The organism is Novosphingobium oxfordense (assembly GCF_044029435.1).
Lineage (GTDB): Bacteria > Pseudomonadota > Alphaproteobacteria > Sphingomonadales > Sphingomonadaceae > Novosphingobium.
The window spans coordinates 746737-1201543 of sequence record NZ_CP147005.1 but is presented as its reverse complement, the minus strand read 5'-3'; the positions used below and the strand labels follow the sequence as shown (position 1 = coordinate 1201543).

Sequence of the window (454807 nt, the reverse complement as noted above, 5' to 3'; positions counted from 1 at the left end):
AGTTCCCGCCGGATGCGGCGCGGTCAACGCCCAGAGCCGCGCCACGTCCCCATTCATCGCCGAGGTCTGGAACAGGTTGGCCTTGCCCCCTCCTCCACGCGTCTCAAGGTTGATCAGCGCACCGATCCGCTTCGCCTCCGGCGCTTGGCCGAAGAACAGCTGGGCACCGTTGAGCCCCACTTCCTCACCATCGGTCAGCACCACGATCACGTCGCGGCGGCGCTCCTTGTCCAGCGAAAGCGCGCGCATCGTCTCCAGGATCGAGGCGACACCGGCGCCATCGTCAGCCGCTGCCGGGGATCCCCATACGCTGTCGTAATGCGCCATGAGTGCCACTGCCGGCAGATCGCGGTCCTTGCCCGGCAACACTGCAACGATATTGACCAGCGGGATCTGCGCCATCTGCGCGCCGCTACGATGGTTCAGCTTGTCCCGCGCATCCTCCGGGAAAAGCGCCTCCTGCGTATGCACGGCCATGCCGAATCCGCCGAATCGGTTCATCAGATAACCGCGCAGTGCTTCATGTTCCGCCGAACCGCTGGGATGCGGCGCGCGACCGATCTGGGCGATAGCCGTCATTGCCCTGCCAGCCGAAAACGCATCATCAGGGGCATTAACAGGCGCGGATCGCGGCGGTGTCGTCCCCAATACGGCAAGGACAACCGCCAGAAGCAGCGAAACGATCAAAAGCTTTGCCGACTTCACCGCTAACCCCTTCGCAGAAAGGGAGAACATCCGTCCTGCCGCCAAGGCTGTCAATTGCAGGCCGGTCCAACCAGGTGGACGGCAAAGCTTTGAAATGCAGCACGGTTCCGCCCAAAGCGCGTCATTCCGCCCGCATTTCTTCGAAAATCCCGTTCAAATGGCCCACTTCCGGCAATTGCAACCGGTGTTGTCGACAATGGTGGCATTGCGACGAACTCACGACTAAGGGGGTGCGCAAACGACTCCCCGCATCAGGACAGGCAAACCGATCCCATGCGCATTGCGATTGCTTCAGACCACGCCGCCGTCGACCTCAAGGCGACCCTGCGTGAATACCTCATCGAACTCGGCCACGAAGTCGCCGATCTCGGCCCCGAAACCGCCGACCGCGTCGACTACCCCGACTATGGCTACAAGCTGGCCTCGGTCGTAGCTGACGGCACCGCCCAGTTCGGCGTCGCCCTCTGCGGCTCTGGCATCGGCATTTCGATCGCCGTGAACCGCGACCCGGCCTGCCGCTGTGCACTCGTCTCCGAGCCACTTTCGGCCGCGCTGGCGCGTGAACACAACGACGCCAACGTCATCGCCATGGGCGCTCGCCTGACCGGCGAAGACATGGCCAAGGCCTGCCTCGATGCATTCCTTTCGACCGAGTTCGGTGGCGGACGCCACGCCGGCCGCGTCGAAAAGCTTTCCAACCCCGTCTTCTGAAACGGAGAAGCCCGAACATGACTGTAGAAACCGCCATCCGTTCCGCCGGCTTCTTTACTGACGGCGTTGCCGACAGCGACCCCGCCGTCGCCAAGGCCATCGGCCACGAGCTGAAGCGTGAGCGCAAGCAGATCGAACTGATCGCCTCGGAAAACATCGTTTCCAAGGCCGTGCTCGAAGCCCAGGGCTCAGTGCTGACCAACAAGTATGCCGAGGGTTACCCCGGCAAGCGCTACTACCAGGGTTGTGAGCCTTCGGACGAAGTCGAGACGCTGGCCATCGAACGCGCCAAGCAGCTGTTCGATTGCCAGTTCGCCAACGTGCAGCCCCACTCGGGGGCGCAGGCCAACGGCGCCGTGCTCCTCGCCACCGTGAAGCCGGGCGACACCATCATGGGCATGAGCCTCGATGCCGGCGGCCACCTTACCCACGGCGCCCGCGCCGCGCTTTCGGGCAAGTGGTTCAAGGCCGTGCAGTACGGCGTGACCAAGGACACCCACCTGATCGACTACGATGAGGTTGAGGCCCTGGCCAAGGAGCACCAGCCCAAGCTGATCATTGCCGGCGGCTCCGCCTATCCGCGCGTGATCGACTTCAAGCGCATGCGCGAAATCGCCGACAGCGTTGGCGCGCTGTTCCAGGTCGACATGGCGCACTTCGCCGGCCTCGTCGCCGCTGGCCTGCACCCCTCGCCGTTCCCGCACGCGCACATCGCCACCACCACCACGCACAAGACGCTGCGCGGCCCCCGTGGCGGCATGATCCTCACCAATGACGAGGCGCTGGCGAAGAAGATCAACTCGGCAGTGTTCCCCGGCCTGCAGGGCGGCCCGCTGATGCACGTCGTCGCCGCCAAGGCCGTTGCCTTCGGTGAAGCGCTGCGTCCCGAGTTCAAGGACTACGCCGCGCGCGTGATCGAGAACGCCAAGGTCCTCGCCGAAACGCTCAAGGAGCGTGGCGCAGCGATCGTTTCGGGCGGCACCGACACCCACCTCGCCCTGATCGACCTCTCTCCGCTGGGCGTGACCGGCAAGGACGCGGATGAGGCGCTGGAACGTGCAGGCATCACCTGCAACAAGAACGGCATCCCCTTCGATCCGCTGCCGCCGATGAAGACCAGCGGCATCCGCGTGGGTTCGCCTGCCGGCACCACCCGCGGCTTCGGTCCGGAAGAATTCCGCGAAATCGGCAACATGGTCGCCGACGTGCTCGACGGCCTTGCCAAGTGCGGCGAAGCGGGCGACGCTCAGGTGGAGCAGAACGTTCGCGCGCGCGTTGAAGCGCTGTGCGATCGATTCCCGATCTACGAGGACTGATTCAGGAGCCTTAGTGCCATGACCGACCCTGACCGCCCCAACGACACTGGTGATTTCATTTCCGACGCCCGCCATGAGCTGGCCGGAATGCTGCAGGATGGCCTTGACCATCCATCGACCAAGCCGGTGCTGATCTGGGGCGCGGCGGGGGCGGTCGCCGGTGCCGTGCTGCCGTTCGTCTCGATCCCGCTCGGCCTTGCGGTCGGTGCGGGATACCAGTTCTACAAGCGCGTGCGCCCCTGAGCACAAAGCAGACTGTTTCCAAGCATTGAAAGTAACTGACTGAATGCGCTGTCCTTTCTGCGCCCACGACGATTCTCAGGTCAAGGACAGCCGCCCGACCGAGGACAACACGGCGATCCGCCGCCGCCGCCAGTGTTCCAGCTGCGGCGCGCGGTTCACCACGTTCGAACGCGTCCAACTTCGCGAGATCACTGTCGTGAAGAGCGACGATGCGCGCGAGCCGTTCGACCGTGCGAAGATCGAGCAGTCCGTCACCCTCGCTTGCCGCAAACGCGGGATCGAGCGGGAGAAGATCGACCAGCTCGTCTCCGGCGTGCAGCGCCAGGTCGAAACGCTGGGCGAATCCGAAGTCCCGTCGCGCGAAATCGGCGAGATGGTGATGGAAGGGCTGCGCCAGCTCGATTCCGTCGCCTATATCCGCTTCGCCTCCGTCTACCGCGCCTTCAACGAAGCGCGCGATTTTGAGGCATTCGCAGGCACCGTGCGCGATGTCGCAGGTCAAGGTGCTGCAAAGGACGCTGACAATGGCTGACGTGAACAAGCCGGTCATCGTGCTGGTCCGCCCGCAGCTGGGCGAAAACATCGGCAAGGCCGCCCGCGCCATGCTCAACTTCGGTTTGGCAGAGATGCGCCTGGTCGCTCCGCGCGATGGCTGGCCCAATCCCTCGGCCGGCCCCGCCGCTGCCGGTGCGGACGTGGTGCTGGAACACGCCGAAGTCTTCGAGACGCTGGCGGAAGCCGTGGCGGACTGCGCCAACGTATATGCCACCACCGTGCGCAAGCGCGGCGTCACCAAGCCGGTCGTCACGCCCGAACAGGCCGCGCGCGAAGTCCATGAAGCGCAAGGGCGCTCTGCCTACGTGTTCGGCCCCGAGCGTTCGGGACTGGAGACTGAGGATGTCGCACTCGCCCGCGCGATCCTGACGGTGCCGATCAATCCCGAATTCGCCTCGCTCAATCTGGCGCAGGCAGTGATCCTTTGCGCCTATGAATGGTCGAAGGGCGCAACGGCGTCCGGCGAACTCGCGCAGCCCACGCAGGAGGAATTGCTCCCCCCTGCCCCGCAAGAAGAATTGGAAGGCCTCATCGGCCATTTCGAGCAATTGCTCGAACCCAAGAACTATTTCTGGCCCGAAACGCGCGCGGCGGCCAACCGGCTGACCTTGCGCAATCTTCTGACGAAGCCGGGCTGGAATCACCTCGAAGTGCGCACCCTTCGCGGTGTGCTCTCTGCCCTCGGAAACAGCCGTCGCCCGCGAGATTGATGGGGTTCCCCACCAGTCTTGCTTGACATTCCTGCCCGAGCCCGTATGGGGCACCCCTTCACATGGCGCCTGCCTTCTTGACAGGTCTGTCCATTCGGCCCCGCACCCCGGTGAAGCGGCGGCCGCATTCCGCGAAATAGGCGGAATGGTGCGCCCCGGGAAAACATGGATCGCTTCCACAGTGGAGGCGGCAAGCAGAAAAGGAGACGACTTATGTCGAAGCGCAAGAGCGCCAAGTACAAACTCGACCGTCGCATGGGCGAGAACATCTGGGGTCGCCCGAAGAGCTCGGTCAACCGCCGCAGCTACGGCCCCGGCCAGCACGGCCAGCGCCGCAAGGGCAAGCTGTCGGACTACGGTCTGCAGCTGCGCGCCAAGCAGAAGCTCAAGGGCTACTACGGCGACGTGACCGAGAAGCAGTTCAAGGCTACCTACCAGGAAGCCTCGCGCATGAAGGGCGACACCGGCCAGAACCTGATCGGCCTGCTCGAGCAGCGCCTGGACATGGTCGTGTACCGTTCCAAGTTCGCGCCGACCATCTTCGCGGCTCGCCAGATCGTTTCGCACGGCCACATCCGCGTCAACGGCGTGAAGTGCAACATCGCTTCGCGTCGCGTGAAGGTTGGTGACATCATCAGCCTCGGCAACAAGGCCAAGGAAATGGCCCTGATCGTCGAAGCGCAGGCTCTGCCCGAGCGTGACGTCCCCGACTACGTCGCTCAGGACGGCACCGACAAGGTGACCTTCGTTCGCGTTCCGACGCTGGACGAAGTGCCCTATCCGGTGAAGATGGAACCGAACCTGGTCGTCGAGTTCTACTCGCGCTAAGTTTCGGGTCTTTCGACCAGAAATAGGAAGGGCGGCTCTTCGGAGCCGCCCTTTTTTGTTTGTGAGGAATTGTTGCCCTGCGACGAAGTGCCTGAATTTGCGGCGGGATGAGCGAACTGTCAGGGAACCGACACGGATCGCAGGCATTGGACCAGCACCATGTCTCGATTCAAATTCGTCACCCCGCATCACACCGGCAAATGGTACGCCACGCTCGAAATGGCACAGCGCTTCGCCAGCCGCATCGGCGCCGGTTTCCTCGATCCCCGCTCGGGCCGTTTCGTGGCTTATCCCGAAACGACGCTGGAATGCAGCAAGGCCTGAGCTGAAACGGCGGATCCGGCCCAAAACCGGATCCGCCGCTCCAACATCCCTCTTAAAGCCCCATCGCCTGACGAAGGAAGCTGTCGCTCTGCTGCAGGACTTTGGTGCGCGCCGCACTGTCGTCCAGTGAATGCGCAAGCCCCGGGAACGTTACCAGTTCCACCTGCTTTCCGGCGTCCCGCAAACGCCGCTCCATCATCTGCGACTGGCGGACATTGACGTTCAGGTCCCACTCTCCGTGGAACATCAGCACAGGCACCTGGATCGCGGCGGCATTCTGCGCGGGCGACCCTTGCGTCACGTGCGGCCCGGAGCCGATCTGCTGGTCGACCAGACGGTAGTCAGTGCGGGTGACGTGATCCTGCCGCAGGGCGCTGAGATCGGTCACCGGCGCAATCGCCACGATTGCCTTGTAGAGCCCGGGATCAAGCACGCCCGATTGAAGCGCGGCATAACCGCCATAGGACCAGCCGACGATCGCCAGCTTGCCCTTTGCGGCCACCCCGCTCGACAGCAGCCAGCGTCCCGCATCGTCGACGTCACCCACGGCGGTTCGCCAGGACTGGAAGCCGTTCTTCTCGAACCACGCCTCGCCAAAGCCTGCCGATCCACGGAAATTCGGCTGAAGCACAGCAAAACCGCGCGCAGCGAAGAACTGCACCAGCCAGTCGAAGCCCCATTCGTCGCGCGAGGAAGGGCCGCCGTGCGGCATGACGATCGCCGGCAGGTTCTTGCCATCGCTGCCCGGCGGGAGGGTCAGGTATCCGGGGATCATCGTGCCGTCAGCCGCTGGAAACTGCACCGGCTTCATCTCGGCCAGCTTGCGTCCTGCAAGTCCGGGCCGCAGCGGCAGGACTTCTTCAAGATGCCGCGATCCCTTGTCGTAAAGGTAGTATCGGCCCGGGTCGACGTCGCTGCCGACGAACGTCACCAGCTTGCTCTCGTCCTCGCTCGAATCGATGAAATCCACCGAAGGCCCGCCGGGCAGAGCCTTGCCCAAAGCCTTCCGCAGTGAGGCGAGCTCAGAGTCGAAATACTCCACCTTGCGATAATCGCCTGCATAGGAAACGCCGACGACCCGCTGCCCCCGGCCCAGGCGAACCAGATCGTCCACTTCGATCCCGGGTTGGCTGAAGACCAGTTCGCGCGCCTTGCTGCCGTCCAGCTTCTCGCGATAGAGCGCCATAAAGCCGTCCTTGCGATCGAAACCGTAGGCGGCATCCAGCGTCGGATCGACCGCAACCGGCTGAAATCCGGTCGTCGAGCCGGAAGCGTTGAAGGTTACCTTGCTGAGCAGGTCCCAAGAGCGCGCATCTTTCGTCCGATAGAAGTAGTTGATGACGTTGGTGTCGTAGCCGCCGCTGGTGGTGGGATTGAGGCCCCTTATCCGAACCGAGCCGCGCCCGTCGGTGATGTAGTCCATCGCATCCGGAACGGGCTTCTCCACCGTCGTGCGGCGCAGCGAGCGGACGTCCACGCTTTCGACACCCAAACCTTCGAGCGAACTGGCAAGGTGGGTGCCGATTTCCCGTTCAGGCACGTACTGGCGCAGCATCAGCACTTCGCCCGGCTTTGCGCCCGTCCAGTCGATGACATCGCCGCCGTACCAAGTGAAACCCAGCGCGCGCGAGCTTTCCGCCGCAGTGACCACCTTCATGGGCCTGCCGTCCAGATAGAGCGCGATAAGCCGGGTGTAAGAGTTCAGGTCCTTGTCCGCGACCGAAACGCTGCAAACCAGTTCGCTGTCCGAAGGCCAGGAACAATGGCGGATCTTCTCCGCCGCGCTGCTGGAGATCACCAGCGTACGAAGCTTGGGGTCCTTGTCGTATTCGGCCACGGCAACGGCCGTGCCGCCGGTGCCGATCGACTGGACCATCGCGATCTTCATGCCGTTGGGAGAGAGGGTTGCGCCGTGCACGGCCTCCCGTGCGCCGAAGAGAGCGGCAACGGTCTCCACACCCTCGACCTGCGTCGGCGCGGCCGCCTGCGCCCCGGCAGCCAGGCAACCGCATACGAGCGCCGCGAGCGAAGCCGACGCAACGAACCTTTTCATGAAATCCCCCCGATCAAAACTGGCACGATAGCGCCGCCTCAATCGGAGGAGAAAGTTAAATTACCGACATCTCAGCCGAAATAATCGCGCCGGAAATCCGCCGCGAAGGCCGCGAAACGGCTTTCGGCGATGGCATCGCGCATGCCCTGCATCAGTTGCTGATAGAACGAAATGTTGTGCTCGGTCATCAGCATCGATCCCAGGATCTCTCCTGCCTTCACGAGGTGGTGCAGGTAGGCGCGGCTGTACGTGGCGCAAGTGGGGCACTTGCAGCGATCGTCCAGCGGGTTGGAATCTTCCGCATGCTTGGCATTGCGCAAGTTGAGGGGGCCATTCCAGGTGAAGGCCTGCCCGTTGCGGCCAGAACGGCTGGGCAGCACGCAGTCGAACATGTCCACGCCGCGCTCCACTGCGCCAACCAGGTCGTCCGGCTTGCCCACGCCCATCAGGTAGCGTGGACGGTCCGCCGGAAGCTGCTGGGGCGCGAATTCCAGCGTGGCGAACATCGCCTCCTGCCCCTCACCCACGGCAAGGCCGCCGATGGCATAGCCGTCGAAGCCGATGTCCATCAGCGCGTCGGCCGATGCCTTGCGTAGCCCTTCGTCCAGCGCGCCCTGCTGGATACCGAACAGCGCCGAATTGGCCGCATGCTCGCCGCCGCTGTCGAAACCGTCGCGGCTGCGCTTCGCCCAGCGCATCGACATTTCCATCGAGCGCGCGATCACGTCGCGCGGCTGGTCGATCTTCGGGCATTCGTCAAAGCACATGACGATATCCGAGCCGAGCAGGCGCTGGATTTCCATCGAACGCTCAGGCGTCAGCAAATGGCGCGAACCGTCGAGGTGGCTGGCGAACGTCACGCCATTCTCGGTGATCTTGCGGAGGTCCGACAGGCTCATCACCTGATAGCCGCCACTGTCCGTCAGGATCGGTCGATCCCAGTTCATGAACTTGTGCAGCCCGCCCAGCCGGGCGACGCGTTCCGCACCAGGGCGCAGCATCAGGTGATAGGTGTTGCCCAGGATGATGTCCGCGCCGGTGGCGCGCACGTCCTGCGGCTTCATCGCCTTCACGGTGGCGGCAGTGCCGACCGGCATGAAGGCGGGCGTGCGGATTTCGCCGCGACGCATCTTGATGACGCCGGTGCGGGCCTTGCCGTCGGTGGCGTGGATGGAGAATTCGAAACGGGGGTTCATGCCCCGCCCGTTATCCAATTCAGAAGCCGTAGACCAGCGAGAAGCGCGAGATCGTGTCCGTCTTCAGCGTTCCATCCGGTGGCGAGGTCTCATGTTCGAACGAATAGGACAGTTTGGCCTTCAGGTGCTTCGACATTCCGGCCTCGATCCCGGTATTCGTCGTGAAGGTGCTGTTGCCCGTCTCGATGTAGGACGAAGCCGTCTGTGTAAACTTCACCGCATTGTCGACGTTCCAGGCGAAATCGAGCGAAGCCAGTGTCGACCACGTGGTTTCGGCCGGATCGGTAACGTAGAGCGTGCGGCGCACGGCCGGCCCCAATTCCATCGAAAGGGTCAGGTCCTTGCGCTTGATCACGCGGTAACCAAGCCCGGTCGAAAGCGAATAACGGTCGTAATACCCCTGGATCTTGTTGCTTTCCCACTGGGTGCGGCCGAAAGTGAACAGGCCGTCGTTCAGCGTGTAGCGCGCCTGATAGCTGGCAAGATACTGCTCACGCGTTACCGTGCCCCGGTCCTTCTGGTAATCGGCGGTGGCCTGGATCGTGTGCTGCCAGTTGATACCCTTGCGATCGAGATTCAGCGCACCGCTGTAGCCGAAATTGCTGGTGTTGCCGGTCGCCCGGAACGCGCCCAGTTCCACTTTGCCAGTCCAGAGTTCCAGAATGTCCGAATTGCGGATGCGCTGGGTTTCCGCATTGGCCTTGGCGGCGAGCTGGCGCGCAGCCTCGTCATTGAAGGCCTTCTGCATCGCCCGGATCTCGTCCTTGTCGTAAGGCTGCGTGTCGATCGCAACTTTCACGACGGCGGCGACGGTTGCCGAATCACCGGTGCGGATCGCCGATTCGAGCATGGCGCGCACGTTCTCCGGCAGCCGCGGCGGACCAGCCGGAACGAAAGGGATGGGCCAGGGATAGGCCGGCAGTTCCACCGACCAGATCGGCACGACGAAGGGCACCACTTCGGGCGCGGGAGGAAGGTGAATGGGGGTCTGCGCCTGCGCCGGAACGGCAGCGAACAGCAACGGCAGACCCATCAAACGCATCGACATAGTAATCAAGTATCCACTCTGGTCCCTGCCCCCTCAGGCCGTCCCCCCTTCAGTCACCCAATTCGGGCAGTTGTTCGTCAGGCGCGCAGACGCCACCCGGTCCGGAAAATCCAGGCTATCAGGACCACACAGGCCGCCAGAAACGCCAGCGTCATTGCCAGCGAAATGCCGATCGGAAAATCGGACTTGCCGTAGAAGCACCAGCGCAACCCGTTCACCAGATAGACCACCGGATTGACCATCGCCACCGAGCGCCAGGGCTCTGGCAGCATGTCGATCGAATAGAAAGTGCCGCCCAGAAAGGTCAGCGGCACCACGAACAGCACCGGCACGATCCCCAGCTTTTCGAAACTGTCCGCCCAGATGCCCAGAATGAAGCCGAAGAGCGAGAATGTGGCCGAAACCAGCAGGATGAAACCCAGCGTGTAGAACGGGTGGACGATGGTGTAGTCCACGAAGAACGTTGCCGTGGTCAGGATGATCGCGGCGAGGATAAGCGACTTTGTCGCCGCCGCGCCAACGAAGCCGATAAGCGTTTCGGCAACGCCGACCGGCGCCGAGAGCAGTTCGTAGATCGCACCGGTGAAGCGCGGCATATAGATGCCGAAGCTGCCGTTCGAAACGCTCTCGCCCAACAGGGTCAGCAACAGCAGGCCGGGCACGATGAAGGCACCGTAGTTGACCTCCGCCATGCCCGATTGCATCCGGCCACCGATCGCCGCGCCAAAGACGACGAAATAGAGCACCGTGGTCAGAACCGGCCCAAGGATGGACTGCATGGCCGTGCGCATCGCACGCATGACCTCACGCTTGTAGATGGTCCAGGTGCTGCGCGCGTTGAAGGCGATCATGCCGCCGCTCCTTCCAGAAGATCGACGAAGATGTCTTCAAGGCTCGATTCGCGGATGTCGATCGCGGTGTAGTCGATGCCCGCCGCGACAAGGCGCTTGGTAAGTTGCGCCACTTCCGCCTTGCCCTGCCCCGATCCGTCACCGCCGCGATAGACAAGTTCCAGACCGTCATCGGCCAGGCTGACGTTCAGTCCCTCCAGAACATCGGGCACGGCGGTCAGCGGCGCGGCCAGCGCGATATGCGCTTCCGTCCGGCCCAGCCGCTTCATCAGCGAGCGCGTTTCCTCCACCATGCGGATACGGCCGTCCTGAATGATGCCCACACGGTCGGCCATTTCCTCGGCCTCCTCGATATAGTGGGTGGTGAGGATGATCGTCGTGCCCCGATCGCGAAGCTGGGCGATCTGCGCCCACATGTCGCGCCGCAGCTCCACGTCGACGCCGGCGGTGGGCTCGTCCAGGAACAGCAGTTCGGGCTCATGCGCCAGTGCCTTGGCGATCAGCACGCGGCGCTTCATCCCGCCTGAGAGCGCACGGATCTGGTCGTTGCGCTTGTCCCACAGGCTGAGCGCGCGCAGGATTTCCTCGATCCGTGCGGGATCGGGCGCCAGGCCGAACAGGCCGCGCGAATAATTGACCGAATGAATCACGGTTTCGAACATGTCGGTCGCCAGTTCCTGCGGAACCAGGCCGATGCGGGCGCGCAAGCGGCGCCAATGGCGCGCCATGTCTTCGCCGAAGGCATCGATCGTACCGCTACTGGGACGAACGAGCCCGCATACCGCGCCGATCAGCGTCGTCTTGCCCGCGCCGTTCGGCCCAAGCAGCGCGAAAATCTCGCCCTTGTTGATCGAAAGGTCTACACCGTGCAGCGCCGTGAAGCCGGTATCGTAGGTCTTTGTGAGACCTTTGATTTCGAGGATAACTTGCATGAGCGCGTGATGCGCGAAACCGATGACGGTTCCAAGTCCTTTCAGGGCAAAAGAATGCTCGAATCCCCGTAGGAGTAGAAGCGGTAGCCGTCCTCGATCGCGTGGGCATAGACCGACTGCATGCGTTCCAGCCCCATCAGCGCGGAAACCAGCATGAACAACGTGGATTTGGGCAGGTGGAAATTGGTCATCAGCCCGTCGATCGCCTTGAAGCGATAGCCGGGGGTGATGAAGATCGCGGTGTCGCCCTCGAACGGGCGGATCACGCCATCCTCGCCCGTGGCGCTTTCCAGCAGGCGCAGGCTGGTGGTGCCCACGGCGATGACGCGATGGCCGGCCGCGCGGGCCGCGTTCAGGCGATCCGCAGTCGCCTGATCGATGCTGCCCCATTCGGCGTGCATTTTGTGATCCTGCGTATCGTCCGCCTTCACCGGCAGGAACGTGCCCGCGCCCACATGCAGGGTCAGCGTCTCCCGCTCGATCCCGGCGGCTTCCAGCCGCTCCATCAATTCCGGCGTGAAATGAAGCGATGCGGTGGGCGCGGCCACGGCACCATCCTTTTCGGCGAACATCGTCTGGTAGTCGCTGCGGTCTGCCTCGTCGGTTTCACGCTTGCCGGCGATATAGGGCGGCAGCGGCATGCGCCCTGCCCGTTCCAGCAGCACTTCGACCGGCTCGTCGCCCTCGAACAGCAGGATCCAGCTGCCGTCGTCCAACCGCTGCTCGGCAATCGCGGTAACGTCGGCGGGAAATTCCACCCGGTCGCCCGACTTCAGGCGCTTGGCATTGCGGACGAAAGCCTGCCAACGGCGCAAGTCCACGCGCTTGTGGAGTGTCGCGCCGATCTTCGCCTCTCCCCGCCGCCCTTCGAGCTGGGCGGGAATGACGCGGGTATCGTTGAATACCAGGATGTCGCCGGCGCGCAGGATGCCGGGCAGATCATGGACGTGGCGATCGACCAATGGGCCCTCGCCGGCCCCTTCCACCACCAGCATCCGCGCGGAATCGCGCGGGCGGGCGGGCCTCAGGGCAATGTTCTCGGTCGGTAGATCGAAGTCGAAAAGGTCAACGCGCATGGCGCGCGTCTAGGCGCGCGCCATCGTTACGTCATCCCCTTTCGGAGAAAATCAGTTCGACTTCGACTTGCTCAGCTGATCGGCGGTGATCGTGGTGGCGGCCGGAGCGGCAGGCGCGGCCGGCGGCGGCGCCTTGTTGTCCGAAGCCATCGAAGCCTGCACGATCTTGGTCGGGTTCGCCGGCGGCTCGCCGCGCTGGATCGCGTCCACGTACTGCATGCCCGAAATCACGCGGCCAAACACGGTGTACTTATGATCGAGCGAGAAGCGCGGATAGAACACGATGAAGAACTGGCTGTTCGCGCTGTTCGGCTCGTTGGTGCGCGCCATTGCCACCATGCCGCGCACGTTCGGGATCGAGTTGAACTCGGCCTGAAGGTCGGGCAGCTTCGATCCGCCCTGACCGGTGCCCGTCGGGTCACCGGTCTGCGCCATGAAGCCTTCGATCACGCGGTGGAAGATGATGCCGTTGTAGAAGCCCTGCTCGGTAAGCGTCTTGATCCGCTCTACGTGGTGCGGCGCCCACTGCGGCATCAGGCGAATGGCGACGCGGCCACCGTCCGACAGGTCCAGCAGCAGCACGTTTTCCGGCTCGTGCGTGATGTCGGTATCGACGAGGACGGAAAGAACCGGTGCAGGTGCTGGGGCAGCCGTAGGGGCCGCCTCCGGAACGGGTGCTTCCTTCTTCTTCTTCGCCAGAGCGGGCGTCGCTGCCAGCGCAAGGCCGATCATGGTCGTGGCAATAGTCAGGCGAAACGTCATCGATTACTCACTGAAGGAAGCCGTGCAGGCTCGCGGCGATAGAGCGCGCGGCCTGACGTGACAATGAATGAATTTGTCGCAAGCGTTCTCAGTAGTCGCCCTGGAGGCCTTGCGCAGCGATGCGGGCGACAACATCCTCACGCACGGCCGGGCTGACGAACCGCGAGATATCGCCCCCGAACGTGGCGATTTCCTTCACCAGCTTGGAAGCGATCGGCTGAAGGCTGACATCGGCCATGAGGAAGACCGTCTCGATGTTCGGGTTCAGCTGCTGGTTCATCCCGGCCATCTGATACTCGTATTCGAAATCGGCAACCGCGCGCAGGCCTCGCACTATAACGGTCGCGCCCTGCTTCTGCGCGAACTTCATCAGCAGCGCGTTGAAACCGACCACAGTCACGTTGTCGATCCCCATGGCCGCCGCTTCGCGTTCCACCATGGCCATGCGCTCTTCAGGCGTGAAAAGCGGATTCTTGGAAGGGTTGGTCGTTACCCCGATGATCAGCCGATCAACCAGCTTGGAACCGCGCCGGATGATATCGGCGTGGCCCAGCGTGATCGGATCGAAAGTGCCGGGATAGACCCCGATGCGCTCCCCCAAACTCATCAATGATCCCTCTCGATGATGTAGCGCGCCACCGCGCGCAGCAGATCGGCTTCCTTGCCGTGCTGCGCCAGATGGCCGATTGCTTGCTCGACCAGCATGCGGGCCTGTTCCCGCGCCCGGTCCGGGCCGAGCAGCGAAACGAAGGTCTCCTTGCCCGCCGCCGCGTCCTTGCCCACGGCCTTGCCGGCGACTTCCGCATTGCCTTCATGATCGATGAGATCGTCGGCAATCTGGAACGCCAGGCCGATGTCGCGGGCATAGCCGCGCAGATGCGTGCGGCCCTCCGGCGGAATGCGCCCCAGGATCGCCCCCATTTCGACGGAGGCGGCAAGCAGAGCGCCGGTCTTCATCTGCTGAAGGCGGGTTACCGTCTGCAGGTCGAACTCGCTGGTTTCGGCAACGAGGTCCATCATCTGCCCGCCGGCCATGCCATGGGCACCGCTGGCATGGGCCAGCGCCTGCACCAGTTCGATCCGGGTGAAGGGATCGGCCGTGGTTGCCGGATCGCTCAACACCTCGAATGCGAAGGACAGCAGCGAATCGCCGGCCAGAACGGCCGTAGCCTCATCGAAAGCGAGATGAACGGTCGGCTTGCCATGGCGTACGGCATCGTCGTCCATGCACGGCAGATCGTCGTGGATCAGCGAATAGACATGGATCGATTCGATGGCGATCGCCGCACGAACGGCAGCCTCGCGCACCACGCCATACATTTCGGCAACCGAGGTCAGCAGCAGCGGACGCAGGCGCTTGCCGCCCCCGATCGCCGCATAGCGCATCGCTTCGAACAAGCGCCCGCGCTGATCGTCCGGAACGGGCAAAAGGGCATCGAACGCACGATCGATCTCGTCCGCAATCGTGGCGAGCCCTTCGGCGAGGAGCTGATCGCTCACCCCGACCTCCGGCACGATATCAGTGTTCCGCCGCGTCGAACGGCTGCGTGGCGGTCGGCGCGCCATCGGGGCCGGCCACGATTCGCTCGATCCGGGCCTGTGCGGCATCGAGCCGCTTCTGGCAGTGCTGGCGCAAACGCTCACCCTTTTCGTAGAGCGTAATCGAATCCTCCAGCGGCACATCACCGCTTTCGAGGCGCCGCACGATGCCTTCAAGCTCGCGCAGCGCGTCTTCGAAGCTCAGACTTTCGATGGTTTCTGTATCCTCGACCATGGCCCAGCAATGGCCTTGCCGCATCGGCCGGTCAAGGGAGCAATCCGCGCTTTCCCGGTTTCCACGTCCGCAGTTGCCGGAACAACCGTCCCTTCACCGGGAAATCGCGGATTTTCCTCGTCATTCCTGGTAAATATAGTCTTTGAAAGTGGACATCGTATCGGTCCAGAATTCCAGCGTATCCAGGAACAGCGCCTGGCTCATCCCGCCCTCGTCCAGATTGAGATCGTACTGGATCACGCAGTCCTTATCATCGTCCACCAGCGGCGTGACGAAGCGATACTTCTGCGCGAACGTGTTCATGGTTTCCAGGCTGCAATGCGTCGCCTCGGTCCACCCGGCGTAGAACTGGACGCTGGAGCAATCGGCACCGTCGGTGCAACCATAGAACGTGATGGAGAAGTTCGAGCCTGAAGACGCGCTCTTGATCAGGGGGTCGCCGGTCGAATCCTTCGACAGTTGCGCCCGGTATCCAGCGTCCTGCAATGCCTTGACGATGCTGTCCGGCGACTTCGCGGTCACCATCGGCGTTTCGGCCTTCGCGTCCTCTGCGACTGGGGCGGCCTGTGCGGAACCTGCCGCCGCCAGTCCGAACGCCATGACGAGAGTTGCAGTGATTTTTCGCATAAATCCCCTGATTTCATTCGGACAATCGCCACTCTTCATGTGACACAACGGGCCCTTGCCCGAAAGTGAAAGTTCATGTCAGGGTCCGTGCCGTCTAGCGCTCCGCGACGGACATGGCTAAGGGCCTCGCATGAGCGGAATCACCCCTGACGTCGTCGAGGCGCATGGCCTCAATCCCGAAGAATACGAGCGCGTCCTGAACGCCCTTGGCCGAGAGCCGAACCTTGTCGAACTCGGCATCTTCTCGGTCATGTGGTCGGAGCATTGCTCGTACAAGTCGAGCCGCTTCCATCTGAAGAAGCTGCCGACCAAGGCACCCTGGGTCATCTGCGGCCCCGGCGAGAATGCCGGCGTGATCGACATCGGTGACGGACAGGCCGCCATCTTCAAGATGGAAAGCCACAACCACCCCAGCTACATCGAGCCTTTCCAGGGCGCGGCCACCGGCGTCGGCGGCATTCTGCGCGACGTCTTCACCATGGGCGCCCGCCCCGTCGCCAACATGAACGCGCTGCGCTTCGGCCGGCCCGACCACCCGAAGATGAAGCACCTGGTTCAGGGCGTGGTCGAAGGCATCGGCTCCTACGGCAACTGCGTGGGTGTGCCCACCGTTGGCGGCGAAACGAACTTCCACAAGGCCTACGACGGCAACATCCTGGTCAACGCCATGACCGTGGGCGTGGCCGAGACGGACAAGATCTTCTACTCGGCCGCCACGGGCCTGGGTAATCCGATCGTCTACGTCGGTTCGAAGACCGGCCGCGACGGCATCCACGGCGCCACCATGGCTTCGGCCGACTTCGATGAGAAGTCCGAGGAAAAGCGCCCGACCGTGCAGGTGGGCGATCCCTTCACCGAAAAGCTGCTGATCGAGGCCTGCCTCGAACTCATGGCCACTGACGCCATCGTCGCGATCCAGGACATGGGCGCGGCCGGCCTCACCTCCTCTTCGGTCGAAATGGCCAGCAAGGGCGGCGCCGGCATTCGCCTGAACATGAACAAGGTGCCCTGCCGCGAAGAGGCGATGACGCCTTACGAGATGATGCTCTCGGAAAGCCAGGAGCGCATGCTCATGGTGCTTCAGCCGGGCAAGGAAGCCATGGCCGAGGCTATCTTCAAGAAGTGGGAACTCGATTTCGCCGTGATCGGCGAAGTGACCGACACCGGCCACATGGTTCTCGAATTCAACGGCGAAGTGGTTTGCGACATTCCGCTCGGCCCGCTGGCCGACGACGCGCCGGAATATGAGCGCCCCTACGTCACGGCGGAGGAATACAAGGCCTGGGCCAAGGTTCCAGCCATGGGCGACGTGGCGGAAAGCGCCGACGTGGGCGCCGACCTGCTCAAGCTGATGGGCACTGTCGACCTCGCCTCGCGCAAGTGGATCTGGGAACAGTACGACAGCCAGGTCGGCGGCGACACGATGCAGAAGTCCGGCGGCGACGCTGCCGTGGTGCGCATCCACAACACGCAGAAGGCGCTGGCGATCAGCACCGACTGCTCGCCCCGCTACTGCTATGCAGACCCCTATGAGGGCGGCAAGCAGGCCGTGGCCGAGACCTATCGCAACATCAGCGCAGTCGGCGGCCTTCCGCTCGCCATCACCAACTGCCTGAACTTCGCGAACCCGCAGCGCCCTGAAATCATGGCGCAGATCGTCGGCTGCCTGAACGGCATGGGCGATGCGTGCCGCGCGCTCGACTATCCGATCGTCTCGGGCAACGTCTCGCTCTACAACGAATTGAAGGCCACCGGCGGCGGTTCGGCGATCCTGCCGACCCCGGCCATCGGCGGCGTCGGCCTGCTGGGCGACCACGAAAAGATGGCGACCGTCGCGTTCAAGAACGCCGGCGACGATGTCTTCGTGCTCGGCGGCCCAGATGGCAAATTGGGCTCGCACCTCGGCCAGTCGATCTGGCTGCGCGAGATTGCCGGCCAGGAAGCCGGTGACGCGCCCAAGGTCGACCTCAAGGCCGAAGCCGAAAACGGCGCCTCGATCCGCGACTGGATCGCAGCGGGCAAGGTCACGGCCGTCCATGACGTCAGCGACGGCGGCCTTCTGGTCGCACTGGCCGAAATGGCGATGGCCAGCGGCCTTGGCGTCGAACTCGACAACGCGCTGACCACGGCGGAAGCGTTCGGCGAAGACCAGTCGCGCTATGTCGTGACCGCTCCAGCCGGCACCGCCCTTCCCGGCACGGTGAAGATCGGCACGGTCGGCGGCACCACGGTCGCCGGCGTCGAAATCTCCGCCCTGAAGCAGGCCAACGAAGCCTTCTTCAAGGACTGGATGGAAGCCTGATCCGGTGCCGGCGGGTTACTCCGGTACCCCGCTGGCCCAGAAACTGTCGTTCAAGCCCGGCCTCACCGTCTGGTTCCATGCGATGCCCGAAAGCGTGCGCACGGAAATCGGTGAGGCCGGGCTTCTGATTCTACCCACGCCTGCGCCGGGCATGCAGGCCGCGCACATCTTCACCGCCAGCCGGGCGGAGATGGCAGAATTGCTGACCCGCCTGCGCCATACGATCGCGCCGGACGGATTCGTCTGGGTAAGCTGGCCGAAGAAGGCCTCCAAGGTCCCCACCGACATTACCGAGGATGCGATCCGCGAAATCTGCCTACCGATGGGCTGGGTGGATGTGAAAGTCTGCGCGGTAGATGCGGTATGGTCGGGGCTGAAGCTGATGATCCGCAAGGAACTGCGCTGAACGACTGGGCTGTCAAACAGCATTTCATAACCAAACGCCGCACAACACACTTCGTCATCCCCGCGAAGGCGGGGATCCCGCTTTCCTTCGAGCCGGACGCAAGAAAGCGGGGCCCCCGCCTTCGCGGGGGCGACGGAGTTTGAGGTGCGAGGTGATCGTTATGGCAGCGGATCGTCAGTCGACGCGCACCGCCCTTCACCCGCCCGTCGACGATGCCAGCACATTCACCGTCAGCGCCAGAATCCCAAGGTTGAACGCAAACGCGAACAGCCCGTGGAACGTCGACACACGCCGCACGCTCGTTTCGGTGATCTCGATATCCGCCGTCTGGCAGGTCATGCCGATCACGAAGGCGAAGTTCACGAAGTCGGAGAAATCCGGCACGCAATCGCCCGGAAAATCCAGCCCCTCATGGTCCGCCCCGTCGCTCGCCGTGTAGTAGAGCCGCGCGTAGTGGAAGGCGTAGATCAGATTGGCGAAAGTCCAGCTGGCAAGCAGCGTCACCACCAGCAGCGCAATTTCTCCGGGCGGCAGACGCTTGCTGTCCAGCACCAGCGTACCGAGCGCGGCCAGCACCACCGAAGTGATCACGCCGGTCAGCATCAACAGCATGACCTGCCCGGCATCGTCGCGCTTGGCCTGGCAGCGCATGACTTCCGCATCGCCGTGGCGCCAGAGCGGCACGCAGGAGAGGACGAAAGCGATCACGCCAAGGTCGAAAGCGGTGATCACCCCTTCCACCTTCGGCAGCACCTGCATCAGCGGCAAGACCGCGATCGCCATCACGCCAAGGAACAGCAGGTAGCGGGGGTGCGACAGCCGGTTGAAGATCGTATTCCGCTCACCGGCCATCGGCATTCCCCCATTCTCAGGCGTCACATCAGACGCGAACCCACTCCTGCTCGTCGATACCGAGCAGGCGCAGCACGCTGGTCAGGTCGCCCCGATCGATCCAGCCGTTGGCCGCCGCGCGCGCCTTGGGCTTGGCGTGGTAGGCGATGCCGTAAGTGGCTGCTTCCAGCATGGGAATATCATTGGCACCGTCGCCGGTTGCAAGGCTGGTGACGTTTCCGCCCAAAGCCTCGACCTCCGCCAGCAGCGTCGCCTTCTTCACCGAACTGTCGACGATCGGGCCGTCCAGCCCGCCGGTCAGCTTGCCGTCCGCCACTTCCAGCCGATTACCGACCACATATTCGAAGCCCAGCTGCGCCGCGACGGGATCGGCGAAGTGGTGGAAACCACCCGTCACCAGCACGGTGCGGCAGCCGAATTTCTTCAGCGTCTCCACCAAAGTACGCGCACCAGGCATCGGACGGATGCGGCTGGCCAGGCATTCCTCGATCGCGTCGACCGAAAGACCCTTCAGCAGCCCCACACGCTCGCGCAGCGCCTGTTCGAAATCGAGTTCGCCCTGCATGGCCCGCTCGGTAATCTCGGCAATGCGCTCCTTCAGACCCGCGAAATCGCCCAGTTCGTCGATGCATTCCTGACCGATCATGGTGGAGTCCATGTCGGAGATGAACAGGCCGGGGATCGTCGGCTCATGATCGCAAACAAGGCCGTCGGTCGGCGCGAAATGGTCGTCCAACGCCTTGCGAAGCGCCGCCGCATCCTCGTCCGGAGAGGCGATCTGCATGGTCCGCTCGCAGAAATCGAGCATGGCCGCCGAGGCGAGGCGCACGCCGCTTTCCGCCATTTCGGCTCGGGCCGCATCGATTCTTGCCGAGAGGTGGTCGGGTTCTGCTATCAGCCGCGCAATGAGCACTGCGAATTCCCTTGAAGCTGCGTATGAAAATTCCACTGGCGCACCTGCCGACGATGGCAGGCCACCGCTCGCGCTCATTGCAGGGCCGACCGCGAGCGGCAAGAGCGATTGTGCCGTAAGGCTGGGGCAAGAGCTTGAACGGCGCGGCCGCCGGGCAGTGGTGGTCAATGCCGACAGCTCGCAAGTCTACGCCGATCTGGCCGTTCTGAGCGCCCGTCCGCTGCCCGACGAGATGGGCGGGATAGAGCATCGCCTGTTCGGTGCATGGGACGGCAGGGCTAGCTGTTCCGCTGCCGATTGGGCCAAGGCCGCGCGTGAGACAATCGCCGAAGTACATGCCGAAGGTGCCGTGCCGATCCTGGTCGGCGGCAGCGGCCTCTATATCCGTACCCTGCTGGACGGGATCGCCCCGGTCCCTGAAATCGATCCAATCGTGCGGGAGGCCGTGCGCGCCCTGCCCACCTCCGACGCCTACGCCGCACTCCAGATCGAAGACCCCGAACGCGCCACCCGCCTTGCCCCCGCCAACTCGGCGCGCATTGCCCGCGCGCTTGAAGTCATTCGCTCCACCGGCAAGCCGCTTGCGCACTGGCAGGCGGAACTGACCGGCGGGATCGGGCACACCCTCTCACTATTTCCTGTCGTACTCCTGCCTGAACGGCAGGCGCTCTACCGCCGCTGCGACTTGCGATTTCAGCGCATGATCGAACGCGGCGCCCTGGGTGAGGTGAAAGCCCTGCTCGCCCGCAATCTCGATCCCGACCTTCCCGTCATGCGCGCCATCGGCGTGCCGGAACTGGCCGGAGTCGTGCGCGGCGAATGGGATCTGGATCACGCCATCGCCCGCGGCTCTCAAGCCACCCGCAATTACGCCAAGCGCCAGTTCACTTGGCTCCGCCACCAGCCTCCGCAAGATTGGGTTAGGCTTGAGTACGAAAATTTCGATCAAAAAACTCTTGAAGATAGATTATTTCAGGTTATGGGGTTGACGTAACATTTTCGTCCCCCTAGAGCCCGCACACGTCCTGCCGTGGAAGTGATGCAGGAGGAGAGGGAGACCCGGCACGGCGTCCGTCGTGTCGGGTCGGTTTCATTATAGTGCGCTAAAAGGCGGACTAAGTGTTGTGTCATGCGGCAAAGAGCGTATCGAGCCGCAACATTCGAAGGCACCCTACCCCCGGGGTCTGCCGAGAGTCGAAAAGGAACGTATTGTGACTGAAGAGCGCAGCGGCGCGAACATCCTGGTCGAAAGCCTGGTCAAGCAGGGGGTCGAATTCGTATTCGGTTACCCTGGCGGCGCCGTGCTACCGATCTACGATGCTCTCTTCGGTGACGAGCGACTTAGGCACATCCTCGTGCGTCACGAGGCTGGTGCGGCTCACGCTGCCGAGGGTTATGCGCGTTCCACCGGCAAGCCCGGCGTCGTGCTGGTCACGTCCGGTCCGGGTGCGACCAATGCCGTCACCGGCATTGCCGATGCCTTCATGGATTCGATTCCGCTCGTCGTCATTACCGGACAGGTCCCCACCGGCCTGATCGGTTCGGACGCGTTCCAGGAAGCGGACACGGTCGGCATCTCGCGCCACTGCACCAAGCACAACTATCTCGTGAAGGATCCGGCGGACCTTGCCGCGATCATCGACGAGGCGTTCGAGATCGCCACCACCGGCCGCCCCGGCCCGGTGCTGATCGACATCCCCAAGGACGTCCAGATCGCAATGGCGCCGTGGCACGAAGGCCCGATCCAGCGCCGCAAGCGCTACGATCCGCGCACCGAAGGCACGTCGGACGAGATTGCGCAGGCGGTCGAACTGATCGCCAAGGCCAAGGCTCCGGTGCTCTACACCGGCGGCGGCGTCATCAACTCGGGCCCGCGCGCGACTGCATTGCTGCGCGAGCTTCAGGAAAAGACCGGCGCGCCGGTCACTTCCACGCTGATGGGCCTTGGCGCCTTCCCGGCCGACCATGCGGACTGGCTGGGCATGCTGGGCATGCACGGCACCTACGAAGCCAATCTGGCGATGAACCAGGCCGATCTGGTGATCTGCGTCGGTGCCCGCTTCGATGACCGCGTGACCGGCCGCCTGGATGCCTTCGCGCCGAATTCGAAGAAGATCCACATCGATATCGACCGCGCCTCGATCAACAAGACCGTGCGCGTGGACCTGCCGATCATCGGCGACTGCGCGACCGTGCTCGACCAGATTCTGACGCTCTGGGGCGACCGCAAGCCGCAGGACCTTGCTCCGTGGAAGGCCCGCGTCGAAACCTGGCGCGAGAAGAAGAGCCTCTCGTTCCCGACCAATCGCAATGCGATCATGCCGCAGCTCGCGATCCAGCGCCTGTTCGAACTGACCAAGGACAAGGATCCGATCATCTCGACGGAGGTTGGCCAGCACCAGATGTGGGCGGCGCAGCACTTCCACTTCTTCGGTCCGAACAAGTGGCTGACGTCGGGCGGTCTCGGCACGATGGGCTATGGCCTGCCCGCCGCGATCGGCGCGCAGCTCGGCAACCCGGACAGCCTGGTCGTCGACATTGCCGGCGATGCCTCGATCCAGATGAACATCCAGGAACTGGGCACCGCCACGCAGTACCGCCTGCCGGTGAAGATCTTCATCCTCAACAACGAGTGGATGGGGATGGTCCGCCAGTGGCAGGAACTGACGTACGAGAGCCGCTACTCGCAGTCCTATTCGGACAGCCTGCCGGACTTCGTGAAGCTGGCCGAGGCCTATGGCTGGAAGGGTATCCGCATCGAGAACGAAGCCGATCTCGACGCCGGCATCCAGGCGATGATCGACTATGACGGCCCCGTCATCGTCGACTGCCTTGTCGCCAAGGAATCGAACTGCTTCCCGATGATCCCCTCGGGTGCGTCGCATGTCGAGATGATCCTCTACGGCGATACCGTCGCCGGTACGATGGACGATGCCGCCAAGGCACTGGTCTGAGACTGCGAGAGATCAGAGAATAATCATGATGCACATTAAGCACGAAGCCGAGGAACGGCACGTCCTGACCGTGACGGTCGATAACGAAGCCGGTATTCTGGCCAAGATCGCGGGCCTGTTCACCGCGCGCGGCTACAACATCGACAGCCTTACCGTGGCCGACATTACCGAGAACCACTCGGTAAGCCGCATCACCATCGTGACGCACGGCCCGCCCAGCCAGATCGACCAGATCCACGCCCAGCTTGAGCGTCTGGTGCCGGTCCACAAGGTGACCGACCTTACTGAGGTCGGCCCCTACGTGCAGCGCGAACTGGCGCTGATCAAGGTGACAGGCGTGGGCGAAAAGCGGGTGGAAGCGCTGCGCATCGCCGGCGTGTTCCGCGCCCGCCCGGTAGACACCACCACCGGCAGCTTCATCTTCGAACTGACCGGCGCGCCGGACAAGATCGACAGCTTCGTGGCGCTGATGCGCGACCTTGGCCTTGTCGAAGTCGGCCGCACCGGCATCGTTGCGATGATCCGCGGCCCCGAAGGGGTCTGACGACACCAATTCCCTCCAGCCGCCTCGGTACTTTGGTGCTGGAATTGAACCACGCGCTGCAAGGCGCACCCAAATCCGGCCTGGCCTCCCTCAATCGACAGGCCCAGGTCCTCGAAAGGATAGTACGATGAAGGTCTATTACGACGCCGATTGCGACATCAACCTGATCACCGAAAAGAAGGTCGCGATCCTCGGCTACGGCAGCCAGGGCCACGCCCACGCGCAGAACCTGCGCGATTCGGGCGTCAAGGAAGTGGCGATCGCGCTGCGTCCGGGCTCGCCCTCTGCCAAGAAGGCCGAAGGCGCCGGCTTCAAGGTGCTTGCCAACGCCGAAGCGGCCGCATGGGCCGACGTTCTCATGATCCTGGCGCCCGACGAGCATCAGGCCGCGATCTACGCTGCCGACATTCATGAGAACCTGAAGCCCGGCGCCGCACTCGCCTTCGCTCACGGCCTCAACGTCCACTTCGGCCTGATCGAACCCCGCGCCGACATCGACGTGATCATGATCGCGCCGAAGGGCCCGGGCCACACCGTTCGCGGCGAATACGTGAAGGGTGGCGGCGTGCCCTGCCTCGTCGCGATCCACCAGGACGTGACCGGCAACGCGCAGGACGTGGCCCTGGCCTACGCTTCGGGCGTCGGCGGCGGCCGTTCGGGCATCATCGAAACCAACTTCCGCGAGGAATGCGAAACCGACCTGTTCGGTGAGCAGGCCGTGCTCTGCGGCGGCACCACCGCGCTGGTCCAGGCCGGCTTCGAAACGCTGGTGGAAGCCGGCTACGCGCCGGAAATGGCCTACTTCGAATGCCTCCACGAGCTGAAGCTGATCGTCGACCTGATGTATGAAGGCGGCATCGCCAACATGCGCTACTCGATCTCGAACACCGCCGAATACGGCGACATCAAGACCGGTCCACGCATCATCACCGAAGAGACCAAGAAGGAAATGAAGCGCGTTCTGGAAGACATCCAGTCGGGCCGTTTCGTGAAGGACTTCGTGCTCGACAACCGCGCCGGCCAGCCGGAACTGAAGGCTTCGCGCATCGCCGCCAAGCGTCACCCGATCGAGGAAACCGGCTCCAAGCTGCGCGCCATGATGCCCTGGATCGGCGCCAACGCGCTGGTGGACAAGGAAAAGAACTGATCGCCATTACGCATTTTCGCGTTTGACGGAATTCGGGAGGCGGCGCAGAAATGCGCCGCCTCTTTTCTTTGCCAACACCTTCTCAGGGAGCAGAACCGATGCGCCGTTCGCATATCGCACTCGCCTTTGCCGCAGCCGCCGCCATCGCAGCCACCGCCGCTGCCCCCATCATCGCCCAGCCCGGCCCGGGTGGCCCCGGCGGCCGAATGGAAACGCTTCACGGTTCCGGCACTCCGGCCGATGTGAAGGCCGGCACTTACGCCGTCGAACCCGCACACACGCAAGTCACCTTTAGCGTCGCGCACATGGGCATCTCGCCTTTCGCCGGCACTTTCTCGGGCGCGAGCGGTTCGATGACGCTCGATCCCAAGAATCTTGGCGCGACCAAACTCAACGTGACGATCCCGACTGCGTCCGTGCAGACGACCAGCTCCAAGCTTTCGGAAGAACTCGTCAGCGCAGACTGGCTTGACGCTGCGAAGTTCCCGACCGCCACTTTCGTCGCCACCTCGGTCACTCCCCGCGGGCCCGAAGCTGCCTCCATCGCGGGCACGCTCACGCTGCACGGCGTCAGCAAGCCGATCACCATCGAGGCCCGCTTCTTCGGCGCCGCGGCTAACCCGATGAGCAAGAAGGACTCCATCGGCTTCCTCGCCCGCGCGCTCATCAAGCGTTCCGACTTCGGCGTGACCAAGTACGTCCCGCTGGTGTCTGACGAAACGGTGCTGGTCATCAACGCCGCGTTCGAAAAGCAGTAAAGTCACGCCGGCGCGGGCCATCATCGACTATTCGTGCGTTTTCGTGCATCCTTCCGCTTCCGGCATAATCGCGAAGGAAGAATGGCATGATGCGCAAATCGACCACGATGATGGCCCTCACCGCAAGCCTCATGGCCCTTTCGGCCTGCTCAACTTCCGGGAGTGACAAAGTGGCCGATGCAACACCCCCTCCCCCGTCGATGGAGCCCAGCTGCGGCGCCGATCAATACAGCGCCTATGTCGGCCAGCCCGCCAGCGATGAAGTGATCGCCGCGATCGCCAAGTCGCGCGGCGACAAGCCGATGCGCGTCATCAAGCCCGGCATGGCCGTCACCATGGACTACATGCCCGAACGCCTAAACGTGCAGGTTGGGGAAGACGGCAAGATCACGGGCTTCAACTGCACCTGATTTCGGCGCGTATTTCGGACGCTGCCATCTTGATCCGGGCCCCTGCCTTGTCCAAGCAATGCCTCAGCCACGCATGAGCGCAGGAATTAGCAGGGGCCCGCATGACCGAAGCCAACGATATCGAACGCGAAGATAGCCTCACCCGCGTGGAGGCGTTTTCCGATGGCGTTCTGGCGATCATCATCACCATCATGGTGCTGGAACTGAAAACGCCGGTATCGGAAGGGCTGACCGCGCTTTGGCCGCTCTGGCCGATCTTCATCGCCTATGTGCTTAGCTACGCCTACGTCGCGATCTACTGGGTGAACCACCACCGCCTGCTCAGCCATGCGCGCGTGGTGACCAGCGGACTGCTGTGGTCGAACATGCTGCTGCTGTTCACCCTGTCGCTGATTCCCTTCTCCACGGCCTATCTGGGCGAGCATCACTTCAACCGCGAAGCGACGCTGCTTTACCTGGTGACGATGCTGACGCCCGCGCTCGCCTACGTCTTGCTGCAAGGGCGGATCGCCGCGACCGGCACACAGACGGCTGCCAGCCGCCGCTATCACAAGGCCTCGCATCGCAAGGGCCTCGCCGCTTCGTTCGTTTATGCCCTCGGCATCCCGCTGACCTTCGTGTCGCCATGGCTCGGCGTCGCCTGCGCGGCGCTGGTGGCAGTGTTCTGGATGCTGCCGTGGAGCGGCCTCGACCGGCTGTTTCTCGACCGGCGCCCTCCCGAACAGCCCTGAGCACCCGTCGGCAAGTTTGTTGCGCGGCGAAGCCGAACGATCGCAACAGGATGCGCCTTTTCGCTTTACAAGCATCCGTCCAATGCGCATAGGCACCCCCATGACCCTTCGTCTTGGCCTTACCCTGCGACTTACACGCCCTTGGGCGTGAGTTGACGCGTCGGTCCTGCGGCGCGCTCGGCGCTCAAGGGGACCCTGCCAGACCGGGCCGAAATTACGGCCCTTCCAGACGAAGACGTAAATCCGAGCGAGACTACCCATGACCATGCTGAAAGACCCTTCGGTCAAGTACCGCCCCTTCCCGCAGATCGACCTGCCGAACCGCCAGTGGCCCTCGCAGGTCATCACCAAGGCGCCGCGCTGGCTCTCGACCGACCTGCGTGACGGCAACCAGGCGCTGATCGATCCGATGGGCGCGGAGAAGAAGAACCGCTTCTTCGATCTGCTGGTCAAAGTAGGCCTCAAGGAGATCGAGGTCGGCTTCCCCTCGGCCGGCGCCACCGAGTACGATTTCATTCGCGGGCTGGTCGATAACGACCGCATCCCCGAAGACGTGCTGGTGCAGGTGCTGACCCAGTCGCGCGAAGACCTGATCAGCCGCTCTTTCGAAAGCCTGGCCGGCGTGCATTCGGCGATCGTCCACCTCTACAACGCCGTCTCGCCGCTGTGGCGCACGGTGGTGTTCGGGATGGAACCGCACGAGATCAAGGGCATCGCCGAAAGCGGCGCCAAGATCCTGCGCGATCAGGCGGCGAAGTATCCGCAGACCAAGTGGCAGTTCGAATACTCGCCCGAGACGTTCTCGACCGCCGAACTCGATTTCTCGATCGAGGTTTGCGAAGCGGTGATGGATGTTCTGCAGCCGACGCCGGAAAACCCGATCATCCTGAACCTGCCGGCCACGGTCGAGGCGGCGACGCCCAACATCTACGCCGACCAGATCGAGTATTTCTGCCGCAACCTGCCAAACCGCGAATCGGCGGTGATTTCCCTGCACACCCATAACGACCGCGGCACCGGCGTCGCCGCTGCCGAACTGGGCCTGATGGCCGGCGCGGACCGCGTCGAAGGCTGCCTGTTCGGCAATGGCGAACGCACCGGCAACTGCTGCCTCGTCACCGTGGCACTGAACCTGTACACGCAGGGCATCGACCCCGAACTGGACTTCTCGGACATCGACGAGGTGATCCAGACGGTCGAATACTGCAACCAGCTGAAGGTCGCCGAACGCCATCCCTATGGCGGCGAACTGGTCTTCACTGCTTTCTCCGGCAGCCATCAGGACGCCATCAAGAAGGGCTTCGCCGCGCAGGAAAAGCGCAACGACGAACTCTGGGCGGTACCTTACCTGCCGATCGACCCCGCCGATCTGGGCCGCGATTACGAGGCGGTGATCCGCGTCAACTCGCAGTCCGGCAAGGGCGGCTTCGCCTGGGTGATCGAGCAGGACCAGGGCCTGAAGCTGCCCAAGCGCATGCAGGCGCACTTCTCCAAGCACGTGCAGAACCTGGCCGACGAGCTGGGACGCGAACTGCAGGCTGCCGACATCTGGGAAGTGTTCCGCGCCGCCTACCGCATCGACGATCCGCAGCACTTCGCGCTGATCGATTACGAAGAAGCCAAGACGCCCGACGGCACCCGCGTCTTCGCCGGCAAGATCGGCGTGGACGGCAAGGAACAGACCGTTTCGGGCCGCGGCAATGGCCTGATCTCCTCGGTCACCGCGACGCTGGCCGAAAGCTTCGGCGTGAACCTTGAAGTGCGCGACTATGCCGAGCACTCGATGGGCAAAAGCTCCGACGCGCGCGCGGCCGCCTATGTGGAATGCGTGACGCCGGACGGCCGCACGATCTGGGGCGTCGGCATCGACGAGGACGTGGCGACCGCCTCCGTCCGCGCCGTGCTCAGCGCCGCGAACGAAGCGCGGATCTGAACCGGACGATCTCGAATGGAAAAGGGCGGCCCTGGTGCCGCCCTTTCTTTTTGCGCGTCGAAGGGTCTCAGTGCCCGATGCGGATTTGGGTGACTTCGAACTTCGGCGTCAGCGCACAATCCGCAACCGGAGCGCCGCGTGCCGCGTGATCCAGACACCATGCGGCCGAAGCGAAGTTCGTGGCGATGGCCGCGCGCACGATGCCGTTGTCCCGCATCGATGCGTCTCCGCCATCACCCTGCGCCGAAGTGGTGATATCGCGGTCGAACAGGACATGCCCGTTATCGATCCGGACCACGCGATAATGCAGGGTGGCCGTGGTCGTGTTGTTACCACCGAGACGAAACGGCGTGGCGCTCCCGCCCCAACTGACCGTGAGGCGCCCCCGCGCCTGCTTGCCATCGGGCGCAACCATGTTCATGCGCCGGAAACTGTCTTGCAGGGCCGCATTGACGCTGGATCGCTTGGCTGCCCTGATCCAGTTCAGCGCCGAACTGCCGACCGTCGATGGCAAGCCCTCGATCTCGCCAACTTCCAGCGACTGATACAATGGATGTGTCGGCCCGATGGGTCGCGGCGTCTCCGGCGCGAACGGCAGCCCGATGGCGACAAGTGGGATGTCTCCGGAACCGGCCTGCGAAGGCACGGCAGTCGCCAGCAGCAGGCCTGCAAGGATCACGTAGCGCATGGCGCGATCCTGGCCGACGCGGGTATCGATTCGATTAATGCGATCAGGCCCCGTCAGTGGCGACCCATTCTGCCAGATCGGGCGATTGACCGATCAGCGCAAGGCCGTGGGCGATCGAGGTCAGTTCGTTGCCGGTGGCGATCTTGCTTTCCCCGAACCGCTGCTCGAACAGCGCGCGCACGGCCGGGATCAGCGAGGATCCGCCGGTGAGGAAGACGTGATCGATCTGGTCCGGGCGAAGACCCGATCGGGCCAGCGCATCGTCCACCGTCTCGCCGATGCGGTGAAGGTCCGGTGCGATCCAGCGTTCGAATTCGGTGCGGCTGACTTCGGCGTCGATCGTCAATTCGTCGCTGTGGAAGCGGAACGCGCCGTGCTCGTCGCCGGACAACGCGCGCTTTAGCTTGCCCACCGCCTCGTAGAGCCCGAAGCCCAGTTCGTGTTCGACCACCGCGATCATGCGATCGATCGCAGCCGGATCGGTGGCGCCGTGCTTCAACTTGGCCAGTTGGTCCAGCGTCTTGCGGTTGCGCATCAGCGCCAGACGCGACCAGTCGCCAAAGTCAGCAAAGTGACCGGGCGGGATCTCCAGCACTTTGTCGAACGAACGATATGTGCCGCCCTTGCCCAGCAGCGGCAGCACCAGATGGTCCATGATCCGATAGTCGAACCGGTCTCCGGCGATGCCGATACCTGCAGATCCCAGCGGCACGCAGCGCCGCGCCGCGCCGGGCGCTTCCACTTTGACGATCGAAAAGTCACTGGTACCGCCGCCGAAGTCCGCCACCAGCAAGGTTGCCGGATCGGAAAGGCGCGAGGCGAAGCTGAAAGCCGCGCCCACCGGCTCGTAGACGTAGTGGACCGAGCGGCCAAGCATGGCGAACATCGCATCGTAGCGGGTGCGTGCCAGCGCCTCGTCCGGTCGCGAGCCGACGTAGCGCACGGGGCGGCCGACCACGATCCGCTCCGGCAGGTCCCGCAGCGCAATGTCGGCGTGATCCATCAGATGGGTAAGGAAAACCTGCCCCAGTTCCTCGAACTTCATGCGCTTTTCGAACAGGTTGGCCTGATCGAAGGTCGCGTTGGCAGCCACCGACTTGAACGATTGCAGGAAGCGCGAGCCCTGAGGATACTCAAGGAATTCGGCGATGGCCCAAGGACCCGCCTCATGCGCAAGGCCGCCGCGCACGCCTTCCTCCTGCCAGAAGCACAGCGCCGAGCGGAACACCGAACCCGGCCCATCGGGAGCGGCGAACGACACCAGGTCGGCGTCCCCAGCCGCGCCGGACAGCGCGATCACCGAATTGGTGGTGCCAAAGTCGATGCCCACGAAACGACCCGCGACGGTCTCGGCGGCGGGAACGGTCGACATCTTGGCTTCCTTATCTGAAAAACGGCCGGCGCCTATCGCAGCACATCGGCGATCCTGCAACCCGCGAGTTGGCCTGCCTGCAAACGAAAAGGGCGGCCACTGGACCGCCCTTCCCTGCAATTCATTCCCGATCGCGGATCAGTCGCCCGTCAGGATGCGATCGACCAGTTCCTTCACGGTCGGCGTGAAGCCGTTGGAATAGAACGGATCCTGCTTGAACTTGTAGGCCGCGTGGCCCGCAAACATCAGGTTCTGGTCGACCGGGCCACCATGGGCGATGTCCTGAAGCGTCTTCTGGATGCAGAAGCTGCGCGGATCGGCAAGGCGGCCGGTGGTGTAGTCGTCGTGGTCCTTCCACGAAGAGAAACCGCAGTGCGACAGGCAGCCCATGCAGTCGGCCTGATCCTGGCGGATCACGTCACGCTCGGCCGGGTTCACGAAGATGATCGTGTCGTCTGGGGTGCGCAGGCCATCGGTGAAGCCCTGGGCCGACCAGGCGCGTGCGCGGTCGAGGTCCTTCGGGGCCACCCAGAAGTTCTTGCCCTTCACACCCACGTCCAGACGCACGGTATGTTCGCCCGCCTCGACCTTCGAGTAGGGAATCTGGCGCTCCGAACGCGCTTCCAGGCTGCGCAGGAACGGGTTGCGCACGGCCGAGGAATAGAAGCCGGTCGGCGAGAAACGGTGGAGCAGCACATCGCCGGGCTCCAGCGTGCGCAGGTGGTCCTTCCACTCCTGCGGGATCGGGCTTTCCTGCGTCAGCAGCGGGCGGGTGCCGTACTGGAAGGCGATCGAGCCGAGTTCCGGGTTGTCGATCCAGTTTTCCCAGTCGCGCAGATACCAGACGCCGCCGGCCATCACGATCGGCACCGCGTCCGAAATGCCTTCCGCGCGCATGGTTTCGCGCAGGGCCTTCACGCGCGGATAGGGATCTTCCGGCTTCAGCGGATCTTCGGCGTTCGACAGGCCGTTGTGGCCGCCGGCCAGCCAGGGGTCTTCATAGACCACGGCCGCCATCAGGTCCGAAACCTTGTGATACGCACGCTTCCAAAGCGCACGGAAAGCACGGGCGGAGCTGACGATCGGCAGGTAATTGACGTTGAAGCGCGCCGCGATCTCGGACAGCTTGTAGGGCATGCCCGCGCCGCAAGTGACGCCGGCAACCATTCCCTTGGTCTTTTCCAGCACGCCTTCCAGCACGGCCTGGGCGCCGCCCATTTCCCACAGGACGTTGATGTTGATCGCGCCCTTGCCGTTCGAAATCTCGTAGGCGCGGCGCACCTGTTCGACCGCGCCGTCGATGGCGTAGTCGATCAGTTCCTGGTGGCGTTCCTTGCGGGTGAGCGCGCGGTAGATCTGGGGGACGATCTTGCCTTCCGCATCATAGCTGTCCGCATTGACGGCACTGACGGTGCCGATGCCGCCGGCCGCCGCCCAGGCGCCCGAGCTCATGTGGTTGGTCGCGGCAACGCCCTTCCCGCCCTCAACGAGCGGCCAGACTTCGCGTCCACCATAGACAATCGGCTTGAGACCCTTGAAACCCATCTTCTCTTTCAACTTTCCCCCGGCGCGGCGGGTCGATCAGACCTGCCTTATACGCCCTGTGTGACTGACGCTCACCTGTTTTGCGTCGTGGATTTGCCGGATAGTCGACACGGCACGATACTGGCCGGATCGGGCCGCTCCCCGGTGGCTTCGAACTGTGCGAGATAGCCTTGAAGTTCCGGCTTACGGACAAATTCCGTCAAGCGAAAGCCCACCGCGCCAAATTCGCAGAAAAGCAGTTGCGGCGGAATGCCGTGCCTGTCGCTCGACCGATCAGCCTCCACCACCACGACCTTGCCGCCGGGCCGAAGCGCCGGCCAAAGCCGCCAGAGGAAGGCGTAAGGCTCGCTCACTTCGTGATAGACGTGGACCAGGAAGATGCGGTCGAAACTGTTTTCCGGCAGACTGGGATCGTCCACCTTGCCCAGCTTGATGGAGACATTGTCCAGCTGCTCGCGCAGCACGCGCTGGCCCAACCGTTCGTTGGCGGCGTGGTCGATATCCTCGGCCAGCACCCTGCCCTTGGCACCCACCCGCTTGGCGAGGCGAACCGTGTAGTACCCCTCGCCCGCGCCGATATCGGCCACGGTCATGCCCGGCGCAATCCGGGCAAGGTCCATGACGACTTCCGCCTCATGCAAGGAATCGCGCTGGATTTCGCTGCCGAAATCGCTGTCGCTGGCCTTGGAGACCGGACGGTCCGCAACCGGGAAGGCGCGCGCCGTCTCAGGCCGGCCGTCATCCGGCGCCTTCTGGTGGCACGCGCCGAGAGCCAGCAGCAATGCCAGCGTGGCGGTCTGGCCGAAAGTGAGGCGGGGCAAACGCATGCGGCCCTTTAGCGGTTCGGCCCGCGCTTGGCAAAACACTCTGCCGAAAGCGCCGAGCCTGTCCCGCTACGGATCAGTCGACGTCTTCGACCTCGACCTTTTCACCCGTCACGCGCTGGGAAAGCGCGGCGGCCATGAAGGGGTCGAGCGCGCCGTCGAGCACGTCACCGGGCGCCGTCGAGACGACGCCGGTGCGCAGGTCCTTCACCTGCTGATAGGGCTGGAGAACGTAGGAACGGATCTGGTGGCCCCAGCCGATATCGCTCTTGCTGGCGTGTTCGGCGCTGGCCGCTTCCTCACGCTTGCGCATTTCTTCCTCGAACAGGCGTGCCTTCAGCATGCCCATCGCGATTTCGCGGTTCTTGTGCTGCGAACGGTCGATCTGGCTCGCCACGACGATGCCCGAGGGCGCGTGGGTGATACGCACCGCCGAGTCCGTGGTGTTGACGTGCTGACCGCCGGCACCCGAAGCGCGATAGGTATCGATCTTCAGGTCGGCCGGGTTGACCTCGATCTCGAAGCTGTCGTCGATCACCGGGTAGACCCAGACGGACGAGAAGCTGGTGTGGCGGCGCGCCGAGCTGTCGTAGGGGCTGATGCGGACCAGGCGGTGGACGCCGCTCTCGGTCTTGGCATAGCCGTAGGCGTTCTCGCCCTTGATCAGCAGGGTGCAGCTCTTGATGCCGGCGGCTTCACCGGCGTGATAGTCCACCAACTCGACCTTGTAGCCGTGACGCTCCGCCCAGCGCGTGTACATGCGCTGGAGCATCTCGGCCCAGTCCTGGCTCTCGGTGCCGCCGGCGCCGGCATGCACTTCGAGGTAAGTGTCGTTGGCGTCCGCCTCGCCCGAAAGCAGCGCGGTGACCTTGTCATGGTCGGCCCGTTCGGCAAGCGCGGCCAGAGCGGCGATACCTTCGTTGATGGTATCCTCGTCGCCTTCCATTTCGCCCAGTTCGACGAATTCGATGGCGTCCTGCATCTCGCGGCTGATCTCGTTCACCGCGCCGATCGAGGCTTCAAGGCGGCGACGTTCCTTCATCACCGCTTCGGCTTCCTTGGGCTTGTCCCACAGCGTGGGGTCTTCGACGCGCGCGTTCAGCTCGTCGAACCGGCGCAGAGCGCGGTCCCAGTCGAGGAACTTGCGGACCAGCGCGAGGGCCTTCTCGATACGCGCAATGTGGGCCTGCCCTTCGGCACGCATGACTTCAAACTCCCAAGAAACGCCCAAGGCACGAAATGCCGCGCATAGCGCAGTGGCGACGTAAGTAAAGCACGCGCGACTGCCAAGGGCAGAGGAACCGCGTGGGAAGCGGCGCTATTACCTGCTGATGGGGGTGAAGTTCAAGGCTGGAATGAAGTTGCCAGCGTTGTGAATGCCCACCCCGCCGCGACTAGGCAGGCAAGCTGCCAAGTCTTGCGCCCCTCCCGCTTGCGGGAGGGGGAAATTGCGCCACACCTAATCGCTGCGCTGGCACCCCCTCCCGCAAGCGGGAGGGGCGGCGAGACTTGCTGAACGCAGTGAAGCTAGTCGCAGCGGGGTGGGCCCACGCAACGTCAAACTCAGCCCTTCAGCTTCTTCACCGCCTCAAGCGTCAGCTTCACGTGATCGCGATAGTCGAGATCCGAATGGACCATGACGATCTTCCCATCCTGCGCGATCACATAGCTGGTGCGATCGGTCATCCCGGCGGGCGCGCCTTCGCGCTTCAAAGCGACGTCATAGGCCTTGATGACCGCAGGCGTCGCCACGGCCACCGCAAACTTGTCCCGGCAAGCTTCGGTCGAAAACTTCTGGAGCGTCGGCAGATCGTCGTTCGACATGCCGACCACGGTGGCGCCCAGCTTGGCGAAATCCTCGGTCGCATCGGCGAAGGCGTGCGCCTCCAGCGTGCAGCCCTGCGTAAAGGCCTTGGGATAGAAGTAGAGGACGACCGGCCCCTTCTTCAGCGCCGACTTCAGGTCGAAGGACATGACCTTGCCGCCCTTCGCGCCCTGCGTCGAAAAGGCCGGCGCCTTGGCGCCGACCGGCAGCGCCGCATCGGCCGCACCGGCGGTGAAAGCGAGGGCCAGAGCGGCGGCGAGAGCGGGAAGAGTCTTGCGCATGGCGCGCAATCTGAACCTTGAAAGGGGGCCTGTCCAGCCCCCTTCCAGTCCAACCAATAGGCTGAATTTAGCGGGACTTACTCGATGTAGCCGAGTACGGTTCCCACTTCGTAAGTCTCACCGATGGCGGCCACGATCTTCAGCGTGCCCGAAGCCGGTGCCTCCACTTCATTGGTGGACTTGTCGGCTTCCAGAGAGAACAGCGGCTGGCCTTCGGCAACTTGGTCCCCATCGTTGGCGAGCCACTCGGCGATCTGGCCCTCTTGCATCGAGAAACCGATCTTGGGGAGCAGGATTTCAACGGCCATGGTCTTTCTCGATCCTTATGCGAATGTCTTTGTCCGTTGCCTATCGCGCACCCGCGCACCGGCATAGGGCCGAGAGCGTAGGCGCGTGCAGGTTTCGCCGGTACGATTACATCGCCAGTGCCGCGTTTTCTCGCGCGCAGTCCGGCACGGGCAGTGAAGCCCGCTTTTCCGCCAGTTCGGCGCGCGCGGCGGCTACGTCGGCAACGAAAGCCGGTTCGGCGTTGAGGCGGGCGAAGACGGCGGCGGCGACGATGCGGCCCTCCTCTATATCGCTCAGCCAATGGACATTGCAGATCCGGCGGCTCTCACCGAAGGCCCGTCCACGCGCCACCAGTTCACCCGCGCGGTCCGGGACCAGATCGGCCAGGATCAACCCCATGCCGAAGCCGATTGCGCTGTGCCCCGAAGGATAGGAGCCATCCTTGCGCAGCATCGCTTCCTGATCGGGCGTGCAGGTGGCCTTGCCGTTCTCCATGAACGGGCGCGGCCGCTGATAGCGGTTCTTGGTGGGATAGCTGGCCAGGCCGAAGTCCATCATCGACTTCATCAACAGGGCCTGCACCTTGGGCGTCGTCTCCGCGCCGATGCGGAAGCCGGCAGCGCAGGAAAACGTGTCGGTGACTTTCGGCGTGAACAGGTCTGCATCGATCTTCGCCTGTTCCCAGCGCGGCGTGCCTTGCATCGCGATGGCCGCAGCCGCCGCCTCCTCGTCACGCGCCTTGGCCGCGGATCCCGGCGCGGGCGGCGCCGGGTTGAAGAGCAGGCTGTTCGGCGCGCCGCCTCTGGGCAGGTAGCTGCCGTTGCGCATGATCGCTGCCATGGCCGCTCTGGTGGCATCGGTTTGCGACGTTGTTGCCGCAGGCGTCGCAACTTGCGCCTGCCCAATCGCCATGCCGGCCGCGCCAGCCGCCATCACAATCGCTCCGCAGATGCCCGCCGCCAGTTTTGCGTGCTTCATCGCCGATCTCCCTCTTCCTGCTATTCACGCGTTTTTTCAGCGTAAATAGCAGGATTGGAGCGAGCAGCCATCGCCCAAGCGCTGCCGATCAGCGGGTATCGCCCCGGCAATTGCGTCAGTCTGCTACTTTGCCGTCCTCATGCGCCATCCAATGGACGAAGCGGTGGAGCGGATACATCGCATCGTGCGGATTGCCGATCGTGGAAGGCCCTGCCTCGCCCAGATGGACCACGCGCTGGGCGCCGCCCGCCGCCAGCCGGTCGCGATAGTCCGCCATGCGGTCGAAGGGGTAGAATCCCACCGTCTGCGTGGCGACGTTGATCCACTTCACCGCATCATCAAGACTGTCCACGCGCACGACGTTGGCGGTCTTGTTGATCGGGTGGAAGTCGACCGGCTCCTCGGATCGGATGACAAGCCCCTTGCCGTCGGTCCGCCCCCAGACGCCGTATTCGTCGTCCATCAAGGTCATCGTATCGACCGCTTCGCGCATGTCGCGGTCCAGCGGGCGAACGTCGCCGCTCTCCGCCGCGCGGCGGGCGATGTGGTGGTGGAGGCGCTCGCAGAAGCGGTCCACTTCCTCTTCGCTGCCCTCCACGAACTGGAAGCGGCTGGCGACGCAGGCTTCCTGGTTCAGCGTCATGACGTCAGTGGAACAGAGGTCCGCCACGCGGTCCACCGTCGCTTCGTCCACCAGCCCCTCGCGCCCGACCATCGAGATCGAGGTCTTGGGATCGAAGGAAACGAGCTGAAAACCTGGTCCCAAATATTTGATAACGTTGTTGATCGCGTCGCCGCCGCCCCAGGCGACGATCTTGTCGAAATACTGCGGGCGATAGAGTACGCGCTCCGTCGCATCGTCGCCGCCGCGCCAGTAGACCGCCGACATGGAGCGCACGATGGGATGGTTCGCATCGATATCCGCCATGGTCCGCAGGATGGCGACCATGGTGAAGGGATCGGCGCTGCTCATCTTGAACAGGTTCACGCCCTTCACCATCGAACCCTGCGCCACCGACTTCACCGCCACGCCCGGAGAATTGCCCGGCAACACATGGATCAAGCGCGGCGCGAAGGCCCGCACGAAGCTCTTGCGGCCAGTGAAGTCCTGCTTCGGCACCCACTCATCCAGCGCGCGCGGATCGGGGAAGTTCTGCTCCACCTCCGCCATCAGCACGCGCTTGTCGAGATAGGCGGCGGCATGGCGGGCGGTATTCTCGACCACAGCGCGCGGCAGGATATGCGTGCGGCACATCCGCTCGATGCATTCCTGCATATGGTCGTTGTCGGAAGCGGTCAGGCGCTGGCCGGTTTCGACGAGGAAGTCGATGATCTCCGCCAATGGCACGTTCAGCAGCGGCGGCACTTCGGTGCGCGGCGGTACCGCGCGATCGAAGGGGATCTTAGGTGTCGCGAAGGTCACGCCAAGGTCCCGCGAGGTCTGGATCACGTCGGTGCCGTGCAGCACCTCTCCCCGCAGGAAGAACGGAGCCGATACGAGTTCTTCGTTTTCAGCAACTTGCGTCACGGAGTTCATGCTACACCTCGCACGTAAGCGTCGACCGTGCCCGCGCAGCCGATCTTGTCGTCCCCCTCCAGATCCGCATAGCGAACGATGTTGTCGCGGATCGAAGGACCATGGTTGCCGCACTTGCACGGGCCGTAGTCGAGCGAGATCCGGTCACCCGTGATCACCCCGCCCCAGCGGCCATCGAGCGAAAGATCGAAGAACGCGGCGCGACCTTCCATTTCACCTGAAGTGTGGTCCAACGCATTGTCGCCCGACTTGTCGAGCAGCACCGGCACGATCCACGGCGGCACATGATAGCGCCCGCCCTCGCGGCACTTCGGCATGCCGGAATTCAGTTCCTGCATCGAATAATTCTGGAAGTGGCGATCCTCAGTAATGTTGAAGGTATCGAAGACATACTCCTGATAATCATCAGGAAGTTGTGCGCGCTTGAGTCCGCCACCGACGTAGATCGAGTTGTCGGGATCGAAGTCCGCACGGCCGTAACCCGCATCGCGAACCGCCTTGGCGACCTGCCACAGCCCGCTCCACAGGCCCGAAAGCTGGAGCTTGCGATGACGGTTTTCGATGATGAACTGCGCCGTCGCCGGGATGGCATCGGCCACTGCCTTGGCACGCGCGGCCGAGGTTTCCTCGAAAGCGGCGATCTCGTCGGGACGGGCCGTACCCTCGGCGATCTTCTTGCGCATCACCACCATCGAGGTCAGAGATCCCACGGTGATCGGCGGCACCGGATAGTGCCAGCGCGGCGCGGAAGGATCGGCGAAAGCCTCGTACTGCGCCTGGGCGATCGTCGCATTCTTGGGCACGGTGGCAACCGGCGCGCAGCCCACGATCACGCGATCCTGCGCCGGAACCACGCCCGAACCCCAGGCGAAGACGTTGACCGTATCGATCTTCGACCAGTCCATGTCCTTCTGCGACGCGATCAGCATGGCCGACTTGCCGGTGGTGCCGCTGGAGCACGAAATGAAGTAGCCAAGCGCGGCCAGCCGCTCGATCCAGTCGTCGATGCCCTCAACGCCGTCGAGATCCAGCCCCTCGATCGCGTAGGGCGAGATCGTGCCGAGCCACTTGGTCAGCCGGTCCCAGCGCTCCTCCATCAGGAAGCTTTCGGGGTACGACTTGTAGGCGGTGTGCGGGAACAGCAGCGGCACCATGTCGGCGATGGATTCGATCTTCTCGATCCCGGCATCGCGGGCACGCAGGCTGAGCAGCTTGATGCGGTCCTTGCGCTCCTGAAACCGCTCATCGAGCGCGGCGACTTGCGTGCTCCGCAGTTCATCTGCGCTGAAACTGAAACGCTGCGGATCGGCGACCAGCGCCATCAGCTTGTCGGCAGCTTCACCCATTCGATCTCTCCCGATTGTCCTCTCGGCCTGCGGTCACGGCTGGACGCCGGGCCTCGACTCGATTAATAGCATCTTGTGCGTATCATTATTCACGATTCTCTTGGCAGGGCAAGCGAGATCGGTTCCAATGGCCCGATGAGCGAGCCTGCCGACGTCACCGACATCCCCGCCCCCTCCGCAGTCGGCGTCCGCGCCGGCCGGCCGACGCGCGAACAGGCGCGGGCGCGGCACGAACAATTGCTGGACTGCGCGTTCGAGAACTTCCTGGACAAAGGCTATGAGCCCACCACGATCGAAGGGATCGCCGCCGAAGTCTCCATGACGAAGCGCACGGTCTATGCCCGCTATCCGGAGAAAGCCGCCCTCTTCCGCGCTGCCCTGCGCCGGGGGACGGAGCGCCGCGCAGCCAGCCGCGCGCGGATAGAGGCGACGCGGGTGGACGATCTGGAAGCGACCCTGATCAACATCGCCATGCTGCGGATCGAACTGGCCGGCACCGAGCAAGGCGTGAAGATGCAGCGCCTGATCAATACCGAGGCCTATCGCTTCCCGGACATCTTCCAGACCTATTACGATATCGCCGCGCTGCCGACGGTGGAGTTCCTGGCAGGAATCCTGGCCGAAGAGACTGCCGCCGGGCGGCTTGCGGTGGACGATCCGATGCTGGCGGCCAATGTCTTCATGAGCATGGTGGTCAGCGGCCCGGTGCGCTTCCTCGTTTCCGGCAACGCGCTGAGCGAGACTGCAGTGCGCACCCGCGTCGATTTCGCAGTGCGGCTGTTCCTCAAGGGGGCAGAGCCGCGCTGAACGCATACGAATAGAATGGGAGAGCAGGAAAGATGTCCGGAAACACGGATCCGATACAGCCGCCGAAACGCCAGCGCTGCGTCGTAATTACCGGCGCCAGTTCCGGGATTGGGCGTGCCAGTGCCGACGCATTTGCGCGTATGGGTTGGCATGTGATCGGCACCGGACGAGACGAGGAACGGTGCCGCGACGCCGCCGGACAGATCGCGGCGGTGGCAGCCAACGACGGCCGCGTGGACTTCCTTCGCGGCGATTTCACCGAGATGCGCGACGTTCTTCGCGTCGCCTGCGAGATCGGGGCACTGGCGGACCATGTGGACGTGCTGATCAACAATGCCGGTGGTGTGCGCGACGGGCAGTATCGCACGTCAGAAGGGCTGGAAGCGACGTTCGCGGCCAATCACCTTGCGCCGTTCCTGCTGACACGCGAACTGATGCCGCTGCTGGAGCGTGCCGCTGGTGAGCGTCCGCCGGGGCTGGTTCGCGTGATCGCCGTATCCTCGGCCGGGCACGCGGCCTGCCAGGGCATGCGGTGGTACGATCTCAACATGGATACGGCGTTCGACGCCAATGCCGCCTATTGCCAGGCGAAGCTGGCCAACCTGCTGTTCGCGCGGGAACTGGATCGGCGCGTGCGCGATCGGGGCGTGATCTCGCTGGCGATGCATCCGGGCCGCGTCGCCTCAAACTTCGCCAGCCACGCCGACGAGAAGATGCAGGCATGGATGGCCGCCAACGCCAGCGTTTCGCCCGAACAGCCTGCACGCACCTTGGTCTGGCTGGCCACTGCCGTCGAACTGGGCGGAATGGGCGGCCGCTATTTCCATGAACTGGCAGAAGAACAGCCTGCGCCACAGGCGCTGGACGATGCCGCGGCTGCCAAGCTTTGGACGGAAAGTGAACGGATGCTCGATCGCATCCTGGCGACCACGGACTGACGGCGCCCAAGCTCTGGCCAAAACTCTGATCGACCTCACGAAAGTTGCCGCCCCGTTGCCGCTCCATCGGATGATTTCCGATGAGGGCGGCAGCGGGGCAGCGCTTTGCGGCCCGGTCGCTCGTCTTTCCCAGGCGCAGGAAGGGGAGCCCCGCGTCTGTCGCGATTGTTACGTCCGATCGCGACTTCAGTTGGCGATCAGTGGCAACAACAGCACGTATACGCCTTCACGCGAAGGATTACATCTGGACTTCCGGGTAGCGCGCAAACCCTCATGGGCTGAACGGAGGCCCGCGAAATGATCACTCCGAAGAGAGATCGCCCCCAGGAGACTCTCGCTCTTGACCGGAATGGCGCGCGCGCCTCAAGGAACCCCATCCGCCCAAGGAGCCCGACTGGATGACCGCTACCCCCAATGATCGCCCGACCGACAGCCCCAATGACAGACCACGTCGCAGCGCGCTTTACCTGCCCGCCTCCAACGATCGGGCCATTGCCAAGGCGCGCACGCTGCCCTGCGACGTGGTGATCCTGGACCTTGAAGACGCGGTTGCTCCGGAAGCCAAGGATGCAGCGCGTGAAGCGGCGGTGAAGGCGGTTGCGGAAGGCGGTTTCGGCCATCGCGAAGTGGTGATCCGCCCCAACGGGATCGACACCGAATGGGGCGCGGCCGATCTTGCGGCCATCGCCGGATCGCAGGCGGATGCCGTGCTCGTCCCCAAGGTGAACGACCCGGCGGACATCGCACGGTACGACGCGGCACTGTCCGGCGCCGCGCCGGAAATGCAGCTTTGGGCGATGATCGAGACTTGCGCGAGCGTGGGCAACCTGCCCGCCATCGCCGCCATGGCGCAGACCACGCGGCTCTCGCTCTGGATCATGGGCACCAACGATCTCGCCAAGGAAATGCGCGCGCAACTGACGCCGTGCCGCACGCCGTTCCTGCCCTTCCTGTCGATGGCGGTGGCGGCTGCACGGGCCAACGGCGTCAGTATCCTGGACGGCGTGTGCAACGAATTCCGCGATCTCGACGCGTTCGAGGCCGAGGCGCGGCAAGGTTTGATGTTCGGCTTCGATGGCAAAAGCCTGATCCATCCCGCACAGGTCGAGCCCTGCAACGCGGTGTTCTCACCCGGTGAGACCGATCTGGCATGGGCGCGAACGGTGATCGAGGCTTTCACCCTGCCGGAGAACCAGGGCAAGGGTGCCATCCGCGTCGACGGCAAGATGACCGAACTGCTCCATCTGGATCAGGCCCAACGGCTCGTGGCCGTGGCGGAACGGATTGCAGCGGCCGGCTGACGCGAAAAGGGGCGGAAGAACCTTCCGCCCCTCTGCTTTAAGCTTACCCTCCGTGGGCCGGAACCTTGGCGATCTCGCCGGGTTCGTTGGCGACCACCTTCAGTACCGCCGTCCAGGCATCGACATTCTGCTGAAGTGCAGCCGGATCAACCTTGTCCAGCGTATCGTCCGGCGTGTGGTGCAGGTCGAAGTAGTGCGTGCCGTCCTGCCCCAAGTCGATCACGGCCAGGTTCTGCGCCTGAATGATGCCGGAGACATCCTCGCCGCCATCGGCTGCGCCTTCGTGCGGCGTGATGCCCATCGGCCAGAGCGCGGCCTTCACCTTGTCCACCATGGCCTGGTTCTGCGGTGCGGTGCTGAACTTCACCTGCCACACCTTGTCCGCGCCGAAATCGCTCTCCATCGCCAGTCCATGCGGTTCCGACCCGTGCATCCGCACATAGGCCGCGTTGCCGCCGTCGCTGAGGCCCATTTCCTCGTTTCCAGCCCAAAGCACGCGGATCGTGCGCAGCGGTTGCCCATCCTTCTGCGCGGCGAGCGCGGCGGCGGTCACGATCGCGCAGCCGGAAGCATCGTCGATCGCGCCGGTACCAAGGTCCCAGGAATCGAGGTGGCAGGCCACCACGATCTTGGGCAGCGTGGGGTCACGACCCGGTAGTTCGGCGATCACATTGCCCGAAGGCGCGTTGGGAAACGGCTTGCCCGCCAGCGTCAGGTCCATCTTCATCGGCTGCCCGCGCTTGGCGATGCGCGCGATTAAGTCGGCATCGGGGTTCGAGACCGCGCCAGCCGGGATGGCGGTCACGCCCTTCGGGAAGATGGTGGTGCCGGTGTGCGGATTGCGATGATTATCCGTCCCCGCCGAGCGGATGACGATCGCCGCCGCGCCCTTCTGCGAGGCCAGCGCGGGCCCCTTGCGGCGTACGTCGCCATAGGGGCCATAGCCCGACCCGTCCTGCGCAGCGCGCATGGCGTGATCGACGAAAGCAATCTTGCCCTTCAGCGATCCGTCCGGCGCGGCGCGCAATGCGTCCAGCGTCGGGAAATAGACCACTTCCGCCTTCAAGCCGCCCGCCGGGGTCGGCACCGACATGCCCAGCGCCGCAATCGCCAGCGGCTGCGCATAGGGCGCGGTCAGCACTGCCTTCTCCTCCCCGCGCGTCCAGGCGAGCGTGGTGAACGGCTCCACCTTCACGTTCTGGAAGCCCAGCGCCTTCAACTTCGCGTCCGCCCATGCCCGCGCGCGGCCTTCCGCCGGGGAGCCGGCGATGCGCGGGCCGATTTCCGTCGTTAGCCCTTCCACGATGTCCCAGGCGACGCCCGAACCTTCCGTCGGCGTGGCGAATGCAGGAGCGGCGACAAGCGCGGCGGCGGAAGCGGCAAGAAGCGCCGCGCGGGTGAATGAGCGTTGCATCTCAACTGGCTAGCGCGGGCTTTAGGTTCTGCCAACGGGCCCGTAGGAAAAATTCGAAGGGGCCAGAAAAGAGGCTACGTCCCGCCCGTTCGCCTCAGCCACGGTGTGTCTTGAAATCGGACGGCCGAAGCACGATTTTGCTATTTCGTGTCAGGCGGCGCGCCACGCGGGATCGTTACCCGGCCCTGCCCTTGGCAACCCGCGCGCACGCCTGTAGAGCGGCGCGCAAGACACCCGACATTTCGATCTTACAGACTTTCCATCCAGAGGAATCCGATGGCCGCGCAATACGCCTTCGTCATGAAGAGCATGACCAAGACCTTCCCCGGCGCCCAGAAGCCGGTGCTGAACGACATCAACCTGCAGTTCTACCAGGGCGCCAAGATCGGCATCGTGGGTCCGAACGGTGCGGGTAAGTCGACCCTGATCAAGATCATGGCCGGCATCGACACCGATTTCACCGGCGAAGCCTGGGCGGGTGAGAACATCACCGTCGGCTATCTGGAGCAGGAACCGGAACTCGACCCGACCAAGACCGTGCTAGAGAACGTCAAGGACGGCGCCCGCGCGACCGCCGACATGGTCGATCGCTTCAATGCGATCGGCATGGAAATGGGCGAGGAAGGCGCCGATTTCGAAGCGCTCGGCGCCGAGATGAGCGAACTGCAGGACAAGATCGACGCGGTCGATGGCTGGACGCTCGACAACCAGCTTGAAATCGCGATGGAAGCGCTGCGCTGCCCGCCTGGCGACTGGCCCGTCGACAAGCTGTCGGGCGGTGAAAAGCGCCGCGTGGCCCTCACCCGCCTGCTGATCCAGAAGCCGTCGATCCTGCTGCTCGACGAACCGACCAACCACCTTGACGCCGAATCCGTCGAATGGCTGGAAAACCACCTGAAGGAATACGCCGGCGCGGTGCTGATGATCACCCACGACCGCTACTTCCTCGACCACGTGGTGGACTGGATCCTCGAACTCGACCGCGGGAAGTACTTCCCCTACGAAGGCAACTACTCCACCTACCTGGAGAAGAAGGCCAAGCGCATGGAGCAGGAGGACCGCGAGGAATCCGGCCGCCAGAAGGCGCTCAAGGACGAGCTGGAGTGGATGCGGCAGACCCCCGCCGCCCGCCAGACCAAGTCGAAGGCGCGTATCCGCAAGTTCGAACAGCTTCAGGAAGCCCAGGCCGGCCGCAAGCCCGGCAAGGCCCAGATCGTCATTCAGGTGCCTGAGCGTCTGGGCGGCAAGGTGATCGAGGTGAAGAACATCTCGAAGGCGTTCGGCGACAAGCTGCTGTTCGAAGACCTGTCCTTCATCCTGCCGCCGGGCGGCATCGTCGGTGTGATCGGCCCGAACGGCGCCGGCAAGTCCACGCTGTTCAAGATGCTCACCGGCAAGGAAACCCCGGACGAGGGTTCGATCGACATCGGTTCGACCGTGCACCTGGGCTTCGTGGACCAGAGCCGCGATCACCTGGACCCCAAGAAGAACGTCTGGGAGGAAATCTCCGACGGGCTCGACTACATGAAGGTCAACGGCCACGACATGTCGACCCGCGCCTATGTCGGTGCGTTCAACTTCAAGGGCGCCGACCAGCAGAAGAACGTCGGCAAGCTGTCGGGCGGTGAACGCAACCGCGTCCACATGGCCAAGATGCTGAAGGAGGGTGGCAACGTCCTCCTGCTCGACGAACCGACCAACGACCTTGACGTCGAAACGCTGGGCGCGCTGGAAGAAGCCATCGAAAACTTCGCCGGCTGCGCCGTGGTCATCAGCCACGACCGTTTCTTCCTTGACCGTCTGGCGACTCACATCCTGGCGTTCGAAGGCAACAGCCACGTCGAATGGTTCGAAGGCAACTTCGAGGCTTACGAAGAAGACAAGCGCCGCCGCCTTGGCGATGCCGCCGACCGTCCGACCCGCCTTGCCTACAAGAAGCTGACCCGCTGAACTTAGCGATTTAGCTGACAAAGCGCCGACAAAGCGTTGACAAATTTGGGCCGTCGTCCGGGAAACTGGACGGCGGCTTTGTTCATTTTAAAAAGTGATAATATGAATGGATGGCAACAACGCGGTTCACGGATTCGACAGCACGCCTCCTATATCCAATGTCTTAGGATAAGCCGCGAAGGGGTGCGGCAAGTCCGGTTTGGAGACCGGAAATGATTACGAAGGGTACGACACTGAAGACGAAGTTCCTCAAGAGTGCGGGTGTTGCGGGTGCCATGGCGGCGGCCCTCACATCGCTTGCAGCCCCTGCGATGGCTGACGATCGTCCGCGTCAGGGCGCCCGGCCGGAAACGAACGCCCGCGAAGGCCGTGGCGCGCCCCAACCGCGCCCTGCCCCGCAGCAGCAGTTCCGTCCGCAGATGCAGCCTCAGGCCCGCCCGCAAGGCGCGCCTCAGGGCCAGCCGCAGATGCAATCGCAAGGTCAGGCGCGGCCTGCCCATGCATGGTCGGGATCGCGCCCCCAGGGTTCGGCTCCCCAGCAGGGCCAAGCTCCTCAGCAGGGGCAACCTCAGGCCCGTCCGGACTGGAACGGCAATCGCGGAAACGACAACCAACGCCCGCCCCAGAACCAGGGTTGGGCCGGTCGTCCGCAACAACAGCAGGACAATCGCGGCCCGAACGACCGCGGACAGAACGACAGGGGCCCCGATCGCCGTCCGGACTGGGCGCAGAACGGCAACCGCCCCGGCGGACCCAATCAAGGACGTCCGCCGCAGGGTGGATACGATCCTTCCCGCCCGTCTCCGGGTGGCCCCGGCCGCCCCGGCAACATCGCGCCGGATCGCAACCGCCCCTCCTGGCAAGGCAACAACCCGTCGTGGAAGGGCAATCAGCCCAACGATCGGCGCTGGGCCAATGACGATCGCCGCAATGACGACCGCCGCTGGAACAATGATTGGCGGCAGGACCGCCGCTACGACTGGCGCGACTATCGCGACGGCCACCGCGACGTCTATCGCGGCCGGCCGTACTACTCGCCCTATCGCGGCTACGCCTATCGCCGCGTGAGCGTCGGCTTCACGCTGGGATCGCTGTTCTATGGCAGCTCGTACTGGCTGGACGATCCGTACATGTACCGCCTTCCGCCCGTCTACGGCCCCTATCGCTGGGTCCACTATTATGACGACGTGCTGCTGGTGGACGTCTACACCGGCCAGGTGGTCGACGTGATCTACGACTTCTTCTGGTAAGAATGAAGATACCCCCCGAAGCCTCGCTCCGGGGGGTATTTTTTGCCTGCGCTGCCGATTGATCTTGGGCCAAGCTGGGTTAGTCTGCCTTCGATGAGGGGAGATCGACATCCAGACAGCGAAGCGCTTGCGCGGATCGGCGCCGATGTTCGGCACCGTCTAGCCAATCAGCACACCGTTCGTCAGGCCGATGTCGATGCCGCCGAAATCTACATCGTCGAGAATTTCCTGGCCGCCGGCGCCTGTCAACGGCTGACCCGGCTGATAGACGCCGTCGCCTGCCCTTCACGCTTGGTAGAGGAAGACGACTGGGCCGGCTATCGCACCAGCTATTCGGGGGACATCGACCCGAAGGATGCCACCGTGCGCGCGCTGGAGGGCCGGCTCAACGATCTGACCGGGCTGGACACCGCACGCAGCGAATGCGCGCAAGGCCAGCGCTACCTGGCGGGCGAATTCTACCACGAACATTGCGACTGGTTCGATACCGCCGCGAACTACTGGCCGCATGAGGAGGACAACGGCGGGCAGCGCAGCTGGACGGCGATGGTCTACCTGAACACCGTGGAACTGGGCGGGTTTACCGATTTCACCAAGCTGGGCCTGCGCGTCCAGCCACAGCCGGGCACTCTGCTGCTCTGGAACAACGCCTGCCCCGATGGATCGCCCAACCCATGGACGCTGCACGCCGCACGGCCGGTGGAGCGCGGCGTGAAGTACGTCGTCACCAAATGGTATCGCGCGCGCAACTGGCAGTAGCCGGGATCAGTATTCCTCGCCATCGGCGGCGGCCTGGCGCGTATCCAGATACTCGAAAAGGTGGTCGAAACGGCGGTGCAGCCGGATGATTTCCAACTGCGTGCGCAAGTTCACCTCATAGTCGTGCCGCGCAGTGATGCGATCCTTGTCCGACTGGCGGTTCTGACTCATCATGATGACCGGTGCCTGGATCGCCGCCAGCATCGAGAGCATCAGGTTCAGGAAGATATAGGGATAAGCATCGAAGGGCTTCAGCCCCAGCGCTTCGAGCAGGCTGGAGTTCAGCAGCATCCAGACGAACAGCACCACGCCAAAGGCGATGATAAAGCCCCAGCTACCGCCGATTGCCGCCACCTTGTCGGCAATGCGATCGCCGTGGGAGGCATGCAAAGCCGCAAGCTCATCAGCATCCGGACCAACCAACGTGCCCGACGAAATGCGGCCGAGCACGTGTTGGTCTTCAGGGTCAAGTTCGGTCAGCTTTCGCCCGAGAAGCTCTTCGGCGAGTTCCTCGGGCGTTCGCGGATTCTTGCGCATTTTCGCCCCTGATCGTGATGTTACGCGGCCGAAAGGGCCTCCGCGATCAGTTTGCGCGTTTCGGGCACGCCGTAAAGGGCGATGAAGCTGCCCATACGCGGGCCCTGCGGCGAACCAAGCAGGGTTTCGTAGAGCGCCTTGAACCAGTCACGCAGCGTTTCGAAGCCATAAGCCTCGTTCTTGCCGATCTCGTAAACGGCGTTCTGCAGCGTTTCGGCAGAGGCACCCGTCCCGGCCTTTTCCAGTTCGGCGTCGAGCACCTTGAGCGCTTCGGCCTCATTCGCGGTCGGCGCGCGGCGCTTCAAGGTCGGCGCGATGAAGTCGCGATTGGTGGCGAGAGCCGCGCGGACCATCTCGCCCAGTTCGGGATGCGCTTCCGGGCGTGCATCCTCGATATAGTTGCCGAGGTAGGACCAGACCTGCTCTGCCGTCGCATCCGCGCCCAGCACGCCCACAAGGTTCAGCAGCAGCGAGAAAGTCACCGGCACGGTATCGCCCGCACCCTCACCCGTTCCGCTGGCGCGCAGCAGGTGCCAGACGGGGTTGCCAAGCTGCTTGTCGATCGCCTGATCGGTCAGATTGCCACGGAACTGCCAGTATTCGTCGACTGCCTTCGGGATCACGCCGACGTGAAGCTGCTTGGCGCTCTTCGGCTCGCGGAACAGGTAGAATCCCAGCGATTCCTCTGTGCCGTAAGTCAGCCACTGCTCGATGGTGAGGCCGTTGCCCTTGGACTTCGAGATCTTCTCGCCATTCTCGTCCAGGAACAGTTCGTAGATCAGGCCTTCCGGCTTACGGCCGCCCAGGATCTGCACGATCTTGCCCGACTGGGTGACCGAATCGGTCAGGTCCTTGCCGCACATCTCGTAATCGACGCCCAGCGCGTACCAGCGCATCGCCCAGTCGACCTTCCACTGCAGCTTGGCCTTGCCGCCGAACACGGACTGTTCGACGACGGAGCCGTCCTCGTCGGTAAAGCGGATCATGCCCGTAGCCGGATCGAGCACTTCGACCGGCACCTGAAGAACCACGCCACTGGTGGGCGAGACCGGCAGGACCGGCGAATAGGTCTTGCGGCGTTCCTCGCGCAGTGTCGGCAGCATCACGTCGAGGATGCCCTGGTTGCATTCCAGCACACGCGTCAGCGCGGCATCGAAATCGCCCGAGTTGTAGCGGTCGCTGGCCGAAACGAATTCGTAGTCGAAGCCGAAGCGGTCCAGGAAGTCGCGCAGCATTGCGTTGTTGTGATGCGCGAAGCTTTCGTGGGTGCCGAAGGGATCGGGAATGCGGCTGAGCGGCTTGCCGAGGTTCGCGGCCAGCACTTCGGCGTTCGGAATATTGTCCGGCACCTTGCGCAACCCGTCCATATCGTCCGAGAACGCGACAAGGCGCGTCGGCGCACCGCCGGTCAGCGCCTCATAAGCCCGGCGCACCAGTGTGGTGCGCAGAACTTCCTGAAAGGTGCCGATATGCGGCAGGCCCGAGGGACCGTAGCCCGTTTCGAACAGCACCGGCGCATTGTTCGGTTTACCGTTCGGGTAACGCTTGAGCAGCTTCTGGGCCTCCTGGAAGGGCCAGGCCTTGGACACGCGTGCGGCTTCGATCAGGGCTTGTTCAGTCATGCGCGCGCTATGACGCGAAATTGCCGCATTTCGCAAGCGCGAAGCTATGCGGGGAACCACACCAGCGGGGACTCGTTCTGAATCCCTAGGTCGCAAGAGGACGAGTTAAAGCCGTGAAATACGTCGATACCCTGCAAAAGCAGCTCGAAAGCATGGCCGATGGCTTCGTGCAAGCGCTGCCCAGCCTCGTGATCGCGCTGATGGTACTGGTCGTCACCTGGGCCGCCGCCCGCTTTGCCGTGCGCATTGCCGACAAGCTGACCGGGCGCACCAGCATCCGCAACGATCTCAAGCAGTTGTTCGATACGCTCGTCCGGTTGCTCGTGTGGATTTTCGGCTCGCTGATCGCGCTGACGGTTGCGGTCCCCAGCTTCACACCGGCGGGCGCTTTCGCGGGCCTTGGCGTCGGCGCACTGGCCATCGGCTTCGCGTTTCAGGACATCTTCGAGAACTTCCTGGCCGGCGTCCTCATCATGCTCCGCGACAAGATGAACATCGGCGATTCGATCGAGTGCAACAAGATCCAGGGCAAGGTGGAGCGCATTACCCTGCGCGAAACGCATATCCGCCAGTTCACCGGCGAACTGACGGTCGTGCCCAACTCGATGCTGTTCAAGAACCCGGTGCGCATCCTCAATGACGAGCCCGTCCGCCGCGACGAACTGGTGGTCGGCGTGTCCTACGACTGCGATCTGGACCGCGCCGAAACCCTGCTTCGCGATGCGGTAAAGGGCGTCGAAGGCGTCGATTCGAACAAGGCCGTCCTCGTCGTCGCACAGGCGTTCAACTCCAGTTCGATCGATTTTCTGATCCAGTGGTGGGCCGATACCAGCCCGCGCGACATGCGCGTGACCAAGAGCGACGCGATTAAGGCGATCAAGGCCGCGCTGGATGGAGAGGGTATCGAGATCCCCTACCCCTACGTCACCAACACCTTCAAGGAAGCGCTGCCGATCGACCGCGCCCATTCGCAGGACAAGCGCGCGGCCTGACCTTTCGGGCCTCCGGTCCAAAAAAACAACGGCCCGCTCTCAGACAGGAGAGCGGGCCGTTGTTATTGGACCAACTGGATCAGTGGATCACTAAGCCGCCGTATCCTGCCACTGCCAGTCATAAGCCAGCGGCGCCTCGCGAAAGGCAAAGCGGTCGATATGGCGTGCGACCACGTCGGTCAGCTGCTCCACATTGTCGCGATCCTCGCCCGTGATGGCGATGGCAATGCCCTCGCCATCCGCCGCCATCGTCGCCACCGCGGTGGGGAAAGTCACCGTGCCGGTGCTCCCTTCCACTTTGGTTTCCAGCTTGTGGCTCCAGTGCTTGCAAAGCTGCAGCACATACTTCTCGCCATTAGGCGTGGCGACTTGCGCCGCGATCGTGTGGCTCAACCTTCGATCCTTTCGATCTTGCGGGTCGCTTCATCCAGCGCGTCGGCGATCTGGAGAATGATCTCACGGCTGGTGCCTTCCTTGGAAAGGCGATCATGCATCGCGGTCCTCAGCGCATGGATCGCGCGGCGGACGGGAGCGGGATCGACCTTGTCGCGCGCCTCGGCCAGCGCCGAAAGGCGGGCCTTCAGTTCCACGGCCTTTTCGGCGTCGGTTTCGGCCTGCTTGCGGCCTTCCTCGGTCGCAGCGTAGGACTTGCGCGCGCTTTCTTCGGCCTGCGCCGCGATCAGACCCGCTTCTTCCATATAGGTCAGCGCGGGGTAGACCACGCCGGGGCTCGGCGCATAGTCGCCGCCCGAAAGCGTCTCGATCTCGCGGATCAGTTCGTAGCCATGGCGCGGAGCCTCGACGATCAGCGCCAGCAACAGGACCTGAAGCTCAGCCTGATCGAACAGGCGCTTGCGACGTCCGCCGCCCATGCGACCACCGGGACCGAAGCCCCCGAAACCGCCGCCGAAGCCTTCACCCCGGCCGCCGCGACCACGTCCGCGACCGCCCGGAAAGCCGCCCTCGAAATCGTCACCGTCACGGCCGAACGGGCCGCGTTCCATGCCGAAACCGCCGCGACCGCGCATGCCGCGCGGACCGAAACCACGACCACCGAATTCGCCGCCCATTTCAGGGCCAAATCCTTCGCGACCCTCAAACCGCCCACGAGCGCCACGCTCGTCACGGCCGCATCCGCGGCCCCGTCCATGACCATGTCCGCGACCTTCGCCGCGCTTGTGATGGATGTTCATCATTTTCATCTTTCTGTGTGTCTTCATGATGGCCACAAGATATATCTTAAAACGAACTTCGCAAGAGGCTAAAACATATCTTGATGCATTTTTTGATGAAGCAACGGGATTCTGAAGGAAACCGGGCCCGCAAGGTTGCCCCTCCGCGCGCGCTGCGACTAAGACGGCCCCATGGCCGCCCTCGCTCTCCCCGCGCTTCACGCCAGCCACGCAGGCTCCTGGCTTCGCGAAGGGGCTGGCACGACTCGCCCGGTTTCGAAGGGCGAAGCGGTAACAGCCGTCGCCGATACACCCCTGCTGATCCTCAACGCCCCCTTGGTGGCGACCCGACTCGGCTATCCCGATCTTTCGGGGCTGGACCTGCTCGAACTCTTCGCCTTCATTCACCCCGCGCGCTTCGTGGTGCCGACGCCGAAGGGCCTCGCTCACGCGCTGGGGCTCGACGAACCCGCCAGCGATGCCGACGTCCCGCGCCTTTTGCAGGAAGCCGCCGGCGCGCTGCTGGAAACCTGCGAAAGCCCCGCCTGGGCGGAACGCGAAGGCGCGTGGACGGGTCTGCAATCGCTGATCCGCATGCGCTGGCCGTGGTCCACCCTGCTCAGCGCCCGCATTGCCAAGCCCGAGCGCGCCGAGCGCTGGCTGTTCACCCGCCTCCCGGAATGGGAGGAAAGCCCGGAAGCCCCTCAGCCCCGGCAAGTCACGCTCCAGCCCAACGAGGTGCTGCAACGCCTTGCCCAGCTTACCGGCAGCAATGCGGAGCAACGGCAGAGCCAGCGCGCCTATGCGGTGGAGGCGTCCGAAGCCTTCGCCCCGCGTGAGGCGCGCGGCCGCCCGCATGTGGTACTGGCGCAGGCCGGCACCGGCATCGGCAAGACGCTGGGCTATCTGGCCCCCGCCTCGCTCTGGGCCGAACAATCCGGCGGCACCGTCTGGGTATCCACCTACACCAAGGCGCTGCAACGCCAGCTGCGCAAGGAAAGCCGCCGCGCCTGGCCCGAATACCGGCCCGATGGCAGCCAGCCCGTGGTCGTGCGCAAGGGGCGTGAGAACTACCTCTGCCTGCTGAACCTGGAAGACGCGCTGCAGGGCGGGTTTGCCGGGCGCGCCGCGATCATGGCGCAACTGGTCGCGCGCTGGGCCGCTTATTCGCAGGACGGCGACATGATCGGCGGCGACTTGCCCGGTTGGCTGGGCACGCTGTTCCGCCAGCGCGGCATCACCGCCCTCACCGACCGACGCGGCGAATGCGTCTATGCCGGGTGCCCGCATTTCCGAAAGTGCTTCATCGAACGGGCGACGCGCGCCAGCGTGGGCGCGGATCTGGTGATCGGCAACCACGCGCTGGTCATGATCAACGCCGCGCGCGGGCGCGATCAGGCCTCCCGCCCCACGCGCGTGGTGTTCGACGAAGGCCATCACGTCTTCGACGCCGCCGATTCGACCTTTGCCGCCGCCCTCACCGGCGCGGAGGCCATCGAACTGCGCCGCTGGGTGATCGGCCCGGAAAAGAACGCGCGCGGCCGCCGTCGCGGCCTCTCCGCCCGCCTCGCCGACGTCGCCAGCTATGACGAAGCCGGTGCGAAAGCGATCACCGCTGCCGTTGCCGCTGCCGAAGCGCTGCCCGGCGACAGCTGGATGCAGCGCATCGTCGAAGGCGCCCCTTCCGGCCCGCTGGAGGAACTGTTCGCCGCCGTCCGCGCCACCGTCTACGCCCGCGATGAGAGCGGCGGACAGGAGGCGGGATACGGCCTCGAAACCGAGGCGGCCGGGCTCGATGGCGATTTCGTGGAAGTATCCGAAGCCGCGCGCGAATCCCTGGCGGAACTGCGCCAACCGCTGATGCGGCTCAGCCTGCGACTGGAAGCGCTGATGGAGGACGGGCCGGATTGGTTGGACGGCCCCGGTCGAGCCCGCATCGAAGGCGCGCGCCATTCGCTCAGCTGGCGGATCGACTTGCTGGCGGCGTGGGAGGCCCTGCTGGCCCGGCTGGCGGGTCCGGCCGACCCCGAATATGTCGATTGGCTGGCACTCGAACGCTCCGAAGCGCGCGAATTCGATACCGGTATTCACCGTCACTGGCTCGATCCGATGAAGCCATTCGCCAGCGTGGTGCTGGAACCGGCGCACGGCGTCGTGATGACGTCCGCCACTCTGCGCGACGGCGACACCTGGGATCAGGCGATCAAGCGATCCGGCACGCCCTATATCGATGTCGCCCCCAAGCTATCCGAGCACCTCAGCCCGTTCGATTACACCGCACAGGCCGAAGTGCTGATCGTAAACGACATTCCGCGCGGCGACATTCCGGCGCTGGCCGGGGCTTACGGCCGGTTGATCGAGGCATCGGGCGGCGGCGTGCTCGGCCTGTTCACCGCCATCCGCCGACTTCGCGCGGTCCATGGTCGCATTGCCGATCGCCTCGCGCGCGGCGGGCTTCCGCTCTATGCCCAGCATGTCGACCCGATCGACACCGGCACTTTGGTCGATATTTTCCGCGACGATCCCAAGGCATCTCTGCTGGGCACCGACGCCTTGCGCGACGGTGTGGACGTGCCCGGTCACTCGCTGCGACTTGTCGTCATGGAGCAAGTACCATGGCCGCGACCGACAATTCTGCACCGCGCGCGCCGCGTGGCCGGTGGCGGTTCGTCCTATGACGACAGCCTGATCCGCGCCAAGCTGGCGCAGGCATTCGGCCGCCTGATCCGCAGCCGCGAAGATCATGGGCATTTCGTGGTGCTGTCGTCCGCCTTCCCCTCCCGCCTGCTCAGCGCCTTCCCGCAAGGGACCCCGGTGCGTCGCATTTCGCTGGAGGAGGCCTTGCATCGCGTGGCGGCAAGTGTTTCAGGGGAAACCGTGAAGGACGGCGATCCCGCCCGCCCCCCAGTGTGAGCGCATCATCCGCATGAAGACTCTCGGCATTTTCAGGCACGCCAAGTCCGACTGGAACGATGCGCGCCTGCGCGACTTCGACCGCCCGCTCAACAAGCGCGGGCGCAAGGGCGCGGCGCTGATGGGCCTGCATATCCGCGATCACAAAGTGAAGTGGAACCGCATCCTGGCCTCGCCCGCGGTGCGCGCGGCGCAGACCATCGAACTGGCGGAAGAAGCCGCGGGCGAATCGCCGCCCATCACCTGGGACCGCCGCCTCTATCTCGCCAGCTCCGCCACGTTGGTCGACGTGCTGCGCGAACAGAAGGGCGATCCGCGCACGATCATGCTCGTGGGCCACAACCCGGGGCTGGAAGACGTGATCTTCGACCTCGTCCCCGATGACGGATCAAGCCCGATGCGCGATGTGGTGGAGGAGAAGTTCCCCACCGCCGCCTTCGCAGTGATCGAACTCGACATCGAATCGTGGGACGCCATTGCCGATGGCTGCGGCCGGCTCGTCCATCTGACCCGGCCGCGCGATCTGGACCCCGAACTGGGCCCTCAAATCGAAAGTTGATCCAGACGCGCTGGCGCACACGGCATCAGGCCGCTTGAAGCGCGTCGGCCAATCGCGCCCTGATGGAACGCAGACGATCGATGATCTCGCTGTCGAACGCGGCCATGGCAGCAGGCTCGGCGGCGGCAATCTGGACCGGTTCGGCCACCGGCTCAGGTGTCTCGGCAACGCCCGATTGCGCCTCGATAGCCTGGCGCGCGCCGCGCAGCGTATAACCCTCGCGGTGCACCAGCCGATCGATTTCGGCAATCAGCGCAATGTCTTCCGGGCGATAATAGCGCCGCCCGCCGGCACGCTTAATGGGCTGCAACGTGGGAAACTGCTCTTCCCAATAGCGCAGCACGTGCTGACGGACGCCAAGCGCCTTCGTCACTTCCCCGATGGTGCGGAGCGCTTGCGCGTCCTTTCCATCATCGAAATGAGCATCCAAACGGGTTTTCCCCGTACTGCCGGACATGAAACTGGCTCCTTTGGGCGTCGCCGCCCCGCGGGAGCGGCCTCAATCACAATTCCGCGATGCGATCCTTGAGCATCTGGCTGGCGCGGAACGTCATGACCCGGCGCGGGGTAATGGGCACTTCCACCCCCGTTTTCGGGTTGCGTCCCACGCGTTCGCCCTTGTCTCGCAACAGGAAAGTGCCGAAACCGGAGATCTTCACGTTCTCCCCTTCGGTAAGTGCTTCCGACATGTGCTGGAGAATGGCTTCGACCATACCGAGCGATTCGGCCCGCGAAAGGCCGAGCTTCCTGTGAATGGCTTCCGCGATCTCAGCTCGCGTCAATGTTTCCGTGGAGCGCATCAACACCACATCCCCTTCGAGCCCTGACCCCCATTACGATAATATGAAAAAATGAGGGAAAAGCAATGCTCGAGGCGGTAATCACTAAGAGAGTGGCAAGTCGCGCGCGATTTTACATGCGAACGAGGCTCGCCCCCCAGGTAAAGCCGCCACCCATCGCTTCCAGCACGACCAGATCGCCCCGCTTGATTCGCCCGTCGCGCACCGCCTGATCCAGCGCCAGCGGCACCGAGGCGGCCGACGTGTTGGCGTGCTGACCTACTGTTTTCACGACCTTTTCCGCCGGCATGTTCAGCTTCTTCGCCGTCGCGTCAAGGATGCGGGCATTGGCCTGGTGCGGCACCAGCCAGTCGATATCCTGCGAGGAATGTCCGGTTTCCGCCAGCACTTCCTCCAGCACTTCGGCCAGATTGACCACGGCGTGGCGGAATACTTCGCGGCCCTTCATGCGCAGCTTGCCCACGGTGCCGGTGGTCGAAGGACCGCCATCGACATAGAGCAGCTGATTGTGCGCACCATCGGCATGAAGCCGCGTGGCGAGAATACCGCGCTCCGCGCCGTCTTCCTGCTCCTGCGCTTCCAGCACGACCGCGCCAGCGCCATCGCCGAAGAGCACGCAAGTCGTGCGGTCTTCCCAGTCGAGAATACGGCTGAAGGTTTCAGACCCGATCACCAGCGCGCGCTTGGCCATCCCCGAACGCAGCATCGAATCGGCCACGCCCAAGGCATAAAGAAAGCCCGAGCAAACCGCCGCCACGTCGAAGGCGATGCCGCCGCGGCAGCCAAGGTTCGCCTGGACCAGAGTCGCGGTGGCCGGAAACGTCTGATCCGGAGTCGCGGTGGCCAGAACGATCAGGTCGATCGAAGACGCCTCGATCCCGGCCGCCTCGATCGCCTTGCGGGCGGCATCGGTAGCAAGGCTGGACGTGGTTTCGTCTTCGGCAGCGATGTGACGGTTGGAAATCCCGGTACGTTCGACGATCCACTCGTCGCTCGTATCTACCTGTTCCGCCAGTTCTGCGTTGCTGACCGCGCGGCGCGGCAGGGCCGAGCCCGTGCCGACGATGACCGAACGGCGCATCAGGCGCTCTCTTCCTGGACCCGCGGCTTGCGCAGGGAAGTGCCGCCCATGCGGGCAAGGTCGGCGGAGATCCGCTCGGTCACGTTTTCCTCCAGGAGCCGCGCGGTAACCGCCACGGCATTCGCGACGCCGGCGGCATTGGCACCGCCATGGCTTTTCACGACAATGCCGTTGAGACCCAGGAAAACCGCGCCATTATGATTATTGGGATCGAGATGGTGCTTCAGCAGCTCGGTAGCCGGCTTCGAGATCAGGAATCCGATCTTCGAACGCAGCGAACTGGAAAAGCCGCGCCGCAGCAGGTCGGCCACGAAACGTGCCGTGCCTTCTACCGCTTTCAACGCAACATTGCCCGAGAACCCGTCGGTCACGACGACATCCATGTCGCCGCGCCCAAGCTTGTCGGCCTCGGTGAAACCGTCGAATGAAATCGACAGATCGGCAGCGGACGCCTTGAGCATCGATGCCGCATCGCGCAGCATTTCGGTGCCCTTGGTTTCTTCGGTGCCGATATTCAGCAGACGCACGCGCGGCTGCTCGCGACCCGTAGCGACGCGGGCATAGGCAGCGCCCATGATCGCGAACTGCACAAGGTTGCGCGCATCGCACTCGGCATTAGCGCCGAGGTCGAGCATGACAAGGTCATGATCTTCCAGCGTCGGCAGCAGAGCGGCCAAGGCAGGCCGATCGATGCCGGGCATCGTGCGTAGCGTAAGCTTGGAAATCGCCATCAAAGCGCCGGTATTCCCGGCACTGACGGCGGCACCGGCATCACCTGCCTTCACCGCCTCGATAGCGCGTCCCATCGAGGTGCCCTTGGCCCGGCGCAAGGCCTGGCTGGGCTTATCCTCGCCACTGATAACGCCCTCCGTATGGAGGATCTCGGAGCTGGCCCTGAGGTTGGGATGATTTTCCAGCGCGGTTTTGATCCGCGCTTCATCCCCCACCAACAGGAACTTGAAACGTTCATGACGACGGCGCGCGAGCGCAGCGCCTTCAATCATGACGCGCACGCCCTCGTCGCCGCCCATCGCATCGATCGCGATACGCGGCAGACTCATGGCACTCTCCGAGACTCGTTCGTGGTCTTAGACTTCGACCGCGACGATTTCACGACCATTGTAATGGCCGCAAGCGTTGCAGAGGTTGTGCGGGCGCTTGAGTTCACCACAGTTCGGGCACTCGTGGAAAGCCTCGACCTTCAGCGCGTCATGGCTGCGGCGCATGCCACGGCGGGAAGGGGTGGTCTTTCTCTTAGGGACAGCCATTTCGGCACCTGTTCCTGGAATAAATGAATGTCAAAAATGCCGCCGAGACCGTCATTACCGGACCGGCGGCTTGCGAAGGCGCGCCTATAACCGATTTCTCGTGAGTTGCAACCCGTTCCGACCCGACGCATGAACGCGAACAGTTCAAGATCCTGGGAACGGAGAGAAACCCCGCATGATTCTTCAGACGACACTGTGCCTGGCGGCCACTGCCGCCGTCATCACCTTTTGGCACATAGTCCGGATCGGCCAGGTGCGCACCCGGGAAAAGGTGCTTCACGGCGATGGCGGCAACGTCCTGCTGGGCCGCCGCATGCGCGCACAGCTCAATTTCGTGGAAAGCACGCCTTTCGTGCTGATCCTTATCGCCGCCATCGAAATGACGGCCAAGGCAGGCGCATGGCTGGCCATCGTCGGGTCGATCTTCATGCTGGGCCGCGTGCTTCACGCTTTCGGGATGGATTCGGACAAGCCGCACGTCCTGCGCATGATCGGGACGATTATCACCGCGCTGACCCTGCTGGGCCTCGCGATCGTGGCCGTGCTGATTGCACTCGGCCGATTCTGAGCATGTCCGGCCCGAGTCACGCTCGGGCCGGAAGCCACTTCTATATAGCCACTCTATATAGATAGCCGGATCAGGCCGGTAGCCCGCGCTCCAAGGCAGCATCGCTTACGAAGGGATTGGTCCGGCGCTCGTCGCCGAAGGTGCTGATCGGGCCGTGGCCGGGCACGAACGTCACATCGTCACCCAGCGGCCAGAGCCCCTGCGTGATCGAGTTCACCAGATCCTCCAGGTTGCCGCGCGGGAAATCCCAGCGACCGATACCGCCCTGGAACAGCACGTCGCCCACCATGGCGAACTTGCTGGGGGCATGGTGGAAGATCACGTGGCCCGGCGTGTGCCCGGGGCAATGCACGACATCCAGCTCAAGCTCGCCCACCGTCACCTTGTCACCATGTTCCAGCCAGCGGTCGGGCTCGAACGTGTGCGCTTCCATGTTCCAGCGCGGCCCATCGTCGTTGAGCTTGGCGATCCAGAAGCGGTCTTCCTCCTGCGGCCCCTCGATCGGCACGCCCATTTCCTTGGCAAAAACGCCGGCCATGCCGCAGTGATCGAGGTGCCCGTGGGTGACGAGGATCTTTTCCAGCGTCACGCCGGTCTTCTCCAGCGCCTGCCGCAGCTTGGGCAGATCGCCGCCCGGGTCCACGAAGGCCCCGCGCATCGTCTTGGTGCACCAGATCAAGGAGCAGTTCTGCTGGAGCGGCGTGACGGGAATGATCCCCACGCGCATCGGGCGGTCGTCGGCGTTCTCGGTCATGCCTGCGGAAATGGCGGCAAGCCGGACCGAATGCAACGCCTCTAGATTCGCCCGCCCTTCCACACGACACGCCCAACCACGGTCACTTCGTCGAGCCCGCACTCGATCGGGCGATAGGCGGGATTGTCGCTGAGCAGCACGATCCGCCCTGCTCCCTGCATGCCAAGCCGTTTGACCAACACGGCATCGTCCAGCCGCACCACATGGATGCCATCGCGCAGCGGCTGCCAGTTACGGTCGACCAGAATCTCGTCACCGTGCCGCAGAGTCGGCTCCATCGAATCGCCAGAGACAGTGATTGCCGAAAGCATGTCCGGCCGCAGCCCCATCGATCGCAGCCAGCGGGCAGAGAATCGCAGCGTTCCAAAAACTTCCTCGGCATCGGCATGGGCACCCGGGCCGGCCGACGCACCCACGGCCAGACGGGGAACATCCATCCAGCTCGGTTCATCGAGAGATTTTTCCTTCGCCTTGCCAAGCTCCATCTCATCCACCCCGAAGAAGCGGGCCAAAGTGCCGCGATCCGCTTCCTCCAATTTGCGCGGACTGCCTTTCTTAATGAATTGTTGAAGATAGCTCGCATTCTTCCCAATCATGCGGGACAAGGCGGACAAGCTTACTCCCCGCCCATCGGCGAGTTCCAGCAGGCGGGCGCGGGGATCGGTGCTTTCCACAATGTAATCTTAGGTGAAGGAAATTTCCTAGACAAGTAGGATTTCAGTTGGAACATTTAGGGAACACGAGTCACAACCCCGATGGGAGGACACCCTGAAAATGCTCCTGCGCCAGATCGAAAACTTCCTGAGAATCACGCACATGCCCTGCACCAAGTTCGGCCGACTCGCAGCGCACGATCCGCGCTTCGTGGGAGACCTGCGCAACGGCCGCGTGCCACGCGAAAGAACGACCGCGCGCGTCGAAACCTTCATGGCCACTTATCTGGAGACCGGCCATGCGCTCTGAATCTGCCGATACGGCCCTGCCCGATATCACCGTTAATGCGACGCGGGCCGCGATACATCGCGCCTGCGGCACCGAAAAACGCGCCCGCGGCCCCTGGCTGGCGCTGCTATCCGAAGTTCTCACACTGGCGGGGCCGCACGCCGAATTCCGGCACCACGCCGAAAGACCATGGTGCAGCGCCACTTTCTCAGGATCGCGCCACACGATTGCACTGGAATTCAGCGGTCAGCCCGCGATCGACGCGGCCGAGGTGCTGATCGCCGCCCTGCCCGATCACGAATTCACGGTGCCCGGCCAATTGGTCGCCGATGCCACGATCGCGGCGGCCAGCCATGAAGCCGGACCGCCGCCGCGCATGATCGTCGATGTCGAACTGTTACTACTCGACGAAAGCTGAACTCAGTAACCCTGGGAGAGGTCGACCACGTGCGCGAGCGGTTCGTCGCGCACGAATCGGCCCAGATTAGCGAGAAACCGCGCCGCCCCCCGCTGAAACAGCGCATCCTGCGCCCGGCCGGACAAATGCATCGAGATATGGACGTTCTCGCGCGACCAGAGGGAGTGGTCCGCCGGCAGCGGTTCAGGATCGGTCACATCCAGGAACGCGCCGCCCAGATGACCCGAATCGATAGCGGCCAGCAATGCATCCTGATCGATCACGGTGCCGCGCGCGAAATTCAGCAAGACTGATCCCGGCTTCATGGCCGCCAGCTCCGCCGCGCCGAACATGCGATGCGTTTCCGGTGTGGAGGGAACGATCAGGATCACCCAGTCGAACCGCCCCAGCGCGCCGCGCCACTCGTCCGGACCCAGTTCACCTTGTCCTGCGCGGCGACGCGCGACAGTAACGTCCGCACCGAACACGCGCAGGATCTCCGCAATGCGCCCGCCGATCTCACCCGCGCCCACCACGAGCACTTTCGAATCGAGCAGTTCCGCCTTGCCCGGCGGCTCGGCCAGCCATTCGTGCCGATCCTGCGCACGCACGACCTGCCTCCAGCCCTTGGCCGTGGTCAGCATGCCCATCACCGCATATTCGGCGACGCTCTGCGCGTGAATGCCCGCGCCATTGGTGAGTGTGATCCCGCGATCGCGGAACTGATCGAGCGGCAGCCAATCCACGCCCGATGACATCGCCGTGTACCAGCGCAGCTTCTCCATCCGCCCGATCGCCTCTGCCGCCAGCGGAGGACGCACCGGATCCAGCCACGCGACATCGGCCTGTGGCGCCTTGGCGAGCAGATCGTCCTCGCCATCCCACCAGAGCGGTGTCACGCCTTCGGGCAGCTTGCCTTCCAGCAAGGCGCGCGACTGGGCGTTGATAAGGGCAATCGTCATTTGACAGTCTCCGGCGCGGCGTAACATCTTGAACGGGATAGGGATCGGCGAAAGCCGAGCTTGGCAGGGGGAACGAACATGGCAAGACGTGAATGGGCCTGTGCGATTGCGTTTCTGGGGTCGATGGTCCCGCTTGGCGCAATAGCGCAGGACGAAGGCGCGCAAGAAGTGGTCGTTACCGCCATGCGCCGCGACGCGGACGACTATTCCGCCACGATGCCCGCCGTGGGGCTGCGCCGAAAGGCCGATTTCGCCGTGGTGGAAGTCACCGTTTCGGGAGACAGCCGCGACAAGGCGCAGCGCGAAGGCGAAATCTACGACATGATCCGCGGCGCCATAGCCGCCGCGCCGCACGCGGGCGTGCAACTGGCCTATGGCGAGCGCACGCTCCAGCCCCTTACCCCGCAAAACTACCGGCAGCTTTCGCTAAACAACGATTCGCGACCCGACAGTCAGCGCACCAAGTTCCTCGTCAAAGTTCCGCTGACCGGATCGATGGACGCCCAATCGGCGCAAGCGGCAATCACCTCGTTCGTCAAATCGGTGAAGCCGGTCGGGCGCGCACTGATGACCGAGACCGACGATCTGACACTGTCGGTCGTCGCGCCGGACCAATATCGTGGCCAGATCGCGGACGCCATCGCCGCTGACGCGAAGGCGATGGCTGCGCGCCTTGGCACGGGATACGGCGTGGAAATCGAAGGCCTGAACGCGCCGGTCGAATGGGCGCGCTCCGGGCTGTCCGAAGTCCTGCTCTACATGCCCTACAAGCTGACGGTCGTTCCGGCGCGCTGAGCCTCGCTCAGCCCAGCTTCCATTCCCAGCCGAGCGGATCGCCGTCCATCGCCTCCACACCCTGTACGGCGAGTTCGTCGCGCAGCGCGTCCGAGGTGGCGAAGTCCTTCTCCGCACGTGCGGCCTTGCGGCGGGCGAGCACGTCTTCGATCTCCGCCTCGGTGATCTCGGCAGTCTTCGGGCGAATGCGCAAGTCGGCACGACCGGTGCCGAATAGGTCGAGGCCCAGCACCGAATCCATCCGCTCCACTACCGCGCGCTTGGCAGAGGGGTCGACCTTCTTGGCCGCCAGCACGTCCTCCAGCGCCGTCAGCGCGACGGCGGTGTTCAGGTCATCGCCGATCGCCTTCTCGAAAGCCTCGATCATCGGCGCGAGTTTGGGGTGGTTCGGTTCGCCGGCCTCCACATCGGCCAGACGCTCGACCACCATGATCATGCGCTTCAGGCGCACGAGCGCGGCGGCGAGGCCTTCCCACGAGAATTCAAGCTCAGACCGGTAATGCGCCTGAAGGCACATCATGCGGTAGCCGAGCGGGTGGTAGCCCTTGTCGATCAGCAGTTGCAGCCGCAGGAACTCGCCCGACGACTTGCTCATCTTGCCCGAACGCTCGACGAGGAAATTGTTGTGCATCCACACGTTGGCGCCCGAATTTGCGGGCACGTCGAGGCCGCAAGCGTCTTCGGGCTTGCAGCAGAACGCCTGGTTCTGCGCGATCTCGTTCGGGTGGTGGATCTCGCGGTGGTCGATGCCGCCGGTGTGGATGTCGAACGGGAAGCCCAGCAGGTCGCCGGACATGACCGAGCATTCGAGATGCCAACCCGGAGCACCTTTGCCCCACGGCGAATCCCATTCCATCTGCCGCGTCTCGCCCGCAGGCGTCTTGCGCCAGATCGCAAAGTCGGCGGCGTTGCGCTTACCCTCGACCGCTTCGATGCGCCCCTCCCCCTCATCGGTCACGGCACGCGCGAGGCGGCCGTAGTCGGAGACGGTGGAAACGTCGAAGTAGAGGCCGCTTTCCAGTTCGTAGCAGTGGTTTGGTGCGATCTTCTCGGCGAATTCGATCATCTGCGGCACGTAATCCGTCGCGATCGACCACTTGGCCGGCTGACGGATGTTCAGCGCCTTGATGTCCGCCCAATAGGCCTGCGTGTAATGCGCGGCGATGTCCCAGATGGACTGCGCCTGTTGGCGTGCCATCTTCTCCATCTTGTCCTCGCCGGCATCGGCGTCGTCGGTCAGATGACCGACATCGGTGATGTTGATGACGTGGGTGAGCTTATAGCCCGCATGGCTGAGCGTCCGCCCCAGAATGTCTGCAAAGACATAGGCGCGCATGTTGCCGATGTGGGGGTAGTTGTAGACCGTCGGCCCGCACGTATAGACCCGCGCCTCACCGGCGTGGACGGGCTGGAACGGCTCCAGCTGGCGGGTCAGGCTGTTGAACAGCTTCAGAGGCTTGGGTTCGGTCATGACGCAGGGCAATTAGGCAGGAGCCGGGCGCAGTCAAGCCACGCCCGGCATTTAGACTCACTCGAAACCGAGGAACTTTACCTGCTCATCCAGCGCCACGCGCGGGCGGTCGAACTGGTTTACCGGCACATCCAGGCGCTTGCCGATGGAAAGGCCGCAGAACAGCAGGTGCGTCTCATCCGACACGCCGATGTGGTCCTTGATGAGCCGGGCGTAGAGGCCCATCCATTCCTGCGGGCAGGAATCCAGCCCTTCCTCGCGCAGCAACAGCATGATCGTCTGCAGCCACATGCCCACGTCCGACCATTGCGGCGAACCCATGAAGCGCTCGAAATAGCAGACCAGCAGCGCCGGCGCGCCGAACGAGGTGACGTTCTGGTGCATGAACGCCTTGCGGCCTTCACTGTCATCACGGGCGATGCCCATCGCGCCGTACATGAAGCCGCCCAGTTCCTGCAAGCGGCCGGCGTGGCGGGGCGACTGCATCGGTGCGGACCAGTTGTATTCCTCCGGGTCCTGCGGCTGGCTGGCCAGCATCTTGTCCTGAAGGGTCTTGAGCGGTTCGCCGGTCAGCACCGTCGCTTCCCAGGGCTGAAAGTTGCAGCCCGAAGGCGCCATGCGTGCCTTGTCGAGCACGCGGCGCAGGACGTCGAGGCTCACCGGCTCTTCGCTGAATGCGCGGATCGAGCGGCGGCTGAGGACGGCGTCGGTGACGTTCATGAAATTCCCTTCGTTGGCGATGGTTTGCAACCCGGCGCCGAACTTGGGGCCGGTCGGCATATATTCAATACCGACCGGTAGAAAAATCACTCTTCCTCGAAAAGCCCCGCAAGCTGCTCGATCATCGTGCCGCCAAGCTGTTCGGCATCCATGATCGTCACGGCGCGACGGTAGTAGCGCGTCACGTCGTGACCGATGCCGATGGCCACCAGCTGGACCGGGCTCTTGGCCTCGATCCATTCGATCACGCGGCGCAAGTGCGCCTCAAGGTAACCGGCGGAGTTCACCGACAGCGTCGAATCGTCCACCGGCGCACCGTCGGAAATCACCATCAGGATGCGGCGATCTTCCTGCCGGGCGAGCATGCGGTTGTGCGCCCAGAGCAGCGCCTCCCCGTCGATGTTCTCCTTCAGCAGCCCCTCGCGCATCATCAGGCCAAGGTTCTTGCGCGCGCGGCGCCAGGGCTCATCCGCCTTCTTGTAGACGATGTGGCGCAGATCGTTGAGGCGGCCTGGGTGGGCAGGACGGCCATTGGCCAGCCATGCCTCACGGCTCTGCCCGCCCTTCCACGCACGGGTGGTGAAGCCGAGGATTTCCACCTTCACGCCGCAGCGCTCCAGCGTGCGCGCCAGCACGTCCGCACTGATCGCCGCGATCGAAATCGGCCGCCCGCGCATGGAGCCCGAATTATCGAGCAGCAGCGTGACGACGGTGTCCTTGAACTCCACGTCGCGTTCGATCTTGTAGGACAGCGATTGCCCGGGCGAGACGACCACGCGGGCAAGCCGCGCGGCATCGAGCATGCCCTCTTCCTGATCGAAGTCCCACGAACGGTTCTGCTGCGCCATCAGGCGGCGCTGGAGGCGGTTGGCAAGGCGCGTCACCACGCCCTGAAGCCCCTTCAGCTGCGCGTCGAGATAGGCGCGCAGGCGGGTCAGTTCTTCCTCGTCGCAAAGGTCCGCCGCGCCCACCACTTCGTCGAACGCCTCGGTGAAGACCTTGTAGTCGAAGCTGTCGGGAATATCGGTCCACGGGCGGTTCGGGCGAACGGGCAACATGCCCTCCTCGCCATCTTCGCCTTCCTGGCCTTCGTCCATGTCGTCGGAGGTTTCGCCCTCGGCTTCGCTTTCGCCCTCATCTTCGCCCTTGGAAGGTTCGGCGGCAGCTTCGGCGGGCTGTTCCTCGCGCCCGCTTTCGTCGCCGGTTTCGTCTTCCTCGGTCTGCTCGTCGCCGTCCATCTCGTCGGCGTCTTCGGGCGGCAGGTCGACTTCGTCGGCCTGCGTCATCTCAAGGTGCGCGAGCATGTCGAGCGAGAGCTTCTGGAAGGCCTTCTGGTCCTCCAGCAGACCCGCGAGCGCGTCGAAATCGTCGCCCGCCTTCGATTCGATCCAGCGGCGCACCATCTGCACGCCTTCGTGCGCGGCATCGGGTACGGGCTGGCCGGTCAGCCGTTCTCGCAGCAGAAGCGCCAGCGCGGTCGGCACCGGCACTTTGTCCGGCGCATCGGCGCGGGAGATCGGATCGCTGGCGATGCGAGCTTCCAGCGAAGCATCCAGATTGTCGCGCATGCCGGCATAGGCATTGGCGCCCAAGGCTTCGTAACGCACGGCCTCCACCGCGTCATAGCACGCGCGGGCTGAGGGTTCGGACGGGGCATTGCGCCGGTGCAACGCTTCGTTGTGATGGCGCAGTTTCAGCGCAAAGCTGTCGGCATAGCCGCGCGCCTGCATGGCGGCGGCGCGGGGCACGGAGCGGCCCGGCATCGGCAGGCGGAACGTCCCGCCGCTGGCACTGGGGGCGTCCGCCGTCCAGTTGACCTCTACTTCGGCATCGTGGGCGATGGCGCGCGAAGCGCCGGTCAGCGCAAGCTTGAAGCGGTCGACAGGTGTTTCATCGGACATGATCGCTCAATGGCGACATAGCCGCGCGCGCGCAAGACGCTGCAATGCAAAACGCCGGAGGCGCGATGCGCCTCCGGCGTTTGATTTTCTGGTCTTGTGTTGGCCCACCCCGCTGCGACTAGCCTAAGCCTTGCGCTGAAACTCCCCTCCCGCAGGCGGGAGGGATTGGGGGTGAGCCTTAACTTAAACTCAGAGCGACTGGCCGGTCTTGGCCCAGTCGGCCATGAAGCCTTCGATGCCCTTGTCGGTCAGCACGTGCTTCACAAGGTTCTTGATAACCGCCGGCGGCATCGTCGCAACGTCGGCGCCGATGCGCGCGCATTCCAGCACGTGGACGGGGTGGCGGATCGAGGCGGCGAGGATCTCGGTCTCGAACGCGTAGTTGTCGTAGATCAGGCGGATGTCGCGGATCAGGTCCATGCCATCGAAGCCGTTGTCGTCATGGCGGCCGACGAAGGGCGAGATGAACGAAGCGCCGGCCTTGGCGGCGAGCAGCGCCTGGTTGGCCGAGAAGCACAGCGTGACGTTGACCATGGTGCCGTCGCTGGTGAGCGCCTTGCAGGTCTTCAGGCCGTCAAAGGTCAGCGGCACCTTGATGCAGACGTTGTCGGCGATCTTGCGGAGGATTTCGGCCTCACGCATCATGCCGGCGTGGTCGAGCGCGACGACTTCGGCGCTGACCGGACCATCGGTAAGGCCGCAGATTTCCTTGGTAACTTCGATGAAGTCACGGCCGGACTTGGCGATCAGCGAGGGGTTGGTGGTCACGCCGTCGAGCAGGCCGGTGGCGGCAAGCTCAGCGATTTCGGCGGTGTCGGCAGTGTCGACGAAGAACTTCATGGCGGGGGTTCCTGTAATGACCATCTCCCCCGAAGCGCGCCGCCCCAGGGGTGATGAACCTTTAGCGATTCTGGCGCCCCCTATAGGCAAGCGCGCCTTGTCTGAACACCCGCCTAAGTTTGGCGAAACGGTTACGCGCGCTTCAGTGCCGCAATCAGCCCCGCGTCGTTGGTCTGGCTGGGATCCTGACGGATCGACGCTTCGGCGGAGCCGATCTCGTACCAGATCGAATTGTCCGCTTCCAAGGCCAGCGCGTGCGCGGCATCGGTAACGGTAACCCCCTTCAGCGAGGAGATGGCCTCGGACAGCGTGGGATCGGTGGTCTGCTTCATCGCCGCTTCGATCTGCGGCATCATCGCATTGACCAACGCCGGGCCCATCGACTTGCGCAGCAGCGTGGTTGCGGCTGTCCTGCCCCCACGCAGCACTTCGGCAGGGTCATGGATGGCAACCTGCTTCGTCGCCTGCGTCACCAGCGGCGCGGCTGCACCGGCGCTCTGTCCGGCGATGGTGTTCAACTGGTGCTGAAGCTGCATCTGGAAATTCTTGTCGCGCAGCTTGCGGGTCGTGGTCGACCCGGTGCGGGTAAACAGAACCGGCAGCGGAATGCGCGCGACCGGGCTGGTCCAGAAACCGTCGGGCTGCACCAGCCAGGTGAACGCGCGCTCCGAAGAAAAGCGCATCAGGCGGCGCACAGGCTCCGCGTCGGCGGCGCTGCCGCCCGAAAGCGCACCGCCCAGGCCGGTGGTCGCGCAGCCGGAAAGCACCAGCGCGCCTACCGTCAGCAACCCACCCAGCACCGTGCGGCGGGCCATCACAAACTCGTCCTGCTGCCCGACCGATTCAGGCGATCCCCAATTCACCATCATCATCTCCTTCACGTGCCCTTACCTCGATGCCTATATGCATTTCAGATGAAACGCATTCGAATCCTTGTCTTCAATGCCGCGCTGGGCGTGCTCGACTACCGCGTGCCCGAAGGCGCCGTGGTCGAATACGGATCCGTGGTGATCGCGCCGCTCGGCCCCCGTCAGGTTTTGGGGATCGTGTGGGAGGCGGAACGCCTGAGCGCGCAAGAAGTGCCTGAAAGCAAACTCAGACCGATTCTGGAAGTGCTCCCCGTGCCCCCTATCCCCGTGCGGCTGCGACGGCTGATCGAGTGGACGGCGGACTATTACTGCGCCTCGCTTTCCTCGGTAGCGCGAATGTCGCTGGGATCGATGGCAGCTCTGCGCGGCGGCGGAACGACCACCGAATACCGGCTGACGGGCGAGGAACCCGCCCGCCTCACTCCGCAGCGCGCGGCCGCATTGGACGCGCTGCAGGGCGAGCAGGCCTCGATCAAGGAACTGGCGGAACTCGCCTCTGTCTCCGAAGGCGTGCTGCGCGGCATGGTCGGCGCCGGACTGCTGGAGCCAGTGGTGGTCGACCTCGACCGCCCCTACCCCCGCGCGAATCCGGAATTCGCGGTGCCGGAACTATCCGAAGGCCAACAGGCAGCGGCGGACGTTTTCGTGGAAGCGGTGAAGACGCACAAATTCGCGCCCTTCCTGCTCGACGGCGTCACCGGGTCGGGCAAGACCGAAACCTACTTCGAAGCCGTGGCCGAAGCGCTGCGGCTCAATCGGCAGGTTCTCGTGCTGCTGCCCGAGATCGCGCTGACCGAAAACTTCCTGCGCCGCTTCGAACATCGCTTCGGGGTGACGCCGATCCTCTGGCACTCGTCGCTGAAGTCCAGCGAGCGGCGGCGCGCGTGGCGCTCGATCGTTCTAGGGGACGCTCAGGTCATTGTAGGCGCCCGCTCGGCCCTGTTCCTGCCTTACGCGAATCTGGGCCTGATCGTGGTGGACGAGGCGCACGAAATCTCGTTCAAGCAGGATGATGGCGTGCGCTACAATGCCCGCGACGTGGCGGTGATGCGCGCCAAGTTCGAGGCGTTTCCCGTCATCCTCGCCAGTGCGACCCCCGCGCTGGAAACGATGCAGCTGGCCGAGGCTGGGGTCTACAGGAAGATCGACCTTCCCGCCCGCTTCGGCGGCGCGCAAATGCCCGATATCCAGATCGTCGACTTGCGCACAGAACCGCCCGAGCGCGGCAAGTGGCTGGCGCCCCGCCTTGTCGAAGAGATGAAAGCCCGCCTTGAGCGCGGCGAGCAATCGCTGCTGTTCCTCAACCGCCGTGGCTATGCGCCGCTAACGCTATGCCGCCATTGCGGATACCGCTTCCAGTGCCCGAACTGCACGGCCTGGCTGGTAGAGCACCGCTTCTCCAAGCGGCTCGCCTGCCACCACTGCGGCCACGAAGTGCCGGTGCCCGAAGCATGCCCCGAATGCGGCACCGGCGATTGCCTGGTCGCCTGCGGCCCCGGCGTTGAGCGGATTGCCGACGAAGTGGCGGAAATCCTGCCCGAAGCGCGCGTTGCGCTAGTGACGTCGGACACTATGAACACGACCGAGGCGATGAACGAATTCGTCGCCAAGGCGGAAGCCAAGGCGATCGACGTGATCGTAGGCACCCAGCTCGTCACCAAGGGCTATCACTTCCCCGAACTGACCCTGGTGGGCGTGGTCGATGCCGACCTTGGCCTTGAGGGTGGGGACTTGCGCGCCGCGGAGCGGACCTACCAGCAGGTCGCACAGGTCGCCGGACGTGCCGGGCGCGGGGAGAAGCCTGGCGAAGTTCTTATCCAGACGCGCCACCCCGAAGCTTCGGTAATCGCCGCCCTCGCCGCCGGTGATCGCGATGCCTTCTACGCCGCCGAGATCGAGGCTCGGCGCGACGCCAACGCACCTCCGTTCGGCCGCTGGGCGGCGATCATCGTCTCGTCAGAGGATCAGGCCGAGGCCAAGGCCGCCGCCCGCGCCATCGGCGGCACTGCACCCAACTTGCCCGACATGCTGGTGCTGGGCCCTGCCCCCGCGCCGCTCTCGCTACTGCGCGGACGCCATCGCTTCCGCCTGCTGATCAACGCGCGCCGCTCGGCAGAACTTCAGAAAGTGCTGCGAGAGTGGCTGGAACCGCTGCAATTCCCGCGCGGCGTAAGGGTGAATATCGACGTCGATCCTTACAGCTTCGTCTGAGCACCCTCTCGGCGTAGCAGTTCGCGCTTGATCGCCTCGCCGTAGGCATAGCCGCCGATCGATCCGTCCGAACGGATCACGCGGTGGCACGGGATCAGCACCGCGACATTGTTCGCGCCATTGGCAGAGCCCGTCGCGCGCACCGCGCCGGGCTTGCCGACGGCGGCAGCGATCTGCGCGTAAGTCCGCGTCTCGCCGGCGGGAATACGCTGCAATTCGCGCCAGACCGCCTGCTGGAACGCCGTGCCCTGCACATCGAGCGGGATCGCGCGCGACTGCCCGGGCTGTTCGACGGCAGCGACCACATCTCTTGCCACTCGATCGAAATCCTCTCCGCCTTCGATCAGTTCGGCCTTGGGGAAGCGCTCTGCCAGTTCCTCGCGCCCCTCATCGAAGGAAAGGCGGCACACACCCTTGTCGGTAGCGGCGACCAGCATCGGCCCCAGCGTCGTCGGCACGACCGACCAGTGGATTGCAACGCCCGCGCCGCCATTGCGCCAAGCCGAGGGAACCATGCCCAGGCGCTCATCACTGCCCTCGTAGAAGCGGGAGGCAGCACCGAAGCCGGCTTCGTAGATCGCCTCGGTCACGCTCGCACCGCCGCTCAGAGCCTCTCCAGCGCGGTCGAAACGGCGCGCGCGGGCATATTCGGCCGGAGAGAGCCCGACCGCGCGCTTGAACACCCGCTGGAAATGCGTGGAACTATAGCCGACTGCCTCCGCCAGTTCGGCCAGGCCGGGCGCGGTATCGCCCACCTCATCCAGCATCGCCAGTGCGCGGGTCACCGCTTCCTCGTCGCGTGAGACTTCATTGGGCCGGCAGCGCATGCAAGCGCGCAAGCCCGCATGTTCCGCCTCACAGGGTTCCGGGAAGAAGCGCACGTTCTCACGCTTGGGATGGCGTGCGGAGCAGGACGGGCGGCAATAGATGCCGGTGGACAGCACGCCGGTTACAAAGCGCCCGTCGAAAGACTTGTCGCGCGCCAGCACGGCCTGCCAGGCGCGCTCGTCCTCCACAGCGGCGGTCATGAGGTTCACTGTTCGTCTCCCTCTCGTTCAATCCGGGCCGCGAAGCAGCCATAGGCGGCATTGTGCGCGTGAATGCAAGCGATGCGCGGCTCGGCAAACAACGCGGCGATGCCTTCTTCAATGTCGCCGGGGCCGGCCAGCACAGCCCGCACCATCATGCCCTCCGCATCGAATCCCCGCAGCGACATCGTGCGCCCTGCGAACGCCGGAGGCAGCCGATCGACCAACGGTTCTGCCTGCGCCGCACCCTCGCGCACATATATCGCATACGCGGTGCGATAGGGATGCGGCGCTGAACCATCGGTGAAACCGTGGCTGGTGAAGTTCACCAGTAGAACCCGCTCCCCTTCCCGCGCATCCTCCAGACTGACCCGGCACGGATAGCCGGGATGGGCGTCCGCAATCAGCAGCCGGGCGCCGGAACGTCTCAGTTCCGCGTCACTCATGGTAAAATAATGGGTGAAGGAGCCTGCTTCCAGGCCAACGATTCGAAAGGTCACTGCCACACTCCGGTCACGCTTCACCCGAACTTCTGCAGCACCCGAATGATCCGCGCTTCCCGCGCCTTGCTTTCAAACCGCTTTTTTTGGCATTGTCCCCAGGCGCCCACCCGCGCCTTGCATAGTCGCACTATCGTCGCTATGCGCGCCCCGTCTGCGGGCCGGGGGGCACGTTAAAGTCGTGTACCCAAGTGCCTCAGCCCACCCGATGTAAGGATAGGACACGCGTGGAGAATTCCGGCGGCATCAAAGCCAGCTTGCAAGGGCGCTACGCTTCGGCGCTGTTTGACCTTGCCAGCGAGAACGGCGTCGTAACGAACGTCGAGGGTGACCTCGACCGTATCGGCGCTGCGATCAAGGAAAGCGGCGACCTCGCCGACCTGATTCGCAACCCCGAAATCAGCCGCAAGGCAGCCGGCGTGGCCATGGAGGCTGTGGCCGACGTGCTTGGCCTCTCCGCCCTGACGAAGAACTTCGTCGGCGTGCTGGCGGCCAATCGCCGCCTGTCGGCGCTGCCCGAGATCATTCGCGCCTTCTCCGCCATCGCCGCCGCCCAGCGCGGCGAAGCGACGGCCGAAGTCATCTCCGCGCACCCGCTCACCGACGCGCAGGTCCAGGACCTGCGCCAGAAGCTGGAAACGCGTGAGGGCCGCAAGATCAGCGTGAAGACCAATGTGGACGCCGATCTGCTCGGCGGTCTGGTCGTCACCATCGGCTCCAAGCGTATCGACAGCTCGATCCGCACCCGTCTCAATTCGCTCGCCCAGGCCATGAAGGGCTAAGAAAGGCACCACAATGGACATCCGCGCCGCAGAAATCTCGAAGGTCATCAAGGACCAGATCGCCAATTTCGGCACCGAAGCCCAGGTTTCGGAAGTCGGTTCCGTGCTCTCGGTGGGTGACGGCATCGCCCGCATCCACGGCCTCGACAAGGTCCAGGCCGGCGAAATGGTCGAATTCGCCAACGGCGTTCAGGGCATGGCCCTCAACCTCGAAGCCGACAACGTCGGCGTCGTGATCTTCGGCTCGGACGCCGAAATCCGCGAAGGCGACAGCGTCAAGCGCACCAACACCATCGTCGACGTTCCCGTCGGCAAGGGCCTGCTGGGCCGCGTGGTGGACGCTCTTGGCAACCCGATCGACGGCAAGGGCCCGATCGTCGCTGAAAAGCGCGCCCGCGTCGAAGCCAAGGCTCCCGGCATCATCCCGCGCAAGTCGGTGCACGAACCCGTGCAGACCGGCCTCAAGGCGATCGACGCCCTCGTTCCCGTGGGCCGTGGTCAGCGCGAGCTGATCATCGGTGACCGCCAGACCGGCAAGACCGCCGTCGCGATCGACACCTTCATCAACCAGAAGGAGGCGAACGCCGGCACTGACGAGAGCAAGAAGCTCTACTGCATCTACGTCGCCGTCGGCCAGAAGCGCTCGACCGTTGCGCAGATCGTGCGCCAGCTCGAAGAAAACGGCGCGATGGAATATTCCATCGTCATCGCCGCCACCGCTTCGGAGCCCGCTCCGCTGCAGTACCTCGCGCCCTACACCGGTGCCGCGATGGGCGAGTTCTTCCGCGACAACGCGATGCACGCCGTGATCGTGTACGACGACCTTTCGAAGCAGGCCGTCGCCTACCGTCAGATGTCGCTGCTGCTGCGTCGTCCTCCGGGCCGCGAAGCTTACCCGGGCGACGTGTTCTATCTCCACAGCCGCCTGCTTGAGCGCGCCGCGAAGATGAACGACGACAACGGCAACGGCTCGCTCACCGCGCTTCCGATCATCGAAACGCAGGCTGGCGACGTCTCGGCCTACATTCCGACCAACGTGATCTCGATCACCGACGGCCAGATCTTCCTTGAAACCGGCCTGTTCTACCAGGGCATCCGTCCGGCCATCAACGTGGGTCTGTCGGTGTCGCGCGTCGGCGGTTCGGCCCAGACCAAGGCGATGAAGAAGGTTGCCGGCTCGATCAAGCTGGAGCTGGCGCAGTACCGCGAAATGGCGGCCTTTGCACAGTTCGGTTCGGACCTCGACGCCTCGACCCAGAAGCTTCTCAACCGCGGTGCGCGCCTGACCGAGCTGCTCAAGCAGAAGCAGTTCTCGCCGCTGAAGTTCGAAGAGCAGACCGTGTCGATCTTCGCCGGCACCAACGGCTACCTCGATGCCCTGCCGGTTTCGAAGGTCACCGAGTACGAAGCCGAAATGCTCGACTTCATGCACGAAAAGCACGCCGACGTTCTCGAACTGATCCGTTCGACCAAGGACTTCGGCGACGAAGCGAAGAGCAAGACTAAGGCTGCGCTCGACGCCTTCGCCAAGCAGTTCGCCTGAGATTGACCTGATCCTCCGCTTCGGCTGCCTGCAAGGGCAACCGAAGCGGAAAACGGAGAGAAACGAGTGGCTTCGCTCAAGGAACTCAAAGGCCGCATCAACTCGGTCAAGTCGACCCAGAAGATCACCAAGGCCAAGCAGATGGTCGCCGCGGCCAAGCTGCGCAAGGCGCAGGCCGCTGCCGAATCCGCGCGTCCCTACGCCGCGCGTCTCGCCGAGGTGATGGGCTCGCTCGCCAGCAAGATCACGGTCAGCGAAAACAGCCCCAAGCTGCTCGCCGGCACGGGTAGTGACAAGGTGCATCTGCTCGTCGTCGCGAACTCGGACAAGGGTCTGTGCGGCGCGTTCAACTCGAACATCGTCAAGGCCGCACGCATCAAGGCGCACGAGCTGGAAGCACAGGGCAAGACCGTCCTGTTCTACCTGATCGGTCGCAAGGGCCGCGCTCCGCTGCGCCGGGAATTCCCGAAGCAGATCGCGCACATGTTCGACACCACCGACGTGCGCGACCCCGGCTTCAACGAGGCAGAACGCGTCGCCAACGAACTGGTCGCCATGTATGAGGCAGGCAAGTTCGACGTGGCGCACCTGTTCTACTCGAAGTTCCGCTCGGCGTTGCTTCAGGAACCGACCGACCAGCAGATCATCCCCGTTCCCACCCCCAAGGCCGCTGCTGCGACCGCCGGTGTGGATGCAGTGACCGAATACGAGCCGGAAGAGGAAGAAATCCTCGCCGCGCTGCTGCCGCGCTACCTGCGCACGCAGCTGTTCGGTGCCCTGCTTGAAAACGCTGCGTCGGAACAAGGTGCGTCGATGACCGCCATGGACAACGCGACGCGCAACGCGGGCGACCTGATCAAAAAGCTGACCATCCAGTACAACCGCAGCCGTCAGGCCGCGATCACTACTGAACTCGTTGAAATCATTGCTGGCGCGGAAGCGCTGTAAGTAACCGCAGGCAAGGAAACCAAAATGGCCACCGCACCCGTGCTAAACCAGACCGCCACTGGCAAGATCAGCCAGATCATCGGCGCCGTCGTCGACGTCACCTTCGAAGGTGAACTGCCGGCGATCCTCACCGCGCTCGAGACCGAGAACAACGGCCAGAAGCTGGTTCTCGAAGTCGCGCAGCACCTCGGCGAGAACACCGTCCGCACCATCGCCATGGACGGCACCGATGGCCTGACCCGTGGTCAAGCCGTCGCCAACACCGGCAAGCAGATCTCGGTCCCCGTCGGCCCGAAGACCCTCGGCCGCATCATGAACGTCGTCGGCGATCCGATCGACGAGCGTGGCCCCGTTGGTTCGGACATGTTCGCCCCGATCCACGCCGAAGCCCCGGCCTTCATCGACCAGTCGACCGAAGCGTCGATCCTGGTCACCGGCATCAAGGTCATCGACCTTCTCGCCCCTTACGCAAAGGGCGGCAAGATCGGCCTGTTCGGCGGCGCCGGCGTCGGCAAGACGGTTCTCATCCAGGAACTGATCAACAACATCGCCAAGGGCCACGGCGGCGTCTCGGTCTTCGCGGGCGTCGGTGAACGCACCCGTGAAGGCAACGACCTTTACCACGAGTTCCTCGACGCCGGCGTTATCGCCAAGGACGCCGAAGGCAACGCCGTGTCGGAAGGTTCGAAGGTCGCCCTGGTGTTCGGCCAGATGAACGAACCGCCGGGCGCCCGCGCTCGCGTCGCTCTCTCGGGCCTGACCATGGCCGAGTACTTCCGCGACCAGGAAGGCCAGGACGTTCTGTTCTTCGTCGACAACATCTTCCGCTTCACCCAGGCGGGCGCAGAAGTGTCGGCTCTGCTCGGCCGTATTCCTTCGGCCGTGGGCTATCAGCCGACCCTCGCCACCGACATGGGCCAGCTGCAGGAACGCATCACCTCGACCACCAAGGGTTCGATCACCTCGGTCCAGGCGATCTACGTTCCCGCGGACGACCTTACCGACCCGGCACCGGCCGCCTCGTTCGCCCACTTGGACGCAACGACCACGCTGAACCGCGCCATCTCGGAACTGGGCATCTACCCGGCCGTCGATCCGCTCGACTCGACCTCGCGCGTTCTTGAGCCCCGCGTCGTCGGCGCCGAGCACTACGAGACTGCCCGTAAGGTTCAGGAAACCCTGCAGAAGTATAAGTCGCTTCAGGACATCATCGCGATCCTGGGCATGGATGAGCTTTCGGAAGAAGATAAGCTCACCGTCGCCCGCGCCCGCAAGATCCAGAAGTTCCTGTCGCAGCCGTTCCACGTCGCGGAAGTCTTCACCGGCATCTCGGGCAAGTTCGTCCAGCTGGAAGACACCGTGAAGTCGTTCAAGGCCGTCGTCGAAGGCGAATACGACCACCTGCCCGAAGCAGCCTTCTACATGGTTGGCGGTATCGAGGAAGCGGTCGCCAAGGCCAAGAAGCTGGCCGAAGAGGCGTAATCGATCATGGCTCTGCACTTCGAACTCGTCACGCCGGCGAAGCTCGTCCGCTCGGAAGAGGTCCACATGGTGGTCGTCCCCGGCACCGAAGGCGAGTTCGGCGTGCTGGAGGGCCACGCGCCCTTCATGTCGACCGTCGCTGACGGCGCGCTCAAGGTCTACAAGGCCGAAGGCGCGGCACCGGAAGAAATCCGCATCACCGGCGGCTTCGCCGAAGTGGGCGAAAAGGGCCTCACCGTGCTCGCCGAGCACGTCGAGGGCTGATTTCCGACACGGCCTGACAAGGCTTCAGAAAGGGCGTCGCCGGGCAACCGGCGGCGCCCTTTGCCTTTGTGCTTCAGCGCGCGCGCCTTCCGAGTCACCGCCTACGTGCCGTTGGCGCGTGAAATTCCGGCGGCTTTGTGGCCACCCAGGCCACGAAACGGCGCATGGCTTCAGCCTCCAGCAGGGCTTCGGCACGCGGAGCCATGCGGGCCAGCTCGGCATTCGAAAAGGTGGCGTGAATGGTTCGATGGCAGATCGGATGCAGTGCCACCGTTTCCCGGCCGCCCCTGCTTTTGGGAACGGGATGATGCCATTCCACCCGCGTTCCCAGCGCGCGGCCGCACAGCCAACAGGTCTTCGTTTCCTCTCTCATATCGATCCCGAACGCCGCTCCATTAGGAAGTTATCAAAGTTTCAACCTTAATCCTCTGCCCATTCGCACAGGTTGGAGGCTTCGGCCGCCCGACCGGAGCGCTGGAAAGGTTTATTGAAGCATGACCGCATTCGGGCGACGTAACGGCATGGGTGGGATGGGCCAGGGCGCACGTCCCGCGTTCGGCGTGGCCAAGCCGCTCAAGAGCGGCGTCGGCGAAAAGCCCTCGGTTCCCGGCAATGGAGCCATGCCCGGCGGCGACCAGTTCCCGCCGGTGCCCGGCATGGATGCGCCCTCGCCCGGCCCGCAGAACCTGAGGGACGATGCGATGTCCCGCCTGTCCGACCGCGCCAACGCGGTCCATTCGGGCGAATCGGAGCAGAGCAGCTTCGAAGCATCGATCCACAAGATCAAGGAGCAGGTCCTTCCCCGCCTGCTGGAACGCGTGGACCCGGAAGCGGCGGCGACGCTGACCAAGGACGAGCTTTCCGAAGAATTCCGCCCGATCATCATCGAGGTGCTGGCCGAACTGAAGATCACCTTCAACCGCCGCGAACAGTTCGCGCTGGAGAAGGTGCTGATCGACGAACTGCTGGGCTTCGGTCCGCTGGAAGAGCTGCTGAACGATCCCGACGTGTCGGACATCATGGTCAACGGCCCGAACCAGACGTACATCGAAAAGAAGGGCAAGCTGCAGCTTGCGCCCACCAAGTTCCGCGACGAACAGCACTTGTTCCAGATCGCCCAGCGCATCGTCAACCAGGTCGGCCGCCGCGTCGACCAGACCACGCCGCTGGCCGACGCCCGCCTGAAGGACGGCAGCCGCGTCAACGTGATCGTGCCGCCGCTTTCGCTACGCGGCACCGCGATCTCGATTCGTAAGTTCTCCGAAAAGCCGATCACCATCGACATGCTCAAGGACTTCGGTTCGATGAGCGAGAAGATGGCCACCGCTCTGAAGATCGCCGGCGCCTGCCGCATGAACATCGTGATCTCCGGCGGTACGGGTTCGGGCAAGACGACGATGCTGAACGCCCTGTCCAAGATGATCGACCCGGGCGAGCGCGTGCTGACCATCGAAGACGCCGCCGAACTTCGCTTGCAGCAGCCGCACTGGCTGCCGCTGGAAACCCGCCCGCCGAACCTGGAAGGGCAAGGCGCGATCACTATCGGCGACCTCGTCAAGAACGCCCTGCGTATGCGTCCTGACCGGATCATCCTGGGCGAAATCCGTGGCGCCGAGTGCTTCGACCTGCTCGCCGCCATGAACACCGGCCACGATGGTTCCATGTGCACGCTCCACGCCAACAGCCCGCGTGAGTGCCTTGGCCGTATGGAGAACATGATCCTGATGGGCGACATCAAGATCCCCAAGGAAGCCATCAGCCGCCAGATCGCCGAGTCGGTGGACATCATCGTGCAGGTGAAGCGCCTGCGCGACGGTTCGCGCCGCACCACCAACATCACCGAGGTGATCGGCATGGAAGGTGACGTGATCGTCACCCAGGAACTGTTCAAGTTCGAGTATCTGGACGAGACGGACGACGGCAAGATCATCGGCGAATTCCGCCCGTCCGGCCTGCGCCCGTACACCCTGGAAAAGGCCCGTCAGTTCGGGTTCGACCAGGCCTTCCTCGAAGCCTGCCTGTAAGAACCGGGCACCTCACAATTCGCACCCGGTTGACACGAAACCGGGTGCGAATGTGTGTAACCTTGTGCCGTCGCTGCCCCCTGCCCGCGCGAACCGGTCAAGCTGGGCGAGATAGCTAAGAAGCGCGGAATTGTCCGCCTTTCGCTCGGTCGCGACATGCCGTCCGCGATAGATCCGCACCTTCAAAAGACCGAACAAGGCGCGCTGTGCCCGCTCCTCGGCTGTGACCTTTCGTTTTCGCGATCCGTCACCTTGTGCGGGCCTGTCACCTTGCGACGCCGCGCGGTCCCATGCCGTGACGAAACTGCCTGCTCCGGGACGACGGCGCAGGCGATAGGCCGTCTCGCGCGCCATCCCGACGCGCCTTGCGGCCTCGATCACCGAGCCGGTTTCCGCCAGCGCGCCAAGGAATGCAGCCTGACGCGCGGGCGTCCAGCCATCGGTGCGGCGACGCATCGGCACGGGCGAGAAAGCGGGAACCCGAACGTGGCGGGCTTTGCGGCGTGATGTGCGGACCTTCATCCGCAAGGTTAGGCCAGAATTGCCGTATGTAGGAAAGCAGCACCGCCCTACGCGAGCGCCCTAACCACCAGCGAAGCGGCCAGGGTCAGCATCGTCGCACCCACCACCGCATCCAATACGCGCCATGCCGCCGGGCGAGCGAATAGCGGGATCAGCAGTCGTGCGCCATATCCCAGTGCGGCAAACCACGCAAAGCTGGCGCTGGCGGCCCCGGCAACGAAGTAGGGGCGCAGCGCCAGCGGCTGCGCGGACCCGGCCGCGCCCATCAGCAGCAGCGTATCGAGGTAGACGTGGGGATTGAGGAAGGTGAAGCCCGCCGTTGCGGCCAATGCCCGCCCCAGCGAAATGCCCTGCCCACCCGCGACTTCGACGGTGCTCGGCACCGCCATACGGCGCAGCGCCTGAATGCCGTACCACGCAAGAAACACCGCTCCGCCCAGCGTGAGCACCATGGTCAACCCCGGCAAGGCACCAAGCACCGCCCCCACGCCCGCTACGCCAAGCGCAATCAATGTGGCGTCGGCACCGGCGCAGAACAGCACGACCGGGCCCACATGCTCCCGCCGCAATCCCTGCCGCAGCACGAACAGGTTCTGCGCGCCGATGGCCACGATCAGCGCCGCCATCAAGGCGAAGCCGGACAGGAAGGGATAGGCCGCGCCCATCATCGGTGCGCGCCGTCCTTCAAACCGATCCACAGCGACAGGATCATGCCGAACACCACGCCAAGCGTGAGACAGAAGGGGAGAAGCAGGACAGCCATGGCCGGCCATTTATCGCAAGCGCGTAGATGAATAAAACTTGATCGCCTAAGGCTGGTGAAGCATTGCTTCATCATGCTGGACTATCCTGCCTTGGCGGCGGTTTCCGCCGTGGTTCGCGAAGGCTCGTTCGAACGGGCCGCCGATGCGCTGGGCATCACCCCTTCGGCAGTTTCGCAAAGGGTCCGCGGGCTTGAGGAACGGCTGGGCGCGGTGCTGATCGTGCGCGCGCAGCCTTGCGAACCGACGGAGGTGGGCCGGGCGCTCTGCGCGCATTTCGATCAGGTGCGATTGTTGGAAGCGGATCTGGTGCCGCACCTCAACCCGCAGTTCGGCAAAGGCCAAGCGCCGCTGACCCTGAAGATCGCGATCAATTCCGACAGTCTGTCGACGTGGTTTCCGGAAGCGGCGGCGCAATTCATACAGGCCACCGGCACGCTGATAGACCTGATTGTCGATGACGAGGCGCATACCGCCGATCGCCTGCGATCCGGCGAGGTTTCCGCCGTGATCACTTCCGATCCCGAACCGATCCAGGGGTGCAGCACGATCGAACTGGGATCCCTGCGCTATCGCGCCTGCGCCTCTCCCGATTTCGTCGCCCGCCATTTTGCAGAGGGCATCGATCAGGCCAGCCTCTCTAAGGCGCCTTGCCTGCGGTTCGACCGGCGCGATGCCGTTCAATCGCGCTGGGCTGCCGAGTTTCACGGCGCGAAGCTTTCCGCGCCGACGCACTGGGTGCCCTCCACGCAGGGCTTCCTCGATTTCGCGGTACGGGGACTGGCCTGGGGAATGCATCCAGAGCCCTTGGCCCTGCCCTACATCGCGGCGGGAACGTTGGTGGAATTGCCGCCCCGCCAACCGCTGGTGGTACGGCTGTACTGGACGGTTACCCGCATACAGGCCGGATCGCTGCGATCGCTGACCGATGCGGTGCGCCGGGTGGCCTCGACAGTACTGGTTCCGCCGGGATGATGCCCCCCTATCGGGCGAACCAGTCCTTCGCGGAGATGCCCAGAAGCAGCACCGCCCCCATCAGCGTGATGAAGAATACCGTGGTCCACGGCATGAAGCCCACGCGGTCAAGGTCCTTGCGCCTCATGCGGCGGCGGTCGCCGATCCAGGCCACTGCCGCCAGAAAAACGCAGATGCCGCCGGCAACGGCCATGATGAGGTCGGAATCGATCATCTGCCGCCCTTGCCTCCTTGCGGCGGGAAGATAAAGCCCGGCGCGTGAACGCTTCTCCGCAATCCTCATCCCGCCGCACGGATCGGCCGCTGCTGGCCATCGGCCTGCGCCTCATGGCCATGGTCATGCTCTCCACCATGTTCATGCTGATCCGGCTGGCCGGGCGCGAAGGCGTTTCCGCGCCGGAGATGGTGTTCTGGCGGCAGGCGATGGCGGTGCCGCTGATGGGCGGGTGGCTGCTGGCGACCGGCCGGCTGAGCCTATTGAGGACGAAACGCCTGCGCAGCCACGCCATGCGGGCGACGACGGGGACGGTGGGCCTTGTCTGCAATGTCACCGCCGCGATGCTGCTGCCGCTACCGGTGGGCACGACGCTGGGCTTCACCGCGCCGCTGTTCGCGGTGCTGATCACCGCGCTGGTCATGCGCGAACATGTCGGGCCGTGGCGCTGGACGGCGGTAACACTGGGGTTTCTGGGCGTGCTGCTAATCACCCGGCCGGGCCAGCAGGATATCCCGCTGGCAGGCCTTGCCGCCGGGCTTGGCGCAGGCGTGATCGTGGCGATCGTCAGCTTCCAGATCCGCGACCTTGGCCGCACCGAGCAGCCGATTACCTGCGTGTTCTGGTTCTCGTTCTTCGGCGCGCTGTTCGCCAGCGTGCTGCTGCCGTTCTATGGACAGGCGCATGAGCCGTACGTCTGGCTGCTGCTGGTGGCCGTGGGGCTGGCCGGAACGCTGGCGCAATTGCTGGTGACGGCGGCACTGCGGTTCGGAGCGGTCGCCACCGTGGTCGTCATGGACTACAGCGCGCTGATCTGGGCGACGGTCTACGAACGCACGGTATTCGGTGCCATGCCGCCCGCATCGATCTGGCTGGGCGCACCGCTGATCATCGCCGCCGGCCTCATCATCACCTGGCGCGAGCACTATCTGGCCCGGCGCATCTCACCCACCTCCGCCCTCGACGAAGGCGCGACGGAGGAGATCGCGGGGGACGCAGCCGTGCCGCAACCTCGCTGAGCGGAGGGAACCGGCCAGCCCATCGGGCGTTGCCTTTTGCGGATACCGGCTGTGCCATGCCGGTGGTCGCTCGAAAGGAACCGGAAATGGTCAAGAAACTCGTACTCGCCCTTGTGGTTGGCGGCATCGTGGTCTCGGCATCGGCCTGCAATACGGTCAAGGGTGCCGGCAAGGACGTGCAGTCGGTCGGTCAGGCTGGCGAAGACGCCATCCACAAGTAAGCCGAAATGGGCGCGGGCAGCGCCGGCCCGCGCGTGCTTCCCCCTTTCGCCGCCGCGCCCGATCGCCTAGCGATCGGCTATCCGACGCCAATCATGGCGCCGGCCCCAGAAGGATTGCGAAGAGATGATCAGGAAGCTTGTCCTGGTTGCCGTAAGCGCGGGCCTCGTGCTCGGCGCGGCGGCCTGCAACACCGTGCGCGGTGTGGGACAGGACCTCGAATCCGCGGCGAACTCTGTCGACCGCGCGATGTGAGGATCAGGCCTGCCGATCCGTCGGCAGGCCCCCAGCCTTCAGGACCAGAACTCAGCTATCGGTGATATGCGCGGCGACCATCGCCCGCGCGCGCTGCCAGAGCACGAAGCGGCTCAGCAGCACCATCCCCAGCACCAGCCCGAGCATCGCGTCGGTCACCAGCAGGGCAGTGGCTGCATGGTGGCTCGCGTCCATGCCCATGCCGCCGGGGAGGATAAGGCGGCGTACCACGAAAACGCCGGCGATCAGCAGCAGCGCCAGCGGCGACTGGCGCACCATGACGCGGGCATCGTCCCCCTCGCCTTCGACATGAAGGCGCATCAGGCGCGATCGCTGCACGCCGATGGCGCCGCCGATCATGAAGCCGGCGGCAAGGCTGGCCCAGCCGAGCGGCGATGGCATCATCACGCTCAGCGCCAGGCAGACGATCGCCGACACGATCAGCGGCGATATCCAGAGGAGGGGGAGCCGGAGCGGACGGGCTTTTTCCAGATTGCGGAAACGCCAGAGCATCACCGCACCGAAAATCACCAGCGGCAGCCATGCCGCCGTGCCGTTACCGGATCCCCCCATAACCTCAGCTTCCCCCGAACTCGCTCAGCGAGGGCGTCGCCGGCTCACCCGGCGTGCCCTGCCACACGAGCACTGGTTTGCGCGCCGCGAGCGTTTCGTCAAGACGGCGGCGCGGTGCGAAGTGCGGTGCGCTGTGGAGGCTCTGGTCGCCATCCTTGGCGCGCTGGGCAAGGCTGCGCAGCGAACCAATGAAGCGATCGAGGCCGGCCTTGCTTTCCGTCTCGGTCGGCTCGACCAGCATCGCGCCCTTCACCACCAGCGGGAAGTAGACCGTCATCGGGTGGAAGCCCTCGTCGATCAGGCCCTTGGCGATGTCCAGCGTGGAGAAGCCCTCGGCCAGACCGGCGTCGCTGAACAGCGCTTCGTGCATGCACGGGCCGCTCTTGGCGAACGGTGCCGGCAGCAGATCCTCGCACGAACGCAGGACGTAGTTGGCGTTGAGCACCGCGTCTTCGGCCACCTGGCGCAGACCGTCCGCACCGTGGCTGAGGATGTAGGTCAGCGCGCGGGTGAACATGCCCATCTGGCCGTGGAAGGCCACCATGCGGCCGAATGCTTGCGCATGCCCCTCGCCCGCGTTTTCCTCTTCGACGAGGTGGACGCGGCCGTCTTCACCGCGGCTGACGAAGGGCAGCGGCGCGAACGGCGCCAGCGCTTCGGACAGCACGACCGGGCCGGCACCGGGGCCGCCGCCGCCGTGCGGGGTGGAGAAGGTCTTGTGCAGGTTGATGTGCATCGCATCGACGCCAAGGTCGCCGGGGCGCACTTTGCCAACGATGGCGTTGAAGTTCGCGCCGTCGCAATAGACGTAGCCGCCCGCTGCGTGAACCGCGTCACCGATCGCCTTCATGTCAGGCTCGAACAACCCGCAGGTGTTCGGGTTGGTGATCATCACGCCCGCCACGTTCGGGCCCAGCTTGGCCTTCAGCGCCTCTACGTCGACGCGGCCTTCCGGGGTCGCCGGGATCGACTGGACCTTGAAGCCTGCGAAAGCGGCGGTCGCCGGGTTGGTGCCGTGGGCGCTCTCAGGCACCAGAACGACGTCGCGCTTCTCACCGCGTGCGTCGAGCGCGGCGCGGATGCAGAGCAAGCCGCAAAGCTCGCCATGTGCGCCGGCCTTCGGGCTCATCGCCACTGAGGCCATGCCGGTCAGCGTGATCAGCCAGTCGGCCAGCTGCTCGATCACTTCCAGCGCGCCCTCGACCGTCTTCTGCGGCTGGAGCGGGTGAACGTCGGCAAAGCCCGGCAGGCGAGCCATCTTCTCGTTCAGGCGCGGGTTGTGCTTCATCGTGCACGAACCGAGCGGGAACGGCCCGAGGTCGATCGCGTAGTTCTGGCGCGACAGGCGGGTGTAGTGGCGCACGGTTTCCGGCTCGGTCAGGCCGGGCAGCGCCGGAGCCGACTTGCGCAGGAACTTCGACAGGCCGGCTGCCGCCGGACGGCTGGGCGTGTCGAGATCGACGCCGCACTTCTCGGAAGAACCGAGTTCGAAGCTGAGCGCTTCTTCCAGCATAAGGCCATAATCGCCCGAGGCGGTCTTAAAGGTCGTGCCTTCGCCGGCTTCGCCCCCAACGCTACCAATGCTGGGGCGCCAGCCGCTTGCGTTTACCGCGTTCATGCCAGCACTCCTTCAAGCTCACGGGCAAAGGTTTCGATATCCTCGTCGGTCACGGTCTCGGTCGCCGTTACCAGCAGGCCCTTGTGCAGATCGCCGTTCTCCGGGAACAGGCGGCCGAGCGAAACGCCGCCCAGCACCTTGCGATCGGCGAGGTCACGGACCACTTCGCGGGCGTCGCGCGTCAGCACGATCGTCGCCTCGTTGAAGTAGGCGTCGTTCAGCACCGTCACGCCCGGCACCTTGGCCAGACGTTCGATCAGGGTCTGCGCCTTGTCGTGGTTCACGGCAGCCAGCTGGGCCAGGCCTTCACCGCCCAGCAGGGTCAGGTGAATGCTGAAAGCCAGCGCGCAGAGGCCGGAGTTGGTGCAGATGTTGCTGGTCGCCTTCTCGCGGCGGATGTGCTGTTCGCGTGTGGAGAGCGTCAGCACGAAGCCGCGCTTGCCTTCGGCGTCCACGGTCTGACCGCAGAGACGGCCCGGCATCTGGCGCACGAACTTCTCGCGGCAGCCGAACAGGCCCAGGTACGGACCGCCGAACTGCAGGCCGACGCCGATCGACTGGCCTTCGCCCACGACGATATCGGCACCCAGCGCGCCCGGCGCCTCGATCATGCCCAGCGCGACCGGCTCGGTGACGACCACCACCAGCAGCGCGCCCTTGGCGTGCGCAGCATCGGCAATCGCGGCGAGGTCCGGAATGCGGCCCATCACGTCGGGATACTGGACGACGACGCAGGAGGTCTTGTCGTCGATCTGGGCGATCACGGCGGCGTCATCGGCTTCGGCCACCAGTTCGGGCTTCAGCGAGACGATGTCGTCCTCAGTGAACTTGGCCATCGTGCGCACCACTTCGGCGTAGTGCGGGTGCAGGCCGCTCGACAGCACGGCGCGCGTCTTGCGGGTGACGCGGCTGGCCATCAGGATCGCTTCCCAGCACGCGGTCGAACCGTCGTACATCGAGGCATTGGCGATGTCGGTGCCGAACAGACGCGCGACCTGCGTCTGGAACTCGAACAGCACCTGCAGCGTGCCCTGCGCGATTTCCGGCTGGTAGGGCGTGTAGGCGGTCAGGAACTCGCCGCGCTGGATCAGGTGATCGACCGAGGCCGGAACGTGGTGGCGATAGGCGCCCGCACCGATGAAGAACGGTGCGGTACCGGCCGAGAGGTTCTTGGCCGCCAGAGCGGACATGTGCCGCTCCACCGCCATTTCGCTGGCGTGGGCGGGCAGGCCTTCGATCGGGCCGGACAGGCGGGCTTCGGCGGGAACGTCGACGAAGAGATCGTCAACGCTGGCGGCGCCGATGACGCCGAGCATCTCGGCACGGTCGGCCGGAGTCAGAGGAAGGTAGCGCATGGGGTTTCCTGCTTCATTGTCCTCCCGGCACGGGGAGGTGCCAGAGGGAATGGGGACCTGAAAAGGCTGACGGAGGGGATTCGCGGCTTAGCGCGACTGTCGCACCTGGGGGCGAGTCCCCTCCACCGTCCTGCGGACGGTCCCCCTCCCCGTTTCGGGGAGGACTGGACGTCAGAGGCTTTCGACATATTCCTTGTAGGCCGCCTCATCCATCAGCGCTTCCAGTTCCGAAGCGTCCGACAGGGTGATGCGGAACAGCCAGCCGCCCACTTCGGCGTCGGTGTTCACCAGTTCCGGCTGGTCGGCCAGAACTTCGTTGGCTTCGGCGATGGTGCCCGAAACCGGGGTATAGACGTCCGAAGCAGCCTTCACGGAGTCGACCACGGCAACCGAGTCACCCTTGTCGAAGGTCGCGCCTTCGGCGGGCAGGTCGACGAACGTGATGTCGCCCAGCTGGCCCTGTGCGTAGTCGGTGATGCCCACGGTGCCGAGGTCGCCCTCGATTTCGATCCACTCGTGTTCCTGCGAGAAATAACGGGTCATGGGAGAATTTCCTCAGCGGTGATAGCGGTTGGGGACGAAGGGCATGGCTGCGACTGTGGCGTCGAGCTTCTTGCCCCGCATTTCGATGGAAAGGGCGGTGCCGTCCGCAGCGCGTGCCGCGTCGACATAGGCCATGGCGATGGGGTGCTGGAGCGAGGGCGAGAAACCGCCCGACGTCACCACGCCCACTTCCTGTTCGCCATGGAAAACCTTGGCGCCTTCGCGCGCGGCCTGACGGCCTTCAAGCTTCAGGCCGATGCGCTTCTGCGCGGTGCCCTCAGCGAAGTCGCGCTGGACGCGGTCCGCGCCGGGGAAGCCGCCTTCAAGGCGGCGGCGCTTGTTGATGCCGAAAGCAAGACCGGCTTCGACCGGGCCGCGTTCCGGGTCCATGTCATGGCCATAGAGCGGCAGGCCGGCTTCCAGGCGCAGCGAATCGCGCGCGCCAAGGCCGATCGGCTTCACTTCGGGCTGGGCCAGCAGCAGGTCCGCCACCTCGGCAGCGGACTCGCCGGGGATCGAGATTTCGAAACCGTCCTCGCCGGTGTAGCCCGAACGGCTGATCCAGGCATCGACGCCGCCCAGCGTGAAGCGGCCGCCCTTCATGAAGGTCAGCGCCGAAAGCGGGTATTCACCCTCAGCCACGCGTTCCAGTGCAGCGAAGGCCTTGGGGCCCTGCAGCGCCAGCAGCGCACGGTCGTCGAGGTGATTGAGCGTGATGTCGTCCGGCAGATATTCGCGCAGCGTGCCGATATCGTCCCACTTGGTGGCGCCGTTGACGACGAGGTAGAAACCGCCCGGCCAGCGGGAGACCATCAGGTCGTCCAGAATGCCGCCGTTCTCGTCCAGCAGCAGCGAATAGCGCACGGCGCCCAGCTTCAGCGTGGAAAGATCGATCGGCAGCGCGGCTTCCAGCGCGGGCTCGACATCGGTCTGCGAGCCCTCTTCACCGGTCACCAGCAGCTGGCCCATGTGGCTGACGTCGAACAGGCCGGCGTTCTCACGCGTCCAGAGGTGCTCGGCCATGATGCCTTCATACTGAACGGGCATCATGTAACCGGCGAATTCGACCATGCGGCCGCCGTGGTCGCGGTGCCAGCCATCCAGCGGCAGCAGCATCGGGGCCAGTTCTTCGGGTTCCTGATCGGAATCGGAAATCGGGTATTCGCTCAAGACATGACTCCGCACAGTTCGGTACACCATTCCAGGTGCCCCCTCTGTCACGGAAACCTGAGAGCTTCCCCCAGAGGGCCCGAAATGGACCATACCGGAGTTACACCGTCGGCGGCCTCACCCTTTGGGATGAGACACTTTCCAGAGTCTCGCTATCGACGCGGCGCGGTCCTTTTGCCTGAGAGATTCCGGGGCGGTTGCTCCTTCGGCGCCCACCTTTCCGCGTATGCGAATCGGCAGGTCTCTCCCGCGCTGTCAGCGATGCCCTGACCCTTGGGTGACAGGTGCGTTTGTGTCAACGCCGGTTGCGCTGCGCTGCGACACTATTTCCCCGAGATGCGTGCAAGCCGTGAGGTGAACCCGGCACCACCCTCGTCATTGCGAGGGTGGCTTGTTGGGCGAGTGGGGATCCCTCCCCGCTCAATCCCCTGCCCGGCGCAGCGCGCGCATCATCGCTTCATGCTCATGGATGAAGCGCCCGCGCGTCTTCTCGGCGCTCAGCGCGAAGATCACGTCGGCAAGGCGGCGCACGGAGATCGAGCGGAACTTGGCAAACCGGCCGTGCAGCACGATGGCGTCCGCCACCGGGTTCAGCACTTGCGCCATGCTCTCCAGCGGGCGGCTTTCGCTGCGATGGCCGCGCAGCAGGCCGGGGCGCAGGATGTCGAGCCGGCGGAAGCCCAGCTTGTGAACGGCGTCCTCGATATCGCCCTTGGTGCGCAAGTAGAGATTGCGGCTCGCCCGGTCGGCGCCGACCGAGGAAACGAGGATCACATGCTCGATCCCGGCGGCGCGGGCGGCCTTGGCCGTTTCCAGCACCAGATCGTAATCGACGGCGCGAAAGGCCTCGTCGCTGCCCGCCGCCTTGCGCGTGGTGCCCAGCGCGCAGACCAGAACCTGTGCGTTGGCGGCGGCGATCAAGGTCTGCCACTGCGGCGTATCACCCACCAGCACTTCCATTTGCGCGCCTTCGGGCAGCGGCACTTCGCGCCGGGCGACGCCGATCACGCGCACGTCGCTACGGCCGATGCTGCCGGCGATTACCGCCTGCCCGACCAGCCCGCTCGCCCCGACAAGGCAAAGACGGCGTGCAGGCGTTCCGGCTTCAGACATTGCGCAGGCCCTCCGGCGTCGATCCGTAGATCTGCGCGTGGCAGGCGATGGCGTAGCGATCGGTCATGCCGGCGATGTAATCGGCGATGTGGCGGCTGCGCTCCGGCTCATGGCGCGGCAGGCCGTCGATCCAGCTTTCCTCCATCAGCACCGGCTCCTGCGAATAGGCGGCGTAGAGTTCGGCGATCAGCGCCCGCGCGCGGCGCGCGGTTTCGAGCTGTTCGGGGTGGTAATAGAGCTTCTCGTACATGAAGCGCTTGAAGACACGCTCGCCCTCTTCCACTTCGGGCGAGAAGGTGACGAGCTGACGGCCGGCGGTGCGCACATCGTGCACGCTTTCGATGCCGATCAGGTTGGCCTTGGTCTGGGCCAGCAGATCGTTGACCATGAAGCCGATCTGGCTGCGGATCAGCTCCGCCAGCTGGCGACTGCGCGCCACGCCAGGGAAACGCCGCTCGACCTCGCGCCAGCGGTCCACCACGAAGGGGTGCGCAAGCAGTTCGTCCAGATCGAGGAAGCCCGCGCGCAGGCCATCGTCGATATCGTGGTTGTCGTAGGCGATATCGTCCGACAGCGCCGCCACTTGCGCCTCCAACGAGGCGTAAGAGCCGAGTTCGAGGTTGTAGGCCGCGTCGAGTTCGCCCAGCGCCCAGTTCGGATTGGTGACCGGCCCGTTGTGCTTGGCCAGCCCCTCCAGCGTTTCCCACGTCGGGTTCAACCCGTCATGCTCGCAATAGGGGCTTTCGATCCGCATCAGCGTACGCAGGCAGTTGGCGTTGTGGTCGAAGCCGCCCGCCTTGTGGAGCGCGGCGTCCAGCGCCTCTTCCCCCGCATGGCCGAACGGCGGATGGCCGATATCATGGGCCAGGGCCAGTGCCTCGGTCAGATCCTCGTCCAGCCCCAGCAGCCGCGCGATCACGCGGGCGACTTGCGCCACTTCGAGGCTGTGCGTCAGGCGCACGCGGTAGTGATCGCCATCGGGCGCGATGAAGACCTGCGTCTTGTAGCGCAGACGGCGGAACGCGATGGAGTGGACGATGCGGTCACGGTCGCGCTGGTAGGCGCTGCGCGGACCGCGCGTGCCGCCGTCCTCGACCGGATATTCACGCCCGCGCGTGCGGGCCGGATCGGATGCGTAAGGGGCGAGGGTCAAGCTTGGTCTATCCCGAAATAGGAATTTCTTGCCGCCCCCTAGAGCATTTTCGCCGCCCGTGGAAACACCTGACTCGCGGGCGGATCATTGGACGAGATTCAATGGGCTAGGCCGGTCTTGCACAATGCGGCGGAGGTGGTGGTGACCAGGATCACCTCCCGGTCGTCCACCGACTTCACCGCGTGGATCCAGGCGCCGAGCGTGGGCTTTTCACCCTCCAGCTTTTGCAGCTTCACGATCTGGATCAGGTTCAGCCGCTTCATCATCCGCTTGGTCATGCAAGTGGCGACACGGTTGGACATGCCGTTTTCCACCAAGGCGGAGTGCAAGCGCCAGGCCGCATAGAAATGCGCGCCGACGACCAGCACCACGACAAGGCCCACGAGCAACAGGATTCGCTTGAGAATACGCATGCCGCGCGGCTTAGCGGGTCCTTCTCAATCCGCCAGCGCCTTGTTGATGTCTTCGACCATCTTCTTCGCATCGGCCAGCAGCATCATCGTCTGGTCCATGTAGAACACGTCGTTATCGACGCCCGCATAGCCTACGCCGCCCATCGACCGCTTCACGAAGAAGATCGTCTTGGCCTTCTCCACATCGAACACCGGCATGCCGTAGATCGGTGAGGTCTTGTCGGTGCGCGCAGCCGGGTTCACCACGTCGTTCGCGCCGATGATGAAGGCCACATCGCACTGCGCGAACTCGCCGTTGATGTCTTCCAGCTCGAAGACTTCGTCATAAGGCACGTTGGCTTCGGCCAGCAGCACGTTCATATGGCCGGGCATGCGGCCCGCCACCGGGTGGATCGCGTACTTCACGTTGACCCCGTGCTTCTTCAGCTGGTCCGCCATCTCGCGCACCACATGCTGCGCCTGCGCCACGGCCATGCCGTAGCCGGGGATGATGATGACGTTCTCCGCCTCCTGCATCAGGAACGCCGCATCCTCGGCAGAGCCGCGCTTCCATGGGCGCTGTTCCTTCGCCGGGCCGCCGGCCCCTGCGCCATTCTCGGTACCGAAACCGCCGGCGATCACCGAGATGAAGCTGCGGTTCATCGCCTTGCACATGATGTAGCTGAGGATCGCGCCGGACGAGCCGACCAGCGCGCCGGTCACGATCATCGCGGTGTTATGCAGCGTGAAACCCATCGCCGCCGCCGCCCAGCCGGAATAGCTGTTGAGCATCGAGACCACCACCGGCATGTCCGCCCCGCCGATCGGGATGATCAACAGGAAGCCGATGGCAAAGGACAGGACGGTGATCGCCGCGATGACCCACAGCGACTGGTCCTGCGTGAAGTAGCCGACCAGGCCGATGATGAGCGCCAGCGTGCCCAGGTTGATGACATGGCGCGCCGGCAGCAGGATCGGCGCTCCGCTCATCTTCCCGGCCAGCTTGAGGAAGGCGATGATCGAGCCCGAGAAGGTGATCGCGCCGATGGCGATACCAAGGCCCATTTCCACGCGGCTTTGCGGAAAAATCTGGGCCACGGCACCCTCGGCCGCTTCCGCAATGCCGAAAGCCACTGGATTGAGGTAGGCCGCCAGCCCCACCAGCACCGCGGCAAGCCCGACCAGCGAGTGAAACGCCGCCACAAGCTGCGGCATGTCGGTCATCTTGATCTTGCGGGCGATGACGAAGCCGATGCCGCCGCCGATGGCAATAGCCACAGCGATCTCCGGCAGGCTGGCGATCTCATGCGTCAGCAGCGTCGTCACCACGGCGATGCCCATGCCGACCATGCCATAGCGGTTGCCCCTGCGGCTGGTCGCCGGTGAGGAGAGACCGCGCAGCGCGAGAATGAAGCAGATACCGGCAATCAGGTAAGCGACCGCCACCCAGGGGTTCACGGCGTGCGCCTCCATCACTTCGTCTCCTTGGAGGCGAGGCCAGAGGCAGGTTTATCCTTCTTCTTGTACATCGCCAGCATGCGCTCCGTGACGGCGAAGCCGCCGAAGATGTTCACGCTGGCCAGCACGACTGCGCCCAACCCCAGCCACTTGGCGAGCGGAGAGCCCGAAGCCGCACTCGCCACCAGCGCGCCAACCACGATTACGGAGGAGATCGCATTGGTCACCGCCATCAGCGGCGTATGCAATGCCGGGGTAACCGACCAGACGACGTAATAGCCCACGAAGCAGGCCAGCACGAAGATGGACAGAATCGAAACGAAATCCATGCCTTACTTGTCCTCCCCGGCACGGGGAGGGATCGGCTGACAAGCTACCGATGCGATGAAAGCCGTTGCTTCATCCGCATCACGCAGCACGTCGGACGCCGGAACCCGGATCACCCGCAAACCAATTTCCTGAAACCATGCATCCCGCTTCGCATCCCGAGCAGGATTATTCCCCATGTCGTGACAACTGCCGTCCACTTCGACGACCAGCCGGGCGTCGTGACAGTAGAAGTCGGCGACGTAATTTCCGGAGGGGTGCTGACGGCGAAACTTCAGGCCTGCCGGTTTCTGCCGCAAACGCTGCCAAAGCAGGACTTCGGGCAAGGTCATTTCCCGCCTCAATCGCCGTGCTCTGCGCGCCGCCCCGCCGCTCCCCTGAAGCACTCAGATCCTCCCCTGCAAGGGGAGGTGGCAGCCCGCCAGGGCTGACGGAGGGGTGAAACCGGTTCGGTAGCGCACGACGGAGAGGCTGACACCCCTCCACCACCCTTCGGGCGGTCCCCCTCCCCTTGCAGGGGAGGAACTGCGGCGCCCGCGAACCCTCACCCCAACAATCTCTCATTCACCACCTTGCCGCCCTGCGTCAGGCGGATGGCATTGCCGATTTCCTCGTCCAGCACCGGCTTGCCCTGCTCCTTGTCCCAGAATGCCGAGACGAAGTTGAACAAGTTGCGCGCGAACAAGGCAGAGGAGTCCGCCGGAAGATGCGCGGGCGTGTTGGAATAGCCGACGACCTTCACGCCGTGCCGTACAACCACCTGATCCGGCTCGGAGCCCTCGACATTGCCGCCCTGCGCGACCGCCAGGTCGAAGATCACGCTGCCGGGCTTCATCGTCGCAATCTGCGCGTCGGTAATCAGGCGCGGGGCGGCACGGCCGGGGATCAGCGCGGTGGTGATCACGATGTCCTGCTTGGCAAGGTGGCCGGAAACCAGTTCGGCCTGCGCCTTCTGGTATTCCTCGCTCATTTCGGTGGCATAGCCGCCCGAGCCCTCACCCTCGATCCCCGCAACACTCTCGACGAAGATCGGCTTGGCGCCCAACGACATGATCTGCTCCTTCGTGGCCGAGCGTACGTCGGTGGCGGAGACTTGCGCGCCAAGCCGCCGCGCGGTGGCGATGGCCTGCAATCCGGCGACGCCCACGCCCATGACGAAGCACTTGGCCGCCGTCACCGTTCCCGCCGCTGTCATCATCATCGGAAAGGCCCGGCCGTAGAGGTTGGCGGCAACCAGCACCGCCTTGTATCCGGCAAGGTTCGATTGGGAGGAGAGGATGTCCATCGATTGCGCGCGAGTGATGCGCGGCATGAATTCCATCGCCAGCGCTTCCAAGCCCGCCGCCGCATAGGCATCGACGCGCGATCGTCCCTCGTTTGGCCCTCTGCCGAAAGGATCGAGCCCGGCGACCACCCATGCGCCGGGCTTTGCGCCCGAAAGCAGCCCCGCATCCGGGCCTTGCACGCCAAACACGATATCCGCGCCGGAAACCGCCTGCTCGACAGTGCCGACCTCGGCCCCGGCGGCAGCATAGTCCGCGTCGGAAATGCTGGCAGCCAGCCCGGCCCCGCTCTCCACGGCCACCGTGGCGCCCAGGGCGATGAGTTTCTTAACGGTCTCCGGCGTAGCCGAGACCCGCGTTTCACCCGCCGCCCGCTCTTTCAGGACGGCGAAGCGCGTTGCGCCCGCCACCGGCGGCTCAGCGCGCGATGATGCTGACGACGACCGCCACGATCACGACGATAATACCGGTGCCCCAGCCCGCCGCCTTGACGAAGCTGTTATAGGTTTCAGTCGCCGTCTTGATGTCCGTGCCGGAAGCCATCGATCTATCCCCTGTACGCCATCCCGATCGAGCCGATCCGGATTTGCGATCGTTTTGAATTCTTTCGCAAGGTCTAACGAGGGCAGAGCCATCGCTCAAGAGCGAAGCGGCGGTGACTGGCACTTGTTTCAGGCGATATTGGATCGTTCAGGCGATCGCTTTAGACGTTCAGCACGGGGCGCAGCCTTAATTTGGTCTTTACTGCTTTGCCCTAAGACGCTTACGTCAGAAGCAGGAGGCGATGGAAGCGGGCGTGACGATAGCTGAACCAGAACAGCGCCTGCTCATGCTGATCGACGATGAGCCTGCGCAGAGCCGCCTGATTTCGGCGCTGGCAGCGCGCGAAGGCTGGCGCACGCTGATCGCACGCGATCCGGAAACGGCAATCGCGACGCTTGGCACGCGCCAGGGCATGCAGCTTTCCGCGATCATCCTGGACCAATGGGTGCCCGGCGAAGACGCCTGCGCTCTGATTGCGGAACTGAAATCGCGCCGCCCTGCACTGCCGATCCTGATGCTGACCGCCAATACTTCACCGTTGCTGGCGGTGGAAGCAATGCGCGCCGGGGCGACCGACTATCTGGTCAAGCCGATCGCGCCGGACCGGCTGATGCACGCGCTGCGGTCCGCCACCACACGCGAATCTCCGCGCGACGAACTGGCGCCGCTGACGGAAAAAATGCCCTCCAACCCCGATTTCGAATCGATGATCGGGGCCTCTCCCAATTTCCGCAAGGCACTCGCCGTCGCCGCCAAGGCGGCGCGCGGACATGGGCACGTGCTGGTGGAAGGCGAAAGCGGCACCGGCAAGGAAGTGCTGATCCGCGCCGTCCACGCCGCCAGCCCGCGTGCGCGCAATCCGCTGCGGATGGTCAACATCGCCGGACTTGCCGCCAATTCCATCGAATCGAACCTGTTCGGGCATGAGAAAGGCGCCTTCCCAGGCGCTTTCGAACGCCAGGTCGGCGCGCTGCAACATTGCGATGGCGCTACCCTGGCGCTCGACGAGATCGACCGCCTGCCGATGAGCGTGCAGGAACGTCTGCTCGAATCGATCCGCAAGAGCGACGTGCGCCCGATCGGTGCGCGCCATTCGTTCCGCATCGATCTGCGCATCATCGCCGCCAGCAACATGCCGCTGCAGGACCTTGTCGAGGCCGGCGAATTCCTGCCCGAACTGCTGGAAGCGCTTTCGCCCACCAAGGTGGAACTTCCGCCCCTGCGTGAGCGGACGGGCGACATTCCCGCCCTCACCCGCTTCTTCCTGGCGCGCATCGGGGAGCAGCCGGGCCTGCGCGAACTGGGCATTACCGATGGCGCGCTCTCGCTGCTGGCAGCCTACGACTGGCCGGGCAACGTGCGGCAATTGCAGGCCGTGCTGTTCCGCGCGGCGGTGTTCTGCGACGGCGACGCGCTGACTTCGGACGATTTCCCGCAATTGCTCTCCATCCTCGGCTCCGGCCCTTCTACGGTGGCAGGCAATCCGCGTCAGGAAAGCTCCGGCGTGATGCTCTACACGCCCGACGGCCACTTGCGCCCGCTGGAAGAGATCGAGGCCGACGTGATCCGGCTGGCCATCGGCCTCTATCGCGGCCGCATGACCGAAGTCGCACGGCGGCTGGGGATCGGGCGATCCACGCTCTACCGCAAGCTGACCGAACTAGGCATCGACAACGCGGCATAATAGACGACCCCGGAGCCTTGGCTCCGGGGTCGCCGCCCCTTGCGGGGCTGCCCCCAAGGGGAATGCCGGTTACAGCGCTTCGAGATAGACCTGCGGCACGCGATAGCCGCGCTTGGACATATACTTCACGTACTTGCCGCGCTCCTGGAACAGTTCGCTGGCATATTCGCTGTAGGCGTCGCGCTGGTCCTCGATATCGGTGGCATGGCGCAGATCGCTGGCGAGTTCCTTGCGGGTCTCGTTCACGTTGATGCGGTAATCGTACCACTTGCTGTTCTGGATGCCGCCGATCGGGCTCTGGATGATCCGAGCCTCTTCGCCCTGGGCGACCTTCTGTTCATACATCATCGGCTGAACCGCCATTGCGGCAGTGGCCGGAACGATGGCCATCGCAACGAGGGCGCTGCGGAAAAACGTCTTCTTCATGGGACTTCTCCCTTCGCTTTCGTGTGGTGGATTCGAGGGAGAAACGAGCCCACGCGCATTTTTCGTCACGCCAAGAGACGAACCGGGCGATGGAACGGATAATCCGAAACGGTTCTAAATCATGCGTTTACGAGGCAACACAAGTCCGCCGCCGGTTCATCGGCGGGCAAGCTGCGGTTCATCCGCCGGCCAGCTTTGTCGCTGATTTCTAGCGGGGAAGCTGCGCGAAATCGGTCAGCGCGGCATCGCGAAGGCCCCGCCAGACGTGGACCGCCTGCACCGTCTCTCGCACGTCATGCACGCGCAGGATGTGCGCGCCGGCGTCCATCGCCTTGATCGCCAGCATCAGCGAGCCGCCCAGCCGGTCGTGCGCCGCCGCCTCGTTAGAGAGCGCGCCGATCATGCGTTTGCGGCTGGCGCCGACATAAAGCGGATGGCCCAGCGCGTGGAAGATGGCGAGGCCGTTCATCAGCGCTAGGTTCTCCGCCACGGTCTTGCCGAAGCCCACGCCGGGGTCGAGCAGGATGTTCTCTGCCCGCACGCCCGCTGCCAGTGCCTCATCCCGGCGCTGTTCCAGCCAGTCGTACACGTCCAGCACGACATCGGCGTAGTCGCCGTTGGAGTGGAGATCGTCCGCCTTGCCCGGCGCGTGCATCAGCACCACCGGCGCGCCGGATGCGGCCGCCAGTTCCAGACTGCGCGGATCGTAGCGCAGGGCCGACACGTCGTTGATAATATGCGCGCCGGCCGCCAGCGTCGCCTCCATCACCGCCGGGCGGCGCGTGTCGACGCTGATCGCCGCGCCCATCGCCGCAAGCTGCTGGACCATCGGGACCACGCGCTTGATCTCGTCCCCTTCCCACACCGCGCCGGCGCCGGGTCGGGTCGATTCCCCGCCCACGTCGATCATCGCCGCACCCGCTTCCAACATGGCGGCGGCGTGCGAGAAGGCGATGTCCGGCTTGTCGAGGAAAGAGCCGCCGTCCGAGAAGCTGTCCGGCGTCATGTTGAGAATGCCGGCAACCTGCGGCTGTTCGAGGCGGATCGTGCGCTCACCACACTGAAGCGGCGGATGAACCTTCTTGAAATTGGCCCACTGCAGTTCCGCCACGGCTGCCAGATCGGCCGGAAGCGCCGCCAGTGCGGCGGGCACATCCTGCGCGCCAAGGCGCTCACGAGAGAGAACTTTGCCATTCTCGCGCACGATCAGCGCGAAGCGGCTGGCCCAGACCAGCGATCCGCCAAGGCGGACGGCGTCACCCTCCTCGCTCTGCGGGCTTTGGGCGAAGGCGATCGGCTGGATGTAGATCTGGCGAGTCATGCGTGGCCCTTAGCGTTTGCGCGGGCCACGCAGAACAGGTTTCGAGGCCCTGCCCATTACCTCTCGCTAAACTTCGGGGGGACGCAGTCCTGCCCCCTCGTCGAGCCCGATCAGGGCTCGGTTGCGAGGATGTAGAGCTGGCGGATGGCGTCGATCGGCTTGACCTTGCCCTCATGCTCCAGGTGCCAGAAGGTCCAGCCATTGCACGAAGGCGCGCCCTGGAGTTCCTTGCCCAGCCCGTGGATCGAACCGATGGTCTTGTCGGCCACCAGCGAGCCATCGGCGCGCACCACGGCGCGGAAGCGGTTCTTCTTGTCGGAAAGCACGGTGCCCGGCGCGATCCAGCCGGTTTCGATCAGGGTGCCGAACGCCACCTTGGGCGCGGTGCGCTTCGACTGCATGGTCTTCAGCGCGCTTTCGTCCAGCGGCAGCGCCATTTCGATGCGTTCCAGCGCGGCGTCGCGATAGTCGCCCTCACGCTCGCAGCCGATCCACTCGCGGCCGAGGCGCTTGGCAACCGCGCCGGTGGTGCCGGTGCCGAAGAACGGGTCGAGCACGACGTCGCCCTCGTTGGTGGTGGCCAGCATCACGCGATAGAGCAGCGATTCCGGCTTCTGCGTCGGGTGAACCTTGCGGCCGCCCTTCTTCAGACGTTCCGCACCGTTGCAGATCGGCAGCACCCAGTCCGAACGCATCTGCAGTTCGTCGTTCAGCGTCTTCATCGCGCGATAGTTGAAGGTGTACTTCGACTTTTCGCCCATCGACGCCCAGATCAGCGTTTCATGCGCGTTGGTGAAACGGGTCCCCTTGAAGTTCGGCATCGGGTTGGCCTTGCGCCACACGATGTCGTTGAGGATCCAGAACCCCATGTCCTGCATGATCGCGCCGAGGCGGAAGATGTTGTGGTACGAACCGATCACCCACAGCGAACCCTCGGGCTTGAGCACGCGGCGCGCTTCGGTCAGCCAGTCACGCGTGAACTGGTCATAGGCGGCGAAGCTGGAGAACTTGTCCCAGTCGTTGGTCACGGCATCGACATGGCTGCCGTCCGGGCGCGAAAGGTCGCCGCCAAGCTGGAGGTTGTACGGCGGATCGGCGAAGACCATGTCGACGCTGGCGTCGGGAATGGTGCGCATCGCCTCGATGCAGTCGCCCGGGATGATCTGGCCGAGGGGCAGCAGTTCCTTCGGCGTCGGCGCGGGTGCGCGAGCGCGGATCTTCTGCTTGACGAGTAGCTGGCCCATGTTTGCTCCGGGGAATTTGAACTGTGGATTGACTCCCCAATGAGTCTTTCGCGATTCACCGTCAAGCCGCGACTCGCCGGATTCCCTTGTGATTCACCTGTTCAGCAGTATGGAACAAAACGAATCCGACACAAGATATCGAGTCATGAGCGAATCGCATGACTCTATATCTTGGGGTTTGCGACTCGTGAGAGTCGGCCAGATTTTTTTATCAACACGGCGGCCGGCGAAATGCACAGATGCGTTTTTGAACGCCCCCGAACTGCCCTGCGCCAGATGAGATTCAAACCAGCCCGTAGTCCACGCCCGTCATCTGGACACTGACGTCCCAAAGCCTGCGCGCAGCCTCCGGATCGGTGGCAGAAGGCTTCCGTTTTGCGATGCCCGAGGGGCCGGACATCTCCCGCATCCCCTGCGGGCCATAGTACTCACCGGGCTCCACGACACCCGTCGCTGCCTGCAGCGTGGCCCATGCCCCCTCCTCCGCACTGTTGAGCATCCAGCCCATGATCGGGAACATGGCCCGGAACGCCAGCCAGTGCCGGCCCAGATCGGTTGAAGCGACGCCGGGGTGGCAGGCCACCGCCGTGACCGGCGATCCGGCCGCGCGCAGGCGACGATCCAGTTCGTACATGTGCAGCAGGTTCATCAGCTTGCTGTCGCCATAGCGCTGATAACGGCTGTAGCTGCGGCGGGCGTCCAGGTCGTGCCAGTCGATCTTGCCGCGCCGATGCGCGAGGCTGGCGGTGATCACCACGCGCGAACCCGGCACCTCAGCCAGCTTGCCCAGCAGTAGCCCGGTCAGCGCGAAAGTGCCCAGGTGGTTCACGCCGAACTGCAACTCATGCCCCTGCACCGTGCGCTCCAGCGGCGGCACCATGACGCCGGCATTGTTCACCAGCACGTCCAGCCGGGGCTCCTCCCTTGCGACGATGGCGGCGCATTCCCGCACGCTGGCAAGATCGGCCTGATCGAGCGGCACGAAGGAGAGGTTGGCACCGGGCACTTCCAGCCGGATGTTCTCCATCGCCTGCCGCGCCTTCTCCTCGCTGCGGCAGGCTAGCAGGACGCGTGCACCTCGCGCGGCCAGTACCTTCGTCGTCTCGTAGCCCAGCCCCGTATTGGCACCGGTGACGTGGAAGCACTTTCCCGCCTGCCCGCCGACATCGGCTGCAGTGAAGCCCTTCAAAGCGCCATCTCCAACTGGGCGACCGGGGCGAAGCTGCGGCGGTGGTGAACGGTCGGTCCGTGAAGGCGCAGTGCCGCAAGGTGCTGGGCAGTGCCGTAGCCGGCATTGCGTTCCCAGCCGTAATGCGGGTGGACCTGCGCCAGATCGCGCATCAGCCGGTCGCGGTGTTCCTTGGCAATGATCGATGCGGCCGAAATGCAGGGCTCGATCGCGTCCCCGCCGACGATGGCGCGGGCGTTCCAGCGCCAGTCCGCAGTGCGGCCGTGCGGCGTCATGTTGCCATCGATCAGGACCTCGTGCGGGTCTTCCGCCAGTTCGGCGCAGAGCGCGGCGACGGCGCGGGTCATCGCCAGCATGGTGGCGCCGAAGATGTTGATCCGGTCGATCTCTTCCACGTCCACCACGCCCACCGCCCAGCGGCAGCGGCGCTTGATCGTCGCTTCCAGTTCGGCCCGGCGCTTGCCGGAAAGCTTTTTGGAATCATCGAGTCCCGACGGCCGGGGCTTGCACAGCACGACCGCGCCCGCCACAACCGGACCCGCCAGAGGGCCACGCCCCGCCTCGTCCACTCCGATGATCAGGCGGCCAGCAGGGGATGAAATCGACGTGACCAAAAAGCTAGCCTCCAGACTTTTTCTTGTAGCGGTATCGCCCGTCGCCATCGCACTCGCAAGCTGCGGTTCGGCAGCCTCCGGGGATAAGGCCTCGGCCGCCGCCACCGGCGGAACGCCCTTCAAGGTGGCGCAAGTCGCCTCGTTCGATGAGCCTTGGGCGATGGACATCGACAAGGCCACCGGGGCCATGATCGTCACCGAAAAGAAAGGCAAGATCCGCCTGCGACTGGCCGACGGCACGATGGGCGAAGTGAGCGGTGGGCCGACGGTCGCCTATGGCGGCCAAGGCGGGCTTGGCGACGTTATTTTCGCACCCCCTCAAGTCCAATCGGGACAGACCGGCAAGACGCTAGACGGCCGCGTGGTCTACCTGAGCTGGGCCGAGGCCGGCGACGGCGACACGCGCGGCGCGGCCGTGGGCAAAGGCACCCTCTCCTGCCCGCAGCCCGCCAGCTGCGCGCTTCAGGGGCTCAATGTGATCTGGCGGCAAGTGCCCAAGGTGAGCGGAGAGGGCCACTATTCGCATCGCCTGGTGTTCTCGCCCGATGGCAAGTACCTGTTCGTCAGTTCGGGTGAGCGGCAGAAGTTCACGCCCGCGCAGGACCTTGGCACCAACCTTGGCAAGATCGTGCGCCTGCTGCCGGACGGCACGCCCGCGCCGGGCAATCCCTATGCGGACAAGCCGGCGCCGACCAACCAGATCTGGTCCTACGGCCACCGCAATGTCCTTGGCCTCGTATTCGACGACAAGGGGCAGCTCTGGGATCTGGAGCATGGCCCTGCCGGCGGGGACGAGATCAATCTGGTGAAGCCGGGCCAGAACTATGGCTGGCCGCTGGTTTCCGATGGCGACAATTATGACGGCAAACCGATCCCGCGCCACAAGACGCGGCCGGACCTTGCCGCCCCCGCGATCAGCTGGAACCCGGTGATCGCCCCGGGCGACTTCATCTTCTACACCGGCCAGCCGTTCCCGCAGTGGCAGGGCCAGTTCCTGATCGCCTCTTTCAGCGTGCCCGGCCTCGTCCGCGTGCGGATCGATGGGGAGAAGGCGGTTGAGGAAGCGCGCTATCCGCTCGACAACCGCATTCGCGAGATCCAGCAGGGGCTGGACGGTTCGGTCTGGTTGCTGGAGGATGGCCCCGCGCCTGATTCCGGCCACTTGCTGCATCTGACGCCGAACAGCTAATCCGACATTAGGCGAATTGAATCGACAAAGGCGCGCGCCAATCCTATCGGCGCGCGCCATGTCCGAAACCGTCCCTGACTCCGCCACTCTGATCCCGCTCGACAATGTCGATCCCGCGCTCGTCGAAGCGCTGCTCGACCGTGCGTTCGAACCGGAGCGACACAAGCGCACCGCCTACAAGGTGCGTGAGGGGACCGACTGGCTGCCCGGCCTGTCCTTCGCCGCGCTCGACAGTCACGAGATGCTGGTCGGCTCGATCCAGTGCTGGCCGGTGGCTCTGAACGATCCGGACGGGCGCGCGCATCCGCTGATCATGGTCGGCCCGGTGGCGGTGCTGCCCGAATTGCAGGGCCACGGCTTCGGCAAGGCGCTGGTTTCGGCCAGCCTTGCCGGGATCGACGCCCGCGCACCGCTGCCGCAAGTGCTGATCGGCGATCCGGACTATTACGGCCGGTTCTGGGGCTTCACCAACGAAGGCACCACGGGCTGGACCCTGCCGGGGCCGTTCGAGCAGCATCGCCTGCTGGTCCGCTGCGACAATCCCGCCGTGCTGCCCCGCGAAGGGATGCTCGGCCCCTGGCTGCGATAAATAGGTCCCCAAGCGTTAAATCGCGGGAAGATCCCGGCTGGACCTTGGCGCACGAGCCCCTATCTGGCATCGCGAAGCCATGCCTTATGACGTGCCGCCCGATCTGAACGCCCTGACGCTCGCCGAAGCGGCCGAGCTGGTGGCGGCGCGCAAGCTGCCGCCGGTATCCGAATGGTCACCGGCCCAGACGGGCGACAGCGAAATGCGCATCCTGGCGGACGGGCGCTGGTTCCATCAGGGCGGCGAAATCCGCCGTCCCGCCATGGTCCGCGCCTTCGCCTCCCTCCTGCTGCGCGACGGCGATGGCCAACACTGGCTGGTGACACCGGCCGAAAAGCTCTCGATCGAAGTGGAGGATGCCGCCTTCATCGCCACCGACGTGCGGGCGGAAGGCGATGCGCTGGTTTTCCGGCTCAACACCGACGATATCGTCATCGCCGGACCCGATCACCCGATCCGCAGCCATGGCGATCCGGAAACGCCCGCGCTCTATCTTGCCGTCCGCAACGGCACCGAGGCACGGCTCAACCGCAGCACCTACGGCCAGCTTGCCGAGATCGCGCTTGCCGATGGCGGCCTGACGGTGACCAGCCAGGGCGCAACTTTCGATCTGGTGCCCGCATGAGCATTCTGTTCGACCGCCTGCGCCCCCGCTTCGATGCCGCGCACCGCGAAGCGCCGCCCGAACTCTGGCTCGATCCCCGCATCGACGAGATACCGGAATTCAAGCCCGCCGCCGTGCTGGTGACGCTGACCGAGCGCGACAAGCCCGGCACCTTGCTGCTCCACCGCCCCTCCACCATGCGCGCCCATCCCGGCCAGATCGCCTTTCCCGGCGGCCGGCTGGACGACGGCGAAACCGCCATCGAGGCAGCGCTGCGCGAAGCGGACGAGGAACTGGGCATCCACCCGCGCGATGTGCAGGTGTTAGGCACCAGCGACGTCTACCGTACCGGCAGCGGGTACGAGATTACCCCGGTGCTCGCAGTGATCCCCGCCGACCTGCCGATCCACCCCAACCCGGCCGAAGTGGCGCAATGGTTCGAGGCGCCGGTGAGCTTCCTGCTCGATCCCGCCAACCAGCAGCAATGCACGGTAGAATGGGAAAACCGCCACCACCGCTTCGTGGAGATCAACTGGCACGACCACCGCATCTGGGGGGTGACCGGCGCGATCCTTCACAATCTTTCCCGCAGGCTGAACTGGAATGACTGACACGCTTCCTGACCGCATCGATCCCGTCTGGATGCGGCGAGAGGACATGGTGGCGCTGGTGGAAACGCTGGGCGCGCAGAATGCCCGCTTCGTTGGCGGTTCCGTGCGCGACACGCTGCTGGACCTGCCGGTGAAGGACATCGACATGGCCACCACGCTGGAGCCGGACGAAGTGATGATCCGCCTTAAGCGGGCCGACATTCACCGCGTGCCCACCGGGATCGACCACGGCACCGTCACCGCCGTGCTGCCCGGCGGCCCGGTGGAGATCACCACCCTGCGCCACGACGTTTCCACCGACGGCCGCCGCGCCACCGTGGCGTTCGCGGAAGACTGGCCAGAGGATGCAGCGCGGCGCGACTTCACGATCAACGCGCTCTACGCCGATCCGCTGACCGGCAAGATTTTCGATTACTTCGACGGCCTGGCCGACCTTGCCGCCCGCCGCGTGCGCTTCATCGGCGATGCCCGCCAGCGCATCCGCGAGGATCACTTGCGCATCCTGCGCTACTTCCGCTTTCAAGCCCGGTTCGGATCGCAGCCGGCCGACGCGGAAGCCGAAGGCGCCTGCGCCGAACTCGCCGCAACGCTGAAGGGCCTTTCGCGCGAACGCGTGGGCATGGAGATGATGAACCTGCTCGGCCTGACCGATCCCGCACCGACGGTCGCGCGCATGGCGGATCTGGGCGTATTGGCGGTGATCCTGCCCGAAGCCGATCCGGCCGCCCTCTCCGCGCTGGTCGCGGCAGAGCAGGCACAAGGCATCGGCCCCGATCCGCTGCGCCGATTGGCCGCACTGCTGCCCGCGCAACCGACGCTGGCCGAACATATCGCATCGCGTTTCCGCCTGTCCGGCGCCCAGAAAAAGAGGCTTTCCACCGCCGCCGCGCGCGAGGCGGAGACCGGCGATGCCCGCGCCCTCGCCTACCGCCTTGGCCGCGAAAGCGCACTCGACCGGCTGCTGATCGCCGGGGCCGATGTCTCCCCGCTCGACGGCTGGGACATCCCCAAATTCCCGCTCAAAGGCGGCCAGATCGTCGCGCGCGGCGTCAGCGCCGGGCCGGAAGTGGCGCGCATGCTGTACCGCGTGGAAGACCGCTGGATCGCGGAAGGCTTTCCCGATGCGGAGCGTGTTGACGCCCTGCTCGATGCCGAGCTGGCGGAGCAGAACTCGTGAACCTCGGCGAACTTTCCGAATTCCTTTACCAGAAGCCACTGCTGGCGCTGACCATCGTGGCGATCCTCGTCTCGGTCCTCGCCGGCATGCTCACCGTGCGCTATCCGCGCCTGAGCCATGGGCTGCGCAACACCGCCTACCTTGGCCTTACCGCCGCGCTGCTGCTCACCATTGCCAGCCTTGCCGGAAATGCCCGGCGGTCCGACGCGGCGCTCTGGCTCGATCAGGTGCGCCCGGCCGCCGTGGAAGGCGCGCAGACCGTGCTGCCCCTGCGCACCGATGGTCACTTCTGGGTGGAAGCGCAGCTGAATGGCGAGCCGGTGACCTTCCTGATCGACACCGGCGCCACGTACACCGGCATCTCGCAATCCGCTGCGAAGCGTGCGGGGATCGTGCCCGACGAAGGCGATCAGGGGGTGATGCTCGACACCGCCAACGGCACCATCGTCGCGCGCATGGCCACCGCCAGTTCCTTGCGCTTCGGCTCGATCGAGGCAACCGCGCTGCCCGTCGCCATCGGGCCTGACAGCGAGGTGGAGACCAATGTGATCGGGATGAACCTGCTTTCGCAGCTGGGATCGTGGCGGGTGGAGAACAACCAGCTTATCCTCGTGCCCAAGCCCAAGGCGGCTAGTTAAGGGCCAAGTTTCCTGCGCCCCGCATGGGTGCCTTGATGACGGCGGGTGTAGGCCCATCGGCCGTGCATGCCCTCAAAAGTCGGCGCACTTTCACCGCTTGCACTCCGTCGTCCCCGCGAAGGCGGGGGCCCCGCTACCTTTTGCCTCGCCGCAGAGGAAAGCGGGGTCCCCGCCTTCGCGGGGACGACGAGGTTAGTGGCTGGAGGGTAAGACAGGTTATCGGCCCCGCCTCGCCCCAAACCCGCATTACCCCTGGAACTTGTTATCCCGCGGGAAGCCGGTCGGCGGCAGGCGGCCAGCAGCACCACGTGCGACTTTCCAAAGGCCCATGTCCTTCTCGGTCCGCGTGCGGCCGGAATCGCCGCCCATGGTCCAGGAAAGCCCGTCCTCCAGCTTCAGCGTGACAAGGTCGGACAATCCGCCGTCGCGATAGCGCTGGAGCGTGACGCCCTGCCCCTTGGCCATCAGCGGCAGTTCCTCAAGGCTGAAGATCACCAGCTTGCGATTGTCGCCAACGACGGCAACGTGATCGTGTTCGGCGGGAATCTCCCGCACGATCTTGAGCTGGACGCCCGGCTTGGTGGACATGACCGCGCGGCCCTTGCGGGTTTCGGCCAGCAATTCCTCGCTCTCCACCGCGAATCCGCGCCCGACGTTGGAGGCGAGCAGGATCTGCGACTTCGGCTTGTAGACAACCGCCGCGATGATGTGCGCATCGGCATCGATATCTACCATCGTGCGGATCGGCTCACCGAACCCTCGCGCACCCGGCAGCTTATCCGCACCAACGGTGTAGAAACGACCGTTATCCAGCGCGATCAGCACCTTGTCGGTGGTCTGCGCGTGGAAGGCGAAAGCGGGGCCGTCGCCTTCCTTGAACTTGAAATCGCCATCCAGCGGCACATGCCCCTTGGCGGCGCGCACCCAGCCACGGGCCGAGAGGATCACCGTCACCGGCTCCTTCTCGATCATCGCGTCCATGCTGAATTCGACCGTGGGCTTAGCCTGCGCGATGGTCGTGCGGCGACGACCGAGCACGGTATCCTCCGCATATTCCTTGCGCAGGTTGGTCAGGTCGCGCTTCAGGCGGGTGCGCTGGCGGGCCGGGCTTTCGAGCAGCTTGTTAAGCTCGTCCTGCTCCTTCAGCAGGTCCTCATGCTCCTTGCGAAGCTCCATCTCTTCCAGCTTGCGCAAGCTGCGCAGGCGCATGTTGAGGATGGCTTCGGCCTGACGGTCGGTCAGTTCGAACTCGGCCATCATCACCGGCTTGGGCTCATCCTCGGTCCGGATGATCTCGATGATCCGGTCAAGGTTGAGGTAGGCGATGATGTAGCCGGCAACCAGTTCCAGCCGCGAGGCGATCTTTTCCAGCCGGTGGCGCGTGCGGCGCAGCAGGATGTCGATCTGGCTGTAGACCCATTCGGACAGCAGCAGCTTCAGCCCCATCACCCCCGGCGTGCGATGCGAATCCAGCACGTTGAGGTTGAGCGAGAAGCGGCTTTCCAGATCGGTGAGCTTGTAGAGGCTCTCCTTCAGCATCTCCGGATCGACATTGCGGCTCTTGGGCACGAAGACGATGCGGATCTGCTCGTCGCTTTCGTCGCGCACGTCTTCCAGGATCGGCAGCTTCTTGTCGCCGATCAGCGCGGCAACCTGCTCGATCAGCTTGCCCTTGGGCAGCATGTAAGGGATTTCGGAAATGACGAGCTGCCACTGGCCGCTGCCCAGCCGCTCGATCCCGGTTTCTTCCCAGTTGCCTGCCCCGTCCTTGCCCGTGGAGAAACGGCCGCGCACGCGGAAGGCGCCCTTGCCGGTCTCATAGGCGTGGCTGATCGCTTCGGGGCTATCCACCACCAGGCCGCCGGTCGCGAAGTCCGGGCCGTGGAACACCTGCATGAGTTGCTCATGCTCGGCCTGGGGATTGTCGATCAGCATCATCGTCGCATCGATGATCTCGGCGACGTTATGGCTGGGGATCGAGGTGGCCATGCCCACGGCGATACCGGTCGACCCGTTCGCCAGCAGGTTCGGGAACATGCCGGGGAAGATATCCGGCTCGCTCTCTTCACCGTTGTAGGTGGGAACGAAATCGACAGTGCCTTCGTCCAGCCCGGACATCAGGTGGATCGCCGTGCGCGTCAGCCGCGCCTCGGTGTAGCGATAGGCCGCCGCATTATCGCCGTCGATATTGCCGAAGTTGCCTTGGCCCTGCACCAGCGGATAGCGCAGCGAGAAGTCCTGCGCGAGGCGGACCATCGCGTCGTAGACCGAGGCGTCGCCATGCGGGTGGTACTTACCGATCACGTCGCCGACGACGCGGGCGGACTTCTTGTAGGCGCTGGCGGGATCAAGCTTCAGCTGCCGCATCGCCCAGAGCAGGCGGCGGTGCACCGGCTTCATCCCGTCTCGCAAGTCCGGCAGCGAGCGGGCCGTGATCGTCGAAAGCGCGTAGACGAGATAGCGCTGCGACAGCGCCGCATCGAAAGGCGCGTCGACGATGGCGTCGAAAGGATCGGAATCTTCGTCGGTCGTGGTCACCATGCCCGGAACCTAGCAGCGCCCCGCCCGGTGCCAAGTCGGATTCCCGTGTTTTCCAGAGCTTGGTTTCCCGATTCGTTCCGATTTATCGAGATCAGCCGATCTGCATGTCCCGCGATTCGCCGGGGATGCGTACTTCCAGCCCATCCAGCGCGTCGGTCAGCTCGATCTGGCAGGACAGGCGGCTGGTGCGGGTGACGCCGGCGGCAAGGTCCAGCATGTCTTCCTCGTCGTTCGAGGCGGGTTCCAGAACGTCGAACCATTCGGGAGAGACGATTACGTGGCAGGTGGAGCAGGCCATCTGCCCCTCGCACGTGCCCTCAAGCGGCATGCCGCATCGCTGCGCCAGGGCAAGCAGGCGCGTGCCCGGTTCGGCCTCGGCCGTGATGGACGCACCTTCGGCGGTAACAAATCTGACGTTCAACAATTCAGACTCCCTGCGCCGCTGCTGCGGCATCGATACGTGCGCAGGCATCCCCGATTTCCCTAAGCTCAGTATATCTCCCGAATCCCAAACGGATAGAGCTTTTGGCCTGCCTGTCGGAAAGGCCCAGTGCCTTCAGCACATGGCTAGGCCTGCCGGAGCCGCTGGCGCAAGCGGAACCGGCCGAAAAAGCCACGTCGCGCAAGTCAGACATCAGCCGTGCGACATCAAGCCCGTCCAGCCGCAGATTGAGGTTTCCGTGCCAGCGATGTTCGGCGGAACCGTTCAGCGTCCAGCGGGAGAGCACCTCACGCGCCCGTGCCCAGAGCGTTTCGACGTGGGCGGCGTCTTCCTCCATGCGTCGGGCCGCCAGTGCTGCCGCCGCACCGAAACCGGCGCAGAGCGCGGGGCTGAGCGTGCCGGAGCGCAACCCCTGCTCCTGCCCGCCGCCGTGGATCAGCGGTTTGAGATCGATCCCGTCGCGAATCCAGAGCGCGCCGATGCCCTTGGGGCCGTAGAGTTTGTGCCCGGAGATTGCGATGAAGTCCGCTCCCGCAGGCGGAGCGATCTTGCCGGCGCCCTGCACGGCATCGCAGAGGAACAGTGCCCCGGCGCGGTGCGCGGCTTCGGCCAGAGCATCCACGGGCTGAACCGTGCCGATCTCGTTGTTGACCTGCATGACTGCGACGATTCCGGTCGTTTCCGGGATTGCCGCCGCAGGATCGACCAGCCCCTCGGCATCGACCGGCAGGATCGCCACCCCCGGATCGATGACGCCCGCGGTATCGAGCACCGCAGCATGTTCGATGGCAGAGACTGCCAACCTGCTCACCCCGCTGCCGAACAGGGCAAGGTTGATCGCCTCCGTCGCGCCCGAGGTGAAGACCACCCTGCCCCCCGGCGGCAGCAATGCGGCAACCTGCTCGCGCGCCACTTCGACGATGGCGGCAGCACCGCGACCGGGGCGATGCGGGCTGTGCGGATTGGCGAAACCGACGCCTTCAGGTCCACCAAGCCACGGCAACATCGCCTCCCGCGCTTCGGGGGCGAGCGGCGTGGTGGCCTGATAGTCGAGATAGATCACCCGTTCACCTGCGCCCACGCCTCGGCAAAGGCATCGAGTTCGGCCGGCGTCGTGTTCCAGCCGATGCTGACGCGCACGGTGCGGCGGGCTAGGTCCTCATCGATGCCGAAGCCCTTGAGCACCCGGCTCTGCTTGAGCGTGCCCGAGGAACAGGCGCTTCCCGCAGAGATCGCAAAGCCCATCGCGTCCATCCGGATCAGCATCGCAGTCGCGGCCAAGCGCGGCGCGGCGACGGCGAAGATGTGCGAGCATTGCACGCCCGGCTGAATCACCTCTCCATACCGGGACAGCGCATTCTTGAAATCGAAGCGCTGCTCCGCCGTGGTCGCCCAATCTTCCAGGCCGCGTGCTTCCAGTGCCGCCGCAAAGCCCAGCGCACCAGGCAGATTCTCGGTCCCCGCGCGATAGCCGCGCTCCTGACCACCGCTCGGTTCCAGCATGGCGAAATCCTTCACCAGCAGCGCGCCGATGCCGATTGGGCCGCCCAGCTTGTGCGCCGAGAGCACCACCATGTCCGCATCCGGAAGCGCCGCCTTGCCGGCCGACTGCGAGCAGTCCGCCAGAAACAGCCCGCCCGCCTCTCGCACCTGCCGGATCAGCGGATTGTCCGCGTAAGGCAGCAGAATCGTGCCTGTCTCCGAATTGATCGACTGGATAGCGACGACCGCCCTGCCCGGCTGCGCCAGTGCGGCGGCCAGTGCCTCGGGATCGACCTCTCCCTCGCGCATCGGCAGTTCCTGCGCATCGGGCGCGGCGCGGAACACGGCATCGTGCTCCACGGCCGAGACCAGCCGCCGCTCTGCCTTCGCCCGGCCAAGGCCGATAGCCAGCGCCTCGCTCGCGCCGGAGGTGAAAATCAGTTCACCCTGCCAGCCGAGCGCCTTTTTCACGCGATCGCGCGCGTCCTCCAGCGCGGCGCGGGCAGCGCGGCCGGCCTTGTGGGGACTGGAGGGATTCGCCCAGATCGCAGCCCCTTGCAGCCACGCATCGCGCGCCTCGGGCATGATCGGAGTGGTCGCGGCGTGATCGAGATAAGTCTGTTCGGGAGCCATTGTTTGCAAAAGTTGTTTTCGGGCGGGTTGTTTCTATATAGCCATCCATTCGTTTTCCACTCCCGTGAGTGCCGATGCGGCAAGTCGCCCCCGGTATTTCGCGGGAGTTTCAACAGGTCAGGCCCGCAAACACATGCCCGCAGTCATCTTTCCCGGACCCGAAGGCCGCCTTGAAGGCCGCTTCCAGCCCGCAACGCGCCCGCGCGCGCCCGTGGCGATGATCCTTCATCCGCACCCGCAGGCGGGCGGCACGATGAACGACCGCGTCACCCAGCACCTTTACAAGGCGTTCGTGGCACGCGGCTTCGCCACCCTGCGCTTCAACTTCCGCGGCGTCGGCCGCAGCCAGGGCAGCTTCGACAACGGCGTGGGCGAACTTTCGGACGCGGCAGCCGCGCTCGACTGGGTGCAGTCGATCCATCCCGAGGCTTCGACCACCTGGATCGCCGGCTATTCGTTCGGTGCGCTGATCGGCATGCAGTTGCTGATGCGCCGCCCTGAGATTCGCGGCTTCATCTCGGTGGCCCCGCCCGCCAATATGTACGACTTCTCGTTCCTGGCGCCCTGCCCCGCCTCGGGCATCATCATCCAGGGCGCGGCGGATACGGTGGTCACGCCGAACGCAGTGCAGAAGCTGGTCGACAAGCTGCGCACGCAGAAGCACATCACCATCCACCACGACGAGATCCCGCGCGCCAACCACTTCTTCGAGAACGAGGTCGACGACCTGATGCGCTCGGTCGACAACTACCTCGACATGCGCCTCTCGCCGGACTGCCCAATCAAGTAATCGGCGGAAAATCGCAATATGAACGCAAAGGCGTCGGAGGGTTACTCCGGCGCCTTTTCCTTTGCGGCACCGGCCAAGGTCTCACCGCCCGTCGTCGGCAAAGTCCAGATCGCGACGTTCACCGCCATCACCGCCGCCAGCACGACCATCAGCACCGCCTGCTTGCGATAGCCGCCGCGCCGATGCAGCGCGAACGCCCCCAACAGCAGGGCGACGATGGTGAGAACGAGCAGGGAAAGCGCAATATCCATCGTTTTCCCCTAGCCCAGCACGATCCAGCAATCGAGCGGGTTTGACACACGGCCCACCGCTCGCCAGTTTCGCGGCCCATGAAGAACCAAGTCATGGGAACCGCGCCCCTCTCGCGCCGCACCACTCTCCAGCTTCTCGCCACCGGAACCGCTGCGCTGGCACTGCCGGGCGCCCGCGCGCTCGCCGCCGCGCCTTCGGGCCAGAAGGCCGCTTCCGAACTGCTCAATTCGATCGCCTGGAACCTGATCGCCCACGCGCCCGAGAGTGCCACCAGCCTGGGCGTCGATACCGGCGCGCATGCGGGCCTGCGTTCGCGGCTTGAGGATCGCTCCTTCGCGGGCCGCAATGCCCTGGCGAAGACGCTGCGCGCCGATGTCGCCCGCGTGGAAGCCTTCGACACCACCGGGCTCGACCATGCGGACCGCACCAGCCTTGCCGTGATCCGCAGTGCCTATCGCACCGCGCTGGATGGTCTGGCACAGCCCTATGGCGACGTGGCCGTGGGCGGCTGGCGCAATACGCCCTACGTCGTGATCCAGAACGTGGGTGCCTATCTCGACACGCCCAAGTTCCTCGACGCCGATCACCCGGTGAAGAATGCGGCGGATGCCGAGGCCTACGTCTCGCGCCTTTCGCAGTTCGACACGCAGCTTGATGGTGAGCTGGAGCGCATGCGCGCGGCGACGGACAAGGGCCTCGTCCCGCCGGACTTCCTGCTGGACCGTGCCATCGCCCAGATGGAAAGCACCATTGCTGAGGCGCGTAACAACGGTGGCGGGCTGGTATCCTCGCTCGTCGGCCGCACCAAGACGATCCCCGGCAACTGGGAAAGCCGCACCAAGGCCATCGTCTCCGGCGAAGTGGTGCCGGCACTGGAGCGCCAGCTTGCCGAACTCAAACGCCAGCGCGGCCTTGCCAAGAGCGATCCGGGCATGGGCGCACGCCCGCATGGCGACGAGTTCTATGCCTGGGCCCTGCGCGCCAGCACCACCACGACCGTTCCGGCCGAGGAAATCCACCAGCGCGGGCTGGAGGAACTGGCCGCGCTCCACGCCCGCATGGATCCGATCCTGAAGTCGCTTGGCTACACCACGGGCACGGTGGGTGAGCGCATGACGGCGCTGGGCAGCGACAAGCGCTTCATGTTCTCCGAAGGCGATCCGGGCCGGGCGGAGATCATGGCCTTCATCCAGAAGCGAGTCGACTGGATCCGCGCCCAGATGCCGCGCGCGTTCCGCGATCCGGTTTCCGGCAAGGTGGAAGTGCGCCGTCTGCCGCTCTCCGAAGAGCCCGGCGCGCCCACGGCGTACGGCGGCGGCGGATCGAAGGACGGTACGGTGCCCGGCAAGATGTGGATCAACCTGCGCTCCACCGACCTGCACCGCAAGTACGACCTGCCCACGCTGGTCCATCACGAGGCGATCCCCGGTCACGTCTGGCAGGGCGAATATGCCAACCGCCTGCCGCTGATCCGATCGATGCTGGCCTTCAACGCCTATTCGGAAGGCTGGGCGCTTTACGGCGAACAGCTGGCCGACGAGCTTGGCGCCTATGACGACGATCCGGTCGGCCGTCTGGGTTACCTCCAGTCCATCGCCTTCCGCGCCTGCCGCATGGTGGTGGACACCGGCCTTCACGCCAAGGGCTGGAGCCGCCAGCAGGCCGTGCAGTTCTTCGTCGAGAAGAACGGCAGCAATGCGGACGAGATCGCCAGCGAGGTGGACCGCTACTGCTCGTGGCCCGGCCAGGCCTGCGGCTACAAGATGGGCCATTCGGAGATCAACCGCCAGCGCACCCGCGCGCAGCAGGCCCTGGGTTCGGCTTACGACCTGCGCGATTTCAACCAGGCCGTGGTCGATGGCGGCAACGTGCCGCTGGACGTGCTGGCGACCAATATCGACGAGTACATCGCGGGCGTGAAGGCGCGCTGATCGCTCCGCCGCGCTCACGGGGCACCATGCCTCGCGGGCGCGGGCAGGACGTAGGCAGAAGGAAGCGTAACGGGCAGGATCGTCGCGCCGTGGACGCCGGGTCCGAATCCGGCCCCAGCCGTGCGCGGCGCCCTGTACCTTGCCTCCCGAAACGCAGCCCACCGCGGCTCAGCCAAGGAACACGTCCATGTCCATCTTCGGCTCGATCAAGGATGCCATTTTCGGAAAGAAGAAGGCCGCACCGCCCCCGGCGGCAGCGGCGCCCGCGCCTGCCCCGGCCGCACCTGCACCGGCGGCCGCCGCCCCACCACCGCCGGTCGCGGCAGAGCCGGTGGATGTCGATGCCGTGCTTACCGAACTGGCTGCCGGCAAGAACCTCGACTGGAAGCATTCGATCGTCGATCTGATGAAAGTGCTCGACATCGATTCCAGCCTGGAAAACCGCAAGGAACTGGCGAAGGAGCTGGGCTATACCGGCGCGCTGGACGGTTCGGCCGAAATGAACCTGTGGCTGCACAAGGAAACGCTGCGCCAGCTTGCAGCCCATGGCGGCAAGGTGCCGGCCGAAATGCTCGATTAGCATTTCCGGCGATGTCCAAAGAAAAGGCCGCCCTGCTTCTGGCAGGGCGGCCTTTTCTTTGCGTGGCGATGCCGTTCAGCTCTTGCCGAACAGGCCCTTCGCCATGTCGGTGATGTCATCGATCACGCTGCCGTCACCGTCCTTGTCGAGGAAAGCGGTGAACTTCGAAGGATCGCTGGAAACCATGCTGGCGAACTGCCCAAGCGAACCTTCACCGCCGATCGACGAAATGATCTGCTGGATCGTGCCGACGCCCAGGCCGGTCTTTTCCGCTGCCAGTTGCGCGGTATCGCCTTCCTGCTGATGCGCGAAGCCGAGAGCGGCGATCGCCTTTTCGGCCGTGGCCGGGTCGATGCCCAGCTTGCCGGCAAGGTTCTCGACATCGGGGTGATCGCTGACCTGTCCGAGAATGCCGTCGAAAATTCCCATGGTGCAGTCTCCTTGATGGATGCGCAGCGAATATGGATGCAAACGATGACGAACGGAAGGCTTTCCGCAGACACCGTCAAACCGCACGCGATCAACGCCCCGGATTGCGAGCCGTGACGATCCAGGCCGCGCCATCGATCTCTACAGAGCGCTCTCCAGGGCGCGCGGCAAATGCTGAGTGAACGGCTTCTGCGGCGCGTTCGCGAATGTCGTCCGGCTGGTCCGCCAGAGCGCGAGAGAGCGGCCCCACCTCGAACGCCATGTTCACGGCATCGGCCACCGCAGCATCGCGGTTATCGCCCAGCCCAAAGCTGATGGTGTGATCGAAGGCCCGCATTGCGCAGTCCACGAAGCCCGCATCAGCCAGGATCCCTTCCACCCGCGCGCGATCGCCGAAAGAGAACGGACCCGGCGCGTCCGCCGGCGGCGGCGCGGATGGTGGCACGATGCCCTTGATCGCGCCCATCGGCAGGCGAACCCAATCGTTCTCCGCCGCGCTGCGCCAGCAGACGAAAACCAGGCGACCGCCGGGCCGCAGGGAAAGGCGCATATGGGAAAATGCTGCAACAGGATCGTCGAAAAACATCACCCCAAAGCGCGAGTAGAGCAGGTCGAAAGTCTCCACCGGCAGCGGCGCGACGCTGACGTCCGCGACATCGAAGGTGACTGGGAGGTTCGACGGCATCGTCTGCCGCGCCCGCCCCACCAGCGGTGTGGAAATATCGAGCGCAAGAACATGCCCGCGCGAGCCAACCTGCCGTCCGATCTCGAACGTCTGCGTCCCCGCCCCGCAGCCGACGTCGAGCACATGTTCCCCGGCCTGCGGCGCGGCAGCCCCCAGCGCGGCATCCCCGAACGGCGCCAGCATGACATCGAGGCGGGCTTGATTGGTCACCCAGCGCTCCCCGCTGGTGCCGTTCCAATCGGACACTTGGTAGACGTTCCTGCGCGTCATTACCGCTCCTTAAAATTGCTATTGCGCGTTAATATCAACTTTAAGGAGCATTTCAAAGCGCCGAAACGCCTCCTTTCCCGAACAGCAAAAAGGGCCCCGAAGCCATCGCTTCGGAGCCCCCTTTGTTTGCACGCGCTTGCTTGCGTTAAGGCCGATCAGGCCGAAACGGGCGCAGCCTTGCGAACGCCTTCGTCGACATGCGCTTCGAACTGGGCGAAGTTGTCGATGAACTGCTTCACCAGCGTCTGCGCGGTCTTGTCGTATTCCGCACCGTCAGCCCAGGCCGCACGCGGATCGAGCAGCTTGGAATCCACGCCCGGAACCGCAACCGGAATCTCGAAACCGAAGTTCGGATCTTCCTTGAACTCGGCGGTGTTCAGGCTGCCGTCGAGCGCGGCATTCAGCAGTGCGCGGGTGGCCTTGATCGGCATGCGCTTGATGCCTTCCATCGTGGCCTTGCCGCCGGACCAGCCGGTGTTGACCAGCCAGCACTTCACGCCGCCCTTGGCGATACGCTCCTTCAGGAGGTTGCCGTAGACCGACGGGTGACGCGGCATGAACGGCGCGCCGAAGCAGGTGCTGAAGGTGGCTTCCGGCTCGGTGACGCCGATCTCGGTACCGGCGACGCGCGCGGTATAGCCCGAGAGGAAGTGGTACATCGCCTGATCGGGCGTGAGACGCGCGATCGGGGGCAGTACGCCGTAAGCGTCGGCGGTCAGGAAGATGATGTTCTTCGGAACCGGGCCGAGGTTCTTCTCCGACGTGTTCGGGATGAAGTCGATCGGGTACGAACCACGGCTGTTTTCGGCCAGCGAGTTGTCGTCAAGGTCGATCTGGCGCGTCACCGGATCGATCACCACGTTTTCAAGGACGGTGCCGAAACGCTTGGTGGTCGCGAAGATTTCCGGCTCGGCTTCGGCCGAGAGACGGATCATCTTGGCGTAGCAGCCGCCTTCGAAGTTGAATACGGCAGTGTCCGACCAGCCATGCTCGTCGTCACCGATCAGCGTGCGCGAAGCGTCGGCCGAAAGCGTGGTCTTGCCGGTGCCGGAAAGGCCGAAGAACACGGCCGTGTCACCCTCGGGCCCGATGTTGGCGGAGCAGTGCATCGGCATCACGCCGCGCGTGGGCAGCAGGTAGTTGAGGATGCCGAAGACCGACTTCTTCATTTCGCCCGCGTAGGACGTACCGCCGATCAGGATCAGCTTCTCGGTGAAGTTGACCGCGATCACGGTTTCGCTGCGGCTGCCGTGACGCTCAGGATCGGCGCGGAAGCTGGGCAGGTCGATGATCGTGTATTCGGGCGCGAAACCTTCGAGTTCCGTTTCCGTCGGGCGCACCAGCAGCGTGCGGATGAACAGGTTGTGCCAGGCGAATTCGTTGATGATGCGCACATTGACGCGGTGCTCGGGCTGCGAACCGCCGAACAGGTCCGCAACATAGAGCGTATCCTTCTCGGCCACGGCCTTGAGGAAGTCCTCCTTCAGCGCAGCAAAGTGCTCCGGCGTCATGGCGACGTTGGTCTTGCCCCACCACACCGTGTTCTCCGTCTCGGCATCCTTGACGATGAACTTGTCCTTGGCCGAGCGACCGGTGTGTTTGCCGGTGGCGACGACGAACGGACCGTCGACACTCAGTACGCCTTCTCCATTGCGTACTGCGTGCTCGACGAGCGGCGCCGTTCCCAGATTCGCGAAAATTTCCGCGCTGGTTTCAATGCCTTGTTTGGCGAGCGGATAGTTAAGGGTAGCGGTCAATGTCATCTCCTCCATTTTCAGGCACCGATCGAGGGGGATCGGCCGGTACCCGGACATTTTTTCGCAAGACTCGGGGCGCGCTTAATCGCCGCCCTCTTTTCCGTCAAATCCACAGGAAAATAAACCAATCGGGTTGCGACGAACGTGATCTCTTTTGCGTCCGGAACGGAGATTGTCAGCCTGTCACGGTGCCGCTAGGCCTATGCAGGAAGCGAAAAAGAGGACCTAATCAGCCCCATGGCCGAGCCATCGACACCGCCCGGGCACGGCGAGCCGCCTCGCAGTGAAATTTTGCGCAGCGAAATTTTGCGCAGCGAGGCATCGCGCGGCGATACGGCGGCGCGTCCGCAAACGATCGCGCTGGTCGACGATGATCGCAACATCCTCGCCACGCTTTCCATCAGCCTCCAGGCCGAAGGCTTCGTCACCCGCGTCTATACGGACAGCGAGGCCGCGCTGAAGGCCCTGCTGGACAATCCGCCCGATCTGGCGATCTTCGATATCAAGATGCCGCGCATGGACGGCCTCTCTTTGCTGCAGGCCCTTCGCGCACAATCGAGCCTGCCGGTAATCTTCCTGACGTCGAAGGACGAGGAGCCGGACGAAGCGCTGGGCCTGGCCATGGGCGCTGACGATTACATCACCAAGCCCTTCAGCCAGCGCCTGCTGGTGGCGCGTATCCGTGCCATCCTGCGGCGCAGCGAACTGGCGCGCGCGCCGGCCGACGCCGCGCCGGACGAGAGCCTGCCCGAAACCGTGGTGCGCGGCCGCCTGCAACTTGATCCCGCGCGCCATCAGGTCTCGTGGCAAGATCGACCGGTCTCGCTGACGGTCACCGAATTCCTGATCCTAGAAGCGCTCGCCATGCGCCCGGGCGTGGTCAAAAGCCGCAACCAGCTGATGGACGCCGCCTATAGCGAGGACGTCTACGTAGACGACCGCACGATCGACAGCCACATCAAACGCCTGCGCCGCAAGTTCCGCGCCGTAGACCCCGAATTCGCCGCGATCGACACGCTCTATGGCGCGGGCTATTCCTTCACCGATGGCTGACCATCTGCGCGCGCATCGCTCTCCTCCGCGAAAGGCTTCGCTGCGCAACCGCATCGGCCTGCCTTGGCGCGTCTCGCTCACCGCGCGCATCCTTGCCGTCAACGTCATCGCGCTGGCCCTCCTGGCCGGCAGCCTGTTCTACCTCGACAGCTATCGCCGCGAGCTGCTGGACGAACGCTATCGCCTCGCCGCATCGCAGGCAGAAATCGTCGCCCACGCGCTCTATGCCACGCGGGCGGACCAGCGCCGCGAGTTGATCGGCCGCATCGGATCGAGCGAGGCGCTGCGCCTGCGCCTGTTCGACGCGCACGGAAAGCTGGTGGCGGACAGCTTCAAGCTCGCCCCGCCGTCCTACACCTTGATCGACCCGGCCAGTGAGCCCTGGCTGCAGGACGCCGCCCGCGCGCTGGACCGCAGCATGGACTTCGTGCTCGGCTCGCCGCCGGTGCCCCCCTACCACGACAATCCGGATTCCGACGCGCGCGCATGGCCGGAAATTGCCGCCGCGCTCGCCTCCGGCCGTACCGAAGTCAGCCATGAGGCCGCGCCGGACCGCACGCCGGTGATCATCGCCGCCACTCCGGTGGGCAAGAACGGCGATGCCCTGCTCGTCACCCGCAATGCCCGCGACATCACCGAGAACGTGCGCATGGCGCGCCAGACGCTGGCGATCATCGTCGGCGGCGCACTGGGCGTCTCCATCCTGCTGTCGCTGTTCCTTGCCCGCACCATCGTGGAACCCTTGCGCAAGCTGGTGCGCGCCACCGTCCGCGTGCGGCTGGGGCGCGACCGCAGCGTCGTCGTCCCCCGTCTGCCCGACCGACGGGATGAAATCGGTCTGCTCGCGCGCGCCGTCTCGGATATGAGCGGCGCCTTGCGCCAGCGCATCGACGCGGTCGAAAGCTTCGCCGCCGATGTCGCGCATGAGCTGAAGAACCCGCTCACCTCGCTGCGCAGCGCACTCGAAAGCCTGGACCGGGTGGAAGACCCCGGGTTGCGCCGCCAGCTTATCGGCATCGCCAAGGACGATGTGCGGCGGATCGACTTTCTCGTCACCGAAATCGCCGATGCCAGCCGCATCGATGCCGAACTCAGCCGCACCACCTTCGAGCCGGTCGACATGCTGCGGCTGGTCCGCGCCCTCGTCGCCGAGCGTGAACAACGCGGCGTCAACGGCAATTGCCCGGTCGAGATCGTCGAGGCCGCCGGTACCGATGTGCATGGCCCCGGCCAGCTTATCGTACCCGGCGATGCCGGCCGGCTGGAGCGCGTGCTCCAGAACCTGCTGGACAACGCCATCTCGTTCTCCCCCGGCGGCGCCCCGATAGAGGTCTCGTTGGCCCGCGAAGGCCAGCGCGTCGTCATCGGCGTATCAGACCATGGCCCGGGCATTCCGGAAGCCGCGCGGGAACGCATTTTCGAACGCTTCCATTCGCTGCGCCCATCGGGGGAGGAATTCGGCAAGCACAGCGGCCTCGGCCTCGCCATCGCCCGCACCATCGTCGAAGCCCACTTCGGCAAGCTGCGCGCGACCGACCGGACCGATGGCGAACACGGCGCCCGCCTGGTGTTCTCCCTCCCCGCATGGCAGGGCGAATGACGATGACTTCGCCGCCCCTCGTCCGCCAGACCACTTGCGTCGCCATCGACGGCCGCGCGATGCTGATCGAGGGCCCTTCCGGCTCGGGCAAGTCCAGCCTCGCGCTGGAGCTGATCGACCGGGGCGCGGTGCTGGTGGGCGACGACGGCGTCCTGCTCACGGCCACGGATGGTCGTCTGCTGGCCCATCCGCATCCCAATACCCGCGGCCTGCTGGAAGTCCGCAATCTTGGCATCATGGCCTTTCCTTGCGTCGAGGAAGCGCCGGTGGTGCTGATGATCGCGCTCGATCCGCAGGCCCCGCGCTTCATCGACGCTGCGGAGAAGACAGAGATCGCCGGAATCGCGCTTCCGCTGGTACGCCTCTGGCCGCATGCGGGGCCATTGGCGATCAAGGCGGAACTGGCACTGTCCCACTTTGGCAACAGGGTTTGCTGACTGTACTGCCGCCCCCTTCCCTTTCCGATCCGCCCGGCGCAAACAGGCGCGCATGAACCTCGATTCCCCCGAATCCGACCAATTGTCGGAAACCGGTGCCGTGTCCGACCGACAACGTGTGCTGCTGGTTACCGGCATGCTCGGCGCCGGCAAGACCACGGCATTGCGGGTTCTTGAGGACCTTGGCTGGGAAATCATCGACAACTTCCCGGTGCGCCTGCTGGAACGCCTGATCGAAAGCGCGCCGGTGGCGGACCAATCGCCGCGCCCTCCGCTGGCGATCGGTTTCGACTGCCGCACACGTGGCTTCGACCCCGATCGCGTAATCGCGCAAGTCAGGGCGCTCAGCGAACGCGGCGATGTCGAGGTGAACACCCTGTTCCTCGACTGTTCGAGCAAGGAACTGGAACGCCGCTTCAACGAGACGCGCCGCCGCCACGCCCTTGCCGTCGATGCGCCGGTGGACACCGGCATTCGCGCCGAGCGCGAGTTGCTGGCGCCGCTGCGCCGCTGGGCGGACCTGCTGGTGGAAACCACCGAGTTTACCTCCAACGACCTCCAACGGGTGATTCGCGAACGGTTTTCCGCCGAAGCGCCGGACGATCTGACGCTTACGGTCTCCAGTTTCGGCTTCTCGCGCGGGATGCCGCCGCTGGCCGATCTGGTGTTCGACATGCGCTTCGTTGAAAACCCGCATTGGGATCCGGAACTGCGCCCGATGACCGGGCTGGATGCCCCAGTAGGCAACTACATCCGCCGCGATCCGGCCTTCGACGAAGCGTTTGCCCGCATTCGCGACCTGCTGTTGCTGCTGCTTCCGCGCTACCGGGCGCAGGGCAAGGCCTATGTGCATATCGCTTTCGGCTGCACCGGCGGCCGGCACCGGTCAGTATACACAGCCGAACTCATGGCTGCGGCCTTGCGCGAAGCGGGATTTTCGCCCACATTGTTGCACCGCAACCTGGGCTCGCGAGCAGCCGATCTTCTGGAAGGAGGTCAGCGGCGTGAACGATAAGCATACCCCCCGGGAACAAAGTACCTGGTCGCCCAAGCAAGAAAAAGTTCGGAGCCCGTTTCCAGCATGATCGGCATGATCCTGGTAACTCACGGCAATCTCGCCGAAGAGTTCGTACACGCGATGGAGCACGTCGTCGGCGATCAGTCGGCGGTAGCGACTGTCTGCATCGGCCCCAATGACGATATGGAGCGCCGCCGCAGCGAAATTGCGGACGCAATCGTCGCGGTAGACAGCGGCGAAGGCGTCATCATCCTTACCGACCTGTTCGGCGGCACCCCCTCCAATCTGGCGATTTCGCTGATGGAAGCGGGCCGCGTGGAAGTGATCGCTGGCATCAACCTGCCGATGCTGATCCGTCTCGCCAAGGCGCGTGCCTGCATGTCGGTACGCGAAGCCGCGGCCGCCGCGCGCGATGCCGGGCGCAATTACATCACGATCGCGAGCGAATACCTGGGACAAGATGCCGCATGAATGATTGCAGTGAGACCGTTCTGATCGTCAACCAGCGCGGGCTTCACGCGCGCGCCAGCGCCAAGTTCGTGAACCATGTGGCCGAACTGCCCGCTTCCGTACTGGTGAGAGTGGGCAAGGACGGTGTGGAAGCCGCCGGCAATTCGATCCTCGGTCTGATGATGCTGGGCGCCGCCAAAGGCGATAGCATCGAAATTTCCTGCACGGGTGACGGCGCGCCACAAGCGCTGACCGTGCTCGCCACCCTCGTCCGCGACGGTTTCGGCGAAGAATAAGGGCAGTCCTTTGGCCGAGCGCCGCACAATTACCGGATTTTCGAACCCGCTGGTCAAGTTCCTGCGCTCCTTGCGTGAGAAGAAGCACCGCAAGCGGGAACAGCGATTCCTTGCCGAAGGCCTGCGCCTGCTGACCGATGCGCGCGAATGCGGCATCGTCCCGGAAATGCTGGTCATGGCGATCGGCCGCGATCCGCACCCCCTGCTCGACGCGCTGGAAGAAGCTGTGGCCGCTGCCGGCGGCGACATCGTCGAGATGGATGTGGAGATCCTTGCCAAAGTCACCGGCAAGGACAACCCGCAGGCCGTTGCCGGCGTTTTCGCAGAGTTCGATACGCGCCTTGCCAACCTGGACCGCTCGGCGGCGCCGATCTGGCTGGTGGCACAGGCCCTGCGCGATCCCGGCAACCTCGGCACCATGCTCCGTACCGGCGACGCCGTGGGAGCGGGCGGGCTGATCCTGCTGGACGACTGCGCCGATCCTTTCTCGGTTGAGGCGGTTCGCGCCAGCATGGGCGCGATCTTCACCCAGAAAATTGCGACCGCGCGCTGGGATGAGTTCCTGCCTTGGCTGCGCGGCGGAGAAGGCCAACTCGTCGCCGCTTCGCTGCGTGATCCGACCGACTATCGCAAGGCGCCCTACGCGGCACCGTGCTTCCTGATGGTGGGCAACGAATCGCAAGGGCTGCCGCAGGAATATGAGGAAGCCTGCGACCTGCGCGTGACGATCCCGATGCTCGGCCGTGCGGACAGCCTCAACGCAGCCGTTGCCGGAGCCGTGCTGGCTTATGAAGCACTGGCGCATCTGCGTCCGGAGGCCTGAAGGGCAGAGGTTTCCAGCGGACATTTGCCGGGAATGACGCTGAAATTTAGCGAAAACCTCTCATCAGCTTGCCTGCAGCCCCGCGATAGCGACAGCGCGGCAGTTGCAGAATAGCCCATTTCACCTCGTCATTGCGGGCGAAGCGAAGCAATCCAGACCGGCACTCGTCTGCCCTGGTTTGCTTCGCTTCGCCCGCAATGACGAAAGGGCCGAGCCGTGTTCGCTGTGAGCGCGTCCCGACAGCCCAATGTCAGCCTAAACCATCGAGCCTCCATCGATTTCCCTGCATGCCAGGGCTTGCACGGGCGGTTTCCCGAGCTCCATGTTCATCACAGCCTCAGGTCAGCCGTGCCAGAACTGCGCCATGTTTCGTCACGCTTACCTGCCGGTCGCCTGCGCGGCGACGCTTGCCGCCTGTTCGGGCGGCAACAGCGACTCCCAATTTGCCCGCAGCAGTTGGCGTTTCACGCTGATCGACGGGCAGCGCCCGCAAGCGGATGGCGCGCGAATCGCGTTCGAAGGCCGGAAAATCGGCGTGCGCGTGGGCTGTAACCAGATGGACGGCCCATGGCATGTCGATGACGACCGCCTGATTGCCGGTCCACTTGCACTCACCGAGATGAGTTGCCCTACCCCGGCATGGGATCAGGAGAAAGCGATCGGCGCGCTTCTGGTCGCGACGCCGCGGTTGACCATCGACAACAATCGCATGATCCTGCAATCGAGCGGCCATACCGCCGAACTGCAGCGAGAAACCAGCGTTGCCGGGAACGACAAGGCCCCCGGCAAAGGAAGCTGAGGCTTACTCGGCCGCTTCGGCGCCCTCTTCTTCCATTTCGCTCGAAAAATCAGCCAGCTGCGCGCCCTGCTCGGCACCATGTTCCGAATAACGCGGCATCGCCTCGACAGCCGCGACTTCGTCCGAAATCTCGCGCTTGCCGATCTTGATGTGCTTTTCAGTCAGCCGGCGTGCCCGGCTCATCACGTTGCCTTCATAGGTCCGCGCAAAGTCGTTGAAGCTGTTCACCGCACGGCCAAGGTGCACGCCAACCTTGCCGAGATCGTCCTGCGTCTTGGCCAGGCTGTCGTAGAGGTCGCTGCCAAGCTTGCCGATCTCGCGCGCTTCCTTGGCGAGCCCCTCCTGCTGCCAGACCTGCGCAATGGTGCGGCAAATGGCGACAAGGTTGGTCGGGCTCGCCAGCAACACGCGGCGTTCGAAGGCATAGTCCCACAGGCTTGAATCGTGATCGAGCGCGGCGGCAATGAAATGCTCACCCGGAACGAACATCAGCACGTAGTCCGGCGCGTTCTCGAACTGGCTCTGATAGCTCTTGTTGCCCAGCGTCTGGATGTGATTGCGCATCGACGCGGCATGCTGGTCAAGGAACGCCAAGCGGCGCGTTTCATCATCCGCTTCAAAGGCATCCTGATAGGCGTTGAGCGAGACTTTGGCGTCGATGACAAGCTGCTTGTTGCCCGGAATGCGCACGATCGCGTCCGGACGAAGGCGCCCTTCATCCGTCTCGATCGAATGCTCGGTCACGAAATCGGTATGCTCGGTCAGACCGCATTGTTCGAGCACGTTCTTGAGCTGCTGCTCGCCCCAGCGACCACGTGCCTTCGGGGCATTGCGTAGCGAGTTGCCGAGGCGGACAGCCTCGGCCCGCACCTGCTCCTGCCCCACGCGCAGCGCCTCGATCTGCCCGGTAAGCTGGCCGAACGCATCGACCCGCTTGGCCTCCAACGCAGTGACCTGTTCCTCGTAGCTCTTCAGCCGCGCACCGACGGGTGCCAGCAAAGTGGCAATCCGCTCGGCATTGGCCTTCTCGCTCTCTTCGAAACGCGCACCGGCACGACTGAGGAACGCTTCCTGCGCACCCGCCAGCACTTTGGCCCCAGCGTTTTCGAATTCCTTGCGCAGCGCTTCCTGCGCTTCGATCAGCAAGCGCTTCTGCTCGTCGAAATTCGCAGACTTCTCACGCAATGTCGCCAGCTCCGAAGCAAGGTCGCGCTGCTCCCGGCGCAGCGCATCGACCAGCGAGGCATGTTCGGTGCGTGTATTTTCGAGAATCAGGGTGAGATCGCCACGCGTGCGTTCGAGCGCAGTGCCATGTTCGCCACGCAGTCGCTCTACGGCTTCGCCGTGGCTGCGCCGGACGAGTTCCATGGCTTCGGCATGGTCAACGCGGCTGCGATCAAGGGCGTGGGAGAGATCGTCCGCCCGGCTTGCGCGTTCGCTGGCCGATGCGAGGTCGCGAATCGCGGCGCGGAACTTCTCATCAAGTTCACGCGCCTCCCGATCGCGGGATTCGTGCCGATTTCGCCATTCCGCGACAGGTCTGGAACCGAAGAACCAGCCGGCCCCAAGGCCGACAACGAGCGCGAGAATGGCGAAGACAGCAATTTCCATTCCGGCAGCATATCCGGAACATTCAGGGAACGCCAGCCCTCAGACCGGCTTTTCCCCAATGTGCGAAATCAGGCCGCCTTGCGCAGCTTGTCCAGCTTCTTGAGCGCCATCTGGCGCTTCAGGCGCGAGAGGTGATCGATGAAGAGAATGCCTTCGAGATGGTCCATCTCATGCTGCAGGCAGGTGGCCATCAGGCCGTCCATGTCCTCTTCGTGAACCGTACCGTCAAGGTCCTGCCAGCGAGCGCGGATGCGCGAAGGACGTTCGACGTCGGCGAAGATCTCCGGCACCGAAAGGCAGCCTTCCTGATAGACGGTGTGCTCTTCCGACGGATCGAGGATCTCCGGATTGATGAAGATCCGGGGTTCCTTCTTGGTCGGCTGGTGGGTGTGGTGGTGGCCGCCATGGGCGCTGCACACTTCCGGCTCCGCATCTTCATCATCGGGCTGAAGATCGATCACGAGAACGCGCAGCGGCACACCCACCTGAATGGCGGCAAGGCCGATGCCCGGCGCGTCATACATCGTCTCGAACATGTCTTCGACAAGCGTCTTGAGCTCGTCGTCGAACTTTTCGACGGGGACCGAAACCTGCTTGAGACGCGGATCGGGAACTTCGAGGATTTCACGGATAGCCATGCGTCGCAAATAAGCGCGATGGCCGATTCTCGCAAGATGGACGCTTCGATGACAGTGATCGGCGAAGCGGGACCTAGGCGACGGGCCGCCTGGCGCGGATCGCCTGAGCCAGCGTGCCCTCGTCCAGATAGTCCAGTTCACCGCCCACCGGTAGCCCGTGCGCAAGCTGAGTGATGCGCACCGGAAGTCCTTCAAGACGCTCGGCAATGTAGTGCGCCGTGGTCTGACCTTCGAGCGTGGCATTCATGGCCAGGACGACTTCGTCGATACCGCCTTGCTCCACGCGCTGAAGCAGGCTGTCGATCGTCAAATCTTCCGGACGCACGCCGTCGAGCGCGGAAAGGCGGCCACCGAGGACATGGTAGCGGCCGTTGAAAAGCCGCGCGCGGTCCAGCGCCCAGAGGTCCGCCACTTCCTCTACCACGCAGAGCGAGCGCGCATCTCGGCGCGGATCGGCGCAGATGCCGCAGGGGTTGGTGGTGTCGATATTGCCGCAGGTCTGGCACTCGACGAGCGCTTCGCGCACCCCTGCAAGCGCGTCGACCAATTGCACCAGCGACGTCTCCCGCCGCTTGATCAGCCACAACACCGCGCGACGGGCGGAACGGGGGCCGAGGCCGGGAAGGCGCGACAGCGCGGCGGTAAGCGTCTCGATCTCTTGCGATGCCATGGCGCCGGAGATAGGGCCTCCAAAGCCTTAGAGGAAGCCTTCTGGAGAATTCCCCACACCATGCGCATCGTCTTCATGGGAACGCCCGAATTTGCGGTGCCCGCACTCGTCGCGCTGGTCGAGGCCGGGCATGAGGTCGTGGCCGCCTACAGCCAGCCGCCACGCCCCGGCGGCCGTCGCGGCAAGGAACTGACGCCCTCGCCCGTCCACAAGGAAGCCGAAGCGCGCGGCATCGAAGTGCGGCATCCGGTTTCGCTCAAAAGCGTGGAAGAGCAGGAAAAGTTCGCCGCGCTTGAGGCGGATATCGCCGTGGTTGCCGCATACGGCCTGCTTCTGCCGCAGGCGGTACTGGATGCGCCGCGGCTGGGCTGCCTCAACATTCACGGCTCCATCCTGCCGCGTTGGCGCGGGGCGGCGCCGATCCAGCGGGCGATTCTGGCGGGTGATCCGACGACCGGCATTACCATCATGCAGATGGAAGCCGGCCTAGACACCGGGCCGATGCTGGCGACGTTGCGCACCACCATCGACCGCAAGACGGCGGGCGAGCTGACCAGCGAACTCGCCGAGAAGGGTGCGCAACTGATGGTCGGCACGCTGCGAGATCTGGCGGTACACCGAGCCGTTGCCCAGCCGGAGGATGGCGTCACTTACGCGAAGAAGATCGACAAGGCCGAGGCGCGACTCGATTTCACGCAGCCCGCCGAGCAGGTGGAGCGGCAGGTTCGCGCTTTCATGCCGGCGCCGGGCGCATTCTTCGAACTCGACGGTGAGCGGTACAAGGTGCTGGCAGCCGATCTTGCCGGCACTTCGGGAGAGCCGGGTACTACACTCGACGATGCCCTCACCGTGGCCTGCGGCGAAGGCGCGATCCGGGTCACACGCATCCAGCGCGCGGGCAAGCCGGCGATGGAAACGGCCGACCTGCTGCGCGGGCGTCCGATTCCTGCGGGCACGCGTCTCGGCTGAGTCTCAGGTCCGCACCGGCAGGTGGCGCACGGGCGGCGGCTCGTTCGCCCAGCGCTCCTGCGCGTCGCGGACTTTCTCGGCGGCCTTCGCCCAGCCTTCGGGCGACTTGTCGCGCACGCGGATGTCGAAGGCATCCGTAGCGCGAAATTCCAGGACTTCGGCGCCTTCCGGCCCGGCCAGATAGGCGTAGGGCACTTCGCTGCCAACGAAGAAACCGTCACCCGCCGCCAGCGTCTCGGTGCCGAGTTCGACGCTGCCGGCGACGATGTAATAGAGGCAATCGCAATCGTGGCTGTGCAGCGGCAACGCGAAGCCGCTTTTGAGCTGGAGCCGGGCAAGGCTCATCCCCGGCCGGCGATAGGGTACGTCCACCAGTTCACCACTTTCCGGGCCGGCGCCAGCAAAGAGCGGCAGCGCGGCGATCATGTTGGGCGCTTCACCGGCAAGGGTCATGCAGCCGCATTCGTTCAGCGTGGGCGCATCGGTGCCCCGGAATATCTCGAAACGCGGTCTTTCCTCAGCCATCCAACGCTCTCCTGTCATGCCTTCCGTCAAGGATGCGCCGCTTCCCCACGCACGCCAAGCCGTTTGCAGAGCCCGCGCAGTCCTGTATCGGCGGCGCGATGACCCGCTTTGCCCTTACTCTCGAATTCGATGGCCGCCCGTTCATGGGGCTTCAGCGCCAGTCGCACGGCCCCTCGGTGCAGCAGAGCGTCGAGGATGCGGCTTTCGCTCTGACCGGCCAGGCCACGATCATGCATGCCGCCGGGCGCACCGATGCAGGCGTCCATGCGCTGGGCATGAAAGCGCATATCGACATCGAAAAGCCGTTCACGCCCTTCCAATTCATGGAAGGCATGAACGCGCGGCTGCGCCCCCATCCGATCGCGGTGGTTGCCTGCGAGATCGTGCCGGACGACTGGCATGCGCGTTTTGCCTGCATCGGGCGCGCCTATGTCTACCGGATCGTCAACCGCCGGGCGCCGCTGACGCTGGAGCGTGGCAAGGCGTGGCAGGTGGCCAAGCCGCTGGACGAGGTTGCCATGCACCGCGCCGCGCAGTCGCTGATCGGCCTGCACGATTTCACGACGTTCCGTTCCGCCCACTGCCAGTCCGGCAGCCCGATCAAGACGCTGGACCGGCTGGATGTGCGGCGGGAGGGCGAGACGGTGCTGATCGAGGCCGAGGCGCGCAGCTTCCTGCACCATCAGGTCCGGTCGATGGTGGGCTGCCTGGCGCTGGTGGGCATGGGCCGCTGGAAGGAACACCAGATGGCCGAAGCGCTGGAAGCGCGGGACCGGCAGGTGCTGGGACTGAATGCTCCGCCGGACGGGCTCTATTTCGTGAACGCGGTCTACCCCGCCAACTGACGCGCGCCGCGCAAGGTGGCACGCCGGTTGACACAGTTGACACGGTCCTGGTGAAAAACCGGCCTTTCGCGCCGAAAGTGTCACCTTGGCAGCGAAAAGTGTCACCTTGCCGGGGAGACCTGTCACTTTCAGATGGCGAACCGTCACCTTGTGCGTGGCGCAGGTCACTGCGTTTCGCCCTCACAAGGCGTCAGCAAGATGGCATCCAGGGCTGCAGGTCGATGAGACATGCCAGCATGCTTACGCGCACCGCTGCAGGTAGGAAAACCGGGCTGCGCGGCGCCCGCAATGCCGTCCGGCGGGCTAGAGCAGTTTCCGGTCCGATTGCATCGGACCAACTGCTCTAAGTTTCTGGTTTTCCGCGTTTTCCGAGTCATCAGGTGATTCCACCTGATTAGAAAACGCTCTAGCAGCCGGTACCCGGATACAAAAAAGGGAGGCCGCAGCCTCCCCTTTTCCTAAATCGTCCGGCGCGGGTCAGGCCTTGCCGACAACGCTTTCCGGCAGTTCCGTGCCGAATACGCGCTGGTAGTATTCCGCCACCATCACGCGTTCCGTCTCGTCGCACTTGTTCAGGAACGAGAGGCGGAAGGCGAAGCCCACATCGTTGAAGATCGCGGTGTTCTGCGCCCAGGTGATGACCGTACGCGGGCTCATCACGGTCGAGATATCGCCGTTCATGAAGCCCTGGCGCGAGAAGTCGGCCACCTTGACCATGTTGGCGATCGTCGCGGCATCCACCTGCGGCACCTTCTTCGTGACGATGTCCGTCTCGACCGGCTGCGGCAGATAGTTGAGGCCGACGACCAGATTCCAGCGGTCCATCTGGCCCTGGTTGATCTGCTGGGTACCGTGGTAGAGGCCCGAAGTGTCGCCAAGGCCCACCGTGTTCGCGGTGGCGAAAAGGCGGAAATGCTTGTCCGGGCGGATCACGCGGTTCTGGTCGAGCAAGGTCAGCTTGCCTTCCGTCTCCAGGATGCGCTGGATCACGAACATCACGTCCGGACGGCCCGCGTCGTATTCGTCGAAGACGAGCGCGACCGGGTGCTGGAGCGCCCAGGGCAGCAGGCCTTCGCGGAATTCGGTAACCTGAAGACCGTCGCGCAGCACGATCGCGTCACGCCCGATCAGGTCGATACGGCTGATGTGCGCGTCCAGGTTGATGCGGATGCACGGCCACTTCAGGCGCGCGGCCACCTGCTCGATATGCGTCGACTTGCCGGTGCCGTGATAGCCCTGCACCATCACGCGGCGGTTGTAGGCAAAGCCCGCCAGGATCGCGAGGGTGGTGTCCGGATCGAAGACGTAGGTTTCGTCCAGATCGGGCACGCGTTCATCGGCGACGGAGAAGGCAGGCACCTTCATGTCGATATCGATGCCGAAAGTCTCGCGAACGTCGACTTCGATGTCGGGAGCGGCAAGGACGGTGGTTTCGCGGTTGTCGGGCTTCATGGTCTCTGACTCAGTCATCGTGCGTACCGGGTAGACAAGCGGGCGCTGCACCGCAACAGGCTTTGACCATGGAATGACATCGGGCGGGCCAGTATTTCGCGTCAGACCCGGAACTTGGGCGGCAGTGCGAAAAGATCGATGAAGCGCGCCGCCGTGGCGGGATTGCCGTCGATCGCCAGCTTTCCGCCCGCTTCCTCTACCGAGCGCTTGCCGTAGAAGACCGGGAGAAAATCGGATGCAGTGGCGGCCGAAAAGCGCAAGTCCGGCTCGATCGCGCCCTCCCCCGCCGAACGAACCTCCAGCTCACCCTGACGCAGTTGCGCCGCGAATTTCTGGTCGCCGATGTCAAAAGCCGCCAATAGCGAAAGATCGCCCGCGCGCGGCCGGTCGATCAGGGCGCGCAGCGACAGCATCAGCGAAACCGGCGTGAACGCCAGCGCGGGATCGTGACCGGGAGAGCGCAGCCCCCAGCGTACCAGTTCCAGCAGCACCGGCTCCAGCCCGTGGCCCCACTCGGTAAGGCCATACACCTGCACCGATGCCGGCGGCGCCAGTTTCGTGCGGCGGACGATTCCGGATGCCTCCAGCGAGCCCAACCGCTCGGTCAAGACTTTGGCGCTCAGCGTCGGCAGCGCGGCGCGCAGTTCGTTAAAGCGGCGCGGTCCCAGCAGCATCTCGCGCACGATCAGCAGCGACCAGCGTTCGCCGATCAGCTCCAGCGCCAGCGAACCGCCGCAGGCATCCTCATACCAGCGGCCATGCCGCCCCCCATTACGCACGCCTGACTCATCGGCCTTGCACGCGTCCTTTCCTCGCTTCGTCGTCACTCTAGTTTCATTTTGTAACTTCATAGTTGCTTTTTGTAACCCATCAGCGCAGCGTTAGGCAATAACGATTCGCCGCAAGAGAACCGGCGGCAATCACTTCGCAGGTCCGCTCGATTGCCGACCTGTGTTATGGCCATCAGTGGGAGAAAGCAGATGCCTGTGTGCGACAACGCAGCAACGGTAGTCAGCGGATTCAACAACGTGCCCCCTCCGGTGCGCGGCGTGGTGCGTGATTTGCGCATCCGCTGGGCGCTTGAGGAGATCGGCCGCGATTACCGGATGGAGCTGTTCGATGCGATGACGCCGCGCAGCGACGAATATCGCGAATGGCAGCCCTTCGCGCAGGTTCCCGCCTTCGACGATGGCGAGATTCGGATGTTCGAAAGCGGCGCCATCCTGCTCTACCTTGGCGAACAGGATCCGCGCCTGCTGCCCATCGCTTCCGCCACGCGCTGGCAGGCGATCACTTGGCTGTTCGCCGGGATGAACAGCGTTGAACCGCATGTGCTGCAGATCAACGCGATCGACATATTCTACGTGAACGAGGCCTGGGCCGCGCAGGCCCGGCCGGGCGCGGTGAAGCTGGCGGAAAAGAAGCTAGCCGTGGTCGAAAAGGCGCTGGCGGACCGCGATTGGCTGGCCGGCCCCTTCACCATCGCCGACATCCTGATGGTCACGGTGCTGCGCTGCCTGGACCATACGGACATGCTGGCCGCCTTCCCCGCGCTTGCCGCCTACAAGGCCCGCGCCGAAGCCCGCCCGGCGTTCCGCCGCGCCCTGACAGAGCAACTGGAAGCCTATTCCGCCCCCGCAGGAGAGTGAACCATGGCCTACGTCGACGGTTTCGTGATCCCCGTGCCGCTTGCCAACAAGGACAAGTTCATCGCGCACGCCCGTGAATTCGACGCCTATTTCATCGAATACGGCGCCACCCGTGTCTGGGAATGCTGGGGCGATGATGTGCCCCACGGCAAGCAGACCGACTTCCACCGCGCCGTGGAGGCGAAGGAGGATGAGGCCGTCTGCTTCAGCTGGATCGAATGGCCGGACAAGGAAACGCGCGACCGGCAGATGGGCCTGCTGATGGAGCTGATGAAGAACGATCCGCGCTTCGATCCGAAGAACAACCCGCCTCCATTCGACGGTGCACGCATGATCTTCGGCGGGTTCCAGCCCGTCGTCGTGGTGGGAGAATGACCATGGGCAATCCTGTCGGCAGCTTCATCTGGTACGAACTGCTCACCACGGACATCGACGGCGCCGCCGCCTTCTACAAGGCCGTGGTGGGTTGGACGATCACGCCCCATTCCGATCCCGATGCCGGCGGCATGGACTATCGCATGGTCCAGCGCAGCGATGGCGGCATGGCCGGCGGCGCGATGCAGATCACGCAGGACATGCAGATGGGCGGTGCCCGCCCGTGCTGGCTGCCCTACCTCAATGTCGATGACGTCGATGCCGAAGTGCACGCCATCGTTGCGGAAGGTGGGCGCGAGCAATTGCCCGCCTTCGACATGCCGGTGGGCCGCATCGCCATGGTCGCGGACCCGCAGGGCGTGCCGATCTACCTGATGAAGCCGGTGCCGCCCGCCGACAATCCCGATGCCACCAGCGACGTCTTCTCGGTTACGGAAGCCCAGCACGTACGCTGGAACGAACTCGCCAGCCCAGACCAGGCCGCCTCCATGGCGTTCTACGGCAAGCACTTCGGGTTCACGTTCGACGACAAGATGTCGATGGGCGACATGGGCGATTACTGCTTCATCGGCCACCACGGGCAGACCCTGGGCGCCATCATGCAGCGCCAGAGCGACCAGCAGCCGGCGATCTGGCTGTTCTACTTCGGCGTCCCCTCCATCGCGGCGGCGAAATCGGCGATCGAGAACAGCGGCGGCACGGTCCTGATGGGCCCGCACGAGGTTCCCGGCGGCGACTGGATCGTGGTCGCCACGGACCCGCAAGGCGCGGGTTTCGGCCTTGTCGGTCCGAAAGGCGACTGAACCATAACGCCCGCCGATCAAGGCTTGACGGCGAGCGTTTGTTCCATAATTGTTCCACCCGCATGCACTTGAAGGAGCACGGGAATGGCCGACTATACCTTCTACACCAACCCCATGTCGCGCGGCCAGATCGCCCGCTGGGCCTTGCATGAGGCCGGCGCCGATTACGACCAGGTAATCATCGACTGGAAGGACAAGCCCGAAGGCTTTGCCGCGATCAACCCGATGTGCAAGGTGCCCACGCTGGTCCACCATGCCGAAGGCGGCGACCGCGTGGTAACGGAAGCGGCCGCGATCTGCCTCTACCTTGCCGAAATGCACCCCGAAGCCGGCCTGCTGCCCAGCGACACGGAGATGGCGGACTATTACCGCTGGACCTTCTTCGCCGCCGGCCCGGTGGAACAGGCCATCACCTCGCGCCACTTCAAGAGCGAGCCTACGCCCGAGCAGGAAATGATGGCCGGCTGGGGCAACTTCGACCGCACCATGAACGCACTGGAAAAGCATTTCGATGCCAACCAGTGGGTCTGCGGAGACCGCTTCACCATGGCCGACGTCTACGTGGGCAGCGCGGTGGACTGGGGGCTGACGTTTGGCACGATGCCGCCGCGCACGGCCTTCGTCGCCTATGCCGAACGGCTTCAGGCGCGCGATGCCTACAAGGCGGCCAAGGCGGTGGACAACACCCTGATCGGGGAGATGAAGAAATGACCGCCGCCTCTTCCGCGAAGAACAAGGTCTGCCTCTGGTACGAAGGCACGGCCGAGGAAGCGGCGAACTTCTACGCCAGCGTCTTTCCGGATACGCGGGTAACGCAAGTCGTCCGCTCGCCCGCCGACTATCCGGACGGCAAGGCCGGGGACGTGATCACGGTCGAATTCTCGGTGATGGGGATCGAGTGCATCGGCCTGAACGGCGGCCCGATTTTCAAGCATAGCGAGGCGTTCTCGTTCCAGGTCGAAACACAGACGCAGGAAGAGACCGACCGCTACTGGAACGCCATCGTCGGCAATGGCGGCGCGGAAAGCATGTGCGGCTGGTGCAAGGACAAGTGGGGCCTTTCCTGGCAGATCACGCCCAAGGTCCTGTCCGACGCGCTCACCCTGCCTGACCGCGCGGCCGCCAAGCGCGCGATGGAGGCGATGATGACGATGCGCAAGATCGATATCGCCACGATCGAGGCCGCGCTGGCGGGAGCATCTGCGTGAATCCGGGGCCCAGTCTGGAACTTTTCGGTCATCCCTTCTCGTCCTACACGTGGAAGGTCCTGATCGCGCTCTACGCCTATGAAGTGCCGTTTGCCTTCCGCGTGCTCGACGCCGAGCATCCGGAGAACGCGGAAGTCGTCCAGACTGCGGGGCCGCAGGGCAAGTTCCCGGTGCTGCGCGACGGGGAAAACCTGCTGTTCGAGGCGAGTTCGATCCTCGAATATATCGACCGCCATCACATCACGCCCGGCACCCTAATCCCCGAGGATCCCGATGCCGCGAATGCCATTCGCATGCTCGACCGCGTCTTCGACAATTACGTGATGAACGTGATGCAGGTCGTGGTGGATGAGTACATCCGCTCCGCCGAAGCACCGGACCTGGCCCGCTGTGCAGAGGCGCGAACGAAGCTGGAGCGCACGTACGCCTGGCTGGAAGGCTGGCTGCGGTTCTATCCTCGGATGGACCACATCACCTTGATCGAATGCGCCGCCGCGCCGTCGCTGTTCTATGCCGACTGGGTCCATCCCATCCCCGAAGAACTGCCGCGCCTGAGGCAGTGGCGCACGCACCTGCTGTCCCTGCCGGCAATGGCCCGCTGCGTGAACGATGCCCGGCCGTTCCGCGCCTATTTCCCGCTTGGCGCGCCTGACCGGGACTGAGAACGACGAAAACGGAGAGAATGCCCGTGAGCGAGTCCGAAAACGAACTGACGATCACCCGCTATATCGACGCTCCCGTAAGCGAAGTCTGGGACGTGCTGGCCAATCGCCAGGAAGAGTGGTGGTGCCCCCGGCCCTGGCGCGTCGAGGTGGACGAGCAGGATAAGCGCCCCGGCGGCGTCTGCCGGATGACGATGTACGGGCCCGACGGCGAAGTGGCCCCGCAGAACGGCATCTACCTCGCCTTCGACGAAGGCCGCCGTTTCGTGACGACCGATGCGGTTACCGGCGATTTCCAGCCCGCCGGGCCCTTCATGATCGGCATCTGGGAAGTCGCGCCCGAAGGCAGTGGCACCCGCTACACCGCCCGTGCACGGCACTGGAATGCCGAAACCATGAAGCAGCATGCGGAGATGGGCTTCGAACAGGGCTGGTCCGCCTGCGCCGATCAACTCGCCGAAATCTGCGAAGGCAAAGCTGCTTGAGCCGTGGAGCCGAGGGCGGCTGCGCCTGCGGCCAAGTCCGTTACCGCCTGCTGGACGATCCGATCGTCGTTCACTGCTGCCATTGCCGCTGGTGCCAGCGCGAAAGCGGAGCATCCTTCGCGCTTAACGCCGTGATCGAGGCAGACCGGGTGGAATTGATCGGCGAGACCGCGCCCGAACGGATCGACACGCCCTCGCTCAGTGGAAAGGGGCAGGCAGTCCTGCGCTGCCCCAGTTGCAAGGTTGCACTCTGGAGCCATTACGGCGGTGCCGGCGACAAGGCGGACTATATCCGTGTCGGCACGCTGGACGATCCGGACGCCTGCCCGCCCGACGTCCACATCTTCACCGAAAGCAAGCAGCCTTGGGTCGTCCTGCCCGAAAGCGCGGAACAGTTTCCGATCTTCTATTCGGGCAAGGACGTCGTGCGCATCTACGGAGAGAACGGCGCCGCGCGATGGGGCATCCTTCGCGGGCGCTGAACGAAACTTCCGATCGAGCGGGTGCGCTCAGGCGAAGGCATGGGCCTTTTTGAGCACCTGATAGGCCTCCACCACGGCCTGAAGCCGCGTGGTATGACCGTGATCGCCGCCGTTGTGGTCGGGATGGTACTGCCGCAACAGGCGGGTGTAACGCAGGCGAAGCGTCTTGCGATCGATATCGCCATCCAGCCCCAACACGCCCAACGCGCGGCGCTCGTCAGGAGTAAACCGTGCATTTTCGGGCTTCCTGTCGGCGTGACGCTGGCGGACATGCGCCCTTGCCCGCCCGCTGATCGCTTCCAGCGGGTCGGCGAAATCGGCCCAGCGCGGTGCATCGTCCACCCCCGCATCGGGCCTGAACGCACGCGTCTGCGTCTCCCAGCCATGAAGCGGCGATTGGGCGCGGAAGATCTCATCCGCATTCATGCCTTCGAAATAGTCGTAGCCCGAATTGAACTCACGCACATGGTCCAGGCAGAACCAGCGATAGTCGCCCGGCCCGTCGAAACTGGATGTGCGCGCGCCCGGCGCGCGGAATTCGCCTGCCTCTTCGCAACCCGGCCAACTGCATGCGTGCCCGCCGGATTCGATCCTGCCATGAAATCTAGAATGTCTCACCGGCTTCCAGATGGGGGATTGAGCGCCTAAATGGAAGCCATGACCGGACCTCTCGAACAGGAAATGCGGCAGTTGCTCGCAGCCGCCTTCGCCCCGACCCAGCTCGACGTGATCAACGATTCCGCCACCCATCGCGGCCATTCGGGCGACGACGGCAGCGGCGAATTGCACTTCACAATCGAGATCGAATCGCCGCAATTCGCCGGCGTTTCGCGGCTTCAGCGCCAGCGTCTGGTGAATGCCGCCCTCGGCGACATTCCGGGCAACCGCGTCCATGCGGTGGCGATCAAGGCCCGCGCTCCGGGGGAGTGAGCGCCGCTCGTTAGGCCCCCACACTTTTCAAATATCCCGTCGCCCCTGCGAAAGCGGGGGCCCCGCTTCCTTTTCTCCACGCCGCGAACACAAGCGGGATCCCCGCCTTCGCGGGGATGACGAGACTTAGCCCAAATCATACTGAATTCGGTGCTGAGCTAGCTAGCCCAGCCACTCGATCCACGCGCCATGCGCGTGCGATCGGGCGAGCAGGTGCCATTCCTCGCCGCCCGGCCAATAGCGCACCTTCACGCCATGGCCCAACAGCGTGCGATCCGCCTCCACCGCAATCCACGCCAGCGGCTTATCCGGACTCGCCTTCGCTCCCGCCGTTTCCATCGCGCGAACGATCCGCTCGCGTTGGTCCTCAGGCACATACTGCATGACGATCGAGTGCATCAGCACTCGCGTCACGCCAGACTCCTGCGGCAAGGCAAGCTGCTGCTCCACGAAATCGGCCGCGTTCATCTTCACCAGATCGGGCGCACTCTCCTCCGCCGCCGCAATCGCCGCATCCAGCCGGGCAAAGCGCTCAGTATGCTCGGGCCAGATATAGGCCCGCAAGCGCCCAGCCTGTGCAGGATCGGCCAGGTCCACCGGCGCCACGTCGCAGCCTTTCAGCGACGCAAACGAAAGCGCAGCCGCAGGGGGCGGAGCGCCGCGCCATTTGGGCGCGAAAGTCATGACGGCGTGCTCAGGCCCGACCTTCACTCCGCCCAGATCGTAACGATAGCGATCCGACATCAGGTTGATGCCCGCGCTCGCACCGATCTCCAGACATTCGAAGCGGCCCGGCAGGCCCTGCCCCGCCAGCCACAACATGGCCGCGATAAAATTGGACGAGCGACCGGCCTCGTTGGTCTGCGGCGGCCCGTCCAGCCACGGCATCAGGTCCTCGGACCGGCGTTGCGCCACGTCACCGACGATCGCGGTATCGTCCGCAGACTCGCCTGCGTAAATCGGCGCCAACGAAGGTTCCGCGCCTGACTGGTAGAGTGCATGAATCCCGCCGGCGGCGCGCAAGGGCACGGCGTCGGCCAACGGCGTGCCCGGCCATTCCCGGATTCGCGTCAGGAATGGACCGGCATCGGCCTCGCCCAGCACGGCAGCCAGCGCGGCGACGATGCGCGCGGTAATTGGCGCGCCGTTCTTGCGGCAATAATCGACCTGATTGGCGAAAGCCTCGGCCACGTTGCCACCAAAACCACCGGCGAAACCATCGGTGAATCGTTTCTCGTCCTGTGCCATGTTGCCCTTTCGTCACTTGCCGCCTAAATGCGCGCACCATGCCGACAACCTTGACCTTTGCCGTGCCTAAGGGCCGAATCCTCGACGAAGCGCTGCCGCTGATGGAGCGTGCAGGCGTCGTGCCCGAGGCGGAGTTCCACGACAAGAAGTCCCGCGCGCTGTCATTCGCGTGCGAAAACAGCGACATGCGCCTGATCCGCGTGCGCGCGTTCGACGTGGCGACTTTCGTGGCGCATGGCGCAGCGCAAGTGGGCATCGTCGGCTCGGACGTGGTGGAAGAATTCGCCTATCCGGACCTCTATGCGCCGGTGGATCTCAAGATCGGTCATTGCCGCCTTTCCGTGGCGGAGCGTGAAGGCGAAGTGGGCGGTGCCCTGCCCTCGCACTTGCGCGTCGCCAGCAAGTATCCGAACCTCACCCGCCGCCATTACGAAAAGCTGGGCGTTCAGGCCGAAGTCGTCAAGCTGAACGGCGCGATGGAACTGGCGCCCTCGCTGGGCCTGTCCAGCCGCATCGTCGACCTCGTTTCGACCGGGCGCACGCTGAAGGAAAACGGCCTGGTGGAAACCAGCCGCATTCTCGACATCTCCGCACGCCTGATCGTCAACCGCGCGGCGCTGAAGACCGACGAGCGCGTCGGCGCGCTGGTGGAGCGTTTCCGCGCGCTGGTCGCCGAAGCGAAGGCCGCCGCCTGATGCAGCGTCTTTCCAGCAAGGACGCCGGGTTCGCCGAAGCCTTCCAGCGTGTCGTCGCCGACCGCCGCGAAAGCGCGGTCGATGTCGCGCGTGACGTGGCCGATATCCTTGCCGCCGTGCGCGAGCGCGGCGATGCGGCGCTGGCCGACTACACCGCGCGCTTCGACGGGCATGACCTCGACCAGAGCGGCTGGCGGATCGATGCCGAGACCTGCCGCGCGGCTTTCGAGGCTCTCACGCCCGAACTGCGCGAGGCCCTCGAACTCGCGGCGGAGCGCATTCGCGCCTATCACGCCGCCCAGCTTCCCGAAAACCGCGACTACACCGATGCCGCCGGCGTGCGCCTTGGCGCGGTATGGCGTGCGGTGGATGCCGCTGGGCTTTATGTTCCGGGCGGACGCGCGGCCTATCCTTCCTCGATGCTGATGAACGCGATCCCCGCTAAGGTCGCGGGTGTCGAGCGTCTCGTCGTCGTCACCCCCACGCCGAAGGGCGAAGTCAATTCGCTGGTTCTTGCCGCCGCGCATCTTGCCGGTGTCGATGAAGTCTGGCGCGTGGGCGGTGCCCATGCCGTTGGCGCGCTGGCCTATGGCACCGAGCGGATCGCCCCGGTCGACGTGATCACCGGCCCCGGCAATGCCTGGGTGGCCGAAGCCAAGCGCCAGCTCTACGGCGTCGTCGGGATCGACATGGTTGCCGGGCCCAGCGAAATCCTCGTGATCGCGGACGCGCAGAACGATCCGCGCCGCATTGCCGCCGACCTGCTGAGCCAGGCCGAGCACGATCCGACCTCGCAGTCGATCCTCATCACCGACGATGCGGCCTATGCCGATGCCGTGGCCGAAGCGGTGGAACTGGAACTTGCCGCCCTCGCCACCGAGGCGACGGCGCGCCAGTCGTGGAACGACTACGGCGTGATCGTCGTGGTCGAGAGCTTCGACGAGGCGCCTGCGCTGGCCGATGCCCTCGCCGCCGAGCACGTAGAGATCGCCACTGACGATCCCGAAAGCCTGTTCCGGAAGATCCGCCACGCCGGATCGGTGTTCCTGGGCCGCATGACTCCCGAAGCGGTGGGCGATTACGTCGCCGGACCCAACCACGTACTGCCCACCGGGCGGCGCGCGCGGTTCGCATCGGGCCTGTCGGTCCTCGATTTCATGAAGCGCACCAGCTTCATCCAGCTCGACCAGGCGGCGCTTGAGGCCATTGGCCCCGCCGCCGTTGCCCTTGCCGATGCCGAAGGGCTTCCCGCGCACGCGCGCTCCATTTCCGTGAGACTTTCCCAATGAGCAATTCCCAATGAGCACGCCGAAGCCCAATTCGAAGCAGGCCCGCTCCGCCGCGCGCCTTGCTGCCGTTCAGGCCCTCTATCAGTTCGAGATGGAAGGCACGCAGCAGGCCATCCTGCTCGACGAATTCCACCGCCACCGGCTTGGCGCGGAAATCGACGAGGACCAGTACGCCAACGCCGAAGTCGCGTTCTTCGACGACGTGGTGAAGGGCGTGATCGCCCGCCGTGACGAGATCGACGAACTGCTGTCCGGCAAGCTGGCCGAAGGCTGGACGCTGGCCCGTCTCGACAAGACCATGCTGCAGATCCTGCGCGCCGGCGCCTACGAACTGCTCGCCCGCGCGGACGTACCCACGGGCGCGGCGATCGGCGAGTACCTCGACGTTGCGCACGCCTTCTTCGACGCGCGCGAGGCGAAGTTCGTCAACGGCGTGCTCGATGCCGTTGCCAAGGCCGTACGCTGAGCTTTTTTGCGCAGCATGACGGTGCACTCCTGATCTCGACAATGGGCCCTGCGGGGCCCATTGTTATATCATGACCCGCGAATTCGCCTTCATCGAAGCCCTGCGCGCCATTGCCGTCAGCCCGGCCGCGCGCGGCCTTGCCGACGATGCGGCCGTGCTGGAGATCGGCGGCGAAAAGCTGGTCCTGACCATGGACACGCTGGTCGAAGGCATTCACTTCCTGGCCGACGATCCGCCCGAAAGCATCGCCTGGAAGCTGGTGGCGGTAAACGCCTCCGACCTTGCCGCAAAGGGTGCCGAGCCGCTCGGCTGCCTCAAGTCCCACGCCTTGGGCGAAGACGAGTGGGACCGCGCGTTCCTGAGCGGAATGGAGCAGGCCTGCCGCCATTTCCACCTGCCGCTGCTGGGCGGGGACACCGTGCGCATGCCGCGCGGATCGGCGCGCAGCTTCTCGCTCACCGCCATCGGCCGCGGGCTTGAGGATGTGCCCGTGCCCACCCGCAGCGGTGCACAAGCGGGCGACGTGGTCTGGTGCAGCGGCACGCTGGGCGATTCCGGGATGGGCCTCGCCCTGCTGTCGGACCGGGTGAAGGACGTCAGCCCCGATCACGCCTGGCTGATCGACCGCTATCGCCGCCCAATGCCGGAGCCGGCGCTCGGCGTCGCGCTTGCCCCGCTGACCACCGCGATGATGGACGTATCGGACGGGTTGCTGATCGACGCGCGCCGCATGGCGGATGCAAGCGGCGTCGCGATCCATTTCGACGCCGCCGAAGTGCCGCTGTCCCCGGCTTACCGCGCCGTCGCCGGAGAAGATGTGGACCAGCGTATCGCCGCGATGACGGCAGGCGACGACTACGTCCTGCTCTTCACCGCGCCGCCGGTAAACAGCGCCTACCTGCGCGCCGCCGCCAAGGGCCTCGATACCCAGATCCACGCCATCGGCACGGTGAGGGAAGGCAAAGGCATCGTTCTGGAATGGAAAGGCGCGCCGATTTCACTGCCGGACCGCCTTGGCTATCAGCATTAGGCGTCCCCGCGGGTTTGCGCGGCAACGATTCCGTTGACGGTTATTCGCGATTTTCACACGGAAGCTGCCGGTCCGGACACGCCGACATTGTGATCATATGATACTTCATGCATGCTGCCGGTTATGAAGCCGCCGCCTTCCAAATCTGAGCGCATGGAGATCCGCAAGCTTTGGGAAACCGTGCCGTACCTGGCTTTTATGTGCCTCAATATCAGCGCGGACCCGATTATCTGATCGCACACGCATGCTTCAATTGCAGGAAGTCATGGAAGTTGCCTGAAGAAAGCACAGCGAATTGTCCTCAGTGCGGGAACTCAATGAACTGGATGGGACGGGCGTTCAAGGCGCCGAAAATGACCGATACTGAGCAATGGAGGAAGGTGGAACGGCTCTGGAGCGCTGGTTTCCGCTTTCATCCTAACACCGGTTGGCGTGACGTTGCGCCCTATCCCGACCGCCTTCGCGATGTTGAGGCCTTTATCCGCCAGAACCTAAAGCATCCTTTTCGCGTATCTGCCTAGGGTCCGCTTTCCCCGACATTTCGGTCATGAACGTCGAGACCTGAAACGCCGAAAAGTGGACGCTCGCTCAAAGCCTCGCTTGCCCCTGCAAGAAAAGCCTCTCACCGACAAAATCGACTTCGGACAAAGGCGCTTGCCAGTAATCCCCCTTGTCTATAGCCCTTTACGCCTAGAACGGGAAAACCCGTCGAAATAGCGAATGTTCGCATTGGGAAAAGGGGGCGTTTTGTGAATCCAGTCACGATCGCAATTATCCTGGGTCTTCTTGCCATTCTCTACGGCTTCGTCACCAGCAGACAGGTGCTGGGTGCTCCGGCCGGTTCCGAAAAGATGCAGGAGATCGCCGCCGCCATTCAGGAAGGCGCGCAGGCGTACCTGAAGCGGCAGTATTCGACGATCGCCGTGGTCGGCATCGTCGTCGCCATCATCATCTCGCTGACGCTGGGGCATGTCTCCGCCATCGGTTTCGTCATCGGCGCGATCCTTTCGGGCGCGGCCGGGTTCATCGGCATGAACATCTCGGTCCGCTCCAACGTGCGCACTGCCGCCGCCGCGCAGACCGGGCTGCAGCCGGGGCTGACGCTGGCCTTCCGCGCGGGCGCCATCACCGGGATGCTCGTCGCCGGTCTCGCCTTGCTCGCGATCGCGGTGTTCTACTGGTATCTGACCGGCCCCGGCGGCCACACCGTCGGCGGCGAAGACCGCACCGTGGTGCAGGGGCTGACCGCCCTCGCCTTCGGCGCATCGCTCATTTCGATCTTCGCGCGTCTTGGCGGTGGCATCTTCACCAAGGCCGCCGACGTCGGCGCCGACCTTGTGGGCAAGGTGGAAGCCGGCATTCCGGAGGATGATCCCCGCAACCCCGCCGTCATTGCCGACAACGTCGGTGACAACGTGGGCGACTGTGCCGGCATGGCCGCCGACTTGTTCGAGACTTACGTCGTCACCGTGGGTGCCACGATGGTGCTGACCGCGTTGCTGATGAAGGGGCTGGACAACCTGTCCGCCCTGATGGCGCTGCCATTGCTGATCGGCGGCGTCTGCATCGTGACTTCGATCGTCGGCACCTATTTCGTCCGCCTCGGCTCATCGCAGAACATCATGGGGGCCATGTACAAGGGCTTCCTGGTGACGGCGGTGCTCTCGATTCCCGCGATCTGGTGGGCGATCACATATACCCTGGGCGACATCGGCGCCGAGATCGGCACGACCGGGTTCTCCGGCCGCACGCTGTTCTATTGCGCGCTGGTCGGCCTCATCATCACCGGGCTGATCATCTGGATCACCGAATACTATACGGGCACCGGCTATCGCCCGGTCCGCTCGATCGCCAAGGCTTCGGAAACGGGGCATGGCACCAATGTGATCCAGGGCCTTGCCATCAGCCTTGAGGCGACTGCCCTGCCGACGCTGGTGATCGTCACCGGCATCATCGTCGCCTACCAGCTCGCCGGGCTTCTCGGCATTGCCTATGCGGCGACTGCCATGCTGGCGCTGGCGGGCATGGTCGTGGCGCTGGACGCCTATGGCCCCGTCACCGACAATGCCGGCGGCATCGCCGAAATGGCCGGTCTGGACGACAGCGTTCGCGAAAAGACCGACGCTCTGGACGCGGTGGGCAACACCACCAAGGCCGTCACCAAGGGCTATGCCATCGGTTCGGCCGGGCTTGCCGCGCTGGTGCTGTTCGCTGCCTATACGACCGACTTGCGGGAGTTCTTCCCCGATCTCGACGTCGATTTCAGCCTTGAGAACCCCTACGTCATCGTTGGCCTGCTGTTGGGTGCGTTGCTGCCCTATCTGTTCGGGGCGATGGGCATGACGGCCGTGGGCCGCGCGGCGGGCGACGTGGTGGTGGACGTGCGTGAGCAGTTCAAGGCCAATCCCGGCATCATGACTTACGAGTCCAAGCCGGATTACGCGCGGACGGTGGATCTGGTGACCAAGGCGGCGATCAAGGAAATGATCATCCCCTCGCTGCTGCCGGTGCTGGCGCCGATCGTCGTCTACTTCGTGATCGGCTTCGTCGCGGGCGTGGAGAACGGCTTTGCGGCGCTGGGCGCACTGCTTCTGGGCGTGATCGTCGGCGGGCTGTTCGTGGCGCTTTCGATGACTTCAGGCGGCGGCGCGTGGGACAATGCCAAGAAGTACATCGAGGATGGCCACCACGGCGGCAAGGGGTCCGAAGCGCACAAGGCCGCCGTCACCGGCGATACCGTGGGCGATCCCTACAAGGATACCGCCGGCCCGGCCGTCAACCCGATGATCAAGATCACCAATATCGTCGCCCTCCTGCTGCTGGCGGCACTGGCGGCGGGTTGATCGATCCACACTCTGGCAATGGCCCCGGTGGAGCGATCCGCCGGGGCCATTCCTTTTTCCGCAGCCGCGTTAGCGTTTCCTTGAAGCCGTGCGGTTAAAACCATTGCCCATGCACAGTTCCTCCCCCCTGCTGCGCGACGAGATTGCCGTTGAACCGGCCGTGGCTGGCGCCGGGGAAGGACGCATCACGGACGTGCCGTGGCGGGCAATGGAAGGGGAAATCGCGGCATGGGATGCCCTTGCGCAGCGCGCCAGTGAGCCCAATCCCTTTTTCGAAAGCTGGTATCTGCTGCCCTCGCTCCGCCACCTAGGCAGTGCGGAGTGCGTGAGCCTGCTGCGGTTTGAGTGGAACGGCCGCCTTGCGGGCCTGCTGCCGATCGTCCGCAGCCGGCGCTATTACGGCTGGCCCGTGCCGAACCTTGCCGGGTGGCTGCATGCCAATGCCTTCCTGGGCACGCCGCTGGTCGAACGCGGCGCGGAAGTCGCCTTCTGGCAAGCCGTGCTGCACTGGGCGGACACGTCGTGCGGGGCTGCGCTATTCCTGCATTTGCGGGCCATGGCGCTGGATGGGCCTGTCCATCGCGGATTGCTGGCGGTGCTGGGTCCGCGCGCGGCGGAGATCGTGCATCGCGAGGAACGGGCGCTGCTGCATTCGGCGCTTTCGCCCGATGCCTATCTGGAAGGCTCGCTCTCAGGCAAGAAGCGCAAGGAAATCCGCCGCCAGTGGAACCGCCTTGGCGAACAGGGCCATGTCACGATCGAGCGATGCCGGGATGATCGCGAACTGGAGCAATGGGCGCGCGAATTCCTCAGCCTAGAGGCAGCCGGCTGGAAGGGCCTGGCCGGATCGGCACTTGCCAACATGGATGCCACCCGCCGATTGTTCGGTGAAGCGCTGGCAGGCGCGGCGGCACGCGGACGGCTGGAACGGCTGGCGATCAGGCTGGATGGCAAGCCTATCGCCATGCTGGCGACATTCGTGACGCCGCCGGGCGCGTTTTCCTACAAGACGGCGTTCGATGAGCAATTCGCGCGCTTTTCACCCGGCGTGCTGCTTCAGCGCGAGTACCTCGACATGCTCGACCGGCCCGAGATCGATTGGACCGATAGCTGCGCGGCGGAGGACCATCCGATGATCGACCATATCTGGCGTGAGCGACGCGCCGTGGGGCGCCTGTCCATCGCCATTGGCGGCCGCTTGCGCCGTGCTCTGTTCCACCGTTTCGTGGCCGCCGAACTGGCGCGCAATCCCGCAGGACCCAGCGCATGAACGTGCTTTCCCCGCCCCATCGGCCGATCTTCGACACCCCGGCGCGCGATGCCTTTGCCCGCGACTATCCCGAAGTGCCGCACAAATTGGCCCACGGGCTGCGCAGCCATCCCCTGCTGGAACTGGAAGCGCTGGCGCAACTGGCGGAATGGGTTCCGCCTAGTTCGGTCGAATACAACTTCGGCAACCAACCGCTGGGGGTGGATGGCAAGCCGGAGCCCACCGGCATCCCCATCGGCCGCACCATCCGCGAGATCGAGACGACCAATTCCTGGGCGGTGATCAAGAATATCGAACAGCATCCGGACTATGCCCGCCTGCTGGAAGACCTGCTTTCCGAACTGCGCCCGATCATCGAGGTGCGGACGGGGCGGATGCTGAAGCTGCAAGGCTTCATCTTCGTCACTTCGGCCGGCGGCGTAACGCCCTATCACTTCGACCCCGAGCACAACATCCTGCTGCAAGTGCGCGGCCGCAAGGTGATGACGCAGTTTCCGGCCGGCAACGCTCGTTTCGCGCCGGATGAAGTGCATGAGACCTATCACACCGGTGGCGGACGCGAACTGAAGTGGCGCGATGAACTGCTGGAGGGTGGCCGCGAGTTCGCGCTTCAATCGGGTGAGGCCGTTTTCGTGCCGGTGATGGCGCCGCATTTCGTGAAGAACGGCGCCGAGCCGTCGATCTCGCTCTCGATCACCTGGCGGTCCGAATGGAGCTTCGCCGAGGCGGATGCGCGGGCGTTCAACGGCGTGCTGCGAAAACTGGGCTTGAAGCCGAAAGCGCCGGGCCGTTGGCCGGTGCGCAATCACGGCAAGGCCCTAGCTTGGAGATTGTTGCGAAAGGTCAGGATCGGGCGGTAACGGCGGTCCAGCCCCCTAAATCCCGATCCACGCTACCTCCCCTCCCCGTCATCCCGCGAAGGCGGGGATCCCGCTTGTTCTTGAGAGGTAGCGAGAATGAAGCGGGGCCCCCGCCTTCGCGGGGGCGACGAACTAAAGCTAGCGCTTAGAGCCGAAAAAAGGGGAGAGCCGTGCGCCCTCCCCCTCGTCATCACTTCGCCGACTTCACCCACTTCGCCACCTGCTCGCGCTGGCGCGGGCGGTTGGCGATGCGTTCCTTCAGCGCGGTCAGCGCCTGTACCACCGGCTTGGCCTCGTCGGCCGGAAGCGTGGCGGCATGGGCTTCGACCTTGCCGACCATCGCCGGATCGGTGCTGCCAGCAACGATGCGCGCGAAGAAACGGGCGCGGCCGGAATGCTCGATCAGTGCATCCACCTTGTCCTGATTGGCGCGCACGAAGTCGAACGCCATTTCCGAATGGCCACGGGCGACCGAGGTGATGATTTGCGATGCGCTGGTGGCATCGGGCGTGCCCGAGATCGCCAGTGCCAGCGATTCCTTTGCCAGCGCTTCGTCCTTGGCGAGGCCGAGGTTCGAATAGTACATCTGCCGCTCGACGAAGCTGGTCGCCCCGGCCGCCTGCTTGCGCAGCAGATCCCAATCGGCGCGGTTGGCATTGGCAGCCGCGACTGCAAGCCAGGTGCCCTTCAGCGGACCGTCCAGCGACTTGGGATCGGCGGCAAGGCCCTGAAGACGGCGACGCGCCTCCGCCACCACGCGCGGATCGCCGACCGAGCCCAACGTCTCGATCAGTTGCGCGCGCAGCTTGGTATCGACCAGCGGCTCACCGGCGACCGGATCGAAGCCCAACTTGTCGAGACGTGGCGACCAGAGCTTCGAGATACGCGCGCCCAACGCCGTACGGGCCGGCTTGGCGGCATCGCCATCGAGCAGGCCGTAGACCGATTGCCACTGCGCGGCCACCTTGCCGGCCAGCGTCGCGTCCCCGTTGCCCGGGAAGGCCGCAAGGAAGTCGAGCCCGACGGACATGTCCTGATACCCCGCCAGCGCCAGCGAGAGATTGTCGCGCGCAAGGCCGTACTGGTCGATCGGAGCGAACGTGCCGAACGCACCGACCAGCGCCTTGACCGCCGGAGCCGAATAGAGCGTGCGGTAATAGCCAAGCTGCCCCGCGTTCACCAGCACCGGCCCGCAGCCCGGCAGCATCACGCTCTCGCTGCGGCCTGCCATCAGGTGGCGGACCGGCTGGGCGTCACCCACACGGACGAGCAGCGGCATCGGCCAGAGCGGCGCTTCGGCCGCGCGCGACGCCGGATCCAGCGTGAAAGCGTCCTGCGTCAGTTCCAGGCGCGTCTGGCCGCCCTTGCAGGCCACGGTATTGACGCGCAGCAACGGCACGCCCGGCGTATGCGTGAACGCCTCTGCAATGCGGTCAACGTCCTTGCCGCCGGCATCTTCCATCGCCGCCCAGAGATCGCGGCTGGAGGTGTTCGAATAGGCGTGGCGCTTCATGTAAAGCTGCATGCCGCTGCGCCAGGTATCGGGGCCCACGTAGTCTTCCAGCATGGCGATTACCGCCTGCCCCTTCTGATACGTGATCGAATCGAAGGCCTGCTCCATTTCGGAGACGGTGCGCACCTTCTGCACCACCGGGTGCGTGGTGGGCAGCGCGTCCAGCGCCATGGCGCCTTCGCGGCCGTCGATGCCGCCAAGGCTCCAATTCCATTCCGGATGGAAATGATCGGTCACCTTGTCCGCCATCCAGCTGGCGAAGCCTTCGTTCAGCCAGATATCGTCCCACCAGGCCATCGTCACCAGATCGCCGAACCACTGGTGCGCGGTTTCATGCGCCTGCACCGAATAGATCGACTGCACGCCACTGGGGCTGGTGGTGGCGGGATCGAGCAGCAGGATACGCTCGAACGTCATGATCGCGCCCCAGTTCTCCATCGCGCCGAAGAACTGCGAGGTGCCGGGCGCAGCGATGTTGTCCAGCTTGGGCAGTGGGAACTTCACGCCGAAATAGTCGTCGTACCACGGCAGTATCTGGGCCAGGCCCTCCCGCGCATAGTCGGCCTGCTTGCCGCTGCCGGTGGGCGCGACGATGCCGACATCGACGCCGTCCGCCGCCTTCTGCGACGAACGCTCGAAATCGCCCACACCGAAGAACAGCAGGTACGAACTCATCTTCGGCGTGGTGCCGAAAGTCACGCGCTTCAGGTTGCCGGGAAGCATTTCCTGCCCCTTCACGGGCATGTTGCTCAGCGCCATGCGATCGGCCGGGACTACGGCCGAAAGGTCGAACGTGGCCTTGTAGCTAGGCTCGTCGAAGCTGGGCACGAAGCGGCGGGCGTCGGGCGCCTCGAACTGGGTGAAAAGGCCGCGCGCTTCCTTCCCGGTGCGCTTGTCCGGATAGTCGAGCGCGAAGAGGCCGGAAGGCTGCGTGCCGATCTTGCCCGAATAGGCCACATCCAGGCGGTACTGCCCCGGCGCAATCGTCTTGGGCGCGGCGAAGCGCAGCGTCTGGGCGGCTTCGTCAACCGTGGTGGTCAGCGTCACCGCCTTGCCGTCCGCGCCGACCAGCGATGCGCTGGCAACGGCAAGACCATTGCCGTGCAGCATCAGCGCGTCGGTGGCGGAAAAGACCGTGACGTCGATCGAGACTTTGCCGGTGAAAGTCAGCGCCTGCGCATCGGGGGTCACTTCGATGCGATAGTGCGTCGGGCGCGCATTGCGCGGCAGATCGCTGGGCACGCTCTCAGGCAGCGGGGCGACGGCGGCAACGGCGGCAACGGCTGGCGTTGCAGGCGCGGCGGCGGCGAAAGCGTGGGCGGAAACGGCGAAGGCAACCACGGCACCGGCCGTGGCGAGGGAACGCAAGGAAGAACGCATGGGGGGCGAAAGCTCCGGAAATCGCGTGGGGGCTGAAGCGCGGACGAATGCCGCACCAGTCATGCGCGCGTGGTAGCGCGAAGCACCATGCGGCACCACCCGTGCCCATGTCGTTGGTCGATTGCTGTCGGCGGTTGGTGTCCGGATTGGGAACGGACAATGCCGAAGGGACAAGATCACGGGACAAGCACGGGACTTTCTGCAAGCCTATCAACACCGAAGTGCGACTCGGAGCCTCTTTGAATGACCAGGACCGTTCACGGCATTGCCATCGCGTCGATGCTTGCCGCCTTCATGATGTCGACGCCCGTCATGGCGCGGGACTATTCCAATCTGTCCGATCTCATCGGCCTGCGCGCCAACTCGGCGGAGCGCGAATTGCAGGATCGCGGGTACAGATATCAGACCGGTTACGACGGAGACAGGAACGCCCACGCCTTCTGGTGGGACGGCAAGCACGACCGCTGCGTGGAAGTGAAGACACGCAACGGCCGCATCCGGTCGATCGACGATGCGAGTGCCAAGGATTGCGGGAAGAAATCCGGTTCCGGCACCGGCACGGCGGTCGCGGTAGTGGCCGGCGCCGCGTTGATTGCGGCGCTGGCGGCAGCGGCGTCGAACAAGTCTGCCGGCAAGAAGACGACGGATAGCACGCCAACGGATACTGGCACGCCGGTGGATACGGCGACGACTGCGCCGGCGGCCTCCGATGCGGTCACCGTTTCCGACATGAATGGCTGGCGCGCTTCGAGCGCCGACGTCGAACTCAAAAATCGCGGCTTCACCAATGTCGATGCGATGCAGTCTGGCAGCACATCCTACACGATCTGGTATCGCAGGGCTTCGAGCCAATGCGTGCAGATGACGACGGCCGAGGGCAAGACCACGGACGTGCGCGATATCGGTACACATCCGAAGTGCAAGTGATCTGGCACTGTCTAGAACGCTAGAAGGAAGCGGGGTCCCCGCCTTCGCGGGGACGACGGGGTTTTGATTTCGAAGAGGCCTGCTTTCCAAAGACCGGGCGGGATATGCAGCGCTATCCGTTGGGGTGGTAGAAGTCGAAAATCGTCTGCGCCACGGCCGCGCTGACGCCGGGCGCGCGTTGCAGGTCTTCCAGGCTGGCCGCCCTCACCTTCCCTGCCGTGCCGAAATGCAGCAGCAGGGCGCGCTTGCGGGCGGGGCCGATGCCGGGAATCTCGTCCAGCGGGCTCGCGGTGATGGCGCGGCTGCGCTTGGCGCGGTGGGCGCCGATCACGAAGCGGTGCACTTCGTCGCGCAGGCGCTGGAGATGGAACAGCAGCGGCGAATTGACCGGCAGCATCTTCTCGCGCCCGTCGGGGAAATGGAACACTTCGCGCCCGTCGCGCCCATGGTGCGGGCCCTTGGCGATGGCGATCAGGTTCACGTCCTCGATCCCCAATTCCTCCAGAGCATCGCGCACCGCGCTCATCTGGCCCTTGCCGCCATCGATCAACACCAGATCGGGCCAGGTGCCGCTCTCGCGCTCCGGGTCTTCCTCCTGCACGCGGCCGAAGCGGCGGGTCATGACTTCGCGCATCATCGCAAAGTCGTCGTTGCTCTGCGCCTCGCGGATGTTGAACTTGCGGTACTGGCTGGTCATGAAACCCTCCGGCCCCGCCACCACCATCGCGCCCACGGCCTTGGCGCCCTGGATATGCGAGTTGTCGTAGACTTCCACGCGCTGCGGCAGGTCCGGCAGTTCGAGGAATTCCGCCATTTCGCGCCAGATCTTCGCCTGAGAGCCACGCTCGGCCATGCGGCGATCCAGCGCTTCCACGGCGTTGCGCATGGCCTGTTCGATCAGGCGGCGGCGATTGCCGCGCTGGGGCACCGAGATCTCGACCTTGCCGCCGGCCAGTTCGCGGAATGCCTCTGCCATGAGTTCGGCCTCGGGCAGTTCGCGATCGACCAGGATCGTCCGCGCGGGCGGCACTTCCTCGTAGAATTGGGCCAGAAAGCTCTGGAACACTTCTTCTTCCGACAGTCCCTCGGTGTGAGTGGGGAAGAAGGCGCGGTGGCCCCAGTTCTGGCCGCCGCGGATGAAGAAGGCCTGCACGCCGATCTGGCCGTTCTTGCAGGCCATTGCGAAGATGTCGGCGCTGTCCATGCCCTCTGCATTGATCGCCTGGCTGCCCTGGATGAAGGTTGCCGCGCGCAGACGATCCCGCAGCATCGCGGCGCGTTCGAAGTCCAGCGCTTCCGCCGCCTCGGCCATCTGGCTCTCGATCTTCTTCTGCACGGCGTTGGACTTGCCGCCCAGGAAGTCCTTCGCCTCCTGCACCAGTTCGTCGTAACCCGCCTCGTCGATGCGGCCCACGCAAGGCGCCGAGCAGCGCTTGATCTGGTAGAGCAAACAAGGCCGGTCGCGGCGGGAGAAGAAGCTGTCGGTGCAACTGCGCAGCAGGAACAGCTTTTGCAGCGCGTTGATCGTGGTGTTCACCGATCCGGCGCTGGCGAAGGGGCCGTAGTAATTGCCCTTCATCTTGCGCGCACCGCGATGCTTCATGATGCGCGGAAAATCGTGATCCGCGCGCAGCAGGATGAACGGAAACGATTTATCGTCACGCAGCAGCACGTTGTAGGCGGGGCGAAAGCGCTTGATCAGCTGCGCTTCCAGCAGCAGCGCCTCCGCCTCCGAATTGGTGGTGACGATGGTCATGCTGCGCGTCTGGCTGACCATGCGTTGCAGGCGGATCGGCAGCCGTTCCCACTGCGTATAGTTCGCCACGCGGTTCCGCAGCACCCGCGCCTTGCCTACGTAGAGCACGTCTCCACGCGCATCCTGCATGCGATAGACGCCGGGCTTGGCCGGCAACGTGCGCACGGTATCGCGGATCGCCTCTACCCCCAGTTGGAGGTCGGGCTGGTCTGAGCCGCGCAGGGTCGTGGTCGCATGCTCCTCATTGAAGCGTGCGGTGCCCTTGGGGTGTTCGGGAGTTCCGGCAGGTGTTCGCGCCATCCCCGCCAGATAGGGTATCGCGGCCGGATCGGGTAGACCCGGCCGCAATCAATCCTCAGAGTTTGTCTTGAAAATGCCGGAATGGGCATTTTCGATGCGGCACCCGCTTCCTCAGAACATCTTTCGCAGATCGATCCCGATCACGCGGCCTTGCGGATTGCGATAGGCCGGCTGATAGGCGGTCGGCACCACGCCATTGTCGTCGGTGACCTTCTGCCGCGAATTGAGCAGGTTGTCGGCCACGAACGACACGCGCATACCCTTGAAGAACGGCACTTTCTTCACGAGTTCGGCATTCCGTCCGATATCCGCAAACACGCGCAGGTTCACTTCGAAAGTGCTGCCAAAGCGCAAGTCCGAACTGTCTGGCATGCCCGTGCCGTTGACCTTGCTGGGCGCATCCCATTCGCCCTTCAGGCGAAGGCCGTAGCCGTTCACGAAGACGCCGCCTTCCGCCTCGATCACATGGCGCGGCACGCCGCCGGCGGTGAGCGCCTCACCATTCAGCTGATCGAGCACCGGCACACCATCCGCCAGCTTCACGCGGTCCGTGAAGCGCCAGGTGTGGTAGATCGAGAAGTTCCAGCGCGCGCCCTGCGGGCCGCGGCCACCACCCATCATCGGGGGTGGACCGCCGAAACCGCCGCCACCACTGCCTCCGCCGCCGCCGCCAGAGTGGTTCCCTCCGCCCGAGCCGCCACTAGAACCACCGCCGCTCGGCGGCGGTCCCCCCGGAGGCGGTCCGCCGAAACCGCCGGGGCCACCCTGCTGCTGCGGACCAATGTTGCCTGACAGGTTGAGGCCCCAGCGAATGCGCGAACTCGTCTCTTCCTGGAACGTGACCGGCCGGCGATCCAGCGCGATCAGATTGCCTTTCACATCCCGCGTCACCCGATCCGGGAATGCCGCTTCCACCGCCGGAGTGAACATCGGAAATGCTTCGGAGACATCGTTCGAACGATTGTGGAAGTATTCCACCAGCAGGTTGGACCGCTGCATGAAGGGAAGCTGCCAAGTCCCGGATATCTTGATGTCGCGCTGCTTTTCCTTGACCAGATCGGGATTGCCACCGCTCTTCACCGTCACCAGCGCGGTCTGACTGTTGGTGAAGTCGTAGACGGTGACGTTGTAGGTCTGCACCACCGGCGCGCCCAGTTGCGTCAGCGTGGGCGCGGCTTCCTCGACGATGTAGCTTGCCTGAAAACTCAGCTTGCCCGTGGGCGCCCAGGTCAAGCCGCCGCTCCAGTTATAAAGCGTGCCGAAATCGGAAAGGTGGTCCAGCCCGCCGCTCAGGTTCAGCGTGATGTCGCCCACCGCGCCCAGCACATCGCTGCTGCGGCTGGTTAAAGGCAGCGCAAGATTGAGCCCGCCCGACAGATCGCCGCGCGTCAGGCGCACCGGATCCATGGCGGACGCGGTGTTTTCGCTGGTGCTGTGCGTATAGTCGTAGCCGCCCTTGAACGTCAGGCTGGCATCGCCGGCCGGCAACACGAAAGGCCGGCCCGACAGCGTCGCGAGCGAGGACAGCGTCGCCGTTCGGTTCAGCGCCTCGTCCACGCCGTCACCCGGCGTCAGCCCCGATGTGCTGCTGCGCTGATCGCTGTCAGTCTCGGTAATGGTGTAGCTGCCGTCGTTGGTGACATTGAAGTTCCACGCGCCCAGCATGCGGGTGTAGCCCAGGCCTGCCTGGAACTCGTTCGTTTCCACCCGCGTCTCCAGCGGATCCGGCTGCGTGGGCAGGTTCGAATCGCTGTCGTTCAGGCCGGACCAGCTATTGGTGACCGAGTGTGTGAAAGTGCCGTTGGTGGTGAACGAGCCATCGAAGCCGTCCTTGCCAAGGCCCTGCGTCATCGTTCCGTTGAGGGTAAATTCGGAATCGGCGGGCGCCAGGCTGCGATAGCGCGCGGGATCGGGCTCACCCGGCGCGGGCGCGGTCCCGTCTGCCTGCTTCACGTCGCGCTCGTTCTCGGTGAGCATCGAGGTGTCGGTATACTTCGCAGTGACGTTGAAGCGGCGCGGCCCGGCCACCTTGAAAAGGCCGGTTTGCAGTTCGTAATTGTCGTAGCCGCCCTCGGTCGGGCGGTTGTATTCGCCGGCCACGGTGGTGGCGGCGAACTTCTTCTTCAGGATGATGTTCACCACGCGCTGGTTGGCCGGATAGCCGAACCGCAGCGCCACTTCCTCCGGCATGATTTCCAGGCGGCGGATCGCCTCCGGCGGAATGTCGCGCATCTCACGGAAACTGGTAATGCGCTGGCCGTTGACCAGGATCACCGGCCGCCCGTCGCCGCGGCCGCGACCGCTGTTAGTCTGCGGGGAAATCGCGTCGATCAGGTCGCTGATGGAATTGACGCCATATGCGGCGATGTCATCCTCATCCAAGGTTTCGATCGGCTTTTGCGGCACGTCGAGCTGACCGTCGATGCGGGTGGCGGTGACGACGATCTCGTTTTCTTTCACGACCACGCCGACGGGCGCACCTTTCACGGCCGTTCCGGCGGAGCCGGCAAGGCCCGCATCAGAGGCTTGCACCGCCTCCGGATTCGCCGGCGTTCCGGAACTTTCCTGGGCCGATGCAAGGGCAGGCGCCATGGCCGACAGGCTGACGCCCGCCGCCAGGGCGATCGTGTGAACGCAACGCAAGTCCGGTCTCCGCCAAGAAGAAAGAATGTATTTTTAGGAAGCCCCAAAACCCCGACGCGCTGATGCCGCGCGTGCGAAATGCCCGCAAGGCGGGTGCGGGTAACATTTTGTCGCAAGGGCGAAGTTGGAGCGGACGTGGAGGGGAAAGTCAGGACGTCAAAACAAGCCCAATTTCGCCGCGTGTCTGCCAAGGCTTCCAATTTCGACGAGTCGAAGCTATGTCGCGCCGCAACGACAAAGCTAGAATATGGATATTGATCGCCGATGGCGAAAGAAGAACTCCTCGAAATGCGCGGCCGTGTGGTCGAACTGCTCCCCAACGCCATGTTCCGTGTGGAGCTTGAAAACGGTCACGAGATTCTCGGCCACACCGCGGGCAAGATGCGCAAGAACCGCATCCGCGTTCTGGTTGGCGACGAAGTGCTCGTCGAACTGACCCCTTACGACCTTACCAAGGGCCGTATCACCTACCGCTTCATGCCCGGTCGCGGTGGCCCCGGTCAGTACTGAAGCCGCGTTCCCGGCAATGGGGCCCGACAATGGGGGCGCCATCGCATCGCGCCCTGACGCTTCGGCCCCTGCCGCGTTGGCCCCTGCCACGTCGGTAAGCGCCTCCGGCGATCCGCTGCTGGTCCTCGCTTCGGCGAGCCCGCGTCGGCGCGAACTGATCGGGCGGCTTGGCGTGACTCCTCACGCCGTAATCGCCGCCGATATCGACGAAACGCACGATCCGCGTGAGCATCCGCGCGCCTATGCCCGCCGCATGGCGCGGGAAAAGGCGCTGGCCGTTGCCGCCGACCACGCGCACATCCTTGCCGGCGACACCGTGGTAGCCTGCGGGCGCCGCGTGCTGCCCAAGGCAGAGGACGAGAAGACAGCGCGCGAATGCCTTGCGCTGCTGTCCGGCCGCCGTCACCGCGTGCTTTCCGCCATCGCCCTGAAATCACCCGACGGCACTCTGCGCGAGCGGCTGTCCGAAACGATCGTCTGCTTCAAGTCGCTCTCCAAGGACGAAGTCGAAGCCTACATCGCCGGCGGCGAATGGCACGGTAAGGCCGGCGGCTATGCCATCCAGGGCAGCGCCGAAGGACTGATCACGTGGATTTCCGGCAGCCATTCCGGCGTCGTCGGCCTCCCCCTCTATGAGACCCGCGCGCTGCTCAAGGCGGCGGGATTTGCGATTGGCTGAATGGCTGGTCGAAGACGGGATCGGCGAGAGTCGCGCGGTCCTGGTCGATAAGGGCGAAGTTCTGGCCGCCAGACTCGAATGGGATGGCGGCCTGAAGCCCGGCGAAGTGGCCGATGCCGTACTCGCATCGCGTGCGAAGGGATCGAAGCGCGGCACCGCCCGCTTTCCCTCAGGCGAGGAAGCGCTGGTGGACGGCCTTCCCGCCGACGCCAGCGAAGGCGCATCGCTTCGCCTGATCGTCACTCGCGCCGCCGTTGCCGAAACCGGCCGCCTGAAGCGCGCGCAAGCGAGGCCGAGCAACTTGCCGGCACGACCTGCCCCCTCCCTTGCCGAATCGCTTCGGGCCACAGGCCTGTCCGTGCGCAAGCTGCGCGCATTCCCGGACGATCCCTGGCCCGAATTGTTTGCCGAAGCCTTCTCGGGCGAAATCCCGTTCGATGGCGGAGCGATTCTGGTGATTCCCACCCCGGCGATGACATTGATCGATGTCGACGGCACGCTGCCGCCCGCCGCCCTCGCCCGCGCTGCCGTTGCGGCAATTGCGCAAGCCATCGAGCAATTCGACCTCGGCGGCTCGATCGGCATCGATTTCCCGACGCTGGAGCGCAAGGACGATCGCCGTGCGGTGGATGAGGCTTTGGCCGCCGCGCTCGACCACTGGCCGCACCAGAGCACGGCGATGAACGGATTCGGCTTCGTGCAGATCGTCGCCAAGCTGGAACGCCCGTCGATTCTCCACCGCCTGCGCCACGATCCTGCCGGCGCCTGCGCGCGCCTGCTGCTGCGCCGGGCCGAGCGCGTGGCCGCCCCCGGCACGCTGCTGCTCACCGCCCATCCGCGCGTACGCACAAAGATTTCGCCCGAATGGGAAGCGGAGCTCGCCCGCCGCACCGGCCGCGCCCTGCAATGGCGGGAAGACGCCACGCTTGCGCTGACGGGCGGATTCGCGCAGGCGATCACGTCATGACCAAAATTCGCAAATGCCCGATCTGCGGCAAGCCACGCAGCGAGGAACACACGCCGTTCTGCTCCAAGGGCTGTCGCGACCGCGATCTGCTGAAGTGGCTGGACGATGGCTATGCCTTGCCGGGCCAGCCCGCCGATCCCGATCTCCCCGATTTCGAGCGGCCAAATAATTTTCCACAGGACGATTGAGGCAGAGTTGTCATTTTAGGGTTGCCAAGGTCCGCCGCCTTCGCCATAGGCCCGCCACCGACAAGGCGCGGACGCTTCGGCACCGCACCGAACCAGGGATGCCCGGGTAGCTCAGTTGGTAGAGCACATGACTGAAAATCATGGTGTCGGCGGTTCGATTCCGTCCCCGGGCACCACTTCCTTCACCGGAAGTGGTGCCTTTTTCTTTGCCCCCCCCCGTCAGGTTCCTTCCCCTTCAGGCCCGTCTGCCCTTACGCGTCATGATCCATGCCAGCGCGAACGTGGCCACCAGCGGCCCGATCCAATCCACCCACTGATCCAGCGTGGTCCAGACGCGCAAATCGAACGGCCCCCACCACGGCATGTTCGCGCGCAAGCCGCCGCCGAAATGTTCGATCCAGCGATACTCCGCCTGTGCGATCTCCCGCCCCACGAAATAGGCTGAGGGGATGGCGGCGCCTGCCCACCAGTTGGAAAACAGGCGCGCGATGAGGAATTGGATCAGGAGAGCGGCGACAGGGTGCTGGAGATAGTTCATACCCCGCAGCGTACGCCTCGCCCCGGCTTGCCGCAAAGCCCCGAAAAGCATGCAGCGAGCCCAAAAACCGGGAGCCGGAACCCGCCATGCCCCGATATTCTGCAAGGCATGCAATTGCAAAAAACTGCAATTGGTCACAAATTGTCGCACTTGCGAAATGGCGGCTTGCGCAGTTTCCCGAATGCATCGATAGCTCGCGCACCTTTCGATACGCGGTGTGCACCTTGAAATCGACCAATCTTTCGACGCTACCGGCACTTCCGATGCGCCGGGCCACTCTGACGCTGCTTCTCGCCTCGCTCCTGGCCGGCTGTTCGGGCCATGGCGCCAAGGATCAATCGAAGCCGCCGGCGCAAGTGGGCTATATCGTCGCCGCGCAGTCGACGGTGCCGGTGGCGGTGACGCTGAGCGGTCGCACGGTCGCTTACGAAACCTCCGAAGTGCGCCCGCAGGTCACCGGCGTGATCGCCAAGCGGCTCTTCACCGAAGGCAGCTACGTCAAGGCGGGGCAGCCGCTCTACCAGATCGACCCCAGCCTCTATCGCGCAGCCGTCAACCAGGCCCAGGCGGACCTCACCAGCGCGCGCGCCACGGCGGAAGCCGCCGGTGCCAAGGCTGAACGCTACAAGCCGCTGGCCGACATGGAAGCGGTGGCCAAGCAGGACTATGCCGATGCGCTGGCCACGGCCCGCTCGGCCCGCGCCTCGATCGCGCAGAACGCCGCCTCGCTCGATACCGCCAAGACCAACTTGCGCTTCACCACCGTGCCCGCGCCGATCAGCGGCCGCATCGGCCGATCGCTGATCACCGTCGGCGCACTGGCCAGTGCCAGCCAGACCGATCCGCTGGCCGTGATCCAGCGCATGGATCCGATCTATGTCGACATGCAGCAGTCGGCCGCCGAAATCACGGCCCTGCGCCGCAAGCTCTCGGCCGGCGGCGTCCTTTCCGGCAGCACCACCGTGCACCTGAACTTCGATGACGGCACCAAGTACGCTTATGCCGGCACCGTCCAGTTCTCCGAAGTCACGGTGGACGAAGGCACCGGCACCGTCACCCTGCGCGCCAAGTTCCCGAACCCCGATGGCCTGCTGCTGCCGGGCCTGTTCGTCTCGGCCGTGTTCGATCAGGCCAACGACCCCAACGCCTTCCTCGTGCCCCAGAATGCCGTTCAGCGCGATTTCGACGGTTCGGCTTACGTCATGGTCGTGGGCGACGACGGCAAGGCCGCCCGCCGCAAGGTCGTGGCGGACCGTACCAGCGGCGCCTATTCGGTGGTCACTTCCGGTCTCCGCAATGGCGACAAGGTGATCGTGCAGGGCCTGAACGGCCTGAAGCAGGGCACCGAGATCAAGGCGGTTCTTTCCACCACCCCGCAAGAGGTGAAGCCGCAGGCCCACAAGCCCGGCGAAGCTGGCGGCGCCGGCGGCGCTGGCGCCAAGGGCCACTGATCCTCCCATGTCGCGCATCTTCATCGACAGGCCGATCTTCGCCTGGGTCCTCGCCATCATCGTCATGCTGGCCGGTGCCGGCGCCTTGGCCTTCCTGCCGAACGAGCAGTACCCGGACATCGCGCCCGCGCAGGTCAACATCCGTGCGACCTATAACGGCGCCTCGGCCGAAACGATCGAGAACAGCGTCACCCAGATCATCGAGCAGCAGCTGACCGGCATCGACGGCCTGCTCTATTTCTCGTCGCAGTCCTCCAACCGCGGCCAGGCCACCATCAGCGCGGTCTTCGCCAAGGGCACGGACCCTGACATCGCGCAGGTGCAGGTCCAGAACAAGGTCCAGTCCGCCCTCTCCCGCCTGCCGCAGGCGGTGCAGAGCCAGGGCGTGACCGTCACCAAGTCCAACCCCGACCAGCTGCTGCTGGTGGCGGTCTATGACTCGACCGACGGCCGTTCGAACCAGGACGTTTCGGACTACCTCACCTCCAACATGCAGGACCCGCTCTCGCGCCTGGAAGGCGTGGGTGACGTGAACGTGTTCGGCGCGCCGCACGCGATGCGCATCTGGCTCGATCCCAACAAGCTGGCCGCCGTATCGCTGATGCCCAGCGACGTTACCTCGGCGATCACCGCGCAGAACACCGAAGTCGCCGCCGGCGAGATCGGCGGCCTGCCTGCGCCTCAGGACCAGGCGATCGACGCCATCGTCACCGCCGGTTCGCGCCTGCAGACGGTCGATCAGTTCCGCAACATCGTCCTGAAGACGAATACCGACGGCTCCTCGGTCACCATCGGCGATGTTGCCCGCGTGGAGATCGGTGCGGAGAACTACAGCACGATCAGCCGCATCAACGGCCATCCCGGCGCCGGCATCTCCATCTCGCTCTCCCCCGGCGCCGACGCGCTGGCGACGGCAGAGCGCGTGAAGGCGGAGATGGACCATCTCGCCCAGGGCATGCCCGATGGGCTCGACTACACTTACGGCAACGATTCCACCGCCTTCATCAAGCTTTCGGTTTCCGAAGTCGAAAAGGCGCTGTTCGAGGCGATCGTGCTGGTCGTCATCGTGATGTTCGTGTTCCTGCAAAGCTGGCGCGCCACGCTGATCCCTGCGATCGCCGTGCCGGTGGTGCTGCTGGGCACCTTCGCGGTGTTCTACGTTGCCGGGTTCACGATCAATACGCTGACGCTGTTCGGCCTCGTGCTCGCGATCGGCCTGCTGGTCGACGACGCGATCGTCGTCGTCGAGAACGTCGAACGATTGCTGGAAGAAAACCCGGGCATGTCTGCCCGGCAGGCCACCATCAAGTCGATGGAGGAAATCCAGGTCGCGCTTGTCGCCATCGCGCTGGTGCTTTCCGCCGTGTTCCTGCCGATGGCCTTCTTCGGCGGATCGACCGGCGTGATCTATCGCCAGTTCTCGCTGACGATCGTCGTCGCGATGGTCCTCTCGGTACTGGTCGCGCTGATCCTCAGCCCGGCGCTGACGGCAACACTGCTGAAGGCCAAGACTCACGGCAAGGAAGAGCCCAACTGGGTCGATCGCCACATGCCCTGGCTCGCCAGGATCTGGCATCGCTTCCACACCGGCTTCAACGGCGGCTTCGAGCGGATGACCAATGCCTACGGCCGCCGTGTCGAGCGCGTGGTCGAGCATAAGTGGCGCTGGGTACTGCTGTTCCTTGTCGCCTGCGCCGCAACTTTCATCCTGTTCAAGCGCTTGCCCACCGGCTTCCTGCCGAACGAGGATCAGGGCTCCATCATGGTGCAGTGGCGCCTTCCCGCCGGTTCGCCCCGCACGCGTACCGAGGAAGTGCAGCGCCAGATCGAACAGTATTTCGCGAAGTACGAAAAGGACAATGTCGCCAGCATGTTCACCGTCTCCGGCGGCGGACAGGGCGCGGCGGGCCAGAACACCGGACAGGCCTTCGTCACGCTGGTCGATTGGGACAGCCGCCCCGGCTCCAAGAACACGGCCGACGCCATCGTCCAGCGCGCCAACGGGGCTTTCCGTGGCCTGCGCGACGCTCAGGTGTTCACGCTGGTTCCCGGCGCGATCCGCGGCCTTGGCGCATCGTCGGGCTTCACGATGGAACTGCAGAACCGCTCGGGCATGACGCGCGCCCAGTTCCAGCAGGCGCGTGACCAGTTGCTGGCCAAGGCTGCCGCCGACAGCCGCCTGACCAATGTGCGCCTGAGCGACCTTCCCGAAGTCTCCACGCTGAAGATCGCCACCAACACGCGCGCCCTGACGGCCTATGGCCTGACCGCCGCCAATGCGAACTCCACGCTGCAAACGGCTTGGGGCGGCACGTACGTGAACGACTTCCTCGACAAGGGCCGTGTGAAGAAGGTCTACGTTCAGGGCGATGCGCAGTTCCGCTCACGCCCCGAAGACCTCGCACGCTGGTTCGTGCGTGGCACCAGTGGCCAGATGGCGCCCTTCTCCGCGTTCTCGACGCTGAGCTGGTCCACTGCGCCTAGCTCCACCTCGCGCTTCAACGGTCTTCAGGCTTACGAGTTCTCCGGCACGCCCTCGCCCGGCGTCAGTTCGGGCACGGCGATGCAGATCATGGAAGACCTTGCCAGCCAGATCCCCGGCACAGCCGTCGCATGGTCGGGATCGTCGTATCAGGAGCGGCTGTCCTCCGGTCAGGCGCCGGTTCTCTACGCGCTGTCGCTGCTGGTGGTGTTCCTTTGCCTTGCCGCGCTCTACGAAAGCTGGTCGATCCCGATCGCGGTGATCCTGATCATCCCGCTCGGCCTGCTGGGCGCGATCCTGGCGGTGACGCTGCGCGGGCTTGAGAACGACGTCTATCTCCAGATCGGCCTGCTTACGACCATGGGCCTTGCCGCCAAGAACGCGATCCTGATGATCGAATTCGCCGAACAGGCGGAAAAGCAGGGCAAGCGCGTGATCGAGGCAGCACTGGAAGCCGCGCGCATCCGCCTGCGCCCGATCCTGATGACCAGCTTCGCCTTCATCTTCGGCGTGCTGCCGCTGGCTGTGGCGAGCGGCGCGGGCGCCAACAGCCGTATCGCCATCGGTACGGCTGTGGTCGGCGGCATGCTGACCGCCACGCTGCTGGCGATCTTCTTCATCCCGCTGTTCTTCGTGATCGTGCGCCGCAGCGTGCGCGAGGGCGTGGCAGCCGCGCGCCGCTATCTGCGCAAACGCCGCACCAACCGGGGAGACGCCGCATGATCCGCTCCCGCATTCTGAAACTGGCGACGCTCACCCTGCCCGCCATGGCGCTGGGCGCCTGTTCGCTGGCCCCGAAGTATGTGCAGCCGGCGCTGCCCGCTCCGGCGTCCTGGCCGGTGGGCGATGCCTATCTGGCGCAGAGCGAGGCGAACCTGCCACTGGTCTCCTACACGGAGATTTTCCGCGACCCGCATCTGCAGAAGCTGGTCGAACAGGCCCTCACCAACAACCGCGACTTGCGGGTGGCGGCGGCCAATGTCGCAGCGGCCCGCGCGCAAGTGCGTGTCACCCGCGCGAACCAGTTGCCCGCGATCGGCGTGACCGGATCGGGCACCCGAACCGAGGTGAACGGGCCGGGAGACGCCACCGCGCTCTCTCTCAAGGGCGGCATTTCCAGCTTCGAGATCGACTTCTTCGGCAAGTATGCCAGCGCCACGCAGGCGCAGCGTGACACCGCGGTCTCCACCGAAGCGGCCGCGCGCACCGTCCGCCTCGGCCTTGTCGCCGATCTGGCGCAGGCCTGGGCGAACTACGCGGCTGACAATGATTTGCTGAAGATCGCCGAAGCCACCGCCGCCAATGCCGATCGCTCGGTCGCGCTGACCGGCGCGCGCCTCAAGGGCGGCGTTTCTCCGCGTACCGATCTGCGCCAGGCCGAACAGGTCCTGGAAACCGCCAAGGGCGACCTCGCCGCGCAGAAGACCGCGCTGGCGCAGGACGTGAACGCGATCCGCCTGCTGGTCGGCGCCGATTTCGACGAGGGCCTGCTTCCCGGCGGTATCGACGAGGTCAATGCCTCGCTCGCGGTGCTGCCCGCCGGCACCAGTTCGCAAGTCCTGCTCCGCCGCCCGGACGTGGTGGGCGCCGAATACGACCTGCGCGCCGCCAATGCCGATATCGGCGTGGCGCGGGCCGAGCTGTTCCCCTCGATCTCGATCACCGGGCTGCTTGGATTTGCCAGCGGCTCGCTGTCCTCGCTGTTCGACAAGGGCGCCTTCTCGGCCACCGCCGGTGCCGATGCCAGTTGGTCGATCTTCAACGCCGGCGGGAAGGCAGCGAATGTCGATGTGTCGAAGGCCAAGCGCGATGCCGCGCTGGCCACGTACGAAAAGTCGATCCAGACCGCCTTCAGCGAAGTGGCCGACGCATTGGCAGATCAGGGCACGCTGGACGAGCGCCTGCGTGCCGCCAGCGCCTATACCAATGCCGCAGCAGACACCGCGCATCTGACCGAGGCCAGCTACAAACAGGGTATCAGCAGTTCGCTGGACAACCTGGACGCACAGCGCAGCCTCTACACCGCGCGCAAGCAGGAAATCGCCGTGCGCCTTGCCGTCGCCAGCAACCGCGTCACGCTTTACCGCGTGCTCGGGGGCGATCAGGCGACCGCGCCCGAGCAGCCGTAACTCAGGCGAAAATCGGGACGATCTGTGGCAGGTCCACGGTCGTCCTGATGCCCGGCGCCGCCGCGCAAACGGCGGGAATCGCATTGACCGGACGATGCGCGGTCAGGCCCGGCGTGAAGGCGGCATAGTCCTCCGGCGCGACGGGGAACATGATGTCCATCCGCACCGGCGCATCGCCGCTCGTCGTCACCCGCCAGCCCGATTCGCGCAGATCCCAGTCGTGCTCGATATCCGTCGTCACGTACCAGTTGGCGCGGAACCGCATCACCGGCTCGCCCTTGTGCAGGCACGTGATCGTCGTGCGCATGGCGCCGACCGTGCCCGCCGGCACGGTGCCGGCAGCGATGGTCAGGTCCTGCTTCGTGGCCGATAGCTCTCCGAACGCCTCTATCGCGTCGATCGTCAGCCCCATGGCATCGGCGACTTGCGACAACGAGCTGCCGAAATCGCCTTTCAGATGTTCGGCCCGGCGCTGATCGAACGGCGCCATTTCCGCGCCGAAGCCCATGATCTGGAACAGCATGTCCGGCGAATCGCGGCTGGAGACATCGGCAAACTCATCGATGGTCAGCACCCCGTGGCGCCGCTCCAGCGACAGCAAGGGGATCGCAAGCGCTTCGGTAATGAAACCCGGGCTCGATCCGGTGGAATAGACCGAAGTGCCACCCTTGGCGCAGGCGGCTTCCACGCGCGTGCGCAGCTCCTTGTCGATCAGGCGGGGGTTGTGGAAGTCGCCGCGCGTGGTGACGACGTTCTTGCCCGATTCCAGCAGCGCGCAAAGCTCGTCCCAGTCAGTGCCCTGCCGCATGTAGAGCACGCAGTCGGCATCGAGCTTGAGGATATCGTCCAGCGAATTGGTGGCCTTCACGCCGGTCGCAGGAAGGCCGCAAAGCTCGCCCGCGTCCTTGCCCACCTTCCCGGGCGAGGAGACCCAGAGGCCCACCAGTTCCATGCGCGGATGCTCGATCACGGTGCGCAGCGCACGGCTGCCGATGTTGCCCGTGGCCCATTGCACCACGCGCCAGGTCTTTTCCTGCATTCGCCACTCTCCCGATTTATCGCTCCATCTCGCCAGTCACTGCGAGACACGGCAATTCCCGTATGGGGACCAAGCTCAAACCGCGATCAGGGCGCGATCCAGCCCACCGTCTCCTGCTGCGGATCGTAGGATTCCGCCTTCCAGCGTACCGACCCGAACGGCCGCTCAAGCTGGCGGCGCACCCGCGCACCCTCGCCGCGACGATGGAACGCGTCGGCCGCCGCCTGAACGGCAAGATCCGCCTCGGTAAAGCGATCGCGCAGGCGCAGGTAATCGCCCCAGGTCGGGCAATGATACCGCTCCGTCCAGAGCGCCGGATTGGCGATGTCGCGCGCTATCGACCATGCGAAGGCGCCGTTGCGCTTGCGCATGGACTGCATCTTCATCATCGCCGCATAGAATTCGCGCGCATGGATGGGGTCGACGTCGTAATCGACCTCGATCACCACCGGCCCGGACCGCAGCGTCAGCGCCATGCCCACTTCGGGTTCATGACCCAGCGGCGCTTCGGACGTGCCGCTCAGCGCATCGCGGGCAATCGGCAGGACGAAACCCAGCAGCGCCGTCGCCGCCACCGCCACGCCCGAAGCGAGTATGGCGTTCGCCACGCCCGTCTGCTGCGCCACCTGCCCCCAAACCCATGCCCCGATGCCGATGCCGGCGGTGATGGCAGAGGAAAACAGCGAAAGTGCCCGCGCCGTCACCCAGCGCGGCGCCGAAAGCTGCACGGTGACATTGAGCATCGCGATCGTCAGGATGTTGCAGGCGCCCACCACCAGAAATGCCGCACAAGTCAGCAGCAGGGCATGGCTGAACCCGATCACCGCCAGCGCAACGCCGGTGCCGATCGCGAAAATCCGCACCGCCAGTTCGGTGGATATCGCCTCACGAATGCGGCTGACGAACAGCGCCCCGGCGACCGCACCCACACCCTGCGCGCCCAGCAGCAACCCGTAAGTCGCGGCATTGCCGTGCAGCAGGTCACGCGCGATCAACGGGGCCAATGCGGAGGCCGTCGCGGTCGAAAGTCCGAAGGTGAGCACCCGCAGCAAGGCGGTGCGGATGGCCGGGGCATGCAGCGCATAGCGCGCGCCGCCCAGCATTGCCCGGTCCATCCGCTCGGGCGGCAGGCGGGAGGGAATATGCCGACGGCGCCAGAGGAAGAACGCGAACAGCAGCGGCAGGTAGAGCAGCGCCGTCATTCCGAAGACCACGCGCACACCGTAAAGCACGACGATCAGCCCGCCCAAGGCCGGCCCGAAACTGCGCGCAACGTTGTAGCTGATCGTCCCCAGCGCCACCGCTGCGGGTAAGTGCTCGCGCGAAACCTGCTCGGGGATCGAGGCCTGCCAGGACGGCGAATAGAGCGCCACGCCCGCACCGATCAGCGCGCAGAACGCCAGCAGCAGCCACGGCGTCACAAGGCCCAGAAAGGCAATCGCCGCCAGCGTTGCCGCGCAGATCGAACTGAACGCCAGCCCGCTCATGGCGATGCGGCGGCGGTCGAACATGTCGGCGATGGCACCGGCGGGCAGCGTCACCACCATCAGCGGCAGCATCATCGCGCTCTGCACGAGTGCAACCATCTCCGCCGAACTGGTGAGCCTGGTCATCTCCCAGGCCGCGCCGACGCCCAGAAACAACTGTCCGAAATTGGAAAACAGGCTGGCGGTCCAGATCCGCCGGAACGTCGGTTCCCGCAAAGGCGCAAAGGCGCCGCCAGCGGATGCAGTCTCCATCGGCTCCTGGCTTGCCGGCACGCATTTCCCCTTCGTCCTGTCCCTTCGCAATGTTGGGTCGGTCCAACTGGCTACGTCAAGCGCGGCCGCTCCGCCGCCACGATCTATTGTTCCAGCTGCAAAGGTTGACGGGGTGAACATGAGCCACGATATACTTTCAAATGAAAGCAATCGCCGCTGCGATAGGACAGCCCCCTCCAATTGCAATTCCCCCGACCTGCCAGCATGACCTCGGCAAACGGCGCCACATATCACGCGCCCGTCTGGGAAATTGAGGAGATCCGATCGTGACCGAAGCCTGGATCATCGACACTGTCCGCACGCCGCGCAGCATCGGCAAGATGGGCAAGGGTGCGCTTTCGCAAATGCATCCCGAACACCTGTCCGCCACCGTGCTTGCCGCGATCAAGGAGCGCAACGCGATCGACACCGCCGATGTCGATGACGTGATCTGGGGCGTTTCGGCCGCGATCGGGCTTCAGGGCGGCGACATCGGCCGCATGGCCGCGCTTGATGCCGGCTACGATGTGCGGGCCGGCGGCGTCACGCTCAATCGCTTCTGCGGATCCAGCATCACCGCCACCAACCTTTCCGCCGCAATGATCATGTCCGGCATGTCCGACCTGATGGTGGCCGGCGGCATGGACATGCTCTCCTACGCGAATGCCCACGGCATGAAGATGCGCGAGGCCGGCGTCGGCAGCGCGGGCATGGGCGCGGGCAATCCCCGCCTCCAGGCCAAGCATCCGCAGACCAACCAGGGCATCGCCGCAGACGCCATCGCCGCGATGGAAGGTATCACGCGCGAGGAACTGGAAGCGCTCGGCGTCGAAAGCCAGCGCCGCGCCGCCATCGCCATTGCGGAAGGCCGCTTCGACAAATCGACCATCGTCGTGAAGGATGACGAGGGCAACGTGATCCTCGATCACGAGGAATACCCTCGCCCCGACACCACGGTCGAAGGCCTCGCCCAGCTCAAGCCCGCGTTCGAGATGTTCTACAACATGCCCTCCGCGCCCGGCGGCAAGACCTATGTGGAACTGGTCAACCAGGTCTATCCGGACCTTGACGTGAAGCCGATCCACCATGTCGGCATTTCCTCGGGCGTAGTGGACGGCGCTTCGGCAATCCTGCTCGCTTCCAAGGATTATGCGGAAAAGCACGGCCTCAAGCCCCGCGCCCGCATTGTCGCCATGGCGGAAATCGGCGATTGCCCGACGCTCATGCTCAACGGCCCGGTGCCGGCGGCCAAGAAGGTTCTCGCCAAGGCCGGGCTTACCAAGGACCAGATCGACGTCTGGGAAGTGAACGAGGCTTTCGCCGTCGTCGTCGAAAAGCTGATCCGCGATCTCGATCTCGACCGCGCAAAAGTGAATCCCAACGGCGGTTCCATAGCGCTAGGCCACCCCATCGGCGCGACCGGCGCGATCCTGATCGGCACCGCGCTGGACGAACTGGAACGCACCGGCGGGCGCTATGGCCTGATCACCATGTGTGCGGCAGGCGGCATGGCCCCTGCCATCATCATCGAACGCATTTAAGTCATTACAAGGAGATACGTGTGGCCACCGAGGCGGAAGAGAAATTGACGGGCAAACTTGGCGATGTCCTGAACGACAAGACCGAGAGCCCGCGCCGCCAGGTGAGCCTGCGGTTGACGGTGATCGCACGTCTACAGCGCAATAACTTCGACCGGCTTGTTACCGAACTGAGCGTCACGCGCTCGCAATGGACGATGATCGCAGTGGTCGCGCGCTATCCGGGTTCGACCCAGCGCACCATCGCCGAATACCTGGAGATGTCGGAAGCCTCGGCCGGGCGTCTGATCGACCGGCTCTGCGCCGATGGCCTGCTGGAACGGCGCGATCGCCGCGACGACCGCCGCGCCCGCTCAGTCTACGTCACCGACGCCGCGCATCCTCTGCTCGACAAGCTGGGCCACATCGCGTCAGAGGCCGAAGCGCGCATGTTCAACGGCTTTTCTGACGAAGAAGCTAGCCAACTTCGCGACTACCTCAGCCGCATTTATGACAACGTCAGCCGCGGCTGACGTTCCTTTCTACATTGCGCAAATTCACAGTGCGCAAACGAAGAAGGGCGGCACCGAAGTGCCGCCCTTTTCTGTTTCCAACCGATTGGAAGGATTACTTCGCCGAAGCGAGGTCCTTCTTGGTCAGCGAGGTGGTCAGCTTGCCCTGGGCATCGGTCAGGCTGGTGGCCGGAACGGTGATCAGGCGGCCGTTGAGGATCACCTGCGGGTTGCCGTCGGCAGCAACGCGGTAGATCGGGGCGATGCGGGTGCCGTTGGCGGCATAGAGCATCTTGCCGGCGCTCAGGTCGACCGGAGCGGCAGCTTCTTCGGTCACGGCGCGAACAGACTGGTTGGTTTCAGCGAAGGCAGCCGGAACGACGGCGAAAGAGGCGATCGAAGCGACGGCGGCAAGGGCGATGAACTTCTTCATGGGATACTCTCCAAAACATTGAAGCGGGGTCATCCCGCGATTTACTCACCTAGGTTAGTAATTACTCGCCTAGGTGTCAATTGCGATTGCCGCAACTGCACAAACTTTTTTCGCAACCATCGCCGTAGCGCGGTTTCGCGGGTCGCCATGCCTGTCGCACCGCAGCATGCAAAGATCGCACCGGCGAATCCGGCCGATGATCGTCGGTACGATGGCGGTAGTGTTGCCCCGGAACACCTTTGCGCGCACATCGAGGAAGACCGGTGCGAGGGGGCGGAAACCCCGCCGTTCGTGCCCTACCGACACGATAAAACGTAAGATAATTGGGGACTGGCAGATGCCGACAAAGGTCATGCAGGGCGTGCGCGTCCTCGAAGTGGCGCAGTTCACGTTCACGCCCGCCGCCGGCGCAATTCTGGCCGACTGGGGCGCGGACGTCATCAAGATCGAACACCCCGTGCGCGGCGATACGCAGCGCGGCTTCCTCAACATGGGCGGCGTCCAGCTCGATCCGCTGCGCCATACCCTGTTCGAACACCCCAATCGCGGCAAGCGCAGCGTGGGCATCGACCTGTCCACCGAGGAAGGCCAGGAACTGCTCTACGAACTGGCCAAGCAGTGCGACGTGTTCCTTACGAACTACCTGCCGCAAGTGCGCCAGAAGAACCGTTTCGACGTGGAGCATATCCGCGCCGCCAACCCGAACATCATCTACGCCCGCGGCAGCGCCTGGGGCGACAAGGGCCCGGAACGTGAAAAGGGCGGCTTCGACGGCACGGCGTTCTGGTCGCGCAGCGGCATTGCCGACTGCATGACCCCGCCCGAACTGCCCGGCCCGCTCTCGCAGGGCATGCCCGCATTCGGCGATTCTATCGGCGGCATGTTCATCGCCGGCGGTATCTCCGCTGCGCTGTTCCACCGCGAGAAGACCGGCGAATCCGCCGTGCTCGACGTCTCACTGATGAGCACCGCCGCCTGGGCCTCCGGCGCCAACATCGCGCAAGCGGTAGAGACCGGCGTGATCACCAAAAACTCGATGCCCAGCTCCGGCGGCGGCGCGAAGAACCCGTTCATGGGCAACTTCTGGACGTCCGACGGGCGCACGATCAACTTGTGCATGGTCAGCCCCACCGGCCTGATCCGCGACACGTTCGAACATATCGGCCGCCCCGAAGCGGCAGACGATCCGCGCTTCCAGGACGTGCTCAGCCTGATCGAGAACGCCAAAGCCGCCAGCGACATCCTGGTCGAGGCCTTTGCGGAAAAGCCGTTCGCCTACTGGCGCCAGCATCTGAAGACGCTGAAGGGCCAATGGGCACCGATCCTCAACCTGCTGGAACTGGCGGGCGACGAGCAGGCGCTGGCCAACGACCTTCTGGTCGAGGTTGAGGCGGCGGACGGCGGCGAGCCGCTGAAGCTGGTGCGTGGCCCGGTGCAGTTCAACGGAGAGGCGCTGGAAACCACCCGCTCACCGCAGGCATCCGAACATACCGAAATCGTGCTCATGGAAATGGGCGTCGAATGGGACAAGATCGAGGAACTCAAGGCCAAGGGCGCAATCGCCTGAGATCGGGCATCTGACCAGCCTGCCGATCAGCCTGTTGAAACCAGAATACGAGGAATTGGGAAAATGAAGCCTGGAACCCGTCTCAAGAGCGCCGCCTGCGACACCGAAGTCATGGTGATCCGCTGCGCCGACGGTACGATCGAATGCGGCGGCGCGCCGATGGGCGAAGCGAAGCCCGCAGAACCCGCCCCGCTCGCCGCCGACTTTTCGGCCGGCACGCTGATGGGCAAGCGCTACGTCGATGCGGACGGCAAGTACGAACTGCTTTGCGTGAAGCCCGGCAAGGGCTCGCTCTCGGTCGATGGCGTGGCGCTTGTCACCAAGGACGCCAAGCCCCTGCCCGCTTCGGACTGACCCGCATGAACATCGCGCTTCTTCTTGAAATGGCGGTGGAGGCCGCGCCGGACCGCGTGGCGCTCGTCTGCGATGGACGGCGCTGGACTTATGGCGATCTGCTCGATGCCGCGCGCGGCGCCTTCGAGCTGATCCGCCAGAGCGAGGTGGAATACGTCGCCCTGCTCGACGAGAGCAGCGAGGCGGCGGTGATCGCGGTGTTCGGCGCGGCGCTGGCCGGCGTGCCCTATTGTCCGCTGAACTACCGCCTGCCGGATGCCGATCTCGCCGCGCTGCTCGGCCGCGTGGCGCCCGCACTGGTGATCGGTGACGAGGAACGGATCGTCCGACTTGCAGGCGATCAGGGGCACACCGTGTTCTCGCGCGAGGAATTCGTCCTCAAGGCGCAGGAAACCGTGCCGGCCGACGACGCGCGGGAATACGATCCCGGTGAAGGCGTTGCGATCCAGCTCTTCACCAGCGGCACGACCGCCGCGCCGAAGGCCGCGATCCTGCGCCATTCCAACCTGCTGGGCTATATTCTCGGCACGGTGGAATTCGGTTCGGCGGATGAGGCCGATGCCGCGCTGGTCGTGGTGCCGCCCTATCACATCGCCGGTATCTCGGCCTTGCTCTCCTCGATCTATTCGCTGCGCAAGATCGTGATGCTGCCCAACTTCTCGCCCGAGGGCTGGCTGGCACTGGTCGCCAGCGAAACGGTCACCAATGCCTTCGTGGTGCCGACCATGCTGGCGCGCATTATCGACGCCATGGAAAAAGGCGCGAGCGGAGAGGTTTCCTCGCTGCGCGCGGTTGCCTATGGCGGCGGCAAGATGCCGATCGAAGTCATCCAGAAGGCGCTTGAGCGCTTCCCCACTGCGGGCTTCACCAACGCCTATGGCCTGACCGAAACCAGCTCGACCATCGCCCTGCTGGGCCCGGACGATCACCGCGAAGCACTGGCATCGAGCGACCCGAAGGTTCGTGCCCGCCTCACCTCGCTCGGCAAGCCGATCCCGACGGTAGAGATCGAGATTCGCGGCGAAAACGGCGAAGTCCTGGGGGTTGGCGAGCCCGGCGAAATCTACGTTCGCGGCGAGCAGGTCTCTGGCGAATACAAGGAAAAGAGCGCGCTCGACGCCGAGGGATGGTTCCCCACCCGCGACGCCGGCTTCATGGATGAGGATGGATACCTGTTTCTCTCCGGACGCGCCGATGACGTGATCGTGCGCGGCGGCGAGAACATGTCGCCGGGTGAGATCGAGGACGTTCTCCTCACGCATCCGGCCATCGCCGATGCCTGCGCCTGCGCGATCCCCTCGGTGGAATGGGGCGAGACGGTGGGCGTCGCCATCGTCACCCGCGAAGGACACGATCTGCCGTGCGAGACGGAACTGAAGGATCTCGTCCGCGCGCGTCTGCGTTCCTCGCGCGTGCCTGAAAAGGTCGTGTTCGTCGCGGAGCTACCCTACAACGAGATGGGCAAGCTGCTGCGGCGCAAGGTCAAGGAAGTCCTTGCCGACTGACGCTGAAACTGTCGGCCCGGCGATCCCGCTGGCTCGCTGGGCCGACCGGCAACTGGAAGCGCTTGCCCGCGATTTCGCGCTGCCGCGCCTTGCGGGAGCCGCCCTTCTCGGCGAACGCGCTGCGCACGGTGATTATCGCATCGCCGGGTGCGTTTCGGCAGGTCTTGGCGGCAGCCGCCTCATGCCGACGTGCGACAACAACTCGTTCGCACTGACACTGATCCGCGAGATCGACCGCGAGCTTTTGCCCGCGCTGTTCGGCGATGCCGATCTCGACACCCATGACGCCGCCGCCATTGCTGCAGCCGTGCTGCGCAGCGACGGTAACGCCTTGCTGGAAACCGGGCGCTTGCTGGGCCTGCCCGTCGCCCTGCTGGACGAAGTGCCCACCTCACCGCCGATCGAAGTGATTGCACGCGGTCCGCACCGCGAGCGCCCCATCGCACATCGGCCCTTGGTGGTGGACTTGTCCGCCATCTGGGCCGGTCCGCTGGCCGGTCACCTGCTCTGGCTGGCAGGCATGGAGGTGGTGAAAGTCGAGAGCCGCACCCGACCGGACCTGATCCGCCGCGACGATCCCGCGACGTTCGATCTCATCAACCAGGGCAAGGCCAGCGTGCTGGTCGATTTCGCGAGCCGCGCGGAGAAAGCCCGCCTGGTCGAACTCATCCGGCAGGCCGATGTCGTGATCGAAAGCTCTCGCCCGCGCGCCTTGCGCCATCTCGGCATCGATGCCGAAGCGCTCGTGCGCGAGGTACCCGGCCTCGTCTGGCTCTCCGTCACCGGGCACGGGGCGCAAGGCAATCCGGCGGATTGGGTCGGGATAGGCAATGACTGCGGTGTAGCGGGAGGGCTCTCCCGTGCTTTGGCCGAAGCGATCGGAAAGCCGGGTTACGTAGGGGACGCGATTGCCGACCCGCTCACCGGCATCACCGGCGCCCGCGAAGTTCTGAAGGCCTTGCATGAGGGCGAAGCTCGACGCATCGGTCTTTCCATGAGCGCAATCACAGCCATGGCTCTGGACGAGGAACAAGCTTTCGACGCCGAACTGCTCAACGCCGAGCTGCGCGCATGGGGCGAAAGCATTGGCCACCGTTTTCCCGCGCTGGAACGCCGCGCGATGACTGCGCCGGTCAGTCCGATCGGGGCGGATACCGCGCGTTATCTTTCGGAACTCACACCGTGCTGATCCGCAACGCCGATGTTTACGAGCATGGCGCTGCGGACTTGCGCATCGTGGCCGGCACCATCGCTGCTATCGGCCAACTCGCGCCGCTTCCCGACGAATCTGTGATCGAGGCGAACGGCGGCGCACTGCTGCCGGGCCTTCACGATCATCACATTCACCTTGCCGCACTCGCCGTGCGAGCCGCCTCGGTCGATTGCGGGCCACCGGCCGTGAGCAATCGCGAAGGACTGGCACGCACGCTCGACCGCGCTGGCAAAGGCTGGTTGCGTGGCTTCGGCCTTTGCGAAAGCGTGCTGGGCGGCGAACTTCCCGATGCCGCCATGCTGGACCGAATGGTGCAGCATCGCCCGATCCGATTGCAGCATCGCACCGGCCGCATGTGGCTGTTCAACAGTCCCGCGCTGGATGAGCTTCTGGCGGGCCGCGCCCCGCCACCGGGCCTGGAACGCGTCGGCGGGCGTTTCACCGGCCGCCTCTTCGACGAGGATGCTTGGTTGCAGGCAGCATTGGGCAGCACGCCCCCCGATTTTGCGGAAGTGAGCAGCGAACTCGCACGCCATGGCGTGACCGGTATTACCGACATGTCGCCCCGCAACGATGCAATCATCGCGCGGCATTTCGCTTCGCAAGCGGCGACCGGGCATCTGCGCCAGAATGCGGTGCTCGCAGGGCAGATTTCGCTGGCCGATGCCCCGCAGGATGGCTGGCGTCTTGGTCCTGCCAAGCTGCACTTGCACGAAGCGGCGTTGCCGGATTTCGACACCACCTGCCTATGGATCGCCAGTGCCCATGCACAGGGCCGCGGCGTAGCGGTGCATTGCGTGACGGAAGTCGAACTGGTGTTCACGCTCGCGCTTTTCGAAGCGGCGGGAACGCTGATCGGTGACCGCATAGAGCATGCATCGATAGTACCACGCGAACTCGCCGCTCGCATGGCATCGCTGGGTTTGTGGGCCTGCGTGCAACCCCACTTCGTCCATGAAAGCGGCGATCGCTATCTTCGCGACGTGGAGCCGCGTCATCACAGCGATCTCTATCGTCTGTTTACTCTGCGCAACGCCGGCATTCCCTTGGCCGGCGGTAGCGATGCCCCTTACGGAAACCCAGATCCCTGGGCCGCAATGAAGGCGGCGGTGCTGCGCAGAACCGGCACTGGAACGCCGTTCAGCCCAGAGGAAGCCCTGTCGCCGGAACAGGCGCTCGACCTGTACCTCGCCGATCCGCTCGACCTGTCGCGCCAGCGTCGGATCGCAGTTGGCGAGGCGGCCGATCTCTGCCTGCTGGATCGCCCTTGGGCCGAAGCGCGGACACGGCTGGATAGTGCCGATGTGCGCGCCACGTTCGTCTCAGGGCAGCTCGTCCACCACCGCGTCGACGAGGCCCCAATCGAGCGCCTCCCGCGCGCCAAGGCGTCGGCCTGACAGCACCATCAGCAGCGTCCGCTGGCGCCCGATGCGGCGGCTCAGCGATACGCAGCCACCCGCTCCGGGCAATATTCCCATCGCCAGTTCGGGCAATTGGAACCACGAACGCGGCGTAGCGACGATCCGCGCGGCAAATGCCGCCAGTTCCAGCCCTGCACCGATACAGGCGCCATCGATCCTTGCTTCCAGTCGATCCCCGCACAATGCGGCTTCCCGCGCGGGAAGCGTAAGCCCGCGAATGCGATGCGCCTCGGCAGGATCGGTAGTGGTGCCGAACTCCGAAAGCTCGGCACCAAGACTGAAAGCCTTTCCCTCCGCACGAAGCACCACCCGCCGGATCGTTGTATCCATGTTGACGAGGGCGAATGCCTCGTGGAGCGCGTCGCGCATCGGCCGGTCTATCGCGTTACCGGCTTCCGGCCTGTTCAGCGTCACGGTCAGTTCCGCGTCGGCGCGATCCAGCAAGACCATGCCTTCCCCGCCACCTGCGCCGCCGCCCCGCCTCGCCAGCCAGCAGCGATGCGACTCGCTACCCTGGAGCGTCGCATAAGCCAGCGACTCGACGTTCAGTGCATCCTCGATCGCCAATGCCGGGATTACGCGCAGAGCCTGCGTCACCACAGCGGCGGCCAGCGGCTGCGTCTTCGCCGCGAGGGCTAATTGCGCAGCATCGAAGCGAGGTTCCAGCACGGCATCGAGTCGCGCAGCCAGGGCATGATCGCGCGGCCCGATCCCGATTACCGGACACGGCGGCAGGCGGATTTCCGGGAAATCACCCGACTCGCGTGCCAGATCCACGAAAGCGATCGGCGCTACTTTCGCGTCCGACTCGGCCAAATCCGCCGCCGCAAATGTCAGATCATCCACGCGCATTTTTCGAACAATTCGCTCCCGATCAGGCACTTGCAGTTGGAGCGAGCATGGCGAGATGACACAGGCTTGACCAGCCCGGCCCGCTAAAATCACATTTCAACGCTGAACACATGGTCAAAATTGGCGGAATTTCGCGATATTTCCCGTTCACGTAAGTCAGCGCAACTTATCGTCAGTGCGAAGCCTATTGCACCCCTCCCGAAGCAATGATAACCAAGCTTAGCAAAAAACGAGTCAGGCTCAGTTTTTAGAGATCCGACTCGGGAGAGAAGTGAGTTCATCACACCACACTTGAGGGAGGAGAGACCTCATGCCTGGAAAGACCACGTCATCGAACAAGGCCAAGATCGCACGCCGCGTGATCGAAGTGCTCGAATATTTTGACGATGCGCATCGCGAAGCCACGGTCATGGACATCGTGCGCCGCTATAACCGCCCGCAGTCGAGCACGTCCGAACTGCTGTCGAGCCTCGTCGAACTCGGCCTGCTTCACAAGGACCCCTATTCGCGTGCCTACAGCCTCACCCCGCGCGCCGCGCTGATCGGCACTTCGGGACAGCCCGAGCTGGTGCGCGATGGCCGCGTGGTGCGCCTGATGGACCGCCTTGTCGCCCAGACCGGCCTTTCGGTTGCGCTTCACGCGATGGTCGGCCTGGACGTCCAGATCGTCAACTGGCGCCACGGCCCCCGCGCTCTTGCCGCTACCCGTGAGCTTTCGGGCGGCATCAAGGAGCCCCTGGCACAGAGCGCGGCCGGTTGGCTGATGCTCTCGACCGTTGCCCGCCAGCGCTGCGAAGGCATGGTTCGCCGCCTCAACGCCGAAGCGGAAGAGATGCACAAGTTCGCTTTCGCCGACATGATGACCCGCATCGATGCCTGCCGCGATCCGCGCTATGTGTTCGGCCCGGCCGGTTTCGGCAGCGGCGCGGAATCGCTCTGCGGCCTCGTCCCCCGGCAGCCCGAAGGCCACCCGCTGGTGATCAGCCTGGTCTATGGCAAGGACGACAAGGTGAACCCCGAAGCACTGCTCCAGTCGCTCAGCGACGCCATGCGCAAGTGCCTGCCCGATCCGGCGCAGTTCGCCGAACCGGAACAGCTGCCGCACGCCGCCTGATCCACCAAATCCTGAACGGGTCGCACACCGTTACGGAATGGGCCCCGCGAGATCGCTCGCGGGGCCCTATTTCGTTTCGGTGCAGTGACTTGCAGCCGGAGCGGGTTAGACTTCCTGCTTCTGCATCCGGGCGGTGCGGTCGGTATCCTCATGCCGCATGAACATCTTCATGATGTCGCCTGAAGTTACGGGCCGGGTTTCATGTTCTTCGACCGGACGCTCACCGGCCGAGGACTTCGGGCTGGTATCGACGCCCTCGGCCTTCGCCTTTTCACGCAGCGCGCCGACCGTCAGTTCCTCGCGCGTGAAGTGCTGGAACGGATCGAAGCGAAACCAGCGCATCGCATTCTTGTGCGTGATCTTGTCGATCTGCTCGTCGGTCAGATGGTTGATCGAAGGCCAAAGGTTCTCCGGCACTTCCGGCCAGAGCGTATCGGAATGCGGATAGTCGCATTCATAGGCGATGTTGTCCTCACCGATGAACTTGATATTCTGCAAGCCGAAGGCATCGTCGATGAAGCAATTCAGGAAGTGCCGCTTGAACATCTCGCTGGGCTTCATCTTCTGGAAGCGCGAATTGGTCCAGGCCTTGTGCCGCCAGTTCGAGAAGTCCGCCCGCTCGGTAAAGTAGGGCACCCAACCGATCGAGCCTTCCGAAAGCGCGATGCGCATGTCCGGATACTGATGCAACGCCTCAAGCTGGAGCCAGTCCGACGCGGCATAGGCGATCGACATCGGCATGGTCGAAATCCATGCCTCGATCGGCGTTTCCATCGAGGCATGGGGCGCCGGATTGCCGCCGCCGATGTGGATGCAGATCGTCATGTCGAGATCGTTGATCGCCTTGTAGAACGGGTCCCAATAGGCGTTGTGGATGCTCGGCAGGCCCTGACAGGTGGGGTTCTCGCTGATCGAGACGGTGTGGCAGCCCTTGGCCGACACGCGCTTCATCTCGGCGATCGTCGCGTCCATATCCCAGGTCGGAAGGATCGCGCAGGGGATGAAACGGCCCGGATAGGCGCCGCACCACTCGTCGATATGCCAGTCGTTATAAGCGCTTACATGGACTTTCGCGAGTTCGCGATCGGGTACGCGGTGGAGGCGGCCGCCGGCAAAGTCGAACACCGAACCGAAGTTGAGCGACGAGGCGACGCCGTTGACGTCCATGTCCTTGATGCGTTCGTGCACGTCATAGCAACCGGCGCGAAGCTGATCGAGCGAGGTCGGCTCCATGCCGTATTCCTCGAAAGGCCGGCCGACCACGGCATTCAAGCCAACCGAGGGGAACTTCATCCCCTGATAGACCCACAGATCCTTGCCGTTCTCATCCTGGATCAGCTTCGGCGCGGATTCGAGCGCGGCGCCGGAAAGGTGGTTTTGAAACAGGTCAGGCGGTTCGCTGATATGATCGTCGACACTGATCAACACCATGTCGTTCATTTGCATGACGGCACTCCCAAAGTTGCCGGGCCGATCGGCTGCCGGCGGGCGCATCTTTAACGGCGCCTTGACCGGGGAAGCTACGCCTCCCCTCCCCAAGCGGCCAGCACGCGTTTCCAGCTATCGCGCCTGCGATTGCGTGGCACGGACGATTGAACGGGGCGGCGAGGTATGATGTTGACGAGGAAACACGAAAACCAAAAGCCCCGGGGAAAGCCTGAAATGAACTTCGACCTCACCGACGAACAGGGCATGATGCGCGACACGTTCGCGCGTTTCCTCGACGAACATTCCAGTTCCGCGCGCGTACGCAAGGCGCAGGAATCCGGCGGCTTCGATCCCGAATTATGGTCGGGCCTTGCCGAACTCGGCGCATTCGCGATGCGCGTGCCTGAAGAGGCGGATGGCATGGGCCTTGGCCTGTTCGACGCCGGCCTGCTGATGGAAGAAGCGGGCCGCACGCTCGCCTCCGGTCCGCTGGCCGAAGCATTGGTAGCGACGCGCGTGCTGGGCCTCTTGGGCGGCCAGGAAGACCTTCTGGCAAACGCAGTCGGCGGCGAAGCAGTGGTCACCATCGCCATGCAGGATATCGCGCAGTTCCCCAAGCAATGGGTCGCCGGCGGCCTGGTTGCCGACGCGGTTGTTGCCCGCAAGGGTGACGAGATCGTACTCGTCACGGTGCCCGCGGATGCACGCATAGCGGAGCCAACTCTGGCCTCCACGGCTATCGCCGAACTCGATCTGGCGGCGCTGCCGACCACCGTGTTGGGCAACGGCGATGAAGCGCTCGCGACTTTCGCCGCCGGTCTCGAGGAATGGAAGATCCTGATCGCACTCGCGCTTTCCGGCCTCAGCCGGGCGGCGCTGACGATGGCGGCGGAATATGCGGGCGAGCGCAAGGCATTCGGCGTGTTTATCGGCACATTCCAGGCGCTGTCCCACCCGATGGCGGACCTGATCTGCGAGATCGATTCCGCCAAGTTCCTCGCCTGGAAAGCCATGCGCTCGATCGCCGACGGCGAGGCGGCAGCCGGCGCGCAAGTGTCACTGGCCGCGTGGTACGCCTCGGGCGCGGCGGGCCGCACCGTGCGCCATGCCGTGCAGACCTTCGGCGGCATCGGCCTCACCACCGAGCATGACGTCCACCTCTACAACTTGCGCGCCAAGGCGTGGCCGCTGGTGGCGGGCGATCCCGAGGACTGGCTGGCCGAGGCCGGCCGCCGCCTCTACGCCAACGAAAAGGCCAGCCTTCCCGATGTGGGCGAAGTGCCGGTCGAGTTCGATCTCGGCGAGGATGCCCGCGCGATCAAGCAGGAAATCCGCGAGTTCTTCGCCAAGAACGTCACCGACGAACAGCGCGAGAAGTTCCACTTCTCATGGGAGGGCCACAACCCGGTCATCCACAAGCAACTGGTCGAAGCGAACCTTGCCTATCTCCAGCTTCCCAAAGACGTCGGCGGGCGTGGCCTGAACCCCTACGCGGTTACCGCTGCCCGCGATGCGTTCGAGGAAGAAGGCTGGAGCAACCCCGTTGCCGGGGTTTCGCAAATGGTGTCACTCATCATGCATCGCTTCGGCACCGACGAGCTGAAGCGCGATGTGCTGTCGAAGGTGATGGCCGGCGATGCGATCTGCTCGCTGGGCTATTCGGAACCGGGCTGCGGGTCGGACGTCTTCGCCGCGCAGTGCAAGGCCACCCAGCTTGAGGACGGTTCCTGGCGCATCGACGGCACCAAGATGTGGACCAGCGGCGCCAACCTGACCGACTATGTGCTGATGCTCTGCCGCACCGATCCGGATGCCCCCAAGCACAAGGGTCTGACGATGTTCATCGTCCCCCTGAAGGCCGAGGGCGTCACCGTGCAGGCGGTGCACACCTTCATGGACGAGCGCACCAACATCACCTTCTACGACAACGTCAAGATCCCGGACACCTGGCGCCTGGGCGAGATCAATGCCGGTGGCCGCACGATGGCGGCCAGCCTCGAACTCGAACACGGTGGCGGCTTTGCCAAAGTCCAGCGTGCGATGCTCGAAAACGCGGTGGAACTCTGCAAGGAAATTCCCGTGGCCGGCGGCGGAAAGCTGATCGACACGCCCAAGGTACAGGCACGACTGGCGCGTACGTACGCCAATGTGCTGGCCTCCGAATTGATCGCCTACCGCGCCAACTGGACGCAGGTTCATGGCAAGGGCAACGGCGCCTATGGGCCGATGGCGAAGATGTTCTCCTCCGAACTGTTCATCACCGACTCGCGCGATCTGCTCGACCTGACGGCGCCTTATTCGCTGGCCAAGCGCAAGGGCGCGGCCAATGCGCTCAACCTTGCCTATCGCCATGCCCATGGGACGACGATCTACGGCGGCACCAGCCAGGTGCACCGTTCGATGATCGCCGAAAAGGGCCTCGGCCTGCCGCGTTCGCGTAATTGAGGAGGTGGATACGATGACCGAAGAAGCACCGCACCTGCTCACCGAAGACGTGGACGGCATCCTGATCGCCACGCTCAACCGGCCAGACAAGCTGAACGCCATCAGCCGGCAGATGATGGACCTCCTGACCGAAGCCGTGCTGCGCTTTCGCGAAACGCCCGAACTGAAAGTCATGCTGATCCGCTCAGCCGGGCGCTATTTCAGTTCCGGCGCGGACTTGCGCGGCGGCAACCAGAACATCGTCTCGCCCGTCTCCACCGGCGGCAGCGCGCGCGGCATTCGCGAGAACCACCGGCTCAATCTCAACAACATGCAGCAGCTGTGGGATGAGATCGAGCATATCGAGAAGCCCTTCGTCGTCGCGCATCACGCCATGTGCGTGGGCGGTGGGCTGGAAATGAGCCTCTCGTGCGATTTCCGCCTGGCCGCCAAGAGCGCCGCCTATGCCTTCCCCGAAGGCCTGTTCGGCGTACTGCCGGCCTCGGGCGGCGTCTCTCGCCTCACCCGCATCTGCGGCCCGCACTGGGCGCGCTGGCTGATCATGGCGAACAAGCCCGCGCCGGCGGACATGGCGTTCACCATGGGCCTGGTCCATCAGGTCTACGAGGATGAGACGTTCGAGCAGGACGTCATGGATTTCTGCCGTCACCTGACCAAGCAGAACCCGGAGCAAATGGGCGCCGCCAAGGTTGCCATCGAACTCAGCGCCGAAGTCGGCCGTGATTCCGCCCGCCACATCGAGCGCATGGCCAACAGCGCGCTGATGCTCAATCCGGACTATATCCGGGGGATGGAAGAGTATCTGAAAGGCGTGGGCGGGAAGAAGAAGTAGCGGAGGAGCACGCCCAGCCTATTTCTAACCTCAGCATTGTAACTCAAATCACTCGTCGCCCCCGCGAAGGCGGGGGCCCCGCTTCCTTTGGCCTTGCCGATAGAAGAACAAGCGGGATCCCCGCCTTCGCGGGGATGACGGGACTGGTGTTGGTGCTGCCTTATCCAAATACGAGAGCGCGCCAGACTGAACCCGAACTGCGCCGTTAGCCCGCCGCGCGCTCGCGCGTATCGCGGATTGCCAGTTCCATCAGCCGCGCATTGATCTCCAGCAGGCTCTCATCCCGACGCCCCGGCAGAGTGCCGAGAATACGCCGCAAGCGCCTGTCGGTGGCCAGAGTGATAGAGCGCTCGATACCCGTCATCAGCGTCGTCGCCATCAGCACGGCGGTATCGCCCAGCACCCCGCGTGGGTCCATCTGCGCGACGAACAACCCGATCAACGGCCGGGTTGAATTCACACGCTGGTGCATGATGCGCACATCGAACTGATCGGCCAGAGAGTTGCGCAAGTGCAGCAGGCCGGTGTGCCGCGCCCAAAAGGCGTGATAGGCCCGCACGAATTCCACTGCCCGGTCGTGAAGCTCGTCATCGGCCCAATATTCGCGAACCAGCGCGAAATATTCGTCGTGCGCAGAGCCCATCACGGGCTCCAGCACGGCGAGCAGCAGTTCGGTGAAATCGGTAAAATAGTTGTAGATCGACGTCATGCCGAGCCCGACCGCACGGGCGACAGCACCCAGCGTCACCGGCTCGTCGGTCTTCTCGACAAGCTCGATGGTCGCCGCAAGGATGCGCTCACGGGTGACACGCCCCTTGCGGCCGAGTCTCTGCCCGTGGAGGTTGTGGCTGATCGCCGCCCCAGCGTCGTTGACGGCAGTGGCAAGGTGGGGGGGGATTGCCGGGATGGACGGATCTTCCGCCCGATCGCCGGTCTCTCCCCCTGCCCCGCCCTGGTTCTCTCCGGTGTCGCTACCCAGAAAGGCCTCGTCCGAACCGTCAGGCCGCGGCCTGGCCGACGGGCCAGGCGAGGATCTTGACGTCGGTGAACTCTTCAATGCCTTCCACACCCCATTCGCGGCCCATGCCGCTTGCCTTATAGCCGCCGAACGGGATGTCGCCAGCTATGCACATGCCGTTGTTGACGCTCATCGAACCCGTGCGCACGCGCTTGGCGATATTGATGGCCCGGTTCAGGTCGCCCGAGCTGACGCCGCCCGACAGGCCGTAGGAGCTTTGGTTGGCGATGCGCACGGCGTCCTCGTCATCCTCATAGGGGATGACGACCAGCACGGGGCCGAAGATCTCTTCCTGGGCAATGCGCATGTCGTTGGTAACGTCCACGAAGCAGGTCGGCTCCACGAAATAGCCGCCACCCTTGTCCGGACGGATATTGCCGCCTGCCAGCAGGGTCGCGCCTTCTTCCTGGCCAAGGTCGATGTAGCTCTTCACGCGCTCCATCTGACGCTTGGAGATCACCGGGCCCATGATGTGCGCGGGATTGGCGATATCGCCCCAGTTGTCGCCGAAGTTACCATAGGCGCCCTTGAGGATGGCCTTGGCTTCTTCATAGCGGCTCTTGGGCACCAGCAGGCGCGACTGCACGGCGCAGCCCTGCCCGGCGTGGAAGACCAGCATCGCCATGCCCACTTCCATCGCGAAGTTCGGCGCGTCGTCGAGCACGATCTTGGCCGACTTGCCGCCGAGTTCGAGGAACACGCGCTTCAGCGTGGGCGCGCCCTGCTCCATGATGCGCTTGCCGACGCCGGTGGAGCCGGTGAACGAGATCAGGTCCACGCGCGGATCGGTAACCAGCATTTCTCCCGCCAGCGCCGGATCGGCACCGAAGATCACGTTGATCACGCCATCGGGGAAACCGGCTTCCTTGGCCAGTTCACCGAAGATCGCGCCCATGCCCGGGGTATCCGGCGCGGGCTTCAGGATCACGGTGCAGCCGGCCAGCAGCGCGGCGACCATCTTGCCGATGTTCACATAGAGCGGCACGTTCCACGGCGTGATCGCGCCGACCACGCCAACCGCCTCACGCACGCCGACGCGCTTGTGGATCATGCCGAAGGCGGGCTTTTCGCCGTAGTCCTTTTCCCACTCCAGCTGGTCGAAGACGCGCATGTAATCGTCCCAACCGTCGAGAGCCATGTCCACGTGGGCGCGGTTGACCGCACCCTGCGCCGCGCCGGCTTCGTACATCGCCAGCTCGCCCAGACGCGGGCGGGCAGCTTCGAACAGTTCGCGATACTTCTTCACCAGCGCCACGCGCTTTTCAGTGTTGGTCGACCAGTCGGTATCGTCGAAAGCGCGGCGGGCGGCGGCGATGGCGGCGTTCACGTCATCGGCAGTGGCGTCGGCGGCCTTGCCGACAGGCTCGCCCGTCCAGGGGCTGATCACGTCGAACGTGGCGCCGTTGCTGGCACCGCGCAGTTGTCCGTCGATATAGAGCTTGGCTTCGGGAAGAGTGGTCATGTTCGGGTCCTTGGCGGAAACGGTTTGTGGCGCGAGATCGGCGACGGTCGTGGCGGCAGTCATGCGTGGCGCGCCCCGACAGAGACGTGCAGCACGCGCACGTCTGGCGGCAGGTCGAGCACCGAGCGGAATACGCCGGTGACGTTTTCGGTCTGCGAGATCGGCCGCGTGCGCAGGTCGATCCCCTTGGCGGCACAGCCACCGTGGAAGCGCATCGCGGCGTCCTGATCCCAGCCGGGATTGGTCTTGCCCGGCTCATACATCGGCCCGGCGCGCACGGTGGTGACGCGGATGCCGGCAGGCTCCAGTTCTTCCACCAGCGCCTCGGTAAATCGTTCGAGGCCGGCCTTGGTGGTCTGATAGAGCGAAAGCATCACGAAAGGCACGGCGATGGATTCGCTGCCCACGTTGATGATCTGGCCGCCCTTTTCCATCATCGGGATCGCCGCACGGCAGCAGTAGATCGGGCCGTTGAGGTTGGTGGCGATGATGCTGTCGATCTGCGCATCGGTTGCCTCGGCCACGGTGAACGGTTCGTAGATCGCGGCATTGTTGATCAGCACGTCGATCTTCGGGTGCTTTTCGGCAATCGTCGCGAAAGCCTTGCGCACGGAATCGGCGGAGGCGACGTCGCATTCCACCGCCATGGCAGTGCCGCCGATCTCGTCAGCGACTTCCTGCACCTTGGACAGCGTGCGACCCAGCAGGATCACGGTTTCCCCTTCACTGGCGAAACGCCTTGCCAACGCACGGCCAAGGCCGGCACCGGCGCCAGTGATCACGATCGTCTTACCCACGCATCCTCCCGCTTTTACGGCTTTCGAGTACCGGTGCTTGCCGGCACGATTTCCCAAACTCTAACCCCTGTGCAAGCCGCTGCCTATCGCAGCCACGATGGTTCGCGGGGACCGTCCCCACGATACCGCACAGGCTCTCAAATCAATCCGAAGTCATCCTTGCGCCGAGGCATCCTGGCCGCGGTTGCGCGTCAGGTTGAGGCGCATCGTTTCCAACACATCCAGCAGTTTTTCCATATCCTGCTCAGTCACGCCTTCCAGCGCCAGATCGGCCGTCTCTTCCGCCAGAGGCTGAAGCTGTTCCAGCAGTTCGTTGCCCCGCGCCGTCAGATAGAGCCGCCACGCGCGCCGGTCGGCCGGATCGGCCCGGCGCTCCACCAGACCAGCATCCTGCATCCGGTCGATCATGCGCCCGGCCGTGATCGGCTCCACTTCCAGAATTTCGGCAAGCCCGCCTTGGTTGATGCCTTCCATGCGGTGAAGCACGCTCAGCACCTGCCATTGCGGACGGGTTACGCCGATCGCCCTCGCCCGCTCATCGAAAGAACGGCGCATCAAGCGCGCCACTTGCGACAGGACGGTGCCGATCTTGCGTTCCATTACGCCCTAAATACTATGCTTGCTTAGTATTAGCGAGCGAAATTGCCTGAGCCGCCGATGCAACGCCCCGGCGCTGCCGTCACGATTTGGACATGTCCACGATCAGGCGGGAAAGCGTCTGCTTGGCGATCTTCCAGCCATCGGCCGACCGCACATATGTCTCATGATAATGGCCATAACCGGTCAGCGCGAACGTGTCCTTGATGACGCGGTCCTGCATGGCCCAGATCACCTCGGCGCTGTCGCCGTGGAACGTGATTTCCGGCGAATGGATCTGATGCGCGGTCTTGGCATCGGCCAGCGAATGGCGAACCATCGAGACGAACGTGTCGCGTCCCTTTTCCAGCGTGCCGCCGGCCGGGCGCGTGTCGATCTCGCAATCCTCGGTAAAGAGCGCGGCCCAGCCGTCCCAGTCCTTGGTGTCGAGCAGGCGGCAGTAACGGGCCTTGAGATTGCAGATTTCCAGCCAGTCACCGAAATCGAGTGCCTGTGTCATGCGCTTCTCCCCTCTCGTCTCAATCGGACCTTCTCAGCCCGGACTGACTTCCGTTTCCAACCGCTCGGCCGCCAGCTTGCGCAAGTCCGCCGTCTTGATCTTGGCGCTGCCGGTGGTCTTCAGATCGCTCTCAGCCACGAACAGCACGCGGCGCGGCACTTTGTAACTGGCAAGCTTTTCCTTGGCGAAATCGCGAATTGCCCCAGCATCGGGCCGCGCACCTTCCACCGCGACAACGCAGGAAACCACCAGTTCGCCCAGCAGATCGTCGGGCACGCCCACCGTCTGCACCATCTTCACTTCCGGATGGGCGCGGATCACTTCGTCGATCTCGATCGGGGATACATTGGCACCGCCGGTCTTGATGATGTCGTTCAGGCGGCCTTCCCAGAACAGGCGGCCCTGCTCGTCGATATAGCCGCCGTCCGCCGTGCGCAGGAAGCCTTCGCCATCCAGCGATTCGTCCAGCGGCACACCGATATAGCCAAGCATCAGCGTCGGGCCCTTCACGGCAATCTCGCCGCGCTCGCCCAGTGGCATCGTCGCGCCGGTCATCGGATCGACGATCTTGATCGTGGAGCCGGCCGTCGGCACGCCGTGCGACTTGCCGGCGATCTCTTCCGCCGTGCCCGAGGCGAAGACCGAGATCAGCGTGAACGTCTCGGTATTGCCGAAGGCCTGTGCCGGCTCACGCCAGTCGGTATCGATCGTCGGATGCTGCGCGCAGGGCGTCAGCGCATCGATGTAATGCATCGCCGAAAGATCGACGCTGTCGTAATTCGAGGCAGCCATGAGCTGCGCCCACTGGTGCGGCCAGGCGAGCATCATCGAGGCCTTCTCGGCCTCCATCAGCGCCAGCGCTTCTTCGGCATCGAACCAGCGCTGCAGCACCAGCGACCCGCCGCAACCGAGCGTGCCGCCCAATGCCATCGAGAAATTGCCCGACCAGAAGAAGCCGTTGGCCGACCACGTGCGCGGCGGCACCTTCACATCGTACCACTGCGGCCAGCGCCAGAGTTGCAGGCAGACGCCGCGATGCGCCGAAAGGATGCCTTTGGCCTTGCCGGTGGAGCCGGAGGAGAAGAACAGCACGCCGGGATCGCTCGGCTGCACGGAGGCGGCGGCGGCATCGACCAACGCGGGATCGACATCGTTTCCGCGCGCGAGGAACGTGCTCCAGCCTTCGATCGCACCGAGGCCTTCGTCGCTGTCGATCACCGCGAGATGGCGCAGGAACGGGAACTTGGTGGAAGCGACTTCGCCCGGCTTGGCGGTGCCGATCTGCGGTTCGAGATCGACAAGGGTCTGCGCGAAATCTTTCTTGAGCACGCGGCGTTCGAGCAGCAGCACCGAGCAGCCGCCCATCTGCAACACGGTTTCTAGTTCAGCGGGCGTGAAGAACGTGCTCACCGTCATGGCGACGCCGCCCGCGAGTGCGGTGCCGAAGACGCCGGAGAGGAATTCCAGCCGGTTGGTCGCCAGCACGCCGACGCGGGTGCCCTTACCGACGCCGCAAGCGACGAGCGCACGGGCGACTTCCATCGAGCGCGCCCAGAGGTCGTCGTACGTCCAGCGCTCTACCTTGTCGCCAAGGTGGATCACCGCCGCTTCGGAGGGGCCATAACGGCGCGACACTTCGCGAACGAAGCCGCCCAGCGTCAGCGGGCCGATGCCCTGCTCTTCCGCCAGCGGGATGCCGCGTGCGATCGACAAGCCTTCGGTTACCTCGACCATGCGTTCCTCATTATCCTGACGGGACTGTTTCGCCCCTGCTCCCATGGATGCTCTGGCGCGGCGGGCGGCTCCCTCAAACCGCCCGCCGCACCGGCTGCATCAGGCGTTCACGTCGACGATGTAACGGCCAGTGACCTCACCGGACATGAACTTGCGAGCAGCCTCGATGGCGTCGCCCAGGCCGATGGTCTGGCCGATGGTTTCGAGTGCGGCCGGGTCCAGATCCTTGGCGAGACGGTCCCAGGCCTTCAGGCGCTTGGCCTTGGGGGCCATGACGCTGTCGATCCCCAGCAGCGAAACGCCGCGCAGGATGAAGGGCATGACGGTCGAAGGCAGGTCGAAGCCCTGCGCCAGACCGCAAGCGGCAACCGCGCCGCCGTACTTGGTCTGGGCGATGGCATTGGCCAGCGTGTGGCTGCCGGCCGTATCGACGACACCGGCCCAGCGCTCCTTCTGGAGCGGCTTGCCCTTTTCGGCGAGTTCAGCGCGGTCGATGATCGTCTCTGCGCCCAGCGACTTCAGATAGTCCGCCTCGCCCGGCTTGCCGGTGAGCGCGGCGACCGAGTAGCCCAGCTTCTTGAGGATCGCGATAGCGACCGAGCCGACGCCGCCGGTGGCACCGGTGACGAGGATCTCGCCCTGATCCGGGGTCACGCCCCAGTCCACCAGCGCATCGACGCAGAGCGCGGCGGTGTAGCCGGCGGTGCCGATCGCCATGGCCTGCTTCGGCGTGAAGGCCGAAGGCAGCGGCACCAGCCAGTCGCCCTTCAGCTTGGCCTTCTGCGACAGGCCGCCCCAGTGCCCCTCGCCCACGCCCCAGCCGTTGAGCACGACGGTATCGCCGGCCTTCCAGTCGGCATGGCTGCTTTCGGTGACGGTGCCGACAAGGTCGATCCCCGGCACCATCGGGAACTTGCGCACGACCGGCGAAGCGCCGGTGACGGCCAGGCCGTCCTTGAAATTGAGCGTAGAGAACGCAACGTCGATAGCGACATCGCCCTCAGGCAGCGCGGTTTCGTCAAGCTGCTGGAGAGTGACCGTCTGGCCCTCGTCGGTCTTGTCGATCACGATAGCGGAAAACATGGCATACTCCCTCAAGGGCTGCGTTAGAGCCCGACGATGCAGGCCCTAGCTGAAAGGGAATATGCGCCGCTGCGTCAATGCCGCCACCCCACGCCATCGCCTAGGCGAAGCGGCATCATGGGCGGGGTATCCGGCAGGCTGTCAGCCGCCCGGTGAAACGCCGTGAGCTGCCAGCAGGTCCGCCACTTTCGGAAACGCCTTGGCGCGCATCGTGCCGTACATCGAAAGCCGCAGAATCTCGCGCGAATAGCGGCGCGACAGTTCCCGGCGTTCGCCCTCGTCAGCGGCATGGGCGCGGGCAAGGATCGGCCAGAAGAACACCCCGGCCAGGTTCATCACCGAATAGACTTCGAAATCGATGCCCGGCTCCGCCAGTTCGGTGCCTGCGAAGCGGCCGAGCGAGCCGCAATACTCGCGCCAGAACGGATCCTGCGCCGGGTTGGGCGAGGCCAGGACCTGCTGGAGCCAGACGCGGCAGATATCGGGATTTTCCATCGCGAAATCGCACAACCGCTCAGTCAGCGCGACTACGTCGACATCCTCGACCCGGCGCTCTCCCACAGTCTCGGGATCACCGAAAACGGCATGGAACAGCTTGTCGGAGACCCACTGCATGGTCGCCTCGATCAGCTTCTCGCGCGTTTCGAAATGCTGGTAGGCGGTGCCGCGATTGACGGCGGCGAGATGGGCGACGGCGGAGAGGCTGACGCCCTCAGGCCCGTCCTTGGCCAGCAGGTTCGCAGCGGCATCGAGGATAACCGCGCGCGTCGCGACCGGGTCGCGCGTCCTGCGCCTGATTTTCGCCTCCATGCTCGCCCCTCTCATTATCAAAGGGCGAGCATAGCGGCAGGCTTACTAATCGACAATGTTGATCAGCTTGACCTCAGAGGAAGGCTTTCACCTTTTCGAGCACCAGTTCTGCGTGCTCCTTCCGGCAGATCAGCAAGTCCGGCATATAGACGTCTTCCCGATTGTAGACCAGCGGGCTGCCGTCGATGCGCGAAACGTGGAGGCCCCAGCCTTGTGCGACAGCGGCAGGTGCGCAGCTGTCCCATTCGTACTGCCCGCCGGAATGGAGGTAGATATCCGCCTCTCCGCGCAGGATCGCCATGGCCTTGGCCCCGGCCGATCCCATCGGGACGAGTTCGGCACCGATGGCTTCGGCCACGCCGGTCGCTTCCTTGGCCGGACGCGTGCGGCTGACCACCATGCGCAGCCGCTCAGGCGCGGGCGGCACTTCGCCCGGCTGGTCGGAGCGAAGGACTACACCCGCACCGGGAAGCGCGACCGCCCCCAGCACCGGCTCGCCATCCACCGCCATGCCGATATGGACGGCCCAGTCGGCCCGTTCCTCGCCATATTCGCGGGTACCGTCGACCGGATCGACGATCCACACCCGCTCCTTGGCCAGACGCTCGGCATTGTCCTTCTCCTCTTCGGAGAGCAGCCCATCCTCGGGCCGCTGCTCGCGAAGGGCGTGGCAGAGGAACTGGTTGGCGGTCTGGTCCCCCGCCTTCCCCAGCGACTTGCCCGAGAACAGGCCGGAGGCCCGCACGTCGAGCAGGATCTTCCCCGCCACTTCGGCCAGATGTGCTGCGAGATCGCCGTCGTTCAGGCTCATCAGGCGTCTCCCAGCAGCGTGTCGACGATCAGGTTCGCAGCGTCTTCCGGCGAGATCAGCGTGGTATCCACGCGGATTTCCGGATTGCGCGGCGCTTCATACGGGCTGTCGATACCCGTGAAGTTCTTCAGCTCACCCGCACGCGCCTTCTTGTAGAGGCCCTTGACGTCGCGTGCCTCGGCCACCTTGAGCGGCGTATCGATGAACACCTCGAAGAACTCACCTTCGGGCAGCATCGAGCGCACCATCTCGCGGTCCGCCTGGAACGGTGAGATGAAGGCGGTGATCACAATCAGGCCCGCATCGGTCATCAGCTTCGAGACTTCGCCCACGCGGCGGATGTTCTCGATACGGTCGGCCTCGGTGAAGCCCAGATCCTTGTTCAGACCGTGGCGCACGTTGTCGCCATCGAGCAGGAAGGTGTGCCGGTTCATCCGGTGCAGCTTCTTCTCGACAAGGTTGGCGATGGTCGACTTGCCCGAGCCCGACAGGCCCGTGAACCACAGCACCGCCGGACGCTGGTTCTTGAGACCAGCGTGCTGCTTGCGGTCGATGTCCACGGCCTGCCAGTGCACGTTCTGCGAACGGCGCAGCGAGAAGTGGATCATGCCAGCCGCCACCGTGGCATTGGTCATCTTGTCGATCAGGATGAAGCCGCCCAGCGTGCGGTTATCGGCATAAGCCTCGAACACGATCTGCTTGTCGGTGGTCAGTTCCGCCACGCCGATCGAGTTCAGCTCCAGCGTCTTGGCCGCCAGCTTCTCCATCGTGTTGACGTTGACTTCGTACTTCGGCTCCTGAACCGTCGCCGAAACCATCTGCGTGCCGACCTTCAGCCAGTAGGCACGGCCGGGCACCATGGCCTCATCGGCCATCCACACGAAAGTCGCCTCGAACTGGTCGGCAGTCTGCGGCGGATTGTCCGCGACCGAGATCACCGAACCGCGCGAGCAGTCGATCTCGTCGGCGAAGCAGACGGTGACCGACTGGCCCGCAACCGCTTCTTCCAGATCGCCGTCATAGGTGACGACGCGGGTGATCGTGCTGGTCTTGCCCGAGGGCAGGACGCGGATCTTGTCGCCCGCCTTCACCGAGCCAGTGGCGATCAGGCCCGAGAAACCGCGGAAGTCCAGGTTCGGACGGTTCACCCACTGCACCGGCAGGCGCAGCGGCTTGTCGGCATCGACCGAGGACAGAACCTCGACCGTTTCGAGATGCTCGACCAGCGTGATGCCCGCGTACTGCGGCGCCTTGTACCACGGGGTCTTGTCCGAAAGCGTGGTGATGTTGTCGCCCTTGAAGCCCGAGATCGGCAGAGCCGTGAAGCTCTCGATCCCGATTTCCCGCGCGAACTCGCCATATTCCTCGACGATCTTGTCGAAGACTTCCTGGCTGTAGTCCACCAGGTCCATCTTGTTGACGGCCAGGACGATGTTCTTGATGCCGATCAGGTGACACAAGTACGAGTGGCGGCGCGTCTGCACCAGCACGCCCTTGCGCGCATCGATCAGGATCACCGCAAGGTCGGCGGTGGAGGCGCCGGTCACCATGTTGCGGGTGTACTGTTCGTGGCCCGGGCAGTCGGCAACGATGAACTTGCGCTTCTCGGTGTTGAAGAAGCGATAGGCCACGTCGATGGTGATGCCCTGCTCACGCTCGGCGGCGAGGCCGTCGACCAGCAGCGCGAAGTCGATTTCCTGGCCCTGCGTGCCGACCTTCTTGGAATCCGACTGGAGCGCGTCCAGCTGGTCCTCGAAGATCATCTTCGAATCGTAGAGCAGGCGCCCGATCAGGGTGGACTTGCCGTCATCGACGCTGCCGCAAGTGATGAAGCGCAGCATCGTCTTGTGCTCGTGCTGGACGAGATAGGCGTCGATGTCGTCGGCGATCAGCTGGTCGGTGACGTAGACCGCTTCCTTGGTTTCGATATCGGCCATCAGAAGTACCCCTGCTGCTTCTTGACTTCCATGCCGGCACCGCCGGCGTCCTTGTCGATGGCGCGGCCCTGCCGCTCCGATGTGGTGGTGAGGAGCGTTTCCTGGATCACTTCGGGAAGCGTCTTCGCCTCGCTCTCCACCGCGCCGGTCAGCGGGTAGCAGCCGAGCGTGCGGAAGCGGATCGAGCGCTCCACGGGAACCTCGCCCGGCTGGAGCGGGAAGCGCTCATCGTCCACCATCAGCAGCATGCCGTCACGCTCCACGGTGGGGCGCTTTTCGGCGAAGTAGAGCGGCACGATCGGGATGTCGTTCAGGTGGATGTACTGCCAGATGTCCAACTCGGTCCAGTTGGAGATCGGGAAGACGCGGATCGATTCGCCGCGCGCCTTGCGGGCATTGTAGAGGTTCCACAGCTCCGGGCGCTGGTTCTTCGGATCCCAGCCGTGCGAGGACGTGCGGAACGAGAAGATGCGCTCCTTGGCGCGGCTCTTCTCCTCGTCGCGGCGGGCGCCGCCGAAGGCCGCGTCGAAACCGTACTTGTCGAGCGCCTGCTTCAGACCTTCGGTCTTCCACATGTCGGTGTGGAGCGCGCCGTGGTCGAACGGATTGATGCCCTTTTCGATGGCTTCGGGGTTTTGATAGACCAGCAGTTCCATGCCGCTCTCACGCGCCATCTTGTCGCGCAACTCGTACATCGCCTTGAACTTCCAGGTCGTGTCGACGTGGAGCAGCGGGAACGGCGGCGGCGAGGGATAGAAGGCCTTGCGGGCAAGGTGCAGCATCACGGCGCTGTCCTTGCCGACCGAATAGAGCATCACCGGCTTTTCAGCCTCGGCGACGACTTCGCGGATGATATGGATGCTCTCGGCTTCGAGGCGCTCCAGGTGCGTGAGTGTCTTCATCAGGTTTCCTCTGCCGGGGCGCGTGCCCGTTGGCTGTTTCCTCTGGTGCTGTCCCAAACCGAATCGCAGGGATGACATTTCCGCGAACCTCCCATATGGGAGGGGTATGGCTCTTACCAGCAACGACGAGACTGATCTCCTGATCCCACTCTTTCAGGGAAGTGCCGAAAATCCGCGCTTTTCGACATTTCTGGAAAGATTGCGCCGTCGCACCCAAGCCGATTACGTCAGCCTGATCCTTCGCATGGGCGATGGGCCGCATGCCGTAATCGTGGAAAGCTACGCCGGAATCGACCTCAGAAAACGCGCCCGCGAGTCGGAAACGCAAGGCCCGTTCTACCTCGACCGTTACCTCTACGATGGGCTGCGACCGGGCCGCGTCTATTCGATCGGGGAGATGATCGATCATGACCCCGTTGCGCGCGCGGATCGCAACCGCCGCATGGCGAAGCTCGGCATCGGGGATGAGCGGGTAGTACGGATCGCTGGGGGCGAGCGTTACAGCGCATGGCTGATGATGGCCCGCACGCGCGAGTGCACGGCCTCCGACAGCGCCTTGCTCTCCAGCCTGGCGCCCTATGTCGCCATCGCGGTCGAAAACCTCGTTTCGATGGACCGCGAGCGGATGGCGGCGCGGATCAACGCCATGGGGTTGGAGCGCACGGGCAAAGGCTGGATGCTGCTCGACGCCGAAGCGCGGGTGGTCGCGGCCGATCCTGCGCTATCGCAGTTCTGGCAGGAGCACTGCGGCGCCGCTTTGCGCCCCGGCGAGCGTGTGCTGGGGCTCGATCTCATGGCAGAGCGCAAGCTGGCCGGCGTGGCGGCGGAAATGGCGCAGGATCGCTCGTTGACGGCACGGCCGCTGTTGCTGCGGGAGAAGCCGCATGTAGAAGCACTGTTGATGCCGGCCGAAGAAGCGGCGGAACAAGCCCTTGCGGCACCGGCCCTGCTCGCACTTTGCACCCTTCCCCGCGCACTTTCCGGTGATGGTGCGGACCGACTGGCCGAAGTGTTCGACTTGCCCCGGCGCGAGGCGGAACTGGCGATGGCGCTGGCGGACGGCCACTCCATCGCCGAAGCAGCGGAGCGCATGGGCCTGACTTTGGAAACCGCGCGAAACTACTCCAAGCGGCTCTATGCCAAGCTCGGCGTGCGCGGACAGGCGGAATTGGTGCGGCTGGTTTACGAGAGCAGTGCGGTGATGGGGTGAGCAACCAGACTTCGGCTTGCATATCCCAACCATCGGCCTCCCGAGACAAACCCCGTCGCCCCCGCGCAGGCGGGGGCCCCGCTTCCTTTTGCCAAGCGCGCGAAGAAAAGCGGGGGCCCCGCCTTCGCGGGGACGACGGGGTAATAAATTGTCAGGTTGGCCGTGATGGGCCGATAGCCCATACCCAAACCATCAATCGCTGAGCTTGGCCTCCATCGCCGCGATCTCGGATCGCAGCCACATCGTCTCGGACAGGTTCTTGCCGCCGGAAGCTGCCAGCAGTGCCTCGTGCGCCGCCTTGCGCACGGTGAGCACCGCCGCATTGTCCGGCTCGGCACTGAGCGCAATATCGGTCAGATGTACGGCCTCCAGCGGAGTCCCCGCATCCAGCTTGTCCTGCGCCCGCTCCGCCAGTTTCGCCGCGCCGCCCGCCAATTCGACGAGATCGACATCCACACTCGAACGCGGCACGCCGTAGAGCGCGGTGGTGCCATCCTCGTAGTGGAGCCAGCCCGAATACTCGCGCCAGATCGACTTGACCGCCCAGGCGGCCTTGCCGTGGAATTCGCCGATCTCCAGCCCTACCGGCCAGGCGAATTCGCGCATCAGCGTGTGGACGTCCTTGCCTGCTTTCATGCCGCCGAGCGTGTAGTCGCGCACGAACCTGACGGCCGCGTGCATCTTGTCGAGATCGGCACGGATGCGTTCCGCACCGCGAATGGCCTCGCCATGGCCGGTGACGATGATCTCGGCGCCGAGATCGCGGATCGTCTCCAGCGACTTCAGGTAGTTCCGCACCAGACGCGGCTTGTCGCCGCGCAGAGTGTTGAGGAACGGCATCGAGAGCCAGACCGGACCGAAGACATTGCCGGTGAAGGCGATCTTTTCCTTGGGCATCCAGACCGTCAGCGAGTCGATCGTCTCGCCCTCTGGCGTGGAGATCAGCTCGAAAGTACGGCCGCCCAGTTCGATGGTCAGCTTGCGGTCCACCAGAATGTCGGGAACCACATTCGGCGCCGGCTTGGGTGTGCCGCCGCGCTTGAGCGTCGATCCCCAGAGCTTGCCGCTCCTCGGCCCGAAGAAGGACTGGAGGCCCATCATGTCGCCCAGCGCCTCATTGAAGCCGGGTCCGCCGACGACTTGCGTGCCGTCCTCCAGGAATTCCGGCACGCCGCCGTAGTGATCGGCATGGCTCTGGGTGAGGATGATGAAGGCCAGCGGGCCAGTGCGCGGCGGCGTCAGCAGGCGCTTGGTCCGCTCCGCATTATCCATGAAGCCGGTGTTGACCATGACGTCGCCCTCGGCCGTCGTCACGAGGTAGGCGTTCGAGATATCGTTCGCCTGGAACACGAAATCGGTGATCGCGATGGCTTCCGCCTGCTCGTCGCCCGAGCGGACGAGCCCGGCGAGCTTCGGCCCGGCGTCTTTCACTTCGCTCATCTCAAGCCTCCTCGATGCCGATCATGACTTTGGCGGACTGCGGCGTTGCGGCGATTTCCAGGCCCTTCATGATCTCGCTGAACGGCAGCTTGTGGCTGATCATCGCTGCAATCTTGTCCTTCAGGCGCGGCATGGCGGCGATCACATCGGGCATTTCGGTGGGATAGCCGACCGCCGTGGTGATGGTCATCTCGCTGGTGAGCATGCGCCCGACCGGGAACTCGATGGGCCGCATATAGGCCGCCGTGATGACCAGTTTCGCATGGAACTTGGCCATCATGATCACTTCGGTCAGGATATTCGGCGCGCCCGCTGCGTCGATGAAGGCATCGGTGCCCACGCCCACGCGGCCATAGCTCGGCACTTCGCCGTGAAGCTTCGCCAATTCCGCCCTCAAATCCACCTTGCTGGGATCGAGCGCAGCCTGCACGCCCAGCGCCCGCGCGCGTTCCAGCCGTTCCTCCGACAGATCGAGCGCGACAACGTCGGTCACCCCGCGATCGATCAGCCAGAGCAGCATGCCAAGGCCGATCGGCCCGCAGCCGAACACCACGACCTTGTCGCCGGGCTTCACGTCCGCCCGGTTGACGCCGTGCATGGCGACGGCCAGCGGCTCGCACATGGCGGCAACGTCGTAAGAGATGCCCTCGGGGATCGGGAGGATCGAGTCGCCAAGACGCGCCTCGCGCACTAGCAATTCCTGCGTGAACGCACCTTCCGGCCCGCCCGAACCGATGTTGCTGGGCGTCATCATCGGGTTGACGATCACCGCATCGCCGACGGCAATGCCGGAGACTTCAGCGCCCACTTCCATCACTTCGCCGGCGCCTTCATGGCCCAGCGCGGTCTCTACGCCCGGCGGAATGCCGCCCATCTTGATGTAGGACAGGTCCGATCCGCAGATGCCGACCGACTTCATCTTCACGACCACATCCTTCGGCCCCGCCGTCGGACGTTCGTAAGCATCGACGCGGACATCGCCGACGCCGTGGATCTTGAGCAGTTCCATAGCTTCTCTCCTCATCCGGCCGCTTAGGGGCGGACCATGTAGCCGCCGTCGATGGTGACGGTCTCGCCCGTCATGAACGAGCTGGCGTCCGAACACAGATAGGCGCCGATGCCTTCGAAGTCCGCCGGATAGCCGGTGCGCTTCATCGGGATCGTCGGCGCGAAGTGCGCGGCGACCGCATCGGCGCGCGGCCCTTCGCCCATCATCGGCGTCATGATCAGGCCGGGCGCGACGACGTTGGCGCGGATGCCCAGCGGCGCGAGTTCGATGGCAAGGCAGCGCACAGCCGCCGCAATCGCAGCCTTAGAAGAGGCATATTCCATCTTGCCCGGCAGGCCCTGGAACAGCGAAAGCGATCCGCAGGCGACAAGGCTTCCGCCGCTCTCGTCACCCGCCTCGACCCGCTCCTTCATCAGCCGCGCACCTTCACGCAGCGTGAAAAAAGCACCGTGGAGCGCGGTGTTCTGGAATTCATGCCAGTGCTCGGTCGGCATCTCGAACACCGAGTTATAGCGTGGGCTGGCGCCCGAGTTGGCGAAAACGCAGTCCACCCGGCCGAAATCCGCCATGACCTGCTTGTAGCCTTCGACGATGTTCGCTTCCTGCGAAACGTCCACCTGATAAGCGATCACCTTGCCCGCACCGGCCGCTTCCAGTTCGGCCTTGGCCTTGGCGCTCTTCTCGGCATTGCGGGCCCAGATCGCCACGTCGCCCCCCATTTTGGCGACGCCCATGGCAAAGCCGAAGCCGATGCCGCCGTTGCCGCCGGTCACCACCGTCACCTTGCCCGTGCAGTCGAAAAGGCCCTTGGCCATCATTCTCTCCTCGATCCCGTTACCGACCTTCTTGCCGGCACTTTCGTTGGCGCGATGTTTCCCGACACCGGCCTTGTCCCGCAAGCGTGGGGGGCATAGAAATCAGGCCTTATCCAAGCGTCAGGGACACGAATTCGGGCCAGAGACCCGATAGAGCCCTGAGGCGTCCGGGAGAATGAGAGATGCCCGTCAGCACGGCCGCCCCGCTGCCGACCATGACTGTCGATGCCGCGCTTTCCGCGCCGGGAATCCATGCCGAAATCGTCCGGTTCGACATCCCCGAACCCACCGACACCCGCCACGCAGTGGGCGCCGGATACCATGTGAACTTGTGCCTCACGCCCCGCCCGCTGCAATCGCGTGGCGGCTATCGCGAGCGCTGGGGGCCGCACCGGTTCGAGCGGCTGGGCGACGTTTTCGCGATTCCTCCCGGCGAGTCGCTCTACATTCGGGGCGGCAGCGGGCGGCAGGCCTCGCTGGTCTGCACGATCGACGCAGCACTGGTGCACGAGTTGTTGGGCCGGGAACTGCCGTGGGACGATGCTCACCTCGCCGCCGCGCTGGACATAGGCAGCGCGCAAGTGCGCGCGCTGCTGTTCCGCATCACCGCCGAAGTGCGCCACCCCGGCCTTGCGTCACGCCGGATGCTGGAACTGCTGGGCGGCGAACTGGCCATCGAACTGGGGCGATATGGCCTGGAAGTCTCCGAAAGGCCGATGACCGGCGGCCTGTCCGGCTGGCGCCTGCGCCTGATCGAGGAGCGCTTGGCCGGAGACCTGACCGCGCCCTCGCTGAAGGAACTGGCCGATTCGTGCGGCCTTTCGGTGCGCCAGCTCACGCGCGGGTTCCGCGTCAGTCGCGCCTGCTCGATCGGCGACTATATCGAGCAGCGCCGCATGGAGGCGGCCAAGCGCCTGCTGATGGAGGGGGAAAGCGTGAAGACGATCGCCTTTTCGATGGGCTTCGCCTCGCCATCCAGCTTCACTTTCGCGTTCCGCCGCGCGGTCGGGGCCAGCCCCAGCACGTTCCGCCAGCGGCAGGGACGCGCCCTGGCCTCGACGTCGGTCGCGGCGTAAGGCTGCTGCCGGTCTTGACCCGGATTCGACATAACGGCCCGATCTGACGCGCCTGCCGCATTGCCAATCGGCCCCGTGCGCAGGCTATCTCGTATCCATGAGGCCGCCGCAGCGGCCCGCACAGAGACACGGGAAAGAGGATCACGCAATGGCCGAGCAACTTACGGCGGACCAGATCGTCGGCGACGCCCTCGTCGAGCAGGCGATGAAGGACACCGGCATCGATGCCTTCGACAACGATACCTGGCGCGAGGGCTTCGACGTCTTCGTAAACGACTTCAACGCCGGGATCACGCGCGGCCAGTACACCGAAGGCGGCATCGCCCGCGCCACCGCCGATACCCTCCACTACTTGCGCGGCCGCCTGAAGATTTCGGACTATCTGCGCCAGAACCCGGAACTGCTCACCCGCCCGGTCGAGCGCCCCGTCTTCGTGATGGGCGTGCCGCGCACGGGCACTACGCTGCTGTCCAACCTGCTCGCTGCCGATCCGGCGCGCCGTTCGCCGCTTACCTGGGAAATCGACGATCCGGTGCCGCCGGTCGCCTCTAAGGACCTTCTCACCACCGATCCGCGCGCGCAGGCCCGTCTGGCGCAGGAAAAGGCGATGCTGGAAGCCAATCCGGCCATGGGCAAGTACTATCGCGGATCGGCCGTCTATCCGAACGAATGCGTGTTCTTCATGGCGCATGACTTCAAGACGCTGATGATCGATTCCAAGGGCAAGCTGCCGGAATACAAGGAGTTCATCTTCTCCTGCGACATGACCAGCGCCTATGAGTACCACAAGAAATTCCTCCAGGTGCTCCAGCAGAATGCCGGCGGGGTCTGGAACGTGAAGAAGCCCAGCCATGCGCTGTGGCTGGAGACGATCTTCAAGGTCTATCCCGATGCCCGCGTGCTCTGGGCCCACCGCGATCCGTTCACCGCGACGGGATCGCTCTGCTCGATCATCTCGCTCAGCCACATGGCGCACATGGGCAAGCCGGACACGGCGTGGCTCAAGGAAAACTACACCTGGCAGGCGGCGGAGCACGCCAACCGGATCATGGATTTCCGCGACAAGCATGGCGAGGACAAAGTGATCGACGTCCACTACGCGGACATGACCGCCGATCCGATCGGCACGATGAAGAAGGTCTACCAGCAGCTGGGCGACGAATGGACCGCCGAGGCCGAGGCCGGCATCCAAAAGTGGGTGGACGACAACCCGCAGGACAAGTTCGGCAAGCACGAATACAAGCTCGCCCAGTACGGCATCGAGAAGGCGGAGCTGGAGCCGCTCTTCGAACGCTATCTGTCGCGCTACGACGTGGCCCGCGAAGGCTGATCGAGGGCGCCGCTCGGCTGAAATCCGGCATGAATCCGGCACAAACCGACACCCGCCCAATACACCTCGTCGCCCCCGCGAAGGCGGGGGGCCCGCTTTCTTTCCGCCACGCACGCAAGAAAGCGGGATCCCCGCCTTCGCGGGGGCGACGTGGTTAGGTGCAGGCGCAAGATTTTAGGAGAGACTGATGCTCGAAGGCCGCCACTACCAGAACGCCTATGTCTGCGACAATCTGGAAGCCGGGATCGATATGTTCCGCGGGCGCGGACTGACCCGCGAACCGATGATCATCCCGGTCGACCAGCAAGTGCTCACGCCGCAGGGGCTGAAGCGCCAGAAGGGCCGGATCTGCTTCATCTGGATCGGCGAACTCCAGATCGAACTGATCGAGAACGAGATCGACGAAGTGGGCATCTACGCCAATTGTTTGTCCAACGGCGGCCCGCTGCGCTTCCACCACATCTGCTTCGGCGTCGACGACTGGGCCGATTTCCGCAAGCGCGTGGACGCTCAGGAATTCCCGCTCGCCATGGAACGGCCCGAGGGCGACGATCCCAACGCGCTGAAGTTCCTCTACCTCGATGCCCGCAAGGTCTTCGGACACTACATCGAATATACCTGGATGCCCGACGCGATGTGGCAGCAGATCAGGAAAATGTGACCGGCATCGTGCCGTCGGCTCGTACGGCGGCGCGTCCCACCGACTCCCGCGCCATGCGATAGGCGGTGGGGTCGGGAATGTTGAGCCGGGCTCGGGCCGCGTCCAGCGGCTCGGCAAGCAGGCGTTCGTAATCCTCGCCGGGTAGCCACGCGGCGTTCTTTCCCCGAAGGTAGCCTTCGCGGATCGCGCGCCGCACCTGCTTGCCTCCGCGTACGCGCAAGGACTTGAACGCGCCGCCCACCGCGATGAACGCCCAGCCAAGCCCGCGCGTCTGCGCATAGGAAAAGGCCACGAGGCAAAGCTCTCCCAGCGGCTCGTCGGCGCGATAGCCAGTGAGAATGTGCCAGATATCGTGCGTGTCACGCATGCGGCGGCCGTACCAGAGATAGGGATGGCGCACGTTGAGATCGACGCCGTCGATCTTGCTCACTTCAGCCAGACCCGTCGCAGAATAGCCCGTCGTGCGCAGGAATTCGGCGTAGGCCGCGCCCACGGTGCCCTCACCGAATTGTGCGACGAAGGCCGGGTCGGAGAAGCGCTCGGCCAGTTCCACCCGCTCATAAGCGAGGCGCCCGCCATCGGCGGTGCGCAGCAGCCGCAGATAACCGGCCTTTGCCGTACCCGCATTGAGCGCGCGCATGATGCGGAAGACCTGCTGCGTATCGTTGGCATCCGCCAGCAAGCGGCGCAGCGCCTTGAAGGCGGTAGCCCAGTCGCGACGGTCAGGGATCACGGTGGAGATATCCGATGTCATCATCCGTTCCTTGGCAAGAAGCCGATAACGGTATTAATATGAGCAAAACTCATATTCTGAAACTCGCGTTTGCAACCACCGCCCATGATCCAGAAACCGCCCGAAAATCCGCCACTCAAGACGCGCAGCCCACGCCAGGGCCGCGCCGTGCACAAAGTCGAACTCATGTTGGAGGCGGCCATGCGGTTGCTGGACGACAAGGGGTATGAGGCGTTCACCACCAATGCCGTCGCCGAAACGGCAGGCGTCAGCATCGGCACGCTCTACCAGTACTTCCCGAACAAGGAGGCGATCCTGGATAGCCTTGCCGATCGTGAGATGGCGGCGCTGTCGGAACGGATCCTGACCGTTCTGGCCGACAAGGCCATGGTTTCGGTGCGCGAGCGCGTGGGCCTGATCGTGCGCGCCGTTACGACCGCCTATGGCGACCGGCGGCGCGTGCACCGGCTGCTGATGGAGCGGTCACTAGCGCGGGGAACGCACCGGATGGCGCCGCTGCTGGACCACCTGACCACCCTGCTCTCCTCCCCTTCCGGCCCGAACGCTCCCGGCAGCGAGCGCAAGCTGACGCGCGGCGAGGCCTTCGTGATCACCACGGCTTTCGTCGGCGTGCTGCGCGCGATGATCATGCGCCCCGAATCCGCGCCCAGCGACGCAGAAATCGAGGATGGTCTGGTGCGCCTCGTGATGGGCTACGCCGATCTCACCAATCCAGTCGAGGGCGGCTCGATTCAGGTCGGCTCGATTCAGGCAGGCTCTGGAACTACCTCGCCGTAAAGCGTGGTGCGCTGCTTCAAGGTGCGGCCGACACTTTCGGCAGCCTCGCGCAGTTCGGCGATCGTCACGCCCTGGCCATGCGCTGCACCCGCCGCACGGCTGATGCTCTCATCCATCAGCACACCGCCAAGGTCGTTGGCGCCGGCCGCCAGCACGGCGGCGGCGCCGTCCATCCCCAGCTTCACCCACGAGCACTGGATCGAGTTGATCGCCCCGCTCAGCGCCAGACGCGCCACTGCGTGCATCATCACCGCCTCACGCCAGGTCGGCCCCTTGCGGCATTGCCCGCGCCGGTAGAACGGCGCTTCCATATGGACGAGCGGCAGTGGCACGAACTCCGTGATCCCGCCCGTATCAAGCTGGATATTGCGCAGCGCCAGCAAGTGACGCGCCCAATGCTCGATGCCTTCAAGATGGCCGAACATCACCGTGGAGGTCGTCGGCAAGCCCACGCGATGCGCGGTGCCGACGACATCGAGCCATTCCTGCGTCGTCAGCTTGCCGGGGCAGATCTGTTCGCGAATGTCGTCGCAGAGGATCTCGGCCGCCGTGCCGGGCAGTGAACCCAGCCCTGCGTCCTTGAGCATCGCCAGATAGTCCCGCACCGGCATGCCCAGCGTCCGCGCGCCTTGACTGACTTCGAGCGGTGAGAAGGCATGGACGTGAAGGTTCGGGCAAGCCTCCTTCACCTCACGCAGGATCGAAAGGTAGGTTTCGCCGGTATAGCTCGGGTGGATGCCGCCTTGCAGGCAGACCTCCGTCGCCCCGCGCTCCACCGCCTCACGCGCGCGGCCGGCAACCTCGGACAGGTCCAGATTGTACGGCTTGTCGCGGAACCCGGCTTTGCTGCTGGTCTTGGAGAAGGCGCAGAACGAGCAGGTATGGGTGCAGATATTGGTGTAGTTGATGTTGCGGTTTACCACGTAAGTCACGGTATCGCCGCTGACTTCCGCCCGCAGCGCATCCGCCGCCGCAACCACCGCCTGCGCCGCCGCTCCGCGCGTGGTGAAAAGTGCGACGATTTCGTCCTCGCTCAATGTCGCCCCGCTCGCCGCGCGGTCAAGGATGCGGTGGAGCGAAGCTGCGACCGGGCCATCGTGATGACGTCCGAGCGGCGCGCGGACGCTGCCCGGCGCATGTTGATCGGCCAGCCCCGGGCTCCAGACGCTGTCGCGCGCCAACCCTTCGGCATCGGCGTGACGCAGCACCGCTGGACGGATCGCCGGATCGAGCCATGATCGATCCTCGCTCATGACGAAGCGCGGATAGACGGTCAGGCGCTCAACCAGCGGCAGGCCCTTGGCGGCGCAGATGGCCCGCAGCCGTTCCACTTCCGGCCAAGGTGCCTCGGGATTCACATGATCGAGCGTGACCGGCGAGATGCCACCCCAATCGTCGATCCCGGCGTCGATCAGTTCGACCAAGCGCTCGTCATTGAGATTGGGCGGCGCTTGCACGGAAACCTCGTCCGGCAGCAGGATGCGCGCGGCGGCGACAATGCGCAGGAAATCGGCCTCGCTCGCCTCGGGCGCTTTCGCCATCTTCGTGCCCGGCTTGGGGCAGAAGTTCTGGACGATCACTTCCTGCAAATGGCCATGTTCAAGGTGCAGATCGCGCAGCGCGATCAGCGCGTCGATCCGCTCCTCCGCCGTCTCGCCAATGCCGATCAGCACGCCGCTCGTCATCGGCACCCGCGCGCGGCCGGCCGCAGCGAGCGAGGCTATCCGCACAGCCGGCTCCTTGTCGGGCGAGCCGTGGTGGCACATGCCCTTTTCCAGCAGCCGCTGCGACGTGCTCTCCAACATAAGGCCCGCCGATGCCGAAACAGGGCGGAGCATTTGGTAGTCGTCCTCCTCCAGCACGCCGGCATTGACGTGCGGCAGCAGGCCGGTCTCTTTCAGCACCAGTTCGGCGCAGTGGCGGACGTAATCGATAGTGCGCGTGAAACCCCGCTCCGCCAGCCATTCGCGCGCGACGGCATAGCGGCGCTCCGGCGCGTCCCCCAGTGTGAACAGCGCCTCCCGACACCCCGCAGCGACGCCGGCGCGGGCGATCTCCAGCACTTCCTCAGGCGTGAGGTAGGGCGCTTCCAGTCGCGAAGGCGTGGTGGCGAAGGTGCAGTAGTGGCAGACGTCGGTGCAAAGCCGCGTCAGCGGGATGAAGACCTTGGGCGAATAGGTCATCCGCGCCGGGCCATTCGCGTCGCGCCGTGCCCTTGCGCGGGCAGTGACCTCCTCCAACGGAGCGCCCAGCAGCCATGCCTTCAGCGTGTGGCTATCATCCTGCATCTGCTCACCCTTCAGATGCCCGCGATGGCAAGCACCTCCTGCGCGAGCCTTTCCCTATCGGCGGCTTCGCGCATCATTGTCTTCGTCACGGTGACCTTCAGGCCCCGTGCCTGCAAACCAGAGACATCGGCCTCATCGGCATGATCGATCAAGAGGTGGTCGAGAAGATCGCTGTAGTGATGGGCGATGGCGTGGTTGCTGACGCCATGCCCACGTTCCGCCAGCATCTTGGCGAGCGGGCCTTTCACCGAGGTTCCGCCGACAATCGGCGAAACCGCGATCAACGGAACCCGCCGCGCCGCGAATGCCTCTCGCACGCCGTCGACCGCCAGGATCGGATCGACGCTGAGGAAAGGGTTGGAGGGGCAGATAACGATGGCGGCAAGGTCTTCCCGCGCCAGTGCCTCGGCCAGACCGGGCGATGGTTTCGCGCCGGGCGCACCCTCGAAGCGCACATCGGAAACGGGTGCAGTGCATTGATCTCCCACGAACCAGCGCTGGAAGTCGGTCCACCCCGCGTCGGTCAGGACTTGCGTGCGAACGGGATCGTCACTCATCGGAACGACCTTGTGCGCGATGCCGAGTTCCCCGGTCAGCCGCGCCGTCACTTCAGAAAGCGTCTCACCTTCGCGCAGTCGCCATGAGCGGGCGATGTGCATGCCCATGTCTCGGTCGCCGAGGTTGAACCAGCCCTCTTCCCCCAGCGCGCGGAGCATGGCCATCGTCTGCCACGTCTCATCCTTCACGCCCCAACCACGCTGGGTATCGTTGAGCCCGGCCAGTGTATAGGTGACGGAATCTATGTCTGGACAGATAGTTAGGCCAAGATGCTCGAAATCGTCGCCGGTATTGACGACGAGCGTCAGATCCTCCGGCGCCATGACGGCCGCCAGACCCGCCGCCAGCTTCGCGCCGCCAACGCCGCCCGAAAGCGCGAGAATATGCTCGCCGCTCATCGGAACATGTCCTGCTCGATAGGCCGCAGCCCGCTGGCCGCGCCCGACCCGTCTTCCTCGGTAACCCAGCGCTCGCAGCCGCGAACCAGCGCGACCGGGGTACCCTCGTCGCCCTCGCCCATTGCCAGCGCCGCCATGGCGGCAACGGAGTCGGCAATGCCGATCACGGTTGCCTGAAGCGTGCGGCCATAAAGGTCCTGCGCGCGGCCGCGGCGATCCTCCAGCACGGCCAGCCCAGCACAGCCTATGGCGGTACCCAAAGTGCCGATCCGCCAGGCCCGCCCCATCGAATCCGCGATCACCACGCCGATCCGAACTTCAGACATTACCTGAACTTCGCGCCGCAACGCCCGTGCGGATGCATCGGGATCGAGCGGCCAGAGCAGCACGCGCCCTGCATCGCCGCCCTCTACATTGGAAGCATCGATGCCCGCGTTCGCCAGCACATGCCCCGAACGATGCGCAGCAATCACCGCGGCCGGGGTGCGGCGCAGGATGTGAGAACTTTCCTCAAGTATCGCTTGCATCATCTCCGGCTCACGCCCGGTTGCGCGCGCAAGCTCATGTGCTTCCTCAGAAGCCGTGAACGTGTCGAGATCGCGCGTGCGGCCCTCCACCTTGGAGACGATCTTCTGCGCCACCACCAAGATATCGCCATCGCGGAACCGGTCGCCTTCAGCCTCAAGGCTTACGCATATCGCTTGCGCAATCGACATTCCGGTAGCGAACATGGGCAATCCGGCGAGCGGTCGCACGGTCAGTTCTGGATTTCGCTTCATCGATCCTCCCGAACGCCTGTCTAGAGCCGCCACGCTGGAAACGACAATGACAACGACCAAGAATTCGCGGGAGAGATAATCTGATGGCAGCAATCGCGGTGATCGGCGGAACCGGTGCGCTCGGCAAGGGTATCGCGCGAAGGCTCGTCAAGGCGGGGCATCAGGTGACCATCGGCTCGCGCACGGCGGACAAGGCCCGCGCGACGGCGGAGGAACTGGGCGCCGCCGGCCATGCCGAGAATGGGGAGGCGGCCAAGGGCAAGGACGTGGTGATCGTCGCCGTGCCGCACGCATCGCAGGGAGATACCCTGCGGCAGATCGCCGGCGTCGTGGGCAATGCCGTGGTCGTCGATACCACCGTGCCGCTGGTGCCCCCCAAGGTCATGCGCGTGCAGCTTCCCGCAGAGGGCAGCGCCGCCATGCAGGCGCGCGAACACCTTGGCCCGGACGCCCGGCTCGTCACCGCGTTCCACAATGTCTCGGCCCATCACCTCGACAGCGACCATGCGATCGACTGCGACGTGCTGGTCTTCTCGGACGATGTGGAGGCGCGCCAGACGGTGGTGGACCTTTGCCCCGGCATGGGCCTGCGCGGCCTCTCCGGCGGCGCGCTGGCCAATTCGGCGGCGGCGGAGGCGCTGACCTCGATCCTCATCTACATGAACAAGACCTACAAGGCCGACGGGGCCGGAATACGCTTCACCAACCTTACCGCAGCGCCTGAGGTGCCGTGAGCTGCTGGGCGCTCATCCCGGTCAAGGCGCCCGGGTTGGGAAAGACCCGGCTGGCCTCCGCCCTCGATCCCGACGAGCGCGAGGCGCTGGTCTGCGGCATGCTGCGTCACGTGCTCGACACGGTGAGCGGCTGCCGCGCCATCCAGCGCGTCTGCGTGCTGGGGCCGGCGCGGCCCAATCTGGGCAGCAAAGTGCTGCGCTTCGACGATCCCGGGCCGGACCTCAACGGCGCGCTGGAAAGCACGATGTCGGCGATCACCGCTGCCGGGCCGGAGCGGATCGTGGTGCTTCCCGCCGATCTGCCCTGCCTGAGCCTGGCCGATGTCGAACGCCTCGCCACGCTGCCCGCCGATACGCTGGGCATTGCGCCGGACCGGCACCGCACCGGCACCAATGCGCTCTCGCTGCCATTGCCGGCAGGGATATGGTTTCCTTTCTCCTTCGGTGAGAACAGCTTCTCAACCCATTGTGAACAGGCGAAAAATCACGACCTTACCGTGGAGACGATCCTCTCCTGCGGACTGGAGAAAGATATAGACGACCCCCTCGATCTCGCTGATGCTGTTCGCGTTTTAAGGCGCGTCTACAACCCGGCAATCGACGGTTGGCCACGCTCCGGAGGCCGAAAACGGCCCATTTGAAGGGAGAACGGGTGTGGATGGCTCAGTCATCGACCTGACGGGAAAAGTCGTGTTCGTCACCGGCGGCGGCGGCGGGATCGGACGTTCCGTCGCGCTCTGCATGGCCGATATGGGCGCGGATGTAGCGATCCTGGATGTGATCCCCGAACGCTGTGAGCAGATGACCGAACTGGTCGAAGCACGCGGACGACGCGCACTCTGCATCACCGGCAATGCCATGGATGTTGAGGTCGTGCAGAACGCCGTCAGTGAGGCGGCGCGCCATTTCGGGCGGCTGGACGTGCTGGCGAACAACGTCGGCGGCGTGACGCGGCGGCCCTTCGCGGACCTTACCGAGAAGAACTGGCGCCGGCATATCGACCTCAACCTCGTGTCCAACCTCGCCGCGACACAGGCCGCGCTGCCGATCATGATCGAGAGTGGAAACGGCGGATCGATCATCAACGTCACCAGCATCGAAGCCTCTCGCGCGGCGCCGGGCTATGCCGTCTATGCCGCGTGCAAGGCCGGCATCAACAATCTGACGCGCACGCTGGCGGTGGAACTGGCCCACCACGGCATCCGCGTGAACGCCATCGCGCCGGACTACACGGTGACGCCGGGCACGCGCGGGCAGTTCGCCGGGCCGGTCGATCCGGAGCTTTGGTATCGGCCCACTCCTGCGCAGGAAGAAGCGATCCGTCGCCGCATCCCGCTGGGCCGGGCCGGCATCGACGAGGAGTGCGGGCGCGTCGCCGTGTTCCTCGCCTCCGACCTCGCCAGCTACGTCACCGGCACGATCATCCCGGTCGACGGCGGCACCTGGGCCTCTGGCGGATGGGTGCGCAATGATCGGGAAGACTGGGTACTGCCACCCGAAGCGTCCGCCTGAAATTGAACGCCTGAATTCGAACGCCTGAATTCGAACGAACGAAAGAGCCAAGCATGACCTTCACGCTCAGCACCAGCCTGCCCTTCGACCGGGTCGACAAGCCGCAGGAATACGGCACCATGGAAGCCGTGCACGAGATTGCACGCACCGTGGAAAAGGCGGGCTTCTATGCCGGCACCGTCACCGATCACCCCGCGCCCTCAGCCCGCTGGTTGGATGCGGGCGGCCACTATGCGCAGGACCCGTTCGTCATGCTCTCCATGCTGGGCGCGGTGACGACAAAGCTGCGACTGCAGACCAACATCCTCGTCCTGCCCTATCGCAACCCCTTCGTGGTGGCACGTGGGGTATCGACGCTGGACCACTTCACCAATGGCCGCGTGATCCTGGGCCTTGGCGCGGGGTACATGAAGGCGGAATACAAGGCGCTGGGCGTCGATTTCGACAGCCGCAACGACCTGATGGACGAATACATCACCGCCATGAAGCTGGCCTGGACGGGGGAGGACTTCACGTTCGAGGGCACCGGCTACACCGCGCTCGGCAACCGCATGCTGCCGACGCCGGCGCAGAAGCCCAATCCGCCGCTGCTGGTGGGCGGCAATTCGAAGCGCGCGCTGCGCCGTGCGGCCGAGATGGGCGATGCCTGGCACCCCTTCTTCGTGCCCAAGTCAGTGACGGACACCGCCCGCACCGCCAATCTGGAGGGTGACGAGGATATCAGCGAAGCCATCGCCTACATGCACGCCCATGCCGAGAAGATCGGCCGCGCGGAGCCGCCGAAGGTCATCGCCTCGTCCACTTATTCGATCAAGCAGGGCTGGAGCGCGCAGGAAGCGCTGGACCACTTCGCGCATCTGAAGTCGCTGGGCATTCATGGTGCCGGGGCGACGGTCTATGCCGAAACGCGCACGGAGTATTGCGAGCTGGCGCTGAAGTTCGGCGAGGATGTGATCGCGAAGATCGATTTTTGACGGTTGGGGCCGGCATACGCCAGACCCAACCGATCAATCCAAACACCCCGTCGCCCCCGCGAAGGCGGGGCCCCGCTTCCTTCTCGCCGCCGATGAAGAACAAGCGGGATCCCCGCCTTCGCGGGGATGACGAGGTTCTATTGGGCTAGTTTAGCGGTCATTGGGCGAACGCCCGCGTTCGCCTCAGGCCATCGCGCCGGTAATCGCCTCGTGGAAGGCCTTCACCGCAGCCGCTTCGTCGCCGTTCCACACCGCGCCCGAAACGGCGAGGAAATCCGCGCCCGCCTTCACCAACGGCGCGCAGTTCTCAGGCGTGATGCCGCCGATGGCGACGCAGGGGATCTCGAAGATCGCCTGCCACCATTCCAGCAGGTCCAGCCCGGCCATGTGCTTCACATCCTTGGTGGTCGTGGGGAAGAACGCGCCGAAGGCCACGTAGTCCGCGCCCTCCTCACCCGCGTCCATCGCGAGATGGCGGCTGTCGTTGCAAGTCACGCCGATCTGCGCATCGCGGCCAAGGGCATCGCGCGCTTCTTCGACCGAGCCGTCTTCCTGCCCCAGATGCACGCCGTCCGCGCCAAGGCGTTTGGCCAGGCTGGCGGAATCGTTGACGATGAAAGCAACGTCGCGGGCGGCGCAGATCTTCTGCAACGGCTCTGCCAGGCGTGCTGCCTCATGCTGGTCCACGTCCTTGACGCGGAACTGGAACGCCGCGACCGGCCCGGCGTCCAGCGCGCGGGCAAGGCGATCGGGAAAACCACCCGTCACATCGAGGGGCGAAATCAGGTAAAGCTGCGTCGGTTCGCGTTCGTTCTCTTCCATGTGCGCGCACCTAGCCTTTCACGGGCCTCAGGAAAAGACTTCCTCTTCGAAGTAGGCATCTTCGCGCTCACGATTGACGGTTCGGAGCGCGGCCACCGCAAACAGCACGATCGTCAGCCGCAGAACCGCGTGCAGCGCTTCTGCGGCGGTGTCGAGACTCCACCCCGGCGCGGTCAGCGCAAGATAGATGCCGGTTGCGGCGGCGAGACTTACCCAACCGATCAGCACGCGCACCAGAACGCGCGACGGCCGCCAGACCAGCGTGACCGCCAACGCGAAACCGATCAGGATGTCGACCGCCATCGGCATCGGGATCAGCTCCGTGCGGAAGGCGTCGGCCACCAGCCAGAAGGTTTCGCCTGCCAGCAGGGCAATCGCCCGGCGCAGCATCGGATCGAGCGAGGGACGGAACAGCGCGATCAGCTTCGTCGCCACCAGCGCGGCGAAAAACGGCGGCAGAATCAGGACCAGCGCGTTCTCCGGCAGGAAAAGCGGCGCGACCTTCACTGACGCCGCAGCCGCGATCCAGAGCAGCGTCGGACCTCCAAAGCCGGTCGATTTCGTGAAATTGGTCATGGTTTCCCCGATGGTAACAACAGATCCTAACCATCTCGTCCGCCGCCGAAAAGCACCATTCGTTCGGGGCAGGTTCAGGCCCGGCCGATAGGTTTCGCAATGGCATTCGGAACCGCAAGTCCGTTCAAGCTATGTGGGAGGAACATGAAAAGACGCGCCGCGACGCCCGCCCTTTCGCCCATCGTTGCGATTGCCCTGATGGCCTTCGCCATGGCCGGATGCCGTATCATTCCCGATGGCGGAGGGGCTTCGGACGCCTTTCCCAAGCCGCCTTCCCGCCCTGCGCAGACCTATCCTCGGCAGCAGCCCCCGCCAGCGCCGCCGCCTGCCCCTGCCTACACGCCGCCGAGCGATCCGGTCGAGCCCGTGTCCGAGCCCATATCGGCACCGGCACCTGCTCAGCCATCACGCCCCTATCAAGGCCCACCACTGGCCTACACACGCATTGGCGAGACGGTCTTCGTCGATGGCCCCAAGGTCACGCCGCTTTCGCTGATCGAGGACAGCCGGTGCCCGCAAGGCGTGCAATGCGTCCAGGCCGGGCGGCTGAGGCTGCGCATCCGTGTCGATCTCGGCTCCGGTTCGCACAAGATCGACCTGACGCTGGGGCAGCCGGTGCAGGTCGCGGACGGCACGCTGGAACTGCGGGACGCGCAGCCCGGCCCTGTCGCCGGAAGCAAACCCGCGCCGTTCGCCTATCAGTTCGGCTTCCGCTTCATGGGCGGCATCTGAAACGGAAAAGGGCGGTAAAACGGAAAAGGGCGGCGCCCTGCGGCACCGCCCTTCCCTGTTTTGTGATCGAGTGGATCAGGCTGCCGTTGCGGCGGCAACCTTCTGGGTCGAACCCTTGTAGATTTCGTCGATCGCGTCGCTCAGCGCGGCGTCGAACTCGGCGTCGCTCATCTGCGAGCGCAGGTCCTGCAGCAGCGCACGGCTGAAGCTGGCGATGATGCCCTTGTTCTTGGCCAGTTCGGCGCAAGCTTCGGGACGCTCATAGCCACCCGAAAGCGCGACCACGCGCAGCACCTTGGGATGCGAGACGAGCGGATCGAACGTGCCCGGCACGATCGGCAGCGAAAGCTTCAGCATCACCTGCTGGCCTTCCGGCAGCGCGTCCAGGTTCTTGAGGATTTCGGCGAGCAGGATCTTGTCGCACTCGGCGCGGGTGGCGCTCTTGATGTTCACCTCAGGCTCGACGATCGGCATCATGCCGTGCGAAATGACCTGCGCGGCGATCTCGAACTGCTGCTTGACGACGGCGGCGATGCCTTCCGCATTGGCCGAGTTGATCACCGAACGCTCCTTGGTGCCGAACACGCCCAGCGCCTTCGAACGTTCCAGCAGCGCGTCCAGCGTCGGCATCGGCTTCATCAGCTGCACGCCGTTCGCTTCGTCCTCAAGGCCCTTGTCCACCTTGATGAACGGCACCACGCCCTTGGCGATCAGCGCCTGCGGGGTGGGAATGCCGTTCACTTCGCCGTCCATCGTGCGTTCGAACAGGATAGCGCCGAGAACCTTGTCACCGGTGAAAGAAGGCGACGAGATGATGCGCGCGCGCATCTGGTGGATCAGGCCGAACATCTCTTCTTCGGTCGACCAGGCGCCTTCTTCGATGCCGTAGCCCTTCAGCGCCTTCGGCGTCGAGCCGCCGCTCTGGTCAAGCGCGGCGATGAAGCCGTTTCCGCCGGCTATCTTGGCCGTCATCTCAGAAAATTCCATGGGTTTCTCCTCCTAGATTTGCTCCGGCGAACCGGAGCGAAACGGTTTGTCCGCGCCCTCAGGGCAGCGGGTGGGCGGCCGCGTGGCGCATCACCCGCGCCATCGCGCGGCGGCGCAGCAGGCCGCTCAGCAAAGTGCGGGCCGGCACGTCGATCCAGCGCACGCAAAGCCATGCGATCGCAAGGCACAGGCCAAGGAACACGAAGGCCATCAGCACGGCATCGTAATGCAGATCGTCCTTGAAGTAACGCATCGGCTCGATCACGGCCCAATGCACGGCGTAGAGCGCGAAGGACACCTCCCCCACGAACCAGGCCATGCGCGCGAAACGGCGCGAAGGCTCCACGCGCGATCCGCACCAGACCAGCAGCGGCGAAAGTACCAGCGCGCAGACAAGGTCGTATTCGGTGGTGGAAATGAACTGCGGATCGGCCATCAGCATGGCCGCTATGGCGACAAGGCACGCAACGCCAGCCCATGTCGCCGGGCGGTGTTCGGGCTGCGGCAGCTTTGCGATCAACATGCCGATTCCGAACGAATAAAGCGTGCGGGCCAATGCGATCGACCATTCGTGCCAGACCGCGCCGATGTTGCCCGATCCGTTCTCCAGCACCGCCGGCACGAACCACGCGGCGGACAAGGCGCAGACCACTGCCACGCCCAGGCGAGGCAAACGGAACAGCAGCACGATCATCGCGAAATTGGCGACCAGTTCGTAGAACAGCGACCATGCCGGCACATTCAGCGGAAACAGCGTGTTGGTCAGCGGCGACGGCAGCATGAGTGCATTGATGCCGGTGCTGATCAGAATGGTCTTGAGGCTCAGCGAAGTGTCGCCGCCGCTGTGGAGGCGGGCAAGGCCCACCACCGTCGTCAGCGCGACGCCGACGAGGAACAGCGGATAGAGCCGCACCAGGCGCTTCAGCATGAACTCGCCCGTGCCCATGCCTGCCTGCCAGCGTGGCAGGTAGCTGGTGGCGAGCACGAAGCCCGAAAGCGCGAAGAAGAAGTCCACCGCCACGTAGCCGTGCGGGGCCTGCGAAATGTTGAAGTGGAACAGCGCGACGGCAAGCGCGGCGATCCCGCGCATGCCGTCGAGCGTTACATAGCGGCCGTGCCAAGGCGGGCGCGGGGCTTTCCAGCCCTGAGCATCAACGGGATTCGCAGCAAGGTGACCCGATGTGCTCATGTGCGCCGCCCCAGCCCTGCCCGATCAGGCTTCGAGAGCCGCCACGCCGGGCAGTTCCTTGCCTTCCATCCATTCCAGGAAAGCACCGCCGGCGGTCGAGATGTACGAGAAGTCGTTCGCTACGCCCGCATGGTTGAGCGCGGCAACGGTGTCCCCGCCGCCCGCGACCGAGACCAGCGAACCCTCGCGGGTGAGCGCCGCCGCCGTCCGGGCCAGGGCCACGGTGGCAGCATCGAAGGGCACAGTCTCGAACGCGCCGAGCGGGCCGTTCCACACCAGGGTGCGGCAGGTCTTGAGCACGTCTCCCAGCGCTTCCACGGCGAGCGGACCGACATCGAGGATCATCTCGTCCGCAGCGACTTCGTGGACGTTGCAAGTGCGCAGGCTGGGCGGATTGGCGGCGAATTCCTTCGAGACCACCACTTCGTAGGGCAAGTGCACGGTGCAACCGGCTTGGTCGGCGGCCGCGAGAATCTCGTTCGCAGTGCCGGTCAGGTCATGCTCGCAGAGCGACTTGCCCACGTCCACGCCCTTGGCGGCGAGGAATGTATTGGCCATGCCGCCGCCGATGATGAGGTGATCGACCTGGGTCACGAGGTGCTTGAGCACGTCGAGCTTGGACGAGACCTTGGCGCCGCCGACCACGGCCGCGACGGGCTTCTCCGGCTTGCCCAGCGCCTTTTCCAGCGCTTCAAGCTCGGCCTGCATCGAGCGGCCGGCATAGGCGGGCAGCACGCGGGCAAGGCCCTCGGTACTGGCGTGGGCGCGGTGGGCGGCCGAGAACGCGTCGTTCACGTAGAAATCGCCGTTCGCGGCGATCGCCTGGACGAGTTCGGGATCGTTCTTTTCCTCACCCTTCCAGAAGCGGGTGTTTTCGAGGATCGCGATGTCGCCCGCACGCAGGATGCCGACCGACTGCTTGACCACGTCGCCCGCCACTTCCGGCACGAACATCACTTCCTTGCCGAGCACCTTCTCGACCGCGCCGACCACCATCGACAGCGACATGCTGGGCACGCGCTCGCCCTTGGGGCGGCCGAAGTGGGCGAGCAGGAGAACCTTGGCGCCCTTTTCGGCGAGTTCCAGAATCGTCGGGGCGGCGGCGCGGATACGGGTATCGTCGGTGACGACGCCGTCGTTCATCGGCACGTTGAAGTCGACGCGCACCAGCGCGACCTTGCCGGTCACGTCACCAAGGTCATCAAGGGTCTTGAAAGCGCTCATCGTTCGATCCTTATCTTGTGCTCGTCGTGCAGCGAAGACCCGTCATCCCAGCGAAAGCTGGGACCGCTGGCCGGTTGCGACCAACTATCGTCAGGACGTCCTGCTGCAAGGTGGCGTTCACGGCCAGCGGTCCCAGCTTTCGCCGGGATGACGAGGTCGTGTTATTCAGCACTGCGCCGCGAAAGCCCGTGAGGGCTTCCGCGGCGACAGCAAGGACGGTGGATCGCTTTCGATCCACCGTCATAGTCATTGTCAGAGCAGGCCTGCCATCACGCCGGCCGTGTCGACCATGCGGTTGGAGAAGCCCCACTCGTTGTCGTACCACGACAGGACGCGGACCAGCTTGCCTTCGAGAACAGAAGTCTCAAGGCTGTCGATGGTCGACGAGTGTGCGTCGTGGTTGAAGTCGATCGAGACCAGCGGCTCTTCGGTGTAACCGAGCACGCCCTTGAGTTCGCCTTCGGCCGCTTCCTTCAGCAGCGCGTTGACTTCCTCGGTGGTGGTGTCGCGCTTCGGCACGAAAGTCAGGTCGACGACCGAGACGTTCGGGGTCGGCACGCGGATCGACGAACCGTCGAGCTTGCCCTTCAGGTCCGGAAGAACGAGGCCCACGGCAACGGCGGCGCCGGTGCTGGTGGGGATCATGTTCATCGCGGCGGCGCGGGCGCGGCGCGGATCCTTGTGGATCTGGTCGAGGATCTTCTGATCGTTGGTGTACGAGTGGATCGTGGTCATCAGACCGCGCTCGATACCGATCTTCTCATGCAGAACCTTGGCAAAAGGCGCCAGGCAGTTCGTGGTGCACGAGGCGTTCGACACGACGACGTGCTCGGCGGTCAGTTCCTTGTGGTTCACGCCGTAAACGACCGTGAGGTCCACGCCCTTGGCCGGGGCCGAGACGAGAACGCGCTTGGCGCCCGCGTCGATGTGCTTGCCGGCGCTGGCCTTGTCGGTGAAGAAACCGGTGCATTCCAGCACGATGTCCACGCCCTGCGCGGCGTGCGGCAGGTTCGCGGGATCGCGCTCTGCCGTCACGTGGATGCGCTTGCCGTTGACGACCAGATCGTTGCCGTCAACTTCCACGGTACCTTCGAAAGTACCGTGGACGCTGTCGCGCTTGAACAGGAGAGCATTGGCCTTGGCGTCCGCCAGGTCGTTGATCGAAACCAGCTCGAGGTCATGGTCCGTGCGTTCGAGAATGGCGCGGGCGACATTGCGCCCGATGCGTCCGAAACCGTTGATCGCAACCTTGGTCGCCATAGGTAAATTCTCCTGTTTACACGCTAAGCTTGTTGAGGATCTTCGGGACGATCGCCTCGACGGTGAAGCCGAAGCGAGCGAACAGGTCCTTGGCCGGGGCCGAGGCACCGAAGCGGTCGAGACCGATGTTCAGGCCGCCATTGCGGCTCTGTGCGGTATAGCGTTCCCAGCCCATGGTGACGCCGGCTTCGATCGAGACCTTCAGGATCGATGCGTCGTTGGGCAGGATTTCATGGTGGTAGGCTTCATCCTGGGCCGCGAAGAGTTCCATGCACGGCATGGACACTACATCGGCACCGATGCCCTGCGATTCAAGCTCCGCACGGACCTTGACCGCCAGTTCGACTTCCGAACCGGTGGCGATCAGGATCACCTTGCGCTCTGCCTCTGCATGGCGAAGCGTGTAGGCGCCGCGGGCCGAGAGCATGTCGCCGGTCTTGCGCAGCTGCGGCAGGTTCTGGCGGGTAAGCGCCAGCACCGAAGGCGTATCCTGCGATTCCAGGGCGACGTTCCAGCACTCCGCCGTCTCGATCACGTCGGCCGGGCGGAACACGTAGAGGTTCGGGATCATGCGCATCGACATGACATGCTCGACCGGCTGGTGGGTCGGACCGTCTTCGCCAAGGCCGATCGAATCGTGGGTCAGCACGTAGATCGCGCGGGTCTGCTGCAGCGCCGACAGGCGGATCGCATTGCGGCAGTAGTCCGAGAAGATCAGGAAGGTGCCGCCGTAGGGGATCACGCCGCCGTGCAGCGCCATGCCGTTCAGGGCAGCGGCCATGCCGAATTCACGGATGCCGTAATAGACGTAGCGGCCGCCGTAGTTGTCCGGCGTGAACGGGTCCTGGCACTTGGCCTTGGTGTTGTTCGAGCCGGTAAGGTCGGCCGAGCCGCCGATCATCTCGGGGATCGCCGGAGCCAGCACGTTCAGCCAGTTTTCCGAGGCCTTGCGGGTGGCGACGGTGGATTCGCCTTCCAGCCATTCAGCCAGCTTGGCGCGGATCGCGTCGGTTTCTGGCAGCTCGCCGGCCATGCGACGGGTGAATTCCTCACCCTTGTCCGAAGCGGCCAGGCGGGCGAACCATTCGGCGTGGGCCTGCGCGCCAGCTTCGCCCAGCGAACGCCAGTCGGCCAGGATTTCGGCGGGCACTTCGAACGGAGCCGAGGTCCAGCCCAGATATTCGCGGGCAGCGGCCACTTCCGCCTCGCCCAGCGCGGAACCGTGAACGTCGTGGCCGCCCTGCTTGTTGGGGGCGCCCTTGCCGATCACCGTCTTGCAGGCAACGAGCGTGGGCTTGTCCGAAGCGGCAGCCTGGCCCAGCGCGCGTTCGATGTCGGCGAAGTCATGGCCATCGCACTCGAACACGTCCCAGCCCGAAGCGCGGTAGCGCGCCGGAATGTCTTCGCTGGTCGAAAGCGAGGTGTCGCCATCGATGGTGATCTTGTTGTCGTCCCACAGGACCTTCAGGCGGCCCAGCTTCAGCGTGCCGGCCAGACCGATGGCTTCGTGGTTGATGCCTTCCATCAGGCAGCCGTCACCGGCGATCACCCAGGTCTTGTGGTCGACCAGATCGTCGCCGAACGTGGCGTTGAGCTGACGCTCCGCCATCGCCATGCCGACGGCCATGGCCAAGCCCTGGCCCAGCGGGCCGGTGGTGCACTCGACGCCTTCGATCAGGAAGTTTTCCGGGTGGCCGGCGCAGACCGAGCCAAGCTGGCGGAAGTTCCGGATGTCGTCCATCGTCGGGCTGGCATAGCCGGTCAGGTGGAGCAGCGAGTAGATCAGCATCGAGCCGTGGCCGGCGGACAGCACGAAGCGGTCGCGATCGGCCCACTTGGGCTGTGCAGGATCGAACTTCAGGAACTTCGAGAAGAGGACGGTGGCGACATCGGCCATGCCCATCGGCATGCCGGGGTGGCCGCTGTTGGCGGCCTGTACCGCGTCCATGGAAAGCGCCCGGATGGCGTTGGCCATCGGCGCGAGACGGTCGGCTGCAAGGGTCATCGGGTGGCTCCGGTAAACGGAAAAAGGAACGATTCGGCTTGCCGACCCCCTTTAGGGAGAGGCCAGCGGGCGTCAAGTTCACCCGCACCGCAATCATGCGTGGCCCTCGGACCATCGCGTGGTGGCACAAACTCTTCGTTTCGTCGAAGCAATTGTCGGCAAACCGTGCGGATTTCTTGCCTTTTCGCGGTTTCGCGGTAACCGAGTTCCATGAATGAAGTATCGATCGGCCAGGTCGTTGAACGCATCGAGGCGGCACTTGCGCGCCTCGACAAGGCGATCCCCGAAACAGTAGAGCAGCGGGCGCGCGATGCACGCCTGCGGACCACGGTGGAACACGCGCTGGGCGAACTCGACGAGCTGCTGGCGAAACCGGCGGCGCGAGATCAGCGATGAGCAACGTCAACCTCACCATCGGCGGGCGCAGCTTCACCCTGGCCTGCGCGGACGGGCAGGAACCGCATGTCGAATACCTCGGCCGCCTGATCGACGAGAAAGTGGCCGCAGCCGGCGCCGTCGGCCAGACCGAGACGCGCATGCTGCTGTTCGCGGCGATCATGCTGGCGGATGAAGTGCATAACTTGCGCGAAGCGGCTGCCGCTCCGGCGGTTTCCGCGCCCCCTCCGGCGCCCGAGCCGGCTCCAGCCCCCGCTCCGCCCCCCGCTTCGGCCCCAGAATTTCCGCCGGAAATGGCCGCACGGCTCAGCGCAATCGCCGAACGCATCGAAAATCTCGCCGACCTCCTTGAGGGATCGGCCAAGACCTCCTAATTAGGGGGGGACGGGATCTGCCCGGCACGAGCCGTTCGAACATCCCTGAGGCTATAAGCAAATCCAAGGGGGCTGTCCCTGTCTGGACCCTGGTCCGGAATACATGGTCCCCACCTGACGTGAAGGCGTCAGAGGATTTCTAGGCAACCGACCCATGGTGGACCCGTCACCCCCTCCCCAAACGACCCTTTCGGGGGCTTAACCCAGCCCCGCGGAAACTCGCCCTTTCCAACATATGTCATGTTGGAAATCCAACATGCCGAAAGAGACCGCAGGTGTTACTGTGCGGCTCCGAATGCCAGGAATGGGATCACCGGTGGATTCGTCACCCCCTCTCTCCCCCGCGACCGAAAAGACCGCGCTGCGCCGTAAACATCGCGCGGCACGGGCCGAACATGTTGCCGCCCTCCCGCAGGGGCTGCGCGCGCTGGTGCTGAACCGGCCGCCCGCACCCGTGGCCGAGATGATGCCGGAGGGGCTGACCATCGGCCTCTACGCCCCGATCGGCGATGAAGCCCCGGCCTTCGGCTGGGCGCGCTGGCTGTCCGAAAACGGGCGCAGGGTCGCCCTGCCGTGGTTCGAATCGCGCGAATCGCCGATGAAGTTCCGCCGCTGGGACAATCCCTTCGACGAGGAACAGCTGACGATCGGCCCCTGGGGCGCACTTCAACCGCTTCCCGAAAGCGATCCGGTGGTTCCCGCCATCGTCATCGTGCCGCTGCTGGCCTTCACGGCGGAAGGGCATCGACTGGGCCAGGGCGGCGGCCATTACGATCGCTGGCTCGATGCCAATCCCGACGTGCCCGCAATCGGGCTTGCCTGGGATTGCCAGTTGGCCGACACCCTCCCCATGGAACCGCACGACCGCATCCTCGACGCGGTGGTGACGCCGACCAGAATATATGAGGGAGCGATCTGACCTTGCGAGAGACACCGACTCTCAGAATCCCGCTCGGCGTGTTGGGGCTGTTCGCCGTCCTGATCGCCTATGGCCTTTTGATCGCGCGTTATCTGGCCCCGGTGATGGCCGAATGGCATCCGCTGTTCCAGACGCCGGTCTACGTCACTCTAGGTGTCGTCTGGATATTGCCGCTGAAGCGGTTCCTGATCTGGATGGAGACCGGGCGCTGGGGGTGATTCCCCGGCGCTTTTTATTTTCGTCTCGCGATTCTTTTTTGGCCGCCTCGCCGCCTGTCTTCACGCTGACATGAGTCGCGCGGACAAAAGAAAAGGCCGGGGGTTAACCCGGCCTTTTTCGTTTCATTGCTTTACCACTTCCCGTGAAGGAAATGGCGCGAGTGACGGGGCTCGAACCCGCGACCTCCGGCGTGACAGGCCGGCACTCTAACCAACTGAGCTACACCCGCGCAGCAATGTATGTGAGGCTTTCAGACTACCTCAAGTCGCTGGATTACCAGCATTTTCCCAAGTGGCGCGAGTGACGGGGCTCGAACCCGCGACCTCCGGCGTGACAGGCCGGCACTCTAACCAACTGAGCTACACCCGCGTTCTTGCGGTTGCGTCCGCTTGGGAGCCGCGCCTCTATGGCAGGTGCCCCACCCTGTCAACGGGAATGACCCGAACAATGAAAAGTTTTTATCCACACCCCGAATTTTCTCGCGGCATCCACACGCCGCCCTGATCGGCGCCGATCGACGTTAACCATATCTTGGCGACTGGAATTGCACGAAATGTCCCGTCCGCACGAGGACGGCAGAGGATTGTCTCGATGAAAGCAGGCCGCCGGTTCCATCTGGCCATGGCGCTCACGCTCGCAAGCGGTGCGCTCGCTTCCAGCCAGGCGCATGCGGAAATGCGGATGGAAGCCCCCGTGGCGACCGCCAGCGCCGTCTATGTAGAACGGACCGGCCCCGCCGCCTCCCGCCGCCTGGAGCCCGCCAGCCGCCTCATGCGCGGGGATCGGGTCGTCACCATCCTCACGTGGTCCCGCACGGGCGGAAACGGCAGCTTCGTCATCACCAATCCGATGCCCACCGCGCTCTCCTATGAAGAGAGCGCGCAGGACCTTCAGGAGGTCTCCGTCGACGGCGGGCGAACCTGGGGCCGCATCGGATCGCTGAGAATCGGCAACCGCCTCGCAACGCCCGAGGACGTCACCCATGTCCGCTGGCGCATTCCTGCGCAGAGCGCGGCGCGTGGACGCGGCCAGATAACCTACAGCGGCATCGTGCGCTGATTCAGGCTCAGCAGCGCTCGTACTTCCAGTTCCGGCGCTTGCCTTCGGAAATCCACTCGACTGCCTGAGCCATGCGCTTCGTGCGCGTGGCCTCCGCCTTGGCCTCGGTAATCCATTCCAGATATTCGCGCTGCTGGGACGGTGAAAAGGCATCGTAATGCCCCTGCGCGGCCGGAGAGGCCGCCAGTGCCGCCGCGAAGTCATCCGGCATCGGAATTTCCGCCTTGGGCGCGCGCGGCGCGGCACGCTTCAGCGCGGTGCCCTTTTCCAGCACCCTCGCCTCAGCGGCCTGCAATTTTTCGATGAGTTCGCTTTCAGACGGCAGATCGCCGATCGCGGCGATTCGTCCGAACTGGCCCATGGCATCGCCCTGTCGCCCGTCTCCGTGGATGACGAAAGTGCAGTGCGCCTTGAACGCCGCCATCCCGGCAACGTTCTTACCTTTCACCAGATAGTGCGGCATGCCCCATTTGATGGCCTCTTCGGCCTCGGGCAGCGCGCGGTGCGCGATTTCGCGCAAGTGGGTTAGGATCGGGCGGGCAAAGTCCGCGGCCTTTTCGATATAATCGTCGACGCGCGGATCCTTGCCCATGAATGCCCTCTCCCGGTTTAGCCTGCGAGAATCAGCGCCGGCGCCTCGATCAGCTTCTTGAGGTCCTGCGCGAAGCTGGCCGCATCCCAGCCATCTACCACACGGTGATCGCAGGACATCGAGATATTCATGATCTTGCGCTTCTCGATGCGCTCCACGCCATCGGCGCCCTTCACGAACATCGGCCGCTCGACGATGCGATTCGGACCGATGATCGCAACTTCGGGACGATTGATGACCGGCGTGGTGGCTACGCCGCCCATCGGCCCGAGCGAAGTGACGGTGATCGTCGAACCCGAAAGCTCGGACGACTTGGCGGAACCGTCGCGCGCGGCATTGGCAAGGCGGCCGATCTCGGTGGCGAGCTGCCACAGGTTGCGATCCTGTGCGTCGCGGATAACCGGCACCATCAGGCCCGCCGGAGTCTGCGCCGCCATGCCCAGATGGACCGAGCCGTAGCGCGTCACCACGCCCGCCTCGTCATCATAATGCGCATTGAGCATCGGGTACTTGGGCAGCAGCTTACAGATCGCCGTGATCAGGAACGGCAGCATCGTCAGCTTGGGTCGATCTCCCCGCCCAGCGTTCAACTGCGCGCGCGTTTCCTCAAGCGCCGTCACGTCGAATTCCTCGACATAGGCGAAGTGCGGGATCTGGCGCTTGGACGCGGCCATGTTCTCGGCAATGCGGCGACGCAGACCGATCACGCGCACCTGTTCGTCCTTACCCCGCATACCGGCAGGCTGGAAACCGCCCGAGGCATTGTAGGACAGGAACGCGTCGAGATCGCCGTGCCGCACGCGGCCGTCTTCGGCAGGGCGGACTTCGGCCAGATTGATGCCCAGGTCCGACGCGCGCTTGCGAACGGCCGGGCTGGCCATGACCTTTGCATGAACTGCGGCCGGTGCCGGTGTCGATGTCGGCGCGCGCGTTTCTGCAGGCTCAGCCGGAGCGGGCTTGGGCGCCGGTGCCGGTTCGGGGGCAGCGACAGGTGCCGAAGCCGGCGCAGGAGCCGCCTCCACAACGTCCACCTCCACTGAAGCAACCGCTGCAACGGTCTCGGCAGGCCTGCCACCGTCAACCTCGTTACCCGCGCCTTCGACCTCGATCACCACCAGCGGCGATCCGATCGCGATCACGTCACCCGCCTCGCCGGCCACTTCGACGACCACGCCCGAAACCGGGCTTTCCATCTCGACCGTCGCCTTGTCGGTCATCATGTCCGCAACGCGGTCGTCTTCCTCGATCCGGTCGCCGATCTTGACGTGCCAAGCGACGATCTCGGCCTCGGCAATGCCCTCACCGATGTCGGGGAGCCTGAAAGTATAGCGTCCCATCAAATCAATCCTTCAACAGACGATCGACCGCCTCGCCAATGCGGACGGGACCGGGGAAATAGGCCCACTCAAGACTGTGCGGGTAAGGCGTATCGAAGCCGGTCACACGCTCCACGGGGGCTTCTAGGTGGTAGAAGCAGCGCTCCTGCACCAAGGTCACCAGTTCGGCGCCGAAGCCGGACGTGCGGGTTGCCTCATGTATCACCAGGCAACGCCCAGTCTTTTCCACGGACTTTTCCACAGTCTCCAGGTCGAGCGGGACCAGCGTGCGCAGATCGATGATCTCGGCATCGACGCCCTTTTCGGCCAGCACCGCCTCGGCCACGTGGACCATGGTGCCGTAAGTGACGACGGTCAGCGCCGCGCCCTCACGCACGATCCGCGCTTTGCCGAGCGGGATCGAATAATAGCCTTCGGGCACCATGCCGAGCGGATGGCCCTTCCAGGTCTTGGAGGGGTGATCGTAATATCCGTCGAACGGGCCGTTGTAGATGCGCTTCGGCTCGAAGAAGATCACCGGATCGTTGTCTTCGATCGCGGCGATCAGCAGGCCCTTGGCATCGTAGGGGCTGGCCGGGATCACCGTCTTCAGGCCGGAAACGTGGGTGAACAGCGCCTCGGGGCTCTGGCTGTGCGTCTGACCGCCGAAAATACCGCCACCGAAGGGCGAACGCACGGTGATCGGCGCGATGAATTCCGCCGCAGAGCGATAGCGCAGGCGCGCCGCCTCGGAGACCAACTGGTCCATGCCGGGATAGATATAGTCCGCGAACTGGATTTCCGGCACCGGGCGCAAGCCATAGGCGGCCATGCCGACGGCGGCGCCGATGATGCCGCATTCGTTGATCGGCGTATCGAATACGCGGTTGCGGCCATACTTCTTCTGAAGGTTGGCCGTCGCGCGAAACACGCCGCCGAAATAGCCCACGTCCTCGCCGAAGGTCACCACATCGGGATCGCGCGCCATCATGATGTCGAGCGCGTCGTTGATCGCCTCGATCATATTCATCTGCCGGGTCGGCGCGTCGTGGAGGCTGACCGAATCTTCCTCAATCATCATGATCAGTCCTTCCAATCCGGGAACTTGCTCTGCCGCTCGCGGATCGCCCGATCCGCCTGCTCTTCAAGATGCCAGGGCAGTTCCTCGAACACGTCCTCGAACATGGTGTGGAACGGGTGATGCAGACCGTGGCCCAGGATGCCGTTCTTCTCGGCCTCCTTGGTGGCGGCCTTCACCTGCTCGGCCGCTTCGCGGTCCATTTCGGCGTGCTGCTCCTCGGACCATTCGCCCAGCGCGATCAGGTGCTTCTTCAGGCGCATGATCGGATCGCCCAGCGGCCATTCCTCACGCTCATGCGCGGAACGGTATGCGGTGGGGTCGTCGGACGTGGAGTGACCCTCGGCGCGATAGGTGAAGTGCTCGATCAGCGTCGGGCCCTGGTTGGAGCGGGCGCGGTTGGCGGCCCATTCCATCGCGGCGTAGACGGCGAGGATGTCGTTGCCGTCCACGCGCAGGCCGGCGATGCCATAGCCCGCCGCGCGTGCCGCGAACGTGGTGCGCTCCGCCCCGGCAAAGCCGGAGAAGCTGGAAATCGCCCACTGGTTGTTGACGATATTGAGCACCACCGGCGCGTTGTAGACCGCCGCGAACGTCATCGCCGCGTGGAAATCGCCCTCTGCGCTGGAGCCTTCGCCCACGAAGCTGGTGGCGATGCGGGTGTCGCCCTTGATCGCGCTGGCCATCGCCCAGCCCACCGCCTGCGGGAACTGCGTCGCCAGGTTGCCGGAGATCGAGAAGAAGCCGTAGTCCTTGGCCGAATACATGATCGGCAACTGGCGGCCCTTCAGCGGGTCCGCACGGTTGGAGTAGATCTGGTTGACCATCTCCACCAGCGGATAGCCGCGCGCGATCAGGATGCCCTGCTGGCGATAGCTGGGGAACACCATGTCATCCGAAGCCAGCGCATGGGCGCAGGCGATCGACACCGCCTCCTCACCCGTGGACTTCATGTAGAAGCTGGTCTTGCCCTGGCGCTGGCCGCGATACATGCGATCGTCGAACGCGCGGGTCAGCGCCATCGAGGCGAGCATGCGGCGCAGCGTTTCGGGATCGAGGTTCGGGTTCCAGGCGCCCACCGCTGCGTCGTTCTCATCCAGAACGCGCACGAGGTCGAGCGTCAGCGGCCAAGTCTCGCTGGCCGGGCAGCCCTCGTCGGGCCGCGCCAGCTTGCCGGCTGCGGGGATTTCCAGGTGCGAATAATCGACCGGATCGCCGGGCCGGAACTTCGGCTCGGGGACATAGAGATCGAGGGGCGGCAGGTTGCCGCGCGACTTTCCTGTACGTGTCGGGCCTTCGGCCATCTTGCTTCCTCTCCCGCCTTGAATCGGGCCGGGAAGAGTGAAGCCGCGCTGAAAACAAAGGTTAACAGCGCGTTTCAAAATTCCACGGTCAGGTCACAATATTTCAACCAAGGGTAATGTCAATACAATCTCGATGGGCCGTCCCTAAGGCCCATTACACCGCGACAGGCGCGGCGATATGGGCCTGCGGTGCATAGCCGGAGACGGCGAAATCCTCGATCCGATAGTCGAAGATCGAATCGGGCGTCCGCACGATATCCAGCCGCGCCTCACCCGAAGGCGTGCGCGACAGTTGCTCTTCGACCAGGCTGGCGTGGTTGAGATAGAGATGGACATCACCACCCATCCAAACGGCCTCACCCGGCTCAAGGTTGCACTGCTGCGCGAACATGCGGGTCAGGAGCGCCAAAGACCACATGTTGAACGCGAAACCGAGGCCAAGATCGCAGCTGCGTTGATAAAGGATGCAGGACAGCCGGCCATTGGCGACATGGAACTGATAGGTCTTGTGGCAGGGCGGCAGCGCCATCGCATCCAGTTCGGCGACGTTCCAGCCCTCGATAATGTGGCGGCGGCTGCCGGGATTGCTGCGCAGACTCTCGATCACTTGCGCGACTTGGTTCACGCCTTGCGCGCGCTTACTATAGAGTCCGTCACCGGCCGGCTCATAGACCGGCCAGTCTACCCACTGCTTGCCGTAGACCGGACCCAGATCGCCCCATTCCTTGGCGAAACCCTCGTCCTCGACGATGCGGCGGGAGAAATCGGCGCGGGCAATGTCCTCCCCGGTCGCCTTGCGATAGCGATCGAGCGGCCAATCGGTCCAGATTTCCACGCCCTGCGCGCAGAGTGAACGGATGTTGGTGTCGCCCGTCAGGAACCACAGCATCTCGCGGCTCGCGGTCTTCCAGTAGACGCGCTTGGTGGTCAGCAGCGGCATCAACCCGCCCGAGAGGTCGAACCGGATCGTCGCCCCGAAGATGGAGCGCGTGCCAACGCCAGTGCGATCGATGCGCTCGTCGCCATGCTCCCAGATCTGCCGCATGAGATCGAGGTACTGCCATTCCCAATGGCGTCCGGCACCGGACGAGGAAGGAGCGGCGGCTTCGAGCAAGCTTTCAGTCATGCCCATGACCTAACCTTGCAAGGCGCGAAGGGGAAGAGCGTGCAAGGCCCGCCTCCCCGGCCGAGCAACTTTACGTAATGGTCAACGCCGCCGCGCGGCGATGCGACAATCTATAATGCAGACATGACCGCCGCCCCCGAACGCAAGACTGTCTCGCACTGCGCGCTGGCCCTTCAGGGGCTGATCGCGCTGGCCGCGATGGCATTTGCGCTCACCCCGGCGCGCGGTGGTGCCGCGCTCTATCTGCCTCTCGCCGGCGCCCCCGCCGAAGCAGTGGATTGGGCGCGGCGGGAGCATGCCGGCTATCTTGCCGCAGGCCCTTACGCCGGCGCTGCTTTCGTGCGCGTGCCCTCCCCCGCCGCGACGCTTTCCGCCTTGCGCCAAGGCGCGCTTCTTTTCGCCGTACCGGAATCCCTGTGCGGCACATCCCCCCGCAACAACCCGGCCTCTTCATCATGAACCAACTCGAAGATTTGCGAAGCAAGGGGGCCCGCGGGCTTCTGATCGTCTGCTGGCTCAGCGTGCTTGTTACCCTGGGCGGCCTGCCGTTCGTCCAGACCGGCCTTGCCCCGGTGGTGGCAGCGGTGCTGATCACGATCGTCCCTACATTACTTGTCCTGGCCGGCGGCAATGGCGCGCAGGCCCGCATGGCGCTGGGCATCACGCTGCCGCTCTATCCCGCGACCCTGCTGTGGCAGTGGTCCGGGCAGGAATGGATGGTCGATCTCCACATGATCTTCTTTGCCGCGATCGCCATGCTGGCGATCCTGGCCGACTGGCGCCCCATCCTTGCCGCCGCCGCGATCACCGCCGTCCATCACCTGCTGACCAACTTCGTGGCGCCGACACTGGTGTTCCCGAACGGCGGCGAACTGGGCCGGGTGATCCTGCACGCCGTGGTCGTCGTGCTGGAAACGGCCGTGCTGGTGATGATCGCCGCTCGCCTCGAAACACTGATCCTTGAGCAAGCCGCCGCCCATGCGGAGCGGGAGCGCGTACAGGAAGCCGCCGCGCGGGAACGTGCCCGTGCCGCCGATGCCCAGCGCGTGGTGATCGAACAGATCGGCGAAGGCCTTCGCTCCCTGGCCAGCGGAGATCTCTCCTTGCGCCTCGCCCGCGAATTCCCGGAAAGCTACGAAGATCTGCGCGGCTTCTTCAATGCCGCCGCCAACGATCTGGACACCATCGTCCAGAGCGTCAGCGAAGCGGCCCGCCAGATCGAAACCGGATCGCGCGAGATCAGCACCGCGACCGACGACTTGGCCCAGCGCACCGAGCAGCAGGCCTCCACGCTGGAAGACATCGCCAACACCCTGCGCCAGTTGAACGTCACCGTGCAGGAAAACGCCACCAGCGCCCGCACCCTGCAAGGCAATGCCGCTCGTGCCCGTGACGATGCGCAGGCAGGCTCCGCCGTAGTGGACAGCGCCGTTTCCGCCATGAGCGCGATCGAACAATCCGCGCATGAGATCGCGCAGATTGTCGCCCTGATCGACGGCATTGCCTTCCAGACCAACCTCCTCGCCCTCAACGCCGCGATCGAGGCCGGACGCGCTGGAGAAGCAGGCAAGGGATTCGCCGTCGTCGCTTCGCAAGTGCGCGCCCTCGCCCAGCGGTCCGGCGATGCGGCCAATCGCATCAAGGGCCTGATCGACACTTCCTCGCGTCAGGTCTCGCAAGGCGTCAAGCTGGTGGGCCGGTCGGGCGAAACGCTGGAAACGATCGTCACCGACATTTCGGAAATCGACGGCGCCGTCGCCCGCATCGTGCAGGTCTGCGAGGAGCAAGCCAGCGAGATCGGACGAATCAGCGAAAGGGTCGGAAATCTCGATTCCGCGACCCAACACAACGCCGCAATGGTGGAAGAAGGCACTGCCGCGGCCCGTCATCTTTCCGAGGAAGCGCAAACAATGGCCCGAATAGTCGCGCATTTCCGCGTTTCCGGGGCCGCTCCCGAAAAAAACGCCGACTTGTCCACAGGAGGAAATCGCCGCGTCGCATGAAAAGCGATTTTGGCCCCTTGCCACCCCGTGAGTCGCCCTATATAGGCGCGCTCCTGCCCAGGGCGGTCTTCGGAACGCCCACCGGTCGGGGAATAGCTCAGCCTGGTAGAGCACTGTCTTCGGGAGGCAGGGGCCGGAGGTTCGAATCCTCTTTCCCCGACCATTTTCACCCTCGGGTGAGCAGAACAACCCGGCGGAAACGCCGGGTTTTTTGTTGCCTATCGCACGCGCAAAGAAAAAGGCGAAGGTTCCATCAGAACCTCCGCCTGCCAGTGACGCTACTGCGTTCGATCAGCCCTTATGGTTCTCGGGCCGTCCATCGGGCAGCGTCAGCCCTTCCAACTGCTTGTCGGTCATATTCTCCACAAAGGCGGGCGACAGCTTGCGCTCAAGCCGGCGGCACATGTCGGCCTGCTTGATCAGCCCTTGCGAGGCCGAGCGCAGCGCATTGCGATCCAGCGGAACATCGCCGGAAAGGAAATCGCGCACATCCTTCTCGGGAATCCCCATATAGCGCGCCATCACGCGCTGTCCGCCGACCGCGTCGACTGCCTGGGCAAAAATGGCGAGCTGGATATCCGGTTTCTGGGGCATGAGCAGGCCATCACAGGGCCGCGCGGCCAAGTCAATCGCAGCGTCCCCGGCTTTCCGGCCCAGCTTTCTAACTCGACTTTATCCGCCGCGCAGAAGCTGCACGCCCCAATCGCGCTCGAACAGATAGAGCAACAGCCGCGCCGCTTCTCCGCGCGGGCCGGTAAGGCCGCCGTCGCGCTCTATCAATAGACGCGCATCGTCGTGGGCCAGCGGCAACAGCTTGGTGATCTGTTCAAGGCTGGCAATGCGGAACGGTGTGTCACCCGACTGGCGCGTGCCGAGCAGTTCGCCGCCGCCGCGCAGTTGCAGATCCTCTTCCGCCAGCCGGAATCCGTCCTGCGTCTCGCGCATCAGGGCCAGTCGCTGGCGGGCGGTTTCGCTGAGTTGCTGGCCGCGCAGCAGCAGGCAAGTCGATTTCTCACTGCCGCGCCCCACGCGCCCGCGAAGCTGGTGAAGCTGGGCCAGGCCGAAACGCTCTGCCTGCTCGATCACCATCAGGGTGGCATTGGGCACATCGACGCCGACCTCGATCACCGTGGTCGCCACCAGCACCGAAGCCTCGCCGCTGGCAAAGCGCTCCATACCGGCATCCTTTGCCTCAGGCTTCAGCTGACCGTGGACCAGCACGACGCCATCCCCGAACCGCTCCTTCAGCGTCGCATAACGTGCCTCGGCCGCTGCCAGATCGTCGTTCTCGCTCTCGCTGACCATCGGGCAGACCCAATAGGCCTGCTGCCCGGTCTCGATATGCCGGGCGATAGCGCCCACGACATCACCCATGCGCTCCACCGAAACGACGCGCGTGTCTATGGCCTGACGGCCCGGCGGCAGTTCGTCGAGCTTGGAGACTTCCATCTCGCCGTACTGGGCCAAAGTCAGCGTGCGCGGGATCGGCGTGGCGGTCATCGCCAGCGTGTGCGGCGTGCGCCGCCCCTTGCGCGCCAGCATCAGCCGCTGGCCGACGCCGAAGCGGTGCTGCTCGTCGATCACCACAAGCGCGAGATTGCGGTAGGAAACCGTGTCCTGAAAGATCGCGTGAGTGCCGACGACGATGTTGATGGAGCCACCGACCAGCCCCATCAGGATCGCCTCGCGCGCCTTGCCCTTGTCGCGACCGGTCAGCAGGGCGACTTCGACACCGGTGCCCTGAAGCATCCGCGTCAGCGTCTCATAGTGCTGGCGCGCAAGGATTTCCGTCGGCGCCAGCATCGCCGCCTGCGCCCCCGCCTCCACCGCGATCAGCATCGCGTTGAGCGCCACCACGGTCTTGCCTGCGCCCACGTCGCCCTGAAGCAATCGCAGCATCGGCGCCTGCTGCGCAACGTCGCCCTCGATCTCGGCAATCGAGCGCTTCTGTGCACCGGTCAGCCCGAACGGCAGCTTCAGCTTAGCACGCAGCGAGCCATCGCCTTTCAGCGGCGTGCCCGACTGGCGGCGGTTGCTCTCGCGCACCAGCATCAGTGCCAGTGCATTGGCCAGCAGCTCGTCATAGGCCAACCGATCGCGCGCCGCAGCGTGGACGCCGCGATGCGCCTCGATCACGGCCTCACGCCAGGCCGGCCACTTCATCTTGTCGTAGAGGCTGGGCTCGATCCATTCCGCCAGCTCCGGCAGCACTTTCAGCGCCTGCTGGACCAGCCCGCCCACGCGCCCCTGCGTCAGTCCTTCCGACAGCGGGTAGATCGCCTCGCAAAGCTGGCCGACCGGCGCGGCACTGTCTTCGGAGACATGTTCGGGATGCACCATCTGGAGCATCTGGCCGTACTGGTCCAACCGCCCGGCCACCCAGCGCGTCTCGCCCACCGGAAGCTGCTTCTTCGCCGTGTAGGATGCACGGCCGAAGTAGGTGATCGTGCAGACATTGCCGATCGAATCCTCGGCCAGCACGCGGAACGGGCCGCGCCCGGACGAGGCGCGATGTTCCCGCACGGTAAGCTGGACGATTACGTTCTCGCCCACGCTCGCCTCGTCCAGATTCGTCACCGCGCGCCGTTCCACGAAACGATCGGGCAAGTGATAGGCAAGATCGCGCAGGCGCGTGAGTCCAAGCTTTTCCAGCGGGCGCTTGAGCTTGGGGCCCACCCCGTCGAGGGAATCGGTCTCGGTAAACAGGCAATTGAGTGCTTCGGGCCGCATGGTCAGCCTCTTAGCGTGACTATGGCGCGTTTCGCCAGACCGCGAGGGAACGCTTTTGCGGACAGCCACGTTGGCATCATGACCCCAACAGCAAAGGAGAGCCGACCATGCTCGTACCGCACGGAACCGTTTTCGCGATCGTCGATGGTGAGAACTTCGAACTCTACCGCAACTCCGGTGCCGAAGCCGTGCCCAAGTTGACGACGATGAAGCCCCCTTCGCTTGAGGCCACCAATTTCAGCGCCGGCGCGCGCCGAAGCGATGCGCCAAAGCGCCATCAGGCCCGCACCGGCGACGGCAGCAACGACTCGCTGGACGAAAGCGCCCATGCCGCCGCCGTGGCCGGATGGCTGAACCAGCAAGTGCTGGAGGGCGAGATCGCGGAACTGGTCATCGTCGCCGACCCGCGCTCATTGGGCGAAATGCGGCGCCATTATCATAAGGAACTGAAAGCCACGCTGCGCGCCGAAGTGCCCAAGACGCTGACGGGCAGGCCCGTCAGCGAGATCATCAAGGTGATCCAGCGCTAGTACCCAAAACCTTGCTCATGCCCGCGCCGTATCGTAACGGCGCGGGCATGACCGAACTCACACCTCAGAGGCAGGGCCGGCTCGCCCGCCTCAAGTTCCGCGCCTGGCATCGCGGCACGCGCGAGGCCGATTACATGATCGGCTGCTACTTCGACAAATTCCACGCCCAATGGTCCGATGCCGAGATCGACCTCTTCGAGACGATGATCGAAGAGGAAGACGTCGACATCATGGCATGGGCGCTCGGCACCCAAAGCATTCCCGAGGAATATCGCGGCCCCTTGATGGACCGCATGATGAAGCTCGATTACGTCGATATCCCGCGCTGATCTTATAAGGACACTGGCGGCGGCATGGCCGATTTCCAACGCATTCTCTCGGCGACCGCGCCGCTTACCCTCTCCTCGGTAACGCGCGGCGCCCAGCCGCTGGTTATGGCGGACCTTGCCCGCGCGGCGGCAAGTACGAGCGCTGGAGGCCGGGCAGTCTTCATCGCCGACAACGAAAGCGCCATGCGCGCCGTGGCAGAGGCCGCGCAGTTCTTCGCGCCGGAACTGGACGTCGTCGAATTCCCCGCCTGGGATTGCCTTCCCTACGACCGCGCCAGCCCTGCCCTTTCCGTCAGTGCCCGCCGTCTGGCCGCGCTGCACCGGCTCCAGCAGAAGCGCAGCGGCCCGCAGCTGCTGGTCACCACGGCCAATGCCGTGCTCCAGCGCGTGCTCACGCCGTTCCGTATCCGCGAATCGGTGCGCCTGCTGAAGCCCGGCGCGGAAATCGGCCATGAAAGCCTGATCGCGCTGCTGCGCCGCCAGGGCTACCAGCGCAGCGACACCGCCATCGACGCGGGCGAGTTCGCGGTGCGCGGCTCGATTTTCGATATCGTGCCCTCCGGCCTTGAGGGTGGCCTGCGCCTCGACTTCTTCGGAGACGAACTGGAAACGCTGCGCCTGTTCGACACCGGCACCCAGCGCTCCACCGGCACCGTCCCCGACCACCTTCTGCTCCCCGCGAGCGAGGCGCTGGTCGACGAGGACAGCGTCAAGCGCTTCCGCAGCCGTTATCGCGAGATGTTCGGCGCCAATGCCACGGCGGACCCGCTCTATCAGGCGGTCAGCGACGGCCGCCGACTTGCGGGCATGGAGCACTGGTTGCCGCTCTTTGAAGAGCGTTTGGTCACGCTGTTCGATCACCTGTCGGACGACGACCTGCTGGTGATCGACAGCGCCGCGCTGGGCGCCACGGACGAGCGGTTCAACGACATTGCGGACTATCACAAGGCCCGCCTCGAAACCTCCGGCCAGAAGGCGGGATCGTACCGCCCGCTGGCGACCGACGCGCTCTATCTGGGGCGCGAGGAGTTCGAGCAGGCCGTCACCGCCTTCCCGGTCCATCGCGCCGATCCTTTCGCGCAGCCGGAAACCAAGACCGTCATCGACTTCGGCTTCGGCAATGCCCGCGACTTCACGCCCGAACGCGCACGCGGCGACAATGCTTATGAAGCGGCGGCCAAGCATCTGCACGCCGTCGCCAAGACCGGCCGCAAGGCGATCCTCGCCGCCTATTCCACCGGCAGCCGTGCCCGCCTCGTCTCCATCCTCGGTGAAGCTCAGGGTCCGGAACCCAAGCTGGCGGAAACCTGGCAGGAAGCGCTCGGCCTTGCGGTTCAGGGACGCAGCGCCGCGCTGGTGCTGCCGCTGGAGACCGGCTTCACCAACGATTCGGTCGAAGTCGTCACCGAGCAGGACATTCTGGGCGACCGCCTTGTCCGCCGGAAGAAAAAGAAGAAGGATTCGGACGCCTTCCTCGCCGAACTGGCGGCGCTGACGCCAGGCGACCTGATCGTCCACATGGACCACGGCATCGGCCGCTACGAAGGCCTGCAGTCGATCCCGGTCGGCAAGTCGCCCCATGACTGCGTGATGCTGACTTACGCGGGCGGCGACAAGCTTTACATCCCGGTTGAAAACCTTGACGTCCTCTCGCGCTACGGCAGCGAGGCGGAAGGCGTCGCGCTGGACAAGCTGGGCGGCGAGGCGTGGCAGAAGCGCCGCGCGAAACTGAAGGAACGCATCCGCGAGATCGCGGGCGAGCTGATGAAAACCGCCGCCGCTCGCGCCCTGCGCACCGCGCCGGCCCTGCTGCCCGAAAAGTCCTCCTACGACCAGTTCGTCGACCGTTTCCCCTGGCAGGAAACCGAGGATCAGGAGCACGCGATCGAAGACGTGCTGGGCGACCTTTCCGAAGGCAAGCCGATGGACCGCCTCGTCTGCGGCGACGTCGGCTTCGGCAAGACCGAAGTGGCCCTGCGCGCCGCGTTCGTCGCCGCCATGGCCGGCCAACAGGTCGCCGTCGTCGCCCCGACCACCCTGCTCGCCCGCCAGCACTACGCCAGTTTTGCCGACCGTTTCAGCGGCTTCCCGCTGGAAGTAGGCCGTCTCTCGCGCCTCGTCCCTGAAAAGGAAGCCAAGGCCACGCGCGACGGGCTGACCGCCGGCACCACGGACGTGGTCTGCGGCACCCACGCGATCCTCTCCAAGTCGGTAAACTTCAAGCGCCTCGGCCTCGTCATCGTCGACGAAGAACAGCGCTTCGGGGTCAACCACAAGGAACGGCTCAAGCAGCTGCGCACCGACGTCCATGTCCTGACGCTCACCGCCACGCCGATCCCACGCACGCTGCAGATGGCGATGAGCGGGCTGCGCGAACTCTCCACCATCCAGACCCCGCCGGTCGACCGCCTTGCGGTGCGCACGTACGTGATGGAATGGGACGATATGGTGATGCGCGAGGCCCTGCTGCGCGAACACCATCGCGGCGGCCAGAGCTTCATCGTCGTCCCCCGCATCACCGACATGGCCGAAGTCGAGGAATGGCTGGCCAAGAACGTGCCGGAAGTGAAGTACATCTCCGCCCACGGCCAGATGAGCGCCGGCGAAGTGGAAGAGCGCATGAGCGCGTTCTACGAGGGCAAGTACGAGGTGCTTCTGTCGACCACGATCGTCGAAAGCGGCATCGACATTCCGCGCGCCAACACGATCATCATCCACCGCGCCGACCGCTTCGGCCTCGCCCAGCTCTACCAGCTGCGCGGACGCGTGGGCCGTTCGAAGCTGCGCGCCTATGCCTATCTGACCACGCCGGCCGGCCGCGCGCTCTCGGAAGTCGCGGAAAAGCGCCTGAAGGTACTGAGTGACCTCGATTCGCTCGGCGCCGGCTTCCAGCTTGCCAGCCATGACCTCGACATTCGCGGCGCCGGCAACTTGCTGGGCGACGAACAGTCGGGCCATATCCGCGAGGTGGGCTTCGAACTCTACCAGTCGATGCTGGAGGACGCGATCCTCGAAGCCCGCGCGGGCGGCGTCGGGCTGGAGAAGAATACCTCCGGCCTGTCCCCGCAGATCACGGTCGAAGCGCCGATCATGATCCCGGAGGACTACGTGCCCGATCTGGCGGTCCGCATGGCGCTCTATCGCCGCCTCAACGATGCGGACAGCAAGGACGAGATCGAATCGCTCTCGGCAGAGATGATCGACCGCTTCGGCCCGCTGCCCTCCGCGACCTCGAACCTCATCAAGCTCATCCAGATCAAGCGGCAGGCGATCGAGGCGCATATCGCCAAGATCGACGTGGGCCCGCGCGGCACGCTCGTCAGCTTCCACAACGACAGTTTCCCGAACCCGGTGGGCCTCATCGCCTATGCCGAACGGCTTGAGGGTACGGTGAAGCTGCGGCCGGACAACAAGCTGGTACTGACGCGCGCTTGGGGCGATCCCAAGAGCCGCCTGAACGGCTTGCTTCAGCTGACCAAGGGCTTGGCTTCGGTTGCGCGCAAGGGATAGGTCGCGCTAGCCCACCCCGCTGCGACTAAGGCAGTAAACTGCCAAGTCTCGCTGCCCCTCCCGCAAGCGGGAGGGGCAGCGAGACTTGCTGAACGAAGTGAAGCTAGTCGCAGCGGGGGGGCCGGCCCAACGCCGACAACAAACCCTACCCAGCCGCCCGCGCCAGCTTGGCGAACATCTCCACGCTCATCGGCTGCGCACGCAGGAACCCCTGGAAATAGGCACAGCCCTCACGCGCGGCGACCTTGCGCTGGGCCTCTTCCTCGATCCCCTCGGCAATGACCTGAAGGTCGAGCGCCTTGGCCATCGCCACGATGGCGCGCAGCACGGCCACATCACGCTTGTCCGTCGTCACCCCATCGATCATCGACCGGTCGAGCTTGAGGTAATGGATCGGCAGGACCTTCAGATAGCGGAAATTGCAGAACCCCGCCCCGAAGTCGTCCAGCGCGATGCGGATGCCCTGTGCGGAGAATTCCGCCATGATCTGTGCGGCTTGCGCGATATCGCCGATCAGCGCCTGCTCGGTCACTTCCAGCGTCAGGCGACGCGGCGCGAAGCCGCTGGCCCGAACGAGATCCAGCATCTGGCGCGTATAGTTGCCGAAGGCGAGGTCCGCCGGCGTGACATTGATGGAAAGACGCAGGTTCTTCGGCCAGGCTCCGGCAGCGGCCAGCGCCTTGGCGGCGATATGACGCGAGAGCGGTGCAACGTGATCCGCCCGCTCCGCAATCGCGAAAAGCGCGCCTGCGCCGATGCGGCCGAGTTGAGGGTGCTTCCATCGCGCAAGCGCCTCCGCGCCGGTCAGGCGATCGTCCGTCAGGCTGAACTGCGGCTGGAACAGGATCTCGATCTCGTCGCGATCGATCGCACCCAGCAGATCGGCTTCGAGCTGCGCAGCGGAATGTCCCGGCGGGCTGGCTTCACCGTCCGCCCATGCCAGCATCGTGCCCTGCTGGTCGCGCACCGATTCCAGCGCAAGACTCAGCCGATCGATCATCGAATCGACACTCTCGTCCGCCAGCGTCCGCACCAGCGCGATGCGCGGAGACAACCGCAGCACGCCAGAGGGCACCGTCACCGGCTTGGAAATGGCGCCGGCAAGCTGGTCGGCCACGAGTTGCCATCGCTCCCGACTGCACGCTTCATTTGCAACCAGCACGAAGGAACCACCGCCGGCGCGCGCCAGCAGCCATTGCCCATCCAGTTCCTCTCCGGCGAAATGGGCGATGCGGCTTGCCACTTCCGCCAGCGCGCCGTCGCCCGCATCGGCGCCATAGGCCATGTTGATCGCATCCAGCCGGCGCAGGCCCAGCAGCATCGCGTGAACATGCCCGCCGCCCGATTCGCCGCCCGAACGCCATCCCGCCACGCGCTCTCGCACGGCTTCGAGGCCGGGAATCCCGGTCAACCTGTCTTCAAGCGCACGGGCCTTGCCCTGCGGCGCCCCATCCCTTCTCGAGCCCATGGCCGCCTCCTTAGCGCAACGCCCTTGCCAAAGCCTTCAAAATTCGAAAGGTCCCCCGGAAGGATGACGGAGGCGCAGCGGTTGCGCCTTTGAAGGATTTGAAAATGAGCAAAGAACCCCGGCTGGCCCTTGTCGTCTCGGATAGCACCAAGGCGCAGGAAGGCGCAGAGGCGCTGCGCGATGCGCACGATTGGGTCAGCCCGGAAGAGGCGGACGTGCTCGTCGTGCTGGGCGGCGACGGCTTCCTGCTGCACGTGCTGCACGAAATGCTGGACCGTGACAGCATCAAGCCGGTCTATGGCATGAACCTGGGCACCGTGGGCTTCCTGATGAACGGGCCGCACGATCATATCCCGATCATCCATCGCGTGACGGAAGCGCACCGCGTGCCGGTGACGCCGCTGCGCATGTACGCGGTCAGCAACGATGGGCGCGAATTCAAGTACTACGCGATCAACGAAGTCTCCCTGCTGCGCGAAACGCGCCAGACCGCCAAGCTGGAAGTCCGCATCAACGGCCGCGTGCGCATGGAGGAACTGGTGGGTGACGGCGTGCTGGTGGCGACGCCGGTGGGCTCGACCGCCTACAACCTCTCCGCAGACGGCCCGATCCTGCCGCTGGGCGCACCGATGCTGGCGCTGACGCCGCTCAGCCCATTCCGCCCGCGCCGCTGGAAAGGCGCGATCCTGCCCGAAAGCGCCGAAGTGGAATTCCACGTCAACGAGTCCGAGAAGCGCCCGGTGGCCGCCGTTGCCGACCAGAAGGAAGTGCGTGACGTGAAGTCCGTGCGAATCCGGGCCACCAATGAAAAGGAACTGACGCTGCTTTTCGACCCCGGCTTCACGCTGGAGGAACGGATTTTCGCCGAGCAGTTCCAGGTTTAGGGCCCGCGTAAAACCGCGCCTTTCCGGGCTCTTTCACGTGCGCCCGTCCGTTGTGGAAAACTTTTCGCAGCATTTTGGTCAAAGTCAGGGTTGCCAATCCCGATGGCACTGTTATAGGCGCACCCCTGCCCGGCGGTGGAAACACTGACAGGCTGCTCCCCGATAGCTCAGCGGTAGAGCATTCGACTGTTAATCGAATGGCCGTAGGTTCGAATCCTACTCGGGGAGCCACTTCTTTCTGAAGGGCTCAAAGTGCACAGCGCTCATTGATTACCCTTCCGCCCGACGGTGGAAACACCGACAGGCTGTTCCCCGATAGCTCAGCGGTAGAGCATTCGACTGTTAATCGAATGGTCGTAGGTTCGAATCCTACTCGGGGAGCCATTCCTTTTCGCCGCTTCCCAAGCTGGCCGCGCCATTCCCCCATTCCACAGTATCGCCCTTCCCCCCACCACCTGTGGTCGGGAAACCACGCTCCTGCGTTGAAATTGCGCTGACATTGACAAGCAAGGTCGCGCGCCTATGCACGCCGCTATTGCAAGTCAGTCGCATTATCATAGGAGTCAATCAGTGATCGTCACGCAGGGGCCGAAGTCTAGCGATAGCACACATCGCACCGGGATCATGAGGGGCGCCTCGCGCCTTGCTCTGGCAGTGCCGCTGGCGATCGTCGCCGGCATGGCATGCACATCGGCCGCCTGGGCCGACGAGACCGACGAAAGCACGCGCGACCGTGAAATCGTGGTGACCGGCCAGGCACAGCCTTACGCGGTGGACGCACAGAACAGCACCACCCGCCTCAACCTCTCGCTGCGGGAAACGCCGCAGGCGGTGACCGTCATCACCCGTGCCCAGATCGAGGACTTCGGCCTCAACACCGTTGACAGCCTACTCCGCCGTGCGACCGGCGTGAACGTCGACAGCGCCGAAACCGACCGCACCTATTACAACGCGCGCGGCTTCGACATCGTGAACTTCCAGTTCGACGGCATCGGCCAACCGCTCAGCTACGGGCTCCAGAACGGCCAGATCGACACCTCGATCTTCGAGCGGGTGGACATCGTGCGCGGCGCCACCGGCTTGCTTTCGCAGACGGGCAACCCTTCGGCCGCGATCAACTTCGTGCGCAAGCGCCCGACCAAGGAACTGGGCGGCACCGCCAGCCTCAGCTACGGCTCCTACAACGAGATCCGCGGCGACGTGGACGTGAACACGCCGCTGAACGAGGATGGCTCCATCCGCACGCGCTTCGTCGGATCCTATGAGGATGGCGATTCCTACCTCGATTACTACCATACCTCGCGCCTGACGCTGTATGGCGTGGCAGCCGCCGACCTTGGCCCGGATACCGTCGCCACCGTCGGCTATTCCTGGCAGGAAAGCGATCCGCGCGGAGTCAGCTGGGGCGCCCTGCCCTTCACCAATGCCGATGGCACGCCGGCGACCTATGCCCGCTCGACCAATTCGGCGCAGCCCTGGTCGACCTGGTACTCGCTGGACCGCAACCTGTTCGGCGACGTGACGCATGACTTCGGCAATGGCTGGGTCGGCAAGGTTTCCGTGCTGCGCCGTGCGCGCAATCAGGATTCCAAGCTGTTCTACGTCTATTACAGCGGGGATACGCTGGTCGCCTATCCCGGCGCCTATCTCGACAAGCTGCGCGAGACGACGGTGGATGCCAACATTACCGGCAAGCTGAAGATCGCCGGGCGCGAGCACGATGTGGTCCTCGGCGTGAACTACGGCGAATCGCGACTGGTCGAGCAGGAATCGTTGGATGACGACGTGATCGGAACGCCGCTGCCAGGCAACACCGCGTTCGAAGGCAGCTTCCCCTATCCCAACTGGGGCGACTACAGCGTCACGGCCGACTACACGACCAAGATCACCAGCGCCTACGGCCTTGTCCGCCTCTCGCTGGCTGATCCATTGAAGGTCATGCTCGGCGCCAACGTCACCAATGCCAAGCGTAGCGGCACCAGCTACGACGCGCCTTTCGACTTCGACAAGACGAAGTTCCTGCCCTTCGCTGGAGTGACCTTCGACCTGACCGGCAACCTGACCGCCTATGCCAGCTATGCCACGATCTTCAGCCCGCAAGTCTACCTGACGGCCGACCGTTCGAATATCGCCCCGCTCGAAGGCAAGACCTATGAGGCCGGGATCAAGGGCGAATGGAACGGCGGCAAGCTCACCGCCGCCGTCGCGGTGTTCAAGACGCAGGAAGACAACGTGGCCGAAGCGGTCGGATTCAACGACGAGATTCTCCAAACGATCTATCAGGGCGTCGATGCCAAGTCGCACGGTGTGGAAGTGGATGTGGCGGGCGAAGTCTTCGCCGGCATGCAGGTTTCGGGCGGCTATGCCTGGACCGATATCGAGGATGACGAGGGCAACAATGCCCGCGCCTTCATCCCACGCCACACCGTGCGCCTGAACGCCAGCTACACCCCGCCCTTCCTCGATGCGCTGCGGGTCGGCGCCTCGGCCCGCTATCAGAGCAAGATCCACAACGACTATATCGAGCAAAGCGACTACGCGATCGTCGACCTGATGGCACGCTATCAGGTAACCAGGAACGTCTCCGTCGCGGTCAATCTCGATAACCTGACCAACGTGAAGTACTGGACCAGCCTGCAGTGGGACCAGGCCTATTACGGCGCGCCGCGTACCGTGCGCGGCACGCTGGGCGTCAGCTTCTGACATAGAGAAAGGGGCCGCGGCACTACGCCGCGGCCCCTTCGATGTTCTCCAGTAGACGGCGGTCGTTGCAAGTGCAGCGGCCGCCGTTTCCTTATGTGCCTCAGGCCAGTGCGCCGTGGCAGTGCTTGTACTTCTGGCCGGAGCCGCAGGGGCACAGCGCGTTGCGGCTGATCGGCAGGTCAGCGTAGGGATTCTCGCCCGAAGCACCAGCACCGACGCCGGCCTGCGGGCTGCCCGCCAGCGAACCGAACAGTTCCGGCATCAGCGCCGAACCATCGCCATCCGCCGAATTGTCGATGCCGGTCAGCGGATCGATGTGGCCGGTCAGGAAATCCGGCAGTTCGGGAAGCTGAACCGGTTCCGGGATCTGCAGCTGGCTGACCGAGAGAATGCGGGTCACGTCCTCGCGGATAGTTTCCAGCATACGCTCGAACAGGCCGAAAGCCTCGGCCTTGTATTCGTTGATCGGCGTCTTCTGGGCATAGGCACGCAGGAACACGACCTGACGCAGCGCGTCGAGCGTGGCGAGGTGCTCCTTCCAGTAATGGTCGATGCGATCGAGCAGGATCGACTTTTCCACCTGACGCCAGATCGCCGGATCGTCGCCCGCCATCTTGTCGTTCATGTGTGCCTCGGCCATGGCGGCGATGCGTTCCTCGACCAGTTCGGGGTCGATGCCGTCCTCCTCGATCCAGGCTTCGAGCGGCACGTCGAGCGCAAGCATTTCGGCTGCCTTGGCCTTGAGGCCTTCGACATTCCAATGCTCGGGATAGGAACCTTGCGGGCAGGCATCGGCAACGATGGTGTTGACCGTATCGGTGCGCATGTCGACCACGACATCGTCGACCGTCTCGGCATCCATGATGTCCGAACGCTGCTCGTAGACCACCTTGCGCTGGTCGTTCATCACGTCGTCGTATTCGACGACCTGCTTACGCACTTCGTAGTTGCGCGCCTCAACCTTCTTCTGCGCGGTCTCGATGGCCTTGGACAGCCACTTGGAACCGATCGCCTCGCCATCGGCAAGGTTGCTGTTCATCATCTTGGCGAACAGCGTGTCCGGTCCGAAGATGCGCAGCAGATCGTCCTCAAGGCAGAGGTAGAACTTCGAAAGGCCCGGGTCGCCCTGACGGCCGGAACGGCCACGCAGCTGGTTGTCGATGCGGCGGCTTTCGTGACGCTCCGTACCGATGACGCAAAGGCCCCCGGCAGCAAGGACGAGGCGCTTCTGCTCGCCTACTTCGGCCTTGATCTTGGCGATGGCGGCATCGCGCTCAGGCCCTTCGGGCATGTCGCTCAGCTCGTCCTCGACGCGGAACTCGACGTTGCCGCCCAGCTGGATGTCGGTGCCGCGACCGGCCATGTTGGTGGCGATGGTCACCGCGCCAAGGCTGCCCGCCTGTGCGACGATGTGCGCTTCCATCTCATGGAAACGCGCGTTGAGCACCGAGTGCTTGACGCCTTCCTTGTTGAGGAAGTCCGACAGCAGTTCCGACTTCTCGATCGACACGGTGCCGACGAGGACGGGCTGGCCGATCTCGTGCTTTTCGCGGATCAGCTTGGCGATGGCGCCGAACTTGTCGAGCGTGTTCTTGTAGAACTCGTCTTCCTCGTCGATGCGCTGGATGGGCACATTGGTCGGGATGGTGACGACGTTCATCTTGTAGATGTCGTAGAATTCGGCCGCTTCGGTGGCGGCGGTACCGGTCATGCCCGAAAGCTTCGGATACATGCGGAAGTAGTTCTGGAACGTGATCGACGCCAGCGTCTGGTTCTCAGGCTCGATCCGCACGCCTTCCTTGGCTTCGACCGCCTGGTGCAGGCCGTTGGACCAGCGGCGGCCGTCCATCATGCGGCCGGTGAACTCGTCGATGATGACGACCTTGTCGTCCTTCACGATGTAGTCGGTATCGCGCTTGAACATGACCACGGCCTTCAGGCTCTGGTCGAGGTGGTGGACCACCTGCGTGTTCTCTACGTCGTAGAGGTTCGAGCCGACCAGCAGGCCGGCGGCTTCGAGCATACGCTCCGCCTTCTCGACGCCGTCCTCGGTCAGGCTGATGTTCTTGGTCTTCTCGTCCGCCTCGTAGTCTTCCGGCACGAGCTGCTTCACGACTGCGTCGACCTGCATGTACAGTTCGGACTTGTCGTCGGTCGGGCCGGAGATGATCAGCGGCGTGCGCGCTTCGTCGATCAGGATCGAGTCGACTTCGTCGACGATCGCGAAGTTGAAGGGGCGCTGCACCATCTGGCTGCGCTCATGCTTCATGTTGTCGCGTAGGTAATCGAAGCCGAATTCGTTGTTGGTGCCGTACGTGATGTCGGCGCCATAAGCGTCTCGGCGTTCGTACTCGTTAAGGTTCGGCACGATCACGCCGACGGTCAGCCCCAGGAAGCCGTGCAGCTTGCCCATCTGCTCCGCGTCGCGGCGGGCGAGGTAGTCGTTGACGGTAACGACGTGGACGCCCTTGCCTTCCAGCGCGTTGAGGTAGGTGGCGGTGGTGGCCACCAGCGTCTTGCCCTCGCCCGTGCGCATTTCCGCGATTTCGCCGCGATGGAGCACGATGCCGCCGATCAGCTGCACGTCGAAGTGACGCATGCCGAACACGCGCTTCGATGCTTCGCGCACAGTGGCGAAAGCTTCGGGCATGATCTGGTCCAGCGTGCTGCCTTCGGACAGCTGGTGGCGGAACTTGGCGGTCTGCGCGCTCAGTTCGTCATCGCTCATGGCTTCAAGGACAGGCTCGAAAGCGTTGATCTGGGCGACGATCTTGTCGAGCGACTTGACGTAGCGGTCGTTGGACGAGCCGAAAATGGACTTGGCGAGTGCGCCGAACATGGCGGGAATCCCTGTTTTCGTTTTAAGTCATGAAAGTCGGATATGCGCGCAGCCGCCCTTGGCGGAGCGCGTGAAAAGGTTTCGCGAAGCTGCGAATGAAGCCGGCGCGCTTACTCGCGCGCGCGGTCTATCCCGGTCAGGACTGCCGGAACCGCCAGCGAAACCGGCGCCGCGACAAGCGGCGGGGCATGGCGGCGGGTGTTGCGCAGGCCCGGTTCGGGCAATTGCGCAAGGCCGACCGGCGCGCGGGGAGCCTTTGCGGCAACGGCGGCTTCGATCAGCACGACCTGCAGGCTGGCCACCTGCGACGCACGCGCTTCGGCAGGGCCGATCTGTGCGGCAAGGCCCGTCAACAGGGCCAGCAAAGTCAGGATCAGGCGATTTGCCATGGCGGATCAGATAGGGGCCGCTTTCCGCCCTGTCCACACAAGAGAGCGCCGCAGCCCAATTTACGCACGGAAGATCGCCGTAAGGCTTGCAGGTTATATTGCCGCTACGGCGACTATTGACCTGTCATAGCCATGCGCTAGGCACCCGCCATGGCCTATCCCACCTCTCCGCTCGCCTCGCCCTTCCCCGCCATGCCGCCGATCGCCGGCGTCACCCCGCACGTAGTGCGTGCCGGGTACAAGGATTGGGGCCGATGCGACCTGACGTACGTGGAACTGGACGAAGGCACCGCCGTAGCCGGTGTATTCACGAAGAACCTGTGCTGCTCCAGCGAAGTGGAACTGGGGCGTGACAATGTGAAGCAGGGCCATGCCCGCGCGCTTGTCGTCAACGCCGGCAATTCCAACGCCTTCACCGGCTATCGCGGGCGCGAGGCGGTGGAGCAGATCATGGACCAGGTCGCCGCCCATATCGGCTGCCCGCGCGAACAGGTCTTCGTTTCCTCCACCGGCGTGATCGGCGTGCCGCTACCCAAGGACAAGGCGCGCGAAGGCGTGGAGAAGGCTCTCACCGCCGAGCCCTGCTCGTGGGAAGAGGTAGCCAACACGATTTCCACCACCGACACGTTCGCCAAGGGCGCGACGGCGACCGCGATGATCGGCGATACCAAGGTCACTCTTGCCGCCGTCATCAAGGGCTCGGGCATGATCGCGCCGGACATGGCGACGATGCTGGGCTATATCTTCACCGATGCCGCCGTGGAGCCTGCGTTCCTTCAGGAATGCCTCTCCGCCGCGAACTTCCGCACCTTCTCTTGCATCACCGTCGATTCGGACACCTCGACCAGCGACACCGTGCTGGCCTTCGCCACCGGCAAGGCCGGCAACGCGCCGATCTCCTCGATCGCCTCGCCCGGCGCCCACGCTTTTGCCGCCGCGATCCATGATGTCTGCCGCCAGCTTGCCCACCTTGTCGTGCGCGACGGCGAAGGCGCGCAGAAGTTCATCGAAGTGGCCGTCTCCGGCGCCGTCTCGGACGAGAGCGCGAGGCTGGTCGGCATGGCCATCGCCAACTCGCCGCTGGTGAAGACCGCCATTGCAGGTGAGGACGCCAACTGGGGCCGCGTCGTCATGGCCGTGGGCAAGGCGGGCGAGCCGGCCGACCGCGACAAGCTCTCCATCGGCTTCGGCGGCACCTGGGCCGCGCGTGAAGGCCTGCCGCTCGCCGACTACGACGAGGCCCCCGTCGCCGCCCACCTCAAGGGGCAGGACGTCACTATCGAGGTCGATCTGGGCCTTGGCGAAGGCGCCGCCACCGTGTGGACCTGCGACCTGACCCACGGCTACATCTCGATCAACGCCGACTATCGCAGCTAAGGGGGCGGAGCCAAACGATGACCACACCCGTGTTCACGATCTGGGGTCGCCTGAACTCCCACAACGTCAAGAAGGTCGCCTGGTTCGCCGAGGAACTGGGCCTCAATTACGTCCGCCACGATATCGGCGGCCAGTTCGGCTATACCGAGGAATACCTCGCCAAGAACCCGAACCGGCTGGTGCCGATGATCGAGGACGGCAAGCTCTCGCTCTGGGAATCGAACGCGATCCTGCGCTACATGGCCGCCGAATACGGCGGTGAGCGCTGGTTCCAGCGCGATCCCATCGACCGGGCGCTGGCCGACCGCTGGATGGACTGGCAGATCACTTATGCCGACGCGCAGCGCGTACCGTTCCTGGCGATGGCCCGCACCCCGCGCGATCAGTGGGACATGGCCGCCATCGAACGCGACGTGAAGACCTGCATCGCCCACCTCACCGTCCTGGAACGCACTCTCAGCAAGCAGCAATGGCTGTCCGGCGGCCAGTTCGGCATCGGCGACATTCCCATGGGCGTCTACGCCTACACCTGGTTCAGCCTGCCGCTCGACCAGTTCGGGCTGGAGCGCCCCGAATTCCCGGCACTCACCGAATGGTACGCCCGCATCCGCGAGCGCAAGGGCTATGCCCAGCAGGTCATGATCCCGCTTACCTGACCCCCACACCAAAGGCCTCCCGCATGATCACCCCCACGCTTCACACTGCGGTCGAAACGATCATGCGCGAGGTTACCCGCGATGTGATCCTGCCGCATTACCAGTCGCTGACGAGCGAGCAGATCATCAGCAAGGCGGTGAACGACGTCGTCACCGTGGCCGACCGGCAGAGCGAGGCGATCCTGACCGAACGCCTCACCGCCCTGCTGCCCGAAGCCGCCGTGGTGGGCGAGGAAGCGACCTTCGCCGACGAGAGCGAGTTGCTGAAGCTGAAGGACCGGCTCTGCTGGATCGTCGATCCGCTGGACGGCACCAACAACTTCGCGTCCGGCAAGGCGCCGTTCGGCATGCTGATCGCGCTGGCCGACAAGGGTGAGACGCTGGGCGGCTGGATCCTCGATTGCCTGACCGGCCGCTTCTGCCACGCCTCTACCGGCGGCGGCGCCTGGGTGAACGGCGAACGCCTCAGCGCCCGTGACACTGGCGAGCAGCCGCCCGTCGCCGCGATCTCGCTGATCTTCACCGAAGAATCGCGCCGCGAACGGATCCGCACCGAAGTTGCCCCGCACTACCGTATAGTCGACATCCCCCGCTGCGCCGCCGAACAATACCCCCGCCTCGCGCTGGGCCAGAACGACGTGGCCATTTTCGAACGCACCCTGCCCTGGGATCACGCAGCCGGCGCACTGTTCCTCAACGAAGCCGGCGGCATGGCGGCGCGCCCCGACGGCAGCCCCTACCGCGCGGACGAGATCGAGCGGAAGGGCCTGATCGGCGCCGCCTCGCCCGCCCTCTTCGAAGACCTTGCCCAGCGCCTCGCCGCCCTGGAGGCCTGATCGCCCAAGGCGACACTTTGGCGCAAGGTGACACTCCGGTTGACACAGTTGACACGGTACTGAGGCAAAAGGTGTCACCTTGCGCCAAAGTGTCGCCTTGAACGCCCGATCTGTCACCTTGCGAGCGGCACAGCCCCGGATTTCCAACGATTTCAAAGAGCTTTGCCACGCCGAAGAGTGGCAGATCACTACGATGTAGGAAAATCGCTCTCCCCTGAAACGACGGGGGCGCCGCCTTGACCGTCCGGGCAAGCCGGATGAGACTTGAAGCCGCATTTCACAGGCGGCTTCGGATGCGTATCCCCCTCTTTCTGCTCGCAAGTTTTCCATCGCTGGCGCTCGCCGGGGTTGCCGAGGCCGCGCCCCAGCCTCTGGGCACGATCTGGCAGAACGGCCGCGATGCCGTGGTCGTGACCCCCTGCCCGCCCGGCGGCGACACCGACGCCTATTGCCGCGCCGTCGAAGTTCGGCAGGGCGAAAAGGTTACGCCGCTTGGCACGGGGTATATGGTGGTGACGCCCTTGTGGATCGCAAGTTCGCCGGCCTCGACACCGACCCTCGTGGTCCTCGGCGACAATGGAGGCTCAGGCAGCCTTGGCGACCTGTTCGTCATCAGCCTCACACCCGAACTTGCGATACGCCGGCTGCGGGACGAACGCATGGATAGCGTGGCGGTGCGCTCGGACGGCGCCTCGCCCGCGTTCGAACTGCCTTTCGATATCGAGTTCTTCAATGGCGCCCCGCACGCCGGGGCAGTGATCGTGAAGCTGCCGGTTCGCTGGAAAGCAGGTCCGCAAGGCGGCGATTTCGCGCTCGATTTCAGGGCCATGGTCGGCCCGCCACCATCTGCCGAACAACTGGAGACCCAAGCGGCGGCGATGCGCCAAGAACTGGCTGAATGGGCAAGAGACAAGCACGCAGTCACCCGACTCTATCCGCCGGAAGCCAGCGCGGGCACTCCGGTGACCGTTCAAACCCTTGCCGATCTGGTTCTCTCGGGACACGCCGATCTTGCGCGGGACCTGCTGCACCGCGCCTGGCCCCGCAACGCTGGACATCGGCTTGAAGGGGAAAACGCATTCTGGACCGCGCTGTGCACCGTGATCGCCCGTCACCCACTGTGGAAGCGACTGGCCCTCGACCAGCTACCTCACCCCGAATTGATTATCGTCGTAGCTAGGGCGCAGATCCCATCTCAATAGGCCAAAGCCGACGCGCAAACCCTCTCAAAGCTTGAAAATCGCGGCGCTGTCCAAAACCCACGTCATGGGCTTTTTGTCGCTATCGAGCGCAGGACTGAAACGTGCCTTGCGAACCGCGTCGCAGACAGGTTCATCGAACCCCTTGTCGGCGTAGGATTGAACCACATGGCATCCAATGACCGCCCCGTTGGCATCGACGATGACGACAAACGGTACGCGCCCCTCTTTGCCAAGCCGAGCCAGTTCTAACGGATATCGCTTGAGCACATCGGCCGTGAAAGCCATCGGATCCAGCAGCTTGGGATACTTGGAAATCCGCCCCTTCATCGTCGGATCGACGCCCCAGCCCGAATAAAGATCGTTCACGCATCGATCCAGATCGGCCAGTGCTTCACCCATGCTTCCGGTTTCCAGCATCACGTTCATGTCGCCTGCGGAAATGGCGACACGTTGCACTGCACCGGCGGTCTCGACGCCCGGCAAGCGGATTTCTGAACTGTTCCCGCCAAAACGGGTGCGCAGGATGATCGTCGCGCCGAACTGCGAATTTTGCGCCGACAGAGGCAAACCTCCGTCGATCGGCGCGCCCGGCACGAAAGCGACGGTCACCGGCACGTCCGGCGCGACACCTTCCACGGGATAGCCGGACAAGGTGACTTCCGCACTGCTGGTGCCGAGATGCGAACGGCTTAGCCGCAGCAGAACGGGCCTGTCGGCCGCCCCGAAACGCCGATAAACAGTGCAGGCGTCATTTGCCTCTTTCAGGTTCCACCCGGAGGACGGCTGCAGCACGACTTCCTGCGTTTCGGAATGCGCAGCGCAAGTCAGGGACAGAGCGCCCAGAAAACCCACCCATCGAAATTTCTGCAGCACCTTCATCATGTTCCCCCACAATATCCGCGACTTATCCGAATTGCCGCCCCGCTGGCAAACTTCTGCTACACTTCGATGTCTTCGGCCGGAGCGGGCAAAGAAAAACCCCCTCGGCATCGCTGCCGAAGGGGGCTTTTCCGTTTACTGCTTGGGGAAATCGGTACCCCGGCGAACCCTTAGAGCGTTTGATCCGATTACATCGGGCCAAATGCTCTAAGATTTTGGTTTGCCGCGTTTTCCGAGTCATCAGGTGATTTCCACCTGATTAGAAAACGCTTTAGAGTTCGCCTTCGAGCCAGCCCTTCAGCGCGCTCTTGGGCGCGGCGCCCAGCTTCTGCGCGACGGCCTTGCCGTCCTTGAACAGCACCATCAGCGGGATCGACTTCACGCCGATCTCGGCCGGGATGCCGGTGTTGGCCATGATGTCCATCTTGGCGATGGTCACCTTTTCGCCCAGCTCATCGCTGATTTCTTCGAGGGCGGGGCCGATCATCTTACAGGGGCCGCACCAGTCAGCCCAGAAATCGACAAGAACCGGCTTGTCCGACTTCAGTACGTCGGCTTCGAAACTGGAATCGGTAACAGCGATGGTCGCCATGAAATTGAACTCCTCGGGGGTATCTCGGGTTGAACGCAATCTAGGGACGAATTGTTGCGTGGCAACGTCCCCGTCCGCATAGCTTTACTGAGGCGGGGAAAAGTCCGGCTTGTGCGCCGCCAGCACATCGGACGGCACTTCGATCAGGCGCGGGACGGACGTGTAGAGCAAGGCGACCTCCACCGCGCGGCCCGGAAAGGCCACATCCAGCGCGGCGGCATAGGCCGCCATCTGCCGCAGGACGCCCCTCGGCACCTGATCGAGCCGTTCCGGCGGACGACGCGCGGTCTTGTAATCGACCAGGCGCACGCGGCCGGGCTCCACCACCAGACGGTCGATCGTGCCGGCCACCACCTGCCCGCCGACAACGGCGGCCACCGGCACTTCGGCCAGGCTTTGCGGGCCGAACAGCTCTGCCCATTCCGGCTGGTGGATCACCGCCAGGGCACTGTCCAGCATGGCCTGACGCATGGGCTCGTCCATGTCGGCCGCATTGCGGGCCAGCCACTGCCAGCCCGCTTCCTCGCGCGCGTCTACGGAAACGTGCGGCAGGCGCTCCAACAGCTTGTGCACCAGCGTACCGCGTCGCAAGGCATCGCGCCCGGCGCCCGGCGGGAACGGCGGATCGGGCGCATCTTCCTCACCCAGCGCGGATGGTGCCAGCGGACGCGGCGGGCGCGGTTCGGCAGGGGCGACGCGTTCCAGCCAACGCGGCAGCGGTTCGCGCAGCGGCAGTTCGGCGGATACCACTTCGGCCGACAGCGGCGCGGGCGGCGTTCCGTAATCGCAACGGCTGCCCCAGATCGCGTCCTCCGCTTCCGCCCCGTCCTCGAACAGCGTGCGCAGGCGCGCGAACCAGCTTTTCTCCGCAGGGCCGTCGGTGTCGCGCTTGCCCAGTGCGCCGCCAACGAACAGCGCTTCCTCGGCGCGAGTCATGGCGACGTAGAGCAGGCGCCAATGCTCCTGCTCGTCCCCTTCGCGGTTTTCGGCGATCTGCGCGGCGATGCGGCCGACTTTCTCGTCCTTCGAGAGCGGCGGCAGCGGCAGTTTGCGGCGCGCCTCGCGCGGGTCGGCGAGTTCGAAACCACGCTCGCGCGCGGCTTCGGGATTGCCGGTGGCATCGGCCAGGATGACGATCGGCGCTTGCAGGCCTTTCGACCCATGCGCCGTCATCACGCGGACAAGACCCTGCGCGGCATCGGCCTCTCGCTTCAACTCGCCGTCGCCCGCATCGAACCACGCCAGGAAGCCCGCAAGGCTGGGCGTGTCGGTCATGACATAGGCCTGCGCGGCGTTGACCAGTTCGTCGATCGGGTCGTTCGCCTCGCTACCCAACCGCGCGACCAGCTTGCGGCGTGCCTGCCACGGGCCGACCAGCAGCCAGTGCAGCATCGCCTGCGGCGGCGCATAGTCGGCCAGCGCCAGCAGTTCGCCCAATTGCTGCATGGCCATGCCGATTTCGGGGCCGGATTGGGTGCGCAAGTGATCCCACAAGCGCACGTGCCTCTCACGATGGCCGAAGCGCAGCAATTGCTCCTGGCTCCAACCGACCAGCGGCGAGACGAGCAGGCTGGCGAGCGTCAGGTCGTCCAGCGGCTGCACCGCAAAGCGCAGCGCGGCGATCAGGTCCTTCACCGCCAGCGGCGCGCCCAGCCGCAGACGGTCGACGCCCGCCACCGGCACGCCCGCCGCATGAAGCCGCGCGACGATCAGCCCGGCCAGTTCCTTGCGCTGGCGCACCAGCACCATGATGTCGCCCGCATGGGCGCGGCGCGGCTTGCCCTTGTGCAGCGCAAAGCCGGGGCCGGTGGGATCGAGCCACGCCTTGACCTGCCGGGCGATCCGCTCCGCCATCTGGCGATCCGGCCGGGAAAGCCAGTTGGGCTGCGCGCCGTCATTGTCGTCGGTTTCGAGGGGTTCTTCTTCGTCCACCTCTTCGGCCACCGGCTGCCACAGAGCCACATAGCCGGGGCGTTCCTGCCCGACGTGGCGCTCGGCCGGACGGTCCAGGCCGAAGTTGCCGTGGCCGATGCCGCCGATGGCCTCGTCCACGAAGTCAAGCACCCGCTGCGCGGTGCGAAAACTGCGATCGAGGCCGAGTTCGACAAGGCGGCGCGGCACGATCCTGCTGCGCAGCATGTCCGCGTTGTCCGCCGCATCGTCCATCAGCCCGCGCACCCGGTCCGCCGCGCGGCGGAAGTTCTCCGGGCTGGTGCCCTGGAAGCGGAAGATCGCCTGCTTGTAGTCGCCCACCACGAAGAGCGTGCGCATCAGGTCGAGGTGCCCACTATCATGCTGGCCCTCACCGGCCCAGAACTCCTCCGCCATGGCGAAGACGATGTCCCACTGCGCGGCATTGGTGTCCTGCGCCTCGTCGACGAGGATATGGTCGAAGCGGCGATCCAGTTTGTAGCGGATCCAGTCGGCCGAAGCCTGTCCGCGCAGCAGATCGGCCGCGCGGCGAATCTGGTCGTCGAAATCGATCAGACCCTCGCGCTGCTTCGCCTCGTCCCAGGCGATGGCGAAAGCGCGGCCAAGGCGCAGCGCGGGGACGAGCCGGTCGGCCAGCCCCAACAGCGCCTTCACCTCGCGAATGCGGGCAAGGCACTCGCCCACGCGCATGGCATAGCCTTCGTAATCCGGTTCGAACTTCGCAAGGTTCTTGGCGCTGCGGACCGTGTCGTCCTTGGTGAACAGCGCACCGTAGATATCGTCCACCTGCTCGGCGCGCTTGGCCGGCGAGTGCATCAGCCAAGGCACCAACACGTCGGTCGCCTTGTGCGCGGTGGCAGTGTTCCATTCGGCCAGCACTTCGCAGCACCGGCGCAGCGAGCGCACGTCGAACTGGTCGTCCGCGCACATCGCCGCCAACATGTCCTCGCCCGCATCGCCGGGCAGGCCGAGCAGACGCAGCACATGATCGCGCATGTCGCCCGCCTGCCACGATCCCGGCCCGAACCAAGCCTCGCGCGCGTTCGCGCAGCGCAGCAGGAAGTCCATCACCGAATCCGGCCCATGCCGCAGCGAAAGCTGGGCGATGGCACGCAGCAATTGCGGATCGCCCAGAGCGGCCTCTTCGGCCTCCACCAGCAAATCAGAAAGCACCTGCCGCGCCAGCAAAGTGCGCTCGCGGTCTTCCATCGGGCGGGTGCCAGGAACGAGCCCAGCCTCCAACGGGAAGGTCGCCAGCAGCCATTGCGAGAAGGCGTGGATGGTATCGATGCGCAGGCCCCCGCCCGGGCAATCGAGCACGGCCGCAAACAACGTGCGCGCCCGCGCCATCGTATCGGGATCGGTGGGCGCGCCGATGGCATCGAGGCGCAGGAACAGTTGCGTCTCTTCCAGCCGCACCCATTCGGCCAGCGTGCCGTTGATGCGCGCCGCCATTTCGGTGGCGCCGGCTTTGGTGAACGTCAGGCACAATACCTGCGAAGGCGAAACGCCCTCCTGCAGCAAAAGCCGCAGCACGCGCGAGGACAGCACCTGCGTCTTGCCGGTGCCAGCCGAAGCCGAAAGCCAGACGCTGTCACGCGGGTCGACCGCCAGCATCTGGTTGCCGTGCAGCGGATGGACGGTAGCGGGCCCGCTCATGCGCCCTCTCCCGACTTGGGCTCGGGACGACCGCCAAGCGAGGTGATCCACTCGTCCAGCCGCATCAGCTGGTCGTAATCGGCATAGGAGCCCAGTTCCGGGTTGAGCCGTGCCGTGAAGGGCTCGGTGCCGAGGATCCAGCGGTCCAACGCGTCGTTCAGATAGTCCTCGGTATGCGGCATGAACTCATCCGGCAGCACGCCGGTGCGCTTGTTGCCTTCCTTCAGCGGGGTGGTGGTGTAGCCGATGGTGTCCCGTTCCTTGGCGCTCTTGGCCATCGACCAGTATTCGAACGCCTCCGCCTCGCCTTGAATCACTTTGTCGGCCAGGTCCTTGAACCCGCCCGCCTCGGCAATCATCGCCACCAGGCCGAGTTGCAGCGCAAAGCCTTCCTCCACGCGGCGCGTCGTCGGCGGGGAGCCGGTCTTGTAGTCCACCACCGCCAGCTTGCCGTCGGCCAAGCGATCGAGCCGGTCGGCGCGGCCATGCACACGGATTTCGCGATAACGCATTTCGCCGCGCGCCTCGGTCGCGATCACGCGGCGGCCGTGCGTCTTGTGCGCCAGTACGAGGTCGCGGAACGTATCAAGTGCGGCGGAAAGGCGCGGCCACCAGAGTGCGCGCATCAATGGGTGCGCGTTCTTCTCCACCAAGACCTGCTGCGCGATCATGTGCAGCCCATCGACCGGCTCCCCGGCCTTATGCCAGCGTTCCATGACCAAGTGCGCGACTTCGCCCTTCCATGCCGCGCTCGGCTCCGCATCCAGCGCATCGAGGCGCGACAGGCCAAGGATCGCATTGGCGTAGAATTCGTAAGGATCACCGCGCAGTCGATCGAGCCCAGTGACCGACAAATCGACGCGGCGCTGCTCCACGCTAGGCATCGGTTGCGGGCGCGGATGGGCCGGCACGGGCACGGCATCGTCGATCATGCGGGCAAGGCGCGGCGCCTCGCTCTCGACATGGCGTTCCGCTTGCTCGCCCAGCAATGCCTTCACACGCAACACGAAGCGCGAAGGAATCACCGGGCCGCCTGCATCGCGCAAGGCCCAGCTCAGCACCACTTCGGGTGCGCCCAATGCTGCGGCAAGGTCATGCGCAGCAAGGCCGATGCGGAAGTCCGCCCCCGGCACGCCCAATGCGCGCAGCACGGCGGGTGGCAGGAGTGCATCCTGCGACGGAGAGGCGGGCCAAGTGCCCTCCACCAGTCCGCCGCAGATCACCAAATCGGCGCGGCTCATGCGCGCTTCCAGCAGGCCGTAGATCGATACGCGCGGATGCCCGCCCCACGGCGGACGCACGGCGGCGCGGTCCATCACGTCGCGCAGCGTGGCATGGAGTTCGCGCGGATCGAACAGCGTACCCGCCGATGCGGCAGCGGCGCGCAGATCCTCGACCATGGCGCTGAGCGCGCGGCCGTCCGCGCCGGACCAGATCGCCTCTCCGCAAAGCTGCTCCGCCGCATCGACCAGCTTGCCCAGCATCATGTCGAGCGGGTCGCCCTCCGCCAGCGCGAAAAGCGGCGCCAGCACGGCTTCGACTTCGCCCCACCACTCGCCCAGTTTGCGCGCCTCGGCAATTTCCGCCAGCGCAGCAAGGCCGCCGCCGGGGCGCGGTCCGCGCAGTTCGCGGTCCAGCTTACGCGCGGATTCCAGCCAGCGTGCGCGGCCCTCGCCCGCGCCTGCCAGCGGATGGACCAGCAAGGCGATCAGTGGCACCGGTGCGGCCTGATCGGCCATGACTTCGGCCAGCAGCAGCATGAGCCGCCCGGCCGCCGTCTGCGAAAGCGGCTGGCCGGCAGTATCGTCGGCCGCAATGCCCCAGCGCGTGAGATGCGCGACGACGCGCGCGGCAAGCCCGCGATCCGGCGTGATGACCGCAACGCGGCGCTCCGGCACTTCCAGCGCCTCTCGCACCAGAATGGCGATGGCCTGCGCTTCCTGTTCGGGATGCGGGCTTTCCATCAGGCGCACACCCGGTAGGCGGCGCTTCTCCACCGGCAGGTCTACCCACAGCGTCGATGCCTGCGGCGGCAGGAACAGGTTTGAAATCACCGTACTGCGCGACGGCGGCGATGCGCCCGGGCCGGAGCGATGCCATGCGGAGACTTCCTCGCGCGAGACGCCCATGCGGTTCAGCAGCAGCTTCAGGTGATATTGCGGATGCGTTACCGCGTCATGCGCGCCGAACGGCGGATCTTCGGGCTCGGCCGGATTGCCGGCAGTGCCAAGCTCGTCCCACACGTCTTCCGGCAGCGAAAGGTCGAAGTCCGGCAGCACCACGCTGCCTTCGGGCAATTCGCTGACGACGCGCAGCATTTTCGCCAGCGCGGGCGAGGCGCTGGTAACGCCGGCCGCGACGATGGGGAACGGCGGCGGCGCGGCGCGCCATTCGTGCGCGGCATGCTCGAACAACTGGTTGCGGCGTTCCGGCGCGTCGATCTCGCCGCGATCGGCCAGTTCCGCCAGCCAGTATTGCTGCACTTTCAGGAAGGTGCGCGTGTTGTCCGTCCAGTGGCTGGCGAGTTCGCCGACGACACCGATCACGCGTTCGCTCATCAGGTCGAGCGGAGCGATCCCCTCGACCAGCAGGCGATCCATCGTGCGGCCAAGTTCCCAGGCGCGCCGCAGCAAGGCAGCACCCTTGCCGGCCTCAGCGCCGTCCACATCGCGCAAGTACTGCGCAAGCCGCAGCCAGCGGCGCGTGGGATCGGCGGCGGGTGCAATGTCCGCCGCGCCCAGCGGATCGAGCAGCGGACCCAGCGTTTCGTCAAGGTCGAGATCGCCCACCACCGCCATGCGCGGCAGCAGCAGGCCGGGCTTTTCCACCGCGCCGGCGTGGCGCACGAACGCTTCCGTCACCGTACGCACCGCGCGGCGGCTAGGCAGCAGCAGCGTCAGCCGGGCGAAGCCGAGTTCGCCCTCTCCATGTCGTGCGGCCAGCCCCGCCACCAGGGCATCGGCGAAACCGCGGTGGGCAGCAATGGAATAGACTTTCCGCCCGGCCCTGTCAGGCACGGGTCAGCCATTCCTCGGTGGGCTTGATCATGTCCGGCGAGCCCACTTCGAACCACAGGCCGGTATGGACGATGCCGAACAGCCGCCCTTCCTCGATCGCGCGCGTCCACAGCAGGTTGGTCGAGAACGGCCCTTCCGGCGCGTCGCGCAGCAGGCGCTTGGAAACGATCTGGATGCCCGAATAGATGAACGGCGCGACATAGCCCGGCTTGCGGCGGATCACATGGCCCACGGTATCGAGGTGGAAGTCGCCCTCCCCCCGGTAGTTCATCGCGCGCGGGTGCGGCACCAGCAGCAGCAGCGCATCCATCTTGTCCTCATCCCACGCCAGCGAGAGTTCGTGGAACACGTCCACCGGGCCATCGAGCCAGATGTTGTCGCTGTTGAGGCAAAAGAAAGTATCGGGCAACAGCGGGGCGGCCTTGACCATGCCGCCGCCGGTTTCCAGCAATTGCTCACGCTCGTCGGAGACGGCGATTTCCGGGCCCCTGCGGCGGACCTTCAGGTGCCCTTCCAGCGCATCCGCCAGATAGTGGACGTTGACCACGGCCTTGGCGATGCCGGCCGTGTCCAGCTTGTCCAGCGTATGGTCGATCAGCGACTTGCCGGCCACGCGCACCAGTGGCTTGGGCTGGGTGGCGGTCAGCGGGCGCATCCGCTTGCCGATACCGGCGGAGAGCACCATCGCGGTATCGCTGGCGAGCGGCGTCTGGTTCATGCCGTAAAGCTCCCGCCGTTGGCTGCGCGCAGTTCGTCGGGCACGTTGGCATCGAACCAGCGCGCCACCGGCTCCAGCGCCGGGTGGGCCAGATCGCGTTCAAGCTGGGCCCAGACGCGCGGGATCAGGTCCAGATAGCGCGGCTTGCCGTCGCGCTTGAACAGGCGCACGAAAATGCCGACGATCTTGGTGTTCCGCTGCGCGCCAAGGCGGGCGTAATCGGCCAGGAACGTTTCGCCGTCCATGCCGGTGGAGCGCAGGTAATGGTCGAACATTTCGGCCTCAAGCTCCGGCGAAACGTCGCGGCGGGCGTCCTGCAGCAGCGAGACGAGATCGTAAGCAGGGTGGCCGACAAGTGCGTCCTGAAAGTCCAGCAGGCCCTGCTTCTCCAGCGCGCCCAGCAGCATGATGTTCTCTGCATGGTAATCGCGCAGCACGGTGACGCCGGGGCGCTGGCGGGGCAGCATTTCGCCCAGCACGCTCTCCCATGCGGCAGTAAAGCCGGCGGCATCGACGTAGAGATTCTGCGCCGGCGCATACCATTCCAGGAACAGCCGCACCTCGCGCTGGTACTCGCTCATCGAATAGTCGAGGAACGGCCCGGGCGGCAGCTTGTGGAGCTGCACCAGCGCATCGACCGCGCCCTTGTAGATCGCGCGCTCGTCATCCGGCCACTGGTCGATGTAGTCGCGCATGCGCGCATCGCCGAAGTCTTCCATCAGCACCAGCCCGCGATCGGCCCGCTCGGCCAGGATGCGCGGTGGGCGCATGCCGTTGGCGTCTAGCCAGCGCGCGGCGCGCAGGAACGGCTGCGGGTCTTCCGTAGGCGGCGGTGCGTCCATCAGCATCGCAGATTCGCCGTGCGACCCGCGCACGCGGAAATAGCGGCGGAAGGAGGCATCGCCGACCAGCGGTTCGACAGCGGCACCGTGCCATCCGGCATCGGCAAGGAAAGGCTCAAGGCCCTCGGGGAGATTAGCGGGAATCGTGCTCATTTCGGGATTCGCCCTAGAGCATTTTCAAGTCAGGTGGAAACACCTGACAACTCGGAAAATGCGACAAACCAACAACAGGGGTCGCCGGTCTGACGAAGTCAGAACGCAAGGCGATCCCGCCAATCCGCCCCCCCTTCGACAATGGCGATCCGTCCCTCTTCCGCAACTTCCAGCGTAATCGAGAGGCAGCCCGGCTCATGCGTGAAGCCACCGGCATGGCCGGGCCACTCCGCGATCAGCGCGGCGCCCTGCCGATAGTCGTCCAGCCCGATCTCGTCCGCCTCCGACGGATGGGCGAGGCGGTAGAAGTCGGCATGGACCAGCGGAAGGCGCACGGCCGGGGGATCGTAGACTTCGACAATCGCGAAGCTGGGCGACGGCACTTCGCCCTGATGCCCGAGACCTGCGATAATCGCGCGGGCCAGCGTGGTCTTGCCGGCGCCAAGGCCGCCCTCCAGCGCCACCACGTCGTCGGGCCGCAGGACTTCGGCAATGGCGCGACCAAAGCGGTCCATCGCGGCGAGATCGGGAAGATCGATTTTCATTCGGGCAGTTCCGCCACGGCGCTGGTCCCCTTGCCACGTTCGGACAGCAACCGCAGCGTGCCGCCATGCGCCTCGACCAACTGGCGCGCCAGCGGCAGGCCAAGGCCCTGGCTACGCTCAACGCTCTTGCCGTCCGCGCTCTGTTTCATGCCGTCCAGCGCGAGCGCAAGGCTGCGGCTGTCCATGCCCTGCCCGCGATCCTGCACGAGGATCTGCACCACGTCCTCACCCTCGGCCGACTTGCGCCGCGCCATCTGCACGAGGACGCGCTGCCCCCGCGGCGAAGCGGCAATGGCATTGTCGACAAGGTGCCCGACGGCACGCGCCAGGCGGCGGCGGTCACCCTGGAACGGGCGCAGCAGGCCATCGGCGCGCAAGTCCAGCACCAACCCGGCGCGTTCTAGGCGCGCCGACCGCTCCTCCACCACCGCGCGGATGAAGGGCATCGGGTCGATCTCTTCCTTCTTGAGCGGCAGCAGGCCGGCCTCGCTCTGCGACAGGTCGAGCAGGCTGTCGATATGCTCGCCAAGCTGATCGACCGAGGCGAGGATGGCGGCGACATATTCGTGCCCACCGGGATTGAGATCGCCGCCCACGCCGGCTTCCAGCAGTTCCGCGAAACCGCCGATCGAGGTGAGCGGCGTGCGCAGTTCATAGCTGATCTTGGCAAGGAAGCGCGTCTTGATCGCATCCGCCTCGATCAGCGCCTCGTTGCTTTCGCGCAGCGCGGCTTCGGCCTTCTGCGAATCCGTGATGTCCAGCACTGCCAGCAGGCCATTGCCGTCCGGCAGCGGCACGCCGGCATATTCGAGCATGCGGCCGTCCGCGAGGGCGATGCGACCACCCTTCTGCGCACGGTCCAGCGCGGCGGCGCGCACGGCGTTGCCCACGGTCTCGACTTCAGCCGGGCGCTTGAGGCGTGGGCCGATCTTCTTGAGCAGCGCTTCCACGTGCGGATGCGTGTCGAGGAAGTCCGTCTCCAGCCCCCAATCGGCGGCAAAGCGGCGGTTCCAAAGCTGCACGCGGCCATCGGGCGCGAAAACGGCAACCGACTCGTACAGGCTGTCGAACATCGCCGTCCGCGTGCGCAGCAGCGTGTCGCGCACGGCCGAAAGGCGCAGTTGCTCGGTGCGATCCTCGGCAATCAGCAGCAAGCCGCCATCGGGCAGCGGTTGAGCAACGATGCGCAAGTGCGTGCCGTCCGAAAGCGTCCAGGCTTCCTCATGGCTTTCGCTGGAGGCGAACCACGCGCCCTTCTCTCGCCGCCATGCCGGGAAATCGCGCACTTCGGGGACGCGCCCGGCATCGCGCGCGGCATCGAGCAGGCGCTCGAACACCGGCGGGTCCTGAAGCGCGTTCTGGTTCAGCTTGAACAGGCGCTGGAACGGCTGGTTCGCGAAGCTCAGGCGTTTGCGGCCATCGAACTGGGCGACGCCCGCCGAAAGCTGATCGAGCAGTGCGCGCTGTGCATCGCGGAATGCGCGGAAGGAGCGCGACATTTCCTCAAGGTCTTCGATGTCCACCGCGTAACCGGCAACGCCGTCATCACCCAGCGGCAAGTCGCTGACGCGCATGGCGCGGCGTTGGCCGTCGATCGTGGTGGAAACGATGCGCTGGATCGGCGCGCCCTTCTGCGCGGCGATGCGCGCCACTTGCGCCGGCGTGACGCCGTCGACGATCTCCACCAGCTCGGTGCCCGCAGCGACCACGCCCTGCGCGCTTTCACCGCTGACTGCGGTGACGTAGGCCGAGTTCACCAGTTGCAGTTCGCCGTCCGGACGGCGGAACCACATCGGCATCGGCGCCGCCTCGATCAGCGAGACCAGCGCGGTGAAATCGCCGCGCGCGCGCGCAGCCTCGTCACGCAGGCGGACCAGTTCGCCCTCACTGTCCGAAAAGTCGAACAGCCAGACCAGCGCGGCTCCACCGGGCGAGACTTGCGGATCGGCCAGATGGCCGCGCAGTGCCAGCGAGCGCGCGGAATTGCGTGGGGTGACCACCATGCGGAACGGCGCGGCGGTCTTCTGCGTGCGGCGCACGGCCTCAGTCAGTTCGGCCAGCTTGTCCGTCGGCAGGCCGCGATCTCCGCCGTCAAGTTCGGACAGGAACTGCGGCACCGTCTCGAAACCCAGCCATTGCGCGACGCGTGGCGGCCCCTCGATGCGGCCGTCAGAGCGGACCAGCAGCGGGATCGCCGGCGATTCTTCCACCATGCGGGCCAGCCGGCGCGCGGAGCGAAGCTGCGCTTCTGCGCGTTTCTGGCGGCTTCTTGCGGAAAGCACCGCCCAGGCCGCCGCCAGCATCCATGCGGCGAGGAGCAGCCCGATGATGAGGGGGACGAAGCGTTCGTGATCCATTCGCTTCAGGCTATGCTTGCCCCAGCCTGCAAAGACAATGGGGAGAGTACCGTGGTGCCGGTACTCTCCCCATGTTGTTCGCGGGTTAGGTATGGTCTTTGACGCTTCTTTTCCCGTCATCCCCGCGAAGGCGGGGATCCCGCTTGTTCTGCGGGCACGAAAGAAAGGAAGCGGCCCCCCGCCTTCGCGGGGACGACGGGATTATGTGGCGATCTGTATAGATCGACCGCAAATCCCGCCTCCAACCCAATCAGTAGCGGTAGTGGTCCGGCTTGAACGGACCGGCTTCCGGCACGCCAATGTAGTCGGCCTGCTTCTTCGACAGCTTGGTGAGCTTCACGCCCAGCTTGTCGAGGTGCAGCGCGGCAACCTTCTCGTCGAGGTGCTTGGGCAGCACATAGACTTCGTTCTTGTACTCGTCGTTTTTGACGAAGAGTTCGATCTGCGCGAGCGTCTGGTTGGTGAAGCTCGACGACATGACGAAGCTGGGGTGGCCGGTGGCGCAGCCCAGGTTCACCAGGCGGCCCTTGGCGAGCACGATGATCTGCTTGCCGTCCGGGAAGGTAACCAGGTCGGTGCCCGGCTTGACTTCCTTCCAGTCGTAGTTGTCGAGCGCCGAGATCTGGATCTCGCTGTCGAAGTGGCCGATGTTGCAGACAATCGCCTTGTCGCGCATCGCTTCCATGTGCTCGCCAGTGATGACAGCTTCGTTGCCGGTGGCGGTCACGAAGATGTCGCAACGCTTCACGGCGTCTTCCATGGTGACGACTTCATAGCCTTCCATGGCGGCCTGAAGGGCGCAGATCGGGTCGATTTCGGTGACCATCACGCGGGCGCCGCCGTTGCGGAGCGAGGCAGCCGAACCCTTGCCGACGTCGCCGAAGCCGGCGACGCAGGCAACCTTACCGGCCAGCATCACGTCGGTAGCGCGACGGATCGCGTCGACCAGCGATTCCTTGCAACCATAGAGGTTGTCGAACTTCGACTTGGTGACCGAATCGTTCACGTTGATCGCGGGGAACGGCAGCTTGCCGTCCTTGGCGAGGTGATAGAGACGGTGAACGCCGGTGGTGGTTTCTTCCGAAACGCCCTTGATGGCCTTGACCGAGGCGGTCAGGTAGCCCGGACGCGCCTTGAGGAAGGCGTTCAGTGCGCGAACGAATTCGATTTCTTCAGCGTTGGTGGGCTCGAACAGCGGCTCACCGGCTTCAACGCGCGCGCCCCAGAGCGCGAACATGGTGGCGTCGCCACCGTCGTCGAGGATCAGGTTGGCGGTCTGGTCGGGGTTTTCGTCGGTCGACCAGTCGAAGATCTTGCCGACGTAGTCCCAGTAATCGGCCAGCGATTCACCCTTGATCGCATAGACCGGGATACCGGCGGCGGCGATGGCGGCAGCGGCGTGGTCCTGCGTCGAGAAGATGTTGCAGGTGGCCCAGCGCACTTCGGCGCCGAGAGCGACCAGCGTCTCGATCAGCACGGCGGTCTGGATCGTCATGTGCAGCGAACCGGTGATGCGTGCGCCCTTGAGCGGCTGCGACGCGCCGAATTCCTCGCGCAGCGCCATCAGGCCGGGCATTTCGGTTTCAGCGATGGCGATCTCGGTACGGCCGAAATCGGCGAGCGAGATGTCGGTAATGGCGTAGTCGGGGGCGGTGGTCGTGGCCACGGGCGCTAACTCCTGGAAGTGTTGCCTTTACGGCCCCCACACCGGGATGGCGAAGGGTGCCGCGATGGTGCCGTCCCTACCCGCTCAGTCAGCTCAAAGCAAATATAAAGATATCTTTATATCCGATTCTCGAAAGCTCTTGTCGCATCGTTCGCGGACACGAGAAAGGGGCGGGAGACCGCACTCCCCCGCCCCTTACCGCATCGCTTCGACTGGATCGAAAATCCGCAGCAGGCGGATTTCGGCGGCACCGGCCCACTCCCGTCCCGAAGAACACGAGAAGGTCCGGGGGACCTTCTCACTGAGGGGGCCGACCTCCCATCAAGGGTACACTAGTGGGAGGTCGGGTGGGGGAGTGGGCCGGTGCCGCGCAGGAAAATGCCCCGAATGGGGCATTCTCCCACACCCTTACGCGAGATCGAAGCGATCGGCGTTCATGATCTTCACCCACGCGGCCACGAAGTCCTTCACGAACTTCTTGCCCGCATCGGCGGCAGCATAGACTTCGCTCAGTGCGCGAAGCTGCGAGCTGGAACCGAACACCAGGTCGGTCCGCGTCGCAGTCCACTTCTGCTGGTTGCTGTCGCGATCGGTGCCAATGAAGGTTTCGTCCGCCTCGTCATCCACTTGCTTCCACGCCGTCTTCATGTCGAGCAGGTTGACGAAGAAGTCGTTGGTCAACTGCCCTTCGCGCGTGGTGAAGACGCCGTCCTTCGACCCGCCGAAGTTGACGCCCAGCACGCGAAGGCCGCCGACCAGCACCGTCATCTGCGGGGCGCTGAGGCCCAGCAGTTGCGAACGGTCCACCAGCAGCTCCTCGGTGGGGACATTGTACGGCACCTGGAGATAGTTGCGGAACCCGTCCACGCGCGGCTCCAGAACGGCAAAACCGTCAACGTCGGTCTGTTCCTGCGAGGCATCGACGCGGCCCGGCGTGAACGGCACCTCGATCGGGGTGCCGGCATCGGCCGCCGCCTTCTCGATCCCGACGCCGCCGCCAAGCACGATCAGGTCCGCGATCGAGACGCTGCCGCCGGATCCAGCCTTGATATCCTCATAGACCTTCAGAACCTTGGCCAGCTTGGCGGGTTCGTTGACCTCCCAATCCTTCTGCGGGGCAAGACGGATGCGCGCGCCATTGGCGCCGCCGCGATGGTCGGACGAGCGATAGGTCGATGCGGAGGCCCATGCGGTGGACACCAGTTCAGACACCGACAGGCCCGAGGCGCGGATCTTGTCCTTCAGGGCAGACACGTCACCGACGGTCGAACCGCCACCCTTGGGCAGCGGATCCTGCCAGATGAAGTCTTCAGCCGGCACTTCGGCGCCCAGATAGCGCGCCTTGGGGCCCATGTCGCGGTGGCAGAGCTTGAACCAGGCCTTGGCGAACTGGTCTTCCAGCCATGCCGGTTCGGCGCGGAACCGCTCGATGATCTTGCGGTATTCCGGGTCTTCCTTGAACGCCATGTCGGCGGTGGTCATCATCGTCGGCAAGCGGCGATCCGGGCTGTGCGCGCCGGGGGCCATGTCTTCCGGCTTCTGGCCAATCGGCTGCCATTGCTGCGCACCGGCGGGGCTGCGGACCAGCTCGTAGTCGTAATCCAGCAGCATGTGCAGATAGCTCATGTCCCACTTGGTGGGCGTGGGCGTCCATGCACCTTCCAGGCCGGAGGTGATCGTGTGATCACCATAGCCGCTTTCATGCCCGCTCAGCCAGCCGAGGCCCTGCTGCGCAATATCGGCACCTTCGGGCTCGGCGCCGACCTTGGCGGCATCACCCGCGCCATGGCACTTGCCGAAGGTATGGCCGCCCACGGTGAGTGCGGCGGTTTCGACATCATCCATGCCCATGCGCGCGAACGTCTCGCGAATGTCGCGGGCCGAACCGAGCGCATCGGGATTGCCACCCGGGCCTTCCGGGTTCACGTAGATCAGGCCCATCTGGATCGCCGCCAGCGGGTTTTCCAGCGCCATCTCACGCTCCGGCTGGATGCGCGTTTCGGCGCCCTGGCCGACCCATTGCTCTTCCGTGCCCCAATAGACCGCGATCTCCGGCTCGAACACGTCAGCACGGCCGCCACCAAAGCCCAGCACCGGCGCGCCCATCGATTCGAAAGCGACGTTGCCGGCCAGGATCATCAGATCCGCCCAGGACAGCTTGTTGCCGTACTTCTGCTTCACCGGCCAGAGCAGGCGGCGCGCCTTGTCCAGGTTGGCATTGTCCGGCCAGGAATTGAGCGGGGCGAAGCGCTGATCGCCGGCGCCGGCACCGCCGCGTCCGTCACCGATGCGATAGGTGCCGGCGCTGTGCCAGGCCATGCGGATCAGGAACGGGCCGTAGTGCCCATAATCCGCCGGCCACCACGGCTGGCTGTCGGTCATCAGCGCGGTAAGGTCTGCCTTTACCGCAGCAAGATCCAGCGACTTGAAGGCAGTGGCATAATCGAAATCGGGGTCCATCGGGCTGGGATCGGCCCCGCCCTGCCGCAGGATGTCGAGGCTGAGCTGGTTGGGCCACCAGTCACGGTTGGTACGTCCGAGGAGCGATCGCACGGGTTCGCCGTGCATCGGGCAGCCACTGGTCTTCGCGTCCATGGATTTTCTCCTTGTTGATCCTCTTCCCGCCCCTTTTTTGGATCCTCTTCCGGGGTTGGGGTCCTTTAAGTCATGGAATGGCGGGAGGCAGACAGGCGCTTATGCAAGCCGCAGGAGCCTGCTGGAACGAAGCGCCGAAAATCCTGAGGTCCCTGGCCGTGGGCAATCTCCCGGAATCGTCTGCCGATAGCGGGACATTGCCAGAATACGTCATGCGATCAAAGGCCGCGCTGTACTGATGTTCATGCAAATTTCCGATTATCAATCGAGGCGGACTAGATGAGGGCAAAGTATCGCCCTTCGGTGCGACCTGACGATGACAAGGCCTGATCTGCTCATCCCGCGCAGGACACAGTCCGGCGGCGGCACCAAATGGCCCGATCCGAAATGTCTTTCGGACTTATTCCTGTGAATTTCGGTTGGCGGGGTATTTTCCGCCTCCTGCCGCGCTCGGTGGTGACTTGGGGCAGGAGGCGGAAAATGGCGACGCAGGAGAACCGAAGATGCTTCAGGTTCTTGCGACGCACTCCCTTGCGGGCAGACGAACAATCATCTGCCGCGAAACGCCTGGAAAGACGGGCGGAAAAACGGGCGGAAAAAATTGAGCAGTGCGGTGGCTCGCCATTGATCCAACGATGAAATCCGGGACAACGCCTGCCGCCATCATGTCAGCCTTATCAAGCACAACGCATGCCCTGACACGCGCTGTCGCCGCCAAATATTGCATGGATAAGACAATCATCGCAATGAACAAGTCAACACCGCTCAAGCGAATGCGAAATAAAATGGCGGACAAATTTCGAAAAAATGGTTAGCGCCCCGTAAACAAAAACAAAAACGTCGCACTCTGGTAGACGCCTGTTGTTCGCTTCGGCCGGTCTAGGGCAGCACGGCCTGCAGCAAAAGTATGAGCACGCCCGCCGCCACCGTGTAGCCAAGGCAGATCGGCACCGTGCGCTTCAGCGTCTCCCCCTCCCGCCCGACAAGGCCCACCGTCGCCGTGCCGGCCACTATGTTGTGGGGCGCCATGATGTTGCCGATTGCGGAACCGACGCTCTGCCCTGCCAGCGCCAGCCCATAGGGCAGCCGCACCGCATCCGCCGCCGCGACCTGGAAGTTGGCGAAGATGATGTTGGAAGCGGTTCCCGACCCGGTAACGAAGGCACCCAGCGCCCCCACCAGCGGCACTGCCAGCGGCCAAAGCCGGCCGAACAGCGTCGTCGCGCCGACGGCCAGCGCGTCGATCAAGCCGCCATGCACCATGAACCGTGCCAGCGTCAGCACGGCGACCAGCGCGAGGGCGACCGGCGGCATCCGGCGCGCCGCCGCAACCATGGACGCCCCCATCACCGAAGGAGAGGATCGATGCACTATCGCCGTCGCCAGAAAGGCCACGAAAAGCATTGTGCCGGGATGGTAGAACGGCAGCATCACATCGCCAAAGCCAGTGCCGTACGTCCACTCGATCCGGTTCGCGCGCAAGGCGGTGCGCAACGGATCGATCAGCCGACTGGCCAGGATCAGCAGGACCAGCACCACGTATGGCAGGCCCGCCATCACCACCGCCTTCGCGCCCGGCCCAGCCTTGGTAGAGGCCGCCCTGCCGCGCCGCAGCCACGCCGCGAACAATCCGCCGCCCAGCAATGCTCCGCCCAGCGTCGGCAGTTCCGCCCCGGTAAGCGCGGCAATCAGGGCGGCGGCGGCAAAGAAGCATGCCGCGGCGATCAAGGCGATCCTGCGCGCATGCGGCAAGCCGGACCGCACGGCCCCGCCGGCGCCCTGCTCCATCGTCGCATAGTGGACGACGAAAAACGTCATCATCCAACCCAGGCAGGCATGTAGCAGCAGGATTTCCAGCGACAGCCGCCGCTCATCCAGCATGGCCGCTTCCAGCAGCGGAACCATCGGCGCGCCCACCGCCCCGAACGATCCGCCCACCACATGCCCCAGCAAGGCCACCAGCACCGCGCGCGGCGCAGGAATGCCCAGCGCCACCAGCATCGGCGCGACAATCGCCACCGGGGTACCGAAGCCAGAGGCGCCTTCCAGGAACATCGCGAAGAACCACCCCAGCAACAGCGCCGTCGCCGCCGGATCGCGGGAGATCGAGGAAAGCCACTCACCGATCACCGTCGTGGCGCCGACGCGGGTCTGGTATTCGTGGATAGAAAGCGCGGGAAAGATGATCCAGAGAATGGTCGCGGCGGTGAATGCCGCCTCCAGGATCGGCCCGGCCAGATCGGCCGGCGTCTCTCCGAACTGGAAGGCGACAACCGCGACGACCGCCGCCGTCACTGCCGCCAGCGTGCCCGATGCCGCCGCCGACCAGCGCAGGACGATCATCAGCACCATCAGGACGAGAATGGGAAGAAGCGCAAACCCCGCCACGGGTCAGTTCCGGCGTTCGACCCGAACCGGATAAAGCGGCGCACCGGTATCCTCGAACGCGCTGATGTTGCCGATGGTGGTGCCCGCGATCGCCGACATGGCCTCACGCGTGAAAAAGCCCTGGTGCCCGGTGATCAGCACGTTCGGGAACGTCATCAGCCGCACGAAGACATCGTCGCGGATCACCTGTTCGGACAAATCCTCGAAGAAAAGGTCCTCCTCTTCCTCGTAGACGTCGAGGCCGACGAAACCGATCCGCCCGCTTTTCAGCCCGGCAATCACTGCACGGGCATCCATCACCGCACCGCGGCTGGTGTTGATGAGCATCACGCCGGGCTTCATCGTTCCGATCGCCTCCCGATTGATCAGGTGGCGCGTATCCGGCGTGAGCGGGCAATGGAGCGTGATGATGTCGCACGTCGCCATCAATTCCTCACGCGGGACGTAGCGGCCGCCGATCTCCGCCAGTTCGGGCGTCTCGAACGGATCGCTGGCCAATACCTCGCACCCGAAACCCTTGAGTATGCGGGCGACGTTGATGCCGATCTTGCCGGTGCCGATCACGCCCGCCACCTTGCCCTTCAGGTCGAAGCCCAGCAGCCCCTCCAGCGCGAAGTTGCCTTCCCGCACGCGGGCGTAGGCCTTGTGGATCTTGCGGTTCAGGCAGAGGATCAGCGCCACGGCATGTTCGGCGATGGCATCGGGCGAATAGGCCGGCACGCGGCCGATCTCCATGCCGAAATCCCGCGCGGCATCAAGGTCCACATTGTTGAACCCGGCGCTGCGCAGCGCGATCAGGCGAACGCCCTGTTCGGCCAATATCGCCAGTTCCTCCCGCCCGAGGTGATCGTTGACGAACGCACAGACGGCGTCGTGCCCGCGCGCCAGATCGGCGGTGGCCGCGCCAAGCCGGGATTCGTACCACGAGAAACGATGGCGCCCGCCAGCATCCTCGTTGGCCTGTTCCAGGAATTCACGGTCATAGGGGCGCGTGCTGAAAACGGCGATCTTCACGCAAGTTCTCCTGAAGTCATGAAGAATTTCAAGGGAGACGGTTCATGACCTTACAATCCCCGGCGACGCTGTCGATTGCCATCGACGATGTGTGCTGGCCGCAAGCCGATCCGATCGGAAAACGCTTCGACCTGCCTGTCAGGGGGTGGGTTTCACCGCGTCGATCACGGTGAGATGTTCAAGCGGCTCCGCCCCCACGCGCGAGTCGGTGACCAGGATAGTGGCCCCCGGCGACAGCGCAGCCTTGACCTTCTCATAGAAACCGCGCGGCAGGCGCAGGCGGTTGAGCACGGCTTCGTCTACCACGCGCCCGTCATCCTCGGCATGGCCGGGCAGGCCGACATAGACCCATTCCGGCTTGCCGTTGCGGGTGATCAGCGTGATCACGTGGCTGCCGTGATCGTCGTCCGCGATCTCCGCCACGCTGCGGCCGATCTCGGTCCCGTTGCGCAGCACGACCACGCGCTGGTCCAGCTTCGACACGATGATCGAAAGCGGCCCTTCGCGCTGCAATTCCGGTTGCCAGCGGTATGGCTCGCTGCCGTTCAGCGGAAGGTGGGAGGTGGGCCGCCCCTTATTGTCGAAAGGGACAAGCAGGCTGTTGTCGCTGGTGCGCATGTGCGTGGCGGCGTCACCCTCCACCACCACGGTCACGCCCAGCTTGGTGATCGAGAACAGTTCGCGCGCGAATTCGTAAGGCATGTGCACGCAACCATGGCTTTCGGGATAGCCCGGTAGTCCACCCGCATGCAGGGCCACGCCATCCCATGTCAGCCGCTGCTGATAGGGCATGGGCGCATTGTTGTATTTGCTGGACCGGTGCTTCGCATCCTTCTGAAGGATCGTGAAGACACCGGTGGGCGTTGCATGGCCGTCCTTGCCGCTGGACACCGTGGTGGCGGCGATGCGCACGCCGTTGCGGTAGACCAGCGCGATCTGCTTGGAGAGATCGACGTAGACCATCACCGGTCCGGAAGGCGAGACGGTGGGCGCCCAAACCCATTCACCGGGCTTGAGATGCTCCATCCGCCGCGCGAATTCAGCAGGCGATGTCGCCTTGGCACCCTGCGCGAGTGCCGGACCCGCCCAGTTCGTAATTGCCAATACCAGCGACGCGGCCAAAATCCGTGACTTGCCGGGCTTCAGCCCCGTTCCTGCTTTCATCCGGTCCTCTGCAAATCCACGCCGAAACCCGTTCCCTCAGCGCACTTTGCCGCGCTGCACGAGATTGACGATGGCAAGAAGGATCACCGCGCCGAAAAAGGCAATGATCAGGCCGGTCAGAGAGAATTCCTTGACCGATCCGCCGATGCCGAACCGATTGGCAACGAAATTGCCGATCACCGAACCGACGCAACCGACGACGATGTTCCAGAGAATGCCCATCGACGCATCACGGTTCATGACAAGGCTGGCCAGCCAACCGGCAACACCACCCACGATCAACGCGATAATCCAGCCCATGCCTACCTCCTGAACTCGCCCAGCCGCCCAAGACCATCCCGGACGCACCGAAAGTCCTGAATTACGAAAGATCATCGAATTACGAGCAGAACACGTGCCGCGCAGACTGCGCCCTGATCTTGCGATCGTCAATCGATACTGCGCATTTTCACTTGGATTTCCAAACTATCCGCGCAGAACTGCCCGCCTGATCGCCATCAGTTCGGGGCCGCGCAGCGCAGATTGCTTCACCGCAGGCCGCGCTCGCACCTCACAGGCTGAACGCCCAAGAAACGAAAGAATGGCAAGAGAAATTCGGGTTCGAAATGCGAAACCCCGAAGAACAGCACGAGGCGAATTCCTTGCGGAAAGCGCCTTCGGCATGTTTCTGAGTGAAGCCCGCCTTGCCTTCGTCACGATCCAATGCCAAGTTATTTCATGGCATTAAGCTTGCCACGCCGGGCGTTGTATATTGCCCGGCCATATATTCTCCCAAGCGCCGTCCCGCTGCGACGGGCCTGAAAGGGATCCTGCCGGCCTTGCATTGCCGGATCGCCGTTCGATCACCGCTTCCGTCCCCCCGGGAGGTTCGATGCAGACTGACACGCTTCGCAACTGGCATGCCCTGGATATCGGCGAAACCCTTGCCACACTGGAAACCGGGCCAGACGGCCTGAGCGAGGAAGAAGCCGCCCGCCGGCTCGCCGTCCATGGCCCGAACGCCCTGCCCGTCACGCGCGGCAGAAGCCCGGTGCTGCGCTTACTGGCGCAGTTCAACAATGCGCTGATCTACTTCCTGCTGGCCTCCGCCATCGCCGCGCTGCTGCTGAACCACGCGATCGACGCGCTGGTGATCGTGGCGGTGGTCGTGGTCAACGCGGTGGTCGGCTTCGTGCAGGAAGGCCGCGCCGAAAAGGCGTTGAGCGGGATGGAAAGCCTGGTCTCCGACCATGCCCATGTCGTGCGCGCGGGCATTCGCGAAAGCGTGGACGCCAGCACGCTGGTGCCCGGCGACGTCGTGATGCTGGAGGCGGGAGATCGCGTGCCCGCAGACTTGCGCCTGATCCGCGTGCGCGGCCTCGCCATAGAGGAAGCCGCGCTGACCGGGGAATCGGTAGCGGCGGAGAAAGTGGAAGCGCCGGTGGAGGCCGATGCCCCGCTGGCGGACCGTACGCCCATGGCCTATTCAGGCACGCTCGTCGCGCGCGGGCAAGCGAGCGGGGTCGTCGTCGCCACCGGCACCGGCACCGAGATCGGCCGCATCAGCAAACTCTTGCGTGCCGTGCCCGAACTGGTCACGCCCTTGCTGCGCCAGATCGACGGATTTGCCTCTCGCCTGACGTTGGTGATCTTCCTGTGCGGCGTGGCGCTCTACTTCTTCGCGGTGACCTTCCGCGATTTCGACAAGGTGGACGCGCTGATCGCCGTGGTCGCCCTCTCCGTGGGGGCGGTGCCGGAAGGGTTGCCCGCCGTCATCACCATCACGCTGGCCATCGGCGTTCAGCGCATGGCTGCACGCAAGGCGGTGATCCGCAAACTGCCGGCGGTGGAGACTCTGGGCGCTACTTCGGTCATCTGCACGGACAAGACCGGCACCCTCACCCGCAACGAGATGATGGTAACCCGCGTGATCGCCGGTGAACGTGAACTTCGCGTCGATGGTGCCGGTTACTTGCCGGAAGGGACGATCGCGCCTCTCTCCGGGGACGATCCCGAAGCGGCAATTGCCTCCGCCGAAGACATCCTGCGCTGCGGCGCACTCTGCAACGATGCGCATTTGCGACTGATCGACGGCGCCTGGACGGTGACGGGCGACCCGATGGAAGGCGCGTTGATCGCGCTGGCCCGCAAGGCGGGGATCGATGACGATCGCCTCCGCCGCGAGTGGCGGCGTATCGATGAAATCCCGTTCGATGCCACCTATCGCCTGATGGCGACGCTCTGCCGCGACGATGCCGGGCGCAACACGGTCTTCGTGAAGGGCGCGCCGGAGGCGGTGCTGGCCCTCGGCGGATCGGCGGAACTGGCCGAAGACTGGGATCGCGGCATCGCGCGCGCCGCCGACCAAGGGGAACGCGTACTGGGCTTCGCCATGCGCGCATTGCCCGAAGGCGTCGACCGGCTGGACTTCGCGCTGCTGCACGGCGCGACGATGCTGGGCCTAATGGGCTTCATCGATCCCCCGCGCGAAGAAGCGCGCGTGGCGATTGCCGAATGTCGCTCCGCCGGGATCGCGGTGAAGATGATCACCGGCGACCATGCCGGAACCGCGCTGGCCATCGCGCGGCAACTGGCGCTTGCGGACGATCCCAAGGCGCTGACCGGCACGCAGATCGAGGCGATGAGCGACGAGGAACTGGCAGAGGCCGTGCCGCGCACTGCGGTCTTCGCGCGCGCCAGCCCCGAACACAAGCTGCGCATCGTGCGCGCGCAGCAATCGCGCGGCGCCATCGTCGCCATGACCGGGGACGGGGTGAACGACGCCCCTTCCCTCAAGCAGGCCGATGTCGGCACCGCAATGGGCGTCGCCGGCACGCAGGCCGCGCGAGAGGCGGCGGAGATGGTACTGCTGGACGACAACTTCGCCTCGATCGTCGCCGCCGTGCGCGAAGGGCGCACCGTCTACGACAATATCCGCAAGGTGATCGCCTGGACCCTGCCGACCAACGGGGGAGAGGCGATCGCCGTGGTGCTGGCCATCCTCGTCGGCTTTGCCCTGCCGATGACGGCAACGCAGATCCTCTGGATCAATCTGGTCATGACAGTGACGCTCGGCCTCGTCCTTGCGTTCGAACCTGCCGAGCCGGGGATCATGGAGCGCCCTCCCCGTCGGCGCGACGCTCCGCTGCTGTCCGCCTTCCTCCTCTGGCGCGTGATCTCCGTCTCGGTGCTGTTTTCCGCCGTGCTGCTGGCCATTTTCTTCGGCGCACAACGCATGGGCGACACAGTGGAGGAAGCGCGCACCATGGTAGTGAACATGCTGGTGATCGCGGAAATCGCCTTCCTGTTCAACGTTCGCTACCTCCACATGCGATCGCTGAGCTTCACCGGCCTGCAAGGCACGCCGGCAGTGCTCTGGGCCATCGCCATCGCCGTCGTGGCGCAATTGGCGTTTACTTATGCCCCGCCGCTGCAGAAGATATTCCACACGCACCCGCTCTCGATCCGCGACGGCGCCGTGCTGATCGCGATTGGCGTGGCGATATTCTTCGTGCTGGAAGGCGAGAAGGCGCTGATGCGCAAGCTCGGCTGGTTCGAGGAACTGCTCTAAGTTTTTGGCTTTCCGCGTTTTCCGAGTCATCAGGTGATTCCACCTGATTAGAAAACACTCTAGCGCCTCGCCGAAAGACGCCGAACCTTCAGGCCGGGATCGCCGCCGTCGAGAATGGCGAGAGGACGGACCAGCCCAAAGATTCGTAAAGCGCGCGCCCTTCCTCGGTCGCGACCAGCAATTCGGGCGCTGCCGTCGAGACCCTGTGCCCCTTCAACGTGTGCATGACGATGTTGCCCAGGCCCTTCCTCTGGTGCCCGGGATCGGCCACGATCCGATCGTAGATGAAGACGCCCATCGCCTCCACGGCATAGCCGCTGGCCGCCAGCGCATCGTCTTCGGCCACGATGCGCACGGCGGTGGTCGGCCCATCTCGGTCGATCTGAAGGCGGTAGCCGTTCGGCAGCGGCCTTGACGCCGCCTTCGGAGCTTGCGCGATCATGAAGTAGCCTTGCGGCTGGAGAACCCATGCAGGCGTCAGCTCTGCCAGCAGATCATCCGCCGCCCCGCAGAGCTTCAGGAAATGCTGCGGTTGCGACACTTCGCGGCCGAGTGCCCGCAATCCGTCACAGCGCTGCGCGAAGACCCATCGGCGCCTCTCTGCGGGCAAGTTCGTATCCACCCGCAGCCCGCCTCGATCGGCGAGGGGCAAAGGCAGGCCGCGTCCGATCGATCGGGCAGCCAGCCACGCAGCGATCAGGGCATCATGTGCAGGAGCCTGGGTCATTCAATCGGCGGGAAGCCGCACGACCAGAGTGTCCGGCCGAACCCACGATAGCAGAGAGGATGCCCGGCTGCCGACCGTCACCTGCCGCAGGCCGCCGCCGCCCTGCGTGCCCAGCGCGACAAGATCGGGCTCATAGTCCTCGATCGCCTGCCCGAACGCCGTCTCCGGCTCTCCATTGGCAAGTATCGGCTCGATGCGTCCCGGCGCGATTCCGGCGAAATCGTCGGAACCGAGGAATTCGGCCATTCCGGCCTCTGCGCGGGCCAGCGTCTCCTCGCGCACATGCTCGGCCACGCCCCAGCCTTCGAAGCCGACATGGAAGACATGGACCACGCGGATCGCCGCCTGCGGGAACAGCCGGGCTGCCGCCAGGATCGCCGCTTTAGACGCCGCGCCGAAATCGGTGGGAATCAGGATGCGCCGATAGAGCCCGCGCTGGCGCTGCTTCACCACCAGCACCGGCACGTCCGCATGGCGGATCAGGTAATCGACTGCGGTGCCCAGGAAATAATCGGAAATCTGATTGTAGCGCGCCACGCCGGCGACGATCAGCGCGCCCCCTTCCTCCACCGCGGTTCTGGCGATCGTTGCCGGCGGCGAGCCTTGCGGCAGCAGTATCGCGGCGCCATCGCCAAGGTCCGGCAGGGTTTCGCGCACGCGGTGTTCCAGTTGCCCGGAACTCAGCCCGGCGTGCCCTTCGGACTTCACGACGTGGACCACTTTCACGGGCCTGCCAAGATCGCGGGCCAGTTCGAAAGCCCGGTCCACGGCGCGGTCGCTGCGCGCGCTGAGATCGGTTGTGGCGATGATCGGGCCCTGCTGCATCCTGGTTCTTCCGATGAAAATCGATCGCTCTCCAATGACCTATCGCATCTGCGGAGCGAGGTCACGCTTGCAAGTCCGCCCCGCGAATGGTTGCATCCCGGTGCCCCGAAACGCCGGCAGGGAACAGCATGACCGAGGAACCCCACCCCATCGGCCGCAAGCAGGCGCTGGTGACCTATGCGATGCTGGCGGCGATGGCCTTCGAACTTGCCGGCCTGTTGTGGTCAGCACGGTGGGTGCAGGCCGTGCTGGTCGTCGCCCTGATGCTGGTGATCGCCTTGCCGGTGATCCATCGGCGCGGCGTGATCGCCATCGTTCCGGTGGAAATCCAGGTCTGCACCGTGATCTTCATTTTCGCGACGCTGTTCCTGGGCGAGTTTCGCGATTTCTACGGCAGGTTCTGGTGGTGGGATCTGGTACTGCACACATGCTCGGGCGTGTTGCTGGGGCTGCTGGGTTTCCTCCTGCTCTATCTGCTGAACGAGACGGAGGCCGTGGACATGGCCCTGCGCCCGGCGTTCCTGGCATTCTTCGCCTTCTGCTTCGCGGTGGCGCTGGGCGCCCTATGGGAAATCTTCGAGTTCGCGATGGACCAGATCTTCGGGATGACCATGCAAAAGCCGATGCTGGGCGATCCATCGGGGCTGACCGACACGATGTGGGACCTGATCGTCGATACCATCGGCGCGCTCATCGCCAGCTTGGGCGGCCTGATCTACCTGCTGCGCGCCCGCAAGGAGGGGCGAAAGGATTGGCTGCACCGGTTCGTGGAACGCTATCCCCGGATGTTCAACTAGAGCGTTTTCTAATCAGGTGGAATCACCTGATGACTCGGAAAACGCGGAAAACCAGGAACTTAGAGCGGTTGATCCGATGCGATCGGATCGGAAACTGCTCTAACCGCCGATCACGTTGTATCCGCTGTCGACATAGACGGTCTGCCCGGTGACGAAGCGCGCCTTCGGCCCCAGCAGGAAGGCCGCCATGTGACCCACCTGCTCTATGGTCACCAACTGGTGCAGCGGCGCCTTGTCCGAGGCGAGACGGATCAGCTCGTCCAGATGCGAAAGCCCCGATGCGGCCCGCGTGCGCACCGGCCCGGTGGACAGGGCGTTGACGCGAATGCCCTGCGGCCCAAGCTCTTCCGCAAGGTAACGCACGCTGGCCTCCAGCGCGGCCTTCACCGGCCCCATCAGGCCATAGCCGGGCACGACTTTCTCGGACCCGTAGAAGCTCATCGTCAGGATCGAACCGCCTTCCTTCATCAGCGGTTCGGCATGGCGCGCCAGCCGGATCAGCGAGTGGCAGGAGACGTCCATCGCCGTGCAGAACCCTTCCACCGAACTGTCGACGACGCGGCCGTGAAGGTCCTGCCGGGGCGCGAAGGCGATGGAGTGGAGCAGGAAGTCCAGCCCACCCCAACGCGCTGCGATCTCGGCGAAAAGTGCCTCCACTTGCGCCGGGTCGGTCACGTCCAGCGGTGCGAAGATCGGCGCTTCCAGTTCCTGCGCCAGCGGTTCCACGAAACGGCGGGCCTTGTCGTTCTGGTAGGTGACGGCCAGTTCCGCGCCATCGGCGCGCAAGGCTGCCGCACAGCCCCAGGCCAGCGACTGGTCGTTCGCCATGCCCACGATCAGTCCGCGCATCTGCCGCCTCCTTCGTGTGAAGTGCTATTCGTGTCGCAATGCGTCGATAGGATTGAGGCTGGCCGCCCGTCGCGCCGGGAAGTAGCCGAAGATCACCCCGATCGCCGCCGAAACCGCGAATGCGCCAAGGTTGACCGCGGGATCGAATATCCATGGCACATTCATCAGCGGCACCGCCACCGCCACCACCAGTTGGGCCAGCACCAGCCCGATCAATCCGCCCAGACAGGACAGCACGATCGCCTCCACCAGGAACTGCATCAACACCTCGCTCGCCACCGCGCCGATGGCAAGGCGGATCCCGATCTCCCGCGTGCGCTCCGTCACCGAGACGAGCATGATGTTCATGATGCCGATCCCGCCGACTACAAGGCTGATCGCGGCCACGGCGGCAACGATCTGGGTCAGCATCGTGGTCGTCTGCGTCAGCGTGTCCGATATCTGCTTGGTGTCGAAGATATTGAAATCGTCTTCCTTGCCCGCCGTGATGCGGCGCCGTTCGCGCAGCAGGTTGGTCAGCGTCGACTGCACCTGCTCGCTGGAATAGTTGTCATCGATGCCGACCAGGATGGTCCGGATCGTGGTGGTGCCCAGATAGCGCCGCTGCACGGTCTTGAGCGGCATGATCACGGTATCGTCCTGATCGCCGCCGAAGCCGGCCTGCCCCTTGGTGCTGAGCAGGCCGATCACGTCGCAACTGACATTGCCCATGCGGAAGCGCTTGCCCACCGGATCGGCATTGCCGAACAGGTTGCGCGATACGGTGGAGCCGATGATGCACACCGCCTTGCCGGCGGATTCCTCATCCGCCGAAAAAAGCCGCCCTTCCTGCAGGGGCCAGGGGGAGATCTTGAAGTAGTCCGACGTGGTGCCGTTGATCGTGGTGGACCAGTTCGCACCTTCGAAGATCGCGGTCGCGCTGGAAGAGACGGAGGGCGCCACCGCCGTCACCCCGCCGACCTGCTGGCGGATGGCCGCGATATCGGACAGTTCGAAATCGCGCGGGGTAGAACCGCCGCCGCCGCGCCCGAAGCCCTGCCCAGGGCGAACCTGCAGGATATTGGTGCCCAGCGCCGCGATCTGCTGCGTCACCGCCGCCGTCGTCGCCTTGCCCAGCGTCACCATCGAGACAACCGCGCCCACGCCGATGACGATGCCCAGCATCGTCAGCAGCGATCGCAGCACGTGGCGGCGGATGGAGCGCAGGGCGAGGAGGAAGATCGTGCCCAGCATCAGCCCGGTGCCCCCGTTTCGGTGTCGGAAACGATGGCGCTGCCCTGATCGATGCGGTCGATCAGGCCATCCTTGAAATGGACGATCCGCCGGGCGAATTCGGCCATGTCCGGCTCGTGGGTGACCATCAGCACGGTGATCCCGGAATCGCGGTTGAGCGTGGAAAGGAACTCCATGATTTCCACCGATCGCTGGCTGTCCAGGTTGCCGGTGGGTTCATCCGCCAGCAGCACCTCGGGATTGGTGACGATGGCGCGCGCGATCGCCACGCGCTGTTGCTGGCCGCCGGAAAGCTCGCCCGGAGTGTGGCCCGCCCAGTCGGCAAGGCCCACCCGGTCCAGCGCATCCAGCGCCATCTTGCGACGGTCCTGCTTGGCGTCTCCGCGATAGAGCAAGGGCAGTTCCACATTCTCCAACGCCGATGTGCGCGCCAGCAGGTTGAAGCCCTGGAATACGAAGCCAAGGTGCTTGCGCCGCAGCAGCGCGCGCTGGTCGCGGTCCAGCGTTTCCACATGGTGCCCGTGGAACCGGTATTCGCCCGAAGTCGCCACGTCGAGACAGCCGAGGATGTTCATCATCGTCGACTTACCGGAGCCGGACGGCCCCATCACCGCAACGAAATCGCCCGCCACGATGTCCAGGTCCACGCCCTTCAGCGCCCGGAACGCCGTCTCGCCGCTGCCGAAGACCTTGGTTATCCCGCGCAGGGAGATGATCGGGCCGGTGTCGGCCATCCCAGCCTCAGCTTCCGCTCGATGCAAGCTGGCCGGTGATGACCTGCATGCCGGGCTTGAGATCGCCGCCGGTCACTTCGGTCTGCTGGCCATTGCTGGAACCGGTGACGATCTCCACCGCCTGCGGCTTGCCATCGGCGCCCAGCACGTAGATCGTCCGGCGCGATCCGCGTTCCAGCGTGGCGCTCTTGGTGGCGGACTGGCCACCGCGCCGCGGCGGGCGGAAGCTGATCGCCTCGGTCACACCGCCGGACTTCTTGCCGGCGCTGGTCGTCTGCGGCGCGAAAGACAGCGCGGCATTGGGGACCAGCAGCACGTCGTTCTTGTCCGAAGTGACGATCTCCGCCGTCGCGGTCATGCCCGGGCGCAGGCGGAAATCGGCGTTGGCAACGGAAAGATCGGCCGCATAGGACACCACCTGCCCGCTGGAACTGGTGGTTGTCGTCGAAGACGAACTGGACGATGTGGCGGAAGATACCGTCAGGTTGGAGCCGATCTCCACACGGGTGATCTTGGCTGGAAAGGATTCGCCGGGGAAGGCATCGACCGTGAAAGTTGCCGCCTGCCCCTGCTTCACGGTGCCCACGTCCGCCTCGTCGATCGCGACTTCCAGCTTCATGCTGCTGAGATCTTCGGCAATCACGAAAAGCGTGGGCGTGTTGAACGAGGAAGCGACCGTCTGACCGGGATCGACTTCGCGCGCGAGCACGACGCCGGACACCGGCGAGACGATCAGCGCGCGGGAGCGCTGGGTCTGGCTCTGCGCCAAAGTCGCGCGTGCGGCCTCCACATTGGCTTCCGCCGTCTTCACCGCCGCCTGCGCGCGCTGCACATCGGCACGGCCGGTCTGCAATTCGGTCCTCGACGGAACCTTGCCGCCGGACAGCCGCGAAACTTCCTCAAGCCGGGCAAGTTGTGCCTGCGATTCCGCCAGCGTGGCCTTGGCCTGCGCGACCTGGGCCTGATTCGCGTTCATCTGCGCCGTGTACTGGCGGATCTGATCCTCGATCTGCTCGGGATCGATTTCGGCGAGGACCTGCCCCTTCTCCACCCGGTCGTTCACGTCGACCAGCACTTTCACGACAAGGCCCGAAAGCTGAGAGCCCACCGTCACCTGATTGGTCGGCGCCAGTTTGCCGGTGGCGGAAACGGTGGTGACCAGATGGCCCTTTGCCGCCTTGGTGGTGGCGTAGCTCGCCTTCTCGCCGCCGCCGAAGCATTGGGAGAGCAGCAGGGCCAGCAGGACCACCAGCGCCAGCGCCGTCCACGGCACCCACTTGCGCTGCCAGATCGGGCGCTTGTCCGTGCCCAGGAATTCGTCGAGGGTCTGGTCGGCCATGCTCAGTTCGTTCCCTCTGGCTTTTTGACGAGCGCGGTATAGTCGGCATCAGGGTCCCAGCCCCCGCCGAGCGCGTTGTAGAGCGAGATCACCGCAGCGGCGCGATCGGCATGGGCCTGAACCAGCCCGTTGCGCGCGGAAACCAGCGCCGCTTCCTGCGTGTTCAGCGTGGTGAAGTCGGTAAGGCCGGAGCGATATTGCATCCGCGCCAGCAGCGCCGAATTGTTCGATGCGTCCAGCGCTTCGGCAAACTGCTTCTCCCGCGCTTCGGCGGACTGGAGCGCGACAACCGCATTCTCGACATCTTCCATCGCGGTGAGGACGGAGGACTTGTAGGCCGCAAATGCCCCATCCGCCGCCGCCTGGCTGGAGCGGACCTGCGCATTCAGGCGGCCGGCGTTGAAGATCGCCTGGCTGATCCCGCCGAAAAGGCCGCCGGTGATCGTCTCGAACAGCCCGCCGACGCTGGCGGCATTGGTGTCGAGGCTGGCCGAAATATTGAACTGCGGATAGAGCTGCGCCTTGGAAACACCGATCTGCGCCGTTGCCGCGGCAAGGTTGCGCTCGGCGGAGCGCACGTCGGGCCGCTGGCGCAAGACGTTGACCGGAATGCCCGCTCCAAGCTGGCTCGGCCCTTCGGGGATCGGTTGCGGCGCTTCCAGCAGCGAACGCAGCGCGCCGGGGGCCTGCCCGGTCAGCACGCCGATGCGCGCCACGGCGGCACTGTACTGCTGCTCATACTGCGGGATCGTCGCCGCCGTTTGCGCACGGCTGGCGCGGGCCTGCTGCTCGTCCAGTGAGGAAACGAGGCCCGCCATGACCCGCCAGCGGGCGATCTGAAGGTTCTCGTCCTGAATGGTCAGGCTGGCGCGGGCATTGTCGATCTGCGCCTGATAGCCGCGCACCAGGATGTAGTTGCGGGCGACTTCGCTCTCCACCGAGAGCAGCGTCGTCGCGTAATCGAAGCCGGAGCCTTCGAACTGCGCTTTGCTGGCTTCGACTTGCCGTCGATTGCCGCCGAAGATGTCGAGCTGATAGCTGGCGTCCGCGCCCAGCGAGAAGCTGGTGCTGCCGCCGCTGCCCGCCACGACCACGGTGCCGTCCGGCTGGGTAAGCGTGGTGCCGCCGCCCTTCAGCGGCTCCGTCCGGTTGACGCTGCCCGATGCGGAGACCGAGGGAAACAGCGCCGCCCGGCTGATGACCAGCGATTCACGCGCCTGCCGCAATCGCGACAGCGCCTGCGCAAGATCGAGGTTGGAGGCCGCCGCCTGATCGACGAGCTGGGTCAATACCGGGTCGTCGAACGTCTGCCACCAGCGCGTCAGATCCTGGCTGGAAGGCGGCGCGGTGACCGACCACTGGTCCGGCACGCCCAGTTCGGCCGCGCTCTTCGGTGCATAGTTCGGCCCCACGGCGCAGCCTGACAGCAGGCTTGCGGAAAGCAGACCGAAAACTAGCGGAAGCGGAAGGCTTCGGACGATTGCGGCTCGCAAGTTCGCGGGACTCCGTCAGTCCTGGGGGAGCGGCAAGGTGTCCTGTGTTTTGCCTTTCCGGTCAAGGCGAAAGGCCGCAAATTAATTGTTGCAGTGTGTATCAGGCACAAAAGTAAAATGGCCGGCGGAAGGACCGCCGGCCATGGAAGCGCATCAGGCCACCGCGTTTTCCAGCGTGCTCATATCGATGACGAAACGATAATGCACGTCGGACTTCTCCATGCGTTCGTAGGCATGGTTGATCTCGTCCATGCGGATCATTTCGACTTCCGGCAGGATGTTCTTTTCGGCACAGAAATCGAGCATTTCCTGCGTTTCGGCGATGCCGCCGATCAGCGAACCGGCCACGCGGCGGCGGCCGAAGATCAGCGGGGTGGTGATCGGTTCGTCAACCGGGCCGATCTGGCCGACCAGCACCAGGCTGCCGTCCACGTCCAGCAGCGGCAGATAGGGGTTCAGGTCGTGCTTCACCGGCACGGTGTCGATGATGAAGTCGAAGCTGCTGGCAGCGGCCTTCATCGCTTCGGCATCGCTGGAGATCAGCACGCGCGCGGCGCCAAGATCTAGCGCGTCCTTTTCCTTGCCGGGCGAGCGGCTGAACACGGTGACGTCCGCGCCCATCGCCGCGGCCAGCTTCACCGCCATGTGGCCCAGTCCGCCAAGGCCGATCACGCCCACGCGGCTGCCTTCGCCCACGTTCCATTCGCGCAGCGGCGAATAGGTGGTGATGCCCGCGCAGAGCAGCGGTGCGGCCTTCGCCACGTCCAGCCCTTCGGGCATGGTCAGCACGAATTCCTCGCGCACGACGATATCGCGCGAATAGCCGCCCTGGGTGACTTCGCCGGTCACCTTGTCGCGGCCATTGTAAGTACCCACCCAGCCGTTGCGGCAATAGTTCTCGTGGTCGCGCTCGCACTGGTCGCAATGGCCGCAGCTGTCGACGAGGCAGCCGATGGCCACGGTGTCGCCCACCGCATGGCGCGAAACTTCGGGGCCGACGGCGGTGACGCGGCCGACGATCTCATGCCCGGGAACGATCGGGTAGACGCTGCCGCCCCAGTCGTTGCGCGCGGTGTGCAGGTCCGAATGGCAGACGCCGCAGTAGAGAATTTCGATGGCAACGTCGTTGCCGCGCAGTTCGCGGCGATCGAATTCGTAAGGGGCGAGCGGCGTCTCGGGAGACTGGGCGGCATAGCCGATGGTCTTCATGGGAAATCCTTGGAAGGAGAAATGGCACGCGAAGGAGAGATGTGCCGCAATGCAGCATTGTCTTTATAGGGTTGCGCCGCGCAAACGAAAACCGGAGGAAATCTCAATGCAATCATGATAGAGCTTCATGAATGCAACGCGAACACATGGCCGACCTTATCGCCTTCATCGCCGTCGCCGATGAAGGCAGCTTCACCCGCGCCGCCGCCAAGCTGGGCACATCGCAATCGGCACTGAGCCACACGATCCGCCGGCTTGAAGCGCGGCTGGGCGTCCGCCTGCTGGCCCGCACCACCCGCAGCGTCGCGCCCACCGAGGCCGGCGAACGTCTGCTGGCCAGCCTACGCCCGGCCTTCACGGAAATCGACCAGAGCCTCACCTCCATCAGCGAGCTGCGCGAACGGCCCGCCGGTACGATCCGCCTGACCACGACCGAGCACGCCGCGCACGAACTGCTCTGGCCCTCGCTCCGCCCCTTCCTCGAACGCTATCCCGAGATCAATGTGGAGGTCAGTGTCGATTCTGGCCTGGCCGACATCGTCGCCGATCGGTTCGACGCCGGCATCCGCCTGGGCGAATCCGTGGCGCGGGACATGATCGCGGTGTGCATCGGGCCGGAAATGCGGCTGGTGCCCTATGCCGCGCCCGAATACATTGCTCAGCGCGGGTTGCCGGAAACGCCCCACGATCTTTCCCGCCACCAGTGCATCAACTTGCGCTTCCGCACGCGCGGCAATCTCTACGCCTGGGAATTCGAGAAGGACGGCCGCGCGCTCAATGTGCGGGTGGACGGGCAACTGACTTTCAATTCGATGCCGATGATCCTGAAGGCCGCACTCGACGGGGCGGGTGTTGCCTTCATGATGGAATCTTATGCCCGGCCCTATGTCGAATCCGGGCAGCTGGTTTCCATGCTGGAAGACTGGTGCCAGCCCTTCCCCGGCTATCACCTCTACTATCCCAGCCGCCGCCAATCGTCCGCAGCATTCCGCCTGCTGGTGGATGCGCTGCGCTATCGCGGCGGCTGAGAAAGCAATCTGGATCAGCGGCCGGTGGTCGCCATCAGTTCCGGCGGATAGCGATCGCCCTCCACCACGATCGCGTCGGCAGCGGTCTGGAGTTCAGACAGTTCGCTGGCGGAGAGTTCGACATCGGCGGCGGCGATGTTCTCCTCCAGCCGGTGCAGCTTGGTGGTGCCGGGGATCGGCACGATCCAGGGCTTGCGCGAGAGCAGCCATGCCAGCGCGATCTGCGCGGGGGTGGCGCCCTTGCTATCGCCCACGCGCTTCAGCAGATCGACCAGCGCCTGGTTCTTTTCCATCGCCTCCGGCGTGAAGCGCGGCAGGCGGGCGCGGAAATCGCCCTCCGCCAATTGGTTGGAGGCATTCATGGCACCGGTCAGGAACCCTTTGCCCAGCGGCGAATAGGGGACGAGGCCGATGCCCAGTGCCTCGCACGTATCCAGAATGCCGTTGGTTTCCGGGCCGCGCGTCCACATCGAATATTCGTTCTGCAACATCGCCACCGGCTGCACGGCATGGGCGCGGCGCACCGTCTCCGCCGCTGGTTCGGACATGCCGAACCAGCGCACCTTGCCGGCATCGATCAGGTCCTTCACCGTTCCCGCCACATCCTCGATCGGCACGGCGGGATCGACACGGTGCTGGTACAACACGTCGATCACATCGATACCCAGCCGCTTCAGCGAGGCATCGGCGACCGCGCGGATCTGCTCCGGCCGGCTGTTCAGGCCCTGCATCTCTCCATCGACGATGTTGAAGCCGAACTTGGTGGCGATCGCCACCCGGTCGCGCACCGGGCGCAGCGCCTCCCCCACCATTTCCTCATTGGTGTAGGGACCGTAGACTTCGGCCGTATCGAAGAAGGTGACGCCGCGATCGACCGCGGCGCGGATCAGCGCCACGCCGTCTTCCTTGCGAACCTTGGTTCCGTATCCGAAATCCAGCCCCATGCAGCCGAAGCCGATGGCCGAAACGTCCGGACCGATACTGCCGAGTTTGCGCGTCTTCATGCGAAATCCTTTCACGTGATGCGCCCGGGGCCGAGCCTCGGGAAGCGCTGCAAATCTAGGGTATCGTGCCCGGGAAGATTAGCGCGGGCAATCCGCAAGCAGCCATGAGCATGGCTCATCAATCGGCCGGCATCTCGATCGGGCGGCGTCAGAGTCCGCCGGGCAGGACTTCGCGCGCGAATTCGCGCAGTACGGCGGCCAGCGCCTCCAGCCGTAGCGGCTTGGTGATGTGCGCCTGCATCCCGGCATCCAGCGCAGCCACCGTATCTTCCGGGAAGGCATTGGCGGAAAGCCCGACGATCGGCAATTCGCCCGCGCCGATCCCCGCCTCCCGCAAGACGCGCGCGGCTTCGTGCCCGCCCATGCGCGGCATCTGGATATCCATGAGGACCAGCGCGTAAGGCTCCGCCTCCCCTCGCGCGGCCATGATCCGGGCGACGGCTTCCTCGCCGTCCTCCGCAAATTCATGCGGCACACCCAACCGGTCCAGCATGGCGGCGGCAACCATGCGGTTGACCTGATTGTCCTCCACCACCAGCACGCGGCCGGCAAGGCCCAGTTCCTCGCCCCCCGCTTCCTCGGCCCCGCGCTCGTCCGCGCCGAAGCCCATGCGCAGCGGCAACCGCAAAGCAAACGTGGCGCCCTTCCCGGCGATGCTTTCGACATCGACCGAACCGCCCATCAAGGTCGCCAGCCTGGCGCAGATCGCTAGCCCAAGGCCAGTGCCGCCGAACCGTTCGTGGATGGAGGAATCGGCCTGGGTAAAGCCGTCGAAAATGCGGTTCTGGCGGTCCCGCGCGATGCCGATGCCGGTATCGCTGACAGCGATCAGCAATTGCCGCCCACCGCCCGTCCGTTCCACCCGCGCGGCCAGCGTGACCTTGCCCGCCTGCGTGAACTTGATGGCGTTGCTGAGCAGGTTGTCGAGGATCTGGCGCAGGCGCAGCTTGTCCCCCCGTATCCATTGCGGCACTGCCGGATCGATCGCGTCTTCCAGCGCGATCTCCTTGTCGGCGGCGGCTTGGCGGAACATTTCCAGCGAGCCGCCCAGCAGATCGCGCAAGTCGAAATTGCGCTCCACCAGTTCCAGCCGCCCGGCATCGATCTTCGACAGGTCCAGGATGTCGTTCAACAGGCTCATCATGTTGCGCCCGGAATCGAGGATCACTTCTACCTGCTTATGCTGCTCGCCCGGCAACCCCGCGCGCTGGAGCAGTTCCGCAAAGCCCAGCACCGCGTTCATCGGCGTGCGGATGTCATGGCTCATGTTGGCAAGGAAGGCCGTCTTGGCATCGGCGGCGGCGCGGGCCTCGTCACGGGTGCGCAGCAGTTCGTTGCGCAGTTCGGCTTCCTCGGTACGGTCCGCAAGAACGCCGAACAGCCCCGCCGGCCGGCCGCCCTCGTTCGGCTCTACATGCGCCACAACCTCGACATAGCGCAGCGCCCCGTCCGCACGGTGCATGCGGGCGGCGAAGCGGCACGGCGTGCCATGCTCGCGCGCGGCCAGGATCGCGGCGGAGACGATCGGGCGATCCTCCTCCACGTAATAGCCCAGAACTTCCTGCGCCGTGGGTGTCTCGCCCCGTTCCGCGCCGTGGATGCGGAACAGCTCTTCCGACCACAAAAGCTTGTTGGTGGCGAAATCCAGCCGCCAGTGGCCGACATGGAAAGTCGCCTCCGCCAGCATCAGCAGGCGATTGCTTTCGTTGAGGTTTTCCACCGCCAGCCGGCGCTGTTCTGCCACCCGGGCGACTTCGCCCGTCGCCCGGTCCACCTCGCGTGAAATCGTCGCCTCGCGCCGTACGAAATGGCCTAGCAACAGACCTAGCAGCAAAGTCACCAGCCCGCCCCCCAGCAGCACGCTGAGCGGCTCGTTCGACAGCGTGCGGTCAACGAAAGAAGGTAGGCTGGTCCAACGCAAGGTCCAGCGCCGGCCCGCGATATCCACATTGGCCATGCGCACGAAAAGCGGGTTTTCGCCGATCGCATCGGCACCGGCCGAATAGAGCAGGTGGGCGGGATCGGCACTGTCCCCATCGAAAACTTCCAGCGCGAAGTCCTGTCCCTGCCGCGAGGTGAGCCCGGCGAATATTTCGTTCACGCCGATCGGGGCATAGACCCAGCGAAAGCCGTTCTTTTCGCCATCATGACCATGGGCGGAGCGGCCCAGGGGCAGGATCAGCAGGAAGCCGGGTGCCGGCGGATGGTTCTGCAACAGCGCGATCGGCGCCGTCATCGTCAGGGCGCCGGTGCTGCGCGCCCGTTCCAGCGCCTCTCGCCGGTGCTTCTCGAAACCCAGGTCGAGGCCATAGATCTTGCGATTGCGCTCCAGCGGGGCGACCAGCGTGACCATGAAGTGTTCGGAACGCGCGGCACCGGGCGGTAGCGGGGGAAGCGCCATGCCGTCCCGCGCGGCATTGGCGGCAAGCCGCGCAAGATCCTCCGGCCCCGCAGCCTCGATCGTGCCGATGCCGCGCATGCCGGTCAGATGCCGCTTGATGCCGGTGGCAGCCACGTAGTCGACCCAGCGCCGCTCATCCATTTCCGGACTGACGGTGAGCACGCCCGCGGCCCCGTCCAGCGCCTGCGAATAGATTTCGAAACGACGGTCCAGCGCCTGCTCGGTCTCGTTCGTCAGCGCGAAGAAGCTGGCATGGGCCCGCGCGAACTGCTGCTCCGCGCTGTGCTTCCACAAAGTGAACGTGGCGCCGATGGACAGAGCCAGGCAGATGGCGACGATGCCGGTGACCCCCCGCATCGGCCGCGTCCGCCACCGCAGCGACACGGGCGAGCGGGGTGAGAACAGCAACGTCGGCAGAACCACCGCAACGCCCAGCACGTCGCCAAGGTACCAGGTCCACCAGTTGCGCAGCGCCTGCGCCGCATTGACCTGCCCTTCCAGCGCCAGCAGGACCACACCGTTGGTTGCGCCGATCAGGCATGGAGCGAGCACGACCAGGCCAAGGAATGCCGCCGTGCGGCGCAAATCCGTCAGTTCGACACCAGCCCGGAAGTGACGCCGCAGCAGCGTGGCGGCGACAAACGCCTGAAGGCAGGCGCCCAGTCCCAGGACCAACCCGGTGGTCAAGGCATCCGGGAAAGCGGCCCGGACCGGACCATTCGCCAGCGCGGGCCAGAGGTTGATCGCCAACGATCCCAGCCAGACCCCCGGCCAGCAGCGCCGTCCCCAAACCAGCAGCCCCGCCAGGGCCACCCCCGAAGCGGGCCAGATCAAGGTTGCATAGCCCGGTGGAATGGCAAGGTCGCGCCCTACCGCTCCGCCCAGCGTATAAGCCACGGCGATCGTCGCGATCCGCGCCAATAGCTGGCCGATGGAGCCATTTGGCGCCTTATTGCGCGAAAGGAACCGAGCCATGCCCGTCATGACCGATCCGTACCGCGATTTCGGGCGCCACCTTGCCTGTTGCAGAGTGCTTTTCCCCCGGTATCATTGCCCTACCGGTCGACAGTGGCGAACTGAATGACATGGTGTCGCAAAATGGAACGATCCGGCAGATAATGCCGGACGGTCGCGCTGGAGTTCGATCATGTTGGAGACTGCCGACCCGCCGCTCATCGATGAAGCGGAACTTGCGCAATCGCTGGATTCGCTGGGTGAGGAACGGCTTGTGCCCATTCTTCAGGCTTTTGCGGCAACGGTCGTCGGCGAAGCCGGGGACGTGGTGAACGCCGCCTCCGCGCATGAACCCGATCGGGCGCGGCGAATGGCCCACGCGATCAAGGGCGCGGCCTTCAACCTGTCTGCCACTCGCCTGGCCCGCGCGGCCGAGGCGGTGGAGAAGATGGACGCGTCGGCAGACCTTTCCCCGGACGCGCCCCTGTTTGCCCAGCTGACCGCAGCCGCGCGCGAAACCGGCGATTGGATCGCGCTGCGGTTTCCAGAGTTAATCAGGCCAGCGTAAGCAGGGCCGACATACTTTGGGGCTGCCGCCATGGCAGCCCGCCCGTCTGCCCATCTCTCAGGCCACCTCTCAGGCCGCCCCTCAGGCCGCTTCGTCCGCTCCGTGGCGCAGCGCCAGCAGGGCCTGCGAACGGTTGTGCACGCCCAGCGCCCGATAGATCGCCGAAAGGTGCGACTTGATGGTCGGCTCGGTCAGGCCCAGGCTGTAGGCGATCAGCTTGTTGGACTTGCCCTGCGCCAATTCGGACATCACGCGAAGCTGCGCGGGCGAAAGCCGCCCTATCGGCCGTTCGCCCTGATCCTCGCGCTGGGGGAACCAGGTGCCGCCTTCCAGAATGACGGCGATCGCCGATTTCATTTCCGCCAGCGGCGCAGTCTTGTTCAGGAAGCCCCGCGCGCCCAGCATCGCCGCCTTGGCGGGCAGATCGGACGCGGCGTTGCCGCTGACCACCAGCACCGGCAAGCGCGGCGCAACGGCCTGGACCGCCGCAAGGTTGGCAAGGCCCTGACAGTCCTTCAGCGCAAGGTCCAGAAGCAGCGCGTCAAAGCTTTCCGTGCGCAGCAATTCCTGAATTCCAGCCAGCGTTTCGGCCGTGGAAATCAGCATGGAATTGTCAACTGCGTGAACAGCCGCGGTTAACGCCGAGACACAAATCGGGTGATCATCGGCAATTATCAGTCGTCGAATCAAGTAAGCCCCCCTGGTGTTCCCCATCGCGCAACTGCCCGGTGTTCCGCGAAAATCCGCCCCTTAATCGCTGTGTACATCCGAAAGTATGTTCGATCCAGTAACGATTGCATACCTTGGTATGAACCGATGCAGATGGAAAGGTTTCGCTAACCAGCCCGGTTCACCTCACGAGGTATGACTTACGCGCAAACCCGTATTGCATCCAGCATCGCCGTCCTTGCGGCCGTGCTTGCCGCCCAGCAGGCCCAGGCCGCAAATGTGGCGGCCGGGACGCTGATCCAGAACACCGCATCGGCCAGTTTCACCACCGGAACCGCCACCCGCACGGTGGATTCGAACACGGTCACCGTTAAGGTGGATGAGCTGCTGGACGTGACGGTGGTTTCCAAGGACAGCGCGCCGGTCTCGATCGCTTCGGGCAGCGCGGTGCTGACGTATCAGCTTACCAATACCGGCAACGGGCCGGAGGCGTTCAACCTGACCGCCAACCCCACGGTTTCCGGCAACCAGTTCACCACCACGGTCACCTCGATCGCTTACGACAGCAATGGCAACGGCGTTTACGATGCCGGCGTCGACACCGTGCTGGCCGCCGGCACGGCGACGCCCTCGGTCGATCAGGACAAATCGCTCACCCTCTTCGTGATCGTCACCGGCCCCAATGCCATGACCGATGCGCAGACCAGCAAGGTCAACCTGGCCGCCAGCGCCGTTACCGGCAGCGGCACGCCGGGCACCACTTTCACCGGCAAGGGTCAGGGCGGCGGGGACGCCGTAGTCGGCGCATCGGGCGCCAGCGCCAATGCCAACGGATCGCTGGTGGCCAGCGTCGCCAGCGTCGCGCTCGTGAAGTCCGCCATCATCGCAGATCCGTTCGGAGGCACCCAGCCTGTGCCGGGCGCGACGGTGACCTACAAGCTGGTCGCCACCATCGGCGGCAGCGGATCGATCGCCGACCTGCGGCTGACCGACGTGATCCCAACCGGCACGACCTACACCGCCGGCACGCTGAAGCTGGACACCACCACGCTCAGCGACGCGGCCGACAGCGACGCCGGCAAGGCCTCCGCCAGCGGCATCGACGTGCTGGTTGGCACGGCGGCAGCCGGCAGCACGCATACCGTCACTTTCAACGTCACCATCCAGTAAGGGTCGCCAAGCGATGAACCGCAACATTCTTGCCTCCGCTGCCGCTCTCGCGCTCGGCCTTGCGCTTGCCGGTCCGGCCATGGCGGCCGAGCCCGTTTCGCTGAAGGGCGATGTGCAGGTCGAAAAGACCGTGACCGAAAACGGCGCCACGAAGACAGTGCTGGCCCCGCCGACCACCGTCGTTCCGGGCGACAGGCTGCTGTTCACCACGCGCTACAGCAACGATGGCGACAAGCCGGTCGACAACTTCGTGGTCACCAATCCGCTGCCCGCGCCAGTGAGGCTTGCGGCAGATGAAGGCGGCTACGACGTCTCGGTCGATGGCGGGAAGTCCTTCGGCAAGCTGGCCACGCTGACCGTTGCCGATACCGCCGGCGCACGCCGTGCCGCGCAACCTGAAGACGTTACGCATATCCGCTGGACGCTGGCGCATCTGGCGCCGCACGCGGCGGGCGCGCTGGAGTATCACGCCGTGGTCCGCTGACCCCGGCGAGGGATTTCCGCCACGGGCCGCGGGCGGGGGTAGGCGCGGCCCATCATACTTGAAGGAACTTCGTTCATGACACGCACCAGCTCCCTGCTGGGTGCGGTGAGCTCGCTTGCGCTCGTCGCGCTCGGCTCCAGCCCCGCTTTCGCATCGGGGACCACGGCCGGCTCCACCATTCAGAACACCGTGACGGTCGGCTATCAGGTCGGCGGCGTCGCCCAGACGTCCAAGACCGCGTCGGACACCTTCACGGTGGACCGCAAGGTCAACGTCACCGTTACCGAAGTAGGCAGTTCGGCCACCGTCGTCTCGCCCGGCCAGGTTCAGGCGGTAAGCACGTTCAAGGTCACCAACCTGTCGAACGACACGCTCGATTTCGCACTCACTGCTGCGCAGCAATCGGGCGGCAGCGCGGCCTGGGGCGGCACCGACAATTTCGACGGTTCGAACGTGAAGATCTACGTCGACAATGGCGACGGCGTCTTCACCTCCGCCGACACCCAGGTCACCTATCTGGACGAACTGGCCGCAGACGGCGCCAAGACGATCTTCGTTGTGATGGATATCCCTGCGACGCAAGTCACCGGCGATATCGCCACCGTCGTGCTCACGGCAACGGCGCGGGCCGGCGGCACGTCGGGATCGATGGGCGCGGCGCTTACCACCAGCGCAACCAACACCACCGGCGTCGATACCGTGCTGGCCGATGCGGCGGGCGCAACCGACGCCGCCAATGACGGCGCGTTTTCGGCCAAGGATGACTTCAAGGTCAGCGCCGCCGCGCTCACCGTGCTGAAGACCAGCCGCGTGGTCAGCGATCCGGTCAGCGGGACGACCAATCCCAAGGCCATTCCGGGCGCGACGATCGAATATTGCATCTCCGTCGCCAACGCCACCGGCAGCGCCACGGCCACCAATATTGCGGTGAACGACCCCCTGCCCGCGAACGTGACCTACGTCACCAGTTCGACGCTGCTGAACGGCACCGTCACCGGCAGCACCTGCAATGCGGACGGCACTGCAGGCGGCACCTTCGCCAGCAACACGGTGACCGGCACCCTCTCGGACATCGCGGCGGGCGTCACCCGCACGCTCGTCTTCCGGGCCACGATCAACTGACGGCCACGGACTGACAGGCGGGGGCCGGTGCAATACGGAACGATCTTCAAGCGGGTAGCAGCGTCCTTCGGGGCGCTGCTGTCGCTTGCTTTCGTTCAGCCTGCGCAGGCCACCACCATCTCCAACATCGCCGCCAGCTATTGGACGCAGGACGGGCAGCAGCGCGTGGCCCAGTCCAATGCGGTAACTTTTGACGTCGTGCCCACGGCCGCGACCATCGAGACCTATCGCCCCGTCTCTTCATCCTCGCTCTCCACCCCGCTCGCCGCTTCGACTTGCGGCGGCACGGCAATCTCAGGCTCCGGTGGGACGAGCGGCGCCAGCACGCTGACCGCGATCGCCAGCGCCAAGTCGTTCCACATCGGCGAAGACCTGGTGATCCGCATCGCCGCCGCCAGCGCGAATGTCGATGCCGCAGCCGTCGATTCCATCGTCGTCACGCTCACCACCTCACAGGGCGACCAGGAAGAGATCACCATTTTCGAGACCGGCGTGAACACCGGCGTCTTCGCAGGCTCGATCCCCACCAGCGCAATTCCGCCCTCGCCCAAGGCGAACGACTGCAAGCTCAGCGTCTCCAACGACGATACGATCCTGATCGCCTATCGTTCGGCCACCACGCACCAGACGATCGCCAGCACCCAGGTATCGGTTCTGGCAGACCCTTACGGGATGGTGTTCGACAGTCAGAACGGCACCGCCGTTTCCGGCGCGAAGATCACGCTGGTCAATGCCGATACCGGCCTTCCCGCCACGGTCTATGCCGACGATGGCGTCACCTCGTGGCCCTCCACCGTGATCTCGGGCGAGACCATTACGGACGGCGCCGGCAACAGCTACACGATGCCGGCCGGTGAATATCGCTTCCCGCTGGCTCCGCTGGGCCATTATCGGCTGCAGATCACTCCGCCGGATGGGTACAGCGCGCCTTCTACCGTCTCCCGCACGGTGCTGAGCGCCTATACGCGCCCCGACGGCGAGAACATGGTGATCGAGGATGCGTCCTTCGGCGGGGTGGTGACGCTGTCCTCCCCGGCTCCGGTGCGCATTGATATTCCGGTGGACGCCGCCGAAAGCGCCGTTTCGCTGACCAAGACCGCCTCACGCGCCAGCGCCAATCCGGGCGACGTGGTGTTCTACACCGTCACCGTGCGCAATTCGGACGCCAGCCGCGCCAAGTCCGGCGTGGTGCTGGTGGACACGCCCTCGGCCTGGCTGCGGCTGCGTAAGACATCGATCCGCGTCGATGGTGCGAAGGCCACGGACGGCGCGGTGACCATCGCCAATGACGGCAGCCGCCTGACCATCAACCTCGCCGCGATTCCCGCCGGCGGCACTCGCACCGTGGTTTACGCGATGAGCGTGCGCGGCGATGCGCCGGCCGGTCAGGCGGTGAACCTCGTCCAGACCACCGACCTGCTCGGCGATGTCGAGAAGGCTAGCGCCGTGGTCAAGATCGAGAAAGACACGATCGGCTCGCGCATGACCGTGATCGGTCGCGTCAGCGCCGGGGATTGCACCGTAACCTCAACTCGGCAGGGCATTCCCGGCGTCCGGGTGATGTTGGAAGACGGCAGCTTCGCCGTCACCGACGCCGATGGGCGCTTCCACTTCGAAGGGCTGACGCCCGGCACGCATGTCGTGCAGGCAGAACCCGATACGCTGCCCGCTGGCGGTCGTTTCGTCGATTGCCGCCGCTCGGTGCGCAGCGCGGGCAAGGCCAATTCGCTGTTCGCCATCGGTCAGGGCGGCAGCCTTGTCACCGCCGATTTCTACGCCATCGTGCCGGCAAGCGCCCTTCCCGCCCCGGTCGATGCCAAGGCCCCTACGCCGACCGAACCCGCTCCGGGCGGCGCCCCCGTACTGGACGACGCCAAGGCCGCAGGCGGCGGTATGGACTGGCTGGCTATGGGTGACGGCCCCATCGATTTCCTGTTCCCCGCGCCCGATCACAACCCGCGCGCGCCTGCCATCCGCGTGGTGATCCGCCACAAGCCCGGCCAGAAGGTGGACCTCACCGCCGCCGGCAAGCCGGTGCCCGCGCTCAGCTTCGATGGCGTGAAGAAGTCCGCCGATGGCCGCTATGCCGTCAGTATCTGGCGCGGCGTGCCGCTCGATGGAGAAGTGACGCATCTGGCCGCTACCGTGCGCAATGCCGATGGCTCGGTGGCCGCAGAACTCGCCCGCGACGTCCATTTCGCCGCCGCGCCCGCCCATGCGCAGATCCTGCGCGAGCGTTCGCATCTGGTCGCCGATGGCCGCTCGCGCCCGGTGATCGCGCTGCGCCTTACCGACCGCAAGGGCAACCCGGTGCGCGCGGGCGTTTCCGGCGCGCTTTCAATCAACGCGCCTTACGAAAGCGCCGCCGCCATCGAACGGATGCAGCAGCGCCAGCTCAGCGGAACCGGAAGCACCTCCCCCACCTGGACAGTCGAGGGTGACGATGGCGTGGCGCTGGTCGAGCTGGCGCCCACCATGGTCTCCGGCCCGCTGCACCTGACCTTCACCTTAGCGGACGGCGAAGTTTCCACCACGCAGGACCTTGAAGGCTGGGTGATCCCCGGCGACCAGAAGTGGGCGCTGGTGGGCCTTGCGGAAGGTGCCGTGGGATCGCAGTCCATCGCCGATGCCATGCAGCAGAGCGGCAAGTTCGACAGCGATCTTGGCAAGCACGCCCGCACCGCGTTCTATGCCAAGGGTCGCGTACTCGGCAGCTTCCTCGTCACCGCCGCCTATGACAGTGCCAAGCAGCGCGACGATCAGGTCCTGCTCGGCACCATCGATCCCAAGGCCTACTACACCGTCTTCGCGGACGGTTCGACCCGCCGGTTCGACGCCGCCAGCCGTGACAAGCTCTATGTCCGCATCGAAAGCCGCACGTTCTATGCGATCTACGGCGATATCGAAACGGGCTTCGACCAGACGCAGCTTGCCCGCTACGTCCGCACCGCCACCGGCGCCAAGGCCGAGGGGCGCTTGGGCGCGGTCCATGTGCAGGGCTTTGCCGCCAAGATCGAAACCAGCCACCGCCATGACGAGATTCAGGGTGCGGGCATTTCCGGCCCCTACAGCCTCGCGTCGAAAGCGATCGTCGCCAATAGCGAGACGGTGACGCTGGTGGTGCGCGACCGTTTCCGTTCCGAACTGGTGGTCGAAAGCACGCCCCTCACTCGCTACCTCGATTACGACGTTGACCTGCTGACGGGCACGATCACCTTCAAGGAACCGGTGCTGAGCCGCGATTCCGAACTGAACCCGCGTTTCATCGTCGTCGACTACGAAGTGGACAGCAATCTGGACCACGGGCAGTGGAACGCGGGCCTGCGCGGCGATGTGACTGTGGCGAACGGCGCGCTGCGCCTCGGCGCCTCGGCCATTTCAGACCGCGACGGGGATACGCATACGGAGATCGGCGCAGTCGATGCCCGGTTGCGCTTCGGCGCCCGCTCCGAACTGCGCGCCGAACTGGGCGCCAGCCGCGCGAACGACCAGACGTCCGAGGCGTGGCTGGTCGAAGTGGAGCACCACACCGGCAAGCTGGACATGCTGGCCTATGCTCGCTCGATCGATGCCGACTATGGCACCAACCAGCAGTCCATCGCCGAGCGCGGCCGCCGCAAGTTCGGCGTGGATGGCCGCTATACGATTGCCGAGGGCCTCAGCCTTACCGCCAGCGCCTGGCATGACGAAAGCCTGACCGATGCCGCCCGCCGCGATGCCGTGAAAGCGCAAGTGAACTGGCGCAACGGCCAGACCGACTTGCGCGCCGGCGTCACCGCACTCGCCGACCATCTGGCGGACGGCACCGACGGCAATTCCGCCGTGCTGGAATTCGGCGCCACCCGCCGCCTGATGGGCAACCGCCTCGAACTCTCCGCCGATTCCAGCATGCCGCTGGCCCGCACGGACTCGATCGACCTGCCGACCCGCCACCGCCTGGGCCTGCGCTATGCGGTTACTCAGGACATCCGCGCCACCGGCAGCTACGAAATCGCGCTGGGCGATGCCATCGATGCCCGCACGCTGAAGGGCGGGATCGAGACGGCGGCCTGGACCAATGCCCGCCTTTCCGGCGGCATGGGCTTTCAGGACATCGGCGAATACGGCAACCGCGCCTTCGCCGCCTATGGCCTGGCCCAGAGCCTGCCGGTGACCAAGAGCCTGACGCTGGACGCGACGGCGGACGGCAACCGCACCGTGGGCGGCGTATCGGCCAGCAAGATCATCAATGCGGCCCAGCCCGTTACCAGCGGCGGCCAGATCAGCACGTCGGACGCGCTGCTGTTCGAGGATTTCACCGCCCTCACCTTCGGCGCGGCATGGCGGCATGAGCGCTGGTCCGTCACCGGCCGTGCCGAATGGCGCGACGGCGAAGTGACCGATCGCAAGGGCCTGACCTTAGGCGCGATCCGTCAGTTGGGCGAAGGCAGCGTGGTCGGCTCCGGCGTGACGTGGACCCACGCCAAGGCGGAAGACGGCACGATCAGCGAAGTCACGGACGCCGCGCTCTCGCTCGCGCATCGCCCGGCGGAATCGCCCTTCGCCGCGCTCGCCAAGCTGGAATACCGCAGCGACCGTTCGGTGGTCGGCACCGCCGGCAATGCGGACGCCGCAGGCAACAGCGCGCTTTCCGCCAGCGACAATGCCACCGCGCGCCGCCTGCTCGCCAGCCTCTCTACCAATTGGTCGCCGCGCGGTTTGGTTAACGCAACTTTGGTTAATGGCACTGTAGGGAAAAGCATGGTGCACCGGATGGAGGTCGGCCTGTTCGTAGGGGGACGCTACAGCTTTGACCGTTACGCCGATTTCGATCTGGCAGGCTTCACCGCCGTCGCGGGCCTCGATCTGGGTATCGGCATCGGTGCTCGGGTCTCCGTGGGAGGCACCGCCACCGTGCGCCGCGCATTCTCCGAACACACCACCAGCTTCGCGGTCGGCCCGCAGATCAGCATCGTGCCCACTCAGGACATGCTCTTGACCATCGGCTACAACGTCACCGGCTTCCGCGACCGCGACTATTCGGCCGCGCGCAGCACCAACAAGGGCGTGTTCGCCACCCTGCGCGCCAAGTTCGACAAGAACAGCCTGGGCTTCCTGGGGCTGGGCCGATGACCGCGCGCCTTCTCGCTCTCTTCTCCGCGCTTCTCGTCCTGCTGCTGGCCGGCACCGCGCAAGCGCAAAGTGCGACGGCCGCATGGTCGAGCCTTGGTGTCTCCAACGGCGGATCGGTGGGCACGTCTACGTCGATCACCGCCAGCGATGGCACCGCGGTCAGCACCGCATGGAGCACCACGGTCGGGGGCTCCGGCACGTTCGCCGTCGCGTCGGGCTACAACAACTATGTGGTCTACAACACGGGATCGGTCGGCAGCGTCAGTCCGAACCTGCTGCTGAACTTCGACGCATCCCGCTTCGATGCGAACAACAAGATCACCATGGACATAACGCTGGGCCGCAGCGTGACCGGGCTGGCGTTCACACTGGCCGATGTGGACCGCGAGACGGGCAGCGGCAACACGTACAATCAGGACGCAGTGGCGGTCTATTACGACACCGGCAACGGGACATTCGTGAACGCCGCCGGCACCTCGTACTGGACGAACGGCAGCGCCGTCACCAGCACCTCGACCGGCTGGTACGGAACTGCCCAATCCGCAACGACTTCGCAGAACGGCAACATCGCCTTCAACTTCGGCACCCTTGCCGTGAAGCGCATCCGCATCGTCTACAACAGCTACGCCGTCTCCGGAAACGGCAACCCCAACGCCCAATACATCGCGTTGTCCGGCCTGAGCTTCAACGGCAAGGGCGCGGATCTGTCGCTGACCAACACGCTGCAGACCAGCAATCCGACCGCCGGCAGCCTCGCCACGTTCCGGCTGACCGTGAGCAATGCCAGCACGTCCACCGACACGGCGACCAACGTGAAAGTGACCGACAGCCTGCCGGACGGCTTCACTTATGTCTCGTCGAACGGCACCGGCTCGTACAACGCCGCCACCGGAGTCTGGACGGTGGGATCGGTCGCGCCCGGCGCCAGCGTCAGCATCGACATAACCGGCACCGTCAACGCCAGCGCGGGCGCTATGCTGACGAACATCGCTGAAATCACCGCCAGCGACCAGAGCGACCCCGACTCCACCCCCGGCAACGGCGTTGCCAGCGAGGACGACTACGCCAGCGCCACGCTGACCGTCACCGGCAGCCGCGTCGCGGGCACGCCGCCCACACTCTCCTGCACGGCGGGAACGGTGGTGTTCGACTGGAGCAACCGCGCCTGGACGGCGGGCAGCACCAGCAATTCCTATTCGTTCGACACGCTGGGGACGATCAGCTTCGCGCTGGCCAATCAGGGCACATGGCTCAGCAGCTCGACTTATGGCGGCCAGTCCCCGGTGCGGCAAAACGTCGTCAACGGCGGCCTCAACGACTATGCGCTGTTCGAGATGGTCAACATGCCGAGCGTGAGCGCCGAGGCGACGACCACGATCACTCTTCCCACCGCCCTGCCCGGCGCGCAGTTCAAGATCTTCGACGTCGATTACTATTCCGGCCAGTTCGCGGACCGGGTGACGGTGGAGGGCCGCTACAACGGTGCGACCGTCACCCCCACGCTGACCAATGGCGTATCGAACTACGTGATCGGCAATAGCGCCTATGGCGACGGCCTCAGCGACGACGGCAGTTCGGACGGCACCGTGACGGTCACGTTCTCGCAGCCCGTCGACACGATCATCGTACGCTACGGCAACCACTCTGCCGCGCCCAGCGATCCCGGCCAACAGGCCATTGCGCTGCACGACATCACCTTCTGTCGCCCCAGCACGACGCTGGACGTGAGCAAGACCAGCTCCGTCGTCAGCGATCCGGTCAGCGGCACCAGCAATCCCAAGGCGATCCCGGGCGCGACGGTGCGCTACTGCATCCTCGTTTCCAACACCGGCAGCAGTGCGGCCACCAGCGTGACCGCCACCGATCCGATCCCCGCGACGCTCACCTACGTTGCCGGCAGCATCTATTCGGGCAGCGACTGCGCCAGCGCCACTACGGCAGAGGACGACAACGATACCGGCAGCGACGAAAGCGATCCCTACGGCGCGTCCTATGCCTCAGGCACGGTCAAGGCCAGCGCACCGACGCTGGCGGCGGGATCAAGCTTCGCGATCAGGTTCGATGCGACGGTGAATTGAGGGGACGCGGGCCTAAGGCCCAACCTCACCAACGACCGACCGGAACCTCCAGCGTCAGCGGCCGCGCGTAGGAGACGTCTTCCCGGTCACGACTGCCCTTGATGTAGCCGCCCGCCTTGAACTGCGGCAGATCCAGGATCGAGGCGTCACCCGCGATCAGCAGGTCCACCGTGCAACGGCGCAGGACGATGCGCCATCCACCGTCGCGCTTCTCCAGCCGGTCGATGTAGCGGCCATTGATGAAGCGCACCGTCTTCCCGTCCGGATTGAGCAGACCGACAAGCACATAGCTTTCGGCATGGGCGACATCGCCGTCGATCTCGCAATTGTGCGTGGTGATGTTGTGCAGGCAAAGCTGACAGCCGCCCGCGTGGATGGCATTGGCCCATTCGGCATAGGCCGGCCCTTCGTTGACCGCCGAAGCCCCATGCTCATCCACGCCGTCCGGGTGATAGGCCGCCGTCAGCAGCTCCACGTCAAAACGGTCGTGCCCGCGTGCGTGGCTGTGCACGCAGTCCTCGATCGCGCGGCGGTCCATGAGGTAGCGCACATCGCGCGCAAGCTGGTCTATCTGGTTCATGGCAGGCTCTCCGGTCAGCGGATCTGGGCAGGGTGGAATTGCAGCGGCTCCACGCCGTGCAGTTCGGCGGCGGTCGGCGGCACGCGGCCCTTGTCGGTAAGGCCGTACTTGCGCGCGACCTCCGCGCCGACCAGCGTCTTGCCGCTCATCCCGGCAAGGTAGGGATCGTTGTAGAGTTCCCAGATCACGTGGCCGGTGAATTCCGGGTTCTCGCAATGGCCTTCCAGATGGCCGTACTTTGCGGGGTCGGAGGCGATGATGCCCTTCAGCCGGTCGGTCAGCAGCGCCCCCATCCAGATCGACACGGCAGACACCTCGGTTCCCGCGTGGCGGAAGTCGGCGGCCATGTCGAAGGCCATCTTGTCCATGCCCACCTTGTGCGCGCCATAGGCCGGGCCAAGCGAATAGTGCGCTGCGCCGGAGGCGGAGGTGAAGACGATCAGCCCGTGATCGCGCGGCGTCATCGCCCGCGCCGCGTGCCAGCTGGCGACATAGCCGCTGCGCACGCCCACATCGATCAGGCCGGAAAGCTTCAGCGGCTTTTCCCAGAACTCGCCGGGATCGGTCAGCTCGTCATGAATGGCGGCGGCGTTGTTGACCAGGATGTCGAGGCGACCCTCGTCCGCCAGCAGCCGATCGAACAGCGCGGCCACTTGCGTATCGTCCGAATGGTCGCACGGCACCGCCACGCCCTTGCCGCCGGCCGCGGTAACCGCCTCCGCCGTCTCGTAGATCGTGCCCGGAAGCGCGTGATCGGCGGAGGACTGGCTGCGCCCGGTGACGTAGACCGTGCAACCGTGGCTGCCCAGCGCGATGGCGATCCCCCGCCCCGCGCCCCTGCTCGCGCCCGTCACCAATGCGATGGGTGGCTGATCGGCCATGCTCTCTCCCGTTCTTGTTGAACAGGTGTTTAGCAAATCGAGAGTGGGCCACCAAGCGGGAGCCGAAGGGCATCCCCGGGGCGGTGAATCCGCCTTGTCAGCGCATTCCGGCAGAGGGCCCGAAATGGGCGTTCAATTCGTAGCTTCCCGCCAGGAACAACTGGCGGACATACGTGATCGGCTCCGCCCCGCGCCATGTGCGACGCTCGATGCAAAGGCACGGCGCGCCGCTGCCCACGCCCAGCGCCTTGGCCTCCGCGCCGGTCGCGGCAGCGGCGGTGATCCGCGCGTCAGCCTCGGTCCACGGCACATGTTCCAGCAGCCAGCCACCGGGCGAGGTGAACTCGGCCTCGACGATCTCCGGCACGGCAGCGGCATTCACGAAGCGATGCTCCCACGCCATGGGCGCGTCGTCCGCGAAATGGACGCCCGAAAGCTCCAGCAGCGGCACGTCGCCATCCACATCCCACGCTACCGAGGCATCGGCCGCACGCACCAGCTTGCGGCGGGCCAAGGTGAATCGATAGACCTGCCCGCGCGCGGCGACTTCAGCGCCAAGGTCGGGAATGTCCATCGCCATCGAATGCACGCGCGGCCGGGCGACGAAGGTGCCCGCTTTGCGCCGCCGCTCGACCAGACCGGCAGCGGACAGCGCTGACAGCGCCTTGTTCACTGTCATCCGCGCGCAGCCGTAAAGTTCCATCAGTTCCTGCTCGGTCGGCAGGCGCTCGCCGGGCGCCAGCGCGCCCGAGAGGATGCGGCTTTCGAAATCGTGCCGGATGCGTTCGGAAAGAGTCATGCGCAGAGTCGGTCCAGGGTCTTCCGGTAGCGTCGGACGATCCCGTCGCGTGCGTGATGGCGGCCATCGCTAACCACCTGTTTCCCAAAGCGCCAGACGCAATCGATGCCCGCCCGGCCCGAGGCGAAGACCAGCCCGTCCAGCAGACGATCCTCGCCCCGCGCGCAAAGCGAGGGATGATCGAGATCGAGCGAGAGGGCATCGAACGCCCGCCCAACGGTCAGCCCCACCTCCACGCCCAGCGCCTGCGCACCGCCCTTCAACGCCGCCTGCCAGATCGCCTCACCAGTGGAGGGCCTTGCCGCATCCGCCAGCAGATTGCGCTTTCGCAGGGATAGCCGCTGGCCGTATTCAAGCAGGCGCATTTCCTCCACCGAATCGATCAGCACATTGGAATCGCTGCCGATGCCATAGGCGCCGCCCGCCGCCAGCCAGTCCGCCATCGGGAACAGGCCATCGCCCAGATTGGCCTCGGTAATCGGGCAGAGCCCCGCGACAGCGCCGCTGAGCGCAAGCCGCGCAGTCTCTTCCACGGTCATATGCGTGGCGTGAACAAGGCACCAGCGGCGGTCCACTTCCGCATGATCGAGCAGCCATTCCACCGGACGCTGCCCGCTCCATGCGATGCAGTCCTCCACCTCGCGCACTTGTTCGGCGATGTGAATATGGATCGGCCCCTCTCCGGCCATCGCTTCAAGGCGCAGGAGTTCGTCGGGGCACACCGCGCGCAGGCTGTGCGGCGCCAGGCCGACGACCGCCTCGTCCAGCCCGGAAACCGCTGCGCGCGCGCCTTCCAGCAGACGCGCGAAACCGTCGAGGTCGTAGATGAAGCGCCGCTGCCCGTGGTTCGGCGCCAGCGCGCCGAAACCGGAATGCGCGTAGAACACCGGCAGCAGCGTCAGCCCGATGCCGGTTTCCGCCGCCGCTCCGGCAATCGCGGTGCACATGCGCGCGGGATCTGCATAGGCGTGGCCATCGGCATCGTGATGCAGGTAGTGGAACTCGCCAAGGCGAGTGAAACCGCTCTCCAGCATCTCCATCGCCGCCAGCGCCGCCACGGCGTGCAGGTCCTCCGGCGTCATGCGATCGAGGAAGCGGTACATCACCTCTCGCCACGTCCAGAAGCTGTCGTCGGTGCTGCCGCGCTGCTCGGCAAGACCCGCCATGCCGCGCTGGAACGCGTGGCTGTGCAGGTTGGGAATGCCCGGCACCACGCAGCCGTGTCGCGCATCGTCGGCAGCCGCCGCAACGCCCGACTCGATCCGCGCGATCCGCCCGTTCTCCACGGTAAAACGCACGTCGCGCGCCCAGCCATCGCCGAGCAGAGCCCGCCCGGCATGAAGCGTAAAGGCCTGGCGCGATGGGGTCTGAGACATGCAGCACTCCGTGTGAGGTTCTTTTTGTCTATACATTATCCAGAGGCGATGCAATAAGACCTGCCGAGAGAAGGACTGGCCGAGGAACACACCGCCCCATGCGCTGCGACACGATCTGGACCGATGCGCGCCTCGCGACGATGGCTGGGGCCGGCGCCGGAGCCGGAGTCGGAGCCGGAGCTAACGACGGACTCGGACTGGTCGAGCAAGGTGTGATCGCGGCAACGGACGGCCGGATCGTCTATGCCGGCCCCGCCACCGAAGCTCCGGATTTCGAGTCGGACGAGACCATCGCCTGCGACGGCCGCTGGATCACCCCCGGCCTGATCGACTGCCACACCCACCTGATTCACGCCGGCAACCGCGCGCGCGAGTTCGAACTGCGGCTGGCCGGCGCCAGCTACGAAGAGATCGCCCGCGCCGGCGGCGGCATCGTCTCCACCATGACAGCCACGCGCGCCGCCAGCGAGGACGACCTCGTCGCCAGCGCCCTGCCCCGACTGGACGCACTGCTGGCCGAAGGCGCGACCACGGTGGAAGTGAAATCCGGCTACGGCCTGGACCTCGGCAGCGAAATGCGGATGCTGCGCGCCGCCCGGCGGCTGGGTAGCGAACGTCCCGTTTCGATCGCCACCACTTTCCTCGGCGCCCACGCCCTGCCGCCGGAATTCGCGGGCGATCCGGATGGCTACATCGACCATATCTGCGACGTGATGCTGCCCGAAGTCGCGCGAGAGGATCTTGCCGATGCGGTGGACGCCTTCTGCGAAGGCATCGGCTTTTCGGCCCAACAGACAGAGCGGCTGTTCACCGCCGCGCAGGCCCACGGGTTGCCGGTAAAGCTCCATGCAGAGCAGCTTTCGAACCTTCACGGCGCGGCTCTCGCCGCCCGGTTCGGCGCGCTTTCGGCCGATCACCTCGAACATCTGGACGAGGGCGGGATTGCCGCCATGGCGTCATCCGGCACGGTCGCCACGCTGCTGCCCGGCGCCTATTACTTCACGCGCGAAACCGTGCTGCCGCCCATCGCCGCCCTGCGCGCCGCCGGTGTGCCGATCGCGCTGGCGACCGACTGCAATCCCGGCACCTCGCCGCTCACTTCGCTGCTGCTGACGATGAACATGGGCGCAACGCTGTTCCGCCTCACCGTCGAGGAATGCCTGCTCGGCATCACGCGCCACGCCGCTCGCGCGCTCGGTTTCACGGACCGGGGCACGCTGGAGGCCGGCAAGCGCTGCGATCTGGCGATCTGGGATGTCGAACATCCGTCCGAACTTGTCTATCGCATGGGGCTGAACCCGCTCCATGCCCGCATCTGGAGTGGTCAATGAACGAAGTGCTGCTAACCCCCGGCACGGTGAGCCTCAGGGATTGGCGCGCGATCTATCGCGGCGCCGGCGTGAAGCTCGATTCCACGTGCATGCCGGTGATCGCCGAAAGCGCCGCCGCCGTCGCCCGTATTCTGGCCAAGGGCCAGCCGGTCTATGGCATCAACACCGGCTTCGGAAAGCTGGCCAGCGTGCGCATCGGTGACGAGGATCTCGCCACGCTGCAGCGCAATATCGTGCTGAGCCATGCCGCCGGCACCGGTGAGCCTTCGCCCGTTTCGGTGATCCGCCTGATGATGGCGCTGAAGCTCGCCAGCCTTGCCCAAGGCGCCTCGGGCGTGCGCGTCGAGACGGTGGAACTGCTGGAAGCGATGCTCGCCAAGGGCCTGACGCCGGTGGTGCCCTCGCAAGGGTCGGTCGGCGCCAGCGGCGACCTTGCCCCGCTTTCACACATGGCCGCGACGATGATCGGCGTGGGCGAGATCTTTGTGGGCGGCGCTGATGGCTATGGGCGCCTGCCCGCCGCCGAGGCACTGGCTCAGGCCGGCCTCGCCCCGGTCGAACTCGGCGCCAAGGAAGGGCTTGCGCTGCTCAACGGCACCCAGTTCTCCACCGCCAACGCGCTGGCCGGACTGTTCGAGGCAGAGCGCCTGTTCCAGTCCGCACTCGTCACCGGCGCCCTCTCGACCGAGGCGGCCAAGGGCTCCGACACGCCGTTTGACCGCCGCATCCACGCGCTGCGCCGTCATCCCGGCCAGATCGAAGTGGCCGACGCCCTGCGCGCGCTGATGGAAGGCTCCGCAATTCGCGCCAGCCATCTGGAAAATGACGCGCGCGTGCAGGATCCCTATTGCCTGCGCTGCCAGCCGCAAGTCATGGGCGCCGCGCTCGACGTGTTGCGCCAGGCCGCGACGACGCTTGAGATCGAGGCCAACGGCGTTTCCGACAACCCGCTGATCTTCCCGGAAGCGGACGAAGCGCTCTCTGGCGGCAACTTCCATGCCGAGCCGGTGGCCTTCGCGGCCGACATGATCGCGCTGGCCGTCTGCGAGATCGGCTCGATCTCCGAACGCCGCGTGGCGATGCTGGTGGACCCAGCGCTGTCCGGCCTGCCCGCGTTCCTGACGCCGCGCCCCGGCCTCAATTCGGGCTTCATGATCCCGCAAGTGACGGCCGCCGCGCTCGTCTCGGAAAACAAGCAGAAGGCCTATCCGGCCTCGGTCGATTCGATCCCGACTTCGGCCAACCAGGAAGACCACGTCTCGATGGCCGCCCACGGCGCGCGCCGCCTTGTCGGCATGGTGGAGAACGCCAGCGCGGTGCTGGGCATCGAACTGCTCGCTGCCGTGCAGGGCATCGACTTCCACGCCCCGCTCGCTTCGAGCAAGGCGCTGGAAAAGGCCCGCGAATGCCTGCGCGCCGAAGTGCCGACGCTGGAAGATGATCGCCACTTCCACCCCGACATGGAAGCCGCCAACCTGCTCGTCCGCTCGGGTGCGCTGGTAGACATCGGCGGCGATCTGCTGCCGGGAATCGCATGACGAGCTTCACGCTCCATCGCGGGGAGGCGCCGCTGGTCGTCGCCTTCCCGCATGTCGGTACCGATCTGGCCGATGTCGGTCCCGCGTTCCGCTCGGAATGGCTGGCCCGGCGCGATGCGGACTGGTGGGTGGACGATCTCTACGCCTTCGCGCGCGCGCTCGGCGCAACGACGATTGCTGCACGCGTTTCGCGCAGCGTGATCGACCTCAATCGCGATCCCTCCGGCGCCTCGCTCTATCCGGGGCAGGCGACGACGGAACTCTGCCCGACGACGACGTTCGACGGTGAGCCGCTTTACAAGACCGAGGGCCCAGACGAGGCCGAAATCGCCCGCCGCCGCACGCTCTGGTTCGATCCCTACCATGCCGCGCTTGCGGCGGAGATCGAGCGGCTGCGCGCCATTCACGGCAAGGTCGTGGTCTACGACGCCCACTCGATCCGCAGCCATGTGCCGCGCCTGTTCGATGGCGAATTGCCGCAATTCAATGTTGGTACCAACCTCGGCCAGACTTGCGACCCGGCGCTTTCCGCTGCCGTCATCGAAGTCTGCGCCGCGAGCGGGCTGAGCTTCGTTCTGGACGGCCGTTTCCGGGGCGGCTGGACCACGCGCCACTACGGCCAGCCCGCAAGCGGCGTCCACGCGATCCAGATGGAACTCGCCATTCGCGGCTACATGGACGAGCCCGAAGTGCCCGACGAAGCCAACTGGCCCGTCCCCTTCTCGGCCGCACGCGCAGCCGCCCTCACCCCGATCCTGCAAGACGTGCTGAAGGCGGCAATCGCCTTCGCGCAATCCTGACCTGAGGAAACACAATGACCCGCCTCGACAACAGCCGCGTCATCAAGCCTGCGACCGGCACCGAACTTTCCGCGAAATCGTGGCTCACGGAAGCCCCGCTGCGCATGCTGATGAACAATCTCCACCCCGATGTGGCCGAGCGGCCCGAGGAACTGGTGGTCTATGGCGGCATCGGCCGCGCCGCGCGCGATTGGGAAAGCTACGACAAGATCGTGGAGACCCTGCGCCGCCTGAACGACGACGAGACGCTGCTGGTCCAATCCGGCAAGCCGGTGGGCGTGTTCCGCACCCATGCCGATGCGCCGCGCGTGCTGATCGCCAATTCCAACCTCGTGCCGGAATGGGCGAACTGGGAGCATTTCAACGAACTCGATAAGCGCGGCCTTGCCATGTACGGCCAGATGACCGCCGGTTCGTGGATCTACATCGGCACGCAGGGCATCGTTCAGGGCACCTACGAGACGTTCGTGGAGATGGGCCGCCAGCACTACAATGGCGATCTTTCGGGCAAGTGGCTGCTGACCGCCGGCCTTGGTGGCATGGGCGGCGCGCAGCCGCTGGCAGCAGTGATGGCCGGCGCATCGTGCCTTGCCATCGAGTGCCAGCCCAGCCGCATCGAAATGCGCCTGCGCACCGGCTACCTCGACGTCGCCGCCAGCACCATCGAAGAAGCCATGGCCATCATCGAGAAGGCCAATGCCGAGAAGAAGCCGGTCTCGGTCGGCCTGCTCGGCAACGCGGCGGAACTGCTGCCCGAGATGTTCGCGCGCGGCATCCGCCCGGACCTGCTGACCGACCAGACTTCCGCCCACGATCCCGTCAACGGCTACCTGCCCGCCGGCTGGAGCGTCGCCGAATGGATCGAGAAGCGCGAGCGGGAGCCCGAAGCTGTCGCCAAGGCAGCCAAGGCATCGATGGCGGTCCACGTTCAGGCCATGCTGGACTTCCAGGCTGCGGGCGTGCCCACCACCGACTACGGCAACAACATCCGCCAGATGGCGAAGAACGAAGGCGTGGAGAACGCGTTCGACTTCCCCGGCTTCGTGCCCGCCTATATCCGCCCGCTGTTCTGCCGCGGCATCGGGCCATTCCGCTGGGCCGCGCTCTCGGGCGATCCCGAGGATATCTACAAGACCGACGCCAAGGTGAAGGAACTGCTGCCCGACCACGCGCACCTGCACAACTGGCTCGACATGGCGCGCGCGAAGATCCAGTTCCAGGGCCTGCCCGCACGCATCTGCTGGGTCGGCCTGGGTGACCGTCATCGCCTTGGCCTGGCCTTCAACGAGATGGTCGCGAAGGGCGAGCTGAAGGCCCCGGTCGTGATCGGCCGCGATCACCTAGACAGCGGCTCGGTCGCTTCACCCAACCGCGAGACGGAAGCCATGCGCGACGGTTCGGACGCGGTTTCGGACTGGCCGCTGCTCAACGCCCTGCTCAACACCGCCAGCGGCGCGACCTGGGTTTCGCTGCACCACGGCGGCGGCGTCGGCATGGGCTATTCGCAGCATTCGGGCATGGTGATCGTCGCCGACGGCACCGAGGCTGCGGCCAAACGTCTGGGGCGTGTGCTGTGGAACGACCCGGCGACTGGCGTGATGCGCCATGCCGATGCGGGATACGAGATCGCGTTGGATTGTGCGCGGGAGAAGGGCTTGGATCTGCCGGGGATTCTCTGATCGTCGTCAGTACATACCGACGGTTAGATCACAAAACCTCGTCGTCCCCGCGCAGGCGGGGACCCCGCTTTCTTCTGCAACGTAGCAAAGAATAAGCGGGGCCCCCGCCTACGCGGGGGCGACGGAGTTGGATTTTGAAAGCCGGTTCTCAGCTTCACCATCGCTTGCCTGGCAGAAGACCATTCAAAAGTCGCAGTGCGCGCGCGGCGGACAGGCAAGGCGCAACGCAGACATTCCGCGGGTCTGGGGGATCATCCCCCAGTATCCCTTCTTAAAAACTTGCGAGCCACTCCGCGCGCTCAACCTCGCTCAGCGGCAGTTCCACCGAGCGCCCTTCCGCAGCCGATTGCTGCGCCGCCTCGATCACGGCCATCACGGCAAGCGACTGAATCGGCGGCACCGGATTAGCCGCCCTGCCCCGCGCCGCTTCACCGACAAGACGATAGAACTCGCGCTGATCGCCGCGTTCGGCGGAAATGCTGCGCGGTGCGCTATCGGCCGTGTGCAGCACCAACGGATCCAAATCCTCGCCCCAGCTCTCCGCTCCGGGAGTCATGCCGGAGAGAAGCTGACTCTCCTGCGCGTCGATGCCCTGCTTCACGGCACTGCCGCTGGTGCCATGCACGATGAAGCGCGGCACGCCGCCCGAAACCAACATCGAGGCGTGGAGGATCGCGCGCTTGCCGCCGAATTCCAGCACGACATGCGCCCAGTCATCGCTGCGCGCGCCCTCGCGCTGGAGGGCGAGCGAGGCAGTTACCCGATCCGGCAAGCCCATCAACAGCAGCGCATGATCGGTGAGGTGCGGGCCAAGGTCGAACCATACGCCCGCGCCCGGCCCGGCATTCTCGCGCCAGCGGTCGCGGACTTGCGGGCGGAAGCGGTCGAAGTGGATTTCAAGGTGCGCGGGATCGCCCACCAATCCGTCGTCGATGGCCTTGCGTACCGTGGCGAAGTCGCTGTCCCAACGGCGATTGTGGAACACCGTCAGGTTACGAGCGGACTCCTTCGCCAAGGCCAGAAGCGCCCGCGCCTCAGCCAAGTCCAAAGTGAAGGGCTTGTCGACGACGACATGCTTGCTCGCCCGCAAAGCCGCCGCTGCCAGCGGGAAATGCGTGTGGTTCGGCGTGGCGATGACGACAAGGTCGATATCCGGATCACGCAGCAGCGCATCCGGATCATCGAAGACCGTCGCCTGCGGGAACCGTTCACGGATAGGCTTCGACCGCGACGTGGCGACGGCATCGAGCGAAAGGCCCGGCACCGCCGAAATCAGCGGCGCGTGAAAGGTTGCCCCGGCATAGCCGTAGCCGACGAGGCCAACCCTCACGATGCCTGGCTGATCACTCATGCGGCGCGTATTCGGCCTTCCACATGCTCGCCGCAATGCTTTCGCGGGTGAGCGCTTCGGGCTCGGCAGTGGCAAGGCCTTCAGCGACGGCCTGCTCGGCAACGGCGACGGCGATTTCCAGCGCCACTTCGCGCAGCGCGGTGACCGGCGGCAGAAGGCCCTCGTCGCCCTCATGCAGTTCGCCAAGGCGGCGCGCGGCGGCCATGAACATGCCGTCACTGACGGTGGTGGCGCCGCTGGCCAGCGCGCCCAGCCCGATGCCGGGGAAGACGTAGACGTTGTTGACCTGCGTGACGCCGGCAATGCCGAACGGGCTGCCGGTGCCGACGATGGCCTTGTTGTCCGTCCATTCCAGAATGTCCGCCGGATGCGCTTCGGCGCGCGACAGCGGGTTGGAAAGCGGGAAGACCACCGGCCGTTCCACATGCTGCGCCATGATGCGGATCGCACGCTCGTCGAAGGCCGACTTCTGGCCGGACGTGCCGATGAGCACGGTGGGCTTCACGTTGGCGATCGTGTCCTGAAGCGAGATCATGTTGGAGCCGGACAGGTTCCAGCCGGCGATATCCGCCGGGTCGTGCGCCAGCTTTACCTGCTGCGGCGGCAGGCGCGGAATGTCGGAGAGGATCAGGCCGTCACGGTCCACCGCCCAGATCTTCGCGCGGGCATCGGCCTCGCTCAGCCCTTCGATCTGCATGGCCTGCACCAGCATTTCGGCCACGCCGCTGCCGGCAGCGCCCGCGCCGAACAGCACCACGCGCTGCTCGGTAATCGGCACGCCGGTCTTGCGGATGGCTGAAAGCAGCGTGCCTACAGCGGTGGCAGCGGTGCCTTGAATGTCGTCGTTGAAGCTGAGCAGGCGGTCGCGGTAACGGCCCAGCAGGTCGTAAGCGTTCTTGCCCGCGAAATCCTCCCACTGGAGCAGCACGCCGGGGAAGCGATCGTTCACGGCGGAAACGAAGGCCTCCACGAAATCGTCGTAATCCTTGCCGCGCACGCGGGGCGCGCGCCAACCGATGTAGAGCGGGTCTTCGCGGCGGGCGTGGTTGTCGGTGCCCAGATCGAGCAGGATCGGCAGCACTTCGGCCGGGTGGATGCCGGCGCAGGCGGTGTAGAGCGCCAGCTTGCCGATCGGAATGCCCATGCCGCCGGCGCCCTGATCGCCCAGGCCCAGAATACGCTCGCCATCGCTGACTACGATCACCTTCACGCGGTCATAAGCCGGGTCGGCCAGGATGTCGTCGATGCGGTTGCGGTTGGGATAGCTGAGGAACAGGCCGCGCGGGCGGCGGTAGATCTCGCTGAAACGCTCGCACCCCTCGCCCACGGTCGGGGTGTAGACCAGCGGCAGCATGCGCGGCAGGTCGCTCTGCACCAGCGCATGGAACAGCACTTCATTGGAGTCCTGAAGCTCGCGCAGGAAGGCGTAGCGCTGGAAATCGCTTTCCTTGTCCTCCAGCGCGTTACGGCGCCGCTCGATCTGGCTTTCCAGCGTACCCACGTGCGGGGGCAGCAGCCCGTGCAGGCCGAATTCGTCGCGCTCATCCTCGGTGAAGGCCGTGCCCTTGTTGGTCAAGGGATCGGAGAGCAGCGCGCGGGCGGCGGCGTGACGGGTGGGGGACATCGGGCGACCTTTCTTCAGACTTTTAGACGCCCGGCCGACATCGACTGCGCTGCCGGGGGAAGACAGCGCCAACAAGCCCACGGGGGGATCGGCACGAGCTCGCGGAAAGGTCGATAGACCGCCCGCGATGCCGTGTCACGCCGTCACCAGTGCAATTATTGCACCAAAGGTTACTCCACCCCCGCCAGTTGCGCAGACTGCACGCTACCCGTGTCCAGATCACCGCGATTGGCGATGACGGCGCGGAATTTCTCCATGTCGACAGCCCTTTCCCAGCGCGACACGATCACGGTCGCCACGGCATTGCCGATGAAGTTGGTAAGGCTGCGGCATTCGGACATGAAGCGGTCCACACCCAGGATCAGCGCCATGCCTGCCACCGGCACCGAAGGCACGATGGAAAGCGTGGCCGCCAGCGTGATGAAGCCCGCCCCGGTAACGCCTGCCGCCCCCTTGGACGACAGCATGGCGACGCCCAGCAGCAGCAGTTCCTCACCCAGCGAGAGGTGGACGTTGCAGGCCTGCGCGATGAACAGCGCCGCCAGCGTCATGTAGATATTGGTGCCGTCCAGATTGAAGCTGTAGCCGGTGGGCACGACAAGGCCGACGATCGGGCGCGGGCAGCCTGCACGCTCCATCTTCTCCATCAGCAGCGGCAGCGCGCTTTCGGAAGAGGAGGTACCCAGCACCAGCAGCAGTTCGGTCTTGAGGTAGGCCACCAGCGCGAAGATCGAAAAGCCCGCCAGTCGCGCCGCCGTGCCCAGCACCACGAAAACGAACAGCGCTGATGTGAAGTAGAATGTCGCAACCAGCCCCGCCAGGTTGGCAAGGCTTTCGACGCCGTATTTGCCAACGGTAAAGGCCATCGCCCCGAACGCACCGATCGGGGCCGCCTTCATGACGATCGACACCAGCTTGAAGAAGACCAGCGAGATCGTCTCCAGCAGAGACAGCGCCGGCGCGCCGCGATCGCCCAGCATGGCCAGCGCGATGCCGAACAGGATCGCCACGACCAGCACCTGCAGGATGTTCCCCTCCGTCATCGAGGACAGGAACGTCTCCGGTATCATCGCCATCAGGAAGCCGGTGAGCGAAGTCTCATGCGCCTTCTCGGAATAGAGCGCGACCTTGGAGGCATCGAGCGTGGAGGGATCGATGTTCAGCCCATGGCCCGGCTGCACCACGTTGGCGACGATCAGGCCGACCACCAGCGCCAGGCTGGAGAAGAACAGGAAGTAGGCGAAAGCCTTGGCGGCCACGCGCCCCACCGACTTGAGATCGCGCATGGAGGCGATGCCGGTGGTGATGGTGAGGAAGATGACCGGCGCGATCACCATCTTCACCAGCTTGATGAAGGCATCGCCCAGCGGCTTCAGCGCTTCGCCCGTATCCGGCCGGAAATAGCCGATCGCCACACCCAGCGCGATGGCGACGAGGACCTGGAAATAGAGGTGGCCGTACCAGCGTTTCGGCTTGGCACTCTCACCCGGCTGGGATGAAGCGATATGCATGGACCCGTCTTATGCTCCTTGGCGCCGCGCATCCCACAAGAGGCGCGGTCGTCGGCGGACCCTGTGCGATTTGCCGGTCGGTTCCAAGCGGTTTTTGAGTGGGGATGGTGGTAGGCGCTTACCTGCCGCGCCTACCCGCGCCGGGTTGTTCCGATCCCACCTCTTCCCCCGCCTGAAAAACCCGCCGTCGCCCCCGCGAAGGCGGGGGCCCCGCTTTCTTTCTTCGACGCTGCGGCGCGTGCGACGTTGCAGGAAGGAAGCGTCATCCCCGCCTTCGCGGGGATGACGGGGAGTTGGATGTCATTCGATAATCAGAAGCAATCAGGCCTGTCGGTTCACGCCAGCCGTGTCTCGATCGGCAAACCGTTCTTCAAGGTCAGCGTCACCGGCGTGCGCTCCGCAATGTCTGCAAGACGGCTCTTCTGCTCATCATCCAGCCCGGTGATGGTCAGCGTGCGGGCGATGTGCAGGTCACCCTTCCCGCCCTTGAGCGCAAGATCGACGGTGAGATCGCCAAATTCCCACCCCTTGCGCGCGGCATACATCTTCAGCGTGATCGCGGTGCAGGCGCCCAGACTGGCGAGCAGCAGGTCGTAAGGCGCCGGCCCCACCCCCTGCCCGCCAAGCGAAGCGGGTTCGTCGGCAGTGATGGCGTGGCCGTTCACCACGATTTCGGTGCGCCAGGGGGTCTGGCCGATGGTTGCGGTAGCTTGCGTCATGGCCGGGACTCTCAGGCAGGGAGCGGAATGAAGTCGGGTTCGTTCGGTACAGTGCCGAAGCGCTGGGCCTTCCAGTCGTCCTTCGCCTGTTCAAGACGATCCTTGGACGAGGAGACGAAGTTCCAGAAGATGTGCCGCTCTTCCGGCAGCGGTTCGCCGCCCAGCAGCATCAGGCGAGTAGGCCCCTTGGCGCGCAGCACCAGTTCGGCGCCTGGCTGAAAGACCACCAGTTCGGCCTCACCGAAAGTACCGCTCTGCCCCACGACCTCAACCGCGCCGCTGACGACGTAGATCGCACGCTCCACATGCTCCGCCTTCAGCTGATAGCGCGCGCCGTCCAGCATCACGATGTCGGCATAGATCATGTCCGAATAGGTCTTCAGCGGCGAAGTCATGCCATCCGAAGTTCCCGCGATCAGCGTGAAGCGCGTGCCGGCGTCCTCGCTTACAGGCATCTCGTCCGCCTTGTGGTGGGCGAAACTGGCGTCGATCTCCTCGGACTCCTTCGGCAGCGCCACCCAGGTCTGCAAACCGAACAGCTTGCCACCTGTGGCCCGGATTTCCGGCGAAGTGCGTTCGGAATGGACGATGCCGCTGCCGGCGGTCATCCAGTTGACCTCACCGGGGCGGATCGGCTGGACCGAGCCCAGCGAATCCCGGTGCAGTATCTCGCCCTCGATCAGATAGGTCAGCGTGGAAAGGCCGATGTGCGGATGCGGGCGAACGTCGAGGCCTTCGCCGGAGCGGAAAACCGCCTCGCCCATCTGGTCGAAAAAGATGAAGGGGCCGACCATGCGGCGCTGCGCGACGGGCAGCGCGCGGCGCACCTTGAAGCCATCGCCAAGATCGCGGACCGAGGGGAGGATGACGAGGTCTACGCCTTCGACGTCGGAAGATTGCACAGTCATGGATGGCTCTCCGAAAGAAGTTGGGCCGGAAGAAAGAAGGGCGGGCACCGGATGGGCACCCGCCCCTTTGTTATCAGGCTTTTATTATCAGGCTGCGTCGACCAGGACGATCTCGCTGTCCTCGATCGCGGTCACCCGCAGTACGTCAAGGTCGCTGATCGCGGCGCCGTCACGGGCATTGACCCGAACGTCGTCGATCTGCACCGCGCCGGTGGCGGGAACGAGGTAACCCTTGCGGTCCTTGCCCAGCGGATACTCGGCAGTTTCACCGGCCTTCAGCGTGGCCGCCACGACCTTTGCGTCGGTGCGGATCGGCAGGGCATCGTTGTCGTTCTCGTAACCCGAAGCCAGCGTCACGAACTGGCCCGAACGCTCACCCTTGGGGAAGGGACGCGAACCCCAGCTGGGCTCTTCGCCGTTGCGGGTGGGGATGATCCAGATCTGGAAGATGCGGGTTTCCACGTCTTCCATGTTGTATTCGGAATGCTGGATCCCGGTGCCTGCGCTCATCACCTGAACGTCGCCGGCCTCGGTACGACCCTTGTTGCCCAGGTTGTCCTGGTGGGTGATCGCACCTTCGCGGACATAAGTGATGATTTCCATGTCGCGGTGCGGGTGCGGCGGGAAGCCGGTCTTCGGAGCGATCACGTCGTCGTTCCAGACGCGCAAGTTGCCCCAGTGTACGCGGGCCGGATCGTGGTAGCCGGCGAACGAGAAGTGATGCTTGGCGTCCAGCCAGCCATGGTTGGCACCGCCGAGGCTGTCGAAGGGGCGAAGTTCGATCATGGTCCTAAATCTCCTGTCTTGGCGGAGATGCCGGTGAAGTCCGGTGTCCGCCTTGTCGAAGACCCATATATCCCTTGCCATCTTTCCTGATCAGAGGGATAAAATCGACTGAACTGTTCTATGGAGTTGATAAGTGAGCAATCCGGGTACGCCCACCTTCGACCAGCTTCGCATCTTCCTTGCCGTGGTGGATACCGGCAGTTTCGCAGGCGCGGCGCGCAAGCTGAACCGCGCGGTTTCCGTTATCTCTTATGGTGTCGCCAACCTTGAGGCGCAACTGGGGCTGATGCTGTTCGACCGTGAAGGCACGCGCAAGCCGCAGCTTACCATCGCCGGCCGCGCCGTCCTGGCCGAAGCGCGCGGCGTGGCGGAAGGAATCGACGGGCTGCGCGCCAAAGTGAAGGGCCTGCTGGAAGGGCTGGAGGCCGAAGTCGACCTGGCGGTGGACGTCATGTTCCCGGCCGAACGGCTGGGCGTGGTGCTGCGCGCTTTCGCGACCGAGTTCCCCACCGTCCAGCTTCGCCTGCATGTGGAGGCGCTGGGCGCGATCACCGCGATGGTGCTGGACGGCAAGGCGGCCGTCGGCCTTTCCGGCCCGCTCTTCGCGGGCGTGCAGGGGTTGGAGAGCGTGGCCACCGGCTCCGTGGCGATGATCCCGGTGGCAGCGCCGGATCATCCGCTGGGCCGCATGTCCGAAATCGCGCCGGGCGCCGGGCGCGAATATACGCAGCTGGTCCTCTCGGACCGCTCCCGCTTTACCGAAGGGCGCGACTTCTCGGTGATGAGCCCCAAGACATGGCGCCTTGCCGATCTTGGCGCCAAGCATGCCTTGCTGCGGCAGGGCATCGGCTGGGGCAACATGCCCTTCCCGATGATCGAGGCGGATCTGGTCGCCGGCACGCTGGTGCGTTTACAAATGCCGGATCAGCCGGGCGGCACGTATCGCTTTGCCGGTATCTGGCGCCGCGATGCACCGCCGGGCCCGGCCGCCGCGTGGCTGGTGGACCGCTTCGTCGCCCAGTGCGACACGGACATGAACGCCTTCGAACTTCCCGATATCTGACAGGGGCTTTTGCCCCAATCACAAACGGGGTCAGAAACGGGGCCGCAAACGGGACGGTCAGAGTAAACGCTTCGTACATCAAGAACCGCCGCAATATTGCAACACCAGTACGCAATCACGATTGAAGTAACGAATCATCCGGACGCGCGGGACGCACCTTCGTTTCCGGATATTTTCGAAACAGAAGATCGATAGCGCTCGGAAAGTCCCATTTTTACAATACCGGTATATTCCCGTAGACTAGCGTGACAGCAAATACGGGCCGGCGGTGCGGCCAATCGAAATCTCGAACGGAGCGGCCCGGATGAGAAGTAAGCGGCACGCCTGGCACACCCCCGGCAACCTGACCGGATGAAACGAATAGCCCTGGCATCGTCGATGCGCGGGCCAAGTTCGGCGCCGTCCCAGGACAGGCACTGAACACCTTGGGACCGGCGGCGCCCTACCCCCCGCCATGCCGCCGGTCCCATTTTCCTTCCGATCCCGAATGGAGAAGGACCCGATCATGGCCCATGTCGCCGCCGCAGATGGCACTCGCATCTTCTACCGCGATTTCGGCCAGGGCCGCCCCATGGTCTTTTCCCACGGATGGCCGCTCAATTCGGATGCGTGGGACGGGTCCATGCAGTTCTTCGCCAACAGCGGTTTCCGCGTGGTCGCCCATGACCGGCGCGGCCATGGCCGGTCCGACCCCAGCGCCACCGGCAACGACATGGATACTTATGCCGACGATCTGGCTGCAGTGATCGAGCATCTGGACCTTACCGACGCGGTTCTTGTCGGCCATTCGACCGGCGGCGGAGAGATCGTCCGTCACGTCACCCGCCACGGCACGTCGCGCGTGGCCAAGCTGGCGCTGCTCGGTGCCATCACGCCCTTGCTGGGCGCGGTGGATGGGAATGCAGACGGCGTACCGGTCGAAATGGTCCACCGCGTGCAGAAGATGCTGATCGACAACCGGTCGCAGTTCTTTCTGGACTTTCCGGACGTCTTCTTCGGCATGCACAAGGGCGGCGGGGCGCCGCATAGCGAGGGCTGGCGGATGGCCTTCTGGCAGCAGGGCATGTCGGCCGACATCAATGCGCTCTACGCCTGCGTGGAACAGTTCTGGGTATCCGACTTTCGCGAGGAGATGAAACGGATCACCCTTCCCGTGCTGGTGGTCCACGGCACCGGCGACGAGGTCGTCCCGTTCGAGAGTACCGGCCGACGCTCTGCGGAAATCCTGCCGAATGCAACGCTGATCACTTACGAAGGTGCATCCCACGGCTTTCCCAAGACGCATCAGGAACGGCTGAATGCCGATCTACTCGCTTTCGTGCGCGGCTGACGACGACTTTTCCATTTTATCGAACAAATCAATTCATTTTATCCGGATTTTCAGAAACCCATATCCCCGGCATTCCTTGCTCATCGAAGGACGCCGGCAAGAGGAAACAAGCGGCGCCCTCAACTGCAACAGTAGGGAATATCGCCATGAACACTCTCGCTTCCAACGCCCCCGCCTCGACCGAAGCCCGCCTCGTCCGCGTCCTGCCGCTGGTCGGCCGCGTGCTGATCGCCGCGATCTTCATCCTCTCCGGCCTGTCCAAGCTGGCCGCACCCACCGCGACGATGGCCTATATCGCCTCGGTCGGCCTGCCCTTCCCCGCCGTCGCACTGGCCGGCGCCGTCCTGATCGAAGTGGTCGGCGGTCTGGTGCTGATCTCCGGCTACCGCCTGCGCACCGTTGCTGCCGTGCTCGCCGTGTTCAGCCTGGTTACCGCGCTGTTCTTCCACAACAACTTCGCGGACCAGAACCAGTTCATCCACTTCTTCAAGAACGTGGCAATGGCCGGCGGCCTCCTCCAGATCGTCGCCTTCGGCAAGGGCCGTGATTGAATTGTCTGATCCGAAGATCGCCAAAGGGGCGATCTTCGGGTTCGGCACCGGCCCACTCCCCCACCCGGCCACCCATCAGAATACACTCGTGGGAGGTCGGGTGGGGGAGTGGGCCGGTGCCGGACGATCCGAAACGCAGTTTCGGATCAGACCACGAACGGGCGGTTCCGAAAGGAGCCGCCCTTTTCGCATGCGCGCCTTCTTCCCCTCGGCCCCGCGAACGTCTATCTGGGGCGCGCGACTACAAGAACCGACCAGATCCCCGTGACTTCGCCCTCTCCCGGTGCCGGCCTTGAAGCGGCATTCCTCGCGCACCGCGATGTGCTGCTGCGTTTCCTGCGCGCACGCGGCGCGGGCGACGCGGCGGAGGATCTGCTGCACGAAGTCTGGCTGCGCATCGCCGCCAGCAAGTCCGGCCCCGTGGCCGCGCCGATCGCCTACCTGATGCGCACGGCGGACAGCCTGATGATCGACCGCTACCGATCCCAGCGCCAGGCCGAAAAGCGCGACCGCGACTGGAGCGACAGCCATACCGACGCCTCCACCGGCGTCGCCCCCGAACCCTCGCCCGAACGCCGCGTCGCCGCCATGCAGGAAGCCGCCAAAGTCATGGGCGTGCTGGACGGATTGGGCCCGCGCGTCGCCCGCGCGTTCCGCCGCCATCGGATAGACGGCATGGCCCAGCGCGATGTGGCCGCCGAACTGGGCGTCAGCCTCAGCACGGTGGAAAGCGATCTTCGCCTCGCCTATCGGGCGCTGGGCGAATGGAAGGAACGACACGGATGAGGCTGGTGGCCCACGTCTCCGTCATCCACGCAGAAGGAGCGCGTGATGAGTGACGAGATGATCCGCGAGGAAGCGGCCCGCTGGGCCGTGCGGACCGGCGAGCCCGGTTTCGACGACTGGGACGGCTTCATGCTCTGGCTGGAGGCCGATCCCGCGCACGCCCGCGCCTATGACGCGGTGAACGCCGCCGTGATCGACGCGGTGGAACTTGCCGCGGCCCAACCGGCGAACGACGTGATCGACGATGTTCCCGTTGCCACCCCCACCCGCCGCGTCTGGCTGGGCAGCGCCATCGCCGCCTCGCTCGCGCTGGTGGGCGGCGTATGGCTTTGGCAGACCCATTCGCGCGAAATCTATGCGGTGGAGACCGCGCCGGGCCAGATGCGGACGGTGGAGCTGGAAACCGGCACGCGCATCGATCTGGCCGGCGGCACCACCGTTCGGCTGGACCGCAAGGACCCGCGCTATGCCGTGCTCGACAAGGGGCAGGCGCTGTTCACCGTGCGCCACGATGCCGCGCGCCCGTTCCATGTCGAGGCGGGTGACGCCACACTGGTGGATCTTGGCACCGTGTTCGACGTGTCGCGCGATGGCACGCACCTCAGCGTCGGCGTGGCCGAAGGCGCGGTGGGCTTCAATCCCAAGGGAGAGAACTTGCGCCTTGCCCCCGGCGACCGGCTGGTTGCGGATGCGGGCAAGGTCACGGTGGGCCACGTGCCGCCGCGCGAAGTGGGCGAATGGCGCGATGGCCGCCTGACCTTCGACGCAACGCCGCTGTCCGAAGTGGCCGCGCGCCTCACCCGCGCCACCGGCGTCACCTTCACCGCGCAGCCCGGCGCGGAAACGCCGGTTTCCGGCTCCATCCTCGTCACCCCCATTCACGACGATCCGCAGATGATCGGCGCGCTGCTGGGCCTTCAGGTCCGTCACGAGGGGCAAGTCTGGGTGATCGGCCGCCCCTGAACCGATGCGCCGGGCCCTGCTTCTTGTTGCGACGGCTTCGCCCGTAGCGCTTTTTGGCGTGGTGCTTCTTGGCGTACCGCTTCCCGCTGCCGCGCAAGCGCCTGCGCAGATGGCAGCGGTGGCGACGCGCGAGGGCGCCATGGGCGATGCCGCCATCGAACTGGCGCGGCAGACCGGCACCAGCATCATCATCGCCGATCCCGCGCTGGCCCGCCGCCGCATTCCCGCCCTGCGCGGCCGCATGGCCACGCATGAAGCCGTAGCGCGACTGGCCCGCGCGGCCGGAGCCCGCGCCGTACCGGTGGGCCCGGCCGCATGGCGGCTGGAAGCAGCGCCACCGCCGCGCCTTTCCGTACCCGTTCCGCCGCCCCGCCCAGCACCAAAGCCCGCGCCGGAACCGGCTCCTCAGGCCATCGTCGTTACCGCCACCAAGCGTGACTTGCGGCTGGAACAGGTGCCCGCGCAAGTCACCATCCTCAGCGGAGACAGCCTGACCGCCGGCGGTGTCGGCGGCAGCGAGAAGATCATTCGCCGCCTAGCGACGGTCGCCTCCACGCATCTCGGCAGCGGGCGCAACAAGCTGTTCATTCGCGGCATCGCCGATTCCAGCTTCACCGGGCCGACGCAGGCCACGGTGGGCCAGTACCTCGGCGACATGCGGTTGACCTACAATGCGCCGGACCCGGATCTGCGCCTGTCGGACCTTGCCCGCGTGGAAGTGCTGGAGGGGCCGCAGGGCACGCTTTACGGCGCCGGTTCGCTGGGCGGGATCATCCGCCTGATCCCCAATCCGCCCGAGTTCGACCGCACTGGCGGCTCGATCATCCTGGGCGGCGCGCTGACGCAGCACGGCGCGCCTTCCACCGACCTCAGCGCCACCGTGAACCTGCCGATCGCGACGGACACCGCCGCCTTCCGCGCCACGTTCGATACCGCCAGCTACGGCGGCTACATCGACAAGCCGCTGCTGGGCCGCAAGAACGTCAACCGCACCGATGTGCTTGCCGGCCGCGCCGCCTTGCGCGTGAAGCTGGCGCCGGACTGGACGGTGGACGTGATGGGCCTTGCCCAGTCCATCGGCGCGGACGACAGCCAATATGCCGACCGCGATGGCAAGCCGCTGCAAAACTCCGCCCGCGTGCGCGAAGGGTCGGACGCCGACTATGCGCTGGGGCAACTGGTGATTTCGGGCCGGATCGGCGGGCTGGAACTGCGCTCCACCACCGGGGCGGTGCGGCAGAACCTGCACGAACGCTACGACGCCAGCGAACCCGATGGCGCTCCTCGGTTGTTCGAACAGGCCAACGCCACGCGCATGATCGCACATGAAACCCGGCTCTGGCAGCCGGAGCGGCACGGTTTCGGCTGGCTGATCGGCGCCAGCTACACGCACAATCGCACCACGCTGACCCGCGATTTCGAGGAACTTTCGCTGCGCAGCACGTCGACCGGCGTGCGCAACACGGTGGACGAGTTCACCCTCTATGGCGAGGCGAGCCTGCACTTGCGCGGGCCCTTCACCGCCACTGCCGGCGGCCGCTTCACGCAGGCGCGCCTTGGCGGCGATGGCGAGGACGTGTTGCCGCAAGTGGCCTTTGCCATGGCGATGAGAGGCGTGACCGCGAAGCGGAATTTCACCGCCTTCCTGCCCTCCCTGGCGATCCACGCGGAGTTCTCTCCGCAGGATCAGCTCTATTTCCGTTATCAGCAGGGCTTCCGCCCCGGCGGCTTTGCGATCGAGAGCGACTACGTGCGCCGCTTCCGCAACGATCGCACCGGAACGATAGAGATCGGCGCGCGCCATGGCCGCGCCGGGGTAAGCCCGTTCGATCTGACCGTCAGCCTTTCCTACACGCGCTGGCGGGACATTCAGGCGGACTTTACCGACAGCGCGGGCCTGCCCAGCACCGCCAATATCGGTGACGGCCGCGTCTGGTCCGCCAGCGTTTCGGGCGGGGTGCAACTGGTGCCCGGCCTGCGCCTGGAAGGCGGCGCCGCGTTCAATCACAGCCGGATCGACAAGCCGGAGCCGGGCAACACGCTCAAGTACCAGTTCGCCGCCGGCGCCCTCGATGCCTTGCAGATGCAGGTGCCGAACATCGCCCGCTTCGCCGGCCGCGCGGCGCTGGCCTGGAACCACGATCTGGACGACGATCTCGCCCTCTCCGCCAATGCCTGGGCAAGTTACCTCGGCAAGTCGCGGCTGGGCATCGGGCCAGACCTGGGCATGTTGCAGGGCGACTATTTCGACAGCGGGTTCGATGTACGCGTGGGCACGCCGGGCTATGGCGTGACGCTGGGCGTGACCAACCTTGCCGACGAGCGCGGCAATCGTTTCGCACTGGGCACGCCGCTGGCGACCGGGCGTGAGCAAGTGACGCCGCTAAGGCCGCGCACGGTGCGACTGGGCTTCGACGCGAAGTTCTGACGGACGGCGCCGCGTTGTAGGTCAAAGCGACGACATCAAACGCGCCCTCTCAAAACAAAACTCCGTCGCCCCCGCGAAGGCGGGGGCCCCGCTTCCTTCTCGCCCCGCCCGCGAAGAACAAGCGGGATCCCCGCCTTCGCGGGGATGACGAGGTTTGTTCGGGATAGGTACGTCGAGGCTCGAAACAGCCGCTCCAATCTTTTTTCAAGGCCAGCCCCGCTAGCCTCCGTCTCTCCCTTCGAAATCGATCTGAAGGGACGACGATGCCTCGCTACCTGCCCGGTTACCTCTTGGCCTCCACCGCGCTCCTCGCCGTAGCGAGCGTTGCGCATGCCGAGGATGTGACCACCAAGAAGACCACGCCGCTGCTCACCTCCACCATCAAGAACGGCGCGGCGGACGCCATCAACGTGACCAAGGACGGATCGGTGGTGCTGACGTCCGGCACCGCGATCACGATGGACAGCAACAATTCCGTGTCCAATGCCGGCGCGATCACGATCACCAATTCGGACGGTGCCACCGGCATCCGCGTGGTGGCGGGGACCAGCGGCGACATCGTCAACACCGGCACGATCACCATCGATGAGACTTACACCCCCACCGATACCGACAAGGACGGGGACCTCGATGGTCCTTTCGCGCTCGGCACGAACCGCACCGGCATCAAGATCGAGGGCAATCACACCGGCAAGCTGACGCAGAGCGGCACGATCGCGGTGGAAGGCAACAATTCCACCGGCATTTCCATCGGCGGCACACTGACCGGCAACTTCACGCATGACGGCACCACCACCGTGGGCGGTGACAACGTGGTGGGCGTCAAGGCCGGCACGATCAACGGCAACGTCCGCTTGGCCGGCTCGGTCGGCGCGCAAGGCCTCAATGCGGTTGCCGCCCGGTTCGACGGGGACGTCAACGGCGCGATGGTCGTGCAGGGCAACATCGCCTCCACCGGCTATCGCTACAACACCTCGCCCGCGGACCCGTCGAAGCTGGACGCGGACGACCTGCTGCAAGGCGGTTCGGCGCTGGTGATCGGCGGCAACGTCACTGGCGGCATCGTGCTCGCCGTGCCGCCCAAGGACACCGACCCGAACAAGGCCGATGAAGACGGCGACGGCATCGATGATGCCAAGGAAGGCTCTGCCAAGGTCGCATCCTACGGCAAGGCCCCGGCCATGGTGATCGGCGCGGCCGACCGCGACGTTGCGATCGGCGCGGTGGCCGGCACCGCCAGCGGCTTCGGCTTGCAGATCGAAGGCGGCGTGGAAGGCAACGGCGTCTACACCGGCGTGGACGGCAACGGCCTCGTCATCGGCGGGCTTGGCGGAAAGGTCACGATCGCCAACGGCGTGGGCGTGACAGGCTCGGTCGCCGCGACGTCGAAGGACGCCGCCGCCACCGCCATGCGCTTCGGCGCGGGCGCCAGCACTGCGCAGGTCCAGAACGGCGGCACCATCTCCGCCAGCAGCGGCAACACCGCCGCCTCGATCGCCACGGCGGTCAAGATCGACGCCGGCGCCAGCATGCCCACGCTGCGCAACTCCGGCACGATCAAGGCGGTAACCGGCGAGAACGGCACCGCCATCGCCATCCGCGATTCCAGCGGCACGCTCAACCTGATCGAAAACAGCGGCACGATCTCCGCCACCGGCGCCAAGGCGGACAGCGGCCGCAACGTGGCCATCGATCTTTCGGCGAACACCGGCGGCGTCACCGTGCGCCAGACGCAAGTCGCATCGGGCTTCGCCGCCCCTGCCATAACCGGCGATGTGAAGTTGGGCAGCGGTAACGACACCTTCTCCATCGCCGACGGCACGGTGACCGGCAATGTCACGTTCGGTGGCGGCAATGACACGCTGGCGCTCTCCGGCGACGCGGTGCAGACGGGCAAGGTCACGTTCGGTTCGGGCAATGACGCGATGAGCCTTGCGGGCACCTCGCGCTATGTCGGCACGGTCGATTTCGGCGGCGGGGCGGATACGCTGACGCTTTCGGACACGGCCGTATTCTCGGGCGCGTTGGCCAATGCGGGCAATCTTGCGGTCAAGGTCAACGGCGGCGTGCTGGACGTGAACAAGCCCGCCGCGATCGGCTCGCTCGATGTCGGCGCCACCGGCGTTCTGGCCGTGACGCTAGACAAGGCCGCCGGGCTCGGCTCGGCCTACAACGTCGCGGGCAACGCCACCTTCGCCAAGGGCGCCAAGCTTTCCATCCGCCTGGCCGACGTTTCGACCGCGGAAGGCAGCTATCAGGTGCTCACCGCCGGATCGCTGACCGGCCGCGACGTGCTGGAAACCTCCACCGACCTCGTGCCCTACATGTTCAAGGCCTCGCTCAACAAGGACGCGCCGGCCAACGCGATCGTGGTCGACGTCGCCCGCCGCACGGTGCAGGAACTGGGGCTCAACCGCTCGCAGGCATCGGCCTATAACGCGATTTTCGCCGCGATCGGCAAGGATGACGCGATCGAGAAGGTGTTCCTGGGCGATACCAATGGCGACGCCTTCCGCGAACACGTGGCCCAGATGCTGCCAGATCACGCCGGTGGCGCGTTCGAGGGCATCAGCATGGGTGCACGCACGCTGATCCGTCAGCTTCAGGATCCGCAGGGGCCCGTTTTCGGCGATTCCCGCTTCGTCACCCGCCTGAACCTGTCCTTCTGGGGCAGCGACAAGAGCGCCGGGCAGAGTGCGTCGTACAATCTGCAAGGCTATGCCATGTCGCTGGGCGGCGAATATGCCACCGGCATCGGCTACTTCGGCGGCACCGTCTCCTACTTATGGAACCGCTACACGCGCGGCCCGGCCAGCGAGATCAAGTCGAACTCTTGGGAATTCGCCGGCCACTGGCGCGGAGAGAGCGGCCCGATCGCCGGCTACGCTCGCGCATCGATCGGCCGCGGTAGCTACGACAGCGAGCGTACGTTCGCCGGCACCGCCGGTACCGAGACGGTCAAGCGCACGATCAATGGCGACTGGAACGGCAACTTCGTGACCGGCGCCGCCGGCGTCTCCTACGAAGGTGGCGGCAAGTACCTGTTCTTCCGCCCGGCCGTCTCGATCGACTACGTCCGCCTGAAGGAAGACGGCTACACCGAAAACGGCGGCGGCAAGGCGCTGGACCTGACCGTGGCATCGCGCACCAGCGACGAGTTGGGCGTGAACGGCGGCATGACCGTGGGCGTCGATTTCATGACTGCCGCCGGACGTGACGACAACTGGTTCCGCATGGAAACCGAGGGTGGCTGGCGTGAAGTCGTCAGCGGCGGGATCGGCGCCACCACCGCGCACTTCGAAGGCGGGCAGGACTTCCGCCTTGAAGGCGACGATGCCTCCGGCGGCTGGTTCGCGCGCCTGCGCGCCATCGGCGGCACCATTGGCCTGACGATGATGGGCGAACTGGCGGCAGAGGATCGCCACGGCAATACGGACCTGTCTTTGCGCGGATCGGTATCGATCGGCTTCTAAGCCGACCGACCGATCCGTGCGCGGCGCGTCGACGCCCCCCACCCCGCCCAAGTCGACGCGCCGCATTCCCATCCTGTAAACCGCCCCGGATTTCCGTCCGGCGCGGTTTACAGCCCGCTGCCGATGTCCGATGCTGCATGTTCACCCAATGGCAGCAATCGAGGCAAATCAATGGGCAAGCTGGTCGACGGCGTCTGGCAGGATGTCTGGTACGATACGAAATCGACCGGCGGTCGTTTCGTCCGCAAGGATTCCTCCTATCGCGATTGGGTGACCGCCGATGGCGCGCCGGTCCATGAGGGCGGACGGGGATTCAAGGCGGAAGTCGGCCGCTATCACCTCTACGTCAGCCTTGCCTGCCCCTGGGCCCACCGCACGCTGATCCTGCGGGCGCTGAAGGGGTTGGAAGCGATGATCGACGTTTCCGTGGTCAACTGGCTGATGCTGGAACGCGGCTGGACCTTCGACCCCGCCCCGGGCGTGGTACCCGACATCGTCAACCACGCGCGGAACCTATACGAAGTCTACGTAAAGGCGGACCCGCATTACACCGGCCGCGTCACCGTGCCGATCCTGTGGGACAGGCAGACCGGAACCATCGTCAACAACGAATCCTCCGAAATCATCCGCATGTTCAACTCCGCCTTCGACGCGCTGGGCGCGCTGGCGGGCGACTATTACCCCGAAGCCCTGCGCGAAGAGATCGATGCGGTGAATGCGCGCATCTACGACACCGTGAACAACGGCGTCTACAAGGCCGGCTTCGCCACCGAGCAGGAAGCGTACGAGGACGCCGTGGCGCAACTGTTCGCCTGTCTGGACTGGCTGGAGGAACGCCTGTCACGCAGCCGCTGGCTGGTGGGCGATACGATGACGGAGGCGGACATCCGCCTGTTCACCACGCTGATCCGCTTCGATCCGGTCTATGTCGGCCACTTCAAGTGCAACCTGCGCCGGATCGCGGACTACCCCAACCTGCAAGCCTATCTTCGCGATATCTACCAGACGCCGGGCGTGGCCGGCACGGTGAACTTCCAGCACATCAAGGGGCACTATTACCAGAGCCACCGCACTATCAACCCGACCGGAATCGTGCCGGTGGGGCCGCTGCTGGACCTCGATTCGCCGCATGGGCGGGGATGAACCCTTCGCTCGCAATGACGAAAGGTAGGTAATGGGGGAACTGCGGCCCCTTACCCCGCCGCATCCGTCAGAAAGGCGCGCGGCTTGATGTCGCGCATGGCAAGCGTGGTGGTGAAATGACGCACGCCGGGAAGCCTGCGCAAGCGGTTGCGCAGCAGATCGTCCAGTTCGGGAACCCCGGCGGTGGCGACTTGCAGCAGGTAGTCGAAATCCCCCACGGTGGCGTGGCAGGCCAGCACCGCCGGCTCGCCCTGCACGGCGCTTTCGAACGCCTCATGCCGGTCGAACTCGATGGAAACCTGCACGAAGGCGCTGGTCGAAAGACCGATCCCCGCCGGATCGATCACCGCGCGATAGCCGGCGATCACGCCCGCCTTTTCCATCGCCTGCACGCGCTTCCAACTCGGCGTCTTGGACACGCCAGCCACTTCGCCCAGACTGGCGAAAGACAGCCGCGCATCGTGTTCCAGCGCGCGCAGCAAACGCATGTCCACGGGATCGAGATCGGGCATGGAACGAATGTTCTCCAAAATTGCAATTGCCTTCTAATCCGTTCTCCCGATGCCCGCAATTGCCGACCAATCAAGACCAATGTTTCAGTCGCGCGGTGCTATCGTCCTCGTCCCAAAAGCGCACGAAGGGGAGAGATTATGGATCGCGCCAAGGTTTACGAACAGTTCGGGGCGCCCGCTTCGCTCGATTATGAGGTCTATCTGAAGACCGACAGCCTGCTGGCCTGCCAAAAGCCGTGGGACGCACTGTGCAACGCCGATGAATTGCAGTTCCAGATCGTCCACCAGGTCGAGGAACTCTGGATGAAGCTGATCGCCTGGACCGTGCTCGATATCGACGAGTGCATCGCCGCGAAGCGGGCCTTGCGCGCCCACACGCTGCTGGGCCGCTGTCACCGCCTGATGCGGCTGATGACCGCGCAGCTTGACCTGCTGGAAACGATGTCTCCGCGCGAATATCAGGAAATCCGGCTGCAGCTGGGCAATGGCAGCGGGCAAGAATCGCCGGGATTCCGCATCCTGCTGCGCATCATTCCGGAGCTTTGGCACACCTTCGACAAGGCCTACGTCGCCGGTGCCGGCCGCACCGTGCGCGATATCTACGACCAGGGCTTCGCGCATGACGAAGCCTATCTGCTGGCAGAGGCGCTGATCGAACTGGACGAACTGTTCGGCAAGTTCCGCTGGCACCACATCTTCCTGATTCACCGCTCGATCGGCATGGGCTCCGCCTCGCTCAAGGGCCGCTCGGTCGATCTGCTGCAAGCGGGCGCGAAGCATCGCTTCTTCCCGGCGCTATGGGACGTTCGCGTGGAAATGACCGACGATTGGGGCCACGACTATGGCCGCGTGCGTGACAGCATATCCTGTCCGGGGACCAAGGCTGACGCTGCATGAGCGAGGTGCGCGGCCTGTTCCATCTGCCCGAAGGCGGCCCTTACCTGCTGGCCCATTCAGTCGGCTGCCAGCCCCGCTCCGCCATGGACGTGTTGGGGGCCGGAATGCTGGAACCCTGGCGCACGGCGGGCGGTGGCGCCTGGTCGCGCTGGCTGGAAACGATCGAGACTTTCCGTGCGGCCGTCGCCACTCTGCTCGGCGTCGATCCGGCGACCGTCGCCCCGCAAACCAGCGTTTCCGCCGCGCTGTTCACGCTGCTCTCCGGCCTTGCCCCGCAACCCGGCAAGGGCGTGGTGCTGCTGAGCGAGCAGGCGTTCCCGACCATCGGCTTCGTGCTTGCCCCCCTCGTCCGGCTTGGTCTGACCGCACGGTTCATTCCGGCACGCGAAGACCCTTCCGATCCGGCCACCTGGGAACGCCATTTCGACGGATCGGTGGCGGCAGTGATCGCCATGCACGTCCATTCCAACACCGGGCTCGTTTCACCGGTGGCGGAGATCACGGCCCTGGCCCGGCGTCACGGAGCCCTCTCGATCATCGATCTTGCTCAGTCCGCCGGCATCCTGCCGACCGCGTCGCGGGAATGGGGGGCGGACGCCCTGATCGGATCTTGCGTAAAATGGCTCTGCGGCGGCCCCGGCGCGGCCTATCTTCAGGTGCGCGAAGGCGCGATCCCCGCACTCCAACCGCTGGACGTGGGCTGGTTCGCGCATGAGGAGCCTTTCGTTTTCGACATCCACGACTTCCGCTATGCCGCCGACGCACGCCGGTTTCAGGGCGGCACGCCTTCGATCGCACCTTTCGCGCTGGCAGCGGAAGGCATCCGCACGGTGCTGGAAATCGGGCCGGAGCGGATCCTCGCCAACAATCGCGACTGCATCGCCGCGTTCGAGGATGAGGCAAGCCAATCGCTCGACTGGTCGGCGCGGAGCGGCACGCTCTGCCTCGTCTGCGATGATGCGCCGGGCGCGACTGCGGCGCTTTCGGCGGCAGGCTTCGCTCACGACTTTCGCGGCGACATCCTGCGCGCCTCGTTCCACGCGTGGAACGCGCCGGACGAAGCAGCCGCCCTTGCTCGTACGCTGCGACAAGCGGGAGTGACCTTCACCCCCGCCTGCTAAAGTTGTCAGGTGGTCTGTCCGCCATGCCGAAGGGCATAGTGGACGGTGTAGCCCATGTGGTCCGAAAGCATCGACCCGTCAGACTCGGTGCCGAAGGGAATCTCGACGCCCAGCGGCATCAGTCGCGCTGCGCCGCCATCGAAGGTAAACTGCATGTCGCGTGCCTTGTGGTGGATCCACTGGGCGTCCGACAGCCGCGCCATGCCCGACGGATCGGCATCGAAACGGCGGCTGAGTGCATCTTCCCGCTCGGCGCCGGGCACCTTGTCCAGCGCGCCGTGCAGCATCGCAATGCGGTCCGGCCGCTGGCCCTGGTTGAAGTCTCCTGCCAGGATCGTCGGCACGCCGTCCGCCCGCAGCCGTGAAAGCACGCTGCCCAGGAACACCGCCTGCCGTTCATAGGCAGCATCGCTGCGGGCCGAACTGGTGCCCGATGCCTTGCGGCAATTGAGATGCGTGGTGGCCACCCGCACCGAGCCGCCGCCCGGCAGCGCCAGTTCGGCGACCAACACGCCCTTGGCGGCCAGGCAATCATACCCTGCGCAATCGGTGGCGGGAAAAGCCATGCGCTCGATCTGGCGGATCGGCAGGTCGGACATCAGCACCAACCCGCTGTCCACTTGCGCGGAGCCCGTCTCGCCCAGAAGCCAGGCCCGCGTCAGCGCCTGTTCGACGGTCGGCGCTGCGCGGTTCTGCGGGCCGACCGCCACGTAGGCATAACCGGCCGCCCGGGCGATCGCCTTGGCTTGCGGGATGAAAGCTTCCTGCAAGACCACCACTTGCGGCTGGCGGCCGATGCGGCGCAGCTGGGCAAGACGGTCGCCGATCGCGGCAAGCGCCTGCGGGCGACCGCTGGCCAACGGCCAGGGCAAGCCCTTCACATTGTAAGTCATGACCGAAAGGTCGCTGGGTATCGCGGCGGGGACCACGATTGGCCGCGCCATTGCAGTGGCCGTGGCCGGTTGCCCACCCAGGGCTTCCACCAACAGGAAGACGATTGCCGTCATCGCGAACAGCATGCCTGCCCATTGCACCCGTCCGCCAGACGTGCGCTTCATCGCCGCGCGGGCAAGCTGCGCCCCCGCAGCCCCCGCACCTCTATATCCGAACATTGTCGCTCCCCATCTCGGGTTTCCGCCCGCGTGTGCGACTAGGGCATCGAATTTACGCCGTGATGATGAAACGGCGTCAGTTCGATTACGCCCCGCACATTCCGGCAGGCTTTCCCGATGACGCCGCCGCGTCCGGCGATCCGGAGTTGAAGAAAACGAAGAAGCCCTATTTTACCGGGGGCACCCGGCTGGCGACCATTTCGGTGCGTTTGCGCTCGATGGACCAGAGCACGCGATTCTGCCCTTGCTCCCAGCCGATCGCCTGTCCGTCAGTGGGCAAGGCGATGGTGGTGACATGCTCAAGCACGCTGCCCTTGGCGGGCACGCGCATCACGTACATCTCCGGGCGGTCGTGCCCGGTCACGTAGAGCAGGCCGTCGTCCCCCCATGCACCGCCCGATGCGCTGCGCGGGGAAAAGCGTTCCAGCACGCTGTCGGGAAAAGTCCAGAGCGCCGTTTCGTTCAGCCGATCGTCCAGCCGCACCACCGTCGTCTCGCGATGGTCGCGCCCCGGCTCGCCGCCCTTGCCATCGTAATTGGCGTAGCAGGCATACCAGGCGCCGGCGTGGCGGGTCACCCAGGTCAACGACCCATGGCCGTGGCCCAGCGAATGGGTGCGGCGCAGCTTCAGCGTCGTGGCATCGAACCACAGGATCTGGCTGGACATCGGCACGTTGGGATAGTTGGATGCCGCGCAGACCAGATCGCGCCCGTCCAGTTCGCAGGAATTGAGGTGCGGGAACTGCGCCGGATCGCCATCCCAGCGGGCCACGCGCTGGCCGGTCTTCGCATCATAACGGCCGATTTCGTGATTGCCGATGGCGTAGACCGAACCATGCCCGGCCGTTGCGCCCTGCCGCGCTTCCTCGGCCGGGATTCGGCGCAGTTCCTTGGCGGCCAGAGACGGCTGTGGCTCCACAGCGGGCTGGAGCGCGGCGGCGGCAAGCAGAAGCAATAGGGTCATCAGAATTTCGCCTGCATGCCGGCATAGACCGTGCGGCCATAGCGGTCGTTGGGGACGGTCCAGTCGCGCATGGAACCGGGGTAAAGGCGGACGGGTTCGTCGGTCAAGTTGCGTCCCTCCAGAAACAGGCTGAGGCGGGGTGTGACGGCATAGCCGGTGCTCATATCCAGGCGGCGAAGCGCGGCCCTGCTGCGGATGCCGGGCACTGCCGCGCCCGCCGTCAGCGGTGCCGGGGTTCCCGCCAGCCAATCCACCGCGCCGCCGAAGCGGCCATGGCGATAAGCGATCCGCGTTCCCAGCATGAGACGCGATTCGTAGGGAGAGCGCGTTTCCGTACCGTCCCTCAGGCGCAGCCATGCATCAGTGCAACGCGCGGTCAGTTGCAGCGCAAGCCCCGACAGCGCACCGGGCAGGAACGCCAGCCGCTGGCCCCAGCGGGCCTGAACTCCGGCGATACGGCCGCGCTGGGCGTTGACGGGCTGAAGCACGGCCAGATTGTCGTAAAGCTGGCCATTCAACTGGACGCCACCCGTCAATTGCGATGCGGTGACGTAGACCGGATCGCGCTCCGTCTGGGCGAACAGGCCCAGCCCCAGACTGCCGCCTTCGGCATAGGACCAGTCCCCCGCAAGCTCCAGCGCGTCGCCCCGCCCCGGCACGAGATCGGGATTGCCCAGCGAAAGGCGCGCGGCGCGATGGTCCAACATGCCGCCCGGCGACAGCTCGATGAATTCAGGCCGATCCACCCGGCGATGCCATGCGGCGTGCACCGTAAGGCCGGGTGCCGGATCCATCGCCAGAGACAGCGACGGCAGCAGATCCCCAAAACTGCGACGGCGGTCCAAGGCCCGTACGGACAGCGCCGATTGCCCAAGATCGTCAAGGTGGAAGCCGACCATGCGCAACTGCGTATGCTCGTAAACCACGGCCGGCGTCACCGTCACCGCCCCGAAATAGAGTTGCGCGGCCGTATGCGCGGCAAACACCTTCTGCTTCATGCGGAAATCGCCCATCAGGTCGCTCCCCAGCGTGGAGGACACGTCATTGGGCATGATCGCCGTGCCGGACACCATTCCCCACGGATCGCCGCCGATCGACGAGAAGCCGAGGCGAGGTCGGAAGGCTCCTGCCTCATCGAACATGCGGCGCGTCTTGCGATAGTCGGCACCGAACACCAGCGTGCCCGCACCGCCCAGATCGCGGCTGACCTCTCCCCTGCCCTGCCACGCCCTTTCGAACCGCCGCTGGTGGAACGCCGCATCCCCGCCCGTCATGGCAACCGGCGGCAGGCAAGCCGGCGATGCGATGGACCGATCGCCGGATCCGAAATCCGAAGCATATCCTCCACAGCCCAGCATCGCCGCCATCTCGCCGACCGGCCGCGCGGTGTCGCCTCTGCGATAGGCAAACCGCAACCGGCCGAAATCGCCCGCACCGGCAAAGCGCAAGGCGACGATTTTGTGCCGGAACGCGCCATCGGGCCCTAGCGTCGATCGCTGAAAGGCGGCCGGGAAAGCGGCAGCAAAATTAGAAGAATCGGCCATCCGCGCCTGGAAGCGCCATCCGGCCTGTTGCGGCGTCCTTCCACCGGCAAGGTCGATCATGCCGCCAGCCGATCCCGGCCACCGGGAACGCGCCGCCTCGGTCCAGCCGATGTCACCATCCCGAAGCCAGTCACCACGCCCGTCATCCCGGTGCGAACCCGGCAGCCGCGCATCTCTCGACAAGTCGTCGCTCTCGGCCGCGCGCGCCTCTGTATCGGCCGCGCCTGTTCCCATGGCGAGCGCCGCCGCGCCGCCCAGCAAAATGGCTTTCATGTCCGGTCCCCCGCCGAACCGCAGTTCGGCCCCGCTGCCCCACTAGGCCGTAAACTCATAAACGGCACCATCGAGGCGCCCAAATGGCGAACAACTCGGGCCGAAGGGATCGCCGGGCGGGCTGGTTGCCCGTCCAAGGTCGCTTTGGTTCGAGATGGAAGCCATTTGGGCGTCCCTTCGGGATTTACCTTGCGGTGAACTTCGTTTGACCAAAATGGCCCATCGCTGCGTCAGGAAGCCTTGAAATATGGACATATTCCCGCGCCTTCCTTCCTGACGCTGAGCCATTTTGCCTCAAACCTCGATGGTGCCGTTTATGAGTTTACGGCCTAATTCGGGGGCTCGTCTAATTCAGCCAGATGACGGCACGATCACCGTTTCGTGATGGTTCGGCGACAATCGCCGCCCCTTGCCGGGAACCCTGCACCGCACTGGCGGCTTATCTCGGCGAACAGGATTGTGCGAAGGACTGGGCAATGGCCGCACGCGCATATTGGCAGGGACAGATCAGGCTCGCGCTCGTTTCGATTCCGGTCGAGATCTACCCCGCGACGCGATCGGGCGCCGCGATCCAGTTCCACCAGATCCACGAACCCAGCGGCAAGCGCATCCGCTATGAAAAGGTTGCCCCCGGCGTCGGCCCGGTCGACCGCGACGAGATCCTCAAGGGCTATGAGGTGTCAAAAGGCAACTACGTCCTGCTCGACGAGGAAGAGATCGAGGCGGTCCGGATCGAGAGCCGCCGCACGCTGGAACTCGTGCAGTTCGTGGAGGCGGACGAGATCGACGTGCTCTACTATGAAAAGCCCTACTTCGTCGTCCCGGCGGACGATCTGGCGGAAGAAGCCTATATCGTGTTGCGAGAGGCACTTCGCTCCAGCCGCAAGGTGGGCATCGGCCAGCTGGCCGTGCGCGGGCGCGAGCAATTGGTTTCGCTGAAACCCTGCGGGCACGGCATGGTGCTGGAAGTGCTGCGCTATGCGGACGAGGTGAAGAAGGCGCAGGGCTACTTCCGCGAGATCGGCGATGCGAAGCCCGACAAGGACCTGCTGGACCTTGCCACCACGCTGATCGAAAAGAAGACCGCGCCGTTCGATCCCGCCGAGTTTCACGATCGCTACATCGATGCGCTCCACCGCCTGATCGACAAGAAAGCCAAGGCGAAGACGAACCGGCGGGTGCTGGAAGATGTCGAGGAGCCGGCCTCGTCCGACAAGGGCAATGTGATCGACCTGATGGCCGCCTTGCGCAAATCGGTGGGGGATGGCGACACGCCGAAGAAGAGCGCGCCCAGGAAAGCGGCCGCCAAGAAGCCGGCGGAAAAAAAGACCGCCACCGGCCGCAAGCGGGCCTGAGGCGTGGCCACGCGCAAGGCCGAGCCCAAAACCGGGCGCAAGACCGGGCGCAAGATCTCTGGGGATCCGCTCGCCACTTACAATGCCAAGCGCGATTTCGCGAAGACCGCCGAACCGGCGGGCAAGGCGCAGAGCAGCGCCGGCGGCAATATCTTCATCGTCCAGAAGCATGCGGCACGCCGGCTCCATTGGGATTTCCGGCTGGAAGTGGACGGCGTGCTCAAGTCCTGGGCAGTGACGCGCGGCCCCAGCGCCGATCCCGACGACAAGCGCCTTGCCGTGCGGACCGAGGACCATCCGCTGTCCTACGCGGGGTTCGAGGGGCGCATCCCGCAGGGCGAATATGGCGGCGGCACGGTCATGCTGTGGGACAAGGGCACATGGGAACCGATCGAGGGCAAGAGCGCTGCCGATCTCGACGACGGCCACCTCCATTTCCGCCTCTACGGTGAGCGCATGAAGGGCGAATGGTTGCTGGTCCGCATGAAGGGGCGTCCTGGCGAAAAGCGCGAGAACTGGCTGCTGCGTAAAGTCGCCGACGGGGACGAGCTCACTGGCGACAAGCTGGTGGAGGAAGGCCTGACCAGCGTGCTGACCGGCCGCACGATGGCCGAGATCGAGGCGGACAAGGCCGGAACCCAGTCCCTCGCGGGCAAGAAGGGCAAGGCTTTCGCGGAAAGCATGGCGAAAGCTGCCGAGCACACTCAGGCGAAGAAGGCCAAACCAGCGAAGCGCGCCATCACTCGCTCCGCCGCACTACCCAAGTTCCGCAATGTCCAGCTGGCGACGCTGGTGGACGAGGTGCCCACCGGCAACCAGTGGATGCATGAGATCAAGTTCGACGGCTACCGCGCCCTCATCGCCGCTTCCGCAGACAAGGTCGTGGTCCATACGCGCAGCGGGCTGGACTGGACGGACAAGTTCGTGCCGCTTACCCGCGCCATCGCAGCGCTGAACCTGCCGCCTGCGCTGATCGATGGAGAGATCATCGCGCGCGGGCAAGACGGCAATCCTGACTTCTCCTCGCTGCAATCCGTGCTCAAGCGCGGCCATGGCGCGCAGGGAGAAACGGATGCGCTGGAATTCCACGCCTTCGACTTGCTCGAAATCGATGGAGAGGACATCGCGGATCGTCCCCAGATCGAGCGCAAGGAGCGGCTGGAGGCGTTGCTCGCTTCCGCGAAACCACCCGTCTTCGTGGCCGATCACCTGCTGGGCGCCGGCGAAAAGCTCTATCGCGCCATGTGCCAGGCTGGCCAGGAAGGCGTGATCGCCAAGCGCATCGACGCCGCCTACAGCGGCCGCCGAACCCGCAACTGGGTCAAGGTGAAGTGTTCGCGGCGGCAGGAATTCGTTGTGACCGGGTGGACCAGATCGCGCGCCAAGGGGCGGCCATTCTCGTCGCTGCTGCTGGGGCAATACGATGGAAAGACGCTGCGCTATCGCGGCAAGGTCGGCACCGGCTTCGATGGACGGCTATTGGAAGATATCGCGGAGGAACTGCGAAAGCTGGACCGCAAGACACCCGCGCTGGAGGTGGACAAGGCTGACGCCCGCGGCGTCGTTTGGGTGGAACCGACACTCGTCGCCGAAGTGGCTTTCGCCGAACTGACCGCCGAAGGGCGCGTGCGCCATGCCACGTTCCTGGGGCTACGCGCAGACAAGGCCGCCACCGACATCATCGAGGAGAAGGCACAGCCCATGCCCAAGGCGAAACCGGCGATCGAGATCACTCATCGCGATCGCATGATCTTTCCCGAAAGCAGCCAGACCAAGGGCCAGCTTGCCGACTATTACGCCGAAGTCGCGCCGCTGATGCTGCCCTTCGCTGCCGGCCGTCCGATCAGCCTGGTGCGATGCCCGCAGGGGCGCGCGAAGAAGTGCTTTTTCCAGAAGCATGACAGCGGCGCCTTCGGCCCCACCATCCACCACGTGCCGATCCGTGAAAAGAACGGCGCGACCGAGGAATACATCTACGTCAAGGATGCCGACGGCCTGCTGACCTGCGTGCAGATGGGCACGATCGAATTCCATGGCTGGGCCTCCCGCGCGGAAGCGGTCGAAAAGCCCGACCGCATGATCTTCGACCTCGACCCCGACGAAGGGCTGGCCTTCGCCGATTGCCGCAAGGCCGCACAGGAAATCCGCCGCCAGCTTGCCGACCTGGGCCTCGTCAGCTTCGCCATGCTGTCAGGCGGCAAGGGCGTGCACGTGGTCGTGCCGCTGGCACCGGGGCACGACTGGAACGCCCACAAGGACTTCGCCCATCGCTTTGCCGAAGCCATGAGCGTGGCCAATCCCGATCGCTATGTCGCGACGATGAGCAAGGCCAAGCGCAAGGGGCGGATCTTTATCGACTGGCTGCGAAACCAGCGCGGCAGCACCGCCGTGCTGCCTTATTCCGCCCGCGCCCGGGCCGGTGCGCCGGTGGCGGTGCCAATCGGTTGGGACGAGTTGGGCGACATGAAGAACGCCCATCCCTTCTCGATCGATGACGCGGAAACATTGCTGGAACGTGCCGGATCGCTGCACGGCTGGGGGTTCGCGGAGCAATCCCTGCCTGCGTTCTGAAGCGGTCTGGCGGAAAATCCCTCTGGATCGCGAGCGCTGCCTTGCAGGCATCCCCTCCTCCCTTCACGGGAAGGGCGCGTTCGCTCGCAATGTTCCCTGTACTCAGTCAGGCGCCGTCGTTCGGCGCGACGCCCTGATGTCTTGCAAGCTTACCTGGCGATCAGCGCGCTGATACGGTGCGAAAAAGGATGACCGGGCGTTGCGCCGCGCGCGATTTGAGTAAACATGCCGTTTTCGAGCAGTGAAAGGCGCGCTTCCAGAAGAGGAACATCCTCTCCTTTACGAACATCGATGTGCATGTGCAGCTTGCCGTTGAATTCAAGACTGATAGCGGCCGCCTCAGGAAATTCCGCGTGCAGCATCTTGAGGATTTCATCGAGCTGATCCGTCAAGTTTTTTGCGTCGGATTGTGCAGGAAGTGCGCCACCGTCTATCGAATATATGCGTGCATCTTTTGACATATGCCAAAGGACCCCTGTTGATTTGCACAAACGATCTTAACTGAATTCCCTTAGGGAAGAAGGCTATATTTTGACTTTCATCAAAGATTTTTTCCCCAGCAAGCAAGCTTCTGTCGGGGTTGGAGACTTTGACATTTTGCGCCTCGCCAGCCCGCGACTCGGAGCGGCTTTTGCCCCGAATCGGGATTTTTCAGGCTCGATGCGCCATGACCACGGCGCGGTTTTGCCGGTTCGCCTCGAACCGGGCGAGGTCGGGATCGCCCGCCAGGATCGCGGCGATGATCCGCCGGCGCCCGTCCCGCCAGCTTTCGAAACCGATGCCGGCCACTTCGACCACCCGGCCGCCTTCGCCGGAGGCATGGTGCAGCGTCACGCGGGTCAGCATCTCGAAAAGCGGGCGGCGAACCATCTGGAACAGCAGTTCCTGAAACGCCTCTTCGAACTCGCCGAATTCCGCCATGCTGCGGTAGGTCGCGGTCTCTTCGCCCAGCGCCTGCAACCGCGCCCGCAATGAAGTATCCGTGCAGCGCGCCGCCGCCGTCGCCAGTTCGGTGAACAGCAGCGAGGTCATGTCCAGCGCTTCCTGATAGCCCGCCGGATGCATCCGCATGTAGGACGAGAGCGACCGTTCCAGCGCGGCATCGTCCGGCCGCGCGCCGTAATAACCGCCGCCGGGGCCGCGCCGCACTTCCAGCAGCCCCTCATGCTCCAGCACCCGCGCGGCCTGTTGCAGTGTGACGATGCCCACTTCCAGTTCGCGCGCCAGCTGGTGCAGTGCGCCCAGCAAGGTGCCCGGCGCGCAGGCGAAAATCCGGTCGCGCAGGGTTTCCGTCGTGCGCGCCACCAGATTGGTCCCCTTGCGCCGCCCCGGTGTTCGTTCCACTCGCCCCTCCAATACTATGCATAGTATTCCGATTTTCACGGTATTTTCGGCTCATTTTCGGCAAATTCAAGTCAATTGACCACGTATATTTGCCCTCATACCCTCCTCCCACAACCGAGCGGCCCAAGGCGCCGCCACTGGAGAGGATTGAACGAGGATGGGCTTTCAACATCCTGACATCTCGGCATTTCCCGAGATCTCATTGGTCATTGGCGACGAACGTGCACGCTCCGGCAGCGGCGCCGATTGGGGCCATGTCTACCCGGGCACCGGCCGCGTCACGCGTGAAGTCCGCCTGGCCAGCCCGGCCGACGTCGACCGCGCCGTCGCCGCCGCCAAGGCTGCGCAGCCGGCATGGCGCGCCCTGCCCGGCGACAAACGGCGCGACCTGATGTTCCGCCTTGCCTCGGTGATAGAGAGCAAGGCCGCCGAAATGAGCCCGCTGCTCACGGCAGAGAACGGCTCTATCCTGATCGCCGGCGGGCACATGAGCCTCGATGCTGCGCAGAAGTTCCGCTATTACGGCGGCTGGGCGGACAAGATCGACGGGCGCACCGTCTCCACCTGGGGCGGCCCTGCGCACGACTACGTGATGTATGAGCCTTACGGCACGCTGGGCATCATCGTCCCCTGGAACGGCCCGCTCTTTGCCGCCACGATGGTGATGGCCCCTGCCCTTGCCGCAGGCAATTGCGTGGTGCTGAAGGCGCCCGAGCTGGCGCCGTGGTCGCTGATGAAGCTGATGGAAGCCATCCACGAAGCCGGCTTCCCGGCGGGCGTCGTCAACCTCGTCACCGGCGGTCCGGACGTGGGCGCGGCGATGGTCAGCCATCCCGGCATCGACAAGATCGAATTCATCGGCAGCGGCGCGACGGCCAAGAAAATCCTCTCCAGCGCGTCCGAAACGCTGAAGCCCGTGGGCCTGGAACTCGGCGGCAAATCGGCAGTGGTCGTGTTCGGCGATGCGGACCTGCAAGCGGCCGCCAAGCGCGGGCTTTCCGGGGCCGTCAGCGCCAACGGACAGGGCTGCGTCAACGGCACCCGCCTCTTGGTGGAGCGCTCCGTCTACGAACCCTATCTCCAGATGCTGCAGGCCATGGCCGGGCATGTGAAGGTAGGCGATCCCTTCGCGATGGACACCTTCATGGGCCCGGTGATTTCCCAGACCGCGCTCGACCGTATCGACGGCATGGTTCAGCGCGGTGTCGAGCAAGGCGGCGAAGTGCTCTGCGGCGGCGCGCGGATGGCGGGCGATCACGGCGAAGGCTACTTCTACCCGATCACCGTCCTCGCCGGCGTTGCCCCGGCCAGCGAGATCGCCCGCAACGAAGTGTTCGGCCCGGTCCTCGTCGTCACGCCGTTCGACAGCGAGGAAGAGGCGATCGCCCTCGCCAACGACAGCGATTACGGGCTCGGCGCCTATGTCCACACCACCAATCTCACCCGCGCGCACCGCGTCGCCGGGCGGATGATGGCAGGCCAGGTGCAGGTCAACGGATCGGGCGAGGCGATGACGCCCTGCGTGCCCTTCGGCGGCATGAAGCATTCCGGACACGGCCGCTTGGGCGGGATCGAGGGCCTGCGCGAATTCCAGCAGGTCCGCAACGTCTGGGTCAACCTTCAGGACTGAGGAGAAGGTCATGGCACTGCTAGACCCCATCGAACGCGGCACCCGCGGCCTTGAAACCGAGGCCGAAGTCACCGGCCGCACCGCCAACCAACCCGCAACGCTGTTCGAACAATCGTGGCGCGATTTCGTCTTCGCCGAAGTCTGGACCCGTCCCGGTCTGCCGCGCCGCCCGCGATTTCTGGTGGCGATCGCCAGCGCGGTCACGTGCGGATTGCAGGACAGCCAGATCGACGATTTCGTGCGCGGCGCATTGCAGACCGAAGCACTGACACTTGCCGAACTGCGCGAGGCGGCATTGCACTTGGCCGTCTACGCAGGCTGGGGCAACGGCGGAAAGCTGGACCGCGCGGTGACGCGTGTGGCGGAGGAACTCGGCCTGCCACCCGCCGAAGTGCCCGCGATCTGCCCCGACCCGTGGGACCCGGAAGTGCGCAACCAACGCGGGCATGACGAATTCGCGCAGGTCATGACCTTCCCGCCCGGCCCGCCGGCCACGCCCTATCTGGAAGGCATCAACAACTTCGTGTTCGGAGAAATGTGGTGCCGTCGCGGCTTGGACGAGCCCTCGCGCCGCTGGATCACGCTGGTCGGCGTCTGCGAGTCCGGGGCAGAAATCCCGATCCGCAGCCACATCCACGCCGCGATGGCGAGCGGCAACTGCCAGCCTGCCGAGATGCTGGAATTCTGCCTCCAATACGGCACTCATGCCGGCTGGCCCAAAGCCTCGCGCATTCAGGGCGTGGTGCTGGAGATGATCGACAAAGTCGCGAAGGGGCTCCCCTGGCATGCCAAATGACAAAATTTCGACGGGCTTCATCGGCCTCGGCTCGCAGGGCGGCCCGATGGCGGAGCGAATGCTGGCCGCCGGATACGAATTGACCGTCTGGGCGCGACGGCCGGAGGCGACCGACGACCTCGTCGCGAAGGGCGCACATCGTGCGGCCTCGGTCGCCGAACTTGGCGAACGCTGCCAGCATATCGGCGTCTGCGTGGTGGACGATGCCGGGGTTGAACAAATCTGCGCCGAGCTTCTTCCCGTGATGAAGCAAGGCAGCGTCCTCGTCATCCACTCCACGATCCTGCCGCAGACTTGCGAGCGACTGGCGGCGCAAGCCGAAGCGCGCGGTATCGCCGTGCTCGACGCGCCTGTCAGCGGCGGCGGCGCAGGTGCGGCGGCGGGTACTTTGACCGTCATGTGCGGCGGCAGCGAAGAAACCTTCGCCAAGGCGCTTCCCGTGCTGGAAAGCTTCGCAGGCAAGACGGTGCTGCTCGGCCCGGTCGGTTCCGGCCAGCGCGCCAAGATCGTCAACAATGCGCTGATGGCGGCCAACATGGGCCTTGCCCACGCGGCGCTCTCATTGGGCGAAGAACTGGGCATCGACCGGGCGGCGCTGGCCGATCTGGTCAAGCACTCCAGCGGTCGCAGCTTCGGTTTCGAAGTCTACGCCCGCCTGCCCTCACCCACCGCCTTTGCGCATGGCGGCAAGCTGCTGCGCAAGGACGTGGATCTGCTCGGCACGATCACCACGCCCGACAATGCCTTGGCCCACGCCGCCGATCCCTTCCTCGACGCGGCGCTGGCCGCAATGGAGCAAATCACCCCATGAGCGTGATCTTCAAGACCCTGGACATGACCGGCAAGGCCGCCGTCGTTACCGGCGCCGCATCGGGCCTTGGCCGGATGACCGCGCTGAAACTGGCGGAGGCGGGCTGCGATCTCTGGCTGGTGGACGTGAACGAAGCGGGCCTCGCCGAAACTACCGAGCTGCTCGCCCCGCATGGCCGCAAGGTCGGCAGCGAAGTGGCGGACTTGTCCGATCCCGCCGCCTGCCAAGCCGTGATCGCCCATGCGGTGGAAAAGTTCGGCCGGCTCGACGCGCTCTGCAACGTCGCCGGGCTGATCTACCTCGCCAACACGCCGCAGATGCCGCAAGCGCAGTACGAACGCACCATCGACGTCAATCTCAACGCCCCATTCTTCCTCTCGCAAGCGGCGATCCCGCACTTGCTGGAAGTGAACGGCGCGGTCGTCAATGTCGCCTCCTGTGCGTCCTACATCGGGGAGGCCTATGCCGCCGCCTATTGCGCCAGCAAGTGGGGCCTCGTCGGCATGACCAAGGCCATGGCAATGGAATTCCAGAAGAAACCCATCCGCATCAACGCTGTCGCGCCCGGCGGCATGATCACCAATATCGCGACCAACTTCACCCCGCCGGAAGGCTGCGACTTCGAACTGCTCAAGCGCTTTTCGGGCCTGCGCGGGCAAGTTGAGGTGGAAGACGTGGCCGACCTTGTCGTTCTGCTCGCCTCGCCCGCCGGTCGCGGCTTTCACGGCGCCTGCCTCTCGCTCGACGCGGGCATCACGGCAGGCTGACAGGAGACAATTGCAATGACTTTCTCACTGGACCAGTTCCGCCTCGACGGCAAAGTGGCGGTCGTCACCGGCGCGGGCGGACGCGGCAATTCCATCGGCCGCGCCTATGCGCTTGGCCTTGCCAACGCAGGCGCTTCGATCGTCGTAGCCGACCTTAACGGCGATGGCGCCAAGGCGGTGGCGGACGAGATCGTTGCGGCCGGCGGCAAGGCCGTGGGCGTTCAGGTGGACGTTTCGGACGAAACCTCCACCCTGGCGATGGGCGCCGCTGCCAAGGAAGCCTTCGGCGGCGTCGACATCCTGATCAACAATGCCGCGCTGATGGTCGACGTCAGCTACGACAATTGCGAGACCATCGGCCTCGGCGCCTGGAACAAGGCCTTCGCGGTGAACCTGAACGGCGCGCTGCTCTGTGCCCGCGCGGTGATCCCCTCGATGCGCGAGCGCGGTGGCGGGCGGATCGTAAACCAGACCTCGGGCGGTGCCTTCCCGGCGACCGGGCTCTACGGCATCACCAAGCTGGCCCTGGTCGGCCTGACCACCTCGCTGGCCAAGCAATTCGGCAAGGACGGCATCACCTGCAATGCCATCGCGCCGGGCAACGTCACGTCGGACGCGGGCAAGATGCTGGTGCCGGACGATTCGCCGTTCATCCAGTTCCTCAACATGACCTGCGCGCTGCGCGCCCGCGGCGCGCCGGACGAATTGGTCGGCACGGCGCTGCTCCTTTGCTCGGAAGCGGGCGCATGGATTTCCGGCCAGACCATCCATGTCGACGGCGGCTGGGTTCTGCGGCCGTAAGCTCCGAAAACGGCGCAATAAAGAACAACTTTCGCGTAACAAATTGTGCGAGGGACGCAATCATGTCTTGCGTTCCTCGCCAAATCCTGCTGCCTCCCGCCGATCAAAACATCACGGTAGAGAGGCAGCGATGAACTTCATGACCCGGCGAAAGCCGCTCGTCCCGGCGGGACAGACCGGCAGCGGCCTGAAGAAATCGCTCGGCTGGCCGCACCTGATGGCGCTGGGCGTCGGCGCGATCATCGGCACCGGCATCTACACGCTGACCGGCGTGGCTGCCGGCCTTGCGGGCCCGGCCGTAGTGCTGTCCTTCGCGATTGCCGGCGCGGTCTGCGCCTGCGCGGCGCTCTGCTATGCAGAGATGGCCAGCCTGACCCCGCAAGCTGGCAGCGCCTATACTTATTCGTACGTCGCGGTGGGCGAAGCGCTCGCGTGGGTGATCGGCTGGAGCCTGATCCTCGAATACACCCTCGTCTGCTCGGCCGTTTCGGTCGGCTGGTCCGGCTATGCCTCGGGCCTGATCCGGCAGGCCGGATGGGGCGTGCCGGACTCCTTGCTGGCGGGCGGCGTGATCGACGTTCCGGCGATCTTCATCGCGCTGGCCGTCACCGGCGTACTGCTGGCCGGCACGCGAGAGAGTGCGACGCTGAACTTCATCCTGGTCATCATCAAGATGATCGCGTTGGCCGCCTTCGTGGCGCTGGCCCTGCCCTCGTTCGACCTTGCCCACTTCGCACCCTTCGCCCCGTTCGGCTTCGGCGCCACCGATATCGACGGCAAGAAATTCGGCGTGATGGGCGCCGCCGCGATCATCTTCTTCGCGTTCTACGGCTTCGACGCGATCTCCACCGCGGCCGAGGAAGCCAAGAACCCAAAGCGCGACCTGACCATCGGCATCATCGGTTCAATGGTGATCTGCACGCTGGTCTATGTCGGCGTGGCCGCCGCCGCGCTGGGCGCGGTGCACTTCACCCTCTTCGCGCCGAGCCCGGAGCCGCTGGCCTTTGTGCTCAAGAGCCTGAACCACCCGGCCGCCGCCGCTTTGATCGGCATTGCCGCCGTCATCGCGATGCCCACCGTCATCATGGTGTTCATGTTCGGCCAGAGCCGCGTGTTCTTCGCCATGGCTCGGGATGGGCTGCTTCCGCACGGCCTATCCACCGTCAACAAGCGCGGCGTTCCGGTTGCGGTCACCGTGCTGACCGGCCTTGTCGCCGCCGTGATTTCCGGCATGATGCCGCTGGACGCGATCGCCTCGCTGGCCAATGCCGGTACTCTGGCTGCCTTCATCGCCACCGCCATCGCGGTGATGGTGCTGCGCCGCCGTTCGCCGGAACTGGAACGCCCCTTCGTCACGCCATTGGTGTGGATCGTCGGCCCGGCAACGATCCTTGGCTGCGCCTATCTCTTCACCAGCCTGCAATTGCGGACGATCGAGTTCTTCGTTGCCTGGAACGTGATCGGCTTTGCGATCTACGCCGTCAGCGGCACGCTGCGCGAGAAGGCCGCGCAGGCCTGAGCCGACTTGGTCGGCGGCGAGCAGATCGCCGCCGACATCGGCAAGACACGCGCCGCATACCGCCATCGAGCAGCACTGCGCGCGGCTGTCGGGAAAATTGCCGGAATGCTGGGCGAGATCAGTTCTGAATAGTGAACGGGATCTCTACAAGCCCACGCACCATCACCGGCTGCCCATCGCGGCGGGTGGGCGACCAACGCCAGCGACGCACGGCAGAAAGCGCGGCGTTGTCGAGCCGGTCGAAACCGCTGCTCTTCGAGATCGATATATCGGCCACGGTGCCGTCCAGACCCAGCACCAGCGCCAGAACCACCGTGCCCTGTTCGCGTTTGCGACGCGAATCGATCGGATAACGGGGCGGCACGGCGGAAATCATCTTGGATGAAAGATCGCCGGCATTCTCCACGCGCGGTGCCGGTGCAGCCGGCGCGGGGGCCGATACCGGCGCGCTGATCGGCGAACTGGCGACGGTGGCCACCGCAGGCACCGGCACGGGTACCGGCGACGTGACGATGGGCGGCGGATTGTTGACCAGCACGATCGGCGGCGGCGGCGCCACGATGGGCGATGGCGGCGGCGGCAGCACCGGCTTGGGCTTCGCCTGTTCAGGCGGAGGCGGCGGAGGGGGCGCGCTCAGGTCCGCGACCACGATGTGCTGGCGCGGCGGCTTCTGGAAATTGACAACGTTCATCGCCAGGATCGTCGCCAGCATGCCGGCGACCACCGCGAGCGAGGCAGCCATCGCCGGGACATTGGCGCCGCGCGCCTCGCCATAGCGGCCGGTGGCCTGCCAGGTGGCGGCAACCGCCTGCGGCATCGCGATAACTTCGGCTGCACCGCGCGGGGCGGCGGGCTGCGGCCGCGCAAGCGGCGCCGATTGCGGATACGAAGCAAGTCCAGTCAAAGTAGGATTCCCCTCCGGAACGACGAAACCGTCCCGGCTATTGCGAGTCATTCTCATAGCCATAACAATGCGGCTCGTCGAGATGGTTTCCGCTTCATGTCTGACGCAGGCGCCCGAGCGATGCGAACAGCCTTTCCGGTCAATGACCTGTCATCGGGAAACGATCGCCAGCTCAGAGCTTATGGCTCGCAGCCCAAGAAGGCTCTGGCGCATCGGCTGCGATGTGATAAGGGCCGTTCTGCTAATGCCTCGCAACAACGAGAATTCGCACTCCATTTCTGATCAAGCATTTTCCAAGTGGGCATTTTCCGAGTGGACCCTTCCGAGACCAAGACCCTTCCCCGCAAGAAGTCGCGCAAGTGGCGGAATTGGTGGGTCAAGCAGTTGCACACCTGGCATTGGATCAGTGCCGCCATCTCGCTGGCGGCGATGCTGTTCTTTGCTCTGACCGGCATCACGCTGAACCATGCGGCCTCGATTCCCGCGAATCCGGTGGTTACCGACAGCAGCGGCCAAATCCCGCCCGCCCTGCTTTCCACGCTGAAGGCAAGCAGCGACGATGCCCCCCTGCCCGCCCCCATCGCCGCGGCGGTACGCAAGGCCGTGGGCCTGGACGCCAGCGGCAAGGCCGGTGAGTGGTCGGACAGCGAGGTCTATGTCGCGCTGCCCCGCCCGGGCGGCGATGCCTGGGTCAGCATCGACCGGGCAAGCGGCAAGATCTCCGCCGAAGTGACCGATCGCGGCTGGATTTCCTATCTCAACGATCTTCACAAGGGCCGCAATTCCGGCTCCGCCTGGTTCTGGTTCATCGACGTCTTTGCCGTCGCCTGCGTGCTGTTCACGGTAACCGGCCTCTTCCTGCTTCAGGTTCACGCGCGCCACCGCCCGTCCACCTGGCCCATCGTCCTTGCCGGCGTGGCCCTTCCGGTCGTGCTCGCCCTCGTCTTCATCCATTGAAGGATCCACCGATGCGTTTGACTTCCATGATCCTGCTCGGCGGCGCGGTTGCCGTTCCGGCCTCGGCCGCCACGGTCACCGTAACGATCCCGCAGCTGAAAGTTGCCGAATACCACAAGCCCTATGTCGCGGTCTGGCTGGAGCCGGCCGGCGGCGGCGCCCCGCGCACCATCGCCGTGTGGTACGACCTGAAGAAGAAGGGCAACGAGCCCGGCACCAAGTGGCTTGCCGACCTGCGCGCCTGGTGGCGCAAGGGCGGCCGCAGCATGGCCCTGCCCGCCGACGGCGTGAGCGGTGCTACGCGCGGCCCCGGCGCGCAGACGATCCCGCTGCCGCGCGACCTGAAGCCCGGCGCCTACGTTCTGAACGTGGAAGCCGCGCGCGAAACCGGTGGGCGCGAACTCGTCACCCTGCCGATCTCCGTGCCGGCCAACAACGCCAGCGCCAGCGGCAAGACCGAACTCGGCACTGTCACGATTTCTCGATAAACGGGGGTTTTCCAGACATGAAAGCTTATGCAACCGGGCTGCTTGCCGCAGCCGCACTTTTCGCGCTTCCCACCACCGCTTCGGCCCACCGCCAGTGGCTGCTTCCCTCGGTAACAACGCTGGCCGGCACCGACGGCTGGGTAACGGTGGACGCGGCGGTTTCGAACGACCTGTTCGATCCCGATCACTTCCCGATGCAGACCGACCAGATCCAGGTCACCCAGCCTGACGGAAGCAAGGGCCAGATCCAGAACGCCGCCACCGGCCGCTATCGTTCGATGTTCGACGTGCAGATCGACAAGGCCGGCACCTGGAAGATCGGCACCGCTTCCAGCAACCTGGGCGGCACGTTCACGCTGAATGGCGAGACCTGGCGCGTCGGCGCCCGTCGCGGCCCGCCCGCCGGCGCCCCCGGCATGCCCCCGCGCGGCCCCGAAGGCGGCGAGCGTCCGGCCGGTGCTGGTGGTCCTGGTGGTCCTGGTGGTCCGGGCGGCCCCGGCGGTTTTGCACCGGCCAAGTCCGTCGCCAGCGCGGCCGAGATTCCGGCCGGCGCCACCGACATCAAGCTGACCGAAACGATCAACCGCAACGAGTTCTTCGTCACCGCCGGCGAGCCGACCACCACGGTCCTCAAGCCCACCGGCAAGGGCCTGGAATTCGATCCGGTAACGCATCCCGACGATCTGGTCGCCAACGAGCCCGCGCGCTTCCGCTTCCTGATCGACGGCAAGCCCGCAGCCGGCCTCACCGTCACCGTGATCGCGGGCGGCAAGCGCTTCCGCGATGGGGAGCATGCGCTCACCCTCACCACGGGCGCCGACGGCACTGTAGAGGTCAAGTGGCCCTTCGCCGGCGTCTACTGGTTGAACGCCACCGCGACCGACAACCACGCGTCGGACAAGCGCGCCGCCGAGCGCCGGATGAGCTACACCACGACGCTGGAAGTCCCGGCGCCCTGATGGACCGCCCCTGATGCGCATTGCGCTTCCCGCGCATATCGATGCTCATGCCTTCGCCGACTGCGATCCATCGATCGCGGTCGGCGAACTGCATGGGGAGACGATGGGCACCACGTGGAGCCTGCGCTTCCCCCTGCGCGACGGAGCCGATCCTGCGGCGATCAAGACGGCCGTGGCAGCCCGGCTGGAAGCCATCGTCACGGAAATGAGTCATTGGGAGCCGGAATCGCTGCTCTGCCGGTTCAACCGCGCACCGGCCGGAAGCTGGATCGCCCTGCCCGACGATTTTGCCCGCGTGATCCACGCCGGCCTCGCCATCGCCGAAGCGAGTGCGGGTGCATTCGATCCCGCCATCGGTCTCCTAGTGGACCTCTGGGGCTTCGGCCCGCCAGGGCCGCAACCCCGGCCCGGTGATGGTGCTTTGGGCGCCGCACGTGCCGCCTCTGGCTGGACGCGACTGGCGTGGGAGCCGGGGCCCCGGCGTCTGCGCCAGCCGGGCGGGCTTGCGCTGGATTTTTCGGGCATCGCCAAGGGCTATGCCGTGGATGCCCTGGCCGATCTGCTGGCCGGCATGGGCATCGGCCATGCGCTGGTGGAAGTCGGCGGCGAACTCGTCGGGCGCGGCGTGCGTCCCGACGGGGAGCCTTGGTGGGTCGATCTGGAAACGCCGCCGGGCCTTCCCGATCTGCCCTTGCGCATTGCGCTCCATGGGCTGGCCGTCGCCACCTCCGGCAATTACCGGCGGGGAGATCATACCATCGACCCACGCAGCGGCAGGCCGGTTGCGAACGGACTGGCCTCGGTCAGCGTTCTTGCGCCGAGTGCGATGATGGCGGACGGCTGGGCTTCGGCGCTGACCGTGCTGGGCCCGGTGGCCGGCCCGGAACTGGCAGCAAAGCGCGGCCTTGCCGCGCGCTTCGTCACGATCGACGGAGGCCTCGCCAATGAGATGCTCAGCCCCGCGCTGAGCGCCATGCTGGCCGATTGAATCCATCCCCCTCCTTCGAATGCTACCAATGGAGACGGCATCCGCGATTCAGGATTATAAGGTCTTGTAGATTCTGCCGAAGCCTCGTTCCGGATAGGTTTGCCAGCAGTGTAAGCGCAGGGAGGTGATGCGGGTGACAGCATATTCGAAGATCGAGGCGCCCCGGCGGGATCGCGAACTGGACCGCCGGCTGCTTACGCTCGACGATGCCCTCGCGCTCGGCAACGATCGGGCGATGGCGCTCTATGCTGCACATCTCAACCGCTACATGCTGCAGGTCTACGATATCCTGGGTCTGCGCAACATGGACGTCATGAGCGCGCAGGGCTGCGAGATCGTGCTACGCGACGGGCGGCGCATCCTGGACTTTTCCGGCGGCTTTGGCGTGCTCGGACTGGGGCACAACCACCCGCGCGTGATCGCGGCGGAGCAGCGCTGCCATGACGAACTGGTGATCGATTCCATCAGGGTCGCCCCGCACAAGCTGCAAGGCGCGCTGGCCCGCAACATCGCGCAGTTCCTGCCCGAACCGCTCGACGTTTCGTTTCTCACGGTGTCCGGGGCGGAAGCCAACGAAGCGGCAATGAAGCTGTGCGACCGCGTGCAGGCGCCGAAGGGCAAGACCAAGTTCGTCTGCATGCGCGGGGCCTTCCACGGCAAGACGCACGGCCCGCTCTCGCTGACCACCGCAACCGATGTGCAGACCGGTTTCCTGCTGGGCGTGCCGGCGGAAAACGTCGTCTATTGCCGCTATGGCGACATCGCCTCCGTCCGCGAGGCGATCGCGCGCGAGGGCGGCAAGGACAATGCGATCGTCGCGGTGATGGTCGAAACGCTGCGCGGCACTTCCTGCGAATCCCCGCCGCCCGGTTACTTCAACCAACTGGTCGATCTCTGCCGCGCGAACGACATCCTGACGATCTTCGACGAAGTGAAAGTGGGCATGGGCCGCACCGGCCGGTTCTGCGCCTTCCAGCACGAGGATGCGGTGCCCGACGTCGTCACGCTGGCCAAGACGCTGGGCGGCGGCAAGCGTGAGATGGGGGCGATGGTCACCTCCCAGGCGCTGTTCGATCAGGCCTATGGCAATGAGCAGGACGCCAACTTGCACGTTTCCAGTTTCTCCAGCCTTGGCGAGAGTTGCGCCGTCGCGATCGAGACGCTGAACGTGCTGGAGGAAAAACGGCTGATCGAACGGGCCGGCGCCATGGGTGCCCACTTGCGCGCCGGGCTGGAACGGCTTCAGGCCAAGTACCCGCGCTGCATCACGTCGCTGCGCGGCAAGGGATGCTTTCAAGCCATCGAACTCAATTTCGGGCAGGTCATGGCCGCCAAAGTGCTGGATATCCGCAAGAACGTGCTGTTCGTCACCTGGGAAACGGTGCTGGTGGGGGCATTGACCCGCGAACTCTATGAGCGTCACGGCATTCTTGCCCACTTCCAGCCGGGCGCGCGTGACCTTATCCATTTCATGCCGCCCTATGTCGTGACAGAGGAGCAGATCGACCGGCTGATCGTCGCGCTGGACGATGTGCTGGGACGCGGCATTGCCGACGCCACCGTGCGCTTCGTCTACAAGAATGTCAGGCGCGTGCTGCGGCGATGACGGTTGCAGTCACAGGTGCCATCGCCTGGAGCGGCGTGCGGCTGGTCGTCTTCGATCTGGATGGCACGCTCTACGATCAGCCGCCGCTGCGCCTGGCCATGGCCCGCGAACTCGGGCTGGACTGCCTGCGCAGCCGCAGCACGCAGACCTTGCGCACGCTGCGCCATTTCCGCCAGGTGCGTGAGAGGTTGGGCGAAGGGCACGGCACGACCGATTTCGCGGCCGAGCAGTATCGGCTCACCGCGCAGCTCTGCCGCCAGCCCGAACGCGATGTGCGCGCCTTGGTGGAAGAATGGATGGAGCGACGCCCCCTTGCCCACCTGCCTCGTTACAAGGCGCGCGGGATAGACCGGCTTTTCGCCGCGATCCGCGCCAGCGGCCGCACCATCGCGGTCTGGTCCGACTTTCCGGTCGTGGCCAAACTGGCCGCGCTGGGCCTTGCCGCCGATCACGCGATCTGGGCCGGCGATGCCGGCGTCGGCCGCCTCAAGCCAGACCCTTCGGGCCTGCGCGCCTTGATGGAGCGCGCCGACGCATCGCCGCGCGAAACGCTGGTGATCGGCGACCGCATGGATCGCGACGTGCGCGCGGCGACTGCTGCCGGCACCCGTGCCTTGCTCCGCTCCCGCCGTCCACATGGCCGGGCGGCGAGTTTCCGTCACTATGACGATCCGGTCTTCGCCCCGCTTCTACGCGGGGCGAACTGAAGGAGAAGGTTGCCGTCGTTCCTCCGGCTTGCCGCGCGTCACCAGCAGCCAGACGATCCCGAACAGCGCGGTGGGCAGCCAGAGCACAAGATGGGCAAGCAGGATCGTTGCCGTCGCCACCTCCGCCGCGATGCCCAGTGCCACGAAGACAAGGACGCCGAACACCTCGAACGAGCCGAAATGGCCGGGCAAGGCTGGAACCAGCGTGCCCAGCGTGGCGACTGCGAACGCCGTAAGTGGCTTTAGCCAGGCGCCCGCCTCGCCCCCCAGGCTGAGCCACGCACCGATCATCACCAGGCTTTCCAGCAGCCAGAGGCCGATCGAAAGCAGCAGCATCCGCGCCATGCGGCGCGCCTCTCCGATTACGCGCACGGCCTCCGCCACCGATCGCACGGCAGCGGCAAGGCGGACGACCGGCCCGCGCGGATAGCGGCGCGCCGCCATTTCCGCGAGGCGTGCCAGCATGGCAGGCATCGCCAGCACCGCCACGCTCACGATCATCGCCGCACCCGCCGCCAGCCGCAGGCGCACCATCGCCTCATGCGGCAAGGACGCATCGACCAGCCAGAGCGCAAAGGCGGCGATGACCAGGATCGCCACCAGGTCCAGAACCCGCTCGACGATCATCGCCGCCACCACCAGCCCGGCGGGCAAGGCGAACCGGCGATGGAACCACCAGACGCGAAACACATCGCCCAGCCGCAGCGGCAGGATGTCGCTGATGCCGAAGCTGGCAATGAAAGGGGCGACGGTCGTCTTCAGCGAAAGGCCGCTCCTGCCGTCCGGATCGAGCAGGAACCGGAAGCGTGCGGCGCGCAGCACGAAATCCAGCGCGTAGGCCAGCAGGGCCAGAACCAGCGGCGACCACGTCGCCCGCACCATCAGCGCGGCGACCTGCGCCATGTCCACCGTGTGCCACAACAGGGCCAGGAAGGCCCCGCCCAGCACCAATCCCGGCAGCACGCGCAGCCACTGGCCGTGCCAGCCCGCGCTTATGGCCGGCTCCGCCTTCACGAGCGCTCCTCTACATGGCGGACGAACAGCGTCGCCAGCGTGGTGCGGCTGGAAATGCCCAGCTTGCGGTAGATATTGTGCAAGTGGATGCTCACGGTGCCTTCGGTAGAGCCCACCGCCGCCGCGATCGCCTTGTTGGAGAAGCCCCGGCACACCAGTTCGCTGATTTCGCGCTCCCGCGGGGTAAGGCTGGCGATCGCTTTCGGTACGTCGATGCCGCCGTCCTCCCGCGCGCGGGCGACGAGGTCTTCCGGCAACCATTTGCGCCCGGCGCTCACTTCATCAAGGCAATCGACCAGCGAGTGCGCGGCATAGTCCTTCAGCAAAAGCCCCCAGACGCCAAGCGACAGGGCCTCGGCGATCTGGCTGCCGCTCATCGTCGCGGAAAGGAAGATCACTCGAACCGGCCAATCCTGCTCGTGAATGACCTTGAGGATGGCCATGCCCCCCACATCCGGCATCGTCACGTCCAGAATGGCGATATCGGGCCGCTGGTCACGGATCACGCTGAGCGCCCTGATCCCGCTGCCGGCGGCTTCCAGCAATTCCACACCGTCCGTGGCGCGCAGCAGGTCGGCAAGGCCGCGCAGCAGCAACGGGTGATCGTCGGCAACGACGACGCGCCGGCTCATGCCGCCAACTCCCCGACCGGGATCACCATCGTCACTTCCAGCCCCGGCGTGCCGCTGCTCAGAAACATCGATCCGCCCAGTTGCAGCACGCGTGCCCGCAGCGAGACCGAACCCTGCCCGCCGGAGACGCAGAGGCCCGTGCCATTGTCCACCAGCGTCAGGTGCATCGCCCCGCCTTCGTGACCGGCGCGGAGCCGGACGCTGGAGGCCGAACCGTGGCGGACCGCGTTGGACGTGGCCTCGGAAACAAGCTGCACGATATCCTCCACCGTGCGCCTTCGCAGATGGATCGGCGCGCCCTGCCAATCGAACGGCACGGCCACGCCCCACTTGCGTTGCAGCAATTCGGCCTGCTGGCGCAGTTCCTCGGCAACGTCGACCGGGCGCTCTGCACGCGCCTCTCGATGATCCTCTACGAAATGGCGGATGCGTCGCTGCTGTTCGGTCACAAGGTCCTCTATCTCGCGCACATGCCGCGCCGCCTCCTCCGGCGTCAGGGCGCCTGCACGGGCGGAGAGCGCGCGCAGTTTCAGGCTGGTTGCGGTCAGATCCTGCAGCACGCTGTCATGCAGGTCCTGACCCAGCCGATTGCGCTCCTCCGCCCGCACATTGTCTGCGTGGCGGGCGACGAGATCGATACGCTCCAGTTCGGAACCCGCACGCGTGGCGATGATATCGCAGAGCAACGCGGCGTCCTCCGGCCGGCAGTCGGGATCGGCGATCAGGATCGAACCGCGAAAGCGCAGACCGGAAAAACCCGCCATCACCGCAAAATCGCGCACCGGCACCGAAGGCAGGTCGAGATGGTTCAGCAAGGTCGCGAAAACATCCGCCTCGCCCCGTGTAAGCACCCGTCCCTCGCCGCGATCGAATACGCCGGTCCGTTCCACCTCTACCCGGTCCCAGACCACCGAATTTTCCAGCGCGGTCAACGCAACGCCGCCCCCGTTCCAGGCGGCCACCACTCCATCGGGCCGGTCATGCTCGCGCCAGACCACCATCATGTGGCGACTGCCGGTTACGTCCCCGGCATGGCTGCACAGTTCGCCCAGCCAGGCACGACGGCCACCCAGCGCGCGCTCCATCGGCCATTTGGCCAGCCGCGCCAGTCTTTCCCGACTGTTCTCGCGGTAGGCACCGAAGTAACCGAGCATGATCGCGGAAAGTAAAAAGTAGGTGGAACGCGCAATCAGCACGTTCAATTCCGACTCTCCGTCCAGCGTATCGGGAATTCCTACTGCAAAAAGCGCGATCTCCAGCAATAACGCGCCCAAGATTGCACCGATGAACCCCCAGCGCACCGTCATCGCCATGAGTGTGAATGGCAGGAACGAGAAGAACGGGCTGGTCAATTCATCCGTCAGGAAGGCCAGCCAGCCGAGAATTGCGGTATCGGCAACGTGAAACAGGAAATGGATCGGGCTGTCGACCGGACGGCGGACGGGCGCGACCAGCAGGACCAGCGAAAAGACGAAGTAGAACCCCAGTATTTGGCGCGCCTCCGGCAGTAGACGCCCCGGGCGCGTGGGATCGAGGTAGATCGCAAGAATGGCGAAACAGGCCGTGACCACCCTGCCCAGCGCGATCAGGCGATTGGGATCGGTGACAAGCAGCGCATTGCGCGCCAGCGTCAGGCCGGAAAAAGTCCAGTCCGCAGCACGATCCGTTCGGCGCTTCGCTATTCGCCTGCTCCCTGCACGACTGCTCATGCCCCGGCCTCCGCAAACACGGCCCGCCCCCCGAGCCTGGCGTCTTTCGGCCGCAGGATAGCACGGAGCGGCAAATTGTTCGGCCTTCATTCGAGGGCGCCGCCCTCGCCTTTTGGAGGGATCGTCGATCAATTTCGAGATGGCCCGGCGGGACGACGTGCCGCCGGTAAGCCGCCGCCTTACATCCCGCATCCACCGCGTCAGCAGATTGCACCGAGCCGACAGAACTTCTTGGCCAGATCTGTCGTAAATTTGCAAATGCAACAAGCGGAATTACTAAGCACACTTACAAATATGGTGCGGTGTGTTTCAAAAACGAACGTAGTGCAGAAAAGATTCGGGAAACTGCGGTAGATGACTTGCGCAATCTTTCTTAGAATGATTGTTCTATGAAGATCGCATCAACAAAAATTCGGGCAACAGGTTAAAAACATGACAGACGTGGCTCTACTCGAACTCGCAGCCGACATCGTGACGGCACATGTCTCCAACAATCCGGTATCTCCGGACGAATTGCCCAAGCTGATCCAGTCGGTGTACGGGTCTCTGGCAAAGTTGGGCCAGCCGGAAGAGACGGTTGAAGAGAAACGCGCTCCGGCGGTCTCCATCCGTTCTTCGGTCAAGTCCGATACGATCGCCTGTCTGGAATGCGGCGCGCGCCTCAAGACGCTGAAGCGCCATCTCGGTTCCGAGCATGGCCTTACCGCCCAGGAATATCGCGCACGCTGGAACCTGCCCGCAGACTATCCGATGATCGCGCCGGACTATGCAGAAAAGCGCAAGGCGATCGCTCTCGAAATCGGCCTTGGCGCCAAGGGCGGCCGTAAGAAGGGCCCTGCGAAGGGCGCAGCAAAGAGTGCAGCAAACGCTACCGCATCGGCACCTGCCCCGGCAGCGGAAACCAAGCGCCGTCCGCGCAGCAAGGCGGAATAACATCAAGGCCGGCGGGGGCGAAGAAGCTGGTTCTTCGCCCCCGCCGCCGTTCATTCGCGCAGGCGGGTTTCCGATAGATCGAGTTCTCGCGTCAGCTTGCGGATGGTCTCGCTGCCGACGCTCCGGTTGCGGATAAGTTCAGCCAATGCCGATCGTTCCGCCTTCAGCCCGACAAGGCGAAAATCGCGGAACAGGCGCTCCTGCGCGCGCACCGCATCCCGCTCATCCTCGCTCAATCCCTCGATCCGCTCACGATAGAGGTCCATCACCCGGCCGCCCGCCGCTGCATAGCGATCGGCATCGCCGCGGGTTTCGGCCAATTGGTGCTGGTGACGTTCGATAGCGGAGATCGCCGCTTCGGCAGTGGCAACGCGGGCAGCATCCTCCTCGGCCTGCTTCGAAGGCTCGGCCGGCATCGTCAAACCCTTGAGCAGCACCGGCAGCGCCACGCTGGCCACGATCAGCGAAACGATGATCACGCCGGCGGCAAGAAAGATCGCAAGATCGCGCGCCGGGAACGGCGAACCGTCGTTCAGCGCCAGCGGCAGGGTCAGCACGCCCGCCAGCGTGATCGCACCGCGCACGCCCGCGAAGGACATCGCCGCGACCAGCCGCCAGTTCGGGCTACGCACGTCGCCGCGCGCCTGCCCTTTGCGCAGGATCGTCAGCTTGAACGAAACCCACACCCACACGAAGCGCAGCGCGGCAAGGCCCAGCACGATCGCTACGACATAGAGCGCCAGCCAGCCCGGCTCGACATGGCCGGTCACCGCGACAGTGCGCTTCGCCCCTGCAAGAATGCCGGGAAGCTGTTCGCCCAGCAGCACGAAGATGATCCCATTGAGCGTGAACTGGATGGTGTCCCACACCGAATTGCGGCGCATCCGCGTGACTGCCATCGCCTGCCGCGAAATCTCCGCGAAGGTCATCGTCACGCCGGCGGCCACGGCGGCCAGAATGCCCGATGCGTGGAATTCTTCCGCCAGCATGTAGGAGCCGAACGGGATCAGCAGGCTGACCAGGATCTGCGATCCGGTATCCTCACCCCAACGGCGCGTCACCCATGCCTTCGCGCGGGAAACGGCCACCGTAACCGCGACGCCGATGACAAGGCCCATGCCCGCCACCCACAGGAAGTTCAGCGCCGCATCGCCGGCAGAGAACGTGCCGGTGAGTGCCGCCGCCACCGCAAAGCGCAGGCAGACAAGGCCCGACGCATCGTTCAGCAGCGATTCCCCTTCAAGGATGTGCATCATGCGCTTGGGGATCGGCACGCGCGCGGCGATGGCCGAAACCGCGATCGGATCGGTAGGCGAAACCACTGCGGCCAACGCAAAGGCAACCGCAAGCGGCATCGCCGGGATCATCCAGTTGATGAACAGGCCCATGCCGATCACGGTCGTCAGCACCAACCCCAGCGCCAATTCGACCACGGTCGAGACGTCCTTGAACAATTCATCCTTGGGAATGCGCCAGCCATCAAGAAACAGCAGCGGCGGCAGGAACAGCAGCAGGAACAGCTCTGGATTGAGCGAAACGCGGTAGGAAGTAGAAAGGCCGATCACGCCGCCCAGCAGGATCTGCACCAGCGGGGTCGGGATCGACCATGGCAGCATCCTTGAAATCGCGCCGCTGACGACCACCGCCAACAGCAGGAACAGAACGACCGAAACGGACTCCAAACCTCAATCTCCTTCGCTTTTCGAACCGGGGGACCATGGGGGTGCGGGGCCGTGATTGCAAATCCGGATGGCGCTTTTCTGCGCCTTTGCGGTGGCCCGCAACACTTTGAAACGAGAACCGATTTGCCGAAGTATCGATAGTCCGCCCCAGCCCTTTTCATCCTGCCGTCACCGCGAATACATGGCGCCTTTGCACGATTACTCGAAGAACCCTGCCCTTCATGTCATGGGATTGACGGGATGTGCGCTTGCCTCATTCTTTCCAGCGACTTTGCCTGAATGGATCGGCACCGATAGCCATTTCGTCGATGCAGGCCGCCCATCCGGCCCATGCCCATTCGTTGGCCGATGCGGTTAAGCTACCCTGCCGTGTCCTCGCCTTGCCGCGATTCGACATGGAACAGGAGAGCACCAGCATGCCTCAGGATCGGGTCACGGTTGTCGTGCCTGCATTTCATGCCTCCGGAACCATCGAACGGACGGTCCGCTCCGTGTTCGGCCAGCCGCAAGTGGATGTCCGCCTGATCGTCGTCATCGATGACGAGGACGGCATGACCGAGGCCGTGCTTGCCGACCTCCCCGATCCCCGGCTTTCGGTCATGACGAACCCGGGCAACCTGGGCGCGCAGAAATCCCGGAACCGCGGGCTCGATGCGGTGGATAGCGAATACGTCATGTTCCTCGACAGTGACGACTTCGTGATGGGAGACCTGCTGCACGGGCTGACCACTGCGCTGCGCCAGGGGCGTGACGGCGAAGGCGCGGACATCGCCTTCGCGCCGTGGCTGTTCTACGACGAGGGGCTGAACCAGGCCAATCGCCGCAAGCCCACTTATACCGGCGCCGCCGATCTGCTCGACCGCTGGCTGGTCCGCCGGCAATGGACTCCGCCCTGCGCGCTGCTCTGGCGAACGGAATTCCTGCGCGACATCGGCGGATGGAACGAGAGCGTACGTCGCAACCAGGATGGCGAAGTGGTGTGCCGCGGCGTGCTCGCCGGCGCGCGTATCGCCCATTCGGCACTGGGCTGCGGAGTCTACGTGCAGCACGATTCGCCGTTCCGCATCTCCGGCAACCGCTCCACCTTCGGCGACCTTGCCGAAGTCGCCGAAGCGCTCCTGCGCCAACCGACCGACCGGCTGCCCGAGGCCGAACGGCGCAAGATCCTGGGCGACTATTTCTACTGGCTGGCCGACAGCGCCTTTCGCCGCGGCGACCGCGAGGCAGGCCGGCACGCCCTGAAGCGCGGAGAGGAACTGGGCGGCGAATTGCGCCTGGATGCGCGGATACCCCGTTTCGGCGCGGCGGTCCTCGGCCTGGAAACCTATCGCGGCGTGTCGGCATGGGTGCGGGGCGCAAACGACCGATGACCGCGTCGCCCGCGCCGTCCGCCTCTCCCGCCCGCGAACACCATTGGGACGCCGTCCGGGGCGGCCTGATGCTGCTGGGCATCCCCTATCACGTCGCGCTGGCCTATCGCCCCGGCCGGGCGTGGATGGTGCCGGTGATGGAAGGCGATCCGCTGATGACGGATCTGGCGCATGTCATCCATATCTTCCGGATGCCGGCGTTCTTCCTGATCGCCGGCTATTTCAGCGCACTCCTGCTGGTCCGCCGCGACGCCCGCACCTGGCTGCGCGCGCGCTTCGTGCGGATCGGCGTTCCCCTGCTCGTGTCGATGCTGACCATCGTTCCAGTGCTGAACCTGCTGGCCGCCTCCGTGCGCGTAGACAACCTTCCCGGCATCCGCGCGCTCTATCCCACCACCGGCACGGTGCTACGGCATCTCTGGTTCCTGGCCGTGCTGCTCTACCTTCAGTCGCTGACCGCGCTTGCCTGCACCGCATGGCCCGGACTACGCACAATGTCTCTCGCGGGCCGGTGGGAGCGGCTGGCCGGGCAATGGTTCATCACCTTCTTCATCTTTGCGGCATTCGGCACGGCGGCCTACTCCGCGCTCGTGCTGGGCGCGGCACATAAGGTGACGAACGAGGATGACATCGCGCAGGGACTGTTCCGCCTGACCGACTTCGTAGCCGCGGTGCCGTTCTTCGTCATCGGCATGGCCCTGCACCGTGCGCCGGCAGTCCGCACCGCCTTCGATCGGCCCTACGCCCCCATCATGGTGCTTACAGCGATCGCAACGGGCGCGGCGATCTATGCGGATCACCACCGCGTCTGGACGATGGAGCGGACTTTCGCGGGATTTGCAGCCTTGGGCTGGGCGCAATGCCTGATCGCACTGGGCAGGACGTTCTTCCATCGCGAGAGCGCCGCGATCCGCACGATCGTCGATTCCTCGCTGGTCGTCTATCTGTTCCACCTGCCCATCGCGATCGCCCTCACCATCGCCGGTTATCGCGTGCAATGGGGCATATGGGTGGAATGGTCGCTGATCAGCGTCCTGACGTTCCTTGCGGCATTTGCGATCTGGCTGGTGATACGCCGCGTGCCGCTGCTGAATTTCCTCTACGCCGGTGTGATACCGCCATCCCCGGCCGGCATCCTTCGCAGCGAACCCGCCAAGGATACCGCCTAGAGCAGTTTCCGATCCGATTGCATCGGATCAACTGCTCTAAGTTTTTAGTTTGCCGCGTTTTCCGAGTCATCAGGTGATTCCACCTGATTAGAAAACGCTCTAGCCGCTGCGCAGGGGCCGCTGGCGGAAGCGTTCGGGCAGCAGGTTCGCGGCCTGTCGCAGCATTTCCGCCATGGCCTGTCGCCCTCCCGGTGTGCAGGCCTGCGCCGCCGCCGCGCCGAAGTAACTCGCCGCCAGCGCAATGGCGATCACCATGACCGTCGGCAGGCCCTTGCCGATCAGCGAGACAACGCCCCAGGCGAACACTCCTCCCAATAGCGAAGGCAGCTGGACGAAATACATGAAGCGCTGGGGAACCGGCGTGCCCAATGTCGCATACCAGTAGAGCATCGGCGCAGTCGCCAATTGGCCGATGAAGTAGGCCCGCGCCACGCCTTCCGCCCCCCACCGAACGCCGATGATGAAGCTGACGATGCTGACCGTGCTGGAAAAGATGCCCCAATACATCATGCGCCGCGTGTTCCCGGTGCTGATGTAGAGCCACGCCGCCGTATTCGGCACGCATTGCACGATGGCGGTGAGGCTGAGCCACAGGAAGATCGGGCTGGCCGCCGCCCAGCGCTCACCCAGCAGGAACGGGATCAGCCGGTCGCTGCAGATCGCGGCGGCCAGGATTCCCGGCATCGATCCCAATGCCAGCGCCCGCAGCGCCAGTTCGTAGACGCGCCGATAGCGCGCCGGCTCATCCCGCACACGGCTGAGCACGGGCAGCATGATCCGGGCCAACGGCTGGTTGATGTTCTGGAGCGGGAACAGCATCAACTTGTAGCTGCGATCGTAGAGGCCCACGGCATCGGCCCCCTCCACTTTGGCGATGATCACATTGTCCAGATTGCGCGCGAAGAAGTTGACGAGGTTGAAGCCCGTCAGGTTGGCGCCGAAGACAACCAGCTTGCGAACGCCGGCGAACGTTGCGCCAAGACGTGGACGCCAGCGGCAGGCCCGCCACATCATCGCCGTGCTGACCACGGCATTGAGGAAGATGCCCAGCCAGATCGCCCAATAGTTCCTGAGGATCAGCGCGGCGATCGTGGTCAGTACCAGCGTCATGATCGAGACGACGATGTCGTTTATGCTGAGCGCGTGAAACCGCATTTCCCGGTTGAGCAGCGCCTGGTGCTGCAGCTTGAGCCCGGTGACCAGAATGGTGAGGCCCGTCGCCGCCGTGACGTATCCGGCGCGCGCGTCGCCGTAGAACGCACCGGCCAGCGGTGCCGCCGCCACCATCGCCAGTGCCGCCACGATCGAAACCAGCACGTTCAGCCAGAACAGGGCGTTGGAATGTTCGAAATCAAGTTCCCGCGCCTGCACCACGGCTTGCGTGAACCCCAGGTTCTGGAATGTCAGCACCAGTCCCGTCAGCGGCGCCACCATGGCGGCAACACCGTAGTCGGAAGGGGAAAGGATGCGCGCAACCACGATCGTGGTCGCCATCGTCCCGAAAATCTTGACGATCTGGGCAATTGCAGTCGATGCCAGCCCCCGCGTCGCATGGCGGCCGATGCCATTCGTGCTGGCGCCGTTCATGCTGGCCATGCCCGCCTATCCGGCAGTGATCGTGAACAGGCCGGGCATTACCCCACCTCCGGAGCTACATCGGCCAATGCTTGGTCTGCCCGTGCTTGACCGCGTCGTCCGTTTTGCCAATGCGTTCAAGGCCATCACCTTCTGGAAGCTGCGATCCGTTACGACCCAGGCCTTGCCCGGCCGCAGCAGCCTAGCCCATGGACTTGCGCAGACGCCATCACTCCAAGGGGGCCTTCTTCCGGCGATCCGGGCACTCATTCGGCATCAGAACGCCCGTTGCACTATCCCCAATGGATCCGACATGACCCATTGGAGGAGCACTCGCGCGCAAACAGGGGTAACCCTTTTGAGCTACCCCTGAGATTGCCTCATTCTTCGCCGGTCGCCGTAACCGGGCCGACCCGCAAATTGTTCTGAACGTGGCCCACGCCGGAAACGTCGTCAGCAAGATCTTCGGCGCGGCGCTTTTCGGCACGGCTGCCCACGGTGCCGTCCAGAGTCACCTCGCCATCAGCTACAGCGACACGGATATGCGTGGCATCAATGTGCCAATCGTTGGTGAGGCTGTCGTTGATATCCTCGCGAATACGCTCGTCGGACCGTGTATAATCGCTGGGGCCCCGCCCGCGATGATCCTTCTCGCGCCGATGCGCGGCGCTTTCGTCACCGAACCAGCTGGCGATCTCATCCCCCGCACGCTTCAGGAAACCGCGCCGCTCGCCATAGTCGCGCCAATGGCCATATTCGTCGTGCGAAAAGCTGAAGGTCGGCCGATAGCTATTGCTCGGATGCATGCCGCCACTGATCGCTCCGTGGCGTGGATAGAGATCGTGCCCGCCATAATCCTCGCTGGTGAAGTTGGAGAAGCTGCTGCCGGAGGCGCCATCGAAGCTGTGTATGGGATAAGCGCTTTCCCGCATCGGCCGATCACCCGTGCCCCATCCCGAACTTGCGCGCGGATCGGAAAGCGAACCGTCTGGCGCCATGCTTCGGGAATCCGGGCTATATTGCCCTTCGATCTCCGGCCTGCGCTCCATGGATCGGGGATCTTCGTTCGGATCGCGAAATCCGCCGGCCTGCCGCGAAGGACCGTCCTGCCATTGCCCGGCCTGGCGCGGCATGTCCCACCGGCCATCGTCCTGCGGGCGGCCCGGCTGCTGGTTGCGAGGGTTCGAATCGCGCTGATTCATGGCTGCTCTCCTCGATTGTGTTTCGACATGGCGCACGCAATCGGGCTGTTGCCCGGCGCGGATCATGCTCCAACAAGGAAACGCGGCAGCTCGGCAATCTATCCCCTGCCTGCCGCCCAAACGGTCGATTCCGTCGCAGGTCTGCCCGATCGAACCCGCCGGACCGTGGCCAAGGCGAACTGGACGCCCGCGCGACCCCAAAGGGTCGCCCACCGTTCTAACTATGAATGTGAGGAAGGGTGGTAGCGGAGGAGGGACTCGAACCCCCGACACGCGGATTATGATTCCGCTGCTCTAACCAGCTGAGCTACTCCGCCATACCAAGGCCACCGTGGTGGCTCTGCATGGTGCCTGGGGGAGCGCCCCGGGCAGGTGGCGTCCTCTAGGGGCAAGGTTGCGCCCGGTCAACACCCAAAACGCGCATCAGCCACGAAATTTCACAAGCCGGATATCGCGCCACAATCCCTCTTCCCAGGCGTAAAGCCCAAAGCCCCGAAACCGGAAGTTCACAGCACGAAGTTGCGGCGCCAGTTCCGCCTGCAGTGCGCGCGCCTGTGCGGGCGGCACCTTATTCTGGATGGTCACGTGCAAGCGCAGCGGGCGACTGTCCTGATCGGTGAGCAGGCCATGCATGCGTTCCGCGATTCGCGCGTGCAGGTCGACCATGGCGGGGCTTTCCACCGCAAGCGCAGTTCCGTGATCCAGCTTCATCAGCCCGGCGATTCGCGCCGGTGGAGGTGATGCGCGCGCCAGATCGGCCAGAACTTCGCCCAGTTCCGCCTCCACCGATGGAGGTAGCGCATGGAACAAGGTGACGTGAGCGCGCAGCCGGTTCCGCTCCGCAGGATAGTGCGCACGGCGCAGCGCATCGGCCCAGCCGAGCACATCGGCAGGCAATTCCGCGGTTACCAACAGCGGCGCGCCGGGCTTGTGGGGGCCGCCGAGGATTTCGCCGCCGCGATTCGCATTTACCATTTCGGGAGTTCCCTGCCTCGTTGCGGGACATGCGCCATCATAACCCTCCCTTCCAATTGCACGACATTCCGGCCTGCGGCAAAGTCCCTGCATCCAGCAAACCGATTGGTCGCGCGCCAAGGGAGAAGACCATGCGCACATTCTGGATCATCGCCACCGTCATCCTCCTGTGGAACCTGGTGGGCGACGCCGCCTACCTGATGCAGGCCAGCGCCGATCTCGACGAACTGGCCAAAAGCGATCCCGTGACGGCGCGCGCCTTCATGCAGATGCCCGGCTGGGCTTGGGGCGCCTATGCGGTTGCGGTTAGCAGCGGCACGTTCGGCGCCATCCTGTTGCTGATGCGGCGCGGCTGGGCCTGGGCCTTCTTCGCACTGTCGCTGACGGCCGTGGTGATCCAGTTCGGCTGGACCTTCCTCGATTTCGGGCTGCTGGGACTCAAGGGCCCCTCCTCCGCGATTTTCCCGCTGGCGATCGTGGCCATTGCGATCGCGTCGCTTGCCTATGCGCGGCGCAAGAAGGCCGACGGCACTTTACATTGAAGTTGGGTGGGAAACCGGGCGGGGCGGCGCAAGGCCTGCCCCGCTCCTGACATCTGGCTCAAATCTCGCCGCGGGCGCGGCGGATGGCGAACCACTTCTTCACGTTCTCGTTATGCTCGGCCAGCGTCGAGGCGAAGGCATGGCCCCCGGTTCCATCCGCGACCATGTAGAGCGCGCCGGTCTTGGCCGGGTGCAGCACCGCCTCGATGGAGGCCTTGCCCGGATTGGTGATCGGATACTTCGGCAGGCCGGCCATCGAGTACGTGTTGTAATCGTTCACCGCGCGGATTTCCGACTGGAGGATGCGGCGCCCCAGCGCCTTGCCGCGTGTGATTGGATAGATGATCGTGGGATCGGCCTGAAGCGGCATGCCGATGCGCAGGCGGTTCGAGTAGAGGCCCGCGACCATGCGCCGTTCGGACGGCTTGCCGGTTTCCTTCTCGACGATGGAGGCCAGAATGATCGCCTGCTCGGGCGTCTTCACCACCAGGCCGTCGTCACGCTTGTCCCACAGCTCCGCCAGCGTGCGGCTCATGGCCGCCTGCATGCGGCGCAGCACGTCCTGCCGGCTTTCGCCGTTACCGAAGGAATAGCTGTCAGGCAGCACCGTGCCTTCGTCCGGTACGGCGATGTCTCCGGTGAGCTGCTGCTGCGCCATCAGCCGTTCCTGCACCATGATCGAGGGCATGCCCTCCGGCACGGTGACGAAGCGGCGGATCACATCGTCGCTGGAGATGATCGCCATCACGCGCGATGCGCTGGCGTGCGCGGGGATGGCGAATTCGCCCGCCTTGATCTCGCTGCCGCCGCCGAACACGCGGGCACGCAGCGTGAAGCCGGTGGCAGAGCGGATCATGCCCTGCTTTTCCAGCCGGTCCGCCACGGTGGCGAGGCTCGCCCCGTTGGGAACGATGAAGTGGGAGTCCTTCGCGAGCGGGCCGGAACCATACCAGCCGCCCACGAAGGACCATAGAACGATCACCGCCGTAAGGCCGATGGCCGCGACGAGAAACCAGTTGCGCCGCGAAATCATCGCCCCTTACGTCCTTCGGATCAGTCGATCTTGCGCATCACCAGGCTGGCGTTGGTGCCGCCGAAGCCGAACGAATTGTTCAGCACCGCGCGCACCTCACGCTTCTTCGCGACGTGCGGCACAAGGTCGACGCCTTCGCAACCCTCATCCGGGTTGTCGAGGTTGAGCGTGGGCGGAACGATCTGGTCGCGCAGCGCAAGGATGCAGAAGATCGATTCGACCGCGCCCGCACCGCCCAGAAGGTGGCCGATGGCCGACTTGGTCGAGCTCATCGAAACGCTGCCGATGGCATCGCCGAACAGGCGGCGCACGGCGCCGAGTTCGATCGTGTCGGCCATCGTCGAGGTGCCGTGGGCGTTGATGTAGTCGATGTCGGCCGGGGTCATCCCGGCCTTCTTCAGCGCCATCTGCATCGAACGGTAAGCACCGTCGCCGGTGGGTTCCGGGGCGGTGACGTGATAGGCATCGCCCGAAAGGCCATAACCGATCACTTCGCAGTAGATCTTCGCACCGCGCGCCTTGGCGTGTTCGTACTCTTCGAGCACGAGAACGCCGGCGCCTTCGCCCATGACGAAGCCGTCACGATCCTTGTCGTAAGGACGGCTCGCCTGTTCGGGGCGGTCGTTGAAGCTGCTGTTGAGCGCGCGGGCCTGTGCGAAGCCGGCAATGCCGATCGGGCAGACGGTCGATTCGGCGCCGCCCGCCAGCATGATGTCGGCATCGCCGTCCTTGATCATGCGCGCGGCATCGCCGATCGAGTGCGCACCGGTCGAGCAGGCCGTGACGACGGCGTGGTTCGGACCCTTGAGGCCATACTTGATCGAAACCTGACCCGAGATCAGGTTGATCAGGCGGCCATGAACGAAGTGCGGCGAGACGCGGCCGGGGCCCTTTTCGGCCAGCACCAGCGATTCGCTTTCGATGCCCGGCAGACCGCCGATGCCCGAGCCTATCGAGCAGCCGGCCATCAGCTTGTCTTCCTCGCTCATGTCGGTGAGGCCGGCGTCTTCAAGCGCCTGCCCTGCGGCATCGATACCGAAGACGATGAAGGGATCGACCTGGCGCTGGACCTTGTGATCGACGCGCTTGTTGGCATCGAAGCCATACTCGTGATCGGCCGGCTTCACCTCGCAGGCGATCTGGCACTTCTGGTCCGAAGCATCGAACTTGGTAATCGGACCAGCCCCGCTCTTGCTCGCAAGGATGTTGGCCCAGGTGGTCTCCACATCAGCCCCAAGCGGGGTGACCAGACCAAGACCGGTTACGACGACGCGACGCATTCACGCTCTCCAAAACTCAAACATGCCGAGATTCATGCCTCAGGTAATACCATCGGCAGAAACGGCAACAGGCCCGCCCCCTTAGAGGTCGAGCCTGTCGATTTCAATCCGTGAGTGATCGTGCGACGTTCCGGCCGAAACCGGAAACGCCATGACGACCAAAGGGCGGATCAGCCCTTGTTCTCTTCGATGTACTTGATCGCATCGGAGACGGTGCTGATCTTTTCAGCTGCATCGTCCGGGATCTCGACGCCGAATTCTTCTTCGAACGCCATGACCAGCTCGACGATGTCGAGCGAGTCAGCACCCAGATCGTCGATGAAGCTTGCTTCTTCGGTGACCTTGTCGGCTTCCACGCCGAGGTGCTCGACGACGATCTTCTTAACCCGATCGGCGGTATCGCTCATGTGAATAGACCCCTTCAAAAATCGGTCAGCATTGTATCTCGCCAGCCGCCCTAATGATTGGGCGGGGCGCTGGCAAGCCTCGCGCGCAAGTTGGTGCCGTCGCGCAAGGCATCGCAGGCGTCCTTATCGACCCATCGGGCGCAATTCCAGTCCCTATCGCAGGGACTGTGCCGTCGGGGCGGAATTCTCCACGGTCATGGAAACGCCACGTAACCGCAAAGCTGGGAAACGAAAAAGGCTCCGGCGAACCGGAGCCTTTTCTCTATGCGTTCAAGCGGGCGCTCAGTTCTGGGCGGCCGGCTGCACGGCAGGCTTCTGAGGCTCCACCACGCGCATGTGCAGTTCGCGAAGCTGCTTGGGCTCTGCCGGGGTCGGCGCGCCCATCAGCAGGTCTTCGGCGCGCTGGTTCATCGGGAACAGCGCCACTTCGCGCAGGTTCTGCGCGCCGCAAAGGAGCATGACGATGCGGTCCACACCGGCCGCCATGCCGCCGTGCGGCGGGGCGCCGTACTGGAACGCGCGGTAGAGGCCGCCGAAGCGCTCCTCGACGTCGGCCTTGGTCAGGCCGACCATCTCGAACGCCTTGACCATCAGTTCGGGCGACTGGTTACGGATCGAGCCCGAGGCGATTTCGAAGCCGTTGCAGACGAGATCGTACTGGTACGCCTTGATCGTCAGCGGGTCCTGCCCTTCCAGCGCTTCCATGCCGCCTTGCGGCATCGAGAACGGGTTGTGCGCGAAATCGACCTTCTTGTTGTCCTCATCCCATTCGTAGAACGGGAAGTCGACGATCCAGCACAGCTCGAAGCGGTCCTTGTCGATCAGGTCGAGCTGCTCGCCGGTGCGGATGCGGGCAAGGCCGGCCAGCTTGGCAGCCTGCTCTTCCTTGCCGGCGGCGAAGAACACGCCGTCGTTCGGGCCAAGGCCCAGCGCGGCGATCAGCGCGGCGGTCTTTTCCTCGCCATGGTTCTTGGCGATCGGGCCGCCGGGGACGCCGTCCTTGATGTTGATGTAGCCAAGGCCCGAATAGCCCTCACCACGCGCCCAGACGTTCATGTCGTCGAAGAACTTGCGGCTGCCCGCGCCCGCACCCGGAGCCGGGATCGCACGGATCACGCCGCCATTGGTGACGATGCCGGCGAAGATGCCGAAGCCCGATTCGACGAAGTGCTCGGTCACGTCCTTGATGATCAGCGGGTTGCGCAGGTCAGGCTTGTCCGAACCGTAATCCAGCATCGACTGCGCGTGCGGAATGCGGCGGAACTCACCGGCCGGGGTGACCGGCTTGCCTTCGGCGAAATCGGCGAACACGCTCTGGAGCACCGGCTCCATGGTTTCCCAGATCTCTTCCTGCGTCACGAAGCTCATTTCGAGGTCGAGCTGGTAGAATTCGCCCGGCAGACGGTCTGCGCGCGGATCTTCGTCACGGAAGCAAGGCGCGATCTGGAAGTAGCGGTCGAAACCGGCGACCATCAGCAACTGCTTGTACTGCTGCGGCGCCTGCGGCAGCGCGTAGAACTTGCCGGCGTGGATGCGGCTGGGCACCAGGAAGTCGCGCGCGCCCTCGGGCGACGAGGCCGTAAGGATCGGCGTCGCGTATTCGGTGAAGCCGATGCCTTCCATCTTGCGGCGCATGTCCGAGATGATCTTCGTGCGCTTAACGATGTTGGCGTGCAGCGTTTCGCGGCGCAGGTCCAGGAAGCGATAACGCAGGCGGATATCCTCGGGATATTCCTGCTCACCCGCGACCGGCATCGGCAGTTCCTCTGCCTTCGACTGGACAGTCACGGCGCGGGCATAAACCTCGATCTCGCCGGTCGGCAGGTTCGGGTTCACGGTGGAGGCGCTACGGGCCTTCACTTCGCCTTCGATGGTCACCACCGATTCGACGCGCAGCGAATCGAGCAGCGCCAGCGCGGGGCTGTCGCTGTCAGTCACGATCTGGGTGATGCCGTAGTGATCGCGCAGATCGACGAAGAGCACGCCGCCGTGATCGCGCTTGCGATGCACCCAGCCCGAGAGGCGGACGGTCTGGCCGACCTCGGCAGCGGTGAGGGCACCGCAGGTGTGGGAGCGATAAGGATGAGTCATGGCGGGCTCGCGCTTCTCTTCGTCTGAAACAGGTTGCAAGCCGAGCCCCCTAGTCGAGTGGCCGGATTATTTCCAGATGCGGAATTGCCGGGACGGATCGAACAGACGCACGGGCCCGCTTTTGTTGCACCGCCGCCACCGCCACCTGCCGCCTTAATGGCGCTGAAGGACTTGGCGGTAACCCGACATCAACCATTACCGCATATTCCGGGCCCAAAGGGTCACACGGAGAAAGACAATGCTGGCGGACGTCACGATCGACGGCAGGACGGAAAGCCAGTTCCGCCTCGCGATCGAGGCCATGTTGCGCGAAGGCGGCGCTGACGAAGCAGCGCGGATCCTGAAAAGCGAACTGGCATGGCTGGCCGGTGACGATCACCCACTGCCCGGGCAGTTCCGGGCCATCGCCGCCGAAGACCTTGAAGTCACCGGGTGGGAAAGCCTGATCGAACGGATCGGCGAACTGGACGGCCCCGGCGACCCGATCACTGCGATCGGCGTGGACGTGTGCGGTATGCAGGCAGGCCTGGGGGCAACGCCGGTACTGGCTTTCGAAACAACCTATTATACCGATCAGGCCTGGGGCTTCTCCCATGCCGATCGCGCGGGCATCGGCGCGGGTTACCAGGGCACGACCAACGCCTGGCAAGGCGCGTTCGAAGACATCGACGACACCCTGCGCGTGGCCGGACTGGACGACCTCAACGCCGTGATCGCCGCGCTGGAAACTCATTGCCGCAGCGGCGAAGCCACTGTCGAGGAAAGACAGGCCTTCGTGGTCGGCGCCTGCTATCTCGCCGTGCTGATTCATCAGGCGGTTCGCAACAAGGCCGTTTCCGACGGTCTGCCCCGCCCGATGGCAGTGCTGGTCGGGAGCAACGAGGCCTATCCCTGGTTCGAGGCCCCTGCCGTTACCGCGCGCGATGGCCGCGACTTTTTCGCGGCGCATCAACCGTCCACTATCGAACAGGCGATGCGCCGTTCCGCCACGCCGCCGATTTCCTTCGGGCAGGAAGCGGCGCCGCGCCGGCCAATCGATCTTGGCGCGCATCCGTCCGAAATGCCGAAGCCGCTGTTCGAGGTGGAGCGGGCGCCGTTCGCGCCGCCGAGTTCGTTCAGCCCCGCCCCTCTGGCGCCGGCGCCTCTGGCATCCGCGCCTCAAAATTCGGGCCCGCTGAATCTGTCGGCTGCGAATCCGCTGCCGCTGAACCCGGAATCGCCTTTCGCGCCGCTCGCACCAGCGCCCACTTTCGCGGAATACTCCGATTCGGAAGACGACGAGGACGAAGGCGACGACGCACCGGCACCCACCTACATCCAGTTCCCCGACGCGCCCTATGCCGATGCCGGAGGCTGGGAGGACGAGGTCGAGGCGATCGAGGCGGCCGAAACGCCGTTCGAAAATGAGCCCGAGCAGGACCTTGACCCGCAGGATTACGCGCCGCTCAACGCCGTCCATTCCCCGCCGCAGCCCGCTCCGGTCGAGGAGGAGGAGGCCCTTCACCTGCCGCCGCCGGGCATCCACGTGACCGGCACGCAACTGCGCCGCCGCTTCGTCGATCGCGAAACGATCGTCATCGAGGAAGAGCGTCGTCCCGGCCTGCTGGAACGCCTGTTCCGCCGCAGATAGTCACTCCTGTCGAAATTCTTCGACAAAACTTGGGGCCCGGGCGGGTTGGGGAGATTGATCCCCTGCCCCGTTCGGCGTAACGCCGCAGACACAATGATCATTCACCCGCTTATTACAAAGACGGAAGAGCTCGCCGCCCTGTGCGAACGCCTCGCGAAATCGGATTTCGTGACGGTCGATACCGAGTTCATGCGCGAGAACACCTATTGGCCGGAACTGTGCCTGGTCCAGATCGCCAATACCGAGGAAGCCGCCGCCGTCGACCCCAAGGCCGAAGGCCTTGATTTGTCGCCCCTCCTCGACCTGCTGACCGACAATGAGGATGTCCTCAAGGTCTTCCACGCAGGCGGGCAGGACGTGGAAATCATCTACAACTTCACCGGCCGCACGCCGCATCCGATCTTCGACACGCAGATCGCGATGATGGCGATCAGCCAGTCCGAACAGATCGGCTATTCCAACCTTGTCGAATTGTGGCAGGGGCTGACGATCGACAAGGGCGCCCGCTTTACGGACTGGTCGCGCCGCCCGCTGACCGAGCGTCAGATCGAATATGCCATCGGCGACGTTACGCACCTCGCCAAGATCTTCCCCAAGATCCTGAAGCGCCTGATGAAGACCGGGCGCGGTGTGTGGCTCAATCAGGAAATGGAAAAGCTGGCCGATCCGGCCAACTACCGCAACGACCCGACCGAAGCGTGGAAGCGAATCAAGGCCGCCGGCCGCAATGCCGCCATGCTAGGCCGCCTGAAGGCCATCGCCGAATGGCGCGAGATCGAAGCGCAGGGCAAGAACATCCCGCGCGGCCGCATCGCCCGCGACGAGACGCTGGCCGATATCGCCAGCCACCCGCCCAAGCAGCAGTCGGACCTCGCCAAGGTACGCGGCCTTTCGCAGGGCTGGAAGGACAACGACATCGGCAAGCGGCTGATGAACACCATCGCCAAGGCCCAGCCGCTGACCGAGGATGAAATGCCCCCGCGCGCGCCGCGCGGCGCACCGCTTGGCAAGGAAGGCTCGCTTGTGGCCGACCTGCTGAAGCTGCTGCTGAAGATTCGCGCGCGTGAGATCGACGTTGCCGCCCGCCTGCTGGCGCGCAGCGAAGACCTGGAACTTCTGGCTGCCGGCGTGCGCAAGAACCTGCCGATCCTGGAAGGCTGGCGCTACGAAGTGTTCGGTCACGATGCGCTCGACCTGGTCGAAGGCAAGCTGGCCTTCGCCGTGGAGAACGGCAAGCTGAAGATGACCCGTGTCGAGGACGTGGAAAACGTCGAGGACGCGCCCGCCGGGGAGTAAATCCCTTTTGCGTATCCCTGCGGAGCCGGCTACGCCTCCGCGGGGATCGCACCATTGCATGAGCAAAGCAAAACGGGCCAAAGCAAACGGTTGGCGAAACAGGGCTCTTCGTGCGATAGCCCTCGCGTGACCGTTTATCAGCCCACGCTCAAGCAGCTCCAGTATCTCGTCGCGCTTCACGAGCATGGCCACTTCGGCCGTGCCGCCGACGCCTGCTTCGTTTCGCAGTCCACGCTTTCGGCAGGCCTGCGCGATCTGGAGGCGCTGTTGGGCGTCACGCTGGTGGAACGCACCAAGCGCGCGGTACGCTTCACCCCGCTGGGCAACGCGGTGGTCGAAAAAGCGCATCGCATCCTGCGTGAGACGGAGGAACTTTCCGACCTGGTGCAGTCCAGCGGCAAGCCGCTCTCGGGCGAAGTGCGGATGAGCGTCATTCCCACGATCGCGCCGTTCCTGCTACCCCGGATGCTGCCTCGCCTGCGCCGGGAGAGACCGAACCTGAAGCTGTTCCTGCGTGAGGAACCGAGCCAGGCCGCCATCGAATCGCTCCACCACGGCCGCGCCGACTGCGTGCTGCTGGCCCTGCCCTATGCGACGGGTGAAGTGGAAAAGGAGACGATCGAACTGGACGCCTTTTTCGTGGCCTTTCCCAACGACGATCCGCGCAACCCGCCCGAGGAAGTGGGGCCCGACATCATCGACGAGCATCGCCTGCTGCTGCTGGAAGACGGGCACTGCCTGAAGGACCACGCGCTGGCGGCCTGCAACCGCCCGGAGCTGCGCGCCTCCGCCACGATGATCGGCACCAGCCTGCATACGCTGGTGCAGATGGTCGACAATGGACTGGGGCTGACGATGCTGCCGGAAATGGCGATCGACGCGGGTATCCTCAACGGCACCAATGTGGTGGCGCGCCCGCTGATCTCTCCCCACGCCAACCGCGAGATCGCGCTGGTCTGGCGCAAGAATTCCCCGCGATCGGATGAATTCCGTCTGCTGGCGGATGAGCTGCGCGCGGGCTGATCCGCACTATACTCCCGCCACTACCGACCCCAAAAACACCCCGTCATCCCCGCAAAGGCGGGGATCCCGCTTGTTCTTGAGAGGTCGTACGAAGAAAGCGGGCCCCCTGCCTTCGCGAGGGCGACAGTATAATGTGCGGGGGCGAACTACAAACCCCATCAGCCGCGCAAACCTCAGCCCCGGCGGCGCAGCCCCTGCAAAGCCATGCCGACCGAAGCGATGGCAATGCCCAGCATCGTCACACCGGTCCATGCCCAGTGGTGCCACACCACCGTTGCCGCGCCCGAACTGGCCGCGCCTGCTAGGAACATCGACGACATGTAGACCGTGTTGATGCGCGAACGCGCTTCCGGCCGCAGGGCGTAGATGATGCTCTGGTTGGAGATCTGGCTCGCTTGGATCGCGAAATCCAGCAGCAGCACGCCCACCACCAGCCCGACGATCGAGGTCCAGAACGCGAAGACCAGCCAGGAAACCAGCGTCAGCGCACTGGCTGCCACGATCACCATGTGCGGGCCGCGACGATCCGCGATGCGGCCGGCGATCGGCGCCGCCAGCACACCCGCCGCGCCCAGCACGCCGAACAGCCCCGCCACTTCCGAACCGAGCCCGAAGCGCGGCTCCTGCAAGTGCAGCGCCAGAATCGTCCAGAACACGCTGAACACGCCGAACTGAGTGCACTGGGTCAGCGTCGCCAGCCGCAGCGCGGGAAATTCACGCCACAGACCCCAGAGCGAGGCCAGCAGCCCGCCGTAGCCCATGCCCGCCGGCTTCGGCCGACTGCGCGGCAATTGCCACGCCATCAGCCCCGCCGTGCCCAGCGCCAGCGGCACCGCCAGCCAGAACATCGCGCGCCACCCGAACTGCGCGCCCACGAAGCCCGCCAGCGTACGGCTGAGCAGGATGCCGCAGAGCAGCCCGGCCATCACCGTGCCGACTACGGCCCCGCGCTTGTCTTCGGGCGCGAGATTCGCCGAAAGCGGCACGATCTGCTGCGCGACCGAGGCAAGCAGGCCCACCACTAGCGAGGCCATCAGCACCATGGCTCCGGTCGGCGCCAAAGCCACCAACGCCAGCCCGACGGCCAGCGCGAGGCACTGGAGAACGATCAACCGCTTGCGTTCCAGAAGGTCGCCCAGCGGCACCAGCAGCAGCAGGCCCACGGCATAGCCCAGTTGCGTCGCCGTCGGTACATACGTGATCGCCGCACCCGGAACCTCACGCTCCATCAGCCCCAGCATCGGCTGGCCGTAATAGATGTTGGCGACGGTCAGCCCTGCCGATGCGGCCAGCGCGAAAACCAGAGCACGACCGAAGGCGCGCTCCTTGGGGGCACGCGGCTTCGGGTTCCTGAACTGGGCGGCAAGCAGGCAGAGGGAGGCGGTAATGGGATTCATCCTTACGATTGCGTCCCCCCGGATCTACGACAGCCCCTGACGCGCAGACACGCTTGAGCCAAACGCAACAAGCGCACGTTTAATGCCGTATTTTGCAATGAAGCGCGATTGTCGGGCCTTATCGGCGCCTTCAATCCATGTGCTTAAGGCCGACCCGCAGGTAATCCCAGCCGGTAATCAGCGTCAGCACGGCCGCGCCCCACAGCGTGGTGAGGCCCACGGTATGCGGTACGTTGATCTCCAGCGCGCCGATATCGACGTTCCACCAAGGCATCGCCGCGCCGAGAATCAGCGCGCCTAGCGAGATGAGCTGGAACGTCGTCTTCCACTTGGCCAAGCGGCTGACCGGCACCGAGACCTGCAATCCACCCAGGAATTCGCGCAGGCCCGACACCGCGATCTCACGCACGAGAATAATCAGCCCGGCGATGACATGCATGTCGCCCACATAAGGGCCGGTCAGGATCCCCTGTGCCGTCAGCACCAGAATCACCGCCGCGACCATGATCTTGTCGGCAATCGGATCCAGAAAAACGCCCAGCTTGGACACCGTTCCGCTGGACCGGGCCAGGTAGCCGTCGAAATAATCGGTGATGCCCATCAGGCAATAGAGCCCGAAGGCCAGCGCATAGCCGAATTCCCATCGCGGCCACCACAGCAGGAAAGCCAGCAGCGGCATGGCGAAGATGCGGGAAAGCGTGAGAATATTCGGCAGAGTCAGCATCGCGTTACAGGCCATAGCCGCGATATGCGCGTTTGAGAATGCAGGAGTGAATCTTCAGGTCCATTCTTAGCCCAGTCCCAACAAAATGCCCTTTCGGGCCCGATCAGGGGTTGTGCCCTCGCCCTATGACATTAAGTGTCCCGCAAAGAGAGTGAGGCCGCCGATTTTTCTTACGACATGACAACGACGTCCCAACTCATCCGCGCGAAGCGCTTCCTGCCGCTGTTCGTGACCCAGCTCCTCGGCGCGTTCAACGACAACCTGTTCAAGAACGCCATGGTGCTCTTCGTGGTCTACGGGGTTTACAACTCCGAAGCCGCGGAAGCGCGTTTCAGCGCGCTGGCGTCGGCAGTCTTCGTGATTCCCTTCTTCCTGCTTTCCGCACTGGCCGGCCAGCTTGCCGACATGCGCGACAAGGCGAAGATCATCCGCGTGATCAAGTTCTGCGAGATACTGATCATGCTGGTGGGCGGCACGGGCCTCGCGCTCGCCTGGCAGCACATCGCGCTGCACACGCTGGCGATTCCGCTGATGCTGCTGGCACTGTTCGCCATGGGCATCCATTCGACGTTCTTCGGCCCGATCAAGTACGCGATCCTGCCGCAGCACTTGCGCGAAGGCGAAGTGCTGTCCGGCACCGGCCTGGTCGAAGCGGGAACTTACATCGCGGTGCTGGCCGGCACGATCGTGGCAGGCTGGATCAGCGTGGACCATGCCGCGATCACGGTCGTGATCGTGGCCGGCATCGGCTACCTCGCCGGCCGCAAGGTTCCGCCGGCGCCGCCCATGTGCACGCCCGAACCGCTTGATTTCCATGTGATTCGCGCTTCGGTTCGACTCGTGCGCACGACATTGAGCGACCGCCGCGTGTTCCTGGCGGTCTGCTCGATCAGCTTCTTCTGGGCGATCGGCACCGTGCTGTTCATCCAGTTCCCGCCGCTGACCAAGAATATCCTTGCCGCCAGCAAGGAAGTGGCCAGCCTGTTCCTGGTGATCTTCTCGGTAGGCGTCGCGATCGGCTCCATGGCCATCAATGCACTGCTGAAGGGCACGGTTTCTGCCCGTTGGTCGCCCATTTCGGTGATCGGCATGGGCGTGTTCCTGATCGCCTTCCAGGAAGTCTGCTCGATCTGGCCGCCGCATGGCGGGCCCGATGCGCTGATGAACGTGGGAACTTTCGTGGTCCAGCCGCTGGCCCTGCCCCTGCTCGGCTCGCTGCTGGGGATCGCGGTGTGTGGCGGCATGTTCGTGGTGCCGCTCTATGCGTTCCTGACCACGTTCGTGGACAAGTCGCAGACCGCGCGCACGATCGCGGCAAACAACATCGTGAATTCCGGCGCGATGGTGGTGGGAGCGCTGTTCACCGGCGCCATGACCTTCCTGGGCCTGCCGGTCGTGCAGCAGATGATGGTCGTTGCCATCGCCTGCGGTGCATCGGCATGGCTGGGCTACCTGCTGTTCCGCGCGGAACGGGCCGCCCACGCGGCCTGAGGCCGCCGCCCGCCGGGGCGACTATCCTTGATCGAGGCCGAATTCAGGTAATGAAGACGGTGATCGCAACCAGCGATGCGCAATAGGCCGACAGGAAGCCGCGCCAGTCGCTGCCGTTGAGGCGCCACGCTCGGCGTGCCTCGGCATTGTCAGCAGCTTCGACATCGGCGGGGAACCGCGCCGTGGCAACATGAGGTGGGAGCGAGCGCCGGAACGGATGTCCGGCGGCCTCGCTGGTGAGGACGAGCGCTCTACGTTTCATGTTCATCATGGACGCGAGATTAAGTTTTTGTTTACCTTCGTTCCAGCACTCGAATTGGCACATCCCAAAACGGGACGGACTTGATGCTCCAGCGCCTTTCAAACCTTTAACAACGCACGAAAACCCACGGAAAAGGGCCGCCCAATGGACGGCCCTTTACGAGGCATCGCCAGCGCTGCGCGAATGCCTCACCTCTCTTTAGAGGGATCCCTTCCGGGCAGGTGTCAGATCCGGTCGCCCAGCGCGCCCTTCACCTTGCCGATTCCCTGCTGCAGCTCACCCTTCTTTTCCTGCGCCTTGCCTTCGGCCTGCTGCACGGGATCGTTGCGCAGCTTGCCGGCTGCCTGCTTGGCGTTGCCGGCGATTTCGTTGCCGAGGCCCTTTGCGGTGTCCTTGAGCTGACCCATGTTCATTCTCCTTGGTCGTGCGCGGCGCGGTTTGCCGCTGCATTCACACCTGAAGAACCGGACAGGCCCGCTTTCAGTTGCCTTCGCTGCGCCGGGCCGTGCCGCTACAGCGATACGAGGAAATCAGCCTTCCGCCAGTGAGAGGACGTAGGCCCACTCTTCCGGCGTCACCTCGGAAACCGAAAGGCGCGAATACTTGACCAATTCCATATCCGTCAGTTTGGGATCCGCTTTCGCTTGGGCCAAAGTGAACGGGCGCGCCAGCTTGCGCACGGGCTTCAGCTTTACTGCCGCCCACTTGCCATCGGGATCGCTGGGATCGGTGAGGCCGGACTGGCTGATCGTGGCAATGCCCACGATCTCCTTGCCGATGTTCGAATGGTAGAAGAACGCCTCATCCCCCACCTGCATGGCGCGCAGATTGTTGGCGGCGCGGTGGTTGCGCACGCCGTCCCAGGTGCCCTCACCCTCTTTCACAAGGTCGTTCCAGCCGTAGGCATCGGGTTCGGACTTCATCAGCCAATAGCGCTTTGCCATGTCGAGCCTTTCGAATTTCGATTTGGAACGAAAACTTCTATGGGGGCGGCATAGCGATTCAATCGGCCCAGACAACACCGGTGATTCGGCACCCGCCGAACGCCGCCCCCGGACATTGTCCAACACGCCCTGCGCGCCGACCCGTTTGGAAGACAATGATGAACCTTGCCCAGATTCCCGTCCTCAGCCTCGAATCCGATCGCGCCGAATTCGCCGCGCGCATCGGCGAGAGCTTTCGCACATTCGGTTTCGCCATGGTGCGCGACCATGGCATCGACCAGGCGCTGATCGACCGCGCCTGGGAACTGACCGCCCAGTTTTTCGCCCTGCCCGATGACGTGAAGCGCAAGTACTTCATTGCCGGCCAAGGCGGCGCGCGCGGCTACACGCCGTTCCGCACCGAAGTGGCCAAGGGCGCGACCGAGAAGGATCTGAAGGAATTCTGGCATGTCGGCCGCGATCTGCCCGCCGGCTCGCCGTTGGCCGGTTCGATGCCGCCCAACGTCTGGCCGACCGAGATCGAAGGCTTCCAGGAAACCTTCACCGAACTCTACGCCCAGTTCGACAAGGCCGGGGCCGAAATCCTTTCCGCCATCGCCGTCGATCTTGGCCTGGACCCGCGCTGGTTCGATCCGGCGATCGATGACGGCAACTCGGTCATGCGCCTGTTGCACTACCCGCCGGTCGGCGAAGGTGCCAATGGTCAGGGGGGCGGCGCTATCCGTGCCGGCGCGCATGAAGACATCAACCTCATCACCCTGCTGTTGGGCGCACAGGAAGCCGGCCTGGAACTGCTGGGCAAGAATGGCGAGTGGCTGACGGTCGCCCCGCCCGAAGGCGCAGTGGTCATCAACATCGGCGACATGCTGCAGCGGCTGACCAACCACGTCCTGCCTTCCACCACCCACCGCGTGCGCAACCCCGAAGGCGACCGCGCCACGCACAGCCGCTATTCGATGCCGTTCTTCCTGCACCTGCGCAGCGACTTCCCATTCAAGACGCTGGAACAGTGCATTTCGGACGAGAACCCGGATCGCTATCCGGAGAGCATCACCGCCGACGACTATCTTCAGGAACGCCTTCGCGAGATCGGTCTGAAGGCCTGATTCACGCGCACCTCCAAAAGTAAACAGCCCGGCGCGACACGCTTACGACTTTAGTCTGATCGCGCCGGGTTGAAAAATTTAACCAAAACTTCAACCCAAACCCGCTATGCAGCCACATGGGTAGCCGTTCTGGGGGGACATATCCCGTGAAGATTGCACTGGTCGCACAGCCGGAAAACGCCGGCGATGATTTCGATGGCGACCGCCAGATCGACGTGATCGCGCTTGGCATCGTTACCGCTGCGATCCTGCTCTTCGTCGCCACCGGCAGCGAAGTCGGCCCCGATGTCGTGAAATCGCTGCTGGGCCACGGGCCCGGGCCAGACAACTTCATCCTCAACGCCTTCCTCCTGAACGTCGCCATCATCATCTTCGGATGGAGCCGCTATCGCCAGCTTTGCGAGGAAATCCAGCTTCGCAAGAAGGCTGAGCATCAGGCCCGCCGCCTGGCGGAAACCGATCCGCTGACGGGTTTCCTCAATCGCCGCAGCTTCAACGATGCAGTGAACATGATGGTCCATGACGCGGCCGCCACCGCCGACCGCGCGGTGACGCTGATCATGATCGACCTAGACAACTTCAAGCAGGTCAACGACTTCAACGGCCACAATACGGGCGACCGGCTGCTGCAGGAATGCGCCAAGCGCATCACCGCCTGCCTGCCCGCACAGGCCCACGTCAGCCGCATCGGCGGCGACGAGTTCGCCGTGGCGGTGGAGTTCGACCGCAACCGGCCAGACCGGATCGACGGCATCGCCGCCTCTCTAGTGGAAGCCATCGCCCAAAGCGCGACGATCAACACCATCAGCATCGAGGTTACCGCCTCGATCGGCCTCGCCCGCAGCGACAGCCATGCCAAGAACGGCACGCCGCCGGATGCCCGCGCCCTGCTGGAGATGGCCGATATCGCCATGTACCATTCCAAGCGCCAGGGCCGGAACAGCTACTTCTGGTTCGAAGCGCCGATGGCGGACGAGATGCGCTTCCGCAACGAGCTGGAATACGGCATCCGCAAGGGCATCGCGCGCGGTGAGTTCGTGCCCTTCTACGAACAGCAGATCGACCTCCAGACCGGCGAACTGACCGGGTTCGAGATGCTGGCCCGCTGGGATTCGCCCCAGTTCGGCATCGTCTCGCCCGATATCTTCATCCCGATTGCCGAGGAAATCGGCGTGATCGCGGAACTTTCGGAAAGCGTGATCGCGCAGGCCCTCGAAGATGCCAAGGCCTGGGACCCGAAGCTGACGCTGGCGGTCAATATCTCGCCGCTCCAGTTGCGCGATCCGTGGTTTGCCCAGAAGCTGCTCAAGATCCTGCTCGAAGCCAGCTTCCCGCCGCACCGCCTGGAAATCGAGATCACCGAATCGTGCCTGCACCAGAACCTGGCGCAAGTCCGCTCACTGATCACCAGCCTGAAGAACCAGGGCATCACCATCAGCCTGGACGATTTCGGCACCGGCTACAGTTCGCTCGCGCAGTTGCGCAGCCTGCCCTTCGACCGCATCAAGATCGACCGCTCGTTCGTTTCCAGCATTGCCGAAAACAAGGACAGTGCCGCTATCGTCCACGCCATCGCCATGCTGGGCAAGGGCATGGACCTGCCGATCACCGCCGAAGGGATCGAGAGCGGTGACGTGCTGGAGCAACTGCTGAAGTACGACAAGATCAAGGGCCAAGGCTACCTCTACGGCCGCCCGCGCCCGGCCGGCGAACTGGCCGAATGGCTGGGCAAGATCGGCATCGTCGCCAGTGGTGACGTGGCCGAGGAAGTTCTGTCGATCACGCAGCGTGGCGAGCCCAAGGCCAGCCACGGCTGATCTGCGATCGCTAACGGCCTGACCTCTGCCGATCACATCAACCAACTTCGCCAAATTGAAATTCGTCGCCCTCGCGAAGGCGGGGGCCCCGCTTCCTTCTGCGGGGGGCAAGAACAAGCGGGATCCCCGCCTTCGCGGGGATGACGAAGTATGAAGCAGCCAGCCTTGGCTTAGACATCGCCCGTCCCAAGCCCGCCATCGCACTGGACCTTGGCCTTCCGAACGCATACATCGCGCGCATGCGGATCGATTTCACCAAGATGCACGGGCTGGGCAACGATTTCGTCGTGCTCGACGGACGCACAGGCGGCTTGCCGCCGATGGATGCGGCGCTTGCCGCCGCACTGGCAGACCGTCACACCGGCATAGGCTGCGACCAGCTTATCCTGCTTGCCCCGTCCGATTTTGGCGATTTCCGCATGCGCATCTTCAATGCCGATGGCAGCGAGGTGGAAGCCTGTGGCAACGCCACCCGCGCGGTGGGCCTGCTGCACGGCCGGTCCGCCACCATAGAAACGCTGGGCGGGCTGCTCGCCACCACACCGACCGATAACGGCATTTCCGTGGAAATGGGCAAGCCGCACTTCGGCTGGCAGGAAATCCCGCTCGGCTATGCGATGGACACCCACGCGATGCCGGTCGCCTGGGAAGAACTGGTCAATCCCATCGCCGTCAACGTCGGCAATCCGCATGCGATCTTCTTCGTCGAAGACCCGTATCAGATCGATATGGTACGCCTTGGCCCGCTGGTCGAGAACGATCCGATCTTCCCGGAGCGCGTGAACGTGAACGTCGCCGCCGTCACCGCGCGCGATGCGATCACCCTGCGCGTCTGGGAACGCGGTGCCGGCCTCACCCGCGCCTGCGGCACCGGCGCCTGCGCCACCGCCATCGGCGCGATGAAGCGCGGTCTGGTCGACCGCAAGGTCACCGTCAGCCTGCCCGGCGGTCCGCTGGTGATCGAATGGCGTGAGGACGATGTGATCGTGATGACCGGCCCGGCCACCGAATCGTTCCGCGGCTCGTTCGAACTGGCGGATTACCTCGATCCCGCCGGCGACATTCCCGACAAGGTCGACGCTTGACTGTCGAAGTCCATTCGCTCGGCTGCCGGCTCAATATCTCCGAAAGCGAAACCCTGCGCGGCCTGCTGGGCGGCGCAGAAGACCTTGTCGTCGTCAATTCCTGCGCCGTCACGGCAGAGGCCGTGCGCCAGACGCGTCAGGCGATCCGCCGCGCGCGCAAGGAACGGCCGGACGCGCGCCTGATCGTCACCGGCTGCGCCGCCGAAGTGGAGCGCGCCATGCTCGCTGCCATGCCCGAAGTGGACGGCATCGTCGCGAACACCGCCAAGCTGGACCCGCGCGCCTGGAACGTGCCCGCTGCGCCCAAGCCGCCCGCACAGCGCACATATACGCGCGGCTTCGTGCAAGTGCAGAACGGCTGCGACCATGCCTGCACCTTCTGCGTGATCCCGCAGGGACGCGGCCCCAGCCGCTCCTGCACGATTGCCGGAGTGCTGGCCGACATTGCCATTCACGCCGAGCGCGGCGTGCAGGAAGTGGTCCTCACCGGCGTTGACCTCACCTCGTGGGGCGGCGATTTAGAAGGCTCTCCCCGTCTTGGCGCGCTATGTGAAGCTATCCTCGCGCGCTTCCCCACCCTGCCCCGCCTGCGCCTCTCCTCCATCGACGGCGCGGAAGTGGATGAGACACTGTTCGAGCTATTGGCAGGCGAACCGCGGGTGATGCCGCACGTCCACCTCTCGCTCCAGCATGGCGACGACCTGATCCTCAAGCGCATGAAGCGCCGCCACAGCCGCGCCGACGCCGTGCGACTGGTGAGCGATCTCAAGACCCGACGCCCGGATATCGCGGTGGGCGCCGACCTGATCGCCGGCTTCCCGACCGAGAGCGAAGAGGCCCACGCGGCCAACCTCTCGATCGTCGCGGAACTGGACGTCGTGCACGGCCACGTCTTTCCCTATTCGCCGCGTCCCGGCACGCCCGCCGCGCGGATGCCGGCGGTGGACGGGCCCACCATCCGCCGCCGCGCCGCCGAATTGCGCGAGATGATTGCCGAAACCCGCGCCCGCTGGCTTGCCGGTCTGGTCGGCCAGCCGCTATCGGTGCTTGCCGAAAGAGGCGGCACCGGCCATGCGCAGAACTACGCAAGAGTCCGCGTGCCCGAGTCTGTTCCGGCCGGCACGCTGGTCCGCGTCACGCCCGCAAGGGTAGTCGAAGGAATACTGGAAGCATGAGTACCGACGGCCAGAACCCTGAAACAGTGGGGGCCGACCGCGACTGGTCCGATCGCCTTTTCGGAGGCTTTCGCAAGACCACCGAACGCCTGAGCGAGAATCTCTCCGGCATCGTCGGCAAGTCCACTTTGAACGATGCACAGCTCGACGATATCGAGGATGCGCTGATCATGTCGGACCTTGGCCCACGCGCCGCCGCCCGCATCCGCGCGCGCCTTGCCAGCGAACGCTTCGAACGCGACGCCGATGAACGCGCGATCATGGAAGTCGTCGCGCGTGAGATCGCGGAAATCCTGCGCCCGGTCGCCAAGCCGTTGGACGTGGTCGCCTTCCCCCGCCCGCAAGTCATCCTCGTGATCGGCGTCAACGGTTCGGGCAAGACCACCACGATCGCCAAGCTGGCGCACTTGTTCCAGGAGCAGGACTACTCGGTCATGCTCGCCGCCGGCGACACCTTCCGCGCGGCCGCGATCGGCCAGTTGGCTGTGTGGGCGGACCGCCTGGGCATCCCGCTGGTCAAGGGCCCCGAAGGCGGCGATCCGGCCTCCATCGTGTTCGACGCGGTGAAGGCGGCGACCGAACAGGGCATCGACGCGCTGATCGTCGACACTGCCGGCCGCCTGCAGAACAAGCGCGAACTGATGGACGAACTGTCCAAGATCCGCCGCGTGCTGGGCCGCCTCAATCCGGAGGCGCCGCACGACGTGGTGCTGGTGCTGGACGCTACCAACGGCCAGAACGCGCTTTCGCAGATCGAAATCTTCAAGGAAGTGGCAGGCGTTTCCGGCCTGATCATGACCAAGCTGGACGGCACCGCGCGCGGCGGCGTCCTCGTCGCTGCGGCGGAGCAATACGGCCTGCCCATCCACGCCATCGGCGTGGGTGAAAAGATCGACGACTTGCGCCCCTTCAATCCGGACCTGCTGGCCCGCGTAATCGCGGGGATCGCCTAATGAACGCCGAAACCACACCCGCCGAAAAGCCCAAGTCCAGCTGGATCAACCTCGTCGTCGATTTCGGCCCGCTGCTGGTCTTCTTCCTTGCCTACAAGCACTTTTCACCGGCCGGCGAAGGCAACCCGCTGGCGACGGTGGCCGCCGTGATCAAGGGCACGATCGCCTTCATGATCGCGACCGTGTTCGCCCTCGGCCTCTCCAAGTGGCGGCTGGGCCATATCTCGCCCATGCTGTGGCTGACCACGGTGCTGATCGTCGGCTTCGGCGCGCTCACCGTGATCTTTCATGATGCCTTCTGGATCCAGATCAAGCCCACCGCCGTCTACCTGATGTTCGCAGGCGTGCTGTTCTTCGGTCTGTGGCGCGGCAAGCCGATGCTGAAGGTCCTGCTGCAGTCCGCGTTCGAGGGACTCAACGATGAAGGCTGGCTCAAGCTGTCGCGCAACTGGGCGTGGTTCTTCCTGTTCCTGGCCGTGTTGAACACGCTGCTGGTGTTCACCGTCAGCTTCGATGCGTGGCTTCAGGCCAAGCTCTGGGGCTTCACCGTGCTGTCCTTCGTCTTCACCTTCTCGCAGCTTCCCATGGTGCTGAAGCACGGCATGGGCGAGACTGCGAAGGAAGAAATGATCGAGAACCCGCCGCACGATTGAGCGGCGGGTTTTCCCGACACCTTTAGCCGACCGATCGGCAATCCTTCAGCAGCAGAATGTGATCGGTCGCGCTGAATTTGTCGAACTGGCCGCTCATCTTGATGCTCTTGCCGGGCTTCAGCTGAAGCGTGAAGGCGGCCTGCCCCTTGGCCATGACGCAGGCGATGTCGGTCTTGAACGCCGCTTGCCCCGGCAGTCGCAGCGCCTGCTCATAAGGATGCGGGATCTTGTAGGTGACGATATAGTCGCCGCGATCCTTCGCAATCTCACCCACCATACCCTTGATGATGAAGGACTTCCCTTCATAACGCAGCGGAATGGCCGCCGCATTGCGCTCGGTATCCTTTGAGATCTGCTGTGAGAGCGAGAGTGCGTCCATCTCCAACGGCGGCGCGGTGCTCACCGCCTTCATCCCGCTGGACGCTGCCGCCAGACCCGCCTTGCCGCCTTTCAGGCCGCCCAACATCTCGCACATTTCCGTTTTCGCGGCTTCAGCGGGCACAGTCTGGCCGCCGCGCAGCTTCGCATCCATCAGGACCGTGCCCTGCCCGCCGGCACTCGTCGCCGTGATGGTGATCGGGAAGGCGCGGACCTTGCCGGTCTGCGGCTGTTCGATGAGCATGGAGCCATCCTCAGCCTCAGCCACGATGATGTCATAACCCTTGGCCGCTACGATGCCGCGCATCTGGCCGATCGCGCTGGCTGGCGTCAGATCGGGAACGGTAACGCTTGCCGTGAAGCGCATCCCGCTCAGGATCGAACCGGTCTTCGTGAAAGTCTCGTCGCAGCTTGCCGCGTGGGCAACCGACGGAAGAACAAAAGCCGCACCTGCGGCCAGCAAACCAAAGCGCATACACCCCCTCACACCTGAGAAGTAAAGTTGCGCTTTATCAGACCGATAGGCATTAAAAATATGACAATTCCCGTCAGGCCGACCTTTCCGGGCCGGCACTGACGGGATCTTGAATCAGATTTCCAGCTGGCTGCCCAGTTCCACCACGCGGTTGGTGGGCAGGCGGAAGAACTCCATGGCGCTGGCGGCATTGCGCATCATCCACGCGAACAGCTTTTCGCGCCAGATCGCCATGCCGGGCTTGGCCGAAGGAACCAGCGTCTGGCGAGAGAGGAAGAAACTGGTCTTCATCATCTCGAACGGACCGCCGCAGACCTCGTAATGCGCCAGCGCCGCGGGAACATCGGTCTCTTCCATGAAGCCGTACCGCAGCGTCATCCGGTAGAAGCCCTGCCCCAGATCGGTCATCGAATAGCGCTCTGCCGGCTCCACATAGGGTACGTCCTGCACTTCGACCGTCAGCACCACCACGCGTTCATGCAGCACCTTGTTGTGCTTGATGTTGTGCAGCAGCGCCGATGGCACGCCGGCATTGGTGGAGGCCATGAAGATCGCCGTGCCCGGCACGCGCGCGGCGGAACCGTGCGCGCTCTTGGCGAAGACGTTCAGCGGCAACGCGGCCTCGGTCATGCGCTCGCGCATGAGGCGGCGGCCCTTGTTCCACGTCGTCAGCAGGGTGAAGGCGATGCCGCCGATCATCAGCGGGAACCAGCCCCCGTCCTTGATCTTGGTGGCGTTGGCCGCGAAGTAGGCGCCGTCCACCACGAAGAAGGTGACGATCACCGGGATCGCCTGCCAAGGCTTCCACTTCCACAGCACGAACAACAGCACCGTCATCAAACAGGTGTCGATCAGCATCGCCCCGGTCACCGCGATACCGTAAGCGGAAGCGAGGTTGGACGAGTTCTGGAACACCAGAACCAGCACGATCACGCCGGTCATCAGTGCCCAGTTCACGAACGGGATGTAGATCTGGCCGACTTCGTGCTCGCTGGTGTGACGGGTAGAGAGGCGAGGGATGAAGCCCAGCTGCATCGCCTGATGGGTGATGGAGAACGCGCCGGAGATCACCGCCTGGCTGGCGATGAAGGTGGCGCAAGTCGCCAGGATCACCAGCGGCAGGCGCAGGCTTTCAGGGGCGAGGTGGAAGAAGGGGTTCTCCATCGCCTCTGCCGCCGCCGCGTCGTCCAGGCCCAGGATCATCGCCGCCTGGCCGAAATAGTTGATCAGCAGGCACGGCATCACGAAGCCGAACCACGAAAGACGCAGCGGGCCGCGGCCGAAATGGCCCATATCCGAATAGAGCGCCTCGGCCCCCGTCACCGCCAGTACGACCGAACCGAGCGCCAGGAAGCCCAGCATCTTGTCGGTCATGAAGAACTGGATCGCGTACCACGGGTTCAGTGCCACCAGCACGTGCGGCAACTGCACCAGGTGATAGAGCCCCAGCACTGCCAGTACCGTGAAATAGACCACCATGACGGGCGCAAACAGCGCGCCGACTTTGGCGGTACCGCTCTTCTGGATCATGAACAGTGCGACCAGCAGCACCAGCGCGATCGGCAGAACCGCCGGCGACAGCCGCGATTCGACGACCGTCAGGCCCTCAACCGCCGAAAGCACCGAGACGGCCGGCGTAATCATCGAATCGCCGTAGAACAGCGAAGTCGCGAAGACGCCCAGCAGCACCACCAGCGGGCCATAGCGCGACTTGCGGATCGCGCCCGAAATCAGGGCGACCAGCGCAAGGCTGCCGCCCTGCCCCTTGTTGTCCGCGCGCATCAGGATGCCGACGTACTGGATCGAGACGACCAGCGTCATCGACCAGAAGATCAGGCTGACCACGCCAAGGACGTGCAGTTCGTCGATCGCCAGCGGATGCGGGCCGACGAAGGTTTCGCGGAAAGCGTAAAGCGGGCTGGTACCGATGTCGCCGAAGACGACACCGACTGCGCCAAGCGCCAACTTCGTGATATTTCCGGAGCCATGCCCTCTGGCAGGCGTTTTCCGGCCCGTGGCCGGATCGATCACTGTCGGGACCTCACCGGTATCCGAACTTGCATCACTCATTCCAGCGCCCCGTAATGGCCTTGTCGGATCATGATTTCACGTCGCGACAAGGGCCCGCCGTTAGCAGCATGCCACGGGGCAGGCAACGATACTTAGCGGGTCGTTCACCGTGGAGACAGCGCTGTCCCCGAATCTGAAGGGCTGGCCTTGGCAGGTCCCGAATCGGCACCTCCGGAATTTGCAGCTCCCGATTCGGCAGGAGCAGCCGGCGAACCGCCTTGCGTGACGATAAAGGCGTCCAGCCTTGCGATCTGCTGCTCCAGCACGGGTCGCCACTTCGCATCCTTGGGCGCGCGGGCCAGCAGGTCGGCCCATATCGCCCGCCCTTCGGGCAGGCGGCCCGTCTGCGCCATCGCAAGGCCCATGAAGAACGGCGGACCGGCAGCATCGGGATCGGATTTTTCAGCGCGGCGGTAGGCATAGGCAGCGGCCGGCGTCAGTTGCCCCTCGGCATGCGCCACAAGCGCGTTGCCCAGCGACAGCCACGCATCGGACCGATAGGCCCGGACATCGGGATCGGGCGAAGGCTCCACCGGTTCGTTCTCGACCGTGCCGCGCAGGACTTCGGCAGCGTCGGCATATTCGCCATGCCGGGCGAGGCCATCGGCGATCACCACCCAGCGGTCGCGCGGAGGAATGCCGCTTTCGCTGAAGGTGGCGCGCGCCTGCGCGAAGAATTCGCCCATTTCGCCGGAGCGCCCCTGCTCGGCATCCTTGGGCGCACCGGGCTGCCCCGGCGAGCCTTGCGCGGCATAGCCGGCTATCCCGAGGGCCAGAGCCGCGGCAATGGCCTCCGTCCCGCCCTTCGGCGCCTTGAAAACGAAGACCGCCAGCACGAAAGCGGCGATGGCCAGCAGGATCACGAAAACCCAGGTCATGTCTGCTCTCCCCGGCCGAAGCGTTTCCGCAGCAGGAGGAAAGCCAGCGTGAGCAACCCCAGCGGCAGCGCGAAAAGCGGCCAGGTGAGCGCGGTCACGCGCGGGGCATAGCTGACATAGTCGCCATAGCGTTCGACCAGCCAGGTGCGAATCGCCTCCGGCTCCTCACCCGCCGCGATGCGTTCGCGGACCAGGCTGCGCATCGAACCGGCGATCGGGGCATCCGAGTCGGCGATGGATTGCCCCTGGCACTGAAGGCAGCGCAAGGTCTCCATCAGCGCCTGCGCCTTCTGCTCCTTGGCGGGATCGTCCAGCTGGCGGTAGGCGTAGGGCGCGGTGGATTGCTCCTCCTGCGCCAGCGCAGGGCCGATCGCCCAAAGGCCCAGAACGGCGAGCAATGCGGCGAGAAAGCCCCTCACTGTGCCGCCTCCGCCAGCTTTTCGAGGATCATCGGCACCTGGTCGGCACGGATCTCGCCGATGTGCTGGTAGCGAATCACGCCCTTGCCATCGATCACGTAAGTCTCCGGCACGCCGGAAGAACCGAGCGCGAGTTGCACCTTGCCATCATCGTCCGCACCGATCCGCTGGTAGGGATCGCCGTTCGTCTTCAGGAAGACCTGAAGGTCCTCCGCCCGGTCGCGCACCGAAATCCCCTCGATGGGCACGCCGGCGCGGGCCAGCGCGGCAAGCTGCGGTGCTTCCACGCCGCATGGCACGCACCACGAAGCGAAGATGTTGACCAGATGCGGCTCGCCGTCGGTGATGGCCTTGCTGTCCAGCCCGGCGCGGCCGGGCAAGGCGGGCGGCAGGTTGAAGGCCGGCATCGGCTTACCGATTAGCGTGCTGGCCACATTGGTATCGGCCGGATTGCGCAGCTGCACCGCGACCAGCACCACGAAAGCGCCGAACAGGGCCAACGGCAGCCAGATCGCCCAGCGTGGGCCGCGCACGCGCGCCTCAGAAGACGAATCGGTGCTCACGAGTACCTTCCTGCCCTGCCCTGCCGTTCGCGGCGGTATTCGATCTTGTCCTTGGCGATGATGCGGCGAAGGTCTGCGGCGACGCGCCCGATCAGCGCCAGCAGGCCACCCAGCGCGATCATCAGACCGCCCAGCCAGATCAGCGGGACGAACGGCTTCCACCACAAGCGCAGCTGCCAGCGGCCTCCCTCAGCCTCGCCGCCCAGCACCGTGTAGAGCTGGCCGTTCCAACGGGTGAGCAAGGCCGATTCGCTGGTCTGCTGCGGCGGCGCCCAGAAGCTGCGCGATTGCGGAGACAGCTGGACGACGCGGCCATCGTCGCCGTAACGGACCAGCAGCCGCGCTTCCAGCGCGGTCCAGTTCGGGCCGGCGACCGGCTCGATGGCATCCAGCTTGATCTGCCAGGGGCCGACTTCGGTCGCCTCGCCCGGATGGATCGCCACCAGCTTCTCGACCGAAAAGGCACTCTCGCTGCTCATACCCAGCAGGGAAACGGCAATGCCGCAATGCGCGATCACCATGCCCCAGACCGGCAGCGGCGTGCGGCGCAAGTTGCGGCCCTTCAGCGGCAGCACGCTCGCCCAGAGCAGGCCAAGACCCAGCGCGAAGCCGATCGTCGGCAGCAGCGGCGCCCCGCCCAGCATGACCATCAACGCCACGCCCACGACCACCAGCATCGCGGGGATCACCAGCATCTTGCCGACGCGGCCGAAGCTGTCACGCCGCCAGCGCAGCAGCGGCCCGATCGCCAGAACCACCAGCATCGGCACCGCGAACAGCGCACTCATCGGGTTGAAGTACGGCGGGCCAACCGAAACCTTGGCGCCCATCGCCTCCGCCAGCAGCGGATAGAGCGTGCCGAACAGCACGATGCCCAGGATCGCCGAAAGCATGACATTGTTGAACACCAGCGCGCCCTCGCGGCTGGTGACGGCAAAGCGCTCGCCCTCCGTCACCGTCGCGGCGCGCAGGCCGAACAGGGTGAGTGCGCCGCCGATATTGATCGCCAGCAGCGCCAGAATGAAGCTGCCGCGCTCCGGATCCACCGCGAAGGCATGGACACTGGTGAGAATGCCCGAGCGGACCAGGAACGTGCCGATCATCGACATGGAGAACGCCACCACGCCCAGCATCACCGTCCAGGTGCGCAGCGCATCGCGCGATGCCAGCACGCTGACCGAATGGAGCAGCGCCGTCGCCGCCAGCCAGGGCATCAGCGAAGCATTCTCGACCGGATCCCAGAACCACCAGCCGCCCCAGCCCAGCTCATAATAGGCCCAGTAGGAACCGGCGGTGATGCCGATCGTCAGGAATATCCACGCGCCCAGCACCCAGGGCCGCATGGCCTTGGCGAAAGCCGGGCCGACTTCCCGCGTCACCAGCGCACCGATTGCGAAACTGAAAGCGACCGAAAGCCCGACATAGCCGAGATAGAGCGTCGGCGGATGGAAGGCGAGGCCAAGGTCCTGCAGCAGCGGGTTGAGGCCATTGCCCTCCTGCGGCACCGGCGAAAGCCGCTCGAACGGGTTGGAGGCGATCAGCAGGAAGGCATAGAAGCCAAGACTGACGAAAGCCTGCCCGGCCAGCGTCGCCAGCATGGTCGGCTCTGGCAGGCGACGCTCGATCAGCGCGACCAGTCCGCCGGCGAGCCCCATCACCGTAACCCACAGCAGCATGGATCCTTCGTGATTGCCCCAGGCCCCGGCGATGCGGAACACCAGCGGCTTCATCGAATGCGAATTCATCGCCACCAGCTTCACCGAAAGATCGGTGACGGCGAAAAGATAGATCAGGGTCAGAAACGCGAAGAGCGCCAGCAGCCCCTGCACCACCGCCACCGGCCGCACGATACCCGCCAGCGAGGCGCCGCGCGGCGTCAGCGCCAGTGCGCCCGCAACCAGTTGCAATCCGGCTAGCGCCGCCGCCAGCCACAACGCGGCAAGTCCGATTTCTGCGATCATTTGGTCTCGCGCATGACTTGCTGGGCCTGTTCCTTGCTCATGTCCTGCATTTCGCGCGGGACGTAATTCTCGTCATGCTTGGCGAGGAGATTGTCGGCCACGAAGGTACCGTCCGCTCCCATATGCCCTTCGGCGACGACGCCCGATCCCTCGACGAAGAGCGAGGGAACGATGCCCTTGAAAACGACCGGAACGCGCGCCTTGCCGTCCCCCACGACGAAGGCGATGGTCACGCCATCCGCCTCGGTCCGCAGCGATCCGCGCTCCACCATGCCGCCCAGCCGCACGCCGCGATCGCCTTCGGGCGGATTGGCGACGATCTCGCTCGGCACGTAGAAATAGCTGGCCTGATTGCGCAGCGCCCAGGCCGCCAGCAGCGCGGCGGCGATCAGCACCACCAACGCGACAACCAGCAGTACGAGACGCTGGTGCTTGGCCTTGATTACCGTTCCGCCGCCGATGCTCTCCCCCGCCATGGTCAGCGTTTCCTCGCCTCATCCCGGCGCTTTTCCGCGCGTTTCATCGTCAGCAGCGACCAGGCGACCATCGCCAGCGCCGCCCCCACGCCCACGACATAGGCGGCGACCACGAAGGTCCAGGGGTCCATCGCCTCGCGCATGAATCAGTATCCTTCCGAGAGCGCCTTGCGCCGCAGCCGCGCCTCGGCCTGCTGATTGGCCAGGATCGCGCGCATGCGGGCCAGCACCACGCCGGCGAACAGCAGCGTGAAGCCCAGCATCGAGAACAGCAGCGGATAGAGGAAAGCCCCCGCCATGGCCGACTTGCCCATGGTGATCGACGGGGCCTGGTGCTGGCTCTGCCACCAGATCACCGAATAGTGAATGATCGGAATGTTCACCGCGCCCACCAGCCCGAAGATCGCCGGAGCCTTGTTCTGGCCGCCATCGGCCGCCTCGCTCGCCTGCGAAAGCGCCATCCAGCCGAAATAGAGGAACAGCAGCACCAGCATCGAGGTCAGGCGTCCGTCCCACACCCACCAGGTGCCCCAGGCAGGACGGCCCCAGAGCGAGCCGGTAATCAGGCATACCGCCGTGAAAACCGCGCCCGGCACGGCCGCCGCGCGCGCGGCGATGCCGGCCAGCGGATGGCGCCAGACCAGTTCGGTAAAGCTGGCACCCGCAATCGCCATCCAGCCCGCCATGCCCAGCCAGGCGGCGGGGACGTGGAGATAGACGATGCGGACGGTTTCGCCCTGAAGGCGTTCAGCGGGCCCGAAAAACAGACCCCAACCCAGCGCGACAGCGGCGATCGCCGCGCCCGCGCCCATGCAAAGCGGCATCAGCCATCGGGCGATGCGCAGGAAGCGGGCGGGATTGGCAAAGCCGTGCATGACAGCCGCGCTTCTATAGTGCGTGGAGAAAGGAGCAAGTGAACTTGATCGCAGCGCAAGGCTTATCACCCGCGAGATCGCCGCAAAGGCCGGTCCATCGCCGGGGAGAATATTTCAGATGGGAAAATGGGGCGATTGATGGGGTTCGAACCCACGACCTCCGGTACCACAAACCGGCGCTCTAACCAACTGAGCTACAATCGCCACACAAGGAAGTCTGCACGATGGCGGACTTCGAAGATACCGACCGGAGCGCTGTGCGGCAACCGGTGCGGAGGCGCGCCATTTGCACAAGCTGCGCCTCCTTGCAAAGCAAAAATGCATGAAGGCCGCTAAAAAATCCGAGCACCGCGCAAGTCCTGCAATTTTCCCGCGCTATTGGTGCCGCTAGGGTCCGCCTCCATGAAGGCTCCCGGCGAATCATCTTCCGACATCCTGCTGGCCATTCCCGGCATGCAGCGATTCCCGTCCTCGCGGCTCGACCTCTTCGTGAAGCGCGAATTCCTTTCTGCGGCCGAATGCGATGAACTGGTCGCCATGATCGAGACGCAGCACCGCCCCTCCACCATCGCGAACTACAATGGCGACGACGTGTTTCGGACAAGTTCGACCTGCGACCTTGACCCGCAAGTGCCAGCCGTGGCCGCTCTGGCAAGCAAGCTGGCTGCGCTGTCCGAGATCGCCCCTGCTCACGCCGAACCGCTGCAAGGGCAGCGCTACGAAGTCGGCCAGGAGTTCAAGGCTCACACCGATTACTTCGAACCGAACAACAGCGATTACGAAAAATACTGCGCGATTCCCGGCCAGCGCACCTGGACCTTCATGGTCTACCTGAACGATGTGGAGGCCGGCGGCGCCACCCGCTTCAAGGTGATCGACAAGCTGATCCAGCCAGAGCGCGGCAAGCTGGTCGCCTGGAACAATCGCCGCGCGGACGGCAGCCTGAACGCCGCCACGCTCCACCACGCGATGAAAGTGCGCAAGGGGCGAAAATACGTGATCACGCAGTGGTACCGCGAACGCCCCTGGGGGTAGGTCGAGGGGAGGGAAACACCCTCCCCCCACACATCACTTGGGCGCGCGGAGCACCGCGCAGGCGATTCGGCCGCCCGCATTGCCGGCCGGCTGGCTGGTGTAGTCGTCCGGATCGGCGTGGATCACCAGCGCCGTGCCATCAGCGTCGACGATGGACTTCGGACCGGGCGTGATAGTCACGCCGGTATTCAGAACCTGGGTCTTCAGCACGCCATCAGGGCCGACATGCTGGTTGGGCATGTCACCGCCGTGCGGGCCACCCATCGACATCAGGCCGTGCACGGGATCACCCGCGGTGAAATGGCCGCCGGCGGTCGTGAACTTCGCACCCGATTCGCAAAGGCCCTTCTCATGGAAGTGAAAACCATGATCGCCTTCGGGCAGCCCCTTCAGATCGGTGGTCACCAGAACCCCGGTCGGCGTCTGCTGGACCGTCACCGTGCCCAACGCCTGCCCGTCAAGGCCGATCACCTGGGCCTGAATGGGGGCCGTAGCAGGCGCGGCGGCGGCCATCGCGGGGCCTGCGGCGAAAGCGGCAATGCCGAGAACGAGGGAAAGACGAGTCGATGATCGGTGCATGGCGATTCTCCGTTGCGGCCCGTTGCAGGCCCTTCTCCCGGCCAGACGCCAAACCACGGCCCGCGCCCCAGTGCCGAAGGCCCGCAGACTAACCCACGGCACGGGAAAGGCAATTGTTTGCGAAGCATTCGCAACTTGCGAAGTTTCTAGCGTAGGTTCCGCCCGCTCAACGCACGAGGCGCGTCGGTGATCCCAAGTTAACGATCCTCTGGCAGAGTCCAGGACGATAAGACCGGTCGCCAAGGACAATTTGCATGAATGCTCCGCTCGCCAGACTCTATTCGAGCGTACAGATGCGCCGAGAGGTCGCATCGGATGAACGTCGCCGCGAGCAACGGCACGCCACCCGTTACACCGCGTGGATAGAATCCTCACGCGGTGACCGCGCAGACGCGGTACTGACCGACGTTTCGCTCCATGGCTGCTGCGTTTCCGGGGGAGCAACCTGGCTGCGGCAAGGCGCATTTGTCAGTGTCGCGGTTGGCGATGGACAGGCACTCAAAGCCGTGGTGCGCTGGATTCGCGGCGATATGGCCGGCATGGAATTCCTGCACGCCGTTCCGCACGGTGCCCGCGAATGGCACGAATTGATGGATATCACTGGCTAATACCCCGCCGCCTTGCGGTGCAGCATCCCATCCGGACAAACAAAAAAGGCGGCCCGCAAAGGCCGCCTTCTTCGTGTTCGTGAAGCTTGCTTCGCGCTCAGTTCTTCTTGAGCGAGAGGCCGCCGAAACGCTTGTTGAACTGGGCCACGCGGCCGCCGTCCTGAAGCTGGGCCTTGCCGCCGGTCCAGGCCGGGTGCGAGGTCGGATCGATGTCCAGAACCAGCGTGTCGCCTTCCGAGCCCCAGGTCGAGCGGGTCTGGAAAGTGGTGCCGTCGGTCATCTGGACGGTGATCATGTGGTAGTCGGGATGCGTATCGGCCTTCATGTCGTATCTCTCTTCGCATATGGCCGGTTCCGACCGGCCTGCTTGGGAAAGCGGCGCCCTTACACGGGAGACCCCGAAAAAGCAAGGGGCCCCATAAATGCAAGGGTCAGGCAAGCCTCCAACTGGAGGCTATACCGTCAGGCGTCGGCGATCATCGCGGTGAAGTTGACTTCGCAAGTCACCTTGTCGCCGATGGAGGCCTTGCCCCAGAACTTGCACACGCGCGAACGCTTCTGAACGAAGCCGGCGCGCAGGTCGAGCAAGTTGCCCGGCGTTACCGGATTGCGGAACTTCGCTTCCTCGATCGCCATGAAATAGACGAGCTTGCCGCTGCCGGCGAGCCCGAGCGATTCGATGGCCAGGATCCCTGCCGCCTGCGCCAGCGCTTCGATCTGAAGCACGCCAGGCATGATCGGACGGCCGGGGAAGTGCCCCTGGAAGAAGTCCTCGTTGAAGCTCACGGCCTTGACCGCGTGGATCTCGTTCTCATCGAACGAGACCACACGGTCGACCAGCAGCATCGGGTAGCGATGCGGCAGCGCCGCCAGGATCTTCGCGGTGTCGTACACGAATTCAGTCGACTCGCTCATCGCCTGCCCGTCCTGCTCTTAGCGGCCCGAAGGAGCCGGCTGCTGCGGCGCCTGCTGGGCGGCCGGAGCAGTGGTGTTGATCGTGGTCAGCGCACCGTTCAGCGCGGTCAGCACGTCGGTGGTGATGTCGAGGGCCGGGTCATAAGCCAGCGTCTGGCCGACTTCGACGAGCACGTTGGCGCCGCGCTTGGTCATCGCCGGCTTGTACAGGCCCTGCAGCTGCTGCTGGATCTGCTGGCCGACATAGGCCTGGTTGCGCTGGATCTGCACCTGCTGGCCCTGCAGTTCCTGACCGGCCTGCTGTTCCTTCTGCTGGTAGGCCTGGATGCGGCCCTGCAGCGCGGCGTCGGGCTGCTTGCCTGCCAGTGCCTTCACAGCGGTTTCAAGCGACTGGGCTTCGGGCTGAAGCTGGGTCGACAGCTGGTTGCGACGGGCTTCGAAAGCCTGGACCTGGCCCTGCAGCGCCTGGTTGGCGGTGCGGCAGGCGTTGCATTCCTTGGCGATACGGTCGAGGTCGACGACGGCGACCTTCGATGCCGGAACGGCCTGCGCGAAAGCCGGCGTGGCAAGAGCGGCAAGAGCCAGGCCCGAGGCCAGTGCGGCGGACTTGAGAATCTTGGTCATCAGAATTGCGTTCCCACGTTGAAAGTGAAGGTCTTGGTATCGTCGCCAGGTTCCTTGAGGAGAACCTTGGAAATATCGATGCGGAACGGCCCGAAGGGCGAGTTCCAGTTCACGCCGAAACCAACGGCGACACGCGGGTGCCAGGAATTGCCGTAATAGGTTTCGGTGAAGTAGCTGGTCGAGCCCACTGCGGTATTCGCCGCACCGGTCGTCGGGTCGACGGCGTTGGTCGTGGTGGCGCCGTTGGCATCCGTATAAAGTTGGTTGCCGTTGGAATCGCGACTGCCGACGAAGCAGCCCGTGGTCGGCTTGCAATCCGTGATGAGGTCAGGCGTCTTGCCCCCCCATACGGCGCCAGCATCGACGAAGATCGACGGACGCAAGCCCATTTCGCGCGCGCCCGACCCCAGCGGGATCTCCAGTTCGGCGCGGGACATGTAATAGTACTTGCCGCCCACCGCGTCGTCGTTCTTGCCCGTCTGGTCGGTCGTGCCGTCGGTTGCCACGGAGTAATAGCGACGAATGACGCGCGGGCCGACGCCGCGGATGCCGAAGCCACGGATCTGCGGCTCGCCCAGGTAGAAGCGATCGGTCAGACGAATATCGTCGCCGCCCCAGCCGCTGATGGCACCGCCTTCACCCGAAAGGGAGAAGATGAACCCCTTGCCCAGCGGCCAGTACTTGGCGGCGTTGGCACGGATGCGCGCATACTTCACGTCGCCGCCAAGGCCGGCGACATCGAGGTTGATGCCCGCGGTAACGCCGCGCGACGGGCGCACGCGGTTATCGAGCGTGTCGTAGATCAGCGATCCGCCGACGATCGAGCTCAGACGCTTTCCGATCGCCTCGCAAAGGTAGCGGCTCGCACGGATAGGATCGCAAGTGTACTCGCCCTGCGAATTGACCGAATAATACTGGCTCTTGTCGACCGACACGTCATCGTAATTGAGCGTGTAGCGAGCGATCGCCGTAAGGTATTCGGTCAACGGAACGCCAGCACGAACCTGGAAGCCGGTCGTGGACTGCGAATAGTTCGTGTTACGATCCGAGTTGATATAGTTGAAGCTGTTGTAGTCGCGGCGATAGATATCGACGCCCAGCGACACGTTCTTGTCGAACAGGTACGGCTCGACGAAGTTCGCCTCGACCGACTTCGAGTAGGACGAGTAGCTGCCGGAAAGACCAACCGTCTGACCACGGCCGCGGAAGTTGCGCTGCTGGATCGAAGCCTGGAAAATGAAGCGCTCAAGGCTGGAGAAACCGGCCGAAAGCTGCAGCTGCCCGGTGGGCTTTTCCTCTACGTTGGCTTCCAGGATGATGCGGTCGTCCGCGCTGCCCGGCTTCTGCTCGACCTCGAACTTCTCCTGGAAGTAACCGAGCGATTTGATGCGGTTGGTGGAGCGCTTGACCTGCAGCGAGTTGAACGCATCGCCCTCGGCGATACGGAACTCACGGCGGACCACCTTGTCCTGGGTCAGCGTGTTGCCGTTGATGTCGATACGCTCGACATAGACGCGCGGCGCTTCCTGGATCACGAAGGTCAACCCCATGGTGAGGTTGTCCTTGTCGCGATCGTACTGCGGCCGCACATCCGCGAAGGCGTAGCCAAAGGCGCCGGCGGTGTCGTTCAACCCGTCGATGGTGTCTTCCACCGCCTTGGCGTTGTACCAGTCGCCCTTGTGGATCGTCAGGTTCCTCGCCAGCTTGTCGCCGTCGAAGTCGCGCAGTTGGCTCTCGACCTTCACGTCGCCGAACTTGTAGCGCTTCCCTTCCTCCACCACGTACGTGATGATGAAGTCCTTCTTGTCCGGCGTCAGCTCGGCCACCGCCGAAACCACGCGGAAGTCGGCGTAGCCCTGCGTCAGGTAGAACTGGCGCATCTTCTGCTGGTCGAACGCCATGCGATCGGGATCGTAGGTGGTGTTCGAGCTGAAGATGCGGCTAAAGCGCGCCTGCTTGGTCACCATCTGCGCGCGCAGTTCGCCGTCGGAGAACTGCTCATTGCCCAGGATGTTGATCTGGCGGACCTTGGACTTGTCGCCCTCGGTAATCTCGAAAACGATATCGACGCGGTTCTGGTCGAGCATGACCATCTTCGGCTCGACCGTCGCGGCGTAGCGGCCCTGGCGCTTGTACAGCTCGATGATGCGGGCAACGTCGGCGCGGATCTTGGAGCGCGTGAAGATCTGGCGCGGGGCGACCTTGATCTCCGGCAGGATCTTGTCGTCCTTGATGCGCTTGTTGCCTTCAAGGATGATGCGGTTGACGACCGGGTTTTCCTTGACCGTAATGGTCACCGCGCCGTTCTCGTTCGAAATCTGCGCGTCGGCGAAAAGCTCCGTCGCATAGAGATCCTTCAGCGCGGCGTCGGCGTTTGCCTTGGTATAAGGCTGGCCGACACGCAGCTGGATGTACGAAAGCACCGTCTGCGGCTCAAGACGTTCCGCGCCGACCACCTGGATCGTCTGGATCGTCTCCGCGACTTCCACGGGAGCGGCCGGAGCGGCCGTCGGCGTGGCCGGAGCTGTCGCCGCCTTGGGCGCAGCGGCGGCTTTCTGCGCGAAGGCTACCGTGGGCACGCCAGCCAGGATCGTAGTTCCCAGCAGCATGGCAGCAATCTGCGGCGCGCGGCGAGCGTCAATGCTGCGACCCATTTCCCATCCCATCATTCAAGCAAGTTCCCGTATGCGCTTACGCGAGGCTCTACAGAGTGATCCGCCAGGCACCTGCCTCCCCGGCAGGCAATCGCGCCCGTCTGCCCGATGGACGACGTCCAATCAAGCAGTCAATCCCGGCAGAAATGTGATCTTGGAAGATTTCTCCAGGCTATCCCCCGAAAATCGGGAGCGAAGCCAGATCGTTGACCGTAACGAACAGCATCAAGGCAAGCACGAATGCCACCCCGGTGCGGATCGCCCATTCCTGACTGCGTACGTCCAACGGCTTGCGACGGACCATTTCGGCCGCGTAGAAAGCCAGGTGCCCGCCGTCCAAGCCTGGGATTGGCAGGAGGTTGATGAATGCCAAGTTAATCGAGATCATGGCCGCAAAGAACACGAAAGCACCCCAGCCAAGGCTGAATTGCTCGCCCGAATACTTGGCCATCTTGATCGGCCCGCCCAACTCGCGAACCGACCGGTCGCCAGTGACGATCTGGCGGATTCCCGTGACCATATTGTCCACGATCATGAACGTGCGATCGACGCCGAGACCAAGCGCCTCTACCGGGCCAACCTTTTCCACCCGGCCCATGCCCGACTGGACACCGATCCGCCCGATCTTCGTGCTGCGCCCCTGCTTGTCAGGCACGACCTGACTTCCGATGGTGAGCGGAAGGACATGCGCCACATCCCCGCGCATCACGGTAACGGTGGTCGCCTGCCCCGGATGGGCCGCGACGATCTCCTGCACCTGACGGAAACTGGTTACGCCGGTATCGCCAACCGCGACGATGCGATCACCGACTTCCGCCCCGGCCGCGCGCGCCGGCGAATCCCCCTGGAACCCGCTGACGATGGGCGCGATGAAATCGACGCCGAGATCGCCCAGCGTGGCCTTGTTGCCGAATTCGTCACTCACTTCCTCGGAAGCGAGGGTGACGGGCAACGTCGTTTGCTGACCTTCGCGCAGGACAGTCACCTTCACCGTCTTGCCGGGGAAGAAATCGGTGTGCTGCGCCACGTCCATGGCGCTTTCGATCCGCACGCCATTGATGGCGGTGATCCGGTCGCCCACTTGCACGCCCGCCGCCTGTGCCGCGGAATGCTCCGCAAAGCCGGCCACCTGCGGATCGGCAACCAGCTTGCCATTCGCCCAGGCAAAAACCGCGAGGATGAGCACGCAGACAAGGAAGTTGGTCAGCGGCCCCGCGAAAACGATCAGCGCACGCTGCCACAGTGGCTTGACGTGGAACGTCTGCGCACGCTCTTCGGGAGTAAGGCCATCCTCCGCCGCACTGGGCGCGGAGGCAGGGTTCATGTCCCCGGCGAATTGCACGTAGCCGCCCAGCGGCAGCGCGGACAGCTTCCAACGGGTGCCGCGCTTGTCGGTCCATCCGGCGATTTCCTTGCCGAAGCCGATCGAGAAGGCATTGGCCTTCACGCCGAACAGACGACCGACAAGGTAGTGCCCAAGCTCGTGCACCAGCACCAGCGGACCAAGCGCGAGCAGAAAGGCGAAGATCGTCGTCAGCAGATTGGGCGATCCGGTCAAGTCAGGCAAACTCCATCGGACCCGCGCCAACTGGCTGCCGATTACCGGCTCAGGCGGGTCCCGTTACCATGCTTGCCCTTGCGCGGGCCTCCGCGTCAACCGCCAGCACGTCGTCGAGACTGGCAGGCGCGGGCGGCGCGTAGGCGCCCAGCACTTCTTCCACTTGTGCCGCGATCCGCGTGAACGGGATCTGACCGGCCAGGAACGCCGCCACGGCCACTTCGTTGGCCGCGTTCAGCACTGCCGGGATCGCACCCCCTGCTTCCGCCGCCGAACGGGCAAGGCGCGTTGCCGGGAAACGATTTTCATCGGGCTGGCGGAAAGTTAGTTCGCCCACCGCCGCAAGATCCAGCGGCGTGCAAGGCGTGTCCATGCGCGCCGGCCAGGCCAGTGCGGAGGCGATCGGCACGCGCATGTCGGACGGACCCAACTGCGCCAGAGTCGATCCGTCGCGATATTCGACCATCGAATGCACGACGGACTGCGGATGGACGATAATCCGCAGCCGGTCGAGCCCGACGGGGAAAAGATGGTACGCCTCGATCAGTTCGAGGCCCTTGTTGAACATGGTTGCCGAATTGACGCTGATCTTCGCGCCCATGTCCCAATTGGGGTGCTTGACCGCCTGCGCCGGGGTCGCCGCCTGAAGCTGTTCCCAGCTCCATTCGCGGAACGGCCCACCGCTGGCAGTCAGCGTGATCGAGCGGACTTGTGCGATATCGTTGCCCTGCAGGCACTGGAAGATCGCGTTGTGTTCCGAATCGATCGGCAGCAACGTTGCGCCATGGCGGACGACGGCGGCCATCATCACTTCGCCGGCCGAGACCAGCGCTTCCTTGTTGGCAAGCGCGATCACCCTGCCCTGCTCGATCGCCGCCATGGTGGGCGCAAGGCCCGCGCAGCCGACGATCGCGGCCACGGTCATGTCGGCACCACGCGCAGCAGCCTCCACCAATGCCTGCGGTCCGCCGGCGGTGGCGATGCCCGTTCCGCCCAGCGCATCGCGCAAGGCCGGCAAGCGTGCCTCGTCCGCCACGACGGCAAGGTCGATGGCGAATTCGCGGGCCAGCTTCGCCAGCTCGTCAACGTTCGAATGCGCCGTCAGCACGCTGACACGCCACTCCGCCGGATTGCGGCGCACAAGGTCCAGCGTGGACGCACCGATCGAACCGGTGGCGCCAAGGATGCAGATGGTCCGCTGGATCGTCATCGCGCTTACCTCGGGTGCAGCAAAATCATGAGCGCGAGCAGGAACAGCACCGCCAGCAGCCCGTCCGCCCGATCGAAAAAGCCGCCGTGGCCGGGAATGAAATTGCCCGAATCCTTCACGCCGGCACGGCGCTTCAGCCAGCTCTCGAAAAAGTCGCCAGCCTGCGCGCAGATCGCCACGAACAGCCCGATCAGCAGGCAGGACGCAAACAGCGGCAGCGGGTCGGCGGTCAGATACCAGCATGGCTGCGAACCGAAGCACGACGGGCCATCGGCCGCATTGCCCTGCACCAGGATCGAGATCATCCCCTCCTGCCAAAGCCGCGCCGCGCCGAACAAGACCAGCGTCGCACCCAGAATGCCGCCCAACAGGCCGGACCAGGTCTTCGAAGGACTGATGGCCGGCGCGATCTTCGGCCCGCCCAGAGTACGGCCGGTGAAATAGGCACCTACGTCCACGCCGATCACGGTCATCACCACGGTCAGCACCGGCCCCAGACTGAACGCCGGGTTGCGCAGGAACAGCAGCATCGCCGCGCCGACGCCAATGTAGAACATACCGGTAAAGTTCATCAGGCCGCGATGCATCGGATCGTTCATCGCCGCGCGCGACAGCCGGACCCATTCCCACAGCACGCCCAGTGCAATCGCGCAGACGAAGGCCGTCCACACCGCCCCGCCCAGCCAGAGCGCCGTGCCGGCAACCGCCAGCATGACCACGGCCGAAACGGTCCTGACGCCAAGATCGGACTTCTTTCGAGCGGGTTCAGCGTCCACCATAGCGACGCTCCCGCTGTGCGAATTCTTCCAGCGCTTCGCGCAAGTGGTCGACGTTGAAGTCGGGCCAGAGCACGTCGGTGAACAGCATCTCGGCATAAGCCGCCTGCCAGAGCAGGAAGTTCGAGAGGCGCACCTCACCCGATGTGCGGATCAGCAGATCCAGCGGCGGCAGGTCCGCCGTGTCCAGTTCCGCAGCAATGGTCTCGGGCGTGATCGGGCCCTTTTCCGCCGCCTTGGTGGCGGCGCGGGCGATCTCGTCCTGCGAACCGTAGTTCAGCGCCACGGCCAGCGTGGTTCCGGTATTGCCCGCCGTGCGGGCCACCGCGCCTTCGACCAGTTCGACGACGTCGGGCTTGAACGCCTTGTAGTCGCCGATGATCTTCAGCCGCACTCCCGCCGCCGCGAACTCGTCGAGGTCGGAGAGGATGAAGCGCTTCATCAGGCTCATCAGGTCGGAGACTTCTTCCTCCGGCCGGCGCCAGTTCTCGGTGGAGAAGGCGTAGAGCGTCAGCGCTTCCAGCCCCAGTTCGCGGGCACCACGCACGACGCGGCGCACCGCCTCCACGCCGCGCTGGTGGCCCAGCGCGCGTGGCAGGTGACGCTTCTTCGCCCAGCGGCCGTTGCCATCCATAATGATGGCAACGTGGCGCACGACTGCTGGTTCACTCTTCGCCATCAGACATTCCCCCAAGCGCGGCCGAACAGCCTCACTTGCCGAGGATTTCCTTCTCCTTGCGGCCGAATTCCTCGTCAAGCTGCTTGATGATGTCATCGGTCAGCTTCTGGACTTCGGTCTCGGAGCGCTTGCGCTCGTCTTCCGAGATTTCCTTCTTCTTCTCGTCCGCCTTCAGGTTCTCGATCCCGTCGCGGCGCACGTTGCGCACGGCGACACGGGCCTTTTCGGCGTAGGAGCTGGCGAGCTTCGCCAGTTCCTTGCGGCGTTCCTCGGTCAGATCCGGGATCGGCAGACGCAGCGTGTTGCCGTCATTGATCGGGTTCAGACCCAGGCCTGCCGAACGGATCGCCTTTTCGACGGGGCCGATGTTCGACTTGTCCCACACCTGCACCGAAAGCATGCGCGGTTCGGGAGCGGAAATCGTGGCGACCTGCGTGATCGGCGTGTTCGCGCCGTAGACGGTGACCATGATCGGCTCCAGCAGCGCGGTGTTGGCGCGGCCGGTGCGCAGGCCCGAAAGATCGTGCTTCAGCGCATCGATCGCGCCCTTCATGCGGCGTTCGAGATCCGCCTTGTCGTACTTCGCCATGGTTCAGGCTCCTTTCTGCACGATCGTCTTGGTTCCGCCCCCGGCGAGAACGGTGGCAAGGTTGCCCTTCTCGCGGATCGAGAACACGACGATCGGAATATTGTTGTCGCGGCACAGCGCAACGGCGGATGCATCCATAACCTGCAGATTGTCTGCAAGAACAGTGTCGTAATCGACAGTATCGTAACGCTTGGCGTCGGGATTCTTCTTCGGGTCGCTGTCGTAGACGCCGTCTACGCTGGTGCCCTTCAGCAGCGCGTCGCACTGCATTTCGGCGGCACGCAGCGCGGCACCCGAATCGGTGGTGAAGTAAGGCGCACCGACGCCGGCGGCGAAGATCACCACGCGGCCCTTTTCCAGGTGACGCTCCGCACGGCGACGGATCACCGGTTCGCACACCTGGTCCATCTGCACGGCGGACTGCACGCGGGTGTGGACGCCAAGCTGCTCGAGCGCATTCTGCATCGCCAGCGCGTTCATGACGGTGGCCAGCATGCCCATGTAGTCGGCCTGCGCACGGTCCATGCCGCGCGCGGCGCCGGCCATGCCGCGGAAGATGTTGCCGCCGCCGATGACGAGGCAGACCTCAAGGCCGGTTTCCTTCGCGGCCTTCACTTCCTTGGCCAGTTCGGCAACGAAATCGGAGTCGATCCCGAATTGCTGGTTCCCCATCAAGACTTCGCCCGACAGTTTGAGGAGGACGCGCTTGTAGGGGGATGAACTCATGGCCGCACTTCTCCTCGGGGGCTGGATGGCCCCGGCTTTAGGAGCGCGCGCCGAAATTGCCAAGGGGTTGGCTTGTGGATGAGCGTGGATCGGCGCAGCAAAGGCTCTTTCGAACGCCCGCCGGAAAATCGATCAATTCCAGATGTCGGCCAGTTCCCGCTCACGCGCGTCGTAAATTTGCTGCGCCTGCGCCACCACGACCATGCGCCGTTCCGCCCAGTCGATCATCGCCTGCAAAGCATCTAGCAGTTCTCGGCCCAGCGGGCTGATCGCATAGCTGACCGTCACCGGAACGGTAGGAACGACATGGCGCAGCACCAGCCCATCCCGCTCCAGCGAGCGCAAGGTCTGGCTGAGCATCTTCTGCGAAATCCCGTCGATCCGCCGCTTCAGCGCATTGAAGCGCATTTCGCCATTGCCGAGAGTCGTCAGAATCAGCACGCTCCACTTGTCGGCCACACGATCGAGCAATTGCCGCGTCGGGCAATTGGCGGCGTAGACGTCCGGCGCCCGCTGATCCTGAGGACTTGCGGGACCATCGGCGGTTTCCTCCGGGTAACCCGGTGCGATAAAGGTGCCTTCTTGCATGGGCACGCTCGATAGCACACCTGGTCACCATTGGATACCTAGTGGAGAATCGATATGAAGATTGCAGTCCTTGGCGCCAGCGGCCGCGCCGGATCGGAAATCGCCAAGGAGGCCGCCGCACGCGGACATCAGGTGCTCGCCATCGCGCGCAATCCGGACAAGATCCCCGCAATCGACGGCGTGACCGCCGTGGCCGGCGACGCTTCCAACGCCGAATCCCTCGCCGCCCTGATCGCCGGCAACGACGCGGTGATCAGCGCCCTGCACTTCGACGTTCCCGCCGAAACCCTGCTTGCCGCGGTGCGCAAGGCCGGCGTACCGCGCCTTCTCATCACCGGAGGCGCCGCCAGCCTTGAAGTCGCGCCGGGCGTGCGCGTGATCGACGACCCGGACTTTCCCGAGGCGTGGAAGGGCGCGGCAATGGGCGGCATCACCTTCCTCGACGCACTCAAGCAGACCGACGATGTGGACTGGACCTTCTTCTCCCCCGCCGCACTGATCTTCGAAGGCCCGCGCACCGGCAGCTATCGCCCCGGCACCGACCAACTCGTCACCGACGATGCGGGTGAGAGCAAGATCAGCTTCGCCGACTACGCCATCGCCATGGTCGACGAACTGGAAGCCCACAAACACAGCCGCGCCCGGTTCACGGCCGCCTATTGAGAAACGCCATGCGGGCGGCCCCACGCCGCCCGCACCTTAGGCGGATCAGCGCTCGAACCGACCGGACCTGATGAACGCCGCAACCTGATCGCCGACCTCACGGTTGTTGACCATCAAGGTATGCGAGACGGGCAAGGTGATGTGATCGGCCATCCCGGCCAGCCTGGTCGAAGCGACCGAAACCTTGCCGTCATTCGGCAAGGACACGATCCGACGCGTCAGGACCGGATCGAGCGAGCGATTGCCGGCAATGATGCCCAATTCGAAGTCCACACCGGAAAGGACTGCCTCATCGGCCGCGCTGCGGCGGGTCACGAGATGACGACCCGCCGGGCCCAGCACCATCCGGTTCATCCGCAGCCGAGACAGCAGATCGGCCCATTCGCTTCCCCCGTGGGGCGGCGCGAGCATTACCACCCGCCCCAACCCGTCCGGCCTCGCCGCCTTCATCAGGGCACGAGCGACCAGGCCGCCCAGCGAATGGGTCACGATATGAAGGGGGCCGTCGAATTCCGCACGAAAGCGGATGAGGCGCGATCTCAGCCGTTCGGCGATATCCGGCACCGATGTCGTCAGGCTGGCATAAGTCGGGGCGCACGTGCGGTATCCCGCGCGATCGAACTGCCGAACAAGCGCGCGCATCGACAGGCCCGTGCGGCTGTGCCCATGCAGAAACAGAATGCCTGCTTGTCGCGCGTCCGCGAGAGGGGCCGGAATGGGACTTGATCGCTCCATGGCCGACAGGATTTGCCGGAAAAGCGTGGTCTGTCCAACAGATGCATCGCGCACCCGGGGCAAAGGACACGAAAAAAGGGCCGGGAAGCCAACGCTCCCCGGCCCTTTTTCTTTTCGGTAACCCGTGAAGGATCAGCCCCGAAGAATCAGCCTGCGACGGCAGCAGCCACTTCGGCTGCGAAGTCGGTGACTTCCTTCTCGATGCCTTCGCCGAGCTGGAAGCGGACGTAGTCCTTCAGCACGATCTTGGCACCGGCTTCCTTGCCGGCCTGGTCGACGACCTGCTGGATCGGGGTCTTGTTGTCCATGACGAAGACCTGCGAAAGCAGCGCGTTTTCCTTGGCGTACTTGGCGATCGCGCCATCGACCATCTTGGCCTGCACGGCTTCGGGCTTGCCCGATTCGGCGGCCTTTTCTTCGGCGATCTTGCGCTCGCGAGCGATCAGGTCGGCGTCGAGGTCTTCAGCGTTGAGGGCCAGCGGGAAGGCAGCGGCGATGTGCATCGCGATCTGCTTGCCGAGCGCTTCGAGAGCTTCAGCCGAAGCTTCCGATTCGAGAGCGACGAGAACGCCGATCTTGCCGAGGTTCGGCGCAGCAGCGTTGTGCATGTAGGGAACGACGAGGCCCTGAGCGACTTCGACGGTCTTCAGGCGGCGAACCTGCTGGTTCTCGCCGATGGTCGCAACGTTGTTGGTCAGCGCGTCGCCAACGGTCCCGCCGGTCGGGTAGGCAGCGGCCTTGAGTGCTTCCACGTCGTCACCGGCAACGCCGAGCGCGACTTCGGTGGTCTTGCGGACGAAGTCCTGGAACTGGTCGTTCTTCGCAACGAAGTCCGTTTCCGAGTTCACTTCGACGGCAACGCCCTTGGTGCCGGTGACGGCAACGCCGACCAGACCTTCGGCAGCCGTGCGGCTGGACTTCTTGGCGGCAGCGGCCAGACCGCGAGCGCGCAGCGCGTCGACGGCGGCTTCGAGATCGCCACCGGTTTCGTCCAGGGCCTTCTTGCAGTCCATCATGCCGGCGCCAGTGCGCTCGCGCAGGTTCTTCACGTCAGCGGCGGTGTAAGCCATCGCTCAAATCCTCTTGTTTGGTGGGACCGTGCATCACGGCCTTTAAATTACCAGGGTCGCACTGCGGCCCAAAAATGAACGCGCGCCAGGCCCATTGGACCCGGCGCGCGACAATTCCATGACGAAAAAGTCGTCGCCGGACCTATCAGGCCTCGACTGCTTCCTCGACCGGCACGTCCATGGCGCCGATGTCGGCACCGCTCTGGACGAGCGCGTCACGGCCACCCTTGGTGGCAGCCTGGGCGATCGCGTCGCAGTACAGGCGCACGGCGCGGCTGGCGTCGTCGTTGCCCGGGATCGGGAACGCGATACCGTTCGGGTCGACGTTGGTGTCGAGCACGGCGATGACGGGGATGCCGAGGACGTTGGCTTCCTTGATCGCCAGCGCTTCCTTGTTGGCGTCGATCACGAACATCACGTCCGGGATACCGCCCATGTCGCGGATACCGCCGAGCGACAGCTCAAGCTTGTCACGCTCGCGGGTCAGCTGAAGGACTTCCTTCTTGGTGAGACCGGCGGTGTCACCCGAAAGCTGCTCTTCAAGAGCCTTGAAGCGCTTGATCGAACCCGAGATGGTCTTCCAGTTGGTGAGCATGCCGCCCAGCCAGCGGTGATTGACGTAGTGCTGACCGCAAGCGCGGGCGGCCTGGGCGATCGGCTCCTGAGCCTGGCGCTTGGTGCCGACGAACAGCACCTTGCCACCGGCCTGGACAGTGGCCTGCACGAATTCGAGAGCGCGCGCGAAAAGCGGCACGGTCTGCGACAGGTCGATGATGTGGATGCCGTTGCGTGCGCCGAAGATGTACGGCTTCATGCGCGGGTTCCAGCGGTGCGTCTGGTGACCGAAGTGAGCGCCGGCTTCGATGAGCTGCGACATGGTGACGACAGGTGCCGCCATAATATAATTCCTTCCGGTTCGAACCTCTGGAAAGCAGGAACCTGACGGAAGTCCGTGGACTAGGGCCGTCAAAGCACCGGTATGTGCGCTTTCCATGTGGATTGCCCGATTCGCATGAGGACCGCGAATTCGATCCCCTGCTTCGAGCGGGGCCGCCCTTAGTCCCGTTCGACGGCGAAATCCAGCCCAAATCGCGTCATTCCGCCGAACGCAGGCGACCAACGGATCGTCGCATGGCCGTCATGCCGGCGAAACCACAGGCTTTTCACAGCTTTTCCACAGAGACACCCACATCGCTGCCCGCATGACTGGCGCCGAGGGTAAACCGCAAAATCCGGAAAGCACGGCGCGGAACGCCGGACAGCCTAGCTGTGCAATGCGCGACTTGGTTGAAGTCCCCGCGCGCGCCTGAGGAGGGAGAAGAATGGAGGCCGCCCCTGTTCGAACCTTCGAAACAGAACTTCCGGCGTATTCGGTTCGAGCCTGCGGCGGCCCATCCGGTGCGGGCCTGCGGCGGCACTACGGCAAATTCCGTGCCATTTTGAGACGGTTTGAGACCATTTTTGCCGCCCCGCCCGGTCCGAAGCGGAAATCCCCTAAAAAGCGATGTGCTTACAGCCGCTTAACCGGTTCGGCATTTTCGTCTTGACAGAATTCGAACAAAAGAAGAACAAATGGCCAGACGGAACATTGATAGAACAAGAGTCGGTTTTCCACAAGCCGAGACTCCGGCCCCATCGGCGCCGATGGCTCGAAAGGATTGATCATGACTGCATTTGCTGCCTGCCTCTTCGCCGTTACCGCGCTGGCCTCGGCACTCGCGATCATGGCGACGCTGCGCCGCTATGGGCACGACGCGCTTGCGCTCCCGGCCCGGCTTGCCGCCTGCCCGGAAACGCTGACGATCCATTGGGCCATGGTGGAACGCGTGACGGTGCCCGCGCTTGGCGCGCTCCGTCGCGATCGCGTTACGCGTCGCCGTCTGTCGGCGGAACAGCGTCCTGGACTGGACTGGCCGTGCGGGGAACTCGCCGCCTGAACTTCAGGTAAGTCGAGAGGCCGATCGGAATCAGGGCGAGATAGACGATGGTGATCAACGCCAACGTCCACCAAGGCTCAAGCCAGAGCGCGGCGACGGTCATGCCGACCAGGGCAATGACGAAAAGGCGCAAGCTTGCTGGCGGACGCATGCGAGACCAACTGAGCGTCGGCAGGTTGGATATCATCAGGAAAGCCATCAGCACCATCCACACGCCGACCAGGACGGGATTGGCGAAGATGGGTTCGCGACTGGCGATCCACAGATAGAGCGGCAGGAAACCGAGCCCCGCACCAAGCGGTGCGGGAACTCCGGTCAAAAAGCCGGCCTGCTTGTGCGGTTGGTCAAGCATGTCCATCCGCGAATTGAAGCGGGCAAGGCGCAGCACGCAGCAGATCGCGAAAGCCAGCGCGGCAATCCAGCCCAGGCTTGGCAGCTGATGCAGCGACCAGAGATAGACGATCAGCGCCGGCGCGACACCGAACGAAATCGAATCCGCCAAGCTGTCCAGCTCGGCGCCGAAACGCGTCTGCGCCTTCAGCATCCGCGCCGCACGGCCGTCGATGCCGTCCAGCACACCAGCCAGAATGACGGCGTAGACCGCCCGCTCATAATCATTGCCAATGGCGAAGCGAATGCCGGTCAGGCCCGAGCACAGCGCGGCGGCCGTAATAGCGTTGGGCACGAAGGCCCGTACCGAGAGCCCGGCACCAAGGCGGCTGCGGCGATCCAGCCGGGCCGCCGTGAAGTCGCCGGACTCGTCGGTCACTGGGAAATACCCTCGATCACCGGGGCCGCGCCGATTTCGGCAAGCACGGTTTCACCGGCAACGATGCGCTGGCCCATCAGGACCTTCGGCTCGGTGCCGGCGGGCAGATAGACGTCGACGCGGCTGCCAAAGCGGATCAGGCCGATGCGCTGGCCGGCGGCGATGATGTCGCCCGGCTTCACGAAAGGAACGATGCGGCGCGCGACAAGCCCGGCGATCTGCGTGAAGCAGATGCGCTGGCCGTCACCGCGTTCGATCAGGATATGCTGGCGCTCGTTCTCTTCGCTCGCCTTGTCGAGGTCGGCATTCATGAAACGGCCGGGGATATAGATCACCCGGCGTACGGTGCCGCCGATCGGCGCACGATTGATGTGCACATCGAACACGCTCATGAAGATCGAGATGCGCGTCACCGGCTCGGTCGACATCGGCTGCGATCCGCTGCCGTCTTCCACCGTCAGTTCGCGCGGCGGCGGCACTTTGCCGATCAGCGTGACGAGACCGTCTGCCGGCGCGACCACGAATCGATCGTCCTGCGGCGTGACGCGCACGGGATCGCGGAAGAAGGCCAGCACGCAGAGCGTCAGGACCGCGAGCGGCCAACCGACCCACGGGCCGACCAGCAACCACGCGACGAGCGCGACTACGCCGGCGATGGCGCCGAACTTACGACCCTCGGGATGAATCGAGGGCCAGTTCCAGGACGCTTCACCGCGTCCCTGATTATCAAGAATGTCTCCGGGCATCGCCTTCCTCTAATGACAGAGCACCACTCCCGCAATGCCGGGAGCCCGCAATCCGTTCCCGGCCTGCGTACAAGTCCTTGGGACAAGGCACATTGTGAGTGCAGATGCAGCCTCACGCAGTTCCTGCCGGATTGCCGATTGATTTATGGGGTCCCCGAAGGGAAAGCTCTCATCGAGGAGGCTGGTGGTGGACAGGGCTGGATTCGAACCAGCGTACGCTTGCACGGGCAGATTTACAGTCTGCTGCCTTTAACCACTCGGCCACCTGTCCACACCAGTTGCTGGCGGCGGAAAACCTATCCCTGAGGAGAGGAACCCGCAGTGTTTCGAAGCGCCGTTGCCAGTGCCTCGCTGCCGAGGAGGGCGCCTATGTAGAACCTGGCCTTGCCTGTCAATGGGGGTACTGGCAGGAGCGGCACAGATTTTTCGAAAAGGATATTTTTCATGAGCAATCGTAGCGACCGGGACGGCGGAAAGCCCGGAAAGGCGCTGCGCGGGCGCGCTGGCCGGATGAAGAACGGGCGCGGCAGCGGTCGTGCAAGCACGGGAATGGTGCGCCTTTGGGGCCGCCACGCCGTGGAAGCAGCCCTGAAAAACCCCGACCGCCAACATAGAAAGCTGTGGGCAACTCGCGAAGGAGTCGAATCTCTCGACGGCGAACTGCCTTCGGACTTCCCGGTGGAATGGGCGCAGCCTGCGGATCTGGCCCAACTCGTCGCGCGCGACGCGCCGCATCAGGGCTTGGTGCTCGAATGCGAACCGCTGGACGACATCTTCATCGACGATGTGCTGGATGGCGATCCCTCGCGCCCGGTGGTCGTGCTGGACCAGGTGACCGACCCGCACAACGTCGGCGCCATCATGCGCTCGGCCGTCGCCTTCAATGCCTGCGCCATCGTCACGCAGGACCGCCACGCCCCGCCTGAATCGGGCACGCTGGCCAAGAGCGCGTCGGGCGCGCTCGAAATTCTTCCGTGGGTGCGCGTGGTGAACCTTGCGCGCGCGCTCGAAGAGATTGCCGAGGCGGGCTACTGGCGAATCGGCCTGGACGGCAACACCGAGACTACGCTGGGCAACGCCCTGCCCGCCGGTCCCGTCGCACTGGTACTCGGTGCCGAGGGGGATGGCATGCGTCACAACATCGCCCAGCACTGCGATGCGATCGCCAAGCTGCCGATCAACGAAGCGATGGAGAGCCTGAACGTCTCCAACGCGGCCGCCATCTCGCTCTACGCCGTGGCGACCAGACCCGCTTCCTGATTCGCGGAAACGGGCCGCTGCAACAGTATTGCCGGCAACAGGGGACACGACATGACTTCGACCGAAAGGCGCAATCCGCGCCGCCGCCTGCTTGCAGGCCTCGTGGTAACCGGACTGGCAATGCTGGCAGCAGCCTGCATCTTCGTGCCGGGCAAGTTCACGTCACAGCTGGACCTCAGGAACGATCGCAGCTTCCGCTTCGCCTATGCCGGCGAGATCGTGATGCTGCCGCTGCAGAAGTCCAAGCAGGCGGCCTTCGAGCCCGAAGCCTGCCACGACGACAACTATGACGAGCATCCTTGCACGCAGGACGAACTCGCCGCCCAGAAGAAAAGCTGGGAAGAATCGCGCGCGCAGAAGGAAAAGACCGACGCCCAGGCCGCCAAGGCGCTGCTCGGCGGCATCGATCCCAGCGATCCGCGCGCGGGCGAGGAAGTGGCAACCAAGCTGCGCCGTCAGGTGGGCTGGAACAAGGCGGTCTACAAGGGAGACGGCCGCTTCGACGTCGATTTCGCCATCCAGGGCAAGCTGGACCACGATTTCGCCTTCCCGACGATCGAGGGCTTCCCGATGGCCAATGCCTTCGTGCAGCTCTCGCTGCGTCAGGACGGCAGCGTGCGCGTGGATGCACCTGCGTTCGGGCCCTCACAGGGGTCCGGCAACATGATGGGCGCCATGCTGGCCGGCATGAACAGCGATGCCGGCAGCGAAGCGGCCGAAGCCGGCAACACGGCCGAGGCCGACGGTACCTTCACGATCACGACCGACGGCGCGATCCTTGCCAACAATACCGACGAGGGCCCGCAGAACGGCCCCAATGGCCGCGTGCTAAGCTGGAAGGTGAATGCGCGCACCCCGGCGGCACCCACCGCGCTGGTCAAGCTGAAGCCCTGAAGCCGCGGCCGAGGGGCTCCAAACCGGCGCCCCTCCTACCCCGCCACACAATCCAAATGAAAAACGCCGCGCCAACCGGATGGTTGGCGCGGCGTAATGATTTCAGCCTGCAAGGCGCGACAGGCTGCCGGAACGCTGCTTAGTTGACAGCGTCCTTAAGGCCCTTGCCGGCCTTGAACTTCGGCTGAGCCGAAGCCTTGATTTCCATGGGTTCGCCGGTGCGCGGGTTGCGACCGGTCGAAGCCTTGCGCTTGGCGACCGAGAAAGTGCCGAAGCCGACCAGGCGAACTTCATCGCCCTTCTTCAGCGCGCCGGTGATGGCGTCGAAAACGCTTTCCACTGCCTTGGTTGCGTCGCTGCGGGTCAGGCCGCTCGAGTCTGCGACCGCGCCGATGAGATCGTTCTTATTCATTATGGGTACCCCCTAACCTTTCAGTGGAAACAGGATGTGATGGGATAAATTCTGGATTCGCCTCTAAGCGGCACGGAATTGAGCGGTTTTTGCTGGCGCTGTCAAAGCCTAAACAAAGCCGAAACGCGCAGTTTATCGTGTTTTTCCGCCACTCAGATGACGTTTTCGACAATTGCGATGACCGGACACCCCGATGGAAGGGAGCAGGCACACCGAACCGACGGACCTGTGCGGCTTTTCACGGCCGTCTCCGCCCCTCTTTCTCTGATTCGCCTCATGAAATCAGGGAGGTGGAATTTCCGATGGGAGACAGTCGAATTTCCGACAGGCACAAAAAAGGCGGTTCGAATGATCGAACCGCCTTTCCAGCTGCCCCGCCCTTCGGACGGGACGCAGAACCAGGGCTTATGCCTTGGTGTCGTTGACCCGGCGCTCGGCGATGCGGGCGCGCTTGCCGGTACGACCACGCAGGTAGTACAGCTTCGCACGACGCACGACGCCGCGACGGACGACGGTGATCGAATCGATGTTGGGCGAGTAGAGCGGGAATACGCGCTCCACGCCTTCACCGAAGCTCATCTTGCGGACGGTGAAGTTGGAACCCATGCCACGGTTCGAGCGCGCGATGCACACGCCCTCGTAAGCCTGGACGCGGGTACGGGTGCCTTCGACAACCTTCACGCCGACGCGGACGGTGTCGCCCGGACGGAAGGTCGGGATATCCTTGGCGGCCTTGGCAATTTCCTCGGCCTCGATCTGCTGAATCAGGTTCATGAACCTAAGTCCTCGTTTTTGCGCCGCGCACCAGAGGCAGACTGGCCCCGAACGTCACTGCGACGTTCCCAAAGGTCCGGCCTGCGTGACCGTGTATCTTCCTCCGCCCGTTGTTTCCGCCAGGCGGCGATCTTCGCATGATCCCCCGATCGCAGCACTTCAGGGATCGTGCGCCCTTCCCACTCGGTGGGCCGGGTAAACTGCGGGTATTCGAGAAGACCGTCCTCGAACGATTCCTCGGCCCCGCTGGAAGCCGCGCCCATTACGCCGGGAAGCAGCCGAATGCAAGCATCTAACAGCAGGATTGCCGCGGGTTCGCCGCCCGAAAGCACCGCATCACCGACCGACATCTCCTCCACGCCACGCCCTTCGAAGATACGCTCGTCAAAGCCTTCGAACCGGCCGCACAGGACGATGACGCCCGGCCCATCCGCCAGTTCGCGCACGCGCGCCTGGGAGATCGGCTTTCCGCGCGGAGTCATCGCAATGATCGGCGCATCGGGATTGATCGACCGCGCATGGTCGATGGCGGCGGCCAGTACGTCCACCTTCAGCACCATACCCGCGCCGCCGCCGGCGGGTGTATCGTCCACGGTGCGGTGCTTGTCGGCCGCGAAATCGCGGATGTGGACGGGGTTCATGACCCACTTCCCCTCCGCCAGCGCCCTGCCCGCCAGGCTGATGCCAAGCGTGCCGGGAAACATTTCCGGATAGAGGGTGAGAACGGTGGCGTTGAAAGTCATGTGAATATGTCTGCTTCGGGATCGGGCACGTTACGGCGTCCCAGATAGACTGCGCTGCTGGCTGTCAACACCCCGCCGACGAAACCGCCCATTGCGAAGGCCAGGCCCCAGAGGCCGGCATCGCGATCGCGCTGACAATTGCCCGCCCGGCATTGCGAGGGTGCCGCCATCAGGCTTACCGCCAGCACAAGCAGGAAAGGCAGCGCCAGAAGCCCCGGCAGCGGCCCTGCGGCAAGCAGCACGATCTTCCAACGCCGCCAATGCCGCCGCCTGCGTGCAAACAGGCCCGCCACCACCGCCGGCGCGACCAGGAACGCGATCAGGACGGCGAGCAGCAGCATCAAAGCGGCTCCCATACTTCGGGAGGCAGGAAACCACGGTCGGCGGCGATCTCTTCGTGCAGCCATTCGCGCAGGCGTTCGATCTTGCGCACGCCCACGCGGCTTTCCGAATGGACCAGCCATTGCGCTGGCCCTGTGTAGTAAAGCGTCTCAAAAGGCTGGACGAGGCGCCCCGCTTCCAGATCCGCCCGCCAGAACAGCGGAGACATCAGCGCGATGCCGAAACCCTCGCGCATGGCGGTCGCCTCCTGAAGCTGGTTGTCGAACACGATGCCCGTACGCGGCGGTGGCGGCGTGCCCACCCCAACGGCCGCGAACCACCCAGCCCACCAGCGGTCGTTCGGGGCGAACCGTTCGACCGTCAGCAGGTCTTCGGGTTTCTCGATCCGGTTCTTTTCGAGGAACGCCGGCGCACAGATCGGCGTGAAGTGCTGCCGGAACAGGAATTCCGCCCGCAGCCCGTCCCACTTGCCGAAACCGACCCGTAGAGCGGCATCGTATGGCGAGGTGGCGAGATCGACGACCTCATTGCTCAGCGACAGACGCACCGCGATATCGGGGTGACGCAGTTGAAAACGCCCGATCCGCTCGCTGAGCCATGTCGCGCCCACCGAGACCGAGGCATTGAGCGAAAGCACATCTTCATCCTCGCCCCACACCGCCGCGAAAGCATCGGTCATCGAGGCGAAAGCGCCGGTCAGCGTGGGCAGCAACCTGCGCCCGACATCCGAAAGGCGCACCCGGCCCTTCTCCCGCACGAACAACGGCTTGCCGACGCGGTCCTCCAACTGACGAATCTGGTAGGAGACCGCTGCCTGCGTCATCCCCAGCTCCTCCGCCGCGCGAGAGAAGTTCTCGTGGCGGCCTGCGGCCTCGAAAGCCCGTATGGCGGTGAGTGGTGGCAAGCGGTCCATGCCGCAACGATAAGCCAGCCTTATGACCTCTGCCAGAGGCTTTGTTGGCGAAGTGCCGCACAATCCATCAGATTCCAGTTATCCGATGGAGGAACCGGACAATGCAGGATCAACACTTCATGCAGCAGTGGAATACCGGCCATGACCGGTTTTCCGAAGATTTCGATCACCTCGCCCGCAAGCTGCTCAAGGCAGTTGGCAGCGTCTTGCGCGGCGGGCACCACGGCGATCAGGGCGAAGAAGCCCGGGATCCGAACGGCAAGTGCCCCGCCTCACGGGAATCGCTTCTGGCACGCAGGGCAAGGCTGACGGGGATCGGCATCCTCGCCGGAATTCTGGCCGGATCCAGCCTTGCCATGGTGGCGCCGCTGGTGGCCGCACTGGACTGCCCGCAGCACGCCAATCAAATATGCGTGCGGACCGCGCTGGCGTGAGCGACGACCCCAAAAGCAGAAAGGCCGCCCCGAAGGGCGGCCTTTCCTTTATTCTTCCGCGAAGGCGGCGTTGACGACCAACCGTTCGTGATCCCACTCGGGAACTGCGGCGGGAGTCATCGGCACCATGAAGCGGCGCCGTTTCCCGTCCTCACCCATAGGGCGCTCGATCTCGATCACGTCACCGGCACCGAAGTTCTCGATGCCGATGCAGATGCCGAGTTCGTCACCCGCGTCGGAGACGACGCGCAGGCCCAGCAGGTCGGCGTGATAATACTCGCCCTCCGCCAGTTCCGGCATCGCCGAGCGCGGAACGGTCAGCGCGGTGCCGCGCAGCTTCTCGGCGGCCGTACGATCCGGCACTTCCTCGAAACGCGCGATTGCGCCGCCCTTGCCGTCATCGCGCAGCTTGGCGAGCGTGAGTGTGGAATCGTTGAAGGCGCGGTAGCGCTTGAGCGCCGCCACGCCTTCACCGAACAGCTTGAGGCGAACCTCGCCCGTCACGCCGTGCGCGCCGGTAACGGCAGCAAGCGTGACAGGGCGGTCTTGACCAGCCATCTGGATCGAACCTGAAGCTTAGGCTTCGGTCGATTCCTCAGCAGCTGCTTCAGCCGGAGCTTCTTCAGCGGCCGGAGCGGCAGCAGCAGCGGCAGCAGCTTCTTCAGCTTCACGCAGCTTCTCAGCCTTTTCCTCAGCGCGGTCCTTGGCCTTCTGGCCCGGCTCGCCCTTCTTGGCGTTCACGGTAGCAGCGCGCTCCTTGATGCCGGCCTTGTCGAGCAGGCGGGCAACGCGGTCGGTCGGCTGGGCGCCAACGCCGAGCCAGTAGCGCACGCGGTCTTCGACCAGACGGACGCGGTTTTCGTCGTCCTTGGCGAGGATCGGGTTGTAGGTGCCGACCTGCTCAAGATACTTGCCGTCGCGCGGAGCGCGCGAGTTGGAGACGACGATCTTGTAGTAAGGACGCTTCTTCGCGCCACCACGCGACAGACGGATCGAAACGGACATTGTTCTACCTTTCCTTCAAATCTTCAAAAATTACTTCTTAAGAAACTTGCTGAGATCGGGCGCGCCGCCACCTCCGCCGAGGCCGGGAAATCCACCCGCCCCGCCGAGACCGCCTAGGCCGCCAAGGCCGCCGGCTCCGCCAGCACCCCCCATGCCGCCATCGCCGAAGCCGCCCTTGCCGAACATCGCAGCAAGGCCCTTCAGGCCGCCCATCTTCTTGATCTGCTTCATGGCCTTGGACATCTCCATGTGCATTTTCAGCAGCTTGTTGACGTCCTGGACATTGGTGCCCGAGCCATTGGCGACGCGGATCTTGCGCTTGGCGTTGAGCAGCGCGGGATTGGTGCGCTCCTTCGGCGTCATCGAACCGATGATCGCATCCATGCGCAGCAGCACGCGGTCATCCATGCCCGACTGCTGCATCGCCGCCTTGGCCTTCTTCATGCCCGGCATCATGCCGGCCAGCGCGCCAAGGCCGCCCATCTTCTGCATCTGCTTCAGCTGGGTGCGCAGGTCGTTCATGTCGAACTTGCCCTGCTCCATGCGCTTGGCGAGTTCTTCGGCTTCCTCGACCTTGACCGCTTCGGCCGCCTTTTCGACGATCGAGACGATATCGCCCATGCCAAGGATGCGGTTGGCAACGCGGCTGGGGTGGAAGACCTCAAGGGCCTCCATCTTTTCGCCGGTGCCCGCGAACTTGATCGGCTTGCCGGTGACGGCCCGCATCGACAGAGCCGCACCGCCGCGCGCGTCACCGTCCATACGGGTGAGCACGACGCCGGTAAGATCGACTTCGCCGGAGAACGACTGCGCAACGTTGACCGCGTCCTGACCCGTCAGCGAGTCGACCACGAGCAGCGTTTCACGCGGATTCGCGATGGCGGCAACCGCCTTCATCTCGTCCATGAGCTGCTGGTCGACGTGGAGGCGACCGGCGGTGTCGAGCAGCAGCACGTCCACGGCCTGGAGGCGGGCGGACTGCATCGCGCGGGTGGCGATCTCGGTCGGCTGCTGGCCGGCGATGATCGGCAGGGTGGCAACGCCCACCTGCTCACCCAGAACGCGAAGCTGTTCCTGTGCGGCCGGACGGTTGACGTCCAGCGAGGCCATCAGGACCTTCTTGCCCTGCTTCTCCTTCAGGAGGCGGGCAATCTTGGCGGTGCTGGTGGTCTTACCCGAACCCTGCAGACCGACCATCATGATGACGACGGGCGGAACCGCTTCCAGATCGAGTTCGGCGGTCTCTTCGCCGCCAAGCATCTCGATCAGCGCGTCATTGACGATCTTGACGACCTGCTGGCCGGGCGTGACCGACTTCAGGACCGAGTGGCCGACAGCCTTTTCGGTGACCTGATCGATGAAACGGCGCACGACAGGGAGCGCGACATCGGCTTCGAGCAGCGCGATGCGCACTTCGCGCATGGCATCGCGGACGTCCTGCTCCTTGAGCGCGCCGCGACCGCGCAGCTTGTCGAAAACGCCACCAAGACGATCAGACAGGCTGTCAAACATGCCAAACTCCTCATCGACGGAATTCACCGCCAGAACGCCAAAAACGCCGGTGGGCGAAACCTCGCTGACCGGCGTGACGGAAATCTTATGCGAAAAACGCCGGCGGACGAAACCTCGTCGGCCAGCGTATCGCGTTTCCGCGAAACTGATATGTCGAAATAACCGTCTTCGAGCAACCTTGGAAGGCTATTTCGGTGAAATGGTGGAGCCTAGCGGGATCGAACCGCTGACCTCCTGCATGCCATGCAGGCGCTCTCCCAGCTGAGCTAAGGCCCCAATCATTTCATCAGATCGATCCTGGGAGGTTCGATCCGTTTCCCGTGTTTCGGCCGGTCGTTGATGACTTGCCTCCGCTTGGGAGGCCGCCCTCTAGATTGGGTTCTCCGGACTGGCAAGAGGAAATTTTCATGGACCTGTCATTTTTCCGACAAGGCCCGGGAGACAGGCCGAAAACCCGCGCGCGTGCCTACTCGATTTCCCTCCATCATCGCGGGAAGCGACATGGACCACGCAATCCGAGGGTGATTTCCGCCACCGTGAATTGCTTCGATGCGGAAAGAGAATTGCCATCAACACAGCGACTTATCTTCCCGGAGACTCCATTCGACGCAGACATCCGTCACCCCCGCGAAGGCGGAGATCCCGCTTTCTTTTTCAGCAAAGCGGAGACGCGGAGACGAAGAGAGGTCGTGCCGAAACTCCCTTCCTCGCCTCTACCTGAAAGAAGCGAGACCCCCGCCTTCGCGGGGGCGACGATGCAGGAGGGGGCGATAAAGGGGACGGCAGTTCAAGCGGTGCCATCAGGCCAAGACGCGCAACCGGGCCCAGAGCTGCAATGGCGCGGATTAGAGAACTCGCGTTGCCTGGCCAAGCCTCAGCATATCCGCAAAAAGAAAGGGCGCGGTCGCCGAAGCGCCGCGCCCTTTCCAGATAACTCGATCCGAGACTTACTCGTCGCGGTCACCATCGTCGTCACCGCCGCCGATGCCGAGATCGTCGTCACCGCCGAGGTCGACGTCGTTGTCCGGCGAATCGCCGTCGTCGTCGATGTCCAGATCTTCTTCGGCCAGATCCGAATCCTCGGACTCGACCACTTCCTTCTTCTGGATTTCCTCATAGGGAATCGGCTGCTTGGACTTCAGCACCGGTTCCGGGTGCCACGAATGGCCGCACTCGATGCAGGTGACCGGGTCATCCTTGCCCAGGTCGTAGAAGCGGGTGCCGCATTTCGGGCAGCCGTGCTTGGCGCCCCACTCAGGCTTTGCCATGAAATGTCCTCATATTGCCCGCCCGAAGGGTACGGGCGTGAATTCCGTGTCTTGATGGGAGGCCCAGCGCGCAAAATCAAGCGTACCGGTCGCATCAGGGCGCGCGCCTTGCCATAGGCCGCACCCGCTGTCAAAAGCCCGGCGATTTTGCGCCCCTCCAGTATCGAGAGAAGCACGCCTGTGAGCCACGACACCACCACCCCCATGCGCCCCCGCCGTTTCCTGCCCGCCGGGCCGTTGAAGGGCAAAATCCGCGTGCCGGGCGACAAGTCGATCAGCCACCGCTCGATCATGCTGGGCGCCCTAGCCGTCGGCGAAACCCGCGTGACCGGCCTGCTGGAGGGTGAGGACGTGCTGGCCACCGCCGCCGCCATGCGCGCGATGGGCGCCACGGTGGAACGCGTGGGAGACGGCGAATGGCGGGTGAGCGGCGTGGGTGTCGGCGCCCTGCTCCAGCCCGAAGGCCCGCTCGACATGGGTAATTCCGGCACCTCGACCCGCCTGCTGATGGGCCTGGTCGCCAGCCACCCGATTAATGTCAGCTTCACGGGTGACGGCTCGCTTTCCAAGCGCCCGATGGGACGCGTGATCGATCCGCTTTCGGAAATGGGCGCCAGCTTCGAGGCCAGTGAAGGCGGCCGCCTGCCGCTGATCGTACGCGGCGCCTCGCCCGCCGTGCCGATCACCTACCGCCTGCCCGTCGCCTCCGCACAGGTGAAGAGCGCCATCCTGCTCGCCGGCCTCAACACCCCCGGCATCACCACCGTGATCGAGCCGGTGCCGACGCGCGACCACTCCGAACGCATGCTCAAGGGCTTCGGCGCCGACCTCAACGTCACTGTCGAGGCCGACGGCACCCGCGTCATCACCATCAAGGGTGAAGCCGAACTGAAGCCGCAAGTCATCGACGTGCCCGGCGACCCCTCCTCGGCCGCTTTCTTCATCGTTGCCGCGCTGGTGACGCCGGGCAGCGAAGTCGTGATCGAAAACGTCGGCCTCAATCCCACCCGCGCCGGCCTTGTCGAAGTGCTGCGCCAGATGGGCGGCAGCATCGAGTTCCTGAACGCGCGCGAAGTCGGCGGCGAGCCGGTGGCGGACCTGCTGGTCAAGCACTCGCAGCTCAAGGGCATCGAAGTCGATCCCGCGATCGCGCCTGCCATGATCGATGAGTTCCCCGTGCTCTTCGTCGCCGCTTCGCTGGCGGAGGGCGTTACCGTCACCAGCGGGCTGGACGAGCTGCGCGTCAAGGAATCGGATCGCCTTACCGCCATGGCCGTCGCCCTGACGCTGGCCGGCGCCCAGATCGAGGAGCGCGAGGACGGCCTCGTCATCACCGGCACCGGCGGCAAGCCCCTGCCCGGCACGGCCAGCGACGCGCAGGTCACCACCCACCTCGACCACCGCATCGCCATGTCGATGGCAGTCGCCGGCCTCGTCAGCAGCGGCGGCGTGGAAGTGGACGACACCCGTCCGATCGCCACCAGCTTCCCCAATTTCGAGGACTTGCTGGCCAGCCTCGCCGGATAAGGGCATTCTCTCAGGGAGGCAGCACCAGCACCCAGCTTTGGCCGCTGCCTCCTTGACGGGAGCGCGCATGATCCTCGACCTGCCGCAATGGCTCAGCAACATCCTCGGCTTCGCCGGCACCGCCTGCTGCATCATCGCCTACGCCTACATCACTTATGAGGATGAGCCGAACCGCTACCTCCAGCACGGGCTGAACTTCGTCGGCGCGGTGCTGCTGCTGGTTTCGCTGATGGTGAACGTGAACCTGCCTTCGATCGCGATGGAGGGGCTGTGGGCACTGGTGGCCGGCTGGGGACTGGTGAAGGCCTTCCTGTCGCGCAAACGCGCCTGAAATCGACCCATTGGTTCTCACTCCCGATTCGCCCGGTTACCATTCGACAAGGTTCGCGCGCCTAGCTTCTTCTGAGAAGGGAGGCAGTCATGGAGTCGAGTTGGGCGCATTTCGCCGCGCTATGCGAAAACAGGAACAGCCTGCGCCGGTGGCTGGCGGCCGTGCCGCTGCCCTTGCTGGCGGCGCTTACCCTGATCCTGCCGCTGATCGGTGCCAGCCTTGGCCTCGCCGTGGTCATGGTGGCGTGGCTCGCCCGCGATTCCGGGCGCTTCGAGCGCGAACTGATCGAGATCTACGGCGCCGACAGTCCGGAACTTGCCCCTGAACTGGCGAATCGGGAAAGCACCACCGCCAGACGCGAAACCTGACCGCTCGAACCGCCCCGGCCTTGCCTCTCCGGCCCCGAGCGGCCATGAGCCGGGCATGATTATCGCCGTCGACGGACCTACCGCTTCGGGCAAAGGCACGATTGCCAAGGCCCTCGCCCACCATTTCGGACTGCCCCACCTCGATACCGGCCTCCTGTATCGCGCGGTCGGCCGCCAGTGTTTTCTCGATGGCGGCAACCCCGACGATCCGGTGGACGCGCTGGCCGCCTGCGCCTTCCCTGAAGGCCTGCTGGCAGACCCTGAGCTGCGCTCCGAAGCGACCGGCGGGCTGGCAAGCCGCGTCTCGATCCACCCCACCGTCCGCCAGGCGCTCTACGAACGCCAGCACGCCTTCGCCACGCGGCCCGGCGGCGCGGTGCTGGACGGGCGCGACATCGGCACGGTGATCGCACCCGAAGCCGAAGTGAAGCTGTTCGTCGTCGCCTCGGTGGAAGCACGCGCCCAGCGCCGCTTCCTCGAAATGCAGGCCCACGGCCGCGACGTATCGCTGGAAGCCATCACCGCCGACCTTGCCGCGCGGGACGAGCGCGATCGCAACCGCAAGGACGCGCCCCTCGTGGCCGCCGCCGATGCCGTGCAGATCGACACGTCCGACCTCAAGCGCGAGGAAGCGATCGCCGCCGCCATCGCCGCCGTGGACGCGCTTCGCACCGATTGACCGGCTCGGGAATGCGACGAAAAGCCGTCGCGCCTAAGCCCATCCGGCGCCAAATTCCTTGCATTTCGCCCCTCATGCGCGTAGGGGCCGCCGGTCTGGAGAACCGCAAGGTTTGAAGGACGCCGTGGACGGCATTCGGCCCCCACGGCGGTCGGCCCTTTTGGCCCGGGTTTCGCATGGTGCGAAGCGCGGAGGAAAGACCGGCGGATCAAACCGCCAGGCCGGAAAAAACTAAACAGGAATCAACCTTTAATGGCTACTTCTGCCAATCCCACCCGCGACGATTTCGCGAAGATGCTTGACGATCAGCTCGGCGGCGTCGCCGACGACGGTTTCGAAGGCCGCGTTGTCAAGGGTACCGTCACCGCCATCGAAAACGACAAGGCCGTCATCGACGTGGGCCTGAAGAGCGAGGGCCGCGTTGCCCTGCGCGAATTCGCCCGTGGCGAAGGCGAGCACGGCCTGAAGGTCGGTGACGAAGTCGAAGTTTACGTCGACCGCGTCGAAAACGCCGACGGCGAAGCGATGCTGTCGCGCGACCGCGCCCGCCGCGAAGCCGCGTGGGACAAGCTCGAAAACGAATTCGGTGAAGGCAAGCGCGTCGAAGGCGTGATCTTCGGCCGCGTCAAGGGCGGCTTCACCGTCGACCTCGACGGCGCCGTTGCGTTCCTCCCCGGCTCGCAGGTCGACATCCGCCCCGTGCGCGACGTCACCCCGCTGATGGACGTGCCGCAGCCCTTCCAGATCCTGAAGATGGACCGTCGCCGCGGCAATATCGTCGTGTCGCGTCGCGCCGTCCTCGAAGAAACGCGCGCCGAACAGCGCAGCGAGCTGATCGACAAGCTGAGCGAAGGCCAGGTTATCGAAGGCGTCGTCAAGAACATCACCGACTACGGTGCGTTCGTTGACCTCGGCGGCATCGACGGCCTGCTCCATGTCACCGACATGAGCTACAAGCGCGTCAACCACCCGAGCGAAGTGATCGCCATCGGCGACACCGTGAAGGTGCAGATCATCCGCATCAACCAGGACACCCAGCGCATCAGCCTCGGCATGAAGCAGCTGGAAAGCGATCCGTGGGAAGGCGCAGCCGTCAAGTACCCCGTGGGCGCCAAGCTCACCGGCACCGTCACCAACATCACCGAATACGGTGCGTTCGTGGAACTGGAAGCCGGCATCGAGGGCCTTGTCCACGTTTCGGAAATGTCCTGGACCAAGAAGAACGTCCACCCCGGCAAGATCGTCTCGACCTCGCAGGAAGTCGAAGTGGTCGTTCTCGAAGTCGATTCGGACAAGCGCCGTATCTCGCTCGGCCTCAAGCAGGCTCAGCAGAACCCCTGGGAAGCCTTCGCTGAGAAGCACCCCGTTGGTTCGACCGTGGAAGGCGAAGTCAAGAACGCGACCGAATTCGGTCTGTTCATCGGCCTGGACGGCGACGTGGACGGCATGGTCCACATGTCGGACATCGCTTGGGGCATCTCGGGCGAAGACGCGCTGGCTCTGCACCGCAAGGGCGAGCAGGTTTCGGCCGTTGTTCTCGACGTCGACGTCGAGAAGGAACGCATCAGCCTCGGCATGAAGCAGCTTGAGCGTGGCGCTCCGGCCGCTGGCGGCGTTGCCGCGACCGGCGGCAGCTCGCTGCGTCGCAACGAAGTCGTCACCGTCACCGTTCTCGAAGTTCGCGACGGCGGCCTGGAAGTCCAGGCTGGCGACGATGGCGCCACCGGCTTCATCAAGCGTTCGGACCTCGGCCGCGACCGCGACGAGCAGCGCCCCGACCGCTTCCAGGTCGGCCAGAAGCTCGACGCCATGGTCACCGGTTTCGACCGTTCGAAGAAGCCGACCTTCTCGGTCAAGGCTCGCCAGCTTCACGAAGAAAAGGAAGCTGTCGAACAGTACGGTTCGTCGGACTCGGGCGCTTCGCTCGGCGACATCCTCGGCGAAGCCCTCAAGAACCGTTCGTAAGCCGAGCCCAGGAATGCAGGCGACATTTGCATCGCAAATGGCAGTCTGCATTCCGCTCGGGGCGAAGGCCGGCCAGCGGGCGTAGCCCGACTGACGTCACGGGATTTACTCCCGTGACGGCCCCGCCACCCGAACTGTCGAGCTTCACCGCGAGGTGAAACAGTAAAGGCCCGTCCGGCCCATTCTCAGGAGTGGCCGGGCGGGCTTTTGCTTTACGGGCTTCACCCGGCCTTTCGCACGGCGCGATGAGGGACTACATCGCCACTCGCCAAGGAGAGTTCCGATGCTCGAAGTCCACCAGTTCCCCTGCCTCAGCGACAACTACGGCTATCTGCTGCACGATTCCGCCAGCGGTGAGACCGTCTGCATCGATACGCCCGATGCCGACGAGTACCTGAAACAAGCCGCCGCCAAGGGCTGGCAGATCACGCAGATCTGGAACACCCACTGGCACCCGGACCACGCGGGCGGCAACGGCGCCATCAAGGCCGCCACCGGCTGCACGATCACCGCCCCCGAAGGCGATGCCGGCAAAATCGCGGGCGTCGACCGCCGCGTCGATCAAGGCGATCAGGTGAAGATCGGCGACTGGACCGCGCAAGTGATCGACGTGGGCGGCCACACCCTTGGCCACTGCGCCTACTACCTGCCCGAAGCGCAGATCGCCTTCGTCGGCGATTCGGTCTTCGCGCTTGGCTGCGGGCGCATGTTCGAAGGCACCGCGCCGCAGTTCTGGGAAAGCATCCAGCGCATCAAGGCTCTACCGGCCGAAACCATGCTCTACTGCGCGCACGAGTACACCGCCTCGAACGCGAAGTTCGCGGTCCATGCCGATCCGGACAATGCCGAACTGGCCGCCTATGCAGAAGATATCACCCGCGCCCGCGCCGCCGGCATCCCCACCGTGCCGACGAAGCTCGGCCGCGAACTGCTTACCAACCCGTTCCTGCGCGCCGACGATCCCGCCCTTCAGGCCCGCTGGGGCGGACACGGCGCGGTGGAGACTTTCGCCGCCCTTCGCGAAGCCAAGAACACGTTCTGAAAACTGATTAACCCATGACCTTTCGCAAGTTCGCCCCTCTCCTCGCGCTCGCCACCTTGCTGGCGAGCGCCGCTCCGGCCATGGCATCCAGCATCATCGTCACCTCTCCACAGGCCCTGCCCGCCACGCATGACGTGCCGCGCGTGTTCCTGGGCGGCAGCATCGACATGGGCAGCGCCACCGACTGGCAAGCCGATCTGATCAAGGCCCTGTCGAACGACAACGTGGTGATCCTCAACCCGCGCCGGCCGGACTGGAACCCGGCGTGGAAGCCCGAGGCCAGCGAACCCGAATTCCGCCGTCAGGTCGAGTGGGAACTCGGCGCACTGGAGAGCGCCGACGTGATCGTCATGTACCTCGCGCCCGGCACGCAAAGCCCGGTGAGCCTGCTGGAACTCGGCCTTCACGCCCGCGACGGCAAGCTGGTGGTGCTCTGCCCCGATGGCTTCTGGCGCAAGGGCAACGTCGACATCACCGCCGCGCGCTATGGCGTGACCCAGGTGGCGACGATGGACGAACTGCTGGCGGCGGTGCGCCAGCGGGTCCACGGTTGGAAAAAGTAAGCCGCCGGTTCATAGGGCGGACCGCAGGCCAATCCCGGCGAACCAAAGGCCAATCCGCGGCTGGTCTGGAATGCCCACGCCCTCTCCCAAAATCCACCGTCATCCCCGCGAAGGCGGGGATCCCGCTTTTTCTTGCGAGGTATGCACGAAGGAAGCGGGGCCCCCGCCTTCGCGGGGGCGACGAAGTGATGTGGGGTTAGGTTGGGTCCGAGCAGGCCGTGCGAGGGCGAGCCGATTGAACGCCTCACCTCACTCGTAAACGATGCTCACCTTGCCCGCCGCCTCAGCCGCAACCCGGCGCGCGGTGTCGGTGTCTTCCGCCAGCGCCAGCGCGATGCCCATACGGCGGTAGGGGCGCGTCACGGGCTTGGCGAAGACGCGCAGGTCTACTTGGGCACCCGGCGTCGCCAAGGCGTCTGCAAGGCCCTCGTAGGCGAAGGAATCGCTATCCCGGTCGGCCAGGATCACGGCCGAGGCGCTGGCGCCGTAAAGCGTAACCTCCGGGATCGGCAGGCCCAGGATCGCACGGGCATGGAGATCGAATTCGGACAGGTTTTGCGAGATCAGTGTGACCATCCCGGTATCGTGCGGGCGCGGCGAAAGTTCGGAGAAGATCACCTCCTCGTCCTTCACAAAGAACTCGACGCCGAACAGGCCGTAGCCGCCCAGATCGTCCACCACCTTGCGCGCCATATCTTGCGCGGCGGCAATGGCGGCAGGCGCCATCGGCGTCGGCTGCCACGATTCCTGATAGTCGCCCCGCTCCTGCCGGTGGCCGATGGCCGGGCAGAACGAGACGCCCTCACGGCTGCGCACGGTCAGCAGCGTGATCTCGTAGTCGAACGCGACGAATTCCTCGACGATCACCCGCTTGCGGTCGCCGCGCATGTTGGCGACGGCGTAGTCCCACGCCTTCTCCAGATCGGCGGCATCGCGCACCGTGCTCTGGCCCTTGCCCGATGAGGACATCACCGGCTTGATGACGCAGGGCAGCCCGGTGTGCTCGGCACCCGCCAGCACTTCGCCCAGGCTTTCGGCATAGCGATAGCGCGAGGTGCGCAGACCCAGTTCGACGGCGGCCACTTCGCGGATGGCATCGCGGTTCATAGTCATCTGCGTGGCGCGTGCGGACGGCACGACGCAGAAGCCTTCCGCCTCCACTTCGGCCAGCACTTCGGTGCGGATCGCCTCGACCTCGGGCACGATGAAGTCCGGCTTGTGCTTCTCGATCGCGGCGCGCAGGCGGTCGCCGTCTAGCATCGAGAAGACCTCGAAACCGTCCGCCACCTGCATCGCCGGCGCGCCTTCATAGGCGTCGCAGGCGATGACTTCGCAGCCCAGGCGCTTGGCCGAAATGACGAATTCGCGCCCCAGCTCGCCCGAGCCGAGCAGCAGGATCTTCGCGGTATATGCCATGGCGGCCGTTCCTTTCGGTTGGGGGTATCTCGGAACGCTAGAGCAGCGTCCCGGAGAGAATGGCAAGCGCAATGCTGAAATAGATCACCAGACCCGTAACATCGACCAGCGTGGCCACGAACGGTGCGGAGGCGCTGGCCGGATCGAAGCCGAGCCGCTGCAGCGCGAAGGGCAGCATCGAACCCGCCAGCGACCCGAAGGTGACGATGCCCACCAGTCCCGCCGAAACGGTCGTGGCAATCAGCACCCAGTGCTCGCCGTAGTCGTAGAAGCCGAGCTGCTGCCACAGCGCGATGCGCGCGAAGCCGACCACGCCGAGGATAGCGCCCAGCACCATGCCGGCGGGCAATTCGCGCAGCGCCACGCGCCACCAGTCGCGTAGGCGCACCTGCCCGACGGCGAGCGCGCGGATGATCAGCGAGGTCGCCTGGCTGCCGCTGTTGCCGCCAGAGCTCATGATCAGCGGGATGAACAGCGTCAGCACCACGGCGCGCGCCAGTTCGTCCTCGAAATGCTGCATGGCGCTGGCGGTGAGCATTTCGGAGAGGAACAGCACGCTGAGCCACCCGGCCCGCTTGCGGATCATCGCGAGGAAGCCGGTTTCGAGGTAGGGCTTGTCCAGCGCCTCCACGCCGCCGAACTTCTGCACGTCCTCGGTATGCTCCTCGACCAGCGCGTCGAGCACGTCATCCACGGTGACGATGCCGAGCGGACGGCCCTCCTCGTCCACCACGGGCAGTGCCAGAAGGTCATGACGGCGGATCAGGTTCGCCACTTCCTCGCGATCGGTATCGGGCGCGACGACCACGGGTTCGCGGTCGCGTCCGAGATCGAGCGCGGGATCGTCAGGCTCTGCGGCGATCAGGCGACGCAGCGAAATGGTCGATTCGAGCCGCCCCGCCTTATCGACAAGGAACACCGAATAGACCGTCTCACGGCTGCGTTCGACCGTGCGGATCAGGCGCAGCACATCACCCACAGTGGCATCGACGGGCGCGGCGACGAACTCGGTCGTCATCATGCCGCCGGCGCTATCCTCCGGCCATGCCAGCAGCTTGGAAAGCGAGGTCCGCACATCGGGCGCCAGCGCGGCAAGGAAGCGCGCAGCCAAATCCTCGTCCATCTCCGCCAGCACGTCGGCCGCGCGGTCTTCCGCCATCTGCGAGACAAGCCGCACCGCGCGCGGGAACGGCAGCAGTTCCAGCACCTCCGGCGCGCAGGAAAATTCCGGCCGGTCCAGCGCCGCCACGGCGCGCACGTCCGCCATGCGGCCCAGCTTGGCAGCAGCCTCAGCGGGAGACAGCGCCTCCAGCATCTCGACGATATCGGCAATGTAGAGCCCGCGCTTCACGGGCCGGGGGCCGGCCATCACGCCGGCGAGCAGGTCGTTCACCATCATTCAAACCTTTCGTCCGCACGACCCGGGCGGACGATGGCCAGCGAGAACTAGCCAGCGCCCGTGGGGCGTGCGGTCCTACTGGAACTGTCGCTTGACATGTCCTCGCTTCCTGAAACTTGCGCGGCGCGTAAGGCCGTGCGGGCGCTCCTCTGATCCCAAACTGGATCGAGGTCAACCACGATTACGCATCGCCGCCGATTGCTTCTCGCAACGGGACAACAAAAAAGCCTCCGTGCCCGGCACGGAGGCTTTCTTGTTCGATAGATCGAAGGCTGCTTGGGATCAGATCCCGGCAATCGCCTTGTCGACCAATACCTTGTCGGCGTCGGCCGAGTGGTTGGCCTTGATCAGTTCGCCTGCGGCCAGAGCGGCAGCTGCAGCGGCCTTGCGGCGCAGGTCGGTGATCGTAGCCAGTTCCAGTGCCGAGATCTTCTCTTCCACCATCTTGTGACGGCGGGCGATCAGTTCGGTGGTGTCGGCCTCAGCCTTGGCGACGATCGCTTCGGCTTCATGCTGAGCGTGCTCCAGCATGGCCGCGGCGTCCTTTTCGGCGTTCGCGATCTTGTCGGCATATTCCTTGCGCAGGGCTTCCGCCTCGGCGCGCAGGGTCTTTGCCTCTTCGAGGTGCGCCTTGATCTGGGCGATGCTCGAATCGAGCCCGCCGGAGATCAGCTTGGGCACGCCCTTCCAGATCATGATCAGGATGAGCACCAGCATCGAAGTGCTGACGACGGCAACCGGCGGGGCGACGCCCAGCAGCGCGGGTTCCGCGTGCTCGACGGCGACGTGCGCGGTCGGCGCGGCACCGGCTTCGTGAACGCCTGCGTCGGCGCCCGTTTCAGCAACAGTGTTCTCAGCCATGAGCCAGGCTCTCCTTCACGGCGCTGCGCACGGCGGTCTCGTCCAGCGAGAGGCCGGCAACGCGGCTGACGATATCACGCGTGGCGTCGGCGGCAACGCTCTCGATCTCGGCAGCGGCCGAACGGCGTGCCTCGTCGATGCGCTTTTCGGCGGCGGCCAGATCGGCGTCGATGCCGACCTGCGCGGCGTTCAGACGCTCTGCGGTGGCGGCACCGGCCTTGGCACGGGCCGAAGCGATGAGGCCCTGGGCCTGTGCGCGGTTCGCGTTTTCACGCGTGCGCCAGGCTTCCTCTTCCGCGTCGGCGCTCTCGCGCAGCTTTTCGGCGGTAGCGAGGTCCTCGGCAATCTGCTTGTCGCGCGATGCGACGGTGTCCATCACCTTGGGCACCATGCCGCGTCCAACGACGACGAAGGTGATGGCGAAGAAGATCAGCATCCAGAAGATCTGGCTGGCGTAATATTCGCCAAGCTGTGCGATCTGAGGCATGGGTCACCCTGTCCCGAGGTAGCCGGTAGAAATCTTGCATCCGGTGGCCCGGCCGCGGCACCAAAGGGTTCGCGCGGCCGGATCGGATCAGTGCGCTAGTGCGATCAGGCGAAGATCAGCAGCGCGGCAACGACGAACGAGAGCAGGCCGAGAAGTTCGGCGCCCGCGAAGCCGATGAACAGACGGCCCTGCTGGGCGTCGGCAGCACCGGGGTTGCGCAGCGCGCCTTCGAGGAACTTCGCGAAAACGTTACCCACGCCGATCGAGGCGAGACCGCAACCGATCGCGGCGAGACCGGCACCAAGCAGCTTTGCAGCATCTGCTTCCATTACAAAAACTCCCTTTGGAAAAGTCTGATAAGAGACTGAAAATCAGTGAAGGTTCTCGGCGTCGTTAAGATAGACGCAGGTGAGAAGAGCGAAAACGTAGGCCTGGATACCGGCAACCAGCAGCTCAAGCGCGCAGATGCCGACCATCAGGATGAAGCTGGGCAGACCGGCGATGGCGAACAGGCCGATACCGGCGTTGCCAGAGCTGATCACGAAGCTCGAAAGCACCTCAAGAAGCACGTGGCCGGCCATCATCGCAACGAAGAGACGAAGGCCAAGGCTGAACGGACGCACGAGGAAGGAGATCAGCTCGACCACGAAGATCAGCGGGATCATCACCACCGGCGTACCATGCGGCACGAACAGCGAGAAGAAGTGCAGCTTGTGCTTGGCAAAGCCCACGATGAGAACGATCGCGAACGAAAGCACCGCCAGAACACCGGTGGCCGAGAAGTGGCTGGTGAACGTGAAGGCGTGCAGGCCCAGGACGCCGAGCGGCAGCAGGCCCAGGAAGTTCGCGAAGAGAATGAACATGAACAGCGAGAAGATGTACGGAACGTACTTCTTGCCGCCAGGGCCGACGTTCGCGGCCAGCATGCCGTCGATGAAACCGGTGAAGGTTTCCACCGCCATCTGCCAGCGACCGGGCACCAGCTGGCGCTTCATGCCGCCGGCGACGAACACGATCAGCACCACGGTTGCGATCGCCATCCACAGCGCGCTGTTGGTGAAGGCGATGTTGTATCCGGCAATGTTCCAATTCGCACCGGCCAGCGTTTCAAGCTGGAACTGGTGCATCGGATCGAGCTTAGCTTCGGCAGCCACGCGAATATCCCTGTCGCCAATGAACGACAGCGCCCTTATCCACCCCCCTTTGGGTCAATCTGGGCGCTGGTTCGAATTCCGTATGATATTCCTGAAGGCGACGAAGATTCCGAGGAACAGCATCACCATCAGACCCCAGGGCGATGTTCCGGCGAAGTGATCGATCACCCAGCCGATGAACAGGCCGCCGATGACCCCGCCGAGCAATTCGGCCAGAACGCGGTTACCGGCACGATATGCATCGTCGGTTTCCACGCCTGCGGTCGGCTTGTTGCGCTGCTCTTCACGATCGCGAAGGGCTTTCAGCCTTTCGTCGAGCCGTTCCAGGCGCGCATCCTCGCCAACGGGGTCCCGTGCAGGTGGCTCGTCGTTCATGTCAGGTCCTCCTCCATCAAAGGACGATTGACGCGTTCAACGGCTCCCTGCCGAGGGCGCCGCCCCCTTAGGGTGGGGCTTATCCCGAGTCAACCTTGGCAGGGCGCTGGCTGCGCCTCTTGTTCACACGCATTCCCGTGAGCCCAAGTACCCACGGGAACACAGCATTCGCCAGGAAAAGGAAAAGCGCAAGGGCGATACGCGAGTGGGAGTTTCCCCGGCCGAATGCGAATCACTGCTGTCAGAGGCCCGTCACAACCCTGTCGAACGGGTGTCGGAGTGTTTCATCGGCGAGACGGCTCACGAGAATTTGAACCGCCCTCTCCACGGCTCCAGCCCGCTCCCCCACCCGGCCTCCCCCACAGGTAGAATTTGGGAGGCCGGGTGGGGGAGCGGGCTGGAGGCGCAAGCCTCCGACGGATGTCGGAGGCGCACCCAACAAAAAAGCCGGCACCGCCTCTCAGCGATACCGGCCCGAAACCTTACTTAATCCTGCGCGGCACCCTTACGGGCAGCGCGGATCCCGCTGGGGCGCCGCGCCGGTGCGGGTCTGCCACGAGCCGTCGGGGGCCTGGTACTTCTCCCCGGGGCTGGTCTGCGAGATCAGGCGGCAGGCAGTCGCGAAGGCATATTCCTCGATCGTGCCCTTGCCGGATGCCTTCTCGGTATAGATCGCGCGGCGCTTGTTGTTGAGGTCGCGCACCATCGCCTGCACGGCGGCGGACTGGCTGCCGACGACGCCGAGGTAACCATCGCGCTGTTCACCCACCTGACCGGCGGCACGCGCGGCGGCGTAAGCCGGGTCGCGCGCTTCCTGGGCGCTGGCGACGCCGGCGCCCAGAACCAGGGCAACCGCACCAATGAGCGCAACGGGACTGCTGAAACGGATCTTGGTCATCAGAATACGCCTTCGTTGTCCTTGATCGTCTTTTCCGCGTCTGCGGAAAGCTGATAGATCACTTCCTGCCGGATGTTGACATTGAGTTCGATCACGATCGGCTTGTCGGGCGCCGTAACCTGAATGCAGCCCGCCAGCATCGGGACGAAAACCGCCACCATCGCCACGGCGCGAACGGCGCGCCTGCCGGACCGGGAAGCGGAATGCTGCGAAAACGAGTGGGCGATAGACTTCATCGCCGGGCTTGTCGCAGCCGGAACGCTTCCGGTCAATTGCGGGCCGATCATGGTTTTTTCTCGCTGTCTGAAGGCTGAATGGTGTTGTGTGCGGGACCAGCCGTGGATTTCGCGGCAGCAGCTGCCGCTGCGGCGGCCTTCGCCTGCATGGCGGCCTCGACGCTCAGCAGGCGGGGATCCTTGATGTACGTGGCATCGTAAAGCGAGCGCATGTTGCCGAACAGGCTCATGAACGGCGCCTTCACGTTGACGATGAAGTGGATCGGCAGCTTCGCCACCTGCTTGGTGATGAAGTTCTGCGAGGCGCCCTCCCCCTGGCTCAGCCCGTCGAAGCTGATCCGGGTGAGGATATCGCCCGAGAGCGAACCGTCGAGGCCGATCTCCATCTGCCGGTAATCGACCGACTTCAGCGCCCCAAACGCGAAGTTGCCCATCGCCGACAGGTCCTTGTAGGTCAGTGCGCCGATATAGCTGACATTGCCGCCCGGCGCGCGCGAACGCAGGTAGCCATTGTCGATCCGGCCGCCGTTCTCGTCGAACACCAGCGGAAGTTCGCCATCGAATACGCCGGTGGCGTTGATATTGCCCACTTCCAGATGCTGCACGAAAGTCGCGGCATTCAGGCCCTTTACGGTCAGCTTGTAGCGCCGCGTCTCGGACGCGCCGATCGTCATGGTCGAAGGTTCCAGCGTCAGCGTGCCGTCCATGAACGGCCACTGCGCGCCGTTGACGCGCAGCAGGTAGCCGGGCTCCATCTGGAACGAGAGCACGCCGTCGGTCACTTCGATGCCGGGGTTCATCGAGGCCAGCTTCAACTTCTGGTCCGGCGCGGTGACGAAGCCCAGCAGGTCGGTGAAGACGACATCGCCCGACAGCCCCTTCACCGGCCCGAACGGCGCGGCGAAGGCCAGCGCGTCGGTGGAGAAGCGGCCGTGGCTGGTCACCTTGTCGGCATTCCAGTCGATCCGTCCGCTGCCGCGCACGGTGCCTTCCAGGTTGGAGACGATGCCCGTAAGCAATCCCGATAGTTCGCTGACCTGCACCTTGTTGTCGAACAGGATGCCGTCCACCGCGAGGTCCGCGTGGCCCTTGGCGGCGTTGAGATCGTGGACGATATCGGTGCGCACGACCACGCGGTCGCTCGTCGGCTCCCGCATGGCCGCTTGCGCGGTGATTACGCCGTTCTGGAGCCGCAGTGTCGCATCGCGCGCGATCATCGGCTTGAAGCGCGGCACCTGTTGACGATCGACCAAGGTGAAGTGCGCATCCTCGATGCCGAGCACGCCGCCGGCATAGCGCCAGCGCCCGGCAGTCTGGTGCAAGTCCAGCGGAACGGCGGCAAGCATCACGTCGCCCTCATCGAAAGCGCCGCCGATCTCCTTGCCGATGGTCGCGTCCAAGTGGGCGATGCGAAAGCGCGAAGGCGCATCGGCCGCGCCCAGTTCCACCGCCACCGACTTCGCCGTCAGCGCGCCGGACTTTCCGGGGAACTGCGCATAGCCGAGCGGACCGCTGGAAACGCGGATGCGGGTGCCGCCCATGCGGCCGGTCACGTCCAGCCCGGGCAGTCCGGCGGTGATCGAAAGCCCGCGCGCATCGTTCGCGACGATGGTCCTGCCCCTGGCCGGGCAAACCGAGAGCTGCCGCTTGTCGATCGTGACATTGGCCAGCGCCAGCCGGTCGAACGCGATTGTCGTGCAATGCGGCCAGAGCAGGATCGCACCGTCCGCTGCCCAGCGCCCATCGATAGGCAGGACCAATCCCTCCGCCCGTCCGCCCGGCAGCGCGCCGGAAAGCCGCGCCTCGCCCGCGAAAGTCATCGCGCCATCGGCCGATTGCGTCAGCGAGAGGTGCGGCAGAGCCAGCCGCGAATCGCCCGCGCGGTACTCCGGCATCATCACGCTGAGCGCGAGGCGGCCGTTCGCAGCGGTTTCCATCCGGCCGGAGACTTGCGGCAGCCCCTGCCCGGCGCTTGCGAAGTTGCCGGTGATCACCGGGCGGCCTTTCCCGAACACCGCCTGCACGCGCGACAGGGCGAGCAGCGAAGCACCGCTGGTTCCACGCCAGTTGCCGCGCGGCACCACCAAGCTCCAGCGTCCGGCATCGCGGCGCAGGATCACATTGGCATCGAGCTTCGATCCACGCGCCTCGCGAGCAAGGGCGGATCGGATCCCGTTCGCCAGCGGGGCGGCCAGCGTGCCCTCCCCACTCTTCGCCAGATCGGTCAGCGCCCGGTCGGCCATGGCACCGGGGACGATGCCGGTACCGGTGGCATCTCCATCGATGTCGATATTCACGAAACCGGGATCGGTGCGCACTTGCCCATCGAAGCCCAGCGAGGCCGCCGCGGCCTGCGGCGTCGCGATCCCGCGCGCGGCCAGCTTGTAGGTGGCGGTCAGCGCGCGCTTGCGGAACGTGAAGCGCCCCGAAGCGGTGAGCCCCTCCACGCGATTCTCCGCCATCCGCCCCGCGCCGCCTTCCAGCCCCAGCCGGCCCTCCACGCCATCAAGCGTGCGGTCCACCGTCAGATCCAGTTGCACAGCCGACTTGCCCGCGCGCAGTGCCTGGGACGGACAATCGAGCCCGTCCATCCGCAGCGGCCCGGTGAACGTCGGCTTTTCGCCTTGCACGCGCAGCTTGCCGTAGAGCGTCGTGCGCCCCGCCGCGCAGCCCTGATAGGCGAGTTTCGGCGAAAGCACCGCCAGCGCACCGTCGAACCCGCCGCGCAAGCCCCCTGCCCCGTCGATCTTCGCGGCGATGCGGCCATAATCGCTCTCGATCAGCGCACGCCCGTCAACCAGCGCCACGTCATAGTCGGGCAGCGGGTGATCCTTGTCGCCCCCACCCGATTCGAGCACTTTGTCCAGCGCGCCGAGGCTCAGCTTACCGTCGTGCAAGCTGCCGTAGAGGCGCGGACGCACCAGCGTGATTCGGCCAATCCCGGGGATGCCCCAGGCCATTTGGGTCGCCACGCGCACTTCGTCGATGGTCAGGTCCGGCCGCCTGGGATCGCCGACCACGACATTGCGGATGATCTCTTCGGAGGGCGAGATCTTCACGATCTTGTAGCGCGCCGGCAGGCCCATCTGTTTCAGCTGATCGGCGATCAGGTTGTCCGCGATATGCTCGCGCATCAGCCATGCCGCGCCAAGCGAGGCAGCGAACAGGCCCAGCACGCCCAGCGCACTCGCCGCCGCCACGCGCCGACGGGCGCGCGAGGGGCGGTCTGGCTCCGCCGGGGCTTCGAACTGGTCCTGCACCTCAGACATTCAGATCGTTCACTTGCGCGCCCACGCCGGGAAAGGCAATTGTCCGTGACGCTTATGCCCGATCAGGACAGTCTCTTCGATGAACCGGCCGCATGTGACGCCGGAATCTCCACGCCGGACGATGGCCCGGCGCGCCGGGAAACGGGCAACGATCCCAGCGGGCATCGCGGACGGCTGCGCAAACGGCTGATCGAAGGCGGGGCGGAAGCTCTGGCAGATCATGAAGTGATCGAACTCCTGCTGATGCAGGCCGTTCCCCGGCGCGACATGAAACCGCTCGCCCGCAGCCTGATCCAGCGATTCGGATCGCTGGCGGCAGTGCTGCAAACCGATCCGCGCACATTGGCCGCCCACCCCGGAATGGGCGAGGCGACTGCGGCCGCTCTGCGGATCGTCACCGTCGCCGCCACTCGCCTTGCCCGCCAGCGCGTGCGTGAGAAGCCGGTGATCGGTTCGTGGCAGGTACTGGTAGACTACCTGACCATAGACATGGCGCACCTGACACGCGAACGCGTGCGCGTGCTCTACCTCAATTCCAAGAACATGCTGCTACTGGACGAGATGGTGGGCGAAGGCTCCATCGACGAAGCGGCGATCCACCCGCGCGAAGTGATCCGCCGCGCGCTGGACCTTGGCGCCACCGGGCTGATCCTGGTCCACAACCACCCCTCCGGCTCGCCAGAGCCCAGCCGCGCGGATATCGAGATGACGCATCGCATCGCCGCGGCCGGGCGCATCCTTGGCGTCACGGTTCACGATCATGTGGTGATCGGGCGTGAGGGCCATGTCAGCATGCACGCGAAAGGCCTGATATAATGTGCGTCGCCGCCGTCGCCTGGCGCGCCCATCCCGACTGGCCGCTGGTCGTCGCCGGCAATCGCGACGAGTACCACGCCCGCGCCTCCGCTCCGCTGGCGCACTGGCAGGACGGCTCCGGCGTGATCGCCGGGCGCGACCTTGTCGGCCACGGCACCTGGCTGGGCCTGACCGAGGCGGGCCGCTTCGTTCTCGTCACCAATTACCGCGTTCCCGAAGGCGCCCAGCCCGGCTGCCCCTCACGCGGGGTGCTCGTTACCGACCTGCTGCAGGGCCGCGCACCGGAACCGGTCGAGACGATGAACCCGTTCAACCTCGTAGAGGTTGCGGGCGGCAAGGCGCGCTTTCTCACCAATTACCCGGGAACCGAATTGCGCGTGCTGACACCGGGGATCCACGGCCTTTCCAACGGCGGCTTCGACTTGCCGTGGCCGAAGACCCGCGCGGTGGAGCGCGCCGTGGCCGACTGGCTGAACGCCGGCGAGGCCGATCTGTCGCCGCTGCTGGATGCCCTGCGCGTGGAAAGGCCTGAACGCCGAACCGCCCGCGCGGAAGACGGGCCGGAGCCGCGCTTCGCCCCGGTGTTCATACGCGACTTCGTCTACGGCACGCGGTGCAGCACCGTGCTCGCGCTTTCCCGCACCGGGCACGGCCGGATCGTGGAGCGCAGCTTCGCGCCCGATGGCAGCGTGACCGGCGAAGTCACCATCGCTTTCGAATGGCCGGAAGCCGCATTGCCCTGACTGCATCCATTACCGCTTCCACAATCAAAGCCCGAAACTCCGATTTTGTGAGAAAGCGATCCTTAGTATTTGGCAAATATGCAAGAACGATGAGCCACCGCCCCGCCAGCGCGACAAGAATTTTTGCTTCCATGCTGCTTCTCGCCGGAATTTCCGGTTGCGCCCGATGGCAGCCGGAGACCGGCCATGGGCTGGCCACGCTACCGCCAGCCTGCCCCCTAAAACGCGGCCCCGTCGTTGCGAATTTTGGTGAGGCGGGCATGGCGGGCGTCTATCAATTTGTGACGCAGGACGCGCCGGATAGCGATATTGCGGCCTTCCTGACGGCAAGCAAAACTGCCGGCTTCGACGTCATGCTGATAACCCTGAACATCAATGGCAAAGACACGCTGATCGCAACCGGCCACGAAATTCTGCGAACCCAGGATCAAACCGATCGTGAGTTCGCCCTCGCCTGCTCATTGGGACACGGCAAAGTCTATCTCACCAATGCGCGCTACGACCCGCGTGATCCGACCGGCACCAAGCGCGTCGGCTAAGTCGCGCCGATAAGAATTGCCGCGCGGATTATTGTAGCGCAGCGCAAGGCCTCAAGAACAAGCGGGATCCCCGCCTGCGCGGGGATAAGGGGTTGACCGGCAAGCCCAAGTCTCTCGACCCTCCCGCTTGCGGGAGGGCATGGTTCCGCCTCGCCCGAAACTTTAGCCATTCCCTCTCCCGCAGGCGGGACGGGGAGCGAGACTTGGCAGCTTGCTGCCTTAGTCGCAGCGCGGTTGGCCAATGCAACGCCGCAACTCAGCACGCCCTCTTGGCAAACATAACGCCCCGCGCATAAGGTGATACTTCCCCCAGAGCAGGAACCCGCCCCGCCGGCATGCACGGTCTACCCAAGCCTCATCGAATTCTGGCTCGCTCTTCCGTCGGCCTCGCCGCGCTGCTGATTGCCGGTTGCTCCACGCTTCCTCCGCCACGCGCCCAGGTGACTTGCGCCCAGACCGTACCGCCGGCCATTACATTCTCCGCCAATGGCGCCATTGCGACGACGCGGCTGAAAGTGCTCACCTACAACATAGAGGGCCTCGGCTGGCCGGCGCGCAGCGGCCGGGCGCGCTATCTGGAGCAGATCGGGGAGCGCCTTGCCGCCATGCGCGCCGACGGTACCGGGCCGGACATCGTGCTGTTCCAGGAAATGTTCAGCGACGCGGCGAAGCGCGCGGTGAAAAGCACCGGCTATCCGGCGATCTACTCCGGCCCGCACCGCACCACGCGCGCCAAGGGCGCCACGCGCGACTATCTGCCCGGCCATTCCAGCCTGACGCGGGGAGAGATCGGCATCCATGTCTTCGGCAGCGGCCTCGCCATCGCCTCCCGCTATTCGATCCTCGACTATAGCCGGCGCGCCTATGGCCGCAGGTCCTGCGCAGGGTTCGACTGCCTTTCGAACAAGGGCATCGCGCTGGCCCGGATCGACATTCCCGGCGTGCCATCGCTGATCGACGTCTACGACACGCACATGAATTCGCGCGGCGCGTCAGGCGCGCCGGCGCCGCGCAACCTTTCCGCGCACGACCGGCAGGCGCAGGAAGCATCGCGCTTCATCGACGAGACGCATGATGACGAAAACCCGCTGATCTTCGGCGGCGATTTCAACATGCGCCGGTCGGAGCCGCGCTGGGAGAACTTCACGAAGTATCAGGCGCTCGATCTGGTGCATCGGATCTGCATGAACCCGGCCTCCGGCTGTGACGTGAAAATGTCGTGGGACGGGGACGAGCCCTGGATGGACACGCAGGACCTGCAATTCCTCTGGACCGGCGAAGACGTGCGGGTCCGCCCGGTAAAAGTGGAAGCGATGTTCGATGGCAGCCCGGGCAGCCCGATGCTTTCCGACCATGACGGCTTCATGGTGACCTACGAATTGCGCTGGAAAGCGGCACTCACCCGCTTGCCGGCATGCGGACGGATGGCCGGCCGCGATCGGCGGCCGCGTTTTCCTAACCCGCCCGCGCCTGTCATATCTTCGAAATGACGACTTTTCGAAACGGTGGCCGTTTTTCGACTTTTTTGGACCCTTTCGGCGGCCCGAAAGGAGCGATGCGGTTTTCGTTTCAGGACCGTGTCAACTGTGTCAACCTGACTGTCACCTTAGGTGTCACCTTGCGCCGGGATGCAGCATTTCGAAGGAGCCATACCCCCTCGCTCCCGTTCATCCCCCTTGCCATTGAAGCCCTGCCCGCCTAGCGGCACCCGCGTCAGCCATAGGAGTCGAACATGGTCCCCCGCTACGCCCGCCCCGCGATGACCGCGATCTGGGAGCCCGAAGCCCGTTACCGCATCTGGTTCGAGATCGAGGCCCACGCCGCCGTGAAGATGGGCGAGATGGGCACCGTGCCCGCCAGCGCCGGCCAGGCCCTCTGGGACTGGTGGGCCAAGAGCCCGACGATCGACGTCGCCGCGATCGACGCGATCGAGGCCGTCACCAAGCACGACGTGATCGCCTTCCTCGACTGGGTTGCCCAGCAGGTCGGCCCCGAAGCGCGTTTCATGCACCAGGGCATGACCAGCTCCGACGTGCTGGACACCACGCTGAACGTCCAACTGGTGAAGGCTGCCGACATCCTGCTGGAAGACCTTGATGCCCTGCTCGCCGCGATCAAGCGCCGCGCCGAAGAGCACAAGTACACCCCCACCATCGGCCGCAGCCACGGCATCCATGCCGAGCCGGTAACCTTCGGCCTGAAGATGGCCGAAGCCTATGCCGAATTCTCGCGCTGCAAGAAGCGCCTGATCGCCGCGCGTGAGGAAGTCGCGACCTGCGCGATCTCCGGCGCCGTCGGCACTTTCGCCAACGTCGATCCCGCCGTTGAGCAGTACGTCGCGGACAAGATGGGCCTGGAAATCGAGCCGGTCTCGACCCAGGTGATCCCGCGCGATCGTCACGCGATGTTCTTCGCGGTGCTGGGCGTGATCGCCAGCTCGATCGAGCGTCTGGCCATCGAAGTGCGCCACCTGCAGCGCACCGAAGTGCTTGAGGCGGAAGAATACTTCGCCCCCGGCCAGAAGGGCTCGTCGGCGATGCCGCACAAGCGCAACCCGGTGCTGACCGAGAACCTGACCGGCCTGGCCCGCGTCGTCCGCTCGTCGGTGACCCCGGCGATGGAGAACGTGGCGCTCTGGCATGAGCGTGACATCTCGCACTCCTCGGTCGAACGCTTCATCGGCCCGGACGCCACGATCACGCTCGACTTCGCGCTCGCCCGCCTCACCAGCGTGGTCGACAAGCTGCTCGTCTACCCTGAGCGCATGCAGAAGAACCTCGACCGCATGGGCGGCCTCGTCCACTCGCAGCGCGTGCTGCTGGCGCTGACGCAGGCCGGCCTGACGCGCGACCAGTCGTACCGTCTGGTGCAGCGCAATGCGATGAAGGTGTGGGAATCGGACGGTCAGCTTTCGCTGCTGGAACTTCTCAAGGCCGATCCCGAAGTCACGGCGGCGCTGCCCGTCGAAGTGATCGAGGAGAAGTTCAACCTCGATTACCACTTCAAGCAGGTCGATACGATCTTCGCGCGCGTTTTCGGTAACTAAGCCGGCCGCCGACACTTCCCATGGCCGCCAATCGCGCTTAGCATTGCGCGATTGGCGGGACCAACTTGCAGAGCCACCTGCAGGAATTGCCGGAGGAAGCATGAATATCATCCGCACCGTGCTGTGGATCGCGATCACTGCGATCCTTGTCGCCTTCATCGCCATGAACTGGGCCAAGGTGCCGGTGAACTTCTGGCCGTTGGACAATGGCAATTACATTCATTTCGAATGGCCGATCGGCGTCGTCGCCCTGCTGTTCTTCGGCTTGGGCATGCTGCCGGTGCTGCTCTACCTGCGCGCGGTGCGCTGGCGGCTGAACCGCCGCATCGCCACGCTGGAAAATTCGCTGCGCGCCAGTTCGATGCCGTCGATGACGGCACCCGAAGCCACCCACGCCCCCACCCCTGTTACTCTAGATCCCACCCCGGAAGTCTGATCCCATGAACAACAATCCCGTCTATCTCGCTCTCGACCTGCCCCGCCTTGACGCCGCAGAGGCGCTGGCCCGCAAGGTCGCCGGGCATATCGGCGGGATCAAGCTGGGGCTGGAATTCTTCTGCGCGCACGGCCACCACGGCGTGCATGAGCTGCACAAGCTGGGCCTGCCGATCTTCCTCGACCTTAAGCTGCACGACATTCCGAACACCGTGGCCGGCGCCATGCAGGCGATCCACGTGCTGCAGCCGTCCATCGTCACCATCCACGCCGCCGGTGGCCGCGCCATGATGGAAGACGCCAAGGCTGCCGCGGGTGAGAATACCAAGGTCGTGGCGGTTACCGTGCTCACCAGCCTCGACGGTGACGACCTTGCCGCCATCGGCGTCCACGACGAGCCCCATGCACAGGCCATGCGCCTTGCCGAACTGGCGCACTCCGCCGGGCTCGACGGCATCGTCTGCTCCGGCCACGAAGTCGGCGCGATCCATAACCAGTGGAAGGACGGCTACTTCGTCGTCCCCGGCCTGCGCCCAGACGATGGTCGAAATGGAGGCGGAGCCAATGGCGATCAGAAGCGCATCGTCACCCCGCGCCAGGCGCGCGACGACGGTGCCAGCGTGCTGGTGATCGGCCGCCCGATCAGCCGAGCCGAAGACCCGCTGGCCGCCGCCCGCGCGATCGAGGCAACGCTCTGACGCAAAGACGCGTCCGGAGCCAAGGCTGACGCGCCGCGGCTCCGTCTCTCCGTTCATCCCCCGGAAATGCACGGTTCAGCGCCGGGCAACCTCCGGGGAAGCAGACCGTTGTTCCGGTCCTGATGGCCCGATGGCGATGAATGGAGAGTGCGACTATATGAAATCCCCCCGACTGCTCGCTGCTGCCGCGTTCACCGCGCTGGCTCTGGCTTCCGCCCCCGCCGCGATGGCGCAGCAAACCACCCCCGCGATCGAAGCCGGGCACACGCTGCTGACGGTCAGCGCCGAAGGCTCGACCACCCGCACGCCGGACATGGCCAGCTATTCGGCCGGCGTCACCACGCAGGGCAAGACCGCCAGCGAGGCGATGGGCGCCAATTCGCAGGCGATGGCCCGCGTGATCGCCGCGCTGAAGAAGGCCGGCGTGGCGGACAAGGACATCCAGACCACCAACCTCAGCCTCAATCCCGTCTATGCCGAGCCGAAGCGCCAGCCCGACGGCAGCTTCTCCGGCGAGCCGCGTGAGATCGTCGGCTACCAGGCCACCAACACCGTCAACGTGCGCCAGCGCAAGCTGGCCGACACCGGCAAGGTGATCGACGCGCTGGTGACCGCCGGCGCCAACCAGGTCAATGGCCCGGACTTCACCCTGTCCGAACCCGCCGCCGCGCAGGACGAGGCCCGCGTCGACGCCATCAAGACCGCCCGCGCCCGCGCGGACCTCTACGCCCGCGCCGCCGGCCTGCGCGTGGTGCGCATCGTCTCGATCAGCGAGAGCGGCGGGTTCTCGCCGATGCCGGTGATGTATGCACGCAAGGCATCGATGGACATGGCCGCCGCTGCCCCGCCAGTCGCCGCCGGTGAGCTTCAGATGTCGGTGAACGTTACCGTCCAGTTCGAACTGGCTCAGTAAGAACGAAAAATCGAATCACGCGAAGGTGCAATTGCTATGCCCCTTCGCGTGATTGCGCGAAGTTACCGAGCCCGCGCTCAATCCAGCATCATGTCCTGCGACTGGATGTTGTAGCCGACCAGCGCCATGCGCCCGCCGTCGCCCTTGCGATAGACGAACTGTTCCACGCCCGAGCCGTGCTCGAACACGGTCTCCATCGTCAGCGTGACGAAAGTGCCTCCAGTGGTGGCATTGGCGTTCCATCCCACCTGCTTGCTCGATCGCACTTTGCCCAGCTTGCGATGAACCGCATCGATCAGCTTCGCGAACTGTGCCTGCTGGGTCGCGCTGCGCAACTGGGGATCGGCGTCGTTCCAGATTTCCTGCGTGCGGCCGGCATCGAGCGCGCGATGGAACTTCGCCACTTCCAGCCCGGCGTCCGCGAAGGACTCCTTCATGCCGCAGCCTGCCAGCATTGCAGCAGCGGCAAATGGCATTAGATAGCGGGCCAGTCCGTTCATCATGCGTCCCCTAAAGTACTGGGGCCGCAATCTAGGCCAGAAAAACGACATGCCAACAGCGGCGATCAAGATCTGCGGGATAAGCACGCAAGACGCGTTGGAAGCCGCCATTCGCGCGCGCGCCGATCATGCGGGCTTCGTGTTCTTTTCCAAGAGCCCGCGCAATGTCACTCCGGCCGAGGCTGCACTGCTGGCCGCGCGCGCCGAGGGCCGCATCGGCCGCGTCGGCCTCTTCGTCGATGCCGATGACGCCACGATTGCCGAAGCCATGACGAGCGCCCGTCTGGACGCATTCCAGCTTCATGGAAGCGAGAGCCCCGAACGCGCTGCCCAACTGCGCTCGCGCTACGGTGTGGCAGTGTGGAAGGCGCTTTCGGTCGCGACGGCAGAGGATGCCGCGAAAGCGACTGCCTATGCCGGTGCCGTCGATCTGGTGCTGTTCGATGCCAAGACACCCAAGGGCACGCTGCCGGGTGGCATGGGCCTGAGCTTCGACTGGAGCCTGGTCGCCAACTGGAAAGGCCCGGTCGCCTGGGGGCTTGCCGGCGGCCTTACGCCGGACAACGTGGCCGAAGCCGTGCGGCTGACCGGAACGCCGCTGGTGGACACGTCCTCCGGCGTGGAAAGCGCGCCGGGCGTGAAGGACCTGGACCGGATCGACGCTTTCACGCGCGCCGTCCGCAGCGTTTAACCCGCACCTCTGGCACATCGCGCAAACGAGAAAGGGCGGCCCCCTCATGGGCCGCCCTTCCCTGGCTTACGCTCGCAAAGGAGCGATTCCGCTCAGTTGCCCCCGGCCCGACGCCTCGGTGGCGAATTCGGGCCGGAAGCAGCCAAATCAGAACTTCACGCCAACGCCAACCAGGCCGACGTCTGCGTCGGGGGTGTTGTCGCCAACGAGAAGGTGCTTGTACTCAGCCTTGGCGTAGAAGCGGTCGTTGAGGCCCTGCTCAACGCCACCGCCAACAGCAACGGCGCTGTTGCCGTACTTGCTGAACTTCGACTGCCAGGTCGAGTTGGCATAGAGCTTGGTGGTCGGGGTAACCTTGTAGCCAACGCGGCCACCGGCGCCCCACGAAACGCGGGTGTCGCTGGTCAGGATCTTGTCTGCCGAACCTTCAACGCCCGCGAAGAACTTGCTGCCCAGGTCGTAGTCGTAACCGACGGCGACGCCTGCGACTGCTTCGCTGTCGCTGCCGTCCCAGATGATGCCGGTGCGGGCTTCGACGCGCGCTTCATTGGCCAGAGCGGGGGTGGCGGCGGCCGCAGCGACTGCGGCGAGCGAAACGAGTGCGATACGCATGTTTTTTCTCCAGTATTTTCCCCGGCCCTCACCGGGGAGCCGCCCGCTGCGCCTCCTTTCCTTTCGCTCAGATGAACGAAATAATTCATTATTACCCCAAAACGTCATGAAACTGCCACTTACAGACACTATATTGCCAATATCGTTTGCGTAATTGCATGCTTTGCAATTGAAAACGAACGGTCCATCCCCATGCAAACGTTTATCGGCGAAGGCGCTGGACTTGGCCGCCCCGCTCTGCCAATCGCCCGGTCATGACCACGCACGCGCCTGTGAACAGCTTTCGCGCCATGCCCGACGAGACCGGCCACTTCGGCCAGTTCGGCGGTCGCTACGTCGCCGAAACGCTGATGCCGCTGATCCTCGATCTGGAAAAGGAATACCGCAAGGCGCAGCAGGACCCCGCGTTCTGGGCGGAATTCGATGCGCTGATGAAGGACTTCGTCGGCCGTCCCAGCCCGCTCTATTATGCGCCGCGCATGACGGACTATTTCCGGGCGCAAGCGCCTGCCGGCAAGGGTCCGAAGATCTACTTCAAGCGCGAAGAGCTGAACCACACCGGCGCGCACAAGATCAACAACTGCATCGGCCAGATCCTGCTGGCCATCCGCATGGGCAAGAAGAAGATCATCGCCGAAACCGGCGCCGGCCAGCACGGCGTCGCCACCGCGACCGTCGCCGCACGCTTCGGCCTGCCCTGCAAGATCTTCATGGGCGCCAAGGATATCGAACGGCAGAAGCCCAACGTGTTCCGCATGAAGCTGCTGGGCGCCGAAGTCGTCTCCTGCGAAAGCGGGTCGCAGTCTCTCAAGGACTCGATGAACGACGCGCTGCGCTACTGGGTCGCGAACGTTCACGACACCTTCTACATCATCGGCACCGCCGCCGGCCCGCATCCTTACCCTGAGCTGGTGCGCGACTTCCAGTCGATCATCGGCAAGGAAACGCGCGAACAGATGCTGGAGAAGGAAGGCCGCCTGCCCGACATGCTGGTGGCGGCCGTGGGCGGCGGATCGAACGCGATCGGCCTGTTCCACCCCTTCCTCGACGATCCCGACGTCCAGATGACCGGTATTGAGGCAGCGGGCCACGGCATCGACACCGACAAGCACGCCGCGTCGCTCACCGGCGGCAAGCCCGGCATCCTGCACGGTAACAAGACCTATCTGCTTCAGGACGAAGACGGTCAGATCACCGAGGCGCACTCGATCTCGGCCGGTCTCGACTATCCGGGGCTTGGGCCGGAACACTCGTGGCTGCATGAGAGCGGCCGCGTGAACTACGTGCCGATCACCGATACGCAGGCGCTCGACGCGTTCCAGCTCTGCTGCGAGTTGGAGGGCATCATCCCCGCCCTCGAAAGCTCGCACGCGCTGGCTGCCCTGCCGCAGCTGACGGCGGAGATGGATGAGGACAAGCTGCTTGTCGTCAACGTTTCGGGCCGCGGCGACAAGGACATCTTCACCGTCGCCGAAGCGCTGGGTGTGGAGCTTTAATCTATGACCCGCTTCAACACTGCCTTTTCCAAAGGCCCCGCGCTCGTCTGCTTCATCACCGGGGGTGACGGCGATACGGCCGCCAATCTCGACGCGCTGGTCGCGGGCGGTGCCGACGTGATCGAACTCGGCATGCCGTTCACCGATCCCATGGCCGACGGCCCGGCGATCCAGGAAGCGAACATCCGCAGCCTCGACGCCGGTACCAAGACCGCCGACGTGTTCCGCATCGCCGGCGAGTTCCGCGCCCGCCACGCGCAAGTGCCGCTGGTGCTGATGGGCTACGCCAACCCGATGATCGCGCGCGGTGCGGACTGGTTCGCGGACGAATGCGCGAAGGCCGGCGTGGACGGCGTGATCTGCGTGGACATCCCGCCAGAGGAAGACGCCGAACTCGGCCCGGCCCTGCGCGAAAAGAGCGTTTCGCTGATCCGCCTTGCCACGCCGACGACCGACGCCGCGCGCCTTCCCGCCGTGCTCGAAGGCTCCTCGGGCTTTCTCTACTATGTCTCGGTGGCGGGCGTTACCGGCATGCAGCAGGCGGCACAGGGCTCGATCGAGGATGCCGTGGCCAAGCTGAAGGCAGCCAGTTCGATCCCCGTCGCGGTGGGCTTTGGCGTGCGCACGCCCGAACAGGCCAGTGCCATCGCGAAGGTGGCGGACGGCGTGGTCGTGGGCTCGGCACTGGTCGATCTGGTCAAGCAGCACGGCACGGACGCCCCGGCCCATCTGCGCGAACTGACTGCCGCGCTGGCGGAAGCGGTCCACACCGCGCGCTGACATCCAGAACTTCGTCCCTAAACTTCGTCATTGCGAAACGCGTGACGAGGACGCAATCCGTGCATCGCGGCGGCCGACAAGGCTTGCCGCGATGTGCTTTTCCAGACGGGTGCCATGAAAGACTTCGCCGTTTCCGAAGACCCACGCGTCCAGGCCCAGCTTGACCGGCTTGCCGCGCTGTCCATACCGCAGGGACGTCTTGGACTGGAGACGATCCTTGCCCTGCTGGAACGGCTGGGCAATCCGCAAAAGCGTCTGCCACCCACCTTCCATGTCGCCGGCACCAACGGCAAGGGATCGACCTGCACCTACCTGCGCTTCATGTTGGAGACGCAGGGGCTGAAGGTCCATTCCGCCACCAAGCCGCATCTGGTCCGCTATAACGAGCGTATTCGCCTTGGCGGCAAACTGATCTCAGACGAAATGCTGGCCGACCTGCTCGCCGAAGTGCTCGACGCGGGTGAGGATCTGGGCCCCAGCTTCTTCGAAGTAACGACAGCTGCGATCTTCCTGGCTTTCGCGCGCGAACCGGCCGATGCCTGTGTGATCGAAGTCGGCCTGGGCGGTCGGCTGGATGCAACCAACGTGCTCGAACACCCCGCCGCATGCGGAATCGTCACGCTGGGCATCGACCATGAGGCGTTCCTGCTGCGGCCCGAAGAAGGCGCGCCGGAAGAACCGCTCGCCCGCATCGCCTTCGAGAAGGCCGGCATCGTCCGCAGCCCCGCGCCCGTGGTCACGCTGTCCTATCCGCAAAGCGCCGAACTCGAAATCGAGCGCGCCGCGCTTGCCGCCGGAGCGCCGCTGCACATGCGCGGGCGCGATTGGGACGCGGCCGTGGGTGACGTGATCGAATATTCGGACCGTCACGGCGAACTGGCCTTGCCGCTGCCTGCCCTGCCCGGCACGCATCAGGCCGAAAACGCCGCACTCGCCGTGGCCATCCTGCGCCATCAGGACCGCGTGACTGTATCGCCCGAAGCCATGGCAGAAGGAATCCGCGCCGCCCGCTGGCCGGCTCGGCTCCAGCGCCTTTCCCATGGCCCGCTGACGCGCCATGCCGGTGCGCGGGAGGTCTGGCTGGATGGCGGTCACAATCCCGACGCCGGCCTTGCCATTGCCCGCCATTTCGCCGGACAGCGCCTGCACCTTGTCATCGGCATGCTGGCGAACAAGGATCCGCGCGCGCTCACCGCGCCGCTGGCGCAGAGCATCGCCAGCATTCGCGCGGTGCCGGTGCCGGGTCATGATTGTCATGGCCCGGAAAGCTTCGGCTCCGTTGCACTCGCGGCGGATAGCGTGGGTGATGCCCTGGCCGATCTGCCGAACGATGGCCTGCCGGTGCTGATCGCGGGTTCGCTCTACCTTGCCGGCGTCGTGCTGAAGGGCAACGACGAAGTGCCTGACTGAGCCTTAGCCCAACTTGCCGAACGGCAGTAGCTTCAACGCCAGCGCAGCCGCCGCCTTTCCGTCGTTGGCGCGCAATGCGGGCAACATGGCGATGGCCGCGCGCTTCACGATGGCGTCGAGCGGCGTCGGCGCCTGCGATGCGGCCGCCGCTTCTGCCAGCTTGCGCGTCTGCGCGACGGAACCATGGTCGCTGCGGATCTGCAACAGGGCCGCCATTCCCGGATAGAATGCCCGGTTGCCGCCGAAGTCGATCGCCCGCGACATTGCCGACATGCCCTGATCCTTGCGTGCGCCCAGCGCGGTGCGCGCAAGGAAGCCGCCCAGTTCGTCCACCGCGCCAAGGTGCCAGGCGGCGATCGCCATCTGCACTTCGGGATCGCGGGGATTCTGCGCCAGAAGCCGCTGAAAGACGTCGAAAGAGGCGCGCACATCCGTGCGGCTATGCGTGAGCTTGCCCCGATAGCCGATGGCCACGCCCCGCTGGAGCGCAGCCTCCCGATCGCCCGGGCGGGCGGCGAGAGCCCTGTCGGCCCCGGCGATGGCCTGACCGATCAGTTGCAGCGCCCGCGCCTTGTCATCGGTGTTGAACGCGGCGGTGGTGAGAATATCGCGCGGGGTTTCGGCAGCCATGGCGGCAGCCGGCGCCGCAGCGATCAGCCCGCAAGCGGTCGCAAAGGCCGCCCCGCGCATTGGCATGAGTGCAAGGCAAATCGTTCGCAGCATGCCACTTTCTCCTTTCGCGTCGCCCCACTCCTGATGAAAATCCCTTCGGTCAGGAAGGATCCGCCTCCAGCTCGGAAACGTCTTCTCCCGCCGTGCCCATCGCCTGATCGACCAGTCCGGTGCGGCACATCCACCAGAACAGCACGATGCCCGGCAGCGATGCGACGGTGGTGAGCAGGTAGAAGTTCACGTAGCCCATCGCCTCGATCAGGGCGCCCGCCGTAGTGCCGGTAAGCAGTCGTCCGACCACGCTCGCCGCCGCCGAAATCAGCGCGTACTGCGCTGCGGTGTAGCGAAGATCGCAGAGCGCGGAGAAATAGGCGATCACCACCACGCCGCCATAGCCCGATGCGATGTTCTCGAACCCGATCGCGCCCGCCATGCCCCAGTTGCTGTGTCCAGCGGCCGCGAGCGCCGCAAAGCTGAGGTTGGAGGCGCCCATCAGGATCAGCGAGACCATGACCGAGCGCTTGAGGCCCATCTTCGCGAATGCCACGCCGCCGATGAACACGCCGATCAGGTAAGCCCAGAAGCCGAGGCCGACGTCGTACAACGCGATTTCGTCATTGGAGAACTTCAGATCGTCGAACAGCAGGCGGAACGTCAGGTTCGCCAGCGTATCGCCGATCTTGTGAACAAGGATGAAGGTCAGGACCAGAAACGCGCCGTTGCGGCGGAAGAACTCTGCAAAAGGCCCCGCGATCGAATTCCACACTTCGACCACGCCGCGCTTTTCGACCACGACCTTACGGCGTTCCGGCTCCCCCAGAAGCGCTGCGGTCAACATCGCAGGCAGAGCGAAGAAGGCGCAGGCGGCATAACCCACGCTCCAGCCATGGCGTGCGGAGAGCACCAGCGCCAGTGCGCCGGCACCGGCAGAGCCGATGCGCCAGCCATACTGGCTCATCCCCGATCCGGTGCCCAGCTGGTAAGGCTTCAGCGTTTCGATGCGATAGGCGTCGATCACGATGTCGAAGCTGGCACCCGCCACGCCCACCAATACGGCGGCAATGATGGTTGCACTGATATCGGCCGCGGGATCGACGAAGGCCAGGTTCAGCACCGCCGCCATCACGAACAGGCCGCAGACCATCATCCATGACACGCGCTGGCCCATCTGGCCGATCACCGGCAGGCGCACGCCGTCGATGATCCAGGCCCAGAAAACCTTCAGGTTGTAGACGAGGAAGGCCAGCGTGAACGCGGTGACGGTCTTCTTGTCGATCCCGTCCTGCGCCAGGCGCGTGGTCAGGGTCGCGCCGATCATCGCGTAGGGAAAGCCGGAAGACAGGCCCAGCGCGAAGGAAGCCAACGATTCCTTCTCGAAATAAGGCTTTACCGAATCCCAGACGCCGCGACGCTGTTCGATGCTATGGGCGTCCACGCAGTGCTCCCGAAGTTCCAGACACGCAAATATGCGAATTTGCCGTAACCTAGCGTGGCCTTGGCGCAAGGGAAGGCTGGATGAAGCGACGATCAACAGGTATGGGCGGGCGAATGTCCAAACCTCCTTTTAAATCCGGCGGCCCGAAGCGTGGCGGCGGCGGCTCGCGCGATGGTTCCTTCCGTGACGGCCCCCGTGGCGGTTCTCGTAGCAGCGGCCAACGCGGCGGCGCCCGTGGCGATGCCCCCCGTGGCGACGCTCCGAGCGGGCGCGGCGCACGGGGCGACAGTCGCCGCGAAGGCCAGCGCGACGATGCTCGCAGCGATGCGCGCGGTGCCGCCCGCGGCGAACGCCCCGCATTCGGCCGCGGCCCACGCAACTCTGCCGACAGCAAGTCGTTCGGCAACAAGCCCTATGGCGAACGCAAGTCCGGCGAATACCGCAGCGATGACCGCCCGCGCGGTGATCGCAACCGCGACGATCGGGCCCCTGGCCGCAACGAAGGCCAGCGCGGCGATCGGCCCACGTACGGCCGGGGACCGCGCAAGGCCGACGACGGCAGGTCGTTCGGCGAAAGGCCATCCGGTGGCAGATCGTCCGGTGGCCGCTCAGGCGAACGCGAAGGCGGTGATCGTCCCCGCAGCGCTCGCCCCTACGGCGAACGATCGCGCGACGAGCGCGGAGGCAATGAACGCTACGGCAGCGACCGCTACGGCAATGACCGTTACGCTGGCGCCGCTCGTTCCGATGAGCGCCGCAATGACGAGCGTCGCGCCCGCCCGGCCCGGCCCGTTCGCACCGCACCGCGCGCCGCAGCGCCCACGGCCAAGACGCCCGGCATGCCCGTGCGCGAAGGCGAGCGCATTGCCAAGCTGCTCGCCCGCGCTGGCGTCGCCAGTCGGCGCGAGGCGGAGCGCCTGATCATCGAAGGCCGCGTGCGGCTGGGCGAGGATCTGATCGAAACGCCCTCCACCGTGCTGCCTAACCTGCGCGGCGTGACCGTGGACGGCAATCCGGTGAAGGACGCGGAAGAAACCCGCCTTTTCATCTTCCACAAGCCCTCTGGCCTCATCACCGCCGAGCGCGACCCGGTAGGCCGCCCGACCATCTATACCGCCCTGCGCAACGCCCTGCCCGAAGGCGCGGGCCGCGTGATGCCGATCGGCCGGCTCGACCTCAATACCGAAGGCCTGCTGCTGCTGACCAATGATGGCGAATTCAAGCGTCAGCTGGAACTGCCCGCCACCGGCGTACCGCGCAC

At 64.9% G+C, this 454807-nt stretch carries 437 protein-coding genes, 10 tRNA genes and 2 riboswitches (2 of these 449 running past the window's edge); of the genes, 206 read left to right on the top strand and 241 right to left on the bottom strand.

The features are described from left to right. A protein-coding gene (locus WBP07_RS05565) for a M28 family peptidase (RefSeq protein WP_395394766.1) crosses the window boundary here: on the bottom strand, positions 1-579 show its start. Its footprint begins 1008 nt before the window's first position; only the first 579 of its 1587 coding nucleotides appear in the window; the start codon lies at positions 577-579; its stop codon lies off the left edge, out of view. 399 nt (positions 580-978) lie between these two features. Between WBP07_RS05565 and rpiB the strand changes: the two genes are divergently transcribed. The 7 genes from rpiB (at position 979) to WBP07_RS05530 (ending at position 5392) form a co-directional block, all read left to right on the top strand. Beyond that, positions 979-1416: a ribose 5-phosphate isomerase B gene (gene rpiB / locus WBP07_RS05560; RefSeq protein ID WP_395394764.1), complete on the top strand. Its 438-nt coding sequence runs from the start codon at positions 979-981 to the stop codon at positions 1414-1416. Positions 1417-1433: 17 nt separating this feature from the next. After that, a complete protein-coding gene (gene glyA, locus WBP07_RS05555) occupies positions 1434-2732 on the top strand; it encodes a serine hydroxymethyltransferase (RefSeq protein WP_395394763.1) in 1299 nt (432 codons plus the stop codon). Positions 2733-2750: 18 nt separating this feature from the next. Beyond that, on the top strand, positions 2751-2975 hold the full coding sequence (locus WBP07_RS05550) for a hypothetical protein (protein WP_395394762.1): 225 nt from the start codon (positions 2751-2753) through the stop codon (positions 2973-2975). A 43-nt stretch (positions 2976-3018) separates the two neighbouring features. Continuing rightward, a complete protein-coding gene (gene nrdR, locus WBP07_RS05545) occupies positions 3019-3507 on the top strand; it encodes a transcriptional regulator NrdR (RefSeq protein WP_395394761.1) in 489 nt (162 codons plus the stop codon). Next, positions 3500-4240, top strand: coding sequence for an RNA methyltransferase (locus tag WBP07_RS05540; protein ID WP_395395729.1), 741 nt, complete (start codon positions 3500-3502; stop codon positions 4238-4240). Before nrdR ends, WBP07_RS05540 begins: the two co-directional genes overlap by 8 nt. Before the next feature lie 213 nt (positions 4241-4453). Beyond that, positions 4454-5068, top strand: a complete 615-nt coding sequence (gene rpsD, locus WBP07_RS05535) for a 30S ribosomal protein S4 (protein WP_395333458.1) — start codon at positions 4454-4456, stop codon at positions 5066-5068. Between the two features lie 159 nt (positions 5069-5227). After that, positions 5228-5392, top strand: a complete 165-nt coding sequence (locus tag WBP07_RS05530) for a hypothetical protein (protein ID WP_395394760.1) — start codon at positions 5228-5230, stop codon at positions 5390-5392. A gap of 52 nt (positions 5393-5444) precedes the next feature. On the opposite strand, the gene WBP07_RS05525 is transcribed toward WBP07_RS05530, so the two are convergent. The 11 genes from WBP07_RS05525 to WBP07_RS05475 all read right to left on the bottom strand — a co-directional run bounded on the left by WBP07_RS05525 (position 5445) and on the right by WBP07_RS05475 (position 15711). After that, positions 5445-7445, bottom strand: a complete 2001-nt coding sequence (locus WBP07_RS05525; RefSeq protein WP_395394759.1) for an alpha/beta hydrolase family protein — start codon at positions 7443-7445, stop codon at positions 5445-5447. Positions 7446-7516: 71 nt separating this feature from the next. Continuing rightward, on the bottom strand, positions 7517-8641 hold the full coding sequence (gene tgt / locus WBP07_RS05520; protein WP_395394758.1) for a tRNA guanosine(34) transglycosylase Tgt: 1125 nt from the start codon (positions 8639-8641) through the stop codon (positions 7517-7519). 19 nt (positions 8642-8660) lie between these two features. After that, the gene (locus WBP07_RS05515; RefSeq protein WP_395394757.1) at positions 8661-9689 is read right to left on the bottom strand and encodes a YdiY family protein; all 1029 of its coding nucleotides are present in this window, start codon (positions 9687-9689) and stop codon (positions 8661-8663) included. A 77-nt stretch (positions 9690-9766) separates the two neighbouring features. Beyond that, on the bottom strand, positions 9767-10540 hold the full coding sequence (locus WBP07_RS05510) for an ABC transporter permease (protein ID WP_395394755.1): 774 nt from the start codon (positions 10538-10540) through the stop codon (positions 9767-9769). Beyond that, positions 10537-11472 carry an ABC transporter ATP-binding protein gene (locus WBP07_RS05505; RefSeq protein ID WP_395394753.1) on the bottom strand — a complete coding sequence of 312 codons (936 nt, stop codon included), beginning with the start codon at positions 11470-11472 and terminating at the stop codon, positions 10537-10539. Before WBP07_RS05505 ends, WBP07_RS05510 begins: the two co-directional genes overlap by 4 nt. Before the next feature lie 41 nt (positions 11473-11513). After that, positions 11514-12548 (bottom strand): tRNA preQ1(34) S-adenosylmethionine ribosyltransferase-isomerase QueA, encoded by a 1035-nt coding sequence (gene queA / locus WBP07_RS05500; RefSeq protein ID WP_395394752.1) that lies wholly within the window; start codon positions 12546-12548, stop codon positions 11514-11516. 51 nt (positions 12549-12599) lie between these two features. Further along, positions 12600-13310 carry a peptidylprolyl isomerase gene (locus WBP07_RS05495; protein WP_395394751.1) on the bottom strand — a complete coding sequence of 237 codons (711 nt, stop codon included), beginning with the start codon at positions 13308-13310 and terminating at the stop codon, positions 12600-12602. A gap of 88 nt (positions 13311-13398) precedes the next feature. Continuing rightward, positions 13399-13917: a pantetheine-phosphate adenylyltransferase gene (coaD, locus tag WBP07_RS05490; RefSeq protein WP_395394750.1), complete on the bottom strand. Its 519-nt coding sequence runs from the start codon at positions 13915-13917 to the stop codon at positions 13399-13401. Next, the gene (locus WBP07_RS05485) at positions 13917-14825 is read right to left on the bottom strand and encodes a polyprenyl synthetase family protein (RefSeq protein ID WP_395394749.1); all 909 of its coding nucleotides are present in this window, start codon (positions 14823-14825) and stop codon (positions 13917-13919) included. The genes coaD and WBP07_RS05485 overlap by 1 nt, the downstream gene beginning before the upstream one ends. Positions 14826-14829: 4 nt before the next feature. Continuing rightward, on the bottom strand, positions 14830-15084 hold the full coding sequence (locus WBP07_RS05480; protein ID WP_395394748.1) for an exodeoxyribonuclease VII small subunit: 255 nt from the start codon (positions 15082-15084) through the stop codon (positions 14830-14832). A 120-nt stretch (positions 15085-15204) separates the two neighbouring features. Next, the gene (locus WBP07_RS05475) at positions 15205-15711 is read right to left on the bottom strand and encodes a YbjN domain-containing protein (protein WP_395394747.1); all 507 of its coding nucleotides are present in this window, start codon (positions 15709-15711) and stop codon (positions 15205-15207) included. Between the two features lie 130 nt (positions 15712-15841). Here WBP07_RS05475 and purL point away from each other — a divergent pair, with 130 nt between their 5' ends. Then, the gene (gene purL / locus WBP07_RS05470; protein ID WP_395394746.1) at positions 15842-18013 is read left to right on the top strand and encodes a phosphoribosylformylglycinamidine synthase subunit PurL; all 2172 of its coding nucleotides are present in this window, start codon (positions 15842-15844) and stop codon (positions 18011-18013) included. 4 nt (positions 18014-18017) lie between these two features. Further along, a complete protein-coding gene (locus tag WBP07_RS05465; RefSeq protein WP_395394744.1) occupies positions 18018-18419 on the top strand; it encodes a hypothetical protein in 402 nt (133 codons plus the stop codon). Between the two features lie 195 nt (positions 18420-18614). On the opposite strand, the gene WBP07_RS05460 is transcribed toward WBP07_RS05465, so the two are convergent. Together WBP07_RS05460 and serB are read right to left on the bottom strand one after the other, a co-directional pair. Beyond that, entirely contained in the window at positions 18615-19271 is a 657-nt protein-coding gene (locus WBP07_RS05460; protein ID WP_395394742.1) for a DUF1345 domain-containing protein, read from the bottom strand. Positions 19272-19299: 28 nt separating this feature from the next. Beyond that, on the bottom strand, positions 19300-20184 hold the full coding sequence (gene serB / locus WBP07_RS05455) for a phosphoserine phosphatase SerB (protein WP_395394740.1): 885 nt from the start codon (positions 20182-20184) through the stop codon (positions 19300-19302). On the opposite strand from serB, the gene miaA reads away from it, so the two are divergent. The 8 genes from miaA (at position 20177) to leuA (ending at position 28661) form a co-directional block, all read left to right on the top strand. Next, on the top strand, positions 20177-21178 hold the full coding sequence (miaA, locus tag WBP07_RS05450) for a tRNA (adenosine(37)-N6)-dimethylallyltransferase MiaA (protein ID WP_395394738.1): 1002 nt from the start codon (positions 20177-20179) through the stop codon (positions 21176-21178). The genes serB and miaA overlap by 8 nt on opposite strands. Before the next feature lie 217 nt (positions 21179-21395). After that, positions 21396-23138, top strand: coding sequence for a biosynthetic-type acetolactate synthase large subunit (ilvB, locus tag WBP07_RS05445; RefSeq protein WP_395394736.1), 1743 nt, complete (start codon positions 21396-21398; stop codon positions 23136-23138). A gap of 25 nt (positions 23139-23163) precedes the next feature. Continuing rightward, on the top strand, positions 23164-23682 hold the full coding sequence (gene ilvN, locus WBP07_RS05440; RefSeq protein ID WP_395394734.1) for an acetolactate synthase small subunit: 519 nt from the start codon (positions 23164-23166) through the stop codon (positions 23680-23682). A gap of 127 nt (positions 23683-23809) precedes the next feature. After that, positions 23810-24829 carry a ketol-acid reductoisomerase gene (gene ilvC, locus WBP07_RS05435; protein ID WP_395394732.1) on the top strand — a complete coding sequence of 340 codons (1020 nt, stop codon included), beginning with the start codon at positions 23810-23812 and terminating at the stop codon, positions 24827-24829. Positions 24830-24927: 98 nt separating this feature from the next. Then, positions 24928-25587 (top strand): YceI family protein, encoded by a 660-nt coding sequence (locus WBP07_RS05430; protein ID WP_395394730.1) that lies wholly within the window; start codon positions 24928-24930, stop codon positions 25585-25587. Between the two features lie 86 nt (positions 25588-25673). Further along, positions 25674-25997: an I78 family peptidase inhibitor gene (locus WBP07_RS05425; protein ID WP_395394728.1), complete on the top strand. Its 324-nt coding sequence runs from the start codon at positions 25674-25676 to the stop codon at positions 25995-25997. Between the two features lie 101 nt (positions 25998-26098). Then, positions 26099-26728 carry a TMEM175 family protein gene (locus WBP07_RS05420; RefSeq protein ID WP_395394726.1) on the top strand — a complete coding sequence of 210 codons (630 nt, stop codon included), beginning with the start codon at positions 26099-26101 and terminating at the stop codon, positions 26726-26728. 259 nt (positions 26729-26987) lie between these two features. After that, positions 26988-28661 (top strand): 2-isopropylmalate synthase, encoded by a 1674-nt coding sequence (gene leuA, locus WBP07_RS05415; protein WP_395394724.1) that lies wholly within the window; start codon positions 26988-26990, stop codon positions 28659-28661. A 67-nt stretch (positions 28662-28728) separates the two neighbouring features. On the opposite strand, the gene WBP07_RS05410 is transcribed toward leuA, so the two are convergent. From WBP07_RS05410 to WBP07_RS05365, 10 genes are all read right to left on the bottom strand, one after another. Then, entirely contained in the window at positions 28729-29349 is a 621-nt protein-coding gene (locus WBP07_RS05410) for a hypothetical protein (protein ID WP_395394722.1), read from the bottom strand. A 43-nt stretch (positions 29350-29392) separates the two neighbouring features. Beyond that, on the bottom strand, positions 29393-30721 hold the full coding sequence (locus WBP07_RS05405; RefSeq protein WP_395394720.1) for an Hsp70 family protein: 1329 nt from the start codon (positions 30719-30721) through the stop codon (positions 29393-29395). Between the two features lie 138 nt (positions 30722-30859). Beyond that, positions 30860-32266, bottom strand: a complete 1407-nt coding sequence (locus WBP07_RS05400; RefSeq protein ID WP_395394718.1) for an NAD(P)H-dependent flavin oxidoreductase — start codon at positions 32264-32266, stop codon at positions 30860-30862. A 71-nt stretch (positions 32267-32337) separates the two neighbouring features. Continuing rightward, a complete protein-coding gene (locus WBP07_RS05395; protein ID WP_395394716.1) occupies positions 32338-33093 on the bottom strand; it encodes a class I SAM-dependent methyltransferase in 756 nt (251 codons plus the stop codon). Between the two features lie 73 nt (positions 33094-33166). Then, positions 33167-34294, bottom strand: a complete 1128-nt coding sequence (prfB, locus tag WBP07_RS05390; RefSeq protein ID WP_395394714.1) for a peptide chain release factor 2 — start codon at positions 34292-34294, stop codon at positions 33167-33169. A gap of 359 nt (positions 34295-34653) precedes the next feature. Continuing rightward, the gene (locus WBP07_RS05385) at positions 34654-35196 is read right to left on the bottom strand and encodes a peroxiredoxin (RefSeq protein ID WP_395394712.1); all 543 of its coding nucleotides are present in this window, start codon (positions 35194-35196) and stop codon (positions 34654-34656) included. 77 nt (positions 35197-35273) lie between these two features. Further along, on the bottom strand, positions 35274-35504 hold the full coding sequence (locus WBP07_RS05380; RefSeq protein WP_395394710.1) for a biotin/lipoyl-containing protein: 231 nt from the start codon (positions 35502-35504) through the stop codon (positions 35274-35276). A gap of 106 nt (positions 35505-35610) precedes the next feature. Continuing rightward, positions 35611-36462 carry a phosphatase PAP2 family protein gene (locus WBP07_RS05375; RefSeq protein ID WP_395394708.1) on the bottom strand — a complete coding sequence of 284 codons (852 nt, stop codon included), beginning with the start codon at positions 36460-36462 and terminating at the stop codon, positions 35611-35613. Positions 36463-36577: 115 nt separating this feature from the next. Continuing rightward, positions 36578-37999, bottom strand: coding sequence for an acyl-CoA reductase (locus tag WBP07_RS05370; RefSeq protein ID WP_395394706.1), 1422 nt, complete (start codon positions 37997-37999; stop codon positions 36578-36580). After that, positions 37996-39345: a hypothetical protein gene (locus WBP07_RS05365; RefSeq protein ID WP_395394705.1), complete on the bottom strand. Its 1350-nt coding sequence runs from the start codon at positions 39343-39345 to the stop codon at positions 37996-37998. The genes WBP07_RS05370 and WBP07_RS05365 overlap by 4 nt, the downstream gene beginning before the upstream one ends. A gap of 135 nt (positions 39346-39480) precedes the next feature. Between WBP07_RS05365 and WBP07_RS05360 the strand changes: the two genes are divergently transcribed. The 3 genes from WBP07_RS05360 to WBP07_RS05350 all read left to right on the top strand — a co-directional run bounded on the left by WBP07_RS05360 (position 39481) and on the right by WBP07_RS05350 (position 42391). Next, positions 39481-40152 (top strand): TetR/AcrR family transcriptional regulator, encoded by a 672-nt coding sequence (locus tag WBP07_RS05360; RefSeq protein ID WP_395394703.1) that lies wholly within the window; start codon positions 39481-39483, stop codon positions 40150-40152. Positions 40153-40184: 32 nt separating this feature from the next. Next, complete coding sequence (locus WBP07_RS05355) at positions 40185-41090, top strand: SDR family NAD(P)-dependent oxidoreductase (RefSeq protein WP_395394701.1); 906 nt, start codon at positions 40185-40187, stop codon at positions 41088-41090. Between the two features lie 398 nt (positions 41091-41488). Further along, the gene (locus WBP07_RS05350) at positions 41489-42391 is read left to right on the top strand and encodes an HpcH/HpaI aldolase/citrate lyase family protein (protein WP_395394700.1); all 903 of its coding nucleotides are present in this window, start codon (positions 41489-41491) and stop codon (positions 42389-42391) included. 43 nt (positions 42392-42434) lie between these two features. Here WBP07_RS05350 and WBP07_RS05345 read toward each other — a convergent pair whose 3' ends face one another. Continuing rightward, positions 42435-43805 (bottom strand): M20/M25/M40 family metallo-hydrolase, encoded by a 1371-nt coding sequence (locus WBP07_RS05345; protein ID WP_395394699.1) that lies wholly within the window; start codon positions 43803-43805, stop codon positions 42435-42437. A gap of 276 nt (positions 43806-44081) precedes the next feature. On the opposite strand from WBP07_RS05345, the gene ettA reads away from it, so the two are divergent. From ettA to WBP07_RS05330, 3 genes are all read left to right on the top strand, one after another. Then, complete coding sequence (gene ettA, locus WBP07_RS05340; protein ID WP_395394697.1) at positions 44082-45755, top strand: energy-dependent translational throttle protein EttA; 1674 nt, start codon at positions 44082-44084, stop codon at positions 45753-45755. Between the two features lie 212 nt (positions 45756-45967). Next, positions 45968-47005, top strand: a complete 1038-nt coding sequence (locus WBP07_RS05335; protein ID WP_395394696.1) for an RcnB family protein — start codon at positions 45968-45970, stop codon at positions 47003-47005. Between the two features lie 93 nt (positions 47006-47098). Further along, positions 47099-47764 (top strand): prolyl hydroxylase family protein, encoded by a 666-nt coding sequence (locus tag WBP07_RS05330; RefSeq protein ID WP_395394695.1) that lies wholly within the window; start codon positions 47099-47101, stop codon positions 47762-47764. Positions 47765-47770: 6 nt separating this feature from the next. On the opposite strand, the gene WBP07_RS05325 is transcribed toward WBP07_RS05330, so the two are convergent. Both WBP07_RS05325 and WBP07_RS05320 read right to left on the bottom strand, forming a co-directional pair. After that, positions 47771-48301, bottom strand: coding sequence for a DUF1003 domain-containing protein (locus WBP07_RS05325; protein WP_395394694.1), 531 nt, complete (start codon positions 48299-48301; stop codon positions 47771-47773). 20 nt (positions 48302-48321) lie between these two features. Then, positions 48322-49923 (bottom strand): lysine--tRNA ligase, encoded by a 1602-nt coding sequence (locus WBP07_RS05320; RefSeq protein WP_395394693.1) that lies wholly within the window; start codon positions 49921-49923, stop codon positions 48322-48324. Positions 49924-50036: 113 nt separating this feature from the next. Between WBP07_RS05320 and WBP07_RS05315 the strand changes: the two genes are divergently transcribed. Beyond that, the gene (locus WBP07_RS05315) at positions 50037-50915 is read left to right on the top strand and encodes a mechanosensitive ion channel family protein (protein ID WP_395394692.1); all 879 of its coding nucleotides are present in this window, start codon (positions 50037-50039) and stop codon (positions 50913-50915) included. 90 nt (positions 50916-51005) lie between these two features. Here WBP07_RS05315 and WBP07_RS05310 read toward each other — a convergent pair whose 3' ends face one another. After that, entirely contained in the window at positions 51006-51308 is a 303-nt protein-coding gene (locus WBP07_RS05310; protein ID WP_395394691.1) for a DUF2218 domain-containing protein, read from the bottom strand. Next, positions 51305-51733 carry a PadR family transcriptional regulator gene (locus WBP07_RS05305; RefSeq protein WP_395394690.1) on the bottom strand — a complete coding sequence of 143 codons (429 nt, stop codon included), beginning with the start codon at positions 51731-51733 and terminating at the stop codon, positions 51305-51307. The genes WBP07_RS05310 and WBP07_RS05305 overlap by 4 nt, the downstream gene beginning before the upstream one ends. On the opposite strand from WBP07_RS05305, the gene WBP07_RS05300 reads away from it, so the two are divergent. From WBP07_RS05300 to WBP07_RS05290, 3 genes are all read left to right on the top strand, one after another. Next, complete coding sequence (locus WBP07_RS05300) at positions 51701-52180, top strand: hypothetical protein (protein ID WP_395394689.1); 480 nt, start codon at positions 51701-51703, stop codon at positions 52178-52180. The two genes, WBP07_RS05305 and WBP07_RS05300, sit on opposite strands and share 33 nt — an antisense overlap. Before the next feature lie 99 nt (positions 52181-52279). Beyond that, positions 52280-55000, top strand: a complete 2721-nt coding sequence (locus tag WBP07_RS05295; RefSeq protein ID WP_395394688.1) for an ATP-dependent DNA helicase — start codon at positions 52280-52282, stop codon at positions 54998-55000. 13 nt (positions 55001-55013) lie between these two features. Next, entirely contained in the window at positions 55014-55559 is a 546-nt protein-coding gene (locus WBP07_RS05290) for a SixA phosphatase family protein (protein WP_395394687.1), read from the top strand. A gap of 25 nt (positions 55560-55584) precedes the next feature. Here the strand turns inward: WBP07_RS05290 and WBP07_RS05285 are convergent, their stop codons facing one another. From WBP07_RS05285 to rpmF, 5 genes are all read right to left on the bottom strand, one after another. Next, complete coding sequence (locus WBP07_RS05285; RefSeq protein ID WP_395394686.1) at positions 55585-56016, bottom strand: MerR family transcriptional regulator; 432 nt, start codon at positions 56014-56016, stop codon at positions 55585-55587. Positions 56017-56062: 46 nt separating this feature from the next. After that, positions 56063-56359, bottom strand: a complete 297-nt coding sequence (locus WBP07_RS05280; protein ID WP_395395728.1) for an integration host factor subunit alpha — start codon at positions 56357-56359, stop codon at positions 56063-56065. 112 nt (positions 56360-56471) lie between these two features. Further along, entirely contained in the window at positions 56472-57440 is a 969-nt protein-coding gene (locus tag WBP07_RS05275; protein WP_395394685.1) for a beta-ketoacyl-ACP synthase III, read from the bottom strand. Next, a complete protein-coding gene (gene plsX / locus WBP07_RS05270; RefSeq protein ID WP_395394684.1) occupies positions 57440-58501 on the bottom strand; it encodes a phosphate acyltransferase PlsX in 1062 nt (353 codons plus the stop codon). The genes WBP07_RS05275 and plsX overlap by 1 nt, the downstream gene beginning before the upstream one ends. Positions 58502-58528: 27 nt before the next feature. Further along, positions 58529-58708, bottom strand: a complete 180-nt coding sequence (gene rpmF / locus WBP07_RS05265) for a 50S ribosomal protein L32 (RefSeq protein WP_031342399.1) — start codon at positions 58706-58708, stop codon at positions 58529-58531. A gap of 175 nt (positions 58709-58883) precedes the next feature. Here rpmF and WBP07_RS05260 point away from each other — a divergent pair, with 175 nt between their 5' ends. Next, entirely contained in the window at positions 58884-59276 is a 393-nt protein-coding gene (locus WBP07_RS05260) for an MAPEG family protein (RefSeq protein ID WP_395394683.1), read from the top strand. Between the two features lie 70 nt (positions 59277-59346). Here the strand turns inward: WBP07_RS05260 and WBP07_RS05255 are convergent, their stop codons facing one another. Continuing rightward, positions 59347-60030: an MBL fold metallo-hydrolase gene (locus WBP07_RS05255; protein ID WP_395394682.1), complete on the bottom strand. Its 684-nt coding sequence runs from the start codon at positions 60028-60030 to the stop codon at positions 59347-59349. 41 nt (positions 60031-60071) lie between these two features. Next, positions 60072-60566 (bottom strand): helix-turn-helix transcriptional regulator, encoded by a 495-nt coding sequence (locus tag WBP07_RS05250; RefSeq protein WP_395394680.1) that lies wholly within the window; start codon positions 60564-60566, stop codon positions 60072-60074. A gap of 238 nt (positions 60567-60804) precedes the next feature. Between WBP07_RS05250 and WBP07_RS05245 the strand changes: the two genes are divergently transcribed. Both WBP07_RS05245 and WBP07_RS05240 read left to right on the top strand, forming a co-directional pair. Beyond that, positions 60805-60993 carry a hypothetical protein gene (locus tag WBP07_RS05245; RefSeq protein WP_395394678.1) on the top strand — a complete coding sequence of 63 codons (189 nt, stop codon included), beginning with the start codon at positions 60805-60807 and terminating at the stop codon, positions 60991-60993. After that, the gene (locus WBP07_RS05240; protein WP_395394677.1) at positions 60983-61390 is read left to right on the top strand and encodes a hypothetical protein; all 408 of its coding nucleotides are present in this window, start codon (positions 60983-60985) and stop codon (positions 61388-61390) included. Before WBP07_RS05245 ends, WBP07_RS05240 begins: the two co-directional genes overlap by 11 nt. A 2-nt stretch (positions 61391-61392) precedes the next feature. Here the strand turns inward: WBP07_RS05240 and WBP07_RS05235 are convergent, their stop codons facing one another. After that, positions 61393-62331, bottom strand: coding sequence for a D-2-hydroxyacid dehydrogenase (locus tag WBP07_RS05235; RefSeq protein WP_395394676.1), 939 nt, complete (start codon positions 62329-62331; stop codon positions 61393-61395). A 78-nt stretch (positions 62332-62409) separates the two neighbouring features. Between WBP07_RS05235 and WBP07_RS05230 the strand changes: the two genes are divergently transcribed. Continuing rightward, positions 62410-63126 (top strand): TonB-dependent receptor, encoded by a 717-nt coding sequence (locus WBP07_RS05230; protein WP_395394674.1) that lies wholly within the window; start codon positions 62410-62412, stop codon positions 63124-63126. 7 nt (positions 63127-63133) lie between these two features. Here the strand turns inward: WBP07_RS05230 and cysS are convergent, their stop codons facing one another. The 5 genes from cysS to WBP07_RS05205 form a co-directional block, all read right to left on the bottom strand. Next, a complete protein-coding gene (cysS, locus tag WBP07_RS05225; protein WP_395394673.1) occupies positions 63134-64597 on the bottom strand; it encodes a cysteine--tRNA ligase in 1464 nt (487 codons plus the stop codon). A gap of 57 nt (positions 64598-64654) precedes the next feature. Continuing rightward, positions 64655-65317: a nitroreductase gene (locus WBP07_RS05220; protein ID WP_395394672.1), complete on the bottom strand. Its 663-nt coding sequence runs from the start codon at positions 65315-65317 to the stop codon at positions 64655-64657. 86 nt (positions 65318-65403) lie between these two features. Then, positions 65404-67218: a cobaltochelatase subunit CobT gene (gene cobT / locus WBP07_RS05215; RefSeq protein ID WP_395394671.1), complete on the bottom strand. Its 1815-nt coding sequence runs from the start codon at positions 67216-67218 to the stop codon at positions 65404-65406. 189 nt (positions 67219-67407) lie between these two features. Then, the gene (fsa, locus tag WBP07_RS05210) at positions 67408-68058 is read right to left on the bottom strand and encodes a fructose-6-phosphate aldolase (protein WP_142633328.1); all 651 of its coding nucleotides are present in this window, start codon (positions 68056-68058) and stop codon (positions 67408-67410) included. 131 nt (positions 68059-68189) lie between these two features. Continuing rightward, a complete protein-coding gene (locus tag WBP07_RS05205; protein ID WP_395395727.1) occupies positions 68190-68930 on the bottom strand; it encodes a DUF4197 domain-containing protein in 741 nt (246 codons plus the stop codon). Between the two features lie 42 nt (positions 68931-68972). On the opposite strand from WBP07_RS05205, the gene WBP07_RS05200 reads away from it, so the two are divergent. Next, a complete protein-coding gene (locus WBP07_RS05200; RefSeq protein ID WP_395394670.1) occupies positions 68973-71138 on the top strand; it encodes a primosomal protein N' in 2166 nt (721 codons plus the stop codon). Here the strand turns inward: WBP07_RS05200 and ada are convergent. Next, positions 71123-72166 (bottom strand): bifunctional DNA-binding transcriptional regulator/O6-methylguanine-DNA methyltransferase Ada, encoded by a 1044-nt coding sequence (ada, locus tag WBP07_RS05195; RefSeq protein ID WP_395395726.1) that lies wholly within the window; start codon positions 72164-72166, stop codon positions 71123-71125. The two genes, WBP07_RS05200 and ada, sit on opposite strands and share 16 nt — an antisense overlap. A 5-nt stretch (positions 72167-72171) precedes the next feature. Continuing rightward, a complete protein-coding gene (locus WBP07_RS05190) occupies positions 72172-72666 on the bottom strand; it encodes a DUF1203 domain-containing protein (RefSeq protein ID WP_395394668.1) in 495 nt (164 codons plus the stop codon). Positions 72667-72893: 227 nt separating this feature from the next. Between WBP07_RS05190 and WBP07_RS05185 the strand changes: the two genes are divergently transcribed. The 5 genes from WBP07_RS05185 to WBP07_RS05165 all read left to right on the top strand — a co-directional run bounded on the left by WBP07_RS05185 (position 72894) and on the right by WBP07_RS05165 (position 77685). Then, positions 72894-73448 (top strand): F0F1 ATP synthase subunit delta, encoded by a 555-nt coding sequence (locus WBP07_RS05185; protein ID WP_395394667.1) that lies wholly within the window; start codon positions 72894-72896, stop codon positions 73446-73448. 13 nt (positions 73449-73461) lie between these two features. After that, positions 73462-74991, top strand: a complete 1530-nt coding sequence (gene atpA, locus WBP07_RS05180; protein WP_395394666.1) for a F0F1 ATP synthase subunit alpha — start codon at positions 73462-73464, stop codon at positions 74989-74991. A gap of 66 nt (positions 74992-75057) precedes the next feature. Continuing rightward, positions 75058-75939 carry a F0F1 ATP synthase subunit gamma gene (locus WBP07_RS05175; protein WP_395394665.1) on the top strand — a complete coding sequence of 294 codons (882 nt, stop codon included), beginning with the start codon at positions 75058-75060 and terminating at the stop codon, positions 75937-75939. Positions 75940-75963: 24 nt separating this feature from the next. Continuing rightward, positions 75964-77421, top strand: coding sequence for a F0F1 ATP synthase subunit beta (atpD, locus tag WBP07_RS05170; protein WP_395394663.1), 1458 nt, complete (start codon positions 75964-75966; stop codon positions 77419-77421). Positions 77422-77427: 6 nt separating this feature from the next. Further along, positions 77428-77685 carry an ATP synthase F1 subunit epsilon gene (locus WBP07_RS05165; protein ID WP_395394661.1) on the top strand — a complete coding sequence of 86 codons (258 nt, stop codon included), beginning with the start codon at positions 77428-77430 and terminating at the stop codon, positions 77683-77685. 94 nt (positions 77686-77779) lie between these two features. Here WBP07_RS05165 and WBP07_RS05160 read toward each other — a convergent pair whose 3' ends face one another. Continuing rightward, on the bottom strand, positions 77780-78058 hold the full coding sequence (locus WBP07_RS05160; RefSeq protein ID WP_395394660.1) for an HNH endonuclease: 279 nt from the start codon (positions 78056-78058) through the stop codon (positions 77780-77782). Between the two features lie 121 nt (positions 78059-78179). Between WBP07_RS05160 and WBP07_RS05155 the strand changes: the two genes are divergently transcribed. Next, complete coding sequence (locus WBP07_RS05155; protein WP_395394658.1) at positions 78180-79709, top strand: CpaF family protein; 1530 nt, start codon at positions 78180-78182, stop codon at positions 79707-79709. A gap of 12 nt (positions 79710-79721) precedes the next feature. On the opposite strand, the gene WBP07_RS05150 is transcribed toward WBP07_RS05155, so the two are convergent. Next, positions 79722-80231 carry a hypothetical protein gene (locus tag WBP07_RS05150; RefSeq protein WP_395394656.1) on the bottom strand — a complete coding sequence of 170 codons (510 nt, stop codon included), beginning with the start codon at positions 80229-80231 and terminating at the stop codon, positions 79722-79724. A gap of 47 nt (positions 80232-80278) precedes the next feature. Then, positions 80279-80899: a LysE/ArgO family amino acid transporter gene (locus WBP07_RS05145; protein ID WP_395394655.1), complete on the bottom strand. Its 621-nt coding sequence runs from the start codon at positions 80897-80899 to the stop codon at positions 80279-80281. Between the two features lie 150 nt (positions 80900-81049). Here WBP07_RS05145 and WBP07_RS05140 point away from each other — a divergent pair, with 150 nt between their 5' ends. After that, complete coding sequence (locus WBP07_RS05140) at positions 81050-81967, top strand: LysR family transcriptional regulator ArgP (RefSeq protein WP_395394654.1); 918 nt, start codon at positions 81050-81052, stop codon at positions 81965-81967. Between the two features lie 7 nt (positions 81968-81974). Here the strand turns inward: WBP07_RS05140 and WBP07_RS05135 are convergent, their stop codons facing one another. After that, positions 81975-82181: a hypothetical protein gene (locus WBP07_RS05135; protein WP_395394653.1), complete on the bottom strand. Its 207-nt coding sequence runs from the start codon at positions 82179-82181 to the stop codon at positions 81975-81977. A gap of 44 nt (positions 82182-82225) precedes the next feature. On the opposite strand from WBP07_RS05135, the gene WBP07_RS05130 reads away from it, so the two are divergent. The 3 genes from WBP07_RS05130 to WBP07_RS05120 all read left to right on the top strand — a co-directional run bounded on the left by WBP07_RS05130 (position 82226) and on the right by WBP07_RS05120 (position 83674). Continuing rightward, a complete protein-coding gene (locus tag WBP07_RS05130) occupies positions 82226-83200 on the top strand; it encodes a DMT family transporter (protein WP_395394652.1) in 975 nt (324 codons plus the stop codon). Positions 83201-83286: 86 nt separating this feature from the next. Next, positions 83287-83421 (top strand): entericidin A/B family lipoprotein, encoded by a 135-nt coding sequence (locus WBP07_RS05125; RefSeq protein ID WP_395333618.1) that lies wholly within the window; start codon positions 83287-83289, stop codon positions 83419-83421. Between the two features lie 124 nt (positions 83422-83545). Next, positions 83546-83674 (top strand): hypothetical protein, encoded by a 129-nt coding sequence (locus WBP07_RS05120; protein ID WP_395394650.1) that lies wholly within the window; start codon positions 83546-83548, stop codon positions 83672-83674. Between the two features lie 51 nt (positions 83675-83725). Here the strand turns inward: WBP07_RS05120 and WBP07_RS05115 are convergent, their stop codons facing one another. The 13 genes from WBP07_RS05115 to WBP07_RS05055 form a co-directional block, all read right to left on the bottom strand. Further along, positions 83726-84247 (bottom strand): DUF1453 domain-containing protein, encoded by a 522-nt coding sequence (locus WBP07_RS05115; RefSeq protein WP_395394649.1) that lies wholly within the window; start codon positions 84245-84247, stop codon positions 83726-83728. A gap of 4 nt (positions 84248-84251) precedes the next feature. After that, positions 84252-85865, bottom strand: coding sequence for an aminomethyl-transferring glycine dehydrogenase subunit GcvPB (gene gcvPB / locus WBP07_RS05110; RefSeq protein WP_395394648.1), 1614 nt, complete (start codon positions 85863-85865; stop codon positions 84252-84254). Beyond that, positions 85862-87220, bottom strand: a complete 1359-nt coding sequence (gene gcvPA, locus WBP07_RS05105; protein WP_395394647.1) for an aminomethyl-transferring glycine dehydrogenase subunit GcvPA — start codon at positions 87218-87220, stop codon at positions 85862-85864. Before gcvPA ends, gcvPB begins: the two co-directional genes overlap by 4 nt. 171 nt (positions 87221-87391) lie before the next feature. Beyond that, entirely contained in the window at positions 87392-87763 is a 372-nt protein-coding gene (gene gcvH, locus WBP07_RS05100; RefSeq protein WP_395394646.1) for a glycine cleavage system protein GcvH, read from the bottom strand. Between the two features lie 12 nt (positions 87764-87775). Next, positions 87776-88879, bottom strand: coding sequence for a glycine cleavage system aminomethyltransferase GcvT (gene gcvT / locus WBP07_RS05095; protein ID WP_395395725.1), 1104 nt, complete (start codon positions 88877-88879; stop codon positions 87776-87778). Between the two features lie 88 nt (positions 88880-88967). Continuing rightward, positions 88968-89088: riboswitch (glycine riboswitch) on the bottom strand. A 1-nt stretch (position 89089) separates the two neighbouring features. Beyond that, positions 89090-89193, bottom strand: a riboswitch (glycine riboswitch). A gap of 160 nt (positions 89194-89353) precedes the next feature. Continuing rightward, positions 89354-90046 carry an NAD(P)H-binding protein gene (locus WBP07_RS05090; RefSeq protein WP_395394645.1) on the bottom strand — a complete coding sequence of 231 codons (693 nt, stop codon included), beginning with the start codon at positions 90044-90046 and terminating at the stop codon, positions 89354-89356. Continuing rightward, positions 90039-91199 carry a deoxyguanosinetriphosphate triphosphohydrolase gene (locus tag WBP07_RS05085; protein WP_395394644.1) on the bottom strand — a complete coding sequence of 387 codons (1161 nt, stop codon included), beginning with the start codon at positions 91197-91199 and terminating at the stop codon, positions 90039-90041. Before WBP07_RS05085 ends, WBP07_RS05090 begins: the two co-directional genes overlap by 8 nt. A 98-nt stretch (positions 91200-91297) precedes the next feature. After that, complete coding sequence (locus tag WBP07_RS05080) at positions 91298-91612, bottom strand: hypothetical protein (RefSeq protein WP_395394643.1); 315 nt, start codon at positions 91610-91612, stop codon at positions 91298-91300. A gap of 24 nt (positions 91613-91636) precedes the next feature. Next, positions 91637-93064: an NAD(P)(+) transhydrogenase (Re/Si-specific) subunit beta gene (locus WBP07_RS05075; RefSeq protein WP_395394642.1), complete on the bottom strand. Its 1428-nt coding sequence runs from the start codon at positions 93062-93064 to the stop codon at positions 91637-91639. After that, on the bottom strand, positions 93064-93378 hold the full coding sequence (locus WBP07_RS05070; protein WP_395394641.1) for an NAD(P) transhydrogenase subunit alpha: 315 nt from the start codon (positions 93376-93378) through the stop codon (positions 93064-93066). The genes WBP07_RS05075 and WBP07_RS05070 overlap by 1 nt, the downstream gene beginning before the upstream one ends. Before the next feature lie 3 nt (positions 93379-93381). Further along, positions 93382-93762, bottom strand: coding sequence for an endonuclease domain-containing protein (locus WBP07_RS05065; RefSeq protein ID WP_395394640.1), 381 nt, complete (start codon positions 93760-93762; stop codon positions 93382-93384). Between the two features lie 158 nt (positions 93763-93920). Further along, a complete protein-coding gene (locus WBP07_RS05060) occupies positions 93921-95069 on the bottom strand; it encodes an NAD(P) transhydrogenase subunit alpha (protein WP_395394639.1) in 1149 nt (382 codons plus the stop codon). A 7-nt stretch (positions 95070-95076) separates the two neighbouring features. Further along, entirely contained in the window at positions 95077-95202 is a 126-nt protein-coding gene (locus WBP07_RS05055; protein WP_395394638.1) for an aa3-type cytochrome c oxidase subunit IV, read from the bottom strand. Between the two features lie 241 nt (positions 95203-95443). Between WBP07_RS05055 and WBP07_RS05050 the strand changes: the two genes are divergently transcribed. Continuing rightward, the gene (locus WBP07_RS05050) at positions 95444-96886 is read left to right on the top strand and encodes a sigma-54-dependent transcriptional regulator (protein ID WP_395394637.1); all 1443 of its coding nucleotides are present in this window, start codon (positions 95444-95446) and stop codon (positions 96884-96886) included. A 69-nt stretch (positions 96887-96955) separates the two neighbouring features. Here WBP07_RS05050 and WBP07_RS05045 read toward each other — a convergent pair whose 3' ends face one another. The 5 genes from WBP07_RS05045 to WBP07_RS05025 form a co-directional block, all read right to left on the bottom strand. After that, the gene (locus tag WBP07_RS05045; protein ID WP_395394636.1) at positions 96956-97312 is read right to left on the bottom strand and encodes a hypothetical protein; all 357 of its coding nucleotides are present in this window, start codon (positions 97310-97312) and stop codon (positions 96956-96958) included. 208 nt (positions 97313-97520) lie between these two features. Further along, positions 97521-98633: a dihydropteroate synthase gene (gene folP, locus WBP07_RS05040; protein WP_395394635.1), complete on the bottom strand. Its 1113-nt coding sequence runs from the start codon at positions 98631-98633 to the stop codon at positions 97521-97523. Between the two features lie 110 nt (positions 98634-98743). Then, positions 98744-99877: a site-specific DNA-methyltransferase gene (locus WBP07_RS05035; protein ID WP_395394634.1), complete on the bottom strand. Its 1134-nt coding sequence runs from the start codon at positions 99875-99877 to the stop codon at positions 98744-98746. 283 nt (positions 99878-100160) lie between these two features. After that, positions 100161-101066: an oxidoreductase gene (locus WBP07_RS05030; RefSeq protein WP_395394632.1), complete on the bottom strand. Its 906-nt coding sequence runs from the start codon at positions 101064-101066 to the stop codon at positions 100161-100163. Continuing rightward, complete coding sequence (locus tag WBP07_RS05025) at positions 101063-101680, bottom strand: ribonuclease HII (protein WP_395394631.1); 618 nt, start codon at positions 101678-101680, stop codon at positions 101063-101065. The genes WBP07_RS05030 and WBP07_RS05025 overlap by 4 nt, the downstream gene beginning before the upstream one ends. On the opposite strand from WBP07_RS05025, the gene WBP07_RS05020 reads away from it, so the two are divergent. From WBP07_RS05020 to WBP07_RS04995, 6 genes are all read left to right on the top strand, one after another. Next, the gene (locus tag WBP07_RS05020; RefSeq protein WP_395394630.1) at positions 101673-102869 is read left to right on the top strand and encodes a PQQ-dependent sugar dehydrogenase; all 1197 of its coding nucleotides are present in this window, start codon (positions 101673-101675) and stop codon (positions 102867-102869) included. The genes WBP07_RS05025 and WBP07_RS05020 overlap by 8 nt on opposite strands. Positions 102870-102927: 58 nt before the next feature. Then, positions 102928-103458, top strand: coding sequence for a GNAT family N-acetyltransferase (locus tag WBP07_RS05015; protein ID WP_395394628.1), 531 nt, complete (start codon positions 102928-102930; stop codon positions 103456-103458). 79 nt (positions 103459-103537) lie between these two features. Continuing rightward, positions 103538-104083 (top strand): DUF1285 domain-containing protein, encoded by a 546-nt coding sequence (locus tag WBP07_RS05010; RefSeq protein WP_395394627.1) that lies wholly within the window; start codon positions 103538-103540, stop codon positions 104081-104083. Beyond that, positions 104080-104673: a CoA pyrophosphatase gene (locus WBP07_RS05005; protein ID WP_395394625.1), complete on the top strand. Its 594-nt coding sequence runs from the start codon at positions 104080-104082 to the stop codon at positions 104671-104673. Before WBP07_RS05010 ends, WBP07_RS05005 begins: the two co-directional genes overlap by 4 nt. Then, positions 104666-105850 (top strand): CCA tRNA nucleotidyltransferase, encoded by a 1185-nt coding sequence (locus tag WBP07_RS05000; RefSeq protein ID WP_395394624.1) that lies wholly within the window; start codon positions 104666-104668, stop codon positions 105848-105850. Before WBP07_RS05005 ends, WBP07_RS05000 begins: the two co-directional genes overlap by 8 nt. Next, positions 105847-106488: a TIGR02281 family clan AA aspartic protease gene (locus WBP07_RS04995; protein WP_395394623.1), complete on the top strand. Its 642-nt coding sequence runs from the start codon at positions 105847-105849 to the stop codon at positions 106486-106488. Before WBP07_RS05000 ends, WBP07_RS04995 begins: the two co-directional genes overlap by 4 nt. A 246-nt stretch (positions 106489-106734) precedes the next feature. Here WBP07_RS04995 and parC read toward each other — a convergent pair whose 3' ends face one another. From parC to WBP07_RS04975, 4 genes are all read right to left on the bottom strand, one after another. Then, entirely contained in the window at positions 106735-109029 is a 2295-nt protein-coding gene (gene parC / locus WBP07_RS04990) for a DNA topoisomerase IV subunit A (protein ID WP_395394622.1), read from the bottom strand. Between the two features lie 91 nt (positions 109030-109120). Further along, positions 109121-109453: a 2Fe-2S iron-sulfur cluster-binding protein gene (locus WBP07_RS04985; RefSeq protein ID WP_395394621.1), complete on the bottom strand. Its 333-nt coding sequence runs from the start codon at positions 109451-109453 to the stop codon at positions 109121-109123. 1 nt (position 109454) lies between these two features. Then, positions 109455-110534: a cysteine desulfurase family protein gene (locus tag WBP07_RS04980; RefSeq protein ID WP_395395724.1), complete on the bottom strand. Its 1080-nt coding sequence runs from the start codon at positions 110532-110534 to the stop codon at positions 109455-109457. Next, on the bottom strand, positions 110531-111586 hold the full coding sequence (locus WBP07_RS04975; protein WP_395394620.1) for a cysteine desulfurase family protein: 1056 nt from the start codon (positions 111584-111586) through the stop codon (positions 110531-110533). The genes WBP07_RS04980 and WBP07_RS04975 overlap by 4 nt, the downstream gene beginning before the upstream one ends. Positions 111587-111719: 133 nt before the next feature. Between WBP07_RS04975 and WBP07_RS04970 the strand changes: the two genes are divergently transcribed. After that, the gene (locus WBP07_RS04970) at positions 111720-112376 is read left to right on the top strand and encodes an alpha/beta hydrolase (RefSeq protein ID WP_395394619.1); all 657 of its coding nucleotides are present in this window, start codon (positions 111720-111722) and stop codon (positions 112374-112376) included. 41 nt (positions 112377-112417) lie between these two features. Here WBP07_RS04970 and WBP07_RS04965 read toward each other — a convergent pair whose 3' ends face one another. Further along, a complete protein-coding gene (locus WBP07_RS04965; protein ID WP_395394618.1) occupies positions 112418-112627 on the bottom strand; it encodes a hypothetical protein in 210 nt (69 codons plus the stop codon). 78 nt (positions 112628-112705) lie between these two features. Here WBP07_RS04965 and WBP07_RS04960 point away from each other — a divergent pair, with 78 nt between their 5' ends. Together WBP07_RS04960 and WBP07_RS04955 are read left to right on the top strand one after the other, a co-directional pair. Beyond that, positions 112706-114559: a DUF885 domain-containing protein gene (locus tag WBP07_RS04960; protein WP_395394617.1), complete on the top strand. Its 1854-nt coding sequence runs from the start codon at positions 112706-112708 to the stop codon at positions 114557-114559. A 187-nt stretch (positions 114560-114746) separates the two neighbouring features. Beyond that, entirely contained in the window at positions 114747-115139 is a 393-nt protein-coding gene (locus WBP07_RS04955; protein WP_395394616.1) for a DUF3597 domain-containing protein, read from the top strand. 75 nt (positions 115140-115214) lie between these two features. Here the strand turns inward: WBP07_RS04955 and WBP07_RS04950 are convergent, their stop codons facing one another. The 3 genes from WBP07_RS04950 to WBP07_RS04940 form a co-directional block, all read right to left on the bottom strand. Next, a complete protein-coding gene (locus tag WBP07_RS04950; protein ID WP_395394615.1) occupies positions 115215-115568 on the bottom strand; it encodes a hypothetical protein in 354 nt (117 codons plus the stop codon). Positions 115569-115659: 91 nt separating this feature from the next. Then, positions 115660-116523 (bottom strand): class I SAM-dependent methyltransferase, encoded by an 864-nt coding sequence (locus WBP07_RS04945; RefSeq protein WP_395394614.1) that lies wholly within the window; start codon positions 116521-116523, stop codon positions 115660-115662. A 155-nt stretch (positions 116524-116678) separates the two neighbouring features. Then, the gene (locus tag WBP07_RS04940) at positions 116679-118286 is read right to left on the bottom strand and encodes a phosphoenolpyruvate carboxykinase (RefSeq protein ID WP_395394613.1); all 1608 of its coding nucleotides are present in this window, start codon (positions 118284-118286) and stop codon (positions 116679-116681) included. Positions 118287-118571: 285 nt separating this feature from the next. Between WBP07_RS04940 and WBP07_RS04935 the strand changes: the two genes are divergently transcribed. The 8 genes from WBP07_RS04935 to WBP07_RS04900 all read left to right on the top strand — a co-directional run bounded on the left by WBP07_RS04935 (position 118572) and on the right by WBP07_RS04900 (position 124756). Then, positions 118572-119333: a response regulator gene (locus WBP07_RS04935; protein WP_395394611.1), complete on the top strand. Its 762-nt coding sequence runs from the start codon at positions 118572-118574 to the stop codon at positions 119331-119333. After that, entirely contained in the window at positions 119326-120933 is a 1608-nt protein-coding gene (locus WBP07_RS04930) for a stimulus-sensing domain-containing protein (RefSeq protein ID WP_395394610.1), read from the top strand. The genes WBP07_RS04935 and WBP07_RS04930 overlap by 8 nt, the downstream gene beginning before the upstream one ends. 2 nt (positions 120934-120935) lie before the next feature. Beyond that, the gene (locus tag WBP07_RS04925; RefSeq protein WP_395394609.1) at positions 120936-121370 is read left to right on the top strand and encodes an HPr kinase/phosphorylase; all 435 of its coding nucleotides are present in this window, start codon (positions 120936-120938) and stop codon (positions 121368-121370) included. A gap of 52 nt (positions 121371-121422) precedes the next feature. Further along, positions 121423-122385 (top strand): RNase adapter RapZ, encoded by a 963-nt coding sequence (gene rapZ / locus WBP07_RS04920; RefSeq protein ID WP_395394608.1) that lies wholly within the window; start codon positions 121423-121425, stop codon positions 122383-122385. A gap of 66 nt (positions 122386-122451) precedes the next feature. Then, positions 122452-122859 carry a PTS sugar transporter subunit IIA gene (locus WBP07_RS04915; protein ID WP_395332833.1) on the top strand — a complete coding sequence of 136 codons (408 nt, stop codon included), beginning with the start codon at positions 122452-122454 and terminating at the stop codon, positions 122857-122859. Next, complete coding sequence (locus tag WBP07_RS04910; protein WP_395394607.1) at positions 122856-123134, top strand: HPr family phosphocarrier protein; 279 nt, start codon at positions 122856-122858, stop codon at positions 123132-123134. Before WBP07_RS04915 ends, WBP07_RS04910 begins: the two co-directional genes overlap by 4 nt. A 10-nt stretch (positions 123135-123144) precedes the next feature. Beyond that, the gene (locus WBP07_RS04905; RefSeq protein WP_395394606.1) at positions 123145-123957 is read left to right on the top strand and encodes a TrmH family RNA methyltransferase; all 813 of its coding nucleotides are present in this window, start codon (positions 123145-123147) and stop codon (positions 123955-123957) included. Positions 123958-124279: 322 nt separating this feature from the next. Beyond that, positions 124280-124756, top strand: a complete 477-nt coding sequence (locus WBP07_RS04900) for an META domain-containing protein (protein ID WP_395394605.1) — start codon at positions 124280-124282, stop codon at positions 124754-124756. A 3-nt stretch (positions 124757-124759) separates the two neighbouring features. On the opposite strand, the gene rmuC is transcribed toward WBP07_RS04900, so the two are convergent. The 3 genes from rmuC to recR all read right to left on the bottom strand — a co-directional run bounded on the left by rmuC (position 124760) and on the right by recR (position 127675). Then, positions 124760-126367: a DNA recombination protein RmuC gene (gene rmuC / locus WBP07_RS04895; RefSeq protein ID WP_395394604.1), complete on the bottom strand. Its 1608-nt coding sequence runs from the start codon at positions 126365-126367 to the stop codon at positions 124760-124762. A gap of 68 nt (positions 126368-126435) precedes the next feature. After that, a complete protein-coding gene (def, locus tag WBP07_RS04890) occupies positions 126436-127005 on the bottom strand; it encodes a peptide deformylase (RefSeq protein WP_395394603.1) in 570 nt (189 codons plus the stop codon). 73 nt (positions 127006-127078) lie between these two features. Next, positions 127079-127675: a recombination mediator RecR gene (gene recR, locus WBP07_RS04885; RefSeq protein WP_395394601.1), complete on the bottom strand. Its 597-nt coding sequence runs from the start codon at positions 127673-127675 to the stop codon at positions 127079-127081. 60 nt (positions 127676-127735) lie between these two features. On the opposite strand from recR, the gene fmt reads away from it, so the two are divergent. Beyond that, on the top strand, positions 127736-128644 hold the full coding sequence (fmt, locus tag WBP07_RS04880) for a methionyl-tRNA formyltransferase (RefSeq protein WP_395394599.1): 909 nt from the start codon (positions 127736-127738) through the stop codon (positions 128642-128644). Between the two features lie 3 nt (positions 128645-128647). On the opposite strand, the gene WBP07_RS04875 is transcribed toward fmt, so the two are convergent. Continuing rightward, positions 128648-129169, bottom strand: coding sequence for a cupin domain-containing protein (locus WBP07_RS04875; protein WP_395394597.1), 522 nt, complete (start codon positions 129167-129169; stop codon positions 128648-128650). Between the two features lie 98 nt (positions 129170-129267). On the opposite strand from WBP07_RS04875, the gene truA reads away from it, so the two are divergent. Then, the gene (gene truA, locus WBP07_RS04870; protein ID WP_395395723.1) at positions 129268-130014 is read left to right on the top strand and encodes a tRNA pseudouridine(38-40) synthase TruA; all 747 of its coding nucleotides are present in this window, start codon (positions 129268-129270) and stop codon (positions 130012-130014) included. Positions 130015-130491: 477 nt separating this feature from the next. On the opposite strand, the gene cobS is transcribed toward truA, so the two are convergent. Both cobS and WBP07_RS04860 read right to left on the bottom strand, forming a co-directional pair. Beyond that, the gene (gene cobS / locus WBP07_RS04865; RefSeq protein ID WP_395394595.1) at positions 130492-131484 is read right to left on the bottom strand and encodes a cobaltochelatase subunit CobS; all 993 of its coding nucleotides are present in this window, start codon (positions 131482-131484) and stop codon (positions 130492-130494) included. An 83-nt stretch (positions 131485-131567) separates the two neighbouring features. After that, a complete protein-coding gene (locus WBP07_RS04860) occupies positions 131568-132245 on the bottom strand; it encodes a winged helix-turn-helix transcriptional regulator (RefSeq protein ID WP_395394593.1) in 678 nt (225 codons plus the stop codon). A 201-nt stretch (positions 132246-132446) separates the two neighbouring features. Between WBP07_RS04860 and WBP07_RS04855 the strand changes: the two genes are divergently transcribed. From WBP07_RS04855 to WBP07_RS04820, 8 genes are all read left to right on the top strand, one after another. Continuing rightward, positions 132447-133115 carry a glutathione S-transferase family protein gene (locus tag WBP07_RS04855; RefSeq protein WP_395394592.1) on the top strand — a complete coding sequence of 223 codons (669 nt, stop codon included), beginning with the start codon at positions 132447-132449 and terminating at the stop codon, positions 133113-133115. Between the two features lie 3 nt (positions 133116-133118). Then, a complete protein-coding gene (locus tag WBP07_RS04850) occupies positions 133119-133490 on the top strand; it encodes a DUF1428 domain-containing protein (protein ID WP_395394591.1) in 372 nt (123 codons plus the stop codon). Between the two features lie 2 nt (positions 133491-133492). Further along, positions 133493-134293 (top strand): VOC family protein, encoded by an 801-nt coding sequence (locus WBP07_RS04845; RefSeq protein ID WP_395394590.1) that lies wholly within the window; start codon positions 133493-133495, stop codon positions 134291-134293. Positions 134294-134377: 84 nt separating this feature from the next. Beyond that, the gene (locus WBP07_RS04840; RefSeq protein WP_395394588.1) at positions 134378-135004 is read left to right on the top strand and encodes a glutathione S-transferase family protein; all 627 of its coding nucleotides are present in this window, start codon (positions 134378-134380) and stop codon (positions 135002-135004) included. After that, a complete protein-coding gene (locus WBP07_RS04835; RefSeq protein ID WP_395394587.1) occupies positions 135001-135501 on the top strand; it encodes a VOC family protein in 501 nt (166 codons plus the stop codon). The genes WBP07_RS04840 and WBP07_RS04835 overlap by 4 nt, the downstream gene beginning before the upstream one ends. Beyond that, entirely contained in the window at positions 135498-136163 is a 666-nt protein-coding gene (locus WBP07_RS04830; protein ID WP_395394586.1) for a glutathione S-transferase family protein, read from the top strand. Before WBP07_RS04835 ends, WBP07_RS04830 begins: the two co-directional genes overlap by 4 nt. Positions 136164-136189: 26 nt before the next feature. Beyond that, positions 136190-136648: an SRPBCC family protein gene (locus WBP07_RS04825; protein WP_395394585.1), complete on the top strand. Its 459-nt coding sequence runs from the start codon at positions 136190-136192 to the stop codon at positions 136646-136648. Beyond that, entirely contained in the window at positions 136645-137130 is a 486-nt protein-coding gene (locus WBP07_RS04820) for a GFA family protein (RefSeq protein ID WP_395394584.1), read from the top strand. Before WBP07_RS04825 ends, WBP07_RS04820 begins: the two co-directional genes overlap by 4 nt. Positions 137131-137157: 27 nt before the next feature. Here WBP07_RS04820 and WBP07_RS04815 read toward each other — a convergent pair whose 3' ends face one another. Next, positions 137158-137748 (bottom strand): DnaJ domain-containing protein, encoded by a 591-nt coding sequence (locus WBP07_RS04815; protein ID WP_395394583.1) that lies wholly within the window; start codon positions 137746-137748, stop codon positions 137158-137160. Positions 137749-137787: 39 nt separating this feature from the next. Between WBP07_RS04815 and WBP07_RS04810 the strand changes: the two genes are divergently transcribed. Then, the gene (locus WBP07_RS04810; protein ID WP_395394582.1) at positions 137788-138060 is read left to right on the top strand and encodes a BolA family protein; all 273 of its coding nucleotides are present in this window, start codon (positions 137788-137790) and stop codon (positions 138058-138060) included. A 162-nt stretch (positions 138061-138222) separates the two neighbouring features. Here WBP07_RS04810 and WBP07_RS04805 read toward each other — a convergent pair whose 3' ends face one another. Further along, entirely contained in the window at positions 138223-139308 is a 1086-nt protein-coding gene (locus WBP07_RS04805) for a DUF2332 domain-containing protein (RefSeq protein WP_395394580.1), read from the bottom strand. Between the two features lie 38 nt (positions 139309-139346). Between WBP07_RS04805 and hisG the strand changes: the two genes are divergently transcribed. The 8 genes from hisG to WBP07_RS04765 all read left to right on the top strand — a co-directional run bounded on the left by hisG (position 139347) and on the right by WBP07_RS04765 (position 147761). Next, positions 139347-140003: an ATP phosphoribosyltransferase gene (gene hisG, locus WBP07_RS04800; protein ID WP_395394578.1), complete on the top strand. Its 657-nt coding sequence runs from the start codon at positions 139347-139349 to the stop codon at positions 140001-140003. Then, positions 140003-141292, top strand: a complete 1290-nt coding sequence (gene hisD / locus WBP07_RS04795; protein ID WP_395394577.1) for a histidinol dehydrogenase — start codon at positions 140003-140005, stop codon at positions 141290-141292. The genes hisG and hisD overlap by 1 nt, the downstream gene beginning before the upstream one ends. A 10-nt stretch (positions 141293-141302) precedes the next feature. After that, the gene (gene nusB / locus WBP07_RS04790; RefSeq protein ID WP_395394576.1) at positions 141303-141758 is read left to right on the top strand and encodes a transcription antitermination factor NusB; all 456 of its coding nucleotides are present in this window, start codon (positions 141303-141305) and stop codon (positions 141756-141758) included. A 70-nt stretch (positions 141759-141828) separates the two neighbouring features. Next, positions 141829-142788, top strand: a complete 960-nt coding sequence (gene thiL, locus WBP07_RS04785; RefSeq protein WP_395394575.1) for a thiamine-phosphate kinase — start codon at positions 141829-141831, stop codon at positions 142786-142788. A 353-nt stretch (positions 142789-143141) separates the two neighbouring features. Next, the gene (locus WBP07_RS04780) at positions 143142-143309 is read left to right on the top strand and encodes a hypothetical protein (RefSeq protein WP_395394574.1); all 168 of its coding nucleotides are present in this window, start codon (positions 143142-143144) and stop codon (positions 143307-143309) included. A gap of 228 nt (positions 143310-143537) precedes the next feature. Beyond that, positions 143538-145631: a sodium-translocating pyrophosphatase gene (locus WBP07_RS04775; RefSeq protein WP_395394573.1), complete on the top strand. Its 2094-nt coding sequence runs from the start codon at positions 143538-143540 to the stop codon at positions 145629-145631. A 109-nt stretch (positions 145632-145740) separates the two neighbouring features. Then, entirely contained in the window at positions 145741-146901 is a 1161-nt protein-coding gene (locus WBP07_RS04770; RefSeq protein WP_395394572.1) for a GNAT family N-acetyltransferase, read from the top strand. Beyond that, positions 146898-147761: a transcriptional regulator gene (locus WBP07_RS04765; protein ID WP_395394571.1), complete on the top strand. Its 864-nt coding sequence runs from the start codon at positions 146898-146900 to the stop codon at positions 147759-147761. Before WBP07_RS04770 ends, WBP07_RS04765 begins: the two co-directional genes overlap by 4 nt. A gap of 190 nt (positions 147762-147951) precedes the next feature. On the opposite strand, the gene WBP07_RS04760 is transcribed toward WBP07_RS04765, so the two are convergent. After that, positions 147952-150654: a M1 family metallopeptidase gene (locus WBP07_RS04760; protein WP_395394570.1), complete on the bottom strand. Its 2703-nt coding sequence runs from the start codon at positions 150652-150654 to the stop codon at positions 147952-147954. 243 nt (positions 150655-150897) lie between these two features. Here WBP07_RS04760 and WBP07_RS04755 point away from each other — a divergent pair, with 243 nt between their 5' ends. Continuing rightward, positions 150898-151581, top strand: coding sequence for a hypothetical protein (locus WBP07_RS04755; RefSeq protein ID WP_395394569.1), 684 nt, complete (start codon positions 150898-150900; stop codon positions 151579-151581). A 112-nt stretch (positions 151582-151693) separates the two neighbouring features. On the opposite strand, the gene uvrC is transcribed toward WBP07_RS04755, so the two are convergent. Then, the gene (gene uvrC, locus WBP07_RS04750; RefSeq protein ID WP_395395722.1) at positions 151694-153637 is read right to left on the bottom strand and encodes an excinuclease ABC subunit UvrC; all 1944 of its coding nucleotides are present in this window, start codon (positions 153635-153637) and stop codon (positions 151694-151696) included. 111 nt (positions 153638-153748) lie between these two features. Beyond that, complete coding sequence (locus tag WBP07_RS04745) at positions 153749-156280, bottom strand: TonB-dependent receptor plug domain-containing protein (RefSeq protein ID WP_395394568.1); 2532 nt, start codon at positions 156278-156280, stop codon at positions 153749-153751. A 264-nt stretch (positions 156281-156544) separates the two neighbouring features. Here WBP07_RS04745 and infA point away from each other — a divergent pair, with 264 nt between their 5' ends. The 5 genes from infA to WBP07_RS04720 all read left to right on the top strand — a co-directional run bounded on the left by infA (position 156545) and on the right by WBP07_RS04720 (position 158800). Then, entirely contained in the window at positions 156545-156790 is a 246-nt protein-coding gene (infA, locus tag WBP07_RS04740) for a translation initiation factor IF-1 (protein ID WP_007014967.1), read from the top strand. Positions 156791-156806: 16 nt separating this feature from the next. Beyond that, positions 156807-157469, top strand: a complete 663-nt coding sequence (locus WBP07_RS04735; RefSeq protein WP_395394566.1) for a Maf family protein — start codon at positions 156807-156809, stop codon at positions 157467-157469. Then, positions 157462-158436: a ribonuclease E/G gene (locus WBP07_RS04730; RefSeq protein WP_395394565.1), complete on the top strand. Its 975-nt coding sequence runs from the start codon at positions 157462-157464 to the stop codon at positions 158434-158436. Before WBP07_RS04735 ends, WBP07_RS04730 begins: the two co-directional genes overlap by 8 nt. Next, on the top strand, positions 158433-158624 hold the full coding sequence (locus WBP07_RS04725; protein ID WP_395394564.1) for a DNA gyrase inhibitor YacG: 192 nt from the start codon (positions 158433-158435) through the stop codon (positions 158622-158624). The genes WBP07_RS04730 and WBP07_RS04725 overlap by 4 nt, the downstream gene beginning before the upstream one ends. A 100-nt stretch (positions 158625-158724) precedes the next feature. Next, positions 158725-158800: transfer RNA gene (locus WBP07_RS04720), tRNA-Phe, on the top strand. 59 nt (positions 158801-158859) lie between these two features. Here WBP07_RS04720 and WBP07_RS04715 read toward each other — a convergent pair. After that, positions 158860-159162: a hypothetical protein gene (locus tag WBP07_RS04715; protein WP_395394563.1), complete on the bottom strand. Its 303-nt coding sequence runs from the start codon at positions 159160-159162 to the stop codon at positions 158860-158862. A 263-nt stretch (positions 159163-159425) separates the two neighbouring features. On the opposite strand from WBP07_RS04715, the gene WBP07_RS04710 reads away from it, so the two are divergent. The 3 genes from WBP07_RS04710 to WBP07_RS04700 are packed head-to-tail and all read left to right on the top strand — an operon-like array spanning position 159426 to position 165224. Further along, a complete protein-coding gene (locus tag WBP07_RS04710) occupies positions 159426-160613 on the top strand; it encodes an efflux RND transporter periplasmic adaptor subunit (RefSeq protein WP_395394562.1) in 1188 nt (395 codons plus the stop codon). Positions 160614-160620: 7 nt separating this feature from the next. Beyond that, positions 160621-163818 carry a multidrug efflux RND transporter permease subunit gene (locus tag WBP07_RS04705; protein WP_395394561.1) on the top strand — a complete coding sequence of 1066 codons (3198 nt, stop codon included), beginning with the start codon at positions 160621-160623 and terminating at the stop codon, positions 163816-163818. Continuing rightward, positions 163815-165224 (top strand): efflux transporter outer membrane subunit, encoded by a 1410-nt coding sequence (locus WBP07_RS04700; RefSeq protein WP_395394559.1) that lies wholly within the window; start codon positions 163815-163817, stop codon positions 165222-165224. The genes WBP07_RS04705 and WBP07_RS04700 overlap by 4 nt, the downstream gene beginning before the upstream one ends. Before the next feature lies 1 nt (position 165225). On the opposite strand, the gene WBP07_RS04695 is transcribed toward WBP07_RS04700, so the two are convergent. Both WBP07_RS04695 and WBP07_RS04690 read right to left on the bottom strand, forming a co-directional pair. Further along, positions 165226-166263: a dihydrodipicolinate reductase gene (locus WBP07_RS04695; protein WP_395394557.1), complete on the bottom strand. Its 1038-nt coding sequence runs from the start codon at positions 166261-166263 to the stop codon at positions 165226-165228. Between the two features lie 86 nt (positions 166264-166349). Next, positions 166350-168002, bottom strand: coding sequence for an MFS transporter (locus WBP07_RS04690; RefSeq protein ID WP_395394556.1), 1653 nt, complete (start codon positions 168000-168002; stop codon positions 166350-166352). A gap of 287 nt (positions 168003-168289) precedes the next feature. On the opposite strand from WBP07_RS04690, the gene WBP07_RS04685 reads away from it, so the two are divergent. Together WBP07_RS04685 and WBP07_RS04680 are read left to right on the top strand one after the other, a co-directional pair. Beyond that, entirely contained in the window at positions 168290-169543 is a 1254-nt protein-coding gene (locus tag WBP07_RS04685) for an acetyl-CoA C-acetyltransferase (RefSeq protein ID WP_395394555.1), read from the top strand. Between the two features lie 20 nt (positions 169544-169563). Next, the gene (locus tag WBP07_RS04680; RefSeq protein ID WP_395394554.1) at positions 169564-170052 is read left to right on the top strand and encodes a MarR family winged helix-turn-helix transcriptional regulator; all 489 of its coding nucleotides are present in this window, start codon (positions 169564-169566) and stop codon (positions 170050-170052) included. Positions 170053-170146: 94 nt separating this feature from the next. On the opposite strand, the gene WBP07_RS04675 is transcribed toward WBP07_RS04680, so the two are convergent. Beyond that, positions 170147-170464, bottom strand: a complete 318-nt coding sequence (locus WBP07_RS04675) for a hypothetical protein (protein ID WP_395394552.1) — start codon at positions 170462-170464, stop codon at positions 170147-170149. Between the two features lie 337 nt (positions 170465-170801). On the opposite strand from WBP07_RS04675, the gene WBP07_RS04670 reads away from it, so the two are divergent. The 5 genes from WBP07_RS04670 (at position 170802) to WBP07_RS04650 (ending at position 176500) form a co-directional block, all read left to right on the top strand. Further along, positions 170802-172031, top strand: coding sequence for a CaiB/BaiF CoA transferase family protein (locus WBP07_RS04670; protein ID WP_395394551.1), 1230 nt, complete (start codon positions 170802-170804; stop codon positions 172029-172031). Between the two features lie 63 nt (positions 172032-172094). After that, entirely contained in the window at positions 172095-172385 is a 291-nt protein-coding gene (locus WBP07_RS04665) for a hypothetical protein (RefSeq protein WP_395394550.1), read from the top strand. A 5-nt stretch (positions 172386-172390) separates the two neighbouring features. Beyond that, on the top strand, positions 172391-173890 hold the full coding sequence (locus WBP07_RS04660; RefSeq protein WP_395394549.1) for a class I adenylate-forming enzyme family protein: 1500 nt from the start codon (positions 172391-172393) through the stop codon (positions 173888-173890). Continuing rightward, the gene (locus tag WBP07_RS04655; protein ID WP_395394548.1) at positions 173880-175079 is read left to right on the top strand and encodes a CoA transferase; all 1200 of its coding nucleotides are present in this window, start codon (positions 173880-173882) and stop codon (positions 175077-175079) included. The genes WBP07_RS04660 and WBP07_RS04655 overlap by 11 nt, the downstream gene beginning before the upstream one ends. Then, positions 175073-176500: an amidohydrolase family protein gene (locus WBP07_RS04650; protein WP_395394547.1), complete on the top strand. Its 1428-nt coding sequence runs from the start codon at positions 175073-175075 to the stop codon at positions 176498-176500. Before WBP07_RS04655 ends, WBP07_RS04650 begins: the two co-directional genes overlap by 7 nt. Here WBP07_RS04650 and WBP07_RS04645 read toward each other — a convergent pair. After that, complete coding sequence (locus WBP07_RS04645) at positions 176426-177376, bottom strand: enoyl-CoA hydratase/isomerase family protein (RefSeq protein ID WP_395394546.1); 951 nt, start codon at positions 177374-177376, stop codon at positions 176426-176428. The two genes, WBP07_RS04650 and WBP07_RS04645, sit on opposite strands and share 75 nt — an antisense overlap. Positions 177377-177686: 310 nt before the next feature. On the opposite strand from WBP07_RS04645, the gene WBP07_RS04640 reads away from it, so the two are divergent. Beyond that, on the top strand, positions 177687-178490 hold the full coding sequence (locus tag WBP07_RS04640; RefSeq protein WP_395332726.1) for a helix-turn-helix domain-containing protein: 804 nt from the start codon (positions 177687-177689) through the stop codon (positions 178488-178490). A 105-nt stretch (positions 178491-178595) separates the two neighbouring features. Here WBP07_RS04640 and WBP07_RS04635 read toward each other — a convergent pair whose 3' ends face one another. Beyond that, positions 178596-179936, bottom strand: a complete 1341-nt coding sequence (locus WBP07_RS04635) for an amidohydrolase family protein (RefSeq protein WP_395394544.1) — start codon at positions 179934-179936, stop codon at positions 178596-178598. Positions 179937-180152: 216 nt separating this feature from the next. Between WBP07_RS04635 and WBP07_RS04630 the strand changes: the two genes are divergently transcribed. Together WBP07_RS04630 and WBP07_RS04625 are read left to right on the top strand one after the other, a co-directional pair. After that, complete coding sequence (locus WBP07_RS04630; protein WP_395394543.1) at positions 180153-182363, top strand: acyl-CoA dehydrogenase family protein; 2211 nt, start codon at positions 180153-180155, stop codon at positions 182361-182363. A 13-nt stretch (positions 182364-182376) separates the two neighbouring features. Then, positions 182377-183195 (top strand): enoyl-CoA hydratase/isomerase family protein, encoded by an 819-nt coding sequence (locus tag WBP07_RS04625; RefSeq protein WP_395394542.1) that lies wholly within the window; start codon positions 182377-182379, stop codon positions 183193-183195. 205 nt (positions 183196-183400) lie between these two features. On the opposite strand, the gene WBP07_RS04620 is transcribed toward WBP07_RS04625, so the two are convergent. The 11 genes from WBP07_RS04620 to cysD form a co-directional block, all read right to left on the bottom strand. Then, positions 183401-184252 (bottom strand): TetR/AcrR family transcriptional regulator, encoded by an 852-nt coding sequence (locus tag WBP07_RS04620; RefSeq protein WP_395394541.1) that lies wholly within the window; start codon positions 184250-184252, stop codon positions 183401-183403. Next, on the bottom strand, positions 184194-185675 hold the full coding sequence (locus WBP07_RS04615) for an aldehyde dehydrogenase family protein (protein WP_395395721.1): 1482 nt from the start codon (positions 185673-185675) through the stop codon (positions 184194-184196). Before WBP07_RS04615 ends, WBP07_RS04620 begins: the two co-directional genes overlap by 59 nt. Positions 185676-185734: 59 nt before the next feature. Next, positions 185735-186472, bottom strand: coding sequence for an SDR family oxidoreductase (locus WBP07_RS04610; protein ID WP_395394539.1), 738 nt, complete (start codon positions 186470-186472; stop codon positions 185735-185737). Positions 186473-186625: 153 nt separating this feature from the next. Beyond that, positions 186626-187072 carry a MarR family winged helix-turn-helix transcriptional regulator gene (locus tag WBP07_RS04605; RefSeq protein WP_395394537.1) on the bottom strand — a complete coding sequence of 149 codons (447 nt, stop codon included), beginning with the start codon at positions 187070-187072 and terminating at the stop codon, positions 186626-186628. 79 nt (positions 187073-187151) lie between these two features. Beyond that, positions 187152-187568 (bottom strand): nuclear transport factor 2 family protein, encoded by a 417-nt coding sequence (locus tag WBP07_RS04600; RefSeq protein WP_395394536.1) that lies wholly within the window; start codon positions 187566-187568, stop codon positions 187152-187154. A 33-nt stretch (positions 187569-187601) separates the two neighbouring features. Next, positions 187602-189302: a class I adenylate-forming enzyme family protein gene (locus tag WBP07_RS04595; RefSeq protein ID WP_395394535.1), complete on the bottom strand. Its 1701-nt coding sequence runs from the start codon at positions 189300-189302 to the stop codon at positions 187602-187604. Between the two features lie 99 nt (positions 189303-189401). Next, a complete protein-coding gene (locus tag WBP07_RS04590) occupies positions 189402-190385 on the bottom strand; it encodes an MDR family oxidoreductase (RefSeq protein ID WP_395394534.1) in 984 nt (327 codons plus the stop codon). Positions 190386-190526: 141 nt separating this feature from the next. Further along, entirely contained in the window at positions 190527-191195 is a 669-nt protein-coding gene (locus WBP07_RS04585) for a TetR/AcrR family transcriptional regulator (protein WP_395394532.1), read from the bottom strand. Between the two features lie 73 nt (positions 191196-191268). Continuing rightward, complete coding sequence (locus tag WBP07_RS04580; protein WP_395394531.1) at positions 191269-192006, bottom strand: 3'(2'),5'-bisphosphate nucleotidase CysQ; 738 nt, start codon at positions 192004-192006, stop codon at positions 191269-191271. Beyond that, a complete protein-coding gene (gene cysN, locus WBP07_RS04575; RefSeq protein ID WP_395394530.1) occupies positions 192006-193943 on the bottom strand; it encodes a sulfate adenylyltransferase subunit CysN in 1938 nt (645 codons plus the stop codon). Before cysN ends, WBP07_RS04580 begins: the two co-directional genes overlap by 1 nt. Beyond that, on the bottom strand, positions 193943-194845 hold the full coding sequence (cysD, locus tag WBP07_RS04570; RefSeq protein WP_314465638.1) for a sulfate adenylyltransferase subunit CysD: 903 nt from the start codon (positions 194843-194845) through the stop codon (positions 193943-193945). The genes cysN and cysD overlap by 1 nt, the downstream gene beginning before the upstream one ends. A gap of 106 nt (positions 194846-194951) precedes the next feature. Between cysD and WBP07_RS04565 the strand changes: the two genes are divergently transcribed. Then, complete coding sequence (locus WBP07_RS04565) at positions 194952-196055, top strand: helix-turn-helix transcriptional regulator (protein WP_395394528.1); 1104 nt, start codon at positions 194952-194954, stop codon at positions 196053-196055. 192 nt (positions 196056-196247) lie between these two features. On the opposite strand, the gene WBP07_RS04560 is transcribed toward WBP07_RS04565, so the two are convergent. The 3 genes from WBP07_RS04560 to WBP07_RS04550 are packed head-to-tail and all read right to left on the bottom strand — an operon-like array spanning position 196248 to position 199319. After that, entirely contained in the window at positions 196248-197495 is a 1248-nt protein-coding gene (locus WBP07_RS04560) for an MBL fold metallo-hydrolase (protein WP_395394527.1), read from the bottom strand. 1 nt (position 197496) lies between these two features. After that, on the bottom strand, positions 197497-198504 hold the full coding sequence (locus WBP07_RS04555) for a zinc-binding dehydrogenase (protein WP_395394526.1): 1008 nt from the start codon (positions 198502-198504) through the stop codon (positions 197497-197499). Between the two features lie 23 nt (positions 198505-198527). Then, on the bottom strand, positions 198528-199319 hold the full coding sequence (locus WBP07_RS04550; protein WP_395332695.1) for an SDR family NAD(P)-dependent oxidoreductase: 792 nt from the start codon (positions 199317-199319) through the stop codon (positions 198528-198530). A 182-nt stretch (positions 199320-199501) separates the two neighbouring features. Between WBP07_RS04550 and WBP07_RS04545 the strand changes: the two genes are divergently transcribed. The 3 genes from WBP07_RS04545 to WBP07_RS04535 all read left to right on the top strand — a co-directional run bounded on the left by WBP07_RS04545 (position 199502) and on the right by WBP07_RS04535 (position 202386). After that, positions 199502-200395: a helix-turn-helix transcriptional regulator gene (locus tag WBP07_RS04545; RefSeq protein WP_395394525.1), complete on the top strand. Its 894-nt coding sequence runs from the start codon at positions 199502-199504 to the stop codon at positions 200393-200395. Positions 200396-200543: 148 nt separating this feature from the next. Then, entirely contained in the window at positions 200544-201725 is a 1182-nt protein-coding gene (locus tag WBP07_RS04540; RefSeq protein WP_395394524.1) for a sulfotransferase family protein, read from the top strand. Between the two features lie 187 nt (positions 201726-201912). After that, entirely contained in the window at positions 201913-202386 is a 474-nt protein-coding gene (locus tag WBP07_RS04535) for a hypothetical protein (RefSeq protein ID WP_395394522.1), read from the top strand. Here WBP07_RS04535 and WBP07_RS04530 read toward each other — a convergent pair. Next, a complete protein-coding gene (locus tag WBP07_RS04530; RefSeq protein WP_395394521.1) occupies positions 202373-203143 on the bottom strand; it encodes a Coq4 family protein in 771 nt (256 codons plus the stop codon). The two genes, WBP07_RS04535 and WBP07_RS04530, sit on opposite strands and share 14 nt — an antisense overlap. A gap of 81 nt (positions 203144-203224) precedes the next feature. On the opposite strand from WBP07_RS04530, the gene WBP07_RS04525 reads away from it, so the two are divergent. Next, the gene (locus WBP07_RS04525) at positions 203225-203917 is read left to right on the top strand and encodes a TetR family transcriptional regulator (protein ID WP_395394520.1); all 693 of its coding nucleotides are present in this window, start codon (positions 203225-203227) and stop codon (positions 203915-203917) included. Here WBP07_RS04525 and cofH read toward each other — a convergent pair. The 3 genes from cofH to cofE are packed head-to-tail and all read right to left on the bottom strand — an operon-like array spanning position 203887 to position 207940. Further along, positions 203887-206205 (bottom strand): 5-amino-6-(D-ribitylamino)uracil--L-tyrosine 4-hydroxyphenyl transferase CofH, encoded by a 2319-nt coding sequence (gene cofH, locus WBP07_RS04520; RefSeq protein ID WP_395394518.1) that lies wholly within the window; start codon positions 206203-206205, stop codon positions 203887-203889. The two genes, WBP07_RS04525 and cofH, sit on opposite strands and share 31 nt — an antisense overlap. Positions 206206-206216: 11 nt before the next feature. Further along, on the bottom strand, positions 206217-207161 hold the full coding sequence (gene cofD / locus WBP07_RS04515) for a 2-phospho-L-lactate transferase (protein WP_395394517.1): 945 nt from the start codon (positions 207159-207161) through the stop codon (positions 206217-206219). Next, positions 207158-207940 (bottom strand): coenzyme F420-0:L-glutamate ligase, encoded by a 783-nt coding sequence (gene cofE, locus WBP07_RS04510; RefSeq protein ID WP_395394516.1) that lies wholly within the window; start codon positions 207938-207940, stop codon positions 207158-207160. Before cofE ends, cofD begins: the two co-directional genes overlap by 4 nt. A gap of 83 nt (positions 207941-208023) precedes the next feature. Here cofE and npdG point away from each other — a divergent pair, with 83 nt between their 5' ends. The 4 genes from npdG to WBP07_RS04490 are packed head-to-tail and all read left to right on the top strand — an operon-like array spanning position 208024 to position 211160. Beyond that, positions 208024-208674, top strand: coding sequence for an NADPH-dependent F420 reductase (gene npdG / locus WBP07_RS04505; protein ID WP_395394515.1), 651 nt, complete (start codon positions 208024-208026; stop codon positions 208672-208674). Beyond that, complete coding sequence (gene cofC / locus WBP07_RS04500) at positions 208671-209315, top strand: 2-phospho-L-lactate guanylyltransferase (protein WP_395394514.1); 645 nt, start codon at positions 208671-208673, stop codon at positions 209313-209315. Before npdG ends, cofC begins: the two co-directional genes overlap by 4 nt. A 13-nt stretch (positions 209316-209328) precedes the next feature. After that, positions 209329-210186: an SDR family NAD(P)-dependent oxidoreductase gene (locus WBP07_RS04495; protein WP_395394513.1), complete on the top strand. Its 858-nt coding sequence runs from the start codon at positions 209329-209331 to the stop codon at positions 210184-210186. A gap of 53 nt (positions 210187-210239) precedes the next feature. Further along, positions 210240-211160: a TIGR03619 family F420-dependent LLM class oxidoreductase gene (locus tag WBP07_RS04490; protein WP_395394511.1), complete on the top strand. Its 921-nt coding sequence runs from the start codon at positions 210240-210242 to the stop codon at positions 211158-211160. A gap of 183 nt (positions 211161-211343) precedes the next feature. On the opposite strand, the gene thiE is transcribed toward WBP07_RS04490, so the two are convergent. Beyond that, positions 211344-211982 carry a thiamine phosphate synthase gene (thiE, locus tag WBP07_RS04485; RefSeq protein WP_395394510.1) on the bottom strand — a complete coding sequence of 213 codons (639 nt, stop codon included), beginning with the start codon at positions 211980-211982 and terminating at the stop codon, positions 211344-211346. Between the two features lie 27 nt (positions 211983-212009). Further along, entirely contained in the window at positions 212010-212558 is a 549-nt protein-coding gene (locus WBP07_RS04480; RefSeq protein ID WP_395394508.1) for a hypothetical protein, read from the bottom strand. A 144-nt stretch (positions 212559-212702) separates the two neighbouring features. Between WBP07_RS04480 and WBP07_RS04475 the strand changes: the two genes are divergently transcribed. Beyond that, complete coding sequence (locus WBP07_RS04475; RefSeq protein WP_395394507.1) at positions 212703-213290, top strand: hypothetical protein; 588 nt, start codon at positions 212703-212705, stop codon at positions 213288-213290. Between the two features lie 75 nt (positions 213291-213365). Here the strand turns inward: WBP07_RS04475 and WBP07_RS04470 are convergent, their stop codons facing one another. The 5 genes from WBP07_RS04470 to tkt all read right to left on the bottom strand — a co-directional run bounded on the left by WBP07_RS04470 (position 213366) and on the right by tkt (position 219955). Further along, positions 213366-214277: a fructose bisphosphate aldolase gene (locus WBP07_RS04470; RefSeq protein ID WP_395394505.1), complete on the bottom strand. Its 912-nt coding sequence runs from the start codon at positions 214275-214277 to the stop codon at positions 213366-213368. A 58-nt stretch (positions 214278-214335) separates the two neighbouring features. After that, complete coding sequence (locus WBP07_RS04465) at positions 214336-215466, bottom strand: acyltransferase family protein (protein WP_395394504.1); 1131 nt, start codon at positions 215464-215466, stop codon at positions 214336-214338. 24 nt (positions 215467-215490) lie between these two features. Continuing rightward, positions 215491-216690 carry a phosphoglycerate kinase gene (locus tag WBP07_RS04460; protein ID WP_395394503.1) on the bottom strand — a complete coding sequence of 400 codons (1200 nt, stop codon included), beginning with the start codon at positions 216688-216690 and terminating at the stop codon, positions 215491-215493. A gap of 252 nt (positions 216691-216942) precedes the next feature. Next, positions 216943-217950, bottom strand: a complete 1008-nt coding sequence (gene gap, locus WBP07_RS04455; RefSeq protein ID WP_395394501.1) for a type I glyceraldehyde-3-phosphate dehydrogenase — start codon at positions 217948-217950, stop codon at positions 216943-216945. A gap of 16 nt (positions 217951-217966) precedes the next feature. Then, positions 217967-219955, bottom strand: coding sequence for a transketolase (gene tkt / locus WBP07_RS04450; protein ID WP_395394500.1), 1989 nt, complete (start codon positions 219953-219955; stop codon positions 217967-217969). Positions 219956-220165: 210 nt separating this feature from the next. Between tkt and WBP07_RS04445 the strand changes: the two genes are divergently transcribed. From WBP07_RS04445 to WBP07_RS04430, 4 genes are all read left to right on the top strand, one after another. After that, positions 220166-220351 (top strand): hypothetical protein, encoded by a 186-nt coding sequence (locus WBP07_RS04445; RefSeq protein ID WP_395394499.1) that lies wholly within the window; start codon positions 220166-220168, stop codon positions 220349-220351. Then, on the top strand, positions 220348-220725 hold the full coding sequence (locus WBP07_RS04440; protein WP_395394498.1) for a cell division protein ZapA: 378 nt from the start codon (positions 220348-220350) through the stop codon (positions 220723-220725). Before WBP07_RS04445 ends, WBP07_RS04440 begins: the two co-directional genes overlap by 4 nt. A 316-nt stretch (positions 220726-221041) precedes the next feature. Then, positions 221042-221644, top strand: coding sequence for a 5-formyltetrahydrofolate cyclo-ligase (locus WBP07_RS04435; protein ID WP_395394496.1), 603 nt, complete (start codon positions 221042-221044; stop codon positions 221642-221644). Between the two features lie 2 nt (positions 221645-221646). Then, positions 221647-221862: a DUF2842 domain-containing protein gene (locus WBP07_RS04430; RefSeq protein WP_395394495.1), complete on the top strand. Its 216-nt coding sequence runs from the start codon at positions 221647-221649 to the stop codon at positions 221860-221862. Positions 221863-222015: 153 nt separating this feature from the next. Here WBP07_RS04430 and WBP07_RS04425 read toward each other — a convergent pair. Both WBP07_RS04425 and WBP07_RS04420 read right to left on the bottom strand, forming a co-directional pair. Further along, a tRNA-Asp gene (locus tag WBP07_RS04425) sits at positions 222016-222092 on the bottom strand. A 63-nt stretch (positions 222093-222155) separates the two neighbouring features. Further along, positions 222156-222232 (bottom strand) — tRNA-Asp (locus WBP07_RS04420). Between the two features lie 222 nt (positions 222233-222454). Here WBP07_RS04420 and WBP07_RS04415 point away from each other — a divergent pair. Next, positions 222455-222922 carry a hypothetical protein gene (locus tag WBP07_RS04415; protein WP_395394494.1) on the top strand — a complete coding sequence of 156 codons (468 nt, stop codon included), beginning with the start codon at positions 222455-222457 and terminating at the stop codon, positions 222920-222922. A gap of 7 nt (positions 222923-222929) precedes the next feature. Here the strand turns inward: WBP07_RS04415 and WBP07_RS04410 are convergent, their stop codons facing one another. The 5 genes from WBP07_RS04410 to thyA all read right to left on the bottom strand — a co-directional run bounded on the left by WBP07_RS04410 (position 222930) and on the right by thyA (position 228338). After that, positions 222930-223514: a YdeI/OmpD-associated family protein gene (locus tag WBP07_RS04410; RefSeq protein WP_395394492.1), complete on the bottom strand. Its 585-nt coding sequence runs from the start codon at positions 223512-223514 to the stop codon at positions 222930-222932. 17 nt (positions 223515-223531) lie between these two features. Next, on the bottom strand, positions 223532-224851 hold the full coding sequence (locus tag WBP07_RS04405; protein ID WP_395394490.1) for a dihydrolipoamide acetyltransferase family protein: 1320 nt from the start codon (positions 224849-224851) through the stop codon (positions 223532-223534). Between the two features lie 4 nt (positions 224852-224855). Continuing rightward, positions 224856-225908 (bottom strand): alpha-ketoacid dehydrogenase subunit beta, encoded by a 1053-nt coding sequence (locus WBP07_RS04400; protein WP_395334043.1) that lies wholly within the window; start codon positions 225906-225908, stop codon positions 224856-224858. A 5-nt stretch (positions 225909-225913) separates the two neighbouring features. Then, the gene (locus tag WBP07_RS04395; protein ID WP_395394489.1) at positions 225914-227212 is read right to left on the bottom strand and encodes a 3-methyl-2-oxobutanoate dehydrogenase (2-methylpropanoyl-transferring) subunit alpha; all 1299 of its coding nucleotides are present in this window, start codon (positions 227210-227212) and stop codon (positions 225914-225916) included. A 154-nt stretch (positions 227213-227366) separates the two neighbouring features. After that, on the bottom strand, positions 227367-228338 hold the full coding sequence (thyA, locus tag WBP07_RS04390) for a thymidylate synthase (RefSeq protein WP_395394488.1): 972 nt from the start codon (positions 228336-228338) through the stop codon (positions 227367-227369). A gap of 123 nt (positions 228339-228461) precedes the next feature. Between thyA and WBP07_RS04385 the strand changes: the two genes are divergently transcribed. From WBP07_RS04385 to WBP07_RS04375, 3 genes are all read left to right on the top strand, one after another. Beyond that, the gene (locus WBP07_RS04385; protein ID WP_395394487.1) at positions 228462-228797 is read left to right on the top strand and encodes a hypothetical protein; all 336 of its coding nucleotides are present in this window, start codon (positions 228462-228464) and stop codon (positions 228795-228797) included. Next, the gene (locus tag WBP07_RS04380; protein ID WP_395394486.1) at positions 228794-230341 is read left to right on the top strand and encodes a methyl-accepting chemotaxis protein; all 1548 of its coding nucleotides are present in this window, start codon (positions 228794-228796) and stop codon (positions 230339-230341) included. The genes WBP07_RS04385 and WBP07_RS04380 overlap by 4 nt, the downstream gene beginning before the upstream one ends. Positions 230342-230427: 86 nt before the next feature. Continuing rightward, positions 230428-230504: transfer RNA gene (locus tag WBP07_RS04375), tRNA-Pro, on the top strand. A 128-nt stretch (positions 230505-230632) separates the two neighbouring features. On the opposite strand, the gene WBP07_RS04370 is transcribed toward WBP07_RS04375, so the two are convergent. Together WBP07_RS04370 and recG are read right to left on the bottom strand one after the other, a co-directional pair. Continuing rightward, positions 230633-230965, bottom strand: a complete 333-nt coding sequence (locus tag WBP07_RS04370) for a hypothetical protein (RefSeq protein ID WP_395394485.1) — start codon at positions 230963-230965, stop codon at positions 230633-230635. 48 nt (positions 230966-231013) lie between these two features. Then, positions 231014-233140, bottom strand: a complete 2127-nt coding sequence (recG, locus tag WBP07_RS04365; protein ID WP_395394484.1) for an ATP-dependent DNA helicase RecG — start codon at positions 233138-233140, stop codon at positions 231014-231016. A gap of 38 nt (positions 233141-233178) precedes the next feature. Between recG and WBP07_RS04360 the strand changes: the two genes are divergently transcribed. From WBP07_RS04360 to mfd, 3 genes are read left to right on the top strand one after another with little or no spacing between them, the layout of a single operon-like run. Further along, a complete protein-coding gene (locus WBP07_RS04360; RefSeq protein ID WP_395394483.1) occupies positions 233179-233601 on the top strand; it encodes a host attachment protein in 423 nt (140 codons plus the stop codon). A 17-nt stretch (positions 233602-233618) separates the two neighbouring features. Continuing rightward, the gene (locus WBP07_RS04355) at positions 233619-233930 is read left to right on the top strand and encodes a succinate dehydrogenase assembly factor 2 (protein ID WP_395394481.1); all 312 of its coding nucleotides are present in this window, start codon (positions 233619-233621) and stop codon (positions 233928-233930) included. 24 nt (positions 233931-233954) lie between these two features. Further along, positions 233955-237440: a transcription-repair coupling factor gene (gene mfd, locus WBP07_RS04350; RefSeq protein WP_395394480.1), complete on the top strand. Its 3486-nt coding sequence runs from the start codon at positions 233955-233957 to the stop codon at positions 237438-237440. A gap of 145 nt (positions 237441-237585) precedes the next feature. On the opposite strand, the gene WBP07_RS04345 is transcribed toward mfd, so the two are convergent. Beyond that, positions 237586-238908, bottom strand: a complete 1323-nt coding sequence (locus WBP07_RS04345) for an EAL domain-containing protein (protein ID WP_395394479.1) — start codon at positions 238906-238908, stop codon at positions 237586-237588. 104 nt (positions 238909-239012) lie between these two features. Between WBP07_RS04345 and WBP07_RS04340 the strand changes: the two genes are divergently transcribed. The 4 genes from WBP07_RS04340 (at position 239013) to WBP07_RS04325 (ending at position 242495) form a co-directional block, all read left to right on the top strand. Next, the gene (locus tag WBP07_RS04340) at positions 239013-239792 is read left to right on the top strand and encodes an NAD kinase (protein ID WP_395394478.1); all 780 of its coding nucleotides are present in this window, start codon (positions 239013-239015) and stop codon (positions 239790-239792) included. Positions 239793-239948: 156 nt separating this feature from the next. Beyond that, a tRNA-Asn gene (locus WBP07_RS04335) sits at positions 239949-240023 on the top strand. A gap of 78 nt (positions 240024-240101) precedes the next feature. Further along, positions 240102-240176, top strand: a tRNA-Asn gene (locus WBP07_RS04330). Positions 240177-240416: 240 nt separating this feature from the next. Beyond that, the gene (locus WBP07_RS04325; protein WP_395394477.1) at positions 240417-242495 is read left to right on the top strand and encodes a TonB-dependent siderophore receptor; all 2079 of its coding nucleotides are present in this window, start codon (positions 240417-240419) and stop codon (positions 242493-242495) included. A 100-nt stretch (positions 242496-242595) separates the two neighbouring features. Here the strand turns inward: WBP07_RS04325 and secA are convergent, their stop codons facing one another. Together secA and WBP07_RS04315 are read right to left on the bottom strand one after the other, a co-directional pair. Then, positions 242596-245334, bottom strand: coding sequence for a preprotein translocase subunit SecA (gene secA, locus WBP07_RS04320; protein WP_395394476.1), 2739 nt, complete (start codon positions 245332-245334; stop codon positions 242596-242598). Between the two features lie 110 nt (positions 245335-245444). Next, positions 245445-245723, bottom strand: a complete 279-nt coding sequence (locus WBP07_RS04315; RefSeq protein WP_395394474.1) for a hypothetical protein — start codon at positions 245721-245723, stop codon at positions 245445-245447. Positions 245724-245873: 150 nt separating this feature from the next. Between WBP07_RS04315 and argJ the strand changes: the two genes are divergently transcribed. The 4 genes from argJ to WBP07_RS04295 all read left to right on the top strand — a co-directional run bounded on the left by argJ (position 245874) and on the right by WBP07_RS04295 (position 249794). After that, positions 245874-247100, top strand: a complete 1227-nt coding sequence (gene argJ, locus WBP07_RS04310) for a bifunctional glutamate N-acetyltransferase/amino-acid acetyltransferase ArgJ (protein WP_395394473.1) — start codon at positions 245874-245876, stop codon at positions 247098-247100. A gap of 17 nt (positions 247101-247117) precedes the next feature. Further along, the gene (locus tag WBP07_RS04305) at positions 247118-247756 is read left to right on the top strand and encodes a glutathione S-transferase family protein (RefSeq protein WP_395394471.1); all 639 of its coding nucleotides are present in this window, start codon (positions 247118-247120) and stop codon (positions 247754-247756) included. A 23-nt stretch (positions 247757-247779) separates the two neighbouring features. Continuing rightward, positions 247780-248592 (top strand): inositol monophosphatase family protein, encoded by an 813-nt coding sequence (locus tag WBP07_RS04300; protein WP_395394469.1) that lies wholly within the window; start codon positions 247780-247782, stop codon positions 248590-248592. 293 nt (positions 248593-248885) lie between these two features. Further along, positions 248886-249794, top strand: a complete 909-nt coding sequence (locus WBP07_RS04295) for a hypothetical protein (protein ID WP_395394468.1) — start codon at positions 248886-248888, stop codon at positions 249792-249794. Between the two features lie 24 nt (positions 249795-249818). Here WBP07_RS04295 and WBP07_RS04290 read toward each other — a convergent pair whose 3' ends face one another. From WBP07_RS04290 to WBP07_RS04220, 15 genes are all read right to left on the bottom strand, one after another. Then, the gene (locus WBP07_RS04290) at positions 249819-250676 is read right to left on the bottom strand and encodes an energy transducer TonB (RefSeq protein ID WP_395394467.1); all 858 of its coding nucleotides are present in this window, start codon (positions 250674-250676) and stop codon (positions 249819-249821) included. Positions 250677-250944: 268 nt separating this feature from the next. After that, the gene (gene trxA / locus WBP07_RS04285; protein ID WP_395394466.1) at positions 250945-251265 is read right to left on the bottom strand and encodes a thioredoxin; all 321 of its coding nucleotides are present in this window, start codon (positions 251263-251265) and stop codon (positions 250945-250947) included. Positions 251266-251349: 84 nt separating this feature from the next. Continuing rightward, positions 251350-254856, bottom strand: a complete 3507-nt coding sequence (gene addA, locus WBP07_RS04280; protein WP_395394465.1) for a double-strand break repair helicase AddA — start codon at positions 254854-254856, stop codon at positions 251350-251352. Then, positions 254853-257873 (bottom strand): PD-(D/E)XK nuclease family protein, encoded by a 3021-nt coding sequence (locus WBP07_RS04275; RefSeq protein WP_395394464.1) that lies wholly within the window; start codon positions 257871-257873, stop codon positions 254853-254855. The genes addA and WBP07_RS04275 overlap by 4 nt, the downstream gene beginning before the upstream one ends. Then, on the bottom strand, positions 257866-258591 hold the full coding sequence (locus tag WBP07_RS04270) for a nucleotidyltransferase family protein (protein WP_395394463.1): 726 nt from the start codon (positions 258589-258591) through the stop codon (positions 257866-257868). Before WBP07_RS04270 ends, WBP07_RS04275 begins: the two co-directional genes overlap by 8 nt. Next, positions 258588-259586 carry an aminoglycoside phosphotransferase family protein gene (locus WBP07_RS04265; protein WP_395394462.1) on the bottom strand — a complete coding sequence of 333 codons (999 nt, stop codon included), beginning with the start codon at positions 259584-259586 and terminating at the stop codon, positions 258588-258590. Before WBP07_RS04265 ends, WBP07_RS04270 begins: the two co-directional genes overlap by 4 nt. A 98-nt stretch (positions 259587-259684) precedes the next feature. Beyond that, positions 259685-260131, bottom strand: coding sequence for a tRNA (adenosine(37)-N6)-threonylcarbamoyltransferase complex ATPase subunit type 1 TsaE (gene tsaE / locus WBP07_RS04260; protein ID WP_395394461.1), 447 nt, complete (start codon positions 260129-260131; stop codon positions 259685-259687). Continuing rightward, a complete protein-coding gene (locus WBP07_RS04255; RefSeq protein ID WP_395394459.1) occupies positions 260128-262488 on the bottom strand; it encodes a PAS-domain containing protein in 2361 nt (786 codons plus the stop codon). Before WBP07_RS04255 ends, tsaE begins: the two co-directional genes overlap by 4 nt. 250 nt (positions 262489-262738) lie before the next feature. Beyond that, the gene (ahcY, locus tag WBP07_RS04250) at positions 262739-264154 is read right to left on the bottom strand and encodes an adenosylhomocysteinase (RefSeq protein ID WP_395394457.1); all 1416 of its coding nucleotides are present in this window, start codon (positions 264152-264154) and stop codon (positions 262739-262741) included. Positions 264155-264562: 408 nt separating this feature from the next. Continuing rightward, positions 264563-266749, bottom strand: a complete 2187-nt coding sequence (gene katG, locus WBP07_RS04245) for a catalase/peroxidase HPI (protein ID WP_395394455.1) — start codon at positions 266747-266749, stop codon at positions 264563-264565. A gap of 508 nt (positions 266750-267257) precedes the next feature. Beyond that, the gene (locus WBP07_RS04240; protein WP_395394454.1) at positions 267258-267518 is read right to left on the bottom strand and encodes a hypothetical protein; all 261 of its coding nucleotides are present in this window, start codon (positions 267516-267518) and stop codon (positions 267258-267260) included. A gap of 110 nt (positions 267519-267628) precedes the next feature. Then, positions 267629-269137 carry an L-lactate permease gene (locus WBP07_RS04235; protein WP_395394453.1) on the bottom strand — a complete coding sequence of 503 codons (1509 nt, stop codon included), beginning with the start codon at positions 269135-269137 and terminating at the stop codon, positions 267629-267631. A 3-nt stretch (positions 269138-269140) separates the two neighbouring features. Then, complete coding sequence (locus WBP07_RS04230) at positions 269141-270151, bottom strand: 2-hydroxyacid dehydrogenase (protein WP_395394452.1); 1011 nt, start codon at positions 270149-270151, stop codon at positions 269141-269143. Between the two features lie 138 nt (positions 270152-270289). Continuing rightward, complete coding sequence (locus WBP07_RS04225; protein WP_395394451.1) at positions 270290-271315, bottom strand: L,D-transpeptidase; 1026 nt, start codon at positions 271313-271315, stop codon at positions 270290-270292. 36 nt (positions 271316-271351) lie between these two features. Beyond that, complete coding sequence (locus WBP07_RS04220; protein WP_395394449.1) at positions 271352-271615, bottom strand: GlsB/YeaQ/YmgE family stress response membrane protein; 264 nt, start codon at positions 271613-271615, stop codon at positions 271352-271354. 571 nt (positions 271616-272186) lie between these two features. Between WBP07_RS04220 and WBP07_RS04215 the strand changes: the two genes are divergently transcribed. After that, entirely contained in the window at positions 272187-274865 is a 2679-nt protein-coding gene (locus WBP07_RS04215; protein WP_395394448.1) for an HAD-IC family P-type ATPase, read from the top strand. A gap of 88 nt (positions 274866-274953) precedes the next feature. Here WBP07_RS04215 and WBP07_RS04210 read toward each other — a convergent pair whose 3' ends face one another. Further along, positions 274954-275592, bottom strand: coding sequence for a GNAT family N-acetyltransferase (locus WBP07_RS04210; RefSeq protein ID WP_395394447.1), 639 nt, complete (start codon positions 275590-275592; stop codon positions 274954-274956). Further along, on the bottom strand, positions 275593-276417 hold the full coding sequence (locus tag WBP07_RS04205) for a universal stress protein (protein WP_395394446.1): 825 nt from the start codon (positions 276415-276417) through the stop codon (positions 275593-275595). It abuts the gene before it with no gap. 128 nt (positions 276418-276545) lie between these two features. Here WBP07_RS04205 and WBP07_RS04200 point away from each other — a divergent pair, with 128 nt between their 5' ends. Beyond that, positions 276546-277214 carry a hypothetical protein gene (locus tag WBP07_RS04200; RefSeq protein WP_395394445.1) on the top strand — a complete coding sequence of 223 codons (669 nt, stop codon included), beginning with the start codon at positions 276546-276548 and terminating at the stop codon, positions 277212-277214. A 99-nt stretch (positions 277215-277313) separates the two neighbouring features. On the opposite strand, the gene fabI is transcribed toward WBP07_RS04200, so the two are convergent. From fabI to WBP07_RS04170, 6 genes are all read right to left on the bottom strand, one after another. Continuing rightward, positions 277314-278063: an enoyl-ACP reductase FabI gene (gene fabI / locus WBP07_RS04195; RefSeq protein ID WP_395394443.1), complete on the bottom strand. Its 750-nt coding sequence runs from the start codon at positions 278061-278063 to the stop codon at positions 277314-277316. A gap of 24 nt (positions 278064-278087) precedes the next feature. Continuing rightward, complete coding sequence (locus WBP07_RS04190) at positions 278088-279296, bottom strand: ABC transporter permease (RefSeq protein WP_395394442.1); 1209 nt, start codon at positions 279294-279296, stop codon at positions 278088-278090. Further along, entirely contained in the window at positions 279296-280030 is a 735-nt protein-coding gene (locus WBP07_RS04185) for an ABC transporter ATP-binding protein (RefSeq protein WP_395394440.1), read from the bottom strand. Before WBP07_RS04185 ends, WBP07_RS04190 begins: the two co-directional genes overlap by 1 nt. 7 nt (positions 280031-280037) lie before the next feature. After that, complete coding sequence (locus WBP07_RS04180; protein WP_395394438.1) at positions 280038-281369, bottom strand: efflux RND transporter periplasmic adaptor subunit; 1332 nt, start codon at positions 281367-281369, stop codon at positions 280038-280040. Positions 281370-281371: 2 nt separating this feature from the next. Next, complete coding sequence (locus WBP07_RS04175; RefSeq protein ID WP_395395720.1) at positions 281372-282814, bottom strand: efflux transporter outer membrane subunit; 1443 nt, start codon at positions 282812-282814, stop codon at positions 281372-281374. 201 nt (positions 282815-283015) lie between these two features. Beyond that, positions 283016-284071, bottom strand: a complete 1056-nt coding sequence (locus WBP07_RS04170) for an NAD(P)-dependent alcohol dehydrogenase (RefSeq protein ID WP_395394437.1) — start codon at positions 284069-284071, stop codon at positions 283016-283018. A gap of 131 nt (positions 284072-284202) precedes the next feature. On the opposite strand from WBP07_RS04170, the gene WBP07_RS04165 reads away from it, so the two are divergent. After that, on the top strand, positions 284203-285099 hold the full coding sequence (locus tag WBP07_RS04165; protein WP_395394436.1) for a LysR family transcriptional regulator: 897 nt from the start codon (positions 284203-284205) through the stop codon (positions 285097-285099). A gap of 14 nt (positions 285100-285113) precedes the next feature. Here WBP07_RS04165 and WBP07_RS04160 read toward each other — a convergent pair whose 3' ends face one another. Both WBP07_RS04160 and WBP07_RS04155 read right to left on the bottom strand, forming a co-directional pair. Continuing rightward, positions 285114-286103 carry an aldo/keto reductase gene (locus tag WBP07_RS04160; protein ID WP_395394435.1) on the bottom strand — a complete coding sequence of 330 codons (990 nt, stop codon included), beginning with the start codon at positions 286101-286103 and terminating at the stop codon, positions 285114-285116. 148 nt (positions 286104-286251) lie between these two features. Then, positions 286252-289488, bottom strand: coding sequence for a CHASE domain-containing protein (locus WBP07_RS04155; protein ID WP_395394434.1), 3237 nt, complete (start codon positions 289486-289488; stop codon positions 286252-286254). A gap of 163 nt (positions 289489-289651) precedes the next feature. Between WBP07_RS04155 and WBP07_RS04150 the strand changes: the two genes are divergently transcribed. Then, positions 289652-290026, top strand: a complete 375-nt coding sequence (locus WBP07_RS04150) for an Hpt domain-containing protein (RefSeq protein ID WP_395394432.1) — start codon at positions 289652-289654, stop codon at positions 290024-290026. An 81-nt stretch (positions 290027-290107) separates the two neighbouring features. On the opposite strand, the gene WBP07_RS04145 is transcribed toward WBP07_RS04150, so the two are convergent. Next, the gene (locus WBP07_RS04145) at positions 290108-290740 is read right to left on the bottom strand and encodes a DNA-binding response regulator (RefSeq protein WP_395394431.1); all 633 of its coding nucleotides are present in this window, start codon (positions 290738-290740) and stop codon (positions 290108-290110) included. Between the two features lie 150 nt (positions 290741-290890). Here WBP07_RS04145 and WBP07_RS04140 point away from each other — a divergent pair, with 150 nt between their 5' ends. The 5 genes from WBP07_RS04140 to WBP07_RS04120 all read left to right on the top strand — a co-directional run bounded on the left by WBP07_RS04140 (position 290891) and on the right by WBP07_RS04120 (position 300661). Next, complete coding sequence (locus WBP07_RS04140; protein WP_395394430.1) at positions 290891-291865, top strand: hypothetical protein; 975 nt, start codon at positions 290891-290893, stop codon at positions 291863-291865. Positions 291866-291878: 13 nt separating this feature from the next. After that, positions 291879-292349, top strand: a complete 471-nt coding sequence (locus tag WBP07_RS04135; protein ID WP_395394429.1) for a hypothetical protein — start codon at positions 291879-291881, stop codon at positions 292347-292349. A 75-nt stretch (positions 292350-292424) separates the two neighbouring features. Next, a complete protein-coding gene (locus WBP07_RS04130) occupies positions 292425-293471 on the top strand; it encodes a hypothetical protein (RefSeq protein ID WP_395394428.1) in 1047 nt (348 codons plus the stop codon). A 27-nt stretch (positions 293472-293498) separates the two neighbouring features. After that, entirely contained in the window at positions 293499-298583 is a 5085-nt protein-coding gene (locus tag WBP07_RS04125; protein ID WP_395394427.1) for a hypothetical protein, read from the top strand. Continuing rightward, positions 298580-300661 (top strand): proprotein convertase, P, encoded by a 2082-nt coding sequence (locus WBP07_RS04120; protein ID WP_395394426.1) that lies wholly within the window; start codon positions 298580-298582, stop codon positions 300659-300661. Before WBP07_RS04125 ends, WBP07_RS04120 begins: the two co-directional genes overlap by 4 nt. Positions 300662-300686: 25 nt before the next feature. Here the strand turns inward: WBP07_RS04120 and WBP07_RS04115 are convergent, their stop codons facing one another. The 4 genes from WBP07_RS04115 to WBP07_RS04100 all read right to left on the bottom strand — a co-directional run bounded on the left by WBP07_RS04115 (position 300687) and on the right by WBP07_RS04100 (position 304297). Continuing rightward, positions 300687-301241 (bottom strand): nuclear transport factor 2 family protein, encoded by a 555-nt coding sequence (locus WBP07_RS04115; protein ID WP_395394424.1) that lies wholly within the window; start codon positions 301239-301241, stop codon positions 300687-300689. 14 nt (positions 301242-301255) lie between these two features. Further along, positions 301256-302122 carry an SDR family NAD(P)-dependent oxidoreductase gene (locus WBP07_RS04110; RefSeq protein ID WP_395394423.1) on the bottom strand — a complete coding sequence of 289 codons (867 nt, stop codon included), beginning with the start codon at positions 302120-302122 and terminating at the stop codon, positions 301256-301258. 97 nt (positions 302123-302219) lie between these two features. Further along, on the bottom strand, positions 302220-302927 hold the full coding sequence (locus tag WBP07_RS04105) for a UTRA domain-containing protein (RefSeq protein ID WP_395395719.1): 708 nt from the start codon (positions 302925-302927) through the stop codon (positions 302220-302222). Next, positions 302918-304297 (bottom strand): formimidoylglutamate deiminase, encoded by a 1380-nt coding sequence (locus WBP07_RS04100; protein ID WP_395394422.1) that lies wholly within the window; start codon positions 304295-304297, stop codon positions 302918-302920. The genes WBP07_RS04105 and WBP07_RS04100 overlap by 10 nt, the downstream gene beginning before the upstream one ends. A 98-nt stretch (positions 304298-304395) precedes the next feature. On the opposite strand from WBP07_RS04100, the gene hutI reads away from it, so the two are divergent. Genes hutI through hutU form a run of 4 tightly spaced genes read left to right on the top strand, consistent with a single transcriptional unit; the run spans position 304396 to position 309645 of the window. Beyond that, complete coding sequence (gene hutI, locus WBP07_RS04095) at positions 304396-305628, top strand: imidazolonepropionase (RefSeq protein WP_395394420.1); 1233 nt, start codon at positions 304396-304398, stop codon at positions 305626-305628. Then, the gene (gene hutH / locus WBP07_RS04090) at positions 305625-307166 is read left to right on the top strand and encodes a histidine ammonia-lyase (RefSeq protein ID WP_395394419.1); all 1542 of its coding nucleotides are present in this window, start codon (positions 305625-305627) and stop codon (positions 307164-307166) included. The genes hutI and hutH overlap by 4 nt, the downstream gene beginning before the upstream one ends. Continuing rightward, the gene (hutG, locus tag WBP07_RS04085; RefSeq protein ID WP_395394418.1) at positions 307163-307966 is read left to right on the top strand and encodes an N-formylglutamate deformylase; all 804 of its coding nucleotides are present in this window, start codon (positions 307163-307165) and stop codon (positions 307964-307966) included. The genes hutH and hutG overlap by 4 nt, the downstream gene beginning before the upstream one ends. Before the next feature lie 14 nt (positions 307967-307980). Next, positions 307981-309645, top strand: a complete 1665-nt coding sequence (hutU, locus tag WBP07_RS04080) for a urocanate hydratase (RefSeq protein WP_395394417.1) — start codon at positions 307981-307983, stop codon at positions 309643-309645. Positions 309646-309916: 271 nt separating this feature from the next. Here the strand turns inward: hutU and WBP07_RS04075 are convergent, their stop codons facing one another. The 6 genes from WBP07_RS04075 to WBP07_RS04050 form a co-directional block, all read right to left on the bottom strand. After that, entirely contained in the window at positions 309917-310996 is a 1080-nt protein-coding gene (locus tag WBP07_RS04075; protein WP_395394415.1) for an oxidoreductase, read from the bottom strand. After that, positions 310989-312620 (bottom strand): NAD-dependent malic enzyme, encoded by a 1632-nt coding sequence (locus WBP07_RS04070; protein WP_395394414.1) that lies wholly within the window; start codon positions 312618-312620, stop codon positions 310989-310991. Before WBP07_RS04070 ends, WBP07_RS04075 begins: the two co-directional genes overlap by 8 nt. 170 nt (positions 312621-312790) lie before the next feature. Then, positions 312791-314131, bottom strand: a complete 1341-nt coding sequence (locus WBP07_RS04065) for a dicarboxylate/amino acid:cation symporter (RefSeq protein WP_395394412.1) — start codon at positions 314129-314131, stop codon at positions 312791-312793. Between the two features lie 335 nt (positions 314132-314466). Then, the gene (locus tag WBP07_RS04060; protein ID WP_395394411.1) at positions 314467-314850 is read right to left on the bottom strand and encodes an OsmC family protein; all 384 of its coding nucleotides are present in this window, start codon (positions 314848-314850) and stop codon (positions 314467-314469) included. Between the two features lie 11 nt (positions 314851-314861). Then, entirely contained in the window at positions 314862-315758 is an 897-nt protein-coding gene (locus tag WBP07_RS04055) for a pirin family protein (protein ID WP_395394410.1), read from the bottom strand. Positions 315759-315845: 87 nt separating this feature from the next. Then, positions 315846-316544: a pirin family protein gene (locus WBP07_RS04050; RefSeq protein ID WP_395394409.1), complete on the bottom strand. Its 699-nt coding sequence runs from the start codon at positions 316542-316544 to the stop codon at positions 315846-315848. Between the two features lie 133 nt (positions 316545-316677). Between WBP07_RS04050 and WBP07_RS04045 the strand changes: the two genes are divergently transcribed. The 8 genes from WBP07_RS04045 (at position 316678) to WBP07_RS04010 (ending at position 328281) form a co-directional block, all read left to right on the top strand. Further along, complete coding sequence (locus WBP07_RS04045) at positions 316678-317607, top strand: LysR family transcriptional regulator (RefSeq protein WP_395394408.1); 930 nt, start codon at positions 316678-316680, stop codon at positions 317605-317607. Positions 317608-318094: 487 nt separating this feature from the next. Then, positions 318095-318937, top strand: coding sequence for an alpha/beta fold hydrolase (locus WBP07_RS04040; protein WP_395394406.1), 843 nt, complete (start codon positions 318095-318097; stop codon positions 318935-318937). Between the two features lie 146 nt (positions 318938-319083). After that, on the top strand, positions 319084-319488 hold the full coding sequence (locus tag WBP07_RS04035) for a DoxX family protein (protein WP_395394405.1): 405 nt from the start codon (positions 319084-319086) through the stop codon (positions 319486-319488). A gap of 264 nt (positions 319489-319752) precedes the next feature. Next, complete coding sequence (locus tag WBP07_RS04030) at positions 319753-320274, top strand: RNA polymerase sigma factor (RefSeq protein ID WP_395394404.1); 522 nt, start codon at positions 319753-319755, stop codon at positions 320272-320274. Positions 320275-320319: 45 nt separating this feature from the next. Further along, on the top strand, positions 320320-321237 hold the full coding sequence (locus WBP07_RS04025; protein ID WP_395394403.1) for a FecR family protein: 918 nt from the start codon (positions 320320-320322) through the stop codon (positions 321235-321237). A 58-nt stretch (positions 321238-321295) separates the two neighbouring features. After that, positions 321296-323665: a TonB-dependent receptor gene (locus WBP07_RS04020; RefSeq protein ID WP_395394402.1), complete on the top strand. Its 2370-nt coding sequence runs from the start codon at positions 321296-321298 to the stop codon at positions 323663-323665. Positions 323666-323928: 263 nt separating this feature from the next. Then, positions 323929-327138: an autotransporter domain-containing protein gene (locus WBP07_RS04015; protein ID WP_395394401.1), complete on the top strand. Its 3210-nt coding sequence runs from the start codon at positions 323929-323931 to the stop codon at positions 327136-327138. Positions 327139-327309: 171 nt separating this feature from the next. Beyond that, a complete protein-coding gene (locus tag WBP07_RS04010) occupies positions 327310-328281 on the top strand; it encodes a glutathione S-transferase family protein (protein WP_395394400.1) in 972 nt (323 codons plus the stop codon). A 50-nt stretch (positions 328282-328331) separates the two neighbouring features. Here WBP07_RS04010 and WBP07_RS04005 read toward each other — a convergent pair whose 3' ends face one another. Next, positions 328332-328793: an Lrp/AsnC family transcriptional regulator gene (locus WBP07_RS04005; protein ID WP_395394399.1), complete on the bottom strand. Its 462-nt coding sequence runs from the start codon at positions 328791-328793 to the stop codon at positions 328332-328334. A 138-nt stretch (positions 328794-328931) separates the two neighbouring features. Between WBP07_RS04005 and WBP07_RS04000 the strand changes: the two genes are divergently transcribed. Further along, positions 328932-329690, top strand: a complete 759-nt coding sequence (locus tag WBP07_RS04000) for a tryptophan 2,3-dioxygenase family protein (RefSeq protein WP_395394398.1) — start codon at positions 328932-328934, stop codon at positions 329688-329690. Continuing rightward, positions 329687-330811, top strand: coding sequence for an aminotransferase class V-fold PLP-dependent enzyme (locus WBP07_RS03995; RefSeq protein WP_395394397.1), 1125 nt, complete (start codon positions 329687-329689; stop codon positions 330809-330811). Before WBP07_RS04000 ends, WBP07_RS03995 begins: the two co-directional genes overlap by 4 nt. Before the next feature lie 5 nt (positions 330812-330816). On the opposite strand, the gene WBP07_RS03990 is transcribed toward WBP07_RS03995, so the two are convergent. From WBP07_RS03990 to WBP07_RS03980, 3 genes are all read right to left on the bottom strand, one after another. Beyond that, entirely contained in the window at positions 330817-331923 is a 1107-nt protein-coding gene (locus tag WBP07_RS03990) for an endonuclease/exonuclease/phosphatase family protein (RefSeq protein ID WP_395394396.1), read from the bottom strand. A 166-nt stretch (positions 331924-332089) separates the two neighbouring features. Then, positions 332090-332887: a hypothetical protein gene (locus tag WBP07_RS03985; RefSeq protein WP_395394395.1), complete on the bottom strand. Its 798-nt coding sequence runs from the start codon at positions 332885-332887 to the stop codon at positions 332090-332092. Beyond that, on the bottom strand, positions 332887-334704 hold the full coding sequence (locus WBP07_RS03980) for a TonB-dependent receptor (RefSeq protein ID WP_395394394.1): 1818 nt from the start codon (positions 334702-334704) through the stop codon (positions 332887-332889). The genes WBP07_RS03985 and WBP07_RS03980 overlap by 1 nt, the downstream gene beginning before the upstream one ends. Positions 334705-335180: 476 nt before the next feature. Between WBP07_RS03980 and WBP07_RS03975 the strand changes: the two genes are divergently transcribed. Both WBP07_RS03975 and ligD read left to right on the top strand, forming a co-directional pair. After that, positions 335181-336059: a Ku protein gene (locus WBP07_RS03975; protein ID WP_395394393.1), complete on the top strand. Its 879-nt coding sequence runs from the start codon at positions 335181-335183 to the stop codon at positions 336057-336059. 54 nt (positions 336060-336113) lie between these two features. Beyond that, entirely contained in the window at positions 336114-338630 is a 2517-nt protein-coding gene (gene ligD, locus WBP07_RS03970) for a DNA ligase D (protein ID WP_395395718.1), read from the top strand. Positions 338631-338779: 149 nt separating this feature from the next. Here the strand turns inward: ligD and WBP07_RS03965 are convergent, their stop codons facing one another. Next, the gene (locus tag WBP07_RS03965; protein WP_395394392.1) at positions 338780-339022 is read right to left on the bottom strand and encodes a hypothetical protein; all 243 of its coding nucleotides are present in this window, start codon (positions 339020-339022) and stop codon (positions 338780-338782) included. Between the two features lie 259 nt (positions 339023-339281). Beyond that, positions 339282-339974, bottom strand: a complete 693-nt coding sequence (locus tag WBP07_RS03960; protein WP_395394391.1) for a FadR/GntR family transcriptional regulator — start codon at positions 339972-339974, stop codon at positions 339282-339284. Positions 339975-340131: 157 nt separating this feature from the next. Here WBP07_RS03960 and WBP07_RS03955 point away from each other — a divergent pair, with 157 nt between their 5' ends. From WBP07_RS03955 to WBP07_RS03925, 7 genes are all read left to right on the top strand, one after another. Then, a complete protein-coding gene (locus WBP07_RS03955) occupies positions 340132-341604 on the top strand; it encodes an aldehyde dehydrogenase family protein (RefSeq protein WP_395394390.1) in 1473 nt (490 codons plus the stop codon). Between the two features lie 10 nt (positions 341605-341614). Further along, entirely contained in the window at positions 341615-342400 is a 786-nt protein-coding gene (locus WBP07_RS03950; RefSeq protein ID WP_395394389.1) for a carboxymuconolactone decarboxylase family protein, read from the top strand. Then, positions 342390-343211, top strand: coding sequence for an NAD(P)-dependent oxidoreductase (locus tag WBP07_RS03945; RefSeq protein ID WP_395394388.1), 822 nt, complete (start codon positions 342390-342392; stop codon positions 343209-343211). The genes WBP07_RS03950 and WBP07_RS03945 overlap by 11 nt, the downstream gene beginning before the upstream one ends. Beyond that, entirely contained in the window at positions 343208-343978 is a 771-nt protein-coding gene (locus WBP07_RS03940; protein ID WP_395394387.1) for an SDR family NAD(P)-dependent oxidoreductase, read from the top strand. The genes WBP07_RS03945 and WBP07_RS03940 overlap by 4 nt, the downstream gene beginning before the upstream one ends. A gap of 15 nt (positions 343979-343993) precedes the next feature. Then, complete coding sequence (locus WBP07_RS03935) at positions 343994-344779, top strand: SDR family oxidoreductase (RefSeq protein ID WP_395394386.1); 786 nt, start codon at positions 343994-343996, stop codon at positions 344777-344779. Positions 344780-344909: 130 nt separating this feature from the next. Further along, positions 344910-346298 carry an amino acid permease gene (locus WBP07_RS03930; RefSeq protein WP_395394385.1) on the top strand — a complete coding sequence of 463 codons (1389 nt, stop codon included), beginning with the start codon at positions 344910-344912 and terminating at the stop codon, positions 346296-346298. A gap of 6 nt (positions 346299-346304) precedes the next feature. Then, on the top strand, positions 346305-346430 hold the full coding sequence (locus tag WBP07_RS03925) for a hypothetical protein (protein ID WP_395394384.1): 126 nt from the start codon (positions 346305-346307) through the stop codon (positions 346428-346430). On the opposite strand, the gene WBP07_RS03920 is transcribed toward WBP07_RS03925, so the two are convergent. Then, positions 346417-347202 carry an energy transducer TonB gene (locus WBP07_RS03920; RefSeq protein ID WP_395394383.1) on the bottom strand — a complete coding sequence of 262 codons (786 nt, stop codon included), beginning with the start codon at positions 347200-347202 and terminating at the stop codon, positions 346417-346419. The two genes, WBP07_RS03925 and WBP07_RS03920, sit on opposite strands and share 14 nt — an antisense overlap. A 312-nt stretch (positions 347203-347514) precedes the next feature. On the opposite strand from WBP07_RS03920, the gene WBP07_RS03915 reads away from it, so the two are divergent. The 6 genes from WBP07_RS03915 to WBP07_RS03890 all read left to right on the top strand — a co-directional run bounded on the left by WBP07_RS03915 (position 347515) and on the right by WBP07_RS03890 (position 352907). After that, positions 347515-348159, top strand: a complete 645-nt coding sequence (locus tag WBP07_RS03915) for a PepSY-associated TM helix domain-containing protein (protein WP_395394382.1) — start codon at positions 347515-347517, stop codon at positions 348157-348159. A gap of 11 nt (positions 348160-348170) precedes the next feature. Further along, complete coding sequence (locus WBP07_RS03910; protein ID WP_395394380.1) at positions 348171-348647, top strand: DUF2271 domain-containing protein; 477 nt, start codon at positions 348171-348173, stop codon at positions 348645-348647. A 17-nt stretch (positions 348648-348664) separates the two neighbouring features. Further along, positions 348665-349606: a DUF4198 domain-containing protein gene (locus WBP07_RS03905; protein ID WP_395394379.1), complete on the top strand. Its 942-nt coding sequence runs from the start codon at positions 348665-348667 to the stop codon at positions 349604-349606. 13 nt (positions 349607-349619) lie between these two features. Further along, positions 349620-350594, top strand: coding sequence for an FAD:protein FMN transferase (locus WBP07_RS03900; RefSeq protein WP_395394378.1), 975 nt, complete (start codon positions 349620-349622; stop codon positions 350592-350594). A 133-nt stretch (positions 350595-350727) separates the two neighbouring features. After that, positions 350728-352200 (top strand): aspartate aminotransferase family protein, encoded by a 1473-nt coding sequence (locus tag WBP07_RS03895; protein ID WP_395394377.1) that lies wholly within the window; start codon positions 350728-350730, stop codon positions 352198-352200. Continuing rightward, the gene (locus tag WBP07_RS03890) at positions 352197-352907 is read left to right on the top strand and encodes an HAD family hydrolase (RefSeq protein WP_395394376.1); all 711 of its coding nucleotides are present in this window, start codon (positions 352197-352199) and stop codon (positions 352905-352907) included. Before WBP07_RS03895 ends, WBP07_RS03890 begins: the two co-directional genes overlap by 4 nt. On the opposite strand, the gene WBP07_RS03885 is transcribed toward WBP07_RS03890, so the two are convergent. From WBP07_RS03885 to WBP07_RS03875, 3 genes are read right to left on the bottom strand one after another with little or no spacing between them, the layout of a single operon-like run. After that, positions 352890-353921 carry a lysylphosphatidylglycerol synthase transmembrane domain-containing protein gene (locus WBP07_RS03885; protein ID WP_395394375.1) on the bottom strand — a complete coding sequence of 344 codons (1032 nt, stop codon included), beginning with the start codon at positions 353919-353921 and terminating at the stop codon, positions 352890-352892. The two genes, WBP07_RS03890 and WBP07_RS03885, sit on opposite strands and share 18 nt — an antisense overlap. After that, positions 353918-354553: a response regulator gene (locus WBP07_RS03880; RefSeq protein ID WP_395394373.1), complete on the bottom strand. Its 636-nt coding sequence runs from the start codon at positions 354551-354553 to the stop codon at positions 353918-353920. Before WBP07_RS03880 ends, WBP07_RS03885 begins: the two co-directional genes overlap by 4 nt. Further along, positions 354550-356262 (bottom strand): sensor histidine kinase, encoded by a 1713-nt coding sequence (locus WBP07_RS03875; RefSeq protein ID WP_395394372.1) that lies wholly within the window; start codon positions 356260-356262, stop codon positions 354550-354552. Before WBP07_RS03875 ends, WBP07_RS03880 begins: the two co-directional genes overlap by 4 nt. 432 nt (positions 356263-356694) lie before the next feature. Between WBP07_RS03875 and WBP07_RS03870 the strand changes: the two genes are divergently transcribed. Further along, on the top strand, positions 356695-357195 hold the full coding sequence (locus tag WBP07_RS03870; protein WP_395394371.1) for a MucR family transcriptional regulator: 501 nt from the start codon (positions 356695-356697) through the stop codon (positions 357193-357195). 50 nt (positions 357196-357245) lie between these two features. On the opposite strand, the gene WBP07_RS03865 is transcribed toward WBP07_RS03870, so the two are convergent. Together WBP07_RS03865 and WBP07_RS03860 are read right to left on the bottom strand one after the other, a co-directional pair. Further along, complete coding sequence (locus WBP07_RS03865; RefSeq protein WP_395394370.1) at positions 357246-358877, bottom strand: Na+/H+ antiporter; 1632 nt, start codon at positions 358875-358877, stop codon at positions 357246-357248. A 253-nt stretch (positions 358878-359130) separates the two neighbouring features. Next, complete coding sequence (locus WBP07_RS03860; protein WP_395394369.1) at positions 359131-359295, bottom strand: hypothetical protein; 165 nt, start codon at positions 359293-359295, stop codon at positions 359131-359133. Between WBP07_RS03860 and WBP07_RS03855 the strand changes: the two genes are divergently transcribed. Both WBP07_RS03855 and WBP07_RS03850 read left to right on the top strand, forming a co-directional pair. Next, the gene (locus WBP07_RS03855) at positions 359294-360247 is read left to right on the top strand and encodes a glycosyltransferase family 2 protein (protein WP_395394368.1); all 954 of its coding nucleotides are present in this window, start codon (positions 359294-359296) and stop codon (positions 360245-360247) included. The genes WBP07_RS03860 and WBP07_RS03855 overlap by 2 nt on opposite strands. Beyond that, positions 360244-361416, top strand: a complete 1173-nt coding sequence (locus WBP07_RS03850) for an acyltransferase family protein (RefSeq protein ID WP_395394367.1) — start codon at positions 360244-360246, stop codon at positions 361414-361416. The genes WBP07_RS03855 and WBP07_RS03850 overlap by 4 nt, the downstream gene beginning before the upstream one ends. 99 nt (positions 361417-361515) lie before the next feature. On the opposite strand, the gene WBP07_RS03845 is transcribed toward WBP07_RS03850, so the two are convergent. From WBP07_RS03845 to WBP07_RS03830, 4 genes are all read right to left on the bottom strand, one after another. After that, positions 361516-363012, bottom strand: coding sequence for a lipopolysaccharide biosynthesis protein (locus WBP07_RS03845; protein ID WP_395394366.1), 1497 nt, complete (start codon positions 363010-363012; stop codon positions 361516-361518). 359 nt (positions 363013-363371) lie between these two features. Further along, the gene (locus tag WBP07_RS03840; RefSeq protein ID WP_395394365.1) at positions 363372-364193 is read right to left on the bottom strand and encodes a BON domain-containing protein; all 822 of its coding nucleotides are present in this window, start codon (positions 364191-364193) and stop codon (positions 363372-363374) included. 240 nt (positions 364194-364433) lie between these two features. Continuing rightward, positions 364434-364510, bottom strand: a tRNA-Met gene (locus WBP07_RS03835). A gap of 106 nt (positions 364511-364616) precedes the next feature. Continuing rightward, on the bottom strand, positions 364617-365168 hold the full coding sequence (locus WBP07_RS03830) for a 2'-5' RNA ligase family protein (protein ID WP_395394363.1): 552 nt from the start codon (positions 365166-365168) through the stop codon (positions 364617-364619). Between the two features lie 131 nt (positions 365169-365299). Between WBP07_RS03830 and WBP07_RS03825 the strand changes: the two genes are divergently transcribed. After that, positions 365300-365710, top strand: a complete 411-nt coding sequence (locus WBP07_RS03825) for a sugar transporter (protein WP_395394362.1) — start codon at positions 365300-365302, stop codon at positions 365708-365710. Between the two features lie 58 nt (positions 365711-365768). Here the strand turns inward: WBP07_RS03825 and mltG are convergent, their stop codons facing one another. The 4 genes from mltG to aspS form a co-directional block, all read right to left on the bottom strand. Beyond that, positions 365769-366743, bottom strand: a complete 975-nt coding sequence (gene mltG / locus WBP07_RS03820; protein WP_395394361.1) for an endolytic transglycosylase MltG — start codon at positions 366741-366743, stop codon at positions 365769-365771. Positions 366744-366763: 20 nt separating this feature from the next. Further along, positions 366764-368023, bottom strand: a complete 1260-nt coding sequence (gene fabF / locus WBP07_RS03815; RefSeq protein WP_395394360.1) for a beta-ketoacyl-ACP synthase II — start codon at positions 368021-368023, stop codon at positions 366764-366766. Positions 368024-368193: 170 nt separating this feature from the next. Continuing rightward, positions 368194-368430: an acyl carrier protein gene (locus WBP07_RS03810; protein WP_007013838.1), complete on the bottom strand. Its 237-nt coding sequence runs from the start codon at positions 368428-368430 to the stop codon at positions 368194-368196. 282 nt (positions 368431-368712) lie between these two features. Beyond that, positions 368713-370521, bottom strand: a complete 1809-nt coding sequence (gene aspS, locus WBP07_RS03805) for an aspartate--tRNA ligase (RefSeq protein ID WP_395395717.1) — start codon at positions 370519-370521, stop codon at positions 368713-368715. A gap of 238 nt (positions 370522-370759) precedes the next feature. Between aspS and WBP07_RS03800 the strand changes: the two genes are divergently transcribed. The 3 genes from WBP07_RS03800 (at position 370760) to WBP07_RS03790 (ending at position 374470) form a co-directional block, all read left to right on the top strand. After that, a complete protein-coding gene (locus tag WBP07_RS03800; protein WP_395394359.1) occupies positions 370760-372151 on the top strand; it encodes a hypothetical protein in 1392 nt (463 codons plus the stop codon). Positions 372152-372244: 93 nt separating this feature from the next. Continuing rightward, positions 372245-373447 (top strand): ribonuclease D, encoded by a 1203-nt coding sequence (rnd, locus tag WBP07_RS03795; protein ID WP_395394358.1) that lies wholly within the window; start codon positions 372245-372247, stop codon positions 373445-373447. A 126-nt stretch (positions 373448-373573) separates the two neighbouring features. Then, positions 373574-374470, top strand: coding sequence for a hydrogen peroxide-inducible genes activator (locus tag WBP07_RS03790; RefSeq protein ID WP_395394357.1), 897 nt, complete (start codon positions 373574-373576; stop codon positions 374468-374470). 173 nt (positions 374471-374643) lie between these two features. On the opposite strand, the gene WBP07_RS03785 is transcribed toward WBP07_RS03790, so the two are convergent. Together WBP07_RS03785 and pgsA are read right to left on the bottom strand one after the other, a co-directional pair. Continuing rightward, on the bottom strand, positions 374644-375867 hold the full coding sequence (locus WBP07_RS03785) for an MFS transporter (protein WP_395394356.1): 1224 nt from the start codon (positions 375865-375867) through the stop codon (positions 374644-374646). 130 nt (positions 375868-375997) lie between these two features. Beyond that, entirely contained in the window at positions 375998-376591 is a 594-nt protein-coding gene (pgsA, locus tag WBP07_RS03780; protein WP_395394355.1) for a CDP-diacylglycerol--glycerol-3-phosphate 3-phosphatidyltransferase, read from the bottom strand. Between the two features lie 177 nt (positions 376592-376768). On the opposite strand from pgsA, the gene WBP07_RS03775 reads away from it, so the two are divergent. Beyond that, a complete protein-coding gene (locus WBP07_RS03775; protein ID WP_395394354.1) occupies positions 376769-378082 on the top strand; it encodes an MFS transporter in 1314 nt (437 codons plus the stop codon). A 43-nt stretch (positions 378083-378125) separates the two neighbouring features. Here WBP07_RS03775 and WBP07_RS03770 read toward each other — a convergent pair whose 3' ends face one another. The 3 genes from WBP07_RS03770 to WBP07_RS03760 all read right to left on the bottom strand — a co-directional run bounded on the left by WBP07_RS03770 (position 378126) and on the right by WBP07_RS03760 (position 379288). Beyond that, positions 378126-378344: a hypothetical protein gene (locus WBP07_RS03770; RefSeq protein WP_395394353.1), complete on the bottom strand. Its 219-nt coding sequence runs from the start codon at positions 378342-378344 to the stop codon at positions 378126-378128. A gap of 224 nt (positions 378345-378568) precedes the next feature. Further along, positions 378569-378751 carry a CsbD family protein gene (locus WBP07_RS03765; protein ID WP_395394352.1) on the bottom strand — a complete coding sequence of 61 codons (183 nt, stop codon included), beginning with the start codon at positions 378749-378751 and terminating at the stop codon, positions 378569-378571. A 123-nt stretch (positions 378752-378874) separates the two neighbouring features. Beyond that, positions 378875-379288, bottom strand: coding sequence for an EVE domain-containing protein (locus WBP07_RS03760; protein ID WP_395394351.1), 414 nt, complete (start codon positions 379286-379288; stop codon positions 378875-378877). 158 nt (positions 379289-379446) lie between these two features. Here WBP07_RS03760 and WBP07_RS03755 point away from each other — a divergent pair, with 158 nt between their 5' ends. The 6 genes from WBP07_RS03755 to WBP07_RS03730 all read left to right on the top strand — a co-directional run bounded on the left by WBP07_RS03755 (position 379447) and on the right by WBP07_RS03730 (position 386077). Continuing rightward, on the top strand, positions 379447-380394 hold the full coding sequence (locus WBP07_RS03755; RefSeq protein WP_395395716.1) for an isopenicillin N synthase family dioxygenase: 948 nt from the start codon (positions 379447-379449) through the stop codon (positions 380392-380394). A gap of 146 nt (positions 380395-380540) precedes the next feature. Further along, positions 380541-382211: a putative bifunctional diguanylate cyclase/phosphodiesterase gene (locus WBP07_RS03750; RefSeq protein ID WP_395394350.1), complete on the top strand. Its 1671-nt coding sequence runs from the start codon at positions 380541-380543 to the stop codon at positions 382209-382211. Between the two features lie 239 nt (positions 382212-382450). Next, entirely contained in the window at positions 382451-383296 is an 846-nt protein-coding gene (gene dapF / locus WBP07_RS03745; protein ID WP_395395715.1) for a diaminopimelate epimerase, read from the top strand. Next, on the top strand, positions 383293-384471 hold the full coding sequence (locus WBP07_RS03740) for a MiaB/RimO family radical SAM methylthiotransferase (RefSeq protein WP_395394349.1): 1179 nt from the start codon (positions 383293-383295) through the stop codon (positions 384469-384471). The genes dapF and WBP07_RS03740 overlap by 4 nt, the downstream gene beginning before the upstream one ends. Further along, positions 384468-385424, top strand: a complete 957-nt coding sequence (ftsY, locus tag WBP07_RS03735; protein ID WP_395394347.1) for a signal recognition particle-docking protein FtsY — start codon at positions 384468-384470, stop codon at positions 385422-385424. Before WBP07_RS03740 ends, ftsY begins: the two co-directional genes overlap by 4 nt. Then, the gene (locus tag WBP07_RS03730; protein WP_395394346.1) at positions 385424-386077 is read left to right on the top strand and encodes an inner membrane-spanning protein YciB; all 654 of its coding nucleotides are present in this window, start codon (positions 385424-385426) and stop codon (positions 386075-386077) included. The genes ftsY and WBP07_RS03730 overlap by 1 nt, the downstream gene beginning before the upstream one ends. 22 nt (positions 386078-386099) lie before the next feature. On the opposite strand, the gene WBP07_RS03725 is transcribed toward WBP07_RS03730, so the two are convergent. The 10 genes from WBP07_RS03725 to WBP07_RS03680 form a co-directional block, all read right to left on the bottom strand. After that, a complete protein-coding gene (locus WBP07_RS03725; protein WP_395394345.1) occupies positions 386100-386930 on the bottom strand; it encodes a hypothetical protein in 831 nt (276 codons plus the stop codon). A gap of 114 nt (positions 386931-387044) precedes the next feature. Next, entirely contained in the window at positions 387045-389000 is a 1956-nt protein-coding gene (locus tag WBP07_RS03720) for a potassium transporter Kup (protein ID WP_395394344.1), read from the bottom strand. A gap of 104 nt (positions 389001-389104) precedes the next feature. Beyond that, complete coding sequence (locus WBP07_RS03715; RefSeq protein WP_395394343.1) at positions 389105-389878, bottom strand: tetratricopeptide repeat protein; 774 nt, start codon at positions 389876-389878, stop codon at positions 389105-389107. After that, positions 389875-390297 carry a cytochrome c-type biogenesis protein gene (locus WBP07_RS03710; RefSeq protein WP_395394342.1) on the bottom strand — a complete coding sequence of 141 codons (423 nt, stop codon included), beginning with the start codon at positions 390295-390297 and terminating at the stop codon, positions 389875-389877. The genes WBP07_RS03715 and WBP07_RS03710 overlap by 4 nt, the downstream gene beginning before the upstream one ends. Next, a complete protein-coding gene (locus WBP07_RS03705) occupies positions 390294-390860 on the bottom strand; it encodes a DsbE family thiol:disulfide interchange protein (RefSeq protein WP_395394341.1) in 567 nt (188 codons plus the stop codon). Before WBP07_RS03705 ends, WBP07_RS03710 begins: the two co-directional genes overlap by 4 nt. After that, on the bottom strand, positions 390857-392821 hold the full coding sequence (locus WBP07_RS03700; protein WP_395394340.1) for a heme lyase CcmF/NrfE family subunit: 1965 nt from the start codon (positions 392819-392821) through the stop codon (positions 390857-390859). The genes WBP07_RS03705 and WBP07_RS03700 overlap by 4 nt, the downstream gene beginning before the upstream one ends. Continuing rightward, the gene (ccmE, locus tag WBP07_RS03695) at positions 392818-393297 is read right to left on the bottom strand and encodes a cytochrome c maturation protein CcmE (protein ID WP_395394338.1); all 480 of its coding nucleotides are present in this window, start codon (positions 393295-393297) and stop codon (positions 392818-392820) included. The genes WBP07_RS03700 and ccmE overlap by 4 nt, the downstream gene beginning before the upstream one ends. Before the next feature lie 2 nt (positions 393298-393299). After that, the gene (locus WBP07_RS03690) at positions 393300-393440 is read right to left on the bottom strand and encodes a hypothetical protein (protein WP_395394337.1); all 141 of its coding nucleotides are present in this window, start codon (positions 393438-393440) and stop codon (positions 393300-393302) included. 3 nt (positions 393441-393443) lie between these two features. Next, the gene (ccmC, locus tag WBP07_RS03685) at positions 393444-394172 is read right to left on the bottom strand and encodes a heme ABC transporter permease CcmC (RefSeq protein ID WP_395394335.1); all 729 of its coding nucleotides are present in this window, start codon (positions 394170-394172) and stop codon (positions 393444-393446) included. 127 nt (positions 394173-394299) lie between these two features. After that, positions 394300-394376: transfer RNA gene (locus WBP07_RS03680), tRNA-His, on the bottom strand. 198 nt (positions 394377-394574) lie between these two features. On the opposite strand from WBP07_RS03680, the gene WBP07_RS03675 reads away from it, so the two are divergent. Continuing rightward, entirely contained in the window at positions 394575-395207 is a 633-nt protein-coding gene (locus WBP07_RS03675; RefSeq protein ID WP_395394333.1) for a prolyl hydroxylase family protein, read from the top strand. Positions 395208-395240: 33 nt separating this feature from the next. Here WBP07_RS03675 and WBP07_RS03670 read toward each other — a convergent pair whose 3' ends face one another. After that, complete coding sequence (locus WBP07_RS03670) at positions 395241-395786, bottom strand: superoxide dismutase family protein (protein WP_395394332.1); 546 nt, start codon at positions 395784-395786, stop codon at positions 395241-395243. A gap of 254 nt (positions 395787-396040) precedes the next feature. Here WBP07_RS03670 and WBP07_RS03665 point away from each other — a divergent pair, with 254 nt between their 5' ends. Next, positions 396041-396394, top strand: a complete 354-nt coding sequence (locus tag WBP07_RS03665; RefSeq protein WP_395394330.1) for a PilZ domain-containing protein — start codon at positions 396041-396043, stop codon at positions 396392-396394. A 97-nt stretch (positions 396395-396491) separates the two neighbouring features. Here the strand turns inward: WBP07_RS03665 and rpmE are convergent, their stop codons facing one another. The 11 genes from rpmE to WBP07_RS03610 form a co-directional block, all read right to left on the bottom strand. Next, positions 396492-396719 carry a 50S ribosomal protein L31 gene (gene rpmE / locus WBP07_RS03660; RefSeq protein WP_353983239.1) on the bottom strand — a complete coding sequence of 76 codons (228 nt, stop codon included), beginning with the start codon at positions 396717-396719 and terminating at the stop codon, positions 396492-396494. A gap of 137 nt (positions 396720-396856) precedes the next feature. Further along, positions 396857-397309: a 3-hydroxyacyl-ACP dehydratase FabZ gene (gene fabZ, locus WBP07_RS03655; RefSeq protein ID WP_395394329.1), complete on the bottom strand. Its 453-nt coding sequence runs from the start codon at positions 397307-397309 to the stop codon at positions 396857-396859. Between the two features lie 18 nt (positions 397310-397327). Beyond that, positions 397328-397933, bottom strand: coding sequence for an OmpH family outer membrane protein (locus tag WBP07_RS03650; RefSeq protein ID WP_395394327.1), 606 nt, complete (start codon positions 397931-397933; stop codon positions 397328-397330). Beyond that, positions 397933-400587, bottom strand: coding sequence for an outer membrane protein assembly factor BamA (bamA, locus tag WBP07_RS03645; RefSeq protein ID WP_395394326.1), 2655 nt, complete (start codon positions 400585-400587; stop codon positions 397933-397935). The genes WBP07_RS03650 and bamA overlap by 1 nt, the downstream gene beginning before the upstream one ends. A gap of 172 nt (positions 400588-400759) precedes the next feature. Next, positions 400760-402145, bottom strand: coding sequence for an RIP metalloprotease RseP (rseP, locus tag WBP07_RS03640; RefSeq protein ID WP_395394325.1), 1386 nt, complete (start codon positions 402143-402145; stop codon positions 400760-400762). Between the two features lie 49 nt (positions 402146-402194). Beyond that, positions 402195-403355 (bottom strand): 1-deoxy-D-xylulose-5-phosphate reductoisomerase, encoded by a 1161-nt coding sequence (locus tag WBP07_RS03635; protein ID WP_395394324.1) that lies wholly within the window; start codon positions 403353-403355, stop codon positions 402195-402197. A gap of 5 nt (positions 403356-403360) precedes the next feature. After that, the gene (locus WBP07_RS03630) at positions 403361-404134 is read right to left on the bottom strand and encodes a phosphatidate cytidylyltransferase (protein ID WP_395394323.1); all 774 of its coding nucleotides are present in this window, start codon (positions 404132-404134) and stop codon (positions 403361-403363) included. Further along, positions 404121-404810, bottom strand: coding sequence for a polyprenyl diphosphate synthase (uppS, locus tag WBP07_RS03625; protein WP_395394321.1), 690 nt, complete (start codon positions 404808-404810; stop codon positions 404121-404123). Before uppS ends, WBP07_RS03630 begins: the two co-directional genes overlap by 14 nt. A 31-nt stretch (positions 404811-404841) precedes the next feature. Continuing rightward, positions 404842-405399, bottom strand: a complete 558-nt coding sequence (gene frr / locus WBP07_RS03620; RefSeq protein WP_132384938.1) for a ribosome recycling factor — start codon at positions 405397-405399, stop codon at positions 404842-404844. Between the two features lie 3 nt (positions 405400-405402). Continuing rightward, the gene (gene pyrH, locus WBP07_RS03615) at positions 405403-406125 is read right to left on the bottom strand and encodes a UMP kinase (RefSeq protein ID WP_395394320.1); all 723 of its coding nucleotides are present in this window, start codon (positions 406123-406125) and stop codon (positions 405403-405405) included. A gap of 132 nt (positions 406126-406257) precedes the next feature. Continuing rightward, positions 406258-406719, bottom strand: a complete 462-nt coding sequence (locus tag WBP07_RS03610; RefSeq protein WP_395394319.1) for a winged helix-turn-helix transcriptional regulator — start codon at positions 406717-406719, stop codon at positions 406258-406260. Positions 406720-406767: 48 nt separating this feature from the next. On the opposite strand from WBP07_RS03610, the gene WBP07_RS03605 reads away from it, so the two are divergent. Then, positions 406768-407376, top strand: a complete 609-nt coding sequence (locus tag WBP07_RS03605; protein WP_395394318.1) for an NAD(P)-dependent oxidoreductase — start codon at positions 406768-406770, stop codon at positions 407374-407376. Between the two features lie 45 nt (positions 407377-407421). On the opposite strand, the gene WBP07_RS03600 is transcribed toward WBP07_RS03605, so the two are convergent. The 3 genes from WBP07_RS03600 to rpsB all read right to left on the bottom strand — a co-directional run bounded on the left by WBP07_RS03600 (position 407422) and on the right by rpsB (position 410079). Continuing rightward, positions 407422-408111 carry an esterase/lipase family protein gene (locus tag WBP07_RS03600; RefSeq protein ID WP_395395714.1) on the bottom strand — a complete coding sequence of 230 codons (690 nt, stop codon included), beginning with the start codon at positions 408109-408111 and terminating at the stop codon, positions 407422-407424. A 146-nt stretch (positions 408112-408257) separates the two neighbouring features. Further along, entirely contained in the window at positions 408258-409181 is a 924-nt protein-coding gene (gene tsf / locus WBP07_RS03595) for a translation elongation factor Ts (RefSeq protein ID WP_395394317.1), read from the bottom strand. A 145-nt stretch (positions 409182-409326) separates the two neighbouring features. Further along, complete coding sequence (rpsB, locus tag WBP07_RS03590) at positions 409327-410079, bottom strand: 30S ribosomal protein S2 (RefSeq protein ID WP_395394316.1); 753 nt, start codon at positions 410077-410079, stop codon at positions 409327-409329. 766 nt (positions 410080-410845) lie between these two features. On the opposite strand from rpsB, the gene WBP07_RS03585 reads away from it, so the two are divergent. Beyond that, positions 410846-411118, top strand: coding sequence for a hypothetical protein (locus WBP07_RS03585; protein WP_395394315.1), 273 nt, complete (start codon positions 410846-410848; stop codon positions 411116-411118). On the opposite strand, the gene WBP07_RS03580 is transcribed toward WBP07_RS03585, so the two are convergent. The 3 genes from WBP07_RS03580 to WBP07_RS03570 form a co-directional block, all read right to left on the bottom strand. Beyond that, complete coding sequence (locus tag WBP07_RS03580; RefSeq protein WP_395394314.1) at positions 411048-411887, bottom strand: CDP-alcohol phosphatidyltransferase family protein; 840 nt, start codon at positions 411885-411887, stop codon at positions 411048-411050. The genes WBP07_RS03585 and WBP07_RS03580 overlap by 71 nt on opposite strands. Further along, positions 411884-412633, bottom strand: coding sequence for a phosphatidylserine decarboxylase (locus tag WBP07_RS03575; RefSeq protein ID WP_395394313.1), 750 nt, complete (start codon positions 412631-412633; stop codon positions 411884-411886). Before WBP07_RS03575 ends, WBP07_RS03580 begins: the two co-directional genes overlap by 4 nt. A 185-nt stretch (positions 412634-412818) precedes the next feature. After that, positions 412819-412904, bottom strand: a tRNA-Tyr gene (locus WBP07_RS03570). Positions 412905-413077: 173 nt separating this feature from the next. On the opposite strand from WBP07_RS03570, the gene WBP07_RS03565 reads away from it, so the two are divergent. Both WBP07_RS03565 and WBP07_RS03560 read left to right on the top strand, forming a co-directional pair. Then, complete coding sequence (locus tag WBP07_RS03565; RefSeq protein WP_395394312.1) at positions 413078-413893, top strand: TrmH family RNA methyltransferase; 816 nt, start codon at positions 413078-413080, stop codon at positions 413891-413893. 51 nt (positions 413894-413944) lie between these two features. Beyond that, entirely contained in the window at positions 413945-414787 is an 843-nt protein-coding gene (locus WBP07_RS03560; protein ID WP_395394311.1) for a hypothetical protein, read from the top strand. A gap of 139 nt (positions 414788-414926) precedes the next feature. On the opposite strand, the gene WBP07_RS03555 is transcribed toward WBP07_RS03560, so the two are convergent. The 5 genes from WBP07_RS03555 to WBP07_RS03535 form a co-directional block, all read right to left on the bottom strand. Then, complete coding sequence (locus tag WBP07_RS03555) at positions 414927-415199, bottom strand: HU family DNA-binding protein (RefSeq protein ID WP_142632782.1); 273 nt, start codon at positions 415197-415199, stop codon at positions 414927-414929. Positions 415200-415604: 405 nt separating this feature from the next. After that, positions 415605-415973, bottom strand: a complete 369-nt coding sequence (gene rplS, locus WBP07_RS03550; RefSeq protein WP_395394309.1) for a 50S ribosomal protein L19 — start codon at positions 415971-415973, stop codon at positions 415605-415607. Then, positions 415970-416716 (bottom strand): tRNA (guanosine(37)-N1)-methyltransferase TrmD, encoded by a 747-nt coding sequence (trmD, locus tag WBP07_RS03545; protein ID WP_395394308.1) that lies wholly within the window; start codon positions 416714-416716, stop codon positions 415970-415972. Before trmD ends, rplS begins: the two co-directional genes overlap by 4 nt. Then, positions 416713-417057: a hypothetical protein gene (locus WBP07_RS03540; RefSeq protein ID WP_395394307.1), complete on the bottom strand. Its 345-nt coding sequence runs from the start codon at positions 417055-417057 to the stop codon at positions 416713-416715. Before WBP07_RS03540 ends, trmD begins: the two co-directional genes overlap by 4 nt. Continuing rightward, on the bottom strand, positions 417057-417971 hold the full coding sequence (locus WBP07_RS03535; RefSeq protein ID WP_395394306.1) for a LysR substrate-binding domain-containing protein: 915 nt from the start codon (positions 417969-417971) through the stop codon (positions 417057-417059). The genes WBP07_RS03540 and WBP07_RS03535 overlap by 1 nt, the downstream gene beginning before the upstream one ends. A gap of 101 nt (positions 417972-418072) precedes the next feature. On the opposite strand from WBP07_RS03535, the gene WBP07_RS03530 reads away from it, so the two are divergent. Then, the gene (locus tag WBP07_RS03530) at positions 418073-418405 is read left to right on the top strand and encodes a hypothetical protein (RefSeq protein WP_395394305.1); all 333 of its coding nucleotides are present in this window, start codon (positions 418073-418075) and stop codon (positions 418403-418405) included. Positions 418406-418453: 48 nt separating this feature from the next. Here the strand turns inward: WBP07_RS03530 and rimM are convergent, their stop codons facing one another. The 5 genes from rimM to WBP07_RS03505 form a co-directional block, all read right to left on the bottom strand. Beyond that, the gene (rimM, locus tag WBP07_RS03525) at positions 418454-418963 is read right to left on the bottom strand and encodes a ribosome maturation factor RimM (protein WP_395394304.1); all 510 of its coding nucleotides are present in this window, start codon (positions 418961-418963) and stop codon (positions 418454-418456) included. A gap of 18 nt (positions 418964-418981) precedes the next feature. After that, positions 418982-419410: a 30S ribosomal protein S16 gene (rpsP, locus tag WBP07_RS03520; protein WP_086493416.1), complete on the bottom strand. Its 429-nt coding sequence runs from the start codon at positions 419408-419410 to the stop codon at positions 418982-418984. 30 nt (positions 419411-419440) lie between these two features. Further along, positions 419441-420922: a signal recognition particle protein gene (ffh, locus tag WBP07_RS03515; RefSeq protein WP_395394303.1), complete on the bottom strand. Its 1482-nt coding sequence runs from the start codon at positions 420920-420922 to the stop codon at positions 419441-419443. 200 nt (positions 420923-421122) lie between these two features. After that, positions 421123-421198, bottom strand: a tRNA-Ala gene (locus WBP07_RS03510). A 671-nt stretch (positions 421199-421869) separates the two neighbouring features. Further along, positions 421870-422190: a TIGR02300 family protein gene (locus WBP07_RS03505; RefSeq protein WP_395394302.1), complete on the bottom strand. Its 321-nt coding sequence runs from the start codon at positions 422188-422190 to the stop codon at positions 421870-421872. 204 nt (positions 422191-422394) lie between these two features. On the opposite strand from WBP07_RS03505, the gene aroA reads away from it, so the two are divergent. From aroA to WBP07_RS03470, 7 genes are all read left to right on the top strand, one after another. After that, the gene (gene aroA / locus WBP07_RS03500; protein ID WP_395395713.1) at positions 422395-423717 is read left to right on the top strand and encodes a 3-phosphoshikimate 1-carboxyvinyltransferase; all 1323 of its coding nucleotides are present in this window, start codon (positions 422395-422397) and stop codon (positions 423715-423717) included. Positions 423718-423784: 67 nt separating this feature from the next. Beyond that, on the top strand, positions 423785-424048 hold the full coding sequence (locus tag WBP07_RS03495) for a permease (protein WP_395394301.1): 264 nt from the start codon (positions 423785-423787) through the stop codon (positions 424046-424048). A gap of 89 nt (positions 424049-424137) precedes the next feature. Further along, on the top strand, positions 424138-424416 hold the full coding sequence (locus WBP07_RS03490; protein ID WP_395394300.1) for a hypothetical protein: 279 nt from the start codon (positions 424138-424140) through the stop codon (positions 424414-424416). Between the two features lie 55 nt (positions 424417-424471). Further along, entirely contained in the window at positions 424472-425095 is a 624-nt protein-coding gene (locus WBP07_RS03485) for a (d)CMP kinase (protein ID WP_395394299.1), read from the top strand. A gap of 252 nt (positions 425096-425347) precedes the next feature. Continuing rightward, entirely contained in the window at positions 425348-427060 is a 1713-nt protein-coding gene (rpsA, locus tag WBP07_RS03480; protein ID WP_395327116.1) for a 30S ribosomal protein S1, read from the top strand. A 283-nt stretch (positions 427061-427343) separates the two neighbouring features. Then, positions 427344-428102, top strand: coding sequence for a hydroxyacylglutathione hydrolase (gene gloB / locus WBP07_RS03475; protein WP_395394298.1), 759 nt, complete (start codon positions 427344-427346; stop codon positions 428100-428102). Positions 428103-428116: 14 nt separating this feature from the next. Further along, positions 428117-428665 carry a nucleoside 2-deoxyribosyltransferase domain-containing protein gene (locus WBP07_RS03470; RefSeq protein ID WP_395394297.1) on the top strand — a complete coding sequence of 183 codons (549 nt, stop codon included), beginning with the start codon at positions 428117-428119 and terminating at the stop codon, positions 428663-428665. Between the two features lie 249 nt (positions 428666-428914). Here WBP07_RS03470 and purT read toward each other — a convergent pair whose 3' ends face one another. From purT to WBP07_RS03420, 10 genes are all read right to left on the bottom strand, one after another. Further along, on the bottom strand, positions 428915-430081 hold the full coding sequence (gene purT / locus WBP07_RS03465; protein ID WP_395394296.1) for a formate-dependent phosphoribosylglycinamide formyltransferase: 1167 nt from the start codon (positions 430079-430081) through the stop codon (positions 428915-428917). 37 nt (positions 430082-430118) lie between these two features. After that, positions 430119-431480 carry a magnesium transporter gene (mgtE, locus tag WBP07_RS03460; protein WP_395394295.1) on the bottom strand — a complete coding sequence of 454 codons (1362 nt, stop codon included), beginning with the start codon at positions 431478-431480 and terminating at the stop codon, positions 430119-430121. Positions 431481-431762: 282 nt separating this feature from the next. Continuing rightward, a complete protein-coding gene (locus tag WBP07_RS03455; RefSeq protein WP_395394294.1) occupies positions 431763-432341 on the bottom strand; it encodes a hypothetical protein in 579 nt (192 codons plus the stop codon). Next, the gene (locus tag WBP07_RS03450; RefSeq protein WP_395394293.1) at positions 432334-432828 is read right to left on the bottom strand and encodes an ATPase; all 495 of its coding nucleotides are present in this window, start codon (positions 432826-432828) and stop codon (positions 432334-432336) included. Before WBP07_RS03450 ends, WBP07_RS03455 begins: the two co-directional genes overlap by 8 nt. Positions 432829-432932: 104 nt before the next feature. Further along, the gene (locus tag WBP07_RS03445) at positions 432933-433157 is read right to left on the bottom strand and encodes a F0F1 ATP synthase subunit C (RefSeq protein WP_142632765.1); all 225 of its coding nucleotides are present in this window, start codon (positions 433155-433157) and stop codon (positions 432933-432935) included. A gap of 42 nt (positions 433158-433199) precedes the next feature. Next, the gene (locus tag WBP07_RS03440) at positions 433200-433982 is read right to left on the bottom strand and encodes a F0F1 ATP synthase subunit A (RefSeq protein WP_395394292.1); all 783 of its coding nucleotides are present in this window, start codon (positions 433980-433982) and stop codon (positions 433200-433202) included. Between the two features lie 54 nt (positions 433983-434036). Next, positions 434037-434357, bottom strand: a complete 321-nt coding sequence (locus tag WBP07_RS03435; RefSeq protein WP_395394291.1) for an AtpZ/AtpI family protein — start codon at positions 434355-434357, stop codon at positions 434037-434039. A gap of 505 nt (positions 434358-434862) precedes the next feature. Further along, positions 434863-435255, bottom strand: a complete 393-nt coding sequence (locus WBP07_RS03430; RefSeq protein WP_395394290.1) for a YdbL family protein — start codon at positions 435253-435255, stop codon at positions 434863-434865. Beyond that, positions 435255-435491, bottom strand: coding sequence for a YnbE family lipoprotein (locus WBP07_RS03425; RefSeq protein WP_395394289.1), 237 nt, complete (start codon positions 435489-435491; stop codon positions 435255-435257). The genes WBP07_RS03430 and WBP07_RS03425 overlap by 1 nt, the downstream gene beginning before the upstream one ends. A 47-nt stretch (positions 435492-435538) precedes the next feature. After that, positions 435539-438760 carry a YdbH domain-containing protein gene (locus WBP07_RS03420; protein ID WP_395394288.1) on the bottom strand — a complete coding sequence of 1074 codons (3222 nt, stop codon included), beginning with the start codon at positions 438758-438760 and terminating at the stop codon, positions 435539-435541. A 54-nt stretch (positions 438761-438814) separates the two neighbouring features. Here WBP07_RS03420 and radC point away from each other — a divergent pair, with 54 nt between their 5' ends. The 8 genes from radC (at position 438815) to WBP07_RS03380 (ending at position 445950) form a co-directional block, all read left to right on the top strand. Next, positions 438815-439576: a DNA repair protein RadC gene (gene radC / locus WBP07_RS03415; protein ID WP_395395712.1), complete on the top strand. Its 762-nt coding sequence runs from the start codon at positions 438815-438817 to the stop codon at positions 439574-439576. Beyond that, positions 439576-440319, top strand: coding sequence for an NRDE family protein (locus WBP07_RS03410; protein WP_395394287.1), 744 nt, complete (start codon positions 439576-439578; stop codon positions 440317-440319). Before radC ends, WBP07_RS03410 begins: the two co-directional genes overlap by 1 nt. An 89-nt stretch (positions 440320-440408) precedes the next feature. After that, positions 440409-440858 carry a hypothetical protein gene (locus WBP07_RS03405; RefSeq protein WP_395394285.1) on the top strand — a complete coding sequence of 150 codons (450 nt, stop codon included), beginning with the start codon at positions 440409-440411 and terminating at the stop codon, positions 440856-440858. Between the two features lie 335 nt (positions 440859-441193). Beyond that, the gene (locus WBP07_RS03400) at positions 441194-442348 is read left to right on the top strand and encodes an endonuclease/exonuclease/phosphatase family protein (protein ID WP_395394284.1); all 1155 of its coding nucleotides are present in this window, start codon (positions 441194-441196) and stop codon (positions 442346-442348) included. Positions 442349-442590: 242 nt separating this feature from the next. After that, a complete protein-coding gene (gene purB / locus WBP07_RS03395) occupies positions 442591-443904 on the top strand; it encodes an adenylosuccinate lyase (RefSeq protein ID WP_395394283.1) in 1314 nt (437 codons plus the stop codon). Between the two features lie 100 nt (positions 443905-444004). Further along, complete coding sequence (locus tag WBP07_RS03390; protein WP_395394282.1) at positions 444005-444340, top strand: LapA family protein; 336 nt, start codon at positions 444005-444007, stop codon at positions 444338-444340. 4 nt (positions 444341-444344) lie between these two features. Continuing rightward, a complete protein-coding gene (gene pyrF, locus WBP07_RS03385) occupies positions 444345-445037 on the top strand; it encodes an orotidine-5'-phosphate decarboxylase (protein WP_395394281.1) in 693 nt (230 codons plus the stop codon). A 157-nt stretch (positions 445038-445194) separates the two neighbouring features. Then, positions 445195-445950: an SIMPL domain-containing protein gene (locus WBP07_RS03380; RefSeq protein WP_395394280.1), complete on the top strand. Its 756-nt coding sequence runs from the start codon at positions 445195-445197 to the stop codon at positions 445948-445950. 77 nt (positions 445951-446027) lie between these two features. Here the strand turns inward: WBP07_RS03380 and WBP07_RS03375 are convergent, their stop codons facing one another. Further along, a complete protein-coding gene (locus tag WBP07_RS03375) occupies positions 446028-446453 on the bottom strand; it encodes a DUF4019 domain-containing protein (protein WP_395394278.1) in 426 nt (141 codons plus the stop codon). A 46-nt stretch (positions 446454-446499) separates the two neighbouring features. Here WBP07_RS03375 and WBP07_RS03370 point away from each other — a divergent pair, with 46 nt between their 5' ends. Then, a complete protein-coding gene (locus WBP07_RS03370; RefSeq protein WP_395394277.1) occupies positions 446500-447141 on the top strand; it encodes a phosphoribosylanthranilate isomerase in 642 nt (213 codons plus the stop codon). Between the two features lie 147 nt (positions 447142-447288). Here the strand turns inward: WBP07_RS03370 and WBP07_RS03365 are convergent, their stop codons facing one another. Continuing rightward, positions 447289-447753, bottom strand: a complete 465-nt coding sequence (locus tag WBP07_RS03365) for an outer membrane protein (protein ID WP_395394276.1) — start codon at positions 447751-447753, stop codon at positions 447289-447291. 254 nt (positions 447754-448007) lie between these two features. On the opposite strand from WBP07_RS03365, the gene trpB reads away from it, so the two are divergent. The 3 genes from trpB to WBP07_RS03350 all read left to right on the top strand — a co-directional run bounded on the left by trpB (position 448008) and on the right by WBP07_RS03350 (position 451439). Then, positions 448008-449249 carry a tryptophan synthase subunit beta gene (gene trpB / locus WBP07_RS03360; RefSeq protein WP_395394275.1) on the top strand — a complete coding sequence of 414 codons (1242 nt, stop codon included), beginning with the start codon at positions 448008-448010 and terminating at the stop codon, positions 449247-449249. Positions 449250-449252: 3 nt separating this feature from the next. After that, complete coding sequence (gene trpA, locus WBP07_RS03355) at positions 449253-450029, top strand: tryptophan synthase subunit alpha (RefSeq protein WP_395394274.1); 777 nt, start codon at positions 449253-449255, stop codon at positions 450027-450029. Between the two features lie 114 nt (positions 450030-450143). Next, positions 450144-451439 carry a bifunctional folylpolyglutamate synthase/dihydrofolate synthase gene (locus WBP07_RS03350; RefSeq protein WP_395394272.1) on the top strand — a complete coding sequence of 432 codons (1296 nt, stop codon included), beginning with the start codon at positions 450144-450146 and terminating at the stop codon, positions 451437-451439. A gap of 3 nt (positions 451440-451442) precedes the next feature. On the opposite strand, the gene WBP07_RS03345 is transcribed toward WBP07_RS03350, so the two are convergent. Both WBP07_RS03345 and WBP07_RS03340 read right to left on the bottom strand, forming a co-directional pair. Then, the gene (locus WBP07_RS03345) at positions 451443-452129 is read right to left on the bottom strand and encodes a hypothetical protein (RefSeq protein WP_395395711.1); all 687 of its coding nucleotides are present in this window, start codon (positions 452127-452129) and stop codon (positions 451443-451445) included. An 82-nt stretch (positions 452130-452211) separates the two neighbouring features. Beyond that, on the bottom strand, positions 452212-453546 hold the full coding sequence (locus WBP07_RS03340) for an MFS transporter (RefSeq protein WP_395394271.1): 1335 nt from the start codon (positions 453544-453546) through the stop codon (positions 452212-452214). 113 nt (positions 453547-453659) lie between these two features. Here WBP07_RS03340 and WBP07_RS03335 point away from each other — a divergent pair, with 113 nt between their 5' ends. Then, positions 453660-454807: the 5' portion of a pseudouridine synthase gene (locus WBP07_RS03335; RefSeq protein WP_395394270.1), read on the top strand. The gene runs 331 nt beyond the window's last position; only the first 1148 of its 1479 coding nucleotides appear in the window; it begins with the start codon at positions 453660-453662; its stop codon lies beyond the right edge, outside the window.

Bases quoted from the DNA above. Each gene is read 5' to 3' on its own strand.
- rpiB (WP_395394764.1), top strand. From the start codon at position 979: ATGCGCATTGCGATTGCTTCAGACCACGCCGCCGTCGACCTCAAGGCG.
- glyA (WP_395394763.1), top strand. From the start codon at position 1,434: ATGACTGTAGAAACCGCCATCCGTTCCGCCGGCTTCTTTACTGACGGC.
- WBP07_RS05550 (WP_395394762.1), top strand. From the start codon at position 2,751: ATGACCGACCCTGACCGCCCCAACGACACTGGTGATTTCATTTCCGAC.
- nrdR (WP_395394761.1), top strand. From the start codon at position 3,019: ATGCGCTGTCCTTTCTGCGCCCACGACGATTCTCAGGTCAAGGACAGC.
- WBP07_RS05540 (WP_395395729.1), top strand. From the start codon at position 3,500: ATGGCTGACGTGAACAAGCCGGTCATCGTGCTGGTCCGCCCGCAGCTG.
- rpsD (WP_395333458.1), top strand. From the start codon at position 4,454: ATGTCGAAGCGCAAGAGCGCCAAGTACAAACTCGACCGTCGCATGGGC.
- WBP07_RS05530 (WP_395394760.1), top strand. From the start codon at position 5,228: ATGTCTCGATTCAAATTCGTCACCCCGCATCACACCGGCAAATGGTAC.
- WBP07_RS05525 (WP_395394759.1), bottom strand. From the start codon at position 7,445: ATGAAAAGGTTCGTTGCGTCGGCTTCGCTCGCGGCGCTCGTATGCGGT.
- tgt (WP_395394758.1), bottom strand. From the start codon at position 8,641: ATGAACCCCCGTTTCGAATTCTCCATCCACGCCACCGACGGCAAGGCC.
- WBP07_RS05515 (WP_395394757.1), bottom strand. From the start codon at position 9,689: ATGTCGATGCGTTTGATGGGTCTGCCGTTGCTGTTCGCTGCCGTTCCG.
- WBP07_RS05510 (WP_395394755.1), bottom strand. From the start codon at position 10,540: ATGATCGCCTTCAACGCGCGCAGCACCTGGACCATCTACAAGCGTGAG.
- WBP07_RS05505 (WP_395394753.1), bottom strand. From the start codon at position 11,472: ATGCAAGTTATCCTCGAAATCAAAGGTCTCACAAAGACCTACGATACC.
- queA (WP_395394752.1), bottom strand. From the start codon at position 12,548: ATGCGCGTTGACCTTTTCGACTTCGATCTACCGACCGAGAACATTGCC.
- WBP07_RS05495 (WP_395394751.1), bottom strand. From the start codon at position 13,310: ATGACGTTTCGCCTGACTATTGCCACGACCATGATCGGCCTTGCGCTG.
- coaD (WP_395394750.1), bottom strand. From the start codon at position 13,917: ATGAGTTTGGGGGAGCGCATCGGGGTCTATCCCGGCACTTTCGATCCG.
- WBP07_RS05480 (WP_395394748.1), bottom strand. From the start codon at position 15,084: ATGGTCGAGGATACAGAAACCATCGAAAGTCTGAGCTTCGAAGACGCG.
- WBP07_RS05475 (WP_395394747.1), bottom strand. From the start codon at position 15,711: ATGCGAAAAATCACTGCAACTCTCGTCATGGCGTTCGGACTGGCGGCG.
- purL (WP_395394746.1), top strand. From the start codon at position 15,842: ATGAGCGGAATCACCCCTGACGTCGTCGAGGCGCATGGCCTCAATCCC.
- WBP07_RS05460 (WP_395394742.1), bottom strand. From the start codon at position 19,271: ATGGCCGGTGAGCGGAATACGATCTTCAACCGGCTGTCGCACCCCCGC.
- miaA (WP_395394738.1), top strand. From the start codon at position 20,177: ATGAGCACTGCGAATTCCCTTGAAGCTGCGTATGAAAATTCCACTGGC.
- ilvN (WP_395394734.1), top strand. From the start codon at position 23,164: ATGATGCACATTAAGCACGAAGCCGAGGAACGGCACGTCCTGACCGTG.
- ilvC (WP_395394732.1), top strand. From the start codon at position 23,810: ATGAAGGTCTATTACGACGCCGATTGCGACATCAACCTGATCACCGAA.
- WBP07_RS05430 (WP_395394730.1), top strand. From the start codon at position 24,928: ATGCGCCGTTCGCATATCGCACTCGCCTTTGCCGCAGCCGCCGCCATC.
- WBP07_RS05425 (WP_395394728.1), top strand. From the start codon at position 25,674: ATGATGCGCAAATCGACCACGATGATGGCCCTCACCGCAAGCCTCATG.
- WBP07_RS05420 (WP_395394726.1), top strand. From the start codon at position 26,099: ATGACCGAAGCCAACGATATCGAACGCGAAGATAGCCTCACCCGCGTG.
- leuA (WP_395394724.1), top strand. From the start codon at position 26,988: ATGACCATGCTGAAAGACCCTTCGGTCAAGTACCGCCCCTTCCCGCAG.
- WBP07_RS05410 (WP_395394722.1), bottom strand. From the start codon at position 29,349: ATGCGCTACGTGATCCTTGCAGGCCTGCTGCTGGCGACTGCCGTGCCT.
- WBP07_RS05405 (WP_395394720.1), bottom strand. From the start codon at position 30,721: ATGTCGACCGTTCCCGCCGCCGAGACCGTCGCGGGTCGTTTCGTGGGC.
- WBP07_RS05400 (WP_395394718.1), bottom strand. From the start codon at position 32,266: ATGGGTTTCAAGGGTCTCAAGCCGATTGTCTATGGTGGACGCGAAGTC.
- WBP07_RS05395 (WP_395394716.1), bottom strand. From the start codon at position 33,093: ATGCGTTTGCCCCGCCTCACTTTCGGCCAGACCGCCACGCTGGCATTG.
- prfB (WP_395394714.1), bottom strand. From the start codon at position 34,294: ATGCGTGCCGAAGGGCAGGCCCACATTGCGCGTATCGAGAAGGCCCTC.
- WBP07_RS05385 (WP_395394712.1), bottom strand. From the start codon at position 35,196: ATGCGCAAGACTCTTCCCGCTCTCGCCGCCGCTCTGGCCCTCGCTTTC.
- WBP07_RS05380 (WP_395394710.1), bottom strand. From the start codon at position 35,504: ATGGCCGTTGAAATCCTGCTCCCCAAGATCGGTTTCTCGATGCAAGAG.
- WBP07_RS05375 (WP_395394708.1), bottom strand. From the start codon at position 36,462: ATGAAGCACGCAAAACTGGCGGCGGGCATCTGCGGAGCGATTGTGATG.
- WBP07_RS05370 (WP_395394706.1), bottom strand. From the start codon at position 37,999: ATGAACTCCGTGACGCAAGTTGCTGAAAACGAAGAACTCGTATCGGCT.
- WBP07_RS05365 (WP_395394705.1), bottom strand. From the start codon at position 39,345: ATGGGTGAAGCTGCCGACAAGCTGATGGCGCTGGTCGCCGATCCGCAG.
- WBP07_RS05360 (WP_395394703.1), top strand. From the start codon at position 39,481: ATGAGCGAGCCTGCCGACGTCACCGACATCCCCGCCCCCTCCGCAGTC.
- WBP07_RS05355 (WP_395394701.1), top strand. From the start codon at position 40,185: ATGTCCGGAAACACGGATCCGATACAGCCGCCGAAACGCCAGCGCTGC.
- WBP07_RS05350 (WP_395394700.1), top strand. From the start codon at position 41,489: ATGACCGCTACCCCCAATGATCGCCCGACCGACAGCCCCAATGACAGA.
- WBP07_RS05345 (WP_395394699.1), bottom strand. From the start codon at position 43,805: ATGCAACGCTCATTCACCCGCGCGGCGCTTCTTGCCGCTTCCGCCGCC.
- ettA (WP_395394697.1), top strand. From the start codon at position 44,082: ATGGCCGCGCAATACGCCTTCGTCATGAAGAGCATGACCAAGACCTTC.
- WBP07_RS05335 (WP_395394696.1), top strand. From the start codon at position 45,968: ATGATTACGAAGGGTACGACACTGAAGACGAAGTTCCTCAAGAGTGCG.
- WBP07_RS05330 (WP_395394695.1), top strand. From the start codon at position 47,099: ATGAGGGGAGATCGACATCCAGACAGCGAAGCGCTTGCGCGGATCGGC.
- WBP07_RS05325 (WP_395394694.1), bottom strand. From the start codon at position 48,301: ATGCGCAAGAATCCGCGAACGCCCGAGGAACTCGCCGAAGAGCTTCTC.
- WBP07_RS05320 (WP_395394693.1), bottom strand. From the start codon at position 49,923: ATGACTGAACAAGCCCTGATCGAAGCCGCACGCGTGTCCAAGGCCTGG.
- WBP07_RS05300 (WP_395394689.1), top strand. From the start codon at position 51,701: ATGGCGCGGAGCCTCGACGATCAGCGCCAGCAACAGGACCTGAAGCTC.
- WBP07_RS05295 (WP_395394688.1), top strand. From the start codon at position 52,280: ATGGCCGCCCTCGCTCTCCCCGCGCTTCACGCCAGCCACGCAGGCTCC.
- WBP07_RS05290 (WP_395394687.1), top strand. From the start codon at position 55,014: ATGAAGACTCTCGGCATTTTCAGGCACGCCAAGTCCGACTGGAACGAT.
- WBP07_RS05285 (WP_395394686.1), bottom strand. From the start codon at position 56,016: ATGTCCGGCAGTACGGGGAAAACCCGTTTGGATGCTCATTTCGATGAT.
- WBP07_RS05280 (WP_395395728.1), bottom strand. From the start codon at position 56,359: ATGCGCTCCACGGAAACATTGACGCGAGCTGAGATCGCGGAAGCCATT.
- WBP07_RS05275 (WP_395394685.1), bottom strand. From the start codon at position 57,440: ATGCGCCGTTCGGTCATCGTCGGCACGGGCTCGGCCCTGCCGCGCCGC.
- plsX (WP_395394684.1), bottom strand. From the start codon at position 58,501: ATGAGTCTGCCGCGTATCGCGATCGATGCGATGGGCGGCGACGAGGGC.
- rpmF (WP_031342399.1), bottom strand. From the start codon at position 58,708: ATGGCTGTCCCTAAGAGAAAGACCACCCCTTCCCGCCGTGGCATGCGC.
- WBP07_RS05260 (WP_395394683.1), top strand. From the start codon at position 58,884: ATGATTCTTCAGACGACACTGTGCCTGGCGGCCACTGCCGCCGTCATC.
- WBP07_RS05255 (WP_395394682.1), bottom strand. From the start codon at position 60,030: ATGACCGAGAACGCCGACGACCGCCCGATGCGCGTGGGGATCATTCCC.
- WBP07_RS05245 (WP_395394678.1), top strand. From the start codon at position 60,805: ATGCTCCTGCGCCAGATCGAAAACTTCCTGAGAATCACGCACATGCCC.
- WBP07_RS05240 (WP_395394677.1), top strand. From the start codon at position 60,983: ATGCGCTCTGAATCTGCCGATACGGCCCTGCCCGATATCACCGTTAAT.
- WBP07_RS05235 (WP_395394676.1), bottom strand. From the start codon at position 62,331: ATGACGATTGCCCTTATCAACGCCCAGTCGCGCGCCTTGCTGGAAGGC.
- WBP07_RS05230 (WP_395394674.1), top strand. From the start codon at position 62,410: ATGGCAAGACGTGAATGGGCCTGTGCGATTGCGTTTCTGGGGTCGATG.
- cysS (WP_395394673.1), bottom strand. From the start codon at position 64,597: ATGACCGAACCCAAGCCTCTGAAGCTGTTCAACAGCCTGACCCGCCAG.
- WBP07_RS05220 (WP_395394672.1), bottom strand. From the start codon at position 65,317: ATGAACGTCACCGACGCCGTCCTCAGCCGCCGCTCGATCCGCGCATTC.
- cobT (WP_395394671.1), bottom strand. From the start codon at position 67,218: ATGTCCGATGAAACACCTGTCGACCGCTTCAAGCTTGCGCTGACCGGC.
- fsa (WP_142633328.1), bottom strand. From the start codon at position 68,058: ATGAAGTTCTTCGTCGACACTGCCGACACCGCCGAAATCGCTGAGCTT.
- WBP07_RS05205 (WP_395395727.1), bottom strand. From the start codon at position 68,930: ATGATGATGGTGAATTGGGGATCGCCTGAATCGGTCGGGCAGCAGGAC.
- WBP07_RS05200 (WP_395394670.1), top strand. From the start codon at position 68,973: ATGAAACGCATTCGAATCCTTGTCTTCAATGCCGCGCTGGGCGTGCTC.
- ada (WP_395395726.1), bottom strand. From the start codon at position 72,166: ATGACCGCCGCTGTGGAGGACGAGCGCGCCTGGCAGGCCGTGCTGGCG.
- atpA (WP_395394666.1), top strand. From the start codon at position 73,462: ATGGACATCCGCGCCGCAGAAATCTCGAAGGTCATCAAGGACCAGATC.
- atpD (WP_395394663.1), top strand. From the start codon at position 75,964: ATGGCCACCGCACCCGTGCTAAACCAGACCGCCACTGGCAAGATCAGC.
- WBP07_RS05165 (WP_395394661.1), top strand. From the start codon at position 77,428: ATGGCTCTGCACTTCGAACTCGTCACGCCGGCGAAGCTCGTCCGCTCG.
- WBP07_RS05160 (WP_395394660.1), bottom strand. From the start codon at position 78,058: ATGAGAGAGGAAACGAAGACCTGTTGGCTGTGCGGCCGCGCGCTGGGA.
- WBP07_RS05155 (WP_395394658.1), top strand. From the start codon at position 78,180: ATGACCGCATTCGGGCGACGTAACGGCATGGGTGGGATGGGCCAGGGC.
- WBP07_RS05150 (WP_395394656.1), bottom strand. From the start codon at position 80,231: ATGAAGGTCCGCACATCACGCCGCAAAGCCCGCCACGTTCGGGTTCCC.
- WBP07_RS05145 (WP_395394655.1), bottom strand. From the start codon at position 80,899: ATGATGGGCGCGGCCTATCCCTTCCTGTCCGGCTTCGCCTTGATGGCG.
- WBP07_RS05135 (WP_395394653.1), bottom strand. From the start codon at position 82,181: ATGATCGATTCCGACCTCATCATGGCCGTTGCCGGCGGCATCTGCGTT.
- WBP07_RS05125 (WP_395333618.1), top strand. From the start codon at position 83,287: ATGGTCAAGAAACTCGTACTCGCCCTTGTGGTTGGCGGCATCGTGGTC.
- WBP07_RS05120 (WP_395394650.1), top strand. From the start codon at position 83,546: ATGATCAGGAAGCTTGTCCTGGTTGCCGTAAGCGCGGGCCTCGTGCTC.
- WBP07_RS05115 (WP_395394649.1), bottom strand. From the start codon at position 84,247: ATGGGGGGATCCGGTAACGGCACGGCGGCATGGCTGCCGCTGGTGATT.
- gcvPB (WP_395394648.1), bottom strand. From the start codon at position 85,865: ATGAACGCGGTAAACGCAAGCGGCTGGCGCCCCAGCATTGGTAGCGTT.
- gcvPA (WP_395394647.1), bottom strand. From the start codon at position 87,220: ATGCGCTACCTTCCTCTGACTCCGGCCGACCGTGCCGAGATGCTCGGC.
- gcvH (WP_395394646.1), bottom strand. From the start codon at position 87,763: ATGACCCGTTATTTCTCGCAGGAACACGAGTGGATCGAAATCGAGGGC.
- gcvT (WP_395395725.1), bottom strand. From the start codon at position 88,879: ATGCTGCTGCCGCTGGATGGCTGGCACCGCGACCACGGCGGCCGCATG.
- WBP07_RS05090 (WP_395394645.1), bottom strand. From the start codon at position 90,046: ATGTCTGAAGCCGGAACGCCTGCACGCCGTCTTTGCCTTGTCGGGGCG.
- WBP07_RS05080 (WP_395394643.1), bottom strand. From the start codon at position 91,612: ATGCGTATTCTCAAGCGAATCCTGTTGCTCGTGGGCCTTGTCGTGGTG.
- WBP07_RS05075 (WP_395394642.1), bottom strand. From the start codon at position 93,064: ATGGAGGCGCACGCCGTGAACCCCTGGGTGGCGGTCGCTTACCTGATT.
- WBP07_RS05070 (WP_395394641.1), bottom strand. From the start codon at position 93,378: ATGGATTTCGTTTCGATTCTGTCCATCTTCGTGCTGGCCTGCTTCGTG.
- WBP07_RS05055 (WP_395394638.1), bottom strand. From the start codon at position 95,202: ATGGCTTCCGGCACGGACATCAAGACGGCGACTGAAACCTATAACAGC.
- WBP07_RS05050 (WP_395394637.1), top strand. From the start codon at position 95,444: ATGGAAGCGGGCGTGACGATAGCTGAACCAGAACAGCGCCTGCTCATG.
- WBP07_RS05045 (WP_395394636.1), bottom strand. From the start codon at position 97,312: ATGAAGAAGACGTTTTTCCGCAGCGCCCTCGTTGCGATGGCCATCGTT.
- folP (WP_395394635.1), bottom strand. From the start codon at position 98,633: ATGACTCGCCAGATCTACATCCAGCCGATCGCCTTCGCCCAAAGCCCG.
- WBP07_RS05035 (WP_395394634.1), bottom strand. From the start codon at position 99,877: ATGGGCCAGCTACTCGTCAAGCAGAAGATCCGCGCTCGCGCACCCGCG.
- WBP07_RS05015 (WP_395394628.1), top strand. From the start codon at position 102,928: ATGTCCGAAACCGTCCCTGACTCCGCCACTCTGATCCCGCTCGACAAT.
- WBP07_RS05010 (WP_395394627.1), top strand. From the start codon at position 103,538: ATGCCTTATGACGTGCCGCCCGATCTGAACGCCCTGACGCTCGCCGAA.
- WBP07_RS05005 (WP_395394625.1), top strand. From the start codon at position 104,080: ATGAGCATTCTGTTCGACCGCCTGCGCCCCCGCTTCGATGCCGCGCAC.
- WBP07_RS05000 (WP_395394624.1), top strand. From the start codon at position 104,666: ATGACTGACACGCTTCCTGACCGCATCGATCCCGTCTGGATGCGGCGA.
- parC (WP_395394622.1), bottom strand. From the start codon at position 109,029: ATGGTGACCACGACCGACGAAGATTCCGATCCTTTCGACGCCATCGTC.
- WBP07_RS04975 (WP_395394620.1), bottom strand. From the start codon at position 111,586: ATGGCTCCCGAACAGACTTATCTCGATCACGCCGCGACCACTCCGATC.
- WBP07_RS04970 (WP_395394619.1), top strand. From the start codon at position 111,720: ATGCCCGCAGTCATCTTTCCCGGACCCGAAGGCCGCCTTGAAGGCCGC.
- WBP07_RS04965 (WP_395394618.1), bottom strand. From the start codon at position 112,627: ATGGATATTGCGCTTTCCCTGCTCGTTCTCACCATCGTCGCCCTGCTG.
- WBP07_RS04960 (WP_395394617.1), top strand. From the start codon at position 112,706: ATGAAGAACCAAGTCATGGGAACCGCGCCCCTCTCGCGCCGCACCACT.
- WBP07_RS04955 (WP_395394616.1), top strand. From the start codon at position 114,747: ATGTCCATCTTCGGCTCGATCAAGGATGCCATTTTCGGAAAGAAGAAG.
- WBP07_RS04950 (WP_395394615.1), bottom strand. From the start codon at position 115,568: ATGGGAATTTTCGACGGCATTCTCGGACAGGTCAGCGATCACCCCGAT.
- WBP07_RS04945 (WP_395394614.1), bottom strand. From the start codon at position 116,523: ATGACGCGCAGGAACGTCTACCAAGTGTCCGATTGGAACGGCACCAGC.
- WBP07_RS04940 (WP_395394613.1), bottom strand. From the start codon at position 118,286: ATGACATTGACCGCTACCCTTAACTATCCGCTCGCCAAACAAGGCATT.
- WBP07_RS04930 (WP_395394610.1), top strand. From the start codon at position 119,326: ATGGCTGACCATCTGCGCGCGCATCGCTCTCCTCCGCGAAAGGCTTCG.
- WBP07_RS04925 (WP_395394609.1), top strand. From the start codon at position 120,936: ATGACTTCGCCGCCCCTCGTCCGCCAGACCACTTGCGTCGCCATCGAC.
- rapZ (WP_395394608.1), top strand. From the start codon at position 121,423: ATGAACCTCGATTCCCCCGAATCCGACCAATTGTCGGAAACCGGTGCC.
- WBP07_RS04915 (WP_395332833.1), top strand. From the start codon at position 122,452: ATGATCGGCATGATCCTGGTAACTCACGGCAATCTCGCCGAAGAGTTC.
- WBP07_RS04910 (WP_395394607.1), top strand. From the start codon at position 122,856: ATGAATGATTGCAGTGAGACCGTTCTGATCGTCAACCAGCGCGGGCTT.
- WBP07_RS04900 (WP_395394605.1), top strand. From the start codon at position 124,280: ATGTTCATCACAGCCTCAGGTCAGCCGTGCCAGAACTGCGCCATGTTT.
- rmuC (WP_395394604.1), bottom strand. From the start codon at position 126,367: ATGGAAATTGCTGTCTTCGCCATTCTCGCGCTCGTTGTCGGCCTTGGG.
- def (WP_395394603.1), bottom strand. From the start codon at position 127,005: ATGGCTATCCGTGAAATCCTCGAAGTTCCCGATCCGCGTCTCAAGCAG.
- recR (WP_395394601.1), bottom strand. From the start codon at position 127,675: ATGGCATCGCAAGAGATCGAGACGCTTACCGCCGCGCTGTCGCGCCTT.
- fmt (WP_395394599.1), top strand. From the start codon at position 127,736: ATGCGCATCGTCTTCATGGGAACGCCCGAATTTGCGGTGCCCGCACTC.
- WBP07_RS04875 (WP_395394597.1), bottom strand. From the start codon at position 129,169: ATGGCTGAGGAAAGACCGCGTTTCGAGATATTCCGGGGCACCGATGCG.
- truA (WP_395395723.1), top strand. From the start codon at position 129,268: ATGACCCGCTTTGCCCTTACTCTCGAATTCGATGGCCGCCCGTTCATG.
- cobS (WP_395394595.1), bottom strand. From the start codon at position 131,484: ATGACTGAGTCAGAGACCATGAAGCCCGACAACCGCGAAACCACCGTC.
- WBP07_RS04855 (WP_395394592.1), top strand. From the start codon at position 132,447: ATGCCTGTGTGCGACAACGCAGCAACGGTAGTCAGCGGATTCAACAAC.
- WBP07_RS04850 (WP_395394591.1), top strand. From the start codon at position 133,119: ATGGCCTACGTCGACGGTTTCGTGATCCCCGTGCCGCTTGCCAACAAG.
- WBP07_RS04845 (WP_395394590.1), top strand. From the start codon at position 133,493: ATGGGCAATCCTGTCGGCAGCTTCATCTGGTACGAACTGCTCACCACG.
- WBP07_RS04840 (WP_395394588.1), top strand. From the start codon at position 134,378: ATGGCCGACTATACCTTCTACACCAACCCCATGTCGCGCGGCCAGATC.
- WBP07_RS04835 (WP_395394587.1), top strand. From the start codon at position 135,001: ATGACCGCCGCCTCTTCCGCGAAGAACAAGGTCTGCCTCTGGTACGAA.
- WBP07_RS04810 (WP_395394582.1), top strand. From the start codon at position 137,788: ATGACCGGACCTCTCGAACAGGAAATGCGGCAGTTGCTCGCAGCCGCC.
- WBP07_RS04805 (WP_395394580.1), bottom strand. From the start codon at position 139,308: ATGGCACAGGACGAGAAACGATTCACCGATGGTTTCGCCGGTGGTTTT.
- hisG (WP_395394578.1), top strand. From the start codon at position 139,347: ATGCCGACAACCTTGACCTTTGCCGTGCCTAAGGGCCGAATCCTCGAC.
- hisD (WP_395394577.1), top strand. From the start codon at position 140,003: ATGCAGCGTCTTTCCAGCAAGGACGCCGGGTTCGCCGAAGCCTTCCAG.
- nusB (WP_395394576.1), top strand. From the start codon at position 141,303: ATGAGCACGCCGAAGCCCAATTCGAAGCAGGCCCGCTCCGCCGCGCGC.
- thiL (WP_395394575.1), top strand. From the start codon at position 141,829: ATGACCCGCGAATTCGCCTTCATCGAAGCCCTGCGCGCCATTGCCGTC.
- WBP07_RS04780 (WP_395394574.1), top strand. From the start codon at position 143,142: ATGACCGATACTGAGCAATGGAGGAAGGTGGAACGGCTCTGGAGCGCT.
- WBP07_RS04770 (WP_395394572.1), top strand. From the start codon at position 145,741: ATGCACAGTTCCTCCCCCCTGCTGCGCGACGAGATTGCCGTTGAACCG.
- WBP07_RS04765 (WP_395394571.1), top strand. From the start codon at position 146,898: ATGAACGTGCTTTCCCCGCCCCATCGGCCGATCTTCGACACCCCGGCG.
- WBP07_RS04760 (WP_395394570.1), bottom strand. From the start codon at position 150,654: ATGCGTTCTTCCTTGCGTTCCCTCGCCACGGCCGGTGCCGTGGTTGCC.
- WBP07_RS04755 (WP_395394569.1), top strand. From the start codon at position 150,898: ATGACCAGGACCGTTCACGGCATTGCCATCGCGTCGATGCTTGCCGCC.
- uvrC (WP_395395722.1), bottom strand. From the start codon at position 153,637: ATGGCGCGAACACCTGCCGGAACTCCCGAACACCCCAAGGGCACCGCA.
- infA (WP_007014967.1), top strand. From the start codon at position 156,545: ATGGCGAAAGAAGAACTCCTCGAAATGCGCGGCCGTGTGGTCGAACTG.
- WBP07_RS04735 (WP_395394566.1), top strand. From the start codon at position 156,807: ATGGGGCCCGACAATGGGGGCGCCATCGCATCGCGCCCTGACGCTTCG.
- WBP07_RS04725 (WP_395394564.1), top strand. From the start codon at position 158,433: ATGACCAAAATTCGCAAATGCCCGATCTGCGGCAAGCCACGCAGCGAG.
- WBP07_RS04715 (WP_395394563.1), bottom strand. From the start codon at position 159,162: ATGAACTATCTCCAGCACCCTGTCGCCGCTCTCCTGATCCAATTCCTC.
- WBP07_RS04710 (WP_395394562.1), top strand. From the start codon at position 159,426: ATGCGCCGGGCCACTCTGACGCTGCTTCTCGCCTCGCTCCTGGCCGGC.
- WBP07_RS04705 (WP_395394561.1), top strand. From the start codon at position 160,621: ATGTCGCGCATCTTCATCGACAGGCCGATCTTCGCCTGGGTCCTCGCC.
- WBP07_RS04700 (WP_395394559.1), top strand. From the start codon at position 163,815: ATGATCCGCTCCCGCATTCTGAAACTGGCGACGCTCACCCTGCCCGCC.
- WBP07_RS04695 (WP_395394557.1), bottom strand. From the start codon at position 166,263: ATGCAGGAAAAGACCTGGCGCGTGGTGCAATGGGCCACGGGCAACATC.
- WBP07_RS04690 (WP_395394556.1), bottom strand. From the start codon at position 168,002: ATGGAGACTGCATCCGCTGGCGGCGCCTTTGCGCCTTTGCGGGAACCG.
- WBP07_RS04675 (WP_395394552.1), bottom strand. From the start codon at position 170,464: ATGAAGAAGTTCATCGCCCTTGCCGCCGTCGCTTCGATCGCCTCTTTC.
- WBP07_RS04670 (WP_395394551.1), top strand. From the start codon at position 170,802: ATGCCGACAAAGGTCATGCAGGGCGTGCGCGTCCTCGAAGTGGCGCAG.
- WBP07_RS04665 (WP_395394550.1), top strand. From the start codon at position 172,095: ATGAAGCCTGGAACCCGTCTCAAGAGCGCCGCCTGCGACACCGAAGTC.
- WBP07_RS04660 (WP_395394549.1), top strand. From the start codon at position 172,391: ATGAACATCGCGCTTCTTCTTGAAATGGCGGTGGAGGCCGCGCCGGAC.
- WBP07_RS04645 (WP_395394546.1), bottom strand. From the start codon at position 177,376: ATGCGCGTGGATGATCTGACATTTGCGGCGGCGGATTTGGCCGAGTCG.
- WBP07_RS04640 (WP_395332726.1), top strand. From the start codon at position 177,687: ATGCCTGGAAAGACCACGTCATCGAACAAGGCCAAGATCGCACGCCGC.
- WBP07_RS04635 (WP_395394544.1), bottom strand. From the start codon at position 179,936: ATGCAAATGAACGACATGGTGTTGATCAGTGTCGACGATCATATCAGC.
- WBP07_RS04630 (WP_395394543.1), top strand. From the start codon at position 180,153: ATGAACTTCGACCTCACCGACGAACAGGGCATGATGCGCGACACGTTC.
- WBP07_RS04625 (WP_395394542.1), top strand. From the start codon at position 182,377: ATGACCGAAGAAGCACCGCACCTGCTCACCGAAGACGTGGACGGCATC.
- WBP07_RS04615 (WP_395395721.1), bottom strand. From the start codon at position 185,675: ATGACCACTCTTCCCGAAGCCAAGCTCTATATCGACGGACAACTGCGC.
- WBP07_RS04605 (WP_395394537.1), bottom strand. From the start codon at position 187,072: ATGGAACGCAAGATCGGCACCGTCCTGTCGCAAGTGGCGCGCTTGATG.
- WBP07_RS04600 (WP_395394536.1), bottom strand. From the start codon at position 187,568: ATGACACAGGCACTCGATTTCGGTGACTGGCTGGAAATCTGCAATCTC.
- WBP07_RS04595 (WP_395394535.1), bottom strand. From the start codon at position 189,302: ATGGTCGAGGTAACCGAAGGCTTGTCGATCGCACGCGGCATCCCGCTG.
- WBP07_RS04590 (WP_395394534.1), bottom strand. From the start codon at position 190,385: ATGTTTTCCGCTATCGTGATCGACAAGACCGACGAGGGCCAGACGGTC.
- WBP07_RS04585 (WP_395394532.1), bottom strand. From the start codon at position 191,195: ATGGAGGCGAAAATCAGGCGCAGGACGCGCGACCCGGTCGCGACGCGC.
- WBP07_RS04580 (WP_395394531.1), bottom strand. From the start codon at position 192,006: ATGAGCCTGAACGACGGCGATCTCGCAGCACATCTGGCCGAAGTGGCG.
- cysN (WP_395394530.1), bottom strand. From the start codon at position 193,943: ATGGCCGATATCGAAACCAAGGAAGCGGTCTACGTCACCGACCAGCTG.
- cysD (WP_314465638.1), bottom strand. From the start codon at position 194,845: ATGAAGACACTCACGCACCTGGAGCGCCTCGAAGCCGAGAGCATCCAT.
- WBP07_RS04565 (WP_395394528.1), top strand. From the start codon at position 194,952: ATGGCTCTTACCAGCAACGACGAGACTGATCTCCTGATCCCACTCTTT.
- WBP07_RS04560 (WP_395394527.1), bottom strand. From the start codon at position 197,495: ATGAGCGAAGTGAAAGACGCCGGGCCGAAGCTCGCCGGGCTCGTCCGC.
- WBP07_RS04555 (WP_395394526.1), bottom strand. From the start codon at position 198,504: ATGGAACTGCTCAAGATCCACGGCGTCGGCGATGTCCGCGTCGATGCT.
- WBP07_RS04550 (WP_395332695.1), bottom strand. From the start codon at position 199,319: ATGGCCAAGGGCCTTTTCGACTGCACGGGCAAGGTGACGGTGGTGACC.
- WBP07_RS04545 (WP_395394525.1), top strand. From the start codon at position 199,502: ATGCCCGTCAGCACGGCCGCCCCGCTGCCGACCATGACTGTCGATGCC.
- WBP07_RS04540 (WP_395394524.1), top strand. From the start codon at position 200,544: ATGGCCGAGCAACTTACGGCGGACCAGATCGTCGGCGACGCCCTCGTC.
- WBP07_RS04535 (WP_395394522.1), top strand. From the start codon at position 201,913: ATGCTCGAAGGCCGCCACTACCAGAACGCCTATGTCTGCGACAATCTG.
- WBP07_RS04530 (WP_395394521.1), bottom strand. From the start codon at position 203,143: ATGATGACATCGGATATCTCCACCGTGATCCCTGACCGTCGCGACTGG.
- WBP07_RS04525 (WP_395394520.1), top strand. From the start codon at position 203,225: ATGATCCAGAAACCGCCCGAAAATCCGCCACTCAAGACGCGCAGCCCA.
- cofH (WP_395394518.1), bottom strand. From the start codon at position 206,205: ATGCAGGATGATAGCCACACGCTGAAGGCATGGCTGCTGGGCGCTCCG.
- cofD (WP_395394517.1), bottom strand. From the start codon at position 207,161: ATGAGCGGCGAGCATATTCTCGCGCTTTCGGGCGGCGTTGGCGGCGCG.
- cofE (WP_395394516.1), bottom strand. From the start codon at position 207,940: ATGAAGCGAAATCCAGAACTGACCGTGCGACCGCTCGCCGGATTGCCC.
- npdG (WP_395394515.1), top strand. From the start codon at position 208,024: ATGGCAGCAATCGCGGTGATCGGCGGAACCGGTGCGCTCGGCAAGGGT.
- WBP07_RS04490 (WP_395394511.1), top strand. From the start codon at position 210,240: ATGACCTTCACGCTCAGCACCAGCCTGCCCTTCGACCGGGTCGACAAG.
- thiE (WP_395394510.1), bottom strand. From the start codon at position 211,982: ATGGAAGAGAACGAACGCGAACCGACGCAGCTTTACCTGATTTCGCCC.
- WBP07_RS04480 (WP_395394508.1), bottom strand. From the start codon at position 212,558: ATGACCAATTTCACGAAATCGACCGGCTTTGGAGGTCCGACGCTGCTC.
- WBP07_RS04475 (WP_395394507.1), top strand. From the start codon at position 212,703: ATGAAAAGACGCGCCGCGACGCCCGCCCTTTCGCCCATCGTTGCGATT.
- WBP07_RS04470 (WP_395394505.1), bottom strand. From the start codon at position 214,277: ATGGAATTTTCTGAGATGACGGCCAAGATAGCCGGCGGAAACGGCTTC.
- WBP07_RS04465 (WP_395394504.1), bottom strand. From the start codon at position 215,466: ATGAGCACATCGGGTCACCTTGCTGCGAATCCCGTTGATGCTCAGGGC.
- WBP07_RS04460 (WP_395394503.1), bottom strand. From the start codon at position 216,690: ATGAGCGCTTTCAAGACCCTTGATGACCTTGGTGACGTGACCGGCAAG.
- gap (WP_395394501.1), bottom strand. From the start codon at position 217,950: ATGGCGACCAAGGTTGCGATCAACGGTTTCGGACGCATCGGGCGCAAT.
- tkt (WP_395394500.1), bottom strand. From the start codon at position 219,955: ATGACCCTTGCAGCCGACCGTCTCGCGCCGATGGCCAACGCCATCCGG.
- WBP07_RS04445 (WP_395394499.1), top strand. From the start codon at position 220,166: ATGAATGAAGTATCGATCGGCCAGGTCGTTGAACGCATCGAGGCGGCA.
- WBP07_RS04440 (WP_395394498.1), top strand. From the start codon at position 220,348: ATGAGCAACGTCAACCTCACCATCGGCGGGCGCAGCTTCACCCTGGCC.
- WBP07_RS04415 (WP_395394494.1), top strand. From the start codon at position 222,455: ATGAAAGCAGGCCGCCGGTTCCATCTGGCCATGGCGCTCACGCTCGCA.
- WBP07_RS04410 (WP_395394492.1), bottom strand. From the start codon at position 223,514: ATGGGCAAGGATCCGCGCGTCGACGATTATATCGAAAAGGCCGCGGAC.
- WBP07_RS04405 (WP_395394490.1), bottom strand. From the start codon at position 224,851: ATGGGACGCTATACTTTCAGGCTCCCCGACATCGGTGAGGGCATTGCC.
- WBP07_RS04400 (WP_395334043.1), bottom strand. From the start codon at position 225,908: ATGATTGAGGAAGATTCGGTCAGCCTCCACGACGCGCCGACCCGGCAG.
- WBP07_RS04395 (WP_395394489.1), bottom strand. From the start codon at position 227,212: ATGGCCGAAGGCCCGACACGTACAGGAAAGTCGCGCGGCAACCTGCCG.
- thyA (WP_395394488.1), bottom strand. From the start codon at position 228,338: ATGACTGAAAGCTTGCTCGAAGCCGCCGCTCCTTCCTCGTCCGGTGCC.
- WBP07_RS04385 (WP_395394487.1), top strand. From the start codon at position 228,462: ATGACCGCCGCCCCCGAACGCAAGACTGTCTCGCACTGCGCGCTGGCC.
- WBP07_RS04380 (WP_395394486.1), top strand. From the start codon at position 228,794: ATGAACCAACTCGAAGATTTGCGAAGCAAGGGGGCCCGCGGGCTTCTG.
- WBP07_RS04360 (WP_395394483.1), top strand. From the start codon at position 233,179: ATGCTCGTACCGCACGGAACCGTTTTCGCGATCGTCGATGGTGAGAAC.
- WBP07_RS04355 (WP_395394481.1), top strand. From the start codon at position 233,619: ATGCCCGCGCCGTATCGTAACGGCGCGGGCATGACCGAACTCACACCT.
- mfd (WP_395394480.1), top strand. From the start codon at position 233,955: ATGGCCGATTTCCAACGCATTCTCTCGGCGACCGCGCCGCTTACCCTC.
- WBP07_RS04345 (WP_395394479.1), bottom strand. From the start codon at position 238,908: ATGGGCTCGAGAAGGGATGGGGCGCCGCAGGGCAAGGCCCGTGCGCTT.
- WBP07_RS04340 (WP_395394478.1), top strand. From the start codon at position 239,013: ATGAGCAAAGAACCCCGGCTGGCCCTTGTCGTCTCGGATAGCACCAAG.
- WBP07_RS04325 (WP_395394477.1), top strand. From the start codon at position 240,417: ATGAGGGGCGCCTCGCGCCTTGCTCTGGCAGTGCCGCTGGCGATCGTC.
- secA (WP_395394476.1), bottom strand. From the start codon at position 245,334: ATGTTCGGCGCACTCGCCAAGTCCATTTTCGGCTCGTCCAACGACCGC.
- WBP07_RS04315 (WP_395394474.1), bottom strand. From the start codon at position 245,723: ATGGCAAATCGCCTGATCCTGACTTTGCTGGCCCTGTTGACGGGCCTT.
- argJ (WP_395394473.1), top strand. From the start codon at position 245,874: ATGGCCTATCCCACCTCTCCGCTCGCCTCGCCCTTCCCCGCCATGCCG.
- WBP07_RS04305 (WP_395394471.1), top strand. From the start codon at position 247,118: ATGACCACACCCGTGTTCACGATCTGGGGTCGCCTGAACTCCCACAAC.
- WBP07_RS04300 (WP_395394469.1), top strand. From the start codon at position 247,780: ATGATCACCCCCACGCTTCACACTGCGGTCGAAACGATCATGCGCGAG.
- WBP07_RS04295 (WP_395394468.1), top strand. From the start codon at position 248,886: ATGCGTATCCCCCTCTTTCTGCTCGCAAGTTTTCCATCGCTGGCGCTC.
- WBP07_RS04290 (WP_395394467.1), bottom strand. From the start codon at position 250,676: ATGATGAAGGTGCTGCAGAAATTTCGATGGGTGGGTTTTCTGGGCGCT.
- trxA (WP_395394466.1), bottom strand. From the start codon at position 251,265: ATGGCGACCATCGCTGTTACCGATTCCAGTTTCGAAGCCGACGTACTG.
- addA (WP_395394465.1), bottom strand. From the start codon at position 254,856: ATGAGCGGGCCCGCTACCGTCCATCCGCTGCACGGCAACCAGATGCTG.
- WBP07_RS04270 (WP_395394463.1), bottom strand. From the start codon at position 258,591: ATGAACCAGACGCCGCTCGCCAGCGATACCGCGATGGTGCTCTCCGCC.
- WBP07_RS04265 (WP_395394462.1), bottom strand. From the start codon at position 259,586: ATGAGCACGATTCCCGCTAATCTCCCCGAGGGCCTTGAGCCTTTCCTT.
- tsaE (WP_395394461.1), bottom strand. From the start codon at position 260,131: ATGAAAATCGATCTTCCCGATCTCGCCGCGATGGACCGCTTTGGTCGC.
- WBP07_RS04255 (WP_395394459.1), bottom strand. From the start codon at position 262,488: ATGGATCACGAACGCTTCGTCCCCCTCATCATCGGGCTGCTCCTCGCC.
- katG (WP_395394455.1), bottom strand. From the start codon at position 266,749: ATGGACGCGAAGACCAGTGGCTGCCCGATGCACGGCGAACCCGTGCGA.
- WBP07_RS04225 (WP_395394451.1), bottom strand. From the start codon at position 271,315: ATGAAAGCAGGAACGGGGCTGAAGCCCGGCAAGTCACGGATTTTGGCC.
- WBP07_RS04220 (WP_395394449.1), bottom strand. From the start codon at position 271,615: ATGGGCTGGATTATCGCGTTGATCGTGGGTGGTGTTGCCGGTTGGCTG.
- WBP07_RS04215 (WP_395394448.1), top strand. From the start codon at position 272,187: ATGCAGACTGACACGCTTCGCAACTGGCATGCCCTGGATATCGGCGAA.
- WBP07_RS04210 (WP_395394447.1), bottom strand. From the start codon at position 275,592: ATGACCCAGGCTCCTGCACATGATGCCCTGATCGCTGCGTGGCTGGCT.
- WBP07_RS04205 (WP_395394446.1), bottom strand. From the start codon at position 276,417: ATGCAGCAGGGCCCGATCATCGCCACAACCGATCTCAGCGCGCGCAGC.
- WBP07_RS04200 (WP_395394445.1), top strand. From the start codon at position 276,546: ATGACCGAGGAACCCCACCCCATCGGCCGCAAGCAGGCGCTGGTGACC.
- fabI (WP_395394443.1), bottom strand. From the start codon at position 278,063: ATGCGCGGACTGATCGTGGGCATGGCGAACGACCAGTCGCTGGCCTGG.
- WBP07_RS04190 (WP_395394442.1), bottom strand. From the start codon at position 279,296: ATGCTGGGCACGATCTTCCTCCTCGCCCTGCGCTCCATCCGCCGCCAC.
- WBP07_RS04185 (WP_395394440.1), bottom strand. From the start codon at position 280,030: ATGGCCGACACCGGCCCGATCATCTCCCTGCGCGGGATAACCAAGGTC.
- WBP07_RS04180 (WP_395394438.1), bottom strand. From the start codon at position 281,369: ATGGCCGACCAGACCCTCGACGAATTCCTGGGCACGGACAAGCGCCCG.
- WBP07_RS04170 (WP_395394437.1), bottom strand. From the start codon at position 284,071: ATGAAGACCATCGGCTATGCCGCCCAGTCTCCCGAGACGCCGCTCGCC.
- WBP07_RS04165 (WP_395394436.1), top strand. From the start codon at position 284,203: ATGCAACGCGAACACATGGCCGACCTTATCGCCTTCATCGCCGTCGCC.
- WBP07_RS04160 (WP_395394435.1), bottom strand. From the start codon at position 286,103: ATGAAGACGCGCAAACTCGGCAGTATCGGTCCGGACGTTTCGGCCATC.
- WBP07_RS04155 (WP_395394434.1), bottom strand. From the start codon at position 289,488: ATGACGGGCATGGCTCGGTTCCTTTCGCGCAATAAGGCGCCAAATGGC.
- WBP07_RS04150 (WP_395394432.1), top strand. From the start codon at position 289,652: ATGTTGGAGACTGCCGACCCGCCGCTCATCGATGAAGCGGAACTTGCG.
- WBP07_RS04145 (WP_395394431.1), bottom strand. From the start codon at position 290,740: ATGGGGAACACCAGGGGGGCTTACTTGATTCGACGACTGATAATTGCC.
- WBP07_RS04140 (WP_395394430.1), top strand. From the start codon at position 290,891: ATGACTTACGCGCAAACCCGTATTGCATCCAGCATCGCCGTCCTTGCG.
- WBP07_RS04135 (WP_395394429.1), top strand. From the start codon at position 291,879: ATGAACCGCAACATTCTTGCCTCCGCTGCCGCTCTCGCGCTCGGCCTT.
- WBP07_RS04130 (WP_395394428.1), top strand. From the start codon at position 292,425: ATGACACGCACCAGCTCCCTGCTGGGTGCGGTGAGCTCGCTTGCGCTC.
- WBP07_RS04120 (WP_395394426.1), top strand. From the start codon at position 298,580: ATGACCGCGCGCCTTCTCGCTCTCTTCTCCGCGCTTCTCGTCCTGCTG.
- WBP07_RS04115 (WP_395394424.1), bottom strand. From the start codon at position 301,241: ATGAACCAGATAGACCAGCTTGCGCGCGATGTGCGCTACCTCATGGAC.
- WBP07_RS04110 (WP_395394423.1), bottom strand. From the start codon at position 302,122: ATGGCCGATCAGCCACCCATCGCATTGGTGACGGGCGCGAGCAGGGGC.
- WBP07_RS04100 (WP_395394422.1), bottom strand. From the start codon at position 304,297: ATGTCTCAGACCCCATCGCGCCAGGCCTTTACGCTTCATGCCGGGCGG.
- hutI (WP_395394420.1), top strand. From the start codon at position 304,396: ATGCGCTGCGACACGATCTGGACCGATGCGCGCCTCGCGACGATGGCT.
- hutH (WP_395394419.1), top strand. From the start codon at position 305,625: ATGAACGAAGTGCTGCTAACCCCCGGCACGGTGAGCCTCAGGGATTGG.
- hutG (WP_395394418.1), top strand. From the start codon at position 307,163: ATGACGAGCTTCACGCTCCATCGCGGGGAGGCGCCGCTGGTCGTCGCC.
- hutU (WP_395394417.1), top strand. From the start codon at position 307,981: ATGACCCGCCTCGACAACAGCCGCGTCATCAAGCCTGCGACCGGCACC.
- WBP07_RS04075 (WP_395394415.1), bottom strand. From the start codon at position 310,996: ATGAGTGATCAGCCAGGCATCGTGAGGGTTGGCCTCGTCGGCTACGGC.
- WBP07_RS04070 (WP_395394414.1), bottom strand. From the start codon at position 312,620: ATGTCCCCCACCCGTCACGCCGCCGCCCGCGCGCTGCTCTCCGATCCC.
- WBP07_RS04065 (WP_395394412.1), bottom strand. From the start codon at position 314,131: ATGCATATCGCTTCATCCCAGCCGGGTGAGAGTGCCAAGCCGAAACGC.
- WBP07_RS04060 (WP_395394411.1), bottom strand. From the start codon at position 314,850: ATGACGCAAGCTACCGCAACCATCGGCCAGACCCCCTGGCGCACCGAA.
- WBP07_RS04055 (WP_395394410.1), bottom strand. From the start codon at position 315,758: ATGACTGTGCAATCTTCCGACGTCGAAGGCGTAGACCTCGTCATCCTC.
- WBP07_RS04050 (WP_395394409.1), bottom strand. From the start codon at position 316,544: ATGATCGAACTTCGCCCCTTCGACAGCCTCGGCGGTGCCAACCATGGC.
- WBP07_RS04040 (WP_395394406.1), top strand. From the start codon at position 318,095: ATGGAGAAGGACCCGATCATGGCCCATGTCGCCGCCGCAGATGGCACT.
- WBP07_RS04035 (WP_395394405.1), top strand. From the start codon at position 319,084: ATGAACACTCTCGCTTCCAACGCCCCCGCCTCGACCGAAGCCCGCCTC.
- WBP07_RS04025 (WP_395394403.1), top strand. From the start codon at position 320,320: ATGAGTGACGAGATGATCCGCGAGGAAGCGGCCCGCTGGGCCGTGCGG.
- WBP07_RS04015 (WP_395394401.1), top strand. From the start codon at position 323,929: ATGCCTCGCTACCTGCCCGGTTACCTCTTGGCCTCCACCGCGCTCCTC.
- WBP07_RS04010 (WP_395394400.1), top strand. From the start codon at position 327,310: ATGGGCAAGCTGGTCGACGGCGTCTGGCAGGATGTCTGGTACGATACG.
- WBP07_RS04005 (WP_395394399.1), bottom strand. From the start codon at position 328,793: ATGCCCGATCTCGATCCCGTGGACATGCGTTTGCTGCGCGCGCTGGAA.
- WBP07_RS04000 (WP_395394398.1), top strand. From the start codon at position 328,932: ATGGATCGCGCCAAGGTTTACGAACAGTTCGGGGCGCCCGCTTCGCTC.
- WBP07_RS03995 (WP_395394397.1), top strand. From the start codon at position 329,687: ATGAGCGAGGTGCGCGGCCTGTTCCATCTGCCCGAAGGCGGCCCTTAC.
- WBP07_RS03990 (WP_395394396.1), bottom strand. From the start codon at position 331,923: ATGTTCGGATATAGAGGTGCGGGGGCTGCGGGGGCGCAGCTTGCCCGC.
- WBP07_RS03985 (WP_395394395.1), bottom strand. From the start codon at position 332,887: ATGACCCTATTGCTTCTGCTTGCCGCCGCCGCGCTCCAGCCCGCTGTG.
- WBP07_RS03980 (WP_395394394.1), bottom strand. From the start codon at position 334,704: ATGAAAGCCATTTTGCTGGGCGGCGCGGCGGCGCTCGCCATGGGAACA.
- WBP07_RS03975 (WP_395394393.1), top strand. From the start codon at position 335,181: ATGGCCGCACGCGCATATTGGCAGGGACAGATCAGGCTCGCGCTCGTT.
- WBP07_RS03955 (WP_395394390.1), top strand. From the start codon at position 340,132: ATGGGCTTTCAACATCCTGACATCTCGGCATTTCCCGAGATCTCATTG.
- WBP07_RS03950 (WP_395394389.1), top strand. From the start codon at position 341,615: ATGGCACTGCTAGACCCCATCGAACGCGGCACCCGCGGCCTTGAAACC.
- WBP07_RS03945 (WP_395394388.1), top strand. From the start codon at position 342,390: ATGCCAAATGACAAAATTTCGACGGGCTTCATCGGCCTCGGCTCGCAG.
- WBP07_RS03940 (WP_395394387.1), top strand. From the start codon at position 343,208: ATGAGCGTGATCTTCAAGACCCTGGACATGACCGGCAAGGCCGCCGTC.
- WBP07_RS03935 (WP_395394386.1), top strand. From the start codon at position 343,994: ATGACTTTCTCACTGGACCAGTTCCGCCTCGACGGCAAAGTGGCGGTC.
- WBP07_RS03930 (WP_395394385.1), top strand. From the start codon at position 344,910: ATGAACTTCATGACCCGGCGAAAGCCGCTCGTCCCGGCGGGACAGACC.
- WBP07_RS03910 (WP_395394380.1), top strand. From the start codon at position 348,171: ATGCGTTTGACTTCCATGATCCTGCTCGGCGGCGCGGTTGCCGTTCCG.
- WBP07_RS03905 (WP_395394379.1), top strand. From the start codon at position 348,665: ATGAAAGCTTATGCAACCGGGCTGCTTGCCGCAGCCGCACTTTTCGCG.
- WBP07_RS03900 (WP_395394378.1), top strand. From the start codon at position 349,620: ATGCGCATTGCGCTTCCCGCGCATATCGATGCTCATGCCTTCGCCGAC.
- WBP07_RS03890 (WP_395394376.1), top strand. From the start codon at position 352,197: ATGACGGTTGCAGTCACAGGTGCCATCGCCTGGAGCGGCGTGCGGCTG.
- WBP07_RS03880 (WP_395394373.1), bottom strand. From the start codon at position 354,553: ATGAGCCGGCGCGTCGTCGTTGCCGACGATCACCCGTTGCTGCTGCGC.
- WBP07_RS03875 (WP_395394372.1), bottom strand. From the start codon at position 356,262: ATGAGCAGTCGTGCAGGGAGCAGGCGAATAGCGAAGCGCCGAACGGAT.
- WBP07_RS03870 (WP_395394371.1), top strand. From the start codon at position 356,695: ATGACAGACGTGGCTCTACTCGAACTCGCAGCCGACATCGTGACGGCA.
- WBP07_RS03855 (WP_395394368.1), top strand. From the start codon at position 359,294: ATGCCTCAGGATCGGGTCACGGTTGTCGTGCCTGCATTTCATGCCTCC.
- WBP07_RS03860 (WP_395394369.1), bottom strand. From the start codon at position 359,295: ATGCTGGTGCTCTCCTGTTCCATGTCGAATCGCGGCAAGGCGAGGACA.
- WBP07_RS03850 (WP_395394367.1), top strand. From the start codon at position 360,244: ATGACCGCGTCGCCCGCGCCGTCCGCCTCTCCCGCCCGCGAACACCAT.
- WBP07_RS03845 (WP_395394366.1), bottom strand. From the start codon at position 363,012: ATGGCCAGCATGAACGGCGCCAGCACGAATGGCATCGGCCGCCATGCG.
- WBP07_RS03840 (WP_395394365.1), bottom strand. From the start codon at position 364,193: ATGAATCAGCGCGATTCGAACCCTCGCAACCAGCAGCCGGGCCGCCCG.
- WBP07_RS03830 (WP_395394363.1), bottom strand. From the start codon at position 365,168: ATGGTAAATGCGAATCGCGGCGGCGAAATCCTCGGCGGCCCCCACAAG.
- WBP07_RS03825 (WP_395394362.1), top strand. From the start codon at position 365,300: ATGCGCACATTCTGGATCATCGCCACCGTCATCCTCCTGTGGAACCTG.
- mltG (WP_395394361.1), bottom strand. From the start codon at position 366,743: ATGATTTCGCGGCGCAACTGGTTTCTCGTCGCGGCCATCGGCCTTACG.
- fabF (WP_395394360.1), bottom strand. From the start codon at position 368,023: ATGCGTCGCGTCGTCGTAACCGGTCTTGGTCTGGTCACCCCGCTTGGG.
- WBP07_RS03810 (WP_007013838.1), bottom strand. From the start codon at position 368,430: ATGAGCGATACCGCCGATCGGGTTAAGAAGATCGTCGTCGAGCACCTC.
- aspS (WP_395395717.1), bottom strand. From the start codon at position 370,521: ATGACTCATCCTTATCGCTCCCACACCTGCGGTGCCCTCACCGCTGCC.
- WBP07_RS03800 (WP_395394359.1), top strand. From the start codon at position 370,760: ATGCTGGCGGACGTCACGATCGACGGCAGGACGGAAAGCCAGTTCCGC.
- rnd (WP_395394358.1), top strand. From the start codon at position 372,245: ATGATCATTCACCCGCTTATTACAAAGACGGAAGAGCTCGCCGCCCTG.
- WBP07_RS03785 (WP_395394356.1), bottom strand. From the start codon at position 375,867: ATGAATCCCATTACCGCCTCCCTCTGCCTGCTTGCCGCCCAGTTCAGG.
- pgsA (WP_395394355.1), bottom strand. From the start codon at position 376,591: ATGCTGACTCTGCCGAATATTCTCACGCTTTCCCGCATCTTCGCCATG.
- WBP07_RS03775 (WP_395394354.1), top strand. From the start codon at position 376,769: ATGACAACGACGTCCCAACTCATCCGCGCGAAGCGCTTCCTGCCGCTG.
- WBP07_RS03770 (WP_395394353.1), bottom strand. From the start codon at position 378,344: ATGAAACGTAGAGCGCTCGTCCTCACCAGCGAGGCCGCCGGACATCCG.
- WBP07_RS03765 (WP_395394352.1), bottom strand. From the start codon at position 378,751: ATGGGTCAGCTCAAGGACACCGCAAAGGGCCTCGGCAACGAAATCGCC.
- WBP07_RS03760 (WP_395394351.1), bottom strand. From the start codon at position 379,288: ATGGCAAAGCGCTATTGGCTGATGAAGTCCGAACCCGATGCCTACGGC.
- WBP07_RS03755 (WP_395395716.1), top strand. From the start codon at position 379,447: ATGAACCTTGCCCAGATTCCCGTCCTCAGCCTCGAATCCGATCGCGCC.
- dapF (WP_395395715.1), top strand. From the start codon at position 382,451: ATGCGGATCGATTTCACCAAGATGCACGGGCTGGGCAACGATTTCGTC.
- ftsY (WP_395394347.1), top strand. From the start codon at position 384,468: ATGAGTACCGACGGCCAGAACCCTGAAACAGTGGGGGCCGACCGCGAC.
- WBP07_RS03730 (WP_395394346.1), top strand. From the start codon at position 385,424: ATGAACGCCGAAACCACACCCGCCGAAAAGCCCAAGTCCAGCTGGATC.
- WBP07_RS03725 (WP_395394345.1), bottom strand. From the start codon at position 386,930: ATGCGCTTTGGTTTGCTGGCCGCAGGTGCGGCTTTTGTTCTTCCGTCG.
- WBP07_RS03720 (WP_395394344.1), bottom strand. From the start codon at position 389,000: ATGAGTGATGCAAGTTCGGATACCGGTGAGGTCCCGACAGTGATCGAT.
- WBP07_RS03715 (WP_395394343.1), bottom strand. From the start codon at position 389,878: ATGACCTGGGTTTTCGTGATCCTGCTGGCCATCGCCGCTTTCGTGCTG.
- WBP07_RS03700 (WP_395394340.1), bottom strand. From the start codon at position 392,821: ATGATCGCAGAAATCGGACTTGCCGCGTTGTGGCTGGCGGCGGCGCTA.
- ccmE (WP_395394338.1), bottom strand. From the start codon at position 393,297: ATGGCGGGGGAGAGCATCGGCGGCGGAACGGTAATCAAGGCCAAGCAC.
- WBP07_RS03690 (WP_395394337.1), bottom strand. From the start codon at position 393,440: ATGCGCGAGGCGATGGACCCCTGGACCTTCGTGGTCGCCGCCTATGTC.
- ccmC (WP_395394335.1), bottom strand. From the start codon at position 394,172: ATGCACGGCTTTGCCAATCCCGCCCGCTTCCTGCGCATCGCCCGATGG.
- WBP07_RS03675 (WP_395394333.1), top strand. From the start codon at position 394,575: ATGAAGGCTCCCGGCGAATCATCTTCCGACATCCTGCTGGCCATTCCC.
- WBP07_RS03670 (WP_395394332.1), bottom strand. From the start codon at position 395,786: ATGCACCGATCATCGACTCGTCTTTCCCTCGTTCTCGGCATTGCCGCT.
- WBP07_RS03665 (WP_395394330.1), top strand. From the start codon at position 396,041: ATGAATGCTCCGCTCGCCAGACTCTATTCGAGCGTACAGATGCGCCGA.
- rpmE (WP_353983239.1), bottom strand. From the start codon at position 396,719: ATGAAGGCCGATACGCATCCCGACTACCACATGATCACCGTCCAGATG.
- fabZ (WP_395394329.1), bottom strand. From the start codon at position 397,309: ATGAGCGAGTCGACTGAATTCGTGTACGACACCGCGAAGATCCTGGCG.
- WBP07_RS03650 (WP_395394327.1), bottom strand. From the start codon at position 397,933: ATGACCAAGATTCTCAAGTCCGCCGCACTGGCCTCGGGCCTGGCTCTT.
- bamA (WP_395394326.1), bottom strand. From the start codon at position 400,587: ATGGGTCGCAGCATTGACGCTCGCCGCGCGCCGCAGATTGCTGCCATG.
- WBP07_RS03635 (WP_395394324.1), bottom strand. From the start codon at position 403,355: ATGACGATCCAGCGGACCATCTGCATCCTTGGCGCCACCGGTTCGATC.
- WBP07_RS03630 (WP_395394323.1), bottom strand. From the start codon at position 404,134: ATGGTGGACGCTGAACCCGCTCGAAAGAAGTCCGATCTTGGCGTCAGG.
- uppS (WP_395394321.1), bottom strand. From the start codon at position 404,810: ATGGCGAAGAGTGAACCAGCAGTCGTGCGCCACGTTGCCATCATTATG.
- frr (WP_132384938.1), bottom strand. From the start codon at position 405,399: ATGGCGAAGTACGACAAGGCGGATCTCGAACGCCGCATGAAGGGCGCG.
- pyrH (WP_395394320.1), bottom strand. From the start codon at position 406,125: ATGAGTTCATCCCCCTACAAGCGCGTCCTCCTCAAACTGTCGGGCGAA.
- WBP07_RS03605 (WP_395394318.1), top strand. From the start codon at position 406,768: ATGAAGATTGCAGTCCTTGGCGCCAGCGGCCGCGCCGGATCGGAAATC.
- WBP07_RS03600 (WP_395395714.1), bottom strand. From the start codon at position 408,111: ATGGAGCGATCAAGTCCCATTCCGGCCCCTCTCGCGGACGCGCGACAA.
- tsf (WP_395394317.1), bottom strand. From the start codon at position 409,181: ATGGCTTACACCGCCGCTGACGTGAAGAACCTGCGCGAGCGCACTGGC.
- rpsB (WP_395394316.1), bottom strand. From the start codon at position 410,079: ATGGCGGCACCTGTCGTCACCATGTCGCAGCTCATCGAAGCCGGCGCT.
- WBP07_RS03585 (WP_395394315.1), top strand. From the start codon at position 410,846: ATGACTGCATTTGCTGCCTGCCTCTTCGCCGTTACCGCGCTGGCCTCG.
- WBP07_RS03575 (WP_395394313.1), bottom strand. From the start codon at position 412,633: ATGCCCGGAGACATTCTTGATAATCAGGGACGCGGTGAAGCGTCCTGG.
- WBP07_RS03565 (WP_395394312.1), top strand. From the start codon at position 413,078: ATGAGCAATCGTAGCGACCGGGACGGCGGAAAGCCCGGAAAGGCGCTG.
- WBP07_RS03560 (WP_395394311.1), top strand. From the start codon at position 413,945: ATGACTTCGACCGAAAGGCGCAATCCGCGCCGCCGCCTGCTTGCAGGC.
- WBP07_RS03555 (WP_142632782.1), bottom strand. From the start codon at position 415,199: ATGAATAAGAACGATCTCATCGGCGCGGTCGCAGACTCGAGCGGCCTG.
- rplS (WP_395394309.1), bottom strand. From the start codon at position 415,973: ATGAACCTGATTCAGCAGATCGAGGCCGAGGAAATTGCCAAGGCCGCC.
- trmD (WP_395394308.1), bottom strand. From the start codon at position 416,716: ATGACTTTCAACGCCACCGTTCTCACCCTCTATCCGGAAATGTTTCCC.
- WBP07_RS03540 (WP_395394307.1), bottom strand. From the start codon at position 417,057: ATGCTGCTGCTCGCCGTCCTGATCGCGTTCCTGGTCGCGCCGGCGGTG.
- WBP07_RS03535 (WP_395394306.1), bottom strand. From the start codon at position 417,971: ATGGACCGCTTGCCACCACTCACCGCCATACGGGCTTTCGAGGCCGCA.
- WBP07_RS03530 (WP_395394305.1), top strand. From the start codon at position 418,073: ATGCAGGATCAACACTTCATGCAGCAGTGGAATACCGGCCATGACCGG.
- rimM (WP_395394304.1), bottom strand. From the start codon at position 418,963: ATGGCTGGTCAAGACCGCCCTGTCACGCTTGCTGCCGTTACCGGCGCG.
- rpsP (WP_086493416.1), bottom strand. From the start codon at position 419,410: ATGTCCGTTTCGATCCGTCTGTCGCGTGGTGGCGCGAAGAAGCGTCCT.
- ffh (WP_395394303.1), bottom strand. From the start codon at position 420,922: ATGTTTGACAGCCTGTCTGATCGTCTTGGTGGCGTTTTCGACAAGCTG.
- WBP07_RS03505 (WP_395394302.1), bottom strand. From the start codon at position 422,190: ATGGCAAAGCCTGAGTGGGGCGCCAAGCACGGCTGCCCGAAATGCGGC.
- aroA (WP_395395713.1), top strand. From the start codon at position 422,395: ATGCGCCCCCGCCGTTTCCTGCCCGCCGGGCCGTTGAAGGGCAAAATC.
- WBP07_RS03495 (WP_395394301.1), top strand. From the start codon at position 423,785: ATGATCCTCGACCTGCCGCAATGGCTCAGCAACATCCTCGGCTTCGCC.
- WBP07_RS03490 (WP_395394300.1), top strand. From the start codon at position 424,138: ATGGAGTCGAGTTGGGCGCATTTCGCCGCGCTATGCGAAAACAGGAAC.
- WBP07_RS03485 (WP_395394299.1), top strand. From the start codon at position 424,472: ATGATTATCGCCGTCGACGGACCTACCGCTTCGGGCAAAGGCACGATT.
- rpsA (WP_395327116.1), top strand. From the start codon at position 425,348: ATGGCTACTTCTGCCAATCCCACCCGCGACGATTTCGCGAAGATGCTT.
- gloB (WP_395394298.1), top strand. From the start codon at position 427,344: ATGCTCGAAGTCCACCAGTTCCCCTGCCTCAGCGACAACTACGGCTAT.
- WBP07_RS03470 (WP_395394297.1), top strand. From the start codon at position 428,117: ATGACCTTTCGCAAGTTCGCCCCTCTCCTCGCGCTCGCCACCTTGCTG.
- purT (WP_395394296.1), bottom strand. From the start codon at position 430,081: ATGGCATATACCGCGAAGATCCTGCTGCTCGGCTCGGGCGAGCTGGGG.
- mgtE (WP_395394295.1), bottom strand. From the start codon at position 431,480: ATGATGGTGAACGACCTGCTCGCCGGCGTGATGGCCGGCCCCCGGCCC.
- WBP07_RS03455 (WP_395394294.1), bottom strand. From the start codon at position 432,341: ATGGCTGAGAACACTGTTGCTGAAACGGGCGCCGACGCAGGCGTTCAC.
- WBP07_RS03450 (WP_395394293.1), bottom strand. From the start codon at position 432,828: ATGCCTCAGATCGCACAGCTTGGCGAATATTACGCCAGCCAGATCTTC.
- WBP07_RS03445 (WP_142632765.1), bottom strand. From the start codon at position 433,157: ATGGAAGCAGATGCTGCAAAGCTGCTTGGTGCCGGTCTCGCCGCGATC.
- WBP07_RS03435 (WP_395394291.1), bottom strand. From the start codon at position 434,357: ATGAACGACGAGCCACCTGCACGGGACCCCGTTGGCGAGGATGCGCGC.
- WBP07_RS03430 (WP_395394290.1), bottom strand. From the start codon at position 435,255: ATGACCAAGATCCGTTTCAGCAGTCCCGTTGCGCTCATTGGTGCGGTT.
- WBP07_RS03425 (WP_395394289.1), bottom strand. From the start codon at position 435,491: ATGAAGTCTATCGCCCACTCGTTTTCGCAGCATTCCGCTTCCCGGTCC.
- WBP07_RS03420 (WP_395394288.1), bottom strand. From the start codon at position 438,760: ATGTCTGAGGTGCAGGACCAGTTCGAAGCCCCGGCGGAGCCAGACCGC.
- radC (WP_395395712.1), top strand. From the start codon at position 438,815: ATGCCCGATCAGGACAGTCTCTTCGATGAACCGGCCGCATGTGACGCC.
- WBP07_RS03410 (WP_395394287.1), top strand. From the start codon at position 439,576: ATGTGCGTCGCCGCCGTCGCCTGGCGCGCCCATCCCGACTGGCCGCTG.
- WBP07_RS03405 (WP_395394285.1), top strand. From the start codon at position 440,409: ATGAGCCACCGCCCCGCCAGCGCGACAAGAATTTTTGCTTCCATGCTG.
- WBP07_RS03400 (WP_395394284.1), top strand. From the start codon at position 441,194: ATGCACGGTCTACCCAAGCCTCATCGAATTCTGGCTCGCTCTTCCGTC.
- purB (WP_395394283.1), top strand. From the start codon at position 442,591: ATGGTCCCCCGCTACGCCCGCCCCGCGATGACCGCGATCTGGGAGCCC.
- WBP07_RS03390 (WP_395394282.1), top strand. From the start codon at position 444,005: ATGAATATCATCCGCACCGTGCTGTGGATCGCGATCACTGCGATCCTT.
- pyrF (WP_395394281.1), top strand. From the start codon at position 444,345: ATGAACAACAATCCCGTCTATCTCGCTCTCGACCTGCCCCGCCTTGAC.
- WBP07_RS03380 (WP_395394280.1), top strand. From the start codon at position 445,195: ATGAAATCCCCCCGACTGCTCGCTGCTGCCGCGTTCACCGCGCTGGCT.
- WBP07_RS03375 (WP_395394278.1), bottom strand. From the start codon at position 446,453: ATGATGAACGGACTGGCCCGCTATCTAATGCCATTTGCCGCTGCTGCA.
- WBP07_RS03370 (WP_395394277.1), top strand. From the start codon at position 446,500: ATGCCAACAGCGGCGATCAAGATCTGCGGGATAAGCACGCAAGACGCG.
- WBP07_RS03365 (WP_395394276.1), bottom strand. From the start codon at position 447,753: ATGCGTATCGCACTCGTTTCGCTCGCCGCAGTCGCTGCGGCCGCCGCC.
- trpB (WP_395394275.1), top strand. From the start codon at position 448,008: ATGACCACGCACGCGCCTGTGAACAGCTTTCGCGCCATGCCCGACGAG.
- trpA (WP_395394274.1), top strand. From the start codon at position 449,253: ATGACCCGCTTCAACACTGCCTTTTCCAAAGGCCCCGCGCTCGTCTGC.
- WBP07_RS03350 (WP_395394272.1), top strand. From the start codon at position 450,144: ATGAAAGACTTCGCCGTTTCCGAAGACCCACGCGTCCAGGCCCAGCTT.
- WBP07_RS03345 (WP_395395711.1), bottom strand. From the start codon at position 452,129: ATGCGCGGGGCGGCCTTTGCGACCGCTTGCGGGCTGATCGCTGCGGCG.